The following is a 445,440-nucleotide window of genomic DNA, read 5'->3' as shown; positions in this document are numbered from 1 at the left end:
CGCCACCGGCACCGAGGTATACGAGGCGCTCGGCATGTCGGAATGCTCCACCTATATCTCCGCCAACCCGGCCCGCCCCGCGCCGGAGGGGGCCACCGGTTACCCGCAGCCCGGGCGGCGCATCCGGGTGGGCCAGGGCGGAGAACTGGCGATCCACCGCAGCGATCCGGGCCTGATGCTGGGCTATCTGAACGCGCCCGAAGAGACAGCCGCGCGCTACGATGGCGACTGGTTTTTGACCGGCGACACGGTGGCCGAGGGGCCGGACGGCGCGATCACCTACCTCGGGCGCAATGACGACATGATGAATGCGGGCGGCTACCGGGTATCTCCGCTAGAGGTGGAAGCAGCGCTTTTGACGCATCCGCAGATCAGCGCGGCGGCGGCTGTGGAGCACGAGGTAAAGCCCGGCACCACCGTTATAAGATGCTTCTATGTCGCACCGGAAGGTATTGATGATGCTGCGCTTTCCACCTTCACCGCCGCCCGGCTCGCGCGCTACAAGTGCCCCCGTATCTTCACCCGTGTTGAAGCGCTCCCCGCCAACGCCAATGGCAAGATCAACCGCTCTGTTCTGCGCAACCGCCCGCTCGGGCCTGCGTGAGCGCACGGCTTTCACCCTTCCCCCCGCCGCGCGGGCGTGACACATACGCCCCATGATCAAGCTCGACATCTTCTCCGACCCGATCTGCCCGTGGTGCTTCATCGGTAAAACCCTGCTCGACAGGGCGCTGGCCGACGCCCCGCAGAACCCGTTCACCATTGAATATCACCCGTTTCAGCTGAACCCGGACATGCCCAAGGGCGGCATGGACCGGCGGGCCTATCTGGAAGGCAAGTTCGGCGGCAAGAAGGAAGCGCTGGAGGTATATGGGCGCATCGCCAAGGCCGCAGAAGAGGCCGGGCTGATGCTAAACCTTGAGGCCATCGAGCGCACACCCAACACACTGGACGCCCATCGGCTGATCCACTGGGCGGGGCTGGAAGAGCGACAAATTCCTGTGGTTTCAATGCTCTTCGACGCCTACTTCATGCAAGGTCGCGACATTGAAGACCACGAGGTTCTGGCCGATATCGCAGATTCTGCGGGCTGCGATGCTGCAGTGATCCAGCGCCTACTGGAGAGCGATGCCGACAGTGAAGACATCCGCGCACGCGATGCTCACGCCCGTGAGCGGGGCGTCACGGGGGTGCCCACGCATATCATCGCCAACCAGCATGTTGTGCCCGGCTGCCAGCCGCCCGAGCTCTGGACCAAACTCATCGACGAGATCAACGGCCAGATCGGCACCGTTCGATGAGTCTGGCCGACGGCGCGGCGCCCGAGCGCAGGCTGGGCCGGACGGAATTTACCGCCCTCATGGCGATGCTCTTCGCCACCATCGCCTTCTCGACCGATGCGATGCTGCCGGCGATGCCCACCATCGTGGAAGAGTTGACGCCAGATGCGCCCAACCGTGCGCAGCTGATCATCACCTTTTTCATGCTGGGCATGGGCATCGGTACGCTGATCACCGGCCCGCTTTCGGATGCCTTCGGACGCAAACCAACCATCCTCGCCTGCGCCGCGCTCTACATCGGCGGCTCGCTGCTGGCCTGGCTCGCCCCCTCGCTGGAGCTTGTGCTGGCCGCGCGGGTGCTTCAGGGGCTCGGTGCCGCCGGGCCGCGCGTGGTCGGCCTTGCCATCGTGCGAGATCAATATGCCGGGCGCGAAATGGCGCGGATCGTCAGCTTCATCTTCCTCGTCTTCTCGCTCTTCCCGGCCTTCGCCCCGCTGATCGGCTCAGGCGTGATCACGCTGTTCGGATGGCGTGCGATCTTCCTCGTGTTCGTGCTCTTCATCGGCATATCCACGCTCTGGCTCACCCTCCGCCAGCCCGAAACCCTGCCACGTGCAGGCCGCGTGCCCTTTCAGGCCCGCTCGCTCTGGCAGAATGTTCGCATCGTGGTGGCCAACCGCACCGTCCGCTTTACGATTGCGGTGCAGATCTTTGTATTTGCACAGCTTCTGGCCATCATCGCCACCACGCAGCCGGTGTTTGACGAGGTGTTCGGCAAGGCCGATAGCTTCCCGGTTTGGTTTGCGCTCATCGCACTCTGCGCCAGCACCAGTAGCTTTTTGAACGCCCGCTTCGTGATGACAGTCGGGATGCGCGGCATGGTAATCCGGGCGCTGACCGGCGTGCTCATTATCACCGCAACGTCGCTTGTGATCACAAGCTTGCTCCAACAGGCCTCCACCGCGCATTTCGTTGTCTATGTGATCTGGATCATCACCATCTTCTACCAGATGGGCCTGACCATGGGGAACCTGAACGCCCTTGCGCTGGAGCCAATGGGGCGGCTGGCGGGCACGGCCACCTCGGTGATCGGCGCGATCAGCACGGCCTGCGCGGTGGTGGTCGGCACGCCGATCGGCCAGTTCTTTGATGGCACCACCACGCCGATCATGATCGGCTGTCTGCTCTGTGGAATCGCTGCCCTTGGTCTGATGATCTGGATGGGCAAGCCAGAGGAATAACAGGCACTTACGCCTTGGCCTTCACCTTCTCTGCGAGATCGCGGGCAATCGCATAGGCCCCTTTGATCTTGTCAGAGGCCTTGGCCCAATCGCGCCGCACCACCAGCTTGTTGTCACGGATTTTGGCGAATCCGTTCTGCGCCTGAATATACTCAACCAGCCCCGCCGGGTTGGCGAATTTGTCGTTGTGAAACTGCACCGTCCCGCCCTTGGGCCCGCCATCGAGCTTAGCAATGCCTGCGCGTTTGCACATCGCCTTGATCCGCACGATGAGCATGAGGGTGTTCACCTCTTTGGGCAGCGGGCCGAACCTGTCGATCAGCTCGGCGGCAAAGCCCTCCAGCTCGACCTTGGTGGTCAGTGAGGAGAGCCGTCGATAAAGCCCGAGGCGCACATCAAGATCGGGCACGTAAGCATCTGGAATCAGGACAGGAACGCCAAGGTTAATCTGCGGTGCCCATTGCCCGTCATCCTCCAGCAGCCCCTCGGCCTCGCCGGATTTGATCTTGGAAATCGCATCCTCCAGCATCGACTGATAAAGTTCGTAGCCGACCTCTTTCACATGGCCCGACTGCTCCTCACCCACCAGATTGCCAGCGCCGCGAATATCCAGATCCTGGCTGGCCAGTGTGAAGCCCGCGCCAAGGCTGTCGAGGCTGCCAAGCACCCGCAACCGCTTCTCGGCGGTGTCCGTTAGCGGAATGCGCGGTCGGGTGGTGAGGTAGGCGTAGGCCCTCGTTTTGGCGCGCCCAACGCGGCCCCGGATCTGGTAAAGCTGGGCAAGGCCGAACATGTCGGCGCGATGCACGATCATGGTGTTGGCGGTGGGGATATCGAGGCCGCTTTCAACAATCGTTGTCGCCAGCAGGATGCCGAACTTGCCGTCATAAAAGGCGTTCATCTTGTCATCCAGTTCGCCCGCCGCCATCTGGCCGTGCGCCACCACATAGCTGACCTCGGGCACCTGCTCTTTCAAGAACTCCTCGATCTCCGGCAAATCCTTGATCCGCGGCACCACGTAAAAGCTCTGCCCGCCGCGGTAATGCTCGCGCAGCAGCGCCTCGCGCACCGTCACCGGATCGAACTCGCTCACATAGGTGCGAATGGCGAGGCGGTCGACGGGCGGGGTGCCGATGATCGAAAGATCGCGCACGCCGGTAAGCGAAAGCTGGAGCGTGCGTGGAATCGGCGTGGCCGTCAGCGTGAGCACGTGGATGTCAGACCGCATCTCCTTCAGCCGCTCCTTGTGGCCAACGCCAAAGTGCTGCTCTTCGTCGATGATCAGCAGGCCCAGCTCCTTGAAGCGGATGTTCTTGGCCAGCACCGCGTGGGTGCCGATCACGATATCAACTGTGCCATCGGCCAGCCCCTTGCGGGTGTCGGTGGCCTGCTTGGCGGGCACAAAGCGCGAAAGCTGGCGTACCTTCAGCGGGAAACCCTTGAACCGCTCTGCAAAACCCTGCGCGTGCTGGCGGGCCAGCAGCGTGGTGGGGGCAATCACGGCCACCTGCTTGCCCTGCATCGCCGCCACGAAGGCCGCGCGCATCGCCACCTCGGTTTTGCCAAAGCCGACATCGCCGCAAATCAGCCGGTCCATCGGGCGGCCTGCCTCAAGGTCTTCCAGCACCTCGGCGATGGCTTTCAGCTGATCATCCGTCTCGGTGTAGGGGAAGCGGGCCGAGAACTCTTCCCACGCATGGGGCACGGGCTCCAGCACGGGCGCTTTTCGCAGCATCCGCTCGGCGGCGGTGCGCATCAGCTTTTCGGCGGCAATGCGAATGCGCTCTTTCAGCCGGGCCTTCTTGGCCTGCCACGCGCCGCCGCCCAGCTTGTCGAGCAGCCCCTCTTCGTGGCCATAGCGCGAAAGCAGCTCGATGTTTTCCACCGGCAGGTAGAGCCGCGCAGCATCGGCATATTCGAGGTGGATCATCTCGTGATCCGCGCCAAGCGCATTAACCACCTCAAGCCCCATGTAGCGACCGACGCCATGATCGACATGCACGATCAAATCACCGGGGCTGAGGCTTTGCGCTTCCGTCAGGAAGTTTTCGGCCCGCCGCTTGCGCTTGGGCGCGCGTATCAGCCTGTCGCCCAACACATCCTGCTCGGAAATCACCGTCAGGCCCGGCTCGGTGAAGCCATGCTCCAGCGGCCAGATCGCAAGGTAAACGCCGCCCTTGCCCTCGGGCACGTCGCGCCAGTCGGTGATCGGCGTTGCGCCCTCCAACCCCTCATCGGCCATAAGGCCAGAGAGCCGCTCGCGCGCGCCTTCGGAGTAGGAGGCCACTACCACCTGCCCCGCCCGGCGCTGCGCTTCAACATGGGTCTTCAAGGCCCCGAAAAGGCTAACAGTTTCTTGCTGTCGCTCGGGAGAGAAGTTGCGCCCGATCCGCCCGCCCGCATCCAGCACGCCCGGCCCGGTGCCCTGCGGCAACGGCGAAAGCTGGATCACCCGGCGGCGCTGCATCGCCGCCTCCCAAGCGCTGTCATCAAGGTAGAGCTGCGCTGGCGGGGCGGCCTTGTAGCTGCCCCCCATCCGCGCCTTCACCGCCGCCGCCTCGCGCCGGTTTTCATAGCTGTCCACGATGCCCTCCCACCGCGCCAGCCGGGCGGGGGTAAACTGGTCATCCAGCATCACCGATGCGTCGGGCAGGTAGTCGAAGAAGGTGTCGAGCGACTCGTGAAACAGCGGCAGCCAGTGCTCGAAACCGGCATGTTTGCGGCCTGCGCTGACGGCCTCGTACAGCGGGTCATCCGAGCCGGCCGCGCCAAACTCGATCCGGTAGTTCTGGCGAAACCGGGTAATCGCCGCCTCGTCCAGCACCACCTCGGAGGCTGGAGACAGCTCAACCCGCGTCAGCTTTTCGGTGGTGCGCTGGGTCGCCGGATCAAACCGGCGGGCCCCGTCGAGCACATCGCCGAAAAGATCAAGCCGCACCGGGCCGCCATCGCCGGGCGGGTAAATATCTATGATGCCGCCGCGCACGGCAAAATCGCCCGGCTCCAGCACCGTCGGGGCCTGGCTAAAGCCCATACGCACCAGAAAATCACGCAGGCCGGCCTCGTCCACCCGCTCGCCCACCACAGCCACAAAGCTGGAAGACTCCACCAGCGCCTTGGCCGGCACGCGCTGGGTGGCCGCGTTCAACGTGGTTAGCACCACGAACCGGCCAGACATGCCGCTGGCCAGCGCCGAAAGCGTGGCCATGCGGCGGGCCGAGATGTCGGGGTTGGGCGACACCCGGTCGTAGGGCAGGCAATCCCAGCCGGGGAACTCGATGACGGGCACATTCGGCGCAAAAAAGGCCAGCGCCGCCCGCATCTCGGCCAGCCGCTTGTCATCGCGGGCGCAATGCACCACGGGCGCGCCGCGCTCCAACTCGCGGGCGATCAGCAGGGCATCAAACCCCTCGGGCGCACCGCCCAGCGTTATACGCGTCGTCTCGGCCATCAGGTGGTCTGACCTACCCTGCGCCAGACGGAAGTCAACCGGCCTCGCGCCCCGGATTCACATTATCCCGGCGGATGTGTGGGCCGGGCGGCGCAGAATTGGCTGGCAGCCCCCGTCCGGCCCTGCTTTGGCGGGCTCAGTTGCGGTTGAAGACGATCGAAAAGTCGTAGCCGCCCCAATCACTGGTGGCCACGCCTTCGGCTTCAGAGGCGGTATAGGCCTTCAGCCCCGGCACCCGCAGCACCGTCACCTCTCCGCCCCCGGCGCCAACCGCGCCGGCATGAAAGGCGGCGGCGCAAATGTCGCTGTCGCCGGTATAGGGGCCAGAACCCCAGACATCGCGCTGCTTGCTGGCATCGGCCGGGCAAAAGCAGGAGTGGCTCTCGGTGCCGGTCGGAAAGCGCGCGCATTGCGCGAGGTCCGATTTGGCCGCAGGCGGCGGGAAGGAGATGGATTTGGCAAAGCTGCCCCAGTCGCGGGTGACAACCCCATTGGCCTCAGATCCGGTATAGCTCGCTTGGCCTTCCACGGTTTTCAGCGCCACCATGCCGCCTTCAGCGCCGATCACCCCGGCATGGCGAGCGGCGGTGCACACGTGGCTATCGGCGGTATAGGGCCCAGAGCCCCAAACCGAGCCGGGCGCGGCGTTTGCCTCGCAATGGCAGCTCCAGCCCGCCTTGTCAGAGCTGTAGCTGCTGCAATCGGGGGCAACGGATTCTGCCGCGGCAGGCGCGCCAAGAAAGGCGGCAAAGGCACTGAGAATAATCCGGTTTTTCATCTGGTAACTCCTCGGAAGAACTTGGTCTGAAATTGTAATATGCGGAGTGTAGCCGCCCTGCCCGCTGCCGGAAAGTGCCTTGAATTCGCCGCGCCCCGCGCCTATGTATAAAGCGTTCCGGCAACGGGACTATGGACATAAACGCGCTCGTAATAAGCGGATCGGACCCGGGGGCGGTACCCGGCGGCTCCACCAAATATCTCTTGTTGGGGGATCATGGGGCCGAAACAGGATCGACGAACGTCTAAAGGGGTTTGCTTTGTCTCGGTGAGGTACCACCGATATCGGTCCGTAAAGTACAATTGCCAACAACAATCGTGCTCCGGTCGCTCTCGCTGCTTAATGCAGCGCGATAGATCGAAATCTTAAGCCCTTGCCTCTAGCCAGGTAAGGCGGGGTTCGCAGGCACCTGGCAACAGAAGCCTGCACTTTACTTCCCCGACACATTAACCCGTCATGCCCCCAGCCATGACTGTTGCTTTCTCCACCCTCACACGCGCCTTCCTGCGCATCGGCCTGCTCTCCTTTGGCGGCCCTGCGGCGCAGATTGCCTTGATGCACGAGGAGTTGGTTGAAAAGCGCGGCTGGCTCACCGAGCGGCAGTATCTCTCCGCGCTGTCCTTCTGCATGATGCTCCCCGGCCCTGAAGCCATGCAGCTGTGCACCTATGCCGGTTGGCGGCTGCGGGGCATCCCTGGCGGGCTGATCGCGGGCACGCTCTTTGTGGCCCCGGGGGCTGTGGTGGTGCTGGCGCTTGCGCTGGCCTATGCCGCCTTCGGGCAGGTGCCGATGGTGCAAAGCCTGTTTCTGGGCATTCAGGCCGCCGTGGTGGTGATCGTCCTTCAGGCGCTGATCAAACTGGCCAAACGGGCCTTTGGCCCGGGCTACATGGCCGAGGGGCTGGCTCTGGCCGGGGCCGCCTTTTTGGCGATCTACGGCTTCGGCCTGCCCTTTCCGCTCATCGTCGGCCTCGCCGCGCTCTGGGGAGCCTTGCGCTCAACAGGTGCCACGGAAGAGCCCGCCATAGCGCTGCCCCCCGGCTCCGCGCGCCGCACGGCGCTGACCGTGGTCATTTTCCTGCTGCTCTGGGCCGCTCCCTTCGCACTGGTCTCCGGCTCTGCCTTTCTGACCGACATCGGCCTGTTCTTTTCGCAGCTCGCCGTTGTCACCTTCGGCGGGGCCTATGCGGTGCTGGCCTATATGACGCAGGAGGTGGTGAACACGCAGGGCTGGCTGACCACCGCTGAAATGATCGACGGGTTGGGGCTGGCCGAAACCACGCCCGGCCCGCTCATCCTCGTGACCGAGTTCGTTGCGGCGCTGGCCGGGGCCAAGCACAGCCTGCCGATGGCCCTCGCCGCCGCCGCGCTCACCCTCTGGGTGACCTTCATCCCCTGTTTCTTGTGGATCTTCGCCGGTGCCCCCTACATCGAGTGGATCACCCGCCAACCGCGCCTTGCCGGGGCGCTGCGGGCGATCACCGCTGCTGTTGTCGGGGTCATCGCCAACCTCTCGCTCTGGTTTGCGCTCCATGTGCTGTTTGCCCGCGTTCACACCGCATGGCCCGCCTCCCCGGCCCATCGCCCGGCCACCCCGGAATGGGCCACGCTCGATGAGGCGGCGCTGGGGCTCACCCTGCTTGCCGCGCTGCTTCTGCTCGGGTTTCGCCTCGGCATGGCCCCAGTGCTGGGGCTCATGGCGCTGGCGGGCGCTGTAGCGGGCAGCCTCCTGTAACCGCTCCAAATCGCCGTCGATTGGCCCTGTCATTCGGCCCCGAATCTCTTATGCTGAGGGCAACCAAGCACCAAGAGGCCTTCGTCCCTGATGACCCGAGAAATCGACTACGGCAGACTGATGCACCGGGCCATGCGCAGCCTGATCCGCGATGTTCTGTCTGAAGTCGCGGAGCGGGGCCTGCCGGGCCAGCACCACTTTTTCATCACCTTCGACACCCGCGCCGAGGGCGTCGAAATCGCGGATTGGCTGCAAGAGCGTTACCCCGAAGAGATGACGGTGGTGATGCAGCACTGGTTTGATGATCTCGACGTCACCGATGAAGGGTTTTCCGTTACGCTCAACTTCGGCGATGCGCCCGAGCGGCTTGTCATCCCCTATGACGCCATCGCCACCTTCGTTGATCCTTCCGTCGAATTCGGCCTGCGCTTTGAAAGCCAGGACGAGGAGGAAGATGACGAAGAGGACGAGGTTGAAGAGTTCGTCGCCCCGGCCCCCATGGCTGAGGATGTCGAAGAGAGCGATGAGCAGCACGACGCCGAAGTCGTCAGCCTCGATAGTTTCCGCAAATAGCCCCTACATGACAGTTCTGAATCGGCCCGGTGACACGCGCGTGGCACCGGGGTGAAGTTTCAGTAAAGCAGGCATTTCAGCCTTGCCCGAGGCGGTTGGGCTGGCGCATCTGGCGGGTATCAACCAGATATTGAGGGTCCGCCAAATGCCCAGCGATTTCACCGTTTTCCTCTCCGAAATGTTCCGCAAGCCCGGCGAGGTGGTGGCCATCGCGCCCTCTTCCGCCGCCGTCGCCCGCAAGATGACGGAGGGGCTGGAAGCCATCGAAGGCCCCATCGTCGAGATCGGCCCGGGCACCGGCGTGTTTACCAAGGCGATCCTCAAGCGGGGCATCCACCCCTCGCGGCTGACCTGCATGGAAACCAATGACCGCTTCTGCGAGACGCTGCGGCAAAAGTTCCCGGGCGTGAACGTGCTGAACCGGCCCGCTCAGGAAATTTCGGAGGTCGGTATTTCGGGCGTCGGCGCGGTGATTTCTGGCGTTCCGGTGCTGGCCCGTCCGAAAATCCAGCGCGAGGTGGTCGGCCGTGCGCTGGAGGTGATGCGCCCCGGCGGGATCTTCGTGCAGATCACCTACAGCCCCGGCGCACCGATCAGCCCCGAGATGCAGGCCGAACTCGGCGTCTCCGCCCGCCGCCGCGGCATCACATGGGCCAACCTGCCGCCCGCGCATGTTTGGGTGTTCACCCGCCGGGCGCAGTAACGGGCCCGCTCATCCGCCCCCGTCTCCTCGGGCTCGCTCCGAGGAGCCCTACCTGCAGAGATCCTCGGATCAAGCCCGAGGATGACAGCCCCGCCAGCGACAGTTTGCGCTAACCTGCCATTGACCGCCGCGCCCGGTCGGGTATGTCTCCTCCGACATTACCAGCAAAGGGCGCAATCATGGCCGATACCCGCACCGAGACCGACAGCTTCGGGCCGCTTGAAGTTCCTTCCGACAAGTATTGGGGTGCCCAGACCCAGCGCTCCATCATGAACTTCCCGATCGGCTGGGAAAAGCAGCCGGTGGCCATCGTCCGTGCGCTCGGCGTCATCAAGCAGGCCTGCGCCGAGGCCAACAAGGAGAGCGGCAAGCTCGACGCCAAGCTGGCCGATGCCGTCATTCAGGCCGCCTCCGAGGTGGTCGACGGCAAGTTTGATGACAACTTCCCCCTCGTCGTCTGGCAAACCGGCTCTGGCACCCAGAGCAACATGAACGCCAACGAGGTCATCGCCAACCGCGCCATCGAGATCCTCGGCGGCGAGATCGGCTCCAAGGATCCGGTCCACCCCAACGATCACTGCAACATGGGGCAAAGCTCCAACGATACCTTCCCCACCGCCATGCATATCGCCACCGCGATGAGCGTGCGCGACGTGCTTATGCCGGGGCTGGAAAAGCTGGCCTCCGGGCTTGAAGCGAAGTCCGAAGAGTTCAAGGACATCATCAAGATCGGCCGCACCCACACGCAGGATGCCACCCCGCTCACGCTTGGGCAGGAGTTCTCGGGCTATGCCGCGCAAATCCGCAACGGCATCAAGCGCATCGAGGCCGCCATGCCCGGCATCTACGAGCTGGCACAGGGCGGCACCGCCGTGGGCACCGGGCTGAACACCGTGGAGGGCTGGGGCGAAACCGTGGCCGCCAACATGGCCCGCATCACCTCCCTGCCTTTCGTCACCGCGCCCAACAAGTTCGAGGCGCTGGCCGCCCATGACGCAATGGTCTTCCTCTCCGGCGCGCTCAGCACCGTTGCGGGAGCGATGTATAAAATCGCCAATGACATCCGCTTCCTCGGCTCCGGCCCCCGCTCCGGCCTCGGCGAGCTGATCCTGCCCGAAAACGAGCCGGGCAGCTCGATCATGCCCGGCAAGGTGAACCCGACCCAGGCCGAGGCGATGACCCAAGTTGCCGCCCACGTGATGGGCAATGACGCCGCGATCAAGTTCGCCGGCTCGCAAGGCCACTTCGAGCTGAACGTCTACAACCCGATGATGAGCTACAATCTGCTCCAGTCGATCCAACTGCTGGGCGACGTGGCTGACAGCTTCACCGAGCGGATGCTCTCTGGCATCGAGGCCAACAAGCCCCGCATCCAGAAGCTGATGGAAGAGAGCCTGATGCTGGTAACGGCCCTCGCCCCCACCATCGGCTACGACAACGCCACAAAGGTCGCCAAGACCGCCCACAAGAACGGCACGACCCTCAAGGAAGAGGCCATCGCGCTCGGCTTCGTGGATGCCGAGACCTTCGACAAGGTGGTGCGCCCCGAAGAGATGGTCGGGCCGAAGGCCAAGTGAGCAAGCCGGTCAACCTGAACCGGGTGCGAAAAGAGAAGGCGCGGGCCGAGAAGAAGGCCCGGGCCGACGAGAATGCGGCCCTGCACGGGATGACCAGGGCCGAAAAGCAGCGGGCGAAAGCCGAGGCCGCGCGGGTGGCCCGGCTGCACGATGGCGCGAAACGCGGCGAAGAGTGAGCCGCCGCGCTTGCCGGGCCGGTTTTAAGCCGCCGGAGCCATGCAAATTTACCACAGCGCCGCCTTGTGTCGTGAGCGGAGAATCGCTTGCCACATTCTTGCCGCATTTCGGCCCGAACTTTGCCCGAGACCCGGAAAACCGGGCAATATCAATGAGGCAGGCGCGGGGCCACTCCCCGCGAGACGGAGATGGGAATGGGGACCGAGCTGGCACGGGCGCCGCGTTTGACGCGGGCCGAACTTCAGGCTGACATCGAAGAATTCACAGCACATACCGCCGTAGAAACCGGCGAGTTTGCAAAGGCTTACGTGGCACCGGGGCTGGCCAAGCTCCTGCCCAACGCGCGCCGCCTCAGCCGGGCGCTAAAGCCCACACTCAAGAGTTTTGCCGCCAGCCCCAAGCCGGGCGTCTGGCTTGAAAGCGCTATTTCAGGCGAGGCCCGGGTGCTGACCCCCGAGGGCGCCGTGGCGGCGAGCCAACTTCGCGTTGGCGATATGGTCGAAACCAAGGATATGGGGCCGCTCAGGGTCAAATGGGTTGGGCTCACGCGGGTGACGCGCGAGCAACTCGGCCAAAGCCCCGCTCTCTGCCCCGTCCGGGTCAAGGCCGGCGCGATTGACGGCACCTATCCGCGTCAGGATCTGGAGCTTTCGCCCAACGCCGGGCTGGTGATGCATTCCAACGCCAACCCCGAGGATGAGCAGCTTGTTTCCGCTGCCGCGCTCTCCCGGCGCGACGGATTTTGCAAGGCAATCCCGCGCAACGGCATCACCTATGTGCAAATCCTGCTGGAGCGCCATGCGGTGATGGTCGTGGAAGGGCTTGAGATGGAAACCTTCCACCCCGGCAACCTGCGCCCCGTAAAGGAAGAGGCGGGCCTCTGGTCAGAGATCATGGCCGCCCTCCCCGAGCTGGAGCATGAGCTGGATTGCTACGGCCCCCGCGTGCGCCCCGTGCTGCGTGATCGCGCGCGGCCCTAAGCCATGGCCCGGCCAGAGAAACACTCGCTAACACTGGCCGGGCATCGCACCTCGGTGTCTCTGGAGCCCGAGTTTTGGGCCTGCTTTCGCCAGATCGCGGCAGAAAAAGATATACCGATCAATGCTTTGGCCGCTGCCATCGACGCGGATCGCGGCGTCGAGCGCGGCCTTGCCTCGGCCATCCGGGTCTTTGTGCTGGGCCACTATATGGCGCGCGCCAAGGCGGAGTGACTGCGAGGAGAGGCCCCGCCTACCGCCGCGACACCTGCAAGTGAATCCCATCCGCCGCCCGCACCGTCAGATGCGCAACCGGGCGTGGAACCTTGCCCTCAATGGTCTCAAAACGCAGCCGTTTCAGCAGCATCGCCAAAATGAGCGGCCCCTCGACCATCGCAAACCCGGCGCCCGTGCACACGCGCGCCCCAGCCGAGAACGGCATATAGGCCTCCCGCCCGCATCGCCGCCCCTCCTCGGTGCTCCAGCGATCTGGGTCAAACCCGTCCGGATCACTCCAAAGCCGCTCATGGCGTTGCTGATGCCATGGTGAGAGCACAATCTGCGCCCCCGGCTTCACCGCACGGTTGCGGAAGGTCTCGGCCTTCACATTCTCTCGCACCATCATCGGCACGGGCGGATAAAGCCGCAAGGTTTCGCGGAACACATCCCGGATGAATTTCATGCCGGAGATGTCTGAGAATGTTGGATTTTCGGGTAAGCTCGCGGCCTCCTCGGCTGCCCGCGCCTGCACCTCGGGAAAGGCCGCCAGCAGGTAAAGCGCCCAAGCCAGTGCCGAGGCCGATGTTTCATGTCCGGCGAGAAAGAAGATCGCCACCTGATCGACCATTTCCTCGGTGTCAAAGGTCTCGCCAGTCAGCGGGTCGGCGGTGCTCATGATCTTGGTGGCAAGGTCATCCGGCGCCGTGCCCCGCGCAATCTCCTCGGCCCGCGCTGCCGTCAACTCGGTGATTAGCGCCCGAATTGAGGCCGCCGTGCGCTTCACCTCACGCGCATGAAACCGTGGAAACCATCGCGGCAGCGGCAGGAAGGCGGCGAGGTTGAGGATCGGTTGCGCCCGCTGATAGGCGCGAAACTCCGAGAACACCCGCGCCGCGATTTCATGCTCGATCGGGATCGAGAACAGCGTGCGAAAGATCACATCCGCCGCGGCGTGCGAGGTCTCCTCCTCCACCTCCAGCGCACCTTCGCGCGCCTCCATCCGCGCCACGCAGGCCTGCGCCGCCTCCAGCATCGCCGGAAAGGTCTCGCGCAGCCGCCCGCCCTCGAAGGCCGGGTCGATAATGCGGCGCTGGCGCTTCCATGTCTCGCCATTGGTGACGAAAACCGAATTACCCAGCAGCGGTGCCAGCCCCTCGCGCACGCGGTTGGACTTTGGAAAGTCGTCTGGCCGTTCCTTCAGCACCAGATCCACCAGCGCAGGCTCGTTCACCAGATAGCTGCGAAAGAACGGCGTGCGAAATTCCGCCATCCACGCGCGGTAAAGCTTGGCGGGCTGCGCCGAAAGAATATCCTGCCGGAACAGGCGGATATAGTTGCGCAACGTGGTCTTCTCAGGACGCGACGGCGGTTTGGGCGGCAGATGCGGGCAGGTCATTGAGCTGTCATCCTCGGGCTCGACCCGGGGATCTCTTGCCGGTGGAGAACCTCGGGTCAAGCCCGAGGATGGCCTGCGCCGCGCAGCAGCTCATGCCGCCCGCGAGGTGTAGCGTGAGGCGGGCGTTTCGATCCGGCTCTTGGAAGGCACCCGCTCGGCATACCGCGACGCCAGCGAAAGCGGCCCGGCGGTGATGAGGAAATAGTCATAATCGCGGGGCCGGTCGAAGGCGCAGAGATACTGAAAATGCAGCCGAAAAAACCGCCGTTTGATCTCGTTCCAACGCTCAGGGCTGAGGGTTTGGGTGAAAGCAGCAGAAAACACCAGCGGCCAGCGCTTGCCATTCTCCGGCGCAACCCCGGTGACGGACACCGGATCGCAAAGCGCAAAGGCGCAGCCATCGCCCGGCGCGGTCACATCCACCCAAGTGATCTGGTCCCATTGGCAAAGGTCATGCAAATCGGCGCGCAGCCTGTCGGCCTTTGGCAAAAAGCTCACCATCGGCACCACATGGCCCAGCGTCAGGAAGCCGAGGCGCGGCCCCTCGCCCTGCGTCCAGCCAGAGCGCATCAGGTCGGCCAAAACCGAAATGCCAATGTGGGCGCCCGACGAATGCCCCACCACCAGCACCTCATCCACATCGCTCGCCAGCGCCTCTTCCACCCGAGCGCGAAACTCGGCAATCCGCGCCTCAAGTTCTGGCGGGTTGGCCCCCTTGTGGCGGGCCGAGTAGCTGTAGTCATGCATCAGGTAGTAGGCGAAAAACTTGTTATCCCGCTTGCGAAACCAATGCAGCACGGCCCAGCCCACGGAGAGGAACAGGATGATGCCCAAAAGCGCCGCCGTCACCCCGAGGTGCACCGGCACGGGCAGTTGCAGCAGTGCCCAACCCCCAAGCCGCACGGCGGCGTAGCCAAGGGCGCAGGCCAGCAAGAGCTGCCCGAGCAAAAAGACAATCGGGTAGAGCGCGGCAATCACCGGGCCCTTGCGCAGCCGCATCAGCCTGAACAGCGCGCCGGAGGCGATATAGGTCCAAGCGGTGCGGACGAGCATGGCATAGGTCGCCGGGATCGAGGGGTTCATCGAGGCCTTCACGATATCTGACCAGAGCAGCACCTCGATCTGCGCCTCGGTCTGCGCCCCGCCCACCTCGCTTTGCACGCCCCAGGCAAAAGGCCCCTGCCCCTTCGTGGCATGCTGGCTGATCCGGTAGCCCGAAATCTCGGCCTGCGCGGCGCTCTCCTTGCGATAGAGCTCGCGGTAGCGGCGCGGATGAAACGGGTCATAGCCGGGGATATAAATCACCCGGCGGCGCGTCACATCCTGCGGTGTCTGCTCACTTGCCATCAGCCTTATCCTTGCCGTTCCGGCGCTCTTAGCAAGGGAATTTGGCGAAAGTTGGAAGCCGCCCGGCGGCAGACACAGCCGATTGGTGGGATAAGCCCACCAGTCACCCAACGGTCGCCAGCGCCGGGAAGATTTCCAGCAGCCAATAGGAGAAGTCCGAGAAAGCGCCGGTAAGCATCAGCAAGCCCACCGTCCACAGCAGCAACCCCATGATCCGCTCGATCCGCCCCATGTGGCGCTTCATCCAGCCCATCAACCCCTTGAGGCGGGGGAAGAAGGCCGCCACGGCGAGGAACGGCAGGCCGAGGCCGAGGGCGTAGAGCGCCAGCAGAAAGGCCCCGCGCGCCACGTCGCCCTCCATCGCCGCCATCGAGAGGATCGCACCGAGAATCGGGCCAAGGCAGGGCGTCCAGCCGAAGGCAAAGGCAAGGCCCAGCACGTAAGCGCCCATAGCCGAGCCGCCCCGGTCGCCCGCGTCGATCCGTGCCTCCCGGTTCAGAAACGGTAGGGTGAAGATGCCAAGAAAGTGCGCCCCGAACACCATGATGACGAGCCCCGCCGCCATGGTGAACCATTCGCGGTTTTGCAAAAACACGCCCCCCAGCGCCGAGGCCGCCGCGCCGAGCAGCAGGAACACCGTCGAAAGCCCCAGCACAAAGAACCCGGCCGCCACCATCACCCGTTTGCGCCCTGCCCCCTCCATCTCATCCATCGAGATACCGCCCATATAGGCGAGGTAGGGCGGCACGATCGGCAGCACACAGGGGCTGACGAAAGAGATCAGCCCGCCGACCACCGCGATGAGAATGGCCGGCAAGAGCGCGGCGTCCATGATATCGATGCCAAACATGTCTTTTCCTTTAAGCCCCCCGCGCGCGGGCCGAAAGCCCCGCTGCGCTCACAAGACCGTGGCGCATCATCGCGCCCTTATCCATTTGCGCCCTGTGGCTCTTCCGCCCCGCTGCCCCATCGGCTACCCCTGCCCCATGACCAGCCACCACGCCACCCTCGACGCTTCCGGCCTGCTTTGCCCCCTGCCGGTTCTGAAAACCGCCAAGCGGCTGCAGGCGCTGGCTTCCGGCGAGGTGCTGCGGGTTGAAACCGATGATCCGGCGGCTCTGATCGACATGCCGCATTTCTGCACCGAATCCGGTCACGCGCTTCTATCGCAGGAAGAAATGGGCGAGGCGATCATCTGGCATATCCAAAAGAAATAGGGGCGCGCCCGGCAAGGCACGCCCCTTTGTTCTGTTTCTAAGGGCCCGGTTCAGCGCCCGAGAGACCACCAGCCTTTGCGCTTCGGCTTCGCAGGCTTCTCTTCAACGGCTTCCGGCGCGGCCTCTGTGGTTTCCAGCACCGGCTCCGGCTCTTGCTTGGGCTCGGGCGCAGGTTCTGGCGTGGCCTCGGTCACAGGTTCCTCCGGCGCGGCCTCAGCTGCAGGCGCTTCGGCCTCCGCTGCAGGCGCCGCCTCGGCCGGGGCCTTCTTGCGGGTGCGCCGGCGCTTGGGCTTCTCCTCGGCTACCGGCTCTTCGGCAGCCACTGGCTCTGCCGGGGCTTCGGCGGCGGTTTCCGCAGGCGCGGCCTCTGCCGCCTCCGGCGCTTCGGGCGCAGGCTGCTCTGCCTCGTCGGACTTCTTGCGAGACCGGCGACGACGGGTGCGCTTGGGCTTCTCTTCGCTGGCCTCACCGGCCTCTGCGGCTTCGGCACCCTCGCTTTGCGGGGCCTCTTTCGGGCTATCGCCTTCGGAGCTCTGATCGCTGGAGTTGGCGTCCTGAGAGTTGGCCTCTTGAGAATTGGCCCCCTGAGAGTCGGTCTTGCCGTTCTCCTGACCATTCTCCTCACCAGAGCCTTCACCGCCGCCACCGCGACGCCGACGACGCCGACGGCGCTTGCGCTTGGGCCGGTCCTCTCCGTTTTCCTCGGCTTCGGGCGTCTCGGAGCGGGCCTCAGCCTGCTCTTCCTCTTCCTCCTCGATCTCCGGCAGATCGGTGGTGTCGATGGAAATCACCGGGGCCGTAACCTCGGCAATCGAGCGCGTTGCCGTCTTCAGCTTCTCCAGCGTGAAGTCGGGCGAAATCATATGCGCATCCGCCTCAAGCCGGACCGACAGCCCATAGCGGCTTTCGATCTGGGCAATGTGCTCGCGCTTCTGGTTCATCAGGAAGTTGACGATCCCCACCGGCGCTTTCAGCAGCACCTCGCGGCACTTGCGGCGGGTGCCCTCTTCTTCGATCTGGCGCAGGATAGCGAGGCCGATGCTGTCATCCGAGCGCAGCAGGCCGGTGCCGTGGCACGAGGGGCAAGGCTGGGTGGAGGCTTCGAGCATGCCGGGGCGCAGGCGCTGGCGGCTCATCTCCATCAGGCCAAAGCCGCTGATCCGGCCCACCTGAATGCGGGCGCGGTCGGTTTTCAGCTTGTCCTTGAAGCGCTTTTCGACGGCGTTGTTGTTGCGCCGCTCTTCCATGTCGATGAAGTCGATCACGATGAGGCCCGCAAGGTCACGCAGGCGCAACTGGCGCGCCACCTCTTCGGCGGCCTCCAGGTTGGTTTTCAGCGCGGTTTCCTCGATCGAGCCTTCCTTGGTGGCCCGGCCGGAGTTGACGTCAATCGCCACCAGCGCCTCGGTCACGCCGATCACGATGTAACCGCCCGACTTGAGCTGCACGGTCGGGTTGAACATCGCCGCAAGGTAGCTTTCCACCTGATAGCGGGCAAACAGCGGCAGCCCTTCGGTGTATTGCTTCACGTTCTTGGCGTGGGACGGCATGATCATCTTCATGAAGTCCTTGGCGGTGCGATAGCCGGTCTCGCCTTCCACCCAAACCTCGTCGATCTCCTTGGAGTAGAGGTCGCGAATGGTGCGCTTGATCAGGTTGCCTTCTTCATAGATCGGCGCAGGGGCCACCGACTTGAGGGTCAGCTCCCGGATCTGCTCCCAAAGGCGCTTGAGATACTCGTAATCGCGCTTGATCTCGGTCTTGGTGCGCTTGGCCCCTGCCGTGCGCACGATCAGGCCGGCGCCCTGCGGCACCTCAATCTCGCTGGCGATCTCTTTCAGCTTCTTGCGGTCCGCGGCATTGGTGATCTTGCGCGAGATGCCACCACCACGGGCAGTGTTGGGCATCAGCACACAATAGCGGCCCGCAAGGCTGAGATAGGTGGTCAGAGCCGCGCCCTTGTTGCCACGCTCTTCCTTGACGACCTGCACCAGCAGGATCTGCCGCACTTTAACGACTTCCTGAATCTTGTAGCGCTTGGGCCGGGGTTTGCGCGGCTGGCGGATCTCTTCCTGCACATCTTCATCGGCAACCGACTCGATGTCTTCATCCTTGTCGGAGGCAGAGGTTTCCTCGGCCTCGTCATCATCGTCGCCCGCGTCCTGATCATCACCCTCATCTTCAGCGGGTGCCTCACTGGCGGAAGCTTCGGCCTTTGCCTCTTCTGCGCCCTGTTCGGCAGGCGTTTCTTCGGCAGGCGCGTCCTCGGCCTCGGCCTTTGCCGTGTCAGCAGCGGCGGCATCCCCCTCGGTCAGGAGCGTGTCGGCCTCTTCCTCTTCACCAAGATCAACCACATCCATCCCGGCGATGGAGCCATCCACCTCTTTGGTGGCCACGGCATCATTCGTGTCGGCCTTCTTGGAACGCGAGCGGCGGCGGCGCGAGCGCTTGGGCTGCTCCTCCTCGGCGGCCTGCGCCTCGGCATAGGCCCGCTCTTCCTCCAGCAGCGCCTGACGGTCGGCCACCGGAATCTGGTAGTAGTCGGGGTGAATTTCGCTGAACGCGAGGAAACCGTGGCGATTGCCGCCGTAATCCACAAAGGCCGCCTGAAGCGAAGGCTCCACGCGGGTGACTTTTGCTAGGTAGATATTGCCGGCAAGCTGGCGTTTGTTGACGGTCTCAAAGTCAAATTCCTCAACCTTGTTTCCGTCGACCACCACAACCCGAGTCTCCTCGGCGTGGGTGGCGTCGATAAGCATTTTCTTAGCCATATTAACTCATTGCACGGCGAAGCTCGCCTTTGCCCTGGTGGGCCGAGGTGAGGATGTCCGTGTCTGGAAAGGGGATGAGCGCGGGACGTGCGCGGCAGGACGCGTGCTGATGCAGCTTCCCTGGCCTCGTCGACTATCCTCACGCGTTGCATCGCGGTTTGTCTCCGACGCGTCCCGGCCTTTCGGCGGTCACGCCCGTTTGGGGGGCCATGCCAGCGTGGTGCGGGCCGGGCCGATTGGCCCTTCAAGTCACTGCTCTCAGGGCCGGTTAACTCTGGCGGACGTGCGGTAGCGGCGCGTGTGGCTCGCGGTAGGCCCGTCCCTGCCAGGGAAATCGCTCCGGACCATCTCGGGGCACCTGCCCCGGACCGTCCGTGGACCGACCATAACGGAGGGCGGCGTGAAATGACAATGGCAAAAGCGCTTTCATGGCGCACGTTTAGGTTGAGCCACCTCGGGCCACTCCGCCCCTAGCGCCTTTACCGATAGCGCAGAGACTCCCCGCCTGCGAACAGATGCACCTTCTCGGGCGACGCCGCCAACACCACTTCCTGCCCGCGCATCTCGCGGTGCACGCCCGGCAGCTTGGCAATCACCTGCTCACCGCCGTGTTGTGGCTCGAAGTAGAGCAGCGTGACTTCTCCAAGGTTCTCAGAGTATTCCACCACGCCCTTGAAGCAACAATCCGCCTCGGATCCGGTGCTCAGATCTTCGGGGCGGATGCCGATCTTGACCTCCATGCCCATGTCCGCCACCTGAGTGGGAACCGCCGAATGAGCCACAACGCCAGAGGCCAGCTCCACCGCCGTCACCTCGCCCGTCTCCACAATCTTGCCGGGGATCAGGTTCATCGCGGGCGAGCCGATAAACTGCGCCACAAACTCGTTGCGCGGCGTCTCATAAAGCTCCAGCGGCGTGCCAACCTGCGCAATGCCCTTGTTGGCCAGCACCACGATGCGGCTGGCCAGCGTCATCGCCTCCACCTGATCGTGGGTAACGTAGATCATGGTGCTCTCGGGCATAGCCTCCTTGAGCTGGGCAATCTCGATCCGCGTGGCCACGCGCAGCGCGGCATCGAGGTTCGAGAGCGGCTCGTCGAACAGGTAAACCTTCGGGTCGCGCACGATGCTCCGGCCAATCGCCACACGCTGGCGCTGCCCGCCAGAGAGTGCCTTGGGCAGCCGGTCGAGATACTCGGTCAGTTGCAGCTTCTTGGCCGCCGCGTCGACGGCCTCATCAATCTCGGCCTGGCTTTTCTTGGCGAGTTTGAGCGCAAAGCTCATGTTCTCGCGCACCGTCATATGCGGGTAAAGCGCGTAGCTCTGGAACACCATCGCGATGCCGCGCTCGGAGGGCGGCACATCGTTCACCACCTGCCCGTCAATCTCCAGCGTGCCGCTGGTGATCTTCTCCAGCCCCGCGATCATCCGCAGCAGCGTGGACTTGCCGCAGCCCGAGGGCCCGACAAAGACGATCAGTTCGCCGGTGTCGATATCGAGGTTGATATCCTTGAGCACGTCCACGGTGCCGCCATAGGTCTTGGCCACATCGGTCAGTTTCAGCTCCGCCATCGCGGTGTCCTCCCTCGTATCCTCTTAGCGGCCCATGAGGGCAAAGCCCCACGGCCCCAGCGTTACCCGGCCTTCGCCAAGGGCAACCGCCCCCAGCGCGCCTGCTTCCTGTAGCGCGCTCCAGCCTTCGCCCATTTCATGCACAACTTCGCCCTCGCCCAGATGGAAGAGCGCCAGCACCTCGCGGCCTTCCAGCGTCCGGTGGATCACCAGCAGGTCGTCTTCGGCCTCGATCTTCTGCGCACCGGTCGCTAAAGCTTCATGCGCCTTCCTCAGCGCCACTGCGCGGCGGTAGTGCGCCAGCATCGAGGCGTCGTCGCCCTCCTGCTCGGCCACTGACTTGGGCAGATGCTCGGGCGAGACCGGCAGCCAAGGCCGCGCCTCGTTGCCTTGCGAAAAGCCGCCATGCACCCCTGCATCCCAAACCATCGGCGTGCGGCAGCCATCGCGGCCCTTGAACTCGGGCCAAAACTGGATGCCGTAAGGGTCTTGCAGGTCTTCAAAGGCCACCTCGGCCTCGGGCAGCCCCAGCTCCTCACCCTGATAAAGGCAAGCCGAGCCGCGCAGGCACATCATCAGCACCACATAGGCCCGCGCCGCCTCATCGCTCAGATGCCAGCGGCTGATATGGCGCGGCACGTCATGGTTGGAAAACGCCCAGCAGGCCCAACCTTCAGCGGCCACATCCTCAAGGTGATGCATGGTTTCGGCGATATAGGCGGCGCTGGGGATGTTCTGCGAGAGCAGCTCGAAGGCGTAGCACATCTGCATGCGGTCTTCGCCCTTGGTGTATTCGCCAAGGATCTCCAGCCCGCGCTGCGCATCGCCCACCTCGCCCACGGCGGCCGCGCCATAGGGCTTCATCACCCCGCGTAGCTTCTCCAGAAACGCAAGATTTTCGGGCTGGTTCTTCGAATACAGGTGATCCTGCCAGTTATAGGGGTTCACCGCCGGGGCGATGTTGGAATTACGCCGCGCCGGGTCGAGCGCCGGGTTGTCGCGCAGCTGCTTGTCGTGGACATAGAAGTTGATCGTATCAAGGCGGAAGCCATCCACCCCGCGCTCCAGCCAGAACTCTGCCACCCGCAGAAGCTCCTCCTGCACCTCGGGGCAATGAAAGTTCAGGTCCGGCTGCGAAGTGAGGAAGTTGTGCAGATAATACTGCATCCGCGCACCATCCCACTCCCAGGCCGAGCCGCCAAAGATGCTGAGCCAGTTGTTCGGCGGCGTGCCATCGGGCTTCGCTTCGGCCCAAACATACCAATCCGCCTTCGGGTTCGCCCGGTTGGTGCGGCTCTCCACAAACCACGGGTGCTGGTCCGAAGTGTGGCTGAGCACCAGATCAATCAGCACCTTCAGCCCCAACTCATGGGCCCGGGCGATCAGCGCATCAAAATCCTCCAGCGAGCCAAACATCGGGTCCACATCCCGATAATCGCTGACGTCATAGCCAAAATCCTTCATCGGGCTCTTGAAGAACGGGCTGATCCACACGCCATCCACCCCGAGGGAGGCAATGTGATCTAGCCGTTGGGCAATGCCCGCAAGGTCGCCCACCCCGTCGCCCGAGCTGTCCTGATAGCTGCGCGGATAGACCTGGTAAATCACCGCCCCCCGCCACCAGTCAGGGTTGGTTGCGCGCGCCTGAATGGCGCCCTTGATGCTCGCTTTCATATTCATATCCGTCTTACTTCACCGAGCCGGCCAAAAGGCCGCGCACGAGGAACCTTTGCATTGCGAAAAACACCAGCAGCGGCACCGAGATGGAGACAAAGGCCGCCGTGGCCAAAATCTCCCAGTTGCCGCCCCGTGTGCCGAGGAGTTCGACGATCTGCCGGGTCATCACCGTGGTGTCGCCCGAGCTGTCGATGAGGAAGACCAGCGCCACCAGAAGGTCGTTCCATGTCCAGAGAAACTGGAAGATGGCAAAGCTGGCCAGCGCCGGGAAGCTGAGAGGCAGGACGATCTTGGTGAAGATCTGAAAGTCCGTCGCCCCGTCCACCTTGGCATTCTCGATGATGTCGCGCGGCAGGCCCACCATGTAGTTGCGCAAGAGGTAGATCGCCAATGGCAACCCGAAGCCGGTATGGGCCAGCCACACCCCGAGGTAGCCCTTGCCGATGCCGATCTCGTTGTGCAGCTTCAACAGCGGAATGAGCGCCAGCTGCAACGGCACCACCAGCAGCGCCACGATGGCCGCGATCAGCAGCGCGCGGCCCGGAAAATCCATCCAAGCCAGCGCATAGGCGGCGAAGGCCGCGATGAGGATGGGGATGATCGTTGCCGGAATCGTCACCGTCAGCGTGTTGAAGAAGGCCCGCGCCATACTGTCTGTCCGGTCGCCCGAAAACAGCACCCGCTCATAATTGGCGGTGGTAAACTCCGGCGGCACCGTGGTGCTCACAAACACCCGCTGCCCGCGCCCGCTGATCTGCTCGTCATCGCCCTCCCAGCGGTAGTTGCCCTGCGCATCCACCGTGAAGTTCTCACCATCGCCCAGATCGGCCACATCGCCGGGGCCATAGGCCGAGACATCGCGGCTCGATGTGCCCCATGCGGTGATGTCATCGGGCGAGCCAGCCTCGCCAAAGAAGTTGCCTTCCACCGCATAGCGCCCTGCCCCAAGGTCGATGCGCGCCTCATCCGGGTCGGCGGCGCGCTGCTGCACCACCTGCTCGGTCGGAAACAGCGCCTTCCACCAGCCGGTTGCGCTGATCTGGTCACTGGTGCGGAAGGACGACACAAGCAGCCCCACCGTCGGAAACAGCCAGAGCAGCACAAGCGCGAGGGTGGAAATCTGGACAGCCCAGCTCAGGCCCGATTTCTTGCCAGCAATGTTATCCATGGTTTTCTCCCGTCCGGTCGAGGGCCATCAGCGCATCTCCTTGCGGGCGTTGTGGACGTTCCAGACAAGGATAGGCGTCACCAGCAGCATGATGACCATCGCACTGGCAGAGCCGACGCCCCAGTCGTTCGCGCGGAACAGCTTGTCATACATGTAATTGGCCAAAACCTGCGTCTCCCATTGCCCGTTGGTCATGGCAAAGACGATGTCGAAGACCTTCAGCACCACGATGGTGATCGTCGTCCAGACCACCACGATGGTGCCCATGATCTGCGGCACCTTGATCTTGAAGAAGATCTGAAACGGGTTGGCCCCGTCCACAATCGCCGCCTCCACCGTCTCTTCGGGGATGCCGCGCAGGGCGGCGGAGAGGATCACCATGGCAAAGCCGGTCTGAATCCAGATCAGCACCGCCATGAGGAAGAAGTTGTTCCAGAACGGCACCGTCAGCCAGGCCGTCGGCTCTCCGCCGAGGCCCACGACGATCGCGTTCAGCACCCCGATCTGCTCTTCGCCCGCCGCGCGGTAGTCATAAACCAGTTTCCAGATCACCGCCGCGCCAACGAAAGAGATCGCCATCGGCATGAAGATGATCGACTTGGCCACCGCGCCCCACTTGATCCGGTCGGTCAGCTGCGCGGCCAGCAGGCCAAAGGCGGTCGAGAGCGCGGGCACCACGATCAGCCAAAGGATGTTGTTGAAGAGCGCCTCGCGAAACTTCGGATCGCCCGCCATCTGGGTGTAGTTCTCCAGCCCGGCCCATTCGTAGCCGCCGCCGGGCACCCTGTTGGTGAGCGAAAGCCGCAGCGTTTCCACCACGGGATAGGCGAGATAAAGACCAAGGGCGAAAACGGCAGGGGCCAGAAACAGCCAGGGCCGGATCATGTTGGCGCGGTTGATGTTGCGCCCCGCATTGGGGCCGCGGGCAGGAAAGAGCACCTTGTCGATAAACAGGTTCGACGCCCAGAAGTAGCCGATACAGCCCCCCACGCCGACAAAGATGGTGATCAGCCCTTGGAATGCCGGATGCATGGCGCCCCTCCCCCGTTGCCTCTGGCGGATAATCCCGCCCGTAGGGTGGGCAATCTGCCCACCATTGGCGCGCCGCCCCGAGAGAGCCCCGGGGCGGCACTTCAGATCACTTTACAGCGTCCCAGCTGTCCTGAATCTCCTGAGCCACCTGATCGGCAGGCTTGCCGCCCACATAGTCGACCATTCCGGTCCAGAAGCTGCCCGCGCCGACCGCGCCCGGCATGATGTCGGACGCATCGAAGCGGAAGGTTGTGGCCTCAAGCAGGATGTCATTCATCTTGGCGAGGGTCGGATCACCAAAAGCTTCCTTACTTACGCCTTTGTGCGGAGTCAGAAAGCCTTTGCGTGCCATCCAGATCTCATGGGCCTCTGGGGATTTGAGGAACTCAATCAGCTCATGGGCCGCCGGGCTATCATTGGAGATGGCCCACTGCGTTCCGCCGCCGAGCACCGGCTGTCCAAGATCACCCTCGCCGCTCGCAGGGAAGTAAAAGAAATCGACGTCCTCGCCCACGACCGAGCCATCGGGGAAAAAGGAGGGGATGAAGCTCGCCTGACGGTGCATGTAGCACTGCGGCGGCGCATCAAACAGTCCCTTGGGGCTCTCGCGGAAATCGACGGAAGCCGCCGCAGCAGAACCACCGGCCACCCATTCGTCATTCAGAACGAACTCACCGAACGCCTCAATCGCCCCCACGACACGCTCGTCTGTGAATGGGATTTCATTAGCAACCCACTGGTCATACACTTCAGGGGGCTGGGTGCGCAGCATCATGTCTTCCACCCAGTCAGTCGCTGGCCAGCCAGTGGCCGCCTGCGAGCCGATGCCAATGCACCATGGCGTCTCGCCGTCCTCAACGATCTGGGCCGAAAGCGCCTTCAGCTCTTCCAGCGTCTCGGGCACTTCGTAGCCCGCATCTTCGAAATTCTCGGGGATGTACCAGACGAGGCTCTTCAGATCGACCTTGTAGAAAAAGCCATAGAGCGCGTCATTGCCATCGGGGCCCGCATAGGTGCCAAGGTCAACCCAGCTCTGGCCAGCGGCGTAGTTTTCCTTGATCCAGTCGCCCGTGCCATCGGCCAGCGGGGTGAGAAAGCCACGCTCGGCCATCACGGCGGCGAGGCCGGGCTGCGGGAAGACGGCGACGTTAGGCGCAGAGCCCGCTTCCGCGTCGATCACGATCTGCTGCTCAAAGCTATCGGAGCCGGTGTAGCGCACGTCATGGCCCGAGGCTTCGGCAAAAGCGGCCAGCACCGCCTGCACATGCTCCTCGTCAGCCCCGATCCACGGACCAGCCACGGTGATCTGTTCGGCAAGCGCAGGTCCGCTCATCAGGGCCAGAACGGCGCAGCTCGTCTTGATGGAATGCTTCATGGATATATCCTCCCGGTTGTGGTGCCGAGCGCGCAGCTCGTGTCGTGATTTCCCCCGCGCAAATTTGACTGAAGCCCGAAACGACTCAGCCCTCAAAGCGCTTTGGATGGGTCAAGCATGGATCATCCCACCCCACAGGTCAACCTGCAGCTCTCCGCCGACCCCCTGTTTTTATTACCAACTTCGCGCCTGCAGCATTTTTTCGCTGCGGCCGCAAGCCTTTGACGGCGGCGGCTCCAGCCGCTAGTCTGCGCCAAAGTTAAAAGCGCTTTGAAAGGCTCCGCGCCCATGAACCTCAAGCAACTTGCCGCGAATCTGGGCTTGAGCCAAACCACTGTCAGCCGGGCGTTGAACGGCTATCCGGAGGTTGCCGAGAGCACCCGCAAGCGCGTGCTCGCCGCTGCAACGCAGCACAACTACCGCCCCAACACCCGCGCCAAAAGCCTCGCCACGGGCCGCGCCATGGCCATCGGTCACGTCATCCCGATCAGCACCAACCACGAGATGATGAACCCCGTGTTTGGCGACTTCATCGGCGGCGCGGGCGAAATCTATGCCCGCGCCGGCTATGACATGATGCTCACCGTGGTGCCCGATGACGATGAAGACACCGCCTATCGCTCCATGGCGCAGCGCAATTCGGTCGATGGCATCGTTATCCACGGCCCCCGCAAGGATGATCCGCGCATCGCACTGCTCAAGGAGGTCGGCCTGCCCTTCGTCGTCCATGGCCGCGCGCCGGTGGACGACCATGATTACTCTTGGGTCGACGTCAACAACCGTCGCGCCTTCGAGCGGGCCACACTCCACCTTGCGGACCTTGGCCACCACCAGATCGCGCTGCTGAACGGGTTGGAAGGCATGGATTTCGCCATGCGCCGCCGCGAGGGGTTCGAGGCCGCGCTCACCGCGCGCGGGCTAACCTTCCGCCCCGAGCTTCACCGCTCTGAAGAGATGACCGAGAGCTATGGCTACGAGGCCGCCGCCGAGATGCTCGGCCACTCCAATCCGCCCACCGCCTTCCTCGTGTCCTCGCTGATCACGTCCATGGGCGTGCGCCGCGCGGTCGAAGAGCGTGGCCTTGCCATGGGCCGCGATGTGTCGATCATCACCCATGACGATGATCTCGGATACTTCAAGAACGGCGGCGAAGTGCCTGTTTTCACAGCCACCCGAAGCTCTGTGCGAGAGGCAGGCCGGATCACCGCCGAAATGCTCCTCGGCCTGATTGACAGTGAAGAATCAGGCCCCCGCCAACATATCATGGAAGCCGAGTTGACCCTTGGCTCGTCCACCGGCCCAGCCCCACGATAGGAGAACCCGATGCTCCGCCACACCCGCGCCGACTTCCCCGAAGGCTTCCTCTTCGGCACCGCCACCTCGGCCTATCAGATCGAAGGCCATGAGCACGGCGGCGCAGGCCGCACCCAATGGGATGATTTCGCCGCAACCCCCGGCAATGTCGTGGGCGCCGAGAATGGCGCGCGCGCCTGTGACCACTTCAACAAGTGGCCGCAAGACCTTGATCTGATTTCTGATGCCGGGCTTGATGTCTATCGCTTCAGCCTCTCATGGGCCCGCGTCATGCCCGAGGGTATCGGCCCGGCCAACCCCGAGGGGCTCGATTTTTACGACCGTCTCGTCGATGGCATGCTGGAGCGCGGCCTGAAACCCGCCGCCACCCTCTATCACTGGGAGCTGCCCTCGCCCCTGCTCGACAAGGGCGGCTGGCGCAACCGCGACATCGCCAAGTGGTTCGCTGATTACACCTACACCGTGATGAGCACGCTAGGCGACCGTATCTGGTCGGCCGCGCCAATCAACGAGCCGTGGTGCGTCGGCTGGCTTTCTCACTTCATGGGCCACCACGCGCCGGGCCTGCGCGACATCCGCGCCACCGCCCGCGCCATGCACCACGTCTGCCTTGCCCATGGCGAGGCGATCGGCGCCATGCGCAGCCTCGGAATGGATAACCTCGGTGCCGTCTTCAACTTCGAATATGCCCAACCCGCCGATGACACGCCCGATGCCGCCCTCGCCGCGCAGCGCTATGACGGCATTTATAACCGCTGGTTCCGCTCCGGCATCTTCAAGGGCGAATACCCCGAAGATGTGCTGGAAGGCCTCGGCCTGCATATGCCCGCGAACTGGCAGGACGATTTCGCCACCATCACCGCCCCGCTCGATTGGTGCGGCCTCAACTACTATACCCGCAAGCTCATCTCCCCCGCGCCAAATGAGCCCTGGCCGCATTACACCGAAGGCGCGGGCGATCTGCTAAAAACTCAAGTCGGCTGGGAGATCTACCCCGAGGGCCTCTTCCACTTCCTCACCGACACCGCTTCGAACTACACCGGCGACCTGCCGCTGTATGTCACCGAAAACGGCATGGCCTGGCCAGACACCCCCGGCGTGCCCGATGAGGCCCGCATCGCCTATCTCGATGCCCACCTCGGCGCGGTGCTGCACGCCATCGAGGCCGGCGTGCCGGTGAAGGGCTATTATATCTGGTCGCTGATGGACAATTACGAATGGGCGCATGGCTATGGCCCCCGCTTCGGGTTGGTGCATGTGGATTACGACAGCTTGCAGCGCACCCCCAAAGCCTCCTATGAGGCGCTGAAAGCCGCATTGAGGAAGAACGGATGACCGCAGCCGCGCTGATCGCCGATATCGGCGGCACCAACACCCGCCTTGCACTGGCCCACGGGCGCGAGCTGGACGTGGCCAGCATCAAGCGCTTTCGCAATGCCGATTTCGCCAATTTCGAGGCGGTGGTGGCCGCCTATCTGCCGCAGGTCGGCACGCCGGCCATTGATGGTGCCTGCGTGGCCGCGGCCGGGCCGGTGGTCGATGGGGTGGCAGAGCTGACCAACATTGATTGGACGCTCGATATCCCCACCATTACCCGGGCGGCAGGCACTTCGCATGTGGCGCTGCTGAACGATCTTCAGGCCCCCGGCCATGCCATTGGCCATATCGCCCCCGAGGGCCTTGTGCCGGTGATCCCCGCGGCTCAGCCTGCTGCGCCTGAGGCAACCGCGCTCGTGGTCAACGTCGGCACGGGCTTCAACGCGGTGCCCGTTCATGCCACCCCCGCAGGCCGCTTCGTGCCACCCTCCGAGAGTGGCCATGTCAACCTGCCGATCCGCACCGAGGCCGACCTTCGGCTGTCGCATTACGTGGATGACAGTCACGGCTTTCCCGCGGTTGAAGAGGTGCTTTCGGGGCGCGGGCTGGAGAACGTTTATCATTGGCATTGCGCCGAAACCGGGGCCGCGCCCGAGCTGCGTGGCAGCGATATCATTGCAGCGGCTGAGGGCGGCACGAGCCCGCAGGCGGTGGCAGCGGTGCAGACCTTCCTGCGCTTTCTGGGCACGGTTTCAGGCAATCTCGCGCTGGAGCATCTGCCATTCGGCGGGGTCTTTCTGGTCGGCGGTGTGGCCGTTGGGCTTGAACGGCTGCTGGGCACCGGTGCCTTTGCCGAGGGCTTCCGTGACAAGGGCCGGTTTGCCGGCTTCATGGGTGATTTTTCGGTCACACTGGTGCGCGATGACAGGGCTCCGCTGATCGGCTGTGCCAACCATCTGCACGAGCTTCACACCGCCTGATCTGTGCTGCGCGGCGCGGGGTTGAAAAATCCTTCGCCCGGCGTGCGATTTCCTCATCTGGCGTAAGTTAATCTTAAGACCTGTCGGGCATCCCTTCCTCATCCAACCGACCGGATGAAGGAGTCGATCCATGCTTCCGCCCTTCGCCCCATACCAAAAGGGGCCTGCCCGATGAGCGATGCCAGTCTACGCCTGCCGCTTCCCGCGCGGCTCGATCTGCCCGCCGCCGCCCCGCTGCGCGATGAGTTGCTCGGTCATGCCGGCAAGCCGCTCGTGCTTGATGCCAGCGCCTGCGAAAGCCTGGGCACGCCCGGCCTGCAAGTGCTGCTCTCTGCCGCCAAGAGCTGGCGAGAGGCCGGGGTGAGCCTGTCGGTGGATGCGTTGAGCGAGGAATGCGCGGCGCAGCTCGCCATTTTCGGGCTCACCGCCGATGACCTTTGCAGCAAGGAGCTCGCCGCATGAGCCTTTCCATTTTGGCGGTGGATGACAGCCGCACCATCCGCGACATGCTCAAGCTCGCCCTCTCCCAGGCCGGGTTTGCCCCGCAGGTGGCCGAAGACGGGCTGCACGGGTTGGAAGTGCTGGAAGATATGGTCGATGACGGCACGCCGCCCGATGCGATCATCACGGACATCAACATGCCCCGGATGGATGGGTTCGGCTTCATCGACGCCGTGCGCGCCAAGGATCAGCACCGCGCCGTGCCCATTCTCGTGCTCTCCACCGAGAGCGCCGATGAGTTGAAGGCCCGCGCCCGCACCTCCGGCGCAACCGGATGGATCGTCAAGCCCTTCGATCCGGTCAAACTGGTGCGCGCCATCAACATGGTCGCAGGCAAAGGAGCTGCATGATGTCCGAAACAGATCCGATGGCCGAAATCCGGGCCAGCTTCTTCATCGAATGCGAAGAACTGCTCGAAAGCCTGCAAGACGGGCTGACCGCGATGGACGATGGCGACACAGACGCCGAAACCATCAACGTTTGCTTCCGTGCGGTGCATTCTATCAAAGGCGGTGCCGGGGCCTTCGGGCTGGAAGAGCTGGTGCGCTTCGCTCACCGGTTTGAAACCGTGATGGACGAAATCCGCAATGGCCGGCTGGAGCCCACACGAGACACCATCGCCCTCTTCTTCCGCGGTGCCGATGTGCTTTACGATATCGTCCGCGCTTCCCGCGATGGTGAAACCCTCGACAAGGCCACCACCGAAGCGGTTCTGGGCGATCTCGAAGCGCTGGTCGGTGGCGTTATCGAGGAGGAAGAAGCCGAAGAAGAGATCGACTTCGCTCCGATGACGCTCTCCCTCGATCCGCTGGACGCAGAGGAAGAGCCGGAGGCGGCAGATGCCTCTACCGCCCCGGCCATCCACGTGCGGTTTCACCCCACTGCCGAACTCTTCGCCTCGGGCAACGAACCACGCCACATGCTGGCCGCCTTGGGTGATTTCGGTGAAGTCACCACCACCTGCGACATCTCAAACCTCCCGCCCCTCGCCGATCTGGTGCCCGAAGAGAGCGCCATCGGCTGGGAGGTGCAAATCGCCGGCAGCGCTCAAAAGGACGAGGTTGCCGAAATCTTCGAATTCGTGGACGGCTTGTGCGAACTCTCGATCGAGCAAACCGGCACCCCATCCGCAGGCCTGCCAAACCTCGACACCATCGTCATTCCCGGCACGGTCGATGATGGCGAGGCACCGGGCACAGCATCGGAGGAAGACTCCGAGTCAGAACCGGAGCCCGAGCCAATGAGTGAAATGCCAGCCCCAGAGGCCCCGCCCGCGCCCACTCCCGCAGCCGCAAAACCGGCCCCCGCCACCAAACCGCCCTCGGGCGCTGCAAAGGACGGCAAGCAATCCGCCGCCGGGGCCAAGGCCACCGTCCGGGTTGACCTCGACCGCATCGAGCGGCTGGTCAACCTCGTCGGCGAGTTGGTCATCAATCAGGCCATGCTGAGCCAGAGCGTCGCCGAAGCGGGGATTCCGGCAAATTCCACCGTCGCATCAGGGCTGGAAGAGTTCCTGCAACTCACCCGCGACATCCAGGAAAGCGTGATGATGATCCGCGCCCAACCGGTCAAATCGCTGTTCCAGCGCATGAGCCGGATCGTGCGCGAAAGTTCCTCAATGGTCGGCAAATCCGTGCGCTTCATCACCGATGGCGAGCAAACGGAAATCGACAAAACCGTGATCGAGCGGCTCGCTGATCCGCTCACCCATATGGTCCGCAACGCGGTCGATCACGGGCTTGAAACCACCGAGGGGCGCATCGCCGCCGGCAAGCCCGCCGATGGTGTTGTTACCCTAACAGCGGCGCACAAGTCCGGTCGCGTGGTGCTGGAAATCAAGGACGATGGCGGCGGCATCAACCGCGACGTGGTCAAGGCCAAGGCCGAGGAAAAGGGCCTGATCCCACCCGGCGTGCCCATGCAGGACCAGGAGATTGATAACCTCCTCTTCCTGCCCGGCTTTTCCACCGCAAAAGAAGTCTCCGACCTCTCCGGTCGCGGTGTCGGCATGGATGTCGTGCGCAGCTCGATCCAGGCCCTCGGCGGGCGCGTCACTATCACTTCGGAGCCGGGCGTTGGCACGACCTTCTCCATATCGCTGCCCCTTACCCTCGCTGTGCTGGACGGGATGGTCGTCGAAGCCGGAGGCGAGATCCTCGTGGTGCCGCTCGGCTCGATCTCCGAAACCCTGACGCTTCAGTCCAGCGACATGGAACAGCTCGGCGCAGGCACCCAGCTTGTGCGCATCCGTGAAGAGTTCGTCCCGATCCTCGACATGGCGGTGCAACTCGGCTTCCGCACCCCGCTCGACAGCTACGAGGGCAGCTCGGTGCTGCTCATAACGATGGAAGATAACACCCGCTCCGCTCTGGTGGTGGAACGGATCGTCGAGCAACGCCAGGTCGTCATCAAAGGGCTGCAGGAAAGTTATGGCCGCGTGCCCGGTATCGCGGCGGCCACAATTCTCGGCAATGGCCGCATCGCCCTCATCCTCGACCCGGCGGATCTGATCGCCTCGGCGGGCACCTCCCGCAATATGCAAACCTTCGATCTTGCAGGATAATCTCGTGACACAAACCGATGACAACGCCCAAGACCCCACCCGCCAGGAGTTGCTCAGCTTTCACGTTGGCGCGCAGGAGTATTCGATCGACATCATCTCGGTGCGCGAGATCCGCAGCTGGACAGAGGCCACCCCCCTGCCCCATGCCCCGCCCTATGTGCGCGGTGTCATCAACCTGCGCGGCACGGTGCTGCCAATCATAGACCTCGCCAAACGCCTCAGCATCCCCGCAGGTGAAAAGAACGAGCGAAATGTCATCGTCGTGGTCCAATCCGGCGACAATACCGTTGGCCTGCTGGTTGACGCGGTTTCTGATATCTTCGCCGTCTCGGAGGCTGAGCTGCAGGCCCCGCCGGACATGTCCAGCGACGGATCTTTGAAATGCGTCCGCGCGCTCACGATCCATGAAGAGCGCATGCTACGCGTGCTTGATCTGGCCGCCGTTCTGCCCAACATTGATGCCGAGGCCGCGTGAGCACAGCCCAAGCCATATCTCCCGCGCGCGTGGCGCAGCAGGCCGGTGTGGAAGCGCCAGAGCCGATGTCGCCAGAAAAACGCGCCCAGTTTGACGCGATCGCGGGCATGGCCCGCGATGCTGCCGGGCTGAATATTGTCCCCGAGAAGGCGGCGATGGTTTTTTCACGGATCGGCAAGCGGCTTCGCGCCCTGAAGCTTTCAGGGGTGGATGATTACATCGCCCTGTTGCAGGGTCCGGAGGCCGGTGAGGAACGCGAGCATCTGATCTCGGCCCTGACAACGAATGTCACCAGCTTCTTCCGCGAAAACCATCACTTCGAACATTTTGCTGCCCGGCATTTGCCTAAGCTCATTGAGAAGGCCCGCGCAGGCGAGCGGGTGAGGCTCTGGTCTGCCGCCTGTTCCTCCGGGCAGGAGCCCTACAGCCTCGCCATGGTGGTGCTCGAGCAGTTCCCCGATGCCCAACGTCACGACCTGAAGATCCTTGCCACAGACGTTGATCAGCAAATCCTCGCCGCGGCCCGTGCCGCAACCTATGCACCGGATCTTGTGGCCCCACTCAAAACCGGCGGGCGGGATCGCTTTCTGCATCCGGTTGAGGGAGGCGATATGAGGGTGTCCGACGACGTCCGCAGCCTGGTGTCTTTCCGCCACCTCAATCTCATGGGCGACTGGCCGATGAGGGGCAAGTTCGATGCGATCTTCTGTCGAAACGTGATGATCTATTTCGACCAACCCACGCAAAACCGGCTGATCTACCGTTTTGCCGACATCTGTGCCTTCAACGCTGTCCTCTATCTCGGGCATTCCGAGCGGATCGATCCGGCGGCCGGTGCCCCGTTTTGTCAGGTGGGCCAAACGACCTTCGCTTTCGATTCAACGGCCCACCCCCCAGTTTCGCCGCGCCCAAGCGCCCATCAGGAGTAACCAGATGTCCCTCCGAGAAAAGCTCCACGTCATGGTTGTAGACGATATGTCCACAAGTCGCGGCCTGATCCTTCAGGCTCTTGATGCGATGGGTGTCACCAACGTGCGCTACACCGCTGATGGCAACGCCGCCATGGCCGAACTAGAGAAAAAGCCGGCCCATCTTGTCATCTCCGACTACAACATGCCGGGGATGGATGGCCTGCACCTGCTCAAGGCCCTGCGCACCCATGCAAGGTTGAAAGGCATCGGCTTCATCCTGATCACCGGAAAGGCGGACAAGCAGATCATCGACACCGGCCGGGCCCTCGGGATGAACAACTTCATCAAGAAGCCATTTCAGCCAAAGGATCTCCATGCCTGCATGGAAGCCGTGGTGGGCCGCCTATGACCGCTGTCGAGACCATTCAAACCGGCCCAGCGGATCTTTCGATTTCCGCCCTTCTGACCCGCTTGGCCGACACGCTTGATGGGTTGGCAGCCCGCACTTTTCAGATGCAGGACGATCTCGGCAACTTCCTCACGCAAGCCGGCCACCCCTCCCGCGCACAACTGAGAGAACTCCAGGGCCTCGATCTAATCCATCAGACTCTTGATGATCTTCGGGCCGCCGCACATCTTGCCGCAGACGCGGCCGGCCGCAACGACCACATCGACATTGTCGCCCTTGCGGATCTGCTCCGCCTAGAGAGCTGCCGGATCGCATTGCTCCAAGGTGGTGAAGCCGCGTTGGAAGAAGAACGCCCCTGCGGTGAAGTCGACCTGTTCTAAAGAGGGCTCTTTTTACAGTAGCGTTCATGGAATCTCTTGCCCGGTGCAAGGTTAGACCGCGAAGGCGTGGCTACTCTTTGAAACCGCCAGTCGCGTTGCCCTCGCCGGGCGCTATCATCTCTTTGACGATCTGACACCGTAAGGATCAGCCGATGGCCGACCTCAACGGTGCGTAGCCCAAAATCCGCTCTGAAAATGTGCACTCACCAGAAGCTCAGCGAGCAGGAGGAGGGGCGTAAAGTAGGCCCCGCATACATGGATCATGCAGTTCGAGAACCTTCAAAACAATTCGAGCGCGTCATCCGCCGCGGCTTTTTCTTGCGCTGGGGCGGCAACGGGTTCTTCAAACTTGGCAATCAACATTTGCCGGGCCCGCCCGTTTTCCGGCCAAAACTGAACACGACGCCCCAGCGTTCCACCCAGCGACTGACCGGTAAGCGGAATATGCTCGCGCTCCAGAAACTCTGTCACGAAGGCCCCATTGCGTGCGCCGATGTCGGAGCTTGCCTTGATCATTCGTGCCCCGCCGAACACTTTTGCTTCGAGGCATTCGCGCCTGGCACCGGCCTTGAGCATGCCATTGATGAGAAGTTCCATTGCATTGGCACCCGCGGCGGCCTGATACAAATCGGTGCCGCCACCGCCGGGCAAGAGAATGTGGTTCATCCCCCCCAAACGCGACTGGCGGTCCCAAAGGCACACGGAAACGCAACTGCCGAGGATAGTGGTCAGCATCATCTCGGGGTCTCCAGAAACCCCAAACTCGCCCTGCGCGACGTGCATTGTTGGCCCCCTTCCTGTCATTGCATCGACTCCCGGCCACGTCCGCAAAGCGATAGGATTTTGGCGCCCATGCCATCGAGAGGCACCAGCGCTTCGGCGGCACCGGTTTCCCAAGCGACGCGGGGCATGCCCCAAACCGTGCTGCTTTCTCGGCTTTGTGCCAGGCTGCGGGCGCCTGCATCCCGCAGAGCAAGCATGCCGCTGGCGCCATCGCGCCCCATGCCCGTCAGCAAGACGGCCAAACATTGCGGCGCCATCGGCTCGGCGGAGAAGAACAAGCGGTCGACGGAAGGGCGGTGGCCGCTCATCAGGGGAGCCTCCACCATGCGGCAGCGCGGTGCGGCGCGAGGTGTGTGCACCAGTTCGAGGTGATGAGCCCCGCCCGGAGCAAAGACCACCATGCCCTGCGTCACCTCCAAGCCTTCACGGGCCAGCGCAACACGTGGAGCGATCAGCCCTGAGAGCCGATGGGCGAGGCTTTCCATGAACTGAGGCGGCATATGCTGAACCACCACAATCGGCGGTGCGTTGGGTGGCATGCCTCCGAGGACGCGTTCGAGCGCCTCCACCCCCCCGGTCGAGGAGCCGATCAACACCAATCGGCCGTTCCACCTGAAACTTGAATGATCACGCGGAACAGGGCGCGAGGCGCGAGGCTCAACGCGGGCGAGAGAGGCGTCAAAAATCCGGTCAGTCACCTCGGCCGCGCCATCCGGTCGGCCAAACCCGTCTTTCCCGAGGCAGTCGATTGCCCCCTTGGCCAAGGCCTCAACGGCGAGGTCGCTGCCCGGGCCGGTGCCGGAAGACAGCATGACTACGGGGAGCGGGCGCAGCGAGATGATCTTTTCCAAAAAGCTCAAGCCGTCCATCCGTGGCATCTCGACATCAAGCGTTACCACATGGGGGTTTGTCGCCTTGATGACAGAGCGCGCCTCGTAAGGGTCTGCCGCCTCGCCCACCACGTCAAACCTGCCGTCGGAGGTCAACAACTGGCCAAGGATGGCGCGCATGGTGGTGCTGTCGTCCACAATGACAACGCGCCTCTTTTCAACCATCAAAGTCATCCCTCTTATTCAAGTCCACGCGGATTAACGCCCTAGAATTCTTCCCAGTCCTCGTCATCGGGGGGGATGGCCAGCGCGGCTGAACCATCACTCCGGGGAACAGAGGGGCGTCCACTGCGGAAAGTGGGTGTTGGGGCGACGGGCGGTGTGGCGGTATCTGACGTGTGGGCTGTTTGGTCGGGCTTTTCTGCCGGTGAAGACGGTTGAGCAGTTGCCTCAGCGTCATCTGCCTCCATCTTATCGCCGGCAGGTTCTTTGGCGGCGAGAGGCTGTGCGGCAGCTGCAGGAGCCGGGGTTACGGTGGCCTCCCTTTCCTCTGTGATGTCAGCGACTTTGCCGATTTCAAAGCGGCTTACCGTTTGCTTCAAGAGGTCGGCTTCGCCAGAAAGGGACTGGCTTGCGGCATTGGTCTGCTCGAACATCGCTGCATTTTGCTGTGTCACCTGATCGAGCTGGTTCATCGCGGTATTGATCTCGTCAAGGCCGCTCGATTGCTCCTTGGCCGATTTCGCAATTTCCGAGACATGGCCTGCGATGTCGGTCACGCTGGTGACGATTTCCCGAAGGGCCTCGCCCGTCTGACCCACAAGATCGACCCCGCGTTTCACGTGATCTCCCGAAGAGGAAATCAGGCCGGAGATTTCCCGTGCCGCATCCGAGCTGCGCTGTGCCAATGCGCGCACTTCCGAGGCGACGACGGCAAAGCCGCGCCCGGCTTCGCCCGCGCGCGCCGCCTCGACCCCGGCGTTGAGTGCCAACAGATTTGTCTGAAAGGCGATGTCCTCGATCACCGTGATGATCTTGGAAATCTGGTCAGAGCTGCTGGAGATCTGGCCCATCGCCGCAACAGCCTCGCTCACCACCTTGCCGCCCTGCTCCGCATTGCCGCGCGCCTCCGTCACCATCTGGTTGGCACGATCGGCGCCCTGTGCGGCGGATCGGACGCTGGAGGTGAGTTCATCAAGCGCGGCGGCGGTCTCTTCCAATGTCGTCGCCTGACGCTCCGTTCGGCGTGAAAGATCATCGGCAGAGGTGGCAATTTCGCCCACCTCCCGGTGTATTGCGCCCGCGTTCTCCGTCACCATGGCGATGGCCTCGCGCAGCTTGGAGGCCGCCTCGTTGAAGTTGATGCGCAGCTCGTCATAGCCCTCGGAAAACTGCTCATCGAGCAGCTTGGTCAGGTTGCCTTCTGCCAAGGCCATGAGCCCCACGCGCAGGCTGTCGACCACCTGTGTCTGTGCTTCGGCCACGCGGCTCTGCTCCCGCTCGGCCTCTGCGAGCTTTTCGCGGTCCTCCGTGACGTCGGAGCCCATGAACAGGAACATCGCAACCTGCCCATCGGTATCGCGCACCGGGGAAAACCCGCCCTGAAGCCAGCGCAACTCGCCATTCGGGCCGCGCAAGCTGAACAAGCCAAACACGTTCTCGCCCTGCTCCAACCGCTCCAAAACCGTTCCGGTTTTGGCATCGCTCTGCGGATCGAATTGGAAGAGCTCTGGCGCGCCCTTGCCCAGCAAATCCTCAGGGGCACAGCCAAGAACCTCAGCCATCGTGCCGTTGACTTCGAAGACCTTCGCCTTGCGGTCCATCTTGATGGTGGCCAGGAAACGGTTGATGGAGGTCATCAGCGCCCGATCCATAAATTCCTGTGTCGCGTTCGCCAGCTCCACAACGGTGCCAATCGGGGCACCCTGATCATCCACCACCGCGCCCACGCGCATGGAAAAGCGGGTGTCGTCGAGCCGGAAGAACAGCGTGCGCGGCAGATCTTCTGGCGTATCGAGGGACCGCTGCAGGCTGTCCGGGTTTGGCATCAACTGGTCAATTCCCTGCCCCGTCAGCTCGCCAGTGCCGCTATAGAGCCCGCCCGCCGCAAAGGTATCGGCGTGTTTGTCGAAGAACGCTTCAACGGCGGCATTGGCGTAGCTGACGCGAAGATCGGAATCGAGCATGAGCATCGGCGCAGAGCTGGCCTGAAAACCGGCGCCACGGAAGATGTTGTCCTGTTCCGCGGCCTGGGCGCCCTGAAGTTTGTCGCGCAGGGTTTCGGCGCTGCGCGCCATCTCGCCAAGCTCGTCCCCGCGTGCGCTGCCAGATACGGCGTGGGAGTATTCGCCCCGCGTCAGCCCCTGCAACCCGTTGCGCACTGCCGTCACTGGCCCGACGATCCCGCGAGACAGGGCGAACCCCACTGCCGTTGCCAGCAGCAGCAATATCGTTCCGCCAATCGCGGCTTTGGTCAGCAATCTATTGATCCCGCCAAAAGCAGCCTCATCGGTCATTTGCGCCGAGACGGCCCAGATAAAGCTGCCAAAGTCGACAGGCCCATAGGCGGCCAGCCCCGTCTCACCGGTATGGATCGGCCCGGTCAGGCGCCCAACTTCGCCTTGCAGCGCGCGGCGAACCGCCTCATCGTCCAGAGGCTCAATCGCCGCCAGCCCCGCCGTGTTGCGTTGCTTCATGTCGCTTCCGGCGAAGATCTCCTGAATCCCTGCACTCTGCGATATCAGCGAAGCGACCTGATCGGTTGGCATTTGCACAGCCAGCACACCCTGCAACGTGCCGTCTTCGCGGGTAATTGCGATCCCGGCAAAGCCTGCTGGCGCGCCGTTCGATGGCCCATAGGGGGCGTAATCAACGAAAAACACCCGCTCTTCTGCGCCTGCCTGGGAGACAGCGCCGCGATACACTTCTCCAAGCCCGCTTTCGGCCCAGGGCCCCTCCACCACGTTGGTAGCAAAGTCGAGCTCCTTGAAGACGCTGTAAATCACGTTGCCATCGGCATCCATGAGGAAGACGTCATAATAGCCACGCACCTGCTGGAGCGCCCGAAAGAAGCCGTGATAGCGACGGTGCGCGATAGAATAGCCCGACCCATCGCGGGCGAAGTCGTAAAGGTGCTTCTCCCCCACGGGATGCGGGTTCTCCTCGATATAAAGCCGCTGCAGATCACTGGCCGGGTCTTCAATCGCGGCAAAGGCACCGGTGAGCTTTTGCAGCGCCGAGGTCACCGTGGCTTCGGTAGAATTCACCACGAGATCGCTGCGGATGGTATCCACCCAGCCCTGCAGGGCCGCACGGTCCTTTTCCAGCGCGGCATCAAGGCGGGCATAGGCCGAGCGCTCCGCGTTCTTCCACCCTTCCATGGCCAAAAGGCCGAGAAATCCGGCCACGGTGACAGCGACGATAAGAAAAATCAGCAGCGGCAGCTTTGTCCGCAGTTTCATGTTGCTCAGCATGGGTCTCAAGGTCTCCGGAGCCGTGGCAGGCGGCCCACGCCCATTGCAGGCGGGCCGATCTCAGCTCCGGAAATGCCTCAAGGGTGCTAAAATAGGTTTAACCAACGCCAGATTCTGGCACCGCGCCTCAGGCCGGTTGCCGTATCCGCGCCAGCACCGTCCAAGCCAGCATTGCCGCGCCAATGCCGCAGGCCGCGATGGCCCCCACCATCGGCACCGAGGTGCCATCGTGGAACGGCCCCGCCAGCATCACCGCCACCCCGCCGGCCACCATTTGCAACGTGCCGCCGAGGCTGGAGGCCATGCCGGCAATCTCGCCATGATCGTCCAGCGCCATGACCATGGTCGTGGGGATCACGAGGCCCAAAAAGGCGTTGGCAATAAAGAGCCCGGCCATCACCACCACAAGGCTGCTGCCGCCCGAGGCCACCACTGCAAACAGCACCGAGGCCGCCAGCGCAAAGCCCGAAACCCCGGCCAGCACCACGCGTGAAAGCCCCACACGCTCCGCCAGCGGCCCGGCGATCTGGCTCGCCCCAAAGAACCCGGCGGCATTCACCGCGAAGGCGAGCGAAAAGCCGGTTGGTGTCAGGTCAAACTCCTGCCGGTACACATAGGGCGCCAGCGAGATGAACACGAAAAAGCTGGCCATCCCGAGCCCGCCCACAAAGGTCAGCCCCATGAACTTCACATCACGCAACAGCACCCCACAGGCCCGGCTCAGGGCCTTGACGTTCACCTTCACCCGGCGTTCCGGCGGCAGCGTCTCTGGCAGGGCAAAATGCATCAGCGTCACGCAGGCCAGCGCCGCCACAGCCAGCACCCAGAAGATCGTCCGCCACCCCGCAGCAGCGGCCACGCCCGAGCCAGCCAGCGGGGCCAGCATGGGCGACACGGAGATCACCAGCATGATCAGCGCCATCATGCGCGTCGCCTCTGGCCCGGTGTGCAAATCGCGGATGATCGCACGCGGGATCACCATCACCGCCGCGCCGCCAAGGCCCTGCACAACGCGCCAGCCCACCAGCGCCTCAAGGCTTCCGGCCATTGCCGCGCCCACCGAGCCAATCGCAAAAACCCCGAGCCCGAAATACACCGGCAGTCGCCGTCCAGCCTGATCGGCCCAAGGGCCATACACCAACTGCGCAAGGCCGAAGGCGATGAAATAGCCCACAATCGTGGCCCCCATCGCCGCCTCATCCACGCCAAGCGCAACCCCGATCTCGGGCAACAGCGGCAGGTACATGTCAATCGCGAAGGGGCCAACCATCGACATGAGGCCCAAGATCAACGCGGAGCGAAACAGCCCCTGAGGCTTCGGCATCGTCTATCCTTTCAGAAACGGGCCGCACAGACGGGCTGCATCGCGGCACGCGGCGGAACCTAGCGATTTGCCGCCCCCCGTCCAGCCCGGGGCCGAAAATTTCTTGCTCTCGTCATACATCTGCTGACAAATGCGGCGGATGACCAAGCGCCCTGCCCCATTCGCCACGCACCTCATCTCGGGCTACGGCGGCTGCCCGATCTCGGTGGCCGAGTATGGCACCCCCGATGGCCCGCCAATCCTCTTCGTGCATGGCTGGTCGCAGGCGCACCTCTCCTTTGCCCGGCAGTTCACCTCGCCCGCGCTGGCAGGCTTCCGCATGGTCGGGTTTGACCTGCGCGGCCATGGCGCAAGCGGCAAGCCGACCGACCCAGAGGCCTATGCCGGCTCCGCGCCATGGGGGGGCGACATTGCAGCGGTGATCGAAGCGCTCTCGCTCTCCCGCCCGCTGCTGCTGGGCTGGTCGATGGGCGGCAAGGCGCTCTGCGACTACCTCGCGCTGCATGGTGACGCGGCCCTCTCAGGCACCGCGATGATCGGCACCGGCCCCACCTCCGGCAAATACATCCCCCCCGAGGCGCGCGAGTTGCGCATGGCCGATCCGGATGTGCTGGCCAAAGGGATGCTCTCAGAGGTGCTGGCCGAAAATCTCTCCGCCACCGAGGCCTTCCTGCACGCCTGCTTCCACCAGCAGCCCGCCGCAGAAGACTTTGCCGCGATGATGGGCTTCAACATGATGTGCCCGCCCGAAATTCGCGGCCAGACCCGCCAACGCCACGCAGATTACCGCCCCGCCGCCCGCGCCACGCAGCACCCCTGCCTCGTGGTCTGGGGCGCGCATGAACGGGTGATGCCCAAGCCGATTTTCGATGAATGTGCCGACGAATTCGCCCATGCCGAGGCGCATGTTTTCGAACACTCCGGCCACGCGCCCTTCTGGGAAGAGCCCGAGCGGTTCAACGCCCTGCTGGCTGCCTTCGCAACCCGCCTCTTCGGCGGTGCATCGACCTAAAAGGTAAAGACCTCAAGGTTCGCCCCGCCCCGCGTTTCGCCCGAAAGATCGCGCGTCACCTCCAGCCCAAGCCGCAGCCCGGGCCTGTCCACAATGTTGATGCGTGCGCCAACTTCCAGCCGATAGCGATTACGGGAACTCGGGCCAACAAAATGCACCCGCCGCAGCGCATTGGCCGCCATGGGAGAGAGCTTCTCTACCTTGCCAAGCAGCACATCCTGCCAGATCAGCTCGTCGATGATGTGCTGAATGGCATCCGGGTTATAGATCTTCTCCCCATTCGGCCCCAGTGCGACAAAGCCGAAGGTATCAACATGCACGCTGCATCTCCCCGATGACACCGCCACATGCAGGCTCGGCACCCCAACCTCACGATAGCCCTGGCCCTGCGTGGCCCCGGCGGCAACGGCATCGCACAGATGGTTCCGGTTGTCGGGCTCAAAGCCTCTGCGTTTCAACGCAGCTTCAAAGGTGTCCGCATCGCGCGGCTGAAATTTGAAGCCAACGCCATGGGTCTTGCCGAGCGATTTCACTTCGCTGATATGGGAGGGAAGATTGATGAAATGGCGCTTGTGAAACCGCGAGCAAATATCCTTGTAGATATCGCTCGACAGCAAGGCCCCCATCCCGACCGTTTTCAGATCTGCCTCTTTCGCCATCCCCGCCTCCCCCCATCCACTGTTGGGCGAGTGTAGCACGAAAGCCGTCGTCAGGCCCGGTAAACCGTTATTGCCCGCGATCGGGGGCCTGTCGCCCCCGAATGGTGGCCTCATTGGCCTGCGCCGCCTGAGCGGGGAGTTTGCAATGCAGCCGCAGCATCGCCTCGCAAGATTCGACTATGCATGGGTTGTGCATCACTTGTGCATAGGATGTTGCCCCGGTAACTTGATACCCCATTTGCATAAAGATCACTGGGCAATGCCCTGACCAATATCACCAATTCAGCATCAAGCGCAGCCCAAGCAGTTCGCGCAGCGCCGCATCGCAGAAAGTTTGCAAACTGGATCTAAGGCCCTGTTAAAGCAGGGTATTCCTCTCCCTTCACGAAATCTCAATCGCTTTTGCCTAACATCCAGGCTCCCCGCGGATAAAACGCGTGAAAGGCAAAGGCAAAAAGCAGGTCGTGCGCCACGTCCTCTCCCTTCTCGTTGCGCACCCGGATCATGCCCACATCACGTCCCTTGGCGATGGTGCCGCTGTCGAGGGCGCTCGCCTGCAAGCCCGTCCAGTTGATCACAACCCCGGCTTCGCGGATCTCGCCTGCCTTCGCGATCCGCGGCAAGGGCCATGCGCGCTGGCCAACCCGAACCACACGCACCAGCGGCGGAATGCCATGCGGCGGCATTTCGCCATTGAAAAGAAACGGTTTTTTCGAGCTGTCATACCGCTCATACGGGTTTGTGCCATAGGGCCGCCCGTGGTTCGGTTCCGCCATCACCTCGCCCCTCGGATTGCGGGTGGCAAAGCTTTCCCAACTCTCCATCCAGCTCGGCAGCGGTGACAATTGCGCCCCGGTCAGCTTGCCCACAATCGCCTTGCCCGTGGCCTGCTGCCACCAGCTCTCGGTCTGTCGATCATACATGATCATATCCGAGTTCCGCAGCTTGCCCGTCACCCCGAATTCCAGCGTTTCCCGCTTGTTCTTCCGGTAGTAAACCAGCGCAGAATTGCAGAGCGGGCAATAGGTTACGGCAATCGGAAGGCCCTGAAACCTGTCATTCACAATCTCATGCCAGATCAGATACCGCAGCGGATAGGCCCGCGCTTTTCCGGCAATCTCCAGTGTAATCACCGGCTCCCGCGCCGCGAGCTTCGCCTTACTCACCGCAATGAACTTCGGCGCCGTCAACGCCGGAATCCCGTCTTTCCCCGGCCCGCCAGAAAGGATCTCAACCCAGTTTTCAACACTCGTCTTGGAAAAATCGGTGCGCGGCCACTCGTTCTTCCAGAATCCCGGGTCCGCCATCGCCACCCCGGCCGTCAGCACCAGCCAAGCCATTGCCCGCAAAAGAAAACCCATGGCACCCTCCCCTTCGTTCAGGTCAAGGATGCCATGGGCTGATCGTTTCACATAGCCCACTCACGCAGGCTTGAGGTCACTCTTGTAGGGTGACGCTCTGCATCACGTCGGGGTTTTCCACCACACCGCTGCCGGGCACGCCGCGGGTGATCTGGTCAACAACCTCCATGCCCTCGATGACATGGCCTACCACGGTATAGCTCCCGTTCAGATGAGTTGCCGGGGCGAACATGATGAAAAACTGGCTGTTCGCACTGTCCGGGTCATTAATGCGGGCCATGCCCACGGTGCCGCGCACATAGGGCTCGTCAGAGAATTCCGCAGGCAAATCAGGCAGTTTCGATCCGCCCGTGCCCGCGCGGCTCAGGTCATCGCCCTTCCCAAACTCCACATCGCCCGTCTGGGCCATGAAGCCCTCCATCACCCGGTGAAACACCACCCCGTCATAGGCCCCGGCCTCCGCAAGCGCGGTGATCCGGTTCACATGCTCCGGCGCGAGATCGGGGCGCAGGTCGATCACGACATCGCCCTTGCCCGCCACCGTGATCACGATGTTCGGCCCATCGGTGTCTTCCGCCGCCTCGGCCTCGCTCACGGTGCCGTTGCTGAACAGGAAGAACGCCGCCAAAAAGGCCAGCCCGACGGCGAAGATGCCGCCCGCAAAGACCTTGCCGTCAGACATCGGCGGCCACCTTCACGCTTTTCATCACGCCCGGGTTCGCAGGCGGCTCGCCGCGCGGGATCGCATCCACATGCTCCATCCCGTCGATCACCCGGCCATAGACGGTGTAATTGCCGTTGAGGAAGTGAACGTCATCAAAACAGATGAAAAACTGGCTGTTCGCGCTGTCCGGGCTCTGGCTGCGGGCCGCGCCGATCACGCCGCGATCAAACGGCAGCTTGTTGAATTCGGCAGGCACGTTGGGCAGATCAGAGCCACCGGTGCCCGCACGCCGGGTGTCACCACCGGCCTTGCCATGGGCCACATCGCCCGTCTGGGCCATGAAGCCTTCGATCACCCGGTGAAACACCACGTTGTCGTAGGCCCCGGCACGCGCCAGTTCCTTCATCCGCGCGCTGTGCTGCGGCGCCACATCGGGCAGCAGCTCGACGGTCACAGTGCCGCCTTCCAGCTCAATCAGAATGGTGTTCTCGGGATCCTTGATATCGGCCATGCTCGCCTCCTCATGTTCAAAGTCGCGCGCACCCTATGCGCGCACGGGCCGGAGGGAAAGGCCCGCGTTGACCGCGCCGTTCAAACCGGCGAGAACGGGGCAACAGATGGAGGTGGCAATGGCCTGGAAAACCCTTGACGACATGGACCTTGCAGGCAAGCGAGTGCTGGTGCGGGTCGATATCAACGTGCCCGTAGACGGTGGCAAGGTGACAGACAGCACCCGGATCGACCGGATCGTTCCCACCGTGAAGGACATTCTCGCCAAGGGCGGCAAGCCGATCCTGCTGGCCCACTTCGGGCGGCCCAAGGGCAAGGTGGTGCCCGAAATGTCGCTGGAGGTCACCCTGCCCGCGCTCTCCGAGGCGCTCGGCCAAAAGGTCGCCTTCGCCGATGGCGGCTGGGATGCCGCCGTGGCCACTCTCTCCGAGGGCCAGGTGCTTCTGCTTGAAAACATGCGCTTCTTCCCCGGCGAAGAGGCCAACGACCCGGAGTTCGCCAAGGAGTTGGCCGCTCTGGGAGACATCTATTGCAACGATGCCTTCTCCGCCGCCCACCGCGCCCATGCGTCCACCGAGGGCGTCGCCCACCTGCTGCCCAGCTGCGTGGGCCGGAACATGCAGGAAGAGCTGGAAGCCCTCGAAGGCGCACTTGGCGATCCGATCCGCCCGGTGGCCGCCGTGGTTGGCGGGGCAAAGGTTTCGACCAAGATCACCCTGCTCTCCAACCTGCTCGACAAGGTCGATCACCTGATCATCGGTGGCGGCATGGCCAACACCTTCCTGCTGGCCCAGGGCTACGAGATTGGCCAGAGCCTCGCAGAGGCCGAAATGACCGGCACCGCGCTGGAAATTCTCGAAAAAGCCAAGACCTCCGGGTGCAAAATTCACCTGCCTGTCGACGTGGTCGTGGCTGAAGAATTCAAAGCCCGCGCGCCCCACAAGGTTTGCCCGGCGCAGGAGTGTCCGGCCGAAGGCATGATCCTCGACGCGGGCCCCAAGACGGTCGCCAACATCTGTGCCGTCTTCGAAGAGAGCGAAACCCTCATCTGGAACGGCCCGCTTGGCGCCTTCGAAATCATGCCCTTCGGCGCGGCCACCTATGCCGCCGCCCGTCAGGCCGGCGCGCTGACCGACAAGGGCGAGCTGATCACCGTGGCCGGCGGGGGTGACACCGTGGCGGCGCTGAACAACGCCAAGGCCAGCTATCAGTTCACCTACATCTCCACCGCAGGCGGCGCGTTCCTTGAGTGGATGGAGGGCAAGACCCTGCCCGGCGTCGCCGCGCTCGGGGGTTAACGCCGCACGCGCTGGGTTTCGATGACGAATTGATAGGGCACGTCGAGCGGCGGCCCGGAAGTTTGGCGCATCACGATATCAATGGCGTTCCCGACCACGATATTGGGGCCGATGATATCTCCAAGCGCATACAGGCCCGCCTGCGCAGCGCCGCTGAAAAGCCCCTGCCGGTAGAGCCGCCGCACCCCGCCGGGCAACAGCACGTGCATCTCCACCACAACGGCCTGACCATCGGCCAGCTCGGTCAAGTCGACCCACCCGGCAAGGTCGAATGCGGCGGATCGCACCTCAACCGTCTTTTCATCATTGCCGGGCCTGGCTTCAAAAACGCCTTCTTCATACACCATGATCCGCTTCAAATCGGCCAGGATCACCGGATCTTCGGGCGGTTTCTCGGGCGGGGGCCAGCCCGGTGGCCACTCGGGTGGCCATTCAGGCGGGTGGAAGATGTTGATGATCCAGACAATCAGGCGCTCCAGCTCGTGGATCTCGTCCTTGATCGACACCGGCGGTATAGCCCGCTCATGGCGCAAACCGTCTGGCCCCACAGGGTGCAGCTCGCCCTCAGGTGGGGCGGGCGGTGGCGGGGCGATGCTGCCAAGGCAGTCCCATTCGGTGTTGTAGAGCGTGCGCCCGAGCAACTTGGTCAGGCAGTCGATCTGCAGGCGCAGATCATCAAGCTCCTTCCCGATCGGATTGCCCCGGTTCTCAGTATCATCGCGCGGATCGGTGATCAGCGTGTCAGCCCCGGCGCGAGGAAAGTCGCCACCATGAACGCGGGCCCAGAGATATTCGAGCTTTCGCTCAATATCCCACAGAACCCACAGCACCGAACCGCTCAACTCGGGTTCTTCCACCGGCCCGTCCACCGGCGGAATGCGCTCTGCACCCTTCTTGTCGTCCACCTTCACAAGCGGCTTGCCCAACACCTGATGCAGGAAGCGCTCGACCTTGGCTTCCAGTTCCTCCACGTCGAGAGTGAGCTCGTCGACCTTGTCAGGGCCGCTGTCGATGAGGGTCTTGAGTTGGGGCAGCAGGATGGTGAGGTCTTTCAACACCGTCTTGAGCCTGCCATCCCCCAAGAGCTCCACAATCTTTTTGAGGGCCGTTACGATCCAGTCGATGGCGGTGGAAAGCACCTTGGACCAGTCCACATCCTCCAGCTCGTCGCCCAGTTGCGACAGCGCCAGCGCCAGAAGCGGCGAGGTGCCCGCCAACGCAAGGCCGCGCAGCATCGTGGCGCGGGCCTCGTCGTTGCCCTCGGCCAGCGCAAGCGCTTCGCTCATCTCTTCGCGGATCGCGTCGATACAGCCCTTCGCCGGCGCACGCAGCCCCACGGCCAGCGGCCCCAGCGCGGCTTCGGCGAAGTAGCGCTCGGTCTCCTTGAGGATGCCTTCGACCTGTTCGAAAAACGCTTCCGGCTCGTGGACTCCATTTGCCATGGTACGCCCTCCTCTAACGCCTACGGAATGTCGGCTGACATGATAGCACAAAACGCCGCGTTCGGTTAGCTGCGGCTTCCGCCGGGACGTTAGCGCAACCACCTTTGCCTTCCCCGGCGGCCCCGGCTATCCCTCTGCGCAAACGTCAATTACGAGGGACGACCCATGCCGAACGCCGAGCAAAAACAAAAGATCGCCGCAGGTCAGGGCTTTATTGCCGCACTCGATCAATCGGGCGGCTCCACCCCCAAGGCGCTCAAGCTCTATGGTGTGGATGAAAGCCGCTATGGCTCCGATGAAGAAATGTTTGACCTGATCCACGACATGCGCTCGCGCATCGCCACCGCCCCGGCCTTCACAGGTGACAAGGTGATCGGCGCGATCCTCTTCGAAAAAACGATGGATCGGGACATTGGGGGCAAGCCCTCCGCCCAGTTCCTGTGGGAGGATCGCGGCGTTGTTCCTTTTCTGAAAATCGACAAGGGCCTCGAAGATGAGGCCAATGGCGTGCAGCTGATGAAGCCCATTCCCGGCCTGTCCGACTTGCTCAACCGCGCCGCTGAGAAAGGCATTTTCGGCACCAAGGAACGCTCGGTGATCCACGCCGCCAATGCCGAAGGCATCGCCGCGAATGTCGCTCAGCAGTTCGAGCTTGGCGCACAGGTGGTGGAGCATGGGCTGGTGCCAATTCTCGAGCCGGAGATAAACATCAAGGCCCCCGATAAGGCCGAGGCCGAGGCAATCCTCCTCGCCGAAATCTCCAAGCGGCTCGACGCACTGCCAGAAACCTCAGATGTGATGCTCAAACTCACGCTGCCAGAGCAGGCGAACATCTACAAACCGCTGGTGGATCATCCGCGCGTGCTGAAGGTTGTGGCGCTCTCGGGTGGCTACACGCGCGAGGAGGCCAATGCCAAGCTCGCGCAAAACACCGGCATGGTGGCCAGTTTCTCCCGGGCGCTCACCGAGGGGCTTTCAGACAGCCAATCTGATGGCGAGTTCAACAGCACCATCAGCGAAGCCATCAGCTCGATCCACGCGGCCTCCGTCGCGGGATAAATCCCGTTCCCGTGGCCCGGATGATCCGCTCCGGGCCGACGTGTTAACGAAATTGCCACAGGAAAGGTGGTATTTTCATCAGGTTGGGTGATTAAGGGATTCACTTGCCCGCGCTTTCGTGCAAATCTGGTGCGACGAGGCCCGCAAAGAGGCCCGCGAAGACGAGGCACGACGGTATGGCATTTTCCCGCAGACGGCCGGCATTCGGTGTGGTGATCTATTTCGCCGTCACCCTGTCGCTTGGGCTCTATTTCACCTTCGCGGCGGTTCAGGGCGACTATGGCCTGTTTCGCCGGGTCGAGATTGAGGCCGAAGCGCGTGAGTTGAAGGCCGAGCGCGAGCGCCTGATGTCGGAGGTGGCGGTGCTGCGCAACAAGACGCACCGCATGTCTGACACCTACCTCGACCTAGACCTGCTCGATCAGCAAGCGCGCGATGTGCTCGGCCTGATCCGCGCCGACGAGATCGTTATCCGCTAAGCCTCTCTCTGCGCCGCAGCATTCCCCTGCGCGACAATCGACACTTTCATTTTAAGCGCCCGCGGCGTTAACCTCTTGTCAACACAAGCGGAATGCTGCAGCTCACCGCGGCGTAAAATTTTCATGTGCATCCCTGGATGGGCGATGATAAGACATGGTTCAACGTTAAACTACTTTTCTGACTCGGGGAGGAGAAGCTGCAATGGCGGCTCGGAAGACCACCAGGAAATCACCCGCAAAATCCAACACGTCGAAAGAAGAGCTGCTGGCCTACTACAAGGACATGCTGCTCATTCGTCGTTTTGAGGAGAAGGCTGGCCAGCTCTACGGCATGGGCCTGATCGGCGGCTTCTGTCACCTCTACATCGGCCAAGAGGCCGTTGTTGTCGGGCTGGAAGCCGCTGCGGAAGAAGGCGACAAACGCATCACCTCCTATCGTGACCACGGCCACATGCTGGCCTGCGGGATGGACCCGAAAGGCGTCATGGCCGAGCTCACGGGCCGCGAAGGCGGCTACTCCAAGGGCAAGGGCGGCTCGATGCACATGTTCTCGAAAGAGAAGCATTTCTACGGCGGCCACGGCATCGTCGGCGCTCAGGTGCCCCTCGGCGCTGGCCTCGCCTTTGCCGACAAATACAAGGATAACAAGCGCGTAACCTTCACCTACTTCGGTGACGGTGCTGCCAACCAGGGCCAGGTCTACGAGACCTTTAACATGGCCGCGCTCTGGAAGCTGCCGGTGGTTTTCGTCATCGAGAACAACCAATATGCAATGGGCACCTCGCAGGCCCGCTCCACCTCCACCGAAGACATCCACACCCGCGGCGTGCCCTTCGGTATCCCCGGCGAGATCGTCGATGGCATGGACGTGCTGGCCGTTAAGGCCGCCGGTGAAAAAGCCGTGGAGCACTGCCGCTCAGGCGAAGGCCCCTACATTCTGGAAGTCAAAACATACCGTTACCGTGGCCACTCCATGTCGGACCCGGCCAAGTATCGCACCCGCGAAGAGGTTCAGAAGATGCGTGAGGAGCGTGACCCCATCGAAAGGGTCCGCGCCATGCTGCTCGAAGGCAAGCACGCCTCCGAGGATGATCTGAAGGCGATCGACAAGGAGACGAAAGAGATCGTCAACGCTTCAGCCGACTTCGCCAAGGAAAGCCCGGAGCCCGCGCTCGAAGAGCTTTGGACAGACATTTACGCGGACGTCGCGCCGCAAGAAGAAGACGCCTGAGGAGGAGGTCGAACAATGGCAACAGAACTGCTCATGCCCGCCCTGTCTCCGACAATGGAGGAAGGCACGCTGGCCAAATGGCTGGTGAAAGAGGGTGACACCGTAAATTCGGGCGACATCCTCGCCGAGATCGAAACCGACAAGGCCACGATGGAATTCGAGGCCGTGGATGAAGGTACCATCGGCAAGATCCTCGTTTCCGAGGGCACCGAAGGGGTGAAGGTGAATACCCCCATCGCGGTGATCCTTGAGGAAGGCGAAGACGCCTCAGCCGCCGAAAGCGTCTCTTCTGGCTCCAGCGAACCCGCTGAAGAAAAGGAAGAAACCGCCGCCCCGGCTGCTGCCAAACCGCAGGCCGAAGCGCCGACCGAGTTGAAGGTAGACACGTCTCCCGATTGGCCCGAAGGCACCGAGATGGTGCAAACGACGGTTCGCGAAGCACTGCGCGACGCTATGGCCGAAGAGATGCGCCGCGACGAAAACGTCTATCTGATGGGCGAAGAAGTCGCCGAATATCAGGGCGCTTACAAGGTTTCCCAAGGTCTGCTCGACGAGTTCGGCGACAAGCGGGTGATCGACACCCCAATCACCGAGCACGGCTTCGCCGGTATCGCCGTTGGTGCAGCGTTCGGGGGCCTTCGCCCCATCGTCGAGTTCATGACCTTCAACTTCGCCATGCAGGCGATCGACCAGATCATCAACTCCGCCGCAAAAACGCTGTACATGTCTGGCGGTCAGATGGGGGCGCCCATGGTGTTCCGCGGCCCCAACGGCGCTGCAGCCCGTGTTGGCGCTCAGCACAGCCACGACTATGCCGCATGGTACGCTCAGGTGCCCGGTCTCAAAGTCGTCATGCCCTACTCCGCCGCTGACGCGAAGGGCCTGATGAAGACCGCGATCCGAGACCCCAACCCGGTGGTCTTCCTTGAAAATGAAATCCTCTATGGCCGGTCCTTCGACGTGCCCAAGCTGGATGATTTTACCATCCCCTTCGGCAAGGCAAAAATCTGGCGGGAGGGCACGGATGTGACCTTGGTCAGCTTTGGTATAGGGATGCAGTATGCGCTCGAAGCCGCTGAAAAGCTTGCCGAAGATGGGATTTCTGCCGAGGTCGTCGATTTGCGCACCCTGCGCCCGATGGATACCGCCACGGTGATCAAATCGGTGATGAAAACCAACCGCTGCGTGACCATAGAAGAGGGCTTCCCGGTCTGTTCGATCGGCAACCACATCTCGGCCGTTCTGATGCAAGAGGCGTTTGATTATCTCGACGCCCCGGTCATCAACTGCACCGGCAAGGATGTGCCCATGCCCTACGCCGCCAACCTCGAAAAGCTCGCGCTCGTCACCACCGATGAGGTGATTGAGGCGGTGAAAAAAGTGACCTATCGCTAAGGGGGAGTGATGAGCCAGATCGACATACTCGGAACCGGCCCCGATGGGCTGCGGATCGGGCTTGGCCCAGCCCGCGCGCTGGTGCCCAATGCCCTGCTCGCCCGCGAAATCAACGCCGATTACTCTACCGCACAGGCAGAGGAATGGGCCGCCGCGATGAGCCACGACTTGACCGAAGCCATGACGGCGCTGACCTCCGGCAAATCGCCCGATGCGCCTTACAACATGATCCAGCTTGAGAGGGAGGCCTGAGCCATGCCCACCGAAGTTTTGATGCCCGCCCTCTCGCCAACCATGGAGCAAGGCACGCTTGCGAAATGGCTGGTGAAAGAAGGCGATACCGTCTCTTCCGGCGACCTGCTGGCAGAAATCGAGACCGATAAGGCGACGATGGAGTTTGAGGCCGTCGATGAAGGTGTGATCGGCAAGATCCTGATCGAGGAAGGCACCGAAGGTGTGGCGGTGAATACGCCCATCGCGGTGATGCTCGAAGACGGTGAAAGTGCCGATGACATTGGGGATGCCTCATCCGGCAGCTCCGCGCCGAAAGAGGAATCTTCGGCCAAACCCGAGGGCCAGGAACGTTCGGGCGAGCCCGCCGCCAAGTCGTCCGGCGCAGCAGAAGAGTCTGACGTAAAGGCCCCGGCAGCCCCCGAGAAAGATGGCGAGCGTGTCTTCGCATCACCGCTGGCGCGCCGGATTGCAAAGGAAAAGGGCATCGACCTGACTGCCATCAAGGGGTCCGGCCCCAAGGGACGGATCGTGAAGGCCGATGTAGAAAGCGCCAAGCCCGGTGCCGCCCCCGCCAAGGAGGAAAGCAAGGCCGCCACCCCGGCAGCTGCTGCGGCAGCACCCGCTGGCCCCTCCACCGAGGCCGTCATCAAGATGTACGAGGGCCGCGAGTACGAAGAGGTCAAGCTCGACGGGATGCGCAAGACCATTGCTGCCCGTCTCACCGAGGCCAAGCAGACGATCCCGCACTTCTACCTGCGGCGTGACATTCAGCTTGATGCGCTCCTCAAGTTCCGCAGCCAGCTGAACAAGCAGCTTGAAGGCCGTGGCGTAAAGCTTTCGGTGAACGACTTCATCATCAAGGCCTGTGCCCTCGCCCTGCAATCCGTGCCCGACTGCAATGCCGTTTGGGCCGGAGACCGAGTGCTGAAGCTCAAGCCGTCGGACGTGGCCGTGGCCGTGGCAATCGAAGGCGGGCTGTTTACGCCTGTGCTTAAGGATGCCGACACCAAGAGCCTCTCCGCACTTTCTGCCGAGATGAAAGACCTTGCCGGTCGTGCACGTGATCGCAAGCTCGCGCCGCATGAATACCAGGGCGGCACCTTCGCAATTTCCAACCTCGGTATGTTCGGGATTGACAACTTCGATGCCGTCATCAACCCGCCACACGGTGCGATCCTCGCTGTGGGCGCTGGGGTGAAAAAGCCGGTCGTCGGGATGGATGGCGAGCTGACCGTGGCCACGGTTATGAGCGTTACGCTCTCGGTCGACCACCGGGTGATTGACGGGGCGCTCGGTGCAGAGTTCCTCAAGGCGCTCACCGAGAACCTCGAAAATCCAATGGTCATGCTCGCCTGAGCGTCACCACAGAACACGAAAAGGGCCGCTCAACAGCGGCCCTTTTTCTTTGCTTTTCGGGAATTTGCGTTAATCAGCACCGCCCAAAAGCTGGTTCATCGAAACCGAAGGCTGTGAACAGCCTGCCTTGCCGACGATCTTGGCAGGCACACCGGCTACGGTGCTTTCTGGCGGCACGTCATGCAACACCACCGAGCCAGCAGCAATGCGCGAGCAGCAGCCGACCGTGATATTACCGAGCACTTTGGCGCCCGCTCCGATGAGCACGCCATCGCCGATTTTCGGGTGCCGGTCCTCGTCTTCCTTCCCGGTGCCTCCGAGCGTCACGGAGTGGAGGATCGACACGTTGTCCCCCACTACAGCGGTTTCGCCAAAGACGATGGAATGTGCATGGTCGAGGAAGATGCCCTTGCCGACGCGGCAGGCTGGGTGAATGTCGACCCCGAAGGTCTCCGAAATGCGCATCTGGAAAAAATACGCCATGTCCTGCCGGCCCTGCTTCCAGAGCCAGTGGCCAATCCGGTAGGCTTGGATAGCTTGGTAGCCCTTGAAATACATCAGCGGCTGCAAAAAGCGGTGGCACGCTGGATCACGCTCAAAAACAGCCACAAGATCAGCCCTTGCCGCCTGCCCGATCGTTACATCCGCAGCATAGGCTTCGTCGGCGATCTCACGCAGAAGCTGCTCAGACATTTCGCCCGATGCGAGCTTCATCGAAACCCGAAACGCGAGCGCCTGCTCCATCGACTTATGGTGCAGAACACAGGAGTGCATCAGCCCTCCAAGGAGGGGTTCCAAGCTGATCGCTTCCTCACCCTCTCGGATGATCCGGTCCCATACGGGATCCACCTCACTGAGCTTGCTCTTCGTCTGGGCCATGGTCATGTCCTTGCGCGTGCTGCTAGCGTTCTAACGCAAATAGGGCCACGGGGCCAATTGCAAAGAATAATGGGGAGGAAAACCAATCGTGATGGATGACCCAAGGCAACAAGCCTTCAGAAGGCGCCTGCAAGCGCGGCTGCAGGAACTGTCCGACGGGGAGGTGCTCGGCCAGGAAGGCAGGAAAATCGTGGAACTGGATCAACAGTCGGTTGGTCGGCTGAGCCGTATGGATGCCTTGCAATCACAGGCAATGGCTCAGGCCGCAAGCCGGATGCGGAGTGCGGAGAAACAGCGGATCAATGCCGCGCTCGCCCGGATGGAGGAGGGGGAGTTTGGCTATTGTGTGGATTGTGGAGAAGAGATCGCCTCTGCCCGCCTAGAGCATGACCCCGCAGCCGCCCTCTGCATCACCTGCGCCCGTGGCTGAGGCTCAGGGCATCACCCCCTGCCCTGTCCGAAACCGCACGACCCCATCCAGCACCATCGCCCAACACTGCGCATAATCGACATCCTCAAAGCTCCGCGCCGGAGCGCGCGGCTGCCGACCAACAGCGGCACCAAGAGTACCGTCGCCCCAATGTTTATGCACTCGCCCCGTTGCCAGCCGAAACCGATCCGCTGCATCCGCGAGAGCAATAAACCGGTCCAGCGCCGGTGCCCGCTGCTCCGCCTCAAGTGGCAAAAGCACACGGGCAACCTCGCAGATGTCACAGTGTTGTAGAGGGCGCATCAGAGGCTCGGCAGATCTATCGTGTAATAATGCGCTGCCACGCGGATTGCCCCGCCTGCAAAGTCACCACCCACCGCGCTGAGCTTAAGCGGCGACGCCGAATACCAAGTGGTCGGCGATCCAAGCAGCCCCGTGCAATAGGACCCTTGCCCAAGCCCAAGCCCGGAGCCAAACTGGCTTTCAGATCCGTTGATGCCAAATGTCCAAGCCGTCAGCGTCCCGGTTATTTCGGTAATAACTCGCGCGGAGACTGCAAATACCATCGAATTTGCAGGCACCTGCGCAGCCGTCGTGTCGGAGGGCCCCGCTGTGATGCTGTGGTCAAACTCCAGTATCTGCATCTTGGACGCAGCGCCGTGAGGGCTCGCGGCCATCAGCGGCGGCTGCCACGCCGTGCCGCCCCAAAGCGCGTCGGTTGCTGTGTCGATGATCCAGGCCCGCCACCCGACTTGCGGATCGACAAAAGCCCAGCCACCGTTATCACCAATGGCAATCTGCCCGCTCTGCCCTGCCCATGCGTTGACAGAGCCGCTCGGCACAAACCAGCATTCCCCATCCTCCACAACACCCGGCGGCGTTGTGGTTGTGGCGGACTGAAGCCGAAGTTGCGCTAACCCATCCAGCCGCATGAGCGCGGCGTTCACTGTCACATGTTTTTGCGCCTGACTGGCCTGCAAGAGCGGCAACTTGAGCTGCGTGGTCTCATCCATTGATTTCTACCTTTCCAAAAAGCCCCGGCCCATACCGTTCCGAGATCTGGGCCACGTGAATCTCGAAGGCGCCGGTCACGCTGTCACTGACCTGCTGCGAGGCGGTGTAGGTCCAACCCACCGCGTCCAACGTCACTTCCCGCACCACCGCTTCGGCCTGCACGACGCGCAGCACATAGGCCTCGCTGGCTTCCCCGAGCGGTACCTCCGGCACATCCCAACTGTCGCCGTCCATCCGCGTGCGCCGGATCCAGCTCACCTGCAAATGTCCGCTCTCATCCCGGCGGCCCTTGAGGTGGACAGGGGCATATGGCCGGAGCCCATTGCCATCGAATGCCTCTTGTCGTTCTACAAATGACGCATCCGTATAGGGCCGCCCGGCCGGGCCAATCCGGTAATGCCGAGAAAGTCGCCGCGAGGAACTGGCGAGGTCGATCTGCACAAGGCTGCTGTCCAGCAGCACCACCTCGCTCCCAACGGGCCAAACCTCTGGCATCAGCCCATCCGTGCCAAGCTGCCCCCGCAAGCGTTGCTTCAGCTCATACGTCCGGCTTGAGACGAGGTCCGCCGTAACAAACTGGAACACCTCCCAGTTGCCCGGCGTTCCATCTCCAATCGCCACCGCATTGCGGCCTGCAAGAACCTGGCCTTCGGTCGCGGAGGAGAGCGCGCCCGCGCTGAGGCGCACGCGCAAAGGTTCACCCCATTCCCACTGCCCCGGTCGCCCGGCAACCAAGGGCGTCTCTGTTACGCCAATCGTCGCGCGGGCCGTGAGCAGCCGGTTAAGCTCATAGTCATCGCCCGTGGCGGAACCATAAACCGCCACGCTTCCCGGCCACGGTCGCGCCGTCGCAGCAACATGCGGCGCATGTTCCACCTCCTCGCCGGTCAGCAACGGCAGGTCGAGAAACAGCGGATAAACCGGCAAGGGAGGCACGAAGGGCACGAGCGTGGCAGGGCTTTCAACCGCATCGCTGGGCTTGTAAACGTTGGCCTCAACCCGCACCGCATCAATAATCTGGCTGCCCGCCTGCTCCACCCGGTCAACGCGGTAGTGGGCCGCACGGTCCTCCGTCGGCAGCGTGATCACGTCACCTGCCCCGATTTTCAAACGGGAGGGCGGCAAAGCAAAGCGCGCGGTGTCCCGTGCAATTCTGCTCTCCGAAAGCCAGCGCTCCACAATGCTCTGCGCCTCGGCCTGCGTCAGCGCCAGCGGCAGCTCCGACTGCGCAACGGCAAAGGTCGCCTCATCCGGAAAGATCGCCTCCGCCGCCCGCACCTCATAATCGCCATTGCTCTCAACATAGTTGAGCCTCACCTTGCCTGCCGTCTCCGCCGAGGGCGCGCGCACCAGCGTGATGTCGGCGTCAAGATCTTCTGTCACCGCCAGCGTCTCCCGGCTGATGCCGCCCACCGGCACGCCCGTTCGGCTCGCAAAGCGCAAAACGCCGTCTCGCTCCACCGCGTCGAAGCCGAAGGCCAGCATCAAGGGCTGCAATGCGGAGCGCGCGCCGGCAAGATCGGTCACCGTGAAGCCCCGCACCAAGCCATAGAGTTTGCCCAGATCGAGAGCAACCAGTGAGACGCCCGAGCGCAGGCAGATTTCGGCAACCACCGCCGAAAGCGCCTCACTCGTCGCGCGCCCGTTCAGCCAATGCCCTCGGGCGTAGTTTTCACCATCGCTCCAAAGGTCCAACGCCGCCGGGAAATAGGGAAAAGGTCGCGCATCCCAAGCCCAAACATGCGCCCGGCTCATGTCCACCATCGCCCCGCCATACTCTGCCGACACCGGGTTGTTTGCCGGGTCATCAAAATGCGCCGACATTGCCCTCAGGTATTGTGCCTGAATAAGGTCATCGCGCGTGCCATCCGAGTAGTGCGGCAGCCCGCTCTCAGAGCTCTTCGCATCCAGAAACTTGTTTGGTTGATTGCTGCCCTTGTCGAGTGCAGCGCAACCCAGCTCGGTAAACCAGATCGGCTTGCTCTGCGGCATCCATGCCGTTGGCTGCGCCTGTCGCACCCCGCCAACACGCTCAAAATGTTCGTTCTGCCACCAGCTCTTCAAATCCTTGTAGCGAAACACCCAATCCTCACCATGGGCCTGATCCACAATCGGCGTGCGGATCTGAGCGTCGCGTGCCGCATCATGGGCGTAGTACCAGTCATACCCCTCCCCGCCTGCCACATTGGCCTTCAGGTAATCGAGGTTATAAATCGCGCCCGCCGCCGCATCGGCGTGTTCATCACCGTCGCGCCAATCAGAGAGCGGCATGTAATTGTCGATACCGATGAAATCGACATTGGGATCAGCCCAGAGCGGATCGAGATGAAAGAACACATCTCCCGACCCATCCTGCGGATGGTAGCCAAAATACTCGCTCCAATCAGCCGCATAGCCAATCTTGCAGGACGGCCCCAGAATGCTGCGCAGTTCAGCCGCCAAAGCCTGCATCTGAGCCACCGCCGGAAAGCCGCTGGCCCCGCGGATCTGGGTCAACCCGCGCATCTCCGAACCGAGGCAAAAGGCGTCAACGCCGCCCGCAGCAACGCAAAGATGCGCATAGTGCAAAATGAACCGCCGGAAAGACCATTCAGCCGGTCCTGTGTAGCTCACCGCCATTCCGGCCACGCTGAAATCTGAAGCCGAGGCCGTTCCGAAGAACGCGGCAACCTCAGCATCCGCGCTCGCGGTGCCATCTGGCGAACCGTCGCGCCCCGCTGCGATGGATTGGGTGATCCGCCCACGCCATGGCAGCTTTGGCTGATCGCTTGCATCGCTCCACGGGTCTGCAAGGCCGTTGCCTTCCAGCTGATCCATCAGGATGAAGGGATAAAAGACAACCTCCTGCCCAGATGCCTTCAATGCAGCAATCGCCTGGGCCACCGCCTTATCCGCCGGGGTGCCGCCATAAATCGGTCGGCGCTCTTCCGTTTGCGGCGTCAACTCGGCACTCGCCCGGCTCACCCCACTGACCTTCCACGCCATCGGCTTACCGTCATGGTTCGCCTGCTCAACCTTCGGCTTGATCTGGCAGGCACCACAGCGCAGGTCATCGCCAAACCAACTGACCACCAGTGAAACCGAGCCACAGGCCGGCAGTTCTTCGTTCAAAGTGTCGAGCGACACCGAGAAGTCCGTCCTGCCGGTTGGCGAGTTGACGTTGGCCGATTGGCTCTCCCCAAGCCCGAAATCATAGTGCACAGGTGTTGTCGCCAAGGCGTATTCGCCGGTGCCGGGCACAAACGCCACGGCCTTGACCACGCGGCTCAGGCTTCGGGCTTCCGGCGTATCGGCCTCCTCGCTCACCGGGCGAACAACCTCAAATGAGAGTTGCGGAACGCGGTTTCCAAAATCTCCCAGTTCAAGATCCTCAAGCACCACGTAAGCCACCCCGCGATATGCAGGCACACGGCCCTCTCCCTCAACGGCCTCCATCTTCGGGTCCGGCAGCTGACCTTCGCTCCCGGTATAAACCCGCATGTTCAGATCATCCGGCGCAAGCTCCACCCCATCGGCCCAAATCCGTCCAACCCGGCTGATCTCTCCTTCACAAAGCGCAACGGCCAGGCTGATCGAATAGGAGTAACTGCGCACGGTTGGGCCCGACGGGGCCCCCTTGCCGCCAGTGTCTTCCTCACGAACGGTCTCCTTGAACTGGGTCGCCCAAATCACCTGCCCACCCACGCGCATCCGCCCGTAGATCTGCCCGATCGGCGCACCTTCACTGGCGCCCGTCACCCGAAACCGCTCAACCTTGCCGGTTTCCACAACCTGGCTGCCCTGCCCCATCAAGCGCTGGTCGATCACCCGCCCGAGCGTTGCTCCAATCGCACGGCCAATCACCGCGCCCGACAGGCCAAGAAATGTGCCACCAAGCGACGAGCCAAGCGCAGCGCCCGCTGCCGAAAGTATAATCGTCGCCATCAGCCACCCCCTTCGGGAAATTCAAATCGTGCTACCACCCGCCGCATCCACGGCCGGGTAAACGAGCTTTCCACCACGCCATGCCCGGAATAGGCGTGAATGAACGAGGCGCTCTCGCCAACCCGCGCCTGCAGCCCCAAATGCTTGGCCACGGCGCCATCGCGCATCCGAAACAAGATCACGTCCCCGGGCGACGCCTCGGTTAGAGCTTTCTCACGCAGATGCCGCCGCGCTGCGGCCCAAAGCGCTTCCTCGCGCGTCGGCTCCGACCAATCGCGGCTGTAGGCGGGCACCTGTTCGGGCTCATGCCCCCAAAGCTCCCGCCAGACGCCCCGCAAAAGCCCAAGGCAGTCGCAGCCAGCCCCTTTGCACGACGCCTGGTGGCGGTACGGTGTGCCAATCCAGCTGCGCGCGACCCGCACGGCCTGCGCAGGCATAACGCCCCCCGGCTCATTCATCTTGCAGGCCATCAAATGCCTCCGACAGAAGGGTCCGGAACTTGCTCCCGCCTTCGTTCACACCACCGCGTTTCGGGTAGCTCATCAGCCAGTCCTCGCCGGGGATGTATGGGAAGCCGCGAAAATTCAGGAAGTTGTCAAACTTGAGCCTGCAGGTCTCCGCTCGCTTGTCGCAGCCAGCCTCAAGCCGGATCATGTCTCCGGCCTCGATCTGCGCAGGCAGTTGCTCCCACAGCTCAACCACGCGCCCATCGTTGGAAAGCCTGTCATTCTTGACGATCCCGACAAGCCCCTCCGCCGCGCCGCTTACAACACGCAGGCTTCCGCGCTCAAACCAACGTGGCTCATAGTCATCGAGCCCGGCAAAGCGAAACACCCTGCCGTCTTCCACCGCCTCAACCGCCAGATCGGCGCGATAGCCGGGTGCAGAAAGGTCAAAGCGGCACATCCCGTCACCCAGCACAGCACTGCACTGCGGCTGAAACACCCGGCCCTGCGGTTGGTTCAGCGCCTCGGTCAGGCCGCGCAGCTCCGCCTCAAAGGCACCATTGGCCCGCGACACCTCGCCAATCGTCCCCCGAAACAGCATCATCCGGGCAGAGGGATCACCCCAATTCACCAACCAGGCGCGCACCTCGGCCCCGTCATAGTGACCGGCCAAAAGGTCTTCCTCGGTGATCGCCTCGCTCATCAGAGCCCCCAGCGCTTCGGTGTTGTCCACCGCAAGCCCCGTGCCCTGCACCAGCGCCTTCGCCGTCAGCCCGCTGTTGGCCCGAAAGGAGATCTCATCAAACGCAACGCTCTCGTCATGATCTGTAAACCCGAGCACCGCGCCATCAGCCCGCGTGACCGACCAGCAGCGGCAAACCGATGTAATTCCCCCGCCAAGATGCGCATGCAGCGCCTCCGCCCCGCTCATAGCCGCAACTCCACCACCGGCACCGTCGGCACGTCGCCGGCCTTGAAGCTGGCCACGCTGGTCTGAATCCGGTCGGTGTCAAACCGCACCGGCACGTCAAACTCAAACCCTGCCGTCACCGTAAACCCGATAGAGGGCGCATCCTCGAAAGTGATCATCCCGGTCGCCGTATCGACCTCAAAATGAAGCCCCTCCCGGTAGTAGGTTCCTTCGATCCCCGCCGTGACCGAGCCAGAAACCGGCTTGCGGATCGGCCGGGTATAAGAGGCCCCACCCGAGGCATAGGTTTTCGAAAGCTGAAAGCTCCGGGTCACCCCATCCCCAGTCCCAATCACCTCGTCCTGCCAGCCCGGCGTTGCGCTGGCGGCACCGGTCTTGAAGTCCGACCAATCCTTCCAGCGAAACCCATAAAGCTGGCCGCGCCGCGCCTCGAAGAACGCCAGCAAGGTTTCCACATCATCCATTGAGCGCATGCCCAGCCCGGCATCATACCTGCGCCGCGAGTGTGCCCAGGGCGTATTGCGCTCCTCGAACCCGTTCGCCAGCGTCACGATCTCTGTCCGCCGTTCCGGCCCGCCGACCGAGCCAAAACTCAGGCTCGCCGGAAACCGCACCTCATGAAAACCCATCTGCTCCATCCTTCCAATTGCTGCTCTGCAAGCCTCAGCGGTTGCGCTGCCCCTGCGCCAAGGCCCGCGTCATCTGCGCCGCAACCTGCGCACGGCTGCGCTCAAACCCCCTCACATCCGGCGTCGAAATGTTCATCACCACGTTGACAGGCCGCCCCCCGCCCTGGGTCTTCACCCCAAGCGAGCCATCCGCGCCCCGCGCCAGCGGCATGATCGCCTCAGGCCCCGCCTCGCCCATCAGCCCGCGCCCGTTTCGCATCGGGAAGTAGGTAGGCGATGAAACCACCCCACCCCGCGCAAAGGGCTGCACTCGCCCCTGCGAAAAGCTGCCCCCCTTTTCAAAGGCCATCCCACCGGTGATGAAGCTCTCCACCCCCTGCCCGATCAGGCTGCCAAAGTGGTTGGTGATCGGCTTCATCGCGGCGTTGTAGGTCGCGTTGATCATCGCTTCGGCAACCGTGCGCAGCGCCTCCGAAAGCCGCATCCCGTCAAAGATCAGCCCGTCAAACGCTTTGCGCAGCCCGCGCCCGATCTGGCTTGAGAGCTGGCCAACATTTGCCTGTGTCACCGTAAGGCTCGACTGCATCCGCATAAGCTCGCCATCAAAGGCCGCAGCCATCTGTGCGGCGCCCACAAAGGCGCCTTCCAGCGCATCCACCTGCGCCTCAAGGGCCTCGGCCCCATCGAAATCTGCCATCAGATCATTCCTTCGGTTGGTCAGGGAAAGCGGCGGCCAGTTCGGCCAGCCGCGACCGTGTGAGCGGCGGGGCCGCCTGCTCCAGCCCCAGCATCACCATCAGTTCCACCGGGGTCAGCGCCCAAAACTCGGCAGGCTTCAGCCGCAGCTCCTGCAGGCCCCGTCGCAGCAGGCCTGCCCAATCCACTCAGGCCCCCTTGGGCAAGGCGAAGGCCCGCGCCAGCAACTCAGCGGCAACACGGGCGGCCTCCACCGGCCCCCCGCCGATCTCAACGGTGCGCAGGTCGGCGGCGCTGCCATTCCAGCCACCGCCCCGCAACCCGGCCACCAGCAGCGCCAGCACGTCGCGCGTGCTGAACCGCCCCGCCTCAAAGCGCTCAACCAGCTCCATCAAGGTGCTGGTCTCCAGCGCCTCCTCCAATTCCGCCAACGCACCCAGCGTCAGCTTGCAGCGGTGCTCCGTGCCATCCAGCACCAGCACCGCCTCTCCCGCCCAAGGATTGACCATGGTCAGATCGCCGTGAAGCTCAGCGCGCCCGCCGAGGCCAGCGCCAACTCATAGGTCGCCTCGCCATCGTGGCTGCCCGCGTATTCCACACTGGTGATCTGAAACGCTCCCTCCACCACGCCAAAATCTGGAATGATGACCTGAAACTCCGGCGTCTCGCCGTCAAAAAAGATCTGACGCGCCCGCTCGTCGCTGTCCTCGTCGCGAAACACCCCCGAGCCACTGATATTGGCGCTCTTCACCCCCGCACCAGCCAGCAATTCGCGCCAACCGCCCTGGCTCTCAAGGCTGGTGACATCCACACTCTCCGCGTTAAAGCTCACCCGCGTCGCCCGCAGGCCGGCCACGGTTTCGAACAGCCCGCTGCCGGTCATGTCCATCTTGATCAAAAGGTCTTTGCCGTTCTGGGCAACCATTTGCGTTCTCCTTCAGGATGAGAGGTCAGTCGTCGATCCACGCCGCAAAGCGCAGATCAATCCGACGTTGGTCGCCCTCGCCCACCCTGCGGGCGCGAGCACGTTCAAATTTCAGGCTCACCAAAGTGCCCCGGCTGAGCGAAAGCTCGGCGTCGAGCAGCGCATCACTGATCGCCCCGGCAATCTGCTTGGCGCTGCCAAACCCTGCCGCATCCGTGACAACGCTCACCGTAAACCGATGCAGCGCCGCCTCCCCCGTGCAGTCGCAACGCGAGAGCACCTCTTCCGGCCCGAGGCTCACATAGGTGCCCGGTGGCGTGCCGGGCGGGGCCGCATCGTAGATGTCGCTGCCCACAAGGGCCGCCACACCGGGATCGGCCTGAATATGCTGATAAACCGCGGCCTGAAGCGCCGCAGAGGCTCCATAACTCATGCCGAAACCTCCTCACGCGCGTAGCAGGTCAGATAGCGGCCAAACTCATCGCGCTCGGCCACCGCCAAGATCCGATAAATCCTCTGCCCATCCCTGAACCGCTGCTCAGGTTTCGGGCGGCTCGTCGCGCCGGGCGGCGCCGCGCGCACGGTGATGCGGTAGGGCACGGATGAAACCGTCAGAAATTCATCCGCCTTCTCCCATCCGCTGCCCGACTTGACCTCAGCCCATAGCTGGCCCAACTCGGCCCATGTCTGGCTCCAGCCGCCCAGCCCGTCCGGCATCCGCTCGGGGGCTTCCAGCACCAGCTTGCGGTTCAGCGCGGGGGGCCGTTTCATGTCCGCCCCCCGGTGATCCGAATGGAGCGCCAACGCTCGATCAGCGCAGACACCCCGTAAGGGATCACCCCTTCCCCCGGCCGCGCCTCATGGCGATAGTCGTAGTAGTGCCCGGCCAGCAGGAGCACCGCCTGCCCCAGATCGGCGGGGATATCGCTCCACGCCGGGCCAAACCCCGCATCGAACTCAATCACGATCTTCCCGCCCTTCGGCACCGAAGGAAAAGCCGTGCCTGTCGCCCGGATCAGCGGGCGATGGGTATCGGGTTCAAGCCGGTATTTTCCCGGCTCAACAACGCTCTCCCAATCCAGCAGATCGACGGTCTTAACCGCCGTGATGCCGCTGACCGGGGCCACCGGCAGCGCCATCGTGTCATCGCCCCGCCAATGGGCGAGCACCCATCGAAAATCCCGCTCCAGCAATACCTTGCCAGTCCAGGCCTCCACCGCCGCAAGGGCCGCACGCAGGAGCGACTCAAGCAGCCCATCCTCCGCACCCTCGTCAGAAAAGCCGGTGCCCATGCGCAGATGCGCCTTGAACTCGGTCACCGGCAGCGCCGCCGCCTGCACCGAGGTCAGCTCGGTCAATATCATGTGTCTGTCTCCCGAAATCACTCAGCCCTCCCCCGCACCTCGCGGGTGGCCACGGGCGCACGCCCCATGCGCCACCCGGACGGAGGGGAGCAGCATCGGCACCGCATGGCGCGCCCGGAAACCCGACCGCCCCGGCGCACGCCCGTGTCGCGTCCCGGGCAGCGCAGCCGCGCCACCCGGGCCTTCCCCGGCCCTTAGGAGGCCGAGAACTTCAGGAGCTTGATCGCCTCGAAGTCACTCACGTCCCCGCCGACGCGCTTGGTCGCGTAGAACAACACATGCGGCTTGGCCGAGAACGGATCCCGCAGCACCCGCAGATCGGGGCGCTCGGCAATGGTGTAGCCGGCCTGAAAGTCGCCAAAGGCGATGGCATGGGCATCGGTGGCGATGTCGGGCATGTCCTCGGCAATCAGCACCGGGTAGCCCAGCAGCCGCGCCGGCTCACCGGCCGCCAGCCCGTCCGACCACATAAAGCGCCCGTCCGCATCCTTCAGCTTGCGGATCGACCCGGCGGTCTTCGAGTTCATCACGAAGGTCGCATTGGCGCGGTATTCCGCCCCGAGCGAATAGACCAGATCAACAAGCCCGTCGGTGTCGCCAATGTCGCCATCCGCCCCGGTCGCGATATAGCCCAGCTCACCCCAGGTCTGGGTGCCCTCAGCCACGATGGTGTGCTCCAGAATACCGGTCGGCTTGTCGCTGCCATCCCCGTTGATGAAAGACGCGGCTTCAGCCCGGGCAAACTTCTTGGCAATCCGGTCCGCCAGCCAACCGTCGATATCGAAGGCCGAGTCGTCCAGAAGCCGCTGGCTCGCCTTGGGCAGGGCCGAAAGCTCGTGGAGCGGAATGGTGATGCGCTCGATCTGCGGCGTATCGGTCTCCACGCTGGCCCCCGTCTCGGTGGCCCAGCCCGCGCCAAGGTCGGCCCGGTCGATCAGCACGTCAAACGAGGTCGCCTCGACAGTGACCACATTGGCAACCGCCCGCAGGCTCGCCGTGCTGGACAGAACGGTCTTGATCGTGTCCGACGTCTGCGGATCCACCAGATAGCCACCATCGCCAGCCACAGCGGTGGAAAGGCCCTTGCCCTCCAACTCCAGCCCGCGCAGCCCATCGTCATCGCCGTTGCGCAGATAGGCATTGAAGGCTTTCTGATGCGGTGCACCGGCCTCATTGGAGGCGGCAAGGGCGGGCCGCCCGGCGGAAATGTTCTTCTTGTGAAGCATAGTCAGTCGCTCTTCCTGTTTCTGAACGCGGGTATCGAGGTCGTTCTGGAACGATTTGAATTCGCCCAGAAATTCCGTGAGTGCCGAGGCCACTTCAGCCACCGGCGTTGCCTGCTTTCGGGTCTTGGTTTCGGGCACGCTCCGCCCGCCCCCGGACCCAGTCTCGGGAGTGCTCATGGCAACCCTTCCTTTCTTGAGATTGGTCGAAAGCCCTGCGGCCTCCGAAGGTTCAGGCCGGCCTCAGCCCGCCAGCGCCCGGCGAGCCGCGCGGAGCGCCTCCGCCAGCTCTTGCCAGCCTTCGTCAGCCTCGGGCGTCATCTCATCGCCCTTGGCCCCCGAAAGCCGCGCCTCGCGAAGCATCGGGAAGGTCACAAGCGACACCTCCCAAAGCTCCAGATCGTGCAGCAGCCTGCGCCCCTGCGTGTCCTTTTCCGCCCGCTTGGTGCGATAGCCAATGGAGAGCCCGTCGATGGCCCCCGCATTGATCAGCGCCGCCGCCTCCCGCGCGCGCGCCACGTCCTTCAGCAGGCGCCCCTTTACATAAAGGCCCCGCCGATCCTCGCGCACCTCATCCCAAATCCCGATCGGCTCGCAAGGGTCATGCTGCCAAAGCATCTTGACCGCTTGGCCGTTGGCGGCGAGCGCCTTGAGCGAGCGCCCATAGGCTCCCGACACGACCACATCCCCGCCCTGATCCGCAGCGCCGAAAAGCGAGGCATAGCCCGCAATCTCAAAGCTGTCGTCCACCGCCAGTTTGGCCTCCGGCGCACAGAATTTATGCTCCAGCTGCGGCCCGTAATCCTTTGCCATCACTTGCCTTTCTCCGTTACTCATCGCCCGCCTCCACCGGCGGAAGCCCAAGCAAGGCCCGCTTTTCCGCCGCTGTCAGAAACGCCGCATCGCTCACCCGCCGCCACTGCGCCTCGCGCTCGGCGGCCAGTGCAGGCACCCCGTCGAGATCCGGCTTCAGATCCACCGCCGCATTCGCAAGGCCCGAGAGCCAATCCCCCAGCGCACCGGCCACCTTCGCCACCAGAGGCAGCACGGTGAGCCGATAGAAGGCGCGGTTGGCCTCCTGGTAATTGGCATAGGTCGCCTCGCCCGGGATCCCGAGCATCATCGGCGGCACCCCAAACGCCGTGGCAATCTCCCGCGCCGCCGCTTCCTTGGTCTTCTGAAACTCCATATCCGAGGGCGAGAAGCCCATCGGCTTCCAGTCCAGCCCACCTTCCAGCAGCATCGGGCGGCCCGCATTGGCGGCGCCCTGATGGTGCGCGGCCATCTCGTCAATCAACCGGTCGTATTGGTCGCCGCTCAGTTGCCCGCTGCCATCCGCCCCACGATAAACAATCGCCCCCGAAGGCCGCGCCGCATTGTCGAGCAGCCCCTTGGACCACTTCGATGCCGCGTTGTGCACATCCAGCGCATTGGCGGCAGCCTTGAGCGGTGAAAGGCCGTAATGGTCATCCTGCGGATGGAACGCCTTGATATGGCAAACCGGCTTCGCCTCTCCGCTCACATCAAAGCGGTGTTTCCGCCCGGCCACCGCGTATTCATAGGCCACCGGCCACCCATCGCTGCCGGGCACCACGCTCATGCGGTCACTGCGCAGCACATGCAGCTCCACCGGCAACCCGGCATCGCCCGCAACCGCCTCCACATAGCCATTGCCCGAAAGAAGCAGCTGCCCGTAAAGCGCCTCCAGCAGTTCCGCCCGCCCCTGCGCCGGGTTGGGCCGCCGCAGCAGGTCGGCCACCGGATGCGTCTCGTAGCGCCGCTCCGCGTCCTGGCAGATGAGCGGCACCGCCGTGGCCGCCTCGGCAATCAGTTTCACCGCCCGGAACCCCACCGGATTGCCAGTGAACCCCGTCTTGGTGAGCGAAACCGTGTCGCGCGGGCTCCACGCCACCCGGCCCGCGCCGTGGTAGGCAATCACCGGGCCGGTCGCCGATGCCTTTTGCTCGGGCACAGCGCTGCCGCCCGGCTCCCGCTTGAGGAAGTCGAAGACCATCCGTCTCTCCTTTTCGATTGTCCGTAGGGTGGGCAATCTGCCCACCATCCGCCCCGCCTAGAGGCTCCGCATCTTTGGCCGCCGCCATGTGGCCGCCGGGTCGAGGATCAGCTCGGTCAGCGCCCAAACAAGCGCATCCACCCGGTCCGGCGAGCCGCTGCCCTGATAGCCCTGCGCCGTCATTCGGCCCATCTCGTCTTCCAACTCGGTCAGCCCGGCCACATGCCGCACCCGCCCCTGCTCATAAAGCGCCGCCACCGGCTCGGCCCGCGCCGCCTTCCCGCGCGAGGCCCGCACTGCGCGGAAGGCCACCGTCGGATCAATCTGCCGCATCAGCGTTTCAACAAGGTCGCCGCCCTGGTTCACCTCGGCCACCACCCTATCCGCGCCATAGCGCTCGGCGGCCCTCAGCGCGGCGCCGGCCCAGTCCAGCGGCGACGCGGCCTGCACCGAGGCATCCTCCAGCACCACCGCCCGCCAGTCCTTGGGCTCCGAGCCAGCCGCTTCCAGCCCGGCGACGATAATTCCGCAGGCGTCCGATCCCTTATGCCCGGTCACCGGCGGGTCCACCGCCACCACGATCCGGTCAAGCTCGGGCACCTCGCCCAGCCGCGCCGCCTCAAGCGCCTCATGCCGCCACAACGCGCCCTCAACGTCATCCAGCATCACGCCATCCAGCTCCTGCCGGCCCAGCCGGGTGCCGCCGTACCGCGCCCTGACCTCTTCAAGGAAGGCCGGGGCAAGCCAGGCTCGGTTCGCTTCCGTGCCCGCACGGGTCACAACCGTGCTCTGCCGCTCCAGCAGGTCTCGCAGCAACGCCTGCTTGCGCGGCGTCGTCGTCACGCACATCCGGGGGCTGTCGCCCAGCCGAAGGCCGAACTGGAGCATGTCCCACGCCTCCTGCGCCTTCTTCCACTTCGCCAGCTCATCCACCCACGCCCCGTCAAACTGCGGCCCCCGCAGCGCCTCCGGATCATGGGCCGAGAAAAGCTGCGCCACCGCGCCGTTGGGCCACTCCAACTGCTTTCGCCCGGCCTTCCACTCAGGGCGCCGGTCAGGGGGCGAGCAGGCCAAAATGCCGCTCTCGCCAAACACCATCACCTCGCGGGCCTGGTCGATGGTCTCGCCCACCAGCGCCATCCGGCGGCATCGCCCCTCGTCAAACGGGCCAGAGCCCTCCACCTGCGCGCGCACCCACTCCGCGCCCGCCCGCGTCTTGCCTGCCCCGCGACCACCGAGGATCACCCACGCCCGCCAGTCGCCCTCGGGCGGCAGCTGATGTGGCAACGCCCAAAACTCAAAGAGCCACGGCAGGGCCGCCAGCGCCTCAGGGCTCAGGCTCTCCAGAAAGCTCTCCTGCATCGCCTGCGGCGCGGAGGCGAGCCAGGCGGCGCCCGATCTCATCCCTTGCGGCGTCGAGGTCGAGCACGCCGTCTGACTTGTCTCCATCGGGCGCTCCATTGCCGGATCGCCCGCTGGCGCGGCTGTCGCCGCCTCGGGTCTGGTGTTCCTCAACAAGTTCTCTCTCCTGATAGGCCGCCAGAAGCACCCGGCGAAGCTGACGGATTTCCGCCAGCCCGCTTCTGGCGCGCCGTGACGTGCCTCCGCCCTTGCGCGCGATGCTCGCCACCAGCGCCCCCGCGCCGTCGGCCAAAAGCTGCTCCGCCGCAGGAAGCATGCCGCCTGCGGCCCCGCCCTCGCGGTCGGGTCGATCATCCATGGTCATGTCTCGCTAGAGGCCGGTGTCCTGCGTAACCGGCAATAAAAAAGCGGCCCACCCCCACAAGGGTTGCCGCGCCCACCTCTCTCATCGTGTCACAACCTATAGAGGAGACCGTTCGCAGAGTCAAGCCAATTCGGCGAGTTGCGCGGGCTAAGCGGTTGTTTCGTTAGGGGTTTCTTAACCATCCCCTTTGGGGCTAGAGGGCCCGGCAACCGCCGGACCTCTCTTTATGTAAGCATTTTCCCGTGCCCCAGAAGGCCTCAGCAGCCGGTCCTAATTGTTGCCCTCGGCCCGCTCCGCCTCGATTTCGCGCCAGCGGGCGACGTTCTCGTTGTGCTCTTCCAGCGTCTCGGCAAAAGCGTGGCCGCCGGTGCCATCGGCCACGAAAAAGATGTAGGGCGTGGTATCCGGGTTCAGCGCCGCCTCAATGCTCGCCCGGCCCGGGTTTGCAATCGGTGTCGGCGGCAACCCGTCAATCACATAGGTGTTGTAATCCGTCCGCGCCCGCAGTTCGCTCTGCCGCAGGCCCCGGCCCAACGCGCCCCGGCCCTGCGTCACACCATAAATCACCGTCGGGTCCGTCTGCAGTTTCATGCCCCGCTCAAGCCGGTTGACGAAAACGCTGGCAACCTGCCCCCGCTCCTCCGAAACCCCGGTCTCCTTCTCGACGATCGAGGCCATAATCAGCGCCTCTTCCGGGCTGTCATAGGGCAAGCCCTCCGCCCGCTCCGCCCACGCTTCTGCAAGGATCGACTGCTGCGCCGTCTGCATCCGCTCGATCAGCGCGGCCATGTCAGACCCCCGCCGCACCTCGTAGCTGTCTGGCGCAAGGCTGCCCTCGGCGGGCACTTCGGTTTCGCCCTCCATGAAGCCCCAGACCTTCAGGCTCTCAACCACCTGCCAGCTCGTCACCCCCTCGGCCAGCGTCACCCGAAACCGCACATCGGCGCCAGCGCTGCCCTCTACGTATTCGGCAGGGGCTTCCTCTTCGGCGGGGTTGTACTTGGCCACATCAACGTATTCCTGCGTCGCCGGGTCCAGCTCGCGCATCACCAGCTCGGCCCGCAACACGCCAATGCGATAGTTCACCTCGGTCCCGCAGGTGCTGCGGCCCGCCGTGGTGATGCTCTCGACGATCTCCTGCATCGAGGAGGCCTCCGGCACGAGGAAAGAGCCCGCCTTCAGCAGTTGCGTCCGGTCGGTATATTCCGCACCCATCCGAAAGATCATGCCATTGCTGACAGCGCCGCGCTCCACAAGCTCGTCACTGACCGCGCCCATGTTCGAGCCGGGCCGGACCTGCAAACAGATCGCCTCTGCCAACGGGCCGGGGCCGGTGTATTGCTTCTGAGCCCAGGTCACGCCCACGGCGAGACCGATCATCAAGACGATGATGATTGTCAGGCCATTGGAGGCCAATGAACGCCACATCAGTCGTTAACTTTCCGCAGGATAAGGCAGGCGTTGGTGCCGCCAAAACCAAAGCTGTTAGAGAGCGCCACGTCGATTTCGCGCTCATGCTTGGCATTGGCCGCGAGGTTCAGCTTGGGCGTCACCGCAGGGTTGTCGAGGTTGATCGTCGGCGGCGCCACCTGATCGCGGATCGCCAGCGTCGCAAAGATCGCCTCCACCGAGCCCGCCGCTCCCAGCAGGTGGCCGATCGCGGATTTGGTGGATGACATGGTCGCCTTGCTCGCAGCATCGCCCATCATCCGCTCCACCGCGCCAAGTTCAATGGTGTCGGCCATGGTCGAGGTGCCGTGCGCGTTGATGTAGTCAATCTCCGCCGGGCTGATCCCGGCCCGGTTGATCGCCGCTTCCATCGCCCGATAGCCGCCTTCGCCATCCTCGCTCGGGGCGGTGATATGATAGGCATCGCCGCTCAGGCCATAGCCGATCACCTCGGCATAGATCTTCGCGCCCCGCGCCTTGGCGTGCTCGTATTCTTCCAGCACAACGATGCCAGCACCCTCACCCATGACAAACCCGTCACGGTCCTCGTCATAGGGGCGGCTCGCCGTCTCTGGGCTATCGCCCCGCTTGGTGGAAAGCGCCTTGCAGGCGTTGAACCCGGCAATCCCGATCTCGCTGATCGGACTCTCGGTGCCGCCCGCCACCATCACATCGGCATCGCCCCACTGAATCAGCCGCGCGGCATCGCCAATCGCATGAGCACCCGTGGAGCAGGCCGTCACCACAGCGTGGTTCGGCCCCTTGAACCCGTATTTGATGCTCACCTGCCCGCTCACCAAGTTGATCAGCGCGCCCGGAATGAAGAACGGGCTCACCCGCCGCGGCCCGCGCTCCTTGAGGAGCACGGCGGTATCGGCAATCGAGTTCAGCCCGCCAATGCCGGAGCCAATCATCACGCCAGTGCGCAGCAGGCTCTCTTCGTCCTCGGGCGTCCAGCCTGCATCCTCAACCGCCTGAATCGCGGCAGCAACGCCGTAGAGAATGAAGTCATCCACCTTCCGGCGGTCCTTCGGCGCCATCCAGTCATCAGCGTTGAAGCTGCCATCCGAGCCATCGCCCATCGGGATCTCGCAGGCATAGGTGGTGGCAAGGTGCGAGGCGTCAAAACGGGTGATCGTACCCGCCCCGGACTGGCCCGCCAAAATCCGGCTCCACGTCTCTTCAACACCACAGGCCAGCGGAGTAACCATCCCCAACCCGGTAATCACGACACGCCGCGTGCTGTCAGCCATCTGCTCGGCCCCCATTCAAGCTCTTTTCTGGTGCTCCAAATACACGGATTTGCACTGGCGCGGCAAGGCACGATCCATGCCGCCGCGCGGCAAACCGCCCTCATCACAGGTATTTGCCAAGGCCAGCCCCAAACCTCGCGTTACCGCAGAGGTGCCAGCCACCGCCCAGCCCTAATCCCGGCCATCACCGCGACAAACGCAAAAACGGCGCCCCGAAGGACGCCGCTTTCAAAAATCCGTCTATGCGGTTTCCGAGGCTTCAGGCAGCTTCGGAAATGAACTTCACCGCATCGCCGAAGGTCTGGATGGTCTCGGCTGCGTCGTCCGGAATCTCGATGCCGAACTCTTCTTCGAAGGCCATGACCAGCTCGACAGTGTCGAGGGAGTCGGCGCCCAGGTCGTCGATGAACGAGGCGTTCTCGGTCACTTTCGACTCTTCGACGCTGAGGTGTTCCACCACAATCTTTTTGACCCGATCAGCGATATCGCTCATGAAAAATCTCCGTCTGTTTCCAGGAGCTTCCGCCCCGTCCGTGTCCCTTGCCCCATTGGCTCTCTCGTGCCGCCGGGCCCTGCCTGCTGACCTGTCATTATCGACAGACCGCTCGAAATGTGCGCCGCCTATAGCATGTTCTCAGACGGACGCAAACGCTTTCGCGAGGGGCCAAACCAGGCCCTCCGCCGTCAGATCATGGCCATGCCGCCATTGACGTGCAAGGTGGTTCCGGTGGTGTATCCGGCCTCGTCACTTGCCAGATATAGGGCGGCGGCGGCGATCTCGCCAGCATCGCCCATCCGACCGGCGGGGATCTGCTTCATGATCCCCTCCTTCTGATCGTCGTTCAGCTTGTCTGTCATCGCGGTGGTGATGAACCCCGGCGCGATGCAGTTCACGGTGATGTTCCGGCTGGCAACCTCATAGGCCAAGCTCTTGGACATGCCCACAAGCCCGGCCTTGGAGGCGGCGTAATTGGCCTGCCCCGGGTTGCCCGTGGCCCCCACCACCGAAGACACGTTGATGATCCGCCCCCAGCGGCTCTTCATCATGCCGCGCAGCACACCCTTGCAGAGCCGGAAGGCCGCGGTGAGGTTCACCTCGATCACCTGTGCCCATTCCTCTTCGCTCATCCGCATGAAGATGTTGTCGCGGGTGACACCGGCGTTGTTGACCAGAATATCCAAGCTGCCCATCGCTTCGATCGCCTGCTTGGGCAGGGCGTTGACCGCATCTGCATCGCCAAGGTTGCAGGGCAGCACATGGGCGCGTTCGCCCAACTCGGCGGCCAGCGCCTTCAGCGGCTCCTCGCGGGTGCCGCTCAGCCCCACGGTCGCGCCCGCACCATGCAGCGCCTTGGCAATCTCGCCGCCAATCCCTCCGCTCGCGCCCGTCACAAGGGCGCATTTGCCCGTCAGATCAAACATCTCTCGCTCACTCCTCGTTCAGCGACGCTACGGCCGCCTTTACATCGTCAGGCGAGCCCACCGCACGGGTCGCCACCTCTTTGTCGATCCGACGGATCATGCCGCTCAGCGCCTTGCCCGCCCCGATCTCCCAGATCTCCGTCACGCCCTCATGGGCCATGAATTGCACAGATTCCCGCCAGCGCACCCGGCCTGTGACCTGCTCCACCAACAGCGAGCGGATCGTGGTGGGGTTGCTCGTGGCATGGGCCAGCACATTGGTCACCAGCGGCACCTTGGGGTTCTTCATATCCACCTCAGAGAGCGCCACCGCCATCGCCTCGGCCGCAGGCCCCATCAGCTCGCAGTGGAACGGTGCCGAAACCGGCAACAGCATCGCCCGCTTTGCGCCGCGCTCCTTGGCAATGTCGCAGGCCGCTTCCACGCAATGCTTGCTGCCCGAAATCACCACCTGCGATGGGTCATTGTCATTCGCCGCCTGACAAATGCCATTCTCGGCAGCATCCTTGGCCACCGCGACAACCGCGTCAAAATCCAGCCCGAGGATCGCAGCCATCGCGCCTTCCCCCACCGGAACCGCCGCCTGCATCGCCGCGCCGCGCTTGCGCAGCAGCCGCGCGGTATCTGCAAGGCTCAGGGTGCCCGCCGCGCAGAGCGCCGAATATTCGCCCAAGGAGTGACCGGCCACGAACTTGGCCACCGTCACGTCCACGCCTTCGGCCTCCAGCGCCCGCATCGCCGCCATCGAGGTTGCCATCAGCGCGGGCTGGGCATTGGCCGTCAGCGTCAGCTCTTCCGCCTCGCCCTCCCAGATTAGCGCACTCAGCTTCTCTCCGAGCGCCTCGTCGACCTCTTCAAAAGCCGCCGCCGCCTCCGGATAAGCATCGGCCAGCGCCTTGCCCATCCCGATCACCTGAGCCCCCTGCCCGGGAAATACGAATGCTCTCATGGCCCCCTCCTGTAAGTTGCTGCCCGTCCTAGCGTGTCGCGCATGGTGCCACAAGTGCGCCCCGCGCCAGAGGGCTTACGTCCCATGCCTGCGATTTATTCGGTGAGTATTTGCACAAGTCATACGCGCATGCTCCCACTACTCCGCGGTTGCGCACAAGGGTATCTTGCGCCCAACAACCGGAGTTTTTCATGTCGCTCGCCAATACCCAAACCCGCTATGGCACTGTCGCCAAGTCCTTTCACTGGCTCACCGTGCTGCTCATTCTCACCCTCTGGCCGCTCGGATGGTTCGCCAATTGGTGGCCCTATGATACCCAGGCTGCCTTCGACACCAAGTGGCTCCTGTTCTCGCTGCACAAAACCTTCGGCGTGATCCTCTTCGCTGTCGCCATCCTGCGTGTGATCTGGGCCCTCACCCAAACCCACCCCCGCCTGCTCAACGGCGAAAACCGGGTGGAGAGCCTCGCCGCAGAGGTTGTTCACTGGGTGCTCTACGGCTCCATCATCGCCCTGCCCGTCACCGGCTGGATCGAGCACGCCGCCTCCACCGGCTACGCCCCCATTCTCTGGCCCTTCGGCCAAGGCCTGCCGTTCATTCCCAAAGACGTCGACCTTGCGGTGGCCTTCGCCCATATGCACGTTGCCCTCACCTGGGTCATCCTCGGCGCTGTCGGGCTCCACGTCGCAGGCGCGCTAAAGCACGCGCTGATAGATCGGGACGGCATCATGTCTCGCATGTGGTTCACCAAGAAAGCACCGCCAACACCGCCCGCCACCAAAGGCCACGGACCCGCCCCGGCGGTCATCGCCACCGGCGCCTTGGCCATCGCCCTCGCCTTCCCCTTCATCGCAGGCGAAGAGGCCGCCGCCACCACGGAAACCTCCGCCGAGGCTGCCGAAAGCGCCGAGGCACCTGCTCAAACGGCGCGAACCACCGAGCCCACCGGTGAAGCCCCGGTCTGGACGGTCGAAAGCGGCACCATCGGCCTGACCATCCAGCAAATGGGCCAAGCCGTCAGCGGCACCTTCCCTGAGTTCACAGCCGCCATCAGCTACAACCCCGAAGCCACCGGCCCCACCAAGGGCGAGGCCTCCCTCGAGATAAACATCGCCACGCTCGTCCTCGGGTCCGTCGCGGCGCAGGCCCAAGGTCCGGACTATTTCGACAGCGCCGAGCACCCCACGGCCACCTACAGCGGCCCGATCATCGCAGGCGAAGATGGCAACCTGCGCCTTGACGGCACGCTCTCGATCAAGGGCCACAGCGCCGAGGTGCCGCTCCCCTTCACCCTCACCATCGACGGCAACACAGCCACCGCCTCCGGCACCACCACCGTCGATCGCCGCACCTTCCACATCGGTGACAGCATGACAGACGAAGGCTCCCTCGCCTTCCCGGTCGAGATCTCCATCGAGATCACCGCCACCCGGTAAGGCGCGTTTCCCCCCGTCACCAGCAACAAAAAAGGGCCGCCGGATCACCCCGGCGGCCCTCTCTTTTCAAACGCGTGTGCAGGCTTACTCGGCCTTGCCGGCTTCCACCGAAATCTCCACCGCAACCTCGTCGCTCACCATCGGCGCGAAGGCACCAAGGTTGAAGTCGCTGCGGGTCAGCGTGGTGGTGGCGCTGAAACCGGCCCAAGGCACACCGGCCATCGGGTGGCTGTCGGTCTGACCGTTCAGCTTGGCATCCAGCACCACTTCCTTGGTCACGCCGTTGATCGTCAGATCGCCGGTGATCAGCGCAGTGTCATCGCCGGTCACTTCGATCGAGGTGGAGGCAAAGCTCACATCTTCGCCCTCATCGGCCCCAAAGAAGTCGCCGCCCATCAGGTGCTGCGTGCGCTCGTCCCAGCCGGTGATGAGGCTGGCTTCGGGGAAGGTCACGGTCACGCTGGAGGCTGCCGGGTCTTCCTTGTCCCACATGATCTCACCGTCAAAGCCGGAGAACATCGAGGTGGTGGTGGAAAAGCCGAAGTGATCGTAGCTGAAGACGATCTGGCTGTGGCTGGCGTCCAGCGCGTATTTCTCTGCTTCAGCAAAAACAGGGGTGGCGGCAATGGCGATTGCAGCGCCAAGGAAGTGGGATTTCAACACGTTGTGGTCCTCTCGGGTAAATGGGTGTTCCCCCGAGACATCAGACGCCGCGCTGCAGAATGCAACGCGCGCCACCGCACAACAGCTGTTGTAAATCGCGCATCATGTGCGCGTGATCAAAGCCTCTCAGCCCTCGGCCCGGCTCCGCAGCAGGTCAGCCCCAATCCGTTGCGCGGCATGCCGCAGCGCATCCGGCGCACCGCGCAGCACAGTGCCGCGCCGCTTGCCCGTCTCCAAAATCAGCACGCCCCGCCCGGCCTCACTGTCCAGATCGAGCCCCGAGATCTCGTCAAAGCTCCACTGCGCCACAAGCCGGGTGCCGCCATCCGTGGTCAGCTCACGCTTGCGCAGCAGGCCCTTCTCAAGGTCCACCTCAAGCTCGCCCCTCGGTGTCTTGCCAGAACGGGTGGCCAAAAAGCCGCCGCCCGCAACCAGAGCCACACCCACAATCGCCTTGCCGATCGCCCCTGCAACCACCGGCAACGCCAGCAAGCCCAGCCCGGCCAGAATGAAGCTGACACCAATCAGCCGCCCCATCACCCGCGAGGCCACAATCTCACCGTCTTCCGACAGCACATAGCCGCCCGCGCGCTCGGTGGTGCGCAATCCGGTCACCGCAGACTGCAAGGCAGCCCGCACATCACTCTTGTGCATTTCAATAGACGCCATCGCCAGATTATCCTCTCGCTTATTGTGTCGTCAGCTCTGCTCTCGCGCCCATCTTGCCGCTTAACCTGCCGGATTTAAGGCAAAATGAACGCGCGCCCCCGGCTTCGTTTCCACGCGAGTCCTTTGAGCAACAGCCCCCTGCGCCCAGCCGGGGTTGCATCATGCGCCGCCTCGCGTATAAGGCCGCATCTCTTCGCACACTTATTCACAGCGGAGCCACTCGTGCCGGGGCCGCGAAGAGACCTCGCCCAGGCTTTGAAGCCCGCTCGAAACAAAAGGAACTGCCGCATGCCGCTCTACGAGCATGTTTTCATTTCGCGCCAGGATCTGTCCGGCGCCCAGGCCGAGGGCCTGATCGAACACTTCTCCTCCGTTCTCGGTGACAATGGCGGCAAGGTCGTCGAACATGAGTACTGGGGCGTGAAGACCATGGCCTACAAGATCAACAAGAACCGCAAGGGGCACTACGCCTTCCTGCGCACCGAGGCCCCCGCGCCTGCCGTGCAGGAAATGGAGCGCCTGATGCGCCTGCACGACGACGTGATGCGCGTTCTGACCATCAAGGTCGATGAGCACGCCGAAGGCCCCTCCGTGCAGATGCAAAAGCGCGACGAGCGCGAACCGCGCCGCGAGCGCCGTTGATCGAAACCTGAGAAAAGGACAGTAAGCTATGGCTACCAAACCGTTTTTCCGCCGTCGCAAGGTCTGCCCGTTCTCCGGTGAGAACGCGCCCGCCATCGACTACAAGGACACCCGTCTGCTTCAGCGCTACATCTCTGAGCGTGGCAAGATCGTGCCCTCCCGCATCACCGCAGTCTCGGCCAAGAAGCAGCGTGAACTCGCTCGCGCCATCAAGCGCGCCCGCTTCCTCGCCCTGCTGCCCTACGCCGTTAAGTAAGGAGAGATATCCATGGAAATCATCCTGCTCGAACGCGTCGCCAAGCTCGGCCAAATGGGCGAAGTGGTGAACGTCAAAGAAGGCTACGCCCGCAACTACCTGCTCCCGCAGGGCAAAGCGCTGCGTGCCAACGACGACAACATCGCTCGTTTCGAAACCGAGAAGGCACAGCTTGAGGCCCGCAACCTCGAAACCAAGAAAGAGGCAGACAGCCTCGCCGCCAAGCTCGACGGCCAGACCTTCATCGTGATTCGTCAGGCCTCCGACTCCGGTTCGCTCTACGGCTCCGTCACCCCCCGTGACGCCGCCGATGCTGCAACCGCCGAGGGCTTCTCGGTCGACAAGCGCCAGATCGCGCTCGCCGCACCGATCAAGGAGCTGGGCCTGCACGACGTGCACATTCAGCTGCACCCAGAGGTCGAAGCCACGATCTCGCTCAACGTGGCCCGTTCCAACGAAGAGGCCGAGCTTCAGGCCTCCGGCAAATCCATTCAGGATCTCGCCGCCGAGGAAGAAGCCGCTGCCGAGTTCGAAATCTCCGAACTCTTCGACGACATCGGCCAAGCCGCCAACGAAGACTTTGGCGACGAGCCTTCCCCCGCTGCCGAAGCGGTTGAAGACACCGCCGGGGACGACGAAGAAAACGCCTGAGACCAACAGGCAAAGAACAGAAAAGGCCGCTCCATCCGGGGCGGCCTTTTTCGTTTTTAGGGGAGTGGTTAACTGCTGCGGCTAAAGGTGACCGCGGTCAATATCCCACCATCGCCAGCATCATCCGCATGTCGTGGTTCAAAAACGCCCAGCTTCCGGCCCCCGCAACAACCAACCCCGCCAGCGCCGCGCCCTGTAGCACCCTCAGCTTGCACCAGCCCCGCAAAGCCTCGCGTCGCCGCGCGGCCATCACACCGCGCCCGGCCACCATCAACCCGGCGCCCAGCCCCTCGGCCGCCCGCCGCGCCTCACCCGTAAGGCTGCGCGAGGGATGCAGCCCCGGCGCTTCGCCCACCGGCAGGCCCGGCATCGGTCGCACGAAGGCATTGGGGATGACAAACAGCGCACCGCCTTCATCCCATCCCTCAAACCGCGCCCGCCGCACCACCCGGCGCAGCCGGTGTCGAAAACAAAAGGCCTCCGCCCGCGTCACTTCCAGCGCCTGAACCGTGTAAAACCCGGCCTCAAAGCGCTCCACCAGCCGTGTCATAACCGCCGCCAGCCGCTCATCCTCGCGCGTGCCCATCCAGACCTCTGCGTTGAAAAGGCTCCAAAACAGCCGCACCGCATTGGAGCGGTCAAGTTCCCTACGCCCCACCATCCACTCCAGCGCCCGCGCCTCCGGCGTTCCGCCTTGGCGCTCCAGCCCTCGGATCACATGGGCCCAGACTTCCTGGGATTGGGCAGCCAGCCATTCCGAAAGGCAGGCGCCACTATCCGCCGGTGCCGCCTCGAAAAATGCTTCAACCGTGCCGTGTTGCGCCATGCCCATGCTCTGCCCCTACGAGTCGTTCTTTGGGCCATCCCAGCATTTGAATTGGGGCATTAGTTGGGCAACCGCGCTCGTACCTCGGCAAATTTCCCCCCTGTCACATCAGCACCCCTCGCCAAGCCGCCGCCCCGGTGCCAACCTTGCACCATGACGACTCGCCGCACAGCCCTCGCCCTCATCGCCGCCCTCCCGCTCGCCGCTTGTGGCAGTTCGGACCGAGAGCCGGACACCTCGCGTGACAATTTCAATCCGCCGCTCTACCCGCAAGAAACCCCCGAGCTGCGCGCGCTGATCAACAAATACGCCGAGATCCACGACATCCCTCGCGAGCTGATCCACCGGGTCTGCATCCGCGAAAGCACCCACAACCCCCGCGCCCGCAACGGCCCCTACTATGGCCTCATGCAGGTTCTGCCCCAGACCGCCCGCACCATGGGCTTTCGCGGCGCCCCTGCCGACCTGCTCGATGCAGAGACCAACCTCAAATACGCCGGGAAGTATCTCAAAGGCGCATGGATCGTGTCCGGTGGCGACATTGACGAGGCGATCGGCTGGTATGCCCGCGGATACTACTACGAGGCCAAGCGCCTCGGCCTACTCTACGAGACTGGCCTGCGCAGCTGACACACCCCCGTTACAACGCCGGGCCAAACCGGCGGCAACGCCCAACAAGGAGACGCCCCCATGCCCCTCAATCTCTCGCGCCGTAGCTTCCTCGCCTCAACCGCCGCCGGGGGCCTCATCGCCCTCCACCCCTTCTCGCTGCGCGCCGCTGCCGGTCAGGCCCACCTCCGCCTGATGGAAACCACAGACCTGCACGTCCACGTCTACCCCTACGATTATTACGCCGACCGCGAGGTCGATACCGTGGGCCTGTCGCGCACCGCCTCCATCGTCAACGAAATCCGCGCCGAGGCCACCAACTCCCTCCTGCTCGACAATGGCGACTTCCTGCAAGGCAACCCGATGGGCGATTACATCGCCTACGAGCGCGGCATGAAGGAGGGCGATAGCCACCCCGTCATCACCGCCATGAACACCGTCGGCATCGAGGCCTCCACGCTCGGCAATCACGAGTTCAACTACGGCCTCGAGTTCCTCACCAAGGCCCTCGCCGGTTCCGGCTTCCCGGTCGTCTGCGCCAACATCACCAAGCCCGGCAGCTCCGAGACCCTGCTCGAGCCCTACGTGATCCTTGAGCGCGAAATCACCGATGGCGCAGGCGAGGCCCACCCGATCAAGATCGGCATCATCGGCTTCGTCCCGCCCCAGGTGATGAACTGGGATCGCAAGCACCTCGAAGGCAACGTCGAAGCCAAGGATATCGTCGCCACCGCCCGCGCCCTCGTCCCCGAGATGAAAGAGAAAGGCGCCGATATCGTCATCGCCCTCTCCCACTCCGGCATCGGCGCGGCGGATGAGGCCGACATGATGGAAAACGCCTCCGTGCCGCTGGCCGCCGTCGAGGGCATCGACGCAATCCTCACCGGCCACAGCCACCTCGTCTTCCCCTCCTCCACCTACGCCGATTTTGCCGCGGTCGATGCCGAGGCCGGCACCATCCACGGCAAGCCCGCCGCCATGGCCGGCTTCTGGGGCAGCCACCTCGGCCTGATCGACCTGATGCTGGAGAAAGACGGCAGCAGCTGGCGCGTTACGGGCCACAGCTCCGAGGCCCGGCCAATCTCCAAGCGCGAGGAAGACCGTTCGATCACCGCGCTGGTCGAGGATGATCCTGCCGTGCTCGAAGCCGTCAAAGCAGACCACGAAGCCACGCTCGCATACGTCCGCCGCGCCGTCGGCACCACCGCCGTGCCGCTCCACAGCTACTTCGCGCTGGTGGCCGATGATCCCTCGGTCCAGATCGTGAGCAATGCCCAGACCTGGTACATCGAGCAGATGATGCAGGGCACCGAATGGGAAGGCCTGCCCATCCTCTCCGCCGCCGCCCCCTTCAAGGCCGGTGGCCGGGGCGGACCGGAGTATTACACCGATGTCGCCCCCGGTGCCGTCGCCATCAAAAACGTGGCCGACCTCTACCTCTACCCCAACACCGTCCGCGCCGTACTGATCGACGGCGCAATGGTGAAGGACTGGCTCGAGCGCTCCGCAGGCATGTTCAACCAGATCGAACCCGGCGCGCAGGACGCCACCCTGCTCAACCCCGATTTCCCGAGCTACAACTTCGACATCATGGATGGCGTCACCTACCAGATCGACCTCTCCGAGCCGTCGAAATACGGCCCCAAGGGCGAGCTGGAAAACCCCGATGCCAACCGCATCAGGAACCTCCAGTTCAACGGCCAGCCCATTGATCCGGCGCAAAAATTCGTCGTCGCCACCAACAACTACCGCGCCTCCGGCGGCGGCAGCTTCCCCGGTGCCGATGGCTCCACCGTGATCTTCGAAGGCCCCGACACCAACCGCGACGTGATCGTGCGCTACATCGTCGACAAGGGAGAGATCGCCCCCGCCGCCGACGCCAACTGGACCTTCGCACCGCTGGAAAACACCACCGTCCTGTTCGAGACCGGCCCCAAAGCCGCTGACTACGCCGCCTCCGTCGAGGGCGTCACCATCGAACCCGCAGGCGATGGCGCAGACGGTTTCGCCGCCTTCCGCATCACCCTCTAAGCCAGCAGCGCCCCGTTTCGGCGGGGCGCTACTTCTTGCGGCTGTTCTTCACCACCTTGCGCACCATCTTGCCAAAGCTCTTGTCGCGCATCCGCCGCTCCGAAAGGCTCTCGGAGTTGAACCGCTCTTCCGCCACCAGCTTCTTCCACCGCTTGATCCGCGCCGCGTCAATCTCGCCGCGCTCAAGCGCCGCCAGCACCGCGCAGCCCGGCTCCGTCTCATGGGCGCAATCGCGAAACTTGCAGGCCTCGCCCAAGTCGCGCAGGTCCGAGAACAGATCGCCAATCCCCGTCTCCGCATCCGTCATCTGCAACTCGCGCATCCCCGGCGTGTCCAGCACCGCGCAGCCGCTAGGCACAAAATGCAATTGCCGCCGCGTGGTCGTGTGCCGCCCCCGCGCATCCCCCTCGCGGATCGCCTGCGTCTCAATCGCCTCGCCCTGCGAAAGTGCGTTGGTCAGGGTCGATTTGCCAACCCCGGACGAGCCCATGAAGGCCACCGTCTGCCCCGGCCTGCACCACGCCGCCAGCGCCTCCGCCACGGCCTCGCCCTTGGCGTTCACCACCACCACCGGCACCCGGTCAGAAATCGTCCGCGCCTCCTCGGCAAAGCGCTCCGGATCATCCGCGATGTCGGGCTTGGTCAGCACGATCACCGGCGCAACCTCCGCCTCCATCGCCAGCGCGATGTAGCGCTCCAGCCGCGCGATGTTGAAATCCTGATTGCAGGAGGTGACGATAAAGGCCGTATCGAGATTGGCCGCAATCATCTGCACCTGCCGCTCCAGCCCCGCCGCCCGCCGCTTGATCAGGCTGGTCCGCTCCAGCACCCGGCTCTGCGCCGGGGCCTCACGGTTCAGCATCAGCCAGTCGCCCACCGTCGCTTCCGGCCCCGGCGGCACCAGCTCGTCGATGCCATCTCCCACCACATGCAGCCCGTTGCGATGCACCTGCGTCACCCGCACCGGCGGGGTCTCCGCCATCTCATCGGCATCAGTCTGCTGGGCAAAGAAGTTGCGCCACCCGAGGCCCTGTAGCACCGAGCCCGGCGTCTTGCCTGCCCCCGTCGGCGGCGTCAGAAACTGCGAATAGTCGCGTGTAATCGGCCCACTCCCCGCCGTCCGCGCCCCAACCGGGCCGGATACTTCGGTTTAGCGCCCCCGCGTCCCTCGCGCCAGTGCTTCAACCTCAGCCGAACTCTTCCAGCAGCGCCGTCACCTCCCGGTTCGGCGCCCCATAGCTGACCACGGTCACATTCAGCCCGGCATTTCCATAAAGCGCAAACGCCCGCCGCATCGCCTCGGTGATCCACCATGTCTCATTGCCAAATGCCCCGCCCCCGAGCAGCGTCAAAAACACCGGCACCTCCAACCTTGCCGCCAGCCCCAGCGTGATCTCATAGGCCTCTTCCAGCACCAGCCGCGCAAACAGCTGCCACGCGCCCGCACCGCCATAGGCCACCGGCAGCGCCGAGCAATAGACCTGGTGCACATCATGCCCGCCGCCCTCCAGCGTCACCTCCGTATCGCGCTGCAAGCCAACCTGCAGCCGCCCGCGAAACGCATCAAACTGCCCCCGCAGCCGCTCTTCCACAGCCTCAAGCCCGCCCGGGTGCGGCAGCGCGTAGCCGTTGCGCATCTCCCAAAGCGCCCCATACTCATTGCCAAGCGCCCGCCCCAGCGGTTCCAAGCAGTCAATTTGCCGCTCACATTGGCCGACATGCCCACCATGCTCCACAAAGTAGTTCCGCCAGATCGTCCCGGCGGCGCAGGCCATCGCACAGGCCGGCCCCTGCGTGCGGTCCCACTGGTAGCGGGTGATCCCATCAGCCGGGCTTACATCCGGCCCCACCATCTCCAGCAGGTTGAACTGCGAGGCCACCTGAAACAGCGCGCCGGGATGGGCCAGATGCAGCGCCTGCGCATCCCCCACCACTTGGGCAAACCGGCTGCGCCCGCGCTGCGGCACCGGCCCCAAATCGGCCGAGGTCACCAGTTCCAGCACCCCGGGCCGCATCACCCGCCCGTTCACCACCGAGCGCAGGTGGCCATCCTCCACCACCAGCTTCTCGCGCACCTCCTCCGGCCCGCGCTCCGCAAACCCCGTCAACGCCTCAAAAAAATCCATCCCATTCCCTCCAACGCAAAAGGGCCACCCAAGCGGGCGGCCCTTCGCTAGATCAATCCGGCAAAGCTCACTCGTCTTCGAGCTTGTCCACCGCATCCTTCAGCTCGTCCTTCGAAACTTCCTTCTCGGAAACCTCAGCCAGCTCAAAGATGTAATCCACAACCTTGTCTTCGAAGATCGGCGCACGCATCTGCTGCTGCACCTGCGCGTTGTTCTTCACGAACTCGAAGAACTCGCGCTCCTGACCGGGATACTGACGCGCCTGCGCCATGATCGCCTGAGTCATCTCGGCGTCAGACACTTCGATCTCGTTCTTGCGGCCCATCTCGGCGAGCAGCAGGCCAAGGCGCACCCGGCGGGCGGCGAGGGTCTTGTGCTCTTCGGTGGTCTCGATCTCGGGGTGATCGTGGCCCTCAACCTCGGGGTTTTCCTCGTGCCACAGTTGATGCGCAATCTGCCCGGCCTCGGCCTCCAGCAGGGTCGGCGGCAGCTCGAAGTCCACCAGCTTGTCCAGCTCGTCCAGCAGCGTGCGCTTCATCACCGCGCGCGAGGCCCCGGCGTACTCCGCTTCCAGCCGCTCGCTGATCTGGCCCTTCAGGGCTTCCATATCCTCAGCGCCGAACTGCTTGGCCAGATCGTCGTCAAGCTTGGCCTTGGCAGGCTTCTTCACTTCTTTGATCTTGCACTCAAACACGGCAGCCTTACCGGCCAGATGCTCGGCCTGGTATTCCTCGGGGAAGGACACTTCCACGTTCTTCTCGTCGCCAGCCTTCACACCCACCAGCTGCTCTTCAAAGCCGGGGATGAACTGGCCCGAGCCGAGCGTCAGCGGAAAGTCTTCTGCCGCGCCGCCCTCGAAGGCCTCGCCGTCAACCTTGCCGAGGAAGTCCATCAGCACCTGATCGCCGTCCTTGGCCGCGCCCTTTTTGGTCTCAAACGACTTGGCCTGCTCGGCCAGCCCTTCCAGCGCCTCGGTCACGGCGGCCTCATCGGCCTTGACCACGAGCTTCTCCAGCTTCACGCCCTTGAGGTCCACATCGGGGATCTCGGGCAGCGCTTCGTAAGACATGGAAACGACAACATCGTCGCCTTCTTTCCAGTCTTCATTGGTCATTTTCACTTCAGGCTGAAGCGCCGGGCGGTCGCCGCTCTCTTCAAAGTGCTTTTCCATCGCGCCGTCGATGGTTTCCTGCATGGCTTCGCCCAAAAGGCGCGGGCCAAACTGCTTCTTCAGGAGGGCCATCGGCACCTTGCCCTTGCGGAAGCCTTTCATCTCGACGTCGGGGCGGGCTTCTTCGAGCTTGCCGGTCACCTTTGCATCCAGCTCACTGGCCGGAATGGTGATTTCGTAGCCGCGTTTCAGCCCTTCGTTCAGGGTCTCGGTGACCTGCATTCCTGCATCCTTCTTCGTATAAGCACCGCAACCCCCTCGGTGCCCGAGGGGGTGATAAATCAGGCGCCTTGTATGTGCAGCATTGCGCCGATGCAACCACATTCCCGCAGCAGCCACGGGCCGGGCCCAAGCGCCTCCGGCGGCGTTTCGCTCACAAGGCGGGCTTTCAAAAAACTGTAGGCTCCCGGTCACGCTCCCGTCATCGCCCGGGTGGAGCGTCCCGGCACCGCGCAGAGCGCAGTCACCAGCATCGCAGCACACGCCAGAGGACAGATATGCCCAAGCTTCATTCCCTTTCCCGCCGCAACGTCCTGATCGGGGGCTCCGCCCTCGCCACCACCCTCGCCATGCCCGCGATCTCGCGCGCCCAGAGCCGCCCCGTGTTCACCCACGGCGTACAGTCGGGCGATGTCGATGCGTCGTCGGGCATGATCTGGACCCGCACCGACCGCCCCGCCAAGGTGATGATGGAAGTCGCCACCACCGAGAGCTTCTCCAACGCCCGTCAACTCGCCCCGATGAACGCCCTGCCCGGCTCCGACATGGCGATCAAGCGGCTGGTCGAGGGGCTGCCCTCCGATCAAGACATCTTCTACCGCTTCACCGCGATGGACCTGAACGACGTAAACGCCACCTCCGAGCCGCTGGTGGGCCGCTTCCGCACCGCCCCCGGCTCGCGCCGCTCGGTCAAGTTCGCATGGTCCGGCGACACCGCCGGTCAGGGCTGGGGCATCAACGAAGACGGCATGGCCTGCTACAGCACCATGGCCTCCCACCAGCCCGATTTCTTCCTGCACTCGGGCGACACCATCTACGCTGACGGCCCGCTGGAAGATGAAGTCACCGATGAGAGCGGCGCCGTGATCTGGCGCAACACGGTCAACACCGACGCCAAGCGCAAGGTCGCCGAAACTCTCGATGAATATCGCGGCCAGTGGCTCTACAACATGATGGACGAGCACGTGCTGGCGATGAACGCCGAAGTGCCCACCTTCTTCCAGTGGGATGATCACGAGGTCATCAACAACTGGTCCTCCTCCCGCTCGATCATGGAAGACGAGCGCTATTCGGAGAAAAACATCCACGTCCTCGCCGCTCGCGCTGCTCAGGCCTTCCACGAGATGGCGCCGATCCGCTACACGCCCGCCGAGCCGGGCCGCGTTTATCGCAAAATCAGCTACGGCCCGATGCTCGACATCTTCTTCCTCGACTTGCGCAGCTATCGCGGCCCCAACACCGACAACATGCAGGATGAGCTGACGGATGAAAGCCGCATCCTCGGGGCCGAGCAAATGGCATGGCTCAAGCGCGAGCTGACCAACAGCCGCGCGACATGGAAGGTCATCGCCTCCGACATGCCCATCGGCCTCGTCGTCGGCGGCGGCGCGGAGGCGGTCGCCAATGGAGATAACGGCACCGCCAAGGGCCGCGAGCTGGAGATCGCCAATCTTCTGCGGTTCATCAAGGCGGCGGAGGTCAAAAACACCGTCTGGCTCACCGCCGATGTCCACTACACCGCCGCCCACCACTACAGCCCCGATCGCGCCCAGTTTCAGGATTTCGCACCCTTCTGGGAGTTCGTCTCCGGCCCGATCCACGCCGGCACCTTCGGCCCCAACGATCTCGATATGACTTTCGGCCCCGAGGTCCGCTACGTGAAGGCGCCCGAGGCCGGGCAGGTCAACCTGCCCCCCTCCGCCGGGCTGCAATTCTTCGGTCTGGTCGAGATCGACGGCGCGACCGAGCAGCTCACCGTGCGCCTGATGGACCGTGCCAATACCGAGCTCTGGGCCACCACGCTCGACCCCGAGCACGTTTAAGCGCGCCAACTCAAGGGAGCGGCCTCGCCAGAGGCCCCTCCCGCCGCCTGCTATCCGCCCACGGTCACAAATGGGCCCCAAGCTGCGGGATGCGCGTATCGCGCACGCGCCGGGCTGTCGATCATCTCCAGCATCACCCGACGCAGCGCCCGCGCACCCGCCCCTGGCCCCGGCTCAGCCTCCGCCATCGCTTCAAACATGCCCGTGGTCAGCTCCACCGTCGCCAGTGAATCCACCGCCCAGTGGCTCACCAGCAATCGCCGCGCCCCCGCATAAAGAAACGCCCGCGCCAGCCCCGAAAGCCCCTCTGCCCCCTCGCCGCCCGGCCCCAAGGCGGTGTTGCAGGCCGAGAGCAGCACCCAATCCGCGTCGAGGTCCAGAACCGCGATCTCACTGGCGCTCAAGAGCCCGTCAAACCCGGCCCCCGGAGCCGCCAACGCCAGCGCTGGCTCCGAAAGCCCCGCCGCCTCCCCGCCCAGCAGCCCGTGGGTGGCAAAGGCCAGCACCCGCGCCGCACCAAGGCGGATCGCACCACCCATCTCGGCCTCCCGCGCCGCTGCGCCGGTGACAACCTCCCCCGCGCCGCCCGCAACGGCTTGGTTGAGCGCCTCCACCTCGCCCACCGACTCCGGCAATCGCGCCAGTTGAAGCCCGGCGATATCCGCGCCAAAGGCCGGGTCCGCGATCCCCAGAAACGGCAGCGCGCCCGCGCTCACGCCAGCCTCCCTCCGCAAGGCCCTGAGCGACGCGGGCAAGGGCAGCGTGGCAAAGGCATGATGCCGGATCGCCCAGTCGATCTCGCCCCAAGCGGCCCCGTCGCCCGCTGGTTTGGCTACCAGCACACCCAAAGGCAGCGCCTGAAACGCGCCGTCAGGCACCGCAAAGATCACCGCTCCCTCCGGCACAAAACCCACCGCTGCCCCCAGCGCAGCCCGGTGCAGATCATGCGCGGTGGCCGGATTGAAGGCGGTCGGCGCGTCTTCGGCAGCCTTCAGGGCAACCGCAGAGCGCTGCGGGCCAGATGGGTCCAGGGCCCGCCGCAACTCGCGCACGCCTCCGCTCACCTCCTCCTCGGTCACCGCCCGGCGCTGCCAGACAACCGCCTCTGGCGTCACGATAAACACATGAAAGCCCCGCGCCGTCTGCAATTGCACCAGCAGCGCCTCGTTCTCACCAAGCAGATCCCGCGCCTCCTCCAGCCCCAAGGGCTCCGGCGCAGCGCTGCTCTTCCATTCCGGCGCCGCCTCGGCCAGCGCGGCCTCGATCCGGTCAAGCTCCGCATCCACAGCCGCCACCTCGGCCTGCCCCACCGGCCCCCGCGCAACCAGCGCCTCGCGCCGCGCCAGCACCGCATCCCTGTCACGCAGCAACCGTCCAACCTCGCCGCCCCCTGCGGCCAGCCGCGCCGTCATCGCCTCAATCGCCCGGCCCGCCGCGCTCTGGCGGGCCGATTGCATCATCCCGAAGGCCTCATCCAGCCTGTCCCGCCAGTAATCGCCCGCATCCAGCGGCACATAGCCATCGGTCTCGCGCCACGGAAAGACATAGGGGCCCTTCTGGTCAAAGCCCTCCACATGCGGCGCGCCCATCGGCCCAATCGGCGGGCGCGCCTCCATCTGGTCGTAGAGCGCATCAACACCCCCCTCAAAGAGCGTTGCATAGGCCTCAAGCTGTCGCCGCGCCTCCGCGCCCAGCCGCGACGGCACGGCCTCAACCTGCCCCCGCGCCACCTGCGCCGCACTATAGGCCAGCCCAGAGACGGCATCAGGCCGGTCATGCGGCGCATCCAGCCCTACGCGTGACAGCCCGCCAAGTGCTGCGGCCAGTTCGCTCAGCGTCACATCCGCCCGCAACCGCACCGCCTGATAATGCGCCCGCGCCGCATCATGCTGCCCCTCAGCCTCCAACATCCGCGCCAGATCCAGCCGCACCCCGGAGATCAACCGCCGCCCATAGCCATCCTGCGCCATGGTCTCGAAATCCAGCAAAGCCTCGGGCACCTGAAGCGCAGCCACAGCGGGCCGCTCGCCCTCCGGCACCTGCGCCACAACTTCCACAAGCATCGCCATCAACTCCAGCAGATCGACCATATCGGCATGCTGGTAATCCGCCCCCGGCGCCGGGCGGAACGTCTCGATCAGCGGGGCCAGCGCCTCCAACTCCGGCACGCCCTCCTCCGTCAGCAGCACCACCGCCTCCATCAGCGCGCGCCGCTTCGGCCCAAGCCCGCCATCCGCCAGCGCGGCCTCGGCCTCCTTGCGGGCAAACGCTCTCCGCCCCAATCGCCAGTCTGCCAGCGCCGCCAGCGCAAGCAGCCCGGCGCGGCTGTCACTGCCCGCCGCCTGCGCCATGTAGCCCTCCCGCGCCGTGAGCAGATCACCCCGGTATTCCCGCATCCGAAGCGGCAGCACCCGCAGCACCGCGCCCCCAGGCTGGGCGATCATCGGCGCAAGCGGACCAAGCAACGCCTCCGCCTCCGTCACCCGCTTGCCGCCATCCGCCACCCAAGAGGCCCGCGCCTTCGCATGCACCTCAAACAGCCGCATCCGCGCCCGCGCCGCATCGTCAAACCGCGCCGACCAGCCCGACATCTCCATGAAATCCGCCGCCTGCTCATAGGCCACGCTCGCCTGCAGAAAGAGCCCGAACCCCGAAAGGATCTCCCCACGCAAATAAGCCATCTCCGGAATGCGCTTCGTCAGCATCGGCTGCCGCGCACCCGCCTCATCAAGCCGCGCCAAGGCCGCGCTCGCCTGCCCGGCCGCGTGATGCGCCAACACCAATGCAAGGTAGATGTCCGACAGAAGAAACGGGTCTTGCACCCCTTCGGCATCATACCGCGCCACCAGCTCACCCAACCGCGCGGCGGCGGCCGGGGCATCCTGCGCAATCTGCCCATAGGCCGCGCCCAGCTCTTCGTAAATCGACCCCTCCGCCCGCGCCCCGCCCGCCAGCAGCACCACAAGCACCAATGCGGCAAGGCCGCGCGTCAATGTCAAAACAGTCATCCCCATGCCCCAAGGCTATCAGCGCCCCGGGCCGTGCTAAAGACCTGCTATGGAAGAATTTCGGTGCGGGTGGAGGGACTTGAACCCCCACGCCTTGCGGCGCCAGAACCTAAATCTGGTGCGTCTACCAATTTCGCCACACCCGCTTTCCGTGGGAGCGGTATCTAACAGTGCCTCTCGCGGCACGAAAGCCCGAAAATGCAGATCACCCCTCGGAAAATAGTGGCCATCAACAGTTTCTTTACGCTAGCGTGAAAGAAAAACGAGGCAGTTTCAAAAGAGCACCCCATGTCTGATATGAACATGGGAGGCCTGCGCCGGGCAGCGCAGGTGTTCACTCCCGATCTCGGGCCAGCGGGCATTTCCGCTTCCGCCCGGATTCTCACCGCCCGTGGCGAGCGCCGTCTTGGCGAGCTGGAGCCCGGTGACAGGCTCGTGTCGCGCAGCTCGGGCATGGTCCGGCTCGCAGGCCTGTCGCGCTTCACCTGCGATGTCATCCCGATCGCGCTGGCCCCGCATGCCCTCGGCAACGGCAAGCCGTCTGATCTCGTCCACGTCACCCCGGCGCAAAAGCTGCTGCTGCGCGACTGGCGCGCCAAGCTGCTCTACGGCAGTTCCGCCGCCCTCGCCCCTGCCGCCGCGCTGGTCGACAACGGCTATATAACCCGCACGCCCCGGCTCAAGGGGATGGAGATGGTAACGCTGCTCTTCGACGCGCCCGAAATCCTCTACATCGGCATGCTCGAATGCGCCTTCGAGCCCGACGAGGCCGCCCAAGCCGCCTGACGCATAGCGTCATCCGCGGCCGTCATCCTCGGGCCGTCATCCTCGGGCCCGACCCGAGGACCTCCCCCCAGGAGATCTCAGGCCCAAACCGTGGCCCGTCACCCCCTATCCATTCTCCAACCCGGCCAAAACCCGCGGCAAAACCTCCGGCAAATCCTCTGCAATCAGCCCCGGCCCGAACGCCCGCGCACATTCCACGTGCAGCCATGCCGCCGCCTCTGCAGCCCGCATCGGCGCAAACCCCCGCGCCATCAGCCCGGTGATGAACCCCGCCAGCACATCCCCCGCCCCCGCCGTCGCCAGCCAGGGCGCAGCCCGCTCGTAGACCGCCGCATTCACCGAGCACGCGCCATCCGGCCCCGCAATCACCGTATCCGGTCCCTTGAACAGCACCACGCATCCCGCCCGCGCCGCCGCCTCCCGTGCCGCATCCACCTTCGAAAAGGCCGCGCCGGTCACCGCCGGGGCCGCCAGTTTCTCGGCAATGTCCGGAAAGAGCCGCGCAAACTCCCCGCCATGGGGCGTGAGCACACAGCCCTCGTGCAGCATTCCGAACAGCGCCTCCGGCTCATCCGCAAAAGCCGACAGCGCATCCGCGTCCAACACCGTAGGGTGGGCAATCTGCCCACCATCCAGCCCACCACCCCGACCAAGAACCACTGGCACCATCTCCCGCGCCCGTTCAACCCCCAAGCCCGGCCCGACACACACCGCATTGATCCGCCGATCCTCCAGCACCCGCGCCAGAGCCTCTGCGTCCCCCACCGCCTGCAACATCACCGCATCCAGCCGCGCCGCATTCTCCTGCAACGCCCCCGGCGTCGGCGCCACCGTGACCAGCCCTGCCCCGATCCTCAACGCCCCCCGCGCCGCCATCCGCGCCGCACCGCCCTTGCCCGCGCCGCCTGCGAGGATAAGTGCGTGCCCGTGGGAGAACTTGTGCGCGCCGCCGCACTTCAGGAGGTGATTGGGAACTTTGCTCAGCGAAACCACACCCTCAATTAACGCGCGCTCAAGACCGATGCTTTTTACAACAACCTTTCCACAAGCTTCCGGCCCGTCACCGAGCCGGTGCCCAAGCTTCTCGGAATGGAACGTCACAGTTAGGTTCGCGCAAGCGGCATGGGGGTTCTGTGGTTCGGCATTCTCCAGGGTGCGACCACTATCTGCACATATGCCGCTCGGAACATCGACAGACACAACAGCCGGGCGTCCGCGCTTGTGACCAAAGATAGGCACGAAGCTGCGCACCATATCCCCAATTTCCCAGAGCAGGTTGCCATACCCTGCCAAGGGACGGGTTAGCCCGGTGCCAAAAAGTGCGTCCACCAAAAGATCACAGCGCCAACCGTCGCGGCCCTCAAAGGCGGACCCTGGCACCACCTCCCCCATCTCCCCCCACCGCTCATAATTCACACGCGCATCCGGCGGCAGCTTCGCCGGATCGCCATACAGAAACACCTCGACCGCCCACCCCCACTCCTTCAATACCCGCGCCACCACGAACCCATCGCCGCCATTGTTCCCCGGCCCGCAGAGCACCACAGCGCGGAACGACCCGGCCGCCAGCTCCGGCCATTCCTCAAACACCGCCTCCACCACGCCCCGCCCGGCGCGTTCCATCAGCTCCAGCCCGGTGACTTCTCCGGCCTCGATCGCGGCCTGCTCGATGGCGCGCATTTGTGCAGATGTCAGAAGTTCCATGCGCTCTCCGCCCAAAAAGTTTCCAAAACGCCCATGCGCAAATCGACTTGCACATTTTTTCATCACACCCGAGAATTCCCCCGAGACGCTCACCCGCCCGTGAGGCGGCCCCGTTGCCGCCCCCTGCGATAAGTGTTCTCACCCCTAGCGGAACGGACATCAAGGGAGTCGGTCTGTCATGAAAAAGATCGAGGCAATCATCAAACCCTTCAAACTCGACGACGTGAAGGAGGCTCTCCAGGAAATCGGCGTCCAGGGGCTTTCAGTCATCGAGGTCAAGGGCTTCGGCCGTCAGAAGGGCCACACCGAGCTTTACCGCGGCGCCGAATACGTCGTGGATTTTCTGCCCAAGGTTAAGATCGAGGTCGTGCTGGCCGATGACCAGCTCGACGGCGCGATCGAGGCGATCACCACTGCCGCCAAGACCGACAAGATCGGCGATGGCAAGATCTTCGTCTCAACCATTGAGCAGGCCATTCGCATCCGCACCGGCGAAGACGGCGAAGACGCGCTCTAAGCGCCCGGCCGCATCGCCCGAGAAACTTTCAGCAAGGAGAAAGAGAAGTCATCATGAGCAACAAGGACGTTCTCAAGACAATCAAGGATGAAGACGTCGAATACGTCGACATCCGCTTCACCGATCCGCGTGGCAAGCTGCAGCACGTCACCGTTATGTCCGACCAGGTCGACGAGGACTTCCTCGAAGAAGGCTTCATGTTCGATGGCTCCTCCATCGCTGGCTGGAAGTCGATCGACAAATCCGACATGAAGCTGATGCCCGATGGCTCCTCGGCTTACATGGACCCGTTCTACGCCGAGAAAACGCTCTGCGTGCACTGCTCCGTTGTCGAGCCCGACACCGGCGAAGCCTACAACCGCGATCCGCGCGGCACCGCACAGCTGGCCGAGGCCTACCTCAAGTCCACCGGTATCGGTGACACCTCCTACTGGGGCCCCGAGGCCGAGTTCTTCCTCTTCGACGACGTGCGCTTTTCCGTCGAGATGAACAAGGTAAGCTACCAGGTGGACGCAGGCGACGCAGCCTGGAACACCGACGCCGAGTTCGACATGGGCAACATGGGCCACCGTCCCGGCATCAAGGGCGGCTACTTCCCGGTCAACCCGATCGACGACGCGCAGGATCTGCGCTCCGAGATGCTCTCGACCATGAAGCGCATGGGCATGAAGGTCGACAAGCACCACCACGAGGTGGCCTCCTGTCAGCACGAGCTGGGCCTGATCTTCGGCTCGCTCACCAAGCAGGCCGACGAGCTTCAGAAGTACAAGTACGTCATCCACAACGTGGCCAACGCCTACGGCAAGTCGGCCACCTTCATGCCCAAGCCCATCGCGGGCGACAACGGCACCGGCATGCACGTCAACATGTCGATCTTCAAGGATGGCAAGCCGCTCTTTGCCGGCGACAAATACGCCGACCTCTCCGACGAGGCGCTGTATTACATCGGCGGCATCCTGAAGCACGCCAAGGCGCTCAACGCCTTCACCAACCCCTCGACCAACAGCTACAAGCGCCTGATCCCGGGCTTTGAAGCTCCGGTTCTGCGCGCCTACTCCGCGTCCAACCGCTCGGGTTGCGTGCGTATTCCGTGGGCCGAAAACCCCAAGGCCAAGCGCGTCGAGGCCCGCTTCCCCGACCCGGCAGGCAACCCCTACCTGTGCTTCTCGGCCCTGCTGATGGCCGGCCTCGACGGGATCAAGAACAAGATCCACCCCGGCGAAGCCATGGACAAAGACCTCTACGACCTGCCGCCCGAAGAACTCGCCGGCATCCCCACCGTCTGCGCCTCGCTGCGTGAAGCCATGACCGAGCTGGAAGCCGACATGGACTTCCTCACCGCCGGCGACGTCTTCACCAAGGACCAGATCGAGGGCTACATGGACCTCAAGTGGGAAGAGATCTACGCCTACGAGCACACCCCGCACCCGGTTGAGTACAAAATGTACTACAGCTGCTGATCGCGGCAGGGACAGTGAAACAAGAAAGGGGCGCTCCACGGGGTGCCCCTTTTGCTTTCCTCCTTGCGCCTCGGATCGCTCTCCGTTTCCATATGCCCACGACCAAACAGACGAAGGCCCCCAATGCCCAATTGGCTCAAAGCCCTTTTCCCCGGTGCCCGCACCAAAGCCCTCCCCACCGATCGCGCCGAGCAGAACGTCTGGGTCAAGGCCCGCCACCGCGAATGGCAACTGGCCTGGCATGATCTCTTCGATCAAGACCCGGCCCTGACCGCCGAAGGCAGCCACCGGGACGATCCGCTTCCCGACGATCTAATGCAGGACAACCGCCTGATCCACGAGTTTTCCCGTGCCACCCCGGAAACCCGCCGCGCCTGCCTTGCCCTCCTGCCCCTCGGGGCCGAGCTCTTCCGCCGGACGGAGGCCTTCCTCTCCGCAGCGCCCCAACTCCTGCCCGAAGCCGAGGCCCGCGCCCGCATTCCGGCCATCGCCGCGTTGTTTAAAGAGGTCGGCCCCAACGAAGAGGTGGATTTCACCCAACTGACCGTGATCGAACGCTGGACGCAGGAGGGCGAGGCCGCCATGCGCCAGACCGATGACATAACCGTCCTGCTCGAAGGCAACCTCTTGGCCTCCACGCCGCCCGAAGCCCTTCCCGGCCAAGCGGCATCGTCTTTCCTCTCAGAGCCGCTTTACGCCGCCGCCGGCAATTTCTACACGCCCGGCGAGTGGATCTGTGCCCCCCTGCACGGCCAAACAGAAGATCGCCTCCACACCGCGCTCTATGAGCTGTGGCAAGGCGGCTGGCAGCTCAGGCTGGCCGACGACGGAATCGCTCTCGCCCGATACGTCCGATAGCGGCCGCACCGCCTCCTCCACTGGCCTCCCCCTCCCCGCCATGGCACCCTCGCGGCATCCAACACGCAAGGCCCGCCCATGCTCCACCTTCTGCTCGTCGGCTCCCGCCCTGACGTCATCGCCCAAACCTGTGCCGCCCTCGCGACCCGCGCCCATTGCCACCCGGCCACCACGCTTGCCGAGGCAAAGGCCGCCATCGCCGCCCACCCGCTCGATGCCGTCATCATGGGCGCAGGCACCCCCATGGCCGAACGCCTCGCCATCGCGGAGGCCGCGCTCACCGCCCACAAAGGCTGCGCCGTGCATCTGAAAGACAAATCCTCCGGCCCCGCGCGCTTCACCCACTGGGTCGAGGGGCTCATCGCTTTTCACCACGCCATGCACGGGTAACTCCGCCATCCCAAGCCGCGCCTCTGCCCTCACCTCGCCCAACTAAGGCCAGATTGCCGTGGCATCACGCGGGCCAAGCAGTGAACCAAAAGAGGCACACAACATGCCCCTCCCCAGCCGGACCGATGCCGCGCTTCTCTATCCCGCCCCGCCGGAGGTGGATTTCGAGGGCATTGCAAACAGTGTCAAAGAAATCATGGCACCCTCCGGCATTGATCTGCAGACCACCATGCACAAGCCCGGCCAAGGCGCGAAGCTTGAGGCCGAGGGGCTCAGCCTCACCATTGCGCAGGCGGGCAAACGGCTCACCGAGAGCCGCCTCACCAAGGCGATGGCCTCCGAATATACCCGCCTCACCGGGATGAACGCGGGCGTGGATGTTGCGGCCCACGGTGCCTTCATTGCCGTGGTGGCCGAGGCCAAGGGGTTCAATGCCGGCAGTCAGGACACCTTCGAAACCCTGCTCGCCCTCACCCAGATTGCCGCCAGCCACATCGCCATCGAGGCCGAGCCTCTGGCGGTCCACTGGGGCCAGTCCGACCAGCTCTTCTCGCCCGAGCGGTTCCTCGCCATGGCAGATGTGCTGTTTCCGCTGCCGCTGTTCTGCCACCCCCGGCCCTTCTCCTCGGGCCGCGTGGCAGAGGGCACACAGGTCATCGGCTTCCGCCTCGATCACGCCGAAGAGGTGCTTGGCCGCCCGCTGCTCTTCCGCGAGGCCCCGGCCCGCCTGCCCTACCTGCTCGACCGCGCCTATGCCTTCATCGACCACTGCCGCGAGGCTGGCCGCATCCTTGGCGATGGGGCCCAGTTCGGCGCCGGGCCCGGCGAGGTGATCGCCGTGGCCATGAAACCGCCGTCAGTGGAATATCCCCAAGGCCATATCGAGCTGACCCTGCGGGATCGCGAAGGCGTTTTTCAACTGCAACCGGAAGGCGCTCATAGCCCCGAAGGCATGGCCGACGCCCGCCCCGAAAGCGCCCCCTCCGGCCCCCTGCCCACCGGCGGTAAAACCGGCAACGCGGTGGATGACTTTTTCTCCACCCCCGACGCCGCCGCCCGCGAGCGCATCGGGCAGTCCGGCACCGGCGGCGGCATGGCGATGAGCGGCCTTGGTGGTGGCGGTGGCGGCGGCGCTGCTGCCATAAGCGCCCCGGACGGTCTGGAAAAGCTCCGCGAGGCCTCCCGCGAACGGGTCGAGCGCGACAAGCGCAAATCCCAGGCCCACGTCAAACAGGTGCAATGGGTCGGCTTCCTCTTCGGCGCTGGCTTGCCCGGCCGGCAAACCGCCGCCACCTCGCCCGGCATGCAAAAATTCACGCCCTGGCTCGCCGCCTTTGCCGTGGCCCTCGTGCACCCCATCGCGGCCTTGGTCATCATCGCCATCCACCTTGCCCGCCCGCTGCCCTACTACGTCTACGGCGGCATTGCCCTGCTCGTGGTTTTCGGGGCCAGCTTGACCGGGGCCGACCCCGCGCTTGGCTATATGGATATCTTCTCGCTGATCCTCGGCGAAGATGCGGCGCTCTTTGGCGCCAGCTCCGGGCGCGAGGCAACCAACTTCGTCCAGCGCGACCAATATGAAACCTATGGCGAAACCAGCAGCGGCATCGGCGCGCTTCTCGGCGGCCTGTTCTAAGCGCTAGGTTCTCCGCTACCCGCCCACCAAAGCCCGCTGCGCCGCGCTCAGCGCCGTTGCCTCCACCACCGTCGTGTGGATGGAAAACAGCGTTGCCCCCGTCTGCGGCATCCGGATCAGCGCCTGCCGCTCACTCCTGAAATACCGCGCCTCCGGCTCCCACTTCTTTTCCGCCACCTCCGCGCGCGGATAAAACAGGCTCGGGTCAGAGTGAAAATGCCCATTGGCCCGCCACAGGCCCCGCCCCGGTTTCAGGGCCACCATCATCCGCTCCACCCGCGTGTTCAGCTCCTCGCCATACACCTCCACTGGCGCGTGAATGCGCAGCATCGCCCGGCCCATCTTCTCCGCCAGCACCCAGCGGGACGGAAAGCACAGCACGGCCCCCACCAGCACCTGCGCGCCGTCCCGCGCCTCCAGCAGGCAGATGTCCTCGGTAATCAGCCGCCCCAAACTGCCCAGCGGATCTTCCTCATCCACCTCCACCCGGCGGCCATCGGGGCAGCGCACGCGCCGCCCCTCCACTTGCCACGCGTCCCGGCCAGCGATATGCGCCAGCACCATCTCCAGCGCCTCCAGCGCCACCGGCTCGCGCCCCGCCTCCAGGGCCACAACCTCGTTGCGCCGCTCCGCCAAAAGCCGCTCCCGCTCGGCCATCTGCGCCCCATAAGCCTCATCGACCATGAGCCACCGCTCCATATCCAGCGGGGCCGCGCCCGGCAGCCGCCCAAACGCCGGCGGCAACGCGCCCAACCGCTCCTGCAAAATCACGCTCATCTCCACACGCCTCTCTCGCCGCCTCTCTTGGTGCCTCTCTTGCCTGGGCCGCCCCGGCAAGTTTCCGCCATAGCCGCTTTGTGACTTGGCCATTTACAGCCCACCGATTAACCTGTCACAGACGTCATTTTCACGAGGTATTTTCCGATGTTCAAACCCTTCCTTGCCGCTGCCCTCCTTGCCCTTGCGCCAGCCGCCGCATCCGCCATCGGGTGCGGCAAAAACGCGAATGGTTTTGAGGCCTGGAAGGCCGACTTTGCCAAGGTGGCCCAGCAAAACGGCGTTGGCCAGCGCGGCCTGCAAGCCCTCGCGCAAACACGCTACGCCAAACGCACCATCGCCGCCGACCGCAACCAGAAGAGCTTCAAATACTCCCTGCAAAAATTCATGCAGATCCGCGGCTCCAACACCATCATCGCCCAAGGCAAAAAGCGCCGCGCCCGCAATGCCAACTATTACAACGGCCTGCAAAGCCGCTTCGGCGTGCCCGCCGGCGTCATCATCGCGATCCACGGGATGGAAACCGGCTTTGGCAATTTCATGGGCGACAGCAACGTGCTGAACGCCACCGTTACGCTGGCCTATGACTGCCGCCGCCCGGCCTTCTTCCTGCCCCACGCCATTGCCGCGCTCAAAATGATCGACCGCGGGATCATGTCCCCCAATGCCATCGGCGCCAAGCACGGCGAGCTGGGCCACACCCAGTTTCTGCCCGGCAATGCGCTCAAATACGGCGTGGACGGCAACGGAGACGGGCGTCTTGATCTCAACAACCCGTCCGACGCGCTGGCCTCAACCGCCAACTACCTGCGCGCCAAGGGCTGGAAGCCCGGCCAGCCCTACGGTGAAGGCACCCACAACTTCCGCGTCCTGAAGGAATGGAACGCCGCCACCGTCTACCAAAAGAGCCTCGCCATCATGGGCACCGCCATCGACGGCTGATCGGGCTAGGCGCAATCCCGTAGGGTGGGCAATCTGCCCACCCCATCGCCGCGCTCACGGCGCAACCAACTCCATAACCACCCCAAAGTGATCCGACCCAAGCTGTGGCCGGATCACCGTCCGCCCGGCCCAGCCTTCCGGCGCCAGCACATGGTCGATCGGCAACCACAGCTTGCCGCCAAACTGCTCAATGCTCAGCCGCGCCCGCCCCATGTGCCGCGCGCCAATCGCCTCCTCCACCCGTGCCATCGCCCCCGACCATGGCACCATGTTGAAGTCTCCCCCCAAAAACACCGGCCCTTCCAGCGCCGCCAGTTCCGGCAGGGCCTTGGCCAGATGCGCATGTTGTGAATGGGGCGCAGGCCAGTGCAAGTGCAATGACACCAGCCAAACCGGGCCACCCGGCGCATCCACCTGCATCCCCGCCCAGCCATAGCCGCACCGGCGTTCCAGCGCAGGCCAGCGAGCCATCACCGCCTGCCCCCCAACCGCCGAGAATGCGCAATAATGCTGGCCGGGGTAGCGCTCTACCAGCGCCGCCATCACCGCTTGGTTCTCCGCATCCACTTCCTGAAGGGTCACCATATCGGGCCCGACAGCTTGGACATCTTCCACCAGCGGTGCCACCGAAGGCATCCGAAAGTTCATGTTCTTCTGATAGATCACCAACGCCGCCGCGCCGCCGGGCTCAGGCCGCCACTTGTCCCACCCCACCGGGGCAAGCGCCGCCAGCACCACTAGCCACAGCGCAGCAACCCAGCGCCACGTTAGCGCGCCTGCAGCACCGCACAGCGCCAGCCAAACCAGCCCGCCAAGCCCCACCCAGCTGCGCGCCACCGCCAAACTGTCGCCCCAAGCCCACCAGCGCCCGGCAAAGCTCGCCCCAAGGGCCAAAAGCCCCAAAACCACCACCACCCGCATCACTGCCCGCATACCCGTCCCCTGCCTGTGTCTCCCGCAGCCTTTACCGCCCCCATCGCCCCGCATTAACCCCAAATCAAGGTTTACGCGCGCCCGCGCCGATTTTCTTGCCCTCACCCAAACCTTGCCGCCGCGCGCACCCGCCGAGCCCGCGCACCCCCACTGGACATCCCGCCACCTCGCCGCCACTCTCCGCGCCCAAAGGAGCACCCATGTCCCCCCGCAAGATCATCATAGATACCGACCCCGGACAGGATGACGCCGTGGCCATCCTGCTGGCCCTCGCCTCGCCCGAGCTGGAGGTTCTCGGCGTCACCGCCGTCGCCGGCAACGTGCCGCTCGCGCTGACCTCGCTCAACGCCCGCAAGGTGGTCGAACTCTCCGGCCGCACCGATGTGCCTGTCTTCGCAGGCTGCGAAAAGCCACTGGCCCACAGCCTCACCACCGCCGAGCACGTCCACGGCAAAACCGGCCTCGACGGGGCCGATCTGCCCGCGCCGCAGCTCCCCCTGCAAAGCGCCCATGCGGTCGATTTCATCATCGAAACGCTCCGGGCAGAGGCACCGGGCACCGTCACCCTTTGCCCGCTCGGCCCGCTCACCAACATCGCCACCGCCCTCCAGCGCGCGCCTGATATCGCGCCAAAGATCGCCGAGATCGTGCTGATGGGCGGCGCCTACTTCGAGGTCGGCAACATCACGCCCGCCGCCGAGTTCAATATCTACGTCGATCCCGAAGCCGCTGAAATCACGTTCAAGTCCGGCGTCCCAATCACCGTCATGTCGCTCGACGTCACCCACAAAGCCCTCGTCACCCGCCCCCGCCACGCCGCCTTTGCGGCGCTCGGCAATGCCGCTGGCGGGGCCGTGGCGGGCTGGGTCGGCTTCTTCGAGCGCTTCGACGTGGCCAAATACGGCTCCGAGGGCGGCCCCCTCCACGACCCAACCACCATCGCCTACCTGCTCAACCCAACGCTCTTCACCGGGCGGCACATCAACGTCGAGATCGAAACCCAAAGCCCGCTCACCCGGGGCATGACCGTGGCCGATTGGTGGGGCGTCACCGACCGCGCACCCAACGCCACCTTCATGGGCACCATCGACGCGCCCGGTTTCTTCGCCCTGCTCACCGAACGTCTGGCCCGCCTGCCATGAGCGCCCAAATCCACCTTGCCACCCCGGAAGACGCCGAGCGGCTGCTCTCCATGGTCTACCGCTTCCATCAGGAACTCGGGCTGGACCTGAGCGACGAGCACCGCGCCCGCGCCATCATGCCCTTGCTGGAGGGCAACCCGCTCGGTGCCATCTACCTCATCGGCCCCCGCCGCGCGCCGGTCGGCTATATCTGCGTCTGCTTCGGCTGGGCCATCGAGCTCGGCGGCATCGACGGCTTCATTGATGAATTTTGGGTCCGCCCCTCCGTCCGGGGCCGTGGCATCGGCATGGAAGCGCTGCACAAGGTCTTGGCCGCCCTCGGTCAGGCTGGCGTGCGGTTCATGCATCTCGAAGTCGACCGCGAGAATGACAAGGCCCAACGGCTCTACTCCCGCGCTGGCTTCCAGCCGCGCGAGCGCTATTTCCTCATGTCAAAGGAACTCGGAAACACACCCAAGGCATGACCCTGCATCTCCCCCTCTCCCAAAGCTACACCGCGCTCGGCCCCCGCTTCTTTCACGCGCAGGAGGCCGACCCCGTCGCCGCCCCCGAGCTGCTGCTGCTCAACGAACCGCTGGCGCAGGAGCTTGGCCTTGACCCGGAGGCGCTGAAATCCCCCGAGGGCGTTGCGCTTTTGTCCGGCAACGCGCCCCCGGCCCAGCACAGCCCCATCGCGCAGGTCTACGCCGGGCACCAGTTCGGCGGCTGGTCGCCCCAGCTTGGCGATGGCCGCGCGCTGCTTTTGGGCGACATCGAAACCCCCAATGGCACCTTTGACCTTCAGCTCAAAGGCTCCGGCCGCACCCCGTTTTCCCGCTCCGGCGATGGCCGGGCATGGCTCGGCCCGGTGCTGCGTGAGTATATCGTCAGCGAAGCGATGCACGCCCTCGGCGTGCCCACAACCCGCGCCCTCGCTGCCGTGGCCACGGGCGAAACCGTGCGCCGCGAGGGCCCGCTGCCCGGTGCCATCCTCACCCGCGTGGCCGCCAGCCACATCCGTGTCGGCACCTTCCAGTATTTCGCCGCCCGCAACGATGCCGAGGCGCTGGAAGCGCTCGCCGCCTTCGCGCTGCACCGCCACTACCCTGAGGCCGACGGGCCAATGGGCCTGCTCGCCGCCGTCGTCCAAGCGCAGGCGCAGCTCGTCGCCCACTGGATGTCCCTCGGCTTCATCCACGGCGTGATGAACACTGACAACATGGCGATATCGGGCCAGACAATCGACTACGGCCCCTGCGCCTTTATCGACAGGTATCACCCGCAAACCGTCTATAGCTCGATCGACCGGATGGGCCGCTATGCCTATGATCAGCAAGCCAATATCGCCGGTTGGAACCTCGCCCAGCTCGCCTCCGCGCTCCTGCCCGTCATGGGCGGCGAAGAGGCCATTCCCGAGGCCACCGCCTGCGTCAACACCTTCCGCGACAGCTATCAGGCCGCCTACCTCGCCCGCTTCGGCGCCAAGCTCGGCCTTGCCACGCCCACGCCCGATGACCTGCCCCTCATCACCGAACTGCTCGAACTCATGGCACAGGAAGAGGCCGACTTCACCAACACCTTCCGGGCGCTAAGCGAGGGCCACAATCCCCTGCCCGAGAGCCTGCCCTTCGCCACATGGCACGCAAAATGGCAGGCCCGTGCGCCGTCCGAGGATGTCATGCTGCGGGCCAACCCCGCCATCATCCCGCGCAACCACCGCATAGAAGAGGCCATTCAAGCCGCCGTGTCAGGTGATCTCGGCCCATCCGCCCGGCTGATCAAAGCTCTGGCCACCCCCTTCGATCCCCCTGAGGGCACCGAGGATCTGCGCCTGCCGCCCGCACCCCACGAGGAGGTTCAGGCCACCTTCTGCGGCACCTGACCCCAGCCGCCTTTCGGCCCCTCAAACCACCCGAACCCGCCCCGCCGGGCGGTTCACCAGCCAAAGCCCCGCCGCCACCAGCACCAGCGCCACCAGCACCGCAGGCCGCAGCTCTTCACCCAGCACCAGCCAGCCCAGCACACCGGCAAACACCGGGGTCAAGAAGCCAAAGCTCGCCACCGAACTCGCCGGGTAATACTTCAGGATCCACATCCAGAACAAAAACGCCGCGCCCGAGATCACCACGCCCTGCACGCCCAGAATGCCCCAATGCAGCAGGCCCGGCTCTCGCAGCACCGCGCCAAACAGCGGAGCCACGGCCAAGAGTACAACGGCAGAGACGACAAGCTGCCAAAACAGCTGGCTCTCCGCCCGCACCTCCCGCATCCGCGTGCCCCGGGCGATCAAGGCAATCCCCGCCCAGCCCCATGCCCCCAGCAAGGCGCAAATATCCCCGATTATGGCACCCTGCCCGCCGCTCCGCCCGCTCAGCAGCGCAATCGACACGCCCGCAAAGGCCAGCGCCAGCCCGGCCGCCTTCACCGCCGTCAGCCGCTCGCCGGGCAGCAGAAAATGCGCCATTAGCGCCAGCCACACCGGCATGGTGTAAAACATCAGCGCCGAGCGGGCCACGGTGGTGAGATCGAGCGCGATGAAGAGCATCAGGAACTCCAGCGAAAAGCACAGCCCCAGCGCAAGTCCCACACCCCAAAGCGGCCGCGCCACCTCCAGCGGCAGGCCCCTCAGCCGCATCCAGCCGAGCAGAAAGGCAAGCGAGACGACCGAGCGCATCCCGGCAAAGAACACCGGGCCAAACCCCTCATTGCCCACCTTGATGATGACCTGCCCAAACCCGAGCACCAACGAGAAGGTCACCAGCGAAGCGGCCCCGAAGGCATCAATTCGATCTTTCCGCTCCATCGCCCCCTCGCCTATAACAGCCCAATCCCGGGCCAGCCCCGCCAGATGTTCACAAGCCCCGAGGGGGCGCAAGCAAGAGACGTTCCATGACCCTCCTCCAGATCGCTTCGCTGCTCATCGTGCTCGCCGCCGCCTTCGGCACCATCAACTACTTGGTGTTCAAGCTGCCCTCCGCCATCGGCATCCTCGTCGTGGCGCTGCTGGCCTCGCTCGGCGTTCTGGCCTTTGATTTCATTTATCCCGCCTCCACCGTCGAAGAGAGCATCACTGCCGTTGTGAAAGGCATCGAGTTTTCCGATGCCTTGCTTGAGGGCATGCTCGGCCTCCTGCTCTTCGCCGGGGCGCTCCACGTCAAAATCGCCGATCTGCGCGCCGAATGGCCCGCCGTGCTGATGATGGCCACCATCGGCGTCGGCCTCTCCACCGTCATCGCGGGCGTGGGCTTTTCGTGGATCACCGGCATGCCGCTGATGATCGCGCTCGTGTTCGGCGCGCTGATTTCGCCCACCGATCCGGTGGCGGTGCTGGGCGTGCTGCGCGAGGCCAACCTGAACAAGCGGCTGGAAACCAAGATCGCCGGCGAAAGCCTGTTCAATGACGGCGTGGGCTATGTCGTCTTCCTCGTCCTCATCGGCCTCGCCTTTCCCGGCGCGGGTGGTCATGGCGAGAGTGAAGCCGCGGCCCACGGCGCAGAGCACACGTTAAGCACCGCCGACGCGCTCACCGGCGCCGCCGTGCTCTTTGCCCAAGAGGCGCTGGGCGGCGCGGCCTTGGGGATGATCCTCGGCTGGCTTACATGGCGGGTCATGCGCCGGATCAACGACTACTCGCTTGAGGTGCTCATCACCCTCGCGCTGGCCTTCGGCGGCTACGAGCTGGCGATCTGGCTGCACGTCTCCGCCCCGATCATGGCGGTCTGCGCCGGGCTGCTCGTCGGTGAGGTCAGCTACCGCGATGCGATGTCCTCGGAAACCCGCGAATATGTCGATGCCTTCTGGAAACTGATCGACGAGATCCTCAACGCCGTGCTCTTCCTGCTGATCGGGGTAGAGATCTTCGCCGTCACCTTCGACGCCAGCTTCCTCGTCTCTGCAGTCTCCGCCATCGCGCTGGCCCTGCTGGCCCGGCTCGCCGCCGTGGCGGTGCCTGTGCTCATCCTGCGCCCCTTCCGCACCATGCCCGAAAACGTGATCCCGGTGATGACATGGGGCGGCCTCAAGGGCGGCATCTCCATCGCCCTCGCGCTGTCGCTCCCCGATTCGGAATGGAAGCCCCTGATTCTCACCACAACCTACGTGATCGTGCTGTTTTCGATCATCGTCCAGGGCCTCACCGTCGCGCCATTCGCCCGCCGGTTGAACCGAAACAGCACATCGGAGTGACTGTTTCCAGCCGGTGAACATAGGCGCGCAGGCAATATCTTGGGGGCGGCAACAATTGCCCCACTACGTGAGGTTTATCCCGTAACCCCTTGGGCGCATTGGCAACGCCGCCAATATAGAAGTCGCAAAGGCGTGATTTTTCCTCGCCCTGCGGCAATCTCGCGGTAATCTGACTCTCGCCTGACATAAGGGACCGCCATGCCCTCCACTGCCACGATCCGTGCGCTCGCGCCCGGCGACGAAGTCGCTTGGCGTCGGCTCTGGACCGACTATCTGACGTTCTACAAGGCCACCCGGCCCGAGGAGGTGTATGCCACCACCTTCTCCCGGCTTGTGGATGCGTCCGATCCCGGCACCTTCGGCTTTCTCGCCGAAGTGGATGGCGAGGCAATTGGCCTTGTGAACTGCGTGATCCACCGCCACCTCTGGAGGGTCGAGGATGTTTGCTACCTCGGCGATCTCTACGTGGACCCATCGCTTCGCGGCACCGGCGCTGGCCGGGCGCTGATCGAGGCGGTCTATTCCCATGCGGAGGCGCTGGGGGCGCCTTACGTCTATTGGATGACGCAGGATTTCAACACCGAGGCACGAAAGCTCTACGACCGGGTCGGAGAGCTGACGCCTTTCATTAAATATCAACGGAGCGCTGCCTGATGTTGAACCGCTTTCTGCCCGCGGGACTCGCCCTTTTTCTGACTGCCTGTTCTTCTGTCTCCGTTCCGGATGTCGACGTGCCCCAGCGGCGCGAAAGCTACACCGGCTCACTGCCACCCATGCGCACCTTTTCCACGCCCCGCGTGGCGCCCACCTACCGCTCCAACGCGCAGCTTGCCGTCGATTTTCTTGATCTGACCTTCCGAATGGAAAGTGGCCGCCGCCTGCCGCATTTCTCCCGCTTCGAGGGGCCGGTGACAGTCACCGTCAAGGGCAACGCGCCCGCCTCTCTCACCGGCGATCTCACGCGTCTGGTCTCGCGCCTGCGCTCGGAGGCCGGCATTGATATCCGCCTCTCCAAACCCGGCAACCCCTCGCCCTCCATCACCGTTCAGGTCGTCTCCAAGCGCGAGCTGCAACGGCTGGTGCCGCAGGCCGCCTGCTTCGTGGTGCCCAACGTCTCCAGCTGGTCCGAGTTTCGCAAGGCCCGCCGCTCCCGCGCCGTCGATTGGGCCGCGCTGGCCGAGCGCAAGCAGATCGCCGTCTTCATGCCCGGCGACGTGAGCCCGCAAGAGGTGCGCGACTGCCTGCACGAAGAAATCGCCCAGGCTCTCGGCCCGCTCAACGATCTCTACCGCCTGCCGGATTCCGTGTTCAACGACGATAACTTCCACACCGTCCTCACCGGCTTCGACATGCTGATGCTGCGGGTCTACTATGATCCGGCCCTCCGCTCCGGCATGGAGCGCAGCCAGGTCGCCGCGCGTCTGCCCGCCATCCTCGCCCGGGTGAACCCCGCGGGCACTCGTGGCCGCGGCGCCCAGCCGGGCTACACCCCCCGCGCCTGGATCGACTCGATCGAAACTGCCCTCGGCCCACGCGCCCGCCCGGCCGCACGGCTCGCGGCGGCCAAGAACGCGGTGAACCTGTCCAAGCGCCACGGCTGGTCCGACAACCGCGCCGCCTTCTCGCTCTACGCGCTGGGTCGGCTGTCGCTCTCGGCGGAGCCCGAGCTGTCTCTGGCCAGTTTCCTTGAGGCCTCCCGCCTCTATCGGAACAACCCGGAGACTCAGATCCAAGCCGCCCATGTGGCCATGCAGCTTGCCGCCTTCTCGCTCTCTGCGGGTCAGGCAGATGGCACCATCGGCCTGATCGACGAGGTGCTGCCCGCCGTGCGCCGCGCCGAGAATGCCGCGCTGCTCTCCACGCTGCTGCTGTTGAAGGCCGAGGCCTACGAGTTGATGGGCCGCGTGCCCGAGGCCGCCGCCGTGCGCACCGAGGCCCTCGGCTGGGCCCGCTACGGCTTTGGCTCCGATGCCGTGGTCCGCGCCCGGGTGTCCGAAATCTCGGCGCTCAAGCCGCGCGGCCGCACCGCCGTAAACTGAGCCCTGCGGCCATTCCGCCGCAGCCTCAAACCCGCGCTTTCACAGGGGCGTCTTCTGCACTAGAAGGCGCCCCGTAACCTTTCGGGATGCCAACACGCATGATTGTCCTCGCCGCCCTCGCCCTCGGCGCCCTCGCAGGCTTCACTCACGCCCGCCGCCGCAACGGCAACACGCTCGACAAGCTGCAATATATGGCCGTCTACGCCATGATCTTCGCGGTCATCGGCCTGTTTGCCACGATTGCGCTGGAGAAGATGCTCTAAGGCGTCGCCGCCCCGCTGCCTGCCACGTCTTGCGCGTCTGCCATGTGCAAATAAGTTTCGTCGTAGCGCTTCGCCAAATGGTCCCCCGCGCGGATGGGGGCGCCAGCGCCCGCCGGCGCAACATCGGCATCCCACTCCGGGTTGAAGAACAGCGGAATCGAAATTCGCTCCTCGCCGCCGCCCCTCACCCGGTGCAACGTCGCCTTCACCCGCCCGCCAGACCACATCTCCAGCATCTCGCCAAAGTTGATCACGAAGGCACCGGGCTCGGCCGCGACCGGCTCCCATGAGCCATCCCGCCGCAGCACCTCCAGCCCCGGCGCACCATCGGTCGCCAGCAGGGTCAGGCAGCCATAATCGGTGTGCGGCGCAATGCCAAAATCCTTGTCTCCCGCCCAACCGGGCCGCGCCGGGTAGAAGTTGGCCCGCAACAGCGCCATCGGATGTACGAACTTCTGCTGAAAGTAGCTCCGGTCCTCCCCGATCGCCTCAGAGATCGCCCCCAACAGCTGACGGCAAAAGCCCAGAGCCTCCTGATAATAGCCCTCCACCTCGGCCCGGAAGCCCTCCGGCGCATCCGGCCAGAGGTTGGGCGCATAGTAGCGCTCCGGGGCCCCCGCCTCCGCCGCTTCCGGCCACAGAAAGCCGCAGTCGAACACTTCCTTGAGGTCCGGGTTGCTCGCCGGGTCCACCTGCTCCGAACGCATGCCGCCCCAGCCCCGGTTGGAGCCGGTCTTCGCCATATCCACCTTCGCCTTCTCGGCCTCCGGCAGATGAAAAAACGCGCGATAGGTCTCGATCAGCCGCTCCATCCGCTCGGGCGCAAAGGGCGTGTTTTCCAGCACCATGAAGCCCGTCTCCAGCGCCGCACCGCGCACGGCCTCCAGCGCCTCCGCCTCACTGGCCAGCACCGCCTCTGCATCAAGTCTGGGGATCGTCTTCATCGCCGCGCACCTCCTGCTCTTCCGCCCCCTGATGCCGCAGCACCCGGGGGGAGTGCAAGCGCGCGTGGGGCTCAGTTGCCCTGCGCGTCCAGCAGGCTGTCAATCGGCGGCAGTTCCTCGCCGCGCGCCACCGGGTATTCCCGCGCCGTATCGGCTGCGTTCGCTTCGGCACTGGCCCGCTCGCGGCGCACCTCAGCCATCGCAGCGGCCAGTCGCGGCAGAGCGGCAACGCTGCGCACCGCCTCGGCCTGCGCCTCGATCACCTCGGCCTCGCCGCGCACATCGGCCAGCGCCGGATCTCCGGCCACCGCCGCACATCCGCCTTCGCCGCCATCCTCGCAAATCACCTCTGTGCCACGCAGCGCCATCTCGGCCCCGCCCGGCAACCAGCCGTTGCCCAGCCCCGCCGCGCGTCCTTCCAGCTCTTCCATCGTCGGAAAGCTCCCCGCGCGGATCACCTGCGCAATTTCGGGTGCCAGATCACCGGCCTCCACCGCTTCGGCCAGCAGCGCCTCCTGCCGCACCTCCGCCGCGCTCGGGCCGCTCTCCTGCGCAATCTCCGCACCGGGCCGTCCCTCGGGGCGGATGGAGGTCGCCACCAACCCCGTCTCGCGCCGGATCACCGGCCCGCGCGGCGCAGCCGCCGCCTGTTGCGGCGCCCGCTTGCGCTCGACGCGAATATCAACGCCCATCTTGCGCCGCATATCCCGCCGCGCCTCTCTCAGGTCGCGTTTGAACTGGTTGAGAAATCCACCGCCCTGCGCCTCCACCGGGGCGGGCACATGCACCACGGCCAAGGCCGCGACAACGGTCAAAACAGGGGTCCAGCGTGTCATCAGGGCAGCCTCCTCGGGGCGGGCAAATGTGCCCGGCCTTCTCTACTCAACACCATCCCGCGCCTTCGGTTCCAATCCTTTCGCACGGCCCCGCCCGATCCCGCGCCCTTTCGCCCACGCCCCACACCTTGCAAGCCCGCTCCGTTCGGGGCTAACTCCCCGCAACCACAGAGACAAAGGAAGGTTGGGCATGAGACGCAAACTCGCCGCAGGCAACTGGAAGATGAACGGCCTCCGGGCCAACCTCACCGAGGTAACGGCCCTCACCACCGCCCACAGCGCCCCCGGCGTCGATATCCTGCTCTGCCCGCCCGCCACGCTGCTCGCCCCCATGGCCGCCGCCGCCGAGGGCACCGCGCTTGCCGTAGGCGGGCAGGATTGCCACGCCGCTGCCGCCGGCGCGCACACCGGCGATGTCTCCGCCAGCATGCTGGCCGATGCCGGCGCCAGCTACGTCATCCTTGGCCACTCCGAGCGGCGGGCCGACCACGGCGAGCAAAACGAAGACATCTGCGCCAAGGCCAAGGCCGCCCTCGCCGCCGGACTCACCTGCGTGATCTGCGTGGGCGAAAGCGAGGCCGAGCGCGACGCCGCCCAAACGCTCGACATCATCGGCGAACAGCTTTCGGGCTCCATCCCCGATGACCTCACCGCCGAAACCCTCGTTGTTGCCTACGAGCCCATCTGGGCCATCGGCACCGGCCGCACGCCTACCCTCGAGCAGATCGGCGAAGTGCATGATTTCATCCGTGCACGTCTTCAAAGCCGCTTTGGCGAGGCCACAGGCGCGGCCACCCGCATCCTCTACGGCGGCTCGGTGAAACCCGGCAACGCCGCCGAAATCTTCGCCGTGCCCAACGTCGACGGCGCGCTTGTCGGTGGCGCCAGCCTGAAGGCCACCGACTTCTCCGCCATCATCTCAGCACTCGAAGCCGCCCCCCAACAGGGCTAACCGCCACAAGCCAACCTGCTTCGGAGCCCTCCGTCGCCTGACACCCCAAAGGACGGCGGGCGGACCGGGGTCAATGAAAATCGCCGAGGGGCCCCTCCGGGGATACGGCTATTTTCGTTGATGCCGGGCGGCGCGTCGGCCATGCCGGGGTCAGGTGATGGCGAGCGCCCGTGCAGGTTCCTGCTTTGGTGAGTCCCGAGCTGTAGCCACGCCGCCATGATCGCAGGCCGGGCATGGCACGGCGGGGTGGGTGGGCGGGAGCTGTGCCATGCCCGGCCCCGCAAAACAAAAAGGGCGCCCCGAAAGGCGCCCTTTTCGCATATCAGCCCCGATCAGTTCGGGATCAAATCCGGCACAATCGAAACGATCCCCGGGAAGGCCCAGAGCAGCGCCAAGCCCACCACCTGGATCAGCACAAACGGTGCCACACCCCGATAGATATGCCCCGTCGTCACCTGCGGCGGCGCAACGCCCCGCAGGTAGAACAGCGCAAAGCCAAACGGCGGCGTCAGGAAGCTGGTCTGCAGGTTCACCGCAATCATGATCGTCACCCATTTCGGGTCCATCGTCCCGCCATAGATCACCGGCCCCACAATCGGCACCACGATGTAGATGATCTCAAGGAAGTCGAGCACGAAGCCGAGGATGAACATCACCAGCATCACGATCAGGAACACCTTGAACTCGCTGTCGAAGCTCTTGAGGAACTGCTGGATGTAATGCTCGCCCCCAAAGCTGATGACCACGAGGTTCAGCAACTGCGAGCCGATGAGAATGGTAAACACCATGCTCGTCACCTTCGCCGTCTCCCGCACCACAGGTGACATCACCGCGCCGCGATACAGCACCCAAACGCCGTAGAGCACCCCGAAGAAGGCCACCATGTAGGCGGCAAAGGCCACGAGGAAGGCGATCCACGTCACAAAGGTGACCGTCTCCTGATTGATCCGCAGATCAAAGTTCACCCCCGCGAGGATCATGATGATCGTCGCATAGGTGGCAATCAGGATCATCTGCCCCGAGCGGCCCTCTTCCTTCAGCTTGCGATAGGCCGCCAGCATGATGGCCCCGGCCGCGCCGAGCGCGGCGGCGGGGGTCGGGTTGGTGATGCCGCCAAGGATCGAGCCAAGCACGGCCACAATCAGCACCAGCGGCGGAAAGACCACGCGGATCAGCTCATTGCTGGCCAGCCTCCGTGCCGCATCCCGCATCGCCCAGAGGATCACGATGAGCGGCAGCAGCAGGATCACCAGCGTCTCCGCCGAGGACATCCCCGACTGGATCAGCAGCGCATCCGCCAACAGCATCACCGCAATGCCCCCCGCGCCCACAATCAGCGGCATCGGGCTGGCCGAGGGGGCAACGCCCCGCGCCACCATGAACGTCAGGCCAAAGAGCACGGCCAGCACCGCCACACCCGAGCCAATCGGCGGGGCGTTGGGCACCGGCGCAACAGCCTCGGCCGCGGCCTCGTCCGTGCCCTCAGCGGCCTCCGCCGGGGCGGTTTCCTGCACCGGCTCCACACCAGCCGCCCGCGCGGCCACCGAGGCATCCCAGCGCTCCTGCCCGTGCAGCTCGATCATCGCCGCCTGACATTGCTCGCTCACGTTGGTGCGCAGCAGCCCACCGTTAACGCCGCCAGCCTCCGTCTGCACCGCGCGCACAACCTGGCTGCCAATCACGCCAACCTGCCCAAGCAGCACCACGCCACCAATCAGCACGACGGGCAGCGCCAAAAACCACGTCAGCCCCTCGCGGCGGGTAATCACCTCACCGCCGGTGGTGCTTTCCAGTTGCACCGAGGGCGCCTTGGAGGGGTTCACCACCGCATAGCCAAAGGCATAAAGCGCATAGAGCCCCGCCAGCATGACACCCGGCAGCATCGCCGCCTGAAACAGCGTGCCGACAGAAACCACCGCAGGCCGCCCTAGCAGCGTCAAGGCATCCGAACATCCAAGCGACTGCGCCCGCGCTTCCTGCGCCGTGGAGTAAAGATCCCCCGCCAGCGTGCCCAGCAGCACGATGACGATGGATGGGGGGATGATCTGCCCCAGCGTGCCGGAGGCCGCGATCACGCCCGTCGAAAGCTCGGGCGAATACCCGTTGCGCAACATCGTGGGCAGGCTCAGCAGGCCCATCGTCACCACCGTCGCGCCGACAATGCCGGTGGAGGCGGCCAGAAAGGCCCCCACAACCACGACCGACACCGCAAGGCCACCGGGCAGCGGGCCAAAGACCTTCGCCATCGTGGTCAGCAGATCCTCGGCAATCTTCGAGCGCTCCAGCACGATGCCCATCATCACGAACATCAGCACCGCCAGCAGAGTCTCAATCGACTGGCCCGCAAAGACCCGCTCGTTCATCCGGTTCACGACAAAAGAGAGGTTCCGGTTGATCGCCTGCTCCCAGCCACCCGGAAACAGCGGCACCTCAACCCTTGGTAACTCCGGGTATCGGAACACGCTCACATCGTCTCGATGCACCCCTGTGGCAAGTATCTCCCGATAGGCATCGCTCCCGGTATCAATCGCCTGGTGTATCAAGATGCCCTGCCCGTCGAGCAGCGCAATGATCCCGAAAGAAATGATCCCCGCCCCGCCAATGGCAAAGGCCACCGGGAAGCCAGAGAGAATGCCTGCGAAAAGGCAGACAAGAACGATCAGTAGGCCGATCTCGACGCCATCAAGTCCGAAAATCATCTGCCCTACCCCTAGTGCGTGCCTTCATAGGCTTCTTCACCCTCACCGAGGGTGTCTTTATCGAGATACTTGTCGGCGCTCTCAGGCCCTTCGCGGAACTCCAGCAGCGAGCGGTAGAAGTAGGCCACCGCCTGAAGCAGCACCAGCGCGCAGAAGGCCACCATCAGGATCTTGAAGAGGAAGTAGCCGTTGAAGCCATTGGGCGAAAAGCCGATGGTCTCCACGTTCCACTTCACGATCTTGCTCTTGCGCATCAGCAGGTCCAGCCCCTCGCTGGCACTCACCTTCGGCGTGATCAGCGAGCGCCAGAGGAAGAACCACGCGTAAAGCCACGTCAGCACCGCGACCGGCACCATGAAGAAGAGCGAACCGAACATGTCGATCACCTTCTTGGTGCGGAATTTTACCACCGAGTAGATCAGGTCCACCCGCACGTGGCTGCCCTGCACGAAGGCATAGGTCACGCAGAGGGCGACGATCATCGCGTTGTAAAGCTTGAGCTCCTCGGCAAACCAACCCACCGATTGGGTGAAGCCAAAGCCGAAGGGCGCAATGGTGATCTCGCCAAAGCGAAAGACCGATTGCAGGAACACAACCATCACCTGCTGGAGCACCATCACAAGGCCAATCCACGCCACCGTGCGGCCCACCCCGTTGGCAAACCACTCCAGCCCGCGCACGACGCCCCACATGATGCGCGGCCAGACAATCCCCACCACGGTCAGCACCAGGAAGATGTCGAACACCGCGAAAAACAGCTCAACCGAGGCCCCGTAGTAGATGAAGCGCATCAGGCTCTCGCCGTTGCTCCAATCCAACCACAGCCCCGGGTGCGTGATCGCGTAGAAGATGTTGTAAAAGCCCATCCCGACATTCTGGATGAACCACACGAGCGCGGTCCCCATACGCCCTGCCCCTTTTATGTGAAATGGCCGCGCGCGTATATTCGCGCGCGGCCCTGTCTTTCAAGCAGCTTTCGCCCTTACATCGCCGCCAGAACGCGGTCGCGCTGAGTGGCGTAGAAGCTGTCGGACACCGAGAGCCAGCCCGAGGACGACTTCATGCTGTCCATCGCGCTCTTGTGGATCTTGGCGAAGAGATCGTCCGAGGTGTAGCCCTGCAGCAGCTCGACCGAGGCCTTGCCGAAGGCATCCCAAACGTCCGGGGTGAATTCCTTCACCTGCGTGCCGCCCTGCTTCAGACGGGCCAGCGCCGGGCCGTTGTTGGCGATGAACTGTGCGTAGTTGGCCTGGTGAGCGTCGGCACAGGCAATCTCGACGATCTTCTGCTGCGCCGGGGTCAGGCTGTTGAACACTTCGAGGTTCATACCAGCCGACAGGGCCGCACCGGGCTCGTGGAAGCCAGCGGGATAGTAGAAGTCACAGACTTCCTGCAGGCCCAGCTTCTCGTCCGACCACGGGCCGATCCACTCGGTCGCGTCCAGCGCACCGGTCGAAAGGGCCTGATAGATCTCGCCGCCCGGAAGAACCTGCACCGAGGCACCCAGCTTGGAGAGCGCTTCGCCGCCGAGGCCCGGCATACGGAACTTCATGCCGTTGAAATCATCGGCAGATTTCACCTCGTTGCGGTACCAGCCGCCACCCTGCGCGCCGGTCTGACCGGCGATGAAGCCGCGCACGCCAAACACTTCACCCAGCTCGTGGTGCAGCGCCATGCCGTCCTGACCGTAGTACCAGGTCATCAGCTCGGGCACGGTCATGCCGAAGGGCACAGCGGTGAAGAAGGCCCATGCCGGATGCTGGCCAACCCAGTAGTAGTCAGCGCCGTGATACATGTCGGCCTGACCCGAAACCACCGCGTCAAAGCTCTCCAGCGCGCCGACGAGTTCGCCCGCCGCCTTCGGCTCAACGGTGATCTGCCCGTCGGTGGCTGCGGTGATGTTGTTGGCGACCCGTTCAACCGAGTCCCAAACGCCCGCCAGACCACGCGGCCAGGTGGTGACCATGGTCAGCGTCCGGTTGCCCTGAGCATAGGCGGGCGCGGCCAGCGTCGTTGCGGCGGCAGCGCCACCACCAAGGGCCGAAGTTTTCAGAAAAGAGCGGCGATCCATAGATGATCCTCCCCTAAGTTGCTCTCATTTTTTGTTCCGGCCTGGTTCCTCCCGGACCGGTTATACAGTGCTTGCACCCTAGTGGTGGCAAAGCGGTTTGAAAACAAAAAGACGGGCGTGCTCTGCGCAAAATGTAGAATATTCCGCGCCCTACCGGTGCATTTATTAGGCAGCGCCCGCGCCAAGCCGCCCCGTTACCGCAAACATCCCGCATCCTCGCACATTCCCGGCGCTTGCGGCCCGGCCATCGAATCAAACCGGTTTGGGCCGTATGAGGATCGTGTCGTAAACATGTGTGCTAAATGCACAAATCCCCGACGGCCCCGCCCGCAGCATTTCCCCCCGGCGTGTGCACGTGGTGACCGAAGCGCACCCGAACCATGGCGATGCTCGCTCGCCACACCCCGTCAAGGACGCACCATGCACCTTGCGAAGAACGTCCCCCGGGGCCACAGGTCTACCTGTTAATTGGTGCAGCTTGGGTCTTTCAGGTATGATGGTGTTATCAAAAAGTGAAATCAGCGGCCTAAAAGCGCTTCAGACTGCGGGCTTCATCAGCCGTCTTTCTGCTTGGCTACGCGAGATCTACCCACAGGAAGCTGCGCAAGCTCATGAGCATTTCATCAGCGCCAGGGGGTCAAGACTACTACTCCAAGGCGTATTCGTACTTTTCAAACGACTACGCCAGCTTCAACCGGAGCTGGCGGCTCGCCCTCGGCACGGCTTCGGCGTCGAATGTCGGGGATCTCTACCTGCTCGCTATCGCAAGGGGATCAGAAAACAGAGATGATCCGGACATCACCGATTTCGGGTCAGATGCACGGGTTTGGGAGGGGGTTCTCGGGTGAGACGTTTTTCCTTGATAGCGGCGGCTCTCGTGGCGACGCTGGCCCTTGCCTGGCTTGCCAAACCGCTCTGGTTGCCCGCCTTCCGAAACAGCAGCCCGGAAAATCGTCTGCTGGTGGAGGTTCTTCGGTGCCGGTTCGCAGCCTGTACGCATCTGGATGTCGATTTTCACGACTATTCGGGGCTGACCGGCGTGCCCGGCTTCGTGCGGATCGCGAAACAGGTCAGGACAGCCCGTTTTCATGTCTTCGAGTTGCAGCAGGTATCGGCCCTTGCCCGGCTTCCCAACCTCGAAGAGGTGGACCTGCGCGGATCGGCGCGCGTTTCCGCCGCCGACATCGACTTCTTGAAGGCACGTGGCATTATCGTCCGCCCCTAAGTGCCTTCCGTGTTTGGCCGACAGTGACAGATACCGCACGATCAATCGCGACGGCAGCCTGATGCCCGGCGCGCGGATCTGGGAGAACATTTTGGAATGATCTGGATAAGCGCCCGAACCTTGGCCCTGGCCGCTGCCCTCATGCTTGCAGGCTATGCTCTGCTGAACAGCAGCGGCCATACCGGCCTCCCCTTCACCAAATTCTCCTACATCGTTGCGCTTGCTGCCCTGTTGGACCTCGCAATCACGCGTCGCCCCGGAGCACTGGCATGCTATCTCCCCTATGTGGTGCTTTCTGCCGTTCTCTACATTTCAGAATATCTCCTGCCCTATGACATCTGGCTGTCTCGCGGATACGCGTAATGACGCGAGAGGATTCGAGTTGGCCGCCCGCGACTCCTGAAACAAAATTACCAACAATCCGCTCACAGCGAAATTTTCTCCACAAACCCGGTTGACGCCCCGCGTCACCTCTCCTAGTTTCCGCCACACGCGAAACGCATGAGGCACCTCGAATGGCATCCATTCTTGTACTTGTAGGAGAAAGGCGCATGGGCCGGTAATCACCGGAAAGCTCAACACCTTATCCCATGCGCCCCCGATTGCCCTCGGGGGTTTTTTTATGCGAATCGCAGATAGATGACGCCAGAACGGAGAGAGAAAATGGCACGTCAGATGACCGGAGCAAAAATGGTGGTTCAGGCCCTGAAGGATCAGGGCGTTGAAGTCGTGTTTGGCTACCCCGGCGGCGCCGTCCTTCCGATCTACGACGAGATCTTCCAGCAGAACGACATCCGCCACATCCTCGTCCGCCACGAACAGGGCGCAACCCACGCCGCCGAGGGCTATGCCCGTTCCACCGGCAAGCCCGGCGTAGTGCTGGTCACCTCCGGCCCCGGCGCCACCAACGCCGTCACCGGCATCACCGACGCGCTGATGGACAGCATCCCGATGATCGTCCTCACCGGGCAGGTGCCCACCTTCGCCATCGGCTCGGATGCGTTCCAGGAGGCCGACACGGTGGGCATCACCCGCCCCTGCACCAAGATGAACTGGCTGGTGAAAGATACCGACGACCTCGGCCAAACCATCCACGAGGCCTTCCACGTCGCCACCTCCGGCCGCCCCGGCCCGGTGCTGATCGACATCCCCAAAGACGTGCAGTTTGCCAATGGCACCTATACCGCGCCCAAGCAGATGCAGTCGCATTATGCGCCCAAGGTGAAGGGCGACGCCGAGATGATCACCGCGCTGGTCGAGGCGATGGAAGTGGCCGAGCGCCCGGTGTTCTACACCGGCGGCGGCGTCATCAACTCCGGCGCGGCGGCCAGCCAACTGCTGCGCGAGTTCGTCGAGGCCACCGGCTTCCCGATCACCTCCACCCTGATGGGCCTCGGCGCCTACCCCGCCTCCGGCAAGCAATGGCTGGGGATGCTGGGCATGCACGGTCTCTACGAGGCCAATCTGGCGATGCATGGCTGCGACCTGATGATCAACATCGGCGCCCGCTTCGACGACCGGATCACCGGCCGCACCTCCGACTTTTCTCCCAACAGCGCCAAGGCCCATATCGACATCGACCCAAGCTCGATCAACAAGGTCATCCACGTCGATATCCCGATCGTCGGCGACGTGGCCCATGTGCTCGAGGATGCCCTGCGCATCTGGAAGTCCCGTGGCCGCAAGGTGAACAAACCCGGGCTGGAAAAGTGGTGGAAACAGATCGCCGAGTGGAAGGCCGTCCGCTGCCTCTCCTATGAGCCCTCCAAGAAAACCATCAAGCCGCAATACGCGCTGGAGCGGCTGGAGGCCCTGACCAAGGATCACGACCGCTACATCACCACCGAGGTCGGCCAGCACCAGATGTGGGCGGCGCAATTCCTCGGCTTCGAAGACCCCAACCGCTGGATGACCTCGGGCGGCCTCGGCACCATGGGCTACGGCTTCCCCGCCTCCATCGGCGTGCAAATCGCCCACCCTGATGCGCTGGTCATCAACGTGGCCGGCGAGGCAAGCTGGCTGATGAACATGCAGGAAATGGGCACCGCGGCGCAGTATCGCCTGCCGGTCAAACAGTTCATCCTCAACAACGAACGCCTCGGCATGGTCCGCCAGTGGCAAGAGCTGCTTCACGGCGAGCGCTACTCGCATAGCTGGTCCGAAAGCCTGCCCGACTTCGTCAAGCTGGCCGAGGCCTTCGGCGCCAAGGGCTTCTGCGTCTCCGACCCGGCAGACCTCGACGATGCGATCATGGAAATGCTGGCCTACGACGGCCCCGTGCTCTTCGACTGCCTCGTCGAGAAGCACGAAAACTGCCTGCCCATGATCCCCTCGGGCGAGCCGCACAACAAGATGATCCTCAACGGCGCCAACACCGCCGATGCGATCAAGGAAGGCGGCAAGGTGATGGTGTAACCCGGCCAGCGGGGCGCGGTTGACAATCCGCGCCCCAGCCGCAAAACCACGCCCAGATCGAAGAGGAGCCACCCATGGCCGCGCTTAAACTGAAAAAAGGCCTGTCGAAGCACTCGGCCTACGACCTCAAGGATCCCAACGCCGAGGTGATCGAAACCCACACCCTCGCGGTGCTGGTCGAGAACGAGGCGGGCGTGCTGGCCCGCGTTATCGGCCTGTTCTCGGGCCGGGGCTACAACATCGAAAGCCTCACCGTCGCCGAGGTGGACCATGAAGGCCACCGCTCGCGCATCACCATCGTCACCACCGGCACGCCCTCGATCATCGAGCAGATCAAGGCCCAGCTCGGGCGGCTGGTGCCGGTCCACGAGGTGCATGACCTCACCGTCGAAGGCCCCGCCGTCGAGCGTGAACTGGCGCTCTTCATGGTCGCTGGCGAAGGTGAAAAACGCGTCGAAGCTCTGCGGCTGGCCGATATCTTCCGCGCCAATGTGGTCGATAGCACGCTTTCCAGCTTCATCTTCGAGATGACCGGCCCCTCAGAAAAGATCGACGCCTTCGCCGACCTGATGCGCCCCCTCGGCCTCACCGAGATCGCCCGCACCGGCGTCGTCGCCCTCTCGCGCGGCGAGAAGGGCTGAAGAGACGCGCGCGCCGGTAGGGTGGGCAATCTGCCCACCAGCCCGCCGCCTCACTCGCAGTCCAGCTCTCCGCCAAACTCCGCCTCCGGCCAGCCCACCAGCCGCACGCCCCCCGGCGCGGCGCAGATGAGTTGCGGGTAGTTGCCCGCGTCCACCGCGTAGGTGCAACTCACCTCCACCCCAAAGAGCCGCCCGTCCAGCCGCCAGCTTTCATGCACCCGCGCCCAGCCCAGCCGCCCCGCCGGGCCATCGCAGCCCTCTGCCGTCAGCCCGGTCAGCCCCAGTAGCCCGCGCCGCAGCGCCAGCTTTTTCTCCATCAGCGCGCCACCCGGCCCACGCCCCACCAGCTCGTAGTTCCCCTCGAAAAACTGCAACTCCGGCCCGCGCTCCGGCCCCGCCGCGCAGGCCGCCCCCGCCATCATCACCCACGCCACGATAGCCCGCATCGCCGCACCCCTCTTGTTGCCACCTGCCCCCCAGTGTATCCGAGCGCCGACCGCTGACCAGACGCGAAAGGCGCCTCCATGATCCCTCGCTATTCCCGCCCCGAGATGACAGCCATCTGGGAGCCTGCCACCAAGTTCCGCATCTGGTACGAAATCGAGGCCCACGCCTGCGATGCCATGGCCGATCTAGGGGTGATCCCGCGCGAGAATGCCGAAGCCGTCTGGAAGGCCAAGGATGTCGAGTTCGACGTGGCCCGCATCGACGAGATCGAAGCCGTCACCAAGCACGATGTCATCGCCTTCCTCACCCACCTTGCCGAACACGTCGGCTCCGAAGAGGCCCGCTTTGTCCACCAAGGCATGACGTCTTCGGATGTGCTCGACACCTGCCTCAACGTCCAGCTCACCCGCGCCGCCGACATCCTGCTGGAGGATATGGACGGCCTCCTCGCCGCCCTCAAAAAGCGCGCAATGGAGCACAAGGAAACCGTCCGCGTTGGCCGCTCCCACGGCATCCACGCCGAGCCGACGACGATGGGCCTCACCTTCGCCCGCTTCTACGCCGAGATGGACCGTAACAAGGCCCGCCTCCAAGCCGCCCGCGAAGAGATCGCCACCGGCGCAATCTCCGGCGCCGTCGGCACCTTCGCCAACATCGACCCGGCGGTGGAAGAGCACGTCTGCGCCAAGCTCGGCCTCCACCCCGAGCCGATCTCCACGCAGGTCATCCCGCGCGACCGCCACGCCATGTTCTTCGCCGTGCTCGGTGTGATCGCCTCCAGCATCGAAAACGTCGCCATCGAGATCCGCCACATGCAGCGCACCGAGGTGCTGGAAGGCGCCGAATTCTTCTCCATGGGCCAAAAGGGCTCTTCGGCGATGCCCCACAAGAAAAACCCGGTGCTGACCGAAAACCTCACCGGCCTCGCCCGCCTCGTGCGCATGGCCGTCGTCCCGGCGATGGAAAACGTCGCCCTCTGGCACGAGCGGGACATCTCCCACTCCTCCGTCGAGCGCGCCATCGGCCCCGACGCCACCATAACGCTCGACTTTGCCCTAAAGCGCCTCACCGGCGTGATCGACAAGATGCTGATCTTCCCCGAGAACATGCTGGAGAACATGAACAAGTTCCCCGGCCTCGTGATGAGCCAGCGCGTCCTCCTCGCCCTCACCCAAGCCGGGGTGAGCCGCGAAGACGCCTACGCCATGGTCCAGCGCAACGCGCTCAAGGTCTGGGAAGAGCGGGTCGATTTCCGCGAGCAACTGCTGGCCGACGATGACGTGGTGAAAGCCCTCGGCGTCGAGGCCATCAACGAGAAGTTCGACATGGGCTACCACACCAAACACGTCGACACGATCTTCAAGCGCGTCTTCGGCTAAGCCCGGGCGCCCTGCGCTTCTCGACGCTCCGAAAACCAGACACGGGTGGGGGGCCTGCCCCCCCACTCCCCGGCCCGCGGGCCTACTTCGGCACCATTCGAAACACCGCGCCCTGTCCCACCGACATAAACCAGATAGACCCGTCCGGCGCCTCCCGCACATCGCGCACCCGGCTCGTCTCTGGCGTCTCGATCCGCTCAAGCTCTGTGCGCCCGTCCGCCGAGAGCCGTGAGATCATGTCAAACCTCAGCGAGCCCACAAACACCTGCCCCTTCCACTCCGGAAAGGCCTTGCCCGAGTAGATCATCAGCCCCGAAGGCGCGATCGACGGATCCCAGTAATGCACCGGCTGCTTCATGCCCTCCTTGGCCGTGCCCTCGCCAATCTTCGCCCCCGAGTAGTGCAGCCCGTAAGAAATCACCGGCCAACCGTAGTTCGCGCCCTTCTCGATCAGGTTCAGCTCATCGCCGCCCCGCGCGCCATGCTCCACCACCCAAAGCCGCCCCTGCCCGTCCAGCGTCGCGCCCTGCGGGTTGCGGTGGCCATAACTCCAGATCTCCGGCTGTGCGCCCTCTTGGTCGACGAAGGGGTTGTCATCGGGCACCGACCCATCCCGCGCAATCCGCACCACCGAGCCGTTCTCCCGGCTCAAGTCCTGCGCCGCAGGCCGGTCGCCCCGCTCGCCGATGGTAAGGTAGATATACCCGTCAGCCCCCTCCACGATCCGGCTGCCAAAATGCCGCCCGCCAGAGCTGCCCGGCTCCATCTCGAAGATCACCTCAAAGCCGTCCAGCGCCTTGCCATCGTCCGAGAGCCGCCCCTTGCCAAGCGCCGTCCCGGCACCGCCGCCCTGCGGCTTGGCAAAGCTGAGAAAGACCTCGCGGCTCTGCGCAAAATCCCGCGGCACCATCACGTCCAGCAAGCCACCCTGCCCGCTGTCATAAACCTCGGGCACGCCGCCCACCCGCTGCGCCACGCCGTCTTTCACCAGCGTCAGCTTGCCGCCCCGCTCGGTCACCAGAAATCCGCCACCGGGCATAAAATCCAGCGCCCACGGCGTATCCAGCCCGCGCATCACCCGCTCGATCTTCATCTCCTGCGCTCCGGCTCCTGCGCCGGCCAATGTCATCATCGCCGCCACGAGCGGCCCCACAATGCGTCCAGTCATTGCATATCTCCCGTTTCCACAAAGCTAGCCCGCCCCAGCCGCCGGGCCCATTCAACTTTCCGAAAGAACGCCGCGTTGCCAGTGCTTTCCAAAGACAATTTCCCGGTCTAGGCTCCGTTTCAGGACATCAGATCCAATAGGGAGACCCACAATGAAAAAACTTATCCTCGCCACCACCGCGCTGGCAGCCCTCGCTGGCCCGGCCCTGGCAGAAAGCCACAGCTCCGAAATCAAGCTGGGCATCATCCTGGGCTTTACCGGCCCGATTGAAAGCCTCACGCCCCACATGCGCGACGCCGCCAAGATGGCGATGGCCGAAGTGACCGAAAGCGGCGCGCTCATGGGCGGTGCCACGATCACCCCCGTTGAGGCCGATTCCACCTGCGTCGACAGCGCCGCAGCCTCCGCCGCCGCCGAGCGCCTGATCACCTCCGACGGCATCTCGGGCATCATGGGCGCCGATTGCTCCGGCGTCACCGGCGCCATCCTCACCAACGTCGCCGTTCCGAACGGCATGGTGATGATCTCGCCCTCCGCCACCTCGCCCGCGCTCTCGACCACCGAAGACAACGGGCTGTTTTTCCGCACCGCCCCCTCCGACGCCCGTCAGGGCGTGGTGATGACCGAGGTGCTGATGGATAAAGACATCAAATCCGTCGCCCTCACCTATACCAACAACGACTACGGCAAAGGCCTCGCCGACAGCTTTCAGGCGGCCTACGAAGAAGCGGGCGGCACCGTCACCATCTCGGCGGCCCATGAAGACGGCAAGGCCGATTACTCCGCCGAGGTCGCCTCGCTGGCCTCCGCAGGCGGCGACCTTCTGGTGATCGCGGGCTACGTCGATCAGGGCGGCTCCGGCATCATCCGCGCCTCGCTGGATTCCGGCGCCTTCGATACCTTCCACTTCCCCGATGGCATGATCGGCACCGCGCTCGAAGAGAACTTCGGCTCCGAGATCGACGGCTCCTCCGGCCAGCACCCGGGCACCGACAGCCCCGGCAACGCCATGTTCGCCGAGCTGGGCGAGGCCGCCGGGTTTGATCCCACCTCTCCCTTCGCGCCAGAAAGCTATGACGCCGCCGCGCTGATCATGCTCGCCATGGCCGCCGCCGACTCCACCGATCCCAACGTCTACAAGGACAAGGTGATGGATGTCGCCAACGCCCCGGGCGAGCAGATTTTCCCCGGTGAGCTGAAAAAGGCGCTGGAGCTGATCGCAGCCGGCACAGACATCGACTACGTCGGCGCCTCCGCCGTCGAGCTGATCAGTGGCGGTGAGAGCGCGGGCAACTACCGCGAGATCATGTTCGAAGACGGCAAGATCACCACGGTCAAATACCGCTGATCGCGGTCTGACAAGACAGATGCGGCGGGGGCCTTCCCCGCCGCATCCCATCGGGGACATCGCATGATCCAGGTCGAGAACCTGCACAAGCACTTCGGCGGCTTCCACGCTGTCGACGGGGCCACGCTCACCATCCAACCCGGCTCCATCACCGGGTTGATCGGCCCCAATGGCGCGGGAAAAACCACCCTTTTCAACGTTGTAGCGGGCGTTCTTGAACCCACGTCGGGCCGCGTGACGATGGACGGGGAAGACATCACCGGCCTGCCGCCTCACGCGCTCTTCTCCAAGGGCCTGCTCCGCACCTTCCAGATCGCCCATGAGTTCTCCTCCATGAGCTGCCGCGAAAACCTGATGATGGTCCCCGGCGGCCAGTCGGGCGAGGCGCTGTGGAATACATGGTTCGGCCGCAAACGCATCGCCGATGAAGAGCGCGCGCTACGGGCCAAGGCCGACGAGGTGCTGGAGTTCCTCACCATCGAACACTTGGCCGACCACAAGGCCGGGCAAGTCTCCGGCGGGCAGAAAAAGCTGCTGGAACTCGGCCGCACCATGATGGTCGACGCCCGCATCGTCTTCCTCGACGAGGTCGGCGCGGGGGTCAACCGCACCCTGCTGAACACCATCGGCGACGCCATCATCCGGCTCAACAAGGAGCGCGGCTACACCTTCGTCGTCATCGAGCACGACATGGACTTCATCGAGCGCCTCTGCGACCCGGTCATCTGCATGGCCGAGGGCAAGGTGCTGGCCGAGGGCACGCTGGCCGAGATCAAGGCCAACGAGCAGGTGATCGAGGCTTATCTGGGCACCGGTCTGAAGCACAAAAAGGAGGTTCCCGCATGATAAGGCCCACCCTCCTGATCACCCTCCTCTCCGCCGTTCTGGCCATCGCCCTTCCCGCCTCCGGGCAAGACGTCATCGGGCGCGCACTGGTGGAGGGCAAGATGGTGGAGATCCTCGACAATCAAACATGGCGCTACGCCGACAGCGGGCAAACAACCCCCGGCTGCAAGCAGATCCACCGCGCCGCCAGCTTCTGCGGCGATCCGGCCACGTGGCAGGCCACCACCCCGTCTACCCCCGATGTCGCCGCCGCATGGCGCCACGATGACCGCCACTATGCGCAGTTCATCATCGAGGGGTTCGGCTCGAAAGACGGGCTGACCCGTGAGCAGATGCGCAAGATTGTCATCGACAATGCCGCTTTCGCCACCAACCAGCCCGCCAGCTCCATTCCCACCCTTCTGGTGGAGCCCGCCACGATCGACGGACAAGAGGCCGAAACCATTGTTTACATGGTCGATTTCGACGGGCTGAAGGCGGTGTTCGCCAACACGATCCTGATCCGCGAGGCGCTCGTCGTGCAGGCCATCACCTACGCCATCAGCCCTGACTACAGCGAAGATCACATGGCCCTGCACGCTGACTTGTTGGAAAGCACCCGCCTTGACTGACCGGCGCCACACGCCTCGCCTCCACAGCGGGGCCCGCGCGGTCGCTCGGCACTGCCCACGCACCGCCGTGCCGGAGGCCGAATGACCCTTTTGCGCCCGATGTGTCTCGCCGCCGCCCTTGTCGCGGCTGCGCCCGCTTCGGCGCAGGTGGGCGATCCCCTCTTCAGCACCGAGTACCGGGGGCATGAGGTCACTGTCTATCCCGATGGCACTTGGGCCTTTACCGACCCAAACGTCACCCTCTCCGATGTCACCCCTTTCGCCGATGGCGGCTGCCTCTCCTCTTCCGACGGCCGGGTCAGCTATTGCGGCCTGCCTGAAGGGTTCTCCGGCGACCAGGTCGTCAGCGCCTACGGGTTCGAGGAGCACAGCTTTACCGACAGGGCCACCGGCCTCAGGTTCACCCTCACGCTGGGCTCCGACTACGGCCACGAAGGCGACCTCGACTATTACCGCCAGATCGAGTCCCAAGGCTCCGGCGGAGATGTCATGCTCGCCATCGTGGGCTTCCTCACCGGCATGGACATGGAGGGCGAAACCGCCACCGTCCGCAACGGCATCGCCGTGCTCGAAACCGGCTTCTCCTTCGAATCCGAAGCAGGCAACGGCATGTCGAACTTCTCCATTGATGTGATGACCGAGAGCCAAACCCTCACGATTCAGGCCAGCGCCTATAACTCGGCAGAGACCGCGCCGCCCGACATGCAAGACGTGATCGCCCGCCTCACCGCCAACCTCACCATCGATGGCACCCCCCTCGCCGCATGGAAGGCCGCCAAATGATCCGCGCCGCCCTGCTCATTCTCGCCACCGCCCTGCCCGCGCAGGCCGAAGACTGCACCCAGATCACCGCCAGCTTCGATCTCTGCCTTGCAGGCACCACCATGGAAGGCGCCTATATCGAACAGTTCGGCGATGGCTCCCGGCTCGAACTCTCCGAAGTCTCGCTCGACTATATCGAACCCTACGCAGGCCGCGGCACCGGCACGCTGGCCGAAGATATGGCCGCCTTCAACGCCGCCTTCGAGATCCCCGCAGAGGCCGTGCTGCGCAGCGCAACCCATGAAGCCAGCAACCGCGCCGCCTTCATCGAGGTGATAAACGATCCCCACTCCACCCGCCGCAACGCGCGGGCCGTGGTGGAGCTGGAGCGCACCCGCATCCTGCTGATCTACGGTGCCCCGTGGGATGCATGGCCCGAAAGCCTTGAAGAGGGCGTCCTTGAAATGGCAAACGCCCTCCAGCTACGTTGCCCGGGAGGCTGCTGACATGACCGACTATTCCAGCCGCGGCAACGCCGACCGCTCCATCACCAACCCGCGCCCCGCAGGCACCCTCACCGCCTCACCCGGCACCGGCGAACCGGTGACCAGCGGCAATGCCTTCCTGATCGGCGACTGCATGACAGGCGGCTACGGCAGCGGGCCCGACATCCTGCACGATTGCACCATTGCCGTCGATCCGGGCGAGATCGCCGTGATCGTCGGCCCCAACGGCGCGGGCAAATCCACCGCGATGAAGGCCGTCTTCGGCATGCTGAACATCCACAAGGGCTCCGTCCGGCTGAACGGGCAAGACATCACCGACCTCACGCCCCAAGCCCGCGTCCGCGCCGGCATGGGCTTCGTGCCGCAAACCAACAACATCTTCACCACGATGACGGTGGAGGAAAACCTCGAGATGGGCGCCTTCATCCGCGAGGATGACATCACCGGCACGATGGAGCAGGTCTACGAGCTCTTCCCGATCCTCAAGGACAAACGCCGCCAACCCGCAGGCGAGCTGTCCGGCGGCCAGCGCCAGCAGGTCGCCGTGGGCCGCGCCCTGATGACCCAGCCCAAGGTGCTCATGCTCGACGAGCCCACCGCTGGCGTCTCGCCCATCGTGATGGACGAACTTTTCGACCGTATCATCGAAGTCGCCCGCACCGGTCTGCCGGTGCTGATGGTCGAGCAGAACGCGCGCCAAGCACTGGAGATCGCCGACAAGGGCTACGTGCTGGTGCAGGGCCGCAACGCCCACACCGGCACCGGGCAAGAGCTGCTAAATGATCCGGAAGTTCGCCAGAGCTTTCTGGGAGGATGAAGATGCTGCGCCAAGCCATTGCAATTACGCTCCTTTCCTCTCCCGCGGCCGCCGCGTTGGAGTGCCTGCCCAGCACCGCCTGCACCGTCGAGGGCACCTGCGAAACCGAGGTCAACGAAGGCCCCTTCCGCCTCTCCTTGCAGGGCGACACGCTGGCCTTCGTCACCCTGCCCGAAGCCGAGCAACCGCCCACCGCGCCCGAAATCGTCTTTACCGAGGTCGCCCATAGCAACGCGGCCCTGCGCGTCTTCACCGCCATCCCCTCCGCTGCAGGCGATGCGGCCCTGCTCACCCTCACCAACGAGAGCCACTTCACCCTCTCTGTTCACGGCCAGCTCTTCGGCACCCCCTTCGGCCTGCTCTCCGAAGGCCCCTGCACGGGAGCACTCTGATGCCCGCGCCAACCCTCCTGCCCCCGCAGGCCACCTGCCAAGGCCGCGCCGCCCTCGTCACCTATCTGGAGGCCCAATCATGAGCCGCACCGCTCTCGCCGCCCTCGCCCTCGCGCTTTGCCCGCTCAGCGCTGCGGCGGCTACGCTCTGCACCGGTACAATCGAATGCCGCAACACCGGCGCCTGCAATCAGGATGACCCGATCCCCCTGTTCCAGCTTGAGAGGCAAGGCTCCGGCCTCACGCTTGCGTGGAACCGCCCGAGCGAAAAGCTGAAGGATCAGCTGCAATCGCTGATCGACAAGCGCACCGGCAAAACCGGCCCCAGCACCGATACCGGCTGGAACGGGCCGGGCCGCACCCTGTCTCTCTCTCCCATCGGCCCGCGCAGCTTTGCTGGCTCCGAAGGCGCAGGCGGCTCAACCCTGCTGCTCACCCTCTCCCGCTCCGGCGCCTTCGTGCTCACCAGCCACCGCGCCGGTCAACGCCCCACGGGCAACTCCATCACCGGCATCTGCGAGGGCCAGCCATGACGCGCCTCACCTTCTCCGCCCTCATCCTCGCCCTGCTGCTGCCCGCCAGTCAGGCCGCCGCCGCAGAAGACCGTCGCTGCCGCTTCGAGCTGGCAATCTACACCCAGTCTCAACCGCGCAAGATCCGCCGCTCGGTCGTGATTGATGCCGAACGGCACAAGGCCCGCGTCCGCGTCACCCGCTCCGGCTCGTGGGGCGCAGATCGCCAAACCCTCTCCAACGGGATCGACGTGATCACCTTCGACACCGCCACAACCCGCGAAACGCTTCGCATCCGGCCCACCGGCCACGCCCAATGGGACATTCAATACAAGCGCCCCCCCGCCGCCAAAGATCACGTAAAAGGCTACGCAGGCCGCTGCGGCGACTGGAGGCGCAAAAAATGACGGCACGCCTCACAATCATCCGGAGCCTGACCGGTCTCGCAAGCCTCCTCGCGCCGCTCCCGGCGCTCGCCGTAGGCTACGAGTGCAGCTTCACCCGCTACTGCGTCGAAGAGCGCTCCTGCCAGCCCTCCGGCCTCACGCTCCACATCCGCCCGCGCCCCGGCGCCGAAAGCCCCGACCAATGGGAGATGGAAACCGGTGGCGCGGCCTCTGCCCGGGTCATCCCCCTCCGCCAAATCCGCGACCCGCTGGGCGACAGCCACAGCTACGTCTCGGCGATGGAATATGACTCCATCCACCTCGTCTCGATCTTCAAGCGCGGCATCACCCGCTACTCGATGCACAACTCGGTGGAAGGCATCCAAAGCCAAAACTTCCACGGCACCTGCAAGGTCGCCCCGTGAAGCGCCCGCTGATCCCAACCACCGTTTTGCTGGGCCTTGCTGCTGCGCCTGCCATTGCAGCACCAGAGCTGCGCTGCCATCTCACCAGCGCCTGCGCGATGGACGCCGCCTGCACCGAAGAAAACGCCGATTACATCCTGCACATCACCGGCCTCCCGAGCGCGCCCCAATATGCGGTTGGCGATGCCGAGCCAACGCCCGCCACGCTCGAAACCCTCGATGACGGCAGCCTCACCCTCACCCGGCGCATCGCCGCGGCCCGCGAGGTTGTAACCCTCGCGCCAGAGGGCCGGGTGGTCCTGAAAATCTCTTTCGACAGCGGCACCGGCGACTTCCGCTATACTGGCAGCTGCGAGGCCCCGGCATGATCCGCGCCCTCGCTCTTTTCACGCTGGCCCTGCCAACCACCGCCCTTGCCGAAGGCGCGCGCCTCACCCTCACCTGCGAGGTCCAGCGCAGCTGCAACGAGGCCGGGGCCTGCGACCCCTTCGGCGGCACCCAAGTCTTTACCCTCGCCCCGACCGCCACCGATGCAAACGGCACCGGCGACTGGACCGTGGCGCTCAACGACGGCGAGGCGACCCCGGCCCGCGGCCTCGCCCACACCGGCCCCTGGGTCTGGCAGCCCGGCGATGGCCACCTGCACACCCTGTCGCTCACCGGCGAGGCCTCGGCCCTGCGCATCCGCCAATGGCTGCCCACCGAGCGCTACCCCGAAACCTATGCGGAGATCGACATCATGACCTGCGAGGTTACCGGCTGATGGACCTGCTCAACGCCTTCGTGGCCCTGCTCAACTTCGTCATCATCCCAGCCGCCACCTATGGCAGCCAACTCGCGCTCGGCGCGCTCGGGGTGACGCTGATCTACGGCATCCTGCGTTTTTCCAACTTCGCCCATGGCGACACGATGGCCTTCGGCACCACCATGACCATCCTCGTCACATGGGCGTTGCAGGGCATGGGCATCACCCTCGGCATCCTGCCCACCGCCCTGCTCGCGCTGCCCTTCGGCATCGCCGCCACCGCGCTTCTGGTGCTGGGCACCGACCGCGCCGTTTATCGCTTCTACCGACGGCAAAAGGCCGCGCCGGTGATCCTCGTAATCGTCTCCATCGGCGTCATGTTCATCCTCAACGGCCTCACCCGCTTCATCATCGGCGTTGATGACCAGCGCTTTGCCGATGGCGCCCGCTTCGTCATATCCGCCCGCGACTTCAAAGAGATGACCGGGCTGGCCGAGGGCCTCGCCCTGCGCTCCACCCAAGCCCTCACCATGATCGTGGCCGCCATCTGCGTGGTGCTGCTCTTCTGGTTCCTCAACCGCACCCGCACCGGCAAGTCGATGCGCGCGTTTTCCGACAACGAAGACCTCGCCCTTCTTTCGGGCATCAACCCCGAAAAGGTCGTCGCCGTCACATGGATCATCGTCGCCGCGCTGGCCACCATCGCGGGCGTGCTCTACGGGCTCGACAAGTCGTTCAAACCCTTCACCTACTTCCAGCTGCTGCTGCCCATCTTCGCCGCCGCCATCGTTGGCGGCCTCGGCTCCCCGCTCGGGGCCATCGCCGGCGGCTTCGTCATCGCCTTCTCCGAAGTCACGGTGACCTACGCCTTCAAGAAGGTCGCCACCTACGTCCTCCCCGACGCGCTCGCGCCCTCCGGCCTGCTGCAACTGCTGACCACCGAGTATAAATTCGCCGTCAGCTTCGCCATTCTGGTCATCGTCCTGCTGATAAAGCCCACCGGCCTCTTCAAGGGAAAATCCGTATGAAGCTGCCCCCCGCCCTCCTCTTCGCCCTCGTCGCGGCGCTCTACATCGGCACCGGCTTTGTCCAAAGCTGGAACTCCACGCTGACCATCCTCAACATGGGCCTCGTCTCGGCAATCATGGCGCTGGGGCTCAACATGCAATGGGGCTTTGCCGGGCTCTTCAACGTCGGCGTCATGGGTTTCGTCGCGCTGGGCGGGCTGGCCTCGGTGCTCATCGCCATGCCCCCGGTGCCCGAGGCCTGGGCGGCGGGCGGCGCGCGGCTCTATGGCGGCCTCCTCCTCGGCGCGGCCTCCGTCGCCGCCGCCATCTTCACCTTCAACCGAATGCCCCCGGGCCGTGCCCGCCTGCTGGCCACCGCAGCGGTGATGCTGCTCGGCTTCGTGCTCTACCGCCTCACCTTCGACCCGGCCCGCGATGCCGTCGAGGCCATCAACCCCGCCGCCACCGGCTACCTCGGCGGCCTCGGCCTGCCGGTCATCTTCGCATGGCCCGCAGGCGGGTTGCTCGCCGCCGGGGCCGCATGGATCGTCGGCAAAACCGCCCTCGGCCTGCGCTCCGATTACCTCGCCATCGCCACCCTCGGCATCGCCGAAATCATCATCGCCGTGATGAAAAACGAAGATTGGCTGGCGCGCGGCGTCAAAAACGTCAACGGCATCCCCCGCCCGGTGCCCTATGAAATCGACCTGCAACAAAGCGAGAGCTTCCAAGGCTGGGCCGCCTCGGCAAACCTGCCAGTCGAAACCGCCTCAACCCTCACCGTCAAGCTGCTCTACGGCTGCCTCTTCGCGTCGGTCCTCATCCTCATCATCATCGCCCTGCAACTGGCGCTCAAATCGCCCTGGGGCCGGATGATGCGCGCCATTCGTGATAACGAAACCGCCGCCCGCGCGATGGGCAAGGATGTCACCCGCCGTCACCTTCAGGTCTTCATCCTCGGCTCCGCCATCTGCGGCATGGCCGGCGCGATGATGACCACGCTCGATGGGCTGCTGGTGCCCGGCACCTACCAACCGCTGCGTTTCACCTTCCTCATCTGGGTCATGGTCATCGTCGGCGGCTCAGGCAGCAACCTCGGGGCGCTGCTCGGCGGGCTGCTTGTCTGGTGGCTGTGGATTCAGGTCGAGCCGCTCGGTCGCCTGTTCATGGAAGCCATCACATGGCCCATGCCCGACGGAAGCTGGCTCAAGGCCCACCTGCTCGACAGCGCCCAGCACATGCGGTTGCTGACCATGGGCGTGGTGCTCCTGCTGGTGCTCCGCTTCTCCCCGCGCGGGCTGATCCCCGAGCGCTGACCCCGCGTGCCGTCATCCTCGAACCCGACCCGAGGATCTCCCAGCTACCTGCGCAACGTCATCCTCAGGCCCGACCCGAGGATCTCCCAGCCACCCGCGCAACGTCATCCTCGGGCCCGACCCGAGGATCTCCCAGCCACCTGCGCAACGTCATCCTCGGGCCCGACCCGAGGATCTCCAAAGCCTGCAGTCACAGCCTTCGCACCTTGCGTTAACCTTCGCTGCCCCCACAAAGCGGCCAGAATTCTCCTATGCATAGGTTGTGCATGGGATGTGCATGAGGTGTTGCCCCTTAACCTTCCGGTAACACCTCCCCCCGTTAACCCGCCTGAACGCACCCCAAATCCGACACCTGTTGTCGCAAAACGGCCAGCACACGCCGCGTGCGGCCCACAGCATCGACCCAACAGCCAAAGGAGTCGGAGCCCATGAAAACCACCACCCGCGTCTGCGTCATCGGCGGCGGCGTCGTCGGCTGCTCGGTGCTCTACCACCTCACCAAACTGGGCTGGTCCGATGTCATGCTGCTGGAGCGCTCCGAGCTCACCTCCGGCTCCACATGGCACGCCGCAGGCGGCTTCCACACCATGAACTCCGACACCAACATGGCCGCCCTCCAAGGCTATACCATTGGCTTGTATAAGGAATTGGAGGAGATCACCGGCATGTCCTGCGGCCTCCACCACGTTGGCGGCATCACCTTGGCCGAGACACCGGAACGCTTCGACATGCTCAAAGCAGAGCGCGCCAAGCACCGCTACATGGGCCTCGATACCCGCATCGTCACCCCGGATGAAATCGCCGAGCTGGCCGAGTTGGTGAACCTCGATGGCATCCTAGGCGGCCTTTACGACCCCCTAGATGGCCACCTCGACCCCTCAGGCACCACCCACGCCTACGCCCGCGCCGCCAAGCTCGCCGGTGCCGAAATCGAAACCCACTGCAAGGTCGAAGATCTCCAGCCCCGCCCCGATGGCTCCTGGGACGTCATCACCAACAAGGGCACCATCCATGCCGAGCATGTCGTCAACGCCGCAGGCCTCTGGGCCCGCGAAGTTGGCGCGATGGCGGGCGTCTACCTGCCGCTGCTGCCAATGGCCCACCAATACCTCGTCACCGACGATCTCCCCGAGATCATGAACCGCGAAACAGAGTTCCCCCATGTGCTTGACCCGGCTGGAGAATCCTACTTCCGCCAAGAGGGTCGCGGCCTCTGCATCGGCTTTTACGAGCAGCCCTGCGAGCCCTGGGCGCTTGACGGCACGCCGTGGGAGTTCGGCCACGAATTGCTCCCCGACAACCTCGACAAGGTCTCCGACAGCATCGAAATGGCCTACCACCGCTTCCCGGTCCTCGAGCGCGCAGGCGTCAAGCGCGTCATCCACGGCCCCTTCACCTTTGCGCCCGATGGCAACCCCCTCGTCGGCCCCGTCCCCGGCTTGCGCAACTACTGGTCCGCCTGCGCCGTCATGGCGGGCTTTTCCCAAGGCGGCGGCGTGGGCCTGACCCTCGCCCAATGGATGATCGAAGGCGAAGCAGAGCGCGATGTAACCGGCCTCGACGTCGCCCGCTACGGCAGCTGGGTCACCCCGGGCTACACCGTCCCCAAAGTCATTGAATTCTATCAAAAACGCTTCTCCGTCAGCTACCCGAACGAAGAACGCCCCGCCGCCCGTCCGCACCGGACAACTGCTATGTATGACATTTTTAACGAAATGGGCGCAGTCTGGGGCCACCAGTTCGGGCTGGAGGTGCCAAACTACTTCGCACAAGGCGATGAACCGGGGTTTGAAACCCCAAGTTTCACCCGCTCCAACGCCTTCGAAGCAACCGGCCGCGAGGTCCGCGCCGTGCGCGAAAGCGTCGGCATCAATGAAATTCAGAACTTCGGCAAATTCCGCGTCACCGGCCCCAAGGCGCGCGATTGGCTCGACAAGATCATGGCAGGCCGCATCCCCAAGGAGGGCAAACTCGCCCTAAGCCCCATGCTCTCACCCAAAGGTCGCATCATCGGAGATTTCACCATCTCCTGCCTGGGGCCAGAAACATACGCCTTAACAGCCAGTTACGGCGCACAGTCAATGCACCAGCGCTGGTTCGAGCAACATGCTGAAGAAGGCATTAACATCGAGAACGTCTCCGACCGCCTCACCGGCTTCCAACTCGCGGGGCCAAACTCAAGGGCGGTCCTGCAAGCCTGCACCGATGCCGATGTTGCCGCACTCCCTTTCCTCGGCGTCGCGCAAATGACCGTCGGCCAGATCGCCTGCACCGTCCAGCGCGTCAGCTACACCGGCGACCTCGGCTACGAGATCTACTGTGATCACATGGACCAACGCGCCCTCTGGCACACCCTCTGGGCCGCCGGACAAGCCCACAACATCACCCCCTTCGGCATGCGCGCCATGATGTCCCTGCGGCTGGACCGCTTCTTCGGCTCCTGGCTGCGCGAATATTCCCCCGATTACACCCCGGCAGAAACCGGGCTGGACCGTTTCATATCCTTCAACAAAAACAGCAACTTCATCGGCAGAGCTCACGCAGAATCCGAACGCGCCACCCCGCCCCCACGCCAGCTCGTCGCCTTCCTCGTCGAGGCCGACAACGCCGATGTTCACGGTTATGAACCTGTCTGGATCAACGGCGAAGTCGTCGGCTTCTGCACTTCCGGCGGCTACTCCCACCACGCCCGCCAATCCGTTGCCCTCGCCCTCATTCCCCGCGCATACGCGGTTGAGGGCCAAGGGGCCGAAATTGAAATCCTCTCGCAAATGCGCCCCGCGCGCCTCACCACAACCCCGCTCTTCGACCCGGAAGGCACCGCCCTGCGCGCTTGAGCCAAACCCCCGGCAGGGCTACACAATCACATGACCCTGCCCATCCTCATCCTCGCCGCCGGCGCCGCCACCCGCATGGCCCCGCGCGACAAGCTGCTGGAGCCGATCAACGGCAAACCGCTGCTCACCCGCGTGGCAGAAATGGCAAGCAAAATCAGCGACTTCACACTCGTCGCCCTGCCACCAGACCGGCCCGCCCGCTTTGCCGCGATAGAAGACACAAACGCCCGCCCGCTCACCGTTCGGAATGCCGCCGAAGGCATGAACGCCTCCCTCCGCGCAGGCCTTGAGGCGCTTCCCGAGGCACCCGCCTTCATGCTCCTCCTCGCTGACCTCCCCGAGCTCACCGAGGACGACCTTCGCGCTGTGATCGCAAGCCACAAGGCCAACCCCGAGGCCCTCATCTGGCGCGGCGCCACGGAAGACGGCAAGCCCGGCCATCCGGTGATTTTCTCGTCAGTGCTCTTTCCGAAAATTCAGCAACTTCAAGGTGATGAAGGCGCCAAGTCGGTGGTCGCCGCCGCCAAAGACCGCGTCCACCTTACCCCGCTACCCGGCCAACGCGCCCGGCTGGACCTGGACACACCAGAAGCCTGGTCCGCCTGGCGCGCCGCAACGAACACGCCGCGCTAGGCTCTCCAAAGGCTACGCCCGCCACTGGCAGCACCTCTCAGCTGTCGAACGCCTTCAGCCGCTTGATCAGCGAAGACGTATCCCACCGTCCGCCGCCAAGGCTCTGAACATCCTTGTAAAATTGGTCCACCACAGCCGTCACCGGCAGGGCAGCGCCAATCTCGTTGCCGGTCGAAAGGCAGATGTCGAGATCCTTGCGCATCCAGTCAACGGCAAACCCGTGGGCAAAGTGGTCATCCACCATGGTCTCGTAGCGGTTCGCCATCTGCCAGCTTCCGGCTGCACCATCCTTGATCACCTGCACCACGGCCTTGGCATCCAGCCCGGCCTTCTGCGCAAAGTTGATCCCCTCCGACAGCCCCTGCACAAGGCCGGCGATACAAATCTGGTTCACGCATTTGGTCAGCTGGCCCGCGCCGCTCTCGCCCATCAACTGGCAATTCTTCGCGTAGGCGTCGATGATCTTTTCGGCCCGCGCATAGGCGCCCTCATCGCCGCCACACATCACCGCAAGCGCGCCGTTTTCGGCGCCCGCTTGCCCGCCCGAAACCGGCGCATCCACAAAGCTCACCTGCCGCTCGTTGGCAGCCGCATACATCTCGCGCGTCACCGCGGCGCTGACGGTGGTGTGATCCACAAAGACAGCACCCGCAGACATTGCTGCCAATGCGCCGTCGTCGCCCACGCACACGGCCCGCAGGTCATCGTCATTGCCCACGCAGGCCATCACAAAATCCTGCCCCGCAGCTGCCTCCGCAGGGGTTTTCGCCGCCTTGCCGCCGTGCTGACCCACCCATTTTTCCGCCTTGGCGAAGGTGCGGTTATACACCGTCACCTCATGGCCAGCCGCCGCCAGATGTCCTGCCATGGGGTAGCCCATGACCCCAAGTCCGAGAAATGCTACTTTCGCCATGTCTTTATCCTCCCGCGGGGTTCCATTACGCTTGCTCCCTGATTACCCCGCAGGGGCAGAAGGTCAACCGAGGGACATCCATGGCACGCATCTTTCGCTGGCTCCTGCGGATCGTCACGGCGGCGTTGCTGGTTACGTTCCTCTTCGCCTGCATCACCTACTACCTCGCATCGCGCTCCCTGCCCGACTACAACGCAAGGCTCACTGTTGCGGGCTTGTCGGGGCCGGTCGAGATTGTGCGCGACAATGCCAATGTGCCGCATATCTTCGGCTCCAGCGATGAAGACGTGTATTTCGGCCTCGGCTTTGCCCACGCGCAAGACAGGCTTTGGCAAATCACCATGGCCCGCCGCGCGGCACAGGGGCGGCTTTCCGAATTGTTCGGGGTGCGCACCGCCAAGACAGATGAACTCTTGCGCCGGTTCGGGCTCTACGAGGCCGCCTCCGCCTCCCTCTCCTCGCTCGATGCCGAAACACGCGCGGCGCTGGAGGCCTATTCAGCCGGGATCAACGCGTGGATCAACGCGGTCAACGAAGGGGCGCTGGGGCGCGGCGCGCCAGAATTCTTTTTGTTTTCCCGCGAGATAGCCCCTTGGCGGCCCACCGATACGGTGGCCTTGGGCAAGGTCATGGCCCTGCAGCTTTCCGGGCAATTGCCAAGCGAAGTGCTGCGCGCCCGGGTCTCGCTGCAACTGCCAGAAGCCCGGCTGGCCGACATACTGCCCGACGACCCCTCTCGCGGCACCGCTGCCCTTCCCGATTACGCCAGCCTTGTGCCGATCGACGGCCCCCAAGGCGGCTGGACGCAATTCGCCCTCGATCCCCTCTCCCCCGTCAAACCTCCCGCCTTTGCAGGGGCCTCCAACGCATGGGCCGCAGCCCCCAAACGGGCGGCGGCGGGCAAATCGCTTCTGGCAAACGATCCGCATCTTGAGCTGACGGCCCCAACGATCTGGTATCTCGCCCGGATCGAGCTTTCATCCGGCGGCGTGATCGGGGCCACCATTCCCGGCGTCCCCTTCGTGCTTTCGGGCCGCTCCGACGCGCTGGCTTGGGGCGTCACCTCGGCCTACCTCGACGATCAGGACGTGTTCATGGAAGAGCTAAACCCGGCCAACCAACAGGAATACCGCACGCCGACGGGCTGGAAGCGATTTTCCACCAAAAGCTCGATCATTCGGATCAAGGACGCCGAGCCCATCACCATCACCCTGCGCCGCACGGAGAACGGGCCGGTTCTTCCCGGCTCGCATTACAACCTGTCCACCGTCACCCCGCCCGGCCATGTTGCCGCGCTGGGGTGGACGGCGCTCTCGCCTCGCGACACCTCGATGCAAGCCGCGCTGAGGCTGCAAAAGTCCAAAACCATCGAGCAGGCCATCGCCGCGATGGAGGGCTACATCGCCCCGGCGCAAAACCTCACCATCGCAGAGCCCGGGCGTGTCGCCCTCAAGATGGTGGGCGCAATGCCCAAACGAAACCCCGCTCACGCCAGCCAAGGCAGGATGCCAGCGCTTGGATGGCGCGCCGAGAACCGATGGTCGGGGCGCATCCCCTACGCCAAGAACCCCGAGTTCATTGACCCGCCCGGCGGCATTCTCGGGAACACCAACAACAAGACGGTCGACAGGCCCTTCCCCGATCACGTCGCTTTCCGCTGGGGCGACACGCAACGCATCCAGCGCTGGACCCGGCTGATGCAGACCCGCGAAGTGCACACCCGCGAAAGCTTCATCGACGCGCAGCTCGATACGGTGAGCTTTACGGCGCGTGCGCTGCTGCCTCTGATCGCCAAAGACTTGTGGTTCACCGGCGAGGCTGCGCCGGAGGGCACCGCAGAGCGGCAACGGCAACGGGCGCTCGAATTGCTGGCCAACTGGAACGGCGAGATGAGCGAGCATCTGCCTGAACCGCTGATCTTTGCCGCTTGGCTGAAGCACCTGCAAAACAGGCTCATCCGCGACGAGCTGGGGCCGGTCGCTGCCGAGTTCAACCACCCTGAGCCACTGTTCCTTGAACGGGTGTATCGCGATGTCGACGGAGCCGCCGTGTGGTGCGACGTGGTGCAATCAACCGCCAAGGAAACCTGCACCGATATTGCCCGCATCGCGCTCGATGAAGCCTTGCTCTGGATCGGCGAAAACTATGGCACCGCGCTGGAAAGCCTGCGTTGGGGCGATGCGCATGAAGCGCTCCACGACCATCAGGTCTTGGGCGACGTGCCGGTGCTGAAGTGGATCGTGAACATCCACCAAAGCACCTCTGGCGGCGATTTTACCCTGCTGCGCGGGCGCACCAAGGGCACGGGGCCCCAGCCCTATGCCAACGTCCATGGTGCAGGCTATCGTGGTGTCTACGACTTTTCGGATCCCGACAGTTCGGTCTTCATCACCGCCACAGGCCAATCCGGCCATCCGCTCTCACGGCACTATGACGACCTTGGCGCGCTCTGGCGCCGAGGGGAATATATCCCGATGTCGCTGGACCCGGAGCTTGCCCGCGCGGCGAACGTGGGGGTGACGGTGCTCACGCCATCAGAATGAGCCTCTCAGGGGGCCTCGCTGCGCTCGGACATTGGGCCTCTTCGCTGCGCTCATCGGCCCTGTGAAAGCCGGTGCAATCTGCCGCTAGCGCTCGTCGCTCGCCCGCTTGTCCAGTGCCTTCCGCGTGCCGAAATAGCCGAAATCCTTCACCACCAAGACCAAATCACCGTTCTCGTCGAAGCCCGCGTAGATATCGGCAGAAAACGTCTCGAAGCTGGGATCAAACAGCAGCACATCGCGGCCCTCGGCTGAAAGGGTAGCAAACGGCACCGGGCCGGACGCGGCTGAGAGCGCCGCTTTCACCGCCTCGCCCTCAAGCGCCGCCACGGCCTCCACATCACCAAGGGCAACCAGCTCATCGGTCGAGAAACCAAAGTCAATCGGCCGGTTCCTGCGGCCAGCCCTCTCCCAACGCGCCACCGGGGCCTGCGACAGGTGCAGCGCCACCATGCCAATCACCCGAGGCTCCTCCTCCGGGCGGTAGATCTTCACCCGGTAGCGACCTTCCGGCACGTCGAGGTCAAAGGCGGGGCGATCAGCGGCTTCGATCGGGTCGGTCAGGGTCAGCCCCTCCGGCCCCACATCAACCTCGCCCGCCTCGATCACCACCGCGCCCTGCGCCACAGGATCGCCCGTGATAACCTCGGATGAGGAAAACACCTCCGTCTCCAGCGCATCTCCCAGCCCGGTGCCCTCGCCCCGCAGGCCGGCAACCAGCATAAAAACGCCGCCAGCCAGCATCAGCGCCGCCCAGACACCGCCACCGATCCAGTAAAAATGTTTCTGGCTTTTGAGCACAGTGCCTCCGATTTTGCAGTGTCGCCAAGCTGGCGCGATGTGTTGCAAATGTCTACGGGCTCGCCCCGCTCAGAGCTTGGAAAACTCGGCCTTCTGGCGCGGCGTCCAGCGCAGATGCACCTGCCAGCCTGCCTCGGTTTCCTCTTCCCGCTCCACCACGCCGCGCTCAAACAGCCATGCCCGGGCACGGCCTTCGCTGAACGCGAGTGTCACCACCTCTTCGGTGCGCACGCCTTCAAGATGGGCCGTTATTGCGGCCTGCAAATCGCCAAGCCCCTCGCCCGACACGGCGGAAATCACCAGCACATCCTCGCGCCGGGCCGCCTGATTGCGCAGGGCTTCGGCGGCCTCGGCAGCCAGCAGGTCTGCCTTGTTCCACAGTTCCAGTTTCGGCACGGTTTCCGGCACGCCGAGACCGTCCAGAATGGTTTCGACGTCGCGCGCCTGATTTTCGGTCTCGTCAGAGGCAATATCGCGCACGTGAAGGATGAGATCAGCCTCCAGCACCTCTTCCAGCGTGGCGCGGAAGGCCGCGACCAGCTCGGTGGGCAGGTTGGAGATGAACCCAACGGTATCTGAGAGGATAACCTTGTCACCGCTGTCCAGCTCAATCGCCCGCATCGTCGGGTCCAGCGTGGCAAAGAGCATGTCTTTCGCCATCACCTCTGCCCCGGTCAACCTGTTGAACAGGGTGGATTTTCCGGCGTTTGTGTAACCAACCAGCGCAACCACGGGAAAGGGCACCTTGGCGCGGGCTGCGCGGTGCAGCGCGCGGGTTTTCGTCACCTTGGAAAGCTGACGGCGGATACGGGTAACTGCCTCGTCAATCGCCCGCCGGTCCGCCTCGATCTGGGTTTCACCGGGGCCGCCAACAAAGCCAAGGCCACCACGCTGACGCTCAAGGTGGGTCCAGGCGCGCACAAGGCGCGTGCGCTGGTAGGACAGCGCGGCAAGCTCGACTTGCAGCACACCCTCGCGGGTTGCGGCGCGGTCGGCGAAGATCTCAAGGATCAGCCCGGTCCGGTCCAGCAATTTGACCTTCCACGCCTGTTCCAGATTGCGCTGCTGCACGGGTGTGACCGGCCCGTCGATCAGCACAAGGCCAATGTCTTGCGCCTGCATCAGAGCCTTGAGCTCATCCATCTTGCCGCTGCCAAAGAGTGTGCCGGGCTGCGGCTGGCGCAAAGACACAACCTCTCCGGCGACAACCTCCAGCCCCGGCAGCGCCAGCGCGAGGGCCATCGCCTCTTCAAGCGCGGGCCCGGCGGCACGGCGCTCGGGGTCTGTCTGGATGTCGGGGTGGAGCACCAACGCCCGGGTTGGCCGCTCCGCGGTATCGTGAAATTCCGCTATTCTTCGCCCTCGTAAAGGCTGATCGGCTGGGCCGGCATGACGGTTGAGATCGCATGCTTATACACAAGCTGCGATTGTCCGTCGCGGCGCAGAAGGACGCAGAAGTTGTCAAACCAGGTGATAACGCCCTGAAGTTTCACCCCATTGATGAGGAAGATGGTCACCGGAACCTTGGTCTTCCGCACATGATTGAGAAATGCATCCTGCAAATTCTGTTTGTCGTTGGCCATTTCAATGCCTTGTTCTTGTCGTTGGTTCAGTCACGCACGCATTCAGGCGCCCTGCCTCAGACCGCGAGCCCCCGTCCACGGGGTCACTATGGAGGCTGTCCCTGCAAGATTCCACCCCCAAATTCAGAGCGCTAGAGAGGGTGAGGCAGCAGGGCCTCAGGCGCGCCAGAACTCGGGGTTGAGAAGCGCGATAAGCGCCAGCGCCTCGATCCGGCCAAGCACCATGGCCCCCGCCAACACCGCCTTGGCCACATCGGTGATCTGCACGTAGCTGATGGGGTCGCCCCCGCCCACCTCGGCCAGCTGTCCGGCCGTGGAAAGGCCCGAGAGAGACAGGATCATGGATTGCTCAAAGCTGAGGCCCGTCGCGGCCAGCATGGCCGAAACGCCCGCCAGAGACAGCGCGTAGAGCATGAAGAACAGCCAAGCAATATAGGCCCCTTGTCGGCGCATGTGCCGCCCGAAGGCCCCGCCCGAACCGCTGACAGAATGCGGGTGCACAAGCCGCTCCATCTCGCGATGGCCGTGCTTGTAGAGCGCATAGACCCTAAGCAGCTTCACCCCGCCGGCCGATGTCGCCACGCCGCCGCCCACCAGCGCCAGCCCCATCAGCACCATGCCGGGCGTTTGCAGGCCCGACCATGTTTCGGTGCCGCCCCATTCAGAGCTGGTGAACCCGGTGGTGGTCAGGAAGCTCGCCACCGAAAAGATCGCGCCCCAAAGCGCGCGCAGGGCGGCATCAATGTCGGCCACGTCATCCACCTCGAATGCCCCAATCCAATGGCGCAGGAACAGCGCGGAAGGGATGAGGATGATGGTGTAAAAGGCAATCCGCGCCTCAACATCCCGATACACGGCGCTCACACGGTCAACGCTCATGCCATAGCCGGGCGAAAAGGTTTTGCGGCTGAAGGCGAAAACGAAGAACAGCAAGATCAGCACTTCGCCCGCCAAGCCGCTCTGCGCCTGTGAAAGCCCGTCCACGGGGGAAATTCCGGAGGTGGAAAGCACGCTCATCGCGTGGCAGATCGCAATCAGCGGGTCTTCGCCAGCCCCGACGAGCGCCACCCAGAGAACCCCCGTCAGCGCAATGTAGACAGGGCCCATCTGACAGGTCAGGACCAACAGCCGCTCACGCGGGTCGGTCTGGGCGTCGGCATCCAGCACCCTGTCTCGCCGCGCACCGGAGCCGGGCCGTGCCATCGAAGTGACCTCAAATCCGCCGAGGTTGAGGGGTGCCATGATCGCGGCAGCCGTCACCCAGATAAAGAGCCCCCCCATCCAGCCAACCATGGCCCGCCAGAGGTGCAGCGTTTCCCGCAGACGCTCAGGCTCAAACAGGGAGGCGCCGGTGGTTGTGAAAGACGAGATCATCTCGAACCACGCATTAAAAAACGTCGTGTTTTGAACCGCCTCATAGAATGGCCAGGCGAACATGACGGGCAACAGCGCATAGGCCCCGACCAGCGCCGTCAGATGGCTCCGGGCAACACTGCGCGACCTTTTGTGGTGGGTGGCGATGCTGAGAAAAATGACCAGGGTCAAAAACAGAGTGCCTGCGTAGAAAAAACTGCGCGCCGAAAGCCAGTCGCGCACCGTCACTGCGTGGAAGACCGGCAGGTACATCAGCAGCGCCGACACCCCCATAAGGATCACGATCAACGGCAGTTCGAGGAGGCGGCGCATCCGGCGGCGGCCTTAGAAGAAATCGATGGAGACCTGCAACAGCCGCTCCACCTCGGGCACGTCGTCTGCCATGGCAAAGAGAACAATCACATCGCCCTCGTCGATCCGTGTTTCGGCAACCGGCTTGATGTATGTGTCGCCCCGCAGCAGGGCGCCAACGCAAACGCCCTCCGGAAACTCGATATCGCGGATGCGCCGCCCCGAGAGCGGCGAGGTCGAAAGCACCTGCGCCTCGATCACCTCGGCCTCCGCATCGCCGATCGAGTAAACACCGCGCACCCGCCCGTGGCGGATGTGGCGCAGGATCGAGCTGACGGTGGTGGCGCGCGGGTTGATATAGGCATCAACCCCGAGCGGGCGCATCAGCGGCACCAGCGTTGGGTCGTTCACCAGACAGATCGCCATCGGGCAACCATTGGATTTGGCCCGCACCGCCGCAAGCAGGTTCACCTTGTCATCATCGGTGACGCAAAGCACCGCGTCGGCCTTGTCGATGTTGGCTTCGATCAGCAACTCGCGTGACAGCCCGTCACCGTTGAGCACAATGGTCCGCTCCAGCGCGTCGGCCGCCCGCTCGGCTATGGGGCGCGAGCGTTCGATCACCTTGGCCCGGATGCGCTCCACGCGCTTTTCCAGCGCCGAGGCCACGGCGAGGCCCACGTTGCCGCCGCCGATAATCACCACCCGCTCCTGCTTGCGCAGCACCTTGCCGAAAATCTCCATGGTGCGGGTCGTGTCGTCGGTATTGGCGCAGACATACACCTGATCGCCAGCGAAGAGCTGATCGCCCGGATCAGGGGCGAACAGCTTGTTCTGGCGGCGCACCCCAACAACGATGGCCCGCAGGGTAGAAAACAGATCGGTCAGCTGGCGCAGCGGTGTGTTGAGAACCGGGCAATCATCATCGAGCTGGATGCCGAGCAACTGGGCCCGCCCGCCCAAAAACCGTTCCGTGTCAAAAGCGGCAGGCGCGGCGAGGCGCTGCAGCGCGGCCTCGGCCACCTCGCGCTCTGGGCTGATCACCACGTCGATCGGCATGTGATCGCGCCGGTAAAGGTCGGAGTAGATCGCCGTGAGGTAGCTTTGCGAGCGCAGCCGGGCCACCTTGCGCGGGATCGAGAAAACCGAATGCGCCACCTGACAGGTGACCATGTTCACCTCGTCCGAGTGGGTGGCGGCGATGATCATATCGGCATCCCGGGCCCCTGCCCGGTCGAGGATATCAGGGTAGCTGGCGTGGCCTGCAATGCCCTGAACATCAAGCGAGTCTGTCGCGCGGCGCACGAGTTCGGCGTTGTTGTCCACCACCGTCACGTCGTTTCGCTCGCCGGAAAGGTGCCGCGCAATCTGCCAGCCAACCTGGCCCGCGCCACAGATGATGACCTTCATGGATGCTCCTGCCCCGTTCGGGCCTCGCCGTTGTGCTGGCCCTTTGCTTGGCACTTCGGCGCGGCAGGGTCAATCCGGGCAAAAGGACGGGCCGGGCAAAAAACGGGTGCCGGGCAAACAGGCCCGGCATTCACCATCATCACGCCGCGCAAGGCTGGTTTACTGGGCGCTGGCCATCTGAACCGGCTGCGGCAGGATAAACCCGTCAATCCGGTAGGGGCTGCCAAACTGGCCCGGGTTGCTCTCGACAGTCACGAGAGACCAATCGCCAGCCGGGGAGATGTCTTTGACCTTCATGCCAAGGCTGATCTGGTTGCGGTGCCAGTTGGCGTGGTCGATCTCGATCAGACGGTCATCATGGATCTTAGAAACCACGGCCACATGGCCCATCGGCAGCTTGCCGGTGCCCGAAAACGCCATGACAGAGCCGACATGGGGGTCTTTGCTGCGCGGATAAAGACCAGCGGCCTTGCCCCACCAGAACTCGGCGTTGCCCCGGATCTGAATGCCCGAAGCGTTGCGCGCAAAGGGCACACACCAAACGCGCGCACCCGTAGCCCGCAGGCTGCGGGCCTCGGAAATCGCAAAGTCCAGCAGCTCGGGCTTGAGCTGCGGCGCAGTCATGGTGGAGAGGGTCTCATTGCTCTGCTTGGCCCCGCAGGCCGCCGTCAGCAAAAGCGCGGCGCAAAGCATCGGAAGTCTCAGGGCATTTGCCCGCTTGAAAGTGCCCAACCTCATCTGTCCCTCGAGTATTTGTTCTCGCTGGTCTTTGTGTTCACCGAATTAGGAACAAATTTCAAGTTAGCGTGTTAAACGTGACGCACAAAACAAACGAATGGGCGAGTTTCCGCCAGTTTGTGATGTGTTTACCAGCCCGGACAGTGGTAACCGCAATCGCTTGGCGCCCGGGCGGGAGCCTGCCCGCCTCAGAGCGCCTGAAGTTCCTGCCCTACTCCGCCGCTTGGCTCTCGATATGCGCCACGCGTGCGCCCGCCTTGGTCGAGGTCACAACACCGAGCGACTTCAGTTTGCGGTGCAAGGCCGAACGCTCCATGCCCACAAAGGTCGCGGTGCGAGAAATATTGCCGCCGAACCGGTTGATCTGGGTCAGCAGATACTCCCGCTCAAACAGCTCCCGTGCCTCGCGCAGCGGCAGGGTTGCCAGCCCGCCCGACAGCACGACGCGGCCATCGTCGTCTTCCTGGCTCTCACCGCCCTGCAACTCCCGCGCATCAATCGGGTCGGTGGTTTCGCCAAGGATCAGCGCCCGCTCGATGATGTTCTTGAGCTGCCGCACGTTGCCCGGCAGGTGCATGGTTTGCAGCAACGCATCGGCTTCTTCCGAAAGCTCCCGCGCCGAAAGGCCCTGGCTGGCGTTGAATTCGGTGATGAAATGCCGCGCCAGTTCCGGGATATCCTCGCGCCGCTCCTCCAGCCCCGGCACCCGGATCGGCACCACGTTGAGCCGGTGATACAGCTCTTCACGGAAAGTGCCGCGCGCAATTTCGGCCTCCAGATCACGGTTGGTCGAGGAGATCACCCGCAGATCGACCCGCACCTTGTCGGCGCCGCCAACCCGCTGAAACTGTTGGTCAACCAGCACCCGCAGAATTTTGGACTGGGTGCCAAGCGGCATATCCGCAACCTCGTCGAAATAGAGCACGCCGCCGTGGGCCTGCTCCAGCAGGCCCGGCTCCACGCCGCGGGCATCGCTCTCGCGTCCAAACAGCACCTCTTCCATCCGGTCGGGCTCGATAGACGCCGAGTTGACCGACACGAAAGGCGAAGATGCGCGTGACGAGTTGGCGTGAATGTAGCGCGCCGCCACTTCCTTGCCCGAGCCGGCAGGCCCCGTCAGCATCACCCGCCCGTTGGATTTGGTGACCTTATCCAGCTGGCTCTTCAGCGCTTTGAAGGCGGTGGAATTGCCAACCATATCGGTGACGCTCACCTCCTTGCGGCGGAGCTGCGAGTTTTCGCGGCGCAGGCGAGAGGTTTCCATCGCGCGGCGGATCACCACCATCAGCTGGTCGATGTTGAAGGGCTTCTCGATAAAGTCGTAGGCCCCCTGCTTGATCGCGGCCACCGCGATCTCGATGTTGCCATGCCCCGATATAATGACGATCGGAATATCGGGGTTATCGCGTTTCACCGTTTTCAGGATGTCGATTCCATCCATCCGGCTGTCTTTCAGCCAGATGTCGAGGATCATCAGCGCAGGCGGCGCTTCGTTGATCTCGGCCATGCAGTCGTCGGAGTTGCCCGCGAGCCGGGTCTGAAACCCCTCGTCGCGCAGGATGTCTCCTACCAATTCGCGGATGTCGCGCTCGTCGTCTACAATCAGAATATCGGTCATCGCTGCTCTTCCTTCCTTTCCTGTCATTCGGCGGCTGCGCTGATCTCGGCGCTGCGCGGAAGCCTGACAACGGCCAGAGCGCCGCGGTGCGCCCCTTCCGTGAAAGGCTCGGCATCGGTGAGTTCGAGGCTGCCGCCATGTTCTTCGATGATCTTCTTCACGATAGGCAGGCCGAGGCCGGTGCCCTTTTCCCTTGTCGTCACGTAGGGCTCAAAGAGCCGTCCGCGGTCTTCCGGCAGGCCGATCCCGTTGTCGGCCACTTCCACCACCGCCTCCCCGGCGTCGGTGTATAGACGGACGCGTACATTGGGCACGTGGCCCTCGGGCGCGCCTTTTTCCTGCAGGCTTTCAATGGCTTCCCCGGCGTTCTTGATCAGGTTGATCAGCGCCTGGCTCACCATGGTTTCATCCAGATCAGCCATCACGCCGCCGGTTTCATCCTCATACTGGAGCCCGTCACCAAGGCTCTCGCGTTGCAACAGCACCGCATCCCGCAGCACCTTCGCCAGATTAACCGGCTTGCGGTCCGGCTCGGGCATCCGGGCGAACTTGGAAAACTCATCGACAATACGGCGCAGATCCCCGGTCTGGCGCACGATCACGCCGGTAAGCTGATCAAGGCTCTCGGCCTCTTCGCCCACCATGGGCGTGAACTTGCGGCGAATGCGCTCGGCCGATAGCTGGATCGGCGTCAGCGGATTTTTGATTTCATGGGCAATCCGGCGCGCCACGTCACCCCAGGCGGCCATGCGCTGTGCGGTCACCAGCTCGGACACATCATCGAAGGCCACCACGTAGCCTTCGATCTCGCCCTCCTCGCCGCGCCGCCGGGCCATCCGCACCAGCAGCGTTTCGAGCTTGCCCTTGCGGCTGATCTTGATCTCTTCGCGGGCCACTTCCTTTTCACCGGTGCGCAGGCGCTCCAGCAATCCGGCAAACTCCGGCACCGCCTGCCCCACCGCAATATGGGGCTCACTCGCATCGCCGAGGTCCAACAGCGCATGGGCCGAGCGGTTCATGAACTCCACCTGCCCGTTCGGATCCAGCCCGATCACGCCAGCGGTGACAGAAGACAACACCTGCTCAAAAAGCCGACGGCGCTCTTCGATCCGCGCCGAATTGTCGAGCAGCCGGGTGCGCTGGCCTTTCAGCTGGCGGGTCATCTGGTTGAAGATCCGGCCCAGCATGGCGATTTCATCATCGCCCGAGTCCTCGATCACCCGCACGTCAAGGTCACCCTCGCCCACACGCTGCGCAGCCCCCGTCAAGCGGCCCACCGGGCGGCTGAGGCGCTCGGCAAACCACAGGCCGAGCCAGATCGAGGCAAGGATCAGGATCGCGGCAAAGCCCAGATAAATAACACCAAACTCAAAGAGCCTGCGCCCGCGCTCCTGCTCCAGCTGGTTGTAGACCGTCACTGTCTCTTCGGTGTCGTCGAGCAGCCCGAGCAACTGGCCATCCACCTCGCGGGACACGTAGAGGAAGCGGTCGGGGAAGGCGCTCAGCCGCAGGAGCGCACGAAATTCGCTATTCTCCCAATCTTCGATGATCACGGTTTCGCCCGCCCGTGCCGCCTCCATCTGCGCTTCGGTCGGTTTCTCGAAGTCGAAGAGATAGGAGCGCTCGCCGCGAGCCCGCAGATCGCCCCCGCCGTCGATCACATAGGCCTCACGCAACCCGCGCTGCACCTGCGCCTGCCCCTGCCCCAACACCTGCCGGATTTGCCCGTCGCTCACTGCGCCACGGGCCGCGCGGGCCACGTTGAGGTAGCCGGCCAGCACGGCGGCGTCCTGCTCCAGATCGTGCCGGTGCTCGGCCTTGTAGGCCTGCGCAGCCTCCAATGACGCGCCCACCACCTCGCGCACCCGGTCAGAAAACCAGCTTTCAAGGCCGAGGTTGATGGTGAGGCCCGCGAAAACCGCCACAAGAACGGTGGGCACAGCCGCAATGAGCGCGAAGACGCCGGTGAGGCGTAGGTGCAGACGTGACCCTGCCGACTTTCGCCGGCGCGCAGCCACCAGCTTGCCCACCTGCCAGAGCACGAGCGCGGCCACGATGAGCACGTAAACGATATCAGCCAGAAGAATCGCCCGAAGCGCGGGCGAGTTCGCGCCCTGCCCGAACGGGCCGAGCGTCAGGTATGTACCGATTGCCAGCGCAGGGCCAAGAACGACAAGCGCGAGCGTCGCTGCATTGCGCAAACGACGCAATCTACGCAATTTAACAAGGCGTTCCCACCCAAACGCTCGTGCGGAGGATCCCACCGCATGCCTCACATATCTAGTGCCCCCGAAAGGGCATACCGCCATATCCCGTGATCTCACCGGGGGCCTGAGGCCCCTCTGCCACGGCTATGTTGCCCTTTTACATCAATTTGCGGCGGCGTGTCACCTGAATATCGAGGTCATTTATCTTCTTGCGGAGGGTATTTCGGTTGATGCCCAGCAAATCGGCGCATTTGGCCTGATTGCCACCGGTCGCATCGAGCGCAATTTCGATCAGCGGAAGCTCCACCTCCTTGAGAATCCGGGTGTAGAGCCCCGGCGGCGGCAGCGCGCCGCCATGCAGATCGAAGTAGCGGCGCAGATGTTTCGCAACCGAAGACGAAAGCTTTTCACCGTCGCCCCCGCCCACAAGCGGCTCGATCTCCGGCTGCGAGCTTAGCACCGCCTCAACATCGGCAAGGCCAACCTGCTCTTCGGTGGCCGTCACCACCAACCGGCGAATGGTATTTTCCAACTGGCGCACATTGCCGGGCCAGCTGTAAGCGCGGATCAGCTCCATCGCGGGCGGAGCGATGCGCTTGGCAGGAGCCCCTTCCCTGTCGGAGCGTGAGAGGAAGTGCTCGGCCAGAAGCGGGATGTCATCCACCCTTTCGCGCAGAGACGGCACATTGATGGTCACGCCGCCAAGCCGGTAAAACAGATCCTGCCGGAAGCCGCCGCTTTCCATCCGTTCCATCAGGTTGCCCTGCGAGGTGCTCATCACCCGTGGCGCGGAATCTCCGAAGGCATCGAGCATGCGCACGATCCGTCCCTGCGCCTCATCATCGAGGTCGGCGATTTCATCAAAGAGCAGCGAGCCGCCCCGGGCGCGGGCCACCACCTGCGCCGGGCCATCCGCCCCTTGCAGATCACCGGGCGACACCACCACGAAGGGCAATGTGCGCCTGTCGGAAAAGTCATGAATTGCACGCGCAATCAAGGACTTGCCCGTGCCACTTTCGCCCGTGACGAGCACCGGGAGGTCAGTGTTCATGACCTTTGCCACCAGCCGGTAGAGCCCCTGCATCTGCGGGGTGCGGCCCACCAGCGGCAGGTCACTATCGGTCTGCGGCACCTCGGGCGCTTCGGCCCGCTGCGTTGCCAGGCGTCGCCTGCTCTCAAGCGCCCGTGCGGCGCGTTTCATCAGGTCTGGCAGGTCGAACGGCTTCGGGAGGTAGTCGTAGGCCTCCGCCTCGGCGGCCTGAATCGCCGTCATGATGGTGTTTTGCGCCGAGATCACGATCACCGGCAGGCCGGGCCGCTCGGACGAGATTTTTGGAAGTGTTTCCAAACCGTTGCCGTCAGGCATGACAACATCGGAGATCACCAGATCGCCCTTGCCCTCCTCGACCCAGCGCATCAGCGTGACCAGCGACGAGGTGGCATGCACCCGGCAGCCAGCCCGGGTCAGCGCCTGCGTGAGCACGGTGCGTATCGTGCGGTCGTCGTCAGCTACCAGTACCGTTCCGTCCATCGGTCGTTGCTCCTAGTAATATTCGCTGTTGCTCAGATCGGGTGCCACCTGAAGTGACACCCGGAACACTGTTTTGCCGGGCACCGAATCCACCTGAATCCAGCCGTGATGCTCGCCTATGATTTTCGTGACCAAGGCCAGCCCAAGCCCGGTGCCGTTTTCGCGGCCCGATACGAAGGGCTCGAATATCTCATCCGATATCTCTTCGGGCAGGCCCGGCCCATTGTCTGTGATCTCCACCTGCAACGGCACAGCGGCGCCCTTGCCATCCTTGCCCCGCAACCTCAGCGACAGGTCATAAAAGGTGCGGATCCTGATGACGCCCTCATGCTTTGGGCCAAGCTTTTCAGCCGCTTCGGCGGCGTTCTTGAAGAGGTTGAGAAACACCTGCAGCAGCTGGTCAGAATCGCCCAATGTTGGCGGCAGCGAGGGGTCGTAGTCATCTATGAAGGTCATCCCCGCCGCATAGCCCACCTCGGCAGACTTGCGGGCCCGGTCGAGAATATCGTGGATGTTCACCGGCTTCATCAGCGGCGGGCGCACGTTGCCAAACTGCTCCACCTGCTCCAGCAACTTCACGATCCGGCGGCTCTCGGCAACGATCAGGTCGGTCAGCTCCAGCTCGGATTTGGGCAGGTTCATCGAAATCAGCTGCGCCGCCCCGGTGATGCCCGCCAGCGGGTTTTTGATTTCATGGGCCAGCATCTCGGCCATGCCGATCGCGCTCTTGGCGGTGGCATGCACCGAATGCGCACGGCCTAGCTTGCCGGCAATCTCTCGCGGCGAGATCAGCATGAGCAGGCGCTTGCTGTCATCGTTCAGCGGCGCGATCTGCAGGTTGCAATGCACCGGCGGGCGCTCTCCGGTGCCAAGGTCCACATCATTGACGAAGAGCGCCGATTGATTCTTGCGCACCCGCTCGAAGCCGCCCTCAATAGGCGCGGCAACCATGATCTTTTCCCAAACGTGGTGGCCTTTGAGCGAGCGCAACGAGGTGTTCAGAAAGGTCTCTGCCGCCGGGTTGATATCGTCGATCTGGTCCTTGTCATCCAGCAGGATGGCAGGCACCGGCAGCGAGACCCAGATGATGTTTTCGCGGTCCATCATGCAGCCTCACTCTGGCGGGCGGGGATATCGTGGATGAAGGCGCGCACGCGGGCCGGGTCGGTTTCCGTCAGGATCTCGCGGCGCAGCGTGGGCGCAGTTTGAGCCCGATCCATGTACCAACCGAGGTGTTTGCGGGCGACGCGGTTGCCGAGCGCGGCACCGTAGAAGGCAATCATCGCGTCGTAGTGGCGGCAGATCATCTGCGCGAGGTCCGCGCCCTTCGGGATGATCGGGGCCGGCCCCTGCCCCAGCGCATGGGCAATTTCGGCCAGCCGCCATGGCGCACCCTGCGCCCCGCGCCCCACCATCACGCCATCGGCGCCAGACGCGGCCAGCGCGGCGCGGGCCGAAGCGGCATCTGTGATGTCTCCGTTGACGATAACCGGGATCGACACCGCCTCTTTCACCGCTCGGATCGCGGCCCAGTCGGCCCGGCCTTTGTAAAACTGGCAGCGGGTGCGGCCGTGAACGGTGACCATCTTCACACCGGCCTGCTCGGCGCGGGCAGCCAGCTCTGGTGCGTTGATCTGCCCGTCGTCCCAGCCCAGGCGGCATTTCAACGTCACCGGCACGCGGACCGCGGCGACAACCGCCTCGATCAGCGTGAGCGCATGATCGAGATCCTTCATCAGCGCCGAGCCAGAGAGGCCGCCTGTCACCTTCTTGGCGGGGCAGCCCATGTTGATGTCGATGATATTTGCGCCGTTCTCTTCCACCATCGCGGCGGCGCGGGCCATCCACTCGGCATCGCGGCCCGCCAGCTGGATCGAGGTTGCCTGTTCGCCAAACCCCAGCTCGGCCCGCTCGCGCACGCCGGGCTTTGCCTGCACCATCTCCTGGCTCGCCACCATCTCTGACACCACCAAACCCGCGCCGAAGCTGGCCACCAACTGGCGGAACGGCAGGTCTGTGATGCCCGCGAGCGGGGCGAGGAGAACCGGAGGGTCTAACTTTATATCTGCCACGGAAACGGACAAATGCTTAATCCTTGAGCAACTCTTGCTACATATCGGCGGTTCGCGCCCGAATGCAAAGGCTTGGGCGTGGGTTTTCACGGTCCAGACATGAAGCGATTAATTTTTGTGCAGCCCTTTGCGCTGAGGGGTCTTCTGTTGCCCCCGGTAGCGGCAGGGCGTAGAGGGGTCTGGTGCCAAAAGACACCGTGCATATCGCCGCGCTGATTGTCGCCGCCGGGCGTGGAACCCGGGCTGGGGGCGCGATTCCCAAACAATACCAGAACCTTGGCGGAATGCCGTTACTGGCTCGCACGTTGGGTGTTTTCTTGCAGCACGAAAAAGTGGCAAGCGTCACGGTCGTGATTGGCGAGGACGATGAAGCCTTGGCGCGCGCGGCGGTGCCCGGCGGCGTTGCGCAGGTCGTCGGGGCCGATAGCCGCGCCCGCTCTGTTGCTGCGGGGCTCGCGGCTCTGCCGGAGGATGCGACCCATGTGCTGATCCATGACGGCGCCCGGCCCTTGGTGTCGAAGACGCTGATTTCACGGGTGATTTCCGCTCTGGAGCAGTCCCCGGGCGCGGCGCCTGCCCTTGCGGTCACCGATGCGCTCTGGCGCGCCGGCGATGGCGTGGTGCAGGCGGTGCAGCCGCGTGATGGCCTGTGGCGGGCGCAAACGCCGCAGGGGTTTGAATTGGCGGCCATCCGTGCGGCGCATGCGGCATTTCAGGGGACGGCTGCGGATGATGTAGAGGTGGCACTGGCAGCCGGGCTGGGCGTGGCGCTGGTGACGGGTGAAGAGCGGAACCTGAAGGTGACACACCCCGAGGACTTCACCCGCGCGGAGAGAATTTTGAAGGAAGATCAGATGGCTATCCGGGTTGGCAACGGGTTTGATGTACATCGCTTTGGCGCAGGAGACCACGTGGTGCTTTGCGGCGTGACGGTGCCCCACGGGCGCGGGCTTCAGGGCCATTCGGATGCCGATGTGGGGATGCACGCGGTGACTGATGCGATCTATGGCGCGCTGGCCGAGGGGGATATCGGGCAACATTTTCCGCCCTCCGACCCGCAGTGGAAGGGCGCAGCGAGCGAGATTTTTCTCAAGCATTCCGTGGAGTTGGCCGACACGTGGGGCTTTGCCCTCGGCAATGTAGACCTCACGCTGATCTGCGAGCGGCCCAAGATCGGGCCGCATGCGCCAGCGATGCGGGCAGAGATGGCGCGGATCATGGGGTGTGAGCTTGGCTGCGTTTCGGTGAAAGCCACCACATCGGAGCGGCTCGGGTTTACCGGGCGGGAAGAAGGGATCGCGGCGATGGCGACGGTTGTACTGGTGCCGAAATGAAGGTGCTAACCCACGGGATCGCGACGTTTTTCTGGGTCGGCCACCTGCGGCCAGCACCGGGAACCTGGGGCTCACTCGCCGCGCTTCCGGCGGGCTATGTGATTGCGCTCTACGCAGGCTTTTGGGGGTTGGCGCTGGCAACGCTCACGGCCTTCGCGCTCGGCCTTTGGGCCACGGCGGAAGAGACGCGGGGCGCGGCAGATCATGACCCATCCGAGATTGTGGTCGATGAGGTCGTCGGCCAGTGGATTGCCTTGTTTCCAGTGGTTTACGGGGCCATCGCCGCCGGTCAGGAGCTGCATCGCCTCTGGCCCGGATGGCTCGCGGCCTTCGTGCTCTTCCGGCTGTTCGACATCACCAAACCCTGGCTCGTGGGCTGGGCAGACCGGCGCGGGGATGCGCTGGGGGTGATGCTGGATGACGTGATTGCCGGGGTCTTCGCAGCGGTGGCCGTGATGGCGCTGGCCGGTTTGGCCCATGGAATTTTGATGTGAGCATTGCCTCTGACCTTCTTGATATTGCACGAAAATCTGGCGCTACGCTTGCCACGGCAGAAAGTTGCACCGGTGGGATGATTGCGGCGGCGATTACCGATGTGGCCGGATCTTCGGATGTGTTCGACCGGGGATTCGTGACCTACTCCAACGCCGCCAAGCAAGAGATGCTCGGGGTTAAAGGCGAAACCCTTGAAGCTCATGGCGCGGTTTCCGAAGAAGTTGCGGCAGAGATGGCCAAGGGCGCCCTCGCCCGCTCGGCGGCAACACTGGCGGTGTCGGTCACGGGCATCGCGGGGCCTGGCGGCTCGGAGCACAAGCCGGAGGGTCGGGTGTGCTTTGGGCTGGCGTGGGGCGATTATGTGATCACAGAAACGCGGGAGTTTGGCGCGCCGGGGCGCGACGCGGTGCGCAAAGCAACTGTTAACCACGCCCTGCGGCTCATGATGTCAAAACTATCGCCGCAATAACAGCGCGTTACGAGCCCTTCTTAACCCCGTAGAGCTCGTCGGCCCGCGCCTCGAAGGCCCTTACAATGCGCTGCATGGCCTCGTTGAAGAACATCCCGGCCGCCCCTTGCAGCAGACGGTTCTTGAATTCGAAGTCCACCTCGAAGTGCACCTCGCAGCCCCCCGGCGCAGGCGTCATCTGCCAGACAGACCGCATATGCTTGAACGGGCCGTCGATGTAGCGCGTTTCGATCCGCTTCGCCTCCTCGAAGAGCCAAACGCGCGACAGAAAGGTTTCACGGAAAACCTTAAACGAAATGACCAGATCGGCCTCCATGATCTCGCAGCGGCCAAACCGCTGCTGACCATGCTCCAGCTCGTCCACCGGCACCTCACGGCGCGACCGCACCCGCGCCGCTGCCGTCCATGGCAGAAACTTGGGATAGGAGGCCACATCGGCAACCAGATCATAGATTTCCTGAGCGGAATAAGGGAGTTGGCGGGTCTCTGCGTGGCGGGTCATGAGGCCTGTATCATCGCGGCTGGATAGGCCATGATGAGCCCGAACGCGCCGGGGATTGCAAGGGGAAGCCATGCCGCAGCGACCGTATGTCATCGACCAGATGATTTCTGCCAAGGCGATTGCCGCCAAAATCGAGGAACTGGCCCGCAAGATCGAGGCCGAATTCAGCGGCACCGACAAGCTGGTGGTGATTGGCCTCCTGCGCGGCTCATTCGTGTTTATCGCCGATCTGGTGCGCGAGATGGACCTGCCGCTGGAGGTGGATTTCATCGAGGCGTCCAGCTACGGCGACGCGATGGAGAGCAGCAAGGAAGTGCGCATTCTCAAAGACTTGCGCGGCGAAATTCATGGGCGCGATGTGCTCGTGGTGGAGGATATCGTCGATACCGGCTTTACCCTGCACCACGTCATCCACATGCTGAAGGCCCGCGAGCCTGCCCGCCTGCGCACCATTGCCCTGCTCGACAAACCATCGCGGCGCGAAGTGGATTTTGCCGCCGATTTCATAGGCTTCGACATCCCTGACGAGTTTGTCGTGGGCTACGGGATCGACTATGCCCAGCGAAACCGCGACCTGCCCTATATCGGCAAGGTCCGCTTTCCGGACGAAGGTTAATTTCGCAGCGTTAACCCCAAAAAGCGAAGGGCAACATCCTGTGCACAAGTGATGCACAGGCGATGCACACGTCAAATGACATAGGGCGTATTAATCAACCCATCGCGCGGCCCTGTGATCACATCACTCCGCGCCAATGCTTTCGGCAAAGCGTTTGGCCGCGTCTTCCTCTTCCACGGTCAGGTATTCCACCAGCGGCTCGCAGGTTTGGATGAAGTTTTCACGGTCGCTGTCGGCGGCGTTGTTGATGCCCCAGAGGCAGTAGCCATAGCCTTCCACCGGATCCTGCCACCAGCCTTCGGTGGAGGTGGCAAATTCGCCAAGGTTCACTCCGGCGAGCGCGAGGCCGCCGTCAATCGCCTTGCGGAAGGCCAGATAGGCGGCTTCGGGGTTGGGCGCGCCAACCATGCCGTGCTGATTGAACAGCGCGACGGCATTCCAGGCCTGCGGATGACCTGCGAGGGCGGATTCGGTGTAGAGCTCAAGCGCGCGATTGAGGTCTTCCTCCACGCCCTGCCCGAGCCGGTAGTAGTTGGCGAGGTTGTAAAGCGCGTGCTTTTCGCCCGCCTCGGCGCCGATCTGGTAGTATTCGACGGCTTTGGAGAGGTCTTTTTCCACCCCCTCGCCGCGCTCATACATCAGGGCGAGCCCGTTGGCCGCCGCGCCATAGCCCGATTCGATGGCCTGCTCATAAAGGGCGCGGGCCTTGTCGAAGTCTTGCGGCACCCCTTCGGCACCGTTCTGGTAGAGGTGGCCGAGGTTATACATGGCCTTCTGGTGGCCCTGCGCGATCGCCTTTTCATACCAGCCAATCGCCGCTGGCGGGTTTGCCTCGGTGCCTTCGCCGTCTTTCAAGGCAATGCCATAGACGTTTTGCGCATCGGGGTGGCCGGCCTCGGCGGCGGGGATCAGCACTGTCATCGCCAAATCCCAATGTCCGTCGTTATAGGCTTGCCGCGCGGCTTCTACCTCATCGGCAGTTTGCGCGGCGAGCGGGCTGGCGAGAAGGCAGAGGGCAAGGGCTGTGGCGCGCATGGGCGGCTCCTTTCAAAGGGTCTTGGAAAACTCGGCACATGCGGCCCGCTCGGCCTTGGCCACGGTGTTGGATGGGGCGATGGTGAACGGGCGGTGCAAAGCAGAGCTCTCGTAATAGCGGCTAAAATTTCAGCCCGAGTGTAGCAGCCTGCCCTGCTGAAGAAAGTGAAAGTCACTGTCATGTCATGCAGATAACATCTAAGCGAGCCACCGCCTGCCGAAGCGGAAACCGCTTGCCGCCGTGCGTGGGTGGAGGCCAAGCTGTGCATAACCGCACCATTTGGCTGCGGAAATGACAGAAAGAGCAGGGACGGGTGCTGGTGTAGCCTCGGGCCACGTCGATCAACAGTTGGAGGAATTCATGAAGACCACAGCCAAGCGCATCAGCTTCGTTCTTGCCGCGACCCTCGCGGCAGGCAGCGCTTTTGCCGCCAGCCATGCGATGGAGCAGCAAGAAGCCCGCGAAGCCCTGATGAAGGAGATGGGCAAGAACCTCGGCACTCTCGGCAAAATGGCCAAGGGCGAGATTGATTTTGACGGGGCCGCAGCCAGCGCCGCCGCCACCGCTTTGCATGAGGCCGCCGAGAAGGCGCTTGCGGATGACATGTGGAGCGAAGACTCTGACAGCATGTCGGTCGACGGCAGCCGCGCCATGCCTGAAATTTGGGACAACTACGCAGATTTTCAGGAAAAGGGTGCCACGCTGATCGCCGCTATCGAAAGCGCTCAGGCGGCGACCGGTGAAGGCTTGCAGGCCGTTCAGGCTTCGATGGGCGATCTGGGTGGGGCCTGCGGCGGCTGCCACAAGGTCTACCGCGCGCCGGAAGAATAAATGCATCCGCTGTTTCGCTGGATCATCGCGGTGGCGCTCGTGGGCGCCGCCGTTTTCTGGGTTGTAACCATTCCGGGCGATGTGCCCGAGGAGGATCTCGCCGGGCTGGAAGGCGATCCGGCACGCGGCGAGGGCCTGTTTTGGGCGGCGGGCTGCGCCAATTGCCACGCCGCACCGGGCACGGAAGATGAGGCGCGGCTGGTGCTGGCGGGCGGGCAGAAATTTCCCTCCCCCTTCGGCACCTTCCTCGCGCCCAACATCTCGCCCAGTGACGAAGGCATTGGCGGCTGGAGCCTGCATGACCTTGCCCGCGCGATGGTGAAGGGGGTGAATGCCGAGGGCCAGCACCTGTACCCCGCCTTCCCCTACAACTCCTACGATGGCATGGCGCTGCAGGACGTGGCCGATATTCACGCCTATATTCAAACCCTGCCGCCCGACACCACGCCGAGCCAGCCCCATGAGGTTGGCTTTCCGTTCAACATCCGGCGTTCGCTGGGGGGCTGGAAGCTGCTCTTCATGCGCGACGGCTGGCAGGTTGAGGGCGACCTGACCGAGCAGCAGCAGCGCGGGCGCTATCTGGTTGAGGCTCTGGCCCATTGCGGCGAATGCCACACCCCGCGCAACGTGCTTGGCGGATGGACGGGAGAGTGGCTGGGCGGCGCGGCCTCGCCAGACGGCAAAGGGCGCATCCCCAACATCACCCCGGGCGGGCTGGACTGGTCAGAAAGCGATATTGCCGAATATCTGAAATCCGGCTTTACGCCCGAGTTTGACACCGCAGGCGGCGAGATGGCCGTTGTGGTGGAAAGCACCGCGAAGCTGACGGATGAAGACCGCGCGGCGATTGCGGCCTACCTCAAGGCCGTGCCTGCGGTTGGTGACTGATCCTTAGCCAGCCGTGCCCTGGCCGCCCTGCCGGGGCACGCCGGGGTGCGGCTGGCGCAGCACTGCAGGTGATCGCGCTACTGGCCCGCACAGGGCCGGACTGTTCGCCCGCATTCGACCTTCCAAAAAAAACGCCGCACACCCTTTCAGGCGGCGGCGGAAGGTAAGGACGGATGCAGAGACCGGACGCCGGGCGGGGAAGCCCGTGGAGTGGCGCTCGGGACAGGCAAGTGAGCGCGTGCATCCCTAAGTTGGGGACAGGTGGATGCAACGCGCCCGGTCTCTGGACCGCAGGCAAGCCGGGTGACAAGAGGCAGATGCCACCCCGCAGAGAAACTCTAAAGCAGCGACGGCAGATGCAGCCCCCCAACCAGCATGACGATCAGGGCAACGGCGCCGATAGCGTCTTGCGCGAGAGGCGTGATGCGGGAGGAGAACTTGGCGATCATGGTCGGTGATCCTTCAGGCGTTTCGTTGCACCTTTGTTCTCATATGCGGGCTGCCCTGTCCAGAACTTTTTGAGAACATTCGTGAACAAAACGCCATTCCGGCGTTAACCTTCTGCAAAAAGAGAACAAATCAACCGACCGAAAGCAGCCGGATCGCCCTGTCTTGTTCGGTCAGCCAAAGCAGCATTCTGGCCGCCGTGCCGCGTGTGCCCGAAAGCTCCGGATCGGCTTCCAGCAAGGCGCGCGCATCGCTCTGCGCCACCTGTGCAAGGCCCACCATCCGCTCCATATCGGCGATGCGAAACCGGGGCAGTCCGGATTGTGCTGTGCCCAGAACATCGCCCGCGCCGCGCATTTCAAGGTCCACCTCGGCAATGCGAAAGCCATCCTCGGTTTCTCGCAGCGTGGTCAGCCGCTTGCGCGAGGTCTCTCCCAACGGCGCGGTATAGAGCAGAATGCAGGTGCTCTCCGCCGCGCCGCGCCCGACCCGGCCACGCAGTTGGTGGAGTTGCGCAAGGCCGAAGCGCTCGGCCTGCTCGATCACCATGATCGAGGCATTGGGCACGTCCACCCCCACCTCGATCACCGTTGTCGCCACCAGCACCCCGGTTTCGCCAGACAGGAAGCGGGCCATCGCTGCATCTTTCTCGGCGGGGGGCATCTGCCCGTGCACAAGCCCCACCACGCCCTCGCCCAGCGTTGCGCGCAGCTGCTTGAAGCGTTCTTCGGCGGCCGTGGCCTCGCTCACCTCGCTCTCGCCCACCAGCGGGCACACCCAATAGCACTGCCGGCCCTCGGCCACCGCGCTGCGCAACCGCTCCACCACGCTGCCCAGCCGCTCGGCGCTGACCATCGCGGTCACCACCGGGGTGCGGCCCGGCGGCTTTTCATCGAGCACCGAAATTTCCATATCGCCATATTGCGTCAGCGACAGGGAGCGCGGGATTGGCGTGGCCGACATCACCAGCACATCCACCGCCGCGCCCTTGGCCCCCAGCCGGGCACGCTCGTTCACGCCAAAGCGATGCTGCTCGTCAATCACCGTCAGCCGCAGATCGTCAAAGCGCACCGCATCCTGAAACAGCGCATGGGTGCCCACCACGATCTGCGCCGAGCCATCGGCCAGTGCCGCCAGCTTGGCCTCGCGCTCGGGGCCCTTGTCGCGCCCGGTCAAAAGTTCCACCCGCAGGCCTGCGGCTTCGGCCAGAGGGGTGAGCGAGGCAAGGTGCTGGCGGGCCAGAATTTCGGTGGGCGCCATCATCACCCCCTGCCCGCCCGCCTCAACGGCGATCAGCAGCGCCATCAGCGCCACCAGCGTCTTGCCCGCGCCAACATCGCCCTGCAACAGCCGGTTCATCCGCCTGTCGCTGGCCATGTCACCGGCAATCTCAGACACCGCCCTCAGCTGGGCGCCGGTTGGCGTGTAAGGCAGGGCGTTCAACACCTTGTCCTGCAAGGTGCCGGTGCCCTTGGTGGCAATCCCCGGCTTGGCGCGGCTGGTGGAGCGGGCCAGCGCGAGGGTGAGCTGATGGGCAAAGAGTTCGTCATAGGCGAGGCGGCGATGGGCGGGCGCGGTATCAGAAACGTCAGCGGCTGTCTTGGGCAGATGCGCCGCCTCCATCGCGTCGCGCCACGCAGGCCAGCCCTCGCGCTTGAGAAGTTCGGCGTCGATCCATTCGTCCAACTCTGGCGCGCGCTCCAGCGCCGCCTCGGCAGCCTTGCCCATCACCCGCTGCGTCACCCCGGCGGTGAGCGGATAAACCGGCTCATGCTCGGGGATCTCGCCCGCCTCTTCGATGCGCAGAATATGATCGGGATGCACCATCTGCGCCATCCCGTCAAAATGCTCCAGCTTGCCGGATATCACCCGGCGCTGGCCGGTGGGCAGCTGCTTTTCGATCCACTTGCTGCCGCCCCGGAAGAACACCAGCGTGATGGTGGTTTCGGCATCCTCCACCTCCACCCGATACGGCCCGCCGGGCCGGGAAGAGCCGCGATGGCGCCCCACGGTGACCTCCACCGTCACCACAGTGCCCGGCGGCACACCCTGAACGGTGGTGCGCCGGCGACGGTCAATCAGGCCATGCGGCAGGGTAAAGAGCAAATCGCGCGGGCGCGTGATGCCCATGCCTTCCAGCGCGGTGGCGGTTTTTGCGCCAATGCCCGGCAGCGTATCGACCCCGGCAAAGAGCGGGAAGAGGCGCGCCGGACGGGTGCTCATGCGTCGCCTATAAGAGAAAGCCAGCCGTCTTCGTCGATGGTTTCAACGCCGAGGTCTGCGGCCTTCTTCGCCTTGCTCCCCGCGCCCGGGCCCGCCACCAACAGATCGGTCTTGGCGCTGACGCTGCCCGAAACCTTGGCCCCCAACGCCTCGGCGCGGGCCTTGGCCTCGGCGCGGGTCATCTTTTCGAGCGTGCCGGTAAACACCACCGTCTTGCCCGCCACGGGGCTGCCGGTGGCCCGTGCCTCGGGGGGCAGCGGGGTGAGCTGCGGCAGGAGCCTGTCCATCGCGGCGCGCTCGTCGGGGTTGGCGAAGGCGTCGGAGAGCGAAAGCGCCAGCGTGGGGCCAATGCCATCGGTGCCGATCAGGTCGGCCCAGGCCTCGGCGGCCTCAGGAGGCACGTCACCCGCCACGGCGGCCCGCGCCTCGGCCAGCTTTGCACGGCGGCCCTCTTCGGCGGCGGCGGCGCGTTCGGCCTCTGCCGCCTCATCGGCCTTGCGATGGGCCAGCGCGGCCGGGCGGGCCGCATCGAGCGCCTGCGCCATCGCCTCCCAACTGGTGTAGTGGCGTGCCAGATCCTGTGCGGCCACCTCGCCCACATGGCGGATGCCCAGCCCGAAGATCAGCCGCGACAGCGCGATTTCTCTCTTTTCATCAATGGCTTCAAACAGGTTCTTTGCGCTCGTCTCTCCCCAACCATCCCGGTTGGCGAGCTTGGTGAAGGCCTCGGCGTCGCGCTGCCGGAGGGTGAAGATATCGGCAGGCTCCTTCACCGGCAGTTGGTCGTCACCATAGAAGGCCTCAACCTGTTTGGCCCCAAGCCCCTCGATATCGAAGGCGGCGCGGGAGACGAAGTGCTTCAGCTTTTCCACCGCCTGCGCCGGGCAGATCAGCCCGCCGGTGCAGCGCCGCACCGCATCGCCCTCTTCGCGGATCGCCGGGGAGCCGCATTCGGGGCAGGTTGTCGGGAAGCTGTAGGGCGTTGCCTCTTCGGGGCGCTTTGACAGGTCCACATCCGCGATCTTCGGGATCACGTCGCCCGCGCGGTAAACCTGCACCCAGTCGCCCTCGCGGATGTCTTTGCCCTCGCGAATGCGGCCGCCCTTCGCGTCGCGCCCGGCGATGTAATCTTCGTTGTGCAGCGTCGCATTGCTGACGACCACGCCGCCCACCGTCACCGGGGTCAGCCGCGCAACCGGGCTGAGGGCGCCGGTGCGCCCCACCTGAATTTCGATCTTTTCGAGCCGGGTCCAGGCCAGCTCAGCAGGGAACTTGTGGGCAATGGCCCATCGCGGCGTGGTGGAGCGGAAGCCGAGCCGGGCTTGCAGGGCAAGGTCGTTCACCTTGTAAACAACGCCGTCGATGTCATAGCCCAAGGTCGCGCGCTTTTGTTCGATTTGCACGTAATGGGCCAGCAGCGCCTCGGTGCCATCGCAGCGGGCGGTGAGCGGGTTGGTGGAAAACCCTAGGGTTTCGAGCCGCTGGATGGCGTCATATTGCGTTTCTGCCAGCGGAGCGCTGAGCTCGCCCCAGGCATAGGCGAAGAAACGCAAAGGCCGGGCGCGGGTGATCTCGGAATCCAGCTGCCGCAACGAACCAGCCGCGGCGTTTCGCGGGTTGGCGAAGCGCTTGGCGCCGGCGGCCTCCTGCCGTTCGTTCAGCGCGGCAAAATCATCGTGGCTCATATAGACTTCGCCACGCACCTCCAGCACCTCCGGCGCGCCTTGCAGGTTTTCCGGTATGTCCTCGATGGTGCGGGCATTCGCGGTGACATTTTCGCCGGTTTCACCATCGCCCCTCGTGGCGGCCTGGATCAGTTTGCCGTTCTCGTAGCGCAGAGAAAGCGACAGGCCGTCAATCTTGGGCTCGGCGGTATAGGTCAGCCCGTCCTCGCGCCCGAGGTAGCTGCGCACCGAGCGGTCAAACTCGGCCACGTCCTCGGCGTCGAATGCATTGCCCAGTGAGAGCATGCGCACCGCGTGGCGGATCTTCGAGAAGGTCTCGGAGGGGGCCGCGCCCACTTGGTCGGAGGGGGAATCGCTGCGCTTGAGGTCGGGAAAGGCGGACTCGATCGCCGCATTGCGCCGTTTCAGCGCGTCATAGTCGGCATCATCCATCTCGGGCGCATCGGCCTGATGATAGGCGGCGTTCGCCTTGTTCAAAAGCTCTGCGAGCCGGGCAAGCTCGGCCTCGGCCTCGGCGGGGCTCAGCGATTTCACGTCTTTTGTTGTGGTGGATGTGGTCTCAGACATCCCTGTCCTCCCCGAAGGCTGTCCCCGATTGATAGGAGGCAGCCCCGGGGAGGTCCAGAGAGGGAACGTGAGTGGTAGTCGTTATCCTGTCATCCGGATGCAAGGGCACCCGAGGCGTTTCTGTCTGGCCGGTCAGGCGCCCACGGCAATCCGATTGTCGCCGCCGTCTTCCATCGGCTCCGGGTCGCGCAGCACGTAGCCCCTGCCCCAGACCGTTTCGATATGGTTGTCGCCGCCGGTGGCGCTGGCCAGCTTCTTGCGCAGCTTGCAGATGAACACGTCGATGATTTTCAGCTCGGGCTCATCCATGCCGCCATAAAGATGGTTGAGGAACATCTCCTTGGTGAGCGTGGTGCCCTTGCGCAGGCTCAGAAGCTCCAGCATCTGATATTCCTTGCCCGTCAGGTGCACAGGCCGGTTTTCAACCTCAACCGTCTTGGCATCGAGGTTGACGACGATCTTGCCGGTCTTGATGACCGATTGCGCATGGCCCTTGGAGCGGCGGATGATCGCATGGATGCGTGCCACCAGCTCTTCGCGGTGGAACGGCTTGGTCAGGTAGTCATCGGCCCCGAAGCCGAAGCCCTTGATCTTGTTCTCGGTGTCATCGGCCCCCGAAAGGATCAGAATAGGCGTGTCGATCCGCGCAAGGCGCAGCTGGCGCAGCACCTCGTGGCCGGTCATGTCGGGCAGGTTGAGATCGAGCAGGATCAGGTCGTAGTCATAGAGCTTGGCAAGATCTATCCCCTCCTCGCCAAGATCCGTCGAATAGACGTTCAGATTGGCGTGGGTCAGCATCATCTCAATGCTTTTGGAGGTGGTGGGATCGTCTTCAACCAAGAGTATACGCATCGGAATGCTCCGTTCATCTGCTGTTCAGCTATGACCATGCAACACAATGGTTAATTGCCGGTTACCAATGGTAAACAGTGTCCGGCCACAACCTTGCGTTGTCCAGATCACTATTTTTGGGGAGTAGGCTTTGGAGAAGTTCAGCGCGCGGCCAGATGGCTGCACGCGGGTGCTTAGCGGAACTTTTGCAGGCTGGTGGCCTTCAGGGCCTGTTCGCCATGTTGCTCGACGGCGTGGGACCAGCTGCCATATTCTTCCTCGGAAATGCCGTAGGTTTCCATACAATCTTCCAAGGAAATCAACCCGTTCTGCACCGCACGGACCACCGCCGCCTTGCGGCTGGCAACCCAGCGGCGCGTATCCGATGGCGGCAGGTCGGCCCGGGTCATTACCGAGCCGTCGGGCAGCGTCACCGCGCGGGGGCCATCTATGCGTTTGAGGAACATATTCGTCTCGTCATTCGCCTGAACGGATGCACCTTACGCACGCGTGGCTTAACGGGTCGTGAACCCACCCTTGAGAGTGCTTAGGATTTTCCTATATTCCCTCCTTCTTCCTCCGACTCAGGGCCACCCCATGCCGCTTGATGCGCTCAACTCCCTCGGATTTGCCAAACCGCCCGCCGAAACGCGGGTGGTCGTTGCCATGTCAGGCGGGGTCGACAGCTCTGTTGTCGCCGCCGAATTGGCGTCTCAGGGCTATGATGTGGTTGGGGTCACGCTCCAGCTTTATGACCACGGGGCCGCGCTGGCCAAGAAGGGTGCCTGCTGCGCGGGCGTCGACATTCACGATGCGCGCCGCGTGGCCGAGGAGATGGGCTTTCCGCATTACGTGCTGGATTATGAGAATATCTTCAAGGACGCGGTGATCGAGGAATTTGCCGAAAGCTACCTCGCCGGGGCCACCCCTGTGCCCTGCATCCGCTGCAACGAGCGGGTGAAGTTCAAAGACCTGCTGGAAACCGCGAAGGACTTGGACGCCGACTGTATGGCCACCGGGCATTACATTCAGCGCAAGATGGGCGCGACCGGCCCTGAGCTGCACATGGCGGGCGATCCGAACCGGGATCAGAGCTACTTTCTGTTTTCCACCACGCCTGAGCAGCTCTCCTTCCTGCGGTTTCCGCTGGGCCATCTGACCAGCAAGGCTGAAACCCGGGACCTGGCGCAAAAGCACGGGCTCGCGGTGGCCGACAAGCCCGACAGCCAAGACATCTGCTTTGTGCCGAACGGCAACTACGCCAGCGTGATCGAAAAGCTGCGCCCGGGCGCGGGTGAGCCGGGTGAGATCGTGAATATGGAGGGCCGAGTGCTGGCGCAGCACAACGGGGTGATCCACTACACCATCGGCCAGCGCCGGGGCCTTGGCATCGGCGGGCTCTCCACCCCGCTCTATGTCGTGAAGCTGGACCCGGAAACGCGGCAGGTGATTGTCGGCCCCAAGGAGGCGCTGGCCAAACGGACGGTGCCGGTGCGCGAGATCAACTGGCTGGGGGATACGCCGCTGGAGCCTGGTCAGGAGATCGAGATCCGCACCCGCATCCGCTCCACCCGCCCCCCGGCAGAAGCCCTGCTGCGCCCGCTGGCGGACGGCACGGCGGAGGTGGAGCTTTTGGCGGCGGAAGAAGGGGTGTCACCCGGGCAGGCTTGCGTCTTCTATGCGCCGGAGGGCACACGCGTGCTCGGCGGCGGCTGGATCTGGCGCGGGGCCTAGCGCGCGGCGAGAGACATCTGCACCCGCGCGCGCTCTACAGTCTCACCCGGCAGCGCCACGCCCTCGAACAGCTCTTCAACGAGGCAGGAAATCAGCTGGCCCCGGCTGGTGAAGCCCGACTTGCGATACACCGCGTTCATCTGGCTCTTCACGGTGGAGGCGCTGGTGCCGCGCAAGGCGGCGATTTCGCCGTTGGAGAAGCCCTTCATCGCATAGACCGCAACGCTCATTTCGCTCTCTGACAGATCCCACTGCGCAAAGAGCTCCTGCAAGTGTTGTGAAAAGTTGCCAGAAGCCACATCGACCTGCCGGTTCAACTCCACCACCCGCCGCTGGCTGCGGCGCAGGTAGAGACCCGACACAACGAGGCCGATGACCAGCCCAAGCGAGGCGAGCAGCTGGATGATCTCTTGCCATTCATAGGGGATTGGCGCGGTGCGCAGGCCAAGGATTTCGCTCCAGAGGTCGCCAACGAAGAAGAGCGCGCCCAGGGCCTGCAGGGCGAGCGCAATGTAAAGGCTGCCACGGCCCGCCATACGGGCAAATCCGGGGGAAAGGCGCGGGGTCACGCCTGTTTCGGGGAAGCCGCTACGGCGCCCGAAATCTGCTGGAAAGTCAGTTGCCAAGGCTCACACCAACGCCGCCGCCGCCCACCGAAACGCTTGCGCCGCCAACACCAACCGAAATGCCGCCGCTGTCGACATCGACAGAAACGCCGCCGCCGTTTTCATTGCCGACCCCAACCGAAATACCGCCGCCCGTCGAGCCGCCGGTGGAGCCTCCTGTGTTGCCGCCGCCGCCGCCGTTGGCGGGTGCGTTTACTGCGCCGCGGATGCGCTTGCCGGTCTTCTTGTCTTCACGGCGCGTCTTGAACACCTTGAGGATCACATCATGCTTGATCTCGCCGGTTGACCGGCTGACGACGATTTCCCGCAGGTGCACCTTGTTCTGCGCCAAGATCTTCACGCGGCCGAGCATCGTGCTCGACATGCTGACAACGCGGTATCCGTTGCGTTCCAGCACCGCGATGACATCGGTGTAGTTTTGCCGCGCCATATAAACCCGCTCGGTCGGGGCGTCGCGCAGGCCGCTGGCGGCTGCATGGGCAGGCCCGCTGGCTGAGACGCTCATCGCGAGTGCAAAGCCGGTGCAAATGATGGCGACGCGGGTGTGGTCTTTGGTGGTCATGGCAATCCCTCCTGACGATTCGACGTTGCCGCCGAAATGCGGCAGACCTGCGGTATTTGAATGAAATAAGATCGACTTTAAGGCGTATTTCGGGCCTCTCCACCTTGGGTATGATTGGCAAAATGAGGCGAAATCGGGCGGGCCGAAGCTGCGCACATGCCTTGTTTTTAAGGATTTCCCGATCAACCCTAGGGTTGAAAACGGCCTCATCCCCCCATTGGACAATATCTCTCAAGGCCGGGACGTGGCGAGCTTGTGTCATCACCAGCCGCGGCCCCCCCACCACCGCCCCGGCGCTCCGATCACACCGCGCCCTGCGCCAAAAAGGAACGCACAATGACCACACCGAGCCCCCTCGCCGACCTCGCCCGCGAAAACCGTAAAACGGCTCTCCTCGCGGCCAAGCTCTTCAAGCATGACAACGTGGTTCGACTGTCTCGCAAGGCAAAGCCCACGCGGCGGCCGGTGTTTCCCGGCGATCTCGGGATGCGGCAGGTCCTGCCCTACCGCACCAACGCCTTCCTCTCGGCACTGGCCGCCTGACCCGGCCTGACCCCAACCAACACCCCTCAACAACCCTCATAAGATCAAGGAATGACGACGATGAAATCTCTCAAAAACCTCGCCCGCCAAAACCGTAAAGCCGCTCTGAAGGCCCTCGCGGAGCAGCGGAATTGCACCATCATCCGCCCCGACTTTGGCAATGGCTCGGAAGTTTCGATCCCGGTGCTGGACTTTGGTGCCCGCCGCCGGGCCTGCCCCGAGCTGGCAAGCGTGCCCTGCAAGAAGGCCGCACCAGCCGGGATGCCTACACTTGTGCTCGTCGCTGATGCATCGCAGGTCCAGGCTGCCTGAGCATCAGTGCGGGAGAGGCGCGGCCCCCGCCGCCCTCTCCCACCCGTCCGCCGCGTTCCGGGACTTTACCGGTTCGACCGGAGCCGGCGGACGGGCCCTCCAAGGCCTCTATTGCGACCCGAACCTGTATATCTCTACCTCCACCCAAACCTCCGACCCGGGCAAGGCCCCGCCTGCCCGGGTCATATCGAGCCGAAAGCGCCCCACCATCCGCCCGCCCCTTGGCGCCGTATCGCCACCGCGATAGCTCAGGTGCCCGGGCTGGCCCGGCTCTGTATCCACGGCCCAGGTTTCCAGCATGTCCTGCGCCCCGCGCAAAATAAGCGGGCCGAGGTTTCGCCCCCAAAACACCCCTGCCCCCTCACATGTCAGCCGCGCCACCGCCCCGCCGGGCCAAGGGCGCAGGCCGCGCGTGCGGGCGGCGATCATCGCGCGATGGCTCTCATGCCCGTGGCGGCTACAGGTGAGGGTGAGGCCGTGGCGCGGCGTGGCCTCCATGCCGGGGGTCTGAAACACCGCACTCCAAAACCACGGGTCGCCCTCTGTCACCGGACCGGGGCCGCGCCCGATGATCCGGCTGCCGCGCCAAGCCGCGTCAAGCTCGCCCAGCACCGCGCCCGCCTCGCCCACCGGCAGATCGAGCAGCACCGCCAGCGTGCCCTCCGCCTCGATGCCCTGCGCCTGCGCCATCGGGCCGGTGAGGCTGCAAAGGGCAAGTGTGATGCCGGCGAACCAGTGCAAAGCGCGCCTCCCAAGGGGTCATGCTGGCTGCAAGCCTAGGGCGCGTTGACGCTACGGCAAAGCGCTATCGTGGCCGCGCATGGAGCCTTGCCGGGAGAAACTGACCGCAGTCAGCCTAGCCGATGCGCTCCAGAACCGAGCGCGCGGCCCGCAGCCCCGGCGGCTCTTCGCCCCGCCCCAGCCGCGACATGGTGAGCGCCATCGCCTCAAGCTGCGCCCCCGGCGCGGCGAGCACGGCCTTGAGGCCCTCGGCGATCTTGGCAGGTTTGCATTCGGCCCCGATGAACTCGGGGATGGTGCGGCTTTCAGCCACGAGGTTTACCAGCGTGACTGTATCTACCTTCAGCATCCGGCTGATGATCTGGCGGCTGAGCCAGCTCATGTCATAGGCGATCACCATCGGCAGCGCATTGGCCGCCAGCTCCAGCGACACCGTGCCAGAGGCGGCCAGCGCCACATCGGCGGCCGCAAAAGCGACACGCTTCTCCGCCTGCGCCGCCTTGGTGGCCTTCCCGCGTGGATCGAGCAGAACCGGCGCACCGGGCCAGCGCGCGGTGAGATCCTTCACCAGCTCCGCCGTGGAAGCGACACAGGGCACCACGACCCGTGTGTCAGGCTGCTCGGCCACCAGGGGGCGCAGCGCCTCGCCAAAGATCGGGGCCAGCCGGTTTACCTCACCGCGCCGCGAGCCGGGCAGCGCCATGACCAAAGGCGCATCCCCAATGCCATGTTCCGCGCGGAAGGCCGCGCCATCCTCTGCATTGGCCACCGGCTCCGACACCACCGGATGGCCGACAAAATCGCAGCTCATCCCGGCGGCTTCCATGTAGGGCGGCTCGAAGGGAAAGAGCGCGAGCACATGGTCGATCACCTGGGCCATCTTCTCGGCCCGGTGCGGACGCCATGCCCAAACCGTGGGGGCCACGTAATGCACGGTTTTCACATCCGCTTCGGCCTTCACCCGCCGCGCCACCCGCAGGCAAAAATCGGGGCTGTCGATGGTGATCAGCACGTCAGGCTTCCACGCAACCACCTCGGCGGCGCATTGCTTGATCCGCCGCATCAGCGCGCGATACTTGGGCAGCACCTCGGCGATGCCCATCACCGAAAGCTCCTCCATCGGAAACAGGCTCTCCAGCCCTTCGCCCGCCATGCCGCTGCCGCCCACACCCCGAAACTCCACGCCCGGAGCCAGCGCCTTCAGCCCGCCAATCAGCGCCGCGCCCAGCCTGTCGCCCGAGGGCTCGCCCGCTATGATGAAAACCCTCACGCCCGCGCCTTTGGCCGGATCCAGATGAACATGCCCACCGCGTCGGCCATGGCAACGCAGGTGTCGACATCAATCACCATGACCCCGCCCGCCTCAACCACAATGCCGGTCAGCCCGGCCTCGGCGGCGCGCATCACCGTTTCGGGGCCGATCACCGGCAGGTCGGCGCGGCGGTCCTGCCCCGGCTTGGGCGCTTTATAGAGCAGCCCGCCGGGCGGCAGGGCCGGGTCGCGTTCTGGCAGGCGGGAGCCGTCCTTGGGGGCGAAAAAGTCGGCAAAGTCGCCGAGCCAGTCCCTCGCCTGATCCATCAGCGAGGCGCCCTTCAGCACCTCATCCTCGCGGCGCTTTGCCTCTTCCGGCGTGCGCAGCAGCGAGCGCAGCATCCAGTCGGTGCCGCCAATCGCCTCCACCGCAAGTGCCTGCCCGGAGCCGACCACGCAGGCCTGCCCCACATCCGCCGCGCCCATCGCATCCACGATCTCTTCGGCGCGCGCGGCGTCCGACACATCGCGTGCCCCCGGGCCCGCCTTGGTGAGCACGCCCGAGCCGGGCAGCAGTGCTGGCGCAATTTCATGCGCGGCCCGCACCACCAGACCGGCCTCCTCGAAGATGGCGATGATTTCGCGCAGCGCGGCATCGTCGCCCTGTAAGACCGCGCCCTTGATACGGGGCACCAGCGGCAGGGTGGCCTCGTCGATCTGCTGGGGGTCCAGCGCGGGCCGCCGGACGGCCCCGGCCATGCAAACCTCGCTCACGCCGCGCTGCTTGAGGCCGTGGATGAAGCTGCCCAGCCGTTCCAGCCGAAAGCGCTCATCCACTTCCAGATGCGCGGGGGTGAAGCCCTCGAGCGCACACACCCGCACGGGCCCCTTTGCGGCAAGCGCAATCCGGGCGGGCAGTTGGCCCTGCCCTGCGATCAGCGCCAGCAAGGGGCTACTCCGGCGTCAGGAAAGAGCGGTCGCTCTCCCCGGTGACAAAATCGACGATGCGGCGCACGTAGTCGCTCTCGGTCTCTTCGCCGAGGCGCTTGGCGCGATCCTGAAAGGCGCCCTCGCCTTGTGCCAGCATCTGGTAGGCGGCGCGCAGCGCGGTGATGTCGGCCCGTGCCACTCCGGCCCGCTTGAGGCCCACAAGGTTGAGCCCGTCGAGCTTGCCCCGGCTGGCTTCGACAAGCCCATAGGGGATCACATCGCGCGTCACCATGGTGACCGCGCCAATGATTGCGCCCTGCCCGATCCGCACCCACTGGTGGATGCCCGAGAGCCCGCCGATGATCACGTCATCCTCGATCACGCAATGGCCCGCCACGGCGGCGGAATTGACGATCACCACCCGGCTGCCAACCTGCGCGTCATGGGCCACATGGGCGCCCGCCATGATCAGGCAATCGTCGCCCACGCGGGTCACGCCGCCACCGCCCTCGGTGCCGCAGTTGATGGTCACATGCTCGCGGATCCGGTTGCGCGCGCCAATCACCAGCCGGGTCTCTTCGCCCGAAAACTTCAGATCCTGCGGGATCTCGCCAATGACCGCGAAGGAAAACACCGTGCACTCCGGCCCAACCTCGGTATCGCCGGTGATCACCGCATGGCTCTTGATCTGGCAGCCATCGCCGATTTTGGCCTTGGAGCCGATATAGGCAAAGGGGCCAATATCGACGCCGGCCCCGATCACCGCGCCTTCATCGACGCAGGCGGTGGGGTGAATGGTGGCGCTGGAGGCGACGGTCATTTGCCCTCCGCAGGCATATCCATCATCGCGGTAAACTCGGCCTCGGCGGCCATCTCGCCCTCTACGCTGGCTTCGCCGCGGAACTTCCACACCTTGCCGCCGGGCTTGCCGCGGGTGACGGTGACATGCAGCTCCAGCACATCGCCCGGCACCACCTTGCGGCGAAACTTCACGCCCTCCATGCCCATGAAATACACCAGCATGCCCTTGTCCTGCAGGCCAAGCGAGGCCCCCACCATCACCGCCGCCGTCTGGGCCAGCGCCTCGATGATGGTGACGCCCGGCATGATCGGCGCACCGGGAAAGTGGCCCTGAAAATGCGGCTCGTTGAAGGTGACATTCTTGATGCCAACCGCGCTCTCGCAAAACTTCACGTCGCGCACCTTGTCTACCAGCAGGAAGGGGTATCGGTGCGGGATGATCCGCTGGATCATCTCCAGATCAACGGTTTCGGGGGCGTCGCTCATGCTATTGTCCTTCTTCTTCGGTCGGCGCTTCGCTGCCGTCGCCTTCTGATGTTTGCTCGGTGTCGTCTTCCGGCGGCAAGGGCGGAACTGCGATTTCGCCGCCGTCCCCCAACAGCCGATCCACCCGCATGCGGACCAGATCGGTCACGTCGATGTCGGAGATCGCCAGAAGGATAGCGCGGGAGTCGAGGATCACGGCGGCCCCGCGCTCTTCGACCACCTCTTTCACGACCGGGCCGATGGCCGCGTTGAAAATCTGCTGATTGCGGTCTTGCAGTCGCTGAAGCTGGCGGGTTTTGCCCTCCTGCTCGGCGCGGATGGCGGTGACCTTCTCGTCAAAGGCATCGGCCAACTCGCGGAAAGCATCCGGGTCCATTTCGGCGCGCTGCTCGGTCAGGCTGGCCTCTTCGGCCTCCAGATCTTCCTGAATGCGGGCGTTCTCTGCGATCAGATCAGACCGTGCCTCGTTCAGCTCTCGCTGCAGACGCTGGCCCAGCAGCGTGGTTTGAAACAGACGCTCCTGGTCAATCGTCAGCACAGAACTTGGCGTGGCCCCGGCCTGCTGCCCGATGCTGGCAACAGGCGCGAGCCCGAGGCAAAGCGCAACAACGGCGGCCAAACCACGCATCCCGACCGTCCCGCGCCTATGTGCGGGCCCGAGCATCAGAAGTCGGTTCGGATCGAGATGTCGAAGCTGCGCTCCTTGTCGTAGTCCTCTTTCATGATCGCTTCAGAGAAGTTGAAGCGCAGCGGACCGATGGGCGTATCCCAGAAGATCGACACACCAACCGCCGAGCGCCAGTGCAGATCATCGTCAACCGGGTCGGCACCGGTGGGGCCGCCGCCGGTGTTGTCGAGCCCCCAGACGGAGCCGATATCATAGAACACACCACCCGAGATGCCGTATTCCTCCGGCAGACCCAGCGGGAATTCGGCCTCCAGACGCGCCACGAAGAAGAAGTTGCCGCCAAGCGCGTCTTCATTGGTGACGTTCAGGTCACGCGGGCCGGTGCCATTGGCCTCGAAGCCCCGGATCTTGCCGTTGAGCGTGAAGCGGTCCAGCACCGTCGAGCCGCCGGTGGAGTAGTGCAGCGCACCACCCTCAAGCTCGGCCCGCAGCGTCACCTCTTCGTTCCACACCTTCGTTTGCGCGGTCAGTGAAGCGATGGTCTTAATATACTGGTTCTCACCGTCCAGCCCGCCAAAATCCTGCCCGAAGGTGAAGCGGATGGCCGCATTCGGGTTCAGGCCGGTGATCCGGCTGTCGTAGGTGTAGGTGTAGCCAAGGCTCACATCCCAACGCTCGCCCTCTTCCTGCCGCAGGATAAAGGAGGAGCCAGTATCGCCCCCGGGGCCGGGGTTGCCCTCGGGATCGCCGAGGTCCAGCCCAGAAAGCTCCTTGTAAAGCAGCGTGGTGCGCACCTGCAGACGGCTGCGATCACCCAGCGGGAAGGCAAAGAGCGGGCGGAAGGAGCCGACAGCAGAGTCGTAACGCGTGTTCTCAGACTCCGACGCCCGGTAGGAGGCATCGAGCCCGAAGGTCACCTCACGGCCAAGGAAGGCCGGCTCGCGGAAGGAGAAGTTCAGCCCGTTGGCCGCGCTGGTGGTGTCGAAGCCAAAGTTGAGCGATTGGCCACGGCCCAGAAAGTTGCGCTCCGAGAAGCTGACGTTGAAGCCAAGCCCATCGTCGGAGCCATAGGAGGCCCCGAAGCCGAGCGAACCGGTGGGCGCTTCCACCACGTCGACGTCGACCACAACCTGATCGGGCGCGGAGCCCTCGCGGGCGTTCACATCGGCGGTTTCGAAGAAGCCAAGCGCCCGGATGCGCTCTGCGGCCTCACGCACCTCGCGCGGGTTGAACGGGTCGCCTTCCACCACCTTGAACTGGCGGCGCACCACCCTGTCGAGCGTGGAGGCGTTACCCTCGATGTCGATCCGCTCAACAAAGATACGCGGGCCCTTGCTGATGGCAAAGTTGATGTCGAGGGTCAGATCGCGCTCGTTGCGGCTGATCTGCGGCTCGACCCGCAGGAAGTTGATGCCCTTCTGCGCGGCCAGCCGCTCCATACGGCTGATGTTGGTTTCCACGATCTGCGGGTTGTAGACCTTACCGCTGCGGATGCGCAGCGCCTTGCGGAACTCATTGGCATCGGCTTCGGGCATGCTCGACGTTACCGTCACCCGCCCAATGCGGAATTGCTGACCCTCTTGCACGTTGAAGGTCACAAGGAAGGCATCACGGTTGCGGGTGATCTCGGCGGTGGCGCTCTGGACGCGGAAGTCGATAAAGCCACGGCTCAGGTAGAAGTCGCGCAGCACCTGCTTGTCAAAGTCGATGCGCTCTTCCACCAGCGTGTCGCGCTGGATGAGCTGACGGAACAGACCGGCCTGCTTGGTTTCGAGCGCGCCGCGCAGGCGCCGGTCGGAGAAGCGGCGGTTGCCGACAAAGCTGATGCGCTCATTCTCAACCGTCCGGCCCTCGGTGACCTCAAAGACAAGGTCCACGCGGTTGCCTTGGCGGCGAATGACCTTTGGCGTGACGGTCGCGGCCACGCGGCCCTGCACCCGGTAAAGCTCCACGATCGAAGCAGCGTCAGATTCAACCTGACTGGGCTGGAACACCCGGCGCGACTGGCTGCGGATCACCCCGGCCATCGCCTCATCTTTCACCCGCTTGTTGCCCTCGAAGGCAATGCGGTTGATCGTCGGATGTTCACGGACGTTGATCACCAGCGTGGAGCCGCGCGGCACCACTTCGACGCTCTGGAAGAGGCCGGAGGCGAGGATGTTTTGATAGGCGTCGTTCAACTGCCCCGCGCTCACCGTCGCGCCGCGAGCGATTCCGGCGTAGGAGACGATGGTGGCCGCATCAACCCGTTGGTTGCCGTTTACCTCAACCCTGCTGAAGGTAAAGCTTTGCGCCACCGCCTGGCTCGGCGCCACGGTGTATGCCACTGCAAATGCAGAAAAAATCAGGAACGTGAAACGCAGCGCAAGCGCCTTGGCCACGTTTAGCCCCTTCACGGTCTCGCGTGCTCGAAACATGCCCACAGCCCTCAGTATTACCGCCTTTTGTTATCCAACTTCACTAGCCGGTATTGGGGGTGGTGTCAAAGCACGCAAAAGCGCCCCGGGGCGCTTTTCTGCATTGCGTTTTGCAGCCTTGCGTCAGTTGAAGAGCGATCCGATCCAGGCGCCGCCACCGAGGGCGGTCAGGATGGTTGCCACATAGAGCATACGATCCGAGTTGAGCCGGACGATCAGGCTCAGGCTGCGGTATCCTTCGGTCATGGTGTGCATGGGCGGGCCCTGCGTCTCCGGTTTACGTTCCGCACGTGCTTAATGGCCGACTATGGCCCCAATTGGGCGAACCAGCCGTGGAATGTGGCGAAACTGAGGCAGCAGCCCCCTGCCCCGCGCTCAGACGAACCAGCTGCGGATCTTCCAGAAAATCCCGCCTTCGCAGAACAGATCGTTGCCAAGCGCAAAGACCATGAGGCTCAGGATCAGCGTCAGGCCGATGGCCATCAGCACGTTGAGCAGCTTCTCGGGCGGCGGCTTGCCGGTGACGGCCTCATAGGCGTGGAACACCAGATGCCCGCCATCCAATACCGGGATCGGGAAGAGGTTGAGCAGGCCCACAGCCGTCGAAAGCACCGCGACAAACCAGATAAAGCTCTGCCCGCCCTGGCTGGCCATCTGGCCTGCGGTGGTGGCAATCTTCAGCGGGCCGGACAGGTTGCAGCTCGAAATTGCGCCGGAGACCATGTTGTAGAGGCCCGAGATCGAGCTGGTGACGATAAACCAAGTTTGCCGCACGCCATATTCCAGCGCCTTGAGCGGGCCGAGCCTGTCAGTCGCGGGTTCAAAAGCGAGGCCGCCGTTGATGCCGATCAGGTAGCGGGTTTCAAAGCCGCCCTCGGGCGTTGGCAGGTCTGTGCGGCGCGGGGTCATGGTGAAATCAAGCACCTCGCCCTCGCGCCAAACCTTCAGCGCCACCGGCTTGCCCTCGCCCTCGCGCACGATGTCCTGCAATTCCTTGAAGGCGGTGATCGGCTGCTCGTCGATTGCGGTGATCACGTCGCCCACTTCGAGCCCCGCGTCGATTGCCGCCGAGTTGGGGCTGACGCTGGAAATCAGCGGCGGAAAGGGCGTGGTGCCCTCCACGATCATCTCCGCGCCGTCGCGCTCGATCCGGTAGGCCACCGGGCGGGTGAGATCGAGTTCGGCGGTCGCATCATAGAGACTGCCGATATCGGTGATCTCCTTGCCGTCGATCTGCAAGATTGTGTCCCCCGCTTCCAGCACGCGCACCTGTTGCGGCAGCGGCTGAAGCGTGCCCACCTGCACCGGCTCGCTGGGCACGCCGCGCACCGTGACGATGGCGCTGAAGATGAGAAAGCTGAGGATGAAGTTGAACACCGGGCCAGCCGCAACCGTCGCGGCACGCGCCCAAAGCGGCGCGCCCGGCATGGTGCGGCGTTTCTCGGCCTCGCTGAGCCCCGCCATTGCCTCGCCATCGACTCCGGCCGAGGCGGCATTGGCATCACCCATGAATTTTACGTAGCCACCAAAGGGCAGCGCGGCCACCTGCCACTCGGTCCCGCGCTTGTCGGTCCGGGTGTAGAGCACCTTGCCAAAACCGAGGCTGAACACCTCGGCATGGATCCCGCACCAGCGGCCAACGATGTAATGGCCGTATTCATGCACCGCCACGATGATCGAAAGCGCCACGATGAAGGCCACGACGTAGCCCGCCGTGCCTCCCAGAATGCCGAAGAATTCCATGCCTAGCCCGTTGCCTCACTCGTTTTTTGCATGGCCTCGCGGGCCAGTTCTCGTGCCATCTGGTCTGCCTGCAGCACGTTATCAAGGGTCATCATGTCATTGTTAAGGCCGGTTTGCGAGGCCATACGGCCCATCACCGCCTCCACAATGCGGGCCATGTCGGTAAAGCCGATGCTGCGGGCGATGAACCCGTCCAGCGCCGCCTCCTTGGCCGCGTTGAAGACCGCGCCCATCAGCCCGCCGGCCGCCATCACCTCCTGCGCCAGCAACAGCGCCGGATAGCGCGCGGGATCGGGGGCGGCAAAATCCAGCCGCCCGAGGGCGGCAAGGTCCAGCCGCGCCACTGGCAGCTCGGCCCGCTCGGGCCAGTGCAGCGCATAGCCGATAGCATGGCGCATATCCGGCGCGCCCAGATGCGCCATCATCGCCCCATCGCAAAAGCCCACCAACGCATGCACCGTGCTTTGCGGGTGGATCAGCACCTCGATCCGCTCTGGCGGGATCGCAAAAAACTCATGCGCCTCAATCACTTCCAGCGCCTTATTGAACATGCTGGCCGAGTCGATGGTGATCCGCTGGCCCATATCCCAATTGGGGTGGGTTGCCGCCTGCTCCGGGGTTGCCCGCGCCAGCTTCTCCAGCGGCCATTCGCGGAAAGCGCCGCCGCTTGCGGTGATCACCACACGCTCGACCGCGCTCATCTCTTCGCCCACTAGCGCCTGAAACACCGCCGAATGCTCGCTGTCCACCGGCAGCACCTGCGCCCCCGCCTCCCGGGCCGTGGCCATCAGCAGAGGGCCGGCGCAAACGAGGCTTTCCTTGTTGGCCAGCGCCAGCGTGGCCCCGGCACGCACCGCCGCCAGCGACGGTTGCAGCCCGGCCGCGCCGACGATGCCGTTCAGCACCAGATCGGCGGGCTGCGCGGCGGCCTGCGCCACCGCATCTGCGCCCGCGGCCACGTCAACCCCGGTGCCTTCAAGCCGCTGGCGAAGCTCTTCATAACATTCAGGAAAGCAGGTGACCGCCAGCTCGGCGCCAAGCTCCACCGCCTGCTCGGCCAGCCGCGCCACATTGCGCCCGCCCGTCAGGGCCACGGCCTGAAAGCCGCCGCGCCCGATCAGATCCACCGCGCTCTCACCGATGGAGCCGGTGGCGCCAAGCAGGCTGACCCGTTTCAAATCCGCACCTCGGGCACGTCGACGATGAGCGCGACCACCAGCATCAACAGCGCCGCGCCGAGCAGGCCATCAAACCGGTCGAACAAGCCGCCGTGGCCGGGAATCAGGGAGGAGCTGTCTTTCACCCCCATCCGCCGCTTCAGCGCGCTTTCGGCGATGTCGCCCATCTGCGAGGCGAAGGCGAGCACGGCGGAAATCCAGATCAGGTCGCGCCCGGCATTGGTGAAGGTCAGGAAGAGCGCGCCAACCAGCGCCGCGCCAAACCAGCCCGCCACCGTGCCGCTCCATGTTTTCTTGGGCGAAACCTTGGGCCAAAACTTCGGCCCGCCGATCATCCGCCCTGCAAAATACCCCGCCACATCGGTGACGACGACCACGAAGACCAGCCAGAACAGCCATGTGCCGCCGTGTTCCTCGCGGAAGGTCACCAGCCCCCAGCCTGCCGCCATGATGCCAAGCGCAAACAGGAAAAACGTGAGCCGTTCGCGCGGCATCATCGCCGTGCCCACCACCGGCGGCAGGAGCAGAAGCAGCATGGCCCAGCTGGCCTCATGGGCCAGCAGCCCCGAGAGAACGGAGGCGGTGATTGCGGCGAGCAGCATGGCGCTTTCGCCCTCGCGCTTGATCATGCTGGCCAGTTCCCAGACCATGACGGCGGTGACGAAGACCGCCAGCATCTGAAACCAGATCCCCCCGGCCCGAATCCCCGCAACGCCCACCACAACCATCACCGCCCCCGCGATGACCCGTGGTGCCAGATCGTCCCATTTTGCGCTCATGCCTTCACTGCCCCAAACCGCCTGTCCCGGGCGGCGAACCCCTCGATGATTTCGGCAAAACACGCGGCCGAGAAATCCGGCCAGAGCGTGTCGACAAATTCGTATTCCGCATAGGCGGACTGCCAGAGCAGAAAGTTGGATATCCGCGCCTCCCCGCTGGTGCGGATCACCAGATCAGGGTCGGGCAGCATGCAGGTGTCGAGGAAGCGGCTGAGGGTTTCGGCCCCAACCTCCTCGGGCTTGATCCGCCCTTCGGCCACCTCCACCGCAAGGCGCTGGGTGGCGCGGGTCACCTCGTCGCGCCCGCCGTAGTTGAGCGCGATGGTCAGATGCACCTTGGTATTGTGGGCCGTCAGCGATTCCAGCTCATCCATGAGCGCCACCAGCTTGGCATCCAGCTTCACCCGGTCGCCGATGAAGCGCACGCGCACGCCCTTGGCCAGCAGACGCTGCGCCTCCTTGGTGATGTAGCGCCGAAACAGCAGCATCAGCCCGGCCACCTCGGCCTGGGTGCGCTTCCAGTTCTCGGTGCTGAAGGCAAAGATGGTAAGGTATTCCACCCCCAGATCGGGGCAGGCCTCCACAATCTCGCGCACCCGCTTTGCGCCCGCCTGGTGGCCGAACAGACGCGGCCGCCCCCGGCGCGTCGCCCATCGCCCGTTGCCATCCATGATGATAGCGACGTGTCGCGGTGCAGAGCCTTCGCTCGCCTGTTTCGCCATGCTGCGGCCTCCTTGCCGATGAACGTTCTGCTGTATCGGCACCGCCGTCTTTAACGCGCTACGGGAGCCATTGCCAGTTTGCGCTGACACGCTCGGCATAGACCTTCTGTCTTGCGATTGGGTTACTTCGGTTCAAATGCGCGCTTTTGCGGGGAGCACCTGCCCCATTAGCCACCCTGACCCCAGGTGCCATCCCGCAAATCGGCCCCTGTCGGCAGCACCCCCAAGGCGTTCAGCGCCAGTTCCAGCGCCTGCCCCCGCTTCACGCCCGCGCGGTCGGGCACATCCCAGAAGCGCTCTTGCGTCGCAATAAAGCTCCCTCGCCCCATCGGCTCGATAAGGGTGCCCTCCGGCAGCGCCGCAGGCTCCGGCCTGAACGGCACCCACCCCGCCCAGCCGAGGCCGGTGCGGCGCAACCCTATGGGCGATTCCTCCATCGCGTAGTAGGGGTCCATGATCGTCAAGTGCTGAAGCGGCGCCCAGTCGAGGCACACCGCCACGATCTGCCGGGCAAGGGCTAGGGTCATGTCTTTGGGTAAGAAATCGAGGCGAAGCTGACGATCAGAACGCGGCGTGCCCCCAAACGTCACGGCGGCCATGTATTGCTCGATCTCGATGTCCTGACCGTTCATCCGCCGCGCGCTTTCAGCCACGATGCCGTAGCTGCTAAACTCCATGTCTTCGCGGCTGAGCTCCCGCCTTTGAACCTCGAAGAAAGCTGCCTGATCACTCGCCAGAACCGCGCCATCGGCCTCCCATCCCGGCGCGAATGCCTGAATGGTTGAAAGGGTATTCAACAAGGTTGCGCAGGCCGTAAAACCCTCATCCAGGGTTAGAGAGACTGGCGAAAACTCGGCAACGAGCTGTGACTTCAGCATTCAGAACTCCGGAGCGGGAACGTGGAGGGCAAACAAGTGACACGCCCAATGCAGCATCCGCCCCTACTCCGGCTCGCCCCAAGTGCCATCCCGCAAATCGGCCCCCGTGGGCAGCATTCCCAAGGCGTTCAACGCCAGCTCCAGCGCCTGCCCGCGCTTCACGCCCGCCCTGTCCGGCACGTCCCAGAACCGCTCCTGCGTGGCAATGAAGCTCCCCCGCCCCATCGGCTCAACGATGGTGCCCTCCGGCAGCGCCGCCGGGTCGGGCCGGAACGGAACCCACCCCGCCCAGCCGAGGCCGGTGCGCCGAAACCCGATGGGGGACTCCTCCATGGCGTAATATGGGTCCATGATCGTGAGGTGCTGAAGCGGCGCCCAGTCCAGGCAGACCGCCACGATCTGCCGGGCGAGCGCGAGGGTCATGTCTTTGGGTAGGAAATCGAGCCGCATTTCTCGTCGCGGACTCTTAGCTCCGCCGACATAGAGATCCGCAAAGTACTGCTCTATAGGGAGGGCAACACTATCGATATGTCGAGCGCTCTCGGCAAGCACACCGTACTGCTCAAACTCGAGGTTTTCCGAGGTGAGTTCCTTGCGTTGAACATCAAGAAACCCCGATTTATCAGCGGCAAGCACGAACCCTTTGGCCTCCCACCCGGGCGCAAACGCCTCCAAGCGCGATAGTGCATTCAGGAGCTCGACACACTCTTCGAACGCTGCTTCGATATCGAATGCGTGAGGAGTAAACTGGGCAAAAACTTGAGACTTAAGCATTCAAAACTCCGGAGCAGGAATATGAAGGGCCGCAAAACGCCACTCTCCATAGAGTGACAGGCCCCCACGTTCATGAAAATAGGCCCGTGAATCCGAATGGGAAAACGACCAGATCAACCCCACTTCAGGGGTGGGCCGGAGTTTGTCGATCTGCGCCCTAGCTTGCTCCAAGAGCTTGCGAAATGTCCTCCTAACCTGCCACTCCCGCCCCGGCTGTGGAATGGTTCGGTATCGGGTGTCCGTGCCGCCTCCATCCGTAGGCACCTGCTCGTAGGTATGGCTGAGCAAGCCGCCATACCCGTACTTGGCCTCCAGCATCACGCATCCCGGTGGCAGGTGGCCGTCCCAGGAGTAGGCGGCGAATTTCCACTCCACGATCTTGCTGAGGGCCGGATTGTAGGGCAGCCCGCATATCATGTGCTGGTAGTAGTAGCCATTCCAGCTGGATTCCTCCACATACTCGGCATCGTCCGGCGCGTAGTTCGTCCAGTCCGGATAGCCCTGAACAGTAGGCGCGCACTCTTCGCAGCCGGCGGTGCAAGGCTCGGTGCCATCTTCCGCCATCTCTGCCGCTTCGGCGGCCACGTCGGCGTGGGGCTGCGCCTCGGGCCATTCCTCGGGCGGCGCATCGGGGCCGACAGTGTTCCCGCCCTCCTCGCCGGTGTCGATCTCACCGGTCTCGCCCGAGCCGGGCACGCCCGGTATCTCGATGTCCGGCATGTCCTCCACATCCGGCGCGGGCGGGGCAAGGCCCCAGCAGGCCAGCCCGACCTCGACCCCGCCCGGAACCGGCCGTGCGTAGGGCAGACAAAACGGAAGAAACGTGCCCGATCCCAGCATCTACCACCAAACCTCGTCACCCCGGCCATTCTGCCAGTAGGTGATCTTCATCAGCTGAAACACATCCTCCGCCTTCGCATCGGGGCTGCCCTTTGCCTTCTCGAAGTGCTCCGCCACGTCGGGCAACTCATAGAATTGCGGGGCGAGCAGCGCGTCAGCCATGATCCAACGCTGCACCAGCCGCCTCTCCTTGAGGCCGAACCTGCGGGCCGAGCGGCGTGAAAGCCGAACGATCTCGGCCAGCTAAGCATCGCTGACGGCCCGCACGGGATAGGGGCGAAACGCCCTGATCCGCAGGGCCATGGCCAGATTTTCGGGGCGCTCGACGAGCGCGTTGAGCCCGTCCACCTCCTGTTCCGACAACACCAGAACCATTACACACCCCCTTAACCCGAACGGCCAAAAAGACCGCTCACACCTGCATGATCTCGCTTTGCTTGTTCTCCAGCGCCGCGTCGATGGCCTTGATGTGGCTGTCGGTCATTTCCTGCACCGACTGCTCCCAGAACTTCTGATCATCCTCGGCCAGCTTGTCGGCCTTCTTGATCTGCTGCATCCCGTCCTGACGCACGTTGCGCACGCTTACCCGGGCGTTCTCGGCATATTGCGCGGCCACCTTAGTCAGCTCGCGGCGGCGCTCTTCGTTCAACTCGGGGATCGGCAGCATGATGATGGTGCCGTTCATCTGCGGGTTGATGCCGAGGCCGGAGTTGCGGATGGCTTTTTCCACCGCGTTGACCAGCCCCTTGTCCCAGACGTTGATAGTGACCATCCGGGGCTCGGGCACGTTGACCGTGCCGACCTGGTTGATCGGGGTCATCTGGCCATAGGCCTCCACCTGCACCGGCTCCAGCATGCTGGCGCTGGCCCGTCCGGTGCGCAGGCTAGCAAACTCGGTGCGCAAATTGGCAATCGCCCCGTCCATCCGCCGCTCAAGGTCGTCGGTATCAAGCTCGAAATCGTCAGACATGTCTCTGTCCTTCCCCGCAAATATCCTGCTGCGGTTCTAAGCCAGAGCGCGGGCGAATGCCAGATGGTTACGCGCGGGCGGGGCCACCCCGGCGCAGGGGCCGGTCCGCGCGCTTGTGCCGCTCATGGCCGTAGCAGCCCGCCGATGATCAGCGACACCATCTCGCGCACATGCGCCTCCCCGCCCTCGCCCGCCGACATGGAGAGGTTGCCGATGGCCCGCAGCAGGTCATAGGCGGCGATGTCGCTGCGCAGCACCCCCGCCGCGCCGGCCTGCTCCAGCAGCCGGGCCAGCGCAGGCTCAAAGCGCTGGCGGAAATAGCCGGGCAGCTCGGCATAGGCCTCGTCGCCGGAGTGGAGCGCGGCGGCCAGCCCTTTCTTGGTGCCCATGAACCCGGCGTAGCGCATCAGCCAGTCGGCCAGCGCATCACCGGGCGCGCGCGTTTCCTCCAGCTCCCGCGCCGCGTCGGCGCAGGCGTCGATCTCGCGACGAAACACGGCCTTGATCAGGTCGGAGCGCTTGGGAAATCGCCGGTAGAGCGTGCCCACCCCCACGCCGGCCGCGCCAGCCACCTCGCGCACCGGGGCGTCCACGCCCAAGCGCAGGAACACTTCCTTGGCCGCCTGCAGCACGGCATCCTCGTTGCGCGCGGCATCGGCCCGCAGGGCGCGCGCGGAGGCCTTGGGGGTGGCCTTGGGGGTGGCCTTGGGGGGCTCTGCCTCGGTCATGCCGGTCTGTCTCCTTCTCGGCTGCACACAAGCGGAACGCCGGTCCGGTTATTGACACAACCGGAACAACGCTCCATATATCGAGTCGGAACATGGTTCCACTTCACATCGGATAGCCGATCCCTCCTCACCTGAACAGCCGGAAAATCACCAATGAACACCCTTCTCGACAAGGCGCGCGCGCTGCCGATGCGCAACCCCGTCCAAACCGTCTCCATCAACCCCGTTACCCTCGACGCCCCGTTTCGGCCCCAGCCGCTGGACCTGCGGATCACCGCGCCGGTGGAGGGCACGGGCCTGCCTGTCGTCCTCCTGTCGCACGGAGCCGGGCCGTCGCTTTACCTTTCGTCAAAGGATGGCTACGCGCCTCTGGCCTCTTTTCTTGCCGGTCAGGGCTTTGCGGTGATCCAGCCCACCCACGCCAGTTCCAAGGTCGGCGGCCTGCCCCACGACCAGCCCGGCGCCCCGCTTTTCTGGCGGATGCGGGTGCAGGAGATGACCCATGTCATCGACCGGCTGGACGAGATCGAGCGTGCGACGCCGCTTCTGAAGGGCCGGCTTGACCACGGTCAGATTGCAGCCGTCGGCCATTCGCTGGGCGCGCAAACGGCGGGGCTGCTGCTGGGCGCGCGGCTGACAAACCCGCAGGTCGCGGAAGATACCGACGTCAGCGTGATCGAACCCCGGATCGCGGCAGGCGTGCTGCTGGCCCCGCCGGGCCGGGGCGGCGACGCGTTGAGCGACTTCGTGCGGGAGAACTTCCCTGAGCTCAACCCGGACTACACCCACCTCACCACGACCACGCTTGCCATCATCGGCGATGCGGATGTGAACCCCTTCATGACGAAGCTCGGGCCGGAGTGGTATCGGGCGGCTTTCGAAGATGGTCCGGGCGTGCAGCACCTGCTGAGCCTTCACGGGGCCGAGCACGGGCTTGGCGGGATCGCCGGATATGATGCCAAGGAAACCGGCCATGAAGACCCGGACCTGCTCGCGCTGGTGCAACGCGCCATCGCCGCCTTCCTGCACGCCCGGCTGAGCGGCGATGAGTCGGGCTGGGCGGCGCTGGTGGAGGCGCTTGGGGCGCAGGCACCCGGCCTCGCAATGCTTGAAGGCAACTAACACGGCCTCGGGTCGTTGCGGCGCGCGCTGCCATCGCCCGTCCGTAGCGCTCTTGCCCGGCCCCGGCGCCGAGCAGTTGACTCTGCCAAACAGCGCGCGGTTACTGCCCCCAATCCCCGCGTGCCAGATCGTCGGCGGTGGGCAGCACCCCGAGCAGGTTCAACCGCCGGTCCACCGCCTGAGCGCGGGCCAGCGCCTCGGGGTTCTCATGCGGGGTCCAATACGCCTCGTTGGTCACGATCAGCGACCCCCGCCCCAGTGCCTCCACCCGCGCCGCCTCGGGCACATCGCGCTGGGTGAGCGGAAAGGGCACCCAGCCGATCCAGCCGATGGCGCGGCGTGTGATATCCACCGGCCAATGCTCTGTCCTGTAGCTCCAGAAATAGAGCGCCACATGCTGGGCGGCCCGGAAGGCCACAAGCGCCTTCACCACCTCGATCAGCGGGCCGGGTTCCATGCCCCATTTCGGGTGGGGGAGCGGAAACGCCACCCGTGCTTCACAGAGCGGTTTCGCCGCCGGAAGGCTCGGCGGCACGTTTGCGCGGTTCCACTCCGGAACGCTCCATTTGTACTGCACCGAGTAGCACCGTTCCAGATAGGGGCCCGGCTCATCTGCAAAGGCATCCGGAGGCATCTTGGGCGGCTGACCCTCGTAGCCTGAGGATTTGTAACGCGCGAGGAAATGCTCGTAGGTTGTTTGACCGTCTTCCAAGGGGTCGAACCCGGAAAGATCATGTTCGTCGGCCGGGGTTCCCACAAACCAGCCGTTATCCAGGCGTTTTGTGCGACCAAGGTCCTCAAGGAGCCCAAGGTATTGTCCAATGCCCTCTTCGAAACTCGGGTTGTCGGGAACATAGTCGGCGGTGGCATCGAAAGACATGTGCAGCCTATCCCTACGGAAAATGAACGGTGTTTATTGTTAGCGCGAGCCCATTGGCAAGAAGCCACTCCATAAAGTAAATCTTGAAGACCATTTCACTGAAGTGCCAAGTCAAACGAACCTGTGGCAACCCACCAACGGCACCGGCTTGCTCGGTGGCTTCTTTGTGAATTTTGGCCAGTAGAACATCTTTGTGGAAAAGCGATTTGGGTTCTGGGCGCCCACCGGGCCCCCAATTCTCGATGAACCAGCTCGAATGGTCGGCCTTCGACTCGATCAAGTGGCACATGCCCGGAATGAATCCATCCCAACGGATAGCAGCCTAGACCCATTCCACGATCGTGCCGCCAGTGTAGGGGAATTGCCCTGCAATCCCATACATCGTATTCACCCGAAACTGATACGCAGCCCCCTTCAACCCAGTCAGTTTCCCGTTGACCGCAAACGGTTTAGGCACCCCAGCCTGCGGCGGGCAGTTCGGGCAGCCTGCCGTGCAGGTGTCGGTCGCGGTGTCTGCGGTGCTCTTGTCCTCAACCTCCGCACCGGTGCCGGTGCCGGTGCCCGTCCCCACCCCGGTCCCGCCAAGATCGGGGGTTTCCGGCAGCGGGACCGGCGGAGGCGGCGGCAGACCGCAGGTGTTAAAGAGATACTGGCCGTTCACGAACACATCGTAGCAGTGGCCGAAGAAACTCGATCCCGTTGCTGTGCCCAATGCCATACCGCTACTCCTTCACCAACGCCTACCACCACGCCTCGTCCACCCGTCCGGCCTGACGAAGTGCCGCCTTTACCGTGGCGCAAATGTCACCGAAGCCCACCTCCGGCGTGCCGCCGGGGCGGGCAAGAAGCTGCGCTGCTTCCGGGTGCGTCCAGAAGCGCGGCACGATCAGCACGTGAATCATGATGAACCGCGCGCGCATCCTGGCATCCGTGAGGCCCAGATCATTCGCCGCCATCCGGGCCGTGCGCACCTCGCGCACCAGTTCTGCGTCGCTCTTGTCAGCCAGCCACTAGGGCCGATAGGCCCTCATCCGGGCGGCAAGCTCCACGTCCTTTCCCGCGCTCGTCAGCGCGTTCAGCGCCTCGAATTCCTCACGAGAAAGTTCCACTCGCCAGCCTCAGCCCTTCACCACCGTGCATGTGCCCTCGCCCGCGAGGATCGAGGTGAACCCGCCCGGCTCATCGAGCGAAAACACGATGATCGGCAGGTTGTTGTCACGCGCCAGCGCAATGGCACTGGCATCCATCACCTTGAGGTTCTTCATCAGCACCTCATCGTAGCTCACCTTGTCGTAGCGCTTGGCCTCGGCGTGCTTCATCGGGTCCATGTCATAGACCCCGTCCACCTTGGTGCCCTTGAAGATCGCCTCGCAGGCCATCTCGTTGGCGCGCAGCGTCGCGGCCGTATCGGTGGTGAAATAGGGGTTGCCGGTGCCCGCGGCAAAGATGCAGACGCGCTTCTTTTCGAGGTGGCGCACGGCGCGGCGGCGGATGTAGGGCTCGCAGACCTGATCCATCGGGATCGCGCTGATAACCCGGGTGTGCACGCCCAGCTCTTCCATCGCGCCCTGCATCGCCAGCGCGTTCATCACCGTGGCCAGCATGCCCATGTAGTCGGCCGTGGTGCGCTCCATCCCCTGCGCGGCGCCCGCAAGCCCGCGAAAGATGTTGCCGCCGCCGATCACCATGCAGATCTCGACGCCGAGATCATGCACGCTCTTCACCTCGCGGGCGATCCGCTCCACCGTGGGCGGATGCAGGCCAAAGCCCTGATCGCCCATCAGCGCCTCACCCGAAATTTTTAGCAAAACCCGCCGATACGTCGTCTTCGCCCCGTCTGTGCCTGCATCCATCATCACGCTCTCCTCGGGGCCACTTGCATCTGGCGCGCAAAATGTCGGAATTTGGCAGCAGGTTCAACGGCGGAAATCGGCAAGCGGCATGATCGACTGGAAATCGCTCGACGCGGAGCGCCCGGTGCTCATCGCCGGGCCCACAGCCTCGGGCAAATCGGCGCTCGCGCTTGAAATCGCCGCCCGCTCCGGCGGCGTTGTTGTAAACGCCGATGCCTTGCAGGTTTTTACCAACTGGCGCGTGCTCACCGCACGCCCCTCGCCCGAGGAGGAGGCCGCCGCGCCCCATGCGCTTTATGGCCATGTGCCCGGCGATCTGGCCTATTCCGTGGGGCATTGGCTGCGCGATGTCGCCCCCCTGCTGGCTGGCGAGGCCCGCCCGATCATCGTGGGGGGCACCGGCCTTTACTTTACCGCGCTCACCGAAGGGCTGGCCGAAATCCCCGAAACACCCGCCGAGGTGCGCGCCAAGGGTGATGCCCTGCCCCTGCCCGAGTTGCGCGCTGCGCTGGATGAGGCGCAATTGGCGCGGATCGACACCGCCAACCGGGCCCGCGTGCAGCGCGCATGGGAGGTGCTGCAATCCACCGGCAAGCCGCTCTGGCGCTGGCAGGACGAAACGCCGCCGCCGCGCCTGCCGCTTGCCAAGGCCCAGCCCTTCCTGATCGACGCCCCGAAAGAGTGGCTCACCCCGCGCATCGAAACCCGCTTCGAGACGATGCTGAAAGCCGGTGCGCTGGAGGAGGCGCAGGCGAATCTCCCCGGCTGGTCGCCCACCCTGCCCTCGGCCAAAGCCATCGGCGCACCTGAGTTGATTGCCCATCTCAGGGGCGAACTCAGCCTCCCCGACGCCGCCGAACGTGCCAAAATTTCAACACGGCGCTACGCAAAACGGCAAAGAAGCTGGTTTCGCGCCCGGATGAAAACGTGGGATTCCGTCTCAGCGGCAGCGCTCTAGCCACCCGATCTGGTGGCACCGGCGCAGCGCCCCGCCAGATATCGCCCTCGCCCCGTGGATTGCGCCCGAAACCGCAACAGAACCGCCCAAGCCGGCCGATTTGCACTAATCCAACATGCCCCTTGATCCGCACCGCGGTGCGCGGCAATCATCCTGCCATCTGCTTGCCGCCAACCTGCCACAGTGCGGCCATTGTTCTGTTCTGCCACCGGGAAACCTGCTGCCGCCATGCTTCCGCGTTCCACCTCCCGCCCCGTGACCGGGCCTCTCACGCCAGCGCTGCCCAAAGCGCCGATCGAACTGGTGCCGCTGGCGCGGCTGTCCACCGGCGGCAAGTGGCGCACCGAGGCGATGCGCAGCTACCGAACGCCGCTGATGCTCTGGTTCACACGCGGTCAGGGCCGGATCACCGTTGCCGGGCTGACGCGCGGCTACGGGGCGCATAACGCTGTCTTCATTCCAGCGCGCACCATGTTTGGCTTCGAGGTGACGGCGCAGGCCTATGGCACCGCGATCTTCTTTCACGAGAACGCCGAGATCACCCTGCCCGAGGCCCCCTGCCACCTGCGCGTGCGCGATGCGCTCTCTCAGGGCGAGGTGACCACCATCCTGGAAAACATGCAGCGCGAGATCGACGGCGACCGCCCGGCGCGTGACAAGGCCCTGACACATCACGGCGGGCTGCTCTCTGTCTGGATCGAGCGTCAGCACGCCGGCAGCCAGGATGCCGCCGCCGACACCGCCGCCCGCCGCCTTGCGCGGCGCTACACCGATGCGGTCGAGCGCGGGCTCTATACCGGGCAGTCGGTGTCGGACTATGCCGAAACCCTCGGCGTCACCCCCACCCACCTCTCGCGGGCCTGTCGGCAAAGCTGTGGGCGCCCCGCTTCGGCCATCCTCGCAGACCGGCTGGGCTACGAGGCCCGCCGCCTGCTGGTGGAAACCGAAATGCCCGTGCGCCGGGTGGCCGAGATGCTGGGCTATCGCTCTTCGGCCTACTTCTCCCGCGTCTTCCACGAGCGCACCGGGCAGACCCCTACCGATTTTCGCACCACCCGGCGCGGCTGAGGCCCTCCGCCACGCGGGCGCACCGCCGCCGAACCAGCGCAGCCAAGCCTTTGAAATGTCGCCCATCCACCCGGGTATGACGGTTTTTGGTGTATTCCGTCGTGCATGTCGTTTTTGGCTCGCACCTATGTCGTATTTGTTACATCCTATGGCGGAAAGCGACGTTGACGCAGGCAGGCCAGTCAGGCCTCATGGCGTCATCAGGGGGATGCTGCCTGCGGGCTTGGATGCTTTCGCGCTGCCGTGCCAACACGGCCACCGCGCATTCTCCGACAACAAAGCACAAGGCGCCGCCAAGGTGCCCCCACGCCATGTGTCACAGGGAGAACAAGATGACGCACCCCACCAAAACCACCGAAGCGGTCCACAGCGCCGCGCGGATGTATGCCGCCGAGCACCTCGAAGGCAAACTCGACCGCCGCGAATTTCTGACCCGCGCCACCGCGCTGGGCGTCACCGCCGCCGGGGCCTACAGCCTGATCGGCGCCGAGCCCGCCAGCGCCGAGAGCCACGGCATGGAGCCGCAGATGGGCGGCACCCTGCGCGTGCAGATGGAAACCAAGGCCCTGAAAGATCCGCGCAACTACGACTGGTCGCAAATGGCCAACTTCTCGCGCGGCTGGCTTGAGTATCTCGTGCGTTACAACAACGACGGCACCTTTGAAGGCCAGCTGGTCGAAAGCTGGGAGGTCAACGACGACGCCACCGAATACACGCTCAAGGTGCGTGAAGGCGCCACCTGGAACAACGGCGATCCCTTCACTGCCGAGGATGTCGTGTTCAACATCAACCGCTGGTGCGAGAAGGGCGTCGAGGGCAACTCGATGGCTTCCCGCATGTCCTCGCTGATCGACGAAGAGACCGGCGCCGCCCGCGAAGGCGCGATTGCCGTTGTCGATGCCAACACCGTCAAGCTGACCTGCGCTGCCCCCGACATCACCCTCATCGCCTCGATGGCCGACTACCCGGCGGCGATTGTCCACCAGAGCTACGATGGCGGCGACCCCTCCGAGACCCCGATCGGCACCGGCCCCTTCCTGCCTGAAGAAAACGAGGTTGGCGTCAAGCAGACCCTCGTGAAGAACACCGATCACAACTGGTGGGGCGGCGAGGTGTACCTCGACCGGATCGAGTTTATCGACTTCGGCACAGACATGGCCTCATGGATGGCCGCGATGGACGCCGATGAGGTGGATATGACCTATCAGTCCACCGGCGAGTTCATCGAGGTGCTTGATGGGATCGGCTTCACCAAGTCCGAGGCCGTCACCGCCGCCACGGTTTGCGTGCGCTTCAACCAGTCCAATGCGCCCTATGACAACGTCGATGTGCGCAAGGCGCTGCAACGGGCAACCGACAACGCGGTCGTGCTCGAACTGGGTTACTCCGGCCTCGGCACCGTGGCCGAAAACTTCCACGTCTGCCCGATCCACCCGGAATACGCCGAGATCGAAACCCCGGCGCCGGATGCCTCCGAGGCGATGAAGCTGCTGGAAGGCGCAGGCCATGCCGACACCGAGTTCGAACTGATCTCGATCGACGATGAATGGCAGTCGGCCACCTGTGACGCGGTCGCCGCCCAGTGCCGCGACGCGGGCATCAACGTCAAGCGCACCATCCTGCCCGGCTCCACCTTCTGGAACGACTGGCTGGCCTACCCCTGGTCGGCCACCGAGTGGAACATGCGCCCGCTCGGCGTGCAGATCCTCGGGCTGGCCTACAAGTCCGGCGTGGCCTGGAACGAAACGGCGTTCTCCAACGCCGAGTTCGATACTCTGCTGGCCGAGGCCATGTCGATCGCCGATGCCGACAAACGCTCCGAGGTAATGGCCAAGATCGAAGCCATCATGGTCGACGAAGGCGTTGTCATCCAGCCGTACTGGCGCTCGCTCTTCCGCCACCACAAATCAACGGTCCACGGCACCGAGATGCACCCGACCTTCGAAATGCACCACGACAAGTGGTGGATCGAACAGGCCTGATCGGCCGCATCCAAGACCGGGCGGGGCCACCATAGGCCCTGCCCACCCATCCAGACCGCGCCTCTCACGACAATCCAAAAACCCGCGCGGCCAGACAGGGACGACCCATGGGACTATTCCTCGCCCGACGCATCGGGACGATGCTGATCACAGCGCTCTGCCTCAGCTTCATCGTCTTCTACCTGACCAATCTCGACAGCAATCTCGAGAAGCTGGCCAAGTTTCAGGGCAACAGCAGGATGACCGATGAAGAGGTCGGCAACTGGCTCGAAAACAACGGCTTCGGGCAGCCGATGGTGGTGCGCTACGGCGAATGGCTCGGCGTGGTGCCCGGCTGGACCCGCGAGGACGAGGCAGGCGATGTGGTTGCCGGGCGCTGCACCGACCTTGCCGAAACCCCCGCCGAGGCCCCTGGCTTTTGTGGCATCCTTCAAGGCTACTGGGGCGAGAGCACAGTGTTCCGCGACTCTGTGGCCAGCATCATCGGCGTTCGGCTGGGGCTGACCGCCAAGCTGATGTTCTGGGTCATGGTGCTGATGGTGCCCTGCGCCCTGCTGATTGGCGTGCTTGCCGGGATGCGCGAAGGCTCGCGGACCGACCGCACGCTCTCCACCGTTTCCATCGCCACCACCGCGATGCCCGAATATGTTTCTGGCGTGATCCTGATCGCGGTCTTCGCCAGTTCCGCCGTGGGGCTCAAGTGGTTCAAGGGCACGGCCACCTCCGCGATGGACGGCGCCAACTTCGAAAACTTCTTTCTGCCAGTGCTCACCATCGCGCTCTATGGCATGGGCTACATCGCCCGGATGACGCGGGCCTCCATGGCCGAGGTGATGACCGCGCAATACATCCGAACCGCCCGGCTGAAGGGCGTGAGCTTTCCCAACATCGTGATGAAGCACGCCCTGCGCAACGCCCTCATCGCCCCCTTCACCGTCATCATGCTCCAGTTCCCATGGCTGCTGAACGGCGTGGTGATCGTCGAGAGCCTGTTCAACTACAAGGGCTTCGGCTGGGCGCTGGTGCAGGCCGCTGGCAACAACGACATCAACCTGCTGCTGGGCGTCTCTGTTGTTTCGGTGCTGGTGGTGCTGATCACCCAGCTGATCTCCGACATCGGCTACGTCTACCTCAACCCCCGCATCCGAATTTCCTGAGGAGAGAGACATGGACCCGCTTACCTGGACAGGCTCGCTCTCCTTTCTCAACCCGGTCTTCCTGACCGCCGGAGCGCTGCTCGTCATCGCCTTCCTGCTGCAATTCCTCCTCGGTCTCTTCGGAATGAAATCCGGCGAGCTGGTGATCCAATCCGATGGCACGGCCCTGCGCACCCGCACACCGATGGATTACATCGGTTTTGTCACCATGGGTGCCCTGCTCGTGGCTTTGGCCTGCGTGGTTGGATACCTGCTGGTGGGCATGCTCCTGCCCGGCGAGGCGAAAGGGATCATCGGCCATGTCTCGGCGCGGCTCCTGCCGGTCTGGGTGGCCATGGCACTGGTGTTTGCCCTGTCCTACACCTTCAAGCGCCGCCTCGGGCTTTACGGCAAGCTGTTTGACAGCACGGTTGGCATGATCGGCTTCGGGATCGTGCTGTTCTGGGTCTTCACTGCGCTCTTCCACCAGATGATCCTCACGCATGACCCGCTCACCGCCGTCTCGGGCCTCAAGAACAAGATCCCCGGCACCCCCACGCCCGAGGGCACCGACGGGTTGGAGTGGTATCTGCTCGGCGGCGACAACCTCGCCCGCGATGTCTTCTCGCGCATGGTCGCAGGCGCATGGGAGGTGATGAAGATCGCCCCCTTCGCCACCATCTTCGCCTTCATGGTCGGCATCACCCTGGGCCTGCCTGCGGGCTACTACGGCGGCAAGCTCGATACCTTCCTGAGCTTCCTCGCAAACCTCATCCTCGCCTTCCCGGTGATCCTGCTCTTCTACCTGCTCGTCACCCCCGAAATCGTGGCAAGCGGCCTGCCCCGCTACATGGCCGGCGTGCTCTTCCTCTTCCCGATCCTCTTCCTCGTGGTGCTGTTCAACTCGCGCTACTTCACCGACCCGACCAAACGGGCGCTCTACATCGGGCTCTCGGTGGTGATCGGCGGCTACATCTACCTTGGCGTGGCGTGGGACGCAGACCCCCTCGGCATGATCTCGATGGAGGGCAACATCCTCGTCGTCTTCGTCTCGGTGGTCTTCGTGAACTCGCCCACCGTGTTCCGCATTGTCCGGGGCCTCGCGCTCGACATCAAAACGCGGGATTACGTGGCGGCGGCGCAAACCCGCGGCGAAGGCCCGTGGTACATCATGCTCTGGGAGATCCTGCCCAACGCCCGCGGCCCGCTGATCGTCGATTTCTGCCTGCGCATCGGCTACACCACCATCCTGCTCGGCACCCTCGGCTTCTTCGGCCTCGGCCTGCCGCCTGATAGCCCGGACTGGGGCACAACCATCAACTCGGGCCGCAAACTGCTGTCGATCTACCCCCACCCGGCCCTCGCCCCGGCGCTGGCGCTGATGAGCCTCGTCCTCGGCCTCAACCTTCTGGCCGACGGCCTGCGCGAAGAGAGCCTGAGGGATTGAGCGGATGCGTGGCTTCAACCCCGCCGGCCTTGCCATCGGCATCGCCATCGGAGCCGCCTTCGGCGCGGCGCTGGATAACATCGCCGTTGGCATTGGCCTCGGCGCGGGCGTCGGCATTGCGCTGGGCATTGCCATGGGCGGCAAAGGAGGCGGTGATGAATAACCCCCGTCAACCCGCCGCGTACGCCCGGTTAACGCCTTCCGACCCCCTGAATTCTCCTATGCATGGGTTGTGCATAGGATGTGCATCACTTGTGCCTGTGTTCTCAAAACCACTTAACGCCGGAGGCCCTCATGGCTGAAGAAACCTATGACGGCCCGATCCTTGAGATCGACAAGCTCTCCATTTCCTTCTTCACCCGCTTGCGCGAAATCCCGGCGGTTATGGACTTTTCGGCCAAGGTCATGCCGGGCGAAGCGCTTGGTTTGGTTGGAGAATCCGGCTGCGGCAAGAGCACCGTGGCGCTCGGTGTGATGCAGGACTTGGGGGTGAATGGCCGCGTGGTTGGCGGCTCGATCAAGTTCAAGGGCGAAGACCTTGGCACCATGAGCGACGAGCGGTTGCGTGATATTCGCGGCAAGGAAATTGCCATGATTTATCAAGAGCCTATGGCCTCCCTCAACCCCGCCATGAAGATCGGCAAACAGCTCATGGAAGTGCCGATGATCCACGAAGGCGTCTCTGAAAAAGAGGCCTGGGCCCGCGCGTTGGAAGTGGTAACAGACGTCAAGCTGCCCGACCCGGAGCGCATGCTCAAGAGCTACCCCCACCAGCTTTCCGGCGGCCAACAGCAGCGCATCGTGATCGCTATGGCCTTGATGTCAAAGCCTTCTCTCCTGATCCTAGACGAGCCGACAACCGCGCTCGACGTGACGGTGGAGGCCGCCGTGGTCGAGCTGGTGAAGGACTTGGGCAAGAAATACGGCACCTCGATGCTGTTCATCTCCCACAACCTCGGGCTGGTGCTGGAAACCTGCGACCGCCTTTGCGTGATGTATTCCGGCGAGGCGGTTGAACGCGGCTCCATCGCCGATGTGTTCGACAAGATGCAACACCCTTATACACAAGCGCTTTTTCGCTCCATCCCGCTCCCCGGAGCCGACAAAAACGCCCATCCCCTCGTTGCCATTCCGGGCAACTTCCCCCTGCCCCACGAGCGCCCACCGGGCTGCAATTTTGGCCCGCGTTGCGACTACTTCGAGAAGGGCCGGTGCGACGGGCAAGAGATCCCCATGTTCGACGTGCAGGGAGACGACCGCCACGCCACCCGCTGCCTGCGGTTCGAGGAGATCGACTGGAACGCCCCCATCGAGGCCGGGGTCACCCACGTCAAGAACGAGCCCGGCGATGTGGTGCTGAAAATGGACAACCTCAAGAAGTATTACGAGGTCGCCTCCAGCGCGCTTTTCGGCGGCGGTGATACCCGCGTGGTCAAGGCCAACGAGACACTCAGCTTCGAGGCCCGCGAAAGCGAAACCCTTGCCATCGTTGGCGAATCCGGCTGCGGCAAGTCCACCTTCGCCAAGGTGCTGATGGGGCTGGAAACGGCGACCGAAGGGCAGATCCTGCTGTTCAACCAAGACATTCAGGATACCCCAATCGAGGCCCGTAACCCCGATACCGTGTCCTCTGTTCAGATGGTGTTTCAAAACCCCTTCGACACGCTGAACCCTTCGATGACGGTGGGCCGCCAGATCATTCGTGCGCTGGAGATTTTCCGCATCGGCAACAACGACAAGGAGCGCGAGCAGCGCATGCTGGAGCTGCTCGATCTGGTCAAACTCCCCCGCGCCTTTGCCGACCGTATGCCGCGCCAGCTTTCAGGCGGGCAAAAGCAACGGGTTGGCATCGCCCGGGCCTTTGCGGGCGGAGCAAAAATCGTGGTTGCGGATGAGCCGGTTTCGGCGCTGGACGTCTCCGTGCAGGCCGCCGTGACCGACCTGTTAATGGAAATTCAACGCGAAGAGAAGACAACGCTCCTGTTCATCAGCCACGACCTCTCGATCGTGCGCTACCTCTCTGACCGGGTGATGGTGATGTATCTCGGCCATGTGGTCGAGATCGGGGCAACGGATCAGGTCTTCGCCCCGCCCTATCACCCCTACACCGAGGCGCTGCTCTCGGCGGTGCCGATTGCCGACACCAGCGTGACGAAGAAACATATCGTGCTGGAGGGCGACATTCCCTCCGCCATGAACCCGCCGCCCGGCTGCCCCTTCCAAACCCGTTGCGGCTGGAAGAGCCGGGTGCCCGGCGGTCTCTGCGAGAAAGAGGTGCCGCCGATGCGCCAAATGGCGACGGGACATCAGGTGAAATGCCACCTCTCGGAAGAGGAATTTGCCTCGATGGAGCCGGTGATCAAGATGGCGGCGGAGTGAAGACCGCACTGTAAGGGGTTGATAAATAGCGCCTAACCGCACTTCAGCTCCTCAATCATCCGCTCTATCCTTGCCTTGCGTTCCGGCCCCTCGCGGGCGGCTTCGATCCGGCTGACGTAGCTCATCCTCCGGTCTGCCGGGGCGGCGCCGTAGCGGGCAAGCAAGCCGTGCTTTGAGAGTTCTGCGCGCATATCAGCGGGCATGGAGCGGGGCGGTGGCGGTGTGGCCATGGGAAACCTCTTTGCAGGTGCTTCCCGGCATGTAGTCGAGCGATCATCCACCTGCCAGATGGGTCAGACCCGCTTAGCGATAAATGACCGATGGCACCGGGTGCCTTCGGCTAAAATCGGCCAATCTATCTGATAATACTGGAAAAATTTTCTGCGCCTTGGCGCGTCAAATCTCCCATTCCTCCTGCCCCGGAGGCGGTGCGCCAAAGTGGAAGCGTGCGATTTTCCACGCCTCCCGCTCTTTCACCAGTTGCACGAAAACCGGCAGCACCGAGCCGTCAGCCCGGGTGTAGCTGCCCTTGATCCGCGCAACCTTGCCCGCGATGTTCCGACTGCTGAAGGAGAACTCGCCAGCATCGCCCCAGATCCGCTGGGCCCGAAACTCGCGCTCGAACTCTTCGGCAGAGACGGTCTGCTGCAAGTCTTGCGCCAGAAACCCATAGGCTTCTTCGTCGCTGTTGGCGTTCATCGCCGCATGCATCTCGATCACCGGATCGTCCACCTCGGTGAACACACCAACCAGCCCGGTCACGCCGCGATAGACCGTCCACGCGATGCTCCCTGCCCCGATAAGGAGCACGACAATAACGAGAGGGATCAACCACTTGCGCATCACGGTCGGCTCAGGAGCCCCAGATGACCTTCACGTAGTTCTTGGTTTCACGGTAGGGCGGCACGCCGCCGTATTTGTCTACCGCGCCGGGGCCGGCATTGTAGGCCGCCAGTGCGAGCCGCCAGCTCTTGTAGCGATTGTACATGAGCTTCAGATATTTGGCGCCACCTTCGAGGTTTTGCTTCGGATCGTGCGGGTCCACGCCCATCTTCTTGGCCGTGAAGGGCATAAGCTGCGCCAGCCCGATTGCGCCCTTGTGGCTCTTGGCCTTGGGTTTCCAGCCGCTCTCCTGCTGGATCAGCCGCAGGAACAGATCTTCCGGCACCCCATGTTTGGCCGCGGCGGCCTTGGCCATGGGCAGGTAGACGCCCCGGTAGGAGCCGGTAAAGCGCGGTCCGGTGTCGTTCTTCGACGGGGTGTTCACCGTTGGCGGCTGCAAGCGCACCGAGGCGGCGTATTGGCTGGCCGCCCGGCTGTCGAGCAGCTTGGTCTGGTTCAGAAACAGCTTTTTGCGTGATTTGGAAGAGACGCTCTCGCCCACCACTGGCGTGGCCATGCATACGCACACCACCGCCGCTATCGCTCGCTTCATGCCCCTCGGCCCCGTTTCTTGCAGGCCCCGAGGGCCCCCTTGCAACCTGTATTCTAGCGATAATCGCTCTCGCTGCCACCCCGCAATTCCGCACAACTCCGTTAGAGGCTCTGGGGCGGCGTAAACTGGTTTTTAACCACGTTCTGGTGGTGTAGCGTCAGCGAAAGATTCGAACCACAAGATATGGGGAGGGCGGCAGCATGGCCGGTTCTGTCAACAAGGTTATCCTGATCGGCAATCTGGGCCGTGATCCCGAGACACGCACGTTTCAGAACGGCGGCAAAGTGTGCAACCTGCGCATCGCGACCTCCGAGAACTGGAAAGACAAGAACACCGGCGAACGCCGTGAGCGCACCGAGTGGCACTCGGTCGCGATCTTTCAGGAAGGGCTCGTGCGGGTGGCCGAGCAGTACCTGAAAAAGGGCTCCAAAGTTTATATCGAGGGCAAGCTGCAAACCCGCAAATGGCAAGACCAGAACGGGCAAGACCGCTACTCCACCGAGGTTGTGCTGCAAGGCTTCGACGGCACGCTCACCATGCTCGACGGGCGCGGTGAAGGCGGCGGCGGGGGTGGCGGCGGCTACGGCGGCGGCTCCTCCTCGGGTGGCGGCTACGATGACCGTGGCGGCTATGACGACCGGGGCGGCAGCTCGGGCGGTGGCTACGGCGGCGGCAACGCCCCGGCGGGCGGTGACATCGACGACGAAATTCCCTTCTGATCAAAGACTTCGGGCGCGACTTTAAACAAGGTCGCGCCCACTTCTACGTTCAAACCAATCCGTGCGTCAGCGCCATTCCCGCATGCCAGAGACGGCGGACCAGTTGAGCAGCGGCATCGGCCTGACCGCAGCGATCCTCAAGACACCGGGCACCACCGATACACCCGCCACCGCCGGAACGAAGAGAACAGCCCAGGCATTGTGGCCCTCAAAGTAACCGCAGAGTTTGGGCAGTTGGTTTTGGTTCTCCCGCGCGATGCGGATCTGCTCGTCTTGCCGGATGACCTTTGTCGGCGCTTCGCCCATCGCGGTGGCCCCATGAGCGCCCATCATGCCGCTCCAGACCGCCTTGGCGCGGATCGTGCCGTCGGATTCCGGCGTGTTATCGGTGCCGACATGGGCCACAGAGGCCCCGCCGGCCGATTGATAGCGAAACAGATAGCAGCCAGACATCGGCCCGGTGAGCACACCACCAGCGAGGGCACAGGTTGTCACCTCGCCTGCGCAATACTTCAGAAAGGTAAACATCCACGGCGTTCCGCCGACGAGGTTGCGGGGGTCAGCGCCCACGTTGACCGCCGCCATTGTGGTTTGGCCCGGCATCGGTGCCACCGGGCCCGGATTGTCGGCAGCTGATTGTCCCGGGTCGATCTGGTAGGAAATACATTGGCCGATGAAATTTGTAGGATCTGGCATGACGCCCCCTATTTTTTACATCACGGAATACGCCCTGCCGAGCGTCCCCGCGGGGTTGAGTTGAGGATCGGGAGTGGTCTCATGGTCTCCTCGCGGAGCCCTGGCCTGAAAATAACTACTTGATCAAAATGACCGAGGCCCGTGCCGAGCCTCGGCATGTCTCCCATTCCAAGGGGAGCCTAGCGCGAAAGGTAAGCTCTGTCGTCAACAAAGTTTCCCCAAGGGAAGCTATCGCTCCAGCTGATCGCGCAGCACCCCGAGCACCGCCTCGCGCGGCACATCGGAGGTGACAAACGCCTCCCCGATCCCGCGCGCCAAGATGAAGCGCAGCTTGCCGTCGACCACCTTCTTGTCTTGTCCCATCAGCTCCAGCAGCGCCTCGGCGGAGGGCAGATCGCTGGGGATATCGGCCAGATCCTTCTTCATCCCCATCGCCGCCAGATGCGCCCTTACCCGGCTAGGGGCTTCCTGCGCGCATAGGCCCAGACGAGCGGAGAGCTCGAAGGCCAGCGCGCAGCCAATCGCTACGCCTTCGCCATGCAGCAAGCGGTCGCCATAGCCGGTGGCCGCCTCCAGCGCGTGGCAGAAGGTGTGGCCGAGGTTCAGCAGCGCACGGTCGCCCTGCTCTGTCTCATCACGCAGCACGATCTCGGCCTTCATCTCTACCGAGCGGCGCACCGCATAGGCCCGTGCCTCGCGGTCGCCCGCGGCAAGGGCGGGGCCGTTCTGCTCCAGCCATTCAAAGAACCGGGCGTCGCCGAGAAGCCCGTATTTTTGCACCTCGCCATAGCCTGCAAGAAAATCCCGCGTGGTGAGGCTTTCCAGCGCCAGAATGTCGGCCAGCACGAGGCTGGGTTGGTGGAAGGCCCCCACGAGGTTTTTGCCCAATGGCGAGTTGATGCCGGTTTTCCCGCCCACCGAGCTATCGACCTGCGCCAGCAGCGAGGTTGGGACCTGAACGAAGCGCACGCCCCGGCGCAGCACCGCAGCGGCAAAGCCTGCGAGGTCTCCGATGACGCCCCCGCCAAGGGCCACGACGACATCGCGCCGCTCGACTCGCTCTGCGATGAGCCACTCAACGGTCTTGCCCAGATGCTCCCAGTTCTTGGTTGCCTCGCCAGCAGGCAGCACAAGCGACACAAGCTCGATGCCTTCGGCCTTCAGACCGGCCTCCAACGCGCCAAGATGCGCCTCCGCGACATTGCTGTCGGTCACCACGGCCACACGCTTTCGGGCCAGCAAGGGCGCAATCTCCTTGCCCGCTCCGGCAATCAGCCCCTCGCCGATCCGCACGTCATATTCGCGGCCCGGCAGGGCGACAGGCACGGTGGTGGTCATAGGCTTTCCCTCATGCTTTCAGTCTGTTGCGAGCACATCTTCACGCGTGGCCAAAACCTTGATGACCTGCTCCACCATATCGGCGATGGAGTATTCTGCCCGGGCCTGCGCGGTAAGCTCGGCCTTGGCGTAGGCGGGCTCGCGCGTGGCGATAAGTTCCTCCAGCGTGGCGCGCGGATTTGCGGTGCGCAGGAGCGGACGGGTGGTTTTGTGTTTGACCCGGCTCCACAGCAGATCGGTATCGGCCTTCAGCCAGAGCGCCACCCCTTTGCGGTGAATCACCTCGCGATTATCGGCCGACAGATAGGCTCCACCGCCAGTCGAGAGGATACCCACCTGCCCCTCCAGCAGCCGCGACAGCACCTCCGCCTCCCGCGCCCGGAAGAAGGCCTCGCCATCGCGCTCGAAGATCTCGGCAATGCTCATGTTCGCCGCCTGCACGATAGCCTCATCGCTATCCAGAAACGGCACGCCCAACCGCTTGGCCAGTGCTGTGCCAATCGCCGTCTTGCCCGAGCCCATCATGCCCACGAGGGCCACTGTCTTTTTCAGCCGTTCCGCCAATCTCTTGGCACCTTCCTGCCGGTCAAAAAAATTTGTCGCCCTCAATGGCGTGAACTCGGGCGGATTGCCATATATAATCGTGACCATCGGGGGGCGAGGCAAAATAACAAGGGCAGGACAGCAGGGCATATGGTCCGATTTCTCAAACTCATCGTGGTACTACTGGTGCTTGCCTTCATCGGGCTGGTAGGGTTTGCCTATCTGGGCGATCTCAGCCCCGAGATGGAAGAGGTGCGCGAGCCGGTGGAGCTCGACGTGGATTGACGATGAAAATTTCGCATGCGTTCGGGTGGGCAACGGTCGGGGTGATAAGCCTCGGTACAGGAGCAATGGCTCAGGACGCGCCGATTTCTTCCATCGACTGGCTGTCTGACAGCCTTTCAACGCCGGTTGTGGCAGTTGCGCCTTCCAATGAGCCGCCAGTGGCCAATTCGGCCGGGATCGAGACGGTCACCGTCTCGCCCCTTGGTGCGCCATCGCCTGATGGGATTGGCCTGATCGGACGCCGGGAGGCGGGATTTCCGGGCAACCTCTGGGGCGATTCCGAGCTGGACAGATTGCGCCGGCTGATTGCGGAGATGCCGATAGAGCAGCTTCCGGCCCAGCAGGAGCTGATCCGCCTGCTGCTGCTGACCGAGCTTGACCCGCCCATCGGGGCCGGGCCGGAGGGGCTGTTGTTTCAGGCCCGTATTGATGCGCTTCTGGCCCGCGGTGCGGTGGATGAGGCTGCCGAGATGCTGAAGCGGACAGGCTCGAAGGCTCCGGCAATCTTTCAGCGCAGTTTCGATGTGGCCTTGCTCCAGGGGCATGAGGATGCGGGTTGCCAACAGCTTCGGGCCACGCCGGGCATTTCGCCCAGCTATTCGACCCGCATCTTTTGCCTCGCCCGCACGGGCGATTGGCAGACAGCCGCGCTCACCCTCGATACGGCCAAGGCGCTTGGGCACCTCGATGCAGAGGAAGACGCCCTGCTGGCCCGCTTTCTGGACCCGGAGCTGGCCGATGGCGCCGCGCCCTTGCCAGCGTTCAAACGCCCGTCGCCGCTGATCTACCGGATGCTCGAAGCCATCGGAGAGCCGGTGCCAACGGCTCAGCTGCCGCTTGCCTTTGCCCATGCCGATCTGCGTGAAACTGCTGGTTGGCGGGCGCGGATCGGGGCTGCGGAGCGGCTTGCACGGGTCGGCAGCCTTGCGCCCGAGCGGCTGCTTGAAATCTGGTCGGAGCGGCAGCCTGCGGCTTCGGGCGGGGTTTGGGACCGGGTTGATGTGATGCAGCGCCTTGATGGCGCGCTGAGCGATGGTGACGCGGATGCGGTGGCCAAGCTGCTGCCCGGGGCATGGGCGCAGGCCGAGAGCGCTCATCTGGAACTGCCTTTTGCTGGCCTCTTCGGCACCCGGCTGGAGGATGTGGTGCTGAGTGGCCAAAGCGCCGTGCTGGCCTTCCGCATTGGTCTGCTGACCGATGGCTACGAGCGACTTGCGCTCACCCAACCCGCACCGCCCGGCGCATCAGATGCCTATCTTTCCGCGCTCGCCCGTGGGCTGCCGCAAGACGCCGAGGCGCCAAACAGCCTTGCCGAGGCGATCACCGAGGGCTTTACCAGCACGGCCCTGCCCGAAGCCCTCTCCCGCCCCATCGCGGACGGGCGGATTGGCGAGGCCATCCTGCTGGCGATGGAAACCTTGGAGAATGGGGCTGAGGGCGATCTGGATGATGTTACCGCCGCCATCGCCTTCCTGCGCAGCGTCAGCCTTGAGGACACCGCACGCCGCTATGCGTTGCAACTGATGCTGCTCGACCGGCAGGCCTGAGGCCAATGGACGCCACCGCACACCGCTGGATCAGCGCCTTCCTCGCAGCGCAAGCCGCCGAACTGAATGCCGCCAAGAACACCCAGCTGGCTTATGGCCGCGATCTCACTGATTTTGCCGAGTTTCTCGACCGGAAGGCCAGCCAGATGGCCAGTGCCGACAGGGCGGTGATTGAGGACTATCTCGTAGATTGCGAGGCGCAGGGGCTGGCCAAATCCACCCGGGCGCGCAGGCTTTCGGCCATCAAGCAGCTGTATCGCTTTGCCTTTGAAGAGGGCATGCGCGCCGACAACCCCGCGCTTCAGATCAAGGGGCCGGGCCGCTCCAAGGCGCTACCCAAAACGCTCTCACCCGAGGAGGTGGAACGGTTGCTCGCCGCGGCCCCGGAAACCGGGCGCGGCGATGACCGGCTGCGGAACGCCTGCCTGATGCAGCTGCTCTATGCGACCGGGATGCGCGTGAGCGAGCTGGTCTCTCTGCCCATCCAGGCCGCACGCGGCGACCCAAGGATGTTGCTGGTGCGCGGCAAGGGCGGCAAGGAGCGGATGGTGCCCCTCTCGCCGCCTGCCCGCGCGGCCCTTTCGACATGGCTGCAGGCGCTTGATACCTCGCAGGAGCAGGCCAAGCAGGAGCGCGGTGTGGTGCCCTCGCGCTTTCTTTTTCCTTCCACCTCGAAAGAGGGCCATCTGACCCGACATCGCTTTTACGCGTTGATCAAGGAGATCGCCGTGGTGGCCGGAGTTTCGCCTGCGAAGGTCACGCCGCACCGCCTGCGCCACGCCTTTGCCACCCATTTGCTGGCCGGGGGTGCGGACCTGCGGTCCATTCAGGTGCTGCTCGGCCATGCCGATATCTCGACGACCGAAATTTACACCCATGTGCTGGAAGAGCGGTTGAAAGAGCTGGTGCTGGAGCACCACCCGCTGGCGAAGGGCTAACGCGGCTGGCGGGGGTAAGCCACTGCGGTTATTGCGGAAAATAGATCAGCGAAGAAGCGTCCCATTCCAGCCGCGCAGATGTGCCGCGCTCCAGCACCGGACGTCCGGCGCGGTTTTTCATTGAAACGGTTAGCCGCTCTGGTGCGCCGGGAAGGGCGATTTCGTAATAGGTCATGTCGCCGTAGTAGATCACCTCGGCCACTTCGCCCTCGGCCACTTCGCTCCGCGCCTGCTCACCTTCGAACAGCACCTGAAGGCTCTCGGGCCGCACGCCCACGGCCCCGGAGCCGTTGACGAAACCTGCGGGGCATTGATCCTGCTCGATGACGGTGCGCCCAAGACCGGCGATATCAACGACAATATCGCGGCCCTCTTCCAGCTTCCCGTCTGCGGGGAGGAAGTTCATCACTCCGATGAAATCCCCGACCCGGCGGTTGACCGGGCGGCGGTAAAGCTCCTGCGGCGGGGCGAGTTGGGCGATCTGGCCGTCGAACATGACGGCGATGCGATCGGACATGATGAGAGCTTCTTCCTGATCGTGGGTCACGAGGATGAAGGTGATTCCCACCTGCCGCTGGAGCCTGCGCAGCTCGCTTTGCATCTGTTCGCGCAGCTTTTTGTCGAGCGCAGAGAGTGGCTCGTCGAGCAGCAGCACTTTGGGCTCGAGAATCAGGGCGCGGGCTAGCGCCACCCGTTGGCGTTGCCCGCCCGAAAGCGCATGGGCCGCCCGGCCGCCGTAGCCACCGAGGCCGACCATCTCCAGCGCGGCCTCGATCTTCTTGGCTTTCTCCGCTGGGGCCAGCCCAGAGCGCCGCAGCCCGAAGCCCACGTTTTGCGCCACGGAAAGGTGTGGAAACACGGCGTAGGACTGGAACACCATGTTGGTGGGGCGCTTGTTGGCAGGCACCCCCGCCATATCTTGGCCGTCGATCAGAAGCGCGCCGGTGCTGGGTGTTTCGAAGCCCGCGATGATGCGCAGCAGCGTGGTCTTGCCGCAGCCTGATGGCCCGAGCAGCGAGAAAAATTCGCCCTCGCCGATCTCGGCTTCGATGCCCTTGAGCACTTCGACATCACCGAAGCTCTTGGTGAGGCCCGAAAGGCTGATGAGTGGTTTCATGTCAGAGGAATCCCCCGGTGTCCTTGGCCCCTGCCCGCTTCAGCCCGCGCCGCCGCATGATTTCGGCCATCGTCAGCAGCACGACCGATGCTGCCACCAGAATGGTGCCAAGGGCCATGATGATGGGCAGCTTTTGCGGAAAGCGGAGTTGCGACCAGATGTAAACCGGCAGCGTGGGCTCCGCGCCGGTGAGGAAGAAAGCGATGATGAACTCGTCGAGCGAGATGGTGAAAGAAATCAGCAGCGAGGCGATGATGCCCGGCATGATCAGCGGCAGCGTGACCAGCCGAAAGGTGCTGGCGGGCGTTTCGCCAAGGTCGATCGCGGCCTCTTCCAGCGAGGTGTCGAGCGATTGATAGCTGGCGTTGAGGATGGCCACGGCGAAGGGGGTGCAGATGAGCGTGTGGCCGAGGATCACAGTCCAGCTGGAGAGCGGCGCGCCGAGGATCGAGACGATCACCACCAGCAGCGAGACGCCGACGATGATCTCGGGCAGCACCAGTGGCACCATGATAAGCCCCATGATTGTGCCCTTGCCCGGGAAGCGATAGCGCACCCCGGCCCGCGCCGCGCAGAGGCCAAGCAGCGTGGCCAGCACCGAGGAGGTGACGGCAATGATGAGCGAGGTTTTGACCGAGCCTGTCAGCGCTGGAACGCCGGTGAGGCCCTTGAACCATTCGGTGGTGAAGCCCTGCAGCGGGAAGGCGATGACTGAGCTTTCGTTGAAGGCGAAGAGCGGCAGCAGGAAGATCGGCGCGTAGAGAAACACCAGATAGGCCACTGCATAGAGCCAGAGCCACCCGCCGCGCTTTGCCAGCCAGCCGCTCATTTGCCCCCCTTCACCCAGCGCATCGTGGCCAGCACGATACCGAGCGAGATGAGCGAGACAGAGAGCATGGCGATCACCGCCAGCGCGGCCCCCATCGGCGCGTTGTTGAGCTTGAGAAACTGGGTTTGGATCATGTTGGCAATCATCAGTCCGTCCGGCCCGCCAACCAGCCGGGGTGTAACATAGTCCCCGATGGTCGGGATGAAGACGATGAGGATGGCCGCGACCACCCCGGGCATCGCCAGCGGCAGGGTGACACGGGTGAAGGTGCGAAACATGCCTTCGCCAAGATCGCGGGAGGCCTCGAGCAGGGAGCGGTCTATCTTTTCCAGCGCCACGAAGATCGGCAGGATCGCGAAGGGGGCGAAGGCATGGGCCAGGGTGATGACCACGGCATTGGCGTTGTAGAGGATGAAGGTGAGCGGTTCGTCAATGATCCCAAGCCCTTGGAGCGAGGAGTTGAGCACGCCGTTGTAGCCGAGGATCACCTTCCAGAGGAACACCCGGATCAGGTAGCTGGTCCAGAACGGGATGGTGATCAGGAAGATCCAGAGCGATTTGCGCTCTGGCCGAACGTAGAAGGACACGAAATAGGCGATGGGGAAGGCCAGCACCACGGTGGCAAGGGTGACGGCCCCCGAGATCAGCAACGAGCGACCCAGGAGCAGCATGTAGAGCGGCTCGGTGAAGGCCTCGCGGTAGTTCTTGAGGGTGAAGGTGCGGTCGAGCGTTAGAAAATCCTGCGACCAGAACGACAGGAGCAAAACGGCCCCAAGCGGGACGGCGAGGAGCAACACGGCATAGAGCCCCGGCGGGGCGGCCAGCAGCAACCCCTTCTTCGCGTCGCTCAGACCATGGCCTGCGCTCAATCCTTCGTCCCCCGAGAGCATTACCGTCGTTCGCCTGAGGTTATGCGAAACACAGGCACGCTCAAGGGCTGATTTGCGGCAGTGCAGCGGAAGATAGGGGAGGAATCAAATGGGGCGTGCTTCCAATGAAACACGCCCCAGGAGATCGTGAATAGATATAGGTCAGGAATGCAGCCCTGTCAAGGGATCGTCATGTGACGCGGCGTCAGGAGCATGCTTGGAGTGGGGCCGCCGTTTGGGCTCTGGCTCCCGCTCGGGTGCGAAAGGGCTGTGCGCGAAGAAAATCCATATACCAATGCGGAGCAACGATTTACCGGGGGTTATACCACGCAGCGCAACACCGTTTTCTCTTTTTTTCCTACTGCGGCGGTCGCCGTGCTGGCTGGCCCGGCGCTGGCGCACACCGGCGAGGGCTTGGCGGGCGGCCTGCTCTCGGGCTTGCGGGCGGGCATTGCCGTGGGCGGGGCCGTGCTGCTGGGCGCGCTGGATGAGCACCCTTTCGGCACACTGCCGGTTTCGATCTACGCCGGGATCTGCTTTGCCACCCTGCTTCTGGCCGTCGCCATCACCGCCCTTGTCAGGATGAGCTTTGACCGCCGGGGCGAGGACAAGTGGCTCGCGATCACATGGCGCACCGGCGCCTCGTGGTGCGCCGGGATGTTGCTGCTTGCGTTGGCTTTCGAGCTGCGACCGCCCGTGTGAGCGCAAAAGAAAAGGGCCGCAACTGTGCGGCCCTTTCCAAATCTCTGACACCAGCCTCAGCGCTTGGAGAACTGGAAGCTCTTGCGGGCCTTCGGCCGACCGTACTTCTTACGCTCGACGACGCGGCTGTCGCGGGTGAGGAAGCCGGCGGCTTTGAGGGCGCCACGCAGCGAGGGTTCGTAAAGCTGCAGGGCCTTGGAGATGCCGTGTTTCACCGCACCAGCCTGACCGGTCAGACCGCCGCCTTTGACGGTGGCCATCACGTCGAACTCGCCTTCAACGCCAGCAACCTGGAAGGGCTGGCGCAGGATGAGTTGCAGCACGGGACGGGCAAAGTACTTGTCCTGGTCCTTGCCGTTGACGATGACCTTGCCGGAGCCCGGCTTGATCCAGACGCGGGCGACCGCATCTTTCCGCTTGCCGGTGGCGTAGGCACGACCCAGCTCGTCGCGCTGGGGCTCGCGGTTGATTATTTCTTCAGCGACGGGGGCCGAACCTTCGGCGACCGTGCCCAGCTCTTCGAGCGAATTCACTTGGTCAGCCATTTATCAGACCCTCGTGTTCTTTTTGTTCATGGATTTGACGTCCAGCACTTCGGGGCTCTGGGCCTCGTGCGGGTGCTCGGCGCCGGCGTAGACACGCAGGTTGGTCATCTGAACGCGGCTCAGCTTGTTGCCGGGCAGCATGCGCTTGACGGCCTGCATCACCACGCGCTCGGGGTACTTGCCCTCGAGGATCTGGCCGGTCGTGCGGGACTTGATGCCGCCCGGGTAGCCAGTGTGCCAGTAGTTCGGCTTTTCACGCTTGTTGCCGGTCAGCTGGATCTTGTCGGCATTGATGATGATCACGTTGTCGCCCATGTCTTGCGACGGGGTGAACGTGGCTTTGTGCTTGCCGCGGAGGCGGTTGGCGACGATCGAGGCGAGGCGACCCAGAACCACGCCTTCGGCGTCGATCAGGATCCACTTCTTGTCGATGTCTGCCGGGGTGGCAGTAAAGGTTTTCATGTGTCGGTCCTCTTGCGCCGCACGAGCGGGTGCGGCTGTAGCATTCGATTGGGCCGTTCTAAGCATTCGGGGCGGCCAGTCAAGAGGCGCAGGATGGAATAAATAAAGCTATTTCAGCGGCTTATAATTAAGGTATTATTTTACCCCACATTTGGGGCCGGTTTTGGCGGGATCGCATAGGTCAGGCTGGCGCGGGCAACCACCGCCGACTGCCCTTCGGAGCGAATATGGCACTCGCCCACGGCAAGGGAGCGACCAAGTTTCAGCAGGCGCGTGGTGCAAATCAGATCGCGCCCGGCTTCGGGTTTGCGCATGAAGTCGATCGCGCAATTGGTTGTGACGGTCAGGGCCACCGGCCCGATGCGCGACAGAACGGCGAAATACATGCCCACATCCGCAAGGCCGAACATGGAAGGCCCCGAGATGGTGCCGCCGGGCCGCAGGTGCTTGTCTTGCGTCAGCAGCCGAACCACCACGCCATCGGCGGTGATCTCCTCCACCGAAAAGTCGCCGATCACCTGTGTAAACTCGGTTTCGACGAAGCGCTCCAGCGCGGCCTTGTCCATTACCGTTTTGTCCAGCATTCCGCTCCCCTTGCGCTTTTCCGGGCTGCGGCCCAGAGTTTCTGCCAATGGGGAGAATGGCAAGATGAGTGAGCCTGTGCTGACCCGGGTTGACCGGGGAAACGTTGCGGAACTGACACTGAACCGGCCGGGCGCGCTCAATGCGCTTTCTGACGGGCTACTTGCGGCGCTGACAGATGAGATCGCCGCCTTGAGAGAGGATGGCCGCATTCGGGTGGTGATCCTGCGGGGGGCGGGCAAGGTGTTTTGCGCGGGCCATGACCTTAAGGAGATGCAGGCCGGGCGGCAGGCAGAGGACCGGGGCCGGGCGTATTTTGAGGATCTCTTCGCCCGCTGCTCCGCCGTGATGATGGGGCTGCAGGCCCTGCCCCAGCCGGTGATTGCGCAGGTGCATGGCATCGCCACCGCCGCCGGCTGCCAGTTGGTGGCCAGTTGTGACATGGCGGTGGCGGCGGAGGGCACGCGGTTTGGGGTGAATGGCGTCAACATCGGCCTGTTCTGTTCGACCCCCATGGTGGCGCTGTCGCGCAATGTGGCACCGAAGGTGGCCTTTGAGATGCTGACCACGGGCGAGTTCATCGACGCGGCGCGTGCCCGCGAGGTGGGACTGGTAAACCGCGTGGTGCCCGAAGCCGCGCTTGAGGGCGAGACCCGCAGCCTTGCCGAGACCGTCGCGGGCAAGCTCACGGCCGCCGTGAAGATCGGAAAGCGGGCGTTTTATGACCAGCTCCCGATGACAACCGCCGAGGCCTATGCCCATGCCTCAGCGGTGATGGTCGAGAACATGCTTTGGCGCGACACCGACGAGGGGATCAAAGCCTTCATCGAGAAGCGCCCGCCCGATTGGCAGGACTAACCTCGCGCAAAAGGTTTACGATCGGTTGAAACGGGCGTGCGGGATGGCGGGGCACGCCCCCCCGCGCCGCGAATCGCCCGCGCCGTTGGGGCCGGCCTTAGAGCCGGTAGATCGCGCTGAACTTCTCTTCGAGATAATCCAGCAGCGGCGCTTCCGACGGCTCGAAGCCGCAGGCGTGGGTTATGGTTTCGCGCGGGGGGCGCAGCCCGCCGTGCTGTTGCAGGTTTTCGCGCAGCCAAGCTGTGGCCGGGGTGGCATCGCCCGAGGCGAGCGCGACATCGACACCGGGCACCGCGTCGCGCAGGGCCTTGTTCAGGCAACCGGCGTAGACGTTGCCCAAGCTGTAGGTTGGGAAGTAGCCGAAGAGGCCGACGGACCAGTGCACATCTTGCAGGCAGCCGTTGGAGGGCTTGTCGACCGGGTAGCCGAAGTCGCGCTCGAAGCGGGCGTTCCATGCTTCTTCAAGGTCTGCCGCTTCCAGCTTGCCTGCCACGAGGTCGCGCTCGAGGTCGAAGCGCAAGAGGACGTGGAGGTTGTATTGCACCTCGTCGGCCTCGGTGCGGATGTAGCCGGGCTTCACCTTGTTGACGGTGGCATAGAAGGCATCGGCATCAAGACCGAGCGGGCCGAAGGCCTCTTCCATCTGGCTGTGCAGCCAGCCGGTGAAGGCGCGGGAGCGGCCCATCTGGTTTTCGTAGATGCGGCTCTGGCTTTCATGCACGCCCATTGAGACCCCCTGCCCCATCGGGGTGAGCAGGTAGTCTTGCGAGATGTTCTGCTCGTAGCAGGCGTGGCCGACCTCGTGGATGGTGGAATAAAAGCAGTTGAACGGGTCATCCTCGGCGACGCGGGTGGTGATGCGCACGTCATTGCCGGAGCCGGAGCTGAAGGGGTGGACGGCCTTGTCGATCCGGCCGCGGGAGAAGTCATATCCGAAGGCCTCGGCCAGCTTGTTGGAGAGCGCAAGCTGCGCAGCCTCGCCATAGGTGCCGGCGAGCGCCTCGGGCTGGTGGCTGGCGCCGAGAATTTTCTCACGCAGGTCGACGAGGCGTGGGCGGAGCGCGCCGAACATCGCCTCAAGGTCGGCGGCCTTGGCGCCGGGCTCGTAGTCATCCAGCAGCGCGTCATAAAGATCGCCGCCATCGGCCAGCGCGGCGGCCTCCTCGCGCTTGAGCTTGAGCACCTCATCCAGCACGGGGACGAAGGCCGCCACATCTTCGGCGGCACGGGCCTCGGCCCATTTGCCTTGGGCGATGGAGGTTGTTTTGGCCAGCGCTGCGGCGAGTTTGGAGGGCAGTTTGGTGGTGCGTTCGAAGCTGCGGCGGATCAGCCGGAGGGCCGCCTCGCCTGCCGCATCGGGGGCTTCGGCGGCCTCCAGCCACTCACCCACGCGGGGGTCGATCTTGCGGGCGTGCAGCACGCCGGAGAGCGCCGCGATCTCGTCGCCGCGTTGCTCGGCGGAGCCGCGGGGCATCATTGTTTCCTGATCCCAGCCAAGGCGGCCCATGACCTGGCCAAGGGCCTCGGTCTCGCGGCTGTGGGCCATGAGGTCTTCAAATGCGGTCATGTCAGAGTCCTTCGCGGAGCGTTCCGGCCTTGGGGTAGCCCGCAAGGAAGCGGGCACGGATGATAACGACCCAAAGCGCCACGCCAAGCGCCTGATGGGTGATGGCGATGTGCCAGGGGGCGGAGTGCATCACGGTGACGATGCCGAGCACCACCTGCCCGAAGAGCAGCACCAGCGCCCAATCAAACGCACGGCGGGTGGCGGCATAGGCGGAACGGCGCGAGCGGACCCAGGCGAAGATGGCGAAGGCGAAGAGCGCGTAGGCCACCATGCGGTGGATGAATTGCACAGTGCCATCATTCTCGAAGAAGTTGCGCCAAAGCGGCTCGATCTCCCACATGCCGGGGGGCGTGAAGCCGCCCGCCATCAGCGGCCAGTCGATGTAATTGCGGCCCGCGTCGATGCCCGCCACCAGCGCACCGATGAGGATTTGCAGGAAGGCGAAGTGCATCAGCCCGGTGCCCAGCCCCCAGACCCGGCGCTCGCGGGCGCGGCGGGCCTGCATGATCTCGCGCTCGGGGCGCGACAGCAGCAGGATATACCACGCCAGCAAGCCAAGGATGGCGAAAGCGAGGCCCAGGTGGGTGGCGAGGCGGTAGGAGGCAACGTCGGTCATCTCGCCGGAGAGGCCGGAGTAGACCATCCACCAGCCGATAGAGCCCTGAATGCCGCCGAGCACGCCGGGGATCAGCAGGCGGAGCTTCCAGCCGGTGGGGATTTGGCCGCGCAGCAGGAACCAGAGGTAGCCGACCGCCCAGACCAGCCCGATCAGGCGGCCAAGCTGGCGGTGCCCCCATTCCCACCAATAGATTGTTTTGAACTCGGCAAGGCTCATCCCCTTGTTTTGCAACTCATACTCGGGGATCGTCTTGTACTTGTCGAAGGCGATGGCCCAATCGGCCTCGTTCAGCGGCGGGATGGCGCCCTTGATCACGTTCCACTCGGTGATCGAAAGGCCGGAGTCGGTGAGCCGGGTGAGGCCGCCGACGATGATCATCACCACCACGAGGGCGAAGAGCAGCATCAGCCAGCCCCGGATGGCAAGGCGTGCGCCACCCCGGCTGCCCTTGTCGATCAGCCCGGTTTCGCGGGGTGCTGTGCGCGGGGCCTCGCCCTCGCTGACCTCTTCGAAGATGCTGCGTTTTCCGGCCATGGTGGTTCCTATGCTCGGGGCCTCTTTCGCGCTCTCAGGTAGCGCGGGGAGGCCGCGGCCTCAAGAGCCGCCGCCGGACGACTTGCCGCGCAGCAACTGGCGCAGGGCACCGTGGAGCATTTGCACATCCGGGCGGGTGAGCATGAGGCGGGGCCACATGTTGCGCAGGACCAGCTTCATCCCGGCGGCCTTCTCGGCGGGGAAGAAAAACCCGGCCTCCTCAAGACGCTCCTCCCAGTGATCGCCAAGCTTTTCGACCTCTACCGCAGAGGCAGGCTCGGCGGGGGCCTCGGTGCCGCGCGGAAGCGTGTGGCGGCCATATTCATAAGCCATCAGCAGCACGGCCTGGCCGAGATTGAGCGAGAAGAATTCGGGGTTGACCGGCACGGTGATGATGGCGCTGGCGCGGGCGACATCCTCGTTTTCCAGCCCGGCCCGCTCGGGGCCGAAAAGCACCGCCACCTTCTGGCCAGCAGCGGCGCGGCGGCGGGCGTCGGCCATGGCTTCTTCTGGTGTCAGAACCGGCTTGGTGAGGCCCCGCCCCCGGGCCGTTGTGGCATAGACCATGCGGCAATCGGCCACCGCGTCGGCCACGCTTTCGTGCAGGTCTGCGCCGTCGAGCACCCGCCCTGCGCCGCTGGCAAGCGCTGCCGCACGCGGATTTGGCCAGCCGTCACGCGGGGAGACGAGGCGCATTCTGTCGAGGCCGAAGTTCCACATCGCGCGGGCTGCCGCGCCGATGTTTTCGCCCATCTGCGGGCGCACGAGCACAAATACCGGGTCTGCCATTTGCTGCGCCTTTCTTGCCTCGCATCACGGCGCGGGTGATACGATGGGACGCAGGGCCAGACAAGCGGTGCTTTGGAAGGGAGCGACAATGGCGTGGGACGAGGAGGTGGCCGAGCGGCTGCGCGAGGGGCTCATGGGCGTGCCGGAGGTGAGCGAACGCAGGATGTTTGGCGGGATTTGCTTTATGATCCGGGGCAATATGGCCTGCGTCGCATCGGGGCGCGGCGGTGCGTTCTTTAGGGTGGGCAAGGCACGCGAGGCCGAGGCGCTGGCGCTGCCGGGGACAGCCCGGATGGTGATGGGAGGGGCCGAGAAGGCCGGGTTTATTCATGTCGACCGGGGCACTCTGGAGGAGGAAGATATTTTCGATGGGCTGATGCGGCTTTGCCTGAGCTTCGTGGAACCGATGCCGGCAAAGTAGCCAAGCCCGCAAAACCCCGATATAGGGCCTGAAACCGAAGATAATGGAGCCGAAAATGGCCGATGCGCCCGATGTGCCGCAGATCTACCTGATCACCCCGCCGACGCTGGAATTGTCGAGCTTTCCCGGTAAGTTGGCCGGTGTTCTTGATGCCGTGGACGTGGCCTGCGTGCGGCTGGCTTTGGCGACGACGGATGAGCGCGAGGTGGCACAGGCGGCCGACAGCCTGCGCGAAGTGGCCCATGCCCGGGATGTGGCGCTGGTGATCGAGGCGCATGTGCAGATGGTCGAGCGGCTGGGGCTGGACGGGGTGCACCTGACGGATGGGGCGCGCAGCGTGCGGGCCGCGCGCAAGGCGCTGGGCGAGGATGCCATCGTTGGTGCCTTCTGCGGCGCGTCGCGGCATGACGGGATGAGCGCCGGTGAAGCGGGCGCGGATTACGTGAGTTTTGGCCCGGTATCAACGACTTCGCTGGGCGACGGCACCCAGGCGGAAGACGAGCTTTTCCAGTGGTGGAGCCAGGTGATCGAGGTGCCCGTGGTGGCCGAGGGCGGCCTCAGTGCGGGGCGCGTTGCGGCGCTGGCCGGGATGACGGACTTCTTTGGAATCGGCCCCGAGATCTGGGGCGAGGACGACCCGGCGGAAGCGCTGAAGAGTCTGATGGCGGGTGCCCTCTGAGCGCTGTGCGGTGATGCACAACTCCCACTGAAAACGGCGTTAAGTGCAGAAATACCACAGGCACAAGTGATGCACATCCTATGCACAACCGATACCTCCTTGGTTTTTGCACAACCGGGGGCGTTAAGCAGGCGTGCGCAGCGGATTGGCCGGCCTCCGGTGTCTCAACTCTTTGGGGGCCTTTGCCCCGCTCGTCGCAGGTGCCACGTGGAGCGTCAGGGCCGATGGCCGGAGCCGAGCCGGGGCTTCAGCCCATCGCGCACCGCCGCTTCGCAGGCCGCTGCCAGCGCCTTGCGGCCCCCTGCCCCGGCAACCGGGATTGGCGCGTGAAAGACGATTTCCACCGCGCCTTGCCGCCGCGCGCCGAGCACGCGAAGCAGGCCGGAGCCGAAGTCCATGTCTCCCCACCAGCCGTAGAAGCGCGGGTCTTCTCCCGGCGGCGCTTGGTAGGCGACGGTGACGGGCTGGATGTGCAGGATCTCGGGCATGTCGTGGGTGTAGAAAGCCTGAAACAGCGTGGGCTTGAAGGGCAGCACGCGCAGACCGTCGGTTGACGTGCCCTCGGGGAAGAAGAGCAGGCGGTGGTTCATCCGCAGCCGCTCTTCGAACACTGCTTGCTGGGCCTTGGCCTCGCGCCGGTCGCGCCGGATGAAGACGGTGCCGGTGGCGCGCGCCAGCCAGCCGATGCCGGGCCAGCCTGCCACCTCGGATTTGGCAACGTAATAGATGCGCTGGGGCGCGTTGAGGGCGTAGATGTCGAGCCAGCTTGCGTGGTTGGCGACGATCGCGCCGCGATGCCGCATGGGGGTGCCGTGGGTGCGGTGCTTCATGCCGAGGCAGAGGAAGGCCGCCTTGCAGACGAACTGCGTGATGAAGGGCGTGACCGGGCGGTGGTGGCCGCAGAGCGGACGCTCGACAAGGCGGACCAGCAGGAGCAGCGCGAGGCAGCCGAAGGTGATGAGGCCAAGGGGCAGACCGCGCAGGATGACCCGCGCCCAGCCGAGCGGACCGAGGCGCGGAGGCGGCAGCGGGGATGCGCCTTGCCAGAGCGGACCCTGGCTTGGGCTTTGCTCGGTGTGGTGCTGGCTCAAGGGGCGCGGTCTTTGCGGTAGATCGCCACCTGGCGTGGGCTGACCTGCGTGGCGTCGAGCACGAGGCAGACATCGGTGGTGTTGAAGGCGTGATCGAGAAAGGCCCCCTGCCCGACCCAGCCGCCGAGGCGCAGGTAGGCCTTGATCAGCGCGGGCACGGCGCGCATGGCCTCGGGGCGGTTGAGCTGGGTTTCGGGCAGAATGTTCATGGCGCGGCCATTGGGGGGCAGCACCTCGGGGCGGAGCGCGGCGGGGGCGAGGTGGCTGTGGTGGAGCAGCGAGAGCGGCGCGGCGAGGGCTTGCAGATCGGTGCCGTGGAAGGAGGCGGTGCCAAAGAGCACCTCGATGCCACGCTCCTCGACGTAATCCCACAGGGCGCCCCAGAGGTGGAACATGGCCATGCCGCCGCGATACTCGGGCGCGAGGCAGGAGCGGCCAAGCTCCAGCAGATTGCGGCCGGAGGTTTTGAGCGGGGTGAGGTCGTATTCGCCTTCGGTGTAAAAGCCGCCTGCGGCTTCGGCCCGGGTGCCGGGCAGCAGGCGATAGACGCCTACGACCTTGCCTTCGCCTTCGCCCGCACCTTCGCCCGCGTGGTCGATCAGCAAGAGGTGGTCGCAATGGGCATCGAAGGGGTCGGCCTCGAGGCGGGCGTCATGATCGACCATCTCGCCATCGCCGCCCAGCTCGGCCACGAAAACCTCGTAGCGCAGGCGTTGGGCGGCGCGCAGGTCGGCCTCGTCAGCCGCCAGTCGCAGCTCGAATTTCGGCGCTTCGGCGTCCATCCTGCGTGCCCTTCGGCCCTCCATTGCCGCCCGTCTCCGGGCTTTTAGGCAGCCCGCCGCGATGGCGCAACCCGGGTGGGCTCTGGCTGGCACGGGGGTCGCATTAATGTCATGTTAACCAAGACCCGCGTAGGTCATCGGTTAAAGACGATTTCCAGGAGGATGCGCTTGCCGTCGATTGTCACTTTGCCTGCGTGCTCGAAATTCACGGTGATGCGCCCGCCGATGTTTGATTGCACCTGTCCCAGCCCCCAATCGGGCTCATCAGGGTGGCGCACCAACATGCCCGGTTCGAGGATTGCGTTGAGATCTGAGGCCATTGGGCTTTCTCCGGAGGGCGACCATGGACGATGACTTCGACCTGGCGGCGCGGTTGGCGTCGCGGATCTGCCACGACCTGATCAGCCCGGTTGGGGCCATCGGCAACGGGGTGGAATTGCTGGCGATGGCAGGGCTGCAAAACAGCCCGGAGCTGGCACTTGTAGATGACAGCGTGAAGAATGCGCAGGGCAGGATCAAGTTTTTCCGCATCGCCTTTGGCCGCGCCGAAGAGGGACAGGCGGTGAGCGAGGCGGAGATACTGGCCACGCTGGCAGACTACCTTGGCGGCGGGCGTGTGCAGGTGGATTGGCCGGCACCCGGAACGGTTGGCCGGGCGGAGCTGCGGGCGATATTTTTGGCGATCAACTGCCTTGAGATCGAGCTGGCCTATGGCGGCGTGATCGAAGTGCGGCCCAGTTGGGAGGTGGTGGCGCGCGCGCCGCGGTTGCGCAATGAGGCCGCCGCATGGGAGGCGCTGGAGCGCGGAGATGGCGCGGGGCTGAGCCCGGCACAGCTGCAATTTGCGATGTTGCCCAAGGCGCTGGCGGCCTTGGGGCGCGCGGCTGAGGTTGCGCGGCTTGAGGAGGAGGTTGCGATCCGGTTTTAAGCCGTGGGATGCGCGGCGGGGGATGACCCCCGCGCGCTGTGATATTTGGGGCAAGATCGCCCGTGGGTTACGGCCGTGTGGTGCCGTTGCCGGTGACGAGATATTTGAAGCTGGTCAGCTGGGTTGCCCCCACCGGGCCGCGGGCGTGCATCTTGCCGGTGGCGATGCCGATCTCTGCCCCCATGCCAAACTCGCCACCATCGGCGAATTGGGTGGAGGCGTTGTGCATCAGGATGGCGCTATCGACCCGTTGGAAGAAGCGGTCGGCGGCGGCCTCGTCTTCGGTCAGGATCGCCTCGGTGTGCTGCGAGCCGTAGGTGCGGATGTGGGCGATGGCCTCGTCAATGTTATCGACCACTTTCGCGGCGATCTTCATGTCGAGGAACTCCTTGCCGAAATCCTCCTCGGTGGCCGGGCGGGTGCCGTTTAGCCCTTGGGCGTAGACCTCTACCCCGGCGTCCATCAGCGCATCGACAAGCTTCTGACCGAGGTCAGTTTGGCTTGCGTGCACCAGCAGGCACTCGGCGGAGCCACAGATGCCAGTACGGCGGGTCTTGGCGTTGAGCACGACCTTCATGGCCTTTTCGGCATCGGCGGCGGCATCGACATAGACGTGGCAGATGCCTTCGAGGTGGGCAAAGACGGGCACGCGGGCCTCGCGCTGGACGAGGCCGACGAGGCCCTTGCCGCCGCGCGGCACGATCACGTCGATATAGGCGGTGGCGCGCAGCATCTCGGCCACGGCCTCGCGGTCGCGGGTGGGCATGAGCTGGATCGCGTCTTCGGGCAGGCCGGCCTCGCGCAGCCCGGCTTGCAGGGCGGCGTGGATGGCGCGGGCGCTGTGATAGCTCTCAGAACCTCCGCGCAGGATCACCGCGTTGCCGGATTTGAGGCAAAGCGCCCCGGCATCGGCGGTGACGTTGGGGCGGCTTTCGTAGATCACGCCGATCACACCGAGGGGGGTGCGCACGCGGAGGATGTGCAGGCCAGAGGGACGATCCCACTCGTCGATCACCTCGCCGAGCGGGTCGGGCTGGGCGGCGATGGCGGTGAGCCCGTCGACCATGCCCTGAATGCGGGCCTCATCGAGCATGAGGCGGTCCATCATCGCATCGGTCAGGCCCTTCTCGCGGCCAAAGTCCAGATCACGGGCGTTGGCTTCGAGGATCTCGGCTTGCGAGGCCAGAAGCGCGGCACCGGCGGCCTTGAGCGCGGCATTGCGGGCCTCTGGCGGCGAGAAAGACAGCTCCGCAGCGGCGGCGCGCGCGCGCTCACCCATCTCGGTGACGAGGGCGGGGATGTTGTGGCTGAGGTCTTTCATCGCGTTGGCTCCTTTGGTGGGAGGGATGTAGCGCGATGGGGGGCGCGGCTCAATGGGGTTTGCGGGGCGGGCAGATTGCTGGTCTGGTGACGGGGCGCATCAGCGGGAGGGACAAGATGGCAGCGGCGGAAGAAGAACGAAGGGTTGGCGTGGCCTTGCTGGGGGCCGGGATGATCGCCAAGAGCCATGTGGCGGCCCTGTCGGCGGCGGGGGACAGGCTGCGGCTGGAGGCGGTGGTTTCACGCCATCCGGAGCGGGCGGGCTACCTTGCGGCGCTTTATGACGGGCCGGCGCCGAGTTTTATCTCTCAGATTGGCGAGGTCATCGACGACCCCGCAATCGAGATGGTGATTGTGGCCACACCGCCGAGCGTGCGGGCCGAGGTGATTGCGCCACTGGCGGAAGCGGGCAAACACATTTTGCTGGAAAAGCCGGTTGGGCGGACGCTCGGCGAAGCCGAAGAGGTTGTGGAGATCTGCGAGCGGGCGGGCGTGGCCCTTGGCGTGGTGTTTCAGCATCGGGTGCGCGCTTCATCGCGGGCGGCGGCGGAGTTGATTGCCAGCGGCGCCCTCGGAGCGCTGGGCGTGGTGGAAATCGCCGTGCCGGCGTGGCGCGAGCAGAGCTACTATGACGAGCTGGGGCGCGGCACCTATGCGCGGGACGGCGGCGGGGTGGTGATAACCAATGCGATCCATTCGATTGACCTTGCACTCAGCCTCACCGGGCCGGTGGCGCAGGTTCAGGCGATGATGGCCACATCGAAGCTGCACCGCATGGAAGCCGAGGATTTTGCCGTGGCGGGGCTGCGGTTTGCCAATGGTGCGGTGGGCTCGCTGGTGGCCAGCACGGCGATGTTTCCGCAACGAAGCGAGACGGTTGCGCTGCATTTCGAGCAGGCGTCGTTGCGGATTGGCCGTGACGGGGTGGTGGTGAACTGGCGTGACGGGCGCGAGGAGGTGCTGGGGGCCGAGGAGGTGAAAAAGCACGACTGGCACCAAAGGGTGATTGAGGATTTTGCCGCCGCGATCCGCGAAGAGCGCGCGCCGCTGGTGACAGGGCGCGAGGCCTTGGCGGCGCATCGGTTGATAGAGGCGATTGAGGCCTCTTCTCGTGACGGCAAGTCGGTGGACCTGTCTGGCTGATCCGCGTCCCGCTTAAGCGTTGCGCGGGGATGGTGTGTGCGACCCGTAGGTTTGCTTTATCGGGCGTTGCTCAGCCCGGCCCCTCTTGTTCTGATATGGCATCGGCCACGATCTTGTTGACCGTGGCCAGATCCACACCGACGTGGTCGGCGGCCTGTTGGCTTGAATAGCCGCGTGCATAGCACTCCAGCACGCGGGCAGTGACTTCCTTTGTGGGCGGCTGGGCTTGGCTAGTGTTGCCGCTGTGGGCGGACTGGGCCACCGGCTTATCGTGCGGCATTGAAACCCCCTGCCCTCATGCGGCAATCGCTGCGCTGTTTTTGCATGTTAGGCCATTGAGCGCAGCGGTGCCGCAATAAAAAAGGCCCGCCCATTTCTGGGCGAGCCAATCTTGTCACTGATACGAGGGATATCGGATCAGTTGAAGCTGTAGACCAGCGACACGCCGAAGGTGTTGTCGGTGTTATCGTCACCCGGCAGCGGATCGGTGTGGTATTCGGTCGCGATGGACGTGCGCAGCGCCAAGGCGTCTGTCATCGAGACGTTCACGCCGAGGTCGTTGTAGATCACGTTGTCGGACTCCGAAAAGATGAAGTCGGTGTCGTTGGTCAGGTAGACCGTTTCGGTGAGCTTGGTCGAGAAGTTGGAGCCGATGGAGGCGGCTTCTTCTTCGATCTCGGTGCCGTCAGACAGCTCGGCCCAGCGGTAGCCGGGGCCTGCCGACACATACCAAGTGGAGCGAGCGTTTTCGACGACCTTGTAGCCCACACCGAAGCCCGCGAAGGTATCGCGGCGGTAGGAAGCGAAATCGTCCTGGCTGCCTTGGATCTGGCCGTAGGCATACCAGCGGTCGCCAAAGTCACGGGTGTAATCGAGGCCGTAGAGCAGGCTTTCGGTGTCTTTCACATCGTTGCTCTCGCCGTAGTCGTAGACCACGTTGAACTCGACGCCATTGGTGCCGTCATACCAGCCGAGGTTGGCACCGAGGCCCACGTCGAAGCTTTCGGTGTTGCCGGACTGGGCGGTGGAGCGGAGCGAAACCGAGCCATCAAAACCGAGCTTGCGGCCGCTGTTGCCGAAGGCGTCGACGTCACGATCGTAGTCGTCGGTGATGTCTTCCTGCAGATCTTCGAGACGCTCTTCGGCGGCGTCGCGGTTGTCGAACGTCGTGGTTTGCGCCAGCGCGGCCCCGGCGGAAAAGCTTGCAACGGTGCCGAGCGCGAAGGCGGCGAACGTGGTGGTGTTTTTCATTGTCTCCTAATCCTTCTCAGAGGGTTTGACCGCAACCACGAGGGCTGCGGGATGGCTGGAAAGTAAGAGGATTGGAGGGAGTTATAAGGACACGGGGCGGACACGAAATTGTGCTTGGGCACCGCGTTGTATCAACAGCACATCGGCGGAGAGTTGCCGGGTGTTTTTTGATGCCATATCAATGGGTTCCATATGTCGTCGCGTAAGCTCACGGCACATTTCACGGCGACATGATGGGGCAATGTCTTGGCACTATTGAAGGCGAGCGCGGGGCCGCAGGATCGTTCAGCTTCCGGGCAGGAACGGCAGGTCTGTGATGCCCGGATCGAGGCCGATGGAGGTCAGCATGGCGTGGACCTGCCCGCGGTGGTGGGTTTGGTGGTTGAAGAGCTGTGTGACGCAGATTGCCATCGGTTTGCGGTAGTCGGCGTTATAGGTGGGCGAGTGCCATGTGAGATCGCCGACCAGATCAAGCTCGCGCAGACCGGCGGCCCAGACCTTGATGCGCCCGTCGAGTTGGAAGCGGGCCGCCTCCCATGCGCCGATGGTGAGGCAGCAGCGAGTGTTTTCTTCTACCGGCACGTCGGGGCCCGGCCCGCCATCGAACCGGCTCATCCACGACGTATCGGCCCAGACCATGTGGTTGAGGGTGGCGAGGATGGAGCCGAAGAAGGCGCCACGGTCCTTGGTCAGCTCATCGGGCGGGAGGTGGCGCACGCAGCTCATCACCTGCTCGTTCTGCCAGGCGTTGTAGCGGGCCATCATCCGAACCCATTCGACACCGATCATGTTGCGAAGTCTCCTGAATTTTGTGCAAGTTTTGCCGGGGCTTGTGCTTGTGTCAATCAACGTGCCCCTGCCCCTGCCCCGCCGAGGCCTTTCCTCGTATTTTCCCTTGTGGGCAAGGCGCGGCGCGGCTAGCGTTTCTATCCGAAAGCCCACCGCCAACCAAAGGACCACCACATCATGGCGCGATATTTCTCTGCTGCTGCGGCGCTACTTCTTTCGACGGCCTTCACTGCCCATGCGGCGGATGAAGAGCTGTTGATCTTCGACTGGTCGGGGTTTGAAGAGCCCGGCTTCTTTGGCGAATACATCGAGAAGTACGGCGATAGCCCGAGCTTCACCTTTTTCGGGGAAGAGGAAGAGGCGTTTCAGAAGCTGCGCTCTGGCTTCAAGGCCGACATCGCCCACCCCTGCTCGCAATCGGTGGACAAGTGGCGGCAGGCCGGGCTGATCGAGCCGTGGGATGTTTCGAAGATTCCGCGCTATGCCACCGTGGCCGAGAGCTACAAGAGCGACCCGATCTTTACTGATGGTGATGATGTCTACTTCATCCCCGCCGACAATGGCTCGACCGCGATTGCCTTTAACGCCGATGAGCTGAGCGCCGAGGATGTGGGCAGCTTGCAGGTGTTCAAGGATCCGCAATATGCGGGCCGGATTTCGTTGCCCGACAACGTGGATGACATCTATGCGCTGGCCTATCTGGCCACCGGCGTGAGCGACTGGACGAAGGCGACGCAGGAAGACTTTGAAGCCGCCAGCGCATGGCTGCGCGAGGTGCACCCCAATGTGCGGGCCTATTGGGCCGATGGTGCGGAGCTGGCGCAGCTGATGAGCACGGGTGAGGTGCTGTTTTCATGGGCGTGGAGCGAAACGCCTGCCTCGATGCGCGGCGATGGCCATAACATCGGCTTTCAGCGCGAGGCCGAGGGCGGATCTTCGGTGTGGTTCTGCGGCTACGTGAACCTTGTCGACGGGCCGGGCAGCGAAGACAAGGCGCATGATTTCATCAACGCGTGGCTCTCGCCCTCTTCGGTGGAATACATCGTGAACGAGTGGGGCTATGGCAACTCCAACACCGAGGAGATGGCCAAGATCGACACCGAGACGCTTGACGAGGTGGGCCTTGGCGAGGTCAGCGCCCCGGTGCTGGCGCAGCTGCCGATGGACAACGCGCTGCGCGAGCAGATGATTGCCGAGTTCGAGAAGATCAAGGCCGGGTTCTGACCGCAGCCGGATATTGAATGGGGAAACGGCGGCTCGCGGGCCGCCGTTTTCATTTTGGACTCAGGGGTGCGGGGCTTCCATCGGCAGGATGCGGCCCCATTTGGTGTCACGCGGGGCGCCGGCCACCTCGAACCCCGCCTTGCGGTAGGCGGCGATGGCGCGGGCGTTTTCGGGGTGCGGATCGGTGCAGATGACCGGGGCACCGGCGGCGTAGAGCGCGGCCATGTGCTGGCGGATGAAGGCAGGGCCGTGCCCCTGCCCCAGCAGAGCGCGCAGGCCGATGAACTGGTCGATCCCGCGGGCGCCGGGCGGCAGGTGGCGGAAGGGATGATCGGGCCAGCCGTGCACGTCATAGTCCTGTATGTAGGCGAAGGGCGTGCCAGATAGGGCAATGATGCGGGGCACGACGCGGGTGCCTTGCAGATCGGCCGCATCGAAGGGGTCATCCTGCCCCCACCAGAGCCGCACCTCGGGCACCGCCAGCCAGCCGCGCAAGAGCGGCAGGTCTGCGAGCGTGGCGCGGCGGAAGCTATAGGCGGCCTCTGGCATGAGCGCAGCGTAGCTCGCGCGCCGAGCACCCGGAAGCGGTATGCCATCTTGAACCTGCGCGGCCTCGCCCCCATAACGTGTAGGTCATGACACAACCCCGGCTTACCCCTTGATCGACACCGCATTCTGGCTCACTTCGGGCGGCATCTTGCTGTTGCTCGTCTGCTCCGCCTTCTTTTCAGGCTCCGAAACGGCGCTCACCGCTGCGTCGCGTGGCAAGTTGCGCTCCCGGGCGGACCGGGGCGAGCGTGGCGCCGAGGTTGCCCTTGAGGTGACCGAGGACAATGAGAAGCTCATTGGTGCCGTGCTTCTGGGCAACAACCTCGTGAACATCCTCGCGGCCAGCCTCGCCACCGCGCTGTTTACCCGGCTTTTCGGCGAGAGCGGCGTGGCGCTGGCGACGCTGGTGATGACGCTGCTGGTGCTGATCTTTGCCGAGGTGCTGCCCAAGACCTATGCGATCACCAATGCCGAAAGTGCGGCCAGCCAGGTGGCGCGGCCGATCAAGCTGCTTGTGCGGGTTCTGGCCCCCATCGTTGGCTCGATCCGCGCGCTGGTGCGGGTGTTGCTGCGCCTTGTCGGGGTGCAGACCGACCCGGATGGGCAGATGTTTTCGGTGCATGAAGAGATCGCCGGGGCGCTGGCGCTGGGCCATTCGGAAGGCGTGGTGCTGAAGGAGGACCGCGACAGGCTGTTGGGCGCGCTCGATCTTGGCGACCGGACGGTGGAAGAGATCATGCTTCACCGCTCGCAGATCGAGATGATCGACGTGGATGCCCCGCCCGACGAGGTGCTGGCGCAGGCGCTGGAGAGCCGCCACACCCGGTTGCCGCTGTATAAGGACGACAAGGAGAACATCGTTGGCGTGATCCACGCAAAAGACCTGCTGCGCGCCATCCACCGGGCTGCGCTTGCCTCGGGCGGCGCACCGGAGGCGCTGAGCAGCCTTGATGTGCTGGATGTGGCGATGGAGCCCTATTTTGTGCCCGAAACCACGACGCTGGATGACCAGATGCGTCAGTTTTTGCGCCGCAACACCCATTTTGCCTTGGTGGTGGACGAATATGGCACGCTGCAGGGGCTGATCACGCTGGAGGATATCCTTGAGGAGATCGTTGGCGAAATCACCGACGAGTTCGACATCGACGAGGATCATCCGCTGCGCAAGACCGATACGGATGACTGGATCGTGGACGGCGCCATGACCATCCGCGATCTGAACCGTGCCAATGACTGGAACCTGCCCGACGACGAGGCCAACACCGTGGCGGGGCTGGTGATTCATGAGGCGCAGGCGATTCCGACCGTGGGGCAGGTGTTTTCGTTCCACGGATTCCGCTTTGAAGTGATTGCGCGCAAGGACAACCGCCTGACGCGGCTGAAGATGCGCCCGCTTGCCACGCGGGCGGGCTAGGCCCCGGCTTCGGCAATCGCCGCCGGGGTTTGCTGGTGGCTCATCAGCCGCCATCCGTCGCCATCATCCACATAGGTTGAGGCACAGAGCGCCACGAAGGTGGCCTCGCCCTCTCGCTCGGCATGGGCCTTGTAGGCCAGCACGGCCACCGGGCCCTGATGGGTGAAGCTGCGATCGTGAAAGGTGACGGAGCGCCAGGGCACGGCGCCGTCGAGCCCTTTCATCGAGGCTTCGGCGTTGAGGATGCCCGCCGGGTAGGGAAAGACGAACACCGCGTCATCACGGGTGACGCTGCGGGCGTAATCGCTGCCGCCGGTCCAGTATTTCTCTTCCATTTTCCAGAATTCCGCTTCGGTCATCTTGGGCCTCCTTTGCCTGCTCAACGGGCGGGCTGCCGCCGGGGTTCCGGATGACGGGAACGTGAGGCGGCGCATTGGCGGCATGGTGCTAGCGTTTTGGCGGGATGAAGCGGACCTTCGTGAACAGGGAGACACCGACATGAACAAGCCAGAACGCCGGATGACGGCGAAAGACTTTCACCCCAAGCTGTTGGAAATGTACGATGGCTACGTGCATGGCAAGATGACCAAGCGCGACTTTCTGGCCGGTGCGGGCAAGTATGTGGCTGCCGGTGTGACGGCGGCGGCAGTGCTGGAGAGCCTGCAGCCGAATTATGCGCTGGCCCAGCAGGTTGCGCCGGATGACCCCGACATCGAGACCGAGTGGGTGGAATATGAAAGCCCCGAGGGGCATGGCACCATCAGGGCCCTGATGGCGAAGCCCGCCGGTGTGGAGGGCAAGCTGCCTGCGGTGCTGGTGATCCACGAGAACCGGGGGCTAAACCCTTATATCGAGGATGTGGTGCGCCGCACCGCAAAGGCCGGGTTTCTGGCGCTGGGCCCAGATGGGCTGACCCCGGCGGGCGGCTATCCGGGCAATGACGACGATGGGCGCACGATGCAACGCGAGCTCGACGGGGCGAAGCTGATGAACGACTTCTTTGCCGGGTTCGAGCATTTGATGAGCCATGAGGGCTCTACTGGGAAGGTGGGCGCGGTGGGCTTTTGCTACGGCGGGGGCGTGTGCAATGCGCTGGCAGTGGCCTACCCGCAGATGGGGGCGAGCGTGCCGTTTTATGGCCGGCAGGCGGCGGTGGAGGATGTGCCGAAGATCCAGGCGCCGCTGTTGTTGCATTACGGCGAGTTGGACGAGCGGATCAACGCGGGCTGGCCGGAGTATGAGGCGGCGTTGAAGGAGCATGGCAAGACCTATGAGGGGCATATCTATGCAGGGGCGAACCATGGCTTTCATAACGACACGACGCCGCGCTACGACGAGGATGCCGCGACGCTGGCTTGGGAGCGGACGGTGGAGTGGTTTACCAAGTATCTGACTTAGGCGATGGGTTGGCACCCAACCTACGTTATTCCGCAAGAGCCGTGACGGTGCGGAAATGTGCCCGCCCGGTGCGCGCCGTAAGGCGCCGGGCAGCGCCGTCCCGCGGGGCGGCGCTTGGGTGAGGTCAGTCGCCACCTCTGAGGGAAGATGACCGCTGCACCATAAAGTGCCATCTCTCACTATTGGAAGCGCCACCCCGCGGGACGGCGCTGCCCGGCTTGCAGGGTCCGTTAGGCGAGTGGTGGGTTGGCACCCACCCTACGGCATGTTTACGGCGCACATCGGGCGGGGCCACTCTTTAACGGTGTGTCAGAAGCATCGGGATAAGTCCCGCCCTAACGCCCTGAGAACAGCGTGCCGAAAATTCCACGCACCAGCGCCTTGCCGGATCGGGTGCCGAGTTGGCGGGCGAAGCTTTTGGCGAAGGTCTGGCCTACGGTATCGGAGCGCGAGGAGCGCTTGCGGGTGGGCTTGGAGGTGGAGCGGGAGACGCGGCTGCCGGAGTAGCGGCGGCCAGCCTTGAACTCGCGTTCGGCCATTGGGGCCTCTTCTTCCTCGGCTTCGGCCTCTTCGGCGGCCTTGGCAGCCTCGGCGGCGCGTTTGGCGAGCATCTCATAGGCGCTGTCGCGGTCGATGGCGGCATCGTATTTGCCGGCGAGGGGCGAGGTGGCGGTGAGGCTGCTGCGCTCGGCGGCGGTGATCGGGCCGAGTTGCGAGCTGGGCGGGCGGATCAAGGTGCGCTCGACCACGCCGGGGGCGCCCTTGCGGATGAGGAAAGAGGTGACGGCCTCGCCGGTGCCGACCTCGCGGATGGCGTCTTCGGTGGAGAAGCGGGGGTTGTCGCGGTAGGTTTCGGCGGCCTGCTTGAGCTCGCGACGGTCTTTCGCGGTGAAGGCGCGAAGGGCGTGCTGCACCCGGTTGCCGAGTTGGCCGAGAATGCCTTCTGGCACATCGGCGGGGTTCTGGGTGCAGAAATACACCCCCACGCCCTTGGAGCGGATCAGCCGGGCCACCTGCTCGACCTTGTCGACCAGCGCCTTGGGGGCATCGTCAAACAGCAGGTGCGCTTCGTCGAAGAAGAAGACCAGCTTGGGTTTGTCGGGGTCGCCCACCTCGGGGAGGCTTTCGAAGAGCTCGGAGAGCATCCAGAGCAGGAAGGTGGCGTAGAGCCGGGGCGCGCCCATCAGCTTGTCTGCGGCGAGGATGTTGATGCGGCCCCTGCCCTGCTCATCGGTCAGGAAGAGATCATCGAGCGAGAGCGCGGGCTCGCCGAAGAACTGCGTGGCGCCCTGATTTTCGAGCACCAGCAGGCGGCGCTGGATGGCGCCGATGGAGGCGGTGGAGACATTGCCGTAGCGCAGGGACAGCGTGCTGCGGTTTTCGCCGACCCAGACGAGCAACGATTGCAAATCCTTGAGGTCAAGCAGCGGCAGGCCCTGTTCGTCGGCCACGCGGAAGGCGATGTTGAGGATCCCTTCCTGCGCTTCGGAGAGTTCCAGCAGGCGGGACAGCAAGAGCGGGCCCATTTCTGCCACGGTGGTGCGCACCGGGTGGCCCTGCTCGCCGTACATGTCCCAGAAGGTGACGGGAAAGGCGGCGTAGCTGTAATCGGTGAAGCCGATCTTGGCGGCGCGCTCCATGAAGGGGGCATGCAGCTTGCCCTCGGGAGAGCCCGATTTGGCGAGGCCGGAGAGATCGCCTTTGACGTCCGAGAGGAAGACCGGAACGCCATTGGCCGAGAAGCTTTCGGCAAGGATTTGCAGCGTGACCGTCTTGCCGGTGCCGGTGGCCCCGGCGATGAGCCCGTGGCGATTGGCGTAGTTCAGCAGGAGTGCCTGAGGATCGGCGTAGTTTTCGCCACCGCCGCCCACGAAAATGCTGTCGCTCATATAGCCCTCCAGATCGTTTTCGGACCCAACATAAAGTATTAACCTTTCTCTGCCAGTGTTCATCTTGTCCGGGCCTCCGTCCTCTTGGCCCGGATTGACTTCCTCCCTGTCAGACTGGCCGCGTCACCTTGGTGGCGCGGCTTTTTTCTTAGCGTGTTCAAATTCTTGAGGGGTGTTCTTTTACCTGTTGACGGCTGCGGCAAGTTGCCATAGCGTCCGGTCATCAAGTCGGCCAGTCCGGCAGGGAGAACCTAAAATAGCGACTGTAAACAGTCGTTCGGGCCGATCAACGGACCCGCACAAAAGGGCCTCTCGGGGCCCTTTTTCAGTGGTCGGGCGCGGCGTTGCCGTGCGCCTCGCGGGCGTGTTCACAGCCCCGTCAGCGGCTCCGCTTTTCTCCCTGACATCCCCTGCGCCCTGTGCTAGACGGCCCCACGAAATTCAGAATGCGAGAAGGTTGTTGAGGACCATGCAGAACCTGACGAAAGCCAGTTTTCTGGCGCTAATGATCGCCGCCACGCCCCTCTGGGCACAGGACGCCGCGACCGAAGAAACCCCCGCTGAGGAAGCCACCACCGAAGCGCCCGCAGAGGGCGCGGCCGAGGCAACCGAAGAGGCTGCCACCGGTGAGGCAGAAGAGGCCACCGGCGAAGCGCCGGCCCCCGGCTCTGACCTGAACATGGGCACCCCCGAGGGCCAGGAGGCCGCCGCCGCACAGCCCGGCGCTCCCTATACCAAGGAAACCCACGGCGACTGGCAGCTGCGCTGCGCCAAACCCGCCGAAGATCAGCCCGAGCAGTGCCAGCTTTACCAACTGCTGAACGACGAGCAGGGCAACTCGGTGGCCGAGATCAACCTCTTTGCCCTCCCCGCAGGCGGGCAGGCCGTGGCCGGTGCCAATATCGTCACCCCGCTTGAGACCCTGCTGACCGAGCAGATCACCCTTTCGGTGGATGGCGGTCAGGGCCGTCGCTACCCCTACACCTTCTGCACCCGGATTGGCTGCGTGTCGCGGATTGGCATGAGCCAGGCGGATGTGAACGGCTTCAAGGCCGGCAGCGCGGCCACGCTGACGCTGGTGCCCGCCGGGGCCCCGGACGAGCGGGTGCGCCTGAAGGTTTCGCTCTCCGGCTTCACCGCCGGGTTCAACGCGCTGGCCGCGCTGAACAACTGAACTGAGAGGCCATTAGAGGCCCAGGCAGCGCCGCCCTTCGGGGCGGCGTTTTGCGTTGGAAAAGGGGCTTGCCCTCAAGGGCGCTTGAGGGCGCAGGATGGGCGAAACCTTCGCTGCCGGAGAGCCCGCAATGACAGACAGCCCCCACATCGCCCCGATCCTGCGGGTTGCCCGCCCGACCGATGACATCGCAGCGGTGCTGCGGTTTTACCGTGACGGGCTTGGGCTTGAGGTGCTGGCCCAGTTTACCGATCACGCCGGGTTTGACGGCGTGATGCTGGGGCATCGGGGCTTTCCCTATCATCTGGAGTTTACGCGCAAGGCAGGTCACTCGGCCGGGCGGGCACCGGGGCAGGACAACCTGCTTGTCTTCTACCTGCCGGATGGCGCCGCGTGGCGAAGGGCCTGTGCCCGGATGGAAGCGGCGGGCTACGCGCCGGTGGTGGCGTTCAACCCCTATTGGGACCGGCAGGGCCGCAGCTACGAGGATGCCGATGGCTATCGCGTGGTTTTGCAGAATGCCGGGTGGGAAACCTAGCCTAACCCGCGTCGGCCTGCAGAATCCGCAGGACGGCGGGCGCAAAGAGTGGGCGCATGGCCTGTGCCAGTGCCGGGGTGAGCCGCGCCCAACGGTAGGAGAAGATGAGGCCGTCTTCGGCGGGGCTGCCTTCGGCCACGTGGTCCCAGGCCTCGGGCAGGTCGGGCGGCGCCTCGAAGGTGAAGAGGTGCCAGAGCTGGGGGGCGGTATAGCCCTCCTCCCATGGGCGGTGCCACGTGCCGATGGCCCTGGGCGCGGCGAGGCGCAGGCCGGATTCTTCATGCAGCTCGCGGATGGCTGCCGAGGAAGGGTCTTCGCCGGGCTCGATGGTGCCTTTTGGGAGTTGGTCGCCGGTGAGCGGATGGCGGAAGATCAGCAGCTCGCGTGTGCCGGGCGGACCGCGCAGGACGGCGGCGAGGGCTTTCGGGACGGGCGGGTCATCGCGCGGGTGCATCGGGCGCTCCGGGGGCAGCTCATCGGGGCCTTTCGGCCCCTCTTCGCAGGGTTTGTGGGCAGATTGCCCACCCTACGGGCTACGATAGGGACCGCAAGGGCCGAAGGGCAGTTTAGCGGTCAGGGCGCTTTGCGCAGGGCGAGCACGGCGTTGAGGCCACCGAAGGCGAAGGCGTTGGAGAGGACGGTTTTAACCTTGGCATCGCGGGCCTCGTTGGGCACCACATCGAGCGCGCATTCCGGGTCGTTCTCCTGATAGCCGATGGTGGGGGCGATCACCCCGTCGCGCAGAGCCATGATGCAGGCCAGAAGCTCCACCGCGCCGGTGCCGCCGATCAGGTGGCCGTGCATCGACTTGGTGGAGGAGATCATCAGCTTGTCGGCGTGGGAGCCGAAGACGTCGGCCACCACGGCGCATTCTGTCTTGTCGTTGGCTGCCGTGCCGGTGCCGTGGGCGTTGATGTAGCCCACCTCTTCGGGGTTGATCTTGCCATCCCGCAGTGCGCCACGGACCGCGCGCGCCGCGCCCTGTTTGGAAGGCATGACGATATCGGCGGCGTCCGAGCTCATGGCGAAGCCGACCACCTCGGCGATGATCTCGGCGCCGCGGGCCTTGGCGTGTTCGAGTTCTTCGAAGACGAAGACCGCCGCGCCCTCGCCCTGCACCATGCCGTTGCGGTTGGCCGAGAACGGGCGGCAGGCGTCTTTGCTCATCACCCGCAGCCCCTCCCAGGCCTTCACCCCGCCAAAGGAGAGCATGGCCTCGGCCCCGCCGGTGACCATCGCGCGGGAGGCGCCGGAACGGACCATATGGAAGGCCTGCCCCATCGCGTGGTTGGAGGAGGCGCAGGCGGTGGAGACGGAATAGCTCGCGCCTTTAAGGTTGTATTCCATACTGACATGGGAGGCGGCGGCGTTGTTCATCAGCTTGGGGACGACGAAGGGGTGCACGCGGTTTTTGCCATCTTCATAGACGGTGCGGTAGTTTTCGTCCCATGTGTTCACCCCGCCGCCGGCGGTGCCGAAGATGGCCCCGGCCTCGTCGGCCAGCAACCCGTGAAACTCCAGCCCCGCCTGCCCGAGCGCCTCTTTGGCGGCGAGCATGGTGAACTGGGTGAAACGGTCATAGAGCGCGATTTGCTGGCGGTTGAAATGCGCTTCGGGATCGAAGTTGCGCACCTGCCCGCCGATCTGCACCGAGAGGCGCTCGACGTCGCGGATGTTGATGGGGGCGATGCCGCATTTGCCCTCGGCCATTGCGGCGAAGGTTTCGGGCACGGTCTTGCCCAGGGCATTGATCGTGCCCATGCCGGTGATGACAACGCGTTTCATTGGCCTGCCTTGCAGATGCGCCCGTTCAGGCCGCCTGTTCCTTGACCAGCCCCTGCACCGCCGAAACGATGGCCGCGACCGAGGAGATATCAAAATCGCTCTCGGAGGGCTCGTTGGCGTTGAAGGGCACTTGGATGTCGAAGGCCTCTTCGATGGCGAAGATGCTTTCGACCAGCCCGAGGCTGTCGATTCCGAGGCTTTCGAGGGTGCTGTCCATCTTCACATCGGATGTGTCGAGCACGGCCTGCTCTGCGATGATCTCGATGACCTTGTCTTTCACTGCGTCCGACATACCGCCCACCTGTCTCTTACGCTCCGTTGTTCATTTATGTGTTCGGGTCTTGTTTGGAAAGGTTCTTTCTCAGTTCTGTAACGTCTCTATGAAGCTTTGGCAGACGGCGCAGGCCCTTGTAGGCTTCGATGCTGGCTTTCATCTCCATGGCCGGATTGCCGAGCATCACGCGGCCCTTGGGCTGGTTGGTGCGCAGGAGCGTGCCCGCCGCGGCGATGACATCATCGCCGATATCGAGGTGGTCGGTGACGCCCGCTTGGCCGCCCAGAACAACGCGATCGCCCAGACGGGTAGAGCCGGCGATGCCGACCTGCCCGCAGAGCAAGCAATCGCGCCCGGTGCGCACGTTGTGGCCGACCTGCACGAGGTTGTCGATCTTGGTGCCGGTGCCGATTTCGGTGGGGTGGATGGTGCCCTGGTCGATGCAGGAGTTAGCGCCGAGTTCCACGTCATCGCCGATGATCACGCCGCCGAGGGAATGGATGCGGGCATAGGCTTGCTGGCGGGCCTCGCCCCGCTCGCCCAGCGTGCTGCGGACGGCCTCGACGGCCCCGGCCTCGGGCGTGACGAAGGAAAAGCCGTCGCCGCCGACGACCGCGCCGGGCTGGGCGATGAAACGGTCACCGATGGTGACGGAATGGCCGATGCGGGTGCCTTCGCGCAGCAGGCAGTCTGCGCCGATTTGTGCGCCCTCGGCGATGGAGACATGGGCGGCGATGCGGGCGTTGGGGCCGATCACGGCCCCTGCCCCGATCACCGCGAGCGGGCCGATGGCCGCGCCTTCACCGATCTGGGCGCTTTCGTCGATCACCGCAGACGGGTGGATGCCGGGGGCGATGCGAGGCCCCGCGTCGAGCATGGCGGTGAGCCCGGCCATGGCGTAGCGCGGGCGGGGCGCGAAGATGACCGCGGTCAGGTTCATCGCCTGCCAATCGGCCCCCTCCCAGACCATCGCCGCCTTTGCGGCCCCCTGCCCCAGCCCGGCGGCGAACTTCGGGTCCATCGCAAGGGCCAGTGCATCGGCCCCAGCGCGCGCGGGCTCGGCGGCATGGGTAACGGTAAATGCACCATCGCCCTCGAAGCGGGCTCCGAGGGCGATGGCGATGTCTTCTATGCGGAGTGAGGTCACGCGATCAGCTTTCGACCCCGCGCAGCTTTACCCCCATGTCGGCAAGGGCATTCCAGATCCGGGCGTCGCGGCCGTAGATGTCATTGCGGTAGTTCATCTGGCCTTTCGGCTGGGTGAAGGCTGTGCGGTAGATCAGGTGCACGGGCACTTGGGCCTCAAGTTTGACAAGGCTTTCCGCCCCGGTGCGCAGGCGCGAGTGGAAGGCCCCCTTTGGGTCGTCTGTTTGAACGGCGAGCAGCGCGTAGGCGAAATCGAAGGGATCTGCCAGCCGGATGCAGCCGTGGGAGAAGGCACGGACATCACGCTTGAAAAGGCTCTTGGAGGGCGTGTCGTGCAGGTAGATGTTGTGCTTGTTCGGGAACATGAACTTTACCAGACCGAGCGCGTTGCTGCGCGACGGCGGCTGCTTGATGGCAAAGGGGAAGTTGCGGGCGTTGTAGGCGCGGAAGTTGACAGCGCCGCGCGGCACCACGCGGCCCCGGCGGTCGATCACGCGGAGGTGGCCGACGGCGTGGGGATTGCGTTGCAGGAGCGGCAGATATTCCTTGGTGGCGATGGAGCGCGGCACGTTCCACGTGGGGTTGATGACCATGTGCTCCATCACGTCGGAGAACTCGGGCGTGCGCTGATCGGGGACGTTCTTGCCCACCACCGAGCGGGTTTCGAACGTGACCTTGCCGTCGTCGATGATCTGGGCCTTGAAGTTGGGGATATTCACCAGCACGTGGCGCTTGCCGCGCGGGCGGTTGAGCCAGCGCTCGCGCTCCATGGCGACGATCACTGATTGCAGGCGTTTGACCGGCGAGACGTTGATGGCAGAGATCGTGCCCGGCCCGGCCACCCCATCGGGGTTGAGGCCATGGTCGATCTGGAAGGTCTGGACGGCGCGGGTGATGGCGGTGTCATAGCTTTGGCTTGCCGAGCGGGTCATGTAGCCCATGGCGATGAGCCGGTTGCGCAGTTGCACCACGGCGGGCCCCTGCTGGCCGGGCTCCAGCGCCTTGGCCTGCACCTCGGGGCCCCAACCGCCACGGGCGACTGTCTTTTCCAACTCCAGCTTGCCGCGCATGAGGCGCACATACTCGGGCGTGCGGGGCATGAGGGTGCGGAAGAACTGGGTGGGCTCGGACTTGGCGAAGGCGGCGAGCAGCGCGTCGGGCGCGCGGCGGGGAATGTCGCGGACGATTCCGCTATCTATCTTGCGGGGCTCGGTGGCGCCGGATTGCAGGTCACGCGAGAATTGCACCAGCATCTGCGCGGCGAGAACCTCGACGCGGCCAAGATCGCGCACCGAGCGGGCGGACCCGAAGGCGGCGCGCAGCTCTGCGGGCTCGTAGCGGGTGGAGGGAAGACCATGATCATCGGCCATTTCCAGCGCCCGCAGCAGCGCCGCGCGGCGTGCGCCGTCGGCCTCGCCGGTGAAGAGCGGAGCGTAGTTGCGGGCACGGTAGAAGGCGGCAACACCCTCGTTGCGCGCGGCGGCCTCGGCCACGGCCTGCTTGAAGGCGGTGACCTCGAAAGAAGAGGTTTCGGTGGCCTGAGCGGGCTGCGGAAGGGCGGTAAGGGCGGCGCATCCAATGAAAAGGGCGGTAAGGCCGGCGTGCGCGGGGCGCAACGTCTTGCGAAGGGTCATATCGTCCTCGGGACTAAGCGTGTGTTCAGCAATATCGTTACCTTGAGATTGCCGATGCTTCCATGAATGTCGATTCACATTTGAGTCGTCTGCGGGGCAGTTTGGCAGGACTGCAACAGGGGCGGGAGAAAAATACCGTTTCGAATCAGCAGATTGGGGCCAAAAGATGGCGCATCCGGCTGTTGCGCCAAAGTCGCGCCGCCCGGCGGACTTTTTGCGGGCACAAGCAACGACATTTTAAGCAATTTCCTGCTTATTCGGGCCCGAAATCGTGGCGCGACAGAATTGCGTCTTGGCCGGAGAATCGCTTTGTGGCATAAAAATCCTGCATCTGGGGATGAGATGACAACGCGGTCAGCCGAAAAGGCGACCAGGGGCACGGGGACAGGCATGACGACCGAGACAGGATCTTCCAAAATCTCGCGGCGCGGGCTGCTTGGGGCATTTGCTGCCACAGCCGTTGTTGCTGCACCAACGTATTCCAAGGCCGCTGGGTTCCTTCGGGGCGCGGGCGATATTCGCCGCCTCAAGATGTACAACGGCCGCACCGGCGAAAGCATGGATGCGATCTACTGGATCGAAGGCGACTACATTCGCGACTCGATCAAGGAAGTGAACTACTTCATGCGGGACTGGCGCCGCGACGAGGTGAAGGCGATTGATACGCGCACCCTCGACATCATCGCCGCCGCTCACAACCTGCTGGACGTTCGCGAGCCCTACATGCTGCTCTCGGGCTACCGCTCGCCGGCGACCAACCGGATGCTGCGCTCTCGCTCCTCCGGCGTGGCCAAGAACTCGCTGCACCTCAAGGGCCAGGCCGCTGACCTGCGGCTGAACTCCCGGTCGGTGAATCAGGTGGCGCGTGCCGCCGCAGCCTGCCGCGCGGGCGGTGTTGGCAAATACCACGGCTCGAACTTCGTGCATATGGATTGCGGCGTGGTGCGCACTTGGGGCGGCTAAGACCCCTGCCCTTGCAACTCGCTGAAAACACGCCCGGTTTCGACCGGGCGTTTTCATTTTGAGCATCGCTTTGCCCGGGCGCGTTGCCCTTGCCCCGGGTGGCCCTAGATTGCGGGCGACGCAACAGAAGGCCAGCTGATGACCCCCTTTTCCGTGCTTGATCTCGCGCCGGTGCCCAAAGGCGCCACAACCGCCGAGGCGCTCGCCAACACCGTTTCCCTCGCACGCCACGCCGAGGCCTTGGGCTACCGGCGCTACTGGCTGGCGGAGCATCACAACATGGTGGGCATCGCCAGCGCGGCAACGGCGGTGCTGATTGGCCATGTGGCGGGCGCAACCCAGAGCATTCGGGTTGGCGCGGGCGGCATCATGCTGCCCAACCACGCGCCGCTGATGGTCGCGGAGGCCTTTGGCACGCTGGCGACGCTCTACCCCGACCGCATCGACCTTGGCCTTGGCCGCGCCCCGGGTACCGATATGGCCACCGCCCGCGCCCTGCGCCGCGGCCTTTCGGGGGGCGATGAGTTTCCGCAGGATGTGGTGGACCTGATCGGCTTTCTTGGCGAGGCCGAAGAGGGCCAGAAGGTGCGGGCCGTGCCGGGCGCGGGCACGCAGGTGCCGGTGTGGATGCTGGGCTCTTCGCTGTTCGGCGCGCAACTGGCCGCACACCTTGGCCTGCCCTATGCCTTTGCCTCGCATTTTGCCCCCGGCGCGCTGGATGACGCCCTGGCCACCTACCGGCGCAACTATCGCCCATCGCAGGCACACCCTGAGCCGTATTTCATGTTGGCGATCAACGTCTTCGCCGCCGATACGGATGCGGAAGGCGTGCGGCTGCGCAGCTCGATGCAGCAGGCATTCCTCAACCTGCGCAGGGGCACACCGGGATACCTGCCGCCGCCCGTGGAGGACATTGCCGCAATCGCCAGCCCGGCAGAACTGGCGATGGTGGAGGAGGCGCTGAAGGTGAGCGCGGTGGGCAGCAAGGCGAGCGTTGCCGCCAAGCTGGACGCGTTGATTGCCCGCTACGCGCCCGATGAGGTGATTTTGACGGGGCAAATCCACGATCACGCCGCCCGGCTGCGCAGCTTTGAAATTGCCGCCGAGGTGCTTGCGGGCTGAGCTGATGTTGCGCCAATGCCCGGGGCCTGCGCGAATACACCCCGCGCGGCCCCGCCCTGCCTTGGCCCCCTGCCCTGCGCTCGTGTAGGCTGGCCCGAAGACCCGCGGCACCACGCGTGGCGAGAGTAGCCAGGAGCAGCGACATCATGCGCGTCACCTCGATCACCCCGATGAAAAACGAAGGGCCATACATTGTTGAATGGGTGGCGCACAATCGTGCGATCGGCATCAACGACATGATGGTCTTCACCAACGACTGCACCGACGGGACCGACCATATTCTGGACCGGCTGGACGAGATGGGCCTGCTTCGCCACATGCCCAACCCCTCGGTGCGGATGAAGAATCCGCGCCACCACATCGAGCTGATCCGCTACGTCAACGAGATGGGCCGCCTGCGCCGGTCGGACTGGGTGACCAACCTCGATGCGGACGAATTTCTGCGCATCAAAACCGGCAAGGGCCGCGTGGAAGACCTGGCCAACGCGCTGCCGGGCGCCGATGCGATCACCCTGTCGCTGCATACCTTTGGCTGCGGCTGGGTTGACGAGATTGCGCCCGAGGGGAAGCTGGTGACAGAGACCTTTCGCTATCGCGGTGCGAGCGAAACGAACCGGAGCCCGGTGAAATATCTCGCGACCGGGGGCTTTGGGTGGAAGGAGTTCCACAACAACGCCCCCGTCATTGCCGAGGAAGACCTTGACCGGGTCACTTGGGTGAACGGCGATGGTGAATCGCTGCCCCGCGAGAGGATTGCCTCGCCGTTCAAGGCGCTGTCACCAATGCTGGCGGGGTTTGGCCTTGCGGATGTGGCGCACTACACGATCCGCTCTTATCAGGGCTTTCTGGTGCAGCGCGACCGGGGCAATGCCAACCCCATCAAGGGGGCGCCGCCGGTGGGGTTGGATCTGGAAAACGCGATGCGCTACTGGAATAAGTTCAACCGCAACGATGTGATGGACGACAGCTTCACCCAGCTGCCCGGCCTGCGCGATGCGGTGAGCGAATTGCTGAAGGATCCCGAACTGCGCAGCCTCCACGAGGCCGCGCTCTCGTGGCACCGCAATCGCGCCAAGGCCCTGCTGGAGCGGCCCGATTACCGCGAGCTTATGAGCCGCATCAGAGAGACCCCAAGCGAAGCGCAACGCCCGGTCGCCTGAGGGCGCGGTTTATTTTGGCAAGTGAGTGGGAGATCTGGCGGACCCAAGAGGATTCGAACCTCTGGCCTCTGCCTTCGGAGGGCAGCGCTCTATCCAGCTGAGCTATGGGTCCGCGTGGGGGTTCGTATAGCTGGCCCGCCCAGCTGCCGCAATCGGGAATTTCAGGGGCGGCTGGCCTGCGCGAGCATGGTCATCTTCGGGATCAGCGGGGCCACCGTGACGGCCTTGAAGCCTGCTTCGCCCAGTTGGTTTGCGAGGGTGCCCGCGTCGAGCGAGCGGGCCTCGGGGGTGAAGGCGGTGTGCTGGAGTTGCCAGAGGGCGGCGAGCTTGGGGCCTGTGCGGTTGGCCTCAACGATGAAGTCGTGGATCAGGTAGCGCCCGCCGGGGGCGAGGTGGGCGAAGGCACGGGAGATGAGGCCGGCGTGGGCCTCTGCCGGGACGCCTGAGAAGAGATAGGACATCAGGACGAGGTCATTCTCGCGCGGCCAGATATCTTCGCGGCCATCGCCTTCGATATAGGAGATCCGATCTGACAGCCCGGCCTCGGCGACATAGGCCTTGCCGAGCGCGGCGACATTGGGAAAGTCGACGATGGTGGCCGTTAGCTCGGGGTTGGCGCGGCAGAGCGTGATAGCAAAGGCGCCGGTGCCGCCGCCGATATCGAGCAGGTGCCGCGCGCCGAAGAGATCGAGCATTTTGGCCATTTGCCGCGCCGGACCGAGTGAGCCTGCGTGCTGGCTTTCGGAATAGAGCCGCGCCTCCTCCGGATCAGAGAACCATTGGGCGTAGGAGGCGGTGGCCTCTTTCGGGAGGGTGCCGGTGAGCGCCTGTTCGATCTGGTCCATCAGCGGATACATCTGCTGGGCGACCTGACGGTGCAGATAGTCGGAGAAGTCGTATTTGGCACCGCGAACCAGAAAGCTCTCGGCGGCGGGGGAATTGGCGAAGCGACCATTGGCGACCGTCACCAGCCCCAGCCCGGCGAGCGCGGTCAGCAAGGTTTCGGCGCGCGGGGGATCGAGGGCTGTGGCGCTGGCAAGTTCGGCGGCGGTCTTGGGGCCGGTGGCGAGGTGGCTGAACACATCCTCACCGATGGCCGCAAAGAGCGCCTTTGAGCCCATGAAGCCGAAGGCAATTTCGGAGATTTCGTTGGCTTCGGTCAGCGCCATTGGGGCCTCTTGTCTTGCTGCAATGCGGCAAGACTAGCAGGTGATGGCCTGAATACGACCCCGAATGTCGCAATCAGGCGAAAAGCTCGTGGCAGAGTTCGAGCGCGGAGACCAGCCGATCCACCTCTTCTTCGGTGTTGTAGAGCCCGAAAGAAGCGCGGCAGGTGGCGGAGACGCCCATATGCTCCATCAGCGGCTGGGCACAGTGGTGGCCAGCGCGCACCGCCACGCCGCGCTTGTCGAGCACGGTGGAGATGTCATGCGCGTGGCCTGCGCCTTCGAGGGTGAAGGAGAAGATGGCGCCCTTGCCCGGCGCATCGCCCTGCACCGTCAACCAGTTGAGGCCAAAGAGCTTTTCACGCGCGTAGTCGCGCAGGGTGGCTTCATGGGCGGCGATGTTTTCCATCCCCAGGTCCATCATGTAGTCGAGCGCGGCGCCCATGCCGATGGTGCTGACGATGCCAGGCGTGCCGGCCTCGAACTTCATCGGCGGGTCGGTGTAGGTGACCACGTCGCGGCCCACGTCGCGGATCATGTCGCCGCCGCCCATGAAGGGGCGCATCTCTGCCATGCGCTCGGAGCGGATGTGAATGGCGCCGGAGCCGGAGGGGCCATAGAGCTTGTGGCCGGTTATGGCGTAGAAGTCGGCGCCGATCTCCTCGACGTTGACGGGCATGTGCACCGCCGCTTGGGAGCCGTCGATGAGGGTGGCGACGCCCTTCTCGCGGGCCGCCTTGGCGATGGCGGCCACATCGACCACGGTGCCGAGCACGTTGGACATGTGGGTGACGGCGACGAGTTTGGTGCGGGGGCCGATGGCGTCGATCACCTTTTGCGCCGGGAGCGATCCGTCGGCCTCGGGCTCGACCCATTTCAGCACCACGCCCTGCCGTTCACGCAGGAAGTGCCAAGGCACGATGTTGGCGTGATGCTCCATGACCGAGAGCACGATTTCATCGCCCGCTTCAAAACGGGGAGCGGCCCAGCCGTAGCTGACGAGGTTGATGCCCTCGGTGGTGCCGCTGGTGAAAACGATCTCTTCTTCGCGCGTGGCGCCGAGGAAGCGGGCCACCTTGCCGCGCACGGCCTCATACTTGTCGGTCGCCAGATTGGAGAGGAAGTGCAAGCCACGGTGGACGTTGGCATATTCCATCTCGTAACCGCGGGTGACGGCCTCGATCACCGCGCGGGGCTTTTGCGCCGAAGCGCCGTTATCCAGGTAGCTCAGGGGCTTGCCGTTGACCTCGCGGGCGAGGATTGGAAAATCGGCGCGGATTGTGGAGACGTCATACATTGGTCGGGAGTCCGGGAAGGGTGACGCCTGCGGCGGCGAGGATGATGGAAAGGATGATGGAGAGGCCGAAGATGGCCCCGAGACCGGTGAGGAGGATGCCCAGAAACACCAGCGGCGGCTTGGTGAAGCCGTGCAGCGCGGTGGTGAAGCTGGTGAGCAGGTAGAAGAAGGCGAAGATGTTGAACAGCAGCACACCGGCAGCTAGGGCCGGTATGATGAACATCAGCAGGATCTCGATGGCCTGAAGGACGACGAGCGCGAATTGCAGCAGCGCCATCAGCAGGATTGCATCTTCGAGCCGCCCGGTGCCCCCGAAGGCCCGGCCGACCCAGTGGATGCCAAAGACCATGAGCACCAGCAGGCAGCCCTGAATGGCTCCGAGGAGGATCGGGTTGAGGGCGAGTGCCGGGCCAAGCGCGCCGTCTGGCACCTCTACGGGGCCGAGCATGAGGCCGAGGATCTGGGCAAAGATCAGCTCGATCACCAGCACCAGTGCGAAGACCTGCCAGGCGACCGGAGAGGACAGCTGGAGCGCCTTCACGGTTTCCATTGCCTCGCGCGGGCGGCGGGCGGAAAGCTCAAGCAGTTTCAGCAGGCTGGGCGCATTTGTCATGCTGTTGCTCCGTTTGCGGCTGCGCCGAATTCGGCCTCGGTGAGGCAGATCGCCCAATGGGCGAAGAAGCCGATGACGACAAGCGCCCCCACCAGCGTGGCCTCCGGCCCCTCGCCGATGAAGCCCCGGGTGAGCCCGTAGAGCAGCATCAGAGGTGAGACGACGAGCACCGTCCAGAACAGGGCCAGCCGCGCGCCGTAGCCGGTGCCCCGCCCGCCGAAGGGTTTGAGCGCAAGGTGGGAGAGCGCCGCAAGGGCATAGAACACGATGGGCATGATGAAGAGCCAGGCCAGCAGGGTGCCACCGATGAGCATTTGCAGGGGCTGCTCGGCCTCTTCTCCCAGCCGCTGGGCCAACTCGGCATCACGCGCGAGGCGCGGCCATTGCGCCACGAAGATCACGAGGCAGCCAGCCATAAGCAGCATCAGCGCCCGGTCTTCACGCTGACCGGCGGCAAGCATCCGGCGCAGCGTGGCGCGCGGGGCGCGCCAGCTCGCCAGAATATTGGTGGTGACGGCCATCGCCCCTGCCCTCTCAGCCGCGGTGCCGTTCGAGCCAGGCCGCGAGGCGCTCGGTCAGCTCTTCGGCGAGATCCTTGTTCTCGATCTCTTCGATGGCCTCGGCGACGAAGGCCAGCACTAGCAGGTTCTCGGCTTCGCCGCGGGGGATGCCGCGGGAGAGGAAGTAGAACAGCGAGTCTTCGTCGATCGCGCCGGTGGTGGAGCCGTGGGAGCAGGCGACATCATCGGCGTAGATCTCCAGCTCCGGCTTGGCGAGGAACTGGCTGTCGTCATCCAGCAGAAGCGACTGGCTGATCTGGTAGCCGTCGGTCTTTTGGGCGCCTTCCTTGACGAGGATCTTGCCTTGGAACACGCCGACCGCACCGTTGCGCAGCACTTTTTTGAAAACCTGCCGGCTTTCGCAGTTTACCGCGTCATGGGTGATGAAGACCGTGTCATCATGGTGGAAGGCGCCATCACCAAGGCAGGCCCCGGCGATGTGCGCGGTGGCATTGTCGCCGGTGAATTCGATGACCGCCTCGTTGCGCGTGAGCACGCCATTCACCGTGAGGGTGAAGCTCTTGAAGGTGCTCTCTTCCCCGAGACGGGCGAAGATGTGGCTGGCCGCGCGGCGCTCGTGATCGCGCCCCTGAGCGCGGATGTGGTGGAAGGTGCCTGTATCGGCCACGTCCACCTCCATCACCTTGTTGAACCGGGCTGCGGCGGGGCCGTTTTCCAGCAGGGTCAGCTCTGCGCCTTTTTCCACCTTGATGACGTGATGCAGAATCGCGTCGGAGGCGGTTTGCTGGTGCAGGTAGGTGATGTGGACCGGCTTCTTCACCACGTCGGTTGCGCGGATCAGGATGCCATCGGTGGCCAGCGCGGTGTTGAGCGCGGCGAGCGGGCGGGCCACGGGGCTTTGGCCACGGGCCTCCAGCGCACCATAGAGCCCTTGGGCCCAGTGGATATCGGCACCTTCGGCCTCGGACAGCCTTGCGATTTCAATCCCCTCGCCTTCGAGGCTGTCGGAGGCATCGGGATCGAACACACCATCGACGAAGGTGAGGTGCAGCCTGTCGACATCGCCGAAGATCAGGGTTTCCTGCGGATCGAAAGTGGCGGCCTCGACCGGCTCGGGCTGGCTGAGCGTGGTCGGGTTGGTGAACTTCCAATACTCATCGCGCCGATGCGGCAGGCCGAGGTCGATGAGGCGGCTCAGAGCCTCTTGGCGCGGCGCGGCAGACCAGCCAGCGGCGGCGGGCATGGGCGTAGCGGCCAGACGGGCCTCTGCCTGTGCCCGGCGGTCGGCGGCCATGACGTCTTTTCGGGATTGCACTGCCATCAGGCCATCTCCGCCAGAATGTCGGCGTAACCGTTGTTTTCAACCTCAAGCGCCAGCTCGGGGCCGCCGCTTTTGACGATGCGGCCATCGGCCATGATGTGCACCACATCGGGTTTGATGTGATCCAGCAGGCGCTGGTAGTGGGTGATGACGAGGAAGCTGCGGCCCTCGGAGCGCAGCGCGTTCACGCCTTCGGCCACCAGTTTCATGGCGTCAACATCGAGGCCGGAGTCGGTTTCGTCCAAGATGCACATCTTGGGAGCCAGCATGGCCATTTGCAGGATTTCGTTGCGCTTTTTCTCGCCGCCGGAGAAGCCCACGTTGACCGGGCGCTTCAGCATGTCGGCGTCGATCTGGAGGGATTTGGCCTGCGCGCGCACCTCCTTGAGGAAATCGGTTGCGCTCATCTCTTCTTCGCCACGCGCCTTGCGCTGCGCGTTTACGGCGGTGCGCAGGAAGGTCATGTTGCTGACGCCCGGAATTTCGACCGGGTATTGGAAGGCGAGGAACAGACCCTCGGCGGCGCGCTCTTCGGTTTCGAGCTCCAGAAGGTTGGCGCCCTCCATGATCGCGCTGCCTTCGGTGACTTCATAGCCTTCACGGCCTGCGAGCACATAGGAGAGCGTGGATTTGCCAGAGCCGTTGGGGCCCATGATGGCGTGCACCTTGCCGGTTTCGACGGTGAGGTCGACACCCTTGAGGATCTGCTTGTCCTCTTCTTCAAGTTTGACGTGGAGGTTTTTGATTTCCAACATTTTCTTACCTTTTCATATGCGGATGCCCGACCGCCCGAAGGGGCGCCGGGTGTGTGTGAGTGCCGGCTTGTGAGCCGGTGCGAATTTCGATAGGCCGTTGCCGGCCGGGCCGGGCGCTGCGGTTACACCGGCAGGCGCTGCAGCAGGTGCCCGTAGAGCACCATGTTTGGGTCGGTCGTGGTGACCACCGCATTCACCCAGGCCGGGCCGAAGACCTGCATGAAGAGATCGGGCGCGCGATGCACCGCCATATGCATTGTCATTGCCCCGGCAGAGACGCCGAGGGCGGACACGATGACCTGCGGAATCGAGCGCATCGAAACGATCTGGGCCAGAACGAAACTGAGGACCAGAGCCAGAACCGCATCTATCAGCAGCGTTTCTGTCAGCACATTGCCACCCTCGGGCAGACCGCTGACCGCAAGGCGGGCATAGCGGGCGATGCTCATGGCGATCAGGCCGATACCAAAGGCCATGGGCAGCGAAACCGTGTGAAAAAACCGCGCGATCGGCCCGTGACGCCCCTTGCGGGTCTGTGCCTGCACCGGCGTGTGCACGACCCCATCGGGCGCCCACTGCTTGCCCTTGTTGATCCGTTTTATCCGGTTCTGGAAGGTTTCGGTGTTTGCCACGACCCCTGGGTGCCTCGGTGTTCAACTCTCGCGTTAACGAACTGTTTACCAAACGATTGGGGCGGGATTTTGGTTTGGACGTCACGAAACGAGGACGAGGCGACCCTGTGAGCGACACATTTCGGCCCTCTTGGCCCCATTTCGAGACGCGGGCCACCGCCGGATTTGCCGCCAGCACAGTTCCGCCCGCGACATCCCGGGGGATGCGCGCCGATGCCGGCGGGGCGAGCCGCAAGCGGGGGCTGTTGGAGGCGGAGGGAAGCATGGGGCGGCCTTGTTTATGAGAGGGTGACAGCGGTGCCGGAGGCCGAGACCATCAGCATGTTGTTGATGACCTCATAGTCGAGATCGACGCCGACCACCGCTGTTGCGCCAAGCTCGGCGGCGCGCTCTTCCATCTCGCGCAGGGCGGTCATCCGGGCCTTGCCCAGCTCCTGCTCATAGGCCGCCGAACGCCCGCCGACGATGTCGCGGATGCCAGCGAAGAGATCACGGAAGATATTGGCCCCAAGGATGGCCTCGCCGGTGACGATGCCCTTGTAGCCGGTGATGGACTTGCCCTCGACGGAGGGGGTGGTGGTGGTGATCATTTCACTTCTCCGACACGAATTCAGCGAGCTTCACCATTTTGGAAAGCTCCGTACCGTAGCTGGCCTTCAGAACAGCGCTTTCGGCGATCTCGCCCAGTTCGCGAATGGTCATCCCTTCAAGTTCTCTCGCATAGCGAATTCCGAAGAGATGCATCTGTGGAGTTCTCGAACCATCCGGGGCCGCCTCCCACATCTGCTTCAAAGCTGAGGCGAGTTGATCGTGTGTCACCCCACCGACCCTTCCAGCGAGATCGCCACAAGCTGTTGGGCTTCCATGGCGAATTCCATCGGCAGGGCTTGCAGCACCTCTTTGCAGAAGCCGTTGACCACGAGCGCGACGGCCTCCTCTTCGTCCATGCCGCGCTGGCGGCAGTAGAAGAGCTGGTCGTCGTCCACCTTCGATGTGGTGGCCTCGTGCTCAACGCGGCTGCTGTTATTTTTGACCTCGATGTAGGGCACGGTGTGGGCGCCGCAGTCGGAGCCGATGAGGAGGCTGTCGCACTGGGTATAGTTGCGGCTTTCCTTGGCCTTGGGGTGCATCGAGACGAGGCCCCGATAGGTGTTTTGCGCCTTGCCCGCGCTGATGCCCTTGGAGACGATCCGGCTGCGGGTGTTCTTGCCGAGGTGGACCATCTTGGTGCCGGTGTCGGCCTGCTGCATGTTGTTGGTGATGGCGATGGAGTAGAACTCGCCCTGGCTTTCGTCACCGCGCAGAATGCAGCTGGGGTACTTCCAGGTCACGGCAGAGCCGGTTTCCACCTGCGTCCACATCACCTTGGCGCGGTCGCCGCGGCAATCGGCCCGCTTGGTGACGAAGTTGTAGATGCCGCCCTTGCCGTTCTCGTCGCCGGGGAACCAGTTTTGCACGGTGGAATACTTCACCTCGGCGTCGTCCATCACCACGATCTCGACCACGGCGGCGTGCAGCTGCGAGGTGTCGCGCTGGGGCGCGGTGCATCCTTCTAGGTAGCTCACGTAGGCGTTCTTGTCGCAGATGATGAGCGTGCGCTCGAATTGGCCGGTGTTTTCGGCGTTGATGCGGAAGTAAGTGGAAAGCTCCATCGGGCAGCGCACGCCGGGGGGGACGTAGACGAAGCTGCCATCCGAGAAGACCGCCGAGTTGAGGCAGGCATAGAAGTTGTCGGCCTGCGGGACGACCGAGCCGAGATACTTCTTCACAAGCTCAGGGTGCTCCTTGATGGCCTCGGAGATGGAGCAGAAGATCACGCCCTTGCTGGCGAGTTCGGCCTTGAAGGTGGTGCCCACGCTGACGCTATCGAACACCGCATCGACGGCGACCTTGCGGCCTTCTGCCGGAGCCTCATCGGCCCCCTCGACGCCCGCCAGAATCATCTGTTCTTTCAGCGGGATACCGAGCTTTTCGTAGGTGGCCAGCAGCGCCGGATCGACCTCGTCAAGCGACTTGGGCTTCTCCTTCATCGAAGCGGGTTTGGCGTAGTAATACTGGTTTTGGAAGTTGATCTCGGGGTAGTCGACCATGGCCCAGTCGGGCTCTTCCATTTGCAGCCAGCGGCGGTAGGCTTCGAGACGCCAGTCGGTCATCCACTCCGGCTCGCCGTTGTTGGCGGAGATCAGGCGGACGATCTCTTCGTTCAGCCCCATCGGGGCGAAATCCATCTCGATATCGGTGTTCCAGCCGTATTTGTAGGCCCCCATGGCCTTCACGGCTTCAACGGTTTCGGCGTCCACGCCTTCTTTCACGTCAAGATCGTTCATCGTCTTTCCTTTCAACGGCTTGGGGTGCGTTCTTCACGCGACCCGCGCCTGGTGTTTCCTGTAGGCGGCGGCCCAGCTCTTGGCGAAGCGGGCGATATCTTCTTCGGTTGTGTCCGGCCCCAGCGAGACCCGGATGGCCGAGCGGGCGGTCGGCTCATCAAACCCCATGGCGCGGAGCACCCGGCTTTCTTTCACCTTGCCCGAGGAGCAGGCGGAGCCAGCGGAGATAGCAAAACCGGCAAGGTCCATCGACATCACCTGGGTCTCACCCTTCCAGCCCGGCAGGGCGAAGCAGCTGGTGTTGGGCAGGCGCCCCGGGCCGTCACTGGCCTCTTGCCCTACGAATATGGCTTCCGGCGCGGCCTCTTCCACCATCGCTTCCAATTTGTCGCGGACCTGCGCGACGCGCGCCCAATCGCCCGCCTCTAGCCGCTTTTGCGCCACTTCAACCGCAGCCCCGAAGCCCGCGATTCCAATCACGTTTTCGGTGCCGGAGCGGCGGCCCATTTCCTGCCCGCCGCCCTTAAGCAGCGGTGCAATGTCGAGCCCTTCACGGACGATCAGGGCGCCCACGCCCTTGGGGCCGCCCAGCTTGTGGGCCGAGAGGATCGCCAGATCGGCGCCCGACCATCCGAAGGCGAAGGGGATGCGGCCCACGGCCTGGGTTACGTCGAGCAGCAGCAACTCGCAGGGGCGCTCCTGCGGCACCTCCGAGATCACCCCGGTTTCGCTGTTGGCCAGCCCCATCGCGTAGATCCGGCCCTCGGGCGCGTTGTGGGCCCAGAGCGCATCATGGGCGGTGGGATCCACCACCGCGCCACCGGCCAGAACCTGCGCGGCCTCGGTTGCGCCACCGGTAAAAACGACCTCCTGCGGCTTGCAGCCAACGCCCGCCGCCACCTGTGCGCGCGCCCGCTCGACCGCAGCCTTGGCGGCGCGGCCTTCGGCGTGGACGGAAGAGGGGTTACCCGCAATTTCCATCGCCTGAAGCATCGCGGCGCCGGCCTCCGGCAGAAGCGGAGCGGTGGCGTTGTAATCGAGGTAGGTTCGGCTCATGCCACGAGCCCCCGGCTTTTCACCGCGGCGGTATAATCAGCCAACAGACGCTCGGCGGCCTCCAGCGGCAAGGAGAGCCGGCTGGCCGCAACCACGCCCTCGGGGCGGTCATGCCCCAATACGCGCGTTACCGTCAGCAGCACTGCGCCGCTCAACTCGACCTGTGCAGGATTGGACCCGGTCATCGCGTTGTAGAGCCGCCCAAACAGCCAAGACGCACGCCGCCGCGCGTTCACCCCTTCAGCCACCCGGCGGTGGAGGTATTGCAGCGACAAGCCCTCATCCATGCCGACGGTGTCGGCGGAGTCAGAGAAACGCCGCACGAAGGGCGCAGCCCCGGTTACCAACGGGGTCACCACATTTGCGGTGAACTTGCCTTGGCGGGGCGCAGAACTCACGCTTCGGCCTCCGCCTGTTCCTCATCGACCACCAGAAAGAAATCGGGCACGGCCGGGCATGTGGCCATGGGCTTTTGGATCACCGACTCAAGCGTGGCCTGGTGCAGGTAAACGTAGACATGGGCCGAGAGCCCCTCCCACAGCCGGTTCACGAGGCTTTGCGCCTTGGAGCCCGAAACGGCGCCCTTGGCCCCTGCCCCGGTGTGCAACGCGCTGACGGTTTCATCCACCGCTTCCAGCACCTCGGACACGCGGATCTCTGCCGGTTTGCGCGCGAGGCGATAGCCGCCGCCCGGCCCGCGCACGCTTTCGACCAGCCCGGCTTGGCGGAGCTTGACGAAAAGCTGCTCAAGATAGGAGAGCGAGATGTTCTGCCGTTTGGAGATTTCGGCGAGCGAGACCAGCCCGCCCCCCTCCGGCCCGGCCTGCGCCATGGCCAGATCTGCGAGCGCAACCATCGCATAGCGTCCTTTGGTCGAAAGCTTCAAAGTTCCGATCCTTTTGGCTGAGGGCCACTGAAAGGCCAAATTGCATTGACGAGGAAGGCTTTGGCAATTACCTCCATCGCACCCGTCCGGGTGGGTTCGCGCCGATTTAGAATAATTCTAGATTGAGCCCGCGAAAGCGTCAACCGCCCCCGGGCATAAAAGAGGACAAAAAAGGTCAGGTATGCCCGAAGTGATTTTCCCCGGCCCGGAGGGTCGGCTCGAAGGCCGGTATCATCCACAGCCGGTAAAAGATGCGCCCATCGCGATCATCCTGCATCCGCATCCGCAGTTTGGCGGGACGATGAACAACCGGGTCGTCTATAACCTGCATTATACCTTCCACAAAATGGGCTTCACCGTGCTGCGCTTCAACTTTCGCGGCGTGGGGCGCTCTCAGGGGGAGTATGATCAGGGGATTGGCGAGCTTTCCGATGCTGCCTCGGCGCTGGATTACCTGCAGTCGATGAACACCAATGCCAAGCATTGCTGGGTTGCGGGCTTTTCCTTTGGCGCGTGGATCGGGATGCAGCTGCTGATGCGGCGGCCCGAGATCACCGGGTTCATCAGCGTCAGCCCGCCTGCCAATATGTATGACTTCTCGTTCCTTGCGCCCTGCCCCAGCTCGGGCCTGATCCTGAACGGCACCGCCGACCGCGTTGCGCCGCCGAAGGACACCCATACGCTGGTGGACAAGCTGCATGAGCAGAAGGGCATCACCATCACCCACACCGAGATTGAGGGTGCCGGGCACTTCTTTGAAGACCCGTATATGGATGAGATGCTGGGCGAGGTTGACGGCTATGTGCGCCGCCGCCTGACAGAGACCAGCCGCTAAAGCGAACGAATGTCAGGTGGGCCGCGTGCCCGCCTGAATATCACGCTCAAGCGCGTGGCGCGCGCCGGAGCGGAAGGTTGCGAGCGCGAGGCAGAGCGCGGCGAGGGTGAGGCCGTAGGTGAGTTGCGCCGGCAAGGTCTGGAGCAAGGGCACTGGCGCGGCCTCCCCGAAGAGCCCGGTGAAGAGCATGGGCTGCCAGATCGCCAGCGCGAAGAGCACAGCAGCCATGACCCCCAGATGCCCCAGAAGCGCGGGGCCTGCCGGGCCCTGCCCGATGCGGCGTGCATAGGATTGCCCGGCGACATATCCGGCCACGCCTGCGGCCATCAGCCCGGCAGCGGGCAGGCCTTGATCCATCGTGCTCAGAAGGATGATCTCGGCCACTCCGAGGCTGAGAGAGATGGCAGCGCAACATAGCGCGAAACAGGCCGCGACGACCGCATGGGCATTCATTTTGCTCACTCCTCCTGATGCGACCAGAGAGTGCCCTTGCCGCCTGTACTGTACGAACAGCGGCACTTCAGCCTCAGAAATGCGACCGAACTCTGGCAGGGCCGTGCCGTGGGCAGGACCATTCGGGCTGCACGCCAAAGAGACGCAGCGTCACTACTTTTTGCACCCAGAAAGGGCGGTTGCCATGCCAGCACGAGGGGCGTGGTGCAGGGGTTGCACTTGGCGGCGCTTTCCAAGCAAATACGGCCATCACAAACAGCCGGGAGAGCAGCCATGGGCGTTTTGGAAGACCTTGCAGACAATCTGGCGAAAGACACCATCGCCCACGCGGCCAAGCTGGGCGACGAGGACGAGGTTATTCGTGCCGTGGCCAAGAAACTGGGCACCTCCTCGACCACGATGGAAGAGACCTTCATGACCTCGGTTCGCGTGCGCCTTGCAGAGCGGCGGGCGCGGCAGTTTTTGGATGAGCAGATCAAGCAGGGATTTCTGGCCAAGGACACCGGGCCGAAGCTTATGGATGATGGCCATTGAGCTCGGATCTTGACCAGCAGGCGGCCTTCCTGACCGAGGCGTGCAAGCTGCGCTCGGTCGAGCGGGCCTCGAAGCTGGCGGATGGGACGCGCTACGAAAACTCCGGCGAGCACAGTTGGCATCTTGCGCTGGCGGCGCTGGTACTGGAGCGCGAGGCCCCTGAGGGGGTGCAGATTGACCGGGTGATCCGGATGGCGCTGATCCATGACCTTGTGGAGATCGACGCGGGTGATGCGCCGATCTTTGAGGCCGGTCTGGACCAGGAGGCGATTGAGGCGGCAGAGCGCAAGGCGGCCGACCGGATCTTCGGGATGCTGCCGGACGATCAGGGCGCGGAGCTGCGCGCGCTTTGGGACGAGTTTGAAGCCGCAGAGACGCCGGATGCGCGGTTTGCCAAGGCGCTCGACCGGTTTCAGCCTCCGCTGCTCAACCTCGCCAATGGCGGGGCCAGTTGGACGCCATACGGCGTGGATTATGCCCGCGTGGAGGCCCGGTTGCGGCCGACGATGGAGCGTGGGGCGCCCTCTCTTTGGGCGTGGATCGGGCCTAAGGTGCGGGCTTTCTTCGAGCGCGAAGAGAGCTAAGGGCGGCGCAGGCAGGCTCCGGCGCCAATACCTTCAGATAGCGCCGATCGACATGTTCTGGGCCATGCCCCAGAGCGCGGTGACGAAAATCGACAGCACGCCGATCACTTGGGTGATGAAGCGTTGCCGGTGCATCCTGTCATAGAGACCCTCGCCATCGGCGGCGCGAATCCCGCGGGCGCAGCGCACGCCAAGGCCCAGCACGAGGCTCATGGGCGCGGCCATCAGGAACACCGCTTGGCTAAACTCTGACGCATACCAGAAGCCGATGATGGCCAGTGAGGACAGGGTGAAGAAGGTGATGGCGATCAGCCAGAGGCCGGCCTGATCTGCGATGTAGAGGATGCGGTTTACGTTGACGCGGACCATGTCATGCAGGTCAGCCTCGGCATCGCCGCCGTTGCGCTTGGCCCTTTGCACCAGATCCCACGGCACGCCGAGGACGAAATGCGAGGAGGTGGACCACATCACCGCCAGCGCAATCCAATACCACAGGTTGGAGAACGACCGCATGTCGATCAGTTCGAATACGGTTTCGTACCAGTCCAGCACCTGTTTCTGCCCCTTCGGCCTGTTGTGACCTTTTGTCGAAGTTGGCGCAATCTAGCCAGCTTTGCCGGGAATGGAAGCCTTGTCGCGGCGCAAAATCCATGGCACCCGCTTGTGTGGCTGAAAAACGAGGCAATCCCATGCGTCCTACCGTCGCCCCCTACCCTGCTGCACGTCTGCGGCGCACCCGAACGAGCCCTGCCATGCGGGGATTGGTGCGCGAGAATGCGGTGACCGTCGATGATCTGATCTGGCCGGTGTTTCTGCGCGATGGCGAGGGCGAGCGCACTGCGGTGCCCTCGATGCCGGGCGTGGAGCGGCTGACGGTGGATCTGGTGGCCGAGGCGGCGCAGGAGGCTGCGAGCCTTGGTATTCCGGCGATCTGCCTCTTTCCCTACACCGGCCCAGAAGCGCGAACGGAAGATTGCGCCATGGCCTGGGATCCCGAGAACCTGACCAACCGAGCGATCCGCGCGATCAAGGCGGCTGCGCCCGAGGTTGCGGTGATGACCGACATCGCGCTCGACCCCTACAACATCAACGGCCATGACGGCTTTGTGGTGGAGGGCGAGATCGTCAACGACGAGACGGTTGAGGCGCTGGTGAAGATGGCGCTGGCGCAGGCCGAGGCTGGGGCCGACATTCTGGGCCCGTCAGACATGATGGACGGGCGGATTGGCGCGATCCGTTCTGCGCTGGAGGAGGCCGGGCACAGCAAGGTCTCTATCCTCAGCTACGCGGCCAAATATGCCTCTGCCTTCTATGGGCCGTTCCGTGATGCGGTGGGGGCCTCGGCAGCGCTCACCGGCGACAAGAACACCTATCAGATGGACCCGGCCAACAGTGACGAGGCCTTGCGGCTGGTGCAGCGCGACCTTGCTGAAGGGGCCGACATGGTGATGGTCAAACCCGGCCTGCCCTATCTCGATATCATCCGCCGGGTGCGCGACAGCTTCGGCGCGCCGACCTTCGCCTATCAGGTGAGCGGCGAATACGCGATGATCGAGGCGGCGGCGGCGAACGGTTGGATCGACGGCGAGAAGGTGATGGTGGAGAGCCTGATGGCCTTCAAACGCGCCGGGTGCATGGGGGTGCTGACCTATTTCGCGCCGCGGATGGCAAGGCGGCTGAAGGCGGGGTAGCCCACGTCTGGCGCGTTAAAAACAAACCTGCCGATACTGCCTGCCAAGTTGCGCCTGCAAGGCACGGGGCAACGGCCAAAAACCGCCCATATCACCTCAACTTGTGGTGACAAGCCTGCCTGACGCCCCTATAGATAGACAAAACCGGCGAAAACAGCCGGGTGAGGCTTAAGGACAGGCGGATACCATGAGCAAATTCCCCAATCGACGTGTATTTCTTGCAGGGCTTGGTGCGACCACCGCGCTTTCGGCCTGCGGCAATGGCGTGGGCACCAACAATGGCGCGAAGATCGACGCGCGGGTGAACAGCACGCGGAACTACCTGTTCTCGCGTTACCCCGGCACGGCCGAACTCGAGCAGAAGGCGGCGGGCGTGCTCTATATGCCGCTGGTCACCAAGGCGGGCTTTGGCGTGGGTGGCAGCTACGGGCGCGGGGCGCTGCGGATCGATAATGTGACGGTCGATTACTACAACGCGATCCAGGCCAACTTCGGCTTGCAGATCGGGGCACAGCAATATGCCCATGCGCTGTTTTTCATGACCCCGGCGGCGCTGCGCGAGTTTCGCACCTCGACCGGCTGGTCGGTGGGCGCGGATGCCGAATATGCGTTGAACGACAATGCTGGCAACCTCTCTGCCGAGACGCTCACCGCGCTGGCACCGGTTATCGCCGTGGTCTTTGGCCAAGCCGGGCTGATCCTGGGCGCGACGCTGGAAGGCTCCAAATACAACCGGATCATCCCCTGATCCTGCTCTTGAGGCCGCGATAAGGCACAGGCTGCGCACCCCAGCGAGGGTGTGCGGCGTCTTCGTGCTATACAAAGCGCGTGCCAGCCTGTAGAGAGCGCGGCTTACGCCCTCTCTCCCCGGACAATTACCTTGAAACAAGCTCTCGCCGACGCCATCGCAGACCGTGGCTATACCCAATTGACCCCCGTGCAGGAGGCCGTTGGCGCTGCCGAGCATGAAGGCCGTGACCTGTTGGTTTCGGCGCAGACCGGCTCTGGCAAGACGCTGGGCTTCGGGATTGCCATCGCCCCGCGCCTTCTGGGTGAGGCGGAGACCTTTGAGGAGGCCGCCGCCCCGCTTGGCCTTGTCATCGCCCCCACCCGCGAGCTGGCGATGCAGGTGAAGCGCGAGCTGGCGTGGCTCTATGCCCGCACTGGCGCGGTGCTGGCCTCGACCGTGGGCGGGATGGACTATCGTGATGAGCGCCGCGCTCTGGCGCGTGGAACGCATATCGTCGTCGCCACCCCGGGCCGACTGCGCGACCATATCGAGCGTGGCTCGGTCGACCTGTCGTCGTTGCGTGCTGTGGTGCTGGATGAGGCCGACGAAATGCTTGATCTGGGCTTTCGCGAAGATCTTGAATTCATCCTCTCCCAAGCGCCAGAAGAGCGCCAGACGCTGCTGTTTTCGGCCACCGTTCCGGCTTCTATCGCGGCGCTCGCCAAGGGCTATCAGCGCGATGCCGTTCGGGTGGAGAGCCGCGCCGAGACCTCGCAACACGCCGATATCGACTATCTCGCCATGGCCGTTGCCGAGCGCGACCATGAGAACGCGGTGATCAACCTGCTGCGCTATCACGAGGCCCCCAACGCGATTGTCTTCTGCAACACCCGCGCGACGGTTTCGCGGCTCACGTCGCGGCTTTCCAACCGGGGCTTCCGTGTGGTGGCGCTGTCTGGCGAGTTGTCGCAACAGGAGCGCACGAATGCCCTGCAAGCCATGCGCGACGGGCGTGCCCGTGTGTGCGTGGCCACTGACGTTGCGGCGCGTGGCATCGACCTGCCCAATCTGGACCTTGTGGTGCATGCCGAGCTTCCCGGCAGCCATGAAACCCTGCTTCACCGCTCCGGGCGCACGGGCCGCGCCGGGCGCAAGGGCACCTCGGCGCTGATCGTCACGCCCCGCGTGCGCAAAAAGGCGCTGCGGGTGCTTGGGGCTGCCAAGCTCACCGCACGCTGGGCCGAGCCGCCCTCTGCCGAGGCTGTGGCCGCGCGCGACTGGGAGCGGATGCTGGAAAGCCCCGATTGGCAGGAGCCGGTATCGGACAGCGAGGCCGCGCCTGTGGCCGAACTTGTGGCCCGTTTCTCGCCTGAACAGATCGCTGCGGCCTACATGCGCCTGCATGCCACCCAGCATTCCGCGCCAGAGGAGCTTTCGGGCGAAGACCCGGCCCCGAAGCCGCGCGCCGAATTTGGCCCCTCCGCATGGGTGAGCATTGCGCTTGGGCGCAACCAGCAGGCCGAGCCGCGCCGCCTTTTGCCGATGCTCTGCAAGGCCGGTGGGCTGACCAAGGGCGACATCGGTGCGATCCGCATCGCGGGCGACGAAAGCTTCATCGAGATCCGGCAGCCGAGCCTCAAGGGCTTTCTGGATCATCTGGGCAAGGAGCGGAAGGTTGAGGGGGCCGAGGTGCGCCAGCTTGATGGCCCGCCCGAGGGGCTTGACCGTCCGCCTGCTCGCCGCCCTGCCCCGCGCGGCGACAAACCTACGCGCAAGGAGAAGCCTGCCCGCCCGCCACGCGCCCCTCGCCCACAGAGCGAGGCCAAGGCAGCGCCTCAGGCGCCCGTGTCGCCAGCTCCTGCGCCTGCGCCCGAGCCGGAGGCCCCGCATGTGCCGCGCCAGAAGGAACGCAAGCCCCGGGCCAAAGCCGGCGGGGCGGACGCGACGCGCCATCGCCCCGGTGCGGCAAACCCCTCGGCCTCGATGAAGCCGGGGCGCAATGGGCCGCCGCCGCCGAAGGGCAAGCCTTCGAGCAAGAAGAACAAGGCGCGCGCAGAGGGCCGCGCCGAGTTTGGCAAAGGCCCCGACGGGCCGCCGCGCCGCTCCGGCAAGGGCCCCGGTAAGCCGGGTGGCAAGCCGTTTGGCAAACCCGGTGGCAAGTCTTTCGGGAAGCCGGGCGGCAAACCCACGGGCAAACCCACGGGCAAGCCGCACCGGGGGAAGAGCTAGGCATCTTCCCTCCCAGTGAGGCCCGAATTCGCGCTGACAAGGCCCGGCGCGGGCGCTAAAGTACAACCGGGAGGAGAGATTGCCATGAGACTTGCCCCACGCCGCGCAGGGGCCGCCTGCGCCCTCGCCATTGTGCTGCCCGGCACCGCAGTGGCGGCCACGGACTGCGCCGATATGGCCGAAACCGCGCCCGCAGGGGTGACGATCACCGAAGCCACCGCGCTGCCCGAGGGCGATGACCATTCGATGGTGGCGCAATGCCTGCTGCGCGGCACGATGGCGGAACGTATCGGCGCGGATGGCAAACCCTATGCTCTGCGCTTCGAGCTGCGCTTGCCAGCGGCTTGGGAGGGGCGCTTTCTGCATCAGTTCAACGGCGGCAATGATGGTGAGGTAAAGCCTGCAACCGGCGCAGGCACCGGCGTGGGCGCGCCTGCCCTGGAGCGAGGGTTTGCGGTTGTCAGCTCGGACGCGGGCCATGATGGCAAGGCCAACCCAGAGGCCGGGCTTGTGGGCGGCAACCTCTTTGGCCTCGATTTTGAGGCGCGGCGAGACTACGGCTATGGGGCCGTGGCCAAGCTTCACCCGGTTGCCCTGGCACTGACCGAAGCGCATTACGGCACGGCACCCGCCTATGTTTACGGGTACGGCACCTCCAATGGCGGGCGTCATGCGATGGTGGCCGCTGAGCGGATGCCGGAGGCCTTTGACGGGCTGCTGGCGGGCTACCCCGGCTTCCGCCTGCCCCGCGCGGCGATTCAACATGCGTGGGATGTGCAGCAGCTACGCTCGGTTGCGCCGACCTTGGCCGAGAGCTTCAGCCCGGCGGAATTGGGGCTGGTGGCCGGGAAGATCAATGCGGCCTGCGACGGGCTCGATGGGCTGGAAGATGGCGTGGTGGCCGATACGGCGGGGTGCCAGCAGGCCTTCAACCCGGCGGATATGGTATGCCAAACGGGCCAGAACTCCGCCTGCCTGAGCGCCGAGAAGGTGGCGGCGCTGGAGGCGATGCACGCGGGGCCGACGGACGGGGCTGGCACCGCGCTGTATAGCGATTGGCCGTGGGATCCCGGCATTGCTTCGGGCAATTGGCGGTTCTGGAAGATTGAAAGCACCGTGCCGCCTTGGGGGATGCAGCCGATCATCGCGGTGATGGGCGCGGGCAGCCTTGCGCATGTGTTCTCCACCCCGCCAACCATGGTGGAGGGCAGCCCCGAAGCGCTGGAGGCCTACCTGATGGGCTATGACTTTGACAGCGAAGCCGCCAAGGTGGATGCGGTGACGGAGGCCTTCCCCGAAAGCCCGATGCAGGTGATGAGCCCGCCGGGCGCGAGCAACCCGACGCTTGAAGAGTTGGAAGCAGCGGGCGGCAAGCTGGTTGTCTTTCACGGCACAGCTGACCCGGTGTTTTCGTTCAACGACACCGCCGCCTGGTTCGAGAAGCTGACAGCAAACACGCCCGGGGCCAGCGCCTTTGCGCGGTTCTACGCGATCCCCGGCATGCCTCACGGACGCGGGGGCAACGCTGCCGACAGCGCCGATCTGCTGGGGGCGCTGATAGATTGGGTGGAGGGCGATACGCCGCCGCAGGCCGTGCCAACCACGTTTCGGGCCGGAAACGTGGAGGCCGGCGAGAATGCGGGCGGCGAGCGTATGCTGTGCCCCTGGCCGCAGGTTTTGCGGTTTTCGGAAGGGGTGTTTGCCTGCGCCGAGTGAGCGCAGGCAGGCCCGGGCGGGCCGAGAGCCGCCCGGTTAGTAGAGGAGCGCGGCCACTTCGCGCTTTTTCAGCGACATCCGGGCGGTGACGACCGCATTTGCATCTTCACGCAGTTCGGGGAAGATCTCGAAGATTTCCTCGCGCTGTGCGTCATCCATCTCGCCCATGACATGGGCACCCGGCTGGTAGCTTTCAGTCCATGCGCCTTCGGCCATGACGATTTCATGGGCGTCGAACATGATGTGGACGTAAACCACCTCATCCACCGTCACCTGTTCAATCCCGGGCAGCCCGACCAGATGGGCGGCCGAAACCAGCACCTCATGCTCGCCGAAGAGCATTTCGGCACGGGCGTCGGAGATCAGCATCTTGTGCTGCGGGCTGACCATGATGTCACGCTCCGGCAGACCATAGCCCAGGGCACCGGCCTTGATCCGCACCGGCTGAAGGCGCGGATTGGCGGTGAGGTGGTGGGTGTTGAGCAGGCGCTGGCCGACCCATTGCAGGCGCTTGACGCCGTTGTCACGGGTCAGCACCCTGTCGCCCGGTCCGAGGTCTTCCACCGGGCGCGGGCCATCGGGCGTGGCAATCAGGGTGCCCGGCGTGAAGCAGGGGATGAAATTGACCGTCTCGATCTCGGAGAAGGTCATGGTGCCGGTGACGTTGCCGAACCCGTCGAGAAACTGGACAGTGCCGCTTTCGGGATCGTTCTCGTCGTAGAGAACCCGGGTGGGGCCTGCTGTTGTGAGGTCGAGCACGTCGGCATCCGCGCCGCCTTCACCGCCTGCCACGTGGTCGCCGTTGCCCGCGATGAAGGTATCGGCGTCATCGCCGCCGAGCAGGATATCGGCGCCTGAACCGCCCACCAGCACGTCATTGCCTGCACCTGCATCTGCGGTGAAGCCTGCAGTGTTGGCGGTGCCGGTGATCACATCGTCGCCCGCGCCGGTTTCGATCCTCTCGATCTCGGAGAAGCTGGCCGTGTCGGTGCCATCGGTGATGGTGCCTGCTTCTGCGCCGGTGAAGGTTACGGTGGCGTCGCCGGTAAGGGCGGTGGCATCGAGCGTGTCGCCCGTGGTTTCGCCCGTCTCGCCGCCAAGGATGTCATCGGCGCCGAAGCCGTCTTCGAGCACAATGGTATCATCGCCCGCACCAGCGTCGATCTCGTCAGCGCCCGCGCCGCCATAGATGGTGTCATCTCCGGCGCCCGCTTCGATGATGTCATCATCCACGCCTTCGCCGGGCAGAATCTCGTCGCCCGCGTCCACCATGTCGCCGTGCGGATCGCCATCGTAGGAGGCGTCGATCACATCGTCGCCTGCGGTGCCGGACACGATGCCATCGCCCGGGATGCCCGCTGCGATCAGCCACATCGGATCGGCAGCTTCCACCGGATCTACCCCGACAAGGGTGACGCTTTCGCCGCCCGGGAAGCTCAGCACCGCGTTGCCGGAGCCGTCATCGGTGACGGTCACATCGTGGACAGACACCGGATCGCCGCCCGCGTCGGTCATGCCGCTCACATCGAGCTGGTCGGTGCCGTTGTAGGTGCCGTCGCCGTTGGATGTGGGGGCGTCGAAGTAGTGCACGGTATCGGAGCCGTCGCCGTCGCCCATCACAAGGGTATCAACGTCGCCGTCACCCTGCCCGGTGCCATCGCCAAGGTCGATCTCGTCGTCGCCCGCGCCTGCTTCGATGGTGTCTGCACCGGTGCTGGTGGCAAACATATCGTCGCCCGAAGAGCCGGTGACGGTATCATCGCCAGAGCCGGTCACGACCACCTCGACTTCGGAGAAGGTCACGGTGTTGGTGCCGTCGGTCAGCGTGCCGCTCTCTGGCGCGCCGGACATATCGACCGTCAGGTCATCGGTGACATCTGCGGCCCAGAGCGCATCGGTATCGCCATCGCCAGCATCTTCACCTGCGGTGAAGCTGTCATTGCCGAAGCCATCGGAGAGTTGCAGGCTGTCGTTGCCCTCGCCGGTGACAACCACGTCATCGCCGGAGCCGCCGATAACGCCGTCATCCCCTGCCCCGGTGTCGAGGTTGACGCCCGAGGTGGTGGTGCTTGCGTCGATGGTATCGTTGCCGCTGCCGGTCGCAATGCGCTCGATTTCGGAGAAATCTGCCGCATTCGCGCCCTGGGTCACGGTGCCGCTTTCGTCGCCGGTGAAGGTGACGTCAACGCCAGAGGTCATGCCGCCCGCATCGAGCAGGTCGCCCGCAGTTTCGCCGCCTTCGCCGCCGGTGATGGTATCGTTGCCGAAGGCCTCGCCCAGCGTGATCACATCGTCGCCGCTGCCAGCATTGATGGTATCTGCCCCGGTGCCGAGGGCGATGGTGTCATCGCCTGCGCCGGTATCGACCGTTTGGTCGCCCGCGTCGCCGGTGACCGTATCGTCGCCCGCGCCGGTGGCCACGTTTTCGATCTCGGAGAAGCTGGCGGTGTCGGTGCCGTCGCTCAGCGTGCCTGCTTCAGCGCCGGTGAAGGTTACGGTTTGATCGCCCGTCACCTGCACGGCGCTCAGGGTGTCGCCATCAGTTTCGCCGGTCTCGCCGCCGACGATGCTGTCGGCACCGAAGCCATCTTCGAGCATGACGGTATCGTCACCCGCCTCGCCGAACACCTCGTCATCGCCCAGACCGGCATAGATCGTGTCATCGCCTGCGCCGGCTTCGATGATGTCGTCGTTCGCCGCCTCGCCGGGAAGGATCGCATCGCCACTGTCGACCATGTCGCCATGCGGATCGCCGGCATAGGCGGTGTCGATCACATCATCGCCTGCGGTGCCGCTGACGATGCCGTCACCGGGGATGCCCGCCGCGATCAGCCAGTTGGGATCGGCCGCATCGGTGGCGCTCACGCCCACCAGCGTCAGGCTCTCGCCATTCGGGAAAGTCAGAACGGCCGAGCCGAAGCCATCATCGGTGACGACCACATCATGGACCGAAACCGGGTCGCCACCCGCGTCCTGCATATTGCTCACGTCGATCTGGTCGGCGCCGGTGAAGGTGCCGTCACCGTTGGGCGTGGGGGCCTCGAACGCGAAGACGGTATCGGCACCGCCGCCATCGCCCATCACCACGGTATCCACCGCGCCGTCGGCTGCGCCGAGGTCCACGGTATCGTCGCCCGCGCCCATCTCGACAGTGTCGGCCCCTGCCCCGGTTTCGATGTAGTCGTTGCCGGTGGAGCCGGTGACGCTGTCGTCGCCCGCGCCGAGGCGCACGTTCTCGATCTCGGCGAAGCCGGCGATGCCGGTGCCATCGCTGATGGTCCCGCTCTCCGGATCGGAGAAGGTGACTGCGAGATCGTCGGTCACGGCTGTGGCGTCGATCTCGTCGCCAAAGGTTTCGCCGGTCTCGCCGCCGGTGATGGTGTCATTGCCGAAGTCGTTCTCGAGGATGAAACTGTCATCCCCTGACCCGCCTGTCAGAATATCGTCGCCCGTGCCGCCGGAGATATCATCATCGCCCGTGCCGCCGTCGATGGTGTCATCATCGCTGCCGCCATCGAGGGTGTCATCGCCGCCGTAGCCATAGATTTCGTCATCGCCAGCGCCGCCAGTGACGGAATCACCGCCTGCGGTGTCGTCGGGGATGGTGGTGAACTCAACATCGGTGATCCAGAGCGCCTGCCCCTGACCACCGCCGTTCTGGTAAGATACGACAACCTGAGCGACCGGCCCCTCTACCGTGATAAGGACCGAACCGCCTGCCTCGTCGTGGTCATCGCTGCCTGCGCCGTTGATCGTGTCGGCGTCGTACATGGTTTCGTCGCCGTCGATCTGAAACGTGACGGGCACTTCGTTGCCGTCAGCGTCATAGGCGACAACGGTGACAAGGTCGTCCCAGCCGCCTTGGTCGATATCGTTGATCCGGAAGGTGACATCGCCTACCTCATTGGCCATGCCCGACCCGGCAACCGGATCAAAATCGAGCGTAACGGTCGCGGTGTTGGCAAAGCCGCTTGTGTTGCTGCCACTGCCACCGAGATAGAGCGACGAATTGGTAGCGAAGGTCTCGCCGGCGCCGGTGTCGACATACTGGGTGTCGCTCGATACCTCGGCGTTGTTCAGGCCGCCATCATCCGTGATGCCGACGGTCACGTTCATCGTACCGGTGTTCTGGGTGAAGCCGCCGCTCACGTCGATGCCGTCACCTGCGTGGGTCGTCCAGCTGAGCGTTTCGCTAGTGGCGCTGACGGGGGCGTTGTCGGCATGAATCACATCATTGCCACTGCCGCCCGAGATCGTGTCAGACCCGCTACCGGCGTAGATGGTATCTGCGCCGGTGCCACCGTTGATCGTGTCATCGCCCGCGCCCGCAACGACGGTGTCATTGCCACCGCCTGCGTTGATCGTCTGGCCGGTGTCGTTGATCTCATCGCCCTGAGCGTCTTCAAAACGCCCGTCGATAACATCGTTGCCGCCGGTGCCATCGACCGGGCCGGGCGCGTTGGGCGTGTAGGTTGGCGCAGAGTTGGCTGTGGCCGAAGTGACTGTTTCGACGAAGTAATTGTTCGGCACAAAATAGACGAAGCCGTCGGACCCAAGATAGTAGGTGCCGGAATCGGTGATATTATTATAGTTTGCGCCGTTTCCGGTGTAGGTGCCGGACCATGTCCAACTGCCGGTGCCGATCGTTTCGTCAATCGAAAATGCCTCCATCCCACTCAGGATGGCGTCTCCGCTGTTCAGCGTTCCGTTACCAAGGCTTACGCGATACCCAATCGGCATTGTTGTTCAGTCCTGCTTTCATCAACGGCCGCTCGCGAATCGCTCTGCTTTCGTCACGTCCGGTTTTCCGTGTTAGGCCCACGACAAGAGCCCCCTTCCGGGGGGATATGGAGGACTAAAGCGGCAAGACTTTGATAAAACCTGAAAATGGCCGGACAATTACGCGGCAGAAATGTGGCCGCGGCCGGAAAATTCGCTTATTTTTCAGGCACAAAGCAGTATTGCGGCACGAGTTGCCTCGCGCCGCTCCAGGCATTGTTTGACTAAGGTCTTAACGGCCCCATTTACGGGCGATTAAGAGCCTCGTTTCACGCCGTCAGCAGAAGCGCCTCGTGGCGTTTGAGCGAGCGGCGTGCGGCGGTGTAGCCTTCGCGGCCCTCTTTCTCCTTAAGCTCGGGGAAGAGCGAGAGGAGTTCCTCGCGTTGCTCGCTGTCGAGCCCCTCAAGGGTGTAGTCGCCGGGCTGGAAGCTTTCGGTCCAAGCCCCGTCGGAGAGCACCACCTCGTGCTGGTCGAACATGAAGTGGATGTAGGTCACGGAGGCCACATCCTGCGCTTCGGCGATGCCTTCGCCGTTCATCAGGTGCTTGGCCGCGACCAGAACTTCACGCTCTTCGAAGTAGAGCGCCGCACGATCGGACGCCACCAGCACACGGTGCTGCGGGCTTACCAGCATGTCACGCTCAGGGAAGTTGGCGCCGAGCGCGCTTTTGGCAATCCGGATCGGGCGGAGTGCGGGGCGCAGCAGCAGATCGGCGGCGGACAGATCGCGCCGTCCGATCCAGCGGATCGGCTGCATCCCGTGGTCGCGGGTCATCACCATGTCACCGGGGTGCAGGTCTTCCACCAGCACCTCGCCACGCGCGGTTGCGATGCGGGTGCCGGGGGTGAAACAGGGGATCACCTCTTCGATGTCGGTGAAGTTGATATTCACCGTTTCGCCGGTGTCGGGATTGACCATTTGAACCTGGCCGCTGAACCCGGGAGTTCCATTGTTTTCAGGGTTTTGCACGAGGTTCGTGATTTGGTACCCCTCGCTGCGGAGCGCGCCGAGGTTGAGCACGTCATAATCGTCGCCACCCGCGCCGCCATCGACGGTCGTGTTGCCCGGGGTGTCGACGAAAAACGTGTCACGATCATCGCCGCCCGAGAGCATATCATTCTCGCCGCCGCCGTAGATCGTATCGTTGCCCGCGCCGCCTTCGACCTCGTCGGTCCCCTCGCCCGCAGTGAGCACATCATCGCCGGAGCCGCCGTCGATCACATCGTTGCCGGTGCCGCCGTCGATGGTGTCGTTTCCGCCCTGACCGTAGAGCGTGTCATTGCCGTCGCCGCCAAAGATCGTGTCGTCACCATCAGGGATCGGCTCGACCACCGCATCGTCGATCAGATCGCCGTTCATCGAGAAACCCGACGGAGTGCCGCGGGTGGTTAGCGTGAACTCGATGGAGCTGCGGTTGTCGAACTCGGCCGAGAACCAGCCGTCTTGGTCGCCGGGGCTGTTCTGTTCGGTGCCCCGCGCCGTTACGAAGCCGGGGCCGGAACTGACCTGAAGCGAGGTGTCGGCGGATGTGCCGTAGGCGCCAAAGCTGTTTGCATCCAGCGTGACGGCCTCAAAATCGTTGCTGCTGTTCTGATCGAGGTCGTTGAAGGTGGCGGTGGAGTTGAGCGCAATCGGCTCCCCGGTTGCCGGATCGAAGAAATCCAGCCGGAAGGTGGCCTCTTCGCCCGCACGGGAGCTTCTGCCAGACGCGTTGAGCAGGATCTCGAAGCCCTGGCCGCTGGCGAGGTCCACATCCAGCCGGGAGTTGGACATGCTCACAAGGGTGAGCCGGGCCGAAACGCTGGTGCCATCTTCCAGCGTGGCCACGTTGTCATAGATCACCGAGTCGCCCGGCTGCGCGTCATTGGCACGCCCAGCCGTTTCGCTGCCCGGGCGGACATTGTTGATCGACAGATTCAGGGGCGTCGCATCGTTGCCCGGCGCGGTCCCCTCGCCCGCATCGCCAAACACGGTGTCGTCGCCGCTGCCCGCGTCGATCACGTCATCGCCGCCCTCGCCGGAAATGCGGTCATTTCCGCCGTTCCCGTTGATGACGTCATCCTCGGGCGAGCCTTGGATGTTCTCACTGGTGTCATTTCCGTTGATAGTGGCCATGGCAGAGCCCCCTCAATCGTAGATACATGGTACAGCCCAGCAAAAACCGGCCCGGAGCAGAGATGCCTCTAATACACCGCAAAGTTGCTGTGAATATCGCTCATTTTAGTTACGTTACGGAATCTCGTTTGGATCAGTTCACGTTCGCTCAATTGCCGGTGAGGCTTGGGTTGGAAGGTCATTTTTTCGGCGCTGCAGCGACGGCACAGCCGCCCAAGACCTATGCCATGAAACGCAGATGTCCGCGGGGCTCTCACCACGCGGACAAGCTGCATATGTCCCCTCGGGGATCGCCCGTTTCGGCTGCCTACCATGGGCCCTTGCGAGCCCGCCCCAAGGCAACCGGGGCGCGGATGAGTTGGAAGTCACCCCAGCCGAAACATCCGGCGTGGGGGTGTGGTGCGCCCGGCGATTAACTGGGGTCGCCGGGCGCGTGCTCCGTCACTCGCTGAGCAGCAGAGCCTCGTGCTTTTTCAGGGTCTTGCGTGCGGCGGTGTAGCCTTCGCGGCCCTCTTTCTCCTTAAGCTCGGGGAAGAGCGACAGGAGTTCCTCGCGTTGCTCGTTGTCGAGCCCCTCGAGGGTGTAGTCGCCGGGCTGGAAGCTTTCGGTCCAGGCCCCGTCAGACAGCACCACCTCGTGCTGGTCGAACATGAAGTGGATGTAGGTCACGGAGGCCACATCCTGCGCTTCGGCGATGCCTTCACCGTTCATCAGGTGCTTGGCCGCGACCAGAACTTCACGCTCTTCGAAGTAGAGCGCCGCACGATCGGACGCCACCAGCACACGGTGCTGCGGGCTTACCAGCATGTCACGCTCAGGCAGGTTGCCGTCGAGCGCGCCTTGGGCAATGCGAACCGGGCGGAGTGCGGGGCGCTTCAACAGCTCAACCGTGTCCACATCGGTGCGGCCCAGCCAACGGATCTCTTGGATGCCGTTGTCGCGGGTGATGACCTTGTCGCCGACCTTCAGCTCTTCGACGGCCACTTCGCCACGCGGCGTCGCAATCAGCGTGCCGGGTGTGAAGCAGGGGATGACATTTTCGATTTCCTCGAAGGTCATCGTGCCGCCGTCCTCGAAGTGGACGATACCGTCTTCTTTATCGGGCGAAGTGTACTCGATGTAGTCGACATTGGAGCCGGTCAGGTCGAGCGTGTCGAAGTCATCGCCGCCGTCGCCGCCGTCAACGTGGTCGCCCGCGTTGCCGCCGATGAAGGTGTCACGGTCGTCGTCGCCATAGAGCTCGTCTTCGCCCTCGCCGCCGATGATCGTGTCATTCCCGGTGCCGCCGTAGATCTCGTCGTCGTCCACGCCGCCGTCGATGATGTCGTCACCCTCGTCACCGTAGATCAAGTCATCATCGTCCTGGCCGTAGATGGTGTCGTTGCCGGCACCGCCGTGGATGACGTCATCACCGTTGTCGGGGCGAAGGTCGCCCTCTTCATCGGGGATGTTCAGCACATCGGGGAAGGCCGGGTCCAGACCACCGTAGATGGTGTCGTTGCCGTCACCGCCGTCGATGATGTCGTTGCCTTCACCGCCCACGATGGTGTCGTCGCCGGCACCACCAAGCACGGTGTCGTCGTCGAAGCCCGCGTCGATGGTGTCGTCGCCGTCGCCGCCTTCGATGTAGTCGTCATCGTCGCCGGTGATGATGGTGTCGTTGCCAGCACCGCCATAGACGATGTCTTTGTCATCGTTCGGGTTGTCATCGGGCGCCCAGATGCCGGGGTAGCCCTGATCGGGCGAACCGGAAACGCCGAAGGCGTCGATATTGCCGGAGGTGTCGATGTAGTCGTCACCGGAGCCGGCATCCACCGTGTCATTGCCATCACCACCGATGATGGTGTCGACGTTGTTGTGGCCGATCAGCTCATCGTCCCCTGCGCCGCCGTCGATGTAGTCATTACCGCCGCCGCCGAGGATGTAGTCATCGCCTTCACCGCCGGTGAGGGTGTCATCGCCAGACATGCCGTCGATGGTGTCGTTGCCGTCACCGCCTGCGATCACATCGGCGTCTTTGCCGCCGCGAATCCAGTCGTCGCCCGTGCCACCGTCGATGGTGTCGTTGCCACCCTGACCGTAGATGATGTCGTCGCCCTCACCGCCGTCGATGGTGTCATCGCCGGTGTTCCCACGGATATCGTCGTTGCCGGTGCCACCGTCGATGGTGTCGTTGCCGCCACCACCGCGGATGAAGTCGTCGCCAGCGCCGCCGTCGAGGGTGTCGTTGCCCTCGCCGCCGTCGACCTCGTCATCACCTTCGCCGGCAATCACGATATCGTCGCCAGCGCCTGCGTGGATGATGTCATCATCGGGGTTGCCGCCGAAGATGTTGTCACCGCCGTCGACCACATCGCCTTCCGGGTCGCCGGTGTAGCTGGTGTCGATCACGTCGGCACCCGAGGTGCCCTCGACGATGCCGTCCTTCAGGGTCAGCGTTACAGTGGCCGTGTCGAAGCCGCCGTTGCCGTCGCTGACAGTGTATTCGAAGGTCACATCGCCATCGACGGTGCCATCGGGCGTGAAGGTCACGGTGCCATCGCCGTTGTCCACCACGGTGCCGCCCTCGGCGGGTTGGGTGATGCTGTCGATGGTGAGCGTGTCGCCATCCGCGTCGGTGTCGTTTTCGAGCACGTTGACGGTGACCGAGTTCAGAATGTCGCCGCTGGCAACATCGTCTTTCGCGTCGGGATCTTCGTTCACGTCATTGACGGTCACGGTCACAGTGGCGGTGTCGGTGCCGCCCTGCCCGTCGCTCACCTCGTAGGTGATGGTGTCTTCACCGGTGAAGCCGTCGTCCGGCGTGTAGGTGATGGTGCCATCGCCATTGATGGTGACGGAGCCGTTCTCGGCAGAGGCATCGGACACGGTGAGCGTGTCGCCGTCCACGTCGGTGTCGTTCTCGAGCACCGGAATGTTGACGCTTTCGCCCTCGTCCACCTCGGCCAGATCGTCATTGGCTTCCGGATCGTCGTTCACCGGGTTCACGGTGACGGTGACGGTGGCGGTATCGGTGCCACCCTGGCCGTCGCTCACCTCATAGGTGATCGTGTCGGTGCCGTTGAAGTTTGCGTTCGGCTCGTAGGTGATTGTGCCATCGGCGTTGACGGTCACGGTGCCGTTGTCGGCATCTGCGCTTTCAACGGTGAGCGTGCCGCCATCGGGATCGCTGTCATTGGCGAGCACGGGGATGGTGACGGAGCCGTCTTCATCCACCTCGGCCAGATCGTCATTGGCGACCGGCAGCTGGTTGACCGGCGTGCCGTTGATGTTTTCGATCTCGGTGAAGGTCATGGTCTCGCCGGTCGGCTCGCCGTCCGCATCGAGATAGACAACCGTGCCGTTCCAGCCGTTGCCGTTGGAGTCTTCTTCCAGATCGGTCAGGTAGAAGGGATCACCGATGGACAGATCGAGGGTGTCGTTGTCGTCGCCACCGGCGCCGCCGTCGACCACATCGCCTGCACCGCCGATGATGGTGTCGGCATCATCGCCGCCCAGCACCGTGTCGGCACCTTCGCCACCGTCGAGGGTGTCTTCGCCGCCGTTGCCTTCGATGTAGTCGTCGCCAGCGCCGCCGAGGATCACATCGTCACCGGCCTCACCCGAGCCTTCGCCCTCGGTGATGGTGTCGAAGTAGATGTCGGTGACGTTCACGCCGCTGTCGCTGTGGCCATCCTGAACATGGGTGATGACGATTTTCGCCACCGGCCCGGGGATGCTCACCAGACCGGAGTAATCCGGCGAGGTATCAGCTGCGCCGCCGCCGTTGGAAACGGCAGTCTCATAGCCGGCCACGCCATCGTTGTCTTGCAGGGTCACGCCGCTGCCCGCGGAGATATCGACCGGCACTTCGTTGCCATCGGCATCGTAGGCGGTCACCACCACGGTGCTGTCGAAATCGATGTCATTGACGCGGAACGACACGTTCTCGGCGTCTTTATCGAACTCCAGCGTGTAGGTCTGGCTGTCGCCCTCGTGATCCAGCTCGCTTTCAAGCGAGGAATGCGGGTTGGCGCCGGGCAGCTCACCGGTGTCGATCGAGTGCACCTTCTGCTGGTCGGTCGAGAACCGGTTGTCGTAGGACGTTTCCAGCGTCAGCGTTAGCGTGTTTTCGCCGGTGTCCTGGGTCTGGCTGGTGATTTTCTCGCCGTCAGACAGGTGGCCGCCGTCTTTGTCGTCCAGCTCGGACCACTTGAAGACTTCTTGGGTCTCGGTGCCAGCGCCAGCGCCGTCGCCATAGGCCCCGCCGTCGTCGCCGATCAGAATGTCGTTGCCGTCGCCGCCCTCAAGGTGGTCGGACCCGCCGTTGCCGTAGACCTCGTCGTCGCCCTCACCGGCCAGCACCGTGTCGTCGCCGTCGCCGGCCACCACGATATCGTCGTTGGAGCCGACGTTGCCGATCAGCGCGTCGTTGTTGTCGATCATGTCGCCTTCGGGGTCGCCGGTGTAGGTGACGTCGATCAGGTCGTCGCCGCCCGTGCCGGAAACGATGCCGTCGCCTTCCTGGTGGGGATCATCGCACTCGAAGGTCATCTCGCCGATCTTGATGCCGTAGTCCTCATAGCCGAACTCGGTCTGGATGATCTCGATGGAACTCACCGGGCCTTCGATGGTCACGGTGCCGCTGTCCACTGCACCACCGCCCCAGCCGTCCTTGGTCTGGGTAACGGTCACATCGAGTTTCTCGCCGTCGGGGCCGTAGGCAACGATCTTGTAGTCGTCCAGCTTGCCGAAATCGAAGTCGACGCAGTCGAGGTCGAAGCTGACGTCACAGACGGGCTTGTCGAAGTCGACTTCGAAGATCTTGGCGTCACCACCTTTACAGCTCCACCAGCCGCCGTGGTAGGAGCCCGAAGACTTCCAGTCGTATCCGACGTAGTTTTTACCGTCGAAGCACTTGCTCCAGCCGCCAGAATGATGGTCCCAGGTCAAGTTGTAGGTCATCAGATTTTCCCCTGCAGTCTAGCGGATACGGTCAGCAGCGACCCCGCGCGTTTCATCTCTAGTTCGGTCTCTCCAGCGAAACCGGATTGAATACTTTGGGATCGAGGCAGCTGGGCGTGTGCGCCTGGCACCTCCGCTGAAATGAGCTTTGCTCTCTCTGCCGTTTCCATCGTCATCCAAACGTTCCTTCACCTTCACCCGATCGAGCGGCGTTTCCGGCCAATAGCGGATCCGCGCGACGTGCACTCACAAGCCAAAGGGGAGCGGTGACCAGAGCGCGAACAAACGCGCCGGTTTGGTTATGGGAAGCCCACGGCCCAGGGGCCGATCGCTTCCGCTACCAATCGTGTTCGGCTGTCATTTCAGGACAGCGGACACGCACCGATCCCGCAGAAACTTTTCCTGCGTCGTCGTGCGGCCGCCCCCGCAGCCAGCAAACATCGCCCCCCAGTTGGGCAAGGTCGGTATACCTTCGGGTAGCGCTGCGCCGGAAGCGAAAAGTGGCGCGATTGGGGCGGAAGCATGCCGGGCTTCGCCGGTTTTGCCCTGATCTTGACCTTTTTCTGACGCTCATTAGAGGCCGTTGCTGTGTTAAGAGACACGGCGAAAATTGACGAAAATTTTCAAGTTTTATGTTTTATTTACAGATTGTTAACCACATAACCGGCAACTTTCCGCCCGCTGCGGCGCGGCAAACAATGTGGAGGATTGACCGAGCTCTGTTGCACCTCTGGCAACAATTAACCGTGCGGATCACAATTTTGGTGCAGCGCATTGCGGCAAGACTGTGGCCGCCAGAAATGTTCTCTATTTTGCATCAATGCCCGGACAAGGCGCCGATTGGCGGCCAGGCACGGCAAAATCTCCTCGAATCGATTCCCGGGCGTTTCCGCTAGGGAAGGACCGGGCCGTTGCAAGGCACTGGCGAGAAACAGCTTTTTTGCACAACCACAGCGGTAATGGGGCCGCAAGAGGGAGCGGATAGGCTTTTTTCAATAAGGAAAAGCTGGTGCCGGTGGAGAGACTCGAACTCTCACGATGTTGCCATCGGGGGATTTTGAATCCCCTGCGTCTACCATTCCGCCACACCGGCCAGCGGGTGCTTCCTAAGCTGCGCTCCCTGCCCCGTCAACGACTCGCTTGCGGGCTTTTAGAGCTGAGAAGCGCTAAAAGTGTCGCAGTCTTCCACCGAGCCGCGTTTATACCCCCGGGCAAACCAGTTTTGCCGCTGTGCAGCGGAGCCGTGGGTAAAGGTGTGCGGCATGGGCGTGCGTCCGGCGTTTCGCTGGAGCACGTCATCGCCGATCGAGCGTGCCGCGTTGAGCGCCTCATCCAGATCGCCCGGCTCGACTGTGCCCAGCCGGTCTTCGGCGTAGCGCGCCCAGACGCCCGAGAGGCAATCGGCCTGAAGCTCGGTTTGCACGCTCAACTCGTTGCGCCGCCGCTCGCCGGCGGCGGCCTTGGCCTTATTCACCTGCCCGAGAATCCCAAGCTCGTTTTGCACGTGATGGGCAATTTCATGGGCGACGACATATGCGGCGGCAAAATCGCCCTTGGCACCGAGGCGGTTTTGCAATGTGGCAAAGAACTGCGTGTCGAGGTAGGCGCGCCTGTCGGATGGACAGTAGAACGGGCCAGTTGCGGCGCTGGCCCCGCCGCAGCCGGAGGCGACCCTGCCAGAGAAGAGCACGAGTTGCGGCGGGCGATACTCGCGCCCCAACTGCTCGGGAAAGATCTGGCTCCAGACCTCCTCGGTATCGGCCAACACGACCGATACGAATTGTCCGGCGGCCTCTTCCTGCGGGCTCAGCTCGCGGCTTTCGCTGGTTTGCACCGGCACGCCGCCGCCGCCAAGGAAGGGGGTGACATCAATGCCGAGATACCAGCCGACCACCAGAACGATCACTAGCCCAATGCCACCGAGGCCGCCCGCCTTGCCCGCGCTCACCCCGCGCCGGTCGATCACATTTCGGCTGCCGCGCCGCCCTCTCCACTTCATCGCATTCTCCCTTCGGGCACCGCCGCCCTTGACCTCTCGGGGCCCGCATGGTCACTGGCCGCAAATCAATAACAGGCCACACGCATGTTGCGTTCCCTTTATGACTGGACGATTTCGCTGGCGACAAGCCGCTATGCGCTTTGGGCGCTTGCGGTGGTGGCCTTTATTGAAAGCTCGGTCTTTCCGATTCCGCCCGATGTGTTGATGATCCCGATGATCCTCGCCACGCCCCATAGGTCATGGGTGATCGCCGGGGTGGCGACTGTTTCTTCGGTGCTGGGTGGGCTGCTTGGCTATGCCATCGGGGCGCTGCTGTTTGACAGCGTGGGCCAGCCGATCCTCGCAGCACTTGGCAAAGGCGATGCGGTGGCCGAGTTCAACACCCGTTTCAATGACTTCGGGTTTTGGGCGGTGCTGACGGCGGGGCTGACGCCTTTCCCCTTCAAGGTGATCACCATCATGTCGGGCTGGACGGGCATGCCGCTGGCCACCTTCATCATCACCTCGATCATCGCGCGGGGCCTGCGCTTCTTTATCGTGGCGGCGCTGCTGTGGAAGTTTGGCACACCCATTCGTGACTTCATCGAGAAGCGGCTGGGGCTCATGTTTACGCTGTTCGTCGTCATCCTCGTCGGAGGCTTCTTTCTGGTGAAATACATCTGATGCTTAAACGATTTTCTGCCCTCGCCGGTCTCGGCTCGCTGGCCATGGTGCTTGGCGCATGGGTCTTTCAATACGGGTTTGGCATGGCGCCCTGCGCGATGTGCTTCTGGCAGCGCTACCCGCATTGGGCGGCCTTCGGGATTGCGGTGCTGATCGTCGTGCTGCCCGGCCTGCATGCCGGACACCGGGTGCTGGCCTGGCTGGGCGCGCTGGCGGCAGCGACCACGGCGGGGCTTGGGGTGTTTCACACCGGGGTTGAGCGCAAGTGGTGGCCCGGCCCCTCCTCCTGCACCGGATCGGGGTTGGGAGAATTGGACGGCGGCGCGTTGATCAGCCCGACGGGCGCGGCTCCGGTGATGTGCGACCAGTCCGCAGGCGAGTTTTTGATGCTGTCGATGCCAAGCTGGAACGCGATCTTCTCGCTGATCCTCGTGGCGATCTGGATCCGCGCCGCAACCCGCCGCGCGTAGGGTGGGCAATCCTGCCCACCGCCGCTTCAGTGCAGGGTGAACTCGCCCGTTACATTGCGCCATTCGCCCGATGCGATCATCTTGCGATGGGTGAAGCGCACCGAATGGAGCGGACCTTCGATCTCGTCCTGCCAGAATTCGATGAACTTGAAGAGCCTTGGGTGATCTGGCGCGAGGTCATACTCCTGCCAGATGAAGGTATTGATAACGCTCTGAAAATCGGGCATCCGGTAGAACAGCTCTGCCGTGGTGAGCCCGTATCCTTTGAGCATGAGTTCGGTTTCCGATTCCGCCATTCTGCGTCTCCTATCCGCCTCTCGATGTCTCCCCCCTGTTACAAAGCTTGCCACGAACCAATTACTTTTCAATAAAAACAATGTTCTACTGTGCCGCTGCGTTGCAGTTTTGCCTAATAAGGCGGCGCAGGTTGCACCCCATATCGTGTTGACTGTATAAATCGCCAACAAAATCTAGAAGCGCCCAAGCCATGCGGCGCCGATGCGGGAAACCTTATGAGCGACACGCCAGAACCTCCTGAAAATACAGAGGATAATCCGCCCGAACGGCCCGAACACCACGGGCCGTCGATTACGATTGAGGAGGAGATGAAGGCCTCCTACCTCGATTATGCGATGAGCGTGATCGTCAGCCGTGCAATTCCCGACCTGCGCGACGGGCTGAAGCCGGTGCACCGGCGTATTCTCTTTGCGATGCACGAGGTGGGCAACACCCACGACAAACCCTATCGTAAATCCTCGCGCCCCGTGGCCGATGCGATGGGCAAATATCACCCGCATGGCGACCAGGCGATCTATGACGCGCTGGTACGGATGGCGCAGGATTTTTCGATGTCGCTGCCGCTGCTCGATGGGCAGGGCAACTTTGGCTCGATGGACGGCGATAAGGCCGCGGCCTTCCGTTATACCGAGGTCCGGATGGACAAGTCAGCCGGCGCGCTGCTGGCTGACATTGATAAAGACACCGTCGATTTCATCGACAACTACGACGGCAAGGACCAAGAGCCTGTCGTCCTCCCTGCCCGCTTCCCTAATATGCTGGTCAACGGCGCGGGGGGCATTGCCGTGGGCATGGCCACCAACATCCCGCCGCACAATCTTGGCGAAGTGATCGACGCGACGCTGGCGCTGATCGAAGACCCGGACCTCGATTCAATGGCGCTCACCGAATATGTGCCTGCGCCCGACTTCCCCACCGGCGGCATCATCCTTGGGCGCTCCGGCGCGCGGAAGGCCTATCTGGAGGGGCGTGGTTCGGTTGTTATCCGTGCCAAGACCCGCACCGAGGAAGTGCGCAAGGACCGCTACGCGATTGTCGTCGACGAGGTGCCCTATCAGGTCAACAAGGCGGCGATGATCGAAAAGATCGCCGAACTGGTGCGCGACAAGAAGCTTGAAGGCATTTCGGGCATTGCCGACGAATCCGACCGGCATGGCGTGCGCGTGGTGATCGAACTGAAGCGCGATGCCACGCCTGAGGTGGTGCTGAACCAGCTGTTCCGCTTTACCCAGCTGCAAACCTCCTTTGGCTGCAACATGCTGGCGCTGAACGGCGGGCGGCCTGAAACGCTGACCCTCCGCGGCTTTCTCACGGCCTTCATCGGCTTCCGCGAAGAGGTTGTGGCGCGCCGCACCGCTTATGAGCTGCGCAAGGCGCGGGAACGCAGCCACATTCTGTGTGGCCTTGCTGTGGCGGTCTCGAACGTGGACGAGGTGGTGGCCACCATTCGGGCCAGTGCCGATGCCGCAGAGGCCCGCGAAAAGCTGATGACGCGCCGTTGGCCGGCTGAGGCGATTGAGGGCTACATCCGGCTGATCGACGACCCCAGCCACACGATGAACGATGATGGCACCTATAACCTGTCGGAAATGCAGGCCCGGGCCATTCTTGAGCTGCGGCTCCAGCGGCTGACCCAGATCGGGGTGAAGGAAGTCACCGACGAGCTGGAAGAGCTGGCCGGCAAGATCAAGGATTACCTTGATATTCTGCGCTCGCGCGACCGGATCATGGAGATCATCTCCAACGAGCTGAAAGAAGTGCGCGACGAGTTCGCCGTGCCGCGCCGCACCGAGATTGTCGACTGGTCCGGCGACATGGACGACGAAGACCTGATCGAACGCGAAGAGATGGTCGTGACCGTCACGCAATCGGGCTACATCAAGCGCACCCCGCTGGCCGATTTCCGCGCGCAGAAGCGTGGCGGCAAGGGCCTTTCGGGCGGCGACCTCAAGGAAGAGGATGTTGTTACCAACCTCTTTGTCGCCAATACCCACACGCAGCTGCTGTTCTTCACCACCGATGGCATGGCCTACAAGCTGAAGACATGGCGCCTGCCGCAGGGCGGGCGCACCTCGCGCGGCAAGGCGATCGTGAATATCCTGCCGATCCCGCAGGGCGTTTCGGTTGCCGCCATCATGCCGGTGGACCGCCCCGAGGAAGAGTGGAACGACCTTCAGATCATGTTCTGCACCGATAAGGGCACCGTTCGGCGCAACCGCCTGAGCGACTTCACCAACGTGAAGGCGAACGGCAAGATCGCCATGAAGTTCGAGGATGAGAACGCGGGCATGAGCCTGATCAATGCCCGCATCTGCTCGGAAGACGATGACGTGATGCTGGTGACGGACGCTGGCCGGGCCATCCGCTTCCCGACCACTGATGTGCGGGTGTTCAACTCGCGCAACTCGGTCGGTGTGCGCGGCATCAAGCTGGCTGAGGGTGACAAGGTGGTGTCGATGTCGGTGATCCGGCACTTCGAGGCCAGCTCCGAAGAGCGTGTGGCCTACCTCAAACAGCGCCGCCTCATGGCCGGGCTGACCGAGGAGGAAGAGCCCGACGAGGAAGAGGAAGCTGTGGCCGAGGGCCAGCTTTCGCAGGAGCGCTATGCAGAGATGTCGGCTGCGGAAGACCTGATCCTGACGATCACCGCGAGTGGCGCGGGCAAGATCTCATCCTCGCATGATTACCCGATCCGTGGCCGTGGCGGCCTGGGCGTGACTGCATGGACCAAGGGCATGCCCCATGGCCCGATCGTGGCCTGCTTCCCGGTGGATATGTCGGACCAGGTGATGCTCGCCACATCCACCGGCCAATCCATCCGCTGCCCTGTAGATGGCATCTCGTTCCGGTCGCGCTCTGCGGGCGGGGTGAAGGTGTTCAACACCGGCAAAGGCGAAGAGGTGGTTTCGGTTGCCTGGATCGCCGAGCAGGATGAGGACGTGGAAGAGGCAAGCGCCGACACTGCGGACGGCAGCGAGGGAAGCGAGCAGGAATGATGGCAAGTGGCGGCGCGCTTCAGATCGTGATGGCATTCATCCCCCTGCTGCTGCTCCTCGCCATCATTGGCGGCGTGCTCTTTGTGACCGGCCAGCGCGCTGCGCGACAAGCCAAGCTCCTTCAGCGTTTGCTGGAGGAGAATGAGCGCCAGACGTCTCTTCTCAAGCGGGTCGAAACGGCGCTGAATTCGGGCGAACGCAGCTGAGTTTTTGACCTGTCGGTCGCAGCTCCAAACCTTACGTATGGTAAAGTTGAACCCAGAATCCGCATTTGGGCAACACATCATGTAGTTGTGTAAGGCTCCCTACAAACACCCTGTTGTCGGCGAGCCTCGAATAATGCAAAAGCGGAATGTGAAGAATCGGTATTCCGGTTGCGTACAGTAGGAATCGCTAGTCAGGAAATGATCATGCCCAGTTGGGATGACCTCAAATACGCGCTCGCCCTCTCGCGCCATGGCCGCATGAATTCGGCGGCTCAAAGCCTCGGGATCAATGTCGCGACCATGTCACGGCGGATCGAGCGCTTGGGCGAGGAGTTGGGCCAGCCGCCTTTCGTCAAAAAGGCCGATGGCTGGGAGGCGAGCCCGATGATCGCCGGACTGCTGGAGATTGCCGAGGATATCGAGCAGCGTTTGGGTGCGGAGATGAACAGCATTCACGCGGGCACCGCGGGCCATAGCAGCTCGCTCTCTATCGGCTGCCCGCCGATCATTTCGCTCTTCATGCTCTTCCCCAACATGAGCAACCGTGACCCGAGCCTGAGGAACGTGAACTACACCTTCACCCAGCGGGTGATGGAAGAGGGCATGGGGGAGAATGATCTGGTGATCCAATACAAGCGGCCAGAGTCCGGCCGCGTGATTACCCAAAAGATCGTAAGCCTGACCTCAAGTATCTACCGCCGCAAGGGCGGTAAGCCTGACAGTGGATGGGTTTCGCTCAGCGAGAATTACGACGCCTCGCCGTTCAACCAGAGCGCCTATGCGTTCTTCGACGAAAAGCCCTCCGTTAGGGTGCAGTCGATGTACGAGCTTTACGAGCTCGTGGCAGCCGCCGACATGGCCGGCCCCCTTCTTGACGCGATCGCAAGCAACAACCCGGAACTCGAGCCGGTGGAAGGGGGCGAGGAGATTTGCAGCACCGACCTCTGGCTGATTTACCACGCCTCTCGCAAGGGTGATCCGGTTGTTGAAGGCACGATTGCCTGGATCAAAGACAGTTTCGCCCGGTTGCCGTCTAACAGAGGCGATGTTGTTCGGCTGAAAACAGCCTAAGCACGAGTGCCGCCGGAGCCTTAAAAACAAGGGCTCCGGAATCATGTTGTGAGCACAGATATGTGCGGCATACACATTTTGCGTTTTCAGGTTTGCATTATTTTCTATTTTCAGGCGCACCTTCTGGGTTCATGCTCAACTCAACGATGAAAAATCATCACTTGAGGCAGTGTAGAGATGACCCTAACCCCAATGGTGCAATGTGCCTTCCGGCTCGCGTTTGCTTTCCTCCTGGCAAACCAATCCCTATCAACGCTCGTCGTGCCCTCGCTCGCGGCCGAGGCCTCCACTGGAACTTCCGAGTTCCGGGCCCCGATTGAGACAGCACAATTTATCGCCGTTAATGCGCTTCTGATCGTTATTGCGATCTGGGTCGCTTTTGGCATTCGCACGCGGCTCGTCGCGGCCATCGGCCTGACGATCTACACGGGTTACACTCTTTCAAACGGCGGGTTCGAAGCCGATAACCTCGGCATCGGCATCTTCGTCGCCTTCGGGCTCGCGCTGCCGCTGATCGTGGCAGGCGGCGGGGCCTATGCTCTCTATCGTAAAGGATGGTCCGGCTTGACTGATCTCTAGCATCATAACCGCACTGGTCGAACGGACTTTACTCAGGGGTGTCGCGTGTTTTGCGACGCCCCTTTTTTTGTTTTGACGGTGGCTTGTGCCGTCGCCATCTCCGAACAGGCGGGCTGATTGGTTGGCACCAATTGCAACCGGTTCGTGGCTCTTGGGGCAGAGGGTTGCAACAGGCCTCTGAAGGCCCTGCCCGCCCCCTGTCACGCGGCAGCGCCGGGAAAGGTGACTGCAGTCATATCCCGCAGAGGTTAACCAACTCTCTCAAAATCCGTTCAAATTTGGCAAGGATTGGGGCAAAACTGGGGCCGCACGACGGAGCTGGTGGCACGGGGCTTCGTCTCTCGAATTGAGGATAAGTCTATGAAAACCCGCATCTCTGCGGCAGCCATTGCCGTGGCCGCCCTTCTGTTGCCTGCTGGAACCGCCGAGGCCCAAAGCTCCGGCATCGGCTTTTCGGGCGCGGAGCTATCTCTTGGCCATCTTTCGGGTGACACTCCCGTTTCGACGTTCGACGGCACTGCCGATTTCATGATTACCTCCCAGCATGGCTTTCAGCTGGATGTCGGGATTGCGGATTACGGGGATGTCTGGTTTGGCAACCTCGCCGCGCATCTCTACCTTCAACCAAATCTCAGCGCCAAATACGGCCTGTTCCTCGCTTATTCGGACGCCAATGACACCGAGGCGAGCACCACGGAGATGGGGGTGGAAGGGATTTGGAGCGTATCGGAGAGTGCCACTTTGAATGCGCGCGCAGGTTTGGGCCGGGCCGACCCTTCTGAGATCGACTATCTCTTCGCTTCGCTTGGCACCAACCTTGCCGTGACAGAGCACCTCGCCCTTAACGGTGCGCTTGGGGTGGTTGATACAGAGGAGGCGAAGACCGCGCTGACGGCGATCACCCTGGATGTTGGACTGAGCTATGTGCTGCCTCAGGCGCCGGTTTCGCTGCATGTTGGGGCCAACCACACCCGGATATCCGGCACGCGCGACGCAGAAGACACCCGCCTTGCGGTGGGGCTGACGGCCGCCATTGGCGGGCCGCGCGGTGCCAGTGCCCCGGCTGCGGCGCGCAACTTCGCCCCGGTGCGGCCCCTTCGCCCCCTGCTGGAGCGCGCGATGGTGTGGGAGTTTGTCGGCACCCGCTGAGGGCTTTCCAAATCGGGGCGGAGCGCCTATCTCCGCCCCATGACCAAACCACTCCATATCATCGGCGCAGGCATGGCCGGCTCCGAGGCCGCCTGGCAGGCCGTGACAGCCGGCCAACCCGTTGTGCTGCACGAGATGCGCCCTCACGTTGGCACCTTTGCCCACCAGACCGGCAACTTTGCCGAGATGGTCTGCTCTAACTCCTTTCGCTCGGACGATGACGAGCAGAACGCTGTGGGGTTGCTGCATTGGGAGATGCGCGCCGCGCAGGGCCTCGTGATTTCTGCCGCTGATCGCCATGCGCTGCCTGCGGGATCGGCGCTTGGGATCGACCGTGAGCCCTTTGCGGAATGGGTGACGGCGCAGCTCAGGAACCATCCGCTTGTCACCGTGTCGGAGCGCGAGATCACCGCCCTGCCGAAGCCGGAGGATGGGCCTGCCATCATCGCGACCGGTCCGCTGACCTCAGGGGCGCTGGCCGAGGCAATTGCCGCCGAAACCGGCGCTGAGGCGCTCGCGTTCTTTGATGCCATTGCCCCGATTGTCCATGCCGATACCGTCGATATGTCGGTTGCATGGATGCAATCGCGCTATGACAAGGGCGAGACCGAAGAAGAGCGCACCGCCTATATGAACTGCCCAATGAACAAGGCGCAGTATGAGGCCTTCATCGACGCGCTGCTGGAGGCCGACAAGACCGAGTTTCGTGAAGGCGAGACGGCGAAGTATTTTGACGGCTGCCTGCCGATTGAGGTGATGGCCGAACGGGGGCGCGAGACGCTGCGCCACGGGCCGATGAAGCCTGTGGGGCTGACTAACCCGCACAACCCCGAAGAAAAGGCCTATGCCGTTGTTCAGCTGCGGCGCGACAACAAGCTGGGCACGCTCTTCAACATCGTCGGCTTTCAGACCAAGATGAAGTATGGGGCGCAAACGACTGTTTTCAAAATGATCCCCGGGTTGGAGAACGCCAGTTTTGCGCGCCTTGGCGGCATTCATCGCAACACGTTTCTCAACTCGCCCACGCTGCTGGATGCCGAGATGCGGCTGAAATCGCAGCCTCACATTCGCTTCGCAGGCCAGATCACCGGGGTGGAAGGCTATGTGGAAAGCACCGCGATGGGCTTGCTTGCGGGCCGCCTTGCGGTGGCCGAGTTGCGCGGCGAAACGCTGCCCCCGGTGCCGCAAACCACCGCGATGGGCGCACTTGTGACCCATATCACCGGTGGTGCCGAGGCGAAAACCTTTCAGCCTATGAACGTGAACTTCGGGCTGTTTCCGCCGGTTGAGGCCAAGGGCGGGCGGCGCGGGCGCAAGGACCGGTACAAGGCCTATACAGACCGGGCCAAGGTTGATTGGCAGGGCTGGCTGAACGCGGCCGCCCAACCCGTTGAGCCCGCGTGACATTTACTACCCGCTTTGCCCCATCGCCCACCGGCCCGCTGCACTTGGGCCATGCCTATTCGGCGCTGCTCGCGCATGACATGGCCCGGCAAGCGGGTGGGCGTTTCTTGCTCAGGATTGATGATCTGGACCAATCCCGCTCGCGGCCCGAGTGGGAAGCCCAGCTGAAGGGTGATCTGGCCTGGCTCGGCCTTACATGGCCCGAGCCTTGCCGCCGCCAATCCGAACATTTGCCAGACTATCGGGCAGCACTTGAGCGGCTGAGCGCCAAGGGCCTTACCTACCCTTGCCGCTGTTCGCGGCGCGACATTGCCAGCGCGGCCTCGGCCCCGCAGGAGGGCGCGGCACATTTTGGCCCAGACGGGCTGATCTACCCCGGCACTTGTCGTGGGCGCGCTATGAGCGAGGCCGAGCCCGGCGATGCGATCCGCCTCGACATCCAGAAGGCTCTTGGCGAGGGGTCACTACCCGGATTTACCGAAACCGGCGCCGCCCATGCTGGCCAGCATCTGCTGACGCCCGATTACCTGCTCACTGGCATAGGCGACCCGGTGCTGGCCCGCCCCCACATGGGCGCGAGCTATCATCTGTCGGTGGTGGTGGATGACGCGGCGCAGGGGGTTACGGATGTGATCCGGGGCGAAGACCTATTTACCGCCACCTTCCTCCACCGGTTTCTCCAGATGCTGCTGGAGCTGCCGGTGCCGCGCTACCATCATCATCCGTTGGTGCGGGATGAGGCCGGAAAGAGGCTGGCAAAGCGCGATGATGCCCGCGCCATTGCACGCTACCGGGATGACGGGCTGAGCCCTGATGCGATACGCCGCAAGGTCGGGCTTTAGCCCTTCATCGGGGCCATGATCTCCACCTCCGCGCCGTCTCGCACAGCGGTGTAAAAGCAGCTGCGACGGTTGGTATGGCAGGCCGGCCCCTCCTGCTCCACAAGCACCAGAAGGCAATCGCGGTCGCAGTCTACCCGCAGTTCCACCAGCTTTTGCACGTGGCCCGAGGTTTCACCCTTTACCCAAAAGGCCGCCCGTGAGCGTGACCAATAGGTGACCTTGCCGGTTTCCAGCGTTTTGGCCACCGCCTCGGCATTCATCCAGGCCATCATCAGCACGTCGCCGCTTGCGGCATCCTGCGCGATGGCGGGGATCAGCCCCTTTGCGTCATAGACCAATGTCTCGGTGTCAAACGACATGCCCGCTCCTTTGCAATCGCTGCGCCCGCCGCTATCTATGGGGAGCACGTGCCGGAGGCCAGCCATGAACGCCGAAAACGACCTGATAAAGCTCTATTCGGGCCGGATTCTCTCGCTTGCGGGGGATATCCCGCTGACAGAGCGGCTTGCCGAGCCTCAGGCGACCGTGAAAAAGCGCTCGCCGCTCTGTGGCTCAACCGTGACGGTGGATCTGGTTTTGGAGGGCGGCAAGATCGCCGCGTTTGGGCAGGATGTGAAAGCCTGCGCCTTGGGGCAGGCCTCGGCGGCAATTCTTGGTGCGCAGGTGATTGGGCGCACGGCGGAAGAGATCACCGCCGCCCGCGATCAGCTGAAGGCCATGCTGACGGAAGACGGGCCTGTGCCGGAGGCCCCGTTTGAGGGGTACGAGGTGCTGCTGCCGGCGCGTGGCTACAAGAACCGCCATGCCTCGATCATGCTGGCGCTGGAGGCCACCGCCGAAGCGATGGCGCAGGCCACGGGCTGAAGCGGCCAGCCCTTTCGATGCAACTGACGCCCAGTAGCAACGACCTCACGTTAGAGCCTATCCAACGCCTCTTTCAGAGCAGCCCAAAGCGGCTCTTGCGGCTCGCAGCCGATTGAAAGCCGCACGAAGCCGGGGGCAACCTCATCGCCCCAGCGCGCGCGACGTTCGGCGGAGCTGTGGACGCCGCCGAAGGAGGTGGCGGGGCGCAGGAAGGGGCAGCCGTCGATGAAAGCCTCGGCCGTTGCGGCGTCTTTGAGGGTGAGACCGATGAGGAAGCCGTTGGTTTCCATCTGAGTGGCCGCGAGATTGTGCGAAGGGTCGCCGGGCAGGCTGGTGTGACGGCAGAGGGCGATGGCCGGGTGGGCGGCGAGCCGGGGGGCCAGCGCCTTTGCTGTGGCGCACATGGTTGCAAAGCGGAGCGGCAGGGTTTCGAGGCTGCGGTGAAGCAGCCAGGCCTCGAAGGGGCCGGGAATGCCGCCCGCAACGGTGCGCCAGCTGCGCACCCGCTCCATCAGTGCGGGATCGCGGCTGGCGACATGGCCCATCAGGTTATCGGAATGTCCGCCGGGGGCCTTGGTGTCGGACGCGACGACCACATCGGCCCCCAGCTCCAGCGGGCGTTGGCCGAGCGGGGTCATCGTGGTGTTGTCGATCACGGTGATGCCCCCTGCCCCGCGCACGGCCTCGCAGGTGGCGGCAAGGTCCACCAGATCGAGGCCGGGGTTGGAAGGTGTTTCGATAAAAACAACAGAAATGCCCTCGAAGCCGCCCTCGGCAAAGGCGGCTGTGGGGCGTTCGATGATCTCCACTCCAAGGCCGCTCAGGAAGAGATCGGCCAGCTTGCGCACGTTGTAATAGCCATCCGAGGGCACCAGCAGCTTGTCGCCCGCGTGGAGCGTGGCAAAGAGCGCCGCCGAGATTGCACCCATGCCAGAGGGGAAGAGCAACGCGGGGGCGTCCTCCAGATGCGAGAGCAGGTGCTCGGTGGCCTCCCATGTCGGCTGGTCAGCGCGGCCATAGCCAGGCACGCCGCCCGGCTCGCCAGGCAGGTGATACATGGAGGCCATCGTGATCGGCGGGGCGATCGGGTCGCCCTTGGTGAGGGTCTGGCCCCGCAAGTGCAGGAGTTCGGCGGCTTTGGTGGGCGTGTCTGTCATTGGGTATTACCGGATCGGGAAGTTGCAGGAGAGGAGCGCATTCATCGCCCGCGTGCCCTCGGACACATGGAAGCGGGCGAGCAGCTCGGTATGCGGGGTGGCATGCGGCCCGGCGACGTAGAGCACGGGGCCGCGGGCGGTTTCGGTGACGAAGGCGCGCATGGCGTCGAGGCTGGGGAAGTCGTGCGAGAATATTCCCCGTTTGCCGGTGCCGCGCAGCTTGCCGGTGAGCGGGGTGCTCTTCTGGCCGCTGGAGGCGAAGGAGAGGAAGGTTTCACCATCGGCCACGGGGATGGTGGCGCGGCTGCCGGGGGCGAGCCAGAGCACGAGCCTGAAATCGGATTTGCGGCGGTTGGCATCGCGCATCGTAAGCTCGATGCGTGCGCCATTCTCGCCCAAAGCCGAAAGCGCGCATTCCCCCGCGCCCGGGGCGGCGGAGGGGCGTTTGTGTAGCATCCAGCGCTCGGCGGATGCGGCGGCCGGGGCGAGAGCGAGCGTTACGGCAAGGGTAAGCAGGCGGATCATTCGGCGGGTTCCGGGGCAGGATCACAGGCGAGCAGCAGGGCGAGCGCCTCTTCGGCGCCCTTGGTGTCGAACCCGGCCAGCACTCCGGCCTCCGGGTGAAACAGCGTCAGCCGCCCCGAGCGGGTGGCGAGGATGAAGCGGGCCGCATCTTGGACGGAGGCGAAGGGGTGGTTGAAGCGCCAGAAGGCGGCATCGGGGGCGAGCGTTCCCTCAAGCTGCACGGCGGGGGAGCCGGCGGGGCGGAAGGCGAGCGCAACCTCACCATCAGGCAGCGGCAGCAGCTCGCGCAGGCTGGGGGTGAGCCAGAGTTGCAGCGCGAAGCCGGGGGTATCTGGCCGGGCCTCTGCCACAGCGGGGGCATGAATGGCGAGTGCTGCGCCCTCCTCAGAGGTCAGCGCAGCGGTGCAGGTGGCCTTGGCGGAATCGGTGCTTACCGCCCAACCTGCACGGGCGCTCTGGCCCGTGACCGGGGCGATGAGCGAAGGGAAGAGCGCGGCGCTCGCGACGAGCGCAGCGATGAGCCCCCTGCCCGTCATGCTCCGGCGAGTTTGGCCAGACGGTTCTCGCGCAGGCGGGCAAAGTCATCTCCGGCGTGGTAGGACGACCGGGTGAGCGGGCTGGCGGAGACCATGAGAAAGCCCTTGCCGTAAGCGGCCTTCTCGTAGGCGGCGAATTCTTCCGGCGTCACGAAACGGTCGACCGCGTGGTGCTTGGGGGTGGGCTGGAGGTATTGGCCGATGGTCAGAAAGTCGATGTCGGCAGCGCGCATATCGTCCATCACGGCGTGAACGGCCTGCTTGTCTTCGCCGAGGCCGACCATGATGCCCGACTTGGTGAACATCGTCGGGTCCAGCTCCTTCACCCGTTGCAGCAGGCGCAGGCTGTGGAAGTAGCGGGCGCCGGGGCGGACCTCGGGGTAGAGGCCAGGCACGGTTTCGAGGTTGTGGTTGAAGACGTCGGGGCGCGCTTCGACGACCACCTCCAGCACCGAGGGGTCACAGCGGATGAAGTCGGGCGTCAAGATCTCGATGGTGGTGCCGGGGGCCTGCTTGCGGATGGCGCGGATCGTCATCGCGAAGTGTTCGGCGCCGCCGTCTTCGATATCATCCCGGTCGACCGAGGTGATGACCACGTGGTTCAGCCCCAGCTTCTTCACCGCATCGGCCACGCGGCCGGGCTCGAACACATCGAGCGCCTCGGGCGGCTTGCCGGTGGCGATGTTGCAGAAGGTGCAGGCGCGGGTGCAGACATCGCCCATGATCATCATGGTGGCGTGGCCCTGGCTCCAGCATTCGCCCACGTTGGGGCAGCCCGCCTCTTCGCACACCGTTGTCAGGCGGTTTTCGCGCATGATCTTGGCGGTGGCGGCATAGCCCTTTGAGGTCGGGGCCTTCACCCGGATCCATGCCGGTTTTTTCGGCTGGGGATTGTCGGGCTTCTTCGCCTTCTCGGGGTGGCGCAGGCGGGGTGGGCTTTGGTCGGTCATCTTGTCGGGCCTTTCGGGGCGCGTTTGGTCCCTAGATAGCGCGTGGGCAGGCCCGGGGAAAGGGCCTGCAACGGGGGCCATGCGCGGGGTGCAGGGCTGGGGCGAGGCTTAGGCAGGGCTTGTCCAGAGATGCTCGACATTCATCAGCCCGGAGCCCTCCTCGCGCTCGCGACACAGCTCGACAAAGCCCTCGCGGCGGTAGAAGCGGCGGGCGGTGCGGTTCTCTTCATAGGACCAGGCGACCATTTGGCTTTGGCCGGCGCGGGCAAGGGTCAACAGCTGCAGGCCAACACCCCTGCCCCGCGCGGCGCGGGCCACGTAGAGACCACAGAGGTGGTGGCCTTCCCGGTTGAAGAACCCGATGACCTCGCCCGCCGCCTCAGCGACCCATGTGGGGTGCGCGGCAAAGACCTCGGCCCAGAACGCGGCCATCGGCTCCAGCGCATCCATCGGGTCGATCCAATCCACCTCTGCGCCCCACGCGCGGATGATGCGGGCGCAGGCTGTTGCGTCTTCAGCGGTGCCGGGGCGGTAGGTGACGGGCATGGTTGCAGGCTACTGCGCCGCCCTCGCCCGGTCTACAGCGGGACGCTCGCCGCGCAAGCCATGCGTTGCCTGCATGGGTTGCGGTGGAGCGGTTGCGGGGCCGTTGGAATCGCTCTAGGCAGAGCGCGAGGAGGAGTGCCGCCCCGATGGGGTGGCGTATCGGATGAAACAGGTCCGGTTGCTTCTCGCTATGGGTTGCGCCGGACGAGCTATGCGAGGCAAGCCCATGAAAACCGGAATGAAACTTCCCGATGTCACCTTCCACACCCGCGTGCGCGACGAGGCCGTGGGCGGCCCCAACCCGTTCCGCTGGGAAGACAAGACAACGGCGGATTACTTCGCCGGCAAGCGCGTGGTGCTGTTTTCCCTGCCCGGCGCCTTCACCCCAACTTGCTCCACCTACCAGCTGCCCGGTTTCGAGAATGGATTTGCCGATTTCGCCGCCGAGGGTGTGGATGCGATCTACTGCATGAGCGTGAACGACAGCTTCGTGATGAACCAATGGGCCAAGGCGCAGGGGCTGGAGAACGTGCAGGTCATCCCCGATGGCTCGGGCGAGTTCACTCGCCGCATGGGGATGCTGGTGCGCAAGGACAACCTTGGCTTCGGCCTGCGCTCGTGGCGCTATGCCGCCGTGGTGAAGGACGGCGTGGTGGAAGCGTGGTTTGAAGAGCCGGGGCTGTGCGACAACCACGGGGAAGACCCGTATGGCGTGAGCTCGCCGGAAACCGTGCTGAACTGGCTGAAAGAGGCCAACGCGGCCGTCGCGGCTTAAGGGCTTTTGCTGTGGTGGGCAGATTGCCCACCCTACGGGCGCGGGGCTTTGGCTTCGCGCCTTTTCTTTTGCGTTCCGCGCTTCAGGACGAGGCCCGGCCTGAGGGGCTATCAGACGGTGGCGCGGAAGGCTGCGGCGCGGTTGGGGGGGATTGCCTCGATCTCCAGCCCGGTGAAGACGTGGAAGGTGCCAAGATCCTCATCCACCACCCCATGGTCGGAAACCCAGCCGCCGAGCATCAGGAAACTGCGCAGAAGCGGCGGCATTTGCAGGGTTGCGCGGCGTTTGTCGGGGGTGTGGTCGGGCAGATCGGCAAAGCGATGCACCTGAGCGGATTTTATCTCTGGGCGCCACTCCGGCGGGCCGATGTGGCGGGCACGCAGCAGGGCGAGCGCATCCAGATGCTCCGACAGATCCGTGCCGTGAAACGAGGAGCAACCGAAGAGGAAGCGCACATCATGGCTGTCGATATAGTCGGTCATGCCGACCCAAGCGGTGCGCAGAATATGGGGGTCGCCCCGGAAATCGGGGTTGATGCAAAAGCGGCCCATCTCCAGCACCGGCCCTTCGTAGCTGGCCAGCGGCGCGGTGCCGTAGAACTGCGCGGTATAGCCCGAGGCAATTTCGGCCCCACCTGAGAGCGACAGGAGGCGAAAGCAGCAGGCGAGCTTGTTCTGGCTGAGGTCTTCGACCAGCACATGCAGCGCACGGGCATCAAACGCATCAGCGTCGGGGGCCTCGGGATCGCCACGAAACACCGCGCCGCGCAGGGCGAAAATGGCAGGCAGATCTTCTTCACCGGCCAGTCGGACCTGGTAACGGCCTTTTGTCAGCGCCCTCATCTGCCCGGCCTCCTCGCGTGTTTGCGAAATCTGGGTGTGCCCCTAGATATGGTTGGGCGCGAAGATAGGCGCAAGTTGTGACGGGAATATGGAAGGGCGAGCATGGCCGAGATCGAGAAAACGGACGAGGAATGGCGGGCGCAGCTTGGCGATCTGGCCTATAAGGTGACGCGCAAGCACGGCACCGAGCGGGCCTTTACCCATGACGACTTTCCCAAGGATCCGGGCGTTTTTACCTGCACCTGCTGCGGCGCGCCGCTTTTTGACCAAGGTCAGAAGTTTGACAGCGGCACCGGCTGGCCGAGCTTTTGGGCGCCCAAGGAGGGGGCCCAAGTGGGTGAGAGCGTGGACCGCAAGTTTTTCATGACGCGGACCGAGGTGCATTGCGCGCGCTGCGAGGCGCATCTGGGCCATGTCTTTCCTGACGGCCCGGAGCCGACCGGGCTGCGTTATTGCATCAACGGGGTGGCGCTGGAGTTTGAGCCGGACGCGTGAGTGTGGCTCGGCCCCCAACCTGCCGCAGATGCGTCGGGTTGGGGCGGATTTCGCTTAGTCGAGGAAGTCGGAAGCTTGGAAGCGCCCGAGGTTGCCCAGCAGCTGGCGCAGGAAGCTGACGCCCTTGACGTTGCTGACGGTCACACGCCGCGACAGGGCCACAACATTGCCGTCCCGCAGGGTGAACCGCTCAATATTGCTGACGCGGCCAGCCTCGGTGAAGGAGATTGCCACAAGCTGACGGTCAACAAACTCGGGCTCGCGCGGGCCCCATGTGCGGGTACGGGCGGAGAGGTAGTAATAGCCGCTTTCGCGCAACACGCCGTAGCCCGCGGGCGAGCCCACCGCCTCGATCACGCTTTCGCGGGTGTCCACCCCCACTTGCAGCGCTGCAAGATCGGCATCGGAGGGCGTGTAGCCGTGATTGCGCATGCGCGCCGTGCACGCCGCAAGCGACAGCACAAGTGCCAGAAGCACCAGCCCTCTTGCTGCGCCGGAGCCTGCCCTCGACAAAGCCGCCATCTTCCCCTCGTGCCTCAGTTTCTTTTGTCTGGTAATCGGCTTACAGAAGGATGGTGCCTACATCAAGAAAGGAAGCACATGGCCTCTGCACGTGATCCGGCCGGGAATCCCGATATGATCCGCCTCTCAGACCTGCCTGTGAAGCGACCCACGCGATTTGCGCTGGAGCCGGAGCAAGGCGAGCTTGCGAAGATCGCTGATGGGCTGGGCCTGCTCGGCCTGCGCAAGATGCGCTTTGCCGGAACGCTCTCGCCCATGGGCCGACAGGACTGGGCGCTGGAAGCGGACCTGGGTGCAACGGTTGTGCAAAGCTGCGTGGTTACACTGGAGCCGGTGACGACGCGGATCGAAGAGAAGGTGGTGCGCCGCTACCTCGCCGAGTTTTCCTTCCCCGAAGAGGAAGAGGCGGAGATGGGCGAGGATGACGAGGCAGAGCCGCTGCCGGCCGTGCTCGATTTGACCGAGGTGATGCGCGAGGCGCTCGCGCTTGCCCTGCCCGCCTTCCCCCGCGCCGAGGGCGTGGAATTGGGAGAAGCGGTGTTTACGGAGCCGGGCGCGGAGCCGATGACCGAGGAGAAGGTGAAGCCTTTTGCCGGGCTGGCCGAGTTGAAGAAACGGATGGAAGAATAGGCAGGCGGCGGGGCCTTGCTGATGCGGCTGGCTCGCGGCGGATAGGTGAGGCCGCCAAATCGGCCGGGTGCCGCCGTTGAGAACGGGGTGCCACGCCCGCTCGCCCACCAAAACTCCGGGCTTGCTTTTCAAGAAAACTTTCGTATTTTGCCGCCTCCCTGCGGATCGGCGCTTGATCGGTGCTGCGGGGCGGCGTATGACGCGCCGGACGAGATTCCCGAAGACGCCGGGGCCGCAGATGATGTGCCCTGCCCAGACCCGAGGTTGAGACATGGCTGTCCCTCAGAATAAGATCACGAAGTCGCGCCGCAACATGCGCCGTTCGCATGATGCGCTCGTGGCCGACAATCCCGCCGAGTGCTCCAACTGCGGCGAACTCAAGCGTCCGCACCACGTGTGCGGTGCCTGCGGCCACTATGCCGACAAGGAAGTTGTCGCCGCGGCCGATGAGATCGACTTCGACGAAGACGCTGCTTGAGTGTGAAGGATCGCGCGCGCGGACATGAGTGACGCCGCCGAAACCCAAGCTCCGATGCTCCCGGCCCTTTCGGGCCGGGTTGTCATTTCTGTTGATGCGATGGGGGGAGACCTCGGCCCGGCTGCCGTTGTGGCCGGTATTGCGCAATCGGCAGACAAGAACCCCGACATCGGTTTCATCCTGCATGGCCCAGCTGACGAGCTGCGCCCGCTGATCGAGAAGCGGCGGCTGGCGTCGCGCGTTGTGATTCGTGATGCGACGGGCGTTGTGCAGATGGACGACAAGCCCAGCCACGTGATGCGCCACGGCAAGGGCACTTCCATGTGGTCGACCATCGAGGCCGTCAAAAAGGGCGAGGCCGCTGTGGCTGTGAGCTGCGGCAACACCGGCGCGCTGATGGCCGTGAGCATGCTGCGGCTGCGCAAGATCGAGGGCGTGAACCGCCCCGCCATTGCCTGCCTCTGGCCCTCACGCAACCCCAACGGCTTCAACATCATGCTCGATGTCGGCGCCGATATTCGCGCTGACCAGCAGGACTTGCTGCAATATGCGCTAATGGGCATGAGCTATGCCCGCAACGGCATGGGGCTGTCGCGCCCGCGTGTGGGGTTGCTCAACGTCGGCACCGAGGAGACCAAGGGCCGCGCCGAGCTGAAGGTGGCCCACGACCTTATCGACGAAGCGGCGGTGAAGAACGATTTCGACTTCGTCGGCTTTGTCGAGGGCGGCGACATCCCGAGTGACCGGGTTGATGTGATCGTCACCGATGGGTTTACCGGCAACATCGCGCTGAAAACCGGTGAGGGCACCGCCAAGCTGATCGGGGACTTGCTGCGGCAGGCCTTCAAGCACACCCCGCTTTCGCGCCTTGCCGCCCTGCTGGCGCTGACCTCGCTGAAGCGGCTCAACAAGCGGATTGACCCGCGCCGGGTGAACGGGGGCGTCTTCCTCGGGCTGAACGGCACGGTCGTAAAAAGCCACGGCAGCGCTGATGCGACCGGGGTCTCCTCCGCGATCAAACTGGCCTTCCAGCTGGCCCAGTCGGGCTTTACCGAGCGCCTCGCCGCACGCCTTGCATCGGTGGGCCACGCGGGGCAGGATGCGCCGCATAACGAATGAGAAGAGGCAGCTGAGAGCATGGTGGTTCGGGCCGTTGTAAAGGGCGTCGGGCATTATCTGCCCGACCGCGTGGTTCCGAACACTTGGTTCGAGGATCGACTGGATACATCCAACGAGTGGATCGTTTCGCGTTCTGGCATTGAGCGGCGGCACTTTGCGGCGCCGGGCGAAACCACGAGCCAGATGGCGGCCAAGGCCGCGCGCGCCGCACTGGCGCAGGCCGGGCTTGAGCCTTCGGACATCGACGCGATCGTCGTCGCCACCTCAACGGCCGATTTCACCTTCCCCTCTGCCGCGACGATGGTGCAGGCCGAGCTGGGCATGGAGAACGGCTTTGCCTTTGACATCCAGGCGGTTTGCGCGGGCTTCGTCTTTGCCTTGTCCAACGCGCAGGGGCTGATCCTCGGTGGTCAGGCCAAGCGGGTGCTGGTGATCGGCGCCGAAACCTTCAGCCGCATCCTCGACATGGAAGATCGCTCCACAGCGGTGCTCTTTGGCGATGGCGCCGGGGCGCTGGTGCTGGAGGCCGAAGAAGGCGCTGGCACCTCGGAGGACCGCGGCGTGCTGGCGACCGACCTCAACAGCGACGGGCGCTATCGCGAGTTGCTCTATGTTGACGGCGGCCCCTCGGCCACCCGCACCACCGGCTTTTTGCGGATGCAGGGCAAGGAGGTGTTCCGTCACGCGGTGGAGAAGCTTGCTGCCACCGCGCATACCGCGCTGGATAAGGCCGGGCTGGCTGGTGGAGACGTAGACTGGCTGGTGCCGCATCAGGCCAACCTGCGGATCATCAGCGCCACCGCCAAGAAGATGGGCCTTCCGATGGAGAAGGTGGTGGTGACGGTGCAGGACCACGGCAATACCTCTGCCGCCTCGATCCCGCTGGCGCTGTCGGTGGGCGTGGCCGAAGGCAAGATTCAGCCGGGGCAGGTTGTGGTCTGCGAGGCCATCGGCGGCGGTCTGGCGTGGGGCGCGGTGGTGCTGCGCTGGTAGGCCCCGCCATCGGCGGGCCTTCGCTTGATTCCATGCTCACAGCGCAGCCCGTTTCGGCACAATCTGTGAACACGCCGGCCCCGAGGGGCGTGAACCGGCTAAATCCAGTGAATAAACAGCACCTTCCAACCTGCTGATATTGACTCGGAATTTCCTCTGCCCCATCCTCTCCCGAAACCAACGGGGGACTGAACATGGCCGGCAAGACACTGACGCGGATGGACTTGAGCGAAGCGGTGTTTCGCGAGGTGGGCCTCAGCCGAAACGAAAGCGCGCAGCTGGTAGAGAGCGTTCTGGCCTATATGTCAGACGCGCTGGTGGCCGGTGAGAGCGTGAAGATCTCGTCCTTCGGCACCTTCTCGGTGCGCGAAAAGGCCGCTCGTGTGGGCCGCAACCCCAAGACCGGGCAGGAAGTTCCGATCAGCCCCCGCCGTGTTCTCACCTTCCGCCCTTCGCACCTGATGAAAGATCGCGTGGCCGACGGGAACCGCAAATAATCCTGCCGCAGACGCAGGCTGGCATGAGGGAACAGAGCAAGGGATAGCCCATGGGAAAAGCGCCCGACGCCTTTCGCACGATCTCCGAGGTGGCCGACTGGCTGGGCGTGCAGACCCATGTTCTGCGCTTCTGGGAAAGCAAGTTTTCGCAGGTCAAACCGCTGAAGCGGGCCGGAGGGCGGCGCTATTATCGCCCTGCCGACATGGAATTGCTGGGCGGCATCCGCAAGCTGCTGCATGAAGACGGGCTGACGATCAAAGGGGCCCAGAAGTTTATCCGCGAGAACGGTGTGAAAGCGGTGGCCGAGCTGTCGCCACCCGTGGACGGGGCCGAAGCGCCTGCGGTGGAGCCCCCTGCCTCTGGCGTAGAAGCTGCGGCGGCCATGGTGCCGGAGACGGAGGCTGAGGTGCATGTGCACCCGGCGCCGGAGGAGCCCGCGCCTGACGTGGAGGTTGCCGGAGAAGACCCTGCACCTGCGGTCAGCGAGCCGGAGCCCGATGTGTTTGACAGTGCTGTCAGCAGGGAGGGCGAGGAGCCCGCCCCGGCTGCCGAGGTGCATATTCAGCGCGATGGGCCGGAGGAGGCCGTGGATGTCACGGGCGAGGAGCCTGCGCCCGCTGTGGAGCCGGAACCCGATGTATTCGATAGCGCCGTCAGCATGGAGGGCGAGGAGCCCGCCCCGGCTGCGGAGGTGCATATTCAGCGCGATGGGCCGGAGGAGGCGGTAGATATCACCGGCGAAGAGCCAGCGCCTGCTGCTGAAGTGCTTGTTCTTGATGCGGGCGAGGCGGAGGCTGCGCCAGAGCAGAAGGCCAACATCTTCGGCGACGTGGACGGTGACGACGAAGACGAGCTGGAGCTGCCCAGCTTCATTCGCAAGCCGATGGAGGGGCGCGAAACCACCATCCCCCCCGTTACCCCCGGACCGCCACCGTTGGCGGAGACAGAGGGAACAGCCGAGGAGGATGCGCGGTTTGAGGGCGTTGGGGCCGGGTCTGTGCCAGACCGTGAGCCGCCGGAGGAGACCGAGGCGGTTGAGGAGAGTGTGGAGCACGAGGCTGACGCCCCTGCCCTCGCGCCGGTAGACTTTGCTGCCGCTGCTTCACCTGACACGGAGATGCCTGTGCCACCGCCATCAAGCGCCACGCCCGAGCCGGACATTGACCGGGCTCAGATCCTCCCGCTCTACGAGCGTTTGCTGGCGTTGCGGGCGCGGATGGGATGAGCGGACGGCAGAGAAACGAGGGCTGCCGATCTCCCCTTGCATGGGACGCAGAATCGTCTAAAAAGCCCGAACGTCGGGCTATGGCGCAGTCTGGTAGCGCGTCCGTCTGGGGGACGGAAGGTCGCAGGTTCAAGTCCTGCTAGCCCGACCAACAGTTTCACGAACGCCCGCACCCGAAAGGGTTGCGGGCGTTCGCTTTGAAGGGGAGCGATAGGTGAGCGACGAGCCCTTGGGCGTGCTGCCCGGACAAGCGATTGCCGCGATGATCGCGCGGGGCAGCCTGCGCGGAGAACCTGCAGTGGGTGACGCCCAGATCCAACCCGCTAGTCTGGATTTGCGTTTGGGAACTGTGGCTTACCGGGTGCGCGCCTCCTTTTTGCCGGGCAAGGGTGCCAAGGTTTCGGAGCGTCTGGATGAGTTCGGCATGCATGAGGTCTCGTTGGAAGACGGGGCTGTGCTGGAAAAGGGCTGCGTCTACCTTGTGCCGCTGATGGAGAGCCTCGCGCTGGAGCCGGGGCTGACTGCGGTGGCCAATGCCAAGAGCTCCACCGGGCGGCTCGATTTGCTGACCCGACTTGTGACCGACGAAGGCGTGGAGTTTGACAGGGTGCCTGCGGGATACGAAGGCCCACTTTATGCCGAGATTTGCCCGCGCAGCTTTTCGGTGCTGGTGCGGCCCGGGATGCGGCTGAACCAGCTGCGCTTTCGCCGGGGCCAAGCTGTGCTGGATGACGCCGCGCTGCGCGCCCTGCACCAAGAGGTGCCGCTGGTGGACGGGCCTGCGGTGATCGACGAGGGCCTCGGCTTTTCGGTCGATCTGCAGCCGGGAGAGGCCGGGCTGGTGGGCTACCGCGCCAAGCCGCATACCGGCATCATCGACCTCGACCGGATCGGCGAATACCGCGCGGCGGAGTTCTGGGAGCGGATCGAGACCGACGAGCACCGGATCATCCTTGATCCCGGCGCGTTTTATATTCTGGTCAGCCGCGAGGCGGTGACGATACCACCGATGTATGCCGCCGAGATGGCACCCTACCTTGCGTTGGTTGGAGAATTTCGGGTGCATTACGCGGGCTTCTTTGACCCGGGATTCGGCCACGCGGAGGCGGGCGGCGCTGGCTCGCGGGGCGTGCTGGAGGTGCGCTGCCATGAAGCGCCGTTCGTGCTGGAGCATGGGCAGGTTGTGGGGAGGCTGGTGTATGAGCGCATGGCTGAGCGGCCTGAGCAGCTTTATGGCGCTGGTATTGCCTCGAACTATCAGGGCCAGGGGCTGAAGCTTTCAAAGCATTTCAGGGCCTGACGCGGCGCGCACTTCGGCTCACACCGGGGCTTGCGCAAGCCGGGTTTGCCCCGCTTCTCGCAGAATCTGTGCAAGGCCGCTGAACCAGCCGTCATCCATCGCGGTGCGTCGGCGCAGCAGGCCGATGCGGCGGGCAGGTTCGGGCGCACCGAAGCGGCGAAGGGCGAGATTGGGGGAGGCCGCGCATTCGGCTGCGGCGGCGAGCTCTGGCAGGAAGGTAAAGCCAAACCCCTCGGCCACGAGGCCGGAGAGGGTTGCGAGGGAGGATGCACCAAGATCGACGCGGGTATCGGTGCGGCGCAGGGCGCAGACTTCAAGCGCCTGATCGGCGAGGCAGTGCCCCTCCTCAAGCAGCATTAGGCGGCCCGGATCAAGCGCCTCGGGGCGCAGGCCCGCGCCCTGCCCTGCCAGCGTGGCGGAATTGCCTGCGAGCAGGAAGCGATCTTCAAAGAGCTCTTCTTCCACAAGCCCGGCACGCCCCGAGGGCAGCGCAACCACTGCCGCGTCCAGGCGTCCGGCTTCGAGCGCATCCAGCACCCGCTCGGTCTGGGCCTCGCGCACGCGAAGCTCCAGCCGCAGATTGCGTGAGCGGATCAGGGGCAGAGCAACCGGTAGCAGGTAGGGCGCGATGGTGGGAATCACCCCCAGAGACAGCCGACCGCCCAGCCCCTCCTGCCAGCGGGCGGCCTGTTCCAGCGCGTCCATCGCGTTTAGCACCGCCTTGGCATGAGTGAGAAGCTCGTGGCCAGCCGGGGTGAGCACTGCGCGGCGTGGCTGACGCTCCACAAGGCGGAGCCCTGTTTGGCTCTCCATTTCCTTGATTTGCTGGCTCAGGGCGGGCTGGGAGACATGCACGATCTCTGCGGCACGCACGAAGCTGCCGGTTTCGGCAAGGGCCACGAAATAACGAAGTTGGCGAAGCGTGAGGTTCATAAGGCCGTCTAATGGCCTGGCTCATCATATGCAATTTTTGATTATGATCGGCGCGTGGCATAATGCGCGGAGCACTTTGCGGGGCACCCGTCGCTTGACCTCGCGCAAGGTGCTATGCACGGGAGTGAGCAAAGCTGCAGATGCTCTGACCAATACAGCGAGGCATCCTCCCGTCATGCGCCTGACCCCACACCTCAAACAGATCACCTATGGTGGCAATGACGGCATCGTCACCACCTTCGCCATCGTGGCGGGCTTTGCCGGCGCGGGGGCCGACGGGGCGGCCGGGATTGGCGCGCTGGCGGTTCTGGTTTTTGGGCTGGCCAATCTCTTTGCCGATGGGGTGTCGATGGGGCTTGGCGAATTTCTATCAACCCGCTCGGCGCGGGCGCTCTACCGGACAGAGCGGGCGCAGGTGCTGGCAGGTGCAGATGCGGCAGCGCTTGAGCGGATGTTGCAGGCGCGTGGGCTGACAGAAGAAACAGCCGCGCAGGCCGCCGCACACCTGAAAGAAAGCCCCTCGCTTGTGGCCGACTTGCTGGCCGGCGCGGGCGTGGCCATGCCCGACATGCGCGGCGCGCGGCCCGCGCTGGATGGGCTTGTGACCTTTCTGGCCTTCATCGCCTTCGGCTTTGTTCCACTGTTGCCCTTTTTGCTGGCCGGGCCGGAGGCGGGCAGCCTTGGCGCCTCTGTTGCCGCGTCCTTGGCGGCGCTGATCGCGCTTGGTGCCTTGCGGGCCCGGGCCACCGGCGAGGCGCTGTGGCTGGCATTGGCAGAGGTGCTGGGCGTGGGGTGCCTCTGCGGCCTTGTGGCCTTTGCGGTTGGGGCTTTGGTTGGCTGAAAACCCGCGCAGGGTGCACCCCGCGCGGGCTTCTGGGGAAGAGGCTGCTCACCTCAATTCGTTAAACAAAGCGATCAGCCGATCATATGAGCCTCGGGGCCGTAGGTTTCTTCATAGTGGCGCTTCAGCCGTTGCAGCGCGATGCGGAGCACGATCTTACCGGACCGGGCAGACCAGCCCATCCGCTTTTCTGCAGCCTCAAGCCCTTCGAGAAAGCAGCAGCACCGCAGCACCATATCGCCAAGGCCGGGGCCAAGATCGCGCAGCGCCTGCGCCACGCGCTCACGGCTGGCCGCCGGGCCATTGGCCGGGCCGCTGGAGCCGCCAAACTGGCCGCGCGTGCCTGCGGTGAGGAAATTATCCCAGTTCTGAGCAACGCGCGGGCCCATCTGGGCCATCTCGAAGTCTTCGCGCAGACGCTCGGCAGCGGCGACCAGATCGGCGGAGAGGAAGGGTTTGCCATCTTTCTCGCGGCGGCGGGAGAGCGCGGTGACAGGGCTTTCGGCGCGGTTGTAGCGAATCTTGCGGGGCCGGTCCTCGCCCGCGTCACGTGCCTCCATATCGGCGTGCTGCATGGCGAAGGGTGTCATCGCTTCGGCAAAGCCCCCTGCCCCGCAGTCGGTTTCAGCGAGCATCCGCTTGAGTGCGGTGCGGCCCGCAGCGGTGATGGCATAGCTGGCCACCCGGCCCGGCTTGCGCAGGGCAATCCACTCTTTCAGCGCGAAGGCCTGGGCCACTTCACGGTCAACAACCGCGGTGCGGGTTGAGCGGCCATCGGCGAGGCTGCGCACAACAGCGGCCTTTTCCATATCGGCCGCGATGGCGAGCACCGCACCGCTCTCGGACAGGCGGCGCAGGATGCGGCGGCCTTCGCGGGCCACGGTTTCTTCGTCACAGATCTTGCGGTCGGGGGTGAAGTGGCGGCTCATGGTCAGGGTCTCCTTGGCGGCCCGGGTCTGCCCCGTGGCGTCGCTGAACTTGAAGTGAGCTTGCCCGAGGCTGGCAAGAGCCTCATCGACAAGCGGGTCATCACGACGCTGTTCAAACCGCCTGATCCGCCTGAGCATGGTGGAGGCGTGTACCCCTTCCGATCGCGCGAGCCCGCGGATCGTCCGGCCTGCCTCGATATGGCTCAAGTAGTTCAAGGCACTTCTGGGCACCCAATCTGGCACCATCTCGGAGTCCTCCACGTCTCCGTGAATTCCGGTCATTCCGTCCGTCCCCTTCGGCAGTCTTAACTCTTTATATATGTCTCCAGCATATACAACCTAGAGGCGAATTGGTTACCCAGAAGTTAACAATGCGTCGTAAGGCTAAGAATTGTCTAAAATTCATGAGAAATCCCTGCAGGTCCGTGCGCTCTCCCACAGATCGCGCAACACCCGCTTAGGTTGTGTGAGGATGCGATGGTCAAGCACAGGAGATAGACCATGGCCAACGACACCCCCACCTGCACCAGCGACGCGAAAACCGGAAACCAGAAGCGCAAAACCCTCGGCCCGCTCAGCGGCCTGCGCCGCCCAAGCCTTTTGATCCGCGCGGCGCGGCTCGGGCTGACAGACTACTCCCGCACCCGCGACCTGAAGCGGATCATGCGCGTCACCACCCTGCCCGCCCCGACCCGCGCGGTGCGTGACCTGCTGGAAACCGAAGCCGCGATGGAGGAAGGTCGCCAGGAGGGCCTTTCGACCTATTCGGTCATCCGCCACGTTGAGGTGATGATCGCGCTGATGGCCGAGGCCCGACTGCTGCCGCATGGTCCGGTGGAAAGCTGACGCCCAGACAGCCGCGGAGCCGCCTCACATGCGGTGCTAGGCTCTGTCAGATTGCACGGCTGCGCGCTGTCTGGCGCAGCCCATGCCCGCGCCACTACGCGGCTGGTGCGGGTGCCGTAGGCGGATACCTCATATCCAGTTGACGTGGATTGCTTTTGGATATGAAGGGCTTAAGAGCGCAAGTTCTCTCCGCCTCAGTGCTCTGCATCAACAACGGTTACGACATGGAGTCGGGCAGCACTTCCTTGCGCTTGGCGACGAAGGACTCGAGCTCTTCGCGGATGCCGGCGTCGAGCGGCGGGGCCTCGTAGGCGGCGAGCAGTTTGGTGACGCGCTCCGAGGCGAGGGCTGCGGTATCGCGCCCGCCCTCCTCTTCCCAGGTCTCGAAAGGTTTGTAATCAAGCACTTCGGACTTCCAGAAGGCGGTTTGGTAGTTGGCTTGGGTATGGGCGCATCCGAGGTAATGGCCGCCGGGGCCGACCTCGCGCAGCGCGTCCATCGCCTGACCGTTGTCATCCACCGCCACCGGCGCGGCGAGACGGTGGAGGATGCCGAGCTGGTCGGCGTCCATGACGAACTTCTCGTAGGAGGAGACAAGCCCGCCCTCCAGCCAGCCGCAGGCGTGGAGCATGAAGTTGACGCCAGAGAGCAGGCCCATGTTCAGCGAGTTCGCGGTTTCGTAGGCCGCCTGCGCGTCGGGTAGCTTGGAGCCGTTGAAGGAGCCCGAGGAGCGGAACGGCAGGCCCATGCGGCGGGCGAGCTGGCCCGCGCCATAGGTCACCTGGCTGGCCTCGGGGGTGCCGAAGGTGGGTGCGCCGGAGTTCATGTCGATCGAGGTCACGAAGGCGCCGAAGATCACCGGCGCGCCGGGTTTGATGAGCTGGGAATAGGCCACGCCTGCCATCACCTCGGCCAGCACCTGCGTCAGCGTGCCGGCGACCGAGACGGGGGCCATCGCCCCGCCGACGATGAAGGGCGAGATGATGCAGGCCTGCCCCGCCTCGGCATAGGCCTCCAGCGCGCCCATCATCACCGAGTCGAAGGTGAGCGGCGAGTTGATATTGATGAGCGAGGTCATCGCGCAGCGCCCATCGAGGCCACCAAACAGGATGTCGGCCATGGCGACGGAATCGGCGGCGCGGGACGGCTCGGTGACGGATCCCATGAAGGGTTTGTCGCTGAGAGTGATGTGGCTCATCAGCATATCAAGGTGGCGCTTGGCGACGGGCACATCGGTTGGCTCACAGACCGTACCACCGGAGTGGTGCAGCCATTTGCTCATGTAGCCGAGTTTCACGAAGCAGTTGAAATCATGCATCGTCGCGTAGCGGCGGCCGCCCGAATTGTCGCGCACGAAGGGGGGGCCGTAGACCGGGGCGAGCACGAGGTTTTTGCCGCCGATCTCGACGTTGCGCTCGGGGTTGCGGGCGATTTGCGTGAATTGGCCGGGCGCGGTGGCGCAGAGCTTGCGGGCAAGGCCACGGGGAATGTGGACGCGCTCGCCTTCCACCGTGGCCCCGGCCTCCCGCCAGCGCTCCAGCGCCTTGGGGTTCTCCACGAAGGCCACGCCGATCTCTTCGAGCACCGTTTCGGCGTTGGCCTCGATGATCTCCAGCGCTTCCTCGTTGAGGATTTCGAGATTGGGAATGGCGCGGGTGATGAATTTCGCCGCCTCGATCTTCATCCCCGTCCGCTCGGCCCGGCGCGCCGCCCCGCCGCCCGAGCGCCCGCGCCGCCTGCCTGCCGCTGCTTCGACCATATGCGAATCCTCTCCCTGAAAAGGGTTGCCTTTTGAGCCTGATAGCCGATGGCGGGGCCGCACCGAGGCCGGATTGCGCCACCTCAGGGGGAAATGCGACATGTGGGCCCGGCCCGCCCTCTTTGACCGAAGCCCTCCGCCTGTGCACAATGGCCCTCCATCGCGGAGGGAGGCCGCCATGACAGCACCCGCCACCACCGCGCCATCGCAGGAAGCGCGGCGCGGCACCGAGGAGCGGCTGACGCTGACCTCCTCGGAGATCACCGCGCTGGCGCACCTCTATCGCGGCGAGGTTTATCGCAGCACGATCTGGCGCACCCGGCTCGATACCACCACCAACTGGGCGGTGGTCACGCTGGGCGTGGCGCTGTCGATTTCGTTTTCCTCGCCCGGTGCCTCACCGCTGCCGCTGGTGCTTGTGGGCGTGCTTATCCTTTTGTTTTTGATGCTGGAGGCCCGGCGCTACCGCTACTTCAACGTCTGGCGGGCACGGGCGCGGTGGATGGAAACCCACTTCTATGCCCCCATGCTCTATGACGGCGATCTGCACATGGAGGACGAGTGGCAGAAAGTGCTCAGCGAGGATTACCTGCGCCCGCGCTACCATGTGTCTATGTTCGTGGCGCTCGGGCGGCGCATTCGGCGCAACTACCTGTGGATCCTGCTGATTCAGTCGCTGGCCTATGGTGGCAAGCTGGTGGTGCATCCGACCTCGGTTGAAAGCTGGCAGCAGGTGATCGCGCGGGCCGACGTGGGGCCGCTGCCCGGTGAGGTGGTGATTGGTGTGGGCCTGTTTTACGTGCTGAGCTGGGCGGGGATTGCGTTTTGGAGCTATCGCCACGATGCGGCGCTTGCCGAGCGGCGGGGCAAGGAGAGCTCCAGCTCGATGGGCTAGCGGCGTGGTGGGCAGATTGCCCACCCTACGGGGCCTCGCCCTGTGCTTTGCAGGCTTGCACCCTGCCCCGCAGCGCAATATTGCCTGAGCCATGAGCACGATCCATCCCGAGCGCCACCACGAGCGCCTTCTCATCATCGACTTTGGCAGCCAGGTGACGCAGCTGATCGCACGGCGCCTGCGCGAGTTGAATGTTTACTGCGAGATCCACCCGTTCAACACGGTGGACGATGCCTTTCTGGCCGAGTTCGCGCCCAAGGCCGTGATCTTCTCCGGCGGGCCGGACTCGGTGACCCGCGAAGGCTCCCCGCGCCCGCCTGCCAGCGTTTACGAGCTTGGCGTGCCGATCTTGGGCATCTGTTACGGCCAGCAGGCCATGATGGACGACCTCGGCGGCACGGTGCATGGCGGCAAGAACACCGGCGGCGGCGGCACGGCGGAATTTGGGCGGGCGAAGGTGACGCCCTCGGACGACAGGCTGCCCCTGCTTGAGGGCTGGTTCCTCGACGGGCCGGAGCAGGTGTGGATGAGTCATGGCGACCACGTGGCCAAGCTGGCCCCCGGTTTTGCCGTGTACGGCACCTCTCCCAACGCGCCCTATGCGATCACCGCCGATGTGAGCCGCAACTTCTTTGCCGTGCAGTTCCACCCCGAGGTGCACCACACGCCCAACGGCAAGACGCTCTACCAGAACTTCGTGAAGCTGGCCGGGTTTGCCGGCGACTGGACGATGGGGGCCTATCGCGAAGAGGCCGTGGCCAAGATCCGCGAGCAGGTTGGCGATTCCAAGGTGATCTGCGCACTGTCGGGCGGGGTCGATTCTTCGGTGGCGGCAGTGCTGCTGCATGAGGCGATTGGCGATCAGTTGACCTGCGTGTTTGTGGACCACGGGCTGATGCGCAAGGACGAGGCCGCCGAAGTGGTTGGCATGTTCCGCGAGCATTACAATCTGCCGCTCATCCATGCCGATGAGGCCGACCTTTTCTTGGGTGAACTTGACGGCGTAAGTGACCCGGAAACAAAGAGAAAGATCATCGGCAAGCTCTTCATCGACGTGTTCCAGAAGCATGCCGACGAGATCGAAGGTGTGGAGTATCTTGCGCAGGGCACGCTCTATCCGGATGTGATCGAGAGTGTCAGCTTCTCCGGCGGGCCTTCTGTGACGATCAAAAGCCACCACAACGTGGGCGGGCTGCCCGAGAAGATGGGCCTCAAGCTGGTGGAGCCGCTGCGCGAGCTGTTCAAGGATGAGGTCCGTGCGCTGGGGCGCGAGTTGGGCCTGCCCGACAGCTTCATCGGGCGCCACCCCTTCCCCGGGCCCGGGCTCGCCATTCGCTGCCCCGGTGAGATCACCCGTGCCAAGCTCGACATCCTGCGCGAGGCCGACGCGGTTTATATCGACCAGATCCGCAAGCACGGGCTCTATGACGAGATCTGGCAGGCCTTCGTGGCCATTCTGCCGGTGCGCACCGTGGGCGTAATGGGCGACGGGCGCACCTATGACTACGCCTGCGCTCTGCGGGCGGTCACAAGCGTGGATGGGATGACGGCGGATTACTATCCGTTCAGCCACGACTTCCTAGGTGAAACGGCCACCCGGATCATCAACGAAGTGCCGGGGATCAACCGGGTGACCTATGACATCACCTCGAAGCCGCCGGGCACGATCGAGTGGGAGTGACCAAGTAAGCGTAACCGTGTTTCTGGTTCGTCGCCGCCGGGAACCTCGTGTTGGGGAGGGGTGGAGGCGAGATGGGGGGCAAAAAGACGTCCGTTTGGAAACGGTTAGTCACGTGGGTGCGCATTCGCCTTGGCGCAGTAAAACCTTATTTGGCTGAACGCTTTGGGTGGTTCGTAACCAGCTCCTACTACGGCCCCAAGCTTGTTTCGAACCGGGTTGACCAGACCTTCAAGTTCTACCTGCGCGGCAGCTACGGCAGTTTTTACTGGGATCGCGTCACGGCCTTCAGCACTGCTTTCGTTTACCTTGATATTGGTGCCAACCAAGGCCTCTATACAATCGGCGCTGCGCAGAACCCGAATTGCGTTGGCTGCTTCGCCTTCGAGCCCGTGCCCCGGTCTTTCCGCTTTCTGAAAGCAAATGTTGCTCTCAATGGTCTGACCGAACGCTGCACCCTAATCAACAAGGCAGTATCCGGCAACGCAGGCACCGCCGAAATTGCTATCCAGCCAGCGCATAGCGGCGCCGCGAGCCTCAACCACGCACAGGGCGCAGCTAATGCGCCCTCCAAGAGCCGCTTGCAAATTCAGACCCTCACAGCGAAGGAGCTAGATGCTTTGCTGCCGCAAGACGGCCCGCCGATCTTTGTAAAGATTGATGTGGAGGGGCATGAGCCCGTTGTATTGGAGCAATTGCTCCAGACCCATTTTGCCGGGCGCATAGCCGAGATCTTCTTTGAGGTGGACGAAACCTGGTATGATATTGAGCCGATCAGGGCCTTGCTGACCGAGCGGGGATTTTCCAAGCTGCATCGGCATGGTGAAGGGCACCACTATGATATGCTTGCACTGCGCGCCTAGCGCCGAAAAAGCGGCCTTGCTCGGTTTGCCTTGGATCGAGGGGAGAGGTGGACCATGGGAACAGTGAACGTTGCCTATATGTGCGACGGCGGATTTGCCGCGCTGACGATGGTGTCTGCTTATTCCCTGCTTCAACGCTGCAGCCGACCCGTAGAGGTGACGATCTTCCTCTCGGAGGACTGCCCCGAAGCCTGTGAATGGGCCGGACGCCTCGATGCCGCCTTCCCTGCCGCTACGGTGCGCACGCGTCAGGTCGATCTGGAGCCTGCTCCGCCGAACTACCAAGGGCGACTGCCGATTTCATCCTACCTCCGGCTACGGCTCGTGGAGTTCTTTGACAGGCGCACGCTCTATCTGGACGGCGATACGCTGCTGCGGGCGGATGTAAGTGAGCTTTTTGACGCCGATCTGGGCGGACATCCCCTAGGCGGGGTGCAAGATGTTATTCTGCTGCGCGCCATCGAGCGGGAGAAACGCCGTTGGCTGCCGTTCGGACACAAACGCACCGGCACGGACCAGCAGGCGGCGTTGTTGCGCGAATGGGTCGATCTGGCGCACTACGTGAATACAGGCGTTCTGCTCCTCGACCTCGAAAGCGAGGCAAGCCGGGCACGACATCACGCGATGAACGATCTGCCTGCCGCGCTCGAGTTCAAGTTCAAGACGCAGTCAATCTACAACGATCAGGATTGGCTGAATTATCGGCTGGAGGGCGACAAGGCCAGTTTGCCCTATGCGTGGAACCTTCTTGCTTCGATCGAGCCGCGGAAGCTCAAGCATCTGCCCGCGCACGATCGGGCGGAGGTGCGAGAGGCGATGCGTGCGCCGAAACTGCTCCACTTTGTTGGAGACACAAAGCCCCACCTTCATGCCGCGCCGCCTGCGGGCGAGCCTAACGCCAGTTGGTGGCATTGGTTTCACGAAGAGCTCGACGCGCTGACCAAGATCACCGGCCCGGGCGTGAAGCAAGCGCTGCGATCGCCTAGCCTCGCGTCTTGAACCTGCGCAGATCATGGATTCCCTGCCGTTGGCGTGGGTCTTCTCCGGGGGCAAAAAGCGCGTGTTTCTGCACTTTCTGGGTGCCTGTGACCGGGATATCCTCGACGAAGAGCACCCAGCCCGGGGGCTTGTAGTAGGCCATGCGGGCGAAAGCCGCGTTGAAGATGGCGCGGGCGGTTTCGGCGTTTGGCGCGTGCCCGTCAGCCAGCTTGATTGCGGCCAGCACCTCTTCTTCGCGGGTCTCGTCGGGGCATGGCACCACCGCCACATTCTGGACCGCCGGATGCTCGAAGAGCACGTTTTCCACCTCTGCGGCGGCGATGTTCTCCCCTGCCCTTCGGATGATATTTTTCTTGCGATCCACGAAGGTTATGACGCCATCTTCACCCATCATGACGGTATCACCGGTATGAAACCAGCCACCTGACCAGGCCTCTTCGGTTGCCTCCGGCTTGCCGAGGTAGCCGGAGAAGAAGCCGCGACGCGGGGTAAGCGCGGAGTGGCGGATGACCATCTCGCCGGGGGTGCCGCGCGGGCACTCGCGGCCTTCGTCATCCCAGACCTGCACCTCAAGATCATCGCGGGCCCGGCCCATGGCGCGGGTGTCGGGGTGGCGCGGCTCCTCCTCCATCGAGAGCACCCGGCACATCTCGGTCATTCCCCAGAGCTCCACCAGCGGGATGCCAAAGCGCGCCTCAAAGCCAAGGTGCAGCGCTGGCTCCACTCCCGCGCCCAACCCGGCTCGCAGCCTGCCCAGCTTTTCCGGACCGGCGTCGCGGTCAGCCATCAGCACCGAGATCACCACGCCGAGATAGTGAAAGACAGTCGCCTGCGTCTCGGCGCAATCTTCCCAGAACCGTCTGGCCGAGAACCGTTCCGGCTGGATCAGGCAGCCGCCCGCCAGCATCACGCCGAAGAACGTCAGCACCCCCGCGTTCACGTGGAAAGCGGGCAGCGGATTGAACACCCGGTCGGCTCCCATCACCGCCATTGCGCCTTTGGGCCGAAGGTAAGAGGCGCCCATCAGCAGCTCGTAATCATGGCTGAGGATGCAGCCCTTGGGCCGCCCTGTGGTGCCAGATGTATAAAGAAGGCTGGCCTCGCTCTCGGGGGTAAGAGCGCCGCCCGGCGCGGGGGTGCGGGCATTTGGAACATCAAGGCCGCCCGTGAAGGTGCTGATAAGGGGCGGTTTTTCCATCTCCGTCGTGGCAGAGCGCACCAGCGCCTCATGGAGTGGCGCGGCGATGATCAGCTCCACGCAGGAATCCTCCAGCACATAGGCCAGTTCGCCCGGGCGGTAATCGGGGTTGATCGGGACGAAGGAGATGCCGAGGGCGTTCATCGCCAGTTTCAGCAGGTAGTGAGCGGGCTGGGTGCCGACGAGCACCGCCACGCGATGACCCGCACCGTAGCCTGCGGTTGCCAGCACCGCCCGCATTTCATCGACGGAGTCGGCCACCTCCCGGTAACTCAGTGAAACGCCGCCGGGCGCGGCCAAAAACTCTGCCGCGGGGGCCCGTGCCACCGCCTCGGCAAAGACCTCGCCGATGAGCCGACCTTCGATTTGCAGCATCCTCCGTCCTCCTCGCGGCAAATCTGCCGCGAACTCTGTTGCTCTACAACTTGCATTTCATCGGGTCTCGCTGCCGCCCACCCCGCATCTGCGGGCCGAAGACGCCGCCGGGCTGCCACCACCAGCGGGTCAGTGCACTTCCGGCCCCTCGCCTTCGGCTTGACCTTCACCGCAGCCCGCCCCACCTTCGCGCCACCAGAGGGAGGACATCATGGGAAAGATCCAAGTCACCGGCAGGCTCATCTGCACGTCCGAAGCCGATGCAGAGATTGCCCGCACCCATTTGCCGGAGCATATTCGTCTGTCACGAGCCGAGCCGGGCAATATTCGGTTTGATCTGACCCAGGGCGATGACCCGATGATCTGGCACCTCGATGAGCTGTTTGAGAGCCCGCAAGCCTTTGAGGCGCATAAGGAACGCACAAAAGACAGCGCGTGGGGCCGGGCCTCTGCCAGCATCACGCGGGACTTTACCGTCACCGAGTTAGAGGCGTGAGCGCCACGCCCCCATCGCCCGGCGAGATCGCCCCTGCAGGCACGGCAACCCGCCCCCGCAGCCCGGAGGCGCATGCGGTGCTTCCCGCGATGGCGTGGATGGTGGGGGCGATTGCCTCTTTTGCCACCATGGCCGTGGCCGGGCGCACGGTGAGCGAAGAGCTCGACACGTTCGAGATCATGACCTACCGAAGCTTTGTGGGCATCGCCATCGTGGTGATTGTCGGGCTGGCGACCCGGCAGTTGCGCCAGATCAGCACCCACAAGCTGCACCTGCACTTTGCCCGCAATGTCTTCCACTTCGCCGGGCAGAACCTGTGGTTCTTCGCCATCGCCTCGGCTCCGCTGGCGCAGGTGGTGTCTATCGAGTTCACCTCGCCGATCTGGGTGATCCTGCTGGCCGCGCTGTTCTTGGGCGAGCGGTTTACCGCCTTGAAGCTGGCAACCGCCGGTATGGGATTTTTGGGCGTTCTTGTCGTCGCCCGCCCGGATTTTGCCAACCTCGACCCGGGGCTGACGGCGGCGGCCGGTGCTGCCATCGGCTTTGCGCTCACTGCCGTCTTTACCAAGGTGCTGACCCGGCAAGCCTCGGTGCTGTGCATCCTGTTTTACATCACCACAATGCAGGCCGTTTTTGGCCTGATCTGCGGCTTTCTTGACGGTGAGATGGCTTGGCCCTCCAGCGCTGCAATGCCTTTCGTGGTGCTCATCGGCATTGCCGGGCTCTCGGCTCACTTTTGTCTCACCCGCGCACTCTCTCTGGCACCTGCATCCATCGTCATGCCGATGGATTTCCTGCGGCTGCCCCTGCTGGCCTTTGTCGGCATGGCCTTCTATGGCGAGTCGCTCGATATCTGGGTGGTGCTGGGCGCGGCGCTGATCCTGACCGGCAACTTCATCAACCTACGCGCGAACGCACGATAGCGCCCACGCGGGCCGGCATGTGTGCCCAAAGGCACGCATAGTGCAGAATTGGCACGACCTCGGGGCAGTTTTGCGCTCTGACGCAGGGTAACAAATTGACGACAAATCACGCGCTGCTCAAAAAGGTGTTAGTTGGGAAATACTTCGGGGAGGAGACCGAAATGAAACGCACCATATGTGCCGCCACGGCCCTTATGGCCACTGCCACCGCCGCCTCTGCCGGCGGGATCGAGCGGACCACTCAATCCATCGGCTTCATGTATGAGCCGGGCAGCTACGGCGAATTTTCCATCAGCCGGGTCAGCCCCGATGTGTCTGGTGTCGCAACCAGTGGCGTTGGCCCCTTTCCGGCCGGCCCTGACTCGGGTGACATGACGGGCGACTACACCTCGCTCTCTTTCGCCTTCAAGACCGATGTGAACGACCGCCTTTCCATCGGCTTCATCTATGAGATGCCCTACGGTGCAGACGTCTACTATCCGGCAAACACCGGCTATGCCTATGCAGGTTCCAACGCCGACCTCAACGTCGACGAGATCAAGCTGATCGCCAAGTATAATCTTGATGGTGGCTTCTCGATCCACGGCGGCCTGCGGATGCAGCAGGTCAAGGGCAACGTGGCGCTCTTCAATGGCTACACTCTTCAGGCCCCGACGAGCTCCGAGCTGGGCTATTTCATCGGTGCGGCCTATGAGAAGCCGGAAATCGCCATGCGGATCGCGCTGACATACCACTCCGCGATCACCCATGAGCTGACGGCAATCGAAAACGGCAGCCCCTCGCTTCCGTTTGAAACCACCTTCCCGCAGTCTCTGAACCTTGAAGCCCAGACCGGCATTGCCGAAGGCACACTGCTGCTCGCTTCGGTCCGCTGGGTCGACTGGTCGGAGTTCGATATCACGCCCTACGGCTACAACCTCCAGACCGGCAGCTCGCTGGTGGACTACGAAGATGACGTGATCACCTACACCGTGGGTGTGGCCCGTCGCTTCACCGATAACTTCGCCGGGATCGCCACCGTCAGCTACGAGGCCCAGAACGGCGGTTTCGCGGGCAACCTCGGCCCAACAGATGGCCGCACATCCATCGGCCTCGCCGGGCGTTACACCGTTGGCAACGCCACCATCACCGGCGGCGTGAACTACAGCTGGATCGGCGACGCCAAAACCGAGAACCCCACCGCCCCCGGCACCACTTTTGGCGACTTCTCCGGCAACACCGCCGTAGGTGTCGGCCTCCGCGTTGGCTACAACTTCTGACCGCCGGTCGCGGCAGAAAGAAACAGGGAAAGGCCCCGGGCAGCACGCCCGGGGCTTTTTCGTTTGGCGCAATTTCCGGGTCGCTCCGCCATGCGCGCCGCGCTAGATCCGCCGCATGACCCAATCCACCGATATCTCCACCCGCGCGTGGGCCGAAATGCTTCTGCTGGGCCTGATTTGGGGGGCCTCCTTTTTGTCGATCCGGGTCGCGCTTGATGAGGTGAGCGTGCTGTCATCCGTCTGTCACCGGGTGGGCTGGGCGGCGCTGGCGCTTTGGGCGGTGGTCTGGCTACGTGGTGAGGCAATGCCGCGCGGGTTGGCGATTTGGGGGAGTTTTGCGGTGATGGGGCTGCTGAACAACGTGCTGCCCTTTACGCTGATGGCATGGGGGCAGCTCTCGATCGAAAGCGGGCTGACCTCGATCCTCAACGCCTTCACCGCTGTGGCCGGGGTGCTTGTGGCCGCGCTGGTCTTTGCCGACGAGCGCCTCACGGCCCGCCGCCTCACCGGCGTTTGCCTCGGGTTTGCCGGTGTCGCCGTCACCGTTGGCCCGGCGGTGCTGGCGGGGTTTTCGCTGCGCTCGCTGGCGCAGCTTGCGGTGCTGGCGGGCACGCTCTGTTATGCATTTGCCGGGGCCTGGGCGCGGGTGCGGCTGCGCGGGCTCTCGCCGCTGGTAGCCGCGGCGGGCATGCTCTCCAGCTCCACCCTCATCCTGATCCCGCTGACGCTGGCGCTGGAGGGCGGCATCGACCTGCCCGCCACCGCCCGCGGCACCGCCGCCATCGCCTATTACGCGCTGATCGCCACCGGCTGTGCTTACTTGCTCTACTACCGCGTGCTGGCCATGGCGGGCGCGGGCAACCTGTTGCTGGTGACCCTGCTGATCCCGCCCGTGGCCATCGGCCTCGGGGCGCTGGTGCTGGATGAGGCGCTGCACCCGCGCGCCTATGCGGGCTTTGCCCTGCTGGCGGCAGGCCTCCTTGTGCTCGATGGGCGGCTCCTGCGCCGCCTGCGCCCTGCCCCATCCTGAAACCGCTGGACGCTCCGCCTGCCCCGCGCTACCCAACAGGGCAAAAGACGAGGGACGGCATGATCTACGACACCGCGCAAGACTGGCTGGATGCGCCGCGCAAGAAGGTGCTGCTCTTTGGCATGTCGGGGCTCGGCAAGACCCACCTCAGCCAGCTTTTGCGCGACAGTGGCGATTGGTTTCACTACTCGATAGATTATCGCATTGGCACCCGTTACATGGGCGAGCGGATCACCGACAACGCCAAGCGCGAGGCGATGAAGGTGCCGTTTTTGCGTGAGCTGCTGATGAGCGACAGCATCTACATCGGCTCCAACATCACCTTCCACAACCTCGCCCCCGTCTCCACCTACCTCGGCAAGCCGGGCAGCGTGGCCAAGGGCGGCATGGAGATGGCTGAATACACCCGCCGTCAGGTGCAGTTTCGCGAGGCTGAGGAGAACGCCCTGCGCGACACCGGCTACTTTATTGAACGGGCCGAGGCGCTCTATGGCTACCCGCATTTCATCTGCGATACCGGCGGCTCGATTTGCGAATGGGTGGACCCGGAGGATATGGCCGACCCGCTGCTCAGCGATCTGTCGCAGCAATGCCTGATGGTCTGGATTGAGGGCAGCGAGGCCCATACCGCCGAATTGATCCGCCGCTTCGACAAAGCCCCCAAGCCAATGAGCTACCGCCCCGATTTCCTCGCCCGCGTTTGGGGCGAGTATCTGCGCGAGAACAGCCTGAAAGAAGATGAGGTCGACCCTGATGACTTCATCCGTTTCACTTACGCCCGCGCGCTTGCCCACCGTCAGCCACTTTATGAGGCGATGGCCCGCAACTGGGGCGTGCGCATCACTGCCGAAGAGGCAAAGGATGTGACCACGACCGACGACTTCAACGCACTCATCGCGCGTGCCATTGATGCCCGCAGCGCCCGCACCTAAATTCATCATTCCCCGGATAAGCAGCCCGAACCCATGCCCATAACCTTGCCATCAGACCTGCCCGCCTTCGCCGTTCTGGACCGTGAGGGCGTTATGGTCATGGGAGATGAACAAGCGGAGCGGCAGGACATTCGCCGCCTGCGCATCGGGCTGCTCAACCTGATGCCCAAGAAGATCCAGACCGAGACGCAGTTTGCCCGGCTGATCGGTGCCACGCCGTTGCAGATCGACTTTCAGCTCATCCGGATGAGCGAGCATGAAACCAAGAACACCGCTGCCGAGCACATGGAAACCTTCTATCGCCCCTTCACCGAGGTGGAGGAGAGTGGCGAAAAGTTTGACGGGCTCATCATCACCGGCGCGCCGATTGAGCATCTGCCATTCGAAGAGGTTACCTATTGGGATGAGCTGACCCGAGTGATGGATTGGACGCAGACCAATGTGCATTCCACTTTCGGCGTTTGCTGGGGTGGGATGGCGATGATCAACCATTTCCACGGCGTGCCAAAACACCTGCTGGATCAAAAGCTTTTTGGCTGCCTGCGCCACGCCAACCTTGCGCCCGCCTCCCCCTACCTTCGCGGCTTTTCCGATGACGTTCTGATCCCGGTCAGCCGCTGGACAGAAATGCGAGCCGATGAGGTGGAAGCGGCGGGCCTCGACATTCTGGTCGGCTCCGACGAGGCTGGCCCCTGCCTGGTGGAAGACAAGGCGCATCGCGCTCTCTACATTTTCAACCACTTTGAATACGACAGCGGCACCCTGAAAGAAGAGTATGACCGCGACGTCGCCAATGGCACGCCGATCAACGTGCCGGTGAACTACTACCCCGAGGACAACCCCTCGCGGCAGCCGCTCAACCGATGGCGCAGCCACGCTCACCTGCTCTATGGCAACTGGATCAACGAGATTTATCAATCGACGCCCTATGACATCGCGCAGATCGGTCAGGGCTGAGGCGGATTCTACCGCGCGGTTGGGTCAGCCCTAGGCTGGCCCGCTTGAGCCATATTCCAGCCACGTCCGCTGCTCGGGCGTCAGATGGGCATCCATCATCGCGTCATAGGCCGCCAACTCTGCATCGCTCAACCTGCCCTTCCACTTGCCGCTCGTTCCGCTGTGGAAGAACTCTGCGTCGGACTTCATGAAGCCCTTGCCCCCTGATGGGGCAAAACGCGCCGCATGGGCCTTCATATTGTCAAAGCGCGCCGTCTGTACCAGCCGCTCCATGACCGGGGCGGAATGGGTTATGCCCAGCATCTCCGCCAGCGTGGCGAAGGTGCCCGCCAAATCCCGCGTCATGTCTGCGTAGTGGAACAGTGCCACGTTGGGCCGCTCAGCAAGGGCCACAGCGGCTTGGTAGTGCCTGATGATATGCGCGAGCGCCATCGCATCGCCGTCAAACCCTTCCGGCCCGCCATCCAGAAACCGGCGGAAGGTGGTGCCCTCGGTATCGTCCTCGGGATACCAGAGGCCGAAGAACGGCATGGGCAGGTTACGCAGGTGCTTGCGATAGGAGAAATGCGCATCGAGCGGGTGCCGGAAGACGCAGATATACTGCGCATGATCATCCAGCGGCAGCCCGTCCATTGGCGTGTGGCTCTTCAAACTGCGCCGGTGCTCCATTGCCTCCAGCCGCGCGGCCACCTCCGGCATCTCGCGCAGGCGAAAGTCGACCCATGGCATTTTGACCGACAGTTCGGTTTCAACCTCAGGATCGCCGGTGAACAGCAGGGCGATGATCGTTTGCATCCATGTGGTGCCGCACTTTGGCGGGGAGACAACGAAGACATCGTCGGGGCGGATCTTGACCATATCCCAGCGCCGGTTGTCGGTTAACGGGCCGAGGTAAAGCTTTCGGGGGGGCATCGCTGACGTCTCCTCCATGGGCATGTGGATACGAAAGGCCGCGCGGCGGCGGAAGGCAACGGAAAATTTGGCCAGTTTCCAAGGGCGCGCGACTGGCGGTGGCGCGTGCCGCCCAGGTTATTTGCTTCGCCCGAAACCCCGCGCGGCCTCCCCTGTTGATGCACAATTTGCTATGGCGGCGAACCGGCTTTAATCGCCAGAATGAAACTATCCGTGCCTGTCCAGCGTAACATCAGGGACAGCATTGCAAGTGAGGACGGACAGAAAATGATGCCGAAAGCGATAGTGGCCGTGTTGAGCCTTGCTGCCGTTGTTGCGGCGCTGGCCGGGTGCAGCGCCAGCCAGAAGCGCAGCGCCGAAGCCGCCTATCCGCCCGTTGGGCCGGTGGTGGAGGTTGCGGGCAAGCGCGTGCACTACGTTGAAGCCGGACGCGGGCCGACTGTTATCCTGATCCATGGCGCGGGCGGAAACCTGCGGGATTTCACTTACCGCATGGTCGGCGCGCTCGATAACCGCTACCGCGTTATTGCCGTTGATCGCCCCGGTCTTGGCCATTCCGAGGCCATCGCGGGCGGTGGCACGCCGCAGCAGCAGGCGGCCATCCTCAATGCGCTGGCCGCCAAGCTGGGCGTGCGGCGCGCGGTGATCGTGGGGCACAGCTACGGCGGCGCGGTGGCTATGGCTTGGGCCGTGGAGCACCCCGAGCGCGTGGCCGCCGTGGTATCGCTCGCTGGGGCGACAATGCCGTGGGAAGGCCCGCTGGACGGTTTCTACTCGCTCACCGGCTCCCCCGCAGGGCGCACTTTCGCCGTGCCAGTGATCTCGGCGCTCGCCTCCGAGGCGCGGATTGAAAGTGCCTTGGCCGATATCTTCAAACCTCAAGCCCCACCGCCGGGCTACCTTCAGCATGTCGGCGCGCCGCTCACCGTGCGGGCCTCTACGCTGCGCAACAACGGCCAGCAGGTGCTGAAGCTGAAGGCCTCTCTCCAACGCCTGCGCCCGGCCTATTCGTCGCTACGCATCCCCATCGAAATCGTCCACGGCACCGCCGATACCACCGTGGGAATCGACATCCACGCCCGCCCCATGGCCAAACTCATCCCGACGGCGCGTGTTACCGAGTTGCCCGGCGTCGGCCATATGCCTCAGCACGCCAACCCGGGCGCAACACTCGCAGCCATCGACCGCGCAGCGCAGCGCGCCGGATTGCGCTGAGGCCCTGCCACCCCCATACTGCCCAAGCCTTTTCAACCGCTTGGACGTGACCCATGACCAAACTCCCCTTTGACGGCGCGATCTCGAAATTCTTCAAGGAAGACGCGCCAAAGGACGTGCGCGACGCGGTGAAGGACGCCAAGGGCAAGACCATCCTCGAGGGCTATCCCTACGAAAAGCGGATGGACAAGGACGAGTATGAAGACACGCTGGAGGCGCTTCAGATCGAGCTGGTGAAGATGCTCGCTTGGGTCAAGGAGACCGGTGCCCGCGTGGCGGTGGTATTTGAGGGGCGTGACGCGGCCGGAAAGGGCGGCACGATCAAACGGATGCGCGAAAACCTCAACCCGCGCTCGGCGCGTGTTGTTGCGCTCTCCAAGCCCTCCGACAAGGAGGCCAGCGAATGGTATTTCCAGCGCTACGTGCGCCAGCTTCCGGCGGGTGGCGAGTTTGTGATGTTCGACCGCAGCTGGTACAACCGTGGCGTTGTGGAAAAGGTCTTTGGCTTCTGCACCGACGCGCAGCGGCAGCATTTTTTCACCCAGCTTCCCGGCTTTGAGCAGATGCTGACGGAGGACGGCATCCACCTTTTCAAGATCTGGCTGAACGTGGGCCGCGCCGAGCAGCTTGGGCGCTTTCTGGCGCGTGAGAAAGACCCGCTGAAGCAGTGGAAGCTCTCCTGGATCGACGTGGAAGGGCTGAAGAAGTGGGAGGAGTATTCGGCGGCCATCCGCGAGACCTTTGCCATGAGCCACACCGCCCGCAACCCGTGGACAGTGATCCGCTCGGACGACAAGCGCCGCGCCCGTATCGCCGCGATCCGCGCGGTGCTCTGCCGCTTGGACTACGCGGGCAAGGACGAAGCGCTTGTCAAAACGCCAGACCCGAAAATCTGCGGCGGCCCGGAGATCTGGTCGGCCTGATGCCCCGGCGCGGCTACCATCATGGCAATCTCCGACAGGCGCTGGTTGAAGCAGCAATCCGCCTGATCGACGAGAAAGGGCCGCAGGGTTTTACCCTCTCGGAGGCCGCAAAGGATGCGGGCGTGACCCCTGCTGCCGTCTACCGCCACTTCGAAGGGCGCGAAGACCTGTTGGCCGAGGTGGCCAAGCAGGGCTACGCGATCTTCGGGGATCTGATGGAACACGCCTATGAAACCGGCCAGCCTTCGGCGATCCGCAGTTTCGAGGCCACGGGCCGCGCCTACCTTGCCTTTGCCCGCAAGTTCCCCGGCCACTATCAGGCAATGTTCGAAGCCGGCCTGTCGCTGGCCCGCGATCCCGATCTTGCCCGTGGGGCCGCCCGCGCCCAAGCCGTGCTGGAACGCGCCGCAGCGGGCCTCGCGGAGCGGCTGCCCCCCGAAAAGCGCCCGCCCGCGGCGATGTTTTCCGCCCATATCTGGGCCATGTCGCACGGGGTGGTGGAGCTTTTTGCCCGTGGCAGCCCGGGAACCCGCGCACCCTTCCCGCCCGAGGAGCTGCTGGAAACCGGGATTGGCATTTATCTACGCGGTTTGGGATTGATCGAACCAGACGAATAGGCCGGCAGACACGCTTTGGCCGTTCTGAGAGGGCGAAGCGGCATTAGCCGTCCGGTGCGCGCAGGTCCGCTTCGAAGGGGCGGAGCGATGGGGGCCGGTAGGACGGGAGTTCATTGTAGCGGCGTCGGGCGGGGTTGGAGATATCCCACACGTAGTCTGGCCCAATCGCCACTTCTGTGGTGCGCCCGGTGGCCGGGTCTGGCACCTCCATGCGGCCCACTCGATCCAGCACGCGGCGGCGGAGCATGCGGGTGAATAAGCCGGGCGTGGCGGATTTGTTGAAGAGCGACGGCTCCAGCGGGTTTTCCTGCGCCTCAAAGACGGCAAGCTGGGTTGGGTCAAACTCCAGCCCTTGGTCCTGCGCCCCCTTCACAACCCAGCGCAGGGTGACGTGAGACAGCCCAACAATGTCGCCACCGCCGCCAACCGAGCCATGGTCGCCCGCGAACCAGAGCTGCTGGTAGCTGCGCTTGCGGTCGGGGTTTTCACGGTTGAGCTCGCCAAGGTTGCCCCAGAGCGTGGGCGGAAAGGCCTTCCGCCGCTCGTCGATCGACACCGCATGACGGGCGGCCATGACCATAGAGCTGAGCTGCGTGTCGTGAAAGCCTTGGCTTCGGTTGAACACCTGCGCCAACCATTTGTAATAGCTCGGAATCCCGAGCGCGCCGACTGTATCCCAGATACCGAGATAGGTGACCGTGAGCATCGGTGGCACCGGATGGCCCTGCGCTGCGCGCCAGTCCGCCTCCTTCTGAGAGGTCACGACATCGGGCGAGAAGCCGAGCCGAAAGCGGTGGCTTTCCTCGCTGGAGGGTTTGGTGGAAGGGGCGTTGTCGCGATAGCGCTTGAGAGCCTCGGGGGCCTTCCATGCCTCGGTGTGGCGCGGCAGGCCCGAGGCGCGGATGAGCCCCACCAGCGAGCGGGCGGTGAAGGCCCCGCGAGAAAAGCCGAAGACGTAAATCTCATCGCCCGGCTCGTATTGCTCGATCAGGAAGGTGTAGCCTGCGAGGATGTTCTTGGTGACGCCCACGCCAAACACCCCGCCTGTCACCTTGTCGAGCTTCTTGCGCCAGCCTGTTTTGCCAAAGCCGGTGCCGACGCCGGGGATGTATTTGAGGATCTGGGAGGTGCCATCGGCGGCGGTGCGCCGGGCCATGCTGTGGAGGTGGAAGACATTCGTCGGATAGGGCGCATCTGGTGTGTTCCAGGTGCCGTCGCAGAAAATCGCGATGCGCTTCATGGGGTAATGCTCCGAGGTCAAATGATCCGGGCGGGCCCGGCGGGAAATGGGGGCATTCTACCATAGGATGTGCGCGCTGTCGCCGGTCGGGTGACAGTGCGGCAGCGCGTGGCTAGGGTGACGGCGAAACTTGCGGGAGGCGCGCGCGTGTCGAACACGGCCATCATCATTTTGGTCACGGTGGTCTTCTTGGGCCAGATCGCTCTGGTGGGCGCGCTGCTCTGGTGGGCAAAGAAGCGCGAGGCCCTGCTGCGCGCTCATTGCGCTGCGGCGGGGTGGCACTTTTCTACCGGGCGGGAGGGGCGCAAGACCGTGACCCGCATCAGCAGCCCGCGCGAAGGCTGGGTGTTGCAGATCGTGGTGCAGCGCTCGGGCGGCTCAAGCTCCAGCAACACCACCCGCTACACCGAGTGGCAAGACCCAAGCCTCGCCCTACCCCACGGCCTGTCTATCCTGCCGCTCGACATCGACGGCAGCCGCGCGGCGGATGTGGAGCGTTTTGCGGGCATGTTGGGCGGCGGGCTGGCGCAGGCCATGTTGGGCCGGCTGCTGGGCAGCATGGCCGAGGAGGTGCCCGACCTGAAGCCAGTGCCGCTGGAGGGCAGTCCGGCACTGCTGATGGCGACACCCGGCGCAGAGGATGCGCTGCGCCCCATAGCGTTGCACCCCGCCATCCCGGCCAGCCCCCTGCCCCGCAGCGCGCGCCCGGCGATCATCCGGGGCCGTGACGGCCTGTCAATCCGCCTGCACGGCGCCCTGAAGCGCCCCGAACAGATCGACGCGGTTGTGGAGCTTGGGCAGACCCTTGCGGCAGCCCTGCGCGCCTCGGAAAGCTGAGGCCTGCGACAATCGGTATACAACGGCATACCTTCCATGCGCCAAGGATATGGGATAGGACAGCCGCAACATCCCGATTCCGCGCCGCAGCAGGTGCGCGGCGGGCCTTAACAACAGCTAGCGAGGGGGCTCCAACATGGCCGACAGCAACACGCCCGACATCATCTACACCAAGGTCGACGAGGCCCCGGAACTGGCCAGCGCCTCGCTTCTGCCGATCATCCAGCGCTTCGCCAAAGCGGCGGGCATCTCGGTGGGCACCAAGGATATTTCGCTCGCGGGCCGCATCCTGGCGACCTTCCCCGAGCACCTGAAAGACGATCAGCGCATCGCCGACGACCTCGCCGAACTGGGCGAGCTGGTGAAGACCCCCGAGGCCAACGTCATCAAGCTGCCCAACATCTCGGCCTCCGAGCCGCAGCTTGTGGCCGCGGTTAAGGAGCTTCAGGACAAGGGCTTTGCCCTGCCAGACTACCCCTATGCGCCCGAGACCGACGAAGAAAAGGCGGTGCGCGCCAAGTATGACACCATCAAGGGCTCGGCGGTGAACCCGGTGCTGCGCGAGGGCAACTCCGACCGGCGCGCGGCGAGCGCGGTGAAGAACTACGCCCAGGCCAACCCGCACCGCATGGGCGAGTGGACCTCAGAGAGCAAGACGCGCGTGGCCTCGATGGAGGGCAACGATTTCCGCTCCAACGAGGTTTCGGCCACGCTTGAGGGTGCGGCGACGGCGAAGATCGTGCTGGAGGGGGCCTCCGGCGAAACCGTGCTGAAAGACGGCGTGAGCTACCCGGCAGGCACGGTGGTGGATGCCACCTTCATGTCTGCCTCTGCGCTGGATGATTTCCTCGCCGCCGAGATCGAAAAGACCAAGGCCGAGGGCGTGCTGTTTTCGTTGCATATGAAAGCGACGATGATGAAGGTCTCCGACCCGATCATCTTTGGCCACGCGGTGAAAGCCTGGCTCGCGCCGGTCTTCGAGAAGTTCGGCGATAAGCTGGAGGCGCTCGGCGTCAACCCCAACGGCGGCATGGGTGCGCTGCTCGACAAGGTGAAAGACGAGCCCGAGATCATGGCCGCCATCGAGGAGTGCCGCGCCGCCCGACCGCCGATGTATATGGTGAACTCCGACAAGGGCATCACCAACCTGCATGTGCCGAGCGACGTGATCATCGACGCCTCCATGCCCGCCCTGATCCGCGCAGGCGGCAAGGGCTGGGGGCCGGACGGCAAGGAGCATGACACCGTCTGCGTGATCCCTGACAACAGCTATGCGCCGGTCTATGACGAGGCCATCGAGTTCTTCAAAGCCAATGGCAAGCTGAACCCCGCCACCGCCGGAACGGTGCAGAACCTCGGGCTGATGGCCCAGAAGGCCGAGGAATACGGCTCTCACCCCACAACCTTCGAGATCCCCGAGGACGGGGTGGTGAAGATGGTGCTGGAGGATGGCACGGTGCTGCACGAGCATGCGGTGAAGAAGGGCGACATCTGGCGCTCCGCCTCGGCCCGCAAGGCCCCCATCGAAGACTGGGTGAACTTGGCCATCGAACGGCAGAGGGCGACCGGCTATCGTTCGATTTTCTGGCTCGACGAAAACCGCGCCCATGACGCGCAGCTCATCGCCATCGTGAAGCCGATCCTCGAAGCCAAGGGCGTGGCCGACAAGTTCGAGATCATGGCCCCGCGCGAGGCCACCCGTGCGTCGCTGGAGACGATCACGCGAGGAGAGAACACCATCGCCATCACCGGCAACGTGCTGCGCGACTACCTGACCGACCTCTTCCCGATCCTCGAGCTGGCGACCTCCGCCAAGATGCTCTCCATCGTGAAGCTGATGCAGGGCGGCGGGCTGTTTGAGACCGGCGCAGGCGGCTCGGCCCCCAAACACGTGCAGCAGTTGCACGAAGAGAACCACCTGCGTTGGGACTCGCTTGGCGAGTTCTGCGCGCTGGGCGAGAGCTTCCGTTTCCTCGCAGACGTGAAGGGCAACGCCAAGGCCAAGGTGCTGGGCGATGCGGTGGATGCGGCCACGCAGGGCATCCTCGACCATGACCGCTCGCCTTCCCGCAAGGTGGGCGAGCCCGACAACCGCGACAGCCACTACTGGTTTGCCCGCTACTGGGCCGAGGCGCTGGCCGCGCAAAGCGCCGACGCCGAGCTGGCCGAAGAGTTTGCGCCCATTGCCAAGGCACTGGCCGAGGGCGAGGCTCAAATTACCGGCGAGCTGGCCGCACCGCAGGGAAGTCCTGCCGACACGGGTGGCTATTACATGAACGAGCCGGGCAAACTGGCCACGGTGATGCGCCCCAGCGAAACGCTGAACGCGATCATCGGATAAATCACACGCGGCGGCCCATTCGGCCGCCGCAGTTTTACCGGCGCTTAACCAGGTTGCGCCAAGGATGCCGAAGGCCTCAAGGAGACGCGCGAATGTCGAAGATCAAAGTCGAGAACCCGATGGTCGAGATCGACGGCGACGAGATGACCCGGATCATCTGGGACTTCATCAAGAAGAAGCTGATCGAGCCCTATCTCGACATCGACCTGCTCTACTACGACCTCTCGATTCAGGTGCGCGACGAGACCGACGACCAGATCACCATCGACGCCGCCGAGAAGATCAAGGAAGTGGGCGTGGGCGTGAAATGCGCCACCATCACGCCCGATGAGGCGCGGGTGGAGGAATTCGGCCTCAAGAAGATGTGGCGCAGCCCCAATGGCACCATCCGCAACATCCTCGGCGGCGTGGTCTTCCGCCAGCCGATCATCTGCAAGAACGTGCCGCGCCTCGTGCCCGGCTGGACCTCGCCCATCGTGGTGGGCCGCCACGCCTTTGGCGACCAATACAAGGCGACCGACTTTCACTTTCCTTCCGGCGGCAAGCTGACGATGAAGTGGGAAGGCGCGAATGGCGAGGTGATCGAGCGCGAGGTCTACGATGCGCCCGATGCCGGCGTTTATATGGGCATGTACAATCAGGATGAGAGCATCCGCGACTTTGCCCGCGCCTCGCTGAACTACGGGCTCAACGTTGGCTGGCCGGTGTATCTGAGCACCAAGAACACCATCCTCAAGGCCTATGACGGGCGCTTTAAGGACTTGTTCCAAGAGATCTACGAGGCTGAATTTGAAGAGAAATTCAAGGCCGCTGGCATCTGGTACGAGCACCGGCTGATTGACGATATGGTGGCTTGCGCGCTCAAGTGGAACGGCAAGTTCGTCTGGGCCTGCAAGAACTACGATGGCGATGTGCAATCTGACACTGTCGCGCAGGGCTTCGGCTCGCTTGGCATGATGACCTCGCAACTGATGACGCCGGATGGGCAGATTGTGGAGGCCGAGGCAGCGCACGGCACGGTGACGCGGCACTATCGCCAACATCAGGAGGGCAAGAGCACCTCCACCAACTCCATCGCTTCGATCTATGCGTGGACCGGCGGGCTGAAGCACCGCGCCAAGCTGGACGGCAACGCCGAACTCACCCGCTTTGCCGAAACGCTGGAACAGGTGATTGTCGATACGGTGGAGAGCGGCCATATGACCAAGGATCTCGCCCTGCTCGTCGGCCCCGATCAGGGCTGGCTCACGACGATCGGCTTCCTCGAAAAGATCGACGAGAACCTGCAAAAGGCGCTCGGCGGATAAGATGCGGTGCGGGCCGGAGCCAGTGTGCCCCGGCCCGCCCTTTGCCTATCGCCCGAAGTAGGCGTTTACAGTGTCGCGGGCGACTTCCTGCAGGAAGGCCGCATCCTCTGCGCTCACCTTTCCGAAGTAGTCATACTCGTTGCCCACCGGATCCGCGCCGTAGAGCGTTGCATAGGCCGTCGCCGCCGCAAGGAAGCTGCCCAGCAGGCTGGGGTGTGAGCCGTCGTAATCCTTGTGCAGCGCGATCTCGGGGCGGCGCTTGTAGGCCTCCTCGAAGGCCAATGCTACCGGGATGACGATAGCGTCAATCTCATTGCCTGCCTCGGTATAGAAGCGCGCGTTGGTGCGGATGTTTTCCGGATCTGCGCTCTTGTGCGGCTCCACGTAGGCATGTGGCATGTAGAGCGCCACCTTGCCACCGCGCTCTTCGATCAGCGCCGCGGCGGCCTTCACCCCATCCATGTAGCGCTTGGCGTTTTTCTCAGAGAGGGCCGCATTGGAATGGCCCTGAAGCAGAACCAGTTCAAACGGCTCTTCCACCCCGATGGCCCCCGGCGTTGTGAGCCAGTCCATGTTGTGATGGTCGATCCGCGCGCCGCCGATCGTGGAAGACTTGTACTGTGGCTCCACCTCGGTGCCCGCCATCACCATCCGGCGCAGGTGATTGTGCAGACTGTCGTTGTAATACAGGTAGCTGTTGCCCACGAGCAGAACGCGAGCTGGATTTTCGGCCTGCGGCTGGGTGACCTCGGGGATGAGGTCTTGCGCCACGATTGGCTGAAGCGTGAGGGGCGTGAGACATGCGGCCACGAGGGCCGCTCGGAGCATGGTCCGGCGGATCATTAGGTTTCCTCCCTTTGGGTGGCCTGCGTTGGTCGCAGGCGGTGTGGCAGAACCTTCCGCAACTCTCGGGTGTGTGACAATCAAATTCCGTGCTGAGAGCAGGTATTTTGATGATTGGCCCTTCTATCAATGGGTTGCAGCGGCATCCTCATCTCACAGCCCAAAGCCAATGTGTGGGTTTCCACACAGTTTCTCGGAGAAACCGTGCGACCTGCCGCACAGTGCAGGCGTCAGCGACTCGCCTCTGCCAGCGCTGTGAGCTAGGGAGGCAACAGGCGGCGCGGTGGTGCCCGCCCGCAGCCCCATTCAGCACCGGTGCCCTCATGCCCAAGACCTACCTCTTCCTCGTGCTCGCCATCCTTGCCGAAACCATCGGCACCGTCGCCCTGCCCGCCACGCGCGGCTTCACCCGACTGGCTCCGGCAGCGCTGGTTGTGGCGGCTTATGCGGTGTCGTTCTACTTTCTGTCCCTGACAGTGAAGGTGATGCCTGTGGGCGTGGTCTATGCCATCTGGTCGGGTCTCGGCATTGTGCTGATCGCGGTCATGGGCCTGCTGATCTACGGGCAAAAGCTGGACCTTCCGGCAGTGGTCGGCCTCGCCCTCATCCTTGCCGGCGTGCTCGTGCTGCATCTTTTCTCATCGGCAACGCCGCACTAGCAGGCAGCCACCCCCGCCATCGCGCCCTGCCCCACCGGCAGGGTTTGACCGCGCATCGCTGCAAAGGCCAGATCGCCCCATGACCACCCCTGACGACACCCCGCATTACACGCCCATCGAGGATGCCCAAGGGCTGCTGGTCGCCTCCGCACAGGCCGCGCTTGGAGTGCACCTTCTGAGCGCGGCGGGGCTGATCTCAAGCGGCACGGCGGGCACGGCGCTGATCATCTCCTACCTCTCGGGGTGGTCGTTCGGGCTGGTGTTCTTTGTCATCAACATCCCCTTCTACGCCTTCGCATGGCGCGCGCGTGGCCCGGTGTTTTGCCTGAAATCGCTCGCCGCCGTCACGCTGCTTTCGCTCATGTCCACAGCACTCGCACCGCTCCTGATCATCGCCGATGTGCACCCGGCGGCGGCGGCCGTGCTTTTTGGCGTTGCGGCAGGCGTTGGCCTGCTCGGCCTGTTCCGGCACTCGTCCTCGCTTGGCGGCGTGTCTATCATCGCGCTGATCCTGCAAGACAAATACGGCTTTCGCGCCGGTTGGACCCAGCTCATCCACGATATCTTGCTCTTCTCCGTCGCGGCCCTCGTCCTGCCGCTCACGGCGGTGCTCTGGTCGCTGCTGGGCGCGGTCATCCTCAACTTTGTCGTGGCGTTCAACCACCGACGAGACTGGTACGTCGTCACTTGAGGCTGGCCATTCGCCGCAGCGCAGGATATGCGCGGCGCGAACGCTTTTGAGGACAGAAAATGGACCTGCGCAACATCGCCATCATCGCCCACGTCGACCACGGGAAAACCACCCTTGTGGACGAGCTGCTGAAGCAATCGGGCGCCTTCCGCGAGAACCAGGCGGTGGCCGAGCGGGCGATGGACTCCAATGACCTTGAGCGCGAGCGCGGTATCACCATCCTTGCCAAATGCACTTCGGTCGAGTGGAAGGGCACCCGCATCAACATCGTCGACACCCCCGGCCACGCCGACTTTGGCGGCGAGGTGGAGCGCATCCTCTCCATGGTCGATGGCGTGGTGCTGCTGGTGGATGCCGCCGAAGGGCCGATGCCGCAGACCAAGTTCGTTACCTCTAAGGCGCTCGCCCTCGGCCTGCGCCCCATCGTCGTGCTCAACAAGGTCGACAAGCCCGACGCCGAGCCCGACCGCGCGCTGGACGAAGTGTTCGACCTTTTCGCCGCGCTCGATGCCGACGAAGACCAGCTCGACTTCCCACACCTTTACGCCTCTGGCCGGTCCGGCTGGTGCGACCCCGAGCTAGACGGCCCGCGCAAGGATCTGGACGCGCTGTTCAAGCTGATCGTCAACCACGTGCCCGCCCCCAAGCAGCAGAAGCACGCGGATGAAGACTTCCGCATGCTGGCCACCACGCTGGGCGCCGATGCCTTTATCGGGCGCACGCTGACGGGCCGGGTTGAATCGGGCCGCATCAAGGCTGGCGCAACCGTGCAGGCCCTCACCCGCAACGGCCAGAAAATCGAGCAATTCCGCGTTTCCAAGATTCAGGCATTCCGCGGGCTCGGCCTGCAAGAGATCGACGAGGCCGTGGCAGGCGATATCGTTACGCTGGCCGGCATGGCCAAGGCTACCGTCTCCGACACCATCTGTGCGCTCGCGGTCGAAGAGCCGCTCGATGCGCAACCGATTGATCCGCCGACGATTTCCGTGACCTTCGGGATCAACGACTCGCCGCTGGCGGGCCGCGACGGCAAGAAGGTGCAAAGCCGGGTCATCCGCGAGCGACTGATGCGCGAAGCCGAGGTGAACGTGGCGATCAAGGTCACCGACACACCGGGCGGCGAGGCCTTCGAGGTCGCCGGTCGGGGCGAATTGCAGATGGGCGTGCTGATCGAAAACATGCGCCGCGAGGGCTTCGAGCTATCCATCTCGCGCCCGCAGGTGCTGATGCGCGAAGAAGACGGGCAGCGGCTGGAGCCGGTCGAGGAAGTCACCATCGACGTGGATGACGAGCATTCCGGCGCGGTCATCGAAAAGCTCACCGGCGCACGCAAGGGCGACCTTGTGGAAATGCGGCAGGCGGGCGCGGGCAAGACCCGGATCATCGCTCACGTGCCCTCGCGCGGGCTGATTGGCTACCATGGCGAGTTTCTGACCGACACGCGCGGCACCGGCGTGCTTAACCGTGTGTTCCACGGCTGGGCGCCGCACAAGGGCTCTATCCCGGGCCGCCGCGCGGGCGTTCTGATCTCGATGGATGCAGGCGAGGCCGTGGCTTATGCGCTGTGGAACCTCGAAGACCGGGGCCGGATGTTCATCGGGGCGCAGGCACCGGTGTATCAGGGCATGATCATCGGTGAGCACAGCCGCGAGAATGACCTTGAGGTGAACCCGTTGAAGGGCAAGAAGCTGACCAACGTGCGCGCCTCTGGCTCGGACGAAGCGGTGCGCCTGACCACGCCCATCACCCATTCGCTCGAAGAGGCCATTGCCTACATCAACGACGACGAGCTGGTCGAGGTCACGCCCAACGCGGTGCGGCTGCGCAAGCGCCACCTTGATCCGCATGAGCGCAAGAAGGCTGCGCGCGCAGAGGGCTAACACCTGCCCTTCGGATGGTTGTAGGGTGGGTAAAACCCACCATCCGGAGGCCGCGATGCAAAAAATCCAATCCCAGGGCGTGCATCACATCACGCTCACCGGTGCCGACAGGCAAACTTCGATCGATTTCTGGGAGGGCGTGCTGGGCATGCCCTTCCTCTTCGAGCAGCCCAACCTCGACAATGCCGACGAAAGCCATCTTTACTTCGACCCCGGCGATGGGCGGCTGATCACCATCTTTACCAACGAGAGCCGCAGGGCCGACCGGCGGCGCACGCCCACCGAGCCGGGCTGCGTGCATCACATCGCCTTCATCGTCTCCAAGGCCACGTGGAATCAGGCCGAGGCCCGGCTGGAATCACGCGGCATCGGCCATTCCGGCCCGAAGGACCGGGGCTTTATGGACTCGCTCTATTTCAAGGATCCGCTTGGCCTGCTGATCGAGTTGGCCTGCTACAAATTCGAGCCTCCAGCGGGATGCACCCACGCCGAGGTGCTGGCCGAGGCACACCGCTTGAGGGTTGCGGCTGGGGATGAGGCGATTGGCGACGTGCACCTCGCCGATGCCATCGAAGCGCTGGTGGCGCGGAGTACGGTCTCACTCTCAACTGACAGGAGCGCAAAAAACCCCTACGGCTGAAAGCCTTACTCGGAGGTTTCCACCACCACCAGTTCGCGCTCGGAGGCGCCGCGCGCGTGGCTGAGCGCCTCTTGATACTCGGGAGAGTTGTAGCACTCCACCGCAGCGTCGACGGAGGGGAACTTTGCCACCACATTGCGCGGGCGTTCCTTGCCTTCAAGCTGCACAAACTTCCCGCCGCGCGCGACAAAGCTGCCGCCGTGCTTGGCAATCGCAGGGCCAGCCAGCTCGGCATATTTGCCGTAAGCCTCGGCGTCGGTGACAGTTACATGAGCGATCCAGAGTGCGGGCATCTTATCCTCCTATGATGGCTTCGGCAGCGGCAATGGCTTCGGCGGATTTGGACGGGTCTGCGCCCCCACCCTGCGCCATGTCAGGCCGTCCGCCCCCGCCCTTGCCGCCAAGCTCTGCCACGGCGGCCTTGACCAGATCGACGGCAGAGACGCGTTCTGTCAGGTCGGCAGTCACGCCGGCAGCGACGGCGGCCTTGCCTCCCGCATCTGCGACCAGCAGCACCGCGCCGGAGCCGAGCTTTTCCTTATGGGCGTCAATGAGGCCGGGCAAATCTTTGCCGGTTACGCCAGAAAGCGCTTGGGCGATGAAGGCTATGCCATTGATATCCTTCACTTCAACCTGCGCATCCCCACCAGCCATGGCCAGTTGCTGGCGCAGCTGCGCAACCTCGTTTGTCAGGCTCTTGCGCTCATCCAGCAGAACCTTGAGCCGGGTGATCACATCGGGGCCGGAGGTTTTCAGCAGGCCTTCGATCTCGCTAAGGGCCACGTCACGGCCCCGCAGTTCGGCCAGCGCCGCCTCGCCGGTGAGGGCCTCAATGCGGCGCACACCGGCAGAGCTGGCCGCCTCGGAGGTGAGGGCAAAAGCGCCGATATCCCCCGTGCGGGCCACATGGGTGCCCCCGCACAGCTCGATCGACCATGTCTGACCGTCGCTGCCCTTGCCAGTATCAGCGCGCCCCATGGACACAACACGCACCTCGTCGCCATACTTCTCGCCGAAAAGCGCCTGAGCCCCGATGGCGCGGGCGTCATCCGGCGTCATGATCCGGGTTTCAACAGGCGTATTCTGGCGCACATAGGCGTTCACCTCGCGCTCGATGCGCGAAATTTCTTCCGGGCTGAGCGCCTTTCCGTGCGAAAAATCGAACCGCAGCCGGTCGGGCGCATTGAGCGAGCCGCGCTGTGCCACGTGGTCGCCAAGCGCGCCGCGCAGGGCTTCGTGCAACAGGTGCGTGGCCGAGTGGTTGGCGCGGATCAGGCTGCGGCGGCTGTGATCCACCGTCAGTTCGGCGCCCTGCCCCACGTCCAGCGTGCCCTCCTCAACGCGGGCAAAGTGGATGAAAACGCCGGCTACCTTGCGGCAATCCGTTATCACCGCGCGCCCCGTCTCGGTTTTTACCGTGCCGGTATCGCCCACCTGCCCGCCGGATTCGGCGTAAAACGGTGTCTGGTTCACCACCAGCTGAATCTCGTCACCGGGCTTGGCAGATTTCACCCGCTCCCCGCCGTTCACCAGCGCGAGGATTTGGCCCTCGGCAACCTCGGTGTCATAGCCAAGAAACTCGGTTGCGCCGCTTTCATCCGCAAGGTCAAACCAAAGCGCGTCATCGGCCGCCTCGCCGGTGCCGGACCAAGCCGCGCGGGCCTTGGCCTTTTGCTCCGCCATGGCCGTGTCAAAGCCCGCGGTATCCACCGCACGGCCCTTCTCACGCAAAGCGTCCTGCGTGAGGTCGAGCGGAAAACCATAGGTATCATAGAGCTTGAACGCCGTCTGGCCCGGCAGTTCCGCACCTTCAGGCAGGCTGCCAAGCTCATCGTCCAGAAGTTTCAGGCCCCGGTCCAACGTGGTGCGGAACCGCGTTTCCTCGGCCAGCAGGGTTTCTTCGATCAGCGCCTTGGCACGGCCAAGCTCCGGGTAGGCGCCGCCCATCTGCCGGACCAGTTCAGGCACAAGGCGGTGCATCATCGGGTCTTTGGTGCCCAGCAGGTGGGCGTGTCGCATCGCGCGGCGCATTATCCGGCGCAGCACATATCCGCGTCCGTCCGACGAGGGCATCACCCCATCAGCGATGAGGAAGGAGGTGCTGCGCAGATGGTCGGCAATGACGCGGTGATGCACCGAGCCCTCACCATCCGGATCGGTCGAAGACGCATTGGCGCTGGCCTCGATCAGGGCGCGCATCAGGTCGGTGGCATAGTTGTCATTCGTGCCCTGCAGAAGCGCAGCGACACGCTCGATGCCCATGCCGGTATCAATCGACTGGGCCTCCAGCTCGCGGCGCGTGCCATCTTCAAACTGCTCGTATTGCATGAAGACGAGGTTCCAGATTTCGACAAACCGGTCGCCATCTTCCTCGGGCGTTCCCGGAGGGCCGCCCCAATGCTGCTCGCCGTGGTCATAGAAGATTTCCGAGCACGGGCCGCAGGGTCCGGTGGGGCCCATCATCCAGAAATTATCATTCGTGGCGATCCGAATGATCCGCTCATCCGGCAGCCCGGCCACTTTCTTCCAGAGCTCCGCCGCCTCGTCGTCGGTGTGATAGACCGTTACCAGCAATTTGGAGGGGTCGATGCCCAATTCCTTGGTGACCATCTCCCATGCAAAGGGGATCGCCTGCTCTTTGAAATAGTCGCCGAAAGAGAAATTCCCCATCATTTCAAAGAAGGTATGGTGCCGCGCCGTGTAGCCAACGTTGTCGAGATCGTTGTGCTTGCCCCCGGCGCGCACGCATTTCTGCGCGGTGGTGGCGCGGGTGTAGTCGCGGTGCTCGACCCCGGTGAAGAGGTTCTTGAACTGCACCATGCCGGAATTGGCAAACAGCAGGGTGGGGTCGTTACGAGGCACCAGTGGCGAGCTGTCGACAACCTCGTGCCCTTGACGGGCGAAGTAGTCGAGAAAGGTGGTTCGGATGTCGTTGAGCGTGCGCATGTTCTTGTTCCGAAAGGGCGGAAATGGGTTCGGGCAGGTTTAGCCCCCTGCCCCGGCACTGTCCACGGGCGAATGCGAAAAGGGCGGCCCCAGCGGACCGCCCTTTCAAAACATCTATTGCTGGAGATCAGCCTTCAAAAAGGTCGTCATCCTCGCCAGCGGCGGCCTTTTCACCGCCCGGCATGTCGAAATCGAGCCCATGGGAGGCGCGAATCTTGTCTTCGATCTCAAGCGACATGTCGGGGTTGTCCCGCAGGAACTGCTTGGCGTTTTCGCGACCCTGGCCGATCCGCTCGTCGCCGTAGGAGTACCAGGCACCGGACTTCTCGACGATACCGGCCTTCACGCCCATATCGACCAGCTCACCCATCTTCGAGATGCCCTCGCCATACATGATGTCGAACTCAACCTGCTTGAACGGCGGTGCGACCTTGTTTTTCACCACCTTCACCCGCGTCGCATTACCGACCACCTCGTCGCGATCCTTGATCGAGCCAATGCGGCGAATGTCGAGACGGACAGAGGAGTAGAACTTCAGCGCATTGCCGCCGGTGGTGGTTTCGGGGCTGCCGAACATCACGCCGATCTTCATGCGGATCTGGTTGATGAAGATCACCATGCAGTTGGAACGGCTGATCGAGCCGGTGAGCTTGCGCATGGCCTGGCTCATCAGGCGGGCATGCACACCAACGGAACTGTCGCCCATGTCGCCTTCCAGCTCGGACTTCGGCGTAAGCGCCGCCACCGAGTCGACGACAACGAGGCTGACGGCACCGGAGCGCACCAGCGTATCGGTGATCTCAAGCGCCTGTTCGCCAGTGTCGGGCTGCGAGATGAGCAACTCGTCAAGATCAACGCCGAGTTTGCGGGCATATTGCGGGTCGAGCGCGTGTTCGGCATCGACGAAGGCGCAGACGCCGCCCTTTTTCTGCTCTTCAGCCACGCAGTGCAGCGTGAGCGTTGTCTTCCCCGAGCTTTCCGGGCCGTAGATTTCGATGATGCGGCCCTTTGGGAGGCCGCCGATTCCCAGTGCAATGTCGAGGCCGAGCGAGCCGGTCGAGGTGGCTTCAATGTCCTTGAGCACATTGTCGCCGCCGAGCTTCATGATGGAGCCCTTGCCGAACTGCCGCTCGATCTGAGAAAGTGCGCTGTCGAGCGCCTTTTGCTTATCGCTGTTGCCTGCTTTGCCCATGTCCAGAAGTTTCGCTGTGGCCATTGTTCCCGTCCTTATTCCACATGCCGGTTGCACCGGCAATGACTGCTGTTGTTCACCCCTTGTTCCGCAGGTTATGCGATCAAAACGAGAACAAAGCAAGGTGAATCTTGCTGACATTGATCATGGACTCCCCTTGGTTAATGAAGCGTGAACGTTTACCAAATGCTCCGGACTGCAGGTGATGAGGGTTTGAATGCTGGTTTTCTGGGACGCACGACTGGTGCTTCTGGCGACGCCCAAAACGGGCACGCACGCGTTGGAAACGGCCCTTGGCAACGAGGCCGATATCGCCTTCCGTCATCCGCCGCTGGTCAAGCACATGGGCGTGGCCTGGGCGAACCGGTTGATGCCGCGGATCGTGGGCGAAAAAGAGTGGCCGACCTTTCGCACCGTGGCCGCCATGCGCGAGCCGCTCGATTGGTTGGGCAGTTGGTATCGCTATCGGCGGCGCAATGATCTGGTCGGGCAGAGCAATTCTACGCGAGACATGAACTTTTCAAAGTTTCTGCGCGGCTACCTAAAGGATCCGCAACCGGACTACGCCCGGCTGGGACGACAGTGGAAGTTCCTGCGCCGCGAAGACAATCGGGTCGGGGTCGACTATCTATTTGCCTACGAGCAGTTCGGCGAGATGGTCGAGTTTCTCGAAAATCGGCTCGATCGAAAGATCACTCTGGACCAGGAGAACGTTTCGCCCAAGGCGGAGCTGGAGGTTGACCCGGAGCTCGCCCCGCCGCTGGCGAAGGCCCTTGAGAAGGACTTCCGGCTCTATGACGCCTTGATCGGCGGGGGCGACTGGAAGAACGTCTGATCCGGTCCTGCGGTTGAACTTATCAAGGGCGTTGCGGCGGCTACATATCGGTCGCAGCTGCTAGTGGATCTGGTCGTGAACAGTCGCGGTCAACTCGTTCAGCGAAAAGGGTTTCGGCAGGAAGACGGAGTTTGGAATCAGCGCCTGTTCATTGTCGAAACTGTCTTCCGCATATCCCGATACAAAGACGACCTTCACATCGGGCCGCATCTCCAGTGCCTTTTTCACCCAACTGGGGCCATCCATTCCGGGCATTATGACGTCGGTAACGAAGACATCGACCTTCAGCTCGATATCTTCCAATACACGAAGTGCCTCTTCGGCATTCTCGGCCTCCAGCACGGTGTAGCCGCGCATGCGCAGGGCCCGTGATGCAAAGGCGCGGACGGGGGCTTCATCTTCGACCAGCAGAACAACGCCCTCCCCTTTACCGGAGGCTTCGGTCGGGAGGGAGTCGAGCGCTTGGCGAGGTGCTTCCTGGGGGCGCTCGTAAGCAGGGAAGAATAGCGTGAAGCAACTGCCCTGCCCCGGCACGGAATCGGCAAAAATGTATCCGCCGGTCTGCTTGACGATACCATAGGCGGTTGAGAGCCCAAGGCCCGTGCCTTCACCGGGGCGCTTGGTTGTCCAGAAGGGTTCGAAGATTTTCTCTATCTTGTCGGGGGCGATTCCCGTGCCCTCATCCGCGACCGAAACAACGACGTAAGAGCCCGGCGGCACGGTGGCGCGATCTCGGTGCAGTTCTTCATCAAGCGTGCGGGTCTGGGTCTCAACGGTGATGGTGCCGCCTTCCTTCATCGCATCCCGCGCGTTGACCACGAGGTTCATGATGACCTGCTCCAGTTGCCGCTTGTCGGCCCTTATCGCAGGCAGTTCCGGGTCGTGGTTGAGCGTCAGGCTCACGCGCTCCCCCACCAGCCGATTCAGCAAATGACCAAGGTCAGACAGCGTATCACGCATGTCGAGCACCTCGGGCTGCAGGTTTTGCTTGCGTGAGAAGGCGAGAAGCTGGCCCACGAGGCTGGCGGCGCGGTTTGCGTTTTGATTGATCTGGACAAGGTCACCATAATCCGGATCGCCCTGATCGTGCCGCAGCAGCAGCAGGTCGCAATGGCCGGAAATCGCCGTGAGCAGATTGTTGAAATCATGCGCCACACCGCCCGCAAGCTGGCCAATGGCCTGCATTTTCTGGCTTTGCACGAACTGCGCTTCGAGCGTCTTGAGTTCGGTTGCGTCGTTCAACACGGCCACCAGTGAAGGTTCACCATTTTCGACCACACGGCTGAGGGAAATCTGCAGGAAAATATCCTTCACCGGCAGCTTTGCTCGCGCAACCTCTGCGCGCAACGGGCCGCGCCCCTCGGCGGCCTCGGTGATCCAATCCCGCACGGAGCGCCCAAGCCCTTCGACCAGATCAGACACCGGCATGCCGATGACATTCTCATCCCCCAAGAGCTCCCGCGCCAGGCGGTTGGCCATTGTCAGGGTGCCATCCCGGCCGATCCGCAGCAATGCAACGGGGAGGTGATCGAGAAGATCGGGGGGAGCATGCGAGGCCGCAGCTACGGGCGCGGTGGCCGCGGGTCGATCGGCAGTCTGCGCGGCAGGGAGCAGATACACTTCGCGGCGCCCCGCTTGGCCAGCGATTTCCACCGCGTAGCACTTCAACTCCCCCGCCGGGCCGATAATGCGCTGTGGGCCCGTCAGCCCCTCGTTGTCTGGGTCAACCAGCACGTCTTCCAAGCGTTTGGCCCGCCCGCCAAGCACTCTGCGAAGGGCCTCGTTCATGAAGAGGACAGCACCGGTTTTGTTGATCGTCATCATCGGCAGGCTGAGACTTTCGGCGCCGCGCCCGCCTTCGCGCTCAATCAGGTCTTCCATCCGCCACAGGTAGCCGTCATCGCCAAGCCGATGCACCACCAGCCGCATGTGGCCTTTGCGGGTCACAACATCCTCACAGGAATTGCCACGGGATTCGGCTCGGGTTTCCAGCCGGCTGAGCAGCGCGGCAGGGTTGGCAAGAAGCTCCCGCAGAATGCGCGGCAGTGTTTCCCCCGGCTCGGCCGAGAACCGCTTGCGCGCGCTCGCGTTCAGATGGGTCACGGCCCCGTCGGGATCCGTGGTGAAACAGGGCGCGGAATCCAGCTCTGTGAACCCGGCGACCGTTTCTGCAAGCGCCCTCTCGGCAGTCGCCTGACGCCCGGCCAGCAACTGCATCAGCACCACCAGCGCCAGCAACGTCGAACCGGAAGCCAAAAAGACCAGCGACACCGGCTGGGCCGGCAGCGCGATGCCGGCGCCGACACAGAGAACGGCTGCTCCGAAGACATACCAGACCCGCCCCTGAAAGGCCCGCGCGATACGCGCAAGCGGAGTGGGCGTCAGCGCTGGGTGCGACACAGGTATGTTCTCCCTTCGATTCGTTGCACAGCAGAGTCGCCCGAAAATCGTTAATCGGCGATTAAGACTGATACGGTTCTGCCTGCTCGAAGAGTCTCAACTTCTCCCTGAACGCCGGAACACCGCAAGAAAAAAGCCATCTGCGCCATCCAGCGGGGTCAACCGGCGCTGATGTTCCAGCTCCCATTCGGGATGCCGCGACAGGAAGGAGTCGGCCTGCGCGGTGTTTTCGGCGGCCAGCAAAGAGCAGGTGACATAGGCCAGCGCCCCGCCCTTCGGCACGAAGGCGCTGCACTCATCCAAAATCTGCGCCTGCAACTCTGTCAGCGCCACCAGCCCATCACGATCAAGGCGCCACTTGGCTTCGGGCTGCCGCCGCCACGCGCCGGAGCCGGAACAGGGCACATCGGCAACCACCAGCTCGAACTCCCCCTGCGGGCCGGTCGAAACCTCGATCTGAGCGCCTGCACGGGCCGCGCGCGGGGGCAAATCATTCATCCGCTGCGCGTGCGCGTCATGGGCGACATAGCGCAGCGAGGGCGCACGTGCAGCGAGCGCAAGGCTTTTGCCCCCTCCGCCCGCGCAGTAATCCAGCACGGCCCCGGCGTCTGGCAGGGGAATATCCTCGCAAAGCGCCTGAGAGCCTGCGTCCTGAAGCTCTACCATCCCCTCGTTGAACGCGGCTGAATTGCGCAATCGGCGCGCGCCCGAGGTAACGCGGAGCGCCATCGGGGCGAGCGCATGAGGCTCAGCGGCGATCCCTTCTGCCGAGAGCGCGTCGCGAGCCTCCTCACGGGTTGCCTTCAGCGCATTGACGCGAAGAAACACATCAGCTCTGGCCTGCATGGCCCTGCAAACAGGGGAAAATTCTGCCCCAAGTGAAGCTTCCAAATCGGCGGCGATCCAATCAGGCAGATCCAGCGCCTCGGCCCCGGTTGGGAGGTGGCCAGCAGCCGCTTCATCAGCCGTCAGCGGTGCAGGAGCGTGGCCCTCGCCCGAGAAAACCTCCGCCGGGTCGCGGCCCTGCGCGCGAAGCATCCCTAGCATCAGTGCACGGCCAGACGTGCCCCCACCCAAAGCCGCAAAACTGCGACGGCAGCGCAGCGCATCAAACACGTGATCGCGGATGGCCGCCCGGTCGCCCGAGCCCGCAAAGCGGTTGGACCGGCCCCAGCGGCTGAGGGCCGGTTCGGCAGCGAGGCCTCCGGCGATGGCGTCCAGCACCTCGGCGGCGGCGGCAATGCGGGCAGCGGGGGTCATGCTACGTCAACTGCAATCCGCAAAGCATTCACCCAATGCGATAATTCGGGCTCTCGCGGGTGATCTGCACGTCATGCACATGGCTTTCCTTTAGCCCCGCTCCGGTGATTTTGACGAAGCTGCAATTGCGGCGCATCTCCTCGACGGTGGCGCAGCCGGTGTAACCCATCGCAGCCCGCAGGCCACCGACGAGCTGGTGAATCACCGCGCCTGCCGACCCCTTGTAGGGCACCTGCCCCTCGATCCCTTCAGGCACCAGCTTGTCGGAGGCCGCATCCTTCTGGAAGTAACGATCGGCCGAGCCACGGGCCATGGCACCAAGGCTGCCCATGCCGCGATAGCTCTTGAAGCTGCGCCCCTGGTACAGGATCACCTCGCCGGGGCTTTCGTCGGTGCCGGCAATCATCGAGCCGACCATGGCGCAGCTTGCCCCGGCTGCGATGGCCTTGGCAAAATCACCGGAAAACTTGATGCCGCCGTCAGCAATAACGGGCACATCGCCCGCCGCCGCTGCGCAATCCATCACCGCCGTCAGCTGTGGCACGCCAACGCCCGCCACCATCCGCGTGGTGCAGATCGAGCCCGGGCCGATGCCCACCTTCACCGCATCCGCGCCTGCACCGATCAATGCCTTTGTCGCCTCGCCCGTGGCCACGTTGCCCGCAATCACCTGCACCTCGTTGGAGAGCCGCTTGGCCCGCTCTACGGCGGCAATCACGCCTTCGGAGTGGCCATGGGCGGTATCAATCACCACGATATCCACGCCAGCATCAATCAGCGCCTCGGTGCGCTCAAAGCCCGCATCGCCTACCGAAGTTGCCGCCGCCACGCGCAGGCGGCCAAGGCTGTCTTTACAGGCGGTGGGGTTCAGCACGCTCTGCTCGGTGTCCTTCAGTGTCAGCAGCCCGGTGAGCTTGCCTTGGGCATCCGTCACCAGCAGCTTCTCGATCCGACGGGCCTTCATGAGCGAAATCGCCTCCTCCCGGTCGGCGGGCTCCCGAAGGATCGCCAGATCATTGGAGGTCATCATCACCTTCACCGGGGTATCGTCGGAAGTGGCAAAGCGCATGTCACGGTTGGTCACGATCCCAACCACGCGATGCTGGTCGTCCACCACCGGAAAACCGGTGAAGTTATACCGCTCGATCAGCGCCTTGGCGTCCGCGAGGGTCTGATCGGGGGTGAGGGTGACGGGGCTGTAGACGATGCCACTCTCAAATCGCTTGACCCGGCGCACCTCGCGGGCCTGCTCCTCGACATTCAGGTTCTTGTGGATCACCCCGATCCCGCCCGCCTGCGCCATGGTGATGGCCATGCGGCTCTCTGTCACCGTGTCCATCGCTGAGCTCAGCAGCGGAATGTTCATGGAAATGGCCCGCGTCACCCGCGTCGCCGTATCGGCGGTTGAGGGCAGCACCCGGCTCTCTGCCGGAACGAGCAAAACATCATCGAAGGTCAGCGCCTCGCGAATCTCCATCACGGCTCTCCTTGTGAGGGTTCGGTTGGCGCTTCCCTATTTCATGGATGCTGCAAAAGCAAAAGGGCTTATTGTGGCTGCCTGCCTAAGCGCCGCTGCATCTGGTGGTCAGCGGGCGGTGACGCGCGCGGCAAGGTCGGTAAAAATATCTTCGGGCTCGGGCCGCGCCACGGTTTCGGTGACGAAGCCCCAGGAAAACAGCGCCTCGCTCTCATACTGGCGATTGACCCTTAGGTAGAGCGGCTGCAACTCCGCCGGGCGAATGATGCCCGTTGGCGGCAATTCCACCAGCATATGAACGCCTTTGAGCCCCGCCGGGACCGGTGCGGGATACCATGTTGGCGGATCAAAGGGCGCGCCCTCATACCAGATCTGAGGCACCGAGATAAAAGCGTAGCGAAAGCGCCCTCGCGTGGCGCGGTCGGGCGTGGGGGCGTTGAGGTTGACGCGCTCCACCAACTCGCCCCGGTTGTCGATCAGCATCGGATAGAGGCTGACGGTTTCGGCCTCGGTCACGAAGGGCAGCGCCGTGAAGTCGCAGGGGCGGCAGGTGATGCCATAGTGGTTGCCGTCATGCAGGTGGATCAGCGCCCCCGGCTCCAGCGCCAGCTGCGCAGGCTGAGGCTCTGCGGCGGTGAGGCGGGCGGTGATGCGCGCATCTTCGATGCGCTGAAGCACCGGTGACACGCAGCTTGCCGCCAACGCAAGCGCCAGCCCCGCCAGCCACCCCCACCAATGACGGCCATTCAGCAGCCAGATCAGCAGGCCCAGCACGCCTGCCACCGCGAGGGTCAGCAGGAAGGCCGAGATATACGGCAGCGCCACGGCGAGAAAATAAAAGACAGCCATAACCCGGCCTTAAACCGCGCGCGCAGGCACCACAAGCCGCCGGGCCGCATCCGCCGTCACGGTGCACCGGCCTCCCCTGCGCTTGAAGGCTGCAGGGCGGTGCGGCGGTAGGCGAGGGTCAACACGCTGGCCCCGATCAACACGTTGAGCGCGTAGACGGCGCTCAACGCGAAATCCAGCACGGACAGCCACCCACGCGGCGGCGCCTCCTGTCCGAGTTCCCAAGCCGCCGTGTCGATCGCGAGAAAGGCCACAAAGAACACCGCCACCACAGGAAGCCACAGCAACAAGGACCAAGCGGCGGCGGAGGCAAACCAACGGCGGCGGGCGGCTCTTGCCTGCGGCGCCACCTGATCCTCCTGCTCGATCGCCACCGCAGGCAGCGATTTGGCGAGGTTGAAAAACACGAAAATCAGAACCCAGGCCACTGGAAGCAGGGCCAACAGGCTTTCGGGGCCGCTCAAAAGCGAAAACGGAAAGCTCAGTTCTGGCTCATAGGGAGCCAGGCCCAGGTCAGGGCTGGCGCTGACGAAGCCTTTCACCAGGCCGATGATCCAGAGCAGCAAGACGCCCACCCCCAGGGCAACGATCGCCGCCCCGCACACGGCCAGGAACCAGCCGGTCGCATAGCGCGTCACCGGCCCGCGATGGCGCGTGCCGACGGGCCCCGGGGTTTCCTCCAACAGCGCCGCGCGATGCCAGCCGACCGCTGCCCAAGAGAAAACCCAGAAGTCGAGGATGGCCGGCAGAAACCCGTAGCCGTCCGGCTGAAGCCGATAGTAGATTTCGTAGGTCAATGCGGAGATGAGGAATGGCAGCCAGATCACCCGCAACGCCGTGCCGCGCCGCTGCCAAAGCTCTCCGACTGCGGGCCAGAATATTCCGCTGGATTTCATGCTCTGCTCAAACGTGCCTCATCTGGCCGCAAGATGCGGCAAGCAGGGAGCGGTCGCAAGCCGCCCCCTGCTTTGGCAGCTCAGCCGAGATAATCTGAGCGTTGCAACCCGTACTTCGCCATCTTCTCGTTGAGCGTCCGGCGCGGTAGGCACAGCTCTTCCATCACGTTCACGATGGAGCCCTTGTGGCGGCGCATGGTGTTGTCGATTAGCATCCGTTCAAACGCCTCGACATACTCTTTGAGCGGCTTGCCCTCGGTGGTCATCACCGGCTGCACCTCGCCCTCGTCGTTCATCAGCAGCGAAGCGATGGTGCCCGATCCACGGCGGGCCTGTAGCACGGCGCGCTCGGCGATGTTGATGAGCTGGCGCACGTTGCCCTGCCAAGGCGCCTGAAGCAGCTGTGCGGCCTCCTGCGCCGTCACCGCCGGGGCCTCGCAGCCATATTCCTCGGCAAAGCTCTCGGAGAGGCGGGTGAAAAGCATCAGGATGTCCTCACCGCGCTGGCGCAGCGGCGGCAGGGTGATCTTCATCGCCGCAAGGCGATAGTAGAGATCGGGGCGCAGCATGTCTTCGCTGGTCTTGCCCTGCTCTTGCAGGTTGCTGACCGCCACAATGCGGGTTTCGGCAGGCGTGCCCTGCTCATTGATGAACTGCAGGAGGCGGGCCTGCAGCGCAGGCGAGAGGGCTTCGATATCCTCAAGGCAAAGCGTGCCGCCACGCGCCTCTTCGACCAGCGGCAGGCGGCCCTTGTCGGAATTGCCCTCAAACAGCTGCGCGGCCAGTTCCTCTTCGTCAAAGGCGGCGCAGGACACGATAACGAACTCCTTGGAGGCGCGAGAGCCCACCGCGTGGAGGGCATGGGCGGCAAGTGTTTTGCCGGTGCCGGTTTCGCCGTCGATCAGCACATGGCCGTCAGCCTGACCAAGATCGAGGATGTCCTCGCGCAGTCGCTCCATCACCGGGGAGGCCCCGATGAGCTTTTTCATGATCGTGGTGCCGCCGCCCAGCTCCCGGCGCAGTGCGCGGGCATCAAGGCTCATCCGGCGGCGCTGGGTGGCCTTCTTGGCAAGCGCTGTCATCCGGTCGGGGTTAAACGGCTTTTCCAGAAAGTCGAAGGCCCCCACCCGCATCGCCTCCACCGCCATCGGCACATCGCCGTGGCCGGTGATCATGATGACAGGCAGGGCGCTATCCTGCGCCATGAGCTTTTTAAGCAGCGCCATGCCATCCATGCCGGGCATCCGGATGTCGGAGACCACGGCACCGGGAAAGTCTGGGCCAATCCCCTTCAGCGCCTCTTCGGCGGAGGGGTAGGTTTCTGTTTCGAATCCGGAAAGCGCCAGCCATTGGCTGATAGATTGGCGCATGTCCTGTTCGTCGTCGATGATCGCGATTTTCATAGCCTGTGCCATGTTGTTGCTGGTGTCCTGCTCTATTCCGCCGCCGTGGCGCTGTCTTGTTGCAGCATCGGCAATTGTAACTCGAAAACGGCGCCGCCTGCCCGTCCGTTCCGTGCCGTGAGACGTCCGCCCAACTCGTTGATGATCCCCGAGGAGATGGCAAGCCCCAGACCGACGCCATCGCCGGGGGCCTTGGTGGTATAAAATGGCTCGAACAGATGCTCCAGATCCTCGATCCCGTGGCCGTTGTCGCGCAGCGTCAGCGTGGCCGTATCGCCGGTGGCAAGGATCAGTTCAAGCGCGGGCTCGGCCACCTCGCGGGTGGCATCCAGCGCGTTGCGGAAGAGGTTGACAAGCACCTGCTCCACCCGCAACCGATCGGCCCGGATCATCACCGGAGCACTCGGAATGCTGCGAGAAATCACCACGTGCCGCGAGCGCAGTTGCGGCTCCATCATCGAGAGCGCCGAACTCACCGCATCCCTTAGATCAAAGGGTTCGAAGGCCACGTCGCCCTTGCGCGCGTAGCTTTTGAGCTGGCGGGTGATGGCCCCCATCCGACCAATCAAATCGTCGATCCGCTGGAAGGACGAGAGCGCCTCATCCGGCCGCTTGCGTTGCAGCAGCAGCTTGGCCCCGGCGAGATAGGTACGCATGGCGGCAAGCGGCTGGTTCAACTCGTGGCTGACGGCTGCCGACATCTCGCCAAGCGCGGCCAGCTTGGAGCTTTGCGCAAGCGTCTGTTCGGCCACTTCGAGGCTACGCTCGGCCTTTTCCCGCTCAGCGATTTCCCGCTGCAGCCTCAGGTTCAACTGGCGAAGTTCTGCCGACTCCCGCAGCGCGACACGGCGCTCGGAGCGAGCCTTGCGCGACAGCACCCAGAACGAGCCCGCGAGCAGCAATGCGAAGCCCATGATCTCCAGCGCCAGCACGCCGTTCACTCGCTCACGCACCGAGCTGTAGGCGGTGAAAGAGGTCATCCGCCAGCCCTGAAAGGTGATCCGCGCATCCGTGCGCATGACCGCCTCGCCAAAGAGGTAGGCATCCGGCGGAATGAAGCTCCAGTCGGCCGTGGCCTCGATGGCGCGCTCGATCGCTGAGGGCGGATCCTGCTCGGCCAGTGCCTCGTCTATAGGGTGCCCGCGCCAGCGCGGCTCGGTCGACAGGATGACCATGCCGGTGCTGTCCGTCACCAGAACCGCATCAGAAATTCCGGCCCACTGCCGCTCGAACTTACCGAGATCGACCTCCACCACGATCACCCCGACACCCTGATTGTCATGCCGGATCAGCCGGGAATAGGCGAACTCCATGGCGTTGTTTTCCTGCAAATGCAGGGTGAACACGGTGCCATCGGAGCGCTGCGCTTCTACGAAATAGGGCGCGGTGCGGTGGTTGGAGCCCAGCAGGTTACGGTCGGTCGACGCCACGGCGCGGCCCGACGTATCCAGCATCAGGATCGACTTGGCCCCGATCTCGTCGCGAAACTCGATAAGCCGCTGCGAGGTTGTCAGAAAATCCGAGGTGTTGAGCGCCCCGATCAACGAGGGGTCGCGCGAGAGCAGCAGCGGCACCACTTGGCTGCGTTGCAACTCCGAGATGATGTTGCCCGCGTAGAGCGCTTGTCGCAGTTCGGCCTGATTGCGGGTGGTCTCGGTGAAGCGCAGGGTGAGGTAGTGGTTCGTCAGCCAGACCGTGACAATGGCCAGGGCCAGGATCAACACCCAGCCCAGCCGCATCAGATACCGGCGCAGCCCGCGCCGCCGTGTGGCCTCCTCACTCATGTCGCAAGTCTAAGCGCTGCCGCTGCATTGGGAAAGCCGATCCCGCCTCAGGTGCCGAAGAGGTGAGGCGCAACGTCGGCTGCTTACCTCGCGAGGAAAGCACGAAGGCTCGACGAGCCTGCCCCTGTTCGCCCCCGTTCAGGCCGAAACAAGAGCCTCGGCCAAACCGGCGAACATCGCCGCCCCGCCAGTGCCGCCGTGGCGCTCATCCACCGCCCGCTCCGGGTGCGGCATCATGCCAAGCACGCGCCGGTTTTCCGACAGCACGCCGGCAATATCGCCCATCGAGCCATTGGGATTGTCGGTGTAGCGGAAGGCCACCCGCCGGTCGGCCTCCAGCGCCGCCAGCCCGGCCTCGTCGATGTTGTAGTTTCCATCGTGATGCGCCACCGGGATCACCAGTTCGTCTCCCAGCCCATAGCCCGAAGTAAAGGCGCTTTCGTCGCTGGCGATCGTCAGCCCGACATTGCGGCAAACAAACTTGAGCCCCGCATTACGCATCAGCACCCCGGGCAGCAGCCCGGTTTCGCATAGCACCTGAAAGCCGTTGCAGATGCCAAGCACAAAGCCGCCCGCCTCCGCGTGGCCCACCACCGAGCGGCAGATCGGCGAATTGGCGGCAATGGCACCGCAGCGCAGGTAGTCGCCAAAGGAAAAGCCCCCCGGAATGCCCACAACATCCACCCCAGAGGGCAGTGCGGTGTCCTTGTGCCAGACCCGGGTCACATCAAACCCCGCCTGCTCGAAGGCCACCGCAAGGTCACGGTCGCAGTTGGAGCCCGGAAAGGTGATGACGGCAGCTTTCATGGCGATTCCTCTGGCATGTATGGCGCTTTTGCTCCCCTTAGCCCGGATCGCGGGCTAAAGCCAGTTGCCCATCAACACAAAGGCCGACCAGAAGTAGGGATGGGCAAAATCATCCACCGCCCCCGCGCCGGTGCCTGCGTTCAGGGCCGATGCAGCGCGATTGGCCCCCTGCCCCTCGCCGCCGCCCCGCAGCATGGCGATCTGCGCCCGGCGCAGCGCCTCGGCCTTGTCCTCGCCGCGCTCGTAGAGGCCGGCGTAGAAGTCGCCCATCAGCACCGGGGTTGCCGCGTCGGCCACCGGCCAAAGCGAAGCAAGCACGGCGCTCGCGCCCCCCATCAGGGCCGCCGCGCCAAAACCGTCGATCTCCGAGCCATCCCCGCCCCGCGCCGTCTGGCAGGCCGAGAGGGTGAGCAGGTCCACCCCCGTCATGCGGAACTTGCTGGTCCGCAGCTCCGAAAGCGGCAGCCGCGTGCCGTCGCCCAGCAGCAAAAAGCTGTCATCATCCTGCCCCGGCCTCAGCGCGAAATGCGAGGCAATGTGGAGCAGCTCGGGCGGGTTGCGCAGGGTGCGGCGCAGGGCACGGGTGTCAAAGGCGCCGTCGAGCATAGTCTGGCCCGCCAGAACGCCCTCCCCGTCCGATGCGGTGAAAAGGCTCTCGATCTCGGCGGCCACGCCCGGCAAGGCCGAAAAGCCCTCATGCGCCTGCGTCACCCCAAAGCCTGCCGCGCTGTCGGGCGCACGCGGCGCGCGCGCGAACTGGGTTTGCACTGCGGCCACGTAGAGGGCAAAGGCATAGTCCTCTACCAGATAGCGCTCTCCGTCATGCAGCGCCGCAAAGGGCACATAGCGCAGCACACCATCGGCGTTGATCATCAACACTTCCGTGCCTGCCACCTCCAGTGCCTCTCGCACGGGGGCGAAGAGCAGCTCATAAAGCCCCCGCAAATGCACCTCGGCTTCCGGGCTGCGCGCCTCGATGGCCTGCAATGCGTTGAAGACCTTGCGGTGCATCTCTTCGCGCGGGATCTCCACCTGCTCGTGCACCGTTGCGCCGGGCAACGTGAGGAAGAGATGGGTGGCGTCTTCCAGCATCGCCAGTTGCAAGATGGCGCTTGGGCGCTCGCGGGCCTCCAGAATGGCCTGATAGGCCCCGGTGGCATCAAACCTTGCGGCAAAGCCTGCCCGGCGGGTCTCTTCCACATCAGCGAGAAAGGCTCCAACCTCCGCCTCAAAGGCAGCCTCGGCCTCGGCAATCGCATCTTCGAGCAGAAAGAGCTGGTCTTCCTCCTCCGCCGTCCCCTCGCCCGCATCGAGCCGGGCCGACAGGGCTTCCCAGGCCGCGCGGGCCTCTACCGGCTTCAACGCCAGCGCGGCCAGCTTCTCGGCATCGCTGGTTTCGGCATCCGTCAGCAATGCCACGGTCTCCCGCAGATCCGCCTCGCCATCACGTTGCAGGAACTCAAAGGCCTCCTGCTCCTTTTCCATGTTCAGCACCGCCTGCGCCTCGGAAAACCGGCCCTCTTCGATCATCAAATCGGCAAGGTCGCGGTAAAGCCGGCTCCACTCGGCGCGCAGCCCTTCGGTGTCTTCGTCGGATAGCCCCTGATTGAGCGCGCGGATCTCCTGCTGGGCGTTCACCGCCATCTTGCCAAACAAAATGGCCTTTTCCCGCTGCCCCCGCGCCGCGAAGATGTTGCGCATGAGCTCAAAGGTCCAACGCTGGTTGTTCAACGACGAACTGGGGTTGGACGCGATGTAGGGCAGCACCTCCACGGCCCGTCGCATCGCCTCCTCCTCGCGTCCCATATCGAAAGCGATAAGCCCGAGGTTCACCCGTACCACCGAGGCCCCGTAGCTGTGTGGCCCCCAGTGCTTGTCGATCAGCGGCAGCGCCCGCATTGACCAAGCGCGCGCAGGCTCCAGCTCCTTCAGATACCAGTAGGAGGCGCCGATATTGGCGGTAATATTGGCCACCCCCTCACTTTCGGGCCCAGCCACGCGCTCGTAAATCTCCAGTGCATCCTCGTTCAGCCCAATGGCCTCCCGGTGCCGCTTGAGCCCATCGAGCGCATTGGCCTCCAGCATCAGCGTGTTGGCAACGTAAAACTCCCGCTCCGGCTCCTGCTCGATGAACAGCCGGTACACCTGCCGCGCAAGGCCGGCGTATTCGATCGCCTGAGCGTAGTTTGACAGCTCGTTGAAGGCCACGGCAGCGGTTTCGACACAGGCCCCCAGCGTGAGGTTGACAGCCCGCTCCTCCCAGCGATCCCCGATCAGGCCGATGCAGGCGTTCGCCCAGGCCAGGGCCTGTCCGTGTTCGGCCAGGGCCGAATATACATTCGTCAGAAGACCCGCGGCCATAGCGGCATAATGGGCCCCGGTCGGATCGTCGACGTCATAGCCGTCATAGGCAACCCGCAGATAGCCAATGATACGCCGCCGCTCGAAATCGGTCAGATCGGGCTGGTTGATCAGGGGCAGGACGTAGTTGAACGCCGCAGTGGGCTCACCCGTCTTTGCCGTCTCATAAAACTCCTGCGCCGCGCCGGGCAGATGCGGAAAATCGAAGGGGGCCGCCTCCTCAGCCCGCGCGGCCGCGGTAAGGCACAGGAAGGCGAAGAGAAAGACGAGGAGTCTCATAGGCAGCCATGATGATCGACGCGGCTAGCCTAAGCGATGGGCGGCAACGGACAAAGTGACAAATCCCGTGTCCCGCCTCAGCCCTGCACCCCTCGCCGCCGCCAGCGCAGCAGAAACAGGCTGACAAGCGCCGCAGGCAGCGCCGTGCCCAGCCCGAGAACGGCAAGCGCGCCGGGCACGATCCAGTTCCAAGGGCCGGGAATGCGCACGTCCCCGTTAACGTCCGGATCGTGGAGGATGGTGCGGCGCGAGCCGACGGGGAAGTTCCACGCGCTATGAGACATGCCGGCGCTGGCGCGCAGTTCTCGCCCGTCTGCGTGTGTATAACTGAAGACCGGAGCGTAATTGGTGACGTCCCCCTCCAACGGCGACCATCCCTCATATTCGCGAAGCTCCACCACCTCGCCCTCCACCTCAACCATGCCCAGCGGGGCAATCAGCGTTTGGGCCGCAAAATAGAGCGCTGCGCCCAAAAACAGCGCTGGCGTGACCCAAACCAACAGCCACATCCGGCCCGAAATTTCGCGGACCCCGTCATAGCGTGTGCGCATGAAAAAGGCGTCTGACATTCGCCGAAGTTTGGCGTCTTCGGCGGGCCGCGTCCAGATGGTCGTTCAGCGCGTGCCAAACGCCTCTGCAAGAGCCTTGTCGGAAGGCCCCAAGAGGCTTATCTGCATGGGTATCGCGACAAGCCCTCAAAGGCCCCCGCGCAAGACTCATCGAAGTCATCGCCCTGAAGCGTGTCAGGCAACCCTGATTTTCCTGAGGATCGGTCCGTCCGGCATGACGCCGGCACGGTTTTCAACCTGTGAGGTCGTAATGGGAAAAGGCAACAACAAGCGCGGAAACAAGGAAGCGAAGAAACCCAAGCAGGAAAAGCCAAAGCAACTGGCGACTGCAAATTTCGGCGCAAGCAAGCCCATCTCGCTTGGCGAGAAAAAGGGCAAGTAAGGCATGAGGAGGTTGGGCGGGCCTGCGTGCTCGCCCTTCCCCGCGGCGCCAAGGCCCCTACATGTGGATCGCGTAGCTCTCGATCACGGTGTTGGCCAGCAGCTTCTCGCACATCGCCTTCACATCGGCCTCCGTGCTGCCCTCGGCCAGCTCCAGCTCAATCACCTTGCCCTGCCGAACACCCTCAACGCCGTCAAAGCCCATCGCTCCAAGCGCCGATTTGACGGCTTCGCCCTGCGGGTCGAGCACGCCTTGTTTCAGCATCACGTCAACGCGAACCTTCATGCGCGTTCTCCTCAGTTGATCAGGGTGGGCTTGCCCATGGCCGCGGGGCCGCCGTTTGGCAGCACGCCAAGGCGGCGGGCAACTTCGGTGTAGGCATCCGTCAGGTTGCCCAGGTCGCGGCGGAACACGTCCTTGTCCAGCTTCTGGCCGGTCTCCAAGTCCCACAGGCGGCAGCTGTCGGGGCTGATCTCATCGGCCACGATCAACCGCATGAAGTCATTGTCCCAGATCCGGCCAATCTCGATCTTGAAGTCCACCAGCTTGATGCCGACGCCATACATCACGCCGCTCAGGTAGTCGTTGACCCGCAGTCCCAGCGCCACGATGTCATCCAGATCCTGCTGCGTCGCCCAGCCGAAGGCGATGATGTATTCCTCGGGCACCAGCGGATCGCCGAGTGCATCGTCCTTGTAAGAAAATTCGATGATCGGGCGCGGCAACTGCGTGCCCTCTTCCAGCCCCAGCCGCTTGGCCATGGAGCCTGCGGCGAAGTTGCGCACGATCACTTCCAGCGGAATGATCTCGACCGAGCGGATCAGCTGCTCGCGCATGTTGATCCGCTTGATGAAATGCGTCGGCACGCCGATGTTGTTCAGCCCGGTCATGAAAAACTCGGACAGGCGATTGTTCAGCACCCCCTTGCCCTCGATCGTCGCCTTCTTCTCAGCGTTGAACGCGGTGGCGTCGTCCTTGAAATACTGCACCAGAGTGCCCGGCTCGGGGCCCTCGTAGAGAATCTTGGCCTTGCCTTCGTAGACGAGCTTGCGTCGTGCCATGGGGTCCATTCCAGATGCGGGCTGTGGCGGCACCGGAAAGGGCCGCGGCTGTCCTCCGGGGCTATAGTGCAAGGGCTGGCCCGCCGCAAGCAGAGCGAGGCGCGCCGGGGGCGCGGCGAGGCCTTGGCGGCGCGGCGCAAGGCGGATAGGGTCGCGCTGGTTTATGATGCTGGCATCCGGAGGGGGAGATGGCAGAAGATTTTGCAGTGCTTGATTTTGCACTGGTCGACGCGCCGCCACGCGAGGTGGCGCGAGCCATGGCAAAGTGCGAACCGGCGGGCGATGCCCCCGAGGCCGCCAGCACCGGCCTGCTCGGGCGTTTGTTTGGTGGTCGGCGCAACAAAGCAGCCCCCGAGCCCGCCGCTCTGCTAATTCAGCCCCATGGCACCCTGCCCCAAGGCGTGCTGGCCCGTGAGATGCTGGATGACATGGGCTTTGGTGGCACCGATCACGAGGCCCGGCTCTCTGCCCCGGTCGGCACCGACGGTCTGACACTGATCGAACTGCGTGAACGCACCGATGGCGCCCCCTCGCCCCGGCTCCTCGCCCTCAGCCGCGCGCTTGGCAAGGCAGAGGTGCTGGCCTTTCGTCTCAGCGGAGGCCGCCACTCGGGCGGCGAGTTTGCCTTTACCGTTTACAGCGGCGGAAGTGTTACCCGGCGCCTTCAGGTCTACCGCACGAGCGGCGAAGCCGAATGGCAGCCCTCACAAAGCGGCGCGGCCCATCCGCTGGAGGCCAAAGCCCAGCCCGAAAGTGACGCCCCGGGCGACCTGATCCCACCAAGCCGGCAAGCCGCTCTGCTCGCGCAGTTGGGCATCGACGCAGATGAACTCTTGGTCAACCGAAACGCCTACGCTGAGGTGCTGGAGCTTTCGACCCGCCCCGGCGGAACCCCGACTGCCAATTTGCCCGAGCAAACCCCGGCCTCTCCTGAAGCCGACACCCAAGACCGGGGATCATGGGAGGATGAGGTCACGCAGCTTCTCGTCGACGCCGTGGGCGATGCCCTGCCCGAGCACGAACAGGTGCCTTGGCTCGATGCCCTGACCGCAGATCTTGAGGCTGGCCACACCCGGGCCGCGCTGGAGCGCGCCCGCGAGCTTCTGGCCCGCGGCAACCGGCCAGAAGCCCTGCGCCGGGCCGCAGCGCAGCGCCTCGCGCAGCTCTTCGGGCTGGAGGAGTGAGCCGCACCGCGCTTCAGGCCATTTCTGCGGCCATTCATGCCTTCCCATCCCGCCGTCAGCCACTTACATAGGGGCAAGGATTCAAACCGGGAGGCCCCCATGTCCACCTTCGACGACCGCGAAAACGCCTTTGAAAACAAGTTCGCCCACGATGCCGAGATGCAATTCAAGGCCGAAGCACGCCGCAACAAGCTGCTTGGCCTCTGGGCTGCGGGCCTGCTGGGAAAAGCCGGCGACGAGGCTGTTGAATATGCAAAAGAGGTCGTGAAGGCCGATTTTGAAGAAGCGGGCGATGAGGACGTGTATCGCAAGGTCGCCGGTGACCTGGGCGATCTGGCCGATGAGGCCACCATTCGCGCACAGATGAAGGCGATGATGGCCGAGGCCAAAGCCCAGCTGATGGAAGAGAACTGAGCCTTCCTTCCGCCCCTCTAAACTGCGAACAACGGCCGGCCCTGCCCGGCCGTTCTGCTTTTTCGGGCCGGGGTTAAGCCCTTGGTCACCGGCGGGTGATAGCACCGCGCCCAACGCACCTCTGGCGGAGGCGGAATGGGCAAGGTTTCTCACGGGCTGCACCGCACTGCGGGCGCGCTAAAGCAAGCAGGCTTCGGGCGGCTGGTCCTGCGGCAAGGGCTGCCCATATTGGCTGTCTTGGCGTTGTTACCGTTGATGGCTGGATGGTTGCAGGGGCTGGATCTCTCCGGCGGTTGGGCCAACCTCTCTGATCTGCCGGGGTCACGCTGGGTAGGCGCCCTGTGCATGACCGCGGTCAGCTTTTGGGCGCTCGGCCGGTATGACCAAGCCATTCACCGTTGGCTCGCCACCGGGCAAAACGAGGATGCTGTGCAGGGCGCAGGTGTCACCGCCATTGCCGTCAGCCAGTCAACCGGGTTCGGTCTTATCATCGGGGCGCTTTTGCGCTGGCGCATGCTACCGGGCCTTGGACTTGCCCGTGCCCTTGGCGTCACCGCTGCGGTGGCGCTGTCCTTCCTTGCCGGTTGGGGTTTTTTCACCTCACTCTGCCTGCTGGTGCTGCCTTCTGCCTTCCCTTACGCAGAGGCGCTCGGCATTGCCGGGCTGGGCCTTGGTGTGTTCATCGTCGCGCTCTGCCTCTGGCCGCCCTACTGGGGCGGGCTGTCGCGCTTGCCCCGCCTGCCCTCGATCTGGCTCGCGGCACGCATAGCCCTCTTTGCCGCTGTGGATTGCGCCGCCGCCGCATTGGCACTTTGGCTGCTGCTGCCACCGGGCACAGAACTGGCTTATTTCGCGCTGCTGCCTGCCTTCCTGCTGGCCCTCGGCGCGGGCATAATTGGCGGCACGCCGGGCGGTGCCGGGCCATTCGAGGCGGCTCTTGTGCTGCTTCTGGTAGGGGTCGATGGTGCCGCGCTGTCCTGTGCGATTCTGGGCTTCCGGCTTGTGTATTACGCGCTTCCAGCCGGGCTGGGACTCTTGGCGGCGGCGGTTGGCCCGGGGCGCTCACTGGCGACCCTGCGCACAGAACGGGAGGATCGGGCCAGCTACCGGCCCACCTTCCGCCGCGCCGGGGCGCCACCTTCGCCCGATATGGGCTGGCATCTCGCCACCGCGCGCCGCGCCGAAGCCGGGCTGATCCGCCAGGGTGAGTTGGGCTGGCTTGAGGCACCAGGCGCGGGCGGAGGCTGGGCCGCCGGGCCGACCGGCTCGGCCCTCGTTGCAATTGGTGCCCCCTTCGGCCCATGGGGCGAGCGGCGGCACTGGTTGGCCGCCCTGCGCGCCGAGGCCCGATCACGCGGGCTCACCCCTGTCATCTACAAGGCCGGAGGGCGCATGGCCTCCACCGCCCGTCGCGCCGGGTTTGCCCTGTTGCCCGTGGCCGAGGAGGCGGTGCTGGACCCGATGCGCTTCTCTCTGGACAGCCCGGATCATCGCCAACTCAGGCGCAAACTCCGCCGGGCCGAGAAGGCAGACATCGAGATCACCTTTGATCGTGGCCCGCTGGCCCCCGCATGCGCAGCCGAAATGCACGAGATCTCCGCAGCATGGGAGGCCGGGCGCGGCGGTTCACGCGGGTTTTCCATGGGGCGCTTCTGCCCGGTCTACATCGGCCACCAACACCGTTTCGTGGCCCGCGCCGGAGGCCGCATCATCGGATTTGCCAGCTTTCACGTGTCCACCCGCGAATGGGTGCTCGACCTGATGCGCACCCACCCCGGCAACGCAGAGGATGTTACGGGCGCGCCCGATGGCACAATGCACGCGCTGGTATGTTGCGCCATCGAGGAGGCCGCAAAGCACGGCTGCCAGCGCTTCTCCCTCGCTGCCGTGCCGCTGCACAGTGCATCCCCCGCCGAGGGGGCCGAGCCAGAACAGCCCGACCCCGCCTTCTTTGCCGCGCTTCGCCAGCGTCTCGACCAAGCCACCGGCGGTGCGGGGCTTCGCCAGTTCAAAACCTGCTTTGCTCCCCGCTGGGAGCGGCTCTATCTCGCAGCGCCAAACCGCCTTGCCCTCGCCTTCGCCGCAATCGACATTGCCCGCCGTATTGCCCGGCCCCGCCCCTTGCCGCAGCTCGGCGATGAACATCGCGCGCCCATGCGCAATGCTATCCCAACAGAGACTGAGACCCGGGATGCAGTGCCATTGCGCCGCGCCTCCTGAGCCCACCGCCTCTTTAGGCAAGATCACACCAACCGGCGTTGCCGTCAGAGCCGCAAGCCGAGGCGCAACCTCAACATCATCTTGAGCCATTCAACATTGCGCCCCGGCCCTGCCTGTGGCACCCAGCGCCCATCCTATCACCGGAGCCCCAGATGTCCGACGCCCTTTCCCGCCTGCTCGCTGATCGCCCGTTTCTGCTGACCGATGGTGCCACTGGCACAACGCTCTTCAACATGGGCCTGCAATCCGGCGACGCGCCCGAACTCTGGAACGACGTACACCCTGACCGGATCGCCGCACTCTACAAGGGTGCCGTGGATGCGGGCTCCGATCTGTTCTTGACCAACAGCTTTGGCGGCAATGCCTCCCGCCTCAAGCTGCACGACGCGCAAAACCGGGTGCGCGAGCTAAACCGCAAAGCCGCCGAAATCGGGCGTGAGGTGGCCGACAAGGCGGGCCGCCCGGTTGTTGTGGCCGGCTCCATGGGCCCGACCGGCGAGATCATGGGCACGATCGGCACGCTGTCTCACGAAGACGCGGTGGCGATGTTCCACGAGCAGGCCGAGGGCCTCAAGGAAGGCGGGGCCGATGTGCTCTGGGTCGAAACCATCTCCGCCCCCGAGGAATACAAGGCCGCTGCCGAGGCCTGCGCGCTGGCTGGCATGCCCTGGGTCGGCACCATGAGTTTTGACACCGCCGGGCGCACCATGATGGGTGTTACCTCCTCCGACATGGTCAAACTGGCCACCAAACTGCCCACGCCCCCGCTCGCCTTCGGTGCCAACTGCGGCGTTGGCGCGTCTGATCTGCTACGCACGGTAAAGGGCTTCCTCGCCGAAGGCCCCGAGATCCCCGTGATCGCAAAGGGCAACGCGGGCATCCCCAAATATGTCGATGGCCACATCCACTACAACGGCACGCCCGAGCTGATGGCGGATTACGCCTGCATGGCCCGTGACATGGGTGCGCGCATCATCGGTGGCTGCTGTGGCACCACGCCCGAGCACCTCGCCGCCATGCGCGAAGCGCTCGATACCCGCCCCGCCGCCCCTGCACCGACGCTGGAAACAATCGCAGAGAAGCTCGGCGGCTTCTCTTCAGCCTCTGACGGCACCGGCGACGAGCCCGCTCCGGAGCGCCAACGCCGTGGCCGCCGCCGGGGCTGAGATGCCCAATCAGCCGCGCCGCCCGCTCGGCCACCTGCTGCTGCAAATCGCGGGGATCACGCTGTTTCTTCTTACCGGCGTTTGCATCATCGTTTGGATCATCGCCTACAACGTGATGACGGGCCTAAGCTGCGGCCATACCAACTACGCCGCGCATTGCCCCACGACCTCGTCGATGGATCTGAGCCGTGAAGACTTCCTTCTGCTCGTCGTCGCGCCCGGCCTGATCACTGGGGCAGTCTTCACCCTCGCCCTTGTTGTCATATCAGTCTCGAAAAAGCGCCACGCCAAATGGCAAGACAGCCAGAGCGAGGCCTGAGGCGCATCCAACCTAGCCAAACAGGTCCAGTTGATCCCCCGGCTTTGGCGGCACCTTGAACAGATCGCAGCGCAGCGGTAGCAGGTTGCGCTTCAGCCCCAGCCGCTTGCTGGCCACCTCAAAGCGATGCGAGAGCAGCGCCGCATGGGTGCCCTGCCCCTTCATCCGGCGGCCCCACTCCGGGTCATAATCGCGCCCGCCGTGCATCTCACGCACCCGCGCCATCACACGGCTGGCGCGATCCGGCACATTGGCTTCCAGCCAGTCACGAAACAGCGGCGAGACCTCGCGCGGCAGCCGCAGTACAATATAGCTCGCCGCCACCGCACCCGCATCTCGCGCCGCCTCCATGATCTTTTCCAGCTCGTGGTCCGTCAGCCCGGGGATCATCGGCGAGGCCATCACCCGCACCTGCACCCCCGCCCCGGCCAGCCGCTCAATCATCTTCAGCCGCCGCGCCGGGCCGGGCACTCTCGGCTCCATCTTGCGCGCCAGCCCGTCATCCAGCGTGGTGATCGAGATGCCAACCCGCGCCAGCCCCTCCCAGCCCATATCGCCCAGAATATCCAGATCACGCTCAATCAGGCTGCCCTTGGTGACGATGCCCACAGGGTGATTATGCGCCCGCAGCACCTCCAGCAGCCTCCGGGTAATCCGATGCGTCCGCTCGATTGGCTGATACGGGTCGGTATTGGTGCCCATGGCGATCGGGGCCACCTCGTAGCGTGGATTGCGCAACTCGGCCGCCAGCCGCTCCGGCGCACTGGGCTTGGCCACCAGCTTGGTTTCAAAGTCGAGGCCCGGAGAGTAGCCGAGGTAGGCATGCGTCGGGCGAGCAAAACAGTAGATGCAGCCATGCTCACAACCGCGATAGGCGTTCACCGAGCGATCGAAACTCAGATCGGGCGAGCTGTTGCGGCTGATGATCCTGCGCGGGTTCTCCAGCGCCACCTCGGTGCGCAGCGGTGGCAGCCCCTCCTCCGCCCCGCTTTCCCAGCCGTCGTCCACACGCTCAACCGCGTAGGCGTCAAACCGATTGGCCACATTCGAAAGCGCCGCGCGCCCTCGCCGCCGATGCTCTGGCATGGTCCACCCGCCAGCCGCTGACTCCTCAAATCCCATAGCCGCACCTCGCTGCTTGGGGTGAATATAGAACATACGGCGAACATTTGAAAGAACCGCATGACCTTCATGCATATTTTTCGCGCCACACTGGTGCAAATCCCCGCTATAAGTCGGCAAAAGCGCGTGCCATGTCGCAAATCGGAAAGTGCCCGCACAACATTCTGGCCATGGCAGAATAGTACAAACCGCAAGAGGCCCCGCCCGGGCCCCACAAAGGAAATGCCCATGTCTGCGGATGAAGAAGACGACATCATTCTTTCGGAACTCTCCGACGAGGATCTGACCGCCCAGATGCATGATGACCTTTACGATGGCCTCAAGGAGGAGATCGAAGAAGGTGTGAACATCCTGCTGGAGCGCGGCTGGACCCCCTATGACATCCTGACCCAAGCCCTTGTTGCAGGCATGAAAGTGGTGGGCGACGACTTCCGCGATGGCATCCTGTTCGTGCCCGAGGTGCTGCTGGCGGCCAACGCGATGAAGGCCGGCATGCACATCCTCAAGCCGCTGCTGGTAGAAACCGGCGCGCCACGCATGGGCAAGATGGTGATCGGCACGGTGAAGGGCGACATCCACGACATCGGCAAGAACCTCGTGTCGATGATGATGGAGGGCGCGGGCTTCGAGGTGGTCGACCTCGGCATCAACAACCCGGTCGAAGACTATCTCGACGCGCTCAAGCGTGAAGAGGCCGATATTCTGGGCATGTCCGCCCTGCTCACCACCACCATGCCCTACATGAAGGTGGTGATCGACGCGCTGGTCGAACAAGGCATGCGTGAGGATTATATCGTGCTCGTCGGGGGTGCTCCGCTGAACGAAGAGTTCGGCAAGGCCATCGGGGCCGATGCCTATTGCCGCGATGCCGCCGTGGCGGTGGAAACCGCCAAGCAGTTCATCTCGCGCAAGCACAACCAGATGGCGGGCTGAATGCCTGCCGGGTCAGCCCGGCGGCATCAGAAAGGCCTCGACATGGACCGCCAGTGCCTTGCCCGGATCCGTTGCTTTTCCGGGCCGGGCGACGTGGCGGGCCATCGCCATGAGCGTGAAGGCGCGTATACCCTCCGCCATCACCTTCGGTGGCAGATCGGTGCGAAAGGGCGGTGCCCCGAAAAGCCCGCCAAACCAGCCGGTCAGGATGATATCCAACCGCGAAAGCGCCTCTGCAATCGGCCCATCTGCAAGGGAGGCCCGTTGAACCAGATCGAAGACATATCGCTCGCAGGTCAGCAGATCGATGATCGGGCCAAGCGTGGCCGCCAGCCCCTTGGCGCTGCTGGGCCGACGCGCGGTTTGCAGCGCGTCGAGCAGCCGCGAAATGCGCCCGGCCACGAGCCGCTCCATCAGCACGTCCTTATCCGCGAAATGCGTGAAAAACGTGCCCTTGGCCACACCCGCCGCCTTCACCACCTGCTCCACACGCAAACCGCCAAACCCCTCTTGGGCCACGATGGCTTCTGCGGCGGCTGTCAGATTTGCACGGGTGGCGCGGGCACGGGGCTGAATAGGCTCTGTCATGCCCGCTTCGTGCCGCTAAATATGACCGCGGTCAATTCGATTCTGCGAGCCCCGCAATGAAACTTTCCAGCGATAGCAAACTCACGGAACAGGGCCTTGCGCCGGAAGGCCAAGGCAAACTGCTGCTCATCGCCTGCGGTGCCCTCGCCCGCGAGATCCTTACGCTGATCGAAGCCAACCATTGGCACCACATGGCGCTCACCTGCCTGCCCGCGATCCTGCACAACCGCCCCGAGGGGATCCCCGATGCGGTGGAGGCGGCAGTGCGCATACACCGGGAAAACTTCGAACGTATCTTCGTGGTCTACGCCGATTGCGGCACTGGCGGGCTGCTGGAGGCGCGCTGCGCGAAACTGGGCGTCGAAATGGTGCCAGGGCCACATTGCTACAGCTTCTTCGAAGGCAACGCCGCCTTTGCCGCCCATGACGACGAAATCACCGCCTTCTACCTGACCGACTTCCTCGTCCGCCAATTCGATGCCTTCGTGACCAAGCCGCTAAAGTTCGACAAGCACCCAGAGCTGAAAGACATGTACTTCGGCCATTACGAAAAACTGGTGTATCAGGCGCAAACGGATGACCCAGAACTGACCGAACTGGCGAAAAAACACGCCGATACCCTCGGCCTCATCTTCGAGCGGCGGTTCACTGGCTATGAAGACTTGGAGGTGGCGCTGGCGAAGGCGTAAGCCGGGCCGCTCTTCGTGGCCTCATGGCCATTCATCGCATGGGCGGGGTAGTGACGCAGAAGCTGCGAAGAGACCCGCAAGGGCCAATGAGCTGCCCCTAGAGCGCCATATCATCCCGGTGAATCAGCGCGGCCCGCCCCGGATACCCGAGCAGCCCCTCGATCTCTTCCGAGCGGTGCCCTGCAATCACCCCGGCCTCCGTCGCGGTATAACGCACCAGCCCCTGCCCCAAGTGCCCATCCGGCCCGACAATCTCCACCGGATCGCCCCGCAAAAACGCGCCCTCAACGCCGCGCACCCCGGCGGGCAGCAGGGATTTGCCCGCCGTCAGCGCTTTGGCCGCACCTGCATCCACCATCACCACTCCGCGCGGCTTCATCGAGCCGATCCAGCCCTTGCGGGCGGCTTGCGGCGTGGTTTGGGCGGTGAACCACGTGGCATTCGCGCCCTCTTCCAGCCGCCGCAGCGGGTTCAGCGCAAACCCATGCGTGATCGCCATGGTGCAGCCCGCTTGGGTGGCGGTGCGGGCGGCCATCAGCTTGGTTTTCATTCCACCGCGCGACAAGCCAGAGCCCGCGTCCCCGGCCATCGCCTCAATCTCGGGGGTGATCTCTTTGACCACGTCAAACCGCTCCGCCGCCGGATCAGTGGCAGGGTTGCCGGTGTAGAGCCCGTCCACATCCGAAAGCAGCACCAGCGTATCGGCTCCCACTGTCACCGCCACCTGTGCGGCGAGCCTGTCGTTATCGCCAAAGCGAATCTCGTCGGTGGCCACAGTGTCATTCTCGTTGACGATCGGCAGCACACCAAGGCTCATCAGCGTTTCCAGCGTTGCCCGGGTGTTCAGGTAGCGGCGCCGCGAGGCGCTATCTTCCAACGTCAGCAACACCTGCGCAGCTGTCAGCCCATGCGGCGCCAGCGCCTCCTCATAGGCCCGCGCCAGCCGAATTTGCCCCACCGCCGCCGCAGCCTGGCTTTGCTCCAGCGCCAGTTCGTCCACGCCGAGGCCCAACACACCGCGCCCCAGCGCAATGGAGCCGGACGAAACCAAAAGCACCTCGCAGCCGCGTTTTCTGAGCGCCGCAATATCCTCGGCCAGCGCCACCAGCCACTCCTGCCGCAGCGCGCCGGTTTTCCGGTCGACGAGCAGCGCCGATCCGATCTTCACCACCAGACGCCGTGCCGTGCTCAGCCCCGCTGCTACGGCTTCCACGGCGCGTCCTCTTCCTCTTCGGCGACCTCCGCCTTGCGGCCTCGCTCAATGGTCGCCCGAAGCGCCCGCAGCACGTCCTGAATGCCCTCACCCGCGACACCGGAAATCTGAAATGGCCGCTGCCCCGCAGCCTCCTGAAGCTCTGCCTGCTTTTCGGCCCGCTCCTCGGCTGAGAGCGCATCCACCTTGTTGAGCGCCACAATGCGCGGCTTGTCGGCAAGGTGGCCGCCGTACATTTCCAGCTCATGGGTGATGGTGTGGTAATCTTCCGCCACCATCTCCGACGTGCCATCGACCAGATGCAGCAGCACCGCACAGCGCTCGACATGGCCAAGGAAACGGTCGCCAATCCCACGGCCCTCATGCGCGCCTTCGATCAACCCCGGAATATCGGCCATGACAAACTCATGCCCATCCACGCCCACCACGCCGAGGTTGGGGTGCAGCGTGGTAAAGGGATAGTCAGCAATCTTGGGGCGGGCGTTGGAGGTGGCCGCAAGGAAGGTGGACTTGCCCGCATTCGGCAGGCCCAGCAGCCCGGCGTCGGCAATCAGCTTGAGCCGCAACCAAATCGTGCGCTCTACCGCAGGCTGGCCCGGGTTGGCGCGGCGCGGGGCCTGGTTGGTCGAGCTCTTGAAGTGCAGGTTGCCAAAGCCGCCGTTGCCGCCTTTGGCCAGCACCACGCGCTGGCCCTCTTCGGTGAGGTCGGCAATCACCGTTTCCTCGTCTTCCTCAAGGATTTCGGTGCCTACAGGCACCCGCAGAATGATGTCTCCGCCATCCGCGCCGGTGCGCTGGCGCCCCATGCCGGGTTGGCCGTTCTTGGCGAAGAAGTGCTGCTGATAGCGAAAGTCGATCAGCGTGTTGAGGTTGTTCACCGCCTCGGCAATCACATCGCCGCCGGTGCCCCCATCGCCGCCATCCGGGCCGCCGTATTCGATGTACTTCTCCTTGCGGAACGAGATGCACCCGTTGCCGCCCGCGCCGGAGCGGATGTACACCTTTGCCAAATCTAGGAATTGCATTGCTGGGCCTCGAAAGCGTTTCGCGTCAGGCGATATAGGGTGATGGGCTCAGGCTCAAGCCTCAGCGGGTTTGTCGCGCGGTCATATCCGGTCTGCACAAACCCCAGACGGCGCAGGATGGTGCCCGAAGCGGGGTTGTCATGAAAATGGTCAGCCTCCACCGCATCAAGCTCGAAGCGTGGGAAGGCCCATGCCAGCAGGCCCCGCGCCGCCTCGCTCGCATAGCCGCACCCGGTGTAATCACCGGCTATGAAATACATCAGCGTGGCCGGCCTGCCGCCAAGCCCGATGATGCCCACAAGGTCAGGTGAGCCGCGTTCCTGAATGGCGAGCCGAAAGCCCAAGCGGCCGCGGTAGCGTGACGCCTCGATCCAGCGCAGCACCGCCTCTTCAGGCCACGGTGCCTGAAAGCTGAGCATCATCCGTGCCACATCTGGCGTCCCCCCGAGGCGCGACAGGCGCGGCGCGTCGGCGGCCTCCAGCGGACGAAGGCGGAGCCGCTCGGTCTGAATGTCGAGCCGCTCCTCAGTCATGGATTCAGCCGAATTTCTTGAGATAGGTCCAGGTTGGCACCGTGCCCGCGCGGCTCACAGAGAAGGCCTCGGCATCGCCAAGGTATTCAAAGCCCGCATTGGTCAGCACCCGCGCCGAGGCCGGGTTGTCCTGAAAGACCTCGGCAAACATGGTGTCGGAGTCTTGCGGGTTGGCCTCCACCATGGCCGCCACCGCTTCGGAGGCAATGCCGGTGTTCCACATCGCAGGCGCAACCCAATACCGGATCTCGCTCTGCTTGCGGCCCTTCTCGGCCTCCATCAGCGCCAATGCGACAATCCCCACCAGCTCGCCCATGCCTGCGGCGGTGCCATCAATCGCCCAAACATGCTCGCGCCGGTTTTCGGCATGGGAGCCCCGGATGAACGCTTCAGCGGTGCCGGGCGGCAGGGGGTGCGGCAAATGCCGGGTGGCGCGGGCCACACGCTCATCACTGGCATAGAGCGTGATCAGGCCCGCATCGCTTTGTTGCAGCGGGCGCAATGTCACGCGCTCTGCGGCAATGACGGGCTGTCCGGTGATCCGGTCCTGTTGCATCGGTCGTTACTCCTCCGGTGTGCCGGGTTTCCGGCGTGCGGCAGGGTCCCCTTCCCTCTCCGCCGGGCCAACTATGGCCCAAAAACGCAGCGGGGGGGATCGGCGCCTGCCGTCCCCCCCGGAAATGTGATTTCGCTTCGGGTCCGGCTTACTCAGCGGCCTCCGCCACCGGGAGAACCGAAATAAAGGTGCGGCCTTTGATGCCCTTGTGGAACTTCACGTTGCCTTCGGACGTCGCAAAGATGGTGTGATCTTTGCCAAGGCCCACGCCCTCGCCCGGCCACCACTTGGTGCCGCGCTGACGCACGATGATGTTGCCGGGGATGACGGCTTCGCCGCCGAACTTCTTGACGCCGAGGCGACGGCCTGCGGAATCGCGGCCGTTACGGGAAGAACCGCCTGCTTTCTTGTGTGCCATATCTCTCTACTCCTTCTCGGCTCAGGCCAGATCTTTGGCCTGCTCGACCCAACCTTCACGCTCGATACGGCCCTTGAACGAAAGCTTTTCGTCCATTGCGGCAATATCGTCTGCGGTCCAGGCGGCGATCTGGGCGAAAGTGGTCACGCCCGCTTCATGCAGTTTCTTCTCAAGCGCCGGGCCAACACCCGAGAGTTGCTTGAGATCGTCGCCACCCTCGGCCTTAGCGGCTTTCTTGGGAGCGGCTTTCTTTTCTTCTTTCGGAGCCTCGGCCTTCTTGGCGGCGGGCTTCTCTTCGGCCTTCTTGGCGGCCTTCTTCGGCGCGTCCTTCACGGCAGCAGCCACGGCGGCACCCGAAACGGAGCCAGCGCCGATGGCGGCCTTCACACCAGACTTGTCACCACCCTTTTCGAGGATGTCGGTGACGCGCAGCAGGGTCAGCTGCTGGCGGTGGCCCTTGGTGCGCTTGGAGCCGTGCTTACGGCGGCGCTTGACGAAATGGATAACCTTTTCGCCTTTGATCTGGTCGATCACTTCGGCCTGCACTGCAGCGCCGTCAACCATCGGGGAGCCGACGGTGGAACCAACCATGAGAATCTCGTTGAACTGGACGGTTTCACCCGCCTCTGCGGCCAGCTTCTCGACGCGCAGCACATCGCCGCTCGCCACCTTGTACTGCTTGCCGCCGGTTTTCATAACCGCAAACATCTGATCTTCCTTACTCTTTCGCGTTCCTGCGGTCCCCCTTCACGGGGCGTTGCCAGCCTATCGGCCACCTCGAACAGCGTGCCCTTCAAATGGGCCTTGTTACGTGCATTTTCCACCCTTTACCGGGTAGAGCGCGGCTTATCGGGCGGAAAGCCCTTCCTGTCAAGGGGGCGTCGTACCCTAGGGCGGGCAATCTGCCCCCCTCGCGCCGGGGCCTCAGATGTCTTCGCTGACCATGAAGCGCGAGGCGGCAAGGCCGAGGTCGCGGGAGATATCGGCAAAGAGCTTATCGAAAGCGGCAAACATCGCCCGGTTCAAAGCCCGCCCTTCCGGCGTTTTCGAAATAGCGGTGTAGGCCTCGATGTCGGCATCTTCCAGCGGACGATAGGCCAGGGCGAGGTAAGACCAAACCCAGCTTTCCGTCTCTTCCCGAATATCAGGTTCCTGCATCCAGACATCGCGCAGCATGTCTTCTTCGCTCATCTCCGCCGGCAGCGCCCCGCCAGCGGCAAGGCCCTGATAGAAAGCGAAGTTTGCGTTGAGCGCACCGGCAATGTTGCTCTCAACCAGATCGTTTGCCTCGATATAGCCCCGCAGGGCGTCCAGCCGGGGCGACTCTTCACCACGCAACTCGTCATAGGCATCCCGGCTCATCTGCTCGACCGTCTCGTCCAGCAAAGCCTCGCGGGCGGTCACTTCCAGCGTCACGATCCTGCGGCCACGCTCGCTTGTGAGAAACTCCATGAGCGGCGCAACGTCGACCCCGGCCATCTCCTCTGCCAGATGCCGCGCCATCACCTTGTCGAGCCGGTCGAGGGCGTAGATCTCGCCCACCATCCCCTGCCACGCCTCTCCACCTGCACCGGGAAACAGCTCGCTCTCCAGCGCCTTGGAATAGGCAAGCCCCTCCTCCCGCAGGATCGGAAACAGCTTGTCCATCCCCAGCGCCTCAAGCAGCGCCTGCGTTTCATCCGCCGCCAGCGGTGCAGGCTCCGCACCGGCTTGGGCCTGCTCGCTGCCTGCTGTCTCGGCAAAGGCCAATTGGCCGGGCGCACCCAGCAGGGCCGCCAGAGCAAGCGCAGCGGCGGAGCAGGAATGGGCAAGAAAACGCAACATGAGCGATGGAGCTCCCGAAAAAGGGCAAGGTTGTCGTGCAGTTGTTATGCAATAGGCCCTTGGCGGCGCATTTCCAAGCCAATGCCAATAATTTGAGAAAGATGCTTCCAATCGCTCGCCCCGGCATCTTGGCAGAACACACACCCTGAAAATCAACACGCCGGAAGGCGCATCAATAGGGTTGCGCCCGCCGCGACGCTCTTATACATCCGCGCCACCTGAGACCACAGGAACGCGGAGAGGTGCCGGAGTGGTCGAACGGGGCGGTCTCGAAAACCGTTGTGGGTGCAAGCCCACCCAGGGTTCGAATCCCTGTCTCTCCGCCATTCCCCCCACGGCCTCGAGCCGCCCTTCTCCCATGCCTCCCCTGCCCTCGCGTCACTTCACGCAATCGCCGGATTTCGTGAAGGAACGGTCCCGTCCCGCCAGCGTTCTCCATTCGACGCAGCAATAAGGACAGAGGACCATACCTATGCGTAAGATCATTCTCACAAGCCTCACCCCGGTCGCCTTGACCGCGGTGCTGGCCGCTCCCGCCCTTGCAGGCAACCTCGAAGAGCCCGTCGTGGAAGAAGTCGTAACGGCTCCGGCCCCCGTCGTTGACCTCGGCGCAGACTGGACCGGCTTTTACACCGGTCTTTCGCTCGGCACCGGCAGCGGCTCGGTTGAAGGCGACGATGACGAAGCCGACTTCGACATCAACAACTCTTTCGGTGCACAAGCCGGCTATCTCTGGGACAACGGCTCGCTCGTCTACGGCGGCGAACTGGCCTACCAGAGCCTGCAGCTTGATTCCGGCGGCAGCGAATCCGATGGCGACGTGCTCGCCCTGAAAGGGCGCCTTGGCTATGACGCTGGCAACTTCCTGCCCTATGCAACTGCAGGCTTTGCCAACCTCAACGCCGATGGCGAAAGCGGCGACGGCTACGTGCTCGGCGCGGGCCTCGAATATGCCGCAACGGAGAACATTCGCCTGCGCGGCGAGTATCTGAACCATCAGTTTGATGACTTCGGTGATACCTCGGGCAACGACGTCTCCGCCGACACCTTCTCTTTGGGCCTGAACTACGCGTTCTAAACCGGGCGACATGACAATGCTAAAAAGGGGCGGTGCCACGGTGCCGCCCCTTTTCCATGTCGCATCACTGCGCAACACCGTCGAAAGTCTGCTTTCCGCTTCGTGTGATTTCCTCCTAGAGTGCCGCTTGAGGGCCCGAGGGAGGGGCACGCTGCCATGTCTGCATTCCGCGAGGCCATTTCCGAAGCGGCCGGGCTGATCGTCCGGGCCGATGCCGATTTCCTCGAAATTCTGGCGCTTTCCGTGCAGGTCACTGGGCTTGCCGTGCTCATTGCCTGCGCCATCGGCTTTCCGCTCGGCGCGCTGCTTGCGGTGGGCCGGTTTCGCGGGCGCGGGGCGCTTTCGCTGATGGTGTCATCGGCCATGGGGCTACCGCCGGTCGTTGTCGGGCTGGTGCTTTACATGCTGCTCTCACGCGCCGGGCCGCTTGGAGCGCTCGGGCTGCTCTACACACCAACTGCAATGGTGATTGCGCAGGTTGTGCTGGTCACCCCCATCATCGCGGCCCTCACCCGCCAGATCGTGGCCGATCTCGATATCGAATTCTCCGAAACCCTACGCGCCCTGCGGGCCACCCGTGCGCAAGCCATGGCAACCCTTCTGTGGGAGGCGCGGCCAGCCTTGGTCACGGCGGCTCTCGCCGGGCTGGGGCGCGCCATGGCCGAAGTCGGCGCGGTGATGATCGTGGGCGGCAATATCGACCACCTGACCCGGGTGATGACAACCGCCATCGCGCTGGAAACCTCGCGCGGCGAACTTGCCCTCGCCCTTGCGCTCGGAATAGTGCTGCTGGTCGCCTCGCTTGCCATTAATGCCGCGCTCATGGGGCTACGGCAGCGCATCGGAGAGCCCGCTCATGGCTGAGCGCCGCGTCATCCCCCTCGCCCGCCCGGAGGTGGAAGGGACCGAGCCCGGCATCGCGGTGCAGGGCCTCCACCTCGCACTCGGCGGGCGCGCGTTGCTGCGCGGTGTGGATCTGTCGCTGGGGGCCAACGGCATCACCGCGCTGCTCGGCCCCAACGGCGCGGGCAAGAGCCTCCTGCTACGCGCGATTGCAGGGATGATCCGCCCGGATCTGGGCGACATCTACCTTGCCCCGCGCCTCGCGCGCCCCGCGCTGGTGTTTCAAAAGCCCGTGCTGTTGCGCCGCTCCGCGCGGGCCAATCTTGCACATGCGCTCAAACTGGCGGGCCTGCCTCGCGCCCTGCGCGCACCTCGCGTGGCGCAGCTGCTCGAACAATGCGATCTCACCGCCCTTGCCACGGCCCCGGCCCGCACGCTCTCGGGCGGCGAGCAACAGCGGCTGGCCATGGCCCGCGCCCTCGCCGCCGACCCTGCCCTGTTGCTACTCGATGAGCCCACCGCCTCGCTGGACCCGAAGGCGACCGCAGCGATTGAGGCAATCACCCTGCGGGCCGCCGGCAACGGGGTAAAGGTGCTTCTAGTCACCCACGACCGCGCGCAGGCCGAGCGGCTGGCCGGTGATGTGGCCTTCCTCCACGAAGGGCGTGTGGCCGAGCACGCCCCCGCCTCCCGCTTCTTTTCTGCCCCTGCCTCGCCTCAGGCGCAGGCCTATCTTGAAGGACGACTCATCCTGTGACTTCGCTGATCCGCCCCCTCCTCGCCGCCCTCCTGCTCGCCGCTGCCCCCGTTTCTGCCCAGCAGAGCCACCTGACCGTTCAGAGCACCACCTCCACGCAAAACTCGGGGCTCTACGAGCACATCCTTCCCATTTTCGAAGCCTCCTCCGGCATTGACGTGCGCGTGGTTGCCGTTGGCACCGGGCAAGCGCTTAAGAACGCAGGCAATTGCGACGGCGACATGCTCATCACCCACGCCAAAGCCGCCGAAGAGACCTTTGTGGCCGAGGGCAAGGGGCTGGCGCGGCATCCGCTCATGTATAATGATTTCGTGCTTGTTGGCCCAAAGGCAGACCCGGCTGGCGCGGCGGGCGAAGATATCGTCGTCGCCCTCACCCGCATCGCCGAGGCGCAGGCCGCCTTCGCCTCCCGCGCCGACGACAGCGGCACCAACAAGGCCGAAAGGGCGCTCTGGGCGGCAGCGGGCACCGACCCAACACAAGGCTCCGGCGCGTGGTATCTTGAAACCGGCTCCGGCATGGGCGCCACCCTCAACCTTGGCACGGCGCAAGGGGCCTATGTGCTAACCGACCGGGCGACTTGGGATACCTTCGCCAACAAGGGCGACTTCGAGATTCTCGTTGAAGGCGATCCCCGGCTCTTCAATCAATACGGCATCATCATCGTCAACCCCGCCGCCTGCCCCGCCACCCGGATCGACGAGGCACAAAGCTTTGCCCGCTGGCTCCTTGGCCCCGAGGGACAAAACGCCATCGAGGCCTTCGCCCCCAACGGCAAACAGCTGTTCTTCCCTAATGCCAGCGAATGAAAGCTGCCGATCAATGGGCTGTCGCACTGATCCCTTGGCATGACTTGGTGGCAGAGGCATCGCGCGCGCAGGCCGCAAAAGCCCCTACCCGCCCCTCAGCCTCTGGAAGTCACTCGTCCTCGTCGCGCCCCTTGAAGCCGGTCGCGACCACGAACTTCTCGGAACTATCGGCGCGGCTGGCGCCCGGCTTGACGTTTACAACCTTGGTAAAGCGCTTCTTCAGCAGCTTCTGAAGCTCCCCTTCCGCGCCGCCGGCCAACACCTTGGCCACAAAAGTGCCGCCCTTGGCCAGCACGTCAAAGGCCAGATAGCCCGCCGCCTCGCAGAGCGCGATGATGCGCAAATGGTCTGTCTGCTTGTGGCCCGAGGAGGCGGCGGCCATGTCGGACATCACCACATCGGCCTCGCCACCAAGCCAGGCCTTCACCGTGTCATCCGCGCCGTCTTCCATGAAGTCCAGCACGTGCAATTCGGCCCCGGCAATCGGCTCGACCTCCTGAAGGTCCACCCCAATGATCCGCCCCTGCGCCTTGCCGCTCTTCTCGCCAAGCGCGTTGATCCGGGGCACCGCCACCTGACACCACCCACCGGGCGCGCAGCCAAGGTCCACCACCCGCGCACCGGGCACGAGAAACCGATACTTGTCGTCCAGTTCCATGATCTTGAAGGCCGCGCGGCCTCGATAGCCCTCGCGCTTGGCGCGTTGCACGTAGGGGTCGTTCAACTGCCGCTCAAGCCAGAGCGTCGACGACAGTTTGCGCCCGCGCGCAGACTTCACCTTCACACGAAGGTCGCGCATCCCCCGTCCGGAGCTGTTCTTACCTGTGGGTTTCTTGGCCATGATTGCGGGTTAGCGTGGAGTCCGGGCTGGCGCAAGTTCCGTCGATCGGTGGGGGTCTCCCACCCTCAGGGCAGGCAGTAAGGTGGGAGCCACCCCGCCAGCCGTCAAAACGGCCCGTCCTCCAGCACCCCATCCGCGCTCATCTGGGCATACAGCAGGCCCTCGCGCAGCCCCCGGTCGGCCACAGAGAGCCGGTCGGTCGGCCAGGCCCGCATCAGTGCCTGCAGAATCGCTGCGCCCGACATGATCAGCGCCTGCCGATCCCGCCCGATGCGCGGATCGGCCCGCCGCCCGGCATCGCCCAGCATCAGATATCCCCGGATCACCGAGTCGATCTGGGTCGATGTCATTCGCAGCCCATCCACCTTGTTGCGGTCATACCGGCGCAGACCAAGGTGGGAGGCGGCAACCGTGGTCACCGTGCCGGAGGTGCCGATAATCTGAAAGCCCTCGCGCCCCACACCGGCCTGATAGGGGGTGAACTCGGCCAACATGTCCTCAAAATAGCAAGACATCAGCGCAAACCGCGCGCCATCCCCTTTCACGTCACGAAACTGGTCGCGCAGGGTCGCCACGCCGAGCGGGATCGAGATCCAATCCACCACCTTGGCGGCGGCAAACGGCCCCGGCTCGGCAACGAAACCCTTGTGCAGCCGCATGATCGCCTTGGGCCGGTCGGCACGCGGCACGCGGGAAATGTCGATCCAGACCAACTCGGTCGAACCACCGCCGATATCGACAACCAGCAGCTGCTCGGTGCGGGTCGAAACCAGCGGCGCACAGCTGACAACGGCAAGGCGGGCCTCTTCCTCAGGCTGGATGATCTCCAACTCTAGGCCCGTCTCGCGCCGCACCGCCTCGATCAGCTCAACCCCGTTTTCAGCGCGGCGACAGGCCTCTGTCGCCACCAGCCGCATCCGCTCAACCCGGTGCTTCTGAAACTTCTTGCGGCAGATTCGCATCGCCTGCACCGTCCGCCCCATCGACGCACGGCTGATCCGGCCAGAGGCCTCAAGCCCCTGCCCCAGTTGGACAGACTTCGAAAAGCTGTCAATCACGTGGAACTGGCTGCCCTTTGGCTGGGCCACCAGCATCCGGCAGGAATTGGTGCCAAGGTCCAGCGCCGCATATGTGGCAACTGGGTCGGCAACCGGCGGTGCAGGTGGTTCGACCGCTTTGGGGAACGCGCCCGCACCAGTGGGACGCTTCGCGGGCATGACGCCCTCCATTTCGAGTTGGCTCCAGCGTAACGCCCATTGCGTGCCGATAGCAACTGTTTTGCCGGGGCGCAGCCACCTCATGATTAACATGAAATTTTTGGCACCCCTCCCGCCTTTAACCACACCGCAACCCCCGGTAGGATCGAATGCGACGGGCGCTTGTCGTTTCCGCTTCTCACCATGTCGAAATTCGCGCGTGGGCAGGCGGTGATTCCGCGTAGACGGGATTTGAGAGGTGCCCATTTGGGCAAGCGAAGGGACGGGCTGAATGGCCGAAATCACCGTGGTTTACTGGCGGGACATCCCCGCACAGGTCATCGTCGGCAAGGGCCGGCGCGGATCCAAAGCGGTGCTGCCCGAGCGCTTTGAGCAGGCGATTGACCGTTGTGCCATGAAGATCGGCGCGAAAGACAGCGATGCCTACCTCTCGGAGTGGCGCAAGGTGCCCTCGGGCACGGCAGAGGGTGACCCCGATGCCGTGGCGAAGGAAACCGCCGAGCGTCTGGACAGCGAGCATGGGCCGGATGTGATCCGCGTCCTGATCGCGAATGATGGCTGGGCCAAATCGGCCTGACATGATCCGTTTCTGGGAGCGCGCCATGAACATCCTCAACTTCCGCCGCAAGAGCCCCACCCCGCAAACCGGCGACGTGGCAGGCTACATTCAGGGCTACTCGATCGAGGTGATGCCGCGCACCGCCGAGAAGGTGGAGGATTTCCGCGCACTCCTGCCCAAGGGCACCCGGGTTTACATCGCCCATATCGACGGCACCCCGATTGATGACATGGTGGCCACTGCCGCCCGGATCGCCGATGAGGGTTTCGAGGTGATGCCCCACTTCCCGGCGCGGATCATCCCCGATGCCGCCACGCTGGAAGACTGGATCGCCCGCTATCAGGGAGAGGCCGGTGTGACCGAGGGCCTGCTGCTCGGCGGCGGGATCAGCACACCCCACGGCGAATTCTCCGACTCCATGCAGCTGATGGAAACCGGCCTGTTTGACCGCGCCGGCTTCAAGCGCCTGCACATCGCTGGCCACCCCGAGGGCAACCGCGACATTGACCCGGACGGCGGCGTTAAGAACGTCATGCAAGCCCTTCGTTGGAAACAGAAATTTGCCGAACGCACAGATGCCGAAATGGCCATTGCCACCCAGTTCTGCTTCGAGGCGGACCCGGTGGTGCAATGGGCCGATGATCTTGCCGCCGAAGGCATCACCCTGCCGATCCACATCGGCATCGCGGGCCCGGCCAAGCTGCAAACCATGATCAAATTCGCCATCGCCTGCGGTGTCGGCCCCTCCTTGCGCGTGCTGCAACGCCGCGCGAAGGATGTGACCAAGCTGGTCATGCCCTTCGAACCGTCCGAGGTGCTCTCCGGCCTTGCCGCTGCCCGCGCCGAGGGCCGCGCCACCAATATCGAACAGGTCCACTTCTTCCCGCTCGGCGGGATCAAGACCTGCGCCACATGGGCCGCCGAGAACGGCGCGCCTGCGACTGCCCAAACCGCCTGACCCCACAGAAAGAGCCACATGACCCGCACTGTCATCGAGTCCAAGACCAAGACCGTTACCATCGGCTTCGACGAGCCCTTCTGCGTGATCGGCGAGCGGATCAACCCGACGGGCCGCAAGAAGCTGGCCGCCGAGCTGGAGATGGACGATTTTTCCACCGTCGAGCGCGACGCACTGGAGCAGGTCGCCTGCGGGGCAACGGTGCTGGATGTGAACTCGGGCGCCGTCTTCACCAACAAGATGGCCGAAGACCCGCGCTACGCCGATAACAACTTCGTCGAGCCAATGCTGATGAAGCAGCTGATCGAAAAGGTGCAGGCCGTGGTCGACGTGCCGCTCTGCATCGACAGCTCGGTGCCCGGTGCGCTGGAAAACGGCCTCGAAATGGCCGAGGGCCGCCCCCTGCTCAACTCGGTGACGGGCGAGGAAGAACGCCTCGAACTCGTGCTGCCGCTGGTTAAAAAATACAACGTTCCGGTGGTGGCGATCTCGAATGACGACACCGGCATCAGCGAAGACCCCGAGGTGCGCTTCGCGGTTGCCAAGAAGATCGTCGAGCGCGCCGCCGACTTTGGCATCCCAGCGCATGACATCGTGGTCGACCCCCTCGTCATGCCCATCGGGGCCATGGCGACCGCCGGGCATCAGGTCTTCACCCTCGTGCGCCGCCTGCGTGACGAGCTCGGCGTCAACACCACCTGCGGCGCCTCCAACATCAGCTTCGGCCTGCCCCATCGCCACGGCGTCAACGCAGCCTTCCTGCCAATGGCGATCTGCGCAGGCATGACCTCGGCCATCATGAACCCCGTGCGCGCCGTCGAAATGGAAGCCATCCGCGCCGCCAACCTGCTGATGAACCACGACCCGAACGGCGGCGCGTGGATCGGCTTTTCCCGCATCCTTGACGCGGTGGAAGGCGGCGAGAGCTTTGCAGAGGCGTCCAAAGCAGCTTCCGCAAGCGGCACGGGCCGTGGCGGGCGTCGTCGGCGGCGCGCCTGAGCGGGATTTGATGCAAGTTTTCAGGGCTAAAACACCCACGGCGGCAGGCACGGTTAACCGCCCGTTAGCTCTTGAGGCGCAAGTTAGACACCATGGACATGGGGGGCCGCATCGCCTTCGTCGCCCAGAACGGGCCTGCACTTCACCCCCGCACCGCTCAGCTGTGTCTGACCGGGGGCAATGCGGCCCACTCTGGCTTGCTCCCTCATTCCACAGCGGCCTCTTGCCACCGCCCTCGAAAATTTCCAAGCTCGGCCGCGATGAAAGATGCACGCTCCTCCACCGCCACTCTTGCCATCGTCGGGGCGGTCATTCTGCTGGTTGGTGCTCTGCTGGCCGTTGCGGTGCCGCAGATCATCAATTGGCTCAACCGGCCACCCTTTACCCGCGAAGCCCTGCACCTGCCCTATCGCTGGAGCCACGAAGGCACGGAATTCGAGGCCAACATGTACATCGGCCGCTGCAGCCTGGACGTGACCCTCGAAGTGCTTTCTCCACCCGAGCGGCGCGGCGAGGGGCGCGAGCACCGGATGATCATGGCCGAACTGTCGCCGGCTCGGCTCGTGACCGCGCCCGAAGCGCCGATGGGGCTTTCGGCGGCCATACTGACCTCGCCCCGTCTGCATCATCAGGAGGTCCACAGCTGCCGCACGGCCAACGATGCCCCCTGCCCGGAGGAGGTGGCTCGCGCCGTCATTCCGGTTCCGCCGCAGGCGCTGGCGCAGGCCGAGGCACTGTTGGCCGCGCTCAATCGCCAGCTCGACCGCTGCGCAAGCCCGATCTAATCCGCCCCTTGCCAGACGGTCCCCAAGCGGGCATCCAAGGGCCGTCCGCCCGGAGGCCCGCCGCGTGAAAATCGCCATCCTTTCAATCTCTGCCCTGTTCGTCCTCGGCGTGGTCGCCGCGCTGGCCCTCGGCCTTGCGCGCCGCAGCCAAACAACCGGCACGGGCGAAGACGAGGCCTTTCCCACCCAGTGGAGCGCCGGGCAGTTCACCTACCAGACCGACTATACCTTGGCCAAATGCGAGTTGAGGATCACAACGCAAGTGATTGACCCAAAAGGGTTTGAGGCTGAAAACCGCGTGCTCATCGCCCCGCTCACCGCGCTGGACCCGGAGCGCATCGAAACCACCTCGCGCAACCCCGTGCTCGGCCTGCCCGGCCTGCTCACCTTCCACACCCGCCCCGGCGCTCAGGTGCGTTGCGAGCTGCTCGCGGGCGGTCCTTGCCCCACCGCCAGCCGCGACAAGGCCGAGCTTCAGCTGCCCCCCTTCTGGGCCGACCGGCCCGATGACCTCTCCCGCCTGATCCGGGCCGAAATTGACGGATGTATTGCCCAATGACAGACCCCCTCGTCATCTTCACCCCATCCGGCAAACGCGGTCGGGTGCCCGCCGGAACATCGGTGCTTTCGGCCGCCCGCAAACTCGGCGTCGATCTCGACTCCGTCTGCGGCGGGCGCGGAATCTGCTCGAAATGCCAGATCAGCCCGGGATATGGCCAGTTTTCCAAGCATGGCGTGACAGTGGCCGAAGACGCGCTCTCGGACTGGAATGATGTTGAAGCGCGGTACGAAAGGGTGCGTGGCCTCAAGCAGGGTCGCCGCCTTGGCTGCCAGGCCCAGATCAACAAAGACGTCGTGATCGACGTGCCGCCCGAGAGCCAGGTGCACAAGCAGGTGATCCGCAAGAGCGCCGGCACCCGCGCCATTCAAATGGATCCGGCCACCCGGCTCTACTTGGTTGATGTTGAAGAGCCCGACATGCACGCGCCAACCGGCGACCTTGAGCGGCTCAAGGCAGCGCTAGAGAAAGCATGGTCAATCAAAGGCTTGCAGGTTGCACCTGAACTCCTGCCTCAACTTCAACCCACGCTGCGCAAAGGCAACTGGCAGGTCACCTGCGCCGTGCATGACCCGGGCGATGCGCCGCGCCTCCTCGCCCTCTGGCCCGGGTTTCACGAAGGGCCGCTGCACGGGTTGGCGATTGACCTTGGATCAACCACCATCGCGGCCCATCTCTGCGATCTCGAAACCGGCGCGGTGCTGGCCTCCTCCGGTGTGATGAACCCGCAAATCCGCTTCGGCGAAGACCTGATGAGCCGGGTCTCTTACGCCATGATGAACCCCGGCGGCGACAAGGAGATGACCGAGGCTGTCCGCTCTGCCCTCGCCGACCTTGCCCGCGCCTGTGCCGCAGAAGCCGGGATCGAGCCGGACACGATCTTCGAGATCACCCTCGTCTGCAACCCGGTCATGCATCACCTCGCGCTTGGCATTGATCCGGTCGAGCTGGGCCAGGCCCCCTTCGCGCTCGCAACCTCCGACGCGATGGAACTGCCCGCCGCCACCCTCTTGCCCGGCGCCATCCACCCCGCCGCCCGCGCCTTCGTGCTGCCCTGCATCGCCGGGCACGTCGGGGCGGATGCCGCCGCCGTGGCGCTCTCGGAGGCCCCGCACAAGGCCGAGGAGCTGACCCTCATCGTCGATGTCGGCACAAACGCCGAGATCCTGCTGGGTGACAAGCGCCGCGTGCTGGCCTGCTCCTCCCCCACCGGCCCGGCCTTCGAGGGGGCACAGATCAGCTCCGGCCAACGAGCCGCGCCCGGGGCCATCGAGCGCGTCGAGATAGACCCGGCCACCAAGGAGCCGCGCTTCAAGGTCATCGGCTGTGATCTCTGGAACACCGAAGACGGGTTTGACCTTGCCGTGGCAACCACCGGCATCACCGGCATCTGCGGCTCCGGCATCATCGAGGCCGTGGCCGAAATGCGCATGGCCGGCCTGCTCGACCGCTCGGGACTGATCGGCTCCGCCGAGGCCACCGGAACGGACCGGATCACCCCCCAGGGCCGCACCTATGAATATCTCATCCAAGATGGCACCGCCGAGGGCGGCCCGCGCATCACCGTCACCCAGGGCGACATCCGGGCGATCCAGCTCGCCAAGTCGGCGCTCTACGCCGGCGCCCGGCTGCTGATGGACGAGCTGGGCGTGGATGAAGTCGGCCGGATCGTGTTGGCCGGGGCCTTCGGGGCGCATATCAGCCCCAAGCACGCGATGGTGCTGGGCATGATCCCCGATGCGCCGCTGGACAAGGTGACGAGCGCGGGCAACGCCGCCGGCACGGGCGCACGCATCGCGTTGCTCAACCGGGGTGCGCGGACAGAGGTGCAGAAGATCGTGCGCGAGATCACCAAGGTCGAAACCGCCATCGAGCCCCGCTTTCAGGAGCATTTCGTGGCCGCCAACGGTATCCCCCATGCCGCCGCGCCCTTCCCCGAGCTGGCCAAGGTGGCCCCCCTGCCCGACCCGTCCTTCAACACCGGCGGCAGTGGTGAAAGCGGCGGGCGCAGGCGGCGTCGCAGGGGCTGAACCGCCCGAAATCGCGGGTTTTGGGAACATGACGGGCTTTGTCATTGGTAAAGCGCCGACCACTCCCCCATATCTGTTTCATCGCAGCAAAGAGCGATTGTAGTGAAACATTTTCAAGGAGTTATCCCGATGACCAAGACCTTTATCACCGCCCTCACCGCCCTCACCCTCGCCGCCGCCCCGGCGCTTGCCTCCGGCACCGGCTCTGGCTCTGGCACCGGCTCCACCTCGAACATCAAGGAGCGCGGCACGATCTCGGGCACCAAGGACGTGGTGAAATCTCCCACCCGCGACGGCATGAAGCTCGACGGCATGCCCGGCGAAGACTGAGTTCTCCCTCCGGCGGCTGACGGGCGGCATTCCCCCAGTCATCCTCCCCTGAATGGCCCGACATCTCCGCGGGCCGGGGGATGCACCCCGCGCCGGACCTTGCGGGGTGGAGCGTGGCAGGTCAGGCCCTGCCCCTCCGCCCCGCCTCTTTTTCCAACCTTGACGACGCCCCCACCGAGACGTATCTCAGCCTTCGCGGCGGGTATGATGTAATGGTAGCCTGTCAGCTTCCCAAGCTGAACGCGCGGGTTCGATTCCCGCTACCCGCTCCAGCCCTCCCCCGGCTCCCCTTAACGCTTTTTTAACAGATTTCTCGCAACCGCCGGCGTGCGGCTACTGCTACCCTCTGTCCTGCGCCGCAACTGATTTCAGCGGCGCGTTGCCAATTTTGATCAACAGGACAGATAACATGACCAGGATTTCCCTGACCCTCCCCACCCTTCTCGCGCTCTCTGCCCCCGCCATGGCCGGCGATGTGCTGATTCAGCGCTGCAACGCCCATGTCGGCGGCGGCAAATATGTAAGTGGCCTCTGGGTGACAACCGCCCAAGGGCGCAGCTATCACCCCTCCGGGGCTGCCGGGCTTTCTGAAAATGCCACCTACTCCCGCGACAAGGCGCTGACATGGTTGGCCACACAGATGCCGATCAACCCCGCCCGCACCGTCTATTCGAGCGGCTGTAACCCCAAGGTCGATCACCCCACCCGGGCAGAGCCCGCACCGGCCGAAGTGGTCGCCGCGGTCGAGGTGGAAGAGCCGGTCGAAGTAACGGTTGAAGAGAGTGAAAATATCCGCGCCGAATGAGGCGCATCGCCCCGGCTGCGTCGCAGGCCGGGGCAGAATGGCTCACCGCCGCATGCGGATATAATCCACCAGCATCCGGGTGCTGTCATCCTTGTCTGCCCCGTCGGCCTCACCCGCCACAACGGGCTGCAGCGCCAGCGCCAGTTCCTTGCCCAGTTCCACGCCCCATTGGTCAAAGCTGTTGATGCCCAGGATAGCACCCTCCACGAAGACCCGATGCTCATAGAGCGCGATGATCATGCCCAACACCTCTGGCGTCAGCTCGGGGTAGAGCAGCATGGTGGAGGGGCGTGAGCCGGGGAAGACACGGTGGCGCGCCTGCCGCTCCAGCTCCTCGCCTTCAAAGCCCTTGGCGGCCATCAGCGCGGTGGCCTCCTTAAGTGACCGCCCGTTCATCAGCGCCTCGGCCTGAGCGAGACAATTGGAGATCAGCAACTCATGCTGATGTGCCAACTCGCTCTCATGCCCCCGCGCGGCAACCATGAACTCGCAGGGCACCACACCGGTGCCCTGATGGATCAGCTGATAGAAAGCGTGCTGCCCGTTGGTGCCCGGCTCGCCCCAAACCACGGGGCCGGAGGGCACCTTCAGTTTCTCGCCATCCATCCGCACCCGCTTGCCGTTGCTCTCCATCTCCAACTGCTGGAGGTAGGCCGGAAGCCGCGCCAGCCGCTGATCATAGGGCAGCACCGCGCGGGTGGGGTAGCCGCACAGTTGGTGGTGCCAGATGCCAACGAGGGCAAGCAGCACCGGCAGATTTTCTTTGAACTCGGCGGCGCGGAAGTGCCTGTCCATCGCCTGCCCGCCGCGCAGGAAGGCCTTGAAGCCCGTCGGCCCGATCGCCAGCATCAGCGAAAGCCCGATCGGCCCCCAAACAGAGTAGCGCCCCCCCACCCAATCCTCGAAGCCGAAAACCCGCTCGGGCGGGATGCCAAAGGCCGCCGTCTTCTCAAGGTTGGTCGAGAGCGCGGCAAACTGCGCTTTCGGGTCGCCCCCGCCCTCGCTCATCCACGCCTTTGCGGTGGCGGCGTTGGTCATGGTTTCGATGGTGGTGAAGGTCTTTGAGGCCACAATCACCAGCGTGCGCTTGGGGTCGAGCCCGCTGAGCGTGTCGTGCACATCGGCCCCGTCCACATTGCTCACGAAGTGGGTGCACGGCCCGTCGTGGTAGGGCGCGAGCGCAAGGCAGGCCATCGCAGGGCCAAGGTCAGAGCCGCCGATCCCTATGTTGACCACATCGGTGATCCGCCCGCCCGCACCCGCAAAGCGGCCCTCGCGAACCTCATCGGCAAAGGCCTCCATCCGCCCGAGCACCTGTTTGACGCCCGGCATCACATCGGCCCCGTCCACCATCACCGGGCCGCCGTCGATGTTGCGCAGCGCGGTGTGCAGCACGGCGCGGCCCTCGGTGTCGTTGATCTCAGCACCGGCAAACATCGCATCGCGCTTGGCCGCCACGCCCGCCTCCTCGGCGAGTTGCATCAGCAGCCAGAGCGCCTCGGTGTCGATCGAGGTCTTGGAGAAGTCAAAAAGCATGTCGCCAAAGCGGGCCGAGAAGTTCTTGGCCCGGTTGGGTGTGGCGAAAAGCTTGGCGATGGGACGGCGGGCATGTTCAGCCTGATAGGCCTTGAGTTTCTCCCACATGGGTTCTCGTCCTTCTTTCAATCCGCCTTACGGCCTCTATTGCGTCAAATAAGTGCAGGAAGGCTTAACGCCCCCCGTTCACGGTGCCCAATGCACCGTGGCATCACCCAAAACCGCGCGCACCGGCGCCTCCTCCACCGAGAGTCCGCGCGCACGATGCAGCGCGGCCAGCTTGGCCTCTCCGGTGATGAGAATATGGGTCGAGAGGGCGCCCTGCAGCACCGGTGCCGAGAGGGTGATGCGCGGCTCATCGGCCGCCTCGGCCCGCATCGGAAGCAGCACCGGCGCATCGTCCGAGAGCGCCTCGCTCAGCCGGTCCGCACCGGGGAAGAGCGAGGCCGTGTGCAAATCCGCCCCCATCCCCAGCAGCAGCACAGAGATCGGCAGATGTGGCTTGATCCCCTCGGCCAACGCCTCCATCGCATCTTCTGGCCGCTCGGCCTCGGCATAGAGCGGCACGTAGTTTGCTGCCTCCGCCGGGCCGGTCAACAGCCGCTGCCGGATCAGCCGGGTGTTGGAGCGGGGGCTGTCTTCGGGCACCCAGCGCTCGTCATTCAGAAAAACCGTCACCCGGCTCCATTCCAGCGATGTGCGCCCCGCCAGCATGTCAAAAACCGGCCCCGGCGTTGTGCCGCCGGGCACGCAAAAGCTGGCCTGCTCATGGGTTTCCAATGCCATCGTCAGCTCCGATGAGATCTGGTCGGCCAGATCCATCATCAACATCTCGGAGTCTGGATATTCGCGCAGTTTCATACCTTGATATCCCGCCACTTGCGCCCGTCCCGGTGCATCAGCGCCAGCGCATCCTCCGGCCCGGTGCTGCCCGCGTCATAGGTCTTTGGCACGTCATGCCGGTTGATCCAGCCCTCGATGATCGGATCGGTCCAAGCCCAGGCCGCCTCCACCTCGTCGCCCCGCATGAAGAGCGTTTGGTTGCCCCGGATCACATCCATGATCAGCCGCTCGTAAGCGTCGGGCACATCCTCGGCATCCGGGCCGAGCGCATCGGCAAACGACATGTCGAGAGGCACATCCATCAGGCGCATGCCCCCCGGGCCGGGCTCCTTGATGGTGACGCCAAGCTCCATGCCCTCATTGGGCTGCAGGCGGATCGTCAGGATATTGCGGTGCAGCCCGGCCTCGGGGCCGAAGATCGAATGCGGGGCATCCTTGAACACCACGGCAATCTCACTTGCCCGCGCCTTCAGCCGCTTGCCGGTGCGCATATAAAATGGCGTCCCCGCCCACCGCCAGTTGGAGATGCCCACCTTCATTGCCACGTAGCTCTCGGTGCGGCTGCGCGGGTCTTCCACGTCTTCGCGGTAGCCGGGGCCGTCAGGGCCCTCGTCATACTGGCCACGAACGATGTGATGGGGGTCCACCTCATCCAGAGCGCGGATCACCTTCAGTTTCTCGTCGCGCACCGCATCCGGGTCAAACTTTGCGGGCGGCTCCATCGCGATCAGGCAGAGCAGCTGCATCAGGTGGTTCTGCACCATATCGCGCATCGCGCCCGACTTGTCATAGTAGCTGCCGCGCCCGCCCACGCCGACCGTTTCGGCCACGGTGATCTGAATGTGATCAACATATTGGCTGTTCCACAGCGGCTCGAAGAGCATGTTGCCAAAGCGGACAGCCATCAGGTTCTGCACCGTCTCTTTGCCAAGATAATGGTCGATCCGGTAAATCTGGGTTTCGTCGAAATGCGCAGCCAGATCGGCATTCAGCGCCTTGGCCGAAGCCAGATCATGTCCAAAGGGCTTTTCAACCACGATGCGGCTGCGCTCGGTGGCAATCCCGTGGCTCTTTAGCCGCTCGGCCAGATCACCAAACAGGCTCGGACCGACCGAGAAGTAATAGGCCCCGATCACACCGGGCCGCATCTTGCCTTTCAGCTCTTCCCAACCAGCCTCGCCACGCGCGTCGATCGCCACATAGTCGAGCCGGTCCAAAAAGTCGCTCACCCCGGCCACATCGCTGGCGTGCTTGGGGTCGCCAAACTCCTCGATCGCCTCCTTGACCATCTGCTGATAGCCCGCGCGGTCTAGGTCGGAGCGGGCCGCGCCGATGATCCGGGCTTCCGCAGGCATCTGCCCCGCAGCCATGCGCCGATAGAGCCCGGGCAGGATCTTGCGCCGCGCAAGGTCGCCCGTGCCCCCGAAAATCACCAAGTCGAACGGATCGACGGGAATGACGCGTGATACCATGGGATCTCCCTGCGGAACGGTGCCTTTTGGGTGGCGTTAGCGCTAACGGCCTCGGTTTATCCGCAGACCTCACCAAAGTCTAGCACCCTGCCCCGGTCCGACAACCCGCGAGATGGCGGCAAGCGGTGCTACAGGAAGACAGACGCCGCACTGGGCAATCCGCAGGTTGAAAGACCTCGCCACAGGCAGTCGGTCAACTTTTGCCTACAGGCCCCGGCGCAAACGCCACGCAAGGCCCCACATCATTGCGCCCCTTTCGCCCTCGCCGCCCTGCTGCTAGAAGCCGCCACGTTGATGAGTGGCAGGGACCGGACGCCAGAGCATGATCGAACAAAAGACCCTCTCCGACGGCCTCCCTCTCGGTCAGTCCACCGATGTGGACCGCAAGCTGCCGCCCACGCTGGAACGGCTGCTCTTTACCAAGGATACCCGCCTTTTCGCAGTGCTTGATGCCGCCCGGCTGCCCGCGCTGCAATCCATCATCGAAAATCTGGAGCTGGACAGCCGCTGCCTGTTCTTCGGTGACCTTGCCGAAAGCGCAGGCGAGGCCGCGCCGTGGCTGGTCGAACTGCCAAAGGACTGCCCCCTGCTCTTCCGCCTGCTCACCGATGCCGGGCCAGAGGGCGGCACCGTGCTGGGCCACTGGCGGGCCGAGCCGGGCATCCTGCTGCGCACCAGCGGGCTCGACATCGACGGCCTCCGCCGCCACCTGCGTCGCCTGATGCGGGTGCAGGATGAAGACGAGCGCTGGTATTTCCTGCGGTTCTGGGAGCCACGCTCCATGGCCACTTATCTCGCGGGTCTCACCGACCGCGCCGAAACCGTGGCCCGCTGGGTCTTCCCGCGTGAAACCGGGCAGATCGACCTCTTCGCTCTTCCCTATCTCAAGGATGGCACAACGCCCGTGCTGCAAGCCTTCCGCCCCCACCCCGACCTGCCCGAAGAGCGCAAACACTACGGTATCTTCACCCTCTCCGAGCGCGATATTTCGTCCTTCGCTGCGTTGCGCTGGAAGCGCGATTGCGAGGGCATCGCCGAGCGCCTGCGCGCCACCTTCCCCGAGCCCGCCGAGGCGCATCAGGGGGCCGCGCTCAACGGGCTGTGCGACGATGTCATGCGGCGGATGCACGGCTACGGGCTGCGCCACCTCGCCGCGCTCTTCTCCTGCTGCGCATGGGAGCTGCACTTCGGCCCGCAGTTCGAAACCCGCGACCCAACCGGCAAAGCCGCCCGGATCCTCGCAGATGACGCCCCGCCCGAGCTGCGCTTCACCCGGCTTTCCAAGCACATGGAAGCCTTGGAGGCGCAAGGCGCTTTCAACGCGGCCTGAGCCAGCGCGCGCTACTTGGCCTTGCCGGCCTCGTTCCAGTAGATCACCCGCTTGAACCCCGACGCGCCATTGGGGGCCGGCGTAGGGGCCATGCCGATGCTGTCATAATTCGAAGACATGTGCCCGAACTTCCGCAGCGCCGTGCGCTTCATTGCCTCTGACGGGCGGCCTCCCGCGCGCAGGATCGTCGCCATTGGCTGCAAATCCCCCGGAATGGTGTAGGCCTCCGTGCCCGGCAGCCCGTCCAGCGGAACCGAGGCGGCAAGCGCCTTGTCATGCATGATCGCCAGCGCGATACGCGACAGGCCAAGCTGCACCTCGCGCTTCAGCCATGCGCCTGTCGTGTAGGTGTAAGTCTTCGAAACCAGCCCCGCGAGGCCCGGCGTGCGCCGTTCGATGATCTGGCTCGGCTCGTTGCGCAAGGCCCCCTGCGGGTCGCCCGGCTCAATCCAGCCCTCGCTGACATAGAAGCTCTCCAGCGAGGTCCGCTCCCGAAGCGCCCGCGCCGCATCAACCGCCCGCGCTGCCTCGGCCTGCTCGCGGCTGTAAAAGGTGCGGGTGCGGGCGCGTTCCACCAACACCTCATCCTCGGTGCTCGAATAGCCGCCGCCAATGTCAGAATGGGCCCCCGGCAACTCCTGATAGGGGCCGCCGCCCGGGTGGTTGTGGTTGAGCCGAAAGTTGGTGCGATACTCGTGCTCGGCGGTCAGATGCATGATCGCATCCGCCTGCGCCGTCTTCATATGCACGTTCACATCGCCGTTGTCGTCATCCGTCCCGTCCCCGATCGCCGCAACCGTATCGAAGACCCCGACAAAGCGGATGCGCACATTGCGGCCCTCCGGCAGCGAGGCCTTGTTCCCGTTGTAAACGATGTAGCCCTGCCGGAAGCAGTTGACGAAGTACCGTGCCGCCGCAGCGCCCCGGCTAAAGCCGAAGACATCCAGCACCACCTCCTCGGGCTCCACCCCGGGCGACAGCTCCATGATCTTGGTGCCCACGTCGAGGCAGGCGGCATAAACCCGCGATTCCACCCCCGTCGGCCCCATCCCCACGGCCGCGCCATACTTGTTGGTGGGCCACCAGTCGGATTCTCCGGCGGTGGTGCCAATCCCCTGCTTGTAGATCGCCCCACGCTTGATCGCGTAACCGCAACTGTTGCGCGGCCAGCTGGCAGAATCGATGATGTAACGGTCGTGCAGCAGCACAACATTGGAGAGCGCCGAGTTGTAGCTGTCGGAAATCCGGCTCGACGGGCCGCGCACGTTGGCGGCGTTGTTGCCGGTGCCGTCGAAAAACACGCCAATCTCCAGCGTCACCCTCGGGCAGCTCTGCGCCACGGTGCCTGCGGCATTGTCCATCCCGGCAGAGGCTTCGGCGGATCGAGAGGTCACGCTCATCGGGCAGGCTCCGGGCATTCAGTGGTCTCGGGGACGGGCGGGTAGCTATAGCTGAACAGGCGCGCGAGTTTCGGCTCGCTGCCGGTCTCGGCCCGCAGATCGCGGTCGTTGTCCGGCGCGCGCTTGCCGCAGGTGCGGGCAAGGTTTCGTGGCCCGCCCTCGGTCGGCAGCGGGTCACTGGCCACCAGCAGCAGCCCGTTCGGCCCAACGATCACCCCGATCCGCGCCGCACCCGAAGCGCTGCGCTCCAGCGCGCCCATGTCCACGGCGGTCTCTGCCACCCAAGCCCGCCCGCTCAACAGCTCCACCCAGCTCACCCGCACCGGCACCTTGCCGCTGCCACCGCGCCAGCCGAGATACATCGAGTTCTGCGTGCGCGGCTCCATCTCATCAGCATGGCCCGCCATCGCACTGGGGAGCGGCAGGTATTGCCCGCCGTCTAGCGAAACTTCGGTGAAATAGGCGGGCGTGGCGCGATAGGTGCCGCGCGTCAGCTCGATTTCGGAAGGCGCCGCGCCTCCCAGGCACCCCGCCAGCAGTGCCACGGCCAACGCAGCGGCGGCGCGCGTCAGGCGTGCGGCCCGGCGGCTCATGCGGCTGCCCCGATTTCACGAATGTTGAACCGCCGCGTCGCCATATCCGACAGATACCACACCTTCGAAGCCGCCCGCTCCTCCAGCCACTCCGGGTAATGGGCCGCGTAAAGATCTTCAAAGTCCGGGATCGGCTCCGCGCTGGCCGCCGCGCCGGGCGCATAGATCACCATGCGCGGCAAAGGGTCAAAGGCCTCCTGCGCGCGCTCCAGCATCGGCTGTCCTCCGCTATCAACCATGTCCAGCAGCGGACCCTCGGCGGCCAGCCCCCAGTCCAGCGCCACCCGGTCGGGCTGTCTGCGGCTCTCGGGGCGGTGCAGAAAAGGCGCCTCTACAAGGCCCTGCACGACATCAACATAGATCAGCCAGTGGCGCTCGCTCCACAGGAAAAGGTTGCCGAAGGCGGTATGAGCGAAGGCATGCACATCCACCCGACGCTCTTCGGGAAGGCTGAAATCCGGGTCGCCGGAAAAGAGCTTGTCAACCGCGCTGCGCAGCTCGCCGGGCACGCATAGCCGCAAGCCGCCGTCGGCCAGATCGCCCACGCCGTGATCCTCCCAAAGGTCCAGCAGGATCGGCGCAACGCGCCCTTCATGCAGGGTGATCTCGGCAGCCGTGACCGGCGCCCTCATCTCCAAGGGGCCGCGTGCCTCGATCAGAGCGGCCAGTTCCTCTGCCGCCCCCGGAAGCTCACTTCTTCCACTCATGCGCGCACACTCGATCCCTGTATTTGCTCTACCGGAGGTGGCAAAAACTGCCTTGCAGGTCAAGCCCTTGTGCGCAAATCCCGCCCCTTGCCGAACGTCTCGGAGGCAAAGATGAACGTATTTGTCACACCTGCGCCGTTGCCCGAGGGCCGGGCCATGGTCATACTGAAACAAGTTGATTTTATGACCAATTCACAGGAGCCCCGCATGTCCCCTGCCCTGATCCGCCTGTCTCGCGCCACGCTGCTCAGCTTCGCGCTGGCATCACCGGCCTTGGCCCAATCCGCGCCGCCGATGATCGACCAGTCCTCACCCGTCCATGTCGCCGATATCACCGGCACCCTCACCCAAATGGGTTTCAAGGTTTCGCCGATCGACATGAACGCGCCCTGGGCCTTTCTCGCCGAGTACAAAAGCACCAAGATGATCGTGCGCCCCGAAGGTTGCACCCAGGGCAAGGGCTGCCGCTTCATCACCCTCGAAACCCGCTACAACTACCCCACCGCCTTCGAGGCCGCCGACATGGAGGATTTCAACCAGCGCTCCTATTGCTGCAAAATGATCCAGCCCGCGCCCGGCAAGGTGCATATGACGATGACCCTGCCCTTCGGCAAAGCGATGACGGTTGAGTATTTCGTTGAAAGCGTCGCCACCGTCTACGCGATGCACGGGAACGCCTTCAAAATGCTGACAGAGTGGCACGAGCGCGGCCCGCGCACGGCCGCCGCCGCACCGGCCCCCGCAGCCCCCGCCGATGCGCCCAAAGCGCCCGGCCTCGGAATCGGCAAGGCCGACATTGACGCCTCCGCCCCCAAAAACCCGCCCTCGCTTGGCGTCGGCGTGGGCAGCTTCTCGCTGGAGGAACTGATGCGCTGAGGCACGGGCGGGGGCACACACCCCGCCCCGCTCACCGACCCGACCGGCAGCACTCATTCAGCGCGCCGGTCTCGATTTGAAACCAAACCCTTCCCACCGTGCGCCCAGGCCCGGTCCAGCCATTCAAGGAAAGTCCATGTTCCTCCGCCACACCCTGTCCGCCACGGTCCTCACCCTCCTCCTTACCGCGCCACTCGCCGCCGAAACAGCCCCGGCCACCTTGCCCGAGGGGTTCGCCGACATCGCCGCCAAGCACGGCCTCGCCTTCAACCCCGCCGCAGGCACCCTAAGCCCCGGTGGCACAATCACGGCCTATGAGCTGGCGCTGGAAGGAGGCACGCACACCCTGAGGTTCGGCGATTGCGATGAAGCGGGCTGCGCCAGCATCACCATCACCTCGATCCTGCCCAATATTGCCAATCTGGATGGTAGGGCATTCGGAGCCGAGATGAGCACGGGCCGCTACAGCGCCTTCAGCGCCCCACCTCTACACCACCGCATAACCGTCCGAGCCGATAGCCTGCGGATCGAAACCACCTTCAAATCTTCCGAGCCCGATGCGTTGGAAGAGGCCATCGGCCGCTGGCGGCACGGCATCTTGCAGCTCACAGAGCTGCTCGCCACCCCGCGCCCCGACCCGTCAAAGAGCTTGTCCGCCGTCTTCAGCCCCGAGGCACTGACCGAAACACTTGCGGCCCTCGACGCCACCATGAAGCCCGACACCGAAGGCGGCGCACGCCTGCCCGAGACCGAAAAGAGCTTTCTCGTCACCGGCAAAGACTTCTCCTACCTCGCCACCTTCACCGGCTGCCGGGCCGAGGGCTGCACCGGCCTCACCCTACAAGCCGTGGTCGAAAACCCCGGTCGCCTGACCGGGCCGGAGTTCAACGCGATCTACGACGATGGGCAGTTTGCCTTCATCAGCGACACCGAGCTGCCCTACAACGTGCGAGCCAACCTGCGGGTGGTGACAATCAACACCGATGTCTGGCCCGAAATGGCCGAGGATCCAGAGCGGCTAAAGGCCAACCTCGCCACCTTCCACCGCTACATCACCGAGCTGTCCACGGCCCTCGCCGAGGCCCCGCCCGCGCCCGATCCGCTTGAGCAGACGGTGCGCAAGCCGGAGGATGTGGCGCAGCTGATCCGCGCGCTCGGAAGCGATGCCGCCGCCGTCAAAAGCGGGGGCCACCACGTGATCCGCGTACCCGGCAGGGGTGGCCTGATCCTGATCTATTACCAAGGCTGCAAGAACGAGAAAGACCCGGCAGGCTGCCGCTTCCTGTTGCTAACCTCCTCGCGGCGGCTTCTCGAGAAACCAGCCGACGAAGCCATCGCGCGCTACACGGCCCGCAGCTTCTGCTGCAAGGCGGTCTGGTCGGAGGAAGACAAGCGGCTGACGCAAATCATGAGCTTGCCGCTGCGGCCCGGCATCGACGCCGCGCTGATGGACGAAGCCTTGGTGATTTTCCGCTCGCAGTTGAAGCTCTTCGAGCGGGACTTTCCAAAGGCGCAATAGCGAAGGGCCGCGCTGCGGGCCTCACGCCTCCAGTTCGGCATCCCAATACAGGTAGTCCACCCAGCTGTCGTGCAGATAGCCCGGCGGGAAGCGGCGGCCCATGTTCATCAACTCCCCCGCGCTGGGCGGGCGGGGCGGCTTGCGCAGGCTCATCCCGGTCTGCGCAAGCTGGCGCGAGCCCTTGCGCAGGTTGCAGGGTGCACATGCGGCCACCACGTTTTCCCAGCTGGTGCGCCCACCCCGGGCCCGCGGCACCACATGGTCAAAGGTCAAATCCCCCTTCGCCCCGCAGTACTGACAGCGAAATTCGTCCCTCAAAAACAAATTAAAGCGCGTGAAGGCCACGCGCTTTTGGGGTTTTACATAGTCTTTGAGAACGACGACGGAGGGGATCCTGATCTCGGTTGAGGGACTTCGCACCACCTCGTCATATTCGGCGATGATACTCACCCTGTCGAGCCAGGCCGCCTTGATGGCCTCCTGCCACGGCCAGAGAGAAAGCGGATAGTAAGAGAGCGGACGGTAATCGGCGTTCAGCACCAATGCGGGGTGGTGTTTGAGGTTTGTGGGTTCCCTGACGAAAGTCGTCCTGAAGTCACCGTCCATCGTGCCGTCTCTCCGTGCTCGTCTGCCTGTCGTTGCCTGCGTCTCGCGCTCTGTGAGTCTTTCCCCGACTATATCTGGGGTTTTACCCCGCGCAACCCCCGCAACATGCGGTGTGTGTTGGATAAATGGCCCGATTCCGTGACAGGGGCGTGACAGTTATCCACAGCCAGCCGCACCTTGTTTGCTGCAATGCCGCACCCAGCGCGCCAAAGCCCAAGCCCAACTCAACCCCACCGTAGGGTGGGGAATCTGCCCACCATCACGCCCCTGCCAATTCCAGAAACATCCGCAACAGCCCCAATTCCCCGTCCGCGTCCAGCCGCCCCTGCGCCCGCCACGAGATCGAAAGCGCCACCTTCGCCGCCGCCCAGCCCAGCATTTCCGCCTCGCTCACCCCCGCTGCCGGAGCAAACACCGCCGCCAAAGCCCGCGCTCGCGCCGGATCGGCAATGAGCGCCTCCGCCCCCTTCGGATTGCGAAACGCATTGGCAAGGTCAAAGGCCCGCGGCCCCACGATCCCTTTCGCATCAAAGGCCGTCCAGCCACGCGGGCCATCCTTCACGTTGTCATGGTGCAAATCCCCATGCAGAGCGATGTGGTCCCCCGCGCCCTCCATAAGCCGCCGCATCAGCCCCCGCGCCCGCTCCACCGCCGCCCGATCTTCCGCGCCCAGCGCCGGGCCGAACTCCAGCGCAAACAGCGCCCGGCACCAGTCCTCCTCGCTAACAACCCGCGCCCCGGGCCACACCGTCGGCTGCCGCCAAAGCCGCGAGGCCACCTGCGCCAGCAGCCCCGTTGCTTCCCCGTCACGCCCAGCGCGCACCAGATCACCAAGCGACGGCCCGTCGAGCCACTCCATCAGCACCGCGCCCTCCGCACGGGCAAAGAGACGCACCGCACCGTGCTGACGGCGGATCGACAGATACTCCACCCCGCCCGCTTCGTTCGCCATTCCGGGATCATGCCAAACCTTCAGCGCCGCCAGCCCTCTGCCCCGCCGCACCCGCCAGACCCGGGCAATGGCGGTCTCGGTGACGAACTCGGGAGAGGTGACTTCGAATAGCTCGAGCAGAGCGGCGGGCGGCCTCACCGCGTAGGGCGGCACTTGTCCCGCCATTCGAGGACCGTCGTCTTATCCATCCTTCAACAGAAACTCCCGCAGGAAGGCGAAGGCCTGACTCAGGCCCTCGGGCGCGATGCCGTGAGGCGTGCCCTCCATGGTGAAGGTATACACCGGAAAGCCCGCCGCCTTCAGCGCATCCGCCGCCAGCCCCATGCTCTCAAAAGGCACCAGCGGATCCTGATCGCCATGGGCCAGGAGCACCGGGAAGCTGCTCTTCATCTCCGCCTTCAGCCGCTCCGGCTCCAGCAGGCGACCAGAGAAGCCAACCACGCCGGCAAATGGCGAATCCCGGCGCGGGGCGACGTGCAGGCTCATCATCGTGCCCTGCGAAAAGCCAATGAGCGCCACCTGATCGGGCGTCACCCCCTCGGCCTCAAGTACGCCATCGAGAAAGGCGTTCAGATCTTCCACCGACTGCGCCATGCTCGCACCCGCTTCCGCCGCACTGGACCCATCCATCATCGGGATCGGAAACCACTGAAACCCCATCGGATTGTTGCGGCAGGGCTCCGGCGCGTCGGGCGCCAGGAAGAGCGTGTCGGGCATATGCGCCCCCAGCGGCTGGGCCAGCCCAAGCAGGTCATTCCCATCGGCCCCGTAGCCGTGCAGGAAGATCACCACCTGCTTAACCTCACCCGACTGCGGCTCAACCCGCCCCACCTTCAGCTCTCTCGGCGCCATCTACCTGATCCCTTCTCGCTGTTTCGCCACCCGGAAGTAGGCCCATAACAGCCGCGCCGCAACCGCCCGCCACGGGCTCCAGTCCTCGGCCTGCGCGCGCAAAGCCTTCTCCGAGGGCCGCTCCGGCAGGCCGTAGAGCATCCGCGCGGCTTCCTGCAACGCAAGGTCGGCGGGGGCAAACACATCGGCCCGGCCCAGCGAGAAAATCGCGTAAACCTCCGCCGTCCAGCGCCCGATCCCGGGCACCTCCGTGAGCACCGCCACCACCTCCTCGTCAGGCGCACCCCGCAGCGCGGCATAGTCTATCTCCGCTTCCGCCAGCGCCCGGGCATAGCGCACCTTGGGGCGCGAAAGGCCCACCGCGCGCAACTCCTCGTCGCTCGCCGCCCGCACGCGGCCCGGGTGTGCAAAGCCCGCGGCCTCCACCCGCGCCCAAATCGCCGCCGCAGAGGCCACGCTCACCTGCTGGCTGACAATGGCCGAAAGCAGCGCCTCAAAGCCGTCTCCCCTCCGGCGCAGAGGCACCTCGCCGCAGGCCTCCAGCGCATGGGCCAACCGGGGGCAACGGGCGGCAAGCCAGCCCGCGCCCTCGGCCACACAGTCAGATGTTTCAATGATCCGCCCGACGCCCGCACTCACAGCGCCTCGGCCCAGCCCATTGCCGCTTCCAACGTTTCCACCCGCGTCACCCCTTCCGCCTTTGGCGGGCGGGCCAGCATGGCCACCGGCAACCCCATGGCCCGGGCGGCATCCAGCTTGGGCCGCGCACCCTCGCCGCCCGCGTTCTTCACCACCAGCCAATCCACGCCGAGCCGCTGAAACAGCTTCATCTCCGCCTGCGCCGTGAAAGGCGGAACCGAAAGCAAAAACTCCCCCCCCTCAAAGGGAAACGGCCCATCGGCCATGTCGAGTTGACGGCAGATCACGCGGCGCCCCTCAAGGCAAGCAAAGCGCTCCAGCCCGGCTCGCCCGGTTCCAAGGAAAACGCAGGCATTCTGCGGGATCAACGCGCTGCACGCTTCGGGAGCGGCAATCTCCACCCAGTCATCGCCGGGCCGGGCCTCCCAGGGCGGGCGCTCAAAGTGCAGCAGCGGCAGGCCCAGATCACCGGCAATTCTCGCCGTGCGCAGGCTGACCGCTTCGGCATAGGGATGTGTGGCATCCACCACCGCATCGGGCTGCGTCTCCTCAAGGTAGCGCCGAAAGCCCTCGTCGCCGCCAAAGCCGCCAAGCGTGGCGGGCACAGGAAAGTCTCGCCCACGCATCTGGCGGGCCAACCGGATGTCGACATCAAAATCGTCGCGCCAAGCCAGCGCCTGGCCCAGCGCCCGGCTCTCACCGCTGCCAGCAAGCAGCAGGATCTTCTTTGCCCCATCCCGTGTCATAACCGCCCAAACCATAGGCCCCGCCGCTGCTCGGGCCAAGGGCTGACCGCGCAACAACCGATCCCCGATTCGGCAACAAAGCGCAGGCGCACCGCCGCTTGCACAGGCCCCGGCTTTGGGCTCTATACCGCCCATGAGCACCTCCGCCGATACCCCGCCCGCCCCCGCCGACGACAGCAAGGCCCGCCGCAACGTCGCCGTGCTGGTGGCCGCGCAGGCGATCCTTGGCAGCCAGATGCCGATGATTTTCACCATCGGCGGGCTTGCGGGCCAAAGCCTTGCTCCCAACATCTGCTTCGCCACCCTGCCGATCTCGCTCATCGTGCTCGGCTCCATGCTCTCGGCCACGCCGCTTTCGGCGCTGATGCAGCGCTACGGGCGGCGCGCGGGGTTCTGGGCTGGGGCCTTCGGCGGAGCCGCCGGCGGCGCCATCGGGGCCTATGGGCTCTATGCGCAGAACTTCTACATCTTCCTCGCCGGCTCGCTGCTGACAGGCATCTACATGTCGGCGCAGGGCTTTTATCGTTTTGCCGCCGCCGATACCGCGTCAGACGCCTTCCGCCCCAAGGCCATCTCCTACGTCATGGCCGGTGGGCTGGCCTCGGCCATCATCGGCCCGCAGATCGTGAAGTTCACCGCCGAGGCCTATGTCATCCCCTTCCTTGGCACCTATGCCGCGGTGATCGCCGTCAACATCGTCGGCTCGCTGCTGTTTCTCTTCCTCGACATCCCCCGCCCCCCGATCCCCGCCCATGACGCGCCCAAGGGCCGGAGCCGGATGGAACTGCTGAAAACGCCCCGCATCGCGGTGGCGGTGATCTGCGCCATGGTCAGCTATGCGCTGATGAACCTCGTGATGACCTCGACGCCGCTTGCCGTCGTGGGCTGCGGTTTTGAAACCGGGGATGCCGCCAATGTTGTCACCGCTCACGTGCTGGCGATGTTCGCGCCCTCCTTCTTCACCGGCCACCTGATCGCGCGCTTCGGTGTAGAGAAGATCATGGCCATTGGGCTGGTGATCCTCGCGGCCGCCGGGGCTGTAGGGCTGTCGGGCGTCGAGCTCGAACAGTTCTTCGTGGCCCTCGTGCTGCTCGGCCTTGGCTGGAACTTCGGCTTCATCGGCGCCACCTCCATGCTCGCCGGGGCCCATGCGCCCCACGAGCGCGGGCGGATGCAGGGGCTGAATGACCTGATCGTCTTCGGCGGTGTCACCCTGGCCTCCCTCGCGTCCGGCGGGCTGATGAACTGCTCGGGCGGCTCGGCGCAGGCCGGTTGGACGGCGGTCAACTTCGCCATGGCCCCCTTCCTCGTGCTCGCGGGCGGCGCGCTGATCTGGCTGGTGATGCGCCCGAAAGAGGCATAGCGCCCGCCAAACGGCTCTTCGCGGTCTTCGCCCCCTCATCGCCCGTGGCCCCAACCACCGCGAAGACGCCTCGAAGGGCGGATGAGCGCGCCCCGAACAGAAAAGGCCCGCCCCGCAAGGGACGGACCTTCCCCGGAAAGACCCGGGCCACCACGCCTCCGGGCTTTCCTGCCTGGTGAGGGGAAAGGGTTAAACGCCGCTCACCGGCTGTCCGGAAATCCGCAGGATCGCCTGAAGGCCCCAGTCGGGATTGTCCTGCTTGTCGCCGTCGGTCAGCATGCCGCTGGCCAGCTCCTTCTCAGGGCTCCAGCCCGGATCGACATTGACATAGGCCTTCGGGTCGCCCTTCAGCAGCCCGGCGAACACCGCGCAAACGATGGTCGAGCCAAGCCGCCCCAGCCGGGCGCCGCCCTGCCCTTCGGCCTCCTTCAGGATGTAATACCAAAGCGCGGCAGGCTCCTCCTCGCTGAGGTTGACCGTCACCGGCACATTCAACTTGGCCGCCACGTCAGGGCCCGAGGGCAACTCCATCATCACGCCGCGGATCAGGTTGCGCGCCGCCAGTTTGTTGGCCACGCTGGCCGGGTCGCCATCGTCCTCGCCGAGGAACAGCAGCGCATTGGCCAGCTTGGTGTCGATCTTCCGGGCCATCTGCGGAAAGAAATCCGCCTCATTGCCCATGTCGAAGAACCAGTCCCATTGCACCGTCGTCACCGGCTTGCGTGGGCCAAAGCCGCGCAGATCGGGCTCATCCGCCCCGGGGCCGGAGGTGGTGTTGTTGAACAACGCCACCCGCTCCAACTGGTTGTGGGTGAAGTTGGTCTGATAGCCGTTGCGCACCATCGAGTGCCCAAAGCGATAGGCCGCCACCGAAAATTCCAGCGGCATGAAGGGGTTGTATTCCCAGTTGTAAACATCCTTCAGCCCGAGCTGCCACTGCACCCGCCCGTCCTTGCCTTTGTCCTTCTGCAGCGCGGTGTCCACCACCTCGTCGATGCAGATCCGGCGGACGAAATCCTCCCACACGCAATGCTGATAAAGCCACGTCAGCACACGCCGCGCCTCCATGAAGGGGTTTGCCTTGCCTGCGGCGATGGCGCGGTCCACCAACGCGTTGTGGGCGGTCAGAAAGGCGAGTTGGATCTGGCTGACAATAGCATTCTCGTCATTACGCATGTCGCCGATGATCGCGCGTCCGTTAGGGTTGCGCGGCAAGTCGGCCAAGGGCTGGCCTTCGATAGACCCGATCAGAAAGCGCTCGGAGTTGGGCACTTTTCTCGAAGGATCATTCGGGTCTTCCGTCAGCTCATACATATACGGCTGGTCATGCGGCCCCGAGCCATAGACGCAATCGAGGTCCAGCCGCGGCGTGCGAAAGTTGTCGAGCCCCTCAGGGTCTGTCAGCTCAACGCCCAAAGGCGTCGGGTCGAAGGTGATGTCATGGTCAACGAATTGGCCGAAGTAGGTGTAACCCGCCGGGATACCCGAGCTGAACTCGGCCTCCAGCTCATCGTCGATCTCAATAGCCTCTCCCGGGCTCATACCGGGGCGCTCGGTCATGTGCTCGTTGGCGAAAGCGACGAAGTGTGCCTCGATTTGTTCGGGCGGCACACCGGGCGGCACCCATGGGGTAAGACCGGGGCAAATCCGCCCGAACCGCCCCTTGTAGAGCTTCGAGCGCGGGGCAAATGCAGGGCGGGCGGGGCCTTTGGCGTGTGACATTGCTATAGTCCTCCAATGTGTCGGCCGCAGTTGGGCACGAACGGTGTGATGCGGCACCGGGTGGAAAATCTCGGGGGAAGAGGCGGCCCTGCCTTGGGGCTGGCATGCCGTCCACCCGGTGCCTGTAAGAGGGGTGCGCCACAGGTGACGCCGCGGCAATCAAGGCCATTGGCATTTCACGGCCTTGCACCGGACCATTCACGTTTCCGTAACGGAAAGGGTTTTGCAGCCCCGGCGCTTTGTCGGAATCGCCGCCCGTGATAGGCTCATCCCCGCAAACCGGAGGAATGAGACCGATGAAGACGAAGACAGCCCTCGCCGCCCTCGCGCTGGCCCTCTCTCCCGCCCTCGCCTATGCCGAATGCTCCAGCCAGCACGTGCGCATGTCCTGCGCCGACGGCAAAGTCTGGGATGACAAGACAGCAAGCTGCATCACGCCCACCGGCTGATCACACCGTCTTGCCCTGCACCGGGGCACTGAAACTCCGGTTCGGGTAACCCCGCCTTAAGCCTCCCGCCGCTATGCTCGCTCAACGTGAACCATGCGGAAGGCGCGAGGCGCTGATGTCCACTTCTCTCTCCCCGCTCCCCGGCGGGCTTGGTGGTTTTGACACCGACCTGCCCGGCAGCAGCGCAACCTCCGGCGGGGTTTCTCTTCCGGCCATGGCGGGCGGCAGCGATGCCGCGCGTTCCGGCTCCGCTCGTCGGCTCACCCGCCGTGAAAAAGCCGCCGTCATCGTGCGCCTTCTGGTCAATGGCGGCGCCAAATTGCCGCTCGCCGAATGGCCCGACGGCATGCAAACCGAGCTCACCCGCGCCATGGGCAAGCTGCGCATGATTGATCGCGACACGCTGGCCGAGGTCATCGAAGAGTTCGAGGCCGAACTTGACCGTGTCGGCCTGTGCTTTCCCGGCGCCATGGAGGGGGCACTCGGCCTGCTTGATGGCCATATCTCCCCGATCACCTCCGCCCGGCTGCGCCGTGAAGCCGGGGTGGCCGCCAAGGGCGACCCGTGGGAGCGGATCTCGGGCCTCGATGCCGAAAAGCTCTTGCCCGTGCTGGAAGAAGAGAGCGTCGAGGTTGGCGCCGTCATGCTGGCCAAGCTGCCCACCGGTCGCGCCGCCGAACTCCTCGGAAAGCTGCCGGGCGACAAGGCCCGCCGGATCACCCACGCCATGTCCCGCACCGGCCGCGTCGGCCCCGAAACCGTCGCCCGCATCGGCCTCACCCTCGCCGCCCAGTTCGATGCCCAGCCCGTCATGGCCTTCGATGGCGGCCCGGTGGAGCGTGTGGCCGCCGTGCTCAACTTCTCCCCCTCCGCCACCCGCGACGACGTGCTCAAGGGGCTGGAGGAAGAAGACTCTGAGTTTGCCGATCAGGTGAAAAAGGCCATCTTCACCTTCGTCAACATCGCCGACCGTCTCGCCGCCCGCGATGTCCCCAAGATCACCCGCGGCATTGAACAGGCGGTTCTCGTCACCGCGCTCGCCGCCGCCAGTGGCGAGGCCGAGCGCTCCCGTGACCACATCCTCGAGAATATCTCCAAACGCATGGCCGAGGGGCTGCGCGAAGAAATGGCAGAACTCGGCAAGGTCAAGGAAAAGGACGGCGAAGAGGCGATGACGGCGGTCGTCGCCGAGATCCGCCGCCTGGAGGCCGATGGCGAGCTTATCCTCGTCTCCCCCGACGACGCTGAGGAGGACTAGGCCAACCGCCGCCCTGCGCCGCCCGCACCAGCCTGCCGATGTGCAGCCCCCTTCCCTTCCGGCGACCTCGCAGCTAACCCTATCCCACCACCGGGAGAGAGCCGCATGGCCGCCACAACAGATGATGACCCACCGCCCAAGGGCTCGGCGGCCGACTGGCTGACCGACAAGATCCTGCGCGGCTTCATCGGCTCTGCCCGCCTGCTGCCCTACCCGGCCCGCATCCGCACCTTCGGCAAGCTCACCCGCAATGTCATCGCGCCGCTGGCAGGCTACGGCAAACGCGCGCGCGACAACCTCGCCATGGTCTGGCCCGACATGGAGCCACCCGCTCGCGCCGCCCTTGCGGCCAAGGTCTGCGAAAACGCGGGACGCGTGCTGATGGAGAATTACTCCAACCCAACCTTCTTCGCCCGCGCCGCCAGCTTTTCCCTCTCCGGCCCCGGCCTGCCCGCGCTGGAAGAGGCCCGCGCCACGGGCCGCGCGGTGATCGCCGTCACCGGCCACTTCGGCAACTACGAGGCCGCGCGCGCCAAGCTGAACACCAGCGGCTACCACTTCGGCGGCCTCTACCGCCCCATGGCCAACGCCTTCTTCAACCAGCACTACGTCGCCACGATGGAAGCGGTGGGCCGCCCCGTCTTCCCGCAGGGGCGCAAGGGCACAATGGCCTTCATCCGCCACCTGAAAGCCGGCGGCATGCTCATCATCCTGCATGACGTCAACACATGGCGCGGCGAGGTGATCGACTTCATGGGCCACCCCGCACGCACCGCCACCTCCGCCGCCGAAATGGCCCTGCGCTATGACGCGCTCATGCTGCCGCTCTACGCCACCCGGCTGAACGGCGGGCTCGATTACGCCGTCGAGGTCGAAGAGCCAATCCCCCACACCGACGCCCGCACCATGACAGAGGCCGCCACCCGCAGCCTTGAAGCCCGGGTCGAAGCCGACCCCGACCAATGGTTCTGGATTCACCGCCGCTGGAAATGAGCCTGCACCCGCGCGGAACATCCCCCGCGCTGCCACGTTGAGCGGTCTGAACATCCAAAAACGGAGGCAGACATGATCAATCGCAAGGCTTCGGCCCATTGGAGCGGCAACATCAAAGAGGGCAAAGGCACCATCTCCACCGAGTCCGGCGCCCTCTCCTCACAGCCCTACGGCTTCAACACCCGTTTTGAGGACGCCCCCGGCACCAACCCCGAAGAGCTGATCGGCGCAGCCCACGCGGGCTGCTTCACCATGGCACTTTCCAAGATCCTGGTCGACCAGACCGGCAAAGAAGCCGAGTCGCTCGACACAACCGCCACTGTGTCGATGGACAAGGAAGGCGAAGGCTTCGCCGTCAAGAAGATCCACCTCAAACTCAAGGGCAATGTCCCCGGGATCGACTCCGACGCCTTCATGGCCGCTGCCGAAACCGCCAAGGCCAACTGCCCGCTCTCCAAACTGCTGGAAGGCGGCGCAGAAATCACGATGGACGCCGAATTCGAAGGCTAGTGCTCAACAGCACATCCGGGCTACCCCTTACCGGGCGGCCCGAGCCCACCCCGCCATCCCAGAGGAAACCGCGATTTACCCAACAGCCCTCGTCTACGCCGCCGTGCTCACCGGCCTCATGCTCGCCGGTCTCTGGCAGGACGGGGGCAGCTACGGCGTCGGCAACCATTGGGCTTGGTTCGGCACCCCGCTCGACCGGCTGATCCAGACCCTCGGCCTGCCGGGCCTGCTGGCGCTCTGCCTGCCGGTCGCGCTCGTGGCCGTGGTGGCGCTCCTGCGCTCCGACTACCTCTGGGTGGTCTATCTGGTGGTGGCCTGCGTCGCGCTGGCCAGCGTTACCTACGTCTTCGTCCTAATGGCGCTCGACTGAGCGCTCGCCCGCCGGGCCCTACAAATAAAGCCCCACGAGCCAAGCCATCGACGCAAGCCAGGCCACGCCCAGCACGCGGCCAGCAAAGAGGCAGGCGCGTGTCTGGCCCGGGGCAAACACGCTCTGCTGCGCGCAAAGCAGCGCCGGGATTCCAAAGAAAAAACCGAAGGCGAGCGCATAAAGCGCTGGCTCGGCCCCGCCTCCCTCGCCCAGATGCAGCCCGGTGGCCATAACGGCCGTGGCAAAGATCAGCGCGGCAAGCGCCAAGGCGGCCCGGCCGGCCATCGGGCGCCAAACGGGCATGGCAGAAAAACTGTGGGTATGGTCGGTCATATGCATTGTGGCAGCTCCGAATAGCAGGGTCGAAAAAGGTCTTGGTCGCAGTCTAATGCCGCTCAAGATGGGCACGCCCCCGCGTCATCGCAACGCCGTGAACAGCATTTTCACGTTTCCTGCCGCAATTTCACGCAGCCCTGCCCGCTTTCCCTCGCCCCCATCGCGCCCCATATAAGGGAGGATGCTCAAGCTCACCCCCATCCTCCTCGCCCTCGCCTACGGGCTGATCCTCTGGCGCTTCTCCGCCTGGCGCACAGCGCGTCAGCTCGATGCCCAAAGCAGCCCGCTCGACGATCCGGCGATGGAAAAGCTCACCGCCCGCATGGCCCGCGCTCTCGATTTGCCACGCCTGCGCGTGCACATCTTCGAAACCCCCGCCATCAACGGCCTCGCCGCGCCAGATGGCCGGATCTTCATCACCCGCGGCTTTCACACCGCGCTGAAGCAAGGCGCGGTCACCGAGCAAGAACTGGCCTCTGTCATCGCCCATGAACTGGGCCACGTCGCCCTCGGCCACTCCCGCCGCCGGATGATCGACTTTTCCGGGCAAAACGCCCTGCGCGTCGGCCTCGCGATGGTGCTCAACCGCATCCTCCCCGGCATCGGCGCCGCCATCGCCTCGGGCCTCACCTCCATGCTCATGGCCCGCCTGTCGCGCGCCGACGAGTTCGAAGCCGACGCCTACGCCTCGGCCCTGCTCACTAAATCCGGCATCGGAACCGCGCCGCAAAAATCCCTCTTCGCCAAGCTCGACAAACTCACCGGCGCAGGCGGGGCCAAAACCCCGGCATGGTTCCTCAGCCACCCACCGGCTGCCAAACGCATCGCGGCCATCGAAGCAAACGAGAAGAAGTGGAGCGGCGCCTGAACGCGCAACCTGCTCATTTTCTTGCTGAAAATACCCATACACGAGGCCGCCACGGGCGTGGCATCACCAAGGCGCAGCAGCTATCGAGCCAGCGCCTTCCCAAGCCGCGGCAGCCGCGCCTTCTTCATCAGCGCCCGCATCTCCCAAGACTCGCCCGAAAGCCGCTCCGCCTCCGCCCGCACGGCCTCGGCCACCGCCCCCATGCGCGCCGGATCGGCCTCGGCAAAGCCCAGCAAAAGCCCGTCCGGGTCCGCCCGCATCAGCCCCTCCTCGGCCAGCACGTTGCGCGGAAAATCCTTGGCGTTCATCGTCACGATGCCATCGGCAGAGCCTGCGACAGCAGCGGCCAGCACATGCACATCCGCCGGATCAGGCAACCAAAGCCGCGCCTCCAGCCCCGGCTCCACCTTCACCTCCGCGCGCGGCCATGCCGCCTGAAGCAGCGCCGCCTCGCCCTCCGCCTGCACCTGCGCCGCAGGCCCGAGCTTGAGCGCCGCCCGCCGCCATTCTTCTAGGATCCGCGCCGACCACATCGGGGTGAAAAATCCCGCCTTCGCCGCACCCAGCAGCATCTCCCGCATCACCGTGGGAAAGATCACGCAGGTGTCGAGGCACAGTTTCACGCGGTCAGCCGGTAGGTCAGCGCTTTGAGGTAGCCCGATTCCGCCAGTTGCGGCAGCGTGGGGTGGTCGGCTGCGGCATAGCCCGTGCGCAAAAGCTGCGCCGCCCGCCCGGCTCGGCCAATGCCCCGTGCGCAGGAATTGCCAAACTTGGTCACATCAGCGGCGTGGGAGCAGGAACACAGCGTCAGATACCCGCCCGGCGCCACCAGCGGAGCCGCCAACCGCGCCACCCGTTCATAGGCCCGCAGCCCCTGCGCCAGCGCCTTTTTCGAGGGGGCAAAGGCGGGCGGATCGCAGATCACCACGTCAAACTGCGCGCCCTCGCCCGCAAGGGCTTCCAGCACCGCAAAGGCATCGCCCCGGCGGGTCTCGAAACGCTCCGCCATGCCGCCTTCCGCCGCGCCAGCCTCGGCCAGCGCCAATGCAGGCTCCGAGCCGTCCACCGCCAGCGCATGATCCGCTCCACCCGCCAGCGCGGCGAGGGCAAAGCCGCCCACGTGGCTGAACACATCCAGCACCCGTGCCCCCTTCGCCAAATTGGCGGTGAAGGCATGGCTGTCTCGCTGATCGTAAAACAGGCCGGTCTTCTGCCCGCCCATCAGGTCGGCCATATAGGTTGCGCCGTTCATTGGCACCGGCACCGGCGCGCCCGGGGCCTCGCCTCGGGCCACGTCCAGCACTTCTGGCAGGCCTTCAAACTTCCGCGCCCGTCCCATGCCATTGCGAATGATGGTTGTCGCCCCCGTCACCTCGCACAGAGCCTCCGCCAGCACCTCAAAGAGCCGGTCCGCCCAAGCCGCGTTGGGCTGCACCACAAGCGTGTCTCCAAACCGGTCAATCACCACACCCGGCAACCCATCGGCCTCGGCGTGGACAAGCCGGTAGAATGGTGCATCAAACAGCCTCTCCCGCAGATCAAGCGCGGCCTTGATCCGGGCGGCAAACCAAGCGGCATCAATCGTCGCGCCGCAATCCCGGTCAAGCACCCGCGCGGCAATCCGGCTCTCCGGCGTCACCGCCACCAGCGCCATTGGGGTGCGCTCAGCATCCTCGAGCACCGCAAGGCTGCCAGCGGGCAGCGCCTTGGTGCGCCGATCCAGCACAAGCGCATCGCTATAGGCCCAGGGGTGGCCATGGCGAATGGCGCGGGCATCGGCCTTGGGTTTCAGGCGAATGGCGGGGAGGGTTTGGGCATCACTCATGCCGCCTCACCTATCCGGTCAGGCGGCTGTGGAAAAGCGAAACTGTGGAAAGGCGCCAGCCCGCAGGCTCAGCGATAACTCCCGGTCGACCAGACAACAGCACTGGCGTCAAACTGCTGCACCGTCACCAGATCCGCCGGGGCCGGAGAACAGGCCGACAGCGCTGCAAAAGCCAGAGCGATCAGGGAGATCCTCGTTTTCGTCATCATCGGTCTTATCCTTTTCGGGCGCCTGTGCCGGGCCCTTGCTGCTCGCTCCCGTTATAGCGGGGCGAGCGCCCGGTGGGAGTTTGTCTCATATATCCGCACCAATTGCTTACCTTAGGGTAACCTCGGTGCAACACCGGCGGCATTCCGCTGCCGCCGGGGTCAGCGTCTTGGGTTCAGCCCTCCACCGCGCGGGCCGAAAGCTCGGCGGCAAAGGTGTTAGCCAGATGTTGGGTGATCCGCACTTTCTGCCCCAATCCCTGCGCTTCCATAGCGATGGCCTTCGAGCCGCCATAGGCCTTGAGATCGGCGGTTTCGATCCGGGCATCCACCACTTCCCCGGTTTCCGGGTCCAGCAGGATCAGTTTGAACTTGATCGAATGCACACCGCCAATGGTGTAACGGGTCTTTTCGGTCAGCGAATGAAAGCGCAGCACTTCCACCTGCACATCCACCGGGCGGCCTTGCTTGAGCTTCGAGCGGCTGCGCCCGATCGCTTCTTCAAAGATCGCCTCAACCTGCTCCCAGCGATTGCCCGGCGCATCCCCGCGCCAGACAATGTCGGCATTCGGGTAGTAGGTGTTGGCCTCCGAAACCCGCAGCGTGGTGGGCACGCGCACATCGACGCGGCGAATGGTAAAGGGCTGCGTCCTCTCTGGCTGAGCGGCCCCGGCGGCACCAAGCGGTGCATCGCGGGTGGCGAGCGGGGCGCTTGCGTTCACGGTACAGCCGGCCACGGCCACCAGAGTGGCGACGAGGGCGGCGCTTTTCATCAGTCTCATCATGGTCATATCCTCCGGGCCTTTTTCGGCTCTCGTGGGCTGTCTGATCTCTTCGTCCACCAAGCAGGCACGCAGAATGCGGCGAGAATGAGAAAATTTTCGTAGTATTGTGCGCGTTTAGGCAACAACCGCGCATCGCACGGCGAAAATCGCGCCACTGGTGCACGCGCGCCTCAGCCGGGATCGCCCACCAGAATGAACGGGGCCCAATAGGCAGGGTGGCTCCACTTCGGCTGCTCCATCAGCGCCAGCGAGGCCTGCCGCTGGGCCTGCGCGGCCGTCAGCGCCGGGTCAGCGGCGCGGCGGGCAAAGATGTCTGTCATCAGCGCCACGGCGCTCTGGCTCTCCACCGGCCAATGGCTCACCAGCAAGGCACGCGCGCCCGCATAGAAGAAGCCCTGCGCCAGCCCCGAAAGCGCCTCGCCGCCCGGCTCTCCGCCCACGGCGGTGTTGCAAGCCGAAAGCACAACCCAATCGGCGTTCAGCTTCAGCCGGGCGATCTCGGACACCTTCAAAAACCCGTCTTCCGCCCCGCCGGGGGTGAGCGCCAAGGCTGGCTCATCCAGCACCGCGCCGCCCACCGCATCACCCGCCATCAGCCCGTGGGTTGCAAAGTAGAGCACCCGAAACCGGTCCAGCGCCCCGGCCTTTACCGCCGCTTCGCTGGCCGCCGCCGCCTCCAGCACCGCGCCATCGCCCGCCTGCACCGCACTGGCCACCGCACGCACCTCGCCCGCCGTCTCCGGCAGCGGTGCAAGCCCCGAGCGCAGCGCCGCCATGCGGGCATTGCTCGCCGGGGCTTTTGCGCCGTAGTTGGGATTGGCCACGCCAAGGAAAGGCTCGGGCGCGCGCCCCGCTTCGGCCCCCAAGGCCGAGATCCGCAGCGACAAAACCGAGGGGATCACCGTCACCGCGTGATGGCGCAGCAGCCAATCCGCCCCGGCAAGGCCCCCGTCCGTCTCCGAGCGCAGCATAAGCTGCGGCGGCAGCGAAGAGATTGGGCCGCGCAACTCCACATAGAGGTGGTCCATCCCCTCCAGCGCCTCCGCCACCTGCCCAAAGGTCAGCGCGTAAAGCGCGGCGGCGGCGGCATTGTCAAACTCCTGCGGGGCCTCGCCGCTGGCAGCGCTCAGCGAAACCGCCGCCCGCACCCCGATCTTCAGCTCAATCCCCGCCCGCACCCGCTCCACCAGAGCCGCCAGTTCCTCATGGCTCGCAGGCACCTCGGCCCAGGCCGCGCTGTCGCGACTGACAATCACGATGCGGCTCGAGACGCCCGGCTTGCTTGCCGTGTCGATGATCACCACCGCCTCGCCGGGTTTGAGCTGCGCGCGCACCGCCTCCGCGCGCGCCGCTTCGCCCGCACGCAAACCATTCAGCCAGCGGTCACGGCCCGCCAATTCGGCCTGCAACGTCTCCATCTCTGCGATGGTGGCGGCCAGTTCGGCCTGCATGGCCTCCAGCCGGGCAGGCTCGCGGTCCTCCAGCGGCAGGCCGGAGTAGTCGAGCAGCGCAGCCTGAAGCTCGTTGCGGCGGCGAATGTTGTCCGTGTAACGCCGCGCGGCATCCCCCACGCCCTCCCGGCTCAACTCCAGCCGCTGGCCAAGCAACCGCGTGCTGCTGGAGGCCACCGAAAAATAGCTGGACTGCGCCACCTCAAAGGCCTCTTCGGCGGCCTCCTCCGCAGTCATCGCCCCGGCCTCCTCGGCGGCGGCCAAAGCATCAAACCACGGGCTCGCCATCGACGTGCCGATCTCTGCCGACCAGCGCCCAAGCTCCAGCGCCCGCGCCCAGCGCCCCTGCTCGTTGGCCAGCGTGGCGGCCCAAGCCAGCGGCTCGGAAAGCGACGGATGGGTGCGGCCCAACGTTTCTTCCATGTTGGCCAGCACCGTGTCGAGCAAGCCGACGCCTATGTCGTAATACTGCGCCCCCGGCCCCTCGCGGGTCAGCAGGAGCGCGATCATGGCATTGGCCTCATTGGTCTGGCGGCTCTTCGCGCCATAAAGCGCCTCGGCCAGTTCAGCGCTTTCCAGCAAAACCTCAGCAGCCACATCGAAATACCGCAACTGCGCAGCCAGCCGCCCCCCCTTGTAGAGCACGGTTTGCAACACAGGGTGCTTGTTTCCAAAGGCGGCACGGGTTGCCACAACCGCCTCCACATAAAGCTGGAGAGCCTCGTCATAGCGCCCCAGTTGTTCAGCCATCCGGGCCGCATGGCTGTAGGCGTTTGCCCGGTGCCGCCCCGCCCTGACGCCGCTGGCGCCCTCCAAGGCCTCGGCCACGGCCCTGAACTCCTCCATCGCCGCCTCAAACTTCCCGGTCCGCTCCATCAGCCCGGCAACGTTGGAGCGAAAGAACAGCGTGGTCACATGGTCCGGTCCCCAATGGCCTTGCGCAAATTCCAGGGCTTCGAGGGCATAGGGCATCGCCTCGCCAGCGCGGCGGGAGTTCGAGAGTGCCATCGCAAGGTTCATCCGGGCACGCTGGGCCTGCGGATGGTTGCGCCCATGGTGCGTTACCCAAAGGTCGAGCACGCGGCGGGTCATCTCCAACGACTCTTTCCTGCGCCCGACACGTTCAAGGATATTGCCAACCAGCGCGTGGTTCAGCAGCGCCCGCTCGGAATAGGTGCCATAGGCCGCCTCCAGCGCGCGTTGCAGCGCCTCGGCAGCGGGCAGCGCCTCCTCAATACGACCTTGAGAGTAAAGCTCAAACAGCGCCTCTTCATCGGCGTCTGCCGCGATCTGTTCTGTGGTCTTCCCCCTGTCCTGGGCAACACCCGGGCTGGCAAGGGCGAGAGAGAGCGCAAGAAGGATCAGGCGAAGGCAGCTCATCGGTCCGGGTCTCCCACAAGGATGAACGGGGCCCAATAGGCCGGGTGGCGCCACTCTGCGCGCGGCCCGTCGATCATCGCCAACATCGCCTGCCGCTGGGCTTCCGCGGCAGAAAGCTCCGGGTCGGCGGCGCGGCGGGCAAAGATATCGGTCATCAGGCTCACCGCGCTCTGGCTCTCCACCGGCCAATGGCTGACCAGCAGCGCCCGCGCCCCGGCATAGAGGAAGGCCTGCGCCAAGCCAGACAGCGCTTCAGCATCCGGCGTCTCGCCCACCGCCGTGTTGCAAGCACTCAGCACCACCCAGTCGGGGTTCATCCTCAGCAGCGCAATTTCGCTGGCCGTCAGCAGCCCGTCCTCGCCACCGCCCGGGGTAAGCGCCAGCGCGGGCTCTTCCACCACGCTCTCCTTCACCTCATCGCCTGAAACAAGCCCATGCGTGGCAAAGTACAGCACCCTGAAGCGCTCCAGATCAGCCGCCTTCACCGCTGCCTCGCTTGCCGCTCCCTGTTGCAGCACGGCCCCCTCGCCCGCACCCATCGAGCCCGCCACATCGCGCACCTCTTCAAAGGTTTCCGGCAGCGGTGCCAGCGCCCCGCCCCGGTTGGAAGAGGCCTGCACCGGGGCGCTGCCGCTTGGGTCGAAGTCCGGGTTGGCGATCCCGAGGATCGGCTCAGACGCCCGCGGCTTGCCCGCAGCAATCTCCATCGCCTTCAATGCGAAGACCGAGGGCACAACGGTAATCGCATGGTGGCGGATCAACCAATCCGCCTCTTCCATGCTGGCCGCCTCGTTGCGCACCATCAGATGCGGCGGAATCGCCGTTAGCGGCCCGCGCAGCTCTACGTATAGATGGGTCTTGCCCTCAATCAGGTCCGCGATTTGCCCAAAGGTCTGCGCATAAAGGTAATGCGCCGCCTCCAGCGGAAACTCTGGCGCGGGGCCACCTGCGCCCTTCAGGGCAGTCGCCGCACGCACGCCAAGCCGGTTGTCCACCGCCGCGCGCAGATCGGCCACAGCGGCGGCCAAGGCGGTTGGCTCCACCGGCATCGGCAGCCAATAGGTGGTTTCGTCGGTGATGACGAAGACAAAGTCGTAATCCCCGTCACGCTCACCGATATCAAACAGGATGATCGCCTCATCGGGGCCGAGCAGCGCGCGCAACTCATCGCTCTCCGCCAACCCATCGTTGATCAGCGCGGTAAAATCCGGCGCGGTCTTGTGCAACTCCTCGGTCAGCCGCTTCTGCGTCAGGCTCACCTCCGAAAGGTCGGCCTTCAGCGCCACCTCCCGGGCATAATCCCGCTGCCCCGCAGGCAGCCGCAGCAGCGCGGCATATTCGGCCTGAAGTGCCGCCTCCCGATCCACCGCATCGGTGATCGCCCGGTGCAGCTTGGCCGCCGGGCTGTCCCCGAGGCTGACCCGCGCCGCCATCTGCTCCAGCGCATGGCCCGCATCCGTCACCCCCGAGCGCTGCGCGATCCGCAAGGCATCCGGCACGATCTCGCGCCACGGCTTCGCCTTCGCCACCCCGGCCCCGTCGAGCACCCGCACCAGCGTGTTGCGGCTCGCATGGCCCAGCTTCTCGGCCCTCAGCACCGCATCCATCGCGCCCAGCCAATCCTCCAGATCCATCCGCACGGCGGCAAGGTTCAGCAACGTGCGCCCCCACCCCTCATGACGAAAGCCCTCGCCCCTCGGTTTGGGCAGGGTCGCCTCAAACATCGCATCCGCCCGCTCCAGCATCTCCACACCCTTGTGGAAGGCCTCCGAGCCGAACTCCTGATAGAGCCACCAGATCGCATCGTAAGAGAGCGCCGTGGCCAGCATCGGGCTGTCGCCATACTCCGCCACGATCTTTGGCATCACCTGCGCGATGGTCGCATGCATCCCCTCTGTATCGCCCGCAAACATCTTGAGCTTGGCCAGCTCCAGCGTCATCGCCAGCACCCCGGCATCATCATCGCCCCAAAACGCCCGCCGCCGCTCCAGCGCATCGGCCATTGCAGCCACGGCCTCCTCGTCGCGCCCCAGCACCTCCAGCGAAAACGCCCGCTTCTCGGCAAAGCTCATGGCCGAAAGCTGCAACCCGTTCGTGCCCCCCGGAACGCCCTCTGCAATCGCCCGGTCCAGCCCCTCGAGCGAGCGCGCCCAGAGCGCCTCGGCATCGGCATGCAGCCCCAGATCGGCCATGATATCAGCCAGCTCACCGCGCCAGACATTGGCGACGAAGTCATCATCGCCGTGGATCTGCTCGGCCACGCTCACCGCTTCAATCGCCAATGGCAGCGCCTCGCGCCTTGCGCCGGTATCAGCCAGCAGCTTGGCCAGCCCCATCTGCGCAATCGCGTGCAACGGGCTGTAAACCGACGATACCTCGCGAAACCGGGCCAACACATCGCGCCGCAGGGCAACCGCCTCGTCCCAGCGCTTCTGCATCGCCAGCACCCCGGCCACGTCGCCCTCGATGCTCAATCTCGCCGGATGGTTGGCAGGCATTCTCTCGCCCATGCTGGCCACCACCTGCCGAAACCGCGCCTCCGCCTCGGCAAAGTCCTTCTGGCGGATCGCATCCTGCCCGGCGTCATAAGCCGCCTGCTCCTCAGCGGTCAGATCATAGGATTGCGCGCCCACCGGCAGGGCAAAGAGCAGAAAGAATGCGGTAATCAAAAATCTCATGGTTGAAATATCCGGCCCGCGCGCTCCATGGTCAAAGGAAATTGCATGACAAATCAGGTCATAACGGGCACAGATTGCCCCGTTAGCGCTAACACGCTAGACTGACACCACGCAGAATCGCCAAGCCCCCGGAGGCCAGCCCGTGCCGCTCAATCCTACCATCGCCGCAGTCACCGACCGTATCATTGCCCGCTCCCGCGACGCGCGCTCCGCCTATCTTGAGCGGATCGGCAAAGCCGCCGACGCCGGGCCGGTGCGGGCGCATCTCTCCTGCTCCAATCAGGCCCACGCCTATGCGCCGATGGGCCAGGATCAATCGGCTCTGGCGGGCGGCACCGCGCCCAACATCGGCATCGTCACCGCCTATAATGACATGCTCTCGGCCCACCAGCCCTTCGAGCGCTTCCCCGATCTCATCCGCGAGGCCGCACGCGCCAAGGGCGCCACCGCGCAGGTGGCCGGCGGTGTGCCCGCCATGTGCGATGGCGTCACCCAAGGCCAGCCCGGCATGGAGCTCTCGCTGTTTTCGCGCGACGTGATCGCTTTGGCCGCCGGGGTCAGCCTCAGCCACAACTGCTTTGACAGCGCAATCTACCTCGGCGTCTGCGACAAGATCGTGCCCGGCCTCATCATCGCCGCCGCCACCTTCGGCCACATCCCGGCAATCTTCCTCCCCGCCGGCCCGATGACCTCGGGCCTGCCCAATGACGAAAAGGCCAAGGTCCGCCAGCAGTTCGCCACCGGCGAGGTGGGCCGCGACAAGCTGATGGAGGCCGAGATGGCCTCCTACCACGGCCCCGGCACCTGCACCTTCTACGGCACCGCCAATACCAACCAAATGCTGATGGAGTTCATGGGCCTCCACCTGCCCGGCGCGAGCTTCGTCAACCCCAACACCCCCCTGCGCGACGCGCTGACGGTGGCGGGCACCGAGCGCGCACTGGAGATCACGGCGGCAGGGAATGATTATCGCCCCGCCGGGCAAATCCTTGACGAAAAAGCCTTCGTCAACGGCATCGTCGGCCTCATGGCCACCGGCGGCTCCACCAATCTCGTGCTCCACCTGCCCGCCATGGCGCGGGCCGCAGGCGTGCTCCTCGACCTTCAGGATTTCTCGGACATCTCCGAAACCATCCCGCTGATGGCCAAGGTCTACCCCAACGGCCTGGCCGACGTGAACCACTTCCACGCCGCCGGGGGCCTGCAATACCTCATCCGCCAGCTGCTCTCCGAGGGCCTGCTGCATGACGATACGCTCACGGTCGCGGGCGAAGGCCTCGGCAGCTACACCGAAGAACCCAAGCTGGTGGATGGCGCGCTGAAGTGGCAGCCCGCCGCCGAAGAAAGCCAGAACGAAAAGATCCTCCGCCCCGCCACCGATCCCTTCCAAAAGACCGGCGGGTTGAAAGAGCTGAAAGGCTCGCTGGGCCGCGGCGTGATGAAGGTCTCCGCCGTCGCCCCCGAGCGCCACGTGATCGAGGCCAAGGCCCGCGTCTTCAACGACCAGCACGACGTGAAAAAAGCCTTCCAGGCCGGCGAGTTCACCGAAGACACCGTGGTCATCGTCCGCTTCCAGGGCCCCAAGGCCAACGGCATGCCCGAGTTGCACAGCCTCACCCCGCCCCTCGCCGTGCTGCAAGATCGCGGGCTGAAGGTGGCGCTAGTCACCGATGGCCGCATGTCCGGCGCCTCCGGTAAGGTGCCCGCCGCCATCCATGTCACCCCCGAGGCCGCAATGGGCGGTCCGATCGGCAAGGTGCAGGATGGCGACCTCGTTCGCGTTGACGCCACCGCCGGAACGCTCGATATTCTCGCCGAAGGATGGGAGGCCCGCACCCCGGTGCAGCCCGACCTCACCGCCAATAAATACGGGATCGGCCGCGAGATGTTCGAGGCCTTCCGCCAAACCGTCGGCACCTCCGACGAAGGCGCCGCTGTCGTCGTCTGACACTTGAAGGATCACATCATGAATGCCGCCGAAGCCTCTGTGAAAACAAAAGAAATCTGCACCCTGGCGCCCGTGGTTCCGGTGCTGGTGGTCGATGACGCCGCCCATGCCGCCCCGCTCGCCAAGGCACTGGTCGCAGGCGGCCTGCCCGCGCTTGAAGTCACCCTGCGCACCCCCGCCGCGCTCGACGTGATCCGCGCCATGAGCGAGGTCGAAGGCGGCGTCGTGGGTGCTGGCACCCTGCTCACCCCCGAAGACGTCAAAAACGCCGTCGCCGCAGGGGCCAAGTTCGGCGTCAGCCCCGGCGCAACCGACACGCTGCTCCAAGCCTGCGAAGACGAGGGCCTGCCCCTCCTCCCCGGCGCCGCCACCGCCACCGAGGCCATGGCCCTGCTGGAGCGCGGCTATACCGCGATGAAGTTCTTCCCCGCCGAAGCCTCAGGCGGCGCCCCCGCGCTCAAGGCCATCGGCGCTCCGATCCCGCAGATCAGCTTCTGCCCCACCGGCGGCGTCAGCCTGAAAAACGCCAACGACTACCTGAGCCTGTCCAACGTGATGTGCGTCGGCGGCAGCTGGGTGGCTCCCGGCGACAAGGTCAAATCCGGCGATTGGGCGGGCATCACCGCACTGGCAAAAGAGGCCGCTGCGCTCCCGCGCTGACCTGAGGAGCAGCGCGCAACTGCTTCATTTTTTTGCTGAAAATATCCATTGCGCACCCACCACCGGCGCCCCGCCAAATGCGGGGCACACCGGGCCGATGAGGCGTAGCCGAAGCGGCCCATCTGCCGAGCGCAGCGAGGCCCCCAAGAGCTCTAATCGCGCCGCCCGCGCCATCCTCCGCGCCGCTTCGGCGTCATATCGGCCTCCATCGCCTCCTTCAGCACAACCGACATCGGATGCTCCGGCGCGCTGCGCCCGTAATGCTCATAGAGCGAGCTTAGCGCCATGCTCTGCTCGGTCTCATCCGGCAGGCTGAGCGCCCAATCCAGAAAGATGCTCCGGGCCTCGCCGGGGCCAACACCCTCCATCCGATAGGCCTCGCGGATCAGCCCCTTGTGGTCAAAGCGCGCGGTATCGTCGATCTGTGCCATCAGCCTTCCTTTCCGGCGCCATCCAGCGCCCGTTCAATCACCTCTGCCGCCGCTGCGGCGGCTTCATCCATGCGGCCCGCAAGCGCCTCAACCGGCTCCACCCCGGTCTCGCGGGCCAGCAATGCGCGCGCGCCCTCGCCCATGCCCTCCACCTCCAGCGGCCCTTCGCTGAGCAGCCTTGCACAGCCCTGCACCTGCTGCATCAAGGCATAGGAGCGGGCCAAAACATCGGTGCCGTCGCAAAGCGCGCCCGCCGCAAGTTGGTCCGCCAACCGCCGCGCGGGCACCCCGCCCAGCAAGGCCGCCGCCTGCGCCGCGAGTTCGATGTCCTGCATCCGCCCGGGGCCAATCTTGGCCTCCAGCCCGCCTTCGGGGCGCTTGGCCTCAAAGATCCGCGCCCGCATCTCGGCCACATCGGCCAGCACCTTGGCCCGGTCGTGGCGGGCGGCCAAAACTTCGCAACGCACCGCCTCCACCTCGCCCGCCAACACCTCCGCGCCGCAAATCACCCGCGCCCGCGTGAGCGCCAGATGCTCCCATGTCCACGCTTCCTTGCGCTGATAGGCGGCAAAGGCGGCCAGAGAGGTCGCCACCGGCCCCGAGTTGCCCGAGGGCCGCAGCCGCATATCCACTTCATACAACCGCCCTTCGGCCATCAGCGCGGTGAGCGCCGTCACCAGCGCCTTGGTCAGCCGCGCATACCACGCCCCTGCGGTAAGGGGGCGCTTGCCCTCGCTCGCCTCCACACCGGCCGCGTCGTAGATGACGATCAGGTCGAGGTCCGAGCGGGCATTGAGCCAACCCGCCCCAAGCGAGCCCATGCCCAGCACCACAGCGCCCCGTCCCGGTGCTGGCCCATGCCGCCTTGCGTGCTCGGCCTCCACCACTGGATAAACCGCGCGCAGCACCGCTTCGGCCAGCAGCGCATATTGCTGCCCTGCCACCAGCGCCGAGGCATGGCCGCGCAGCAAATGCACCCCAATCCGAAAATGCCACTCCTTCGCCCAGCGCCGCGCGGTGTCGAGCTTGCCCTCATAATCCCCGGCCCGCGCCATCTCTTCGCGCAGCGCCGCGTCAAGCACCTCCACACCCGGCCAATCGGCAAAGAAATCGCCGCCAATCACCGCATCCAGCACGCCCGCGTTCCGGCTGAGGTATTCCGCCAGCTCCGGCGCGGTGGCGCAGATATCCACGATCAGCCCCAAGAGCTGCGGGTTGGAGGCGAAAAGCGAGAAAATCTGCACCCCCGCTGGCAGGCCCCGCAAGAAGCCGTCAAAGGCCCCCAGCGCCTCCTCCGGCTTCGCCGCGCCGCCCAGCTGGGTCATCAGCTCCGGGCGAATCCGGGCAAAGAGCTCACCCGCGCGGGTCGAGCGAAAGGCCGCATAGCCCTGCCAGCGCGCCATGATCTCGCGCGCGCCCTCGCTCCACTCCGGCTCCCCCTCGCCCTTACGCTTCTTTCCCGGTGCAAAGAAGCCCTCGGCCAGCGTTGCCACCCGCTCCAGCCGCTCTTCCAGCCGCGCCCGAAAGGCCTCTGTGTCCCCCTCGCCCGCCAGCCGCGCCACCCGCTCAATGCCCTCGGCATCCTTGGGCAGCGCATGGGTCTGTTGGTCGTGCACCATCTGAATCCGATGCTCCAACTCCCGGTGCGCCCGGTAATCCTCGGCCAGTTGCGCCGCCTCGGCCTCGCCAACCCAACCCTTCTCCGCCAGCCGCGCCAGCCCGTCCACCGTGCCGCGCACCCTCAGTTCCGGGTCGCGCCCGCCCGCAATGATCTGCCGGGTCTGGGTGAAAAACTCGATCTCCCGAATGCCGCCACGCCCCAGCTTCAGGTCGCGCCCCTCCAGCGCCGTGCCGTACAGCCCCTTATGCTCGCGGATCGCCAAACGCATGTCATGGGCGTCCTGAATGGCGGCAAAGTCGAGGTGCTTGCGCCAGATGAAGGGCCTCAGCCGCTCCAGATAGCCCGCCCCCGCCTCCAGATCCCCCGCGCAAACCCGCGCCTTGATATGCGCCGCCCGCTCCCATGTGCGCCCAAGGCTCTCATAATAACGCTCTGCGGCTTCCATGCTCAGGCACACCGGCGTCACGCTCGGATCGGGCCTGAGCCGCAGATCGGTGCGGAAGACATAGCCCTCCGCCGTGTTGTCACTCAGCGTCTTGGCCGCCTCGCGGGTGGCTCGCACGAGGCTGGTGCGCAGCTCATGAAAGTCCCGCTCCGGCCAGCGATCCTGATCGAACAGCACGATGAGGTCGATGTCCGAGGAATAGTTCAGCTCATGCGCGCCCATCTTGCCCATGGCCAGCACGAAGATACCGCAGAGGTCGTCATCCACATCGCCCGGCTCCAGCGCCGACTTGCGCCGCGCCGCTTCCCGCTCCAACGCCCGCCGCCAAGCCAGTTGCACGGCGCAGTCAGCCAGCTCGGTGAGCGCGCCTGTCACCTTCTCCAGCGGCCAGACCCCGCCCAGATCGGCCAGCGCCGTGAACAGTGCCAACCGCCGCTTTGCCACCCGCAGCGCCACCGCCACGTCCCCCTCTGCGGCAGCTGCGGCGAGCACCCCCGGCACCACCTGATCCACCGGCGCGGCCAGCGCCGTTTCCAGCCATTCGGCCTCCTTGCCGATCAACCCGGCGAGATACGGGGCCGAGCCCGCCGCGCCGCCGATCAACTCGGCCACCTGCCCCGTCGCCCAGCCTGCCGCCTCCCGCGCGGTGGCAGCGGCGCCTTGGTCAACGGCAATCGGCAAACGGGTGATCTGGCTGGCAAATGTCATGCCGCCTTCATCCCCCGCCCGCGCCCTCCGGTCAACGCCTCTTGCCCCTGCCGGGCCGCTCCGTAGGGTGGGCACCACCCCACCACCCGAGGCCCCATGTCCAAATCCCTCAAACGTGTCCGCGCCGCGCTGCAAGCCGCAGGCCTGCCAGATACCACCCGCGAAATGCCCGAAAGCACCCGCACCGCCGCCGAGGCTGCAGCCGCCGCTGGCTGCGAGATCGACCAGATCGCCAAGTCGATCATCTTCGCCGGAGAAGAGAGTGGCGCGCTCTACCTCTTCCTCACCGCAGGCGGAAATAAGGTAGACCCGGCCAAGGCCAGCGCAGCCGCGGGGGAGCCCCTCACCCGCGCCGACGGTGCCGCCGTGCGCAAGATCACCGGCTTCGCCATCGGCGGCGTTGCCCCCATCGGCCACCTCACCGCGCCCCGCGCCTTCCTTGATCCGCGCCTGCTGGAGTTCGAGCAGGTCTGGGCCGCCGCCGGCACCCCCCGCCACATCTTCGAGATCGCGCCTCAGACCATGGCTCGGCTGGCAAAGGCAGAAGCCGCCGACTTCACCCTTTAGGCGCGGTCATCCCCCGGCCATACACGCGGCTCTCTCACGTCCTAGCCCCGTCATCCTCGGGCCTGACCCGAGGATCTCCAGCCCCAAAACCCCCAACGCCCACAGCACATTCGGGCCAAATGTAAAAAACATTCACATTCCCCCTTGAAGCCCCCGCGCCCCACCCCCATCTCTCATAATGTGAAAGACATTCACATACGCAAACAAACGGAGATACCCTGATGAACACCGCCCAAACCGCCGCCGTCACGCACCAGCCCGGCTGGTTCGCCCGTGCCGAAGGCTGGCTGGACGAGCGTGGCAAGGGAGCCTGGATCGCAGCCATGGTGCTGGGGTTCATCTTCTTCTGGCCCCTCGGACTCGCCCTTCTCGCCTATATGATCTGGAGCAAACGCATGTTTTCTGGCCGCTGCGCCCAAAGGCGCTCTCACACCCATGACGCCCACCGGATGAACCGTCGCCACGGCTTCCGCTCTTCCGGCAACACGGCGTTCGACAGCTACAAGGCCGAAACCCTGCGCCGCCTCGAAGACGAGCAGGAAGCCTTCGAAGGGTTCCTCGAACGGCTCCGCGCCGCCAAGGACAAGGAAGAGTTCGACGCCTTCATGGATGACCGCGCAACAGCCGCCCAATCCTCGGACGATGGCGAGAAGAGCAGCGACAGCGACGAACCCGCGCTCACCGAGCCCCGCTAAGCCAAACGTCCACGGAACGGGGCACGCCTCCCCCGCGTTGTCCCACCAACGGCCCGCCGCTCCCTCCCCCCGGGCGGCGGGCCCCTTTCAAATCGTCAGGAGACACCCCAGATGTCCACGATGGACAACATCACCACCGCCCTCCCCGACCCGGACCTTGCGCCCGAGTTCTACGCCGATACGCCCGCCAAACGTTTCTTTGCGTGGCTCGTCGACGGGGTGATGATCTTCCTCGTAACCCTGCTGGTGCTCCCCTTCACCGCCTTCACCGGGCTCTTCTTCTACCCGCTGCTCTGGCTGGTGATCTCTTTTGCCTACCGCACCATCACGCTGGCCTCCGGCTCGGCAACATGGGGCATGCGGCTGATGTCCCTCGAAATGCGCACCCACCGCGGCGAGCGCTTCGGGCTGGGCGAGGCCTTCATCCACACGCTGGTCTACTCGGTGGCCATCTCCACCTTCCTCGTGCAGGTCATATCTGTTGTGCTGATGCTGACAACATCCCGCCGTCAGAGCCTTGGCGACCATCTCCTCGGCAGCGTCGCGATCAACCGCGCCGCCGCCCGCCGCTGAGGTGCGCGTGTCGCTGCAGGGCAGCATCTCACACCGCCTCACTGTTTCTGGGGGCTTGGCGCGACGTCATCACACTGTTACCGTCACCTCTGAACCTCAATAACCGCACGCTGCCTCCCCTTGCGCCACACACTTCCCATCGCGCCCCAGTTCTACGTGACGGCCCCGCAACCCTGCCCCTACCTTGAGGGCCGGATGGAGCGGAAGCTCTTCACCGCGCTGCAGGGCGAAGGCGCCGAAAAGCTGAACGATACGCTCTCCCAGCAGGGGTTCCGCCGCAGCCAAAACGTTCTCTACCGCCCCTCCTGCGCCGATTGCTCGGCCTGCATGTCCGCCCGTATCCGCGTGGCAGACTTTGAGCCGACCAAGAGCCAGAAACGGGTGACCAAGCGCAACGCCATGCTCACCCGCAAGGCCAATTCGCCCTGGGCCACCGAGGAGCAATACGCGCTTTTTCGCCGCTACCTCGATCAGCGACACGCCGACGGCGGCATGGCCGATATGGATATCTTCGAGTTCGCCGCGATGATCGAGGAAACCCCGGTGAAGAGCCGGGTGGTCGAATATCACCTGCCCGCCGAGGCCGCAGAGAACGACACCGGTGAAGACCAGCTGGTGGCCGTCTGCCTCACCGATGTGCTGGCCGATGGCGTCAGCCTCGTCTACTCCTTCTTCGAGCCGACGATGGAAAAGCACTCACTCGGCCGCTACATCATCCTCGATCACATCAACATCGCCCGCGAAGCCGGCCTGCCCTATGTCTACCTCGGCTACTGGGTGCCCGGCTCGCCGAAGATGGGCTACAAGGCCAGCTACGGCGCGCTTGAAATCTACAAGAGCGGCGCATGGCGCGATCTCGGCGATGCCGAAGAGCACCGGCAAGAGATCCACCCGCTCTCGGTCGATCCCATAGCCGAGCAGGTCGCCCGCATCCGCCTCCCCGACAGCCGCCCCGCCAATCGCCGCGGCTAAGGCGCACTGCCTGACAGGCCCAGCTTTGGTGAGATCCACGCTGTAGCCCACCGCCGTGTATGGCACGCGGTGTCCGGAACTATCCCACGCCCGGCCTACCGCTCACACCTCAATCCGCCGCCGCCAGCGTCCCTTCCGCCTTCATCTTCGCCCGCCGGGCCAGCGTCATCACGTCCTTCCCGTCGCGGCGCGGGATAACCCGGTAAAGGCCCTCAACCGCGTTTTCTACCGCAAACGCGATCAGCCCAATGGCCACCACCCCCAGCATCACCCGCCCAAACGGGGCCGCGCGGATCTGGCCCAGCGCCTCGCCCACGCCGCCCGCCTGCTGCGGATCGGAGGCCAATGCGGCAAAGCAGATAAGCACCCCGATCACGCCAATCACCACCCCCTCGGCAATGCAGCCGAACTTCATCACCGGGTCCAACCGCTCGGCCACCGGCGTCACCCGGATATGCGCCTTGTATTTCTCAGCAAGCCCCTTGTAGCCATAGTAAATCCCGGCCCCGACCGTCATCAGCCCAACCGCGCCAACCAGCCACGGCCCAAATGGCATGGCCATCAGCTTGGCCGTCGCACTCTCGGTGCCCCCGCCGCCGCCCTCACCACCGCGCAGCGCCAACCCGGCAACCGAAACGCCAATCGCCCCGTGGATCACCCCGGTCACAACCAACCCTGTCCGCGCGATGATCCCTTCTGCCTCGTGGCCATAATCCTCAAGGTCCATCCAGGCGTCGATCAACCGCCACGCCATATAGGCCCAGAGACCGACCGCCACGAGCCACAGCAGCGGCGTGCCCCACCAGTGCCCCTGCAAATCCGCCAGCGCATCCGTGGTGCCCTCCGCCTCCCCGCCCTTGATCGCGGCGGTGAGCGCAAGCCCGCCCACGACGTTGTAAACCAAGGCGCGGGCAAAGTAGCCCGCTCTCATCACGGGCACGACCCAGCCGGGGGCTTTCTCGGACATCAGGCACTCCTCCTTTCATAGAAGGACGCCCCGCCAGCCCGATGGTTCCCTCCCCGAGGCCAGTAAAAAGGGGGCCACCCTCGCAGGCAGCCCCCTCTCAACTCCGTCACTGTTTACTGACGCGCTTCACAATAAGCGCGCTCCAGCGTGTCCGATGGCATCGGATCACAGCGGATCTGCGGCCCCAGGCTCGACGCATTGGGCAGCGCCGTAGAGAGTGGCGGGATGTAGGTGATCATCAGCAGGAAGACGAAGAGCACCGCCAGGAAGGGAGACGCCGCCTTCACCACCTTCATCATCGGCATCCCGGCCACGCCGCTCGTCACGAAGAGGTTCAGCCCCACCGGCGGCGTGATCATCCCGATCTCCATGTTCACCACCATGATGATACCAAGGTGGATCGGGTCGATCCCCAGCTCCAGCGCAATCGGAAACACCAGCGGCGCCACGATCACGATCAGCCCCGATGGCTCCATGAACTGCCCGCCGATCAGCAGGATGATGTTGACGATCACGAGGAACATGATCGGCCCGAAGCCCGCACTCAGCATCGCCCCCGCGATCTGCTGCGGGATCTGCTCATCGGTCAGCACATGCTTCAGGATCAGCGCATTGGCGATGATGAACATCAGCGTCACCGTCAGCTTGCCCGCGTCAAACAGCGTGTGCCGGGTGTCGCGGTGCACAAACGCGGTGAGCAGCGCCCAAGGCTTCTTCAGCAGGCTCGACTTGGCCACCCCCTCGCGCTCCGCCAAGGGCCCCATGTCACGATAGACCCAGACCGCCACGATAAAGGCATAGACCGAGGCCACAGCCGCCGCTTCCGTCGGGGTGAAAATCGCCTTGGTGATCCCCGGAATGCCGTAGATCCCCACCATGATGATGACGATCAGCATCAAGCCCCAAAAGGCCTCGCCAAAGCTGCGGGCAATCTCGCCCCAGCCCTTCCACTCGCCCGCAGGCATATTCTTGATCACGGCCATCACGTAGATGGTCACCATCAACATCACGCCCGCCAGCAGGCCCGGAATGACCCCGGCCAGAAACATCCGCCCGACCGAAACATCCGTGGCCGAGGCATAAACCACCATCACGATCGACGGCGGGATCAAAATGCCCAGCGTGCCCGCGTTACAGATGACCCCGGCGGCAAATTCCTTGGTGTAGCCCGCCTGCTTCATCGCCGCGATCACGATCGTGCCGATGGCCACCACGGTTGCGGGCGACGAGCCCGAAAGCGCGGCAAAGAGCATGCAGGCGAAGACGCCGGCAATGGCGAGGCCACCGCGCAGATGCCCCACGCAGGCAATCGAGAAGCGGATGATCCGCTTGGCCACCCCGCCCGTGCTCATGAAGCTGGATGCGAGGATGAAGAAGGGAATGGCCAGCAGCGTGTAATGCCCCGCCATCGCCTGATAGAGGCTCTGCGCCACACTCGCCAGCGAGGTGTCAGAAAGCACCAGCAAAAAGACCATCGACGAAAGGCCCAGCGACACCGCAATCGGCACCCCGATCATCAGCAACCCGATGATCATCACGAAGAGAAGAACGACATCCATTATTTCTGCTCCTCGCCATGGGTGGCAGCCACGGCGGCCACTTCGTCTTCGGCCTCATGGCTCACGATCAGGCTGTCCTGCTTGCCGGTGATGATACGGATGGTCGCCTGCACGAGGCGAAACAGCATCAGCGCCACCGCAATGGGCAGCATCGCATAGGCAATAAACCGGGGCAGCTTGTCATAATGCTCCCACTCGGCCTCGGGGTAGCCCTTGTTCAGGGTGAGCGGCTCCAGCCAGCGCAGCCACTCCAGCATCGGCACCTGGTCGGTCACGTAAAAGCTGTTGTTGCGCGCGCCCCAGTCGATCCCGGTCGGAAACCAGCGGCCCTCGGTTGGTGGCAACCCGGCAAAGGGGGCCCAGTAATCCCACGCGCCCTTCATCAGCAGCAAGGCATAGATCAGGCAGGCCGCCGCCGAAAGCAGCGCCAGCACCCGCTGACCCTTCTTCGGCAACATGGCAGTCAGCGCATCCACGCCAAGGTGCGCGGTGATCTTGAAGGCATAGGCAATCCCGAACAGGACCAGCCACGCAAACAGGATCAGCACCACCTCCTGCCCCCAGATCAGCGAGTCGTTGAAGCCGTAGCGCAGCACGACGTTGACAAAGGTGATGAGCGTCATCAGCCCGAGCAGCACGGCAATCACCGACTCCTCCACGCTGTTGACCCATCGACTAAACCCGCCCACCGGCAGGTCGTGCTGTTGCGACATCCCCATTTCCCCCTGTCTGTATGGCGGCCGCAGGCCCCTGCCCGCGGCCGCCGTCGCGCGGCTTACCCGCCCGACATCATCTCTTCGTTGATCTTGCGCGCGGCCTCGATGTTCTCGGCGCCAACGTCGCTCTCAAATTGCTTCCAAACCGGCAGCATCGCCTCAACCCAGCGCTGGCGCTGCTCGGCGGTCAACTCCCGCACCGTGCCGCCCGCGTCGATGATCGCCTGCTTGGCGTCCTGGTTCACCCGCTCGCTCTCGCCGTTGCGGGCTTCCGTCACCTCGCGCAGGATCTGCGAAAACTGGTCGCGTACGGCAGGCTCAAGCGAGTCCCACCAATCCACCGAAGTCACCACCATGTAATCGAGCAGCAGGTGGTTTGTCTCGGTGATCCCGTCCTGCACTTCAAAGAACTTCTGGCCATAGATGTTCGACCACGTGTTCTGCTGGCCATCCACAACGCCGGTCTGCAGCGCGCCGTAGACCTCCGAGAAGGTCATCGGCTGGGCACTGGCCCCCAAGGCCTCCATCTGCGCGATGATCACCTCGGCAGGCTGCACCCGCATCTTCAGCCCGGCCACATCGCTCGGCTCCACCAGCGGCACATCTGCCGAGATCTGCTTCATCCCGTTGTGCCAAAACTCCAGCCCCAGAAGGCCGCGCCGGGTCATGCCCTCTTTCATCGCCTGCCCGGTCTCGCTTTGCTGAAAGGCGTCCACGGCCTCCATGTTGGCAAAGAGGAACGGCAGGTCGAAAATGCGGAACTGCTTGGTGAAGGTCTCGAATTTTGAAAGCGACGGCGCGGCCAGATGCACATCGCCCTGCAACATCGCCTCCAGCACCTGATCGTCATTGTAGAGCGTCGAGTTGGGATACACCTCCATACAGGCGGTGCCATCCATCTCTTCGTTTACGCGGCTCTGCAGCAGGCTCGCGGCAATGCCCTTGGGGTGGCGATCCGTGTTCACCACATGGGCAAACTTGATAACGGTCTCGCCGTCGTCACAGCCTTCGGTTCCGGCGGCCATGGCAGCTTGGGTCACGGCACAAAGCGCCACGGCCACGGCTGTGGCGGTGTTCAGCGTTCTATTCATCCTGGGGGTCCTCCTGATGTCTCCCTCGGGGCCAGTCGGCCCACCGGGGGGAAGGTTCATCGCCCATTGCTGAACCGCAAGGTATCACAGGATACCGTAGAGACGCCCCCCGCCCGCCCATGGCGCGCGGAGGACTCCCCTGCTCTGCTTACATCGACGCGTTGATTTCCTGCGCGGCGGCAATGTTGTCGGCGCCCACGTCGCCTTCAAACTGCTCCCACACCGGGCTCATCGCATCCACCCACATCTGGCGCTGCTCTGGAGTCAGCTCGCGGATCTCGCCGCCTGCATCCAGCACCGCCTGACGGGCTTCCTTGTCCACCTGCCCAACGGCTGCGTTCCGCTCTTGGGTCACTTCCTCAAGAATGGTCAGCAGCTGGTCGCGCACATCGGCGTCGAGGCTGTCGAGCCAGTCGACCGAGGCCACCACGAGGTAGTCGAGCACACCGTGGTTGGTTTCGGTGGTGCCGTCCTGGACCTCAAAGAACTTCTGACCATAGATGTTCGACCAGGTGTTCTCCTGCCCGTCCACAACGCCCTGCTGCAGCGCGCCGTAAACTTCCGAGAAGGCCATCGGCTGCGGGCTGGCGTTTAGCGCTTCCATCTGGGCCACCAGCACATCGGAAGGCTGCACGCGGAACTTCAGGCCAGCGGCATCGCCCGGCTCGACCAGCGGCTTGTTGGCCGAGAACTGCTTCATCCCGTTGTGCCAAAACTCAAGGCCCTGCAGGCCCCGGCGCTGCATCGAATTCTTCATCGCCTCACCGGCTTCGGAGGTCTGGAAGGCGTCAACCGCGTCGATGTTCTTGAACATGAACGGAAGGTCAAAGATGCGGAATTGCTTGGTGAAGGTCTCAAACTTCGACAGAGAAGGCGCGGCCAGCTGCACATCGCCCTGCAGCATCGCTTCCAGCACCTGATCATCGTTGTAGAGCGTGGAGTTGGGGTAAACCTCAACACAGGCCTTGCCGTTCATCTCTTCATTCACCCGCTCCATGAGCAGGTTGGCGGCGATGCCCTTGGGGTGGCGGTCGGTGTTGGTGACGTGGCTGAACTTGATGACAATCTCGCCATCGTCACAGGCAGCAAAGCCCGCACCGGCAGACAGGACCAGCGCCACAGCGGTGGCGGAAAGGGTCGCGAATTTCATGTGGATGTCCTCCCAGACATTTGGTTCGGTTCAGCGCCTCCCAGCGCCTGCTCGAGACAAATGCCAACCAAGCGCGCCCGGCAAGCCCTTGCTTAAAGGCGCGCGGCGAGCGGCATAAACATTTGATTTGAAAGATTTTCCGCAAAGGCCCGCAAAGTGCCACCCGCACCAGCGTCCCCTTTCCCACACACGCCACCCGCGCATCTGTGCGGATTTCCGCACAGTTCCAGCCGGTGTTTGCCTTGGTGAGTCCAGCGCTGACAGCTCGTCAGCCATATTCTCAGGGCAAAATGCCCCCTACTTCACACGCGCCGCGGCTATGATCTCGCCCGGTCCGGCCTTCTGCACGATCACCACCGCCGGGGCTTCTCCCGGGGCGGCAACCTGCAACTCCAGCGCGGTTTCCCCGTCCCACTCGCCCAAGACCTGCCAGTCGCGCACGATGTTATGGTAGCTCATGGTCAGCCCGGCGTTTTCACCGCGCTTGATCGCCACGGTCTCTTCCGGGGTGTAACGCACAAGCTGCACCACCAGCTTTCCCTGTGCAGGCTGGGGCGGGGTGCCATCAATGGCCACCTCCTCGCCCACGCGCTGCGCCCGAAGCTGCATCACCGCCGGGCGCGCCTTATGGGTGCCCAGCAAGTCCACCACATCCATCGGCCGCGCGCCAACAACGTGATCCACCCCGCCAATCACCATCTGCGGCGTATAGATCGTGCGCGCGCCCGCCTGATGCGCATACCCCTTCTGCCGCTTGGTGTGCTCGGGGCGGGCAAAGGCGTCTTTCCAGCCAATGTAGTCCCAGTAGTCCACATGCAGCGCCAGCGCGATCACGCCCGGTTTCTTTGCAAGCTTGGCCAAAATTTCATCAGCCGGCGGGCAGCTCGAACAGCCCTGGCTGGTGTAGAGTTCCACCACAACCGGCTGCTCCGCAACCGCGATGCCCGCCAGCCCCACATATAGAGCCATTGCCCCAAAGAGCTTTTTCATGCCTGATTTCAAGGCCATATTAACCTGCCAATGTCATCCCTGCCTTCCGGTTTATCCCCTCCCCCGCGCAAGCGCCAATCAACGAAACGCGAGAGATGTGACAAAGCGCGCCGCCCCCTTGCGCCCCAATTGTGTGCAATGGTATACAAAAACCGAGCTGGCCACCCCAATCATCCTTGCAAGCCCCCGCGCTTGCAGCGTAAGGGAAGGCCAAGTGCAGCCACCCAAAGCCAAGGGAGCCCCCCATGCCAATCACCGTCGGCCACGATACCTCCAAAACCCGCAAAACACTCACCGTCGGCAGCCAGTCGGTCGATTACTATTCGATCCCTGCCGCCGAGGCCGCCGGTCTGGGCGACTTCTCCAAGCTTCCCGCCGCGCTCAAGGTGGTGCTGGAAAACATGCTGCGCTTCGAAGATGACAAGACCGTCTCGGTCGATGACATCAAGGCCTTCGCCGAATGGGCCACCAAGGGCGGCAAGAACCCCCGCGAAATCGCCTACCGCCCCGCCCGCGTGCTGATGCAAGACTTCACCGGCGTCCCCGCCGTGGTCGACCTCGCCGCCATGCGTGACGGTATCGTCGCGCTGGGTGGCGACCCCGAAAAGATCAACCCGCTCAACCCCGTCGACCTCGTAATCGACCACTCGGTCATGATCGACGAGTTCGGCAACCCGCGCGCCTTCCAGATGAACGTGGACCGAGAGTATGAGCGCAACATGGAGCGCTACACCTTCCTCAAGTGGGGCCAGAGCGCGTTCAACAACTTCCGCGTTGTGCCGCCGGGCACCGGCATCTGCCACCAGGTGAACCTCGAGTATCTGGCGCAAACCGTCTGGACCGACAAAGACCAGAACGGCGTTGAAGTCGCCTACCCCGACACGCTCGTCGGCACCGACAGCCACACCACCATGGTCAACGGCGCCGCCGTTCTCGGCTGGGGCGTGGGCGGCATCGAGGCCGAGGCCGCCATGCTCGGCCAGCCGATCTCCATGCTGATCCCCGAAGTCGTCGGCTTCGAGCTGACCGGCAAGATGATGGAAGGCACCACCGGCACCGACCTCGTGCTGAAGGTCGTCGAAATGCTGCGCGAGAAAGGCGTCGTTTCCAAGTTCGTCGAATTCTACGGCGACGGCCTCGACACCCTGCCGCTGGCCGACCGGGCAACCATCGCCAACATGGCCCCCGAATACGGTGCCACCTGTGGCTTCTTCCCGATCGACGACGAAACCCTCCGCTACCTGCGCAACACCGGCCGCTCCGAAGACCGCGTCGCGCTGGTCGAGGCCTACGCCAAGGAAAACGGTTTCTGGCGCGGTGCCGATTACGCCCCGGTCTACACCGACACCCTGTCGCTCGACATGGGCACCATCGTTCCCGCCATCTCCGGCCCCAAGCGCCCGCAGGATTACATCGCGCTGGATGCTGCCGCTCCTGCCTTCGCCAAGTTCATCGAAGGGCTGCGCGGCGCCAAGGATGCCTCCGCCAAGGAAGAAGTCCGCTGGGAAGGTGAAGGCGGCGCGCCCGAGCCGCAAGACATCCCCGGTGACACCGGCAACCACAAGAAGGGCTGGTACAAAACCGACGATGGCAGCTACCAGCTGCATGACGGGTCCATCGTGATCGCCTCGATCACCTCCTGTACCAACACCTCCAACCCCTACGTGATGATCGGTGCCGGCCTCGTGGCCCGCAAGGCGCGCGAAAAGGGCCTCACCCGCAAGCCTTGGGTCAAAACCTCGCTTGCGCCCGGCTCCCAGGTCGTGTCGGCCTACCTCGAAGCCGCCGACCTGCAAGAGGATCTGGACGCCATCGGCTTCAACCTCGTCGGCTACGGCTGCACCACCTGCATCGGCAACTCCGGCCCGCTCGAAGCGCCGATCTCCAAGGCGATCAACGACTACGATCTGGTGGCAACCTCGGTGCTCTCGGGCAACCGCAACTTCGAGGGCCGCATCAGCCCCGACGTGCGCGCCAACTACCTCGCTTCCCCGCCGCTCGTGGTGGCCTACGCGCTGGTGGGCGACATGAACATCGACATCACCACCGAGCCGCTCGGCAATGACAAGGACGGCAACCCCGTCTACCTCAAAGACATCTGGCCCTCCCAGAAAGAGATCGCCGATCTCGTCGAGCAGACCGTGACGCGCGAGGCCTTCCAGTCCAAATACGCCGACGTCTTCAAAGGCGACGAGAAGTGGCAGGGCGTGGAGACCACCGACAGCCAGACCTACGACTGGCCCGCAACCTCCACCTACGTCCAAAACCCGCCCTACTTCCAAGGCATCACCATGGACACCCACGCCATCGAAAACATCGAAGGCGCCAAGGTGCTGGCCCTGCTGGGCGACATGGTCACAACCGACCACATCTCCCCCGCCGGTTCCTTCAAGGAAACCACCCCGGCCGGTAAGTATCTCACCGAGCGTCAGGTGCCGGTCCGCGAGTTCAACTCCTACGGCTCGCGCCGCGGCAACCATGAAATCATGATGCGCGGCACCTTCGCCAACATTCGCATCAAGAACGAGATGCTGGATGGCGTCGAAGGCGGCTACACCAAAGGCCCCGATGGCGAGCAAACCTCGATCTACGATGCCGCCATGGCCTATCAGGATCAGGGCACCCCGCTGGTGATCTTCGGCGGCGAACAGTATGGCGCGGGCTCCTCGCGTGACTGGGCCGCCAAGGGCACCGCGCTTCTGGGCGTCAAGGCCGTGATCGCCGAGAGCTTCGAGCGGATCCACCGGAGCAACCTCGTCGGCATGGGCGTCATCCCCTTCGAGTTCACCGGCGGCGACACCCGCAAATCGCTGGGCCTCACCGGTGAAGAAACCGTCTCGATCAAGGGCCTCGTCGGCGTCAAGCCGCTGCAAGAGGTTCCCGCAGAGATCACCATGGCCGATGGCAGCACCAAGGAAATCACCCTCAAGTGCCGCATCGATACCGCTGTGGAGATCGACTACATCGAAAACGGCGGCGTGCTGCACTACGTGCTGCGCAACCTCGCCAAATCCGCCTAAACACCGGACAAAAAACAAAAAACGCGGGCCCAACCAGGCCCGCGTTTTCACGTAGGGTAGGCAATCTGCCCACCATCCCTAGGCCCCCCAAAACCGCCGATCCGCGCGCAGCCCGCTGATGTCGATATTCGGCTGCCGCCCCTCCGCCAAATCCGCCACGATCCGCCCGGTCACCCCGCCGAGCGTCAGCCCGAGATGCTGGTGCCCAAACGCATGGATGATCCGCTCCGCCCCCGGGCGCACGCCGATCACCGGCAGCGAATCCGGCAGCGTCGGGCGAAACCCCAGCCACTCGCTCTCCGGCCCCGGCAGCGGCCCCAGCATCTCCTCGCCCCTGCGTCGCAAATACGCCAGCCGCCCTCGGTTCGCCGCAGCCTCCAGCCCGGCAATCTCCACCGTCCCCGCCAGCCGCGTGCCGCGTGCCATAGGTGAGGCGTAAAAGCCCCCCTCAGCCCAGCCCACCGGGCGGGCCACACGCCGAACATCGTGCCCGAACTGCAAGTGATAGCCCCGCTCCGTCCCCAGCGGCAGTCGCGCCGTCCCTGCGCCCGCGATCCGGCCTGAAAACGCCCCCGCCGCCACAACCGCACGCCCCGCGCCAATCACCTGCCCTCCCGCAACCACCTCCACCCCATCGCCACGCTCCCGCATCTCGCTGACCTGCGCCACCACCGACTCGCCCCCCAGCTCCGTGAACCGCGCATGAAAGCGCTGCACCAGCGCCTCAGGGTCGCTCACATGCCGCGCGTCGTCGAACAGCACCGCCCGTGCCACCGGCAGCACCAGCCCCGGCTCCATCTCGCGCGCCTCCGCAGCGCTCACCTCGCGCCAGCTCACCCCAAGCGCCCGCCGCCGCGCCAGCCCGGCCTCTGCCGCCTCCCCCGCCTTGCCCGTCGACCAAACCGTGAGCTGCCCCCGCGCCTTTACCAAATCCTGCGCGCCCGCCGCCTCGATCAGCGGGTTCAGCCCGCCGTCGGCATGGGCCAGCAAGGTCGCAAGCTGCGCCGCAATCCGCCCCGATGGCCCCGCACGGCAATTCGCCAAGAAAGTCAGCATCCAGCGCGGATGGCGCAGCGCATGACGCCACGAGATCGAAAGCGGGCTGTCCCGTCCAAACAGCAGCGTCGGCAGGTCGCGCAGCACAGCGGGGTCGTTCACCGGCAGGCAGCCATAGGTCGCCAGCGTGCAGGCATTGCCATAGCTGGTGCCCGAGCCGGGCGCCGCCGGGTCGATCAACACCACGCTGAGGCCCCGCATCCGCGCCCAAAGCGCCGCGCTCACCCCAACAATCCCCGCCCCCGCGATCGCAACGTCGAACTCGGCCATCCCGCCCCCGCCTTCCCTCTCTCGCCTTTCATGAAAGGACTCGTTTCCAAAGCCCCCGCAATCCTCTATGTCCGCAGGCAACCACAAGAAGCAGGCACATGACAGATCAGGCGCATTCTCCCCAGCACGACTCCGCCCCCCGGGCCGCAAAAGACTGGGTTTCGATCCTGTCCCGCTACCGCGCCTCCACCCCCTCCCGCTCGCTCTTCGAGCTGGGCGTCACCATCGGCCCCTTTGTCTCTCTCTGGGCGCTCGCGTGGTGGTCGCTCTCCTATAGCTACTGGCTCACCCTTGCGCTGTCGCTCTGCAACGCCGCCTTCCTCCTGCGCCTCTTCGCCATCCAGCATGATTGCGGCCACGGTGCCTTCTTCGACAATCGCACTTTGTCAGACTGGCTCGGCCGCGTGCTCGGCGTCCTCACCCTCACGCCCTACGATGTCTGGCGCCGCACCCACTCGATGCACCACAGCGCCTCGGGCAACCTGTCGCGGCGTGGCATCGGCGACATCCACACGCTCACCGTGGCCGAGTATCAAGCCGCCTCGCCCCTGCGCCGCCTGCGTTACCGGCTCTACCGCAGCCCGCTGGTGCTCTTCGGCCTCGGCCCGGGCTACCTGTTTTTCCTGCAAAACCGCCTGCCCCTCGGCCTGCTCGCAAAGGCACGCTACTGGGTCAGCGCCATGGCCACCAACGCCGCCATCCTTGCCGCGCTGGGCCTGATCCTGCACTTCGGCGGCCTCGCCCCGATCCTGCTGATCTTCCTGCCCTCCACTCTGCTGGCCGCCACCGCCGGGGTCTGGCTGTTTTACGTCCAGCACCAGTTTGAAACGACCCATTGGGAAGAAGAGGCCGACTGGCAGCTGCATGACGCCGCCCTGCACGGCTCCTCGCACTACATCCTGCCCGGCTGGCTACAATGGCTCTCTGCCAACATCGGCATCCACCACGTCCACCACGTTCACAGCCGCATCCCCTTCTACCGGCTGCCCGAGGTGCTGCGCGACCATGCCGAGCTGGCCATCGCCAATCGCATGACCATCCGCGAAAGCCTGCGCAACGCCCGCCTCCACCTGTGGTGCGAGCAGCGTCGCCGCCTGCTCTCCTTCGCTCAGGCCCGCCAGAACGCCTGACGCAGGCCGGGCAAGCCCGCGCAAATCCCGTCCCGGGCGCTCACACCCACACTCGCTTGCGCGCCAAGGCCGGAATGTAAAACGCGTCAATAAGCAACCAGACCAGCCAAGCCATGAGCATCGGCAGGCCAACGCCCTCCAGCACCAGCGCAAGCCCCAGCAGCACCAGCACCGCCTGCGCCGCGCCCGTGACCCATGCGCCAAGGTAAAACCGATGCACCCCAAGGCCGCCGCAGAATAGCCAAAACAGATAGGCCAGCACGAGCGACTTGCGCCCCCGCCGCAACGCGCGCGCCACTTTCACGTCCATCCCCGGGTCTGTCACGTAAGCCATGGCCCTGCCGTTCTTTTTCTCTCCCCTGAAGGAAAACCATCAAAGCATGGCAAACTGCGGGCACCGATGGGCCATTTGCCGGGCCATCCTCTTGGGCTAACCTGCCCCCACCCGGCGCAGGAGGCCCCATGAGCGACGAGAAGATCGAGGTCGAAAACGTCAACACCCCCGGCAAGACCAGCCGCGTGAACCGCGCGAAATATCTCGATATGCGCGCAGCCCTCCTCGCCGTCCTGCCCAGCGAGGCACCGGGTATGAAGGTGCCCGAAGCCAAGGCCGCCCTCCTGCCCCGGCTCGACGCAGCGCTCTTTCCCGGCGGCGACACCGCCGGATGGTGGCTCAAATGCGTGCAACTCGATCTGGAAGCAAAGGGCCTGCTCGCCCGTGCACCCAAGCCCCCCGTCCGGCTCCGGCGCTGCTGAGCGCCAGACAGAAAAAGACCCCGGCCACGGGGAGGAATGCCGGGGTCTTCTCTGGGGTCGGGCGAGTGTGGCCCGGGGTCCGGGTGTCGGGGAGGCCCGGATCTTCTGGTTTCAAATATCAAACTCGAAATACTGGCTGAAAATGCCGTGCTTGCTTACAAAGTCGCGGGCCATATCGGGCCTGCACCAACAGCTTTGCCCGGCCCGGCGCGCATTTGCCATCGCAGGCCCGGCACATTCACCCCGCATTCACGCGCAATTAACGCAAGGGCAGCCTGCGCCGCCCGGCTTGACCCTTCCCGCCCGAGCGGCCACATCTTTGCCATGGCCTTCAACGCCCCCCAATGGTTCTCCGACGCGCTCACAACCGCTGGCGCCGACCCGGCGCTGGACCATGACCCACGCTGGGCCAACTTCCTCGACCCCGACTATCGCTGCCCCTGCTGCGGCATCGCCTCTCCCGGCCTGATCGACCTTGGCTTCGATCACCCCGATGTCTGGCCCCACGGCAATCGCGGCGAGACCGGCGAAGTCCTGATGCAGCACGGCCGCGACCGGCTGACGACCGACCTCTGCCGCTTGGGAGACTCCTACTTTATCCGCTGCATCCTCCCCGTGCCGATCCGGGGGCATGATGGCTACTTCTGCTTCGGGCCATGGGCGATGGTGGCGCGCGAGCATTTCGAGGCCCATTCGGCCGCCACCCTGCCGCCCTTTCCGCCCTTTGACGGATGCGAGGCCGTGCTGGCCAATGCCCTCCCCGGCACCGCGCCGCGCCAACCCACGCCCTGCATGCTCACCACCGCCGGGCCCACCGACCGGCCTGCCCTGTTTCCCCACGCCGGGCCGCTGCGGGCTGCGCAAGAGAGCGGCATCACCTTTGATACGCTGCTCCAGATCTACGCCACCACCGGCACCGATCTGCGCGGCCACCTTGGGGATGGGCCCGAACCAGAGGCCAAATCTGAGCCCAAGCGCGAAGACTAGGCGCTCTTCCGCCGCCTCACGCAGCCGTCACCCCCTGTGACGACCTGTCCCTCTGGCCCTCTCTCACACGCCCTGCTAGGCCGCCTGCTTGCGCGCCCCGGGTCACTCCCGGGGCGCCCGCATTTTGGAGACGAGAGAGAGATGACCGAACCGACAGAAGGCCAGCAAGAGGCCGCCCGGATCGCCACCACACGCAACGCGCTGGACCTCGGCGCGCTGTCGCTCATTGCCATCATCGGCAAGCCCAACGCCCGCCGCGCCATCCTGCGCCACCGCTCGGGCCGGGTCGAAACCGTGGCCCTCGGCACCCAAGCCGCAGGCGGCACCGTGACCGGCATCGGCAGCCGCAGCCTCACGCTCAAACTCGACGGCAAACCCCTGCGCCTCAGCCTGCCCGGCTGAGCGCCGCGCCGCGCGGGGCCTCATCGGGGCCTTTCCGGCCCCTCTTCGCCCCATCGTCGGCACCTCGCCAGCCCCGGGGCGACCACGGATCGGTCTTGACGACACCCGCGCCCCGCGCCACACCCGGCCCCATGACACAGACAGCCGAGAAAACAGCCCTCATCACCGGGGCCTCCCGCGGCCTCGGCGCCGCCTTCGCCGAGGCACTGGCCCCATCCCATCACATCATCGCCGTGGCCCGCACCACCGGCGCGCTCGAAGAGCTGGACGACCGCATCCGCGCCAAAGGCGGAGCCGCCACGCTCGCGCCGATGGACATCGGGGTGGAAGCGGCCATGGAACAGCTGGTCAGCTCCATCGCGGGCCGCTGGGGTGGCATCGACCTCTGGATCCACGCCGCCGTGCATGCCGCCCCGCTCGGCCCCACCGCGCATCTGGACGAGAAAGACTGGCAAAAGAGCCTCGACACCAACCTCACCGCCACCCGGCGACTGATCTCGCTGGTCGAGCCGCTGCTGCTGGCCCGCTCCGGCACGGCGGCCTTCTTTGACGACACGCGCGGTGGGCAAAAGTTCTTCGGCCACTACGGCACCACCAAGGCCGCGCAGATGGCACTGGTGCGCGGCTGGCAGGCCGAAACCGCCAAGACCGGCCCCCGCGTCGTGGTGCTGGAGCCCCAGCCCATGCCCACCGCCACCCGCGCCCGCTTCTTCCCCGGCGAAGATCGCGCGCCCCTGACAAGCCCGGCCGATGAAGCCGCCCGCTTGCTCACCGAGGTTATCGCCTGAGGCCAAGCGGCGGTTTGAGTATTTTCAGCAAGAAAATGCCACAGCGCGCACCAGCCGCAGCGGCCTTCCGCTTGTGAGCGGGCGGGCGCTCGCCTATGCAGGAGGCACGGGCAAGAAGCGGGGCAACATGCGCATTCTCATCACCAATGACGACGGGATCAACGCGCCGGGGCTGGCGGTGCTTGAGGCAATTGCCGCCGATCTCGCCGGGCCAAGCGGCGAAGTCTGGGTGGTGGCGCCCGCCTTCGAGCAATCCGGCGTCGGCCACTGCATCAGCTACACCCACCCCACCATGATCGCCAAACTCGGCGAGCGCCGCTTCGCCGCCGAGGGCAGCCCGGCCGACTGTGTGCTCGCCGGGCTCTACGATGTGCTCGAAGGCGAGCGCCCTGATCTCGTGCTCTCGGGCGTCAACCGGGGCAACAACGCCGCCGAAAATACGCTCTACTCAGGCACCATCGGCGGCGCGATGGAAGGTGCGCTGCAAGGCGTGCGCTCGGTGGCGCTTTCGCAGTTCTACGGCCCCGACAACGTGGAGCTGGAAAATCCCTTCGAAGCCGCCGCCGCCCACGGCGCCCGCACCCTGCGTTGGCTGCTGGAGCATGGCGAATGGGAGGGCGAGCGCTACAACACCTTCTACAACGTAAACTTCCCGCCCTGTGCCGCCGCCCAAGCGGGCGAGCTGAAGATCACCACGCAAGGCCGCAGGAAAACAACGAATTTCTCCGTCGAGCCCCACATCGCCCCCTCCGGTCGCCGGTTCCTCTGGATCAAGGGCGGCCCCCAGCACGAAAATACCGGGCCGGGCACCGATGTCGCGGCCAACCTCGCCAATCACATCTCGATCACCCCCATGCGCGCCGACCTGACCGCCCATGATGCGGTGGCGCGCTTGCAGGAGAAACTGGGATGAGCGAGGGCACGGAAGCGGAACGCAAGATGCAGTTCCTCTTCGCCCTGCGCTCCCGGGGCGTCACCGACAAGGCGGTGCTCTCCGCCATGGAAAAAGTTGACCGCGGTCAATTCGTGCAGGGCCTGTTCTCCGAACGCGCCTATGACGACACGCCCCTGCCCATCGCCTGCGGCCAGACCATCTCGCAGCCCTCCATCGTCGGCCTGATGACACAGGCGCTCCAGCTCACCCCGCGCGACAAGGTGCTCGAGGTCGGCACCGGCTCTGGCTACCAGGCCGCGATCCTCGCCATGCTCGCCCGCCGGGTCTATACCGTCGACCGTTTCCGCCGCCTTACCCGCACCGCCGAGGCGCTGTTCCGCGAGCTGGATCTTACCAATGTCACCACCTTCACCGCCGATGGCTCTCACGGGCTGCCCGAGCATGCGCCCTTCGACAAGATCATCGTGACAGCCGCCGCCGAAGATCCGCCCGGACCGCTCTTGGCCCAGCTGCGCATAGGGGGTATCATGGTGGTGCCCGTTGGCCAGTCGGACGCGGTGCAAAGCCTGATCCGTGTGCGCCGCACCGAAGAAGGCCTGCGCTACGACGAGCTGCGCGACGTGCGTTTCGTTCCGCTCCTCGAGGGGTTGGGCAAAGAGTAGTCAGGGAGGTGCCGCAATAAGGCACCCCCAAAAGTTTGAGGGAACGAGCGTCATGCGTCTCACCGCAACTCTCGTGGCATCCGTGAGCCTCTTCGGCCTCACCGCCTGTGAAAGTCTTGATAGCGATTTCCGCGGCTTCGGCGGCGGTTTCAACACCAGCGAGGCCGCGCGCAAAGCCACCGAGCCCCGGCCCGCACCAGACAATCGCGGCATCCTCTCCTACCCCGGCTACCAAGTTGCCGTGGCCCGGCGTGGCGATACGGTCACCTCCGTTGCCGCCCGCGTCGGCATCCCCGAAAACGAGCTGGCCGCGCGCAATGCCGTGCCGCCCGGAGCCTCTCTGAACGCTGGCGAAGTGCTGCTGCTGCCCCGCCGCGTGGCAGAGCCCTCCCCCTCCACCGGCGCGCCCACCACCGGCCCGATCCGCCCCGCCGAGCAGGTTGATGTAGCCGTGCTGGCCGATAACGCCATTTCCCGCGCCGAGGGCACAATCACCCCCGCCGCCCCGGCCCGTAAGCCGCAAACCGGGCAAGAGCCCGTCCGCCACGTGGTCAAGGCTGGTGAAACCGCCTACTCCGTCTCCCGCCTCTATGGCGTGTCGGTCAAGGCGCTGGACGAGTGGAACGGGCTGGATGACAAGCTCACTCTGCGCGTCGGCCAAACCCTGCTGATCCCGCCAGAGGCGCCCTCGCGCCCCAAGCCCACCACCGTCACCAAGCCCGGCACGGGCAGCGAAACGCCAACGCCGCCCTCGGCCGCCAAACCGCTGCCCAAGGACGAACCCGCCGCGGCGCAAACCAAGACGACCGAGGCCAAGCCCGCGCCCGGCACGCCCGAAAGCCCCGATCTCGGCAAACAGGCCACCCAGGCCTCTGCCAGTTCGGCGCGCTTCACCTCGCCGGTCAACGGCAAGATCAGCCGGGTCTTCTCGTCGCGCAACAAGTCGGTCAACTTCTCGGCCAGCGCAGGCAGCCCGGTGAAGGCCGCTGATGCGGGCACCGTCTTCGTCGTGACCAAAACCGACGATCAGGTGACCTATGTCGGCATCAAGCACGACGGCGGGCTCACCTCGGTTTACGCCAATGTCGACGGCGTGACCGTGAAGAAGGGCGACAAGGTGTCCAAAGGGCAGTCCATCGCCAAGGTCAGCCCCGGCAACCCGGCTTTCCTCAATTTCATCGTCCTCAAAGGCACACAGGCCATCGACCCGGCCCCCTACCTGCCCTGAGTGGCGGCGCACGGGGCGTTAACTTAACCATGCAGGCGGAAATCCCGTCCGCATGGGATGTGCATCAGTTGTGCATAGGGTGTGGCCTACGTCTTTTGACGGGTTAACGCCGCAAAGGTTAACCGTAGGGTGGGCAATCTGCCCACCACCCGGCCTCAGAGCTTCACGCCCTTCCGCCCCGCCAGATCGGTGAAAAACTGCCAGGCGACACGCCCCGAGCGCCCGCCGCGCGTGGCCTGCCATTCAATCGCCTCGGCGCGCAGGGTCTCGGGCTCCACCTCCACGCCGTATTCGGCGCAATAGCCTGAAATCATGGTGAGATACTCGTCCTGCGTGCAGGGATGAAAGCCCAGCCAAAGGCCAAAGCGGTCACTGAGAGAGACCTTCTCCTCCGTCGCCTCGCTTGGGCTGATCGCAGTGGAGCGCTCGTTCTCGATCATGTCGCGCGGCATAAGGTGGCGACGGTTGGAAGTGGCATAAAACACCACGTTCTCAGGCCGCCCGGCGATACCCCCATCGAGCACCGCCTTAAGCGATTTGTAATGCTCGTCATCATGGCTGAACGAGAGGTCATCGCAAAACAGCAGAAAGCGGGCCTCGGAGCGGCGCAGATGGCCGAGCAACCGGCCAATGGAGGGCAGGTCTTCGCGCTGCACCTCGATCAGCTTGAGGTTGGCAAAATCGGCTTGCACCGCAGCGTGTACCGCTTTGACAAGGCTGGATTTTCCCATGCCCCGCGAGCCCCAGAGCAAGGCGTTGTTCGCAGGCAGACCGGCGGCAAACTGGCGGGTGTTTTCCACCAGCGTGTCGCGCGAACGGTCAATGCCGATCAGCAGGCTGATATCCACCCGGTTGACCTGCTCCACCGGCTCCAGCGAATCCGGATCCGCGTGCCATAGAAAGGCCGAAGCGCTTGTAAAGTCAGGGTCTTTCAGCGGGGGCGGTGCCATCCGCTCCAGCGCGGCGGCAATCCGGTCCATCGGGTCGTCCACGCTCAAAACTCTTCATCCTCATCCAAGATGCCTTCAGCCCGCAGCCGCGCCGTCCGCCTGCGCTCCACCCGTGCCACGAGGAAGATCGACACCTCGTAGAGCCCGTAAACCGCAACAAACAGAATGACTTGGGTAAAGATATCCGGCGGCGTCACAATGCCCGCCAGCACGAGGATCGCCACAACCGCATATTTGCGCACCGCCGCCAGCCCGGCTGCGCTCACCAGCCCTGCCTTCCCCAGCAGTGTCAGCAGAACGGGCAGTTGGAAGCAGACACCAAAGGCCATGACGAAGGTGATGGTGAGCGAGAGGTATTCCGAGATGGAGCCCTGAAACACCACAGATCCGGACCCCGCCACAACCTGCCCCTCGTCAGCGGTCTCCGCACCCGTCGGGGCGGCCCCGCCAAAGTCTTGGAACCCAAGGAAAAAGTCGTAGGCCAGCGGGATCACGATGTAATAGCAAAAGGCCGCGCCCAGCAGGAACATCGCCGGCGAGGCGATCATGAAGGGCAGGAAAGCCGAGCGCTCATTGCGATAGAGCCCAGGGGCCACAAACCGCCAGAGCTGGAAGCCGATCACCGGAAAGGCCAGCGCGAAACCGGCCAGCATGGCAATGCGGATCTGCACAAAGAACCCGTCCTGCAACCGGATCATCTGCAGGTTACAGGCCTGCATCCGCTCCGCCATCGCATGGCAGACCGGCTGCTTAAGGAAATCGAAAATCTGGCCTGCAAAATAGAAGCAGATGAAAACGGCAATGATGAAGGCAATCGCCGAGCGGATCAGCCGGGTGCGCAACTCGGCCAGATGCTCAATGAGCGGCGCGGAGCTATCGTCGAGGTTCTCTTCTGCCTGACTCATCCGTTCAGCTCACACCCGCATCGCCCGGTGCGCCGGGCTTCGTCTCTGATTTCATGGCAGCTTTTGTGTCCGGCTCAGCAGGCGCAGGGGCGTCCGCCCCGTTAACCATCTCTTCATCAAAGTCCGGCTCGTCCGAAAGCTCCGCCGCCTCCGAGGCCGCCGCAGCCGCCTCCCGCGCCTTACGCTCTTCAGCGGCCTTGGCGCTGGCGTCGTGAATCTTGCGCTTGGCCTCCGCCCGCTCTTCCGAGAGCTTTTGGGTTTCGGGGCCAAGGTCTTTCTTCGCCGCGTCTTTCTTGCCGGGCTCCCACTTGTCAAAGCGGTCGGCGGCGTCGCGCAGCTTGTCGATCCCCATCGACTTGGGGTTCATCGTCTTGTTGAGGTCGCTGGCCACGTCCTTCATGCCAGTGCTGTCAGCGGCATCTTCCATGGCGCGCGAAAATTCCCGCGCCATCCGCTTCACCTTGGCCGTCATTTTGCCAAGCGACTGGAACATCACCGGCAAGTCCTTCGGACCCACCACGATCAGCGCCACGACGCCAATCAGCAGAAGCTCGCTCCAGCCCATTTTGCGACCCCTAAAGCCCTATCAGGCCTTGTCTTTCTCTTCCGGCGTCACGTCGCGCGCGGCGGCCGCATCGGCTTCGTCCAGCTCTTTCGTGCCTTCCGAAACGCCCTTCTTGAACGAGGTGATCCCCTTGCCCACTTCGCCCATCAGCGAAGAGATCTTGCCGCGCCCGAAGAGCACCAGCACCACGACGGCAATAAGAAGCCATCCGACCGGGGGGATATTGGTGATGAACATCGCTTGCATGATTTGCCCGTCCTTTGATCCCTGAAGCCTTGCCACGGGGGTCGAGACACCCCGAGAAGTCGCCCCTATTTATGGAGTTTCCGGCCCGGGCGAAAGGGGCCTTTACATCACGATTGGGCAATTCTCGCGGTCACTTGGCCGCAGCGGTGCCCTCAATCGGTGCGCAGAGGAAACAGAAAGCACCTGTCGCGCCGAATGGTGAGCCACAGCACAGTGCCCGGCTTGGGCAGGAAAACCGAGGGAATCGTCGCCCGAAGCACCTGCCCATCATGGTCCATCTTCAACTCCACAAGGCTCTCGCGCCCCATAAAGCGCGCCCGCTCCACCACGCCCCGTGCAGGCATCCCGTGGCTCTCCGTCGGGTTCGGCCCGCGCCCGCCGCGGTCAAAGTCGATGGTCAGGTGCTGCGGGCGAAAGACAATCTCCACCTCCTGCCCATCCGGCACACCCGGCGCGAGGAAAGAGCCAAAGGGTGTTTCCGTCAACGCGCCTTCAACTTTGCCCCTCAGAATATTGATATCACTGAAAAAAGCAGCGGCCTTCCGGTCACCTGGGTTGTTATAGATCGTATAGGGAGCGCCCCGCTGCACAATCACCCCATCGCGCATCAGCAGGATTTCATCGGCCATCCGCATCGCCTCATCGGGCTCATGGGTGACAAGCAGCACCGCCGTGCCCTCTTCCTTCAACACGCTCAGCGTCTGGTCGCGGATCTCATCGCGCAGCCGCATGTCGAGCCCCGAGAATGGCTCGTCCATCAGCATCACCCGCGGCCGTGGGGCCAAGGCGCGGGCCAGCGCCACACGCTGTTGCTCCCCGCCCGAAAGCTCATGTGGATAAGCCTCCGCATGGCTGGCCAGCCCGACCCGCTCTAACAGCTCGCCCACCCGCCCGCGCGCCGCGCCGCGCTTCAGCCCGAAAGCCACGTTCTTGGCCACCGTCAAATGCGGAAACAGCGCAAAATCCTGAAACATCAGGCCAATATTGCGCTCTTCCGGCGGCACGAAGGTCGACTGGTCCGAAAGCACGGTGCCTTCTGCCAGCACACGCCCTTCATCGGGCCGGTCGACGCCCGCGATCATCCGCAAGGTGGTTGACTTGCCGCAGCCGGAGGGGCCGAGCAGGCAGGTCACCTGCCCCGGCGCCAGTTGCAGCGACAGATCACGCACCACCGCCCGCCCGCCAAGGCGGCGCGTCAGGTTCTGCACCTCAATCCGGTCGCTCTCGCCCAAGTCCCCGCCTTCCGTTACCCGAGCAAAAGCATCGGGTTGCGGGCGGTGGTAGCAGCCCGTCTCAGGCCGGGCAAGTCAGGCACGTCAGGCCAGCGTGTAGTTCAGCGAGCCGCCATCCAGCAGAATGTTCTGCCCCACCATGTAGCCTGCATATTTCGAGCACAGGAAGGCACAGGTCTGGCCAAACTCTTCCGGCGTGCCATAGCGGCCCGCAGGTATGGTCGAAGACCGCCGCGCGCGGGCCTCTTCCATGGTGATCCCCTCCTTCTCGCACACACCCTTGTCGAGCGATTCCGCCCGGTCTGTTGCATGAATTCCGGGGAGTAGGTTGTTGATGTTAATGCCATATTCCGCCACCTGTCGCGCGGTGCCGGCCACAAAGCCCGTCAGCCCGGCGCGGGCAGAGTTGGAGAGTCCCAGCACCGCAATCGGGCTCTTCACCGATTGGCTGGTGATGTTCACCACCTTGCCCCACTTGCGCTCCATCATGCCCGGGAGGGCCGCCTGCATCAGCGCGATGGGGGTGAGCATGTTGGCATCCAGCGCGGCGATAAAATCATCCCTGTCCCAGTCCTGCCACATGCCGGGCGGCGGGCCACCGGCATTGGTGACCAAAATTTCCACCGTGCCCGCTGCGCCCAGCAGCTTGGCCCGGCCCTCTTGGGTGGTCACGTCGCAGGCCACGGTTTCGACCTCCACGCCAAAATCCTTGCGGATCGCCTCTGCACTGGCCTCCAGCGCCTCTGCGCCGCGCGCATTCATCACCAGGCTACAGCCCGCTTCGGCCAGCGCCCGTGCGCATCCAAGCCCGAGGCCCTTCGACGAGGCGGCCACCAAGGCCCGTTTGCCTGAAATTCCCAGATCCATCGCATGTCTCCCTGCTGTCATTGCGCCGCACCCTCGCGCGCCGCCCGGCGATTCGCCAGCACCGCGCCCGGGCGGCCTTCCGGCCCCGGCGTTACGTCCTTGTTAATTGCGACCCTGCACAATTGCCACATCCTGCGGTGAAGCCCGCCATTTGGTTGACCACAAGGTCACCCCGGCACTATCTCTTTGCGCAGGTGGTGGCATTATGTGTAGCGGGGCATGGCTCCGTCTTTCTTTGAAGGTATTCCGAGACCAGATGACCACGCCGCTAAACGACCCTTCTTCCAAGCCTGCCCCCCCGCGTGAGCGGGCCGCCCGCCGTGCGAGCTATGATTGCCACCTGTTTAACGGCGGCGATCTGCGAGTCACCTCCGGTGCCAACCTCGGCGATGAGCTGGGCGAGCTGGATGAACTCTGCGAAGGCGATGTCTACGCGCTGGACGAAGAGGCAAGCGTGGCCAAACTGGCGCTGATCACCGAAGGCGGCCAGCACCGGGTGGCCAGCGGCTCCGAACTGGGCAACGCGGGTGATGCCGTCACCCTCGCCGGGCGGCTCACCTTCATGGGCGGCGACGGCGGCGGGATGGATCTGCTGGTGGTTGAACTGCCCGCCAAAGAGGGCCTCTCGCGCCATATCCTGCCGCTTCAGCCTATGGAGCCACGGGTGGATTACACCCTCATCGGTGTCTCCGAAGACCCGGGCGAGGTGCAGCTTTCCGATCTCACCTCCTTCGCCTTCGCCCGAGGCACCGCAATCACCCTCGCCTCCGGTGCGCAAAAGCCGGTGGAAGAGCTGGCGCCCGGCGAGCGTGTGCTGACCCGCGACCACGGCGCGCAGCCCGTGCGCTGGATCGGCCACCAAACAGTGCGGGCCGTCGGGGCCTACGCGCCCGTCGTCATCGCAAAAGACACCCTCGGCAACGCCGCCGATCTTATCCTGAGCCAGCACCAACGCCTCTTCGTCTACCAACGCGGGGCCGACCGGGTGACAGAAACTGCCGAGATGCTGGTGAAGGCCGCGCTGCTGGTGGATGACGATGCGGTCTTTATCCGCAAGGGCGGGTTTGTTGACTACTACACGCTGGTGTTCGATCACCACGAGGTCATTTACGCCGAGTGTATCCCCGTGGAATCGCTGGAGCTTTCGCCAGACACCCGCCAAAGCCTGCCCGGCGAGATCGCCGCCGGCATCGCCGCAGAGCTGGGCGACCTTGCTCATACCCCCGCCTTCGGCACCGAGCTTTCGGGCGACCTGATAGACCCCGAGAAGCGCCGCAAGATCTTCAAGGGCAGTGCGGGGCGTTAGCCATTTATACAGCTTTTTTCCCGGCGCCCGCCGTTGCTATCCTTTTTCTCGCGACACCTTGGGGAAGGGAGGAGCAATGAAAGCGGAACCGACCAACCGAAAGGGCGAGATCCTTTTGGCAGCCTTCGACGCGCTCACGGCCGAGGGCCTGCCGATGCTCTCCTATGATGCCATCGCCAGCCGAGGGGCCCTCTCACGTCAGCTGATCCGCTACCACTACCCCGACCCCGAAGACCTGATGATCGACCTTTGCGACCATCTGGCCGGGCTCTACCGCGAAGCGCTGATCTCCGAGGTGATGAAGCGCGAAGGCGCGGCCCGCCTGCGCTGCTTCTTCGATTTCTACTTCGACATGATCGAGGGCAATCTCAAACCCCGCGACGATCAGGTGTACGATGCGCTGATGTCGCTCTCGGCGGGCCACCCTCGCATCCGCACCAACCTGCGCAGCCAATATTCCCTGCTCGGCCAGGTGCTGTCACACGAGCTGGAGCTGGAATACCCAGAGCTGAGCACCCAGAGCGCGCAGGAGCTGTCCTACCTCTTCGTCTGCCTGATGTATGGCCACTGGAAGATGGTCGCCTCGCTGGGCTTATCGCCCGAGCACCGGCACGTCACGCGCCGCGCCATCGACCAGCTGATCGAGTCGCACCGTGCCCGCCCCGCCAAAACGGGGCCAAAAATCTGGTCCAACGCGCCGAAAAGCTGATTTCCCAACCGAAAAAGTTTCCGCAACGGCAACACTGCCCGTAGAAGCGGGCTTGGCATTACGGGACCACAGCCCGCTTTTCCATCCGAAAACCCGCCCTGCAAACAATTGACACTTAGCCTGCCAATCTGCTGCCCTTGCGTCATTGATTAAGGGCGGAACGCGGCGGGTGGCTGCGGATTGGTGGTTCCGCTGGGCAATTGGGGCCCACCTTCATTTCACGGCCTGCCCTCAGGTAGCACCCGCGCCACTTGCGCCGTATCATTGAGAGACGACTTCATGAATTTCAAAGACCTTTCCGACGAAGACAAAGAATTGGCCGCGCTGCGCTACGAATGGGCCCGTAAGGGCGTGCAATACGTCAACAGCCTGCACATTCAGTCCACCAACCGTGGCGTCAGTGAAAAGCTGCTCGGCCCGTCCCTCTACCTTCAGCGCCGTGGCACACCCGACAATTACACCAGCTTCGCCCAGATCGAAGCCCGCGTGAACATAGTTGCCAAGAAAGCGCTGGAAGGCGGCATGGGCAACTGCGACGAGCAGTCCTGCCTCGCCATGGTTTATCTGCGCAAGAACGCGCCCAAGAAGATCGGTCCTGTGCATTGGATTGCCATGGATAGCCAGTTTGCCACGCACGCGCTGGTAGCCATCGGTGATATCCCGATGAAAATGCCCAATCATCCCAACCGCTGGCCACATACGGCGATGATCTGCGATCCTTGGAAGCGCATCTGGCATGCCGCCCGAAACTGGACAGACAACCAGGGCGTCTGGCACGCCCACCTCCCCGTCGCGGTCCTCTACAGCTTCGAACCGGACGGCTAGGAGGAGCCACGAACGGGCTTCTTGAGCATCTGCGGCCCCGCGTGGTCACTACCCCCGCAGCGCCTCGATCAACTCATCCTTGGTCATCTCGCTGCGTCCGGAAATATCCAGCTCCTTGGCGCGGTCATACAGCTCCTGCGCCGTCCACTCCTCATAGGGCGGTGCCTTCCCGCCCTTCTTGCTGGGCTCCATGGCGTCATTGGCTTGCGCATTTGCGATCCGCGCCGACTTCTCCTTGCTGTACCCCTTGTCGCGCAGGGCCTCATAGGTGTCGTCGTCCTTCACGCTCGGGCCGGGCTCTTCTCTTTGTGCCATGTCTGTCTCCTTCATGGCCCAACGCCCAGCCCATCTTGCCGTTCCCCCCGGCTCTGATATACGCGCGGCCATGTCCACCAATCGCCCCGCCCTGCCCCCAGAAATCGCCCGCCGCCGGACCTTTGCGATCATTTCGCACCCCGACGCCGGCAAGACGACTCTCACCGAGAAGTTCCTGCTCTATGGCGGCGCAATCCAAATGGCCGGACAAGTGCGCGCCAAGGGCGAAGCGCGGCGCACCCGCTCGGACTTCATGCAGATGGAGAAAGACCGGGGCATTTCCGTTTCGGCTTCGGCGATGTCTTTCGACTTCGGCAACTACCGCTTCAACCTCGTCGACACACCCGGCCACAGCGACTTCTCCGAAGACACCTACCGCACCCTGACGGCGGTGGACGCTGCTGTGATGGTGATCGACGGTGCCAAGGGCGTGGAGAGCCAGACGCAAAAGCTCTTCGAGGTCTGCCGCCTGCGCGACCTGCCGATCCTGACCTTCTGTAACAAGATGGACCGCGAGAGCCGCGACACCTTCGAGATCATCGACGAAATCCAGGAAATGCTGGCGATCGACGTGACGCCCGCAAGCTGGCCCATCGGCGTTGGCCGCGATTTCCTCGGCTGCTACGACATGATCCACAACCGGCTGGAACTGATGGACAGGGCCGACCGCAACAAGGTGGCCGAGAGCATCAAGATCGAAGGGCTGGACGACCCCAAGCTGGCCGAACACATCCCCGCCGACCTGCTGGAAAAGCTGCTCGAAGAGGTCGAAATGGCCTCCGAACTCCTGCCCAAGCTCGACCCACAGGCGCTGGCCGAGGGCACGCTCACCCCCATCTGGTTCGGCTCCGCGATCAACAGCTTCGGCGTGAAAGAGCTGATGGACGGCATCGCCGAATACGGCCCCGAGCCGCAGCCCCAAAGCGCCGAGCCGCGCCAGATTTCACCAGAAGAAACAAAGGTTTCCGGCTTTGTCTTCAAGGTTCAGGCGAACATGGACCCAAAGCACCGGGACCGCGTGGCCTTCCTCCGCCTCGCCTCCGGCCACTTCCAGCGCGGCATGAAGCTGACCCATGTGCGCACCAAAAAGCCAATGGCCGTGAGCAGCCCCGTGCTCTTCCTCGCCTCCGACCGTGAACTGGCCGAAGAGGCTTGGGCGGGTGACATCATCGGCATTCCCAACCACGGCCAGTTGCGCATCGGCGACACGCTCACCGAAGGCGAGGCCCTCAAGGTCACCGGCATCCCCTCCTTCGCGCCCGAACTGCTGCAAAACTGCCGCGCGGGCGACCCGATGAAGGCCAAACACCTCGACAAGGCGCTGATGCAATTCGCCGAAGAAGGCGCCGCCAAAGTGTTCAAGCCCACCTTCGGCTCGGGCTTTATCGTCGGCGTCGTCGGGCAGCTGCAATTCGAGGTTCTGGCAAGCCGCATCGAGATGGAATACGGCCTCCCGGTCCGCTTCGAGCCCTCGCAATTCACCTCGGCCCGCTGGGTCAACGGCCCGAAAGACGCCGTGGAGAAGTTTGCCGCCGCCAACAAGCAGCACATGGGCGAAGACAACGACGGCGACCTCGTCTATCTCACCCGCCTGCAATGGGATATCGACCGGGTGGAACGCGACTACCCCGATGTGAAGCTCACCGCGACCAAGGAAATGATGGTCTGACGGCTTGATTCGCGGCCAGTAATGCTTAATTTATTGACGCGACGTCATTTGACATCGCGCGGTCCGCTCTGGCGGAGGCCCCAGCAACATTATGGTTGCTTCAGGCCCCCAGTTTGCCCCTGACGGATCCGCTCCGGCACCCCTTCTCCCGCCTTTTTCGGCGGCAGGGGAAACAAGTAATTTTAAAATGAAAGGACATTCCCATGAGTTCAGGAATCTGGTTCGGCCTCGCCGGCAGCTTCGGCGGCCATGCCGTTATCTGGGGCCGCAACACCATGTACGGCACCTTTTACTCCCTCGACAGCCACAAATCCTACTTCGAGATCGAGAGCGTCCGCAACAGATGGGGCCCCGGCCTCGGCGGCGGCATCGGCCTTGATTTCTACGTCATCTCCAACGTCCCCGACCCGTGGAAGTTGCATGGCCATTCCACCTCGGGGTGGGATTTCAACATCTCGATCGGTGCCAAATGGGGCGGCATCATCAAGGCGCTCGGCAAGTCGCAAAAGATGGCCAAGGTCATCAAGAAGCTGGCAGATAGCAAAGGCCTCACGGCAGGCGCCCTCAAACAGGCGTCCAAGATGGAGCTGGATGATTACGCTGAAGTGGCCAAGAAGGCCCGCGAGATCGCCAACAACATGCCGGCCAAGGGCAAAAAGCCGTCGATCATGAACGTGGGCATCCCCGTCACCCCGGGGCTGGAGCTGAGCCTCTTCGCCCAATACGGCACATGGAACGTGCTGAACTACAGAAAGTAGCGCCAATCCGCGGTCCGGCGGCTCTCTGCCGCCGGATCAGCCGGTGGATAGGATATCCTCGACAAGCGTCTGCAACTGGCCAAAGTACCCACCGCTTCGCGCAGGCTGGGTCGGGTCGGAGGTGATGGCAATCACCACCTCAGCCTCCGGGCAAACCGCCAGCACCTGCCCGCCGTAGCCCCGCGCCAGCGCATAGCTGCGCCCCGCCGCCTGCCCCAAAAACCACCCGTACCCATAGCCAAGGCCAGACCACGGCGAGCGTGTTCGCGCCACAAGGCTCGCCGCGATCCACTCCGCGCTCACCAGCCGCTCGCCCTCCCACAGCCCACCTGCGCGGATCATCTCGCCAAACCGCGTGAGCCCGTCCGGGCTGACGGCCATTTCGTTGCCACCGAGGTAACGCCCCTGCGGATCACGCGTCCAGGCCGGCACCTCGCCCAGCACCGCGCCCAGCCTCTCGCGCATCAACGCCAGCAGGCTCTGGCTAGACACCTCCGCCAGCACCGCGCCGAGCACATGGGTCGAGCCGGTCGAATACAGCATCCGCCCCCCCGGCGCGGCCACCATCTCGCGGCCCAGTGCATCGGCAACCCAGTCGCGGCTCGAAACCCACGCGCCATAGTTCGGGCCCGAGGTGCGCTCCAACCCGGCCCGCAGCGTCACCAGATCTTCCAGCGTAATCAGCGCCACCGCCTCCGCCGCGCCCGCCGGTATCAGGCCAGGCGCAACCTCACCCAAAGCGGCCCCAACGCCCGGCACCTCGCCCCGGTCCACCGCACAGCCCAGCAAGGTGGCCACCAGCGTTTTTGAGACCGACTTCACGTTGACGGGCCGCGAAGCTGCCGGCCCGCGCAGCACTTCCTCCACCTCGCGCACACCGCTGCGCTGCACGATCAGGCTGTGCAGGTTTTCAAATCCCCGCGCCCGTTCAACCGCCTCCCCCAAACCTGCACGCGCGGGCCGGGACGGCAGCAGAAACAGGCAGGCGGGGGCGGCGAGCAGAGTGCGGCGTGTCAGCATGACCGTAAGATTGGCGCATCCCCGCCGCAGGCCAACAAACCTTTCCGTGAGCGCGTGGGCATCTGCGTCCGAGTGCGTAGAATGCAATGAGGAGACAGATCAGATGCCCATACTCACACGCCGCACCGCCCTTGCCAGCCTCGCCGCCTTCGCAGCCGCCCCGGCCCTGCCCGCCCACGCGGGCACCACCCTCCGGCGCGATGTGCCCTATGGCCCGCATGCCCTCCAGCGCTACGACGTCTACATGCCCGAGGGCGCCTCTGCCGCGCCGCTCATCGTGTTTCTCCACGGCGGCGGCTGGGCCTTTGGCGACAAGGCCAACGAGAATGTCTGGAAAGCCAAATCCACCCATTGGAACGGGCGCGGTGTGGGCTTCGTCTCCGTCAACACCCGCCTCCTGCCCGAGGCCGACCCGATGCAGCAGGCCGCCGACCTTGCCCGCGCCCTCTCACACATTCAGCAAAGCGCGCCCGGTTGGGGGGGCGACCCAAACCGCCTTGCGCTCATGGGCCACTCCGCCGGGGCGCATCTGGTGGCGCTGCTCGGCGCCGACCCGGGCCTTGCCCGCCGCTGGGGCGCAAAGCGTTGGCGCGCCACCGTCGCACTGGACTCGGCAGTTTATGACACCGCGCGCACCATGGCCCGCAGGCCAAGCCGCCTCCACACCCGCGCTTTCGGCACCAGCCGCGCCTTCTGGGAGGAAGCCTCGCCCTACGCCCGCCTCGGCCCCACCGCCACGCCCTTTCTGCTCGTCGCCTCCACCAAGCGCCGCGCGGCCCTCTCGGCGGCCCGCAACTTCGCCCGCGCCGCCAAGGCCCGGAAGGTCGAGGCCGAGGTGCTTGAGCTCGATTACTCCCACGCCGCCATCAACACCGCCCTCGGCATGGGCGGTGCCTATACGCAAGCCGTCGATGCCTTCCTCGCCCGCCACGGCGTCGCCTGATTGACCTCGGCCAAAATCTGCGCTAGGTCGCGCCAAGCCCCACGATGCGCGTGGCGGCACGCGCGGGGCGCCCGATGACTGCGTCCCAATCCCGCGAAGGATGACCTTCGCAAGATACGGACGTACATGACAAAATTCAGTGACCTGAAGCTGGACCCAAAGGTCCTTAAAGCCGTCGAAGATGCCGGCTACGAAACCCCCACCCCCATTCAGGCCGGTGCGATTCCGCCCGCGCTCGAAGGGCGCGACGTGCTCGGCATCGCCCAGACCGGCACCGGCAAGACCGCCAGCTTCACCCTGCCAATGATCTCGCTGCTCAAGCGTGGCCGCGCCCGTGCGCGGATGCCGCGCTCCCTCGTGCTGGCCCCGACCCGCGAACTCGCCGCTCAGGTGGCCGAGAACTTCGACATCTACGCCCAGCACACCAAGCTCACCAAGGCCCTGCTCATCGGCGGCGTCTCCTTCGGCGAGCAAGACAAGCTGATCGACCGTGGCGTTGACGTGCTCATCGCCACCCCCGGCCGCCTGCTCGACCATTTCGAGCGCGGCAAACTGCTGCTGACCGGCGTGCAGATCATGGTGGTCGACGAGGCCGACCGGATGCTCGACATGGGCTTCATCCCCGACATCGAAAAGATCTTCCAGCTCACGCCCTTCACCCGGCAAACCCTGTTCTTCTCCGCCACCATGGCGCCCGAGATCGAGCGGATCACCAACACCTTCCTCTCCAATCCCGAGAAGGTCGAAGTGGCCCGCGCCGCGACAACCGGCGAGAACATCAAGCAGGGCGTGCTGATGTTCAAACCCTCCCGCCGCGACCGCGCCGCCACCGAAAAGCGCAAGGTTCTGCGCGAGATGATCGACGGCGAAGGCGAGGCCTGCACCAACGCGATCATCTTCTGCAACCGCAAGGTCGATGTGGATGTGGTCGCCAAGTCGCTGAAGAAAAACGGCTATAATGCCGAGCCGATCCACGGCGACCTTGACCAATCCCAGCGGATGAAAACCCTCGCGGGCTTCCGCGATGGCACGATCCGCTTTCTTGTGGCCTCCGATGTCGCCGCCCGCGGGCTCGACATCCCGGCAGTGTCCCACGTTCTCAACTACGACGTGCCCAGCCACGCCGAAGACTATGTGCACCGCATTGGCCGCACCGGCCGCGCCGGGCGCTCCGGCACCGCGCTGATGATCTGCTCGCCCGCCGATGAGCGCAATCTGGGCGATATCGAGCGCCTCGTGCAAAGCGAGATCCCCCGCCTCGATGCCCCCGCAGGCACCCCGGCCCCGAAAGCCGAGCCAGAGGCCGAGGCAACCGAAGAAAAGCCCAAGCGCACCCGCACCCGGTCGCGCCGCAAAAAAGAAGAAACGCCTGAAGAGGCCCCGGCTGAAGCACCTGCGGCTGAAGAGCCCGCGGCAGCGCCCGCTGCCGAGCCTGCGCCAGAAGAACCCCGCGAACCGCGCCGCCGCTCCCGCGGTGGCCGTGGTCGCAGCGACCGTGGCGGTGATCGCTCTGAGCGTGGCGGCGGCAACACGCCCCAAGGCCTGGGCGATCACTTGCCGGACTTCATCGCCCGCAGCTTCGAAGACCGCTCCGAATCACCCGACCCGACAAGCTGACGCAGGGCACCCTGCCCCCTTTGGTGGCAGGGCCCTCAACAGTTATCGTTGTGAGAATGACCGCGCCGAAGGCCT

General features: G+C 64.4%; 443 protein-coding genes, 6 tRNA genes and 1 other RNA gene (1 of these 450 cut by a window edge). 215 read left to right on the top strand and 235 right to left on the bottom strand.

What is annotated here, in order from left to right; all coding sequences use genetic code 11:
• The 3 genes in view from FHY55_RS11495 to FHY55_RS11485 are tightly spaced (at most 52 nt apart) and all read left to right on the top strand, a layout consistent with a single transcriptional unit that may run on beyond the window.
• A protein-coding gene (locus FHY55_RS11495; protein WP_140014328.1) for a class I adenylate-forming enzyme family protein crosses the window boundary here: on the top strand, positions 1-604 show its 3' end. It extends 857 nt beyond the left edge of the window; the window shows 604 of its 1,461 coding nt (coding positions 858-1,461); its start codon lies beyond the left edge, outside the window; it ends in the stop codon at positions 602-604.
• Positions 605-656: 52 nt separating this feature from the next.
• A complete protein-coding gene (locus tag FHY55_RS11490; protein WP_210410476.1) occupies positions 657-1,301 on the top strand; it encodes a DsbA family oxidoreductase in 645 nt (214 codons plus the stop codon).
• Positions 1,298-2,521, top strand: a complete 1,224-nt coding sequence (locus FHY55_RS11485) for a multidrug effflux MFS transporter (RefSeq protein ID WP_140014326.1) — start codon at positions 1,298-1,300, stop codon at positions 2,519-2,521. Before FHY55_RS11490 ends, FHY55_RS11485 begins: the two co-directional genes overlap by 4 nt.
• 7 nt (positions 2,522-2,528) lie before the next feature.
• On the opposite strand, the gene mfd is transcribed toward FHY55_RS11485, so the two are convergent.
• Both mfd and FHY55_RS11475 read right to left on the bottom strand, forming a co-directional pair.
• Positions 2,529-5,972, bottom strand: a complete 3,444-nt coding sequence (mfd, locus tag FHY55_RS11480; RefSeq protein WP_140014325.1) for a transcription-repair coupling factor — start codon at positions 5,970-5,972, stop codon at positions 2,529-2,531.
• A 136-nt stretch (positions 5,973-6,108) separates the two neighbouring features.
• Positions 6,109-6,750 carry an LCCL domain-containing protein gene (locus FHY55_RS11475; RefSeq protein ID WP_140014324.1) on the bottom strand — a complete coding sequence of 214 codons (642 nt, stop codon included), beginning with the start codon at positions 6,748-6,750 and terminating at the stop codon, positions 6,109-6,111.
• 75 nt (positions 6,751-6,825) lie between these two features.
• On the opposite strand from FHY55_RS11475, the gene ssrA reads away from it, so the two are divergent.
• The 8 genes from ssrA to FHY55_RS11435 all read left to right on the top strand — a co-directional run bounded on the left by ssrA (position 6,826) and on the right by FHY55_RS11435 (position 12,725).
• Positions 6,826-7,180: a transfer-messenger RNA gene (gene ssrA, locus FHY55_RS11470) on the top strand.
• Positions 7,181-7,218: 38 nt separating this feature from the next.
• Positions 7,219-8,484, top strand: coding sequence for a chromate efflux transporter (gene chrA / locus FHY55_RS11465; RefSeq protein WP_140014323.1), 1,266 nt, complete (start codon positions 7,219-7,221; stop codon positions 8,482-8,484).
• Between the two features lie 90 nt (positions 8,485-8,574).
• Positions 8,575-9,057: an SspB family protein gene (locus FHY55_RS11460; protein ID WP_140014322.1), complete on the top strand. Its 483-nt coding sequence runs from the start codon at positions 8,575-8,577 to the stop codon at positions 9,055-9,057.
• A 145-nt stretch (positions 9,058-9,202) separates the two neighbouring features.
• The gene (locus FHY55_RS11455; RefSeq protein WP_140014321.1) at positions 9,203-9,760 is read left to right on the top strand and encodes a class I SAM-dependent methyltransferase; all 558 of its coding nucleotides are present in this window, start codon (positions 9,203-9,205) and stop codon (positions 9,758-9,760) included.
• 179 nt (positions 9,761-9,939) lie between these two features.
• Complete coding sequence (fumC, locus tag FHY55_RS11450) at positions 9,940-11,337, top strand: class II fumarate hydratase (RefSeq protein WP_140014320.1); 1,398 nt, start codon at positions 9,940-9,942, stop codon at positions 11,335-11,337.
• The gene (locus FHY55_RS11445) at positions 11,334-11,513 is read left to right on the top strand and encodes a DUF4169 family protein (protein WP_140014319.1); all 180 of its coding nucleotides are present in this window, start codon (positions 11,334-11,336) and stop codon (positions 11,511-11,513) included. The genes fumC and FHY55_RS11445 overlap by 4 nt, the downstream gene beginning before the upstream one ends.
• 195 nt (positions 11,514-11,708) lie before the next feature.
• Positions 11,709-12,494 (top strand): Hint domain-containing protein, encoded by a 786-nt coding sequence (locus FHY55_RS11440; RefSeq protein WP_168222985.1) that lies wholly within the window; start codon positions 11,709-11,711, stop codon positions 12,492-12,494.
• Between the two features lie 3 nt (positions 12,495-12,497).
• Complete coding sequence (locus tag FHY55_RS11435) at positions 12,498-12,725, top strand: ribbon-helix-helix domain-containing protein (protein ID WP_140014317.1); 228 nt, start codon at positions 12,498-12,500, stop codon at positions 12,723-12,725.
• Between the two features lie 19 nt (positions 12,726-12,744).
• Here the strand turns inward: FHY55_RS11435 and FHY55_RS11430 are convergent, their stop codons facing one another.
• The 3 genes from FHY55_RS11430 to FHY55_RS11420 all read right to left on the bottom strand — a co-directional run bounded on the left by FHY55_RS11430 (position 12,745) and on the right by FHY55_RS11420 (position 16,303).
• Entirely contained in the window at positions 12,745-14,106 is a 1,362-nt protein-coding gene (locus FHY55_RS11430; RefSeq protein WP_140014316.1) for a cytochrome P450, read from the bottom strand.
• Between the two features lie 90 nt (positions 14,107-14,196).
• Positions 14,197-15,453, bottom strand: a complete 1,257-nt coding sequence (locus tag FHY55_RS11425; RefSeq protein ID WP_140014315.1) for a hypothetical protein — start codon at positions 15,451-15,453, stop codon at positions 14,197-14,199.
• A gap of 103 nt (positions 15,454-15,556) precedes the next feature.
• Positions 15,557-16,303 (bottom strand): cytochrome c biogenesis CcdA family protein, encoded by a 747-nt coding sequence (locus FHY55_RS11420; RefSeq protein ID WP_140014314.1) that lies wholly within the window; start codon positions 16,301-16,303, stop codon positions 15,557-15,559.
• Positions 16,304-16,439: 136 nt separating this feature from the next.
• Here FHY55_RS11420 and FHY55_RS11415 point away from each other — a divergent pair, with 136 nt between their 5' ends.
• Positions 16,440-16,670: a sulfurtransferase TusA family protein gene (locus tag FHY55_RS11415; protein ID WP_140014313.1), complete on the top strand. Its 231-nt coding sequence runs from the start codon at positions 16,440-16,442 to the stop codon at positions 16,668-16,670.
• Between the two features lie 50 nt (positions 16,671-16,720).
• Here FHY55_RS11415 and FHY55_RS11410 read toward each other — a convergent pair whose 3' ends face one another.
• From FHY55_RS11410 to FHY55_RS11385, 6 genes are all read right to left on the bottom strand, one after another.
• Positions 16,721-19,441, bottom strand: a complete 2,721-nt coding sequence (locus tag FHY55_RS11410) for a ribonuclease E/G (protein ID WP_140014312.1) — start codon at positions 19,439-19,441, stop codon at positions 16,721-16,723.
• Between the two features lie 479 nt (positions 19,442-19,920).
• Entirely contained in the window at positions 19,921-21,012 is a 1,092-nt protein-coding gene (locus FHY55_RS11405; protein ID WP_140014311.1) for an ABC transporter ATP-binding protein, read from the bottom strand.
• 24 nt (positions 21,013-21,036) lie between these two features.
• On the bottom strand, positions 21,037-22,692 hold the full coding sequence (locus tag FHY55_RS11400; protein ID WP_371706926.1) for an alpha-amylase family glycosyl hydrolase: 1,656 nt from the start codon (positions 22,690-22,692) through the stop codon (positions 21,037-21,039).
• Between the two features lie 7 nt (positions 22,693-22,699).
• Entirely contained in the window at positions 22,700-23,857 is a 1,158-nt protein-coding gene (locus tag FHY55_RS11395) for a carbohydrate ABC transporter permease (RefSeq protein WP_140014309.1), read from the bottom strand.
• Positions 23,858-23,884: 27 nt separating this feature from the next.
• Positions 23,885-24,889: a carbohydrate ABC transporter permease gene (locus FHY55_RS11390; RefSeq protein ID WP_140014308.1), complete on the bottom strand. Its 1,005-nt coding sequence runs from the start codon at positions 24,887-24,889 to the stop codon at positions 23,885-23,887.
• Between the two features lie 106 nt (positions 24,890-24,995).
• Positions 24,996-26,264: an ABC transporter substrate-binding protein gene (locus FHY55_RS11385; protein ID WP_140014307.1), complete on the bottom strand. Its 1,269-nt coding sequence runs from the start codon at positions 26,262-26,264 to the stop codon at positions 24,996-24,998.
• A gap of 288 nt (positions 26,265-26,552) precedes the next feature.
• Here FHY55_RS11385 and FHY55_RS11380 point away from each other — a divergent pair, with 288 nt between their 5' ends.
• From FHY55_RS11380 to FHY55_RS11335, 10 genes are all read left to right on the top strand, one after another.
• The gene (locus FHY55_RS11380; protein ID WP_140014306.1) at positions 26,553-27,578 is read left to right on the top strand and encodes a LacI family DNA-binding transcriptional regulator; all 1,026 of its coding nucleotides are present in this window, start codon (positions 26,553-26,555) and stop codon (positions 27,576-27,578) included.
• A gap of 9 nt (positions 27,579-27,587) precedes the next feature.
• Positions 27,588-28,913, top strand: coding sequence for a GH1 family beta-glucosidase (locus FHY55_RS11375; protein ID WP_140014305.1), 1,326 nt, complete (start codon positions 27,588-27,590; stop codon positions 28,911-28,913).
• Positions 28,910-29,875 carry a glucokinase gene (locus tag FHY55_RS11370; RefSeq protein WP_140014304.1) on the top strand — a complete coding sequence of 322 codons (966 nt, stop codon included), beginning with the start codon at positions 28,910-28,912 and terminating at the stop codon, positions 29,873-29,875. Before FHY55_RS11375 ends, FHY55_RS11370 begins: the two co-directional genes overlap by 4 nt.
• 171 nt (positions 29,876-30,046) lie before the next feature.
• Entirely contained in the window at positions 30,047-30,337 is a 291-nt protein-coding gene (locus FHY55_RS11365) for an STAS domain-containing protein (RefSeq protein WP_168222984.1), read from the top strand.
• Positions 30,334-30,726 carry a response regulator gene (locus FHY55_RS11360; protein ID WP_140014302.1) on the top strand — a complete coding sequence of 131 codons (393 nt, stop codon included), beginning with the start codon at positions 30,334-30,336 and terminating at the stop codon, positions 30,724-30,726. Before FHY55_RS11365 ends, FHY55_RS11360 begins: the two co-directional genes overlap by 4 nt.
• The gene (locus FHY55_RS11355) at positions 30,726-32,939 is read left to right on the top strand and encodes a chemotaxis protein CheA (RefSeq protein WP_210410475.1); all 2,214 of its coding nucleotides are present in this window, start codon (positions 30,726-30,728) and stop codon (positions 32,937-32,939) included. The genes FHY55_RS11360 and FHY55_RS11355 overlap by 1 nt, the downstream gene beginning before the upstream one ends.
• 4 nt (positions 32,940-32,943) lie before the next feature.
• A complete protein-coding gene (locus FHY55_RS11350) occupies positions 32,944-33,414 on the top strand; it encodes a chemotaxis protein CheW (RefSeq protein WP_140014301.1) in 471 nt (156 codons plus the stop codon).
• Positions 33,411-34,343: a protein-glutamate O-methyltransferase CheR gene (locus FHY55_RS11345; protein ID WP_140014300.1), complete on the top strand. Its 933-nt coding sequence runs from the start codon at positions 33,411-33,413 to the stop codon at positions 34,341-34,343. The genes FHY55_RS11350 and FHY55_RS11345 overlap by 4 nt, the downstream gene beginning before the upstream one ends.
• 4 nt (positions 34,344-34,347) lie before the next feature.
• A complete protein-coding gene (locus tag FHY55_RS11340) occupies positions 34,348-34,734 on the top strand; it encodes a response regulator (RefSeq protein WP_140014299.1) in 387 nt (128 codons plus the stop codon).
• Positions 34,731-35,114, top strand: a complete 384-nt coding sequence (locus FHY55_RS11335; protein ID WP_140014298.1) for a hypothetical protein — start codon at positions 34,731-34,733, stop codon at positions 35,112-35,114. The genes FHY55_RS11340 and FHY55_RS11335 overlap by 4 nt, the downstream gene beginning before the upstream one ends.
• A gap of 279 nt (positions 35,115-35,393) precedes the next feature.
• Here FHY55_RS11335 and FHY55_RS11330 read toward each other — a convergent pair whose 3' ends face one another.
• The 4 genes from FHY55_RS11330 to FHY55_RS11315 form a co-directional block, all read right to left on the bottom strand.
• Positions 35,394-35,897, bottom strand: a complete 504-nt coding sequence (locus FHY55_RS11330) for a chemotaxis protein CheD (protein WP_254695289.1) — start codon at positions 35,895-35,897, stop codon at positions 35,394-35,396.
• A gap of 17 nt (positions 35,898-35,914) precedes the next feature.
• Positions 35,915-36,952: a chemotaxis-specific protein-glutamate methyltransferase CheB gene (gene cheB / locus FHY55_RS11325; RefSeq protein ID WP_168222982.1), complete on the bottom strand. Its 1,038-nt coding sequence runs from the start codon at positions 36,950-36,952 to the stop codon at positions 35,915-35,917.
• A 41-nt stretch (positions 36,953-36,993) separates the two neighbouring features.
• Positions 36,994-40,188, bottom strand: coding sequence for a methyl-accepting chemotaxis protein (locus tag FHY55_RS20660; RefSeq protein ID WP_210410474.1), 3,195 nt, complete (start codon positions 40,186-40,188; stop codon positions 36,994-36,996).
• Between the two features lie 139 nt (positions 40,189-40,327).
• Positions 40,328-41,524, bottom strand: a complete 1,197-nt coding sequence (locus FHY55_RS11315) for a multidrug effflux MFS transporter (RefSeq protein WP_217524690.1) — start codon at positions 41,522-41,524, stop codon at positions 40,328-40,330.
• A 139-nt stretch (positions 41,525-41,663) separates the two neighbouring features.
• On the opposite strand from FHY55_RS11315, the gene FHY55_RS11310 reads away from it, so the two are divergent.
• Complete coding sequence (locus tag FHY55_RS11310) at positions 41,664-42,536, top strand: alpha/beta fold hydrolase (protein ID WP_168222981.1); 873 nt, start codon at positions 41,664-41,666, stop codon at positions 42,534-42,536.
• Here FHY55_RS11310 and FHY55_RS11305 read toward each other — a convergent pair.
• The 4 genes from FHY55_RS11305 to FHY55_RS11290 all read right to left on the bottom strand — a co-directional run bounded on the left by FHY55_RS11305 (position 42,533) and on the right by FHY55_RS11290 (position 45,731).
• Entirely contained in the window at positions 42,533-43,195 is a 663-nt protein-coding gene (locus tag FHY55_RS11305; protein WP_140014293.1) for a hypothetical protein, read from the bottom strand. The two genes, FHY55_RS11310 and FHY55_RS11305, sit on opposite strands and share 4 nt — an antisense overlap.
• Positions 43,196-43,587: 392 nt before the next feature.
• Positions 43,588-44,556, bottom strand: coding sequence for a DUF3179 domain-containing protein (locus FHY55_RS11300; protein ID WP_140014292.1), 969 nt, complete (start codon positions 44,554-44,556; stop codon positions 43,588-43,590).
• A 76-nt stretch (positions 44,557-44,632) separates the two neighbouring features.
• Positions 44,633-45,238 (bottom strand): peptidylprolyl isomerase, encoded by a 606-nt coding sequence (locus FHY55_RS11295; protein ID WP_140014291.1) that lies wholly within the window; start codon positions 45,236-45,238, stop codon positions 44,633-44,635.
• Positions 45,231-45,731: a peptidylprolyl isomerase gene (locus FHY55_RS11290; RefSeq protein ID WP_140014290.1), complete on the bottom strand. Its 501-nt coding sequence runs from the start codon at positions 45,729-45,731 to the stop codon at positions 45,231-45,233. Before FHY55_RS11290 ends, FHY55_RS11295 begins: the two co-directional genes overlap by 8 nt.
• Before the next feature lie 118 nt (positions 45,732-45,849).
• Between FHY55_RS11290 and pgk the strand changes: the two genes are divergently transcribed.
• Positions 45,850-47,028: a phosphoglycerate kinase gene (gene pgk / locus FHY55_RS11285; RefSeq protein ID WP_140014289.1), complete on the top strand. Its 1,179-nt coding sequence runs from the start codon at positions 45,850-45,852 to the stop codon at positions 47,026-47,028.
• Here the strand turns inward: pgk and FHY55_RS11280 are convergent.
• Positions 47,025-48,470: a hypothetical protein gene (locus FHY55_RS11280; protein ID WP_140014288.1), complete on the bottom strand. Its 1,446-nt coding sequence runs from the start codon at positions 48,468-48,470 to the stop codon at positions 47,025-47,027. The two genes, pgk and FHY55_RS11280, sit on opposite strands and share 4 nt — an antisense overlap.
• 165 nt (positions 48,471-48,635) lie before the next feature.
• On the opposite strand from FHY55_RS11280, the gene FHY55_RS11275 reads away from it, so the two are divergent.
• From FHY55_RS11275 to FHY55_RS11250, 6 genes are all read left to right on the top strand, one after another.
• Positions 48,636-49,529, top strand: a complete 894-nt coding sequence (locus FHY55_RS11275) for a fructose bisphosphate aldolase (RefSeq protein WP_140014287.1) — start codon at positions 48,636-48,638, stop codon at positions 49,527-49,529.
• Between the two features lie 176 nt (positions 49,530-49,705).
• Complete coding sequence (locus FHY55_RS11270) at positions 49,706-50,008, top strand: septum formation initiator family protein (RefSeq protein ID WP_140014286.1); 303 nt, start codon at positions 49,706-49,708, stop codon at positions 50,006-50,008.
• Between the two features lie 202 nt (positions 50,009-50,210).
• A complete protein-coding gene (gene pdhA, locus FHY55_RS11265; RefSeq protein ID WP_140014285.1) occupies positions 50,211-51,239 on the top strand; it encodes a pyruvate dehydrogenase (acetyl-transferring) E1 component subunit alpha in 1,029 nt (342 codons plus the stop codon).
• Positions 51,240-51,254: 15 nt separating this feature from the next.
• Positions 51,255-52,634 carry a pyruvate dehydrogenase complex E1 component subunit beta gene (locus FHY55_RS11260; protein WP_140014284.1) on the top strand — a complete coding sequence of 460 codons (1,380 nt, stop codon included), beginning with the start codon at positions 51,255-51,257 and terminating at the stop codon, positions 52,632-52,634.
• Positions 52,635-52,643: 9 nt separating this feature from the next.
• Complete coding sequence (locus FHY55_RS11255; protein ID WP_140014283.1) at positions 52,644-52,886, top strand: hypothetical protein; 243 nt, start codon at positions 52,644-52,646, stop codon at positions 52,884-52,886.
• Between the two features lie 3 nt (positions 52,887-52,889).
• Complete coding sequence (locus FHY55_RS11250) at positions 52,890-54,224, top strand: pyruvate dehydrogenase complex dihydrolipoamide acetyltransferase (RefSeq protein ID WP_140014282.1); 1,335 nt, start codon at positions 52,890-52,892, stop codon at positions 54,222-54,224.
• Between the two features lie 69 nt (positions 54,225-54,293).
• Here FHY55_RS11250 and cysE read toward each other — a convergent pair whose 3' ends face one another.
• Positions 54,294-55,103 carry a serine O-acetyltransferase gene (cysE, locus tag FHY55_RS11245; protein WP_140014281.1) on the bottom strand — a complete coding sequence of 270 codons (810 nt, stop codon included), beginning with the start codon at positions 55,101-55,103 and terminating at the stop codon, positions 54,294-54,296.
• A gap of 91 nt (positions 55,104-55,194) precedes the next feature.
• Between cysE and FHY55_RS11240 the strand changes: the two genes are divergently transcribed.
• Complete coding sequence (locus FHY55_RS11240) at positions 55,195-55,533, top strand: TraR/DksA family transcriptional regulator (RefSeq protein WP_140016088.1); 339 nt, start codon at positions 55,195-55,197, stop codon at positions 55,531-55,533.
• A 302-nt stretch (positions 55,534-55,835) separates the two neighbouring features.
• Here the strand turns inward: FHY55_RS11240 and FHY55_RS11235 are convergent, their stop codons facing one another.
• The 22 genes from FHY55_RS11235 to fabD form a co-directional block, all read right to left on the bottom strand.
• Entirely contained in the window at positions 55,836-56,546 is a 711-nt protein-coding gene (locus tag FHY55_RS11235) for a DUF2793 domain-containing protein (RefSeq protein WP_140014280.1), read from the bottom strand.
• A complete protein-coding gene (locus FHY55_RS11230) occupies positions 56,539-60,471 on the bottom strand; it encodes a glycoside hydrolase/phage tail family protein (protein WP_140014279.1) in 3,933 nt (1,310 codons plus the stop codon). Before FHY55_RS11230 ends, FHY55_RS11235 begins: the two co-directional genes overlap by 8 nt.
• The gene (locus FHY55_RS11225) at positions 60,471-60,929 is read right to left on the bottom strand and encodes an NlpC/P60 family protein (protein ID WP_140016087.1); all 459 of its coding nucleotides are present in this window, start codon (positions 60,927-60,929) and stop codon (positions 60,471-60,473) included. The genes FHY55_RS11230 and FHY55_RS11225 overlap by 1 nt, the downstream gene beginning before the upstream one ends.
• A complete protein-coding gene (locus tag FHY55_RS11220; protein ID WP_140014278.1) occupies positions 60,922-61,848 on the bottom strand; it encodes a DUF2163 domain-containing protein in 927 nt (308 codons plus the stop codon). The genes FHY55_RS11225 and FHY55_RS11220 overlap by 8 nt, the downstream gene beginning before the upstream one ends.
• Positions 61,845-62,477, bottom strand: coding sequence for a DUF2460 domain-containing protein (locus FHY55_RS11215; protein WP_140014277.1), 633 nt, complete (start codon positions 62,475-62,477; stop codon positions 61,845-61,847). Before FHY55_RS11215 ends, FHY55_RS11220 begins: the two co-directional genes overlap by 4 nt.
• A gap of 34 nt (positions 62,478-62,511) precedes the next feature.
• The gene (locus tag FHY55_RS11210) at positions 62,512-63,174 is read right to left on the bottom strand and encodes a phage tail tape measure protein (protein WP_140014276.1); all 663 of its coding nucleotides are present in this window, start codon (positions 63,172-63,174) and stop codon (positions 62,512-62,514) included.
• 4 nt (positions 63,175-63,178) lie between these two features.
• Positions 63,179-63,361 (bottom strand): phage tail assembly chaperone, encoded by a 183-nt coding sequence (locus tag FHY55_RS11205; RefSeq protein WP_140014275.1) that lies wholly within the window; start codon positions 63,359-63,361, stop codon positions 63,179-63,181.
• Positions 63,362-63,682, bottom strand: coding sequence for a gene transfer agent family protein (locus FHY55_RS11200; RefSeq protein WP_140014274.1), 321 nt, complete (start codon positions 63,680-63,682; stop codon positions 63,362-63,364). It lies immediately after the preceding gene.
• Between the two features lie 2 nt (positions 63,683-63,684).
• Positions 63,685-64,098 (bottom strand): phage major tail protein, TP901-1 family, encoded by a 414-nt coding sequence (locus FHY55_RS11195; protein ID WP_140014273.1) that lies wholly within the window; start codon positions 64,096-64,098, stop codon positions 63,685-63,687.
• Positions 64,099-64,123: 25 nt separating this feature from the next.
• A complete protein-coding gene (locus FHY55_RS11190) occupies positions 64,124-64,531 on the bottom strand; it encodes a DUF3168 domain-containing protein (RefSeq protein ID WP_140014272.1) in 408 nt (135 codons plus the stop codon).
• Entirely contained in the window at positions 64,528-64,869 is a 342-nt protein-coding gene (locus FHY55_RS11185; protein ID WP_140014271.1) for a head-tail adaptor protein, read from the bottom strand. Before FHY55_RS11185 ends, FHY55_RS11190 begins: the two co-directional genes overlap by 4 nt.
• Complete coding sequence (locus FHY55_RS11180) at positions 64,866-65,462, bottom strand: hypothetical protein (protein WP_140014270.1); 597 nt, start codon at positions 65,460-65,462, stop codon at positions 64,866-64,868. The genes FHY55_RS11185 and FHY55_RS11180 overlap by 4 nt, the downstream gene beginning before the upstream one ends.
• A 194-nt stretch (positions 65,463-65,656) precedes the next feature.
• The gene (locus tag FHY55_RS11175) at positions 65,657-66,865 is read right to left on the bottom strand and encodes a phage major capsid protein (RefSeq protein ID WP_140014269.1); all 1,209 of its coding nucleotides are present in this window, start codon (positions 66,863-66,865) and stop codon (positions 65,657-65,659) included.
• Positions 66,866-66,928: 63 nt separating this feature from the next.
• On the bottom strand, positions 66,929-67,498 hold the full coding sequence (locus tag FHY55_RS11170; protein ID WP_140016086.1) for an HK97 family phage prohead protease: 570 nt from the start codon (positions 67,496-67,498) through the stop codon (positions 66,929-66,931).
• 16 nt (positions 67,499-67,514) lie between these two features.
• Complete coding sequence (locus FHY55_RS11165; protein WP_140014268.1) at positions 67,515-68,699, bottom strand: phage portal protein; 1,185 nt, start codon at positions 68,697-68,699, stop codon at positions 67,515-67,517.
• A gap of 57 nt (positions 68,700-68,756) precedes the next feature.
• The gene (locus FHY55_RS11160; RefSeq protein ID WP_140014267.1) at positions 68,757-70,103 is read right to left on the bottom strand and encodes a DNA-packaging protein; all 1,347 of its coding nucleotides are present in this window, start codon (positions 70,101-70,103) and stop codon (positions 68,757-68,759) included.
• The gene (locus tag FHY55_RS11155; protein ID WP_140014266.1) at positions 70,027-70,425 is read right to left on the bottom strand and encodes a hypothetical protein; all 399 of its coding nucleotides are present in this window, start codon (positions 70,423-70,425) and stop codon (positions 70,027-70,029) included. Before FHY55_RS11155 ends, FHY55_RS11160 begins: the two co-directional genes overlap by 77 nt.
• A 270-nt stretch (positions 70,426-70,695) precedes the next feature.
• Positions 70,696-71,853, bottom strand: a complete 1,158-nt coding sequence (mltG, locus tag FHY55_RS11150; protein ID WP_140014265.1) for an endolytic transglycosylase MltG — start codon at positions 71,851-71,853, stop codon at positions 70,696-70,698.
• Positions 71,853-73,127, bottom strand: a complete 1,275-nt coding sequence (gene fabF, locus FHY55_RS11145) for a beta-ketoacyl-ACP synthase II (RefSeq protein WP_140014264.1) — start codon at positions 73,125-73,127, stop codon at positions 71,853-71,855. The genes mltG and fabF overlap by 1 nt, the downstream gene beginning before the upstream one ends.
• 259 nt (positions 73,128-73,386) lie before the next feature.
• The gene (locus tag FHY55_RS11140) at positions 73,387-73,620 is read right to left on the bottom strand and encodes an acyl carrier protein (RefSeq protein ID WP_074255369.1); all 234 of its coding nucleotides are present in this window, start codon (positions 73,618-73,620) and stop codon (positions 73,387-73,389) included.
• A gap of 191 nt (positions 73,621-73,811) precedes the next feature.
• On the bottom strand, positions 73,812-74,549 hold the full coding sequence (fabG, locus tag FHY55_RS11135; protein ID WP_140014263.1) for a 3-oxoacyl-[acyl-carrier-protein] reductase: 738 nt from the start codon (positions 74,547-74,549) through the stop codon (positions 73,812-73,814).
• A 7-nt stretch (positions 74,550-74,556) separates the two neighbouring features.
• The gene (gene fabD / locus FHY55_RS11130) at positions 74,557-75,498 is read right to left on the bottom strand and encodes an ACP S-malonyltransferase (protein WP_140014262.1); all 942 of its coding nucleotides are present in this window, start codon (positions 75,496-75,498) and stop codon (positions 74,557-74,559) included.
• A 191-nt stretch (positions 75,499-75,689) separates the two neighbouring features.
• Between fabD and FHY55_RS11125 the strand changes: the two genes are divergently transcribed.
• Positions 75,690-76,934 carry a cytochrome b/b6 domain-containing protein gene (locus FHY55_RS11125; RefSeq protein WP_140014261.1) on the top strand — a complete coding sequence of 415 codons (1,245 nt, stop codon included), beginning with the start codon at positions 75,690-75,692 and terminating at the stop codon, positions 76,932-76,934.
• A gap of 84 nt (positions 76,935-77,018) precedes the next feature.
• Here the strand turns inward: FHY55_RS11125 and FHY55_RS11120 are convergent, their stop codons facing one another.
• Positions 77,019-77,594, bottom strand: coding sequence for a YceI family protein (locus FHY55_RS11120; RefSeq protein ID WP_140016085.1), 576 nt, complete (start codon positions 77,592-77,594; stop codon positions 77,019-77,021).
• A 129-nt stretch (positions 77,595-77,723) separates the two neighbouring features.
• Complete coding sequence (locus FHY55_RS11115; protein ID WP_140014260.1) at positions 77,724-78,266, bottom strand: hypothetical protein; 543 nt, start codon at positions 78,264-78,266, stop codon at positions 77,724-77,726.
• Between the two features lie 288 nt (positions 78,267-78,554).
• On the opposite strand from FHY55_RS11115, the gene rpsF reads away from it, so the two are divergent.
• The 3 genes from rpsF to rplI are packed head-to-tail and all read left to right on the top strand — an operon-like array spanning position 78,555 to position 79,815.
• Positions 78,555-78,908, top strand: coding sequence for a 30S ribosomal protein S6 (gene rpsF / locus FHY55_RS11110; protein WP_140014259.1), 354 nt, complete (start codon positions 78,555-78,557; stop codon positions 78,906-78,908).
• Between the two features lie 28 nt (positions 78,909-78,936).
• A complete protein-coding gene (gene rpsR, locus FHY55_RS11105) occupies positions 78,937-79,164 on the top strand; it encodes a 30S ribosomal protein S18 (protein ID WP_036700444.1) in 228 nt (75 codons plus the stop codon).
• A 12-nt stretch (positions 79,165-79,176) separates the two neighbouring features.
• Positions 79,177-79,815, top strand: a complete 639-nt coding sequence (gene rplI / locus FHY55_RS11100) for a 50S ribosomal protein L9 (RefSeq protein ID WP_140014258.1) — start codon at positions 79,177-79,179, stop codon at positions 79,813-79,815.
• Between the two features lie 97 nt (positions 79,816-79,912).
• On the opposite strand, the gene FHY55_RS11095 is transcribed toward rplI, so the two are convergent.
• On the bottom strand, positions 79,913-80,647 hold the full coding sequence (locus tag FHY55_RS11095; RefSeq protein ID WP_140014257.1) for a hypothetical protein: 735 nt from the start codon (positions 80,645-80,647) through the stop codon (positions 79,913-79,915).
• A 147-nt stretch (positions 80,648-80,794) separates the two neighbouring features.
• Between FHY55_RS11095 and FHY55_RS11090 the strand changes: the two genes are divergently transcribed.
• The gene (locus FHY55_RS11090) at positions 80,795-81,271 is read left to right on the top strand and encodes a lytic transglycosylase domain-containing protein (protein WP_140014256.1); all 477 of its coding nucleotides are present in this window, start codon (positions 80,795-80,797) and stop codon (positions 81,269-81,271) included.
• A 60-nt stretch (positions 81,272-81,331) separates the two neighbouring features.
• Positions 81,332-83,281: a bifunctional 2',3'-cyclic-nucleotide 2'-phosphodiesterase/3'-nucleotidase gene (locus FHY55_RS11085; RefSeq protein WP_140014255.1), complete on the top strand. Its 1,950-nt coding sequence runs from the start codon at positions 81,332-81,334 to the stop codon at positions 83,279-83,281.
• A 28-nt stretch (positions 83,282-83,309) separates the two neighbouring features.
• Here FHY55_RS11085 and rsgA read toward each other — a convergent pair whose 3' ends face one another.
• From rsgA to tig, 3 genes are all read right to left on the bottom strand, one after another.
• On the bottom strand, positions 83,310-84,320 hold the full coding sequence (gene rsgA, locus FHY55_RS11080; RefSeq protein ID WP_371706925.1) for a ribosome small subunit-dependent GTPase A: 1,011 nt from the start codon (positions 84,318-84,320) through the stop codon (positions 83,310-83,312).
• Between the two features lie 148 nt (positions 84,321-84,468).
• Positions 84,469-85,407, bottom strand: a complete 939-nt coding sequence (locus FHY55_RS11075; RefSeq protein WP_140014253.1) for a hypothetical protein — start codon at positions 85,405-85,407, stop codon at positions 84,469-84,471.
• Positions 85,408-85,474: 67 nt separating this feature from the next.
• Positions 85,475-86,800, bottom strand: coding sequence for a trigger factor (gene tig / locus FHY55_RS11070; protein WP_140014252.1), 1,326 nt, complete (start codon positions 86,798-86,800; stop codon positions 85,475-85,477).
• Between the two features lie 275 nt (positions 86,801-87,075).
• Here tig and FHY55_RS11065 point away from each other — a divergent pair, with 275 nt between their 5' ends.
• Positions 87,076-88,620: an alkaline phosphatase gene (locus FHY55_RS11065; protein WP_140014251.1), complete on the top strand. Its 1,545-nt coding sequence runs from the start codon at positions 87,076-87,078 to the stop codon at positions 88,618-88,620.
• 50 nt (positions 88,621-88,670) lie between these two features.
• Here the strand turns inward: FHY55_RS11065 and FHY55_RS11060 are convergent, their stop codons facing one another.
• Together FHY55_RS11060 and FHY55_RS11055 are read right to left on the bottom strand one after the other, a co-directional pair.
• Positions 88,671-91,628 carry a CHAT domain-containing protein gene (locus tag FHY55_RS11060; RefSeq protein ID WP_140014250.1) on the bottom strand — a complete coding sequence of 986 codons (2,958 nt, stop codon included), beginning with the start codon at positions 91,626-91,628 and terminating at the stop codon, positions 88,671-88,673.
• Positions 91,629-91,692: 64 nt separating this feature from the next.
• Positions 91,693-91,774 (bottom strand) — tRNA-Leu (locus FHY55_RS11055).
• Between the two features lie 142 nt (positions 91,775-91,916).
• Between FHY55_RS11055 and FHY55_RS11050 the strand changes: the two genes are divergently transcribed.
• Positions 91,917-92,414 carry a Hint domain-containing protein gene (locus FHY55_RS11050; protein ID WP_140014249.1) on the top strand — a complete coding sequence of 166 codons (498 nt, stop codon included), beginning with the start codon at positions 91,917-91,919 and terminating at the stop codon, positions 92,412-92,414.
• Positions 92,415-92,519: 105 nt separating this feature from the next.
• On the opposite strand, the gene FHY55_RS11045 is transcribed toward FHY55_RS11050, so the two are convergent.
• On the bottom strand, positions 92,520-94,118 hold the full coding sequence (locus FHY55_RS11045) for an NAD(P)H-hydrate dehydratase (RefSeq protein WP_140014248.1): 1,599 nt from the start codon (positions 94,116-94,118) through the stop codon (positions 92,520-92,522).
• A 178-nt stretch (positions 94,119-94,296) separates the two neighbouring features.
• Here FHY55_RS11045 and FHY55_RS11040 point away from each other — a divergent pair, with 178 nt between their 5' ends.
• From FHY55_RS11040 to FHY55_RS11020, 5 genes are all read left to right on the top strand, one after another.
• Entirely contained in the window at positions 94,297-94,635 is a 339-nt protein-coding gene (locus tag FHY55_RS11040; RefSeq protein WP_140014247.1) for a P-II family nitrogen regulator, read from the top strand.
• 53 nt (positions 94,636-94,688) lie between these two features.
• On the top strand, positions 94,689-96,095 hold the full coding sequence (glnA, locus tag FHY55_RS11035) for a type I glutamate--ammonia ligase (RefSeq protein ID WP_140014246.1): 1,407 nt from the start codon (positions 94,689-94,691) through the stop codon (positions 96,093-96,095).
• A gap of 123 nt (positions 96,096-96,218) precedes the next feature.
• A complete protein-coding gene (locus FHY55_RS11030; RefSeq protein ID WP_140014245.1) occupies positions 96,219-96,953 on the top strand; it encodes a hypothetical protein in 735 nt (244 codons plus the stop codon).
• A 78-nt stretch (positions 96,954-97,031) separates the two neighbouring features.
• The gene (locus FHY55_RS11025) at positions 97,032-97,343 is read left to right on the top strand and encodes a hypothetical protein (RefSeq protein ID WP_140014244.1); all 312 of its coding nucleotides are present in this window, start codon (positions 97,032-97,034) and stop codon (positions 97,341-97,343) included.
• A gap of 103 nt (positions 97,344-97,446) precedes the next feature.
• Entirely contained in the window at positions 97,447-98,979 is a 1,533-nt protein-coding gene (locus FHY55_RS11020; RefSeq protein ID WP_140014243.1) for a hypothetical protein, read from the top strand.
• A 15-nt stretch (positions 98,980-98,994) separates the two neighbouring features.
• Here FHY55_RS11020 and FHY55_RS11015 read toward each other — a convergent pair whose 3' ends face one another.
• Positions 98,995-99,756 carry a DUF3445 domain-containing protein gene (locus FHY55_RS11015; protein ID WP_254695288.1) on the bottom strand — a complete coding sequence of 254 codons (762 nt, stop codon included), beginning with the start codon at positions 99,754-99,756 and terminating at the stop codon, positions 98,995-98,997.
• 147 nt (positions 99,757-99,903) lie between these two features.
• On the opposite strand from FHY55_RS11015, the gene FHY55_RS11010 reads away from it, so the two are divergent.
• Positions 99,904-100,698: a lytic transglycosylase domain-containing protein gene (locus FHY55_RS11010; protein ID WP_140014242.1), complete on the top strand. Its 795-nt coding sequence runs from the start codon at positions 99,904-99,906 to the stop codon at positions 100,696-100,698.
• 54 nt (positions 100,699-100,752) lie between these two features.
• Here the strand turns inward: FHY55_RS11010 and FHY55_RS11005 are convergent, their stop codons facing one another.
• Positions 100,753-101,631, bottom strand: a complete 879-nt coding sequence (locus FHY55_RS11005; protein WP_140014241.1) for an endonuclease/exonuclease/phosphatase family protein — start codon at positions 101,629-101,631, stop codon at positions 100,753-100,755.
• 200 nt (positions 101,632-101,831) lie between these two features.
• On the opposite strand from FHY55_RS11005, the gene FHY55_RS11000 reads away from it, so the two are divergent.
• Genes FHY55_RS11000 through FHY55_RS10990 form a run of 3 tightly spaced genes read left to right on the top strand, consistent with a single transcriptional unit; the run spans position 101,832 to position 104,634 of the window.
• On the top strand, positions 101,832-102,773 hold the full coding sequence (locus FHY55_RS11000; RefSeq protein ID WP_140014240.1) for a nucleoside hydrolase: 942 nt from the start codon (positions 101,832-101,834) through the stop codon (positions 102,771-102,773).
• Complete coding sequence (locus tag FHY55_RS10995; RefSeq protein WP_140014239.1) at positions 102,770-103,237, top strand: N-acetyltransferase; 468 nt, start codon at positions 102,770-102,772, stop codon at positions 103,235-103,237. Before FHY55_RS11000 ends, FHY55_RS10995 begins: the two co-directional genes overlap by 4 nt.
• Positions 103,234-104,634 carry a YdiU family protein gene (locus tag FHY55_RS10990; RefSeq protein WP_140014238.1) on the top strand — a complete coding sequence of 467 codons (1,401 nt, stop codon included), beginning with the start codon at positions 103,234-103,236 and terminating at the stop codon, positions 104,632-104,634. Before FHY55_RS10995 ends, FHY55_RS10990 begins: the two co-directional genes overlap by 4 nt.
• Positions 104,635-104,655: 21 nt before the next feature.
• Here FHY55_RS10990 and FHY55_RS10985 read toward each other — a convergent pair whose 3' ends face one another.
• Positions 104,656-105,555 carry a DMT family transporter gene (locus FHY55_RS10985; RefSeq protein ID WP_140014237.1) on the bottom strand — a complete coding sequence of 300 codons (900 nt, stop codon included), beginning with the start codon at positions 105,553-105,555 and terminating at the stop codon, positions 104,656-104,658.
• An 86-nt stretch (positions 105,556-105,641) separates the two neighbouring features.
• Here FHY55_RS10985 and FHY55_RS10980 point away from each other — a divergent pair, with 86 nt between their 5' ends.
• The 4 genes from FHY55_RS10980 (at position 105,642) to FHY55_RS20515 (ending at position 109,239) form a co-directional block, all read left to right on the top strand.
• Positions 105,642-106,937, top strand: coding sequence for a sodium:proton antiporter (locus FHY55_RS10980; protein WP_140014236.1), 1,296 nt, complete (start codon positions 105,642-105,644; stop codon positions 106,935-106,937).
• 198 nt (positions 106,938-107,135) lie between these two features.
• Positions 107,136-107,591: a GNAT family N-acetyltransferase gene (locus tag FHY55_RS10975; RefSeq protein WP_140014235.1), complete on the top strand. Its 456-nt coding sequence runs from the start codon at positions 107,136-107,138 to the stop codon at positions 107,589-107,591.
• Positions 107,591-108,976 (top strand): DUF2927 domain-containing protein, encoded by a 1,386-nt coding sequence (locus tag FHY55_RS10970; protein ID WP_140014234.1) that lies wholly within the window; start codon positions 107,591-107,593, stop codon positions 108,974-108,976. Before FHY55_RS10975 ends, FHY55_RS10970 begins: the two co-directional genes overlap by 1 nt.
• 98 nt (positions 108,977-109,074) lie before the next feature.
• Entirely contained in the window at positions 109,075-109,239 is a 165-nt protein-coding gene (locus FHY55_RS20515; RefSeq protein WP_168222980.1) for a hypothetical protein, read from the top strand.
• On the opposite strand, the gene FHY55_RS10965 is transcribed toward FHY55_RS20515, so the two are convergent.
• On the bottom strand, positions 109,236-110,183 hold the full coding sequence (locus FHY55_RS10965) for an isopenicillin N synthase family oxygenase (protein WP_140014233.1): 948 nt from the start codon (positions 110,181-110,183) through the stop codon (positions 109,236-109,238). The genes FHY55_RS20515 and FHY55_RS10965 overlap by 4 nt on opposite strands.
• Before the next feature lie 71 nt (positions 110,184-110,254).
• Positions 110,255-111,019 (bottom strand): hypothetical protein, encoded by a 765-nt coding sequence (locus FHY55_RS10960; protein ID WP_140014232.1) that lies wholly within the window; start codon positions 111,017-111,019, stop codon positions 110,255-110,257.
• A 190-nt stretch (positions 111,020-111,209) separates the two neighbouring features.
• On the opposite strand from FHY55_RS10960, the gene tpiA reads away from it, so the two are divergent.
• Positions 111,210-111,971, top strand: a complete 762-nt coding sequence (gene tpiA / locus FHY55_RS10955) for a triose-phosphate isomerase (protein ID WP_140014231.1) — start codon at positions 111,210-111,212, stop codon at positions 111,969-111,971.
• A 332-nt stretch (positions 111,972-112,303) separates the two neighbouring features.
• Here tpiA and FHY55_RS10950 read toward each other — a convergent pair whose 3' ends face one another.
• From FHY55_RS10950 to FHY55_RS10940, 3 genes are all read right to left on the bottom strand, one after another.
• Complete coding sequence (locus tag FHY55_RS10950; protein WP_140014230.1) at positions 112,304-114,670, bottom strand: TRAP transporter large permease subunit; 2,367 nt, start codon at positions 114,668-114,670, stop codon at positions 112,304-112,306.
• A gap of 11 nt (positions 114,671-114,681) precedes the next feature.
• Entirely contained in the window at positions 114,682-115,575 is an 894-nt protein-coding gene (locus tag FHY55_RS10945) for a TRAP transporter small permease subunit (protein ID WP_140014229.1), read from the bottom strand.
• Between the two features lie 77 nt (positions 115,576-115,652).
• Positions 115,653-116,741 carry a TRAP transporter substrate-binding protein gene (locus tag FHY55_RS10940; RefSeq protein ID WP_140014228.1) on the bottom strand — a complete coding sequence of 363 codons (1,089 nt, stop codon included), beginning with the start codon at positions 116,739-116,741 and terminating at the stop codon, positions 115,653-115,655.
• An 844-nt stretch (positions 116,742-117,585) separates the two neighbouring features.
• Here FHY55_RS10940 and FHY55_RS10935 point away from each other — a divergent pair.
• The 4 genes from FHY55_RS10935 to ilvN all read left to right on the top strand — a co-directional run bounded on the left by FHY55_RS10935 (position 117,586) and on the right by ilvN (position 121,022).
• A complete protein-coding gene (locus FHY55_RS10935; RefSeq protein ID WP_140014227.1) occupies positions 117,586-117,966 on the top strand; it encodes a hypothetical protein in 381 nt (126 codons plus the stop codon).
• 96 nt (positions 117,967-118,062) lie between these two features.
• Positions 118,063-118,329 carry a hypothetical protein gene (locus tag FHY55_RS10930; protein WP_140014226.1) on the top strand — a complete coding sequence of 89 codons (267 nt, stop codon included), beginning with the start codon at positions 118,063-118,065 and terminating at the stop codon, positions 118,327-118,329.
• Between the two features lie 300 nt (positions 118,330-118,629).
• On the top strand, positions 118,630-120,381 hold the full coding sequence (locus FHY55_RS10925) for an acetolactate synthase 3 large subunit (protein ID WP_140014225.1): 1,752 nt from the start codon (positions 118,630-118,632) through the stop codon (positions 120,379-120,381).
• A gap of 74 nt (positions 120,382-120,455) precedes the next feature.
• Positions 120,456-121,022: an acetolactate synthase small subunit gene (ilvN, locus tag FHY55_RS10920; protein ID WP_140014224.1), complete on the top strand. Its 567-nt coding sequence runs from the start codon at positions 120,456-120,458 to the stop codon at positions 121,020-121,022.
• A 50-nt stretch (positions 121,023-121,072) separates the two neighbouring features.
• Here the strand turns inward: ilvN and FHY55_RS10915 are convergent, their stop codons facing one another.
• On the bottom strand, positions 121,073-121,468 hold the full coding sequence (locus FHY55_RS10915) for a hypothetical protein (protein ID WP_140014223.1): 396 nt from the start codon (positions 121,466-121,468) through the stop codon (positions 121,073-121,075).
• Positions 121,469-121,546: 78 nt separating this feature from the next.
• On the opposite strand from FHY55_RS10915, the gene purB reads away from it, so the two are divergent.
• Positions 121,547-122,848, top strand: coding sequence for an adenylosuccinate lyase (purB, locus tag FHY55_RS10910; protein ID WP_140014222.1), 1,302 nt, complete (start codon positions 121,547-121,549; stop codon positions 122,846-122,848).
• 82 nt (positions 122,849-122,930) lie between these two features.
• Here the strand turns inward: purB and FHY55_RS10905 are convergent, their stop codons facing one another.
• Complete coding sequence (locus FHY55_RS10905) at positions 122,931-124,016, bottom strand: PQQ-dependent sugar dehydrogenase (RefSeq protein WP_140014221.1); 1,086 nt, start codon at positions 124,014-124,016, stop codon at positions 122,931-122,933.
• Positions 124,017-124,167: 151 nt separating this feature from the next.
• Here FHY55_RS10905 and FHY55_RS10900 point away from each other — a divergent pair, with 151 nt between their 5' ends.
• The 16 genes from FHY55_RS10900 to FHY55_RS10825 all read left to right on the top strand — a co-directional run bounded on the left by FHY55_RS10900 (position 124,168) and on the right by FHY55_RS10825 (position 137,158).
• Entirely contained in the window at positions 124,168-125,364 is a 1,197-nt protein-coding gene (locus FHY55_RS10900) for an ABC transporter substrate-binding protein (RefSeq protein ID WP_140014220.1), read from the top strand.
• Between the two features lie 63 nt (positions 125,365-125,427).
• A complete protein-coding gene (locus FHY55_RS10895) occupies positions 125,428-126,210 on the top strand; it encodes an ABC transporter ATP-binding protein (protein ID WP_140014219.1) in 783 nt (260 codons plus the stop codon).
• Positions 126,207-126,821, top strand: a complete 615-nt coding sequence (locus FHY55_RS10890) for a hypothetical protein (protein ID WP_140014218.1) — start codon at positions 126,207-126,209, stop codon at positions 126,819-126,821. Before FHY55_RS10895 ends, FHY55_RS10890 begins: the two co-directional genes overlap by 4 nt.
• A gap of 81 nt (positions 126,822-126,902) precedes the next feature.
• On the top strand, positions 126,903-127,604 hold the full coding sequence (locus FHY55_RS10885; RefSeq protein ID WP_140014217.1) for a hypothetical protein: 702 nt from the start codon (positions 126,903-126,905) through the stop codon (positions 127,602-127,604).
• Positions 127,601-128,089: a hypothetical protein gene (locus tag FHY55_RS10880; protein ID WP_140014216.1), complete on the top strand. Its 489-nt coding sequence runs from the start codon at positions 127,601-127,603 to the stop codon at positions 128,087-128,089. The genes FHY55_RS10885 and FHY55_RS10880 overlap by 4 nt, the downstream gene beginning before the upstream one ends.
• A gap of 1 nt (position 128,090) precedes the next feature.
• On the top strand, positions 128,091-128,906 hold the full coding sequence (locus tag FHY55_RS10875) for an ABC transporter ATP-binding protein (RefSeq protein WP_140014215.1): 816 nt from the start codon (positions 128,091-128,093) through the stop codon (positions 128,904-128,906).
• 2 nt (positions 128,907-128,908) lie between these two features.
• Positions 128,909-129,298 (top strand): hypothetical protein, encoded by a 390-nt coding sequence (locus tag FHY55_RS10870; protein WP_140014214.1) that lies wholly within the window; start codon positions 128,909-128,911, stop codon positions 129,296-129,298.
• Positions 129,299-129,377: 79 nt separating this feature from the next.
• The gene (locus FHY55_RS10865) at positions 129,378-129,830 is read left to right on the top strand and encodes a hypothetical protein (protein ID WP_140014213.1); all 453 of its coding nucleotides are present in this window, start codon (positions 129,378-129,380) and stop codon (positions 129,828-129,830) included.
• Complete coding sequence (locus tag FHY55_RS10860) at positions 129,827-130,216, top strand: hypothetical protein (RefSeq protein ID WP_140014212.1); 390 nt, start codon at positions 129,827-129,829, stop codon at positions 130,214-130,216. The genes FHY55_RS10865 and FHY55_RS10860 overlap by 4 nt, the downstream gene beginning before the upstream one ends.
• Positions 130,213-130,620 (top strand): hypothetical protein, encoded by a 408-nt coding sequence (locus FHY55_RS10855; protein WP_140014211.1) that lies wholly within the window; start codon positions 130,213-130,215, stop codon positions 130,618-130,620. The genes FHY55_RS10860 and FHY55_RS10855 overlap by 4 nt, the downstream gene beginning before the upstream one ends.
• Positions 130,617-130,988: a hypothetical protein gene (locus FHY55_RS10850; protein WP_140014210.1), complete on the top strand. Its 372-nt coding sequence runs from the start codon at positions 130,617-130,619 to the stop codon at positions 130,986-130,988. The genes FHY55_RS10855 and FHY55_RS10850 overlap by 4 nt, the downstream gene beginning before the upstream one ends.
• Complete coding sequence (locus tag FHY55_RS10845; RefSeq protein WP_140014209.1) at positions 130,985-131,383, top strand: hypothetical protein; 399 nt, start codon at positions 130,985-130,987, stop codon at positions 131,381-131,383. Before FHY55_RS10850 ends, FHY55_RS10845 begins: the two co-directional genes overlap by 4 nt.
• On the top strand, positions 131,383-132,393 hold the full coding sequence (locus FHY55_RS10840) for a branched-chain amino acid ABC transporter permease (protein WP_140014208.1): 1,011 nt from the start codon (positions 131,383-131,385) through the stop codon (positions 132,391-132,393). Before FHY55_RS10845 ends, FHY55_RS10840 begins: the two co-directional genes overlap by 1 nt.
• Entirely contained in the window at positions 132,390-133,688 is a 1,299-nt protein-coding gene (locus tag FHY55_RS10835; RefSeq protein ID WP_140014207.1) for a branched-chain amino acid ABC transporter permease, read from the top strand. Before FHY55_RS10840 ends, FHY55_RS10835 begins: the two co-directional genes overlap by 4 nt.
• Positions 133,689-134,116: 428 nt before the next feature.
• Entirely contained in the window at positions 134,117-136,525 is a 2,409-nt protein-coding gene (locus FHY55_RS10830) for an FAD-dependent oxidoreductase (RefSeq protein WP_140014206.1), read from the top strand.
• A 30-nt stretch (positions 136,526-136,555) separates the two neighbouring features.
• The gene (locus tag FHY55_RS10825) at positions 136,556-137,158 is read left to right on the top strand and encodes an NTP transferase domain-containing protein (RefSeq protein ID WP_140014205.1); all 603 of its coding nucleotides are present in this window, start codon (positions 136,556-136,558) and stop codon (positions 137,156-137,158) included.
• Positions 137,159-137,195: 37 nt separating this feature from the next.
• Here FHY55_RS10825 and FHY55_RS10820 read toward each other — a convergent pair whose 3' ends face one another.
• The gene (locus FHY55_RS10820; protein ID WP_140014204.1) at positions 137,196-138,071 is read right to left on the bottom strand and encodes an NAD(P)-dependent oxidoreductase; all 876 of its coding nucleotides are present in this window, start codon (positions 138,069-138,071) and stop codon (positions 137,196-137,198) included.
• An 80-nt stretch (positions 138,072-138,151) separates the two neighbouring features.
• On the opposite strand from FHY55_RS10820, the gene FHY55_RS10815 reads away from it, so the two are divergent.
• Positions 138,152-140,614 carry a penicillin acylase family protein gene (locus FHY55_RS10815; protein ID WP_140014203.1) on the top strand — a complete coding sequence of 821 codons (2,463 nt, stop codon included), beginning with the start codon at positions 138,152-138,154 and terminating at the stop codon, positions 140,612-140,614.
• 84 nt (positions 140,615-140,698) lie between these two features.
• Here FHY55_RS10815 and FHY55_RS20655 read toward each other — a convergent pair whose 3' ends face one another.
• From FHY55_RS20655 to dusB, 11 genes are all read right to left on the bottom strand, one after another.
• Positions 140,699-141,412: a hypothetical protein gene (locus tag FHY55_RS20655; RefSeq protein ID WP_210410472.1), complete on the bottom strand. Its 714-nt coding sequence runs from the start codon at positions 141,410-141,412 to the stop codon at positions 140,699-140,701.
• Positions 141,413-141,481: 69 nt separating this feature from the next.
• Positions 141,482-142,765 (bottom strand): GTPase HflX, encoded by a 1,284-nt coding sequence (gene hflX / locus FHY55_RS10805; RefSeq protein WP_371707727.1) that lies wholly within the window; start codon positions 142,763-142,765, stop codon positions 141,482-141,484.
• A complete protein-coding gene (gene hfq / locus FHY55_RS10800; RefSeq protein WP_140014201.1) occupies positions 142,762-142,995 on the bottom strand; it encodes an RNA chaperone Hfq in 234 nt (77 codons plus the stop codon). Before hfq ends, hflX begins: the two co-directional genes overlap by 4 nt.
• 156 nt (positions 142,996-143,151) lie before the next feature.
• Positions 143,152-144,681, bottom strand: a complete 1,530-nt coding sequence (locus FHY55_RS10795; RefSeq protein WP_140014200.1) for a TrkH family potassium uptake protein — start codon at positions 144,679-144,681, stop codon at positions 143,152-143,154.
• Between the two features lie 12 nt (positions 144,682-144,693).
• On the bottom strand, positions 144,694-146,070 hold the full coding sequence (trkA, locus tag FHY55_RS10790) for a Trk system potassium transporter TrkA (protein ID WP_140014199.1): 1,377 nt from the start codon (positions 146,068-146,070) through the stop codon (positions 144,694-144,696).
• A gap of 159 nt (positions 146,071-146,229) precedes the next feature.
• Positions 146,230-146,808 (bottom strand): CHAP domain-containing protein, encoded by a 579-nt coding sequence (locus FHY55_RS10785; RefSeq protein ID WP_140014198.1) that lies wholly within the window; start codon positions 146,806-146,808, stop codon positions 146,230-146,232.
• Between the two features lie 211 nt (positions 146,809-147,019).
• Complete coding sequence (locus tag FHY55_RS10780; RefSeq protein WP_140014197.1) at positions 147,020-148,426, bottom strand: sigma-54 dependent transcriptional regulator; 1,407 nt, start codon at positions 148,424-148,426, stop codon at positions 147,020-147,022.
• A 23-nt stretch (positions 148,427-148,449) separates the two neighbouring features.
• Positions 148,450-150,735 (bottom strand): PAS domain-containing sensor histidine kinase, encoded by a 2,286-nt coding sequence (locus tag FHY55_RS10775; protein ID WP_140014196.1) that lies wholly within the window; start codon positions 150,733-150,735, stop codon positions 148,450-148,452.
• Between the two features lie 55 nt (positions 150,736-150,790).
• A complete protein-coding gene (locus tag FHY55_RS10770) occupies positions 150,791-152,164 on the bottom strand; it encodes a response regulator (RefSeq protein ID WP_140014195.1) in 1,374 nt (457 codons plus the stop codon).
• Positions 152,165-152,176: 12 nt separating this feature from the next.
• On the bottom strand, positions 152,177-153,268 hold the full coding sequence (locus FHY55_RS10765) for a nitrogen regulation protein NR(II) (RefSeq protein ID WP_140016083.1): 1,092 nt from the start codon (positions 153,266-153,268) through the stop codon (positions 152,177-152,179).
• Positions 153,268-154,248, bottom strand: a complete 981-nt coding sequence (gene dusB, locus FHY55_RS10760) for a tRNA dihydrouridine synthase DusB (RefSeq protein ID WP_140014194.1) — start codon at positions 154,246-154,248, stop codon at positions 153,268-153,270. Before dusB ends, FHY55_RS10765 begins: the two co-directional genes overlap by 1 nt.
• Positions 154,249-154,418: 170 nt before the next feature.
• On the opposite strand from dusB, the gene FHY55_RS10755 reads away from it, so the two are divergent.
• From FHY55_RS10755 to FHY55_RS10745, 3 genes are read left to right on the top strand one after another with little or no spacing between them, the layout of a single operon-like run.
• Positions 154,419-155,570: a bifunctional 2-C-methyl-D-erythritol 4-phosphate cytidylyltransferase/2-C-methyl-D-erythritol 2,4-cyclodiphosphate synthase gene (locus FHY55_RS10755; protein WP_371706924.1), complete on the top strand. Its 1,152-nt coding sequence runs from the start codon at positions 154,419-154,421 to the stop codon at positions 155,568-155,570.
• On the top strand, positions 155,567-156,064 hold the full coding sequence (locus tag FHY55_RS10750) for a phosphatidylglycerophosphatase A (RefSeq protein ID WP_140014193.1): 498 nt from the start codon (positions 155,567-155,569) through the stop codon (positions 156,062-156,064). The genes FHY55_RS10755 and FHY55_RS10750 overlap by 4 nt, the downstream gene beginning before the upstream one ends.
• Positions 156,061-156,534, top strand: coding sequence for a CinA family protein (locus FHY55_RS10745; RefSeq protein WP_140014192.1), 474 nt, complete (start codon positions 156,061-156,063; stop codon positions 156,532-156,534). The genes FHY55_RS10750 and FHY55_RS10745 overlap by 4 nt, the downstream gene beginning before the upstream one ends.
• A 7-nt stretch (positions 156,535-156,541) precedes the next feature.
• On the opposite strand, the gene FHY55_RS10740 is transcribed toward FHY55_RS10745, so the two are convergent.
• Positions 156,542-157,036: a type II toxin-antitoxin system RatA family toxin gene (locus tag FHY55_RS10740; protein ID WP_140014191.1), complete on the bottom strand. Its 495-nt coding sequence runs from the start codon at positions 157,034-157,036 to the stop codon at positions 156,542-156,544.
• 70 nt (positions 157,037-157,106) lie between these two features.
• Here FHY55_RS10740 and hpt point away from each other — a divergent pair, with 70 nt between their 5' ends.
• Positions 157,107-157,652 carry a hypoxanthine phosphoribosyltransferase gene (gene hpt, locus FHY55_RS10735; protein WP_140014190.1) on the top strand — a complete coding sequence of 182 codons (546 nt, stop codon included), beginning with the start codon at positions 157,107-157,109 and terminating at the stop codon, positions 157,650-157,652.
• A gap of 123 nt (positions 157,653-157,775) precedes the next feature.
• On the opposite strand, the gene FHY55_RS10730 is transcribed toward hpt, so the two are convergent.
• Positions 157,776-158,687: a tetratricopeptide repeat protein gene (locus tag FHY55_RS10730; protein ID WP_140014189.1), complete on the bottom strand. Its 912-nt coding sequence runs from the start codon at positions 158,685-158,687 to the stop codon at positions 157,776-157,778.
• A gap of 361 nt (positions 158,688-159,048) precedes the next feature.
• On the opposite strand from FHY55_RS10730, the gene FHY55_RS10725 reads away from it, so the two are divergent.
• Together FHY55_RS10725 and FHY55_RS10720 are read left to right on the top strand one after the other, a co-directional pair.
• On the top strand, positions 159,049-159,519 hold the full coding sequence (locus FHY55_RS10725) for a cytochrome c (RefSeq protein ID WP_168222979.1): 471 nt from the start codon (positions 159,049-159,051) through the stop codon (positions 159,517-159,519).
• Complete coding sequence (locus FHY55_RS10720; RefSeq protein WP_140014187.1) at positions 159,520-160,407, top strand: c-type cytochrome; 888 nt, start codon at positions 159,520-159,522, stop codon at positions 160,405-160,407. It begins immediately after the preceding gene.
• 579 nt (positions 160,408-160,986) lie between these two features.
• Here the strand turns inward: FHY55_RS10720 and recG are convergent.
• The 4 genes from recG to FHY55_RS10700 form a co-directional block, all read right to left on the bottom strand.
• On the bottom strand, positions 160,987-163,077 hold the full coding sequence (gene recG, locus FHY55_RS10715) for an ATP-dependent DNA helicase RecG (RefSeq protein ID WP_140014186.1): 2,091 nt from the start codon (positions 163,075-163,077) through the stop codon (positions 160,987-160,989).
• Entirely contained in the window at positions 163,074-165,329 is a 2,256-nt protein-coding gene (ligA, locus tag FHY55_RS10710; protein ID WP_140014185.1) for an NAD-dependent DNA ligase LigA, read from the bottom strand. The genes recG and ligA overlap by 4 nt, the downstream gene beginning before the upstream one ends.
• A gap of 132 nt (positions 165,330-165,461) precedes the next feature.
• Positions 165,462-166,181, bottom strand: coding sequence for a response regulator transcription factor CtrA (gene ctrA / locus FHY55_RS10705; RefSeq protein ID WP_140014184.1), 720 nt, complete (start codon positions 166,179-166,181; stop codon positions 165,462-165,464).
• Positions 166,182-166,354: 173 nt separating this feature from the next.
• Positions 166,355-166,627: a DUF1153 domain-containing protein gene (locus tag FHY55_RS10700; RefSeq protein WP_140014183.1), complete on the bottom strand. Its 273-nt coding sequence runs from the start codon at positions 166,625-166,627 to the stop codon at positions 166,355-166,357.
• A gap of 130 nt (positions 166,628-166,757) precedes the next feature.
• On the opposite strand from FHY55_RS10700, the gene mnmA reads away from it, so the two are divergent.
• On the top strand, positions 166,758-167,894 hold the full coding sequence (gene mnmA, locus FHY55_RS10695) for a tRNA 2-thiouridine(34) synthase MnmA (protein ID WP_140014182.1): 1,137 nt from the start codon (positions 166,758-166,760) through the stop codon (positions 167,892-167,894).
• Here the strand turns inward: mnmA and FHY55_RS10690 are convergent.
• Together FHY55_RS10690 and FHY55_RS10685 are read right to left on the bottom strand one after the other, a co-directional pair.
• Positions 167,891-168,463, bottom strand: coding sequence for a helix-turn-helix transcriptional regulator (locus FHY55_RS10690; protein WP_140014181.1), 573 nt, complete (start codon positions 168,461-168,463; stop codon positions 167,891-167,893). The two genes, mnmA and FHY55_RS10690, sit on opposite strands and share 4 nt — an antisense overlap.
• A 46-nt stretch (positions 168,464-168,509) precedes the next feature.
• Positions 168,510-169,082: a hypothetical protein gene (locus FHY55_RS10685; protein WP_140014180.1), complete on the bottom strand. Its 573-nt coding sequence runs from the start codon at positions 169,080-169,082 to the stop codon at positions 168,510-168,512.
• Positions 169,083-169,418: 336 nt separating this feature from the next.
• Between FHY55_RS10685 and FHY55_RS10680 the strand changes: the two genes are divergently transcribed.
• A complete protein-coding gene (locus FHY55_RS10680; protein ID WP_140014179.1) occupies positions 169,419-169,625 on the top strand; it encodes a hypothetical protein in 207 nt (68 codons plus the stop codon).
• 60 nt (positions 169,626-169,685) lie between these two features.
• Entirely contained in the window at positions 169,686-169,937 is a 252-nt protein-coding gene (locus tag FHY55_RS10675) for a hypothetical protein (protein WP_140014178.1), read from the top strand.
• A gap of 108 nt (positions 169,938-170,045) precedes the next feature.
• Here the strand turns inward: FHY55_RS10675 and FHY55_RS10670 are convergent, their stop codons facing one another.
• From FHY55_RS10670 to FHY55_RS10595, 19 genes are all read right to left on the bottom strand, one after another.
• Complete coding sequence (locus tag FHY55_RS10670) at positions 170,046-170,678, bottom strand: hypothetical protein (RefSeq protein WP_140014177.1); 633 nt, start codon at positions 170,676-170,678, stop codon at positions 170,046-170,048.
• A 115-nt stretch (positions 170,679-170,793) separates the two neighbouring features.
• Positions 170,794-171,948 carry a lipid-A-disaccharide synthase gene (gene lpxB / locus FHY55_RS10665; RefSeq protein WP_140014176.1) on the bottom strand — a complete coding sequence of 385 codons (1,155 nt, stop codon included), beginning with the start codon at positions 171,946-171,948 and terminating at the stop codon, positions 170,794-170,796.
• Positions 171,945-172,877, bottom strand: coding sequence for an LpxI family protein (locus tag FHY55_RS10660; protein ID WP_140014175.1), 933 nt, complete (start codon positions 172,875-172,877; stop codon positions 171,945-171,947). Before FHY55_RS10660 ends, lpxB begins: the two co-directional genes overlap by 4 nt.
• 4 nt (positions 172,878-172,881) lie before the next feature.
• Positions 172,882-173,679, bottom strand: a complete 798-nt coding sequence (gene lpxA / locus FHY55_RS10655) for an acyl-ACP--UDP-N-acetylglucosamine O-acyltransferase (RefSeq protein ID WP_140014174.1) — start codon at positions 173,677-173,679, stop codon at positions 172,882-172,884.
• Complete coding sequence (fabZ, locus tag FHY55_RS10650) at positions 173,676-174,146, bottom strand: 3-hydroxyacyl-ACP dehydratase FabZ (protein ID WP_140014173.1); 471 nt, start codon at positions 174,144-174,146, stop codon at positions 173,676-173,678. Before fabZ ends, lpxA begins: the two co-directional genes overlap by 4 nt.
• A 1-nt stretch (position 174,147) precedes the next feature.
• The gene (locus FHY55_RS10645) at positions 174,148-174,774 is read right to left on the bottom strand and encodes an OmpH family outer membrane protein (RefSeq protein ID WP_168222978.1); all 627 of its coding nucleotides are present in this window, start codon (positions 174,772-174,774) and stop codon (positions 174,148-174,150) included.
• 35 nt (positions 174,775-174,809) lie between these two features.
• A complete protein-coding gene (gene bamA / locus FHY55_RS10640) occupies positions 174,810-177,191 on the bottom strand; it encodes an outer membrane protein assembly factor BamA (RefSeq protein WP_140014171.1) in 2,382 nt (793 codons plus the stop codon).
• A 123-nt stretch (positions 177,192-177,314) separates the two neighbouring features.
• On the bottom strand, positions 177,315-177,437 hold the full coding sequence (locus FHY55_RS20895; RefSeq protein ID WP_256377581.1) for a hypothetical protein: 123 nt from the start codon (positions 177,435-177,437) through the stop codon (positions 177,315-177,317).
• A gap of 129 nt (positions 177,438-177,566) precedes the next feature.
• Positions 177,567-178,934, bottom strand: a complete 1,368-nt coding sequence (gene rseP, locus FHY55_RS10635; protein WP_140014170.1) for an RIP metalloprotease RseP — start codon at positions 178,932-178,934, stop codon at positions 177,567-177,569.
• A gap of 2 nt (positions 178,935-178,936) precedes the next feature.
• On the bottom strand, positions 178,937-180,112 hold the full coding sequence (dxr, locus tag FHY55_RS10630) for a 1-deoxy-D-xylulose-5-phosphate reductoisomerase (RefSeq protein ID WP_140014169.1): 1,176 nt from the start codon (positions 180,110-180,112) through the stop codon (positions 178,937-178,939).
• Positions 180,109-180,891, bottom strand: coding sequence for a phosphatidate cytidylyltransferase (locus FHY55_RS10625; protein WP_140014168.1), 783 nt, complete (start codon positions 180,889-180,891; stop codon positions 180,109-180,111). Before FHY55_RS10625 ends, dxr begins: the two co-directional genes overlap by 4 nt.
• Positions 180,888-181,613: a polyprenyl diphosphate synthase gene (gene uppS, locus FHY55_RS10620; protein WP_140014167.1), complete on the bottom strand. Its 726-nt coding sequence runs from the start codon at positions 181,611-181,613 to the stop codon at positions 180,888-180,890. Before uppS ends, FHY55_RS10625 begins: the two co-directional genes overlap by 4 nt.
• Positions 181,614-181,780: 167 nt before the next feature.
• Entirely contained in the window at positions 181,781-182,491 is a 711-nt protein-coding gene (locus FHY55_RS10615; protein WP_140014166.1) for a hypothetical protein, read from the bottom strand.
• Positions 182,492-182,554: 63 nt separating this feature from the next.
• The gene (locus tag FHY55_RS20650) at positions 182,555-182,914 is read right to left on the bottom strand and encodes a hypothetical protein (RefSeq protein ID WP_140014165.1); all 360 of its coding nucleotides are present in this window, start codon (positions 182,912-182,914) and stop codon (positions 182,555-182,557) included.
• Positions 182,915-183,265: 351 nt separating this feature from the next.
• A complete protein-coding gene (locus FHY55_RS10605; protein WP_140014164.1) occupies positions 183,266-184,105 on the bottom strand; it encodes a Tox-REase-5 domain-containing protein in 840 nt (279 codons plus the stop codon).
• Positions 184,106-184,282, bottom strand: a complete 177-nt coding sequence (locus FHY55_RS20505; RefSeq protein ID WP_168222976.1) for a hypothetical protein — start codon at positions 184,280-184,282, stop codon at positions 184,106-184,108.
• 66 nt (positions 184,283-184,348) lie between these two features.
• Positions 184,349-184,480, bottom strand: coding sequence for a hypothetical protein (locus FHY55_RS20890; protein WP_256377560.1), 132 nt, complete (start codon positions 184,478-184,480; stop codon positions 184,349-184,351).
• Positions 184,481-184,517: 37 nt separating this feature from the next.
• Positions 184,518-185,075 carry a ribosome recycling factor gene (gene frr, locus FHY55_RS10600; RefSeq protein ID WP_140014163.1) on the bottom strand — a complete coding sequence of 186 codons (558 nt, stop codon included), beginning with the start codon at positions 185,073-185,075 and terminating at the stop codon, positions 184,518-184,520.
• Between the two features lie 122 nt (positions 185,076-185,197).
• On the bottom strand, positions 185,198-185,803 hold the full coding sequence (locus FHY55_RS10595; protein ID WP_140014162.1) for a TetR/AcrR family transcriptional regulator: 606 nt from the start codon (positions 185,801-185,803) through the stop codon (positions 185,198-185,200).
• A 153-nt stretch (positions 185,804-185,956) separates the two neighbouring features.
• On the opposite strand from FHY55_RS10595, the gene FHY55_RS10590 reads away from it, so the two are divergent.
• A complete protein-coding gene (locus FHY55_RS10590; protein WP_140014161.1) occupies positions 185,957-186,925 on the top strand; it encodes a chlorophyllase in 969 nt (322 codons plus the stop codon).
• 100 nt (positions 186,926-187,025) lie between these two features.
• Here the strand turns inward: FHY55_RS10590 and FHY55_RS10585 are convergent, their stop codons facing one another.
• The 5 genes from FHY55_RS10585 to pyrH form a co-directional block, all read right to left on the bottom strand.
• On the bottom strand, positions 187,026-187,805 hold the full coding sequence (locus FHY55_RS10585) for an Imm52 family immunity protein (protein WP_140014160.1): 780 nt from the start codon (positions 187,803-187,805) through the stop codon (positions 187,026-187,028).
• Positions 187,806-187,818: 13 nt separating this feature from the next.
• A complete protein-coding gene (locus FHY55_RS10580; RefSeq protein ID WP_168222975.1) occupies positions 187,819-188,085 on the bottom strand; it encodes a hypothetical protein in 267 nt (88 codons plus the stop codon).
• Between the two features lie 42 nt (positions 188,086-188,127).
• Positions 188,128-188,523, bottom strand: coding sequence for a hypothetical protein (locus FHY55_RS10575; protein ID WP_140014158.1), 396 nt, complete (start codon positions 188,521-188,523; stop codon positions 188,128-188,130).
• A 22-nt stretch (positions 188,524-188,545) separates the two neighbouring features.
• Complete coding sequence (locus FHY55_RS10570) at positions 188,546-188,785, bottom strand: hypothetical protein (RefSeq protein ID WP_140014157.1); 240 nt, start codon at positions 188,783-188,785, stop codon at positions 188,546-188,548.
• Positions 188,786-188,923: 138 nt separating this feature from the next.
• Positions 188,924-189,661, bottom strand: coding sequence for a UMP kinase (gene pyrH / locus FHY55_RS10565; RefSeq protein ID WP_140014156.1), 738 nt, complete (start codon positions 189,659-189,661; stop codon positions 188,924-188,926).
• An 85-nt stretch (positions 189,662-189,746) separates the two neighbouring features.
• On the opposite strand from pyrH, the gene miaA reads away from it, so the two are divergent.
• From miaA to FHY55_RS10535, 7 genes are all read left to right on the top strand, one after another.
• Positions 189,747-190,616: a tRNA (adenosine(37)-N6)-dimethylallyltransferase MiaA gene (miaA, locus tag FHY55_RS10560; RefSeq protein WP_140014155.1), complete on the top strand. Its 870-nt coding sequence runs from the start codon at positions 189,747-189,749 to the stop codon at positions 190,614-190,616.
• Positions 190,617-190,871: 255 nt separating this feature from the next.
• On the top strand, positions 190,872-191,684 hold the full coding sequence (locus FHY55_RS10555; protein ID WP_254695287.1) for a helix-turn-helix transcriptional regulator: 813 nt from the start codon (positions 190,872-190,874) through the stop codon (positions 191,682-191,684).
• A gap of 332 nt (positions 191,685-192,016) precedes the next feature.
• Positions 192,017-193,666 carry an ABC transporter substrate-binding protein gene (locus FHY55_RS10550; RefSeq protein WP_140014153.1) on the top strand — a complete coding sequence of 550 codons (1,650 nt, stop codon included), beginning with the start codon at positions 192,017-192,019 and terminating at the stop codon, positions 193,664-193,666.
• A gap of 107 nt (positions 193,667-193,773) precedes the next feature.
• Positions 193,774-194,823, top strand: a complete 1,050-nt coding sequence (locus FHY55_RS10545; protein ID WP_140014152.1) for an ABC transporter permease — start codon at positions 193,774-193,776, stop codon at positions 194,821-194,823.
• Between the two features lie 10 nt (positions 194,824-194,833).
• Positions 194,834-196,249 (top strand): ABC transporter permease, encoded by a 1,416-nt coding sequence (locus FHY55_RS10540; protein ID WP_140014151.1) that lies wholly within the window; start codon positions 194,834-194,836, stop codon positions 196,247-196,249.
• Positions 196,250-196,253: 4 nt separating this feature from the next.
• Positions 196,254-196,412, top strand: coding sequence for a hypothetical protein (locus tag FHY55_RS20500; protein ID WP_168222974.1), 159 nt, complete (start codon positions 196,254-196,256; stop codon positions 196,410-196,412).
• 131 nt (positions 196,413-196,543) lie between these two features.
• The gene (locus FHY55_RS10535; protein ID WP_140014150.1) at positions 196,544-198,628 is read left to right on the top strand and encodes an ABC transporter ATP-binding protein; all 2,085 of its coding nucleotides are present in this window, start codon (positions 196,544-196,546) and stop codon (positions 198,626-198,628) included.
• A 32-nt stretch (positions 198,629-198,660) separates the two neighbouring features.
• On the opposite strand, the gene FHY55_RS10530 is transcribed toward FHY55_RS10535, so the two are convergent.
• The 3 genes from FHY55_RS10530 to FHY55_RS10520 form a co-directional block, all read right to left on the bottom strand.
• Positions 198,661-198,858 (bottom strand): YdeI/OmpD-associated family protein, encoded by a 198-nt coding sequence (locus FHY55_RS10530; RefSeq protein WP_140014149.1) that lies wholly within the window; start codon positions 198,856-198,858, stop codon positions 198,661-198,663.
• 166 nt (positions 198,859-199,024) lie between these two features.
• Positions 199,025-199,471, bottom strand: coding sequence for a hypothetical protein (locus tag FHY55_RS10525; protein ID WP_140014148.1), 447 nt, complete (start codon positions 199,469-199,471; stop codon positions 199,025-199,027).
• Positions 199,472-199,481: 10 nt separating this feature from the next.
• The gene (locus tag FHY55_RS10520; protein ID WP_168222973.1) at positions 199,482-200,027 is read right to left on the bottom strand and encodes a lytic transglycosylase domain-containing protein; all 546 of its coding nucleotides are present in this window, start codon (positions 200,025-200,027) and stop codon (positions 199,482-199,484) included.
• 236 nt (positions 200,028-200,263) lie between these two features.
• Here FHY55_RS10520 and ssb point away from each other — a divergent pair, with 236 nt between their 5' ends.
• The gene (ssb, locus tag FHY55_RS10515) at positions 200,264-200,782 is read left to right on the top strand and encodes a single-stranded DNA-binding protein (protein ID WP_140014146.1); all 519 of its coding nucleotides are present in this window, start codon (positions 200,264-200,266) and stop codon (positions 200,780-200,782) included.
• A gap of 66 nt (positions 200,783-200,848) precedes the next feature.
• Here the strand turns inward: ssb and FHY55_RS10510 are convergent, their stop codons facing one another.
• From FHY55_RS10510 to FHY55_RS10500, 3 genes are all read right to left on the bottom strand, one after another.
• Positions 200,849-201,478 (bottom strand): hypothetical protein, encoded by a 630-nt coding sequence (locus FHY55_RS10510; RefSeq protein WP_140014145.1) that lies wholly within the window; start codon positions 201,476-201,478, stop codon positions 200,849-200,851.
• A 228-nt stretch (positions 201,479-201,706) separates the two neighbouring features.
• A complete protein-coding gene (aroB, locus tag FHY55_RS10505; RefSeq protein ID WP_140014144.1) occupies positions 201,707-202,816 on the bottom strand; it encodes a 3-dehydroquinate synthase in 1,110 nt (369 codons plus the stop codon).
• Positions 202,817-202,834: 18 nt separating this feature from the next.
• Positions 202,835-203,380 (bottom strand): shikimate kinase, encoded by a 546-nt coding sequence (locus tag FHY55_RS10500; protein ID WP_254695286.1) that lies wholly within the window; start codon positions 203,378-203,380, stop codon positions 202,835-202,837.
• 129 nt (positions 203,381-203,509) lie between these two features.
• On the opposite strand from FHY55_RS10500, the gene FHY55_RS20885 reads away from it, so the two are divergent.
• The 3 genes from FHY55_RS20885 (at position 203,510) to FHY55_RS10490 (ending at position 206,129) form a co-directional block, all read left to right on the top strand.
• Positions 203,510-203,644 carry a hypothetical protein gene (locus tag FHY55_RS20885; protein ID WP_256377559.1) on the top strand — a complete coding sequence of 45 codons (135 nt, stop codon included), beginning with the start codon at positions 203,510-203,512 and terminating at the stop codon, positions 203,642-203,644.
• 65 nt (positions 203,645-203,709) lie between these two features.
• The gene (locus FHY55_RS10495; RefSeq protein WP_140014142.1) at positions 203,710-205,191 is read left to right on the top strand and encodes a hypothetical protein; all 1,482 of its coding nucleotides are present in this window, start codon (positions 203,710-203,712) and stop codon (positions 205,189-205,191) included.
• Between the two features lie 5 nt (positions 205,192-205,196).
• On the top strand, positions 205,197-206,129 hold the full coding sequence (locus FHY55_RS10490) for a tyrosine recombinase (RefSeq protein WP_140014141.1): 933 nt from the start codon (positions 205,197-205,199) through the stop codon (positions 206,127-206,129).
• 28 nt (positions 206,130-206,157) lie between these two features.
• On the opposite strand, the gene FHY55_RS10485 is transcribed toward FHY55_RS10490, so the two are convergent.
• Genes FHY55_RS10485 through FHY55_RS10475 form a run of 3 tightly spaced genes read right to left on the bottom strand, consistent with a single transcriptional unit; the run spans position 206,158 to position 208,944 of the window.
• Positions 206,158-207,246 carry an ABC transporter ATP-binding protein gene (locus FHY55_RS10485; RefSeq protein ID WP_140014140.1) on the bottom strand — a complete coding sequence of 363 codons (1,089 nt, stop codon included), beginning with the start codon at positions 207,244-207,246 and terminating at the stop codon, positions 206,158-206,160.
• Position 207,247: 1 nt separating this feature from the next.
• Positions 207,248-208,075: an ABC transporter permease gene (locus FHY55_RS10480; RefSeq protein WP_140014139.1), complete on the bottom strand. Its 828-nt coding sequence runs from the start codon at positions 208,073-208,075 to the stop codon at positions 207,248-207,250.
• Complete coding sequence (locus FHY55_RS10475; protein ID WP_254695285.1) at positions 208,072-208,944, bottom strand: ABC transporter permease; 873 nt, start codon at positions 208,942-208,944, stop codon at positions 208,072-208,074. Before FHY55_RS10475 ends, FHY55_RS10480 begins: the two co-directional genes overlap by 4 nt.
• 375 nt (positions 208,945-209,319) lie before the next feature.
• Here FHY55_RS10475 and FHY55_RS10470 point away from each other — a divergent pair, with 375 nt between their 5' ends.
• Positions 209,320-209,646: a hypothetical protein gene (locus FHY55_RS10470; RefSeq protein ID WP_140014137.1), complete on the top strand. Its 327-nt coding sequence runs from the start codon at positions 209,320-209,322 to the stop codon at positions 209,644-209,646.
• A 56-nt stretch (positions 209,647-209,702) separates the two neighbouring features.
• Here the strand turns inward: FHY55_RS10470 and rpsI are convergent, their stop codons facing one another.
• From rpsI to FHY55_RS10455, 3 genes are all read right to left on the bottom strand, one after another.
• On the bottom strand, positions 209,703-210,191 hold the full coding sequence (rpsI, locus tag FHY55_RS10465; RefSeq protein ID WP_140014136.1) for a 30S ribosomal protein S9: 489 nt from the start codon (positions 210,189-210,191) through the stop codon (positions 209,703-209,705).
• Between the two features lie 3 nt (positions 210,192-210,194).
• Positions 210,195-210,653, bottom strand: coding sequence for a 50S ribosomal protein L13 (gene rplM, locus FHY55_RS10460; RefSeq protein ID WP_140014135.1), 459 nt, complete (start codon positions 210,651-210,653; stop codon positions 210,195-210,197).
• 140 nt (positions 210,654-210,793) lie between these two features.
• Positions 210,794-211,237 carry a PaaI family thioesterase gene (locus tag FHY55_RS10455; RefSeq protein WP_254695284.1) on the bottom strand — a complete coding sequence of 148 codons (444 nt, stop codon included), beginning with the start codon at positions 211,235-211,237 and terminating at the stop codon, positions 210,794-210,796.
• 64 nt (positions 211,238-211,301) lie between these two features.
• Here FHY55_RS10455 and FHY55_RS10450 point away from each other — a divergent pair, with 64 nt between their 5' ends.
• Complete coding sequence (locus FHY55_RS10450; protein ID WP_140014134.1) at positions 211,302-212,093, top strand: enoyl-CoA hydratase; 792 nt, start codon at positions 211,302-211,304, stop codon at positions 212,091-212,093.
• A gap of 97 nt (positions 212,094-212,190) precedes the next feature.
• Here the strand turns inward: FHY55_RS10450 and FHY55_RS10445 are convergent, their stop codons facing one another.
• The 3 genes from FHY55_RS10445 to FHY55_RS10435 are packed head-to-tail and all read right to left on the bottom strand — an operon-like array spanning position 212,191 to position 215,602.
• The gene (locus tag FHY55_RS10445) at positions 212,191-213,660 is read right to left on the bottom strand and encodes a carboxypeptidase M32 (RefSeq protein WP_140014133.1); all 1,470 of its coding nucleotides are present in this window, start codon (positions 213,658-213,660) and stop codon (positions 212,191-212,193) included.
• Position 213,661: 1 nt separating this feature from the next.
• On the bottom strand, positions 213,662-214,813 hold the full coding sequence (gene ctaA, locus FHY55_RS10440) for a heme A synthase (RefSeq protein WP_140014132.1): 1,152 nt from the start codon (positions 214,811-214,813) through the stop codon (positions 213,662-213,664).
• A gap of 60 nt (positions 214,814-214,873) precedes the next feature.
• Positions 214,874-215,602: an RNA methyltransferase gene (locus tag FHY55_RS10435; protein ID WP_140014131.1), complete on the bottom strand. Its 729-nt coding sequence runs from the start codon at positions 215,600-215,602 to the stop codon at positions 214,874-214,876.
• 88 nt (positions 215,603-215,690) lie between these two features.
• Here FHY55_RS10435 and FHY55_RS10430 point away from each other — a divergent pair, with 88 nt between their 5' ends.
• Together FHY55_RS10430 and FHY55_RS10425 are read left to right on the top strand one after the other, a co-directional pair.
• Positions 215,691-216,023: a TfoX/Sxy family protein gene (locus tag FHY55_RS10430; protein WP_168222972.1), complete on the top strand. Its 333-nt coding sequence runs from the start codon at positions 215,691-215,693 to the stop codon at positions 216,021-216,023.
• 55 nt (positions 216,024-216,078) lie between these two features.
• Entirely contained in the window at positions 216,079-216,702 is a 624-nt protein-coding gene (locus FHY55_RS10425; protein WP_140014129.1) for a thiamine phosphate synthase, read from the top strand.
• A gap of 215 nt (positions 216,703-216,917) precedes the next feature.
• Here the strand turns inward: FHY55_RS10425 and FHY55_RS10420 are convergent, their stop codons facing one another.
• The 3 genes from FHY55_RS10420 to FHY55_RS10410 all read right to left on the bottom strand — a co-directional run bounded on the left by FHY55_RS10420 (position 216,918) and on the right by FHY55_RS10410 (position 218,895).
• On the bottom strand, positions 216,918-217,730 hold the full coding sequence (locus FHY55_RS10420) for a 1-acyl-sn-glycerol-3-phosphate acyltransferase (RefSeq protein WP_140016080.1): 813 nt from the start codon (positions 217,728-217,730) through the stop codon (positions 216,918-216,920).
• A gap of 59 nt (positions 217,731-217,789) precedes the next feature.
• The gene (locus FHY55_RS10415) at positions 217,790-218,575 is read right to left on the bottom strand and encodes a GNAT family N-acetyltransferase (protein ID WP_140014128.1); all 786 of its coding nucleotides are present in this window, start codon (positions 218,573-218,575) and stop codon (positions 217,790-217,792) included.
• Positions 218,576-218,709: 134 nt separating this feature from the next.
• Entirely contained in the window at positions 218,710-218,895 is a 186-nt protein-coding gene (locus tag FHY55_RS10410) for a DUF3553 domain-containing protein (protein ID WP_140014127.1), read from the bottom strand.
• 23 nt (positions 218,896-218,918) lie between these two features.
• Between FHY55_RS10410 and FHY55_RS10405 the strand changes: the two genes are divergently transcribed.
• Positions 218,919-219,503 (top strand): histidine phosphotransferase family protein, encoded by a 585-nt coding sequence (locus tag FHY55_RS10405; protein WP_140014126.1) that lies wholly within the window; start codon positions 218,919-218,921, stop codon positions 219,501-219,503.
• A gap of 67 nt (positions 219,504-219,570) precedes the next feature.
• Here FHY55_RS10405 and FHY55_RS10400 read toward each other — a convergent pair whose 3' ends face one another.
• Positions 219,571-220,824 (bottom strand): glutamate-5-semialdehyde dehydrogenase, encoded by a 1,254-nt coding sequence (locus FHY55_RS10400; RefSeq protein WP_140014125.1) that lies wholly within the window; start codon positions 220,822-220,824, stop codon positions 219,571-219,573.
• Between the two features lie 116 nt (positions 220,825-220,940).
• Here FHY55_RS10400 and FHY55_RS10395 point away from each other — a divergent pair, with 116 nt between their 5' ends.
• Positions 220,941-221,966: a Gfo/Idh/MocA family protein gene (locus FHY55_RS10395; protein ID WP_140014124.1), complete on the top strand. Its 1,026-nt coding sequence runs from the start codon at positions 220,941-220,943 to the stop codon at positions 221,964-221,966.
• Between the two features lie 70 nt (positions 221,967-222,036).
• On the opposite strand, the gene FHY55_RS10390 is transcribed toward FHY55_RS10395, so the two are convergent.
• The 3 genes from FHY55_RS10390 to FHY55_RS10380 form a co-directional block, all read right to left on the bottom strand.
• Positions 222,037-222,246, bottom strand: a complete 210-nt coding sequence (locus tag FHY55_RS10390; RefSeq protein WP_140014123.1) for a helix-turn-helix domain-containing protein — start codon at positions 222,244-222,246, stop codon at positions 222,037-222,039.
• Positions 222,247-222,383: 137 nt separating this feature from the next.
• Positions 222,384-223,217, bottom strand: a complete 834-nt coding sequence (locus FHY55_RS10385; RefSeq protein WP_140014122.1) for a YdiY family protein — start codon at positions 223,215-223,217, stop codon at positions 222,384-222,386.
• Positions 223,218-223,502: 285 nt separating this feature from the next.
• Complete coding sequence (locus FHY55_RS10380; protein WP_140014121.1) at positions 223,503-224,006, bottom strand: DinB family protein; 504 nt, start codon at positions 224,004-224,006, stop codon at positions 223,503-223,505.
• Positions 224,007-224,183: 177 nt separating this feature from the next.
• Between FHY55_RS10380 and FHY55_RS10375 the strand changes: the two genes are divergently transcribed.
• On the top strand, positions 224,184-225,230 hold the full coding sequence (locus FHY55_RS10375; RefSeq protein WP_140014120.1) for an extracellular solute-binding protein: 1,047 nt from the start codon (positions 224,184-224,186) through the stop codon (positions 225,228-225,230).
• A 60-nt stretch (positions 225,231-225,290) separates the two neighbouring features.
• On the opposite strand, the gene FHY55_RS10370 is transcribed toward FHY55_RS10375, so the two are convergent.
• A complete protein-coding gene (locus FHY55_RS10370; RefSeq protein WP_140014119.1) occupies positions 225,291-225,779 on the bottom strand; it encodes a GNAT family N-acetyltransferase in 489 nt (162 codons plus the stop codon).
• 109 nt (positions 225,780-225,888) lie between these two features.
• Between FHY55_RS10370 and FHY55_RS10365 the strand changes: the two genes are divergently transcribed.
• Positions 225,889-227,193 carry an HlyC/CorC family transporter gene (locus tag FHY55_RS10365; protein ID WP_140014118.1) on the top strand — a complete coding sequence of 435 codons (1,305 nt, stop codon included), beginning with the start codon at positions 225,889-225,891 and terminating at the stop codon, positions 227,191-227,193.
• Here FHY55_RS10365 and FHY55_RS10360 read toward each other — a convergent pair.
• Positions 227,190-227,552, bottom strand: a complete 363-nt coding sequence (locus FHY55_RS10360) for a DUF4440 domain-containing protein (RefSeq protein ID WP_168222971.1) — start codon at positions 227,550-227,552, stop codon at positions 227,190-227,192. The two genes, FHY55_RS10365 and FHY55_RS10360, sit on opposite strands and share 4 nt — an antisense overlap.
• A 139-nt stretch (positions 227,553-227,691) precedes the next feature.
• Between FHY55_RS10360 and yghX the strand changes: the two genes are divergently transcribed.
• Positions 227,692-228,591, top strand: coding sequence for a YghX family hydrolase (yghX, locus tag FHY55_RS10355; RefSeq protein ID WP_140014116.1), 900 nt, complete (start codon positions 227,692-227,694; stop codon positions 228,589-228,591).
• Between the two features lie 335 nt (positions 228,592-228,926).
• On the opposite strand, the gene FHY55_RS10350 is transcribed toward yghX, so the two are convergent.
• A complete protein-coding gene (locus FHY55_RS10350; protein ID WP_140014115.1) occupies positions 228,927-230,480 on the bottom strand; it encodes a helicase HerA-like domain-containing protein in 1,554 nt (517 codons plus the stop codon).
• Between the two features lie 469 nt (positions 230,481-230,949).
• Here FHY55_RS10350 and FHY55_RS10345 point away from each other — a divergent pair, with 469 nt between their 5' ends.
• Entirely contained in the window at positions 230,950-231,654 is a 705-nt protein-coding gene (locus FHY55_RS10345; protein ID WP_140014114.1) for an invasion associated locus B family protein, read from the top strand.
• Between the two features lie 130 nt (positions 231,655-231,784).
• Positions 231,785-232,192: a VOC family protein gene (locus FHY55_RS10340; RefSeq protein ID WP_140014113.1), complete on the top strand. Its 408-nt coding sequence runs from the start codon at positions 231,785-231,787 to the stop codon at positions 232,190-232,192.
• A 1-nt stretch (position 232,193) separates the two neighbouring features.
• Here FHY55_RS10340 and FHY55_RS10335 read toward each other — a convergent pair whose 3' ends face one another.
• The 5 genes from FHY55_RS10335 to FHY55_RS10315 form a co-directional block, all read right to left on the bottom strand.
• The gene (locus tag FHY55_RS10335; protein WP_140014112.1) at positions 232,194-232,646 is read right to left on the bottom strand and encodes an NUDIX domain-containing protein; all 453 of its coding nucleotides are present in this window, start codon (positions 232,644-232,646) and stop codon (positions 232,194-232,196) included.
• Between the two features lie 119 nt (positions 232,647-232,765).
• On the bottom strand, positions 232,766-233,977 hold the full coding sequence (locus FHY55_RS10330; protein WP_140014111.1) for a beta-ketoacyl synthase: 1,212 nt from the start codon (positions 233,975-233,977) through the stop codon (positions 232,766-232,768).
• Positions 233,978-234,002: 25 nt separating this feature from the next.
• Positions 234,003-234,269, bottom strand: a complete 267-nt coding sequence (locus FHY55_RS10325; RefSeq protein WP_140014110.1) for an acyl carrier protein — start codon at positions 234,267-234,269, stop codon at positions 234,003-234,005.
• Positions 234,270-234,303: 34 nt separating this feature from the next.
• Positions 234,304-235,398: a UDP-3-O-(3-hydroxymyristoyl)glucosamine N-acyltransferase gene (gene lpxD / locus FHY55_RS10320; RefSeq protein ID WP_371706923.1), complete on the bottom strand. Its 1,095-nt coding sequence runs from the start codon at positions 235,396-235,398 to the stop codon at positions 234,304-234,306.
• Between the two features lie 4 nt (positions 235,399-235,402).
• Complete coding sequence (locus tag FHY55_RS10315) at positions 235,403-237,031, bottom strand: murein L,D-transpeptidase (RefSeq protein WP_140014109.1); 1,629 nt, start codon at positions 237,029-237,031, stop codon at positions 235,403-235,405.
• A gap of 390 nt (positions 237,032-237,421) precedes the next feature.
• Here FHY55_RS10315 and FHY55_RS10310 point away from each other — a divergent pair, with 390 nt between their 5' ends.
• The 3 genes from FHY55_RS10310 (at position 237,422) to FHY55_RS10300 (ending at position 240,276) form a co-directional block, all read left to right on the top strand.
• A complete protein-coding gene (locus FHY55_RS10310; protein ID WP_140014108.1) occupies positions 237,422-237,994 on the top strand; it encodes a DUF882 domain-containing protein in 573 nt (190 codons plus the stop codon).
• A gap of 138 nt (positions 237,995-238,132) precedes the next feature.
• Positions 238,133-239,116, top strand: coding sequence for an LLM class flavin-dependent oxidoreductase (locus tag FHY55_RS10305; RefSeq protein WP_140014107.1), 984 nt, complete (start codon positions 238,133-238,135; stop codon positions 239,114-239,116).
• A gap of 146 nt (positions 239,117-239,262) precedes the next feature.
• Complete coding sequence (locus FHY55_RS10300) at positions 239,263-240,276, top strand: glycosyltransferase family 2 protein (protein ID WP_140014106.1); 1,014 nt, start codon at positions 239,263-239,265, stop codon at positions 240,274-240,276.
• A gap of 35 nt (positions 240,277-240,311) precedes the next feature.
• Here the strand turns inward: FHY55_RS10300 and FHY55_RS10295 are convergent.
• The 13 genes from FHY55_RS10295 to FHY55_RS10235 form a co-directional block, all read right to left on the bottom strand.
• Positions 240,312-240,388 (bottom strand) — tRNA-Arg (locus FHY55_RS10295).
• Between the two features lie 49 nt (positions 240,389-240,437).
• On the bottom strand, positions 240,438-241,445 hold the full coding sequence (locus FHY55_RS10290; RefSeq protein WP_140014105.1) for a methyltransferase: 1,008 nt from the start codon (positions 241,443-241,445) through the stop codon (positions 240,438-240,440).
• A 73-nt stretch (positions 241,446-241,518) separates the two neighbouring features.
• A complete protein-coding gene (locus FHY55_RS10285; RefSeq protein WP_140014104.1) occupies positions 241,519-242,739 on the bottom strand; it encodes a cysteine desulfurase in 1,221 nt (406 codons plus the stop codon).
• Entirely contained in the window at positions 242,732-243,352 is a 621-nt protein-coding gene (locus tag FHY55_RS10280; protein ID WP_140014103.1) for a Yip1 family protein, read from the bottom strand. The genes FHY55_RS10285 and FHY55_RS10280 overlap by 8 nt, the downstream gene beginning before the upstream one ends.
• Positions 243,349-243,873 (bottom strand): YIP1 family protein, encoded by a 525-nt coding sequence (locus tag FHY55_RS10275; protein WP_140014102.1) that lies wholly within the window; start codon positions 243,871-243,873, stop codon positions 243,349-243,351. Before FHY55_RS10275 ends, FHY55_RS10280 begins: the two co-directional genes overlap by 4 nt.
• Positions 243,874-243,886: 13 nt before the next feature.
• The gene (gene sufD / locus FHY55_RS10270; protein WP_371706922.1) at positions 243,887-245,194 is read right to left on the bottom strand and encodes a Fe-S cluster assembly protein SufD; all 1,308 of its coding nucleotides are present in this window, start codon (positions 245,192-245,194) and stop codon (positions 243,887-243,889) included.
• Positions 245,194-245,949 carry a Fe-S cluster assembly ATPase SufC gene (gene sufC / locus FHY55_RS10265; RefSeq protein ID WP_140014101.1) on the bottom strand — a complete coding sequence of 252 codons (756 nt, stop codon included), beginning with the start codon at positions 245,947-245,949 and terminating at the stop codon, positions 245,194-245,196. The genes sufD and sufC overlap by 1 nt, the downstream gene beginning before the upstream one ends.
• Before the next feature lie 122 nt (positions 245,950-246,071).
• On the bottom strand, positions 246,072-246,581 hold the full coding sequence (locus tag FHY55_RS10260; protein WP_140014100.1) for a hypothetical protein: 510 nt from the start codon (positions 246,579-246,581) through the stop codon (positions 246,072-246,074).
• Between the two features lie 278 nt (positions 246,582-246,859).
• Positions 246,860-247,171, bottom strand: a complete 312-nt coding sequence (locus FHY55_RS10255) for a heavy metal-binding domain-containing protein (protein WP_140014099.1) — start codon at positions 247,169-247,171, stop codon at positions 246,860-246,862.
• Between the two features lie 225 nt (positions 247,172-247,396).
• Positions 247,397-248,908, bottom strand: a complete 1,512-nt coding sequence (gene sufB, locus FHY55_RS10250; RefSeq protein WP_140014098.1) for a Fe-S cluster assembly protein SufB — start codon at positions 248,906-248,908, stop codon at positions 247,397-247,399.
• Positions 248,909-248,941: 33 nt separating this feature from the next.
• Positions 248,942-249,964, bottom strand: a complete 1,023-nt coding sequence (locus FHY55_RS10245; RefSeq protein ID WP_140014097.1) for a cysteine desulfurase family protein — start codon at positions 249,962-249,964, stop codon at positions 248,942-248,944.
• Positions 249,961-250,362: a hypothetical protein gene (locus FHY55_RS10240; protein WP_140014096.1), complete on the bottom strand. Its 402-nt coding sequence runs from the start codon at positions 250,360-250,362 to the stop codon at positions 249,961-249,963. The genes FHY55_RS10245 and FHY55_RS10240 overlap by 4 nt, the downstream gene beginning before the upstream one ends.
• Entirely contained in the window at positions 250,359-250,850 is a 492-nt protein-coding gene (locus FHY55_RS10235; RefSeq protein ID WP_140014095.1) for an Rrf2 family transcriptional regulator, read from the bottom strand. Before FHY55_RS10235 ends, FHY55_RS10240 begins: the two co-directional genes overlap by 4 nt.
• Positions 250,851-251,031: 181 nt before the next feature.
• On the opposite strand from FHY55_RS10235, the gene FHY55_RS10230 reads away from it, so the two are divergent.
• Positions 251,032-251,685: an alpha/beta hydrolase gene (locus FHY55_RS10230; RefSeq protein ID WP_140014094.1), complete on the top strand. Its 654-nt coding sequence runs from the start codon at positions 251,032-251,034 to the stop codon at positions 251,683-251,685.
• Between the two features lie 12 nt (positions 251,686-251,697).
• On the opposite strand, the gene FHY55_RS10225 is transcribed toward FHY55_RS10230, so the two are convergent.
• Positions 251,698-252,138, bottom strand: a complete 441-nt coding sequence (locus FHY55_RS10225) for a hypothetical protein (protein WP_140014093.1) — start codon at positions 252,136-252,138, stop codon at positions 251,698-251,700.
• A gap of 273 nt (positions 252,139-252,411) precedes the next feature.
• On the opposite strand from FHY55_RS10225, the gene FHY55_RS10220 reads away from it, so the two are divergent.
• Both FHY55_RS10220 and FHY55_RS10215 read left to right on the top strand, forming a co-directional pair.
• Positions 252,412-252,672 (top strand): hypothetical protein, encoded by a 261-nt coding sequence (locus tag FHY55_RS10220; RefSeq protein ID WP_140014092.1) that lies wholly within the window; start codon positions 252,412-252,414, stop codon positions 252,670-252,672.
• Entirely contained in the window at positions 252,669-253,256 is a 588-nt protein-coding gene (locus tag FHY55_RS10215) for an HD family hydrolase (protein ID WP_140014091.1), read from the top strand. Before FHY55_RS10220 ends, FHY55_RS10215 begins: the two co-directional genes overlap by 4 nt.
• A 33-nt stretch (positions 253,257-253,289) precedes the next feature.
• On the opposite strand, the gene FHY55_RS10210 is transcribed toward FHY55_RS10215, so the two are convergent.
• Positions 253,290-253,808 (bottom strand): component of SufBCD complex, encoded by a 519-nt coding sequence (locus FHY55_RS10210; protein WP_371707685.1) that lies wholly within the window; start codon positions 253,806-253,808, stop codon positions 253,290-253,292.
• A gap of 137 nt (positions 253,809-253,945) precedes the next feature.
• Between FHY55_RS10210 and hemB the strand changes: the two genes are divergently transcribed.
• From hemB to FHY55_RS10190, 4 genes are all read left to right on the top strand, one after another.
• Positions 253,946-254,947: a porphobilinogen synthase gene (gene hemB / locus FHY55_RS10205; RefSeq protein WP_140014090.1), complete on the top strand. Its 1,002-nt coding sequence runs from the start codon at positions 253,946-253,948 to the stop codon at positions 254,945-254,947.
• Between the two features lie 187 nt (positions 254,948-255,134).
• Positions 255,135-255,695, top strand: coding sequence for a YSC84-related protein (locus FHY55_RS10200; RefSeq protein ID WP_140014089.1), 561 nt, complete (start codon positions 255,135-255,137; stop codon positions 255,693-255,695).
• A 132-nt stretch (positions 255,696-255,827) separates the two neighbouring features.
• Positions 255,828-257,906: a DEAD/DEAH box helicase gene (locus FHY55_RS10195; protein WP_140014088.1), complete on the top strand. Its 2,079-nt coding sequence runs from the start codon at positions 255,828-255,830 to the stop codon at positions 257,904-257,906.
• 84 nt (positions 257,907-257,990) lie between these two features.
• A complete protein-coding gene (locus tag FHY55_RS10190; RefSeq protein ID WP_140014087.1) occupies positions 257,991-259,622 on the top strand; it encodes a tannase/feruloyl esterase family alpha/beta hydrolase in 1,632 nt (543 codons plus the stop codon).
• A gap of 36 nt (positions 259,623-259,658) precedes the next feature.
• Here the strand turns inward: FHY55_RS10190 and FHY55_RS10185 are convergent, their stop codons facing one another.
• From FHY55_RS10185 to FHY55_RS10175, 3 genes are all read right to left on the bottom strand, one after another.
• Positions 259,659-264,362, bottom strand: coding sequence for a Hint domain-containing protein (locus FHY55_RS10185; RefSeq protein WP_140014086.1), 4,704 nt, complete (start codon positions 264,360-264,362; stop codon positions 259,659-259,661).
• Positions 264,363-264,670: 308 nt separating this feature from the next.
• A complete protein-coding gene (locus FHY55_RS10180) occupies positions 264,671-266,518 on the bottom strand; it encodes a Hint domain-containing protein (protein WP_140014085.1) in 1,848 nt (615 codons plus the stop codon).
• 441 nt (positions 266,519-266,959) lie between these two features.
• Positions 266,960-271,462: an Ig-like domain-containing protein gene (locus tag FHY55_RS10175; protein ID WP_140014084.1), complete on the bottom strand. Its 4,503-nt coding sequence runs from the start codon at positions 271,460-271,462 to the stop codon at positions 266,960-266,962.
• A 632-nt stretch (positions 271,463-272,094) separates the two neighbouring features.
• Here FHY55_RS10175 and FHY55_RS10170 point away from each other — a divergent pair.
• Positions 272,095-272,358 (top strand): hypothetical protein, encoded by a 264-nt coding sequence (locus tag FHY55_RS10170; protein ID WP_140014083.1) that lies wholly within the window; start codon positions 272,095-272,097, stop codon positions 272,356-272,358.
• A 111-nt stretch (positions 272,359-272,469) separates the two neighbouring features.
• On the opposite strand, the gene FHY55_RS10165 is transcribed toward FHY55_RS10170, so the two are convergent.
• Together FHY55_RS10165 and FHY55_RS10160 are read right to left on the bottom strand one after the other, a co-directional pair.
• A tRNA-Leu gene (locus tag FHY55_RS10165) sits at positions 272,470-272,555 on the bottom strand.
• A 57-nt stretch (positions 272,556-272,612) separates the two neighbouring features.
• Positions 272,613-273,461: a neutral zinc metallopeptidase gene (locus FHY55_RS10160; RefSeq protein ID WP_140014082.1), complete on the bottom strand. Its 849-nt coding sequence runs from the start codon at positions 273,459-273,461 to the stop codon at positions 272,613-272,615.
• Positions 273,462-273,545: 84 nt separating this feature from the next.
• Between FHY55_RS10160 and FHY55_RS10155 the strand changes: the two genes are divergently transcribed.
• Positions 273,546-274,124, top strand: a complete 579-nt coding sequence (locus tag FHY55_RS10155) for a YqaA family protein (protein WP_140014081.1) — start codon at positions 273,546-273,548, stop codon at positions 274,122-274,124.
• A complete protein-coding gene (locus FHY55_RS10150) occupies positions 274,124-274,594 on the top strand; it encodes a disulfide bond formation protein B (RefSeq protein ID WP_140014080.1) in 471 nt (156 codons plus the stop codon). Before FHY55_RS10155 ends, FHY55_RS10150 begins: the two co-directional genes overlap by 1 nt.
• Before the next feature lie 26 nt (positions 274,595-274,620).
• Here FHY55_RS10150 and FHY55_RS10145 read toward each other — a convergent pair whose 3' ends face one another.
• On the bottom strand, positions 274,621-274,890 hold the full coding sequence (locus tag FHY55_RS10145) for an usg protein (protein ID WP_140014079.1): 270 nt from the start codon (positions 274,888-274,890) through the stop codon (positions 274,621-274,623).
• Positions 274,891-275,106: 216 nt separating this feature from the next.
• Here FHY55_RS10145 and gyrA point away from each other — a divergent pair, with 216 nt between their 5' ends.
• The 7 genes from gyrA to gluQRS all read left to right on the top strand — a co-directional run bounded on the left by gyrA (position 275,107) and on the right by gluQRS (position 283,138).
• Entirely contained in the window at positions 275,107-277,887 is a 2,781-nt protein-coding gene (gene gyrA / locus FHY55_RS10140) for a DNA gyrase subunit A (protein WP_140014078.1), read from the top strand.
• Positions 277,884-278,093 carry a hypothetical protein gene (locus FHY55_RS10135; RefSeq protein ID WP_140014077.1) on the top strand — a complete coding sequence of 70 codons (210 nt, stop codon included), beginning with the start codon at positions 277,884-277,886 and terminating at the stop codon, positions 278,091-278,093. The genes gyrA and FHY55_RS10135 overlap by 4 nt, the downstream gene beginning before the upstream one ends.
• 204 nt (positions 278,094-278,297) lie before the next feature.
• The gene (locus tag FHY55_RS10130; protein ID WP_168222970.1) at positions 278,298-279,164 is read left to right on the top strand and encodes a LysR family transcriptional regulator; all 867 of its coding nucleotides are present in this window, start codon (positions 278,298-278,300) and stop codon (positions 279,162-279,164) included.
• A 177-nt stretch (positions 279,165-279,341) separates the two neighbouring features.
• Positions 279,342-279,743 carry a hypothetical protein gene (locus FHY55_RS10125; RefSeq protein ID WP_140014075.1) on the top strand — a complete coding sequence of 134 codons (402 nt, stop codon included), beginning with the start codon at positions 279,342-279,344 and terminating at the stop codon, positions 279,741-279,743.
• Positions 279,744-280,103: 360 nt separating this feature from the next.
• Positions 280,104-280,892 (top strand): hypothetical protein, encoded by a 789-nt coding sequence (locus FHY55_RS10120; protein WP_140014074.1) that lies wholly within the window; start codon positions 280,104-280,106, stop codon positions 280,890-280,892.
• A 39-nt stretch (positions 280,893-280,931) separates the two neighbouring features.
• Positions 280,932-282,296, top strand: coding sequence for a methylenetetrahydrofolate--tRNA-(uracil(54)-C(5))-methyltransferase (FADH(2)-oxidizing) TrmFO (gene trmFO, locus FHY55_RS10115; protein ID WP_140014073.1), 1,365 nt, complete (start codon positions 280,932-280,934; stop codon positions 282,294-282,296).
• Positions 282,293-283,138 carry a tRNA glutamyl-Q(34) synthetase GluQRS gene (gene gluQRS / locus FHY55_RS10110; RefSeq protein ID WP_140014072.1) on the top strand — a complete coding sequence of 282 codons (846 nt, stop codon included), beginning with the start codon at positions 282,293-282,295 and terminating at the stop codon, positions 283,136-283,138. Before trmFO ends, gluQRS begins: the two co-directional genes overlap by 4 nt.
• On the opposite strand, the gene hisI is transcribed toward gluQRS, so the two are convergent.
• Positions 283,135-283,497 carry a phosphoribosyl-AMP cyclohydrolase gene (gene hisI, locus FHY55_RS10105; protein WP_140014071.1) on the bottom strand — a complete coding sequence of 121 codons (363 nt, stop codon included), beginning with the start codon at positions 283,495-283,497 and terminating at the stop codon, positions 283,135-283,137. The genes gluQRS and hisI overlap by 4 nt on opposite strands.
• Before the next feature lie 64 nt (positions 283,498-283,561).
• Between hisI and FHY55_RS10100 the strand changes: the two genes are divergently transcribed.
• Positions 283,562-284,002, top strand: coding sequence for an iron-sulfur cluster assembly scaffold protein (locus tag FHY55_RS10100; RefSeq protein ID WP_140014070.1), 441 nt, complete (start codon positions 283,562-283,564; stop codon positions 284,000-284,002).
• 50 nt (positions 284,003-284,052) lie between these two features.
• Here FHY55_RS10100 and FHY55_RS10095 read toward each other — a convergent pair whose 3' ends face one another.
• From FHY55_RS10095 to FHY55_RS10075, 5 genes are all read right to left on the bottom strand, one after another.
• Complete coding sequence (locus FHY55_RS10095) at positions 284,053-285,159, bottom strand: cystathionine gamma-lyase (RefSeq protein WP_140014069.1); 1,107 nt, start codon at positions 285,157-285,159, stop codon at positions 284,053-284,055.
• 6 nt (positions 285,160-285,165) lie between these two features.
• Positions 285,166-285,684: a hypothetical protein gene (locus tag FHY55_RS10090; RefSeq protein WP_140014068.1), complete on the bottom strand. Its 519-nt coding sequence runs from the start codon at positions 285,682-285,684 to the stop codon at positions 285,166-285,168.
• Positions 285,681-286,220 carry a hypothetical protein gene (locus tag FHY55_RS10085; protein WP_140014067.1) on the bottom strand — a complete coding sequence of 180 codons (540 nt, stop codon included), beginning with the start codon at positions 286,218-286,220 and terminating at the stop codon, positions 285,681-285,683. The genes FHY55_RS10090 and FHY55_RS10085 overlap by 4 nt, the downstream gene beginning before the upstream one ends.
• Positions 286,217-287,170 (bottom strand): lipoyl synthase, encoded by a 954-nt coding sequence (gene lipA, locus FHY55_RS10080; RefSeq protein ID WP_140014066.1) that lies wholly within the window; start codon positions 287,168-287,170, stop codon positions 286,217-286,219. The genes FHY55_RS10085 and lipA overlap by 4 nt, the downstream gene beginning before the upstream one ends.
• Before the next feature lie 108 nt (positions 287,171-287,278).
• Positions 287,279-287,716 (bottom strand): GNAT family N-acetyltransferase, encoded by a 438-nt coding sequence (locus tag FHY55_RS10075; protein WP_140014065.1) that lies wholly within the window; start codon positions 287,714-287,716, stop codon positions 287,279-287,281.
• Positions 287,717-287,942: 226 nt separating this feature from the next.
• Here FHY55_RS10075 and FHY55_RS10070 point away from each other — a divergent pair, with 226 nt between their 5' ends.
• On the top strand, positions 287,943-288,491 hold the full coding sequence (locus FHY55_RS10070; protein WP_140014064.1) for a peroxiredoxin: 549 nt from the start codon (positions 287,943-287,945) through the stop codon (positions 288,489-288,491).
• Positions 288,492-288,601: 110 nt separating this feature from the next.
• Here FHY55_RS10070 and FHY55_RS10065 read toward each other — a convergent pair whose 3' ends face one another.
• Positions 288,602-289,333: a GNAT family N-acetyltransferase gene (locus FHY55_RS10065; protein ID WP_140014063.1), complete on the bottom strand. Its 732-nt coding sequence runs from the start codon at positions 289,331-289,333 to the stop codon at positions 288,602-288,604.
• A gap of 102 nt (positions 289,334-289,435) precedes the next feature.
• Here FHY55_RS10065 and msrB point away from each other — a divergent pair, with 102 nt between their 5' ends.
• On the top strand, positions 289,436-289,828 hold the full coding sequence (gene msrB / locus FHY55_RS10060) for a peptide-methionine (R)-S-oxide reductase MsrB (protein WP_140014062.1): 393 nt from the start codon (positions 289,436-289,438) through the stop codon (positions 289,826-289,828).
• Positions 289,829-289,882: 54 nt separating this feature from the next.
• On the opposite strand, the gene FHY55_RS10055 is transcribed toward msrB, so the two are convergent.
• Positions 289,883-290,305: an outer membrane protein assembly factor BamE gene (locus FHY55_RS10055; protein ID WP_254695475.1), complete on the bottom strand. Its 423-nt coding sequence runs from the start codon at positions 290,303-290,305 to the stop codon at positions 289,883-289,885.
• A 159-nt stretch (positions 290,306-290,464) separates the two neighbouring features.
• Between FHY55_RS10055 and FHY55_RS10050 the strand changes: the two genes are divergently transcribed.
• The 8 genes from FHY55_RS10050 to FHY55_RS10015 all read left to right on the top strand — a co-directional run bounded on the left by FHY55_RS10050 (position 290,465) and on the right by FHY55_RS10015 (position 296,593).
• Entirely contained in the window at positions 290,465-290,980 is a 516-nt protein-coding gene (locus tag FHY55_RS10050) for a DUF177 domain-containing protein (protein ID WP_254695474.1), read from the top strand.
• Positions 290,981-291,251: 271 nt separating this feature from the next.
• Positions 291,252-291,458 carry a 50S ribosomal protein L32 gene (gene rpmF, locus FHY55_RS10045; RefSeq protein ID WP_140014059.1) on the top strand — a complete coding sequence of 69 codons (207 nt, stop codon included), beginning with the start codon at positions 291,252-291,254 and terminating at the stop codon, positions 291,456-291,458.
• 24 nt (positions 291,459-291,482) lie between these two features.
• A complete protein-coding gene (gene plsX, locus FHY55_RS10040; protein ID WP_140014058.1) occupies positions 291,483-292,577 on the top strand; it encodes a phosphate acyltransferase PlsX in 1,095 nt (364 codons plus the stop codon).
• A gap of 18 nt (positions 292,578-292,595) precedes the next feature.
• Positions 292,596-293,570: a beta-ketoacyl-ACP synthase III gene (locus tag FHY55_RS10035; RefSeq protein WP_140014057.1), complete on the top strand. Its 975-nt coding sequence runs from the start codon at positions 292,596-292,598 to the stop codon at positions 293,568-293,570.
• 194 nt (positions 293,571-293,764) lie between these two features.
• On the top strand, positions 293,765-294,067 hold the full coding sequence (gene ihfA / locus FHY55_RS10030) for an integration host factor subunit alpha (RefSeq protein WP_140014056.1): 303 nt from the start codon (positions 293,765-293,767) through the stop codon (positions 294,065-294,067).
• Between the two features lie 50 nt (positions 294,068-294,117).
• Positions 294,118-295,293, top strand: a complete 1,176-nt coding sequence (locus FHY55_RS10025; RefSeq protein WP_140014055.1) for a MerR family transcriptional regulator — start codon at positions 294,118-294,120, stop codon at positions 295,291-295,293.
• A 74-nt stretch (positions 295,294-295,367) separates the two neighbouring features.
• Positions 295,368-295,444 (top strand) — tRNA-Pro (locus tag FHY55_RS10020).
• Positions 295,445-295,555: 111 nt separating this feature from the next.
• On the top strand, positions 295,556-296,593 hold the full coding sequence (locus tag FHY55_RS10015; RefSeq protein ID WP_140016076.1) for a 2'-deoxycytidine 5'-triphosphate deaminase: 1,038 nt from the start codon (positions 295,556-295,558) through the stop codon (positions 296,591-296,593).
• Positions 296,594-296,611: 18 nt separating this feature from the next.
• Here the strand turns inward: FHY55_RS10015 and FHY55_RS10010 are convergent, their stop codons facing one another.
• Complete coding sequence (locus FHY55_RS10010) at positions 296,612-297,526, bottom strand: hydrogen peroxide-inducible genes activator (RefSeq protein ID WP_140014054.1); 915 nt, start codon at positions 297,524-297,526, stop codon at positions 296,612-296,614.
• Between the two features lie 175 nt (positions 297,527-297,701).
• Here FHY55_RS10010 and FHY55_RS10005 point away from each other — a divergent pair, with 175 nt between their 5' ends.
• Entirely contained in the window at positions 297,702-298,367 is a 666-nt protein-coding gene (locus FHY55_RS10005) for a VIT1/CCC1 transporter family protein (RefSeq protein ID WP_140014053.1), read from the top strand.
• Between the two features lie 74 nt (positions 298,368-298,441).
• Here FHY55_RS10005 and FHY55_RS10000 read toward each other — a convergent pair whose 3' ends face one another.
• Entirely contained in the window at positions 298,442-299,578 is a 1,137-nt protein-coding gene (locus tag FHY55_RS10000) for a DUF6456 domain-containing protein (RefSeq protein WP_254695473.1), read from the bottom strand.
• 219 nt (positions 299,579-299,797) lie between these two features.
• On the opposite strand from FHY55_RS10000, the gene FHY55_RS09995 reads away from it, so the two are divergent.
• A complete protein-coding gene (locus FHY55_RS09995; protein WP_254695472.1) occupies positions 299,798-300,142 on the top strand; it encodes a DUF6477 family protein in 345 nt (114 codons plus the stop codon).
• Between the two features lie 217 nt (positions 300,143-300,359).
• On the opposite strand, the gene FHY55_RS09990 is transcribed toward FHY55_RS09995, so the two are convergent.
• A complete protein-coding gene (locus tag FHY55_RS09990; protein ID WP_140014052.1) occupies positions 300,360-301,901 on the bottom strand; it encodes a trimethylamine methyltransferase family protein in 1,542 nt (513 codons plus the stop codon).
• A gap of 178 nt (positions 301,902-302,079) precedes the next feature.
• Between FHY55_RS09990 and FHY55_RS09985 the strand changes: the two genes are divergently transcribed.
• From FHY55_RS09985 to FHY55_RS09970, 4 genes are all read left to right on the top strand, one after another.
• Positions 302,080-302,796: a DUF2270 domain-containing protein gene (locus FHY55_RS09985; RefSeq protein WP_140014051.1), complete on the top strand. Its 717-nt coding sequence runs from the start codon at positions 302,080-302,082 to the stop codon at positions 302,794-302,796.
• Between the two features lie 91 nt (positions 302,797-302,887).
• Positions 302,888-304,477: a glutamine-hydrolyzing GMP synthase gene (gene guaA, locus FHY55_RS09980; RefSeq protein WP_140014050.1), complete on the top strand. Its 1,590-nt coding sequence runs from the start codon at positions 302,888-302,890 to the stop codon at positions 304,475-304,477.
• 71 nt (positions 304,478-304,548) lie between these two features.
• Positions 304,549-305,337 carry an FkbM family methyltransferase gene (locus tag FHY55_RS09975; RefSeq protein ID WP_140014049.1) on the top strand — a complete coding sequence of 263 codons (789 nt, stop codon included), beginning with the start codon at positions 304,549-304,551 and terminating at the stop codon, positions 305,335-305,337.
• Positions 305,338-305,391: 54 nt separating this feature from the next.
• Entirely contained in the window at positions 305,392-306,336 is a 945-nt protein-coding gene (locus FHY55_RS09970) for a glycosyltransferase (RefSeq protein ID WP_140014048.1), read from the top strand.
• Here the strand turns inward: FHY55_RS09970 and FHY55_RS09965 are convergent.
• On the bottom strand, positions 306,320-307,909 hold the full coding sequence (locus FHY55_RS09965; protein WP_140014047.1) for an AMP-binding protein: 1,590 nt from the start codon (positions 307,907-307,909) through the stop codon (positions 306,320-306,322). The genes FHY55_RS09970 and FHY55_RS09965 overlap by 17 nt on opposite strands.
• A 211-nt stretch (positions 307,910-308,120) precedes the next feature.
• Here FHY55_RS09965 and FHY55_RS09960 point away from each other — a divergent pair, with 211 nt between their 5' ends.
• From FHY55_RS09960 to metA, 6 genes are all read left to right on the top strand, one after another.
• Positions 308,121-308,405, top strand: a complete 285-nt coding sequence (locus tag FHY55_RS09960) for a putative quinol monooxygenase (protein WP_140014046.1) — start codon at positions 308,121-308,123, stop codon at positions 308,403-308,405.
• An 89-nt stretch (positions 308,406-308,494) separates the two neighbouring features.
• A complete protein-coding gene (locus tag FHY55_RS09955) occupies positions 308,495-309,328 on the top strand; it encodes a DMT family transporter (RefSeq protein WP_140016073.1) in 834 nt (277 codons plus the stop codon).
• A gap of 161 nt (positions 309,329-309,489) precedes the next feature.
• Positions 309,490-310,587 (top strand): OmpP1/FadL family transporter, encoded by a 1,098-nt coding sequence (locus tag FHY55_RS09950; RefSeq protein WP_140014045.1) that lies wholly within the window; start codon positions 309,490-309,492, stop codon positions 310,585-310,587.
• A 115-nt stretch (positions 310,588-310,702) separates the two neighbouring features.
• Positions 310,703-311,617, top strand: a complete 915-nt coding sequence (locus FHY55_RS09945) for a DMT family transporter (protein WP_140014044.1) — start codon at positions 310,703-310,705, stop codon at positions 311,615-311,617.
• A gap of 59 nt (positions 311,618-311,676) precedes the next feature.
• Positions 311,677-312,549, top strand: a complete 873-nt coding sequence (locus tag FHY55_RS09940; protein ID WP_140014043.1) for an ATPase — start codon at positions 311,677-311,679, stop codon at positions 312,547-312,549.
• Between the two features lie 33 nt (positions 312,550-312,582).
• Complete coding sequence (metA, locus tag FHY55_RS09935; RefSeq protein ID WP_140014042.1) at positions 312,583-313,506, top strand: homoserine O-succinyltransferase; 924 nt, start codon at positions 312,583-312,585, stop codon at positions 313,504-313,506.
• A 30-nt stretch (positions 313,507-313,536) separates the two neighbouring features.
• Here metA and FHY55_RS09930 read toward each other — a convergent pair whose 3' ends face one another.
• Complete coding sequence (locus FHY55_RS09930; RefSeq protein WP_168222969.1) at positions 313,537-314,418, bottom strand: sulfotransferase domain-containing protein; 882 nt, start codon at positions 314,416-314,418, stop codon at positions 313,537-313,539.
• Between the two features lie 270 nt (positions 314,419-314,688).
• Here FHY55_RS09930 and FHY55_RS09925 point away from each other — a divergent pair, with 270 nt between their 5' ends.
• From FHY55_RS09925 to FHY55_RS09915, 3 genes are read left to right on the top strand one after another with little or no spacing between them, the layout of a single operon-like run.
• Positions 314,689-315,633, top strand: coding sequence for an alpha/beta fold hydrolase (locus FHY55_RS09925; protein WP_254695471.1), 945 nt, complete (start codon positions 314,689-314,691; stop codon positions 315,631-315,633).
• A gap of 53 nt (positions 315,634-315,686) precedes the next feature.
• The gene (gene ppk2, locus FHY55_RS09920; protein ID WP_140014039.1) at positions 315,687-316,556 is read left to right on the top strand and encodes a polyphosphate kinase 2; all 870 of its coding nucleotides are present in this window, start codon (positions 315,687-315,689) and stop codon (positions 316,554-316,556) included.
• Positions 316,556-317,173, top strand: a complete 618-nt coding sequence (locus tag FHY55_RS09915) for a TetR/AcrR family transcriptional regulator (RefSeq protein ID WP_140014038.1) — start codon at positions 316,556-316,558, stop codon at positions 317,171-317,173. The genes ppk2 and FHY55_RS09915 overlap by 1 nt, the downstream gene beginning before the upstream one ends.
• A 43-nt stretch (positions 317,174-317,216) precedes the next feature.
• Here the strand turns inward: FHY55_RS09915 and FHY55_RS09910 are convergent, their stop codons facing one another.
• The gene (locus FHY55_RS09910) at positions 317,217-318,413 is read right to left on the bottom strand and encodes a DUF2235 domain-containing protein (protein ID WP_140014037.1); all 1,197 of its coding nucleotides are present in this window, start codon (positions 318,411-318,413) and stop codon (positions 317,217-317,219) included.
• Positions 318,414-318,560: 147 nt separating this feature from the next.
• On the opposite strand from FHY55_RS09910, the gene FHY55_RS09900 reads away from it, so the two are divergent.
• The 3 genes from FHY55_RS09900 to FHY55_RS09890 all read left to right on the top strand — a co-directional run bounded on the left by FHY55_RS09900 (position 318,561) and on the right by FHY55_RS09890 (position 322,898).
• Entirely contained in the window at positions 318,561-319,250 is a 690-nt protein-coding gene (locus FHY55_RS09900) for a hypothetical protein (RefSeq protein WP_140014036.1), read from the top strand.
• 136 nt (positions 319,251-319,386) lie between these two features.
• Positions 319,387-321,591: an NADP-dependent isocitrate dehydrogenase gene (locus tag FHY55_RS09895; protein ID WP_140014035.1), complete on the top strand. Its 2,205-nt coding sequence runs from the start codon at positions 319,387-319,389 to the stop codon at positions 321,589-321,591.
• 92 nt (positions 321,592-321,683) lie between these two features.
• Entirely contained in the window at positions 321,684-322,898 is a 1,215-nt protein-coding gene (locus FHY55_RS09890; RefSeq protein ID WP_140014034.1) for an NADP-dependent isocitrate dehydrogenase, read from the top strand.
• Between the two features lie 45 nt (positions 322,899-322,943).
• Here the strand turns inward: FHY55_RS09890 and FHY55_RS09885 are convergent, their stop codons facing one another.
• Entirely contained in the window at positions 322,944-323,741 is a 798-nt protein-coding gene (locus tag FHY55_RS09885) for a hypothetical protein (protein WP_140014033.1), read from the bottom strand.
• Between the two features lie 323 nt (positions 323,742-324,064).
• Here FHY55_RS09885 and FHY55_RS09880 point away from each other — a divergent pair, with 323 nt between their 5' ends.
• The 4 genes from FHY55_RS09880 to FHY55_RS09865 all read left to right on the top strand — a co-directional run bounded on the left by FHY55_RS09880 (position 324,065) and on the right by FHY55_RS09865 (position 327,611).
• A complete protein-coding gene (locus FHY55_RS09880) occupies positions 324,065-324,400 on the top strand; it encodes a multidrug efflux SMR transporter (RefSeq protein ID WP_140014032.1) in 336 nt (111 codons plus the stop codon).
• Between the two features lie 79 nt (positions 324,401-324,479).
• A complete protein-coding gene (locus FHY55_RS09875) occupies positions 324,480-325,091 on the top strand; it encodes a YitT family protein (protein ID WP_140014031.1) in 612 nt (203 codons plus the stop codon).
• Positions 325,092-325,150: 59 nt separating this feature from the next.
• Complete coding sequence (gene typA, locus FHY55_RS09870) at positions 325,151-326,971, top strand: translational GTPase TypA (RefSeq protein ID WP_140014030.1); 1,821 nt, start codon at positions 325,151-325,153, stop codon at positions 326,969-326,971.
• A gap of 55 nt (positions 326,972-327,026) precedes the next feature.
• On the top strand, positions 327,027-327,611 hold the full coding sequence (locus FHY55_RS09865) for a VOC family protein (RefSeq protein ID WP_140014029.1): 585 nt from the start codon (positions 327,027-327,029) through the stop codon (positions 327,609-327,611).
• Between the two features lie 5 nt (positions 327,612-327,616).
• On the opposite strand, the gene FHY55_RS09860 is transcribed toward FHY55_RS09865, so the two are convergent.
• From FHY55_RS09860 to recA, 3 genes are all read right to left on the bottom strand, one after another.
• The gene (locus FHY55_RS09860; protein ID WP_140014028.1) at positions 327,617-327,904 is read right to left on the bottom strand and encodes a DUF1330 domain-containing protein; all 288 of its coding nucleotides are present in this window, start codon (positions 327,902-327,904) and stop codon (positions 327,617-327,619) included.
• A gap of 1 nt (position 327,905) precedes the next feature.
• Positions 327,906-330,557 carry an alanine--tRNA ligase gene (alaS, locus tag FHY55_RS09855; RefSeq protein WP_140014027.1) on the bottom strand — a complete coding sequence of 884 codons (2,652 nt, stop codon included), beginning with the start codon at positions 330,555-330,557 and terminating at the stop codon, positions 327,906-327,908.
• A gap of 127 nt (positions 330,558-330,684) precedes the next feature.
• The gene (gene recA / locus FHY55_RS09850) at positions 330,685-331,773 is read right to left on the bottom strand and encodes a recombinase RecA (protein ID WP_140014026.1); all 1,089 of its coding nucleotides are present in this window, start codon (positions 331,771-331,773) and stop codon (positions 330,685-330,687) included.
• 193 nt (positions 331,774-331,966) lie between these two features.
• Here recA and FHY55_RS09845 point away from each other — a divergent pair, with 193 nt between their 5' ends.
• Positions 331,967-332,584 (top strand): hypothetical protein, encoded by a 618-nt coding sequence (locus FHY55_RS09845; RefSeq protein WP_140014025.1) that lies wholly within the window; start codon positions 331,967-331,969, stop codon positions 332,582-332,584.
• A gap of 60 nt (positions 332,585-332,644) precedes the next feature.
• Here FHY55_RS09845 and FHY55_RS09840 read toward each other — a convergent pair whose 3' ends face one another.
• From FHY55_RS09840 to FHY55_RS09795, 10 genes are all read right to left on the bottom strand, one after another.
• Positions 332,645-334,984, bottom strand: a complete 2,340-nt coding sequence (locus FHY55_RS09840; RefSeq protein WP_254695470.1) for an ATP-binding protein — start codon at positions 334,982-334,984, stop codon at positions 332,645-332,647.
• A gap of 96 nt (positions 334,985-335,080) precedes the next feature.
• A complete protein-coding gene (locus FHY55_RS09835) occupies positions 335,081-336,244 on the bottom strand; it encodes an RsmB/NOP family class I SAM-dependent RNA methyltransferase (RefSeq protein ID WP_140014024.1) in 1,164 nt (387 codons plus the stop codon).
• Positions 336,245-336,272: 28 nt separating this feature from the next.
• The gene (gene guaB, locus FHY55_RS09830; RefSeq protein ID WP_140014023.1) at positions 336,273-337,721 is read right to left on the bottom strand and encodes an IMP dehydrogenase; all 1,449 of its coding nucleotides are present in this window, start codon (positions 337,719-337,721) and stop codon (positions 336,273-336,275) included.
• 108 nt (positions 337,722-337,829) lie between these two features.
• The gene (locus tag FHY55_RS09825; RefSeq protein ID WP_140014022.1) at positions 337,830-338,570 is read right to left on the bottom strand and encodes a hypothetical protein; all 741 of its coding nucleotides are present in this window, start codon (positions 338,568-338,570) and stop codon (positions 337,830-337,832) included.
• Positions 338,571-338,626: 56 nt separating this feature from the next.
• Entirely contained in the window at positions 338,627-339,466 is an 840-nt protein-coding gene (locus FHY55_RS09820; RefSeq protein ID WP_140014021.1) for a hypothetical protein, read from the bottom strand.
• An 80-nt stretch (positions 339,467-339,546) separates the two neighbouring features.
• The gene (locus FHY55_RS09815) at positions 339,547-340,881 is read right to left on the bottom strand and encodes a sigma-54 dependent transcriptional regulator (protein ID WP_140014020.1); all 1,335 of its coding nucleotides are present in this window, start codon (positions 340,879-340,881) and stop codon (positions 339,547-339,549) included.
• Between the two features lie 20 nt (positions 340,882-340,901).
• Positions 340,902-342,653: an ATP-binding protein gene (locus FHY55_RS09810; RefSeq protein WP_254695469.1), complete on the bottom strand. Its 1,752-nt coding sequence runs from the start codon at positions 342,651-342,653 to the stop codon at positions 340,902-340,904.
• A 138-nt stretch (positions 342,654-342,791) separates the two neighbouring features.
• Positions 342,792-343,460, bottom strand: a complete 669-nt coding sequence (gene purQ, locus FHY55_RS09805) for a phosphoribosylformylglycinamidine synthase subunit PurQ (RefSeq protein ID WP_140014019.1) — start codon at positions 343,458-343,460, stop codon at positions 342,792-342,794.
• Positions 343,461-343,514: 54 nt separating this feature from the next.
• A complete protein-coding gene (locus FHY55_RS09800) occupies positions 343,515-346,100 on the bottom strand; it encodes a CHAT domain-containing protein (RefSeq protein ID WP_140014018.1) in 2,586 nt (861 codons plus the stop codon).
• Positions 346,101-346,177: 77 nt separating this feature from the next.
• Entirely contained in the window at positions 346,178-346,669 is a 492-nt protein-coding gene (locus FHY55_RS09795; RefSeq protein ID WP_140014017.1) for a DUF3592 domain-containing protein, read from the bottom strand.
• A gap of 106 nt (positions 346,670-346,775) precedes the next feature.
• Between FHY55_RS09795 and FHY55_RS09790 the strand changes: the two genes are divergently transcribed.
• Complete coding sequence (locus FHY55_RS09790; RefSeq protein WP_140014016.1) at positions 346,776-347,051, top strand: hypothetical protein; 276 nt, start codon at positions 346,776-346,778, stop codon at positions 347,049-347,051.
• A gap of 57 nt (positions 347,052-347,108) precedes the next feature.
• Here the strand turns inward: FHY55_RS09790 and purS are convergent, their stop codons facing one another.
• Both purS and purC read right to left on the bottom strand, forming a co-directional pair.
• Complete coding sequence (gene purS, locus FHY55_RS09785; RefSeq protein WP_140014015.1) at positions 347,109-347,336, bottom strand: phosphoribosylformylglycinamidine synthase subunit PurS; 228 nt, start codon at positions 347,334-347,336, stop codon at positions 347,109-347,111.
• 11 nt (positions 347,337-347,347) lie between these two features.
• Positions 347,348-348,112, bottom strand: coding sequence for a phosphoribosylaminoimidazolesuccinocarboxamide synthase (gene purC, locus FHY55_RS09780; RefSeq protein ID WP_140014014.1), 765 nt, complete (start codon positions 348,110-348,112; stop codon positions 347,348-347,350).
• Between the two features lie 188 nt (positions 348,113-348,300).
• Between purC and FHY55_RS09775 the strand changes: the two genes are divergently transcribed.
• The 5 genes from FHY55_RS09775 (at position 348,301) to FHY55_RS09755 (ending at position 353,415) form a co-directional block, all read left to right on the top strand.
• Positions 348,301-349,296 carry a hypothetical protein gene (locus FHY55_RS09775; protein ID WP_140014013.1) on the top strand — a complete coding sequence of 332 codons (996 nt, stop codon included), beginning with the start codon at positions 348,301-348,303 and terminating at the stop codon, positions 349,294-349,296.
• A gap of 99 nt (positions 349,297-349,395) precedes the next feature.
• Positions 349,396-349,710 (top strand): DUF1476 domain-containing protein, encoded by a 315-nt coding sequence (locus FHY55_RS09770; RefSeq protein WP_140014012.1) that lies wholly within the window; start codon positions 349,396-349,398, stop codon positions 349,708-349,710.
• 255 nt (positions 349,711-349,965) lie between these two features.
• Positions 349,966-351,930 carry a phosphatidylglycerol lysyltransferase domain-containing protein gene (locus tag FHY55_RS09765; RefSeq protein ID WP_168222968.1) on the top strand — a complete coding sequence of 655 codons (1,965 nt, stop codon included), beginning with the start codon at positions 349,966-349,968 and terminating at the stop codon, positions 351,928-351,930.
• A 152-nt stretch (positions 351,931-352,082) separates the two neighbouring features.
• On the top strand, positions 352,083-353,096 hold the full coding sequence (gene bmt, locus FHY55_RS09760) for a betaine--homocysteine S-methyltransferase (protein WP_140014010.1): 1,014 nt from the start codon (positions 352,083-352,085) through the stop codon (positions 353,094-353,096).
• 1 nt (position 353,097) lies between these two features.
• Positions 353,098-353,415, top strand: coding sequence for a hypothetical protein (locus tag FHY55_RS09755; protein ID WP_140014009.1), 318 nt, complete (start codon positions 353,098-353,100; stop codon positions 353,413-353,415).
• A 12-nt stretch (positions 353,416-353,427) separates the two neighbouring features.
• Here the strand turns inward: FHY55_RS09755 and FHY55_RS09750 are convergent, their stop codons facing one another.
• Positions 353,428-354,537, bottom strand: coding sequence for a PA0069 family radical SAM protein (locus FHY55_RS09750; protein ID WP_254695468.1), 1,110 nt, complete (start codon positions 354,535-354,537; stop codon positions 353,428-353,430).
• Between the two features lie 228 nt (positions 354,538-354,765).
• Between FHY55_RS09750 and FHY55_RS09745 the strand changes: the two genes are divergently transcribed.
• Positions 354,766-355,470 (top strand): B12-binding domain-containing protein, encoded by a 705-nt coding sequence (locus tag FHY55_RS09745; RefSeq protein ID WP_140014007.1) that lies wholly within the window; start codon positions 354,766-354,768, stop codon positions 355,468-355,470.
• A 12-nt stretch (positions 355,471-355,482) separates the two neighbouring features.
• Here FHY55_RS09745 and FHY55_RS09740 read toward each other — a convergent pair whose 3' ends face one another.
• Positions 355,483-356,058 (bottom strand): TetR/AcrR family transcriptional regulator, encoded by a 576-nt coding sequence (locus FHY55_RS09740; RefSeq protein WP_140014006.1) that lies wholly within the window; start codon positions 356,056-356,058, stop codon positions 355,483-355,485.
• A 56-nt stretch (positions 356,059-356,114) separates the two neighbouring features.
• On the opposite strand from FHY55_RS09740, the gene FHY55_RS09735 reads away from it, so the two are divergent.
• Positions 356,115-356,747, top strand: a complete 633-nt coding sequence (locus FHY55_RS09735) for a DUF1638 domain-containing protein (protein WP_140014005.1) — start codon at positions 356,115-356,117, stop codon at positions 356,745-356,747.
• 97 nt (positions 356,748-356,844) lie between these two features.
• Here FHY55_RS09735 and proB read toward each other — a convergent pair whose 3' ends face one another.
• The 7 genes from proB to FHY55_RS09700 form a co-directional block, all read right to left on the bottom strand.
• The gene (gene proB / locus FHY55_RS09730; protein ID WP_371707656.1) at positions 356,845-357,960 is read right to left on the bottom strand and encodes a glutamate 5-kinase; all 1,116 of its coding nucleotides are present in this window, start codon (positions 357,958-357,960) and stop codon (positions 356,845-356,847) included.
• Positions 357,948-358,985, bottom strand: coding sequence for a GTPase ObgE (obgE, locus tag FHY55_RS09725; RefSeq protein ID WP_140014004.1), 1,038 nt, complete (start codon positions 358,983-358,985; stop codon positions 357,948-357,950). The genes proB and obgE overlap by 13 nt, the downstream gene beginning before the upstream one ends.
• Positions 358,973-359,518 (bottom strand): GNAT family N-acetyltransferase, encoded by a 546-nt coding sequence (locus tag FHY55_RS09720; protein WP_140014003.1) that lies wholly within the window; start codon positions 359,516-359,518, stop codon positions 358,973-358,975. Before FHY55_RS09720 ends, obgE begins: the two co-directional genes overlap by 13 nt.
• 4 nt (positions 359,519-359,522) lie before the next feature.
• A complete protein-coding gene (locus FHY55_RS09715; RefSeq protein WP_140014002.1) occupies positions 359,523-360,074 on the bottom strand; it encodes a GNAT family N-acetyltransferase in 552 nt (183 codons plus the stop codon).
• 148 nt (positions 360,075-360,222) lie between these two features.
• Positions 360,223-360,492: a 50S ribosomal protein L27 gene (gene rpmA / locus FHY55_RS09710; protein ID WP_140014001.1), complete on the bottom strand. Its 270-nt coding sequence runs from the start codon at positions 360,490-360,492 to the stop codon at positions 360,223-360,225.
• Positions 360,493-360,513: 21 nt separating this feature from the next.
• Positions 360,514-361,200: a 50S ribosomal protein L21 gene (locus FHY55_RS09705; protein ID WP_140014000.1), complete on the bottom strand. Its 687-nt coding sequence runs from the start codon at positions 361,198-361,200 to the stop codon at positions 360,514-360,516.
• Positions 361,201-361,416: 216 nt separating this feature from the next.
• The gene (locus tag FHY55_RS09700) at positions 361,417-362,316 is read right to left on the bottom strand and encodes a hypothetical protein (RefSeq protein WP_140013999.1); all 900 of its coding nucleotides are present in this window, start codon (positions 362,314-362,316) and stop codon (positions 361,417-361,419) included.
• A 236-nt stretch (positions 362,317-362,552) separates the two neighbouring features.
• On the opposite strand from FHY55_RS09700, the gene FHY55_RS09695 reads away from it, so the two are divergent.
• The 5 genes from FHY55_RS09695 (at position 362,553) to FHY55_RS09675 (ending at position 365,803) form a co-directional block, all read left to right on the top strand.
• Positions 362,553-362,642, top strand: a tRNA-Ser gene (locus FHY55_RS09695).
• A gap of 146 nt (positions 362,643-362,788) precedes the next feature.
• Entirely contained in the window at positions 362,789-363,394 is a 606-nt protein-coding gene (locus tag FHY55_RS09690) for an outer membrane protein (RefSeq protein ID WP_140013998.1), read from the top strand.
• Between the two features lie 156 nt (positions 363,395-363,550).
• Complete coding sequence (locus FHY55_RS09685) at positions 363,551-364,258, top strand: ABC transporter permease (protein WP_140013997.1); 708 nt, start codon at positions 363,551-363,553, stop codon at positions 364,256-364,258.
• Positions 364,251-364,994: an ATP-binding cassette domain-containing protein gene (locus FHY55_RS09680; protein WP_140013996.1), complete on the top strand. Its 744-nt coding sequence runs from the start codon at positions 364,251-364,253 to the stop codon at positions 364,992-364,994. Before FHY55_RS09685 ends, FHY55_RS09680 begins: the two co-directional genes overlap by 8 nt.
• A gap of 5 nt (positions 364,995-364,999) precedes the next feature.
• The gene (locus tag FHY55_RS09675; RefSeq protein WP_140016068.1) at positions 365,000-365,803 is read left to right on the top strand and encodes a substrate-binding domain-containing protein; all 804 of its coding nucleotides are present in this window, start codon (positions 365,000-365,002) and stop codon (positions 365,801-365,803) included.
• Positions 365,804-365,912: 109 nt separating this feature from the next.
• Here FHY55_RS09675 and FHY55_RS09670 read toward each other — a convergent pair whose 3' ends face one another.
• Together FHY55_RS09670 and FHY55_RS09665 are read right to left on the bottom strand one after the other, a co-directional pair.
• Positions 365,913-366,644: an RlmE family RNA methyltransferase gene (locus FHY55_RS09670; protein WP_140013995.1), complete on the bottom strand. Its 732-nt coding sequence runs from the start codon at positions 366,642-366,644 to the stop codon at positions 365,913-365,915.
• A gap of 104 nt (positions 366,645-366,748) precedes the next feature.
• Positions 366,749-367,861 carry a Ppx/GppA phosphatase family protein gene (locus tag FHY55_RS09665; RefSeq protein ID WP_140013994.1) on the bottom strand — a complete coding sequence of 371 codons (1,113 nt, stop codon included), beginning with the start codon at positions 367,859-367,861 and terminating at the stop codon, positions 366,749-366,751.
• Positions 367,862-368,132: 271 nt separating this feature from the next.
• Between FHY55_RS09665 and FHY55_RS09660 the strand changes: the two genes are divergently transcribed.
• The 9 genes from FHY55_RS09660 (at position 368,133) to FHY55_RS09620 (ending at position 374,886) form a co-directional block, all read left to right on the top strand.
• Positions 368,133-368,438: a virulence factor gene (locus FHY55_RS09660; protein WP_140013993.1), complete on the top strand. Its 306-nt coding sequence runs from the start codon at positions 368,133-368,135 to the stop codon at positions 368,436-368,438.
• A 25-nt stretch (positions 368,439-368,463) separates the two neighbouring features.
• Entirely contained in the window at positions 368,464-369,378 is a 915-nt protein-coding gene (locus FHY55_RS09655; protein WP_140016067.1) for a methylenetetrahydrofolate reductase, read from the top strand.
• Between the two features lie 18 nt (positions 369,379-369,396).
• A complete protein-coding gene (locus FHY55_RS09650) occupies positions 369,397-370,377 on the top strand; it encodes a methyltetrahydrofolate cobalamin methyltransferase (protein ID WP_140013992.1) in 981 nt (326 codons plus the stop codon).
• Positions 370,378-370,637: 260 nt separating this feature from the next.
• Positions 370,638-371,162 carry a hypothetical protein gene (locus FHY55_RS09645; RefSeq protein WP_140013991.1) on the top strand — a complete coding sequence of 175 codons (525 nt, stop codon included), beginning with the start codon at positions 370,638-370,640 and terminating at the stop codon, positions 371,160-371,162.
• A gap of 64 nt (positions 371,163-371,226) precedes the next feature.
• Positions 371,227-371,721 (top strand): hypothetical protein, encoded by a 495-nt coding sequence (locus FHY55_RS09640; protein ID WP_140013990.1) that lies wholly within the window; start codon positions 371,227-371,229, stop codon positions 371,719-371,721.
• Positions 371,718-373,751 carry an ASKHA domain-containing protein gene (locus tag FHY55_RS09635; protein WP_140013989.1) on the top strand — a complete coding sequence of 678 codons (2,034 nt, stop codon included), beginning with the start codon at positions 371,718-371,720 and terminating at the stop codon, positions 373,749-373,751. Before FHY55_RS09640 ends, FHY55_RS09635 begins: the two co-directional genes overlap by 4 nt.
• A gap of 129 nt (positions 373,752-373,880) precedes the next feature.
• Positions 373,881-374,081, top strand: a complete 201-nt coding sequence (locus FHY55_RS09630) for a hypothetical protein (protein ID WP_140013988.1) — start codon at positions 373,881-373,883, stop codon at positions 374,079-374,081.
• A gap of 198 nt (positions 374,082-374,279) precedes the next feature.
• Positions 374,280-374,353 (top strand) — tRNA-Gly (locus FHY55_RS09625).
• 137 nt (positions 374,354-374,490) lie between these two features.
• Positions 374,491-374,886, top strand: coding sequence for a hypothetical protein (locus FHY55_RS09620; RefSeq protein WP_140013987.1), 396 nt, complete (start codon positions 374,491-374,493; stop codon positions 374,884-374,886).
• Between the two features lie 42 nt (positions 374,887-374,928).
• Here FHY55_RS09620 and pgi read toward each other — a convergent pair whose 3' ends face one another.
• The 3 genes from pgi to zwf all read right to left on the bottom strand — a co-directional run bounded on the left by pgi (position 374,929) and on the right by zwf (position 378,737).
• Positions 374,929-376,530 (bottom strand): glucose-6-phosphate isomerase, encoded by a 1,602-nt coding sequence (gene pgi, locus FHY55_RS09615; RefSeq protein ID WP_140013986.1) that lies wholly within the window; start codon positions 376,528-376,530, stop codon positions 374,929-374,931.
• A gap of 78 nt (positions 376,531-376,608) precedes the next feature.
• Complete coding sequence (gene pgl / locus FHY55_RS09610; protein ID WP_140013985.1) at positions 376,609-377,283, bottom strand: 6-phosphogluconolactonase; 675 nt, start codon at positions 377,281-377,283, stop codon at positions 376,609-376,611.
• Positions 377,280-378,737: a glucose-6-phosphate dehydrogenase gene (gene zwf / locus FHY55_RS09605; RefSeq protein WP_140013984.1), complete on the bottom strand. Its 1,458-nt coding sequence runs from the start codon at positions 378,735-378,737 to the stop codon at positions 377,280-377,282. The genes pgl and zwf overlap by 4 nt, the downstream gene beginning before the upstream one ends.
• 322 nt (positions 378,738-379,059) lie before the next feature.
• Here zwf and FHY55_RS09600 point away from each other — a divergent pair, with 322 nt between their 5' ends.
• On the top strand, positions 379,060-380,067 hold the full coding sequence (locus FHY55_RS09600; protein WP_140013983.1) for a DUF4123 domain-containing protein: 1,008 nt from the start codon (positions 379,060-379,062) through the stop codon (positions 380,065-380,067).
• 11 nt (positions 380,068-380,078) lie between these two features.
• On the opposite strand, the gene FHY55_RS09595 is transcribed toward FHY55_RS09600, so the two are convergent.
• From FHY55_RS09595 to FHY55_RS09585, 3 genes are read right to left on the bottom strand one after another with little or no spacing between them, the layout of a single operon-like run.
• Positions 380,079-381,467: a DUF2235 domain-containing protein gene (locus FHY55_RS09595; RefSeq protein ID WP_140013982.1), complete on the bottom strand. Its 1,389-nt coding sequence runs from the start codon at positions 381,465-381,467 to the stop codon at positions 380,079-380,081.
• Entirely contained in the window at positions 381,464-382,060 is a 597-nt protein-coding gene (locus FHY55_RS09590) for a hypothetical protein (protein ID WP_140013981.1), read from the bottom strand. The genes FHY55_RS09595 and FHY55_RS09590 overlap by 4 nt, the downstream gene beginning before the upstream one ends.
• A complete protein-coding gene (locus FHY55_RS09585; protein ID WP_140013980.1) occupies positions 382,057-382,767 on the bottom strand; it encodes a GAD-like domain-containing protein in 711 nt (236 codons plus the stop codon). Before FHY55_RS09585 ends, FHY55_RS09590 begins: the two co-directional genes overlap by 4 nt.
• A 207-nt stretch (positions 382,768-382,974) precedes the next feature.
• On the opposite strand from FHY55_RS09585, the gene FHY55_RS09580 reads away from it, so the two are divergent.
• Both FHY55_RS09580 and FHY55_RS09575 read left to right on the top strand, forming a co-directional pair.
• The gene (locus tag FHY55_RS09580) at positions 382,975-383,643 is read left to right on the top strand and encodes a hypothetical protein (RefSeq protein ID WP_140013979.1); all 669 of its coding nucleotides are present in this window, start codon (positions 382,975-382,977) and stop codon (positions 383,641-383,643) included.
• Between the two features lie 136 nt (positions 383,644-383,779).
• Entirely contained in the window at positions 383,780-385,162 is a 1,383-nt protein-coding gene (locus tag FHY55_RS09575; protein WP_140013978.1) for a hypothetical protein, read from the top strand.
• A 21-nt stretch (positions 385,163-385,183) separates the two neighbouring features.
• Here FHY55_RS09575 and FHY55_RS09570 read toward each other — a convergent pair whose 3' ends face one another.
• From FHY55_RS09570 to FHY55_RS09550, 5 genes are all read right to left on the bottom strand, one after another.
• Positions 385,184-385,768, bottom strand: coding sequence for an HNH endonuclease (locus FHY55_RS09570; RefSeq protein WP_140013977.1), 585 nt, complete (start codon positions 385,766-385,768; stop codon positions 385,184-385,186).
• A gap of 259 nt (positions 385,769-386,027) precedes the next feature.
• Positions 386,028-386,885: an aminoglycoside phosphotransferase family protein gene (locus FHY55_RS09565; protein ID WP_140013976.1), complete on the bottom strand. Its 858-nt coding sequence runs from the start codon at positions 386,883-386,885 to the stop codon at positions 386,028-386,030.
• Positions 386,886-386,900: 15 nt separating this feature from the next.
• Entirely contained in the window at positions 386,901-387,572 is a 672-nt protein-coding gene (locus tag FHY55_RS09560; RefSeq protein WP_140013975.1) for an alpha/beta hydrolase, read from the bottom strand.
• Positions 387,573-388,211: a DNA-3-methyladenine glycosylase gene (locus FHY55_RS09555; RefSeq protein ID WP_140013974.1), complete on the bottom strand. Its 639-nt coding sequence runs from the start codon at positions 388,209-388,211 to the stop codon at positions 387,573-387,575. It abuts the gene before it with no gap.
• Complete coding sequence (locus FHY55_RS09550; RefSeq protein WP_140016066.1) at positions 388,208-388,957, bottom strand: precorrin-6A/cobalt-precorrin-6A reductase; 750 nt, start codon at positions 388,955-388,957, stop codon at positions 388,208-388,210. The genes FHY55_RS09555 and FHY55_RS09550 overlap by 4 nt, the downstream gene beginning before the upstream one ends.
• Positions 388,958-389,090: 133 nt before the next feature.
• On the opposite strand from FHY55_RS09550, the gene FHY55_RS09545 reads away from it, so the two are divergent.
• Positions 389,091-390,320 carry an MFS transporter gene (locus tag FHY55_RS09545; RefSeq protein WP_140013973.1) on the top strand — a complete coding sequence of 410 codons (1,230 nt, stop codon included), beginning with the start codon at positions 389,091-389,093 and terminating at the stop codon, positions 390,318-390,320.
• Positions 390,321-390,509: 189 nt separating this feature from the next.
• Here the strand turns inward: FHY55_RS09545 and FHY55_RS09540 are convergent, their stop codons facing one another.
• Entirely contained in the window at positions 390,510-392,042 is a 1,533-nt protein-coding gene (locus FHY55_RS09540) for a peroxidase family protein (RefSeq protein ID WP_140013972.1), read from the bottom strand.
• A 296-nt stretch (positions 392,043-392,338) separates the two neighbouring features.
• Between FHY55_RS09540 and FHY55_RS20495 the strand changes: the two genes are divergently transcribed.
• The 5 genes from FHY55_RS20495 (at position 392,339) to FHY55_RS09520 (ending at position 395,622) form a co-directional block, all read left to right on the top strand.
• The gene (locus tag FHY55_RS20495) at positions 392,339-392,491 is read left to right on the top strand and encodes a hypothetical protein (protein ID WP_168222898.1); all 153 of its coding nucleotides are present in this window, start codon (positions 392,339-392,341) and stop codon (positions 392,489-392,491) included.
• A 214-nt stretch (positions 392,492-392,705) separates the two neighbouring features.
• A complete protein-coding gene (locus tag FHY55_RS09535; protein ID WP_140016065.1) occupies positions 392,706-393,749 on the top strand; it encodes a flagellar motor switch protein FliG in 1,044 nt (347 codons plus the stop codon).
• 105 nt (positions 393,750-393,854) lie between these two features.
• A complete protein-coding gene (locus FHY55_RS09530; RefSeq protein WP_140013971.1) occupies positions 393,855-394,742 on the top strand; it encodes a lysophospholipid acyltransferase family protein in 888 nt (295 codons plus the stop codon).
• A gap of 72 nt (positions 394,743-394,814) precedes the next feature.
• Entirely contained in the window at positions 394,815-395,252 is a 438-nt protein-coding gene (locus FHY55_RS09525; protein ID WP_140013970.1) for an OsmC family protein, read from the top strand.
• A 103-nt stretch (positions 395,253-395,355) separates the two neighbouring features.
• Positions 395,356-395,622 carry a hypothetical protein gene (locus FHY55_RS09520; protein WP_140013969.1) on the top strand — a complete coding sequence of 89 codons (267 nt, stop codon included), beginning with the start codon at positions 395,356-395,358 and terminating at the stop codon, positions 395,620-395,622.
• A gap of 18 nt (positions 395,623-395,640) precedes the next feature.
• Here FHY55_RS09520 and FHY55_RS09515 read toward each other — a convergent pair whose 3' ends face one another.
• Positions 395,641-395,955, bottom strand: a complete 315-nt coding sequence (locus tag FHY55_RS09515) for a hypothetical protein (RefSeq protein ID WP_140013968.1) — start codon at positions 395,953-395,955, stop codon at positions 395,641-395,643.
• A gap of 184 nt (positions 395,956-396,139) precedes the next feature.
• Here FHY55_RS09515 and FHY55_RS09510 point away from each other — a divergent pair, with 184 nt between their 5' ends.
• Positions 396,140-396,826, top strand: a complete 687-nt coding sequence (locus FHY55_RS09510; RefSeq protein WP_140013967.1) for a M48 family metallopeptidase — start codon at positions 396,140-396,142, stop codon at positions 396,824-396,826.
• Positions 396,827-396,906: 80 nt separating this feature from the next.
• On the opposite strand, the gene FHY55_RS09505 is transcribed toward FHY55_RS09510, so the two are convergent.
• From FHY55_RS09505 to FHY55_RS09485, 6 genes are all read right to left on the bottom strand, one after another.
• Positions 396,907-397,449: an RSP_2648 family PIN domain-containing protein gene (locus tag FHY55_RS09505; protein WP_140013966.1), complete on the bottom strand. Its 543-nt coding sequence runs from the start codon at positions 397,447-397,449 to the stop codon at positions 396,907-396,909.
• Positions 397,446-398,651 (bottom strand): RSP_2647 family RNA methyltransferase, encoded by a 1,206-nt coding sequence (locus tag FHY55_RS09500; RefSeq protein ID WP_140013965.1) that lies wholly within the window; start codon positions 398,649-398,651, stop codon positions 397,446-397,448. The genes FHY55_RS09505 and FHY55_RS09500 overlap by 4 nt, the downstream gene beginning before the upstream one ends.
• Before the next feature lie 68 nt (positions 398,652-398,719).
• Complete coding sequence (locus FHY55_RS20490; protein WP_168222967.1) at positions 398,720-398,860, bottom strand: hypothetical protein; 141 nt, start codon at positions 398,858-398,860, stop codon at positions 398,720-398,722.
• A 173-nt stretch (positions 398,861-399,033) separates the two neighbouring features.
• On the bottom strand, positions 399,034-399,642 hold the full coding sequence (locus FHY55_RS09495) for a DUF6778 family protein (protein WP_140013964.1): 609 nt from the start codon (positions 399,640-399,642) through the stop codon (positions 399,034-399,036).
• A 170-nt stretch (positions 399,643-399,812) separates the two neighbouring features.
• Positions 399,813-402,473, bottom strand: a complete 2,661-nt coding sequence (locus FHY55_RS09490; RefSeq protein WP_140013963.1) for a CHAT domain-containing tetratricopeptide repeat protein — start codon at positions 402,471-402,473, stop codon at positions 399,813-399,815.
• Positions 402,470-405,151 (bottom strand): CHAT domain-containing tetratricopeptide repeat protein, encoded by a 2,682-nt coding sequence (locus FHY55_RS09485; RefSeq protein ID WP_140013962.1) that lies wholly within the window; start codon positions 405,149-405,151, stop codon positions 402,470-402,472. The genes FHY55_RS09490 and FHY55_RS09485 overlap by 4 nt, the downstream gene beginning before the upstream one ends.
• Before the next feature lie 142 nt (positions 405,152-405,293).
• Here FHY55_RS09485 and edd point away from each other — a divergent pair, with 142 nt between their 5' ends.
• Together edd and eda are read left to right on the top strand one after the other, a co-directional pair.
• Positions 405,294-407,099, top strand: coding sequence for a phosphogluconate dehydratase (gene edd / locus FHY55_RS09480; protein WP_140013961.1), 1,806 nt, complete (start codon positions 405,294-405,296; stop codon positions 407,097-407,099).
• Positions 407,100-407,117: 18 nt separating this feature from the next.
• Positions 407,118-407,759 (top strand): bifunctional 4-hydroxy-2-oxoglutarate aldolase/2-dehydro-3-deoxy-phosphogluconate aldolase, encoded by a 642-nt coding sequence (gene eda / locus FHY55_RS09475; protein ID WP_140013960.1) that lies wholly within the window; start codon positions 407,118-407,120, stop codon positions 407,757-407,759.
• 152 nt (positions 407,760-407,911) lie between these two features.
• Here the strand turns inward: eda and FHY55_RS09470 are convergent, their stop codons facing one another.
• Together FHY55_RS09470 and FHY55_RS09465 are read right to left on the bottom strand one after the other, a co-directional pair.
• Positions 407,912-408,190 carry a hypothetical protein gene (locus FHY55_RS09470; protein WP_140013959.1) on the bottom strand — a complete coding sequence of 93 codons (279 nt, stop codon included), beginning with the start codon at positions 408,188-408,190 and terminating at the stop codon, positions 407,912-407,914.
• Positions 408,190-410,964, bottom strand: coding sequence for a glutamine-synthetase adenylyltransferase (locus tag FHY55_RS09465; protein ID WP_140013958.1), 2,775 nt, complete (start codon positions 410,962-410,964; stop codon positions 408,190-408,192). The genes FHY55_RS09470 and FHY55_RS09465 overlap by 1 nt, the downstream gene beginning before the upstream one ends.
• A gap of 96 nt (positions 410,965-411,060) precedes the next feature.
• Here FHY55_RS09465 and FHY55_RS09460 point away from each other — a divergent pair, with 96 nt between their 5' ends.
• The 4 genes from FHY55_RS09460 to FHY55_RS09445 all read left to right on the top strand — a co-directional run bounded on the left by FHY55_RS09460 (position 411,061) and on the right by FHY55_RS09445 (position 413,771).
• Positions 411,061-411,531, top strand: coding sequence for a YbaK/EbsC family protein (locus FHY55_RS09460; protein WP_140013957.1), 471 nt, complete (start codon positions 411,061-411,063; stop codon positions 411,529-411,531).
• A gap of 221 nt (positions 411,532-411,752) precedes the next feature.
• A complete protein-coding gene (locus FHY55_RS09455) occupies positions 411,753-412,226 on the top strand; it encodes a DUF2852 domain-containing protein (RefSeq protein ID WP_140013956.1) in 474 nt (157 codons plus the stop codon).
• Between the two features lie 120 nt (positions 412,227-412,346).
• Positions 412,347-412,799: an RDD family protein gene (locus FHY55_RS09450; RefSeq protein ID WP_140016064.1), complete on the top strand. Its 453-nt coding sequence runs from the start codon at positions 412,347-412,349 to the stop codon at positions 412,797-412,799.
• Positions 412,800-412,919: 120 nt separating this feature from the next.
• On the top strand, positions 412,920-413,771 hold the full coding sequence (locus FHY55_RS09445; protein WP_140013955.1) for an arginyltransferase: 852 nt from the start codon (positions 412,920-412,922) through the stop codon (positions 413,769-413,771).
• Between the two features lie 109 nt (positions 413,772-413,880).
• Here FHY55_RS09445 and FHY55_RS09440 read toward each other — a convergent pair whose 3' ends face one another.
• From FHY55_RS09440 to FHY55_RS09415, 6 genes are all read right to left on the bottom strand, one after another.
• On the bottom strand, positions 413,881-414,738 hold the full coding sequence (locus tag FHY55_RS09440; protein WP_140013954.1) for a DUF1206 domain-containing protein: 858 nt from the start codon (positions 414,736-414,738) through the stop codon (positions 413,881-413,883).
• 113 nt (positions 414,739-414,851) lie between these two features.
• A complete protein-coding gene (locus FHY55_RS09435) occupies positions 414,852-416,297 on the bottom strand; it encodes a TRAP transporter large permease (RefSeq protein WP_140013953.1) in 1,446 nt (481 codons plus the stop codon).
• Complete coding sequence (locus tag FHY55_RS09430) at positions 416,297-417,010, bottom strand: TRAP transporter small permease (protein ID WP_140013952.1); 714 nt, start codon at positions 417,008-417,010, stop codon at positions 416,297-416,299. The genes FHY55_RS09435 and FHY55_RS09430 overlap by 1 nt, the downstream gene beginning before the upstream one ends.
• Before the next feature lie 62 nt (positions 417,011-417,072).
• A complete protein-coding gene (locus FHY55_RS09425; RefSeq protein WP_140013951.1) occupies positions 417,073-418,104 on the bottom strand; it encodes a DctP family TRAP transporter solute-binding subunit in 1,032 nt (343 codons plus the stop codon).
• Between the two features lie 148 nt (positions 418,105-418,252).
• Positions 418,253-419,254: a TRAP transporter substrate-binding protein gene (locus tag FHY55_RS09420; RefSeq protein WP_140013950.1), complete on the bottom strand. Its 1,002-nt coding sequence runs from the start codon at positions 419,252-419,254 to the stop codon at positions 418,253-418,255.
• 297 nt (positions 419,255-419,551) lie between these two features.
• On the bottom strand, positions 419,552-420,244 hold the full coding sequence (locus FHY55_RS09415) for a thioredoxin family protein (protein WP_140013949.1): 693 nt from the start codon (positions 420,242-420,244) through the stop codon (positions 419,552-419,554).
• 245 nt (positions 420,245-420,489) lie between these two features.
• On the opposite strand from FHY55_RS09415, the gene acnA reads away from it, so the two are divergent.
• Complete coding sequence (acnA, locus tag FHY55_RS09410; RefSeq protein WP_140013948.1) at positions 420,490-423,264, top strand: aconitate hydratase AcnA; 2,775 nt, start codon at positions 420,490-420,492, stop codon at positions 423,262-423,264.
• Between the two features lie 78 nt (positions 423,265-423,342).
• On the opposite strand, the gene FHY55_RS09405 is transcribed toward acnA, so the two are convergent.
• A complete protein-coding gene (locus tag FHY55_RS09405) occupies positions 423,343-424,590 on the bottom strand; it encodes an FAD-binding oxidoreductase (RefSeq protein ID WP_140013947.1) in 1,248 nt (415 codons plus the stop codon).
• 98 nt (positions 424,591-424,688) lie between these two features.
• Here FHY55_RS09405 and FHY55_RS09400 point away from each other — a divergent pair, with 98 nt between their 5' ends.
• Positions 424,689-425,720: a fatty acid desaturase gene (locus tag FHY55_RS09400; protein ID WP_140013946.1), complete on the top strand. Its 1,032-nt coding sequence runs from the start codon at positions 424,689-424,691 to the stop codon at positions 425,718-425,720.
• Positions 425,721-425,760: 40 nt separating this feature from the next.
• Here FHY55_RS09400 and FHY55_RS09395 read toward each other — a convergent pair whose 3' ends face one another.
• The gene (locus FHY55_RS09395; RefSeq protein WP_140013945.1) at positions 425,761-426,054 is read right to left on the bottom strand and encodes an NINE protein; all 294 of its coding nucleotides are present in this window, start codon (positions 426,052-426,054) and stop codon (positions 425,761-425,763) included.
• A 128-nt stretch (positions 426,055-426,182) separates the two neighbouring features.
• Between FHY55_RS09395 and FHY55_RS09390 the strand changes: the two genes are divergently transcribed.
• The 7 genes from FHY55_RS09390 to FHY55_RS09360 all read left to right on the top strand — a co-directional run bounded on the left by FHY55_RS09390 (position 426,183) and on the right by FHY55_RS09360 (position 431,438).
• Complete coding sequence (locus FHY55_RS09390; RefSeq protein ID WP_140013944.1) at positions 426,183-426,476, top strand: hypothetical protein; 294 nt, start codon at positions 426,183-426,185, stop codon at positions 426,474-426,476.
• A gap of 324 nt (positions 426,477-426,800) precedes the next feature.
• Positions 426,801-427,463 (top strand): DUF2199 domain-containing protein, encoded by a 663-nt coding sequence (locus FHY55_RS09385; RefSeq protein WP_168222966.1) that lies wholly within the window; start codon positions 426,801-426,803, stop codon positions 427,461-427,463.
• A 141-nt stretch (positions 427,464-427,604) separates the two neighbouring features.
• The gene (locus tag FHY55_RS09380) at positions 427,605-427,865 is read left to right on the top strand and encodes a hypothetical protein (RefSeq protein WP_140013942.1); all 261 of its coding nucleotides are present in this window, start codon (positions 427,605-427,607) and stop codon (positions 427,863-427,865) included.
• Positions 427,866-427,996: 131 nt separating this feature from the next.
• Positions 427,997-428,653, top strand: a complete 657-nt coding sequence (locus FHY55_RS09375; protein WP_140013941.1) for an SDR family oxidoreductase — start codon at positions 427,997-427,999, stop codon at positions 428,651-428,653.
• A 127-nt stretch (positions 428,654-428,780) separates the two neighbouring features.
• A complete protein-coding gene (surE, locus tag FHY55_RS09370) occupies positions 428,781-429,566 on the top strand; it encodes a 5'/3'-nucleotidase SurE (protein ID WP_140013940.1) in 786 nt (261 codons plus the stop codon).
• Positions 429,563-430,210, top strand: coding sequence for a protein-L-isoaspartate(D-aspartate) O-methyltransferase (locus tag FHY55_RS09365; protein WP_140013939.1), 648 nt, complete (start codon positions 429,563-429,565; stop codon positions 430,208-430,210). Before surE ends, FHY55_RS09365 begins: the two co-directional genes overlap by 4 nt.
• A gap of 52 nt (positions 430,211-430,262) precedes the next feature.
• Positions 430,263-431,438 (top strand): M23 family metallopeptidase, encoded by a 1,176-nt coding sequence (locus FHY55_RS09360; RefSeq protein WP_140013938.1) that lies wholly within the window; start codon positions 430,263-430,265, stop codon positions 431,436-431,438.
• A gap of 155 nt (positions 431,439-431,593) precedes the next feature.
• On the opposite strand, the gene FHY55_RS09355 is transcribed toward FHY55_RS09360, so the two are convergent.
• The 6 genes from FHY55_RS09355 to FHY55_RS09330 form a co-directional block, all read right to left on the bottom strand.
• Positions 431,594-432,430, bottom strand: a complete 837-nt coding sequence (locus FHY55_RS09355) for an ATP-binding protein (RefSeq protein WP_254695504.1) — start codon at positions 432,428-432,430, stop codon at positions 431,594-431,596.
• A gap of 2 nt (positions 432,431-432,432) precedes the next feature.
• A complete protein-coding gene (gene tatC / locus FHY55_RS09350) occupies positions 432,433-433,293 on the bottom strand; it encodes a twin-arginine translocase subunit TatC (RefSeq protein WP_140013937.1) in 861 nt (286 codons plus the stop codon).
• 4 nt (positions 433,294-433,297) lie between these two features.
• Positions 433,298-433,858, bottom strand: coding sequence for a Sec-independent protein translocase protein TatB (tatB, locus tag FHY55_RS09345; protein ID WP_140013936.1), 561 nt, complete (start codon positions 433,856-433,858; stop codon positions 433,298-433,300).
• A gap of 21 nt (positions 433,859-433,879) precedes the next feature.
• Complete coding sequence (gene tatA, locus FHY55_RS09340; RefSeq protein ID WP_140016062.1) at positions 433,880-434,095, bottom strand: twin-arginine translocase TatA/TatE family subunit; 216 nt, start codon at positions 434,093-434,095, stop codon at positions 433,880-433,882.
• A 161-nt stretch (positions 434,096-434,256) separates the two neighbouring features.
• Positions 434,257-435,336: an ABC transporter ATP-binding protein gene (locus tag FHY55_RS09335; RefSeq protein WP_254695465.1), complete on the bottom strand. Its 1,080-nt coding sequence runs from the start codon at positions 435,334-435,336 to the stop codon at positions 434,257-434,259.
• Between the two features lie 84 nt (positions 435,337-435,420).
• Entirely contained in the window at positions 435,421-436,203 is a 783-nt protein-coding gene (locus FHY55_RS09330; protein ID WP_140013935.1) for an SDR family oxidoreductase, read from the bottom strand.
• A gap of 256 nt (positions 436,204-436,459) precedes the next feature.
• On the opposite strand from FHY55_RS09330, the gene FHY55_RS09325 reads away from it, so the two are divergent.
• From FHY55_RS09325 to FHY55_RS09315, 3 genes are all read left to right on the top strand, one after another.
• On the top strand, positions 436,460-437,509 hold the full coding sequence (locus tag FHY55_RS09325) for a Hint domain-containing protein (protein ID WP_140013934.1): 1,050 nt from the start codon (positions 436,460-436,462) through the stop codon (positions 437,507-437,509).
• A 76-nt stretch (positions 437,510-437,585) separates the two neighbouring features.
• The gene (locus FHY55_RS09320) at positions 437,586-438,218 is read left to right on the top strand and encodes a TetR/AcrR family transcriptional regulator (RefSeq protein WP_140013933.1); all 633 of its coding nucleotides are present in this window, start codon (positions 437,586-437,588) and stop codon (positions 438,216-438,218) included.
• 279 nt (positions 438,219-438,497) lie between these two features.
• Positions 438,498-439,043, top strand: a complete 546-nt coding sequence (locus FHY55_RS09315) for a hypothetical protein (protein WP_140013932.1) — start codon at positions 438,498-438,500, stop codon at positions 439,041-439,043.
• 48 nt (positions 439,044-439,091) lie between these two features.
• Here FHY55_RS09315 and FHY55_RS09310 read toward each other — a convergent pair whose 3' ends face one another.
• On the bottom strand, positions 439,092-439,358 hold the full coding sequence (locus tag FHY55_RS09310) for a Rho termination factor N-terminal domain-containing protein (RefSeq protein ID WP_140013931.1): 267 nt from the start codon (positions 439,356-439,358) through the stop codon (positions 439,092-439,094).
• 70 nt (positions 439,359-439,428) lie between these two features.
• Here FHY55_RS09310 and FHY55_RS09305 point away from each other — a divergent pair, with 70 nt between their 5' ends.
• Both FHY55_RS09305 and FHY55_RS09300 read left to right on the top strand, forming a co-directional pair.
• The gene (locus FHY55_RS09305; RefSeq protein WP_140013930.1) at positions 439,429-441,027 is read left to right on the top strand and encodes a peptide chain release factor 3; all 1,599 of its coding nucleotides are present in this window, start codon (positions 439,429-439,431) and stop codon (positions 441,025-441,027) included.
• Between the two features lie 203 nt (positions 441,028-441,230).
• The gene (locus FHY55_RS09300) at positions 441,231-441,785 is read left to right on the top strand and encodes a hypothetical protein (RefSeq protein ID WP_140013929.1); all 555 of its coding nucleotides are present in this window, start codon (positions 441,231-441,233) and stop codon (positions 441,783-441,785) included.
• 36 nt (positions 441,786-441,821) lie between these two features.
• Here the strand turns inward: FHY55_RS09300 and FHY55_RS09295 are convergent, their stop codons facing one another.
• A complete protein-coding gene (locus tag FHY55_RS09295; RefSeq protein WP_140013928.1) occupies positions 441,822-442,805 on the bottom strand; it encodes a serine hydrolase in 984 nt (327 codons plus the stop codon).
• 103 nt (positions 442,806-442,908) lie between these two features.
• Here FHY55_RS09295 and FHY55_RS20925 point away from each other — a divergent pair, with 103 nt between their 5' ends.
• Both FHY55_RS20925 and FHY55_RS09285 read left to right on the top strand, forming a co-directional pair.
• Positions 442,909-443,748 (top strand): alpha/beta hydrolase, encoded by an 840-nt coding sequence (locus FHY55_RS20925; RefSeq protein ID WP_168222965.1) that lies wholly within the window; start codon positions 442,909-442,911, stop codon positions 443,746-443,748.
• A gap of 126 nt (positions 443,749-443,874) precedes the next feature.
• A complete protein-coding gene (locus FHY55_RS09285) occupies positions 443,875-445,365 on the top strand; it encodes a DEAD/DEAH box helicase (protein WP_140013926.1) in 1,491 nt (496 codons plus the stop codon).
• Positions 445,366-445,440 lie beyond the last annotated feature (75 nt).

Origin of the sequence: Oceanicola sp. D3, assembly GCF_006351965.1 — a bacterium.
In the GTDB taxonomy this organism is placed as follows: Bacteria; Pseudomonadota; Alphaproteobacteria; order Rhodobacterales; family Rhodobacteraceae; genus Vannielia.
The sequence above is the reverse complement of the archived record's forward strand: the minus strand, read 5'-3'. Positions and strand labels throughout refer to the sequence as shown.

What these genes read in the sequence shown, in the direction of transcription:
- guaB (WP_140014023.1), bottom strand. Translation starts at nt 337,721, where the DNA reads ATGGAGATTCGCGAGGCGCTGACCTTCGATGATGTTTTGCTCGTTCCG.
- FHY55_RS09485 (WP_140013962.1), bottom strand. Translation starts at nt 405,151, where the DNA reads ATGAGATTTTTGATTACCGCATTCTTTCTGCTCTTTGCCCTGCCGGTG.
- FHY55_RS11140 (WP_074255369.1), bottom strand. Translation starts at nt 73,620, where the DNA reads ATGAGCGATATCGCTGATCGGGTCAAAAAGATTGTGGTGGAACACCTC.
- FHY55_RS10535 (WP_140014150.1), top strand. Translation starts at nt 196,544, where the DNA reads ATGGCTGAAGAAACCTATGACGGCCCGATCCTTGAGATCGACAAGCTC.
- FHY55_RS10815 (WP_140014203.1), top strand. Translation starts at nt 138,152, where the DNA reads ATGGCACGCATCTTTCGCTGGCTCCTGCGGATCGTCACGGCGGCGTTG.
- FHY55_RS11095 (WP_140014257.1), bottom strand. Translation starts at nt 80,647, where the DNA reads ATGGGCATGGCGCAACACGGCACGGTTGAAGCATTTTTCGAGGCGGCA.
- FHY55_RS09435 (WP_140013953.1), bottom strand. Translation starts at nt 416,297, where the DNA reads ATGGATGTCGTTCTTCTCTTCGTGATGATCATCGGGTTGCTGATGATC.
- FHY55_RS10720 (WP_140014187.1), top strand. Translation starts at nt 159,520, where the DNA reads ATGCATCCGCTGTTTCGCTGGATCATCGCGGTGGCGCTCGTGGGCGCC.
- FHY55_RS09500 (WP_140013965.1), bottom strand. Translation starts at nt 398,651, where the DNA reads ATGAGTGATGCCCAAACCCTCCCCGCCATTCGCCTGAAACCCAAGGCC.
- FHY55_RS10985 (WP_140014237.1), bottom strand. Translation starts at nt 105,555, where the DNA reads ATGGAGCGGAAAGATCGAATTGATGCCTTCGGGGCCGCTTCGCTGGTG.
- FHY55_RS09825 (WP_140014022.1), bottom strand. Translation starts at nt 338,570, where the DNA reads ATGGCTGTCTTTTATTTTCTCGCCGTGGCGCTGCCGTATATCTCGGCC.
- FHY55_RS09300 (WP_140013929.1), top strand. Translation starts at nt 441,231, where the DNA reads ATGAGTTCAGGAATCTGGTTCGGCCTCGCCGGCAGCTTCGGCGGCCAT.
- FHY55_RS09705 (WP_140014000.1), bottom strand. Translation starts at nt 361,200, where the DNA reads ATGTTTGCGGTTATGAAAACCGGCGGCAAGCAGTACAAGGTGGCGAGC.
- FHY55_RS11305 (WP_140014293.1), bottom strand. Translation starts at nt 43,195, where the DNA reads ATGGCGAAAGAGGCAGATCTGAAAACGGTCGGGATGGGGGCCTTGCTG.
- FHY55_RS10400 (WP_140014125.1), bottom strand. Translation starts at nt 220,824, where the DNA reads ATGAAAGACCTCAGCCACAACATCCCCGCCCTCGTCACCGAGATGGGT.
- FHY55_RS09630 (WP_140013988.1), top strand. Translation starts at nt 373,881, where the DNA reads ATGACCAAGACCTTTATCACCGCCCTCACCGCCCTCACCCTCGCCGCC.
- FHY55_RS10860 (WP_140014212.1), top strand. Translation starts at nt 129,827, where the DNA reads ATGACGCGCCTCACCTTCTCCGCCCTCATCCTCGCCCTGCTGCTGCCC.
- FHY55_RS09315 (WP_140013932.1), top strand. Translation starts at nt 438,498, where the DNA reads ATGAATTTCAAAGACCTTTCCGACGAAGACAAAGAATTGGCCGCGCTG.
- FHY55_RS09320 (WP_140013933.1), top strand. Translation starts at nt 437,586, where the DNA reads ATGAAAGCGGAACCGACCAACCGAAAGGGCGAGATCCTTTTGGCAGCC.
- FHY55_RS09685 (WP_140013997.1), top strand. Translation starts at nt 363,551, where the DNA reads ATGTCTGCATTCCGCGAGGCCATTTCCGAAGCGGCCGGGCTGATCGTC.
- FHY55_RS10775 (WP_140014196.1), bottom strand. Translation starts at nt 150,735, where the DNA reads ATGGCGGTATGCCCTTTCGGGGGCACTAGATATGTGAGGCATGCGGTG.
- FHY55_RS09535 (WP_140016065.1), top strand. Translation starts at nt 392,706, where the DNA reads ATGGCGGGCGGCAGCGATGCCGCGCGTTCCGGCTCCGCTCGTCGGCTC.
- hemB (WP_140014090.1), top strand. Translation starts at nt 253,946, where the DNA reads ATGCGTCCTACCGTCGCCCCCTACCCTGCTGCACGTCTGCGGCGCACC.
- FHY55_RS10785 (WP_140014198.1), bottom strand. Translation starts at nt 146,808, where the DNA reads ATGAGGTTGGGCACTTTCAAGCGGGCAAATGCCCTGAGACTTCCGATG.
- FHY55_RS20490 (WP_168222967.1), bottom strand. Translation starts at nt 398,860, where the DNA reads ATGATGACGAAAACGAGGATCTCCCTGATCGCTCTGGCTTTTGCAGCG.
- FHY55_RS10180 (WP_140014085.1), bottom strand. Translation starts at nt 266,518, where the DNA reads ATGGCCACTATCAACGGAAATGACACCAGTGAGAACATCCAAGGCTCG.
- cysE (WP_140014281.1), bottom strand. Translation starts at nt 55,103, where the DNA reads ATGGCCCAGACGAAGAGCAAGCTCAGTGAGGTGGATCCCGTATGGGAC.
- FHY55_RS11220 (WP_140014278.1), bottom strand. Translation starts at nt 61,848, where the DNA reads ATGAGCGGGGCGGAGGCGCTGCATGCGCATCTTGGCGGGGGAATTACA.
- miaA (WP_140014155.1), top strand. Translation starts at nt 189,747, where the DNA reads ATGATCGACTGGAAATCGCTCGACGCGGAGCGCCCGGTGCTCATCGCC.
- trkA (WP_140014199.1), bottom strand. Translation starts at nt 146,070, where the DNA reads ATGAAGGTCATCATCTGTGGCGCGGGCCAGGTTGGCTGGCAGATTGCG.
- FHY55_RS11485 (WP_140014326.1), top strand. Translation starts at nt 1,298, where the DNA reads ATGAGTCTGGCCGACGGCGCGGCGCCCGAGCGCAGGCTGGGCCGGACG.
- FHY55_RS11310 (WP_168222981.1), top strand. Translation starts at nt 41,664, where the DNA reads ATGACCAAGCGCCCTGCCCCATTCGCCACGCACCTCATCTCGGGCTAC.
- cheB (WP_168222982.1), bottom strand. Translation starts at nt 36,952, where the DNA reads ATGGTTGAAAAGAGGCGCGTTGTCATTGTGGACGACAGCACCACCATG.
- rseP (WP_140014170.1), bottom strand. Translation starts at nt 178,934, where the DNA reads ATGGAATTCTTCGGCATTCTGGGAGGCACGGCGGGCTACGTCGTGGCC.
- FHY55_RS20500 (WP_168222974.1), top strand. Translation starts at nt 196,254, where the DNA reads ATGCGTGGCTTCAACCCCGCCGGCCTTGCCATCGGCATCGCCATCGGA.
- FHY55_RS10730 (WP_140014189.1), bottom strand. Translation starts at nt 158,687, where the DNA reads ATGCGCGCCACAGCCCTTGCCCTCTGCCTTCTCGCCAGCCCGCTCGCC.
- ilvN (WP_140014224.1), top strand. Translation starts at nt 120,456, where the DNA reads ATGGCCGCGCTTAAACTGAAAAAAGGCCTGTCGAAGCACTCGGCCTAC.
- FHY55_RS10875 (WP_140014215.1), top strand. Translation starts at nt 128,091, where the DNA reads ATGACCGACTATTCCAGCCGCGGCAACGCCGACCGCTCCATCACCAAC.
- FHY55_RS09295 (WP_140013928.1), bottom strand. Translation starts at nt 442,805, where the DNA reads ATGCTGACACGCCGCACTCTGCTCGCCGCCCCCGCCTGCCTGTTTCTG.
- tpiA (WP_140014231.1), top strand. Translation starts at nt 111,210, where the DNA reads ATGAGACGCAAACTCGCCGCAGGCAACTGGAAGATGAACGGCCTCCGG.
- FHY55_RS09305 (WP_140013930.1), top strand. Translation starts at nt 439,429, where the DNA reads ATGTCCACCAATCGCCCCGCCCTGCCCCCAGAAATCGCCCGCCGCCGG.
- FHY55_RS09465 (WP_140013958.1), bottom strand. Translation starts at nt 410,964, where the DNA reads ATGACATTTGCCAGCCAGATCACCCGTTTGCCGATTGCCGTTGACCAA.
- plsX (WP_140014058.1), top strand. Translation starts at nt 291,483, where the DNA reads ATGAGTGACGCCGCCGAAACCCAAGCTCCGATGCTCCCGGCCCTTTCG.
- FHY55_RS09575 (WP_140013978.1), top strand. Translation starts at nt 383,780, where the DNA reads ATGTTCCTCCGCCACACCCTGTCCGCCACGGTCCTCACCCTCCTCCTT.
- FHY55_RS10435 (WP_140014131.1), bottom strand. Translation starts at nt 215,602, where the DNA reads ATGGCAGACCCGGTATTTGTGCTCGTGCGCCCGCAGATGGGCGAAAAC.
- FHY55_RS10185 (WP_140014086.1), bottom strand. Translation starts at nt 264,362, where the DNA reads ATGCCGATTGGGTATCGCGTAAGCCTTGGTAACGGAACGCTGAACAGC.
- FHY55_RS11395 (WP_140014309.1), bottom strand. Translation starts at nt 23,857, where the DNA reads ATGGATAACATTGCTGGCAAGAAATCGGGCCTGAGCTGGGCTGTCCAG.
- FHY55_RS09395 (WP_140013945.1), bottom strand. Translation starts at nt 426,054, where the DNA reads ATGGCTTACGTGACAGACCCGGGGATGGACGTGAAAGTGGCGCGCGCG.
- FHY55_RS10480 (WP_140014139.1), bottom strand. Translation starts at nt 208,075, where the DNA reads ATGAGCGGCTGGCTGGCAAAGCGCGGCGGGTGGCTCTGGCTCTATGCA.
- FHY55_RS11260 (WP_140014284.1), top strand. Translation starts at nt 51,255, where the DNA reads ATGGCAACAGAACTGCTCATGCCCGCCCTGTCTCCGACAATGGAGGAA.
- FHY55_RS09460 (WP_140013957.1), top strand. Translation starts at nt 411,061, where the DNA reads ATGTCCAAATCCCTCAAACGTGTCCGCGCCGCGCTGCAAGCCGCAGGC.
- FHY55_RS10450 (WP_140014134.1), top strand. Translation starts at nt 211,302, where the DNA reads ATGAGTGAGCCTGTGCTGACCCGGGTTGACCGGGGAAACGTTGCGGAA.
- FHY55_RS09455 (WP_140013956.1), top strand. Translation starts at nt 411,753, where the DNA reads ATGAACACCGCCCAAACCGCCGCCGTCACGCACCAGCCCGGCTGGTTC.
- FHY55_RS09565 (WP_140013976.1), bottom strand. Translation starts at nt 386,885, where the DNA reads ATGGCGGGACAAGTGCCGCCCTACGCGGTGAGGCCGCCCGCCGCTCTG.
- FHY55_RS09715 (WP_140014002.1), bottom strand. Translation starts at nt 360,074, where the DNA reads ATGCAACAGGACCGGATCACCGGACAGCCCGTCATTGCCGCAGAGCGC.
- FHY55_RS20660 (WP_210410474.1), bottom strand. Translation starts at nt 40,188, where the DNA reads ATGAAACTGCGGACAAAGCTGCCGCTGCTGATTTTTCTTATCGTCGCT.
- FHY55_RS10680 (WP_140014179.1), top strand. Translation starts at nt 169,419, where the DNA reads ATGACCACACCGAGCCCCCTCGCCGACCTCGCCCGCGAAAACCGTAAA.
- FHY55_RS10950 (WP_140014230.1), bottom strand. Translation starts at nt 114,670, where the DNA reads ATGATTTTCGGACTTGATGGCGTCGAGATCGGCCTACTGATCGTTCTT.
- FHY55_RS09645 (WP_140013991.1), top strand. Translation starts at nt 370,638, where the DNA reads ATGAAAGATGCACGCTCCTCCACCGCCACTCTTGCCATCGTCGGGGCG.
- FHY55_RS09795 (WP_140014017.1), bottom strand. Translation starts at nt 346,669, where the DNA reads ATGTCAGACGCCTTTTTCATGCGCACACGCTATGACGGGGTCCGCGAA.
- FHY55_RS09430 (WP_140013952.1), bottom strand. Translation starts at nt 417,010, where the DNA reads ATGTCGCAACAGCACGACCTGCCGGTGGGCGGGTTTAGTCGATGGGTC.
- FHY55_RS09800 (WP_140014018.1), bottom strand. Translation starts at nt 346,100, where the DNA reads ATGAGACTCCTCGTCTTTCTCTTCGCCTTCCTGTGCCTTACCGCGGCC.
- purQ (WP_140014019.1), bottom strand. Translation starts at nt 343,460, where the DNA reads ATGAAAGCTGCCGTCATCACCTTTCCGGGCTCCAACTGCGACCGTGAC.
- FHY55_RS11390 (WP_140014308.1), bottom strand. Translation starts at nt 24,889, where the DNA reads ATGCATCCGGCATTCCAAGGGCTGATCACCATCTTTGTCGGCGTGGGG.
- rplM (WP_140014135.1), bottom strand. Translation starts at nt 210,653, where the DNA reads ATGAAAACCTTTACTGCCACCCCGGCAGACATCGACAAGAAGTGGATC.
- FHY55_RS11165 (WP_140014268.1), bottom strand. Translation starts at nt 68,699, where the DNA reads ATGGTCTTCGACTTCCTCAAGCGGGAGCCGGGCGGCAGCGCTGTGCCC.
- FHY55_RS10025 (WP_140014055.1), top strand. Translation starts at nt 294,118, where the DNA reads ATGGGAAAAGCGCCCGACGCCTTTCGCACGATCTCCGAGGTGGCCGAC.
- FHY55_RS11025 (WP_140014244.1), top strand. Translation starts at nt 97,032, where the DNA reads ATGCTCCACCTTCTGCTCGTCGGCTCCCGCCCTGACGTCATCGCCCAA.
- typA (WP_140014030.1), top strand. Translation starts at nt 325,151, where the DNA reads ATGGACCTGCGCAACATCGCCATCATCGCCCACGTCGACCACGGGAAA.
- FHY55_RS11415 (WP_140014313.1), top strand. Translation starts at nt 16,440, where the DNA reads ATGACCAGCCACCACGCCACCCTCGACGCTTCCGGCCTGCTTTGCCCC.
- FHY55_RS10890 (WP_140014218.1), top strand. Translation starts at nt 126,207, where the DNA reads ATGATAAGGCCCACCCTCCTGATCACCCTCCTCTCCGCCGTTCTGGCC.
- rpmF (WP_140014059.1), top strand. Translation starts at nt 291,252, where the DNA reads ATGGCTGTCCCTCAGAATAAGATCACGAAGTCGCGCCGCAACATGCGC.
- FHY55_RS10830 (WP_140014206.1), top strand. Translation starts at nt 134,117, where the DNA reads ATGAAAACCACCACCCGCGTCTGCGTCATCGGCGGCGGCGTCGTCGGC.
- recG (WP_140014186.1), bottom strand. Translation starts at nt 163,077, where the DNA reads ATGAGCACCCGTCCGGCGCGCCTCTTCCCGCTCTTTGCCGGGGTCGAT.
- fabF (WP_140014264.1), bottom strand. Translation starts at nt 73,127, where the DNA reads ATGGCTGACAGCACGCGGCGTGTCGTGATTACCGGGTTGGGGATGGTT.
- FHY55_RS11435 (WP_140014317.1), top strand. Translation starts at nt 12,498, where the DNA reads ATGGCCCGGCCAGAGAAACACTCGCTAACACTGGCCGGGCATCGCACC.
- FHY55_RS11250 (WP_140014282.1), top strand. Translation starts at nt 52,890, where the DNA reads ATGCCCACCGAAGTTTTGATGCCCGCCCTCTCGCCAACCATGGAGCAA.
- FHY55_RS10015 (WP_140016076.1), top strand. Translation starts at nt 295,556, where the DNA reads ATGATCGCGCGGGGCAGCCTGCGCGGAGAACCTGCAGTGGGTGACGCC.
- FHY55_RS11400 (WP_371706926.1), bottom strand. Translation starts at nt 22,692, where the DNA reads ATGAATATGAAAGCGAGCATCAAGGGCGCCATTCAGGCGCGCGCAACC.
- FHY55_RS10120 (WP_140014074.1), top strand. Translation starts at nt 280,104, where the DNA reads ATGAAAACCCGCATCTCTGCGGCAGCCATTGCCGTGGCCGCCCTTCTG.
- FHY55_RS11380 (WP_140014306.1), top strand. Translation starts at nt 26,553, where the DNA reads ATGAACCTCAAGCAACTTGCCGCGAATCTGGGCTTGAGCCAAACCACT.
- FHY55_RS11155 (WP_140014266.1), bottom strand. Translation starts at nt 70,425, where the DNA reads ATGACCATGGATGATCGACCCGACCGCGAGGGCGGGGCCGCAGGCGGC.
- FHY55_RS09525 (WP_140013970.1), top strand. Translation starts at nt 394,815, where the DNA reads ATGATCAATCGCAAGGCTTCGGCCCATTGGAGCGGCAACATCAAAGAG.
- FHY55_RS10495 (WP_140014142.1), top strand. Translation starts at nt 203,710, where the DNA reads ATGGCTCAGGACGCGCCGATTTCTTCCATCGACTGGCTGTCTGACAGC.
- FHY55_RS10305 (WP_140014107.1), top strand. Translation starts at nt 238,133, where the DNA reads ATGACCCCCTTTTCCGTGCTTGATCTCGCGCCGGTGCCCAAAGGCGCC.
- FHY55_RS11255 (WP_140014283.1), top strand. Translation starts at nt 52,644, where the DNA reads ATGAGCCAGATCGACATACTCGGAACCGGCCCCGATGGGCTGCGGATC.
- FHY55_RS10290 (WP_140014105.1), bottom strand. Translation starts at nt 241,445, where the DNA reads ATGGCGCTGACCGAAGCCAACGAAATCTCCGAAATTGCCTTCGGCTTC.
- FHY55_RS09985 (WP_140014051.1), top strand. Translation starts at nt 302,080, where the DNA reads ATGACAGCACCCGCCACCACCGCGCCATCGCAGGAAGCGCGGCGCGGC.
- FHY55_RS09845 (WP_140014025.1), top strand. Translation starts at nt 331,967, where the DNA reads ATGCTGGTTTTCTGGGACGCACGACTGGTGCTTCTGGCGACGCCCAAA.
- FHY55_RS11170 (WP_140016086.1), bottom strand. Translation starts at nt 67,498, where the DNA reads ATGGCAAAGGATTACGGGCCGCAGCTGGAGCATAAATTCTGTGCGCCG.
- FHY55_RS10075 (WP_140014065.1), bottom strand. Translation starts at nt 287,716, where the DNA reads ATGCCCGTCACCTACCGCCCCGGCACCGCTGAAGACGCAACAGCCTGC.
- metA (WP_140014042.1), top strand. Translation starts at nt 312,583, where the DNA reads ATGCCCATAACCTTGCCATCAGACCTGCCCGCCTTCGCCGTTCTGGAC.
- FHY55_RS10065 (WP_140014063.1), bottom strand. Translation starts at nt 289,333, where the DNA reads ATGAGGGCGCTGACAAAAGGCCGTTACCAGGTCCGACTGGCCGGTGAA.
- FHY55_RS09400 (WP_140013946.1), top strand. Translation starts at nt 424,689, where the DNA reads ATGACAGATCAGGCGCATTCTCCCCAGCACGACTCCGCCCCCCGGGCC.
- FHY55_RS10575 (WP_140014158.1), bottom strand. Translation starts at nt 188,523, where the DNA reads ATGGCATTGGGCACAGCAACGGGATCGAGTTTCTTCGGCCACTGCTAC.
- FHY55_RS10520 (WP_168222973.1), bottom strand. Translation starts at nt 200,027, where the DNA reads ATGGCCACGCCAGTGGTGGGCGAGAGCGTCTCTTCCAAATCACGCAAA.
- FHY55_RS10940 (WP_140014228.1), bottom strand. Translation starts at nt 116,741, where the DNA reads ATGGATCGCCGCTCTTTTCTGAAAACTTCGGCCCTTGGTGGTGGCGCT.
- FHY55_RS10200 (WP_140014089.1), top strand. Translation starts at nt 255,135, where the DNA reads ATGAGCAAATTCCCCAATCGACGTGTATTTCTTGCAGGGCTTGGTGCG.
- FHY55_RS20650 (WP_140014165.1), bottom strand. Translation starts at nt 182,914, where the DNA reads ATGACCCTCGCGCTCGCCCGGCAGATCGTGGCGGTCTGCCTGGACTGG.
- FHY55_RS09915 (WP_140014038.1), top strand. Translation starts at nt 316,556, where the DNA reads ATGCCCCGGCGCGGCTACCATCATGGCAATCTCCGACAGGCGCTGGTT.
- FHY55_RS11175 (WP_140014269.1), bottom strand. Translation starts at nt 66,865, where the DNA reads ATGAGCACTCCCGAGACTGGGTCCGGGGGCGGGCGGAGCGTGCCCGAA.
- uppS (WP_140014167.1), bottom strand. Translation starts at nt 181,613, where the DNA reads ATGGCGAAACAGGCGAGCGAAGGCTCTGCACCGCGACACGTCGCTATC.
- FHY55_RS09490 (WP_140013963.1), bottom strand. Translation starts at nt 402,473, where the DNA reads ATGAGCTGCCTTCGCCTGATCCTTCTTGCGCTCTCTCTCGCCCTTGCC.
- FHY55_RS11355 (WP_210410475.1), top strand. Translation starts at nt 30,726, where the DNA reads ATGTCCGAAACAGATCCGATGGCCGAAATCCGGGCCAGCTTCTTCATC.
- FHY55_RS09965 (WP_140014047.1), bottom strand. Translation starts at nt 307,909, where the DNA reads ATGCTGCAAATCGAAGGTCGGCTCATCGGCGAGGTCTTTGCCGAGGCG.
- FHY55_RS09775 (WP_140014013.1), top strand. Translation starts at nt 348,301, where the DNA reads ATGGCAGAAGATTTTGCAGTGCTTGATTTTGCACTGGTCGACGCGCCG.
- FHY55_RS11065 (WP_140014251.1), top strand. Translation starts at nt 87,076, where the DNA reads ATGCCCAAGCTTCATTCCCTTTCCCGCCGCAACGTCCTGATCGGGGGC.
- FHY55_RS11270 (WP_140014286.1), top strand. Translation starts at nt 49,706, where the DNA reads ATGGCATTTTCCCGCAGACGGCCGGCATTCGGTGTGGTGATCTATTTC.
- FHY55_RS10000 (WP_254695473.1), bottom strand. Translation starts at nt 299,578, where the DNA reads ATGACCGGAATTCACGGAGACGTGGAGGACTCCGAGATGGTGCCAGAT.
- rpsI (WP_140014136.1), bottom strand. Translation starts at nt 210,191, where the DNA reads ATGGCTGACCAAGTGAATTCGCTCGAAGAGCTGGGCACGGTCGCCGAA.
- FHY55_RS11030 (WP_140014245.1), top strand. Translation starts at nt 96,219, where the DNA reads ATGCCCAATTGGCTCAAAGCCCTTTTCCCCGGTGCCCGCACCAAAGCC.
- FHY55_RS09600 (WP_140013983.1), top strand. Translation starts at nt 379,060, where the DNA reads ATGATCGAACAAAAGACCCTCTCCGACGGCCTCCCTCTCGGTCAGTCC.
- FHY55_RS10380 (WP_140014121.1), bottom strand. Translation starts at nt 224,006, where the DNA reads ATGATCGGTGTCGAATGGGTTCGGATGATGGCCCGCTACAACGCCTGG.
- FHY55_RS09415 (WP_140013949.1), bottom strand. Translation starts at nt 420,244, where the DNA reads ATGAAAAAGCTCTTTGGGGCAATGGCTCTATATGTGGGGCTGGCGGGC.
- FHY55_RS10005 (WP_140014053.1), top strand. Translation starts at nt 297,702, where the DNA reads ATGCGCCTGACCCCACACCTCAAACAGATCACCTATGGTGGCAATGAC.
- FHY55_RS11425 (WP_140014315.1), bottom strand. Translation starts at nt 15,453, where the DNA reads ATGGCAAGTGAGCAGACACCGCAGGATGTGACGCGCCGCCGGGTGATT.
- FHY55_RS20890 (WP_256377560.1), bottom strand. Translation starts at nt 184,480, where the DNA reads ATGGTTCTGGTGTTGTCGGAACAGGAGGTGGACGGGCTCAACGCGCTC.
- FHY55_RS10780 (WP_140014197.1), bottom strand. Translation starts at nt 148,426, where the DNA reads ATGACCGATATTCTGATTGTAGACGACGAGCGCGACATCCGCGAATTG.
- FHY55_RS09720 (WP_140014003.1), bottom strand. Translation starts at nt 359,518, where the DNA reads ATGACTGAGGAGCGGCTCGACATTCAGACCGAGCGGCTCCGCCTTCGT.
- FHY55_RS10490 (WP_140014141.1), top strand. Translation starts at nt 205,197, where the DNA reads ATGGACGCCACCGCACACCGCTGGATCAGCGCCTTCCTCGCAGCGCAA.
- FHY55_RS09860 (WP_140014028.1), bottom strand. Translation starts at nt 327,904, where the DNA reads ATGCCCGCACTCTGGATCGCTCATGTAACTGTCACCGACGCCGAGGCT.
- FHY55_RS10965 (WP_140014233.1), bottom strand. Translation starts at nt 110,183, where the DNA reads ATGAAGACGATCCCCAGACTTGATGCAGAGGCGGTGCTGGCCAGTGAG.
- FHY55_RS09390 (WP_140013944.1), top strand. Translation starts at nt 426,183, where the DNA reads ATGAGCGACGAGAAGATCGAGGTCGAAAACGTCAACACCCCCGGCAAG.
- FHY55_RS10905 (WP_140014221.1), bottom strand. Translation starts at nt 124,016, where the DNA reads ATGACTGGACGCATTGTGGGGCCGCTCGTGGCGGCGATGATGACATTG.
- zwf (WP_140013984.1), bottom strand. Translation starts at nt 378,737, where the DNA reads ATGGTATCACGCGTCATTCCCGTCGATCCGTTCGACTTGGTGATTTTC.
- FHY55_RS10765 (WP_140016083.1), bottom strand. Translation starts at nt 153,268, where the DNA reads ATGGACCGCGAAAACATCATCTGGGTCTCGCTGCCGGTGCCTGCCATC.
- FHY55_RS10525 (WP_140014148.1), bottom strand. Translation starts at nt 199,471, where the DNA reads ATGCGCAAGTGGTTGATCCCTCTCGTTATTGTCGTGCTCCTTATCGGG.
- FHY55_RS10685 (WP_140014180.1), bottom strand. Translation starts at nt 169,082, where the DNA reads ATGACCACCAAAGACCACACCCGCGTCGCCATCATTTGCACCGGCTTT.
- FHY55_RS10275 (WP_140014102.1), bottom strand. Translation starts at nt 243,873, where the DNA reads ATGGCCGTCACCACCAATATTCTGGCGAGCTGGCGCGCCCCGCGCGCC.
- bamA (WP_140014171.1), bottom strand. Translation starts at nt 177,191, where the DNA reads ATGTTTCGAGCACGCGAGACCGTGAAGGGGCTAAACGTGGCCAAGGCG.
- FHY55_RS09510 (WP_140013967.1), top strand. Translation starts at nt 396,140, where the DNA reads ATGCTCAAGCTCACCCCCATCCTCCTCGCCCTCGCCTACGGGCTGATC.
- FHY55_RS09790 (WP_140014016.1), top strand. Translation starts at nt 346,776, where the DNA reads ATGGGTATCGCGACAAGCCCTCAAAGGCCCCCGCGCAAGACTCATCGA.
- FHY55_RS09835 (WP_140014024.1), bottom strand. Translation starts at nt 336,244, where the DNA reads ATGACCCCCGCTGCCCGCATTGCCGCCGCCGCCGAGGTGCTGGACGCC.
- FHY55_RS11440 (WP_168222985.1), top strand. Translation starts at nt 11,709, where the DNA reads ATGGGGACCGAGCTGGCACGGGCGCCGCGTTTGACGCGGGCCGAACTT.
- FHY55_RS11315 (WP_217524690.1), bottom strand. Translation starts at nt 41,524, where the DNA reads ATGCCGAAGCCTCAGGGGCTGTTTCGCTCCGCGTTGATCTTGGGCCTC.
- FHY55_RS10310 (WP_140014108.1), top strand. Translation starts at nt 237,422, where the DNA reads ATGACGACCGAGACAGGATCTTCCAAAATCTCGCGGCGCGGGCTGCTT.
- FHY55_RS09385 (WP_168222966.1), top strand. Translation starts at nt 426,801, where the DNA reads ATGGCCTTCAACGCCCCCCAATGGTTCTCCGACGCGCTCACAACCGCT.
- FHY55_RS10590 (WP_140014161.1), top strand. Translation starts at nt 185,957, where the DNA reads ATGAACACCCTTCTCGACAAGGCGCGCGCGCTGCCGATGCGCAACCCC.
- mltG (WP_140014265.1), bottom strand. Translation starts at nt 71,853, where the DNA reads ATGTGGCGTTCATTGGCCTCCAATGGCCTGACAATCATCATCGTCTTG.
- acnA (WP_140013948.1), top strand. Translation starts at nt 420,490, where the DNA reads ATGCCAATCACCGTCGGCCACGATACCTCCAAAACCCGCAAAACACTC.
- fabZ (WP_140014173.1), bottom strand. Translation starts at nt 174,146, where the DNA reads ATGAGCGACGCCCCCGAAACCGTTGATCTGGAGATGATCCAGCGGATC.
- FHY55_RS10410 (WP_140014127.1), bottom strand. Translation starts at nt 218,895, where the DNA reads ATGGCCTCAGATCTCAACGCAATCCTCGAACCGGGCATGTTGGTGCGC.
- pgk (WP_140014289.1), top strand. Translation starts at nt 45,850, where the DNA reads ATGGCCTGGAAAACCCTTGACGACATGGACCTTGCAGGCAAGCGAGTG.
- FHY55_RS09995 (WP_254695472.1), top strand. Translation starts at nt 299,798, where the DNA reads ATGGCCAACGACACCCCCACCTGCACCAGCGACGCGAAAACCGGAAAC.
- FHY55_RS10605 (WP_140014164.1), bottom strand. Translation starts at nt 184,105, where the DNA reads ATGCTGGGATCGGGCACGTTTCTTCCGTTTTGTCTGCCCTACGCACGG.
- FHY55_RS10325 (WP_140014110.1), bottom strand. Translation starts at nt 234,269, where the DNA reads ATGTCGGACGCAGTGAAAGACAAGGTCATCGAGATCATCGCAGAGCAG.
- FHY55_RS11420 (WP_140014314.1), bottom strand. Translation starts at nt 16,303, where the DNA reads ATGTTTGGCATCGATATCATGGACGCCGCGCTCTTGCCGGCCATTCTC.
- hfq (WP_140014201.1), bottom strand. Translation starts at nt 142,995, where the DNA reads ATGGCCAACGACAAACAGAATTTGCAGGATGCATTTCTCAATCATGTG.
- pgl (WP_140013985.1), bottom strand. Translation starts at nt 377,283, where the DNA reads ATGAAACTGCGCGAATATCCAGACTCCGAGATGTTGATGATGGATCTG.
- FHY55_RS09470 (WP_140013959.1), bottom strand. Translation starts at nt 408,190, where the DNA reads ATGGCACAGATCGACGATACCGCGCGCTTTGACCACAAGGGGCTGATC.
- FHY55_RS20495 (WP_168222898.1), top strand. Translation starts at nt 392,339, where the DNA reads ATGAAGACGAAGACAGCCCTCGCCGCCCTCGCGCTGGCCCTCTCTCCC.
- FHY55_RS10170 (WP_140014083.1), top strand. Translation starts at nt 272,095, where the DNA reads ATGTTTTATTTACAGATTGTTAACCACATAACCGGCAACTTTCCGCCC.
- FHY55_RS09745 (WP_140014007.1), top strand. Translation starts at nt 354,766, where the DNA reads ATGTCTGCGGATGAAGAAGACGACATCATTCTTTCGGAACTCTCCGAC.
- FHY55_RS09665 (WP_140013994.1), bottom strand. Translation starts at nt 367,861, where the DNA reads ATGCCCGCGAAGCGTCCCACTGGTGCGGGCGCGTTCCCCAAAGCGGTC.
- FHY55_RS11050 (WP_140014249.1), top strand. Translation starts at nt 91,917, where the DNA reads ATGTCTGATATGAACATGGGAGGCCTGCGCCGGGCAGCGCAGGTGTTC.
- FHY55_RS09875 (WP_140014031.1), top strand. Translation starts at nt 324,480, where the DNA reads ATGACCACCCCTGACGACACCCCGCATTACACGCCCATCGAGGATGCC.
- bmt (WP_140014010.1), top strand. Translation starts at nt 352,083, where the DNA reads ATGTCCGACGCCCTTTCCCGCCTGCTCGCTGATCGCCCGTTTCTGCTG.
- purC (WP_140014014.1), bottom strand. Translation starts at nt 348,112, where the DNA reads ATGGCACGACGCAAGCTCGTCTACGAAGGCAAGGCCAAGATTCTCTAC.
- FHY55_RS09420 (WP_140013950.1), bottom strand. Translation starts at nt 419,254, where the DNA reads ATGAAATTCGCGACCCTTTCCGCCACCGCTGTGGCGCTGGTCCTGTCT.
- FHY55_RS10050 (WP_254695474.1), top strand. Translation starts at nt 290,465, where the DNA reads ATGATCCGCCTCTCAGACCTGCCTGTGAAGCGACCCACGCGATTTGCG.
- FHY55_RS10285 (WP_140014104.1), bottom strand. Translation starts at nt 242,739, where the DNA reads ATGTATGACGTCTCCACAATCCGCGCCGATTTTCCAATCCTCGCCCGC.
- fabD (WP_140014262.1), bottom strand. Translation starts at nt 75,498, where the DNA reads ATGAGAGCATTCGTATTTCCCGGGCAGGGGGCTCAGGTGATCGGGATG.
- FHY55_RS10445 (WP_140014133.1), bottom strand. Translation starts at nt 213,660, where the DNA reads ATGACCGCATTTGAAGACCTCATGGCCCACAGCCGCGAGACCGAGGCC.
- FHY55_RS10455 (WP_254695284.1), bottom strand. Translation starts at nt 211,237, where the DNA reads ATGCTGGACAAAACGGTAATGGACAAGGCCGCGCTGGAGCGCTTCGTC.
- FHY55_RS10175 (WP_140014084.1), bottom strand. Translation starts at nt 271,462, where the DNA reads ATGACCTACAACTTGACCTGGGACCATCATTCTGGCGGCTGGAGCAAG.
- FHY55_RS20895 (WP_256377581.1), bottom strand. Translation starts at nt 177,437, where the DNA reads ATGACCGAAGGATACCGCAGCCTGAGCCTGATCGTCCGGCTCAACTCG.
- FHY55_RS10330 (WP_140014111.1), bottom strand. Translation starts at nt 233,977, where the DNA reads ATGAAACGCGTTGTCATCACCGGCATGGGCACGATCAATGCCCTGGGC.
- FHY55_RS11375 (WP_140014305.1), top strand. Translation starts at nt 27,588, where the DNA reads ATGCTCCGCCACACCCGCGCCGACTTCCCCGAAGGCTTCCTCTTCGGC.
- FHY55_RS10980 (WP_140014236.1), top strand. Translation starts at nt 105,642, where the DNA reads ATGACCCTCCTCCAGATCGCTTCGCTGCTCATCGTGCTCGCCGCCGCC.
- FHY55_RS11330 (WP_254695289.1), bottom strand. Translation starts at nt 35,897, where the DNA reads ATGCACGTCGCGCAGGGCGAGTTTGGGGTTTCTGGAGACCCCGAGATG.
- ppk2 (WP_140014039.1), top strand. Translation starts at nt 315,687, where the DNA reads ATGACCAAACTCCCCTTTGACGGCGCGATCTCGAAATTCTTCAAGGAA.
- FHY55_RS09375 (WP_140013941.1), top strand. Translation starts at nt 427,997, where the DNA reads ATGACACAGACAGCCGAGAAAACAGCCCTCATCACCGGGGCCTCCCGC.
- FHY55_RS09930 (WP_168222969.1), bottom strand. Translation starts at nt 314,418, where the DNA reads ATGCCCCCCCGAAAGCTTTACCTCGGCCCGTTAACCGACAACCGGCGC.
- FHY55_RS09655 (WP_140016067.1), top strand. Translation starts at nt 368,464, where the DNA reads ATGAACATCCTCAACTTCCGCCGCAAGAGCCCCACCCCGCAAACCGGC.
- gyrA (WP_140014078.1), top strand. Translation starts at nt 275,107, where the DNA reads ATGAGCGACACGCCAGAACCTCCTGAAAATACAGAGGATAATCCGCCC.
- FHY55_RS10820 (WP_140014204.1), bottom strand. Translation starts at nt 138,071, where the DNA reads ATGGCGAAAGTAGCATTTCTCGGACTTGGGGTCATGGGCTACCCCATG.
- FHY55_RS10975 (WP_140014235.1), top strand. Translation starts at nt 107,136, where the DNA reads ATGCCCTCCACTGCCACGATCCGTGCGCTCGCGCCCGGCGACGAAGTC.
- FHY55_RS10335 (WP_140014112.1), bottom strand. Translation starts at nt 232,646, where the DNA reads ATGCACCCGCGCGATGACCCGCCCGTCCCGAAAGCCCTCGCCGCCGTC.
- FHY55_RS10245 (WP_140014097.1), bottom strand. Translation starts at nt 249,964, where the DNA reads ATGAGCCGAACCTACCTCGATTACAACGCCACCGCTCCGCTTCTGCCG.
- FHY55_RS11190 (WP_140014272.1), bottom strand. Translation starts at nt 64,531, where the DNA reads ATGAGTTATGGAGCCTCTGCGGCGCTTCAGGCCGCGGTTTATCAGCAT.
- FHY55_RS11455 (WP_140014321.1), top strand. Translation starts at nt 9,203, where the DNA reads ATGCCCAGCGATTTCACCGTTTTCCTCTCCGAAATGTTCCGCAAGCCC.
- FHY55_RS10835 (WP_140014207.1), top strand. Translation starts at nt 132,390, where the DNA reads ATGAAGCTGCCCCCCGCCCTCCTCTTCGCCCTCGTCGCGGCGCTCTAC.
- mnmA (WP_140014182.1), top strand. Translation starts at nt 166,758, where the DNA reads ATGCCGCTTGATGCGCTCAACTCCCTCGGATTTGCCAAACCGCCCGCC.
- FHY55_RS09940 (WP_140014043.1), top strand. Translation starts at nt 311,677, where the DNA reads ATGATCTACGACACCGCGCAAGACTGGCTGGATGCGCCGCGCAAGAAG.
- FHY55_RS09595 (WP_140013982.1), bottom strand. Translation starts at nt 381,467, where the DNA reads ATGAGCGTGACCTCTCGATCCGCCGAAGCCTCTGCCGGGATGGACAAT.
- sufD (WP_371706922.1), bottom strand. Translation starts at nt 245,194, where the DNA reads ATGGCAGTGCAATCCCGAAAAGACGTCATGGCCGCCGACCGCCGGGCA.
- FHY55_RS11085 (WP_140014255.1), top strand. Translation starts at nt 81,332, where the DNA reads ATGCCCCTCAATCTCTCGCGCCGTAGCTTCCTCGCCTCAACCGCCGCC.
- FHY55_RS09890 (WP_140014034.1), top strand. Translation starts at nt 321,684, where the DNA reads ATGTCGAAGATCAAAGTCGAGAACCCGATGGTCGAGATCGACGGCGAC.
- FHY55_RS10225 (WP_140014093.1), bottom strand. Translation starts at nt 252,138, where the DNA reads ATGAATGCCCATGCGGTCGTCGCGGCCTGTTTCGCGCTATGTTGCGCT.
- FHY55_RS11090 (WP_140014256.1), top strand. Translation starts at nt 80,795, where the DNA reads ATGACGACTCGCCGCACAGCCCTCGCCCTCATCGCCGCCCTCCCGCTC.
- FHY55_RS11200 (WP_140014274.1), bottom strand. Translation starts at nt 63,682, where the DNA reads ATGGTCAATCCTTGGGCGGGAGAGGCGGTGCTGGTGCTGGATGGCACG.
- FHY55_RS09880 (WP_140014032.1), top strand. Translation starts at nt 324,065, where the DNA reads ATGCCCAAGACCTACCTCTTCCTCGTGCTCGCCATCCTTGCCGAAACC.
- surE (WP_140013940.1), top strand. Translation starts at nt 428,781, where the DNA reads ATGCGCATTCTCATCACCAATGACGACGGGATCAACGCGCCGGGGCTG.
- FHY55_RS10135 (WP_140014077.1), top strand. Translation starts at nt 277,884, where the DNA reads ATGATGGCAAGTGGCGGCGCGCTTCAGATCGTGATGGCATTCATCCCC.
- FHY55_RS09975 (WP_140014049.1), top strand. Translation starts at nt 304,549, where the DNA reads ATGGGGGGCAAAAAGACGTCCGTTTGGAAACGGTTAGTCACGTGGGTG.
- guaA (WP_140014050.1), top strand. Translation starts at nt 302,888, where the DNA reads ATGAGCACGATCCATCCCGAGCGCCACCACGAGCGCCTTCTCATCATC.
- FHY55_RS09910 (WP_140014037.1), bottom strand. Translation starts at nt 318,413, where the DNA reads ATGAAGCGCATCGCGATTTTCTGCGACGGCACCTGGAACACACCAGAT.
- FHY55_RS10825 (WP_140014205.1), top strand. Translation starts at nt 136,556, where the DNA reads ATGACCCTGCCCATCCTCATCCTCGCCGCCGGCGCCGCCACCCGCATG.
- FHY55_RS09660 (WP_140013993.1), top strand. Translation starts at nt 368,133, where the DNA reads ATGGCCGAAATCACCGTGGTTTACTGGCGGGACATCCCCGCACAGGTC.
- FHY55_RS10925 (WP_140014225.1), top strand. Translation starts at nt 118,630, where the DNA reads ATGGCACGTCAGATGACCGGAGCAAAAATGGTGGTTCAGGCCCTGAAG.
- FHY55_RS09380 (WP_140013942.1), top strand. Translation starts at nt 427,605, where the DNA reads ATGACCGAACCGACAGAAGGCCAGCAAGAGGCCGCCCGGATCGCCACC.
- tatA (WP_140016062.1), bottom strand. Translation starts at nt 434,095, where the DNA reads ATGTTCATCACCAATATCCCCCCGGTCGGATGGCTTCTTATTGCCGTC.
- FHY55_RS10315 (WP_140014109.1), bottom strand. Translation starts at nt 237,031, where the DNA reads ATGACCCTTCGCAAGACGTTGCGCCCCGCGCACGCCGGCCTTACCGCC.
- FHY55_RS09735 (WP_140014005.1), top strand. Translation starts at nt 356,115, where the DNA reads ATGAAACTTTCCAGCGATAGCAAACTCACGGAACAGGGCCTTGCGCCG.
- FHY55_RS09560 (WP_140013975.1), bottom strand. Translation starts at nt 387,572, where the DNA reads ATGGCGCCGAGAGAGCTGAAGGTGGGGCGGGTTGAGCCGCAGTCGGGT.
- FHY55_RS10300 (WP_140014106.1), top strand. Translation starts at nt 239,263, where the DNA reads ATGCGCGTCACCTCGATCACCCCGATGAAAAACGAAGGGCCATACATT.
- FHY55_RS10700 (WP_140014183.1), bottom strand. Translation starts at nt 166,627, where the DNA reads ATGTTCCTCAAACGCATAGATGGCCCCCGCGCGGTGACGCTGCCCGAC.
- ssb (WP_140014146.1), top strand. Translation starts at nt 200,264, where the DNA reads ATGGCCGGTTCTGTCAACAAGGTTATCCTGATCGGCAATCTGGGCCGT.
- FHY55_RS09590 (WP_140013981.1), bottom strand. Translation starts at nt 382,060, where the DNA reads ATGAGCCGCCGGGCCGCACGCCTGACGCGCGCCGCCGCTGCGTTGGCC.
- FHY55_RS10960 (WP_140014232.1), bottom strand. Translation starts at nt 111,019, where the DNA reads ATGACACGCTGGACCCCTGTTTTGACCGTTGTCGCGGCCTTGGCCGTG.
- FHY55_RS09545 (WP_140013973.1), top strand. Translation starts at nt 389,091, where the DNA reads ATGAGCACCTCCGCCGATACCCCGCCCGCCCCCGCCGACGACAGCAAG.
- FHY55_RS10190 (WP_140014087.1), top strand. Translation starts at nt 257,991, where the DNA reads ATGAGACTTGCCCCACGCCGCGCAGGGGCCGCCTGCGCCCTCGCCATT.
- FHY55_RS10385 (WP_140014122.1), bottom strand. Translation starts at nt 223,217, where the DNA reads ATGAAAAACACCACCACGTTCGCCGCCTTCGCGCTCGGCACCGTTGCA.
- FHY55_RS10585 (WP_140014160.1), bottom strand. Translation starts at nt 187,805, where the DNA reads ATGTCTTTCGATGCCACCGCCGACTATGTTCCCGACAACCCGAGTTTC.
- FHY55_RS10885 (WP_140014217.1), top strand. Translation starts at nt 126,903, where the DNA reads ATGACCCTTTTGCGCCCGATGTGTCTCGCCGCCGCCCTTGTCGCGGCT.
- FHY55_RS09650 (WP_140013992.1), top strand. Translation starts at nt 369,397, where the DNA reads ATGACCCGCACTGTCATCGAGTCCAAGACCAAGACCGTTACCATCGGC.
- FHY55_RS10855 (WP_140014211.1), top strand. Translation starts at nt 130,213, where the DNA reads ATGACGGCACGCCTCACAATCATCCGGAGCCTGACCGGTCTCGCAAGC.
- FHY55_RS10750 (WP_140014193.1), top strand. Translation starts at nt 155,567, where the DNA reads ATGAAGGTGCTAACCCACGGGATCGCGACGTTTTTCTGGGTCGGCCAC.
- FHY55_RS10550 (WP_140014153.1), top strand. Translation starts at nt 192,017, where the DNA reads ATGACGCACCCCACCAAAACCACCGAAGCGGTCCACAGCGCCGCGCGG.
- lpxA (WP_140014174.1), bottom strand. Translation starts at nt 173,679, where the DNA reads ATGACCGTCGCCTCCAGCGCCACCATTCACCCCACCGCCTGCGTCGAT.
- ctrA (WP_140014184.1), bottom strand. Translation starts at nt 166,181, where the DNA reads ATGCGTATACTCTTGGTTGAAGACGATCCCACCACCTCCAAAAGCATT.
- FHY55_RS11365 (WP_168222984.1), top strand. Translation starts at nt 30,047, where the DNA reads ATGAGCGATGCCAGTCTACGCCTGCCGCTTCCCGCGCGGCTCGATCTG.
- pgi (WP_140013986.1), bottom strand. Translation starts at nt 376,530, where the DNA reads ATGTGGGAGAAACTCAAGGCCTATCAGGCTGAACATGCCCGCCGTCCC.
- FHY55_RS09530 (WP_140013971.1), top strand. Translation starts at nt 393,855, where the DNA reads ATGGCCGCCACAACAGATGATGACCCACCGCCCAAGGGCTCGGCGGCC.
- purS (WP_140014015.1), bottom strand. Translation starts at nt 347,336, where the DNA reads ATGAAGGTTCGCGTTGACGTGATGCTGAAACAAGGCGTGCTCGACCCG.
- FHY55_RS10740 (WP_140014191.1), bottom strand. Translation starts at nt 157,036, where the DNA reads ATGACCCGCCACGCAGAGACCCGCCAACTCCCTTATTCCGCTCAGGAA.
- FHY55_RS10370 (WP_140014119.1), bottom strand. Translation starts at nt 225,779, where the DNA reads ATGCCAGAGGCCGCCTATAGCTTCCGCCGCGCCACGCTCGCAGACCTG.
- FHY55_RS10340 (WP_140014113.1), top strand. Translation starts at nt 231,785, where the DNA reads ATGACAGACAGCCCCCACATCGCCCCGATCCTGCGGGTTGCCCGCCCG.
- hisI (WP_140014071.1), bottom strand. Translation starts at nt 283,497, where the DNA reads ATGTCGTTTGACACCGAGACATTGGTCTATGACGCAAAGGGGCTGATC.
- FHY55_RS10945 (WP_140014229.1), bottom strand. Translation starts at nt 115,575, where the DNA reads ATGGGGACCGCGCTCGTGTGGTTCATCCAGAATGTCGGGATGGGCTTT.
- FHY55_RS11010 (WP_140014242.1), top strand. Translation starts at nt 99,904, where the DNA reads ATGTTCAAACCCTTCCTTGCCGCTGCCCTCCTTGCCCTTGCGCCAGCC.
- FHY55_RS11490 (WP_210410476.1), top strand. Translation starts at nt 657, where the DNA reads ATGATCAAGCTCGACATCTTCTCCGACCCGATCTGCCCGTGGTGCTTC.
- aroB (WP_140014144.1), bottom strand. Translation starts at nt 202,816, where the DNA reads ATGACCACCACCGTGCCTGTCGCCCTGCCGGGCCGCGAATATGACGTG.
- FHY55_RS10070 (WP_140014064.1), top strand. Translation starts at nt 287,943, where the DNA reads ATGAAAACCGGAATGAAACTTCCCGATGTCACCTTCCACACCCGCGTG.
- msrB (WP_140014062.1), top strand. Translation starts at nt 289,436, where the DNA reads ATGGCCGAGATCGAGAAAACGGACGAGGAATGGCGGGCGCAGCTTGGC.
- FHY55_RS11005 (WP_140014241.1), bottom strand. Translation starts at nt 101,631, where the DNA reads ATGCGGGCAGTGATGCGGGTGGTGGTGGTTTTGGGGCTTTTGGCCCTT.
- FHY55_RS09990 (WP_140014052.1), bottom strand. Translation starts at nt 301,901, where the DNA reads ATGGTCGAAGCAGCGGCAGGCAGGCGGCGCGGGCGCTCGGGCGGCGGG.
- FHY55_RS09450 (WP_140016064.1), top strand. Translation starts at nt 412,347, where the DNA reads ATGGACAACATCACCACCGCCCTCCCCGACCCGGACCTTGCGCCCGAG.
- FHY55_RS10970 (WP_140014234.1), top strand. Translation starts at nt 107,591, where the DNA reads ATGTTGAACCGCTTTCTGCCCGCGGGACTCGCCCTTTTTCTGACTGCC.
- FHY55_RS09810 (WP_254695469.1), bottom strand. Translation starts at nt 342,653, where the DNA reads ATGAGTGAGGAGGCCACACGGCGGCGCGGGCTGCGCCGGTATCTGATG.
- FHY55_RS11125 (WP_140014261.1), top strand. Translation starts at nt 75,690, where the DNA reads ATGTCGCTCGCCAATACCCAAACCCGCTATGGCACTGTCGCCAAGTCC.
- FHY55_RS11045 (WP_140014248.1), bottom strand. Translation starts at nt 94,118, where the DNA reads ATGGAACTTCTGACATCTGCACAAATGCGCGCCATCGAGCAGGCCGCG.
- fumC (WP_140014320.1), top strand. Translation starts at nt 9,940, where the DNA reads ATGGCCGATACCCGCACCGAGACCGACAGCTTCGGGCCGCTTGAAGTT.
- FHY55_RS10035 (WP_140014057.1), top strand. Translation starts at nt 292,596, where the DNA reads ATGGTGGTTCGGGCCGTTGTAAAGGGCGTCGGGCATTATCTGCCCGAC.
- FHY55_RS09970 (WP_140014048.1), top strand. Translation starts at nt 305,392, where the DNA reads ATGGGAACAGTGAACGTTGCCTATATGTGCGACGGCGGATTTGCCGCG.
- FHY55_RS09540 (WP_140013972.1), bottom strand. Translation starts at nt 392,042, where the DNA reads ATGTCACACGCCAAAGGCCCCGCCCGCCCTGCATTTGCCCCGCGCTCG.
- FHY55_RS09700 (WP_140013999.1), bottom strand. Translation starts at nt 362,316, where the DNA reads ATGTTGCGTTTTCTTGCCCATTCCTGCTCCGCCGCTGCGCTTGCTCTG.
- FHY55_RS09425 (WP_140013951.1), bottom strand. Translation starts at nt 418,104, where the DNA reads ATGAATAGAACGCTGAACACCGCCACAGCCGTGGCCGTGGCGCTTTGT.
- FHY55_RS09405 (WP_140013947.1), bottom strand. Translation starts at nt 424,590, where the DNA reads ATGGCCGAGTTCGACGTTGCGATCGCGGGGGCGGGGATTGTTGGGGTG.
- frr (WP_140014163.1), bottom strand. Translation starts at nt 185,075, where the DNA reads ATGTCTGACGATTTCGAGCTTGATACCGACGACCTTGAGCGGCGGATG.
- FHY55_RS10595 (WP_140014162.1), bottom strand. Translation starts at nt 185,803, where the DNA reads ATGACCGAGGCAGAGCCCCCCAAGGCCACCCCCAAGGCCACCCCCAAG.
- FHY55_RS11335 (WP_140014298.1), top strand. Translation starts at nt 34,731, where the DNA reads ATGACCGCTGTCGAGACCATTCAAACCGGCCCAGCGGATCTTTCGATT.
- lipA (WP_140014066.1), bottom strand. Translation starts at nt 287,170, where the DNA reads ATGACCGACCAAAGCCCACCCCGCCTGCGCCACCCCGAGAAGGCGAAG.
- FHY55_RS10485 (WP_140014140.1), bottom strand. Translation starts at nt 207,246, where the DNA reads ATGAAACCACTCATCAGCCTTTCGGGCCTCACCAAGAGCTTCGGTGAT.
- FHY55_RS09680 (WP_140013996.1), top strand. Translation starts at nt 364,251, where the DNA reads ATGGCTGAGCGCCGCGTCATCCCCCTCGCCCGCCCGGAGGTGGAAGGG.
- FHY55_RS11410 (WP_140014312.1), bottom strand. Translation starts at nt 19,441, where the DNA reads ATGGCTAAGAAAATGCTTATCGACGCCACCCACGCCGAGGAGACTCGG.
- FHY55_RS09690 (WP_140013998.1), top strand. Translation starts at nt 362,789, where the DNA reads ATGCGTAAGATCATTCTCACAAGCCTCACCCCGGTCGCCTTGACCGCG.
- FHY55_RS10090 (WP_140014068.1), bottom strand. Translation starts at nt 285,684, where the DNA reads ATGATCCGCCTGCTTACCCTTGCCGTAACGCTCGCTCTCGCCCCGGCC.
- pdhA (WP_140014285.1), top strand. Translation starts at nt 50,211, where the DNA reads ATGGCGGCTCGGAAGACCACCAGGAAATCACCCGCAAAATCCAACACG.
- yghX (WP_140014116.1), top strand. Translation starts at nt 227,692, where the DNA reads ATGAACAAGCCAGAACGCCGGATGACGGCGAAAGACTTTCACCCCAAG.
- FHY55_RS10425 (WP_140014129.1), top strand. Translation starts at nt 216,079, where the DNA reads ATGGCCGATGCGCCCGATGTGCCGCAGATCTACCTGATCACCCCGCCG.
- FHY55_RS10675 (WP_140014178.1), top strand. Translation starts at nt 169,686, where the DNA reads ATGAAATCTCTCAAAAACCTCGCCCGCCAAAACCGTAAAGCCGCTCTG.
- FHY55_RS10900 (WP_140014220.1), top strand. Translation starts at nt 124,168, where the DNA reads ATGAAAAAACTTATCCTCGCCACCACCGCGCTGGCAGCCCTCGCTGGC.
- FHY55_RS11405 (WP_140014311.1), bottom strand. Translation starts at nt 21,012, where the DNA reads ATGGCGGAGCTGAAACTGACCGATGTGGCCAAGACCTATGGCGGCACC.
- FHY55_RS10360 (WP_168222971.1), bottom strand. Translation starts at nt 227,552, where the DNA reads ATGACCGAAGCGGAATTCTGGAAAATGGAAGAGAAATACTGGACCGGC.
- FHY55_RS10725 (WP_168222979.1), top strand. Translation starts at nt 159,049, where the DNA reads ATGAAGACCACAGCCAAGCGCATCAGCTTCGTTCTTGCCGCGACCCTC.
- tatC (WP_140013937.1), bottom strand. Translation starts at nt 433,293, where the DNA reads ATGAGTCAGGCAGAAGAGAACCTCGACGATAGCTCCGCGCCGCTCATT.
- rplI (WP_140014258.1), top strand. Translation starts at nt 79,177, where the DNA reads ATGGAAATCATCCTGCTCGAACGCGTCGCCAAGCTCGGCCAAATGGGC.
- FHY55_RS09440 (WP_140013954.1), bottom strand. Translation starts at nt 414,738, where the DNA reads ATGTCCGAGAAAGCCCCCGGCTGGGTCGTGCCCGTGATGAGAGCGGGC.
- rpsF (WP_140014259.1), top strand. Translation starts at nt 78,555, where the DNA reads ATGCCGCTCTACGAGCATGTTTTCATTTCGCGCCAGGATCTGTCCGGC.
- sufC (WP_140014101.1), bottom strand. Translation starts at nt 245,949, where the DNA reads ATGTTGGAAATCAAAAACCTCCACGTCAAACTTGAAGAAGAGGACAAG.
- FHY55_RS10375 (WP_140014120.1), top strand. Translation starts at nt 224,184, where the DNA reads ATGGCGCGATATTTCTCTGCTGCTGCGGCGCTACTTCTTTCGACGGCC.
- FHY55_RS09570 (WP_140013977.1), bottom strand. Translation starts at nt 385,768, where the DNA reads ATGGACGGTGACTTCAGGACGACTTTCGTCAGGGAACCCACAAACCTC.
- FHY55_RS09325 (WP_140013934.1), top strand. Translation starts at nt 436,460, where the DNA reads ATGACCACGCCGCTAAACGACCCTTCTTCCAAGCCTGCCCCCCCGCGT.
- FHY55_RS11020 (WP_140014243.1), top strand. Translation starts at nt 97,447, where the DNA reads ATGCCCCTCCCCAGCCGGACCGATGCCGCGCTTCTCTATCCCGCCCCG.
- rpsR (WP_036700444.1), top strand. Translation starts at nt 78,937, where the DNA reads ATGGCTACCAAACCGTTTTTCCGCCGTCGCAAGGTCTGCCCGTTCTCC.
- recA (WP_140014026.1), bottom strand. Translation starts at nt 331,773, where the DNA reads ATGGCCACAGCGAAACTTCTGGACATGGGCAAAGCAGGCAACAGCGAT.
- FHY55_RS11115 (WP_140014260.1), bottom strand. Translation starts at nt 78,266, where the DNA reads ATGGCGTCTATTGAAATGCACAAGAGTGATGTGCGGGCTGCCTTGCAG.
- FHY55_RS11215 (WP_140014277.1), bottom strand. Translation starts at nt 62,477, where the DNA reads ATGGGTTTTCATGAGGTGCGGTTTCCGGCGAGCCTGAGTTTTGGCTCG.
- FHY55_RS09310 (WP_140013931.1), bottom strand. Translation starts at nt 439,358, where the DNA reads ATGGCACAAAGAGAAGAGCCCGGCCCGAGCGTGAAGGACGACGACACC.
- FHY55_RS10010 (WP_140014054.1), bottom strand. Translation starts at nt 297,526, where the DNA reads ATGAACCTCACGCTTCGCCAACTTCGTTATTTCGTGGCCCTTGCCGAA.
- FHY55_RS11240 (WP_140016088.1), top strand. Translation starts at nt 55,195, where the DNA reads ATGGATGACCCAAGGCAACAAGCCTTCAGAAGGCGCCTGCAAGCGCGG.
- FHY55_RS11290 (WP_140014290.1), bottom strand. Translation starts at nt 45,731, where the DNA reads ATGGCCGATATCAAGGATCCCGAGAACACCATTCTGATTGAGCTGGAA.
- FHY55_RS09580 (WP_140013979.1), top strand. Translation starts at nt 382,975, where the DNA reads ATGTCCCCTGCCCTGATCCGCCTGTCTCGCGCCACGCTGCTCAGCTTC.
- FHY55_RS10130 (WP_168222970.1), top strand. Translation starts at nt 278,298, where the DNA reads ATGCCCAGTTGGGATGACCTCAAATACGCGCTCGCCCTCTCGCGCCAT.
- hpt (WP_140014190.1), top strand. Translation starts at nt 157,107, where the DNA reads ATGCCGCAGCGACCGTATGTCATCGACCAGATGATTTCTGCCAAGGCG.
- FHY55_RS11460 (WP_140014322.1), top strand. Translation starts at nt 8,575, where the DNA reads ATGACCCGAGAAATCGACTACGGCAGACTGATGCACCGGGCCATGCGC.
- mfd (WP_140014325.1), bottom strand. Translation starts at nt 5,972, where the DNA reads ATGGCCGAGACGACGCGTATAACGCTGGGCGGTGCGCCCGAGGGGTTT.
- eda (WP_140013960.1), top strand. Translation starts at nt 407,118, where the DNA reads ATGAATGCCGCCGAAGCCTCTGTGAAAACAAAAGAAATCTGCACCCTG.
- pyrH (WP_140014156.1), bottom strand. Translation starts at nt 189,661, where the DNA reads ATGATGGATGCAGGCACAGACGGGGCGAAGACGACGTATCGGCGGGTT.
- FHY55_RS09820 (WP_140014021.1), bottom strand. Translation starts at nt 339,466, where the DNA reads ATGAAATCCAGCGGAATATTCTGGCCCGCAGTCGGAGAGCTTTGGCAG.
- FHY55_RS10345 (WP_140014114.1), top strand. Translation starts at nt 230,950, where the DNA reads ATGCAGAACCTGACGAAAGCCAGTTTTCTGGCGCTAATGATCGCCGCC.
- tatB (WP_140013936.1), bottom strand. Translation starts at nt 433,858, where the DNA reads ATGGGCTGGAGCGAGCTTCTGCTGATTGGCGTCGTGGCGCTGATCGTG.
- FHY55_RS10530 (WP_140014149.1), bottom strand. Translation starts at nt 198,858, where the DNA reads ATGGCCACACCGCCACCGCCCCGCTCCATGCCCGCTGATATGCGCGCA.
- FHY55_RS10540 (WP_140014151.1), top strand. Translation starts at nt 194,834, where the DNA reads ATGGACCCGCTTACCTGGACAGGCTCGCTCTCCTTTCTCAACCCGGTC.
- FHY55_RS11225 (WP_140016087.1), bottom strand. Translation starts at nt 60,929, where the DNA reads ATGAATGAGCCGGGGGGCGTTATGCCTGCGCAGGCCGTGCGGGTCGCG.
- FHY55_RS09585 (WP_140013980.1), bottom strand. Translation starts at nt 382,767, where the DNA reads ATGAGTGGAAGAAGTGAGCTTCCGGGGGCGGCAGAGGAACTGGCCGCT.
- FHY55_RS11235 (WP_140014280.1), bottom strand. Translation starts at nt 56,546, where the DNA reads ATGGATGAGACCACGCAGCTCAAGTTGCCGCTCTTGCAGGCCAGTCAG.
- FHY55_RS10840 (WP_140014208.1), top strand. Translation starts at nt 131,383, where the DNA reads ATGGACCTGCTCAACGCCTTCGTGGCCCTGCTCAACTTCGTCATCATC.
- FHY55_RS20515 (WP_168222980.1), top strand. Translation starts at nt 109,075, where the DNA reads ATGATTGTCCTCGCCGCCCTCGCCCTCGGCGCCCTCGCAGGCTTCACT.
- FHY55_RS09285 (WP_140013926.1), top strand. Translation starts at nt 443,875, where the DNA reads ATGACAAAATTCAGTGACCTGAAGCTGGACCCAAAGGTCCTTAAAGCC.
- FHY55_RS11075 (WP_140014253.1), bottom strand. Translation starts at nt 85,407, where the DNA reads ATGGATTTTTTTGAGGCGTTGACGGGGTTTGCGGAGCGCGGGCCGGAG.
- FHY55_RS09925 (WP_254695471.1), top strand. Translation starts at nt 314,689, where the DNA reads ATGCCGAAAGCGATAGTGGCCGTGTTGAGCCTTGCTGCCGTTGTTGCG.
- FHY55_RS11275 (WP_140014287.1), top strand. Translation starts at nt 48,636, where the DNA reads ATGCCGAACGCCGAGCAAAAACAAAAGATCGCCGCAGGTCAGGGCTTT.
- ligA (WP_140014185.1), bottom strand. Translation starts at nt 165,329, where the DNA reads ATGTCTGAGACCACATCCACCACAACAAAAGACGTGAAATCGCTGAGC.
- FHY55_RS11280 (WP_140014288.1), bottom strand. Translation starts at nt 48,470, where the DNA reads ATGGCAAATGGAGTCCACGAGCCGGAAGCGTTTTTCGAACAGGTCGAA.
- FHY55_RS09885 (WP_140014033.1), bottom strand. Translation starts at nt 323,741, where the DNA reads ATGATCCGCCGGACCATGCTCCGAGCGGCCCTCGTGGCCGCATGTCTC.
- FHY55_RS10645 (WP_168222978.1), bottom strand. Translation starts at nt 174,774, where the DNA reads ATGCGTGGTTTGGCCGCCGTTGTTGCGCTTTGCCTCGGGCTCGCGCCT.
- FHY55_RS10145 (WP_140014079.1), bottom strand. Translation starts at nt 274,890, where the DNA reads ATGGCGGAATCGGAAACCGAACTCATGCTCAAAGGATACGGGCTCACC.
- FHY55_RS11360 (WP_140014302.1), top strand. Translation starts at nt 30,334, where the DNA reads ATGAGCCTTTCCATTTTGGCGGTGGATGACAGCCGCACCATCCGCGAC.
- FHY55_RS10160 (WP_140014082.1), bottom strand. Translation starts at nt 273,461, where the DNA reads ATGAAGTGGAGAGGGCGGCGCGGCAGCCGAAATGTGATCGACCGGCGC.
- FHY55_RS11015 (WP_254695288.1), bottom strand. Translation starts at nt 99,756, where the DNA reads ATGAGCGTGATTTTGCAGGAGCGGTTGGGCGCGTTGCCGCCGGCGTTT.
- FHY55_RS09950 (WP_140014045.1), top strand. Translation starts at nt 309,490, where the DNA reads ATGAAACGCACCATATGTGCCGCCACGGCCCTTATGGCCACTGCCACC.
- FHY55_RS10870 (WP_140014214.1), top strand. Translation starts at nt 128,909, where the DNA reads ATGCTGCGCCAAGCCATTGCAATTACGCTCCTTTCCTCTCCCGCGGCC.
- FHY55_RS09755 (WP_140014009.1), top strand. Translation starts at nt 353,098, where the DNA reads ATGCCCAATCAGCCGCGCCGCCCGCTCGGCCACCTGCTGCTGCAAATC.
- FHY55_RS10395 (WP_140014124.1), top strand. Translation starts at nt 220,941, where the DNA reads ATGGCAGCGGCGGAAGAAGAACGAAGGGTTGGCGTGGCCTTGCTGGGG.
- FHY55_RS11160 (WP_140014267.1), bottom strand. Translation starts at nt 70,103, where the DNA reads ATGAGATCGGGCGCCGCCTGGCTCGCCTCCGCGCCGCAGGCGATGCAG.
- FHY55_RS09365 (WP_140013939.1), top strand. Translation starts at nt 429,563, where the DNA reads ATGAGCGAGGGCACGGAAGCGGAACGCAAGATGCAGTTCCTCTTCGCC.
- ihfA (WP_140014056.1), top strand. Translation starts at nt 293,765, where the DNA reads ATGGCCGGCAAGACACTGACGCGGATGGACTTGAGCGAAGCGGTGTTT.
- FHY55_RS10150 (WP_140014080.1), top strand. Translation starts at nt 274,124, where the DNA reads ATGCTTAAACGATTTTCTGCCCTCGCCGGTCTCGGCTCGCTGGCCATG.
- FHY55_RS09750 (WP_254695468.1), bottom strand. Translation starts at nt 354,537, where the DNA reads ATGGGATTTGAGGAGTCAGCGGCTGGCGGGTGGACCATGCCAGAGCAT.
- fabG (WP_140014263.1), bottom strand. Translation starts at nt 74,549, where the DNA reads ATGTTTGATCTGACGGGCAAATGCGCCCTTGTGACGGGCGCGAGCGGA.
- FHY55_RS20925 (WP_168222965.1), top strand. Translation starts at nt 442,909, where the DNA reads ATGCCCATACTCACACGCCGCACCGCCCTTGCCAGCCTCGCCGCCTTC.
- ctaA (WP_140014132.1), bottom strand. Translation starts at nt 214,813, where the DNA reads ATGGCCGGAAAACGCAGCATCTTCGAAGAGGTCAGCGAGGGCGAGGCC.
- FHY55_RS09865 (WP_140014029.1), top strand. Translation starts at nt 327,027, where the DNA reads ATGCAAAAAATCCAATCCCAGGGCGTGCATCACATCACGCTCACCGGT.
- FHY55_RS10880 (WP_140014216.1), top strand. Translation starts at nt 127,601, where the DNA reads ATGATCCGCGCCGCCCTGCTCATTCTCGCCACCGCCCTGCCCGCGCAG.
- FHY55_RS11340 (WP_140014299.1), top strand. Translation starts at nt 34,348, where the DNA reads ATGTCCCTCCGAGAAAAGCTCCACGTCATGGTTGTAGACGATATGTCC.
- FHY55_RS10915 (WP_140014223.1), bottom strand. Translation starts at nt 121,468, where the DNA reads ATGCGGGCTATCGTGGCGTGGGTGATGATGGCGGGGGCGGCCTGCGCG.
- FHY55_RS09955 (WP_140016073.1), top strand. Translation starts at nt 308,495, where the DNA reads ATGGCGTGGATGGTGGGGGCGATTGCCTCTTTTGCCACCATGGCCGTG.
- FHY55_RS10615 (WP_140014166.1), bottom strand. Translation starts at nt 182,491, where the DNA reads ATGCTGAAGTCACAGCTCGTTGCCGAGTTTTCGCCAGTCTCTCTAACC.
- FHY55_RS10085 (WP_140014067.1), bottom strand. Translation starts at nt 286,220, where the DNA reads ATGACGGGCAGGGGGCTCATCGCTGCGCTCGTCGCGAGCGCCGCGCTC.
- sufB (WP_140014098.1), bottom strand. Translation starts at nt 248,908, where the DNA reads ATGAACGATCTTGACGTGAAAGAAGGCGTGGACGCCGAAACCGTTGAA.
- FHY55_RS09770 (WP_140014012.1), top strand. Translation starts at nt 349,396, where the DNA reads ATGTCCACCTTCGACGACCGCGAAAACGCCTTTGAAAACAAGTTCGCC.
- FHY55_RS11230 (WP_140014279.1), bottom strand. Translation starts at nt 60,471, where the DNA reads ATGGCGACGATTATACTTTCGGCAGCGGGCGCTGCGCTTGGCTCGTCG.
- FHY55_RS09620 (WP_140013987.1), top strand. Translation starts at nt 374,491, where the DNA reads ATGACCAGGATTTCCCTGACCCTCCCCACCCTTCTCGCGCTCTCTGCC.
- FHY55_RS10230 (WP_140014094.1), top strand. Translation starts at nt 251,032, where the DNA reads ATGCCCGAAGTGATTTTCCCCGGCCCGGAGGGTCGGCTCGAAGGCCGG.
- FHY55_RS11180 (WP_140014270.1), bottom strand. Translation starts at nt 65,462, where the DNA reads ATGATATTGACCGAGCTGACCTCGGTGCAGGCGGCGGCGCTGCCGGTG.
- FHY55_RS10255 (WP_140014099.1), bottom strand. Translation starts at nt 247,171, where the DNA reads ATGATCACCACCACCACCCCCTCCGTCGAGGGCAAGTCCATCACCGGC.
- FHY55_RS09960 (WP_140014046.1), top strand. Translation starts at nt 308,121, where the DNA reads ATGGGAAAGATCCAAGTCACCGGCAGGCTCATCTGCACGTCCGAAGCC.
- FHY55_RS09495 (WP_140013964.1), bottom strand. Translation starts at nt 399,642, where the DNA reads ATGATGAGACTGATGAAAAGCGCCGCCCTCGTCGCCACTCTGGTGGCC.
- FHY55_RS09635 (WP_140013989.1), top strand. Translation starts at nt 371,718, where the DNA reads ATGACAGACCCCCTCGTCATCTTCACCCCATCCGGCAAACGCGGTCGG.
- FHY55_RS11210 (WP_140014276.1), bottom strand. Translation starts at nt 63,174, where the DNA reads ATGGCAGATTTCGATGGGGCCGAGGCCCTTGAGGCGCAGGTGGATGCG.
- tig (WP_140014252.1), bottom strand. Translation starts at nt 86,800, where the DNA reads ATGCAGGTCACCGAGACCCTGAACGAAGGGCTGAAACGCGGCTACGAA.
- FHY55_RS10100 (WP_140014070.1), top strand. Translation starts at nt 283,562, where the DNA reads ATGAACGCCGAAAACGACCTGATAAAGCTCTATTCGGGCCGGATTCTC.
- FHY55_RS09360 (WP_140013938.1), top strand. Translation starts at nt 430,263, where the DNA reads ATGCGTCTCACCGCAACTCTCGTGGCATCCGTGAGCCTCTTCGGCCTC.
- FHY55_RS10930 (WP_140014226.1), top strand. Translation starts at nt 118,063, where the DNA reads ATGATCTGGATAAGCGCCCGAACCTTGGCCCTGGCCGCTGCCCTCATG.
- FHY55_RS09945 (WP_140014044.1), top strand. Translation starts at nt 310,703, where the DNA reads ATGACCCAATCCACCGATATCTCCACCCGCGCGTGGGCCGAAATGCTT.
- FHY55_RS10280 (WP_140014103.1), bottom strand. Translation starts at nt 243,352, where the DNA reads ATGACAAATGCGCCCAGCCTGCTGAAACTGCTTGAGCTTTCCGCCCGC.
- alaS (WP_140014027.1), bottom strand. Translation starts at nt 330,557, where the DNA reads ATGCGCACGCTCAACGACATCCGAACCACCTTTCTCGACTACTTCGCC.
- FHY55_RS09740 (WP_140014006.1), bottom strand. Translation starts at nt 356,058, where the DNA reads ATGACAGAGCCTATTCAGCCCCGTGCCCGCGCCACCCGTGCAAATCTG.
- FHY55_RS10895 (WP_140014219.1), top strand. Translation starts at nt 125,428, where the DNA reads ATGATCCAGGTCGAGAACCTGCACAAGCACTTCGGCGGCTTCCACGCT.
- FHY55_RS10415 (WP_140014128.1), bottom strand. Translation starts at nt 218,575, where the DNA reads ATGGACGCCGAAGCGCCGAAATTCGAGCTGCGACTGGCGGCTGACGAG.
- FHY55_RS09670 (WP_140013995.1), bottom strand. Translation starts at nt 366,644, where the DNA reads ATGGCCAAGAAACCCACAGGTAAGAACAGCTCCGGACGGGGGATGCGC.
- FHY55_RS10865 (WP_140014213.1), top strand. Translation starts at nt 129,378, where the DNA reads ATGAGCCGCACCGCTCTCGCCGCCCTCGCCCTCGCGCTTTGCCCGCTC.
- FHY55_RS10155 (WP_140014081.1), top strand. Translation starts at nt 273,546, where the DNA reads ATGTTGCGTTCCCTTTATGACTGGACGATTTCGCTGGCGACAAGCCGC.
- purB (WP_140014222.1), top strand. Translation starts at nt 121,547, where the DNA reads ATGATCCCTCGCTATTCCCGCCCCGAGATGACAGCCATCTGGGAGCCT.
- FHY55_RS11385 (WP_140014307.1), bottom strand. Translation starts at nt 26,264, where the DNA reads ATGAAGCATTCCATCAAGACGAGCTGCGCCGTTCTGGCCCTGATGAGC.
- FHY55_RS10845 (WP_140014209.1), top strand. Translation starts at nt 130,985, where the DNA reads ATGATCCGCGCCCTCGCTCTTTTCACGCTGGCCCTGCCAACCACCGCC.
- FHY55_RS10510 (WP_140014145.1), bottom strand. Translation starts at nt 201,478, where the DNA reads ATGCCAGATCCTACAAATTTCATCGGCCAATGTATTTCCTACCAGATC.
- FHY55_RS09765 (WP_168222968.1), top strand. Translation starts at nt 349,966, where the DNA reads ATGGCTGGATGGTTGCAGGGGCTGGATCTCTCCGGCGGTTGGGCCAAC.
- FHY55_RS10390 (WP_140014123.1), bottom strand. Translation starts at nt 222,246, where the DNA reads ATGCCGCACGATAAGCCGGTGGCCCAGTCCGCCCACAGCGGCAACACT.
- glnA (WP_140014246.1), top strand. Translation starts at nt 94,689, where the DNA reads ATGAGCAACAAGGACGTTCTCAAGACAATCAAGGATGAAGACGTCGAA.
- FHY55_RS10350 (WP_140014115.1), bottom strand. Translation starts at nt 230,480, where the DNA reads ATGAGCGACAGCATTTTCGTGGGCGGCGGTGGCGAAAACTACGCCGAT.
- FHY55_RS10795 (WP_140014200.1), bottom strand. Translation starts at nt 144,681, where the DNA reads ATGCGCCGCCTCCTCGAACTGCCGTTGATCGTGATCCTTATGGGGGTG.
- FHY55_RS11195 (WP_140014273.1), bottom strand. Translation starts at nt 64,098, where the DNA reads ATGGTTGCCCAGAACGGCAAAGACCTTTTGATCAAGATGGACATGACC.
- FHY55_RS10430 (WP_168222972.1), top strand. Translation starts at nt 215,691, where the DNA reads ATGGCGTGGGACGAGGAGGTGGCCGAGCGGCTGCGCGAGGGGCTCATG.
- FHY55_RS20885 (WP_256377559.1), top strand. Translation starts at nt 203,510, where the DNA reads ATGGTCCGATTTCTCAAACTCATCGTGGTACTACTGGTGCTTGCCTTC.
- FHY55_RS10095 (WP_140014069.1), bottom strand. Translation starts at nt 285,159, where the DNA reads ATGACAGACACGCCCACCAAAGCCGCCGAACTCCTGCACTTGCGGGGC.
- FHY55_RS11040 (WP_140014247.1), top strand. Translation starts at nt 94,297, where the DNA reads ATGAAAAAGATCGAGGCAATCATCAAACCCTTCAAACTCGACGACGTG.
- rpmA (WP_140014001.1), bottom strand. Translation starts at nt 360,492, where the DNA reads ATGGCACACAAGAAAGCAGGCGGTTCTTCCCGTAACGGCCGCGATTCC.
- FHY55_RS09815 (WP_140014020.1), bottom strand. Translation starts at nt 340,881, where the DNA reads ATGGCACAGGCTATGAAAATCGCGATCATCGACGACGAACAGGACATG.
- FHY55_RS11185 (WP_140014271.1), bottom strand. Translation starts at nt 64,869, where the DNA reads ATGAAACGGCCCCCCGCGCTGAACCGCAAGCTGGTGCTGGAAGCCCCC.
- FHY55_RS11000 (WP_140014240.1), top strand. Translation starts at nt 101,832, where the DNA reads ATGTCCCCCCGCAAGATCATCATAGATACCGACCCCGGACAGGATGAC.
- FHY55_RS10220 (WP_140014092.1), top strand. Translation starts at nt 252,412, where the DNA reads ATGGGCGTTTTGGAAGACCTTGCAGACAATCTGGCGAAAGACACCATC.
- FHY55_RS09550 (WP_140016066.1), bottom strand. Translation starts at nt 388,957, where the DNA reads ATGACACGGGATGGGGCAAAGAAGATCCTGCTGCTTGCTGGCAGCGGT.
- FHY55_RS10625 (WP_140014168.1), bottom strand. Translation starts at nt 180,891, where the DNA reads ATGAGCGCAAAATGGGACGATCTGGCACCACGGGTCATCGCGGGGGCG.
- trmFO (WP_140014073.1), top strand. Translation starts at nt 280,932, where the DNA reads ATGACCAAACCACTCCATATCATCGGCGCAGGCATGGCCGGCTCCGAG.
- FHY55_RS10995 (WP_140014239.1), top strand. Translation starts at nt 102,770, where the DNA reads ATGAGCGCCCAAATCCACCTTGCCACCCCGGAAGACGCCGAGCGGCTG.
- FHY55_RS11295 (WP_140014291.1), bottom strand. Translation starts at nt 45,238, where the DNA reads ATGTCTGACGGCAAGGTCTTTGCGGGCGGCATCTTCGCCGTCGGGCTG.
- FHY55_RS11370 (WP_140014304.1), top strand. Translation starts at nt 28,910, where the DNA reads ATGACCGCAGCCGCGCTGATCGCCGATATCGGCGGCACCAACACCCGC.
- FHY55_RS11300 (WP_140014292.1), bottom strand. Translation starts at nt 44,556, where the DNA reads ATGGGTTTTCTTTTGCGGGCAATGGCTTGGCTGGTGCTGACGGCCGGG.
- FHY55_RS09330 (WP_140013935.1), bottom strand. Translation starts at nt 436,203, where the DNA reads ATGGATCTGGGAATTTCAGGCAAACGGGCCTTGGTGGCCGCCTCGTCG.
- FHY55_RS10990 (WP_140014238.1), top strand. Translation starts at nt 103,234, where the DNA reads ATGACCCTGCATCTCCCCCTCTCCCAAAGCTACACCGCGCTCGGCCCC.
- FHY55_RS11060 (WP_140014250.1), bottom strand. Translation starts at nt 91,628, where the DNA reads ATGACTGTTTTGACATTGACGCGCGGCCTTGCCGCATTGGTGCTTGTG.
- FHY55_RS11430 (WP_140014316.1), bottom strand. Translation starts at nt 14,106, where the DNA reads ATGACCTGCCCGCATCTGCCGCCCAAACCGCCGTCGCGTCCTGAGAAG.
- chrA (WP_140014323.1), top strand. Translation starts at nt 7,219, where the DNA reads ATGACTGTTGCTTTCTCCACCCTCACACGCGCCTTCCTGCGCATCGGC.
- FHY55_RS09515 (WP_140013968.1), bottom strand. Translation starts at nt 395,955, where the DNA reads ATGACCGACCATACCCACAGTTTTTCTGCCATGCCCGTTTGGCGCCCG.
- FHY55_RS09895 (WP_140014035.1), top strand. Translation starts at nt 319,387, where the DNA reads ATGGCCGACAGCAACACGCCCGACATCATCTACACCAAGGTCGACGAG.
- FHY55_RS10405 (WP_140014126.1), top strand. Translation starts at nt 218,919, where the DNA reads ATGGACGATGACTTCGACCTGGCGGCGCGGTTGGCGTCGCGGATCTGC.
- FHY55_RS10770 (WP_140014195.1), bottom strand. Translation starts at nt 152,164, where the DNA reads ATGGACGGAACGGTACTGGTAGCTGACGACGACCGCACGATACGCACC.
- FHY55_RS10545 (WP_140014152.1), top strand. Translation starts at nt 193,774, where the DNA reads ATGGGACTATTCCTCGCCCGACGCATCGGGACGATGCTGATCACAGCG.
- obgE (WP_140014004.1), bottom strand. Translation starts at nt 358,985, where the DNA reads ATGCAATTCCTAGATTTGGCAAAGGTGTACATCCGCTCCGGCGCGGGC.
- FHY55_RS11475 (WP_140014324.1), bottom strand. Translation starts at nt 6,750, where the DNA reads ATGAAAAACCGGATTATTCTCAGTGCCTTTGCCGCCTTTCTTGGCGCG.
- FHY55_RS10125 (WP_140014075.1), top strand. Translation starts at nt 279,342, where the DNA reads ATGACCCTAACCCCAATGGTGCAATGTGCCTTCCGGCTCGCGTTTGCT.